Source organism: Vibrio sp. CCUG 15886 (assembly GCF_028570825.1).
GTDB lineage: Bacteria > Pseudomonadota > Gammaproteobacteria > Enterobacterales > Vibrionaceae > Vibrio > Vibrio vulnificus_B.
The window spans coordinates 1,152,282-1,613,654 of the sequence record NZ_JAQQBT010000001.1 but is presented as its reverse complement, the minus strand read 5'-3'; the positions used below and the strand labels follow the sequence as shown (position 1 = coordinate 1,613,654).

The 461,373-nt window shown below is 48.5% G+C and carries 374 protein-coding genes, 3 pseudogenes and 1 riboswitch (2 of these 378 running past the window's edge); of the genes and pseudogenes, 195 read left to right on the top strand and 182 right to left on the bottom strand.

The window, feature by feature from the left end; all coding sequences use genetic code 11:
* Positions 1-148 carry the 3' portion of a phosphatase PAP2 family protein gene (locus PQQ36_RS06780; RefSeq protein ID WP_045598551.1) on the top strand. Its footprint begins 602 nt before the window's first position, so only the last 148 of its 750 coding nucleotides appear in the window; its start codon lies off the left edge, out of view; the stop codon is at positions 146-148.
* A gap of 334 nt (positions 149-482) precedes the next feature.
* Here PQQ36_RS06780 and PQQ36_RS06775 read toward each other — a convergent pair whose 3' ends face one another.
* From PQQ36_RS06775 to PQQ36_RS06760, 4 genes are all read right to left on the bottom strand, one after another.
* A complete protein-coding gene (locus PQQ36_RS06775; protein WP_015727506.1) occupies positions 483-926 on the bottom strand; it encodes a TetR/AcrR family transcriptional regulator in 444 nt (147 codons plus the stop codon).
* Positions 927-1,310: 384 nt separating this feature from the next.
* Complete coding sequence (locus PQQ36_RS06770) at positions 1,311-1,601, bottom strand: hypothetical protein (protein ID WP_011082305.1); 291 nt, start codon at positions 1,599-1,601, stop codon at positions 1,311-1,313.
* A 151-nt stretch (positions 1,602-1,752) separates the two neighbouring features.
* Positions 1,753-2,556, bottom strand: a complete 804-nt coding sequence (locus PQQ36_RS06765; RefSeq protein WP_225471789.1) for an HAD family hydrolase — start codon at positions 2,554-2,556, stop codon at positions 1,753-1,755.
* Between the two features lie 96 nt (positions 2,557-2,652).
* Positions 2,653-3,192 (bottom strand): hydrolase, encoded by a 540-nt coding sequence (locus PQQ36_RS06760; protein WP_015727504.1) that lies wholly within the window; start codon positions 3,190-3,192, stop codon positions 2,653-2,655.
* 197 nt (positions 3,193-3,389) lie between these two features.
* Positions 3,390-3,530: riboswitch (FMN riboswitch) on the top strand.
* Between the two features lie 96 nt (positions 3,531-3,626).
* On the opposite strand from PQQ36_RS06760, the gene ribB reads away from it, so the two are divergent.
* Positions 3,627-4,283 (top strand): 3,4-dihydroxy-2-butanone-4-phosphate synthase, encoded by a 657-nt coding sequence (gene ribB, locus PQQ36_RS06755; RefSeq protein WP_017791512.1) that lies wholly within the window; start codon positions 3,627-3,629, stop codon positions 4,281-4,283.
* 68 nt (positions 4,284-4,351) lie between these two features.
* Here the strand turns inward: ribB and PQQ36_RS06750 are convergent, their stop codons facing one another.
* The 3 genes from PQQ36_RS06750 to PQQ36_RS06740 form a co-directional block, all read right to left on the bottom strand.
* The gene (locus tag PQQ36_RS06750; protein ID WP_273660597.1) at positions 4,352-6,250 is read right to left on the bottom strand and encodes a pyridoxal-dependent decarboxylase; all 1,899 of its coding nucleotides are present in this window, start codon (positions 6,248-6,250) and stop codon (positions 4,352-4,354) included.
* 132 nt (positions 6,251-6,382) lie between these two features.
* Entirely contained in the window at positions 6,383-6,985 is a 603-nt protein-coding gene (locus tag PQQ36_RS06745; RefSeq protein WP_017421880.1) for a thiol:disulfide interchange protein DsbA/DsbL, read from the bottom strand.
* A 51-nt stretch (positions 6,986-7,036) separates the two neighbouring features.
* On the bottom strand, positions 7,037-7,381 hold the full coding sequence (locus PQQ36_RS06740) for a hypothetical protein (protein ID WP_225465060.1): 345 nt from the start codon (positions 7,379-7,381) through the stop codon (positions 7,037-7,039).
* A gap of 225 nt (positions 7,382-7,606) precedes the next feature.
* Here PQQ36_RS06740 and PQQ36_RS06735 point away from each other — a divergent pair, with 225 nt between their 5' ends.
* Together PQQ36_RS06735 and PQQ36_RS06730 are read left to right on the top strand one after the other, a co-directional pair.
* The gene (locus tag PQQ36_RS06735) at positions 7,607-7,903 is read left to right on the top strand and encodes an isoamylase early set domain-containing protein (RefSeq protein ID WP_011151673.1); all 297 of its coding nucleotides are present in this window, start codon (positions 7,607-7,609) and stop codon (positions 7,901-7,903) included.
* Between the two features lie 129 nt (positions 7,904-8,032).
* Entirely contained in the window at positions 8,033-8,383 is a 351-nt protein-coding gene (locus tag PQQ36_RS06730) for a DUF3147 family protein (protein WP_011082296.1), read from the top strand.
* Here the strand turns inward: PQQ36_RS06730 and PQQ36_RS06725 are convergent.
* Positions 8,370-9,284 (bottom strand): LysR family transcriptional regulator, encoded by a 915-nt coding sequence (locus PQQ36_RS06725; protein ID WP_206623764.1) that lies wholly within the window; start codon positions 9,282-9,284, stop codon positions 8,370-8,372. The genes PQQ36_RS06730 and PQQ36_RS06725 overlap by 14 nt on opposite strands.
* Before the next feature lie 140 nt (positions 9,285-9,424).
* Here PQQ36_RS06725 and PQQ36_RS06720 point away from each other — a divergent pair, with 140 nt between their 5' ends.
* On the top strand, positions 9,425-10,144 hold the full coding sequence (locus PQQ36_RS06720) for an SDR family oxidoreductase (RefSeq protein ID WP_011151671.1): 720 nt from the start codon (positions 9,425-9,427) through the stop codon (positions 10,142-10,144).
* A 34-nt stretch (positions 10,145-10,178) separates the two neighbouring features.
* On the opposite strand, the gene PQQ36_RS06715 is transcribed toward PQQ36_RS06720, so the two are convergent.
* Positions 10,179-11,081, bottom strand: a complete 903-nt coding sequence (locus tag PQQ36_RS06715) for a LysR family transcriptional regulator (protein WP_273660596.1) — start codon at positions 11,079-11,081, stop codon at positions 10,179-10,181.
* 261 nt (positions 11,082-11,342) lie between these two features.
* On the opposite strand from PQQ36_RS06715, the gene PQQ36_RS06710 reads away from it, so the two are divergent.
* The 9 genes from PQQ36_RS06710 to PQQ36_RS06670 all read left to right on the top strand — a co-directional run bounded on the left by PQQ36_RS06710 (position 11,343) and on the right by PQQ36_RS06670 (position 23,286).
* Complete coding sequence (locus PQQ36_RS06710; RefSeq protein ID WP_225483669.1) at positions 11,343-11,978, top strand: NAD(P)-dependent oxidoreductase; 636 nt, start codon at positions 11,343-11,345, stop codon at positions 11,976-11,978.
* Positions 11,979-12,256: 278 nt separating this feature from the next.
* On the top strand, positions 12,257-12,961 hold the full coding sequence (locus tag PQQ36_RS06705) for a response regulator (RefSeq protein ID WP_015727499.1): 705 nt from the start codon (positions 12,257-12,259) through the stop codon (positions 12,959-12,961).
* 9 nt (positions 12,962-12,970) lie between these two features.
* Entirely contained in the window at positions 12,971-14,251 is a 1,281-nt protein-coding gene (locus PQQ36_RS06700; RefSeq protein WP_045618894.1) for an ATP-binding protein, read from the top strand.
* 331 nt (positions 14,252-14,582) lie between these two features.
* On the top strand, positions 14,583-14,939 hold the full coding sequence (locus PQQ36_RS06695; protein ID WP_011082289.1) for a diacylglycerol kinase: 357 nt from the start codon (positions 14,583-14,585) through the stop codon (positions 14,937-14,939).
* A 5-nt stretch (positions 14,940-14,944) separates the two neighbouring features.
* Positions 14,945-16,597 (top strand): phosphoethanolamine transferase, encoded by a 1,653-nt coding sequence (locus PQQ36_RS06690; protein ID WP_080537005.1) that lies wholly within the window; start codon positions 14,945-14,947, stop codon positions 16,595-16,597.
* Positions 16,598-16,607: 10 nt separating this feature from the next.
* Entirely contained in the window at positions 16,608-18,539 is a 1,932-nt protein-coding gene (locus PQQ36_RS06685; protein ID WP_263180220.1) for an LTA synthase family protein, read from the top strand.
* Between the two features lie 137 nt (positions 18,540-18,676).
* Positions 18,677-19,111: a YccF domain-containing protein gene (locus PQQ36_RS06680; RefSeq protein WP_011151663.1), complete on the top strand. Its 435-nt coding sequence runs from the start codon at positions 18,677-18,679 to the stop codon at positions 19,109-19,111.
* 214 nt (positions 19,112-19,325) lie between these two features.
* A complete protein-coding gene (locus tag PQQ36_RS06675; protein ID WP_108654061.1) occupies positions 19,326-21,377 on the top strand; it encodes an alpha-amylase family glycosyl hydrolase in 2,052 nt (683 codons plus the stop codon).
* A 277-nt stretch (positions 21,378-21,654) separates the two neighbouring features.
* On the top strand, positions 21,655-23,286 hold the full coding sequence (locus PQQ36_RS06670) for an endonuclease (RefSeq protein ID WP_085761565.1): 1,632 nt from the start codon (positions 21,655-21,657) through the stop codon (positions 23,284-23,286).
* A 79-nt stretch (positions 23,287-23,365) separates the two neighbouring features.
* On the opposite strand, the gene PQQ36_RS06665 is transcribed toward PQQ36_RS06670, so the two are convergent.
* The gene (locus PQQ36_RS06665) at positions 23,366-24,151 is read right to left on the bottom strand and encodes a substrate-binding periplasmic protein (protein ID WP_011082282.1); all 786 of its coding nucleotides are present in this window, start codon (positions 24,149-24,151) and stop codon (positions 23,366-23,368) included.
* A gap of 119 nt (positions 24,152-24,270) precedes the next feature.
* Positions 24,271-24,555, bottom strand: coding sequence for a hypothetical protein (locus PQQ36_RS06660; RefSeq protein ID WP_043921217.1), 285 nt, complete (start codon positions 24,553-24,555; stop codon positions 24,271-24,273).
* 187 nt (positions 24,556-24,742) lie between these two features.
* On the opposite strand from PQQ36_RS06660, the gene PQQ36_RS06655 reads away from it, so the two are divergent.
* Positions 24,743-25,816 carry a sensor domain-containing diguanylate cyclase gene (locus PQQ36_RS06655; protein WP_011082280.1) on the top strand — a complete coding sequence of 358 codons (1,074 nt, stop codon included), beginning with the start codon at positions 24,743-24,745 and terminating at the stop codon, positions 25,814-25,816.
* On the opposite strand, the gene PQQ36_RS06650 is transcribed toward PQQ36_RS06655, so the two are convergent.
* Positions 25,788-26,693: a DMT family transporter gene (locus PQQ36_RS06650; protein ID WP_263180217.1), complete on the bottom strand. Its 906-nt coding sequence runs from the start codon at positions 26,691-26,693 to the stop codon at positions 25,788-25,790. The genes PQQ36_RS06655 and PQQ36_RS06650 overlap by 29 nt on opposite strands.
* Positions 26,694-26,780: 87 nt before the next feature.
* Here PQQ36_RS06650 and PQQ36_RS06645 point away from each other — a divergent pair, with 87 nt between their 5' ends.
* The 3 genes from PQQ36_RS06645 (at position 26,781) to PQQ36_RS06635 (ending at position 32,231) form a co-directional block, all read left to right on the top strand.
* A complete protein-coding gene (locus PQQ36_RS06645; RefSeq protein WP_263137645.1) occupies positions 26,781-28,214 on the top strand; it encodes an aminotransferase-like domain-containing protein in 1,434 nt (477 codons plus the stop codon).
* A gap of 131 nt (positions 28,215-28,345) precedes the next feature.
* The gene (locus PQQ36_RS06640) at positions 28,346-30,193 is read left to right on the top strand and encodes a M3 family metallopeptidase (RefSeq protein ID WP_263137646.1); all 1,848 of its coding nucleotides are present in this window, start codon (positions 28,346-28,348) and stop codon (positions 30,191-30,193) included.
* Between the two features lie 301 nt (positions 30,194-30,494).
* Positions 30,495-32,231 (top strand): hypothetical protein, encoded by a 1,737-nt coding sequence (locus PQQ36_RS06635; protein WP_243301747.1) that lies wholly within the window; start codon positions 30,495-30,497, stop codon positions 32,229-32,231.
* Positions 32,232-32,489: 258 nt separating this feature from the next.
* On the opposite strand, the gene PQQ36_RS06630 is transcribed toward PQQ36_RS06635, so the two are convergent.
* The 3 genes from PQQ36_RS06630 to PQQ36_RS06620 form a co-directional block, all read right to left on the bottom strand.
* The gene (locus PQQ36_RS06630) at positions 32,490-32,699 is read right to left on the bottom strand and encodes a hypothetical protein (protein ID WP_011082275.1); all 210 of its coding nucleotides are present in this window, start codon (positions 32,697-32,699) and stop codon (positions 32,490-32,492) included.
* A 207-nt stretch (positions 32,700-32,906) separates the two neighbouring features.
* Positions 32,907-36,575 (bottom strand): hypothetical protein, encoded by a 3,669-nt coding sequence (locus tag PQQ36_RS06625; protein WP_263137647.1) that lies wholly within the window; start codon positions 36,573-36,575, stop codon positions 32,907-32,909.
* Between the two features lie 177 nt (positions 36,576-36,752).
* Positions 36,753-37,511 (bottom strand): helix-turn-helix transcriptional regulator, encoded by a 759-nt coding sequence (locus tag PQQ36_RS06620; protein ID WP_223370924.1) that lies wholly within the window; start codon positions 37,509-37,511, stop codon positions 36,753-36,755.
* A gap of 235 nt (positions 37,512-37,746) precedes the next feature.
* Between PQQ36_RS06620 and PQQ36_RS06615 the strand changes: the two genes are divergently transcribed.
* Positions 37,747-38,589 carry a TauD/TfdA dioxygenase family protein gene (locus PQQ36_RS06615; RefSeq protein WP_225470607.1) on the top strand — a complete coding sequence of 281 codons (843 nt, stop codon included), beginning with the start codon at positions 37,747-37,749 and terminating at the stop codon, positions 38,587-38,589.
* 25 nt (positions 38,590-38,614) lie between these two features.
* On the opposite strand, the gene rlmC is transcribed toward PQQ36_RS06615, so the two are convergent.
* Positions 38,615-39,745, bottom strand: a complete 1,131-nt coding sequence (gene rlmC, locus PQQ36_RS06610) for a 23S rRNA (uracil(747)-C(5))-methyltransferase RlmC (RefSeq protein ID WP_225470623.1) — start codon at positions 39,743-39,745, stop codon at positions 38,615-38,617.
* Between the two features lie 162 nt (positions 39,746-39,907).
* On the opposite strand from rlmC, the gene nfsA reads away from it, so the two are divergent.
* Positions 39,908-40,630 (top strand): oxygen-insensitive NADPH nitroreductase, encoded by a 723-nt coding sequence (gene nfsA, locus PQQ36_RS06605; RefSeq protein ID WP_273660595.1) that lies wholly within the window; start codon positions 39,908-39,910, stop codon positions 40,628-40,630.
* 98 nt (positions 40,631-40,728) lie between these two features.
* Here nfsA and vmh read toward each other — a convergent pair whose 3' ends face one another.
* Together vmh and PQQ36_RS06595 are read right to left on the bottom strand one after the other, a co-directional pair.
* Positions 40,729-41,574 (bottom strand): MBL-fold metallo-hydrolase Vmh, encoded by an 846-nt coding sequence (vmh, locus tag PQQ36_RS06600; RefSeq protein WP_061057723.1) that lies wholly within the window; start codon positions 41,572-41,574, stop codon positions 40,729-40,731.
* 132 nt (positions 41,575-41,706) lie between these two features.
* Complete coding sequence (locus PQQ36_RS06595) at positions 41,707-42,609, bottom strand: LysR family transcriptional regulator (RefSeq protein WP_011151647.1); 903 nt, start codon at positions 42,607-42,609, stop codon at positions 41,707-41,709.
* 389 nt (positions 42,610-42,998) lie between these two features.
* Here PQQ36_RS06595 and PQQ36_RS06590 point away from each other — a divergent pair, with 389 nt between their 5' ends.
* Entirely contained in the window at positions 42,999-43,313 is a 315-nt protein-coding gene (locus tag PQQ36_RS06590; protein ID WP_011082267.1) for a hypothetical protein, read from the top strand.
* A 102-nt stretch (positions 43,314-43,415) separates the two neighbouring features.
* Here PQQ36_RS06590 and PQQ36_RS06585 read toward each other — a convergent pair whose 3' ends face one another.
* Complete coding sequence (locus PQQ36_RS06585; protein WP_015727482.1) at positions 43,416-44,015, bottom strand: TetR/AcrR family transcriptional regulator; 600 nt, start codon at positions 44,013-44,015, stop codon at positions 43,416-43,418.
* Positions 44,016-44,222: 207 nt separating this feature from the next.
* On the opposite strand from PQQ36_RS06585, the gene PQQ36_RS06580 reads away from it, so the two are divergent.
* From PQQ36_RS06580 to PQQ36_RS06565, 4 genes are all read left to right on the top strand, one after another.
* Positions 44,223-45,071, top strand: coding sequence for a TonB-dependent receptor (locus PQQ36_RS06580; protein WP_225470605.1), 849 nt, complete (start codon positions 44,223-44,225; stop codon positions 45,069-45,071).
* Positions 45,072-45,074: 3 nt separating this feature from the next.
* Positions 45,075-46,190 carry a BamA/TamA family outer membrane protein gene (locus tag PQQ36_RS06575; protein ID WP_273660594.1) on the top strand — a complete coding sequence of 372 codons (1,116 nt, stop codon included), beginning with the start codon at positions 45,075-45,077 and terminating at the stop codon, positions 46,188-46,190.
* Between the two features lie 6 nt (positions 46,191-46,196).
* A complete protein-coding gene (locus PQQ36_RS06570) occupies positions 46,197-47,297 on the top strand; it encodes a DUF4056 domain-containing protein (protein ID WP_045598580.1) in 1,101 nt (366 codons plus the stop codon).
* Between the two features lie 300 nt (positions 47,298-47,597).
* Complete coding sequence (locus PQQ36_RS06565; protein WP_045598582.1) at positions 47,598-48,902, top strand: dicarboxylate/amino acid:cation symporter; 1,305 nt, start codon at positions 47,598-47,600, stop codon at positions 48,900-48,902.
* A 113-nt stretch (positions 48,903-49,015) separates the two neighbouring features.
* On the opposite strand, the gene PQQ36_RS06560 is transcribed toward PQQ36_RS06565, so the two are convergent.
* Positions 49,016-49,930 (bottom strand): LysR family transcriptional regulator, encoded by a 915-nt coding sequence (locus tag PQQ36_RS06560; protein ID WP_015727479.1) that lies wholly within the window; start codon positions 49,928-49,930, stop codon positions 49,016-49,018.
* Between the two features lie 104 nt (positions 49,931-50,034).
* On the opposite strand from PQQ36_RS06560, the gene PQQ36_RS06555 reads away from it, so the two are divergent.
* Genes PQQ36_RS06555 through PQQ36_RS06545 form a run of 3 tightly spaced genes read left to right on the top strand, consistent with a single transcriptional unit; the run spans position 50,035 to position 52,920 of the window.
* Positions 50,035-51,249 (top strand): argininosuccinate synthase-related protein, encoded by a 1,215-nt coding sequence (locus PQQ36_RS06555; RefSeq protein WP_045598584.1) that lies wholly within the window; start codon positions 50,035-50,037, stop codon positions 51,247-51,249.
* A gap of 11 nt (positions 51,250-51,260) precedes the next feature.
* Positions 51,261-52,013, top strand: a complete 753-nt coding sequence (locus PQQ36_RS06550; RefSeq protein WP_045598585.1) for a 2OG-Fe dioxygenase family protein — start codon at positions 51,261-51,263, stop codon at positions 52,011-52,013.
* Between the two features lies 1 nt (position 52,014).
* Positions 52,015-52,920 (top strand): DMT family transporter, encoded by a 906-nt coding sequence (locus PQQ36_RS06545; protein ID WP_015727476.1) that lies wholly within the window; start codon positions 52,015-52,017, stop codon positions 52,918-52,920.
* A gap of 143 nt (positions 52,921-53,063) precedes the next feature.
* Here the strand turns inward: PQQ36_RS06545 and PQQ36_RS06540 are convergent, their stop codons facing one another.
* The 4 genes from PQQ36_RS06540 to PQQ36_RS06525 all read right to left on the bottom strand — a co-directional run bounded on the left by PQQ36_RS06540 (position 53,064) and on the right by PQQ36_RS06525 (position 57,037).
* Positions 53,064-53,957 (bottom strand): LysR substrate-binding domain-containing protein, encoded by an 894-nt coding sequence (locus PQQ36_RS06540; protein ID WP_045598587.1) that lies wholly within the window; start codon positions 53,955-53,957, stop codon positions 53,064-53,066.
* Positions 53,958-54,509: 552 nt separating this feature from the next.
* Positions 54,510-55,673 (bottom strand): lipase family protein, encoded by a 1,164-nt coding sequence (locus PQQ36_RS06535; RefSeq protein WP_045598592.1) that lies wholly within the window; start codon positions 55,671-55,673, stop codon positions 54,510-54,512.
* Complete coding sequence (locus tag PQQ36_RS06530) at positions 55,670-56,194, bottom strand: DUF4198 domain-containing protein (RefSeq protein ID WP_224635688.1); 525 nt, start codon at positions 56,192-56,194, stop codon at positions 55,670-55,672. Before PQQ36_RS06530 ends, PQQ36_RS06535 begins: the two co-directional genes overlap by 4 nt.
* A gap of 162 nt (positions 56,195-56,356) precedes the next feature.
* Entirely contained in the window at positions 56,357-57,037 is a 681-nt protein-coding gene (locus tag PQQ36_RS06525; protein ID WP_011151635.1) for a Crp/Fnr family transcriptional regulator, read from the bottom strand.
* A gap of 256 nt (positions 57,038-57,293) precedes the next feature.
* On the opposite strand from PQQ36_RS06525, the gene PQQ36_RS06520 reads away from it, so the two are divergent.
* Entirely contained in the window at positions 57,294-57,890 is a 597-nt protein-coding gene (locus PQQ36_RS06520) for a DUF1294 domain-containing protein (protein ID WP_130194489.1), read from the top strand.
* 186 nt (positions 57,891-58,076) lie between these two features.
* Here the strand turns inward: PQQ36_RS06520 and PQQ36_RS06515 are convergent, their stop codons facing one another.
* The 4 genes from PQQ36_RS06515 to PQQ36_RS06500 form a co-directional block, all read right to left on the bottom strand.
* Entirely contained in the window at positions 58,077-58,805 is a 729-nt protein-coding gene (locus PQQ36_RS06515; RefSeq protein WP_130194490.1) for a nucleoside phosphorylase, read from the bottom strand.
* Positions 58,802-59,554 carry a nicotinamide riboside transporter PnuC gene (pnuC, locus tag PQQ36_RS06510; protein ID WP_011082253.1) on the bottom strand — a complete coding sequence of 251 codons (753 nt, stop codon included), beginning with the start codon at positions 59,552-59,554 and terminating at the stop codon, positions 58,802-58,804. The genes PQQ36_RS06515 and pnuC overlap by 4 nt, the downstream gene beginning before the upstream one ends.
* Positions 59,555-59,726: 172 nt before the next feature.
* Positions 59,727-60,569 (bottom strand): hypothetical protein, encoded by an 843-nt coding sequence (locus PQQ36_RS06505; RefSeq protein ID WP_011151631.1) that lies wholly within the window; start codon positions 60,567-60,569, stop codon positions 59,727-59,729.
* Positions 60,570-60,758: 189 nt separating this feature from the next.
* Complete coding sequence (locus PQQ36_RS06500) at positions 60,759-62,480, bottom strand: ABC transporter substrate-binding protein (protein WP_130194491.1); 1,722 nt, start codon at positions 62,478-62,480, stop codon at positions 60,759-60,761.
* Here PQQ36_RS06500 and PQQ36_RS06495 point away from each other — a divergent pair.
* On the top strand, positions 62,466-63,782 hold the full coding sequence (locus PQQ36_RS06495; RefSeq protein WP_324169696.1) for an MFS transporter: 1,317 nt from the start codon (positions 62,466-62,468) through the stop codon (positions 63,780-63,782). The two genes, PQQ36_RS06500 and PQQ36_RS06495, sit on opposite strands and share 15 nt — an antisense overlap.
* A gap of 27 nt (positions 63,783-63,809) precedes the next feature.
* Here the strand turns inward: PQQ36_RS06495 and PQQ36_RS06490 are convergent, their stop codons facing one another.
* Entirely contained in the window at positions 63,810-64,187 is a 378-nt protein-coding gene (locus tag PQQ36_RS06490) for a SirB2 family protein (protein WP_224638771.1), read from the bottom strand.
* A 403-nt stretch (positions 64,188-64,590) separates the two neighbouring features.
* On the opposite strand from PQQ36_RS06490, the gene PQQ36_RS06485 reads away from it, so the two are divergent.
* A complete protein-coding gene (locus tag PQQ36_RS06485) occupies positions 64,591-66,738 on the top strand; it encodes a M9 family metallopeptidase (protein WP_225508916.1) in 2,148 nt (715 codons plus the stop codon).
* Positions 66,739-66,807: 69 nt separating this feature from the next.
* Here PQQ36_RS06485 and PQQ36_RS06480 read toward each other — a convergent pair whose 3' ends face one another.
* Entirely contained in the window at positions 66,808-67,704 is an 897-nt protein-coding gene (locus tag PQQ36_RS06480) for a LysR family transcriptional regulator (protein ID WP_225470602.1), read from the bottom strand.
* A gap of 113 nt (positions 67,705-67,817) precedes the next feature.
* Here PQQ36_RS06480 and xapA point away from each other — a divergent pair, with 113 nt between their 5' ends.
* Positions 67,818-68,651, top strand: a complete 834-nt coding sequence (xapA, locus tag PQQ36_RS06475) for a xanthosine phosphorylase (RefSeq protein WP_011082246.1) — start codon at positions 67,818-67,820, stop codon at positions 68,649-68,651.
* 66 nt (positions 68,652-68,717) lie between these two features.
* On the opposite strand, the gene PQQ36_RS06470 is transcribed toward xapA, so the two are convergent.
* The 4 genes from PQQ36_RS06470 to PQQ36_RS06455 all read right to left on the bottom strand — a co-directional run bounded on the left by PQQ36_RS06470 (position 68,718) and on the right by PQQ36_RS06455 (position 77,414).
* Positions 68,718-69,539, bottom strand: coding sequence for a LysR family transcriptional regulator (locus PQQ36_RS06470; RefSeq protein WP_011151625.1), 822 nt, complete (start codon positions 69,537-69,539; stop codon positions 68,718-68,720).
* 438 nt (positions 69,540-69,977) lie between these two features.
* Complete coding sequence (locus PQQ36_RS06465; protein ID WP_225470601.1) at positions 69,978-72,458, bottom strand: beta-mannosidase; 2,481 nt, start codon at positions 72,456-72,458, stop codon at positions 69,978-69,980.
* A 166-nt stretch (positions 72,459-72,624) separates the two neighbouring features.
* Positions 72,625-76,824 (bottom strand): formate dehydrogenase subunit alpha, encoded by a 4,200-nt coding sequence (gene fdhF / locus PQQ36_RS06460; RefSeq protein ID WP_273660593.1) that lies wholly within the window; start codon positions 76,822-76,824, stop codon positions 72,625-72,627.
* A gap of 293 nt (positions 76,825-77,117) precedes the next feature.
* Positions 77,118-77,414 (bottom strand): hypothetical protein, encoded by a 297-nt coding sequence (locus PQQ36_RS06455; RefSeq protein WP_011082242.1) that lies wholly within the window; start codon positions 77,412-77,414, stop codon positions 77,118-77,120.
* Between the two features lie 262 nt (positions 77,415-77,676).
* On the opposite strand from PQQ36_RS06455, the gene PQQ36_RS06450 reads away from it, so the two are divergent.
* The 3 genes from PQQ36_RS06450 to PQQ36_RS06440 all read left to right on the top strand — a co-directional run bounded on the left by PQQ36_RS06450 (position 77,677) and on the right by PQQ36_RS06440 (position 80,458).
* The gene (locus tag PQQ36_RS06450; RefSeq protein ID WP_225470599.1) at positions 77,677-78,336 is read left to right on the top strand and encodes an HAD family hydrolase; all 660 of its coding nucleotides are present in this window, start codon (positions 77,677-77,679) and stop codon (positions 78,334-78,336) included.
* A gap of 266 nt (positions 78,337-78,602) precedes the next feature.
* On the top strand, positions 78,603-79,043 hold the full coding sequence (locus tag PQQ36_RS06445) for a PTS sugar transporter subunit IIA (protein WP_005436338.1): 441 nt from the start codon (positions 78,603-78,605) through the stop codon (positions 79,041-79,043).
* A gap of 11 nt (positions 79,044-79,054) precedes the next feature.
* The gene (locus PQQ36_RS06440; protein WP_225470598.1) at positions 79,055-80,458 is read left to right on the top strand and encodes a fructose-specific PTS transporter subunit EIIC; all 1,404 of its coding nucleotides are present in this window, start codon (positions 79,055-79,057) and stop codon (positions 80,456-80,458) included.
* Between the two features lie 57 nt (positions 80,459-80,515).
* On the opposite strand, the gene PQQ36_RS06435 is transcribed toward PQQ36_RS06440, so the two are convergent.
* Positions 80,516-81,415 (bottom strand): EamA family transporter, encoded by a 900-nt coding sequence (locus PQQ36_RS06435; RefSeq protein WP_130247573.1) that lies wholly within the window; start codon positions 81,413-81,415, stop codon positions 80,516-80,518.
* A gap of 96 nt (positions 81,416-81,511) precedes the next feature.
* On the opposite strand from PQQ36_RS06435, the gene PQQ36_RS06430 reads away from it, so the two are divergent.
* On the top strand, positions 81,512-82,903 hold the full coding sequence (locus tag PQQ36_RS06430; RefSeq protein WP_225470597.1) for an aminotransferase-like domain-containing protein: 1,392 nt from the start codon (positions 81,512-81,514) through the stop codon (positions 82,901-82,903).
* 421 nt (positions 82,904-83,324) lie between these two features.
* Entirely contained in the window at positions 83,325-84,104 is a 780-nt protein-coding gene (locus PQQ36_RS06425) for a hypothetical protein (RefSeq protein ID WP_225470596.1), read from the top strand.
* A gap of 18 nt (positions 84,105-84,122) precedes the next feature.
* Here PQQ36_RS06425 and PQQ36_RS06420 read toward each other — a convergent pair whose 3' ends face one another.
* On the bottom strand, positions 84,123-85,988 hold the full coding sequence (locus PQQ36_RS06420) for a fructose-specific PTS transporter subunit EIIC (RefSeq protein WP_206639388.1): 1,866 nt from the start codon (positions 85,986-85,988) through the stop codon (positions 84,123-84,125).
* A 239-nt stretch (positions 85,989-86,227) separates the two neighbouring features.
* Here PQQ36_RS06420 and PQQ36_RS06415 point away from each other — a divergent pair, with 239 nt between their 5' ends.
* Positions 86,228-86,527 (top strand): PTS fructose transporter subunit IIB, encoded by a 300-nt coding sequence (locus tag PQQ36_RS06415; protein ID WP_011082235.1) that lies wholly within the window; start codon positions 86,228-86,230, stop codon positions 86,525-86,527.
* 8 nt (positions 86,528-86,535) lie between these two features.
* A complete protein-coding gene (locus PQQ36_RS06410; RefSeq protein ID WP_108678672.1) occupies positions 86,536-87,315 on the top strand; it encodes a PTS sugar transporter subunit IIA in 780 nt (259 codons plus the stop codon).
* Here PQQ36_RS06410 and PQQ36_RS06405 read toward each other — a convergent pair.
* Positions 87,307-88,146 (bottom strand): helix-turn-helix transcriptional regulator, encoded by an 840-nt coding sequence (locus PQQ36_RS06405; protein WP_011082233.1) that lies wholly within the window; start codon positions 88,144-88,146, stop codon positions 87,307-87,309. The two genes, PQQ36_RS06410 and PQQ36_RS06405, sit on opposite strands and share 9 nt — an antisense overlap.
* 416 nt (positions 88,147-88,562) lie before the next feature.
* On the opposite strand from PQQ36_RS06405, the gene PQQ36_RS06400 reads away from it, so the two are divergent.
* Complete coding sequence (locus PQQ36_RS06400; protein ID WP_061057742.1) at positions 88,563-90,464, top strand: PTS fructose transporter subunit IIABC; 1,902 nt, start codon at positions 88,563-88,565, stop codon at positions 90,462-90,464.
* A gap of 108 nt (positions 90,465-90,572) precedes the next feature.
* Entirely contained in the window at positions 90,573-91,790 is a 1,218-nt protein-coding gene (manA, locus tag PQQ36_RS06395) for a mannose-6-phosphate isomerase, class I (protein WP_273660590.1), read from the top strand.
* A 26-nt stretch (positions 91,791-91,816) separates the two neighbouring features.
* On the opposite strand, the gene PQQ36_RS06390 is transcribed toward manA, so the two are convergent.
* On the bottom strand, positions 91,817-92,371 hold the full coding sequence (locus PQQ36_RS06390; RefSeq protein WP_044024011.1) for a hypothetical protein: 555 nt from the start codon (positions 92,369-92,371) through the stop codon (positions 91,817-91,819).
* A 589-nt stretch (positions 92,372-92,960) separates the two neighbouring features.
* A complete protein-coding gene (locus tag PQQ36_RS06385) occupies positions 92,961-93,716 on the bottom strand; it encodes a siderophore ferric iron reductase (RefSeq protein ID WP_273660589.1) in 756 nt (251 codons plus the stop codon).
* A gap of 172 nt (positions 93,717-93,888) precedes the next feature.
* Here PQQ36_RS06385 and PQQ36_RS06380 point away from each other — a divergent pair, with 172 nt between their 5' ends.
* Positions 93,889-94,818 carry an AraC family transcriptional regulator gene (locus PQQ36_RS06380; protein ID WP_043921211.1) on the top strand — a complete coding sequence of 310 codons (930 nt, stop codon included), beginning with the start codon at positions 93,889-93,891 and terminating at the stop codon, positions 94,816-94,818.
* 143 nt (positions 94,819-94,961) lie between these two features.
* Entirely contained in the window at positions 94,962-97,127 is a 2,166-nt protein-coding gene (locus PQQ36_RS06375; RefSeq protein ID WP_273660588.1) for a TonB-dependent siderophore receptor, read from the top strand.
* Between the two features lie 65 nt (positions 97,128-97,192).
* Here PQQ36_RS06375 and PQQ36_RS06370 read toward each other — a convergent pair whose 3' ends face one another.
* Entirely contained in the window at positions 97,193-98,809 is a 1,617-nt protein-coding gene (locus tag PQQ36_RS06370) for an NAD(P)/FAD-dependent oxidoreductase (protein WP_040110457.1), read from the bottom strand.
* A gap of 289 nt (positions 98,810-99,098) precedes the next feature.
* Here PQQ36_RS06370 and fdxA point away from each other — a divergent pair, with 289 nt between their 5' ends.
* Positions 99,099-99,422 carry a ferredoxin FdxA gene (gene fdxA / locus PQQ36_RS06365; protein WP_011082218.1) on the top strand — a complete coding sequence of 108 codons (324 nt, stop codon included), beginning with the start codon at positions 99,099-99,101 and terminating at the stop codon, positions 99,420-99,422.
* Positions 99,423-99,574: 152 nt separating this feature from the next.
* Here the strand turns inward: fdxA and PQQ36_RS06360 are convergent, their stop codons facing one another.
* From PQQ36_RS06360 to PQQ36_RS06345, 4 genes are all read right to left on the bottom strand, one after another.
* Positions 99,575-100,309, bottom strand: a complete 735-nt coding sequence (locus tag PQQ36_RS06360; protein WP_108693796.1) for an RNA methyltransferase — start codon at positions 100,307-100,309, stop codon at positions 99,575-99,577.
* Between the two features lie 487 nt (positions 100,310-100,796).
* The gene (locus PQQ36_RS06355) at positions 100,797-101,276 is read right to left on the bottom strand and encodes a hypothetical protein (protein ID WP_225508120.1); all 480 of its coding nucleotides are present in this window, start codon (positions 101,274-101,276) and stop codon (positions 100,797-100,799) included.
* Between the two features lie 538 nt (positions 101,277-101,814).
* Positions 101,815-103,188: a melibiose:sodium transporter MelB gene (melB, locus tag PQQ36_RS06350; RefSeq protein ID WP_273660587.1), complete on the bottom strand. Its 1,374-nt coding sequence runs from the start codon at positions 103,186-103,188 to the stop codon at positions 101,815-101,817.
* A 350-nt stretch (positions 103,189-103,538) separates the two neighbouring features.
* A complete protein-coding gene (locus PQQ36_RS06345; RefSeq protein ID WP_273660586.1) occupies positions 103,539-105,656 on the bottom strand; it encodes an alpha-galactosidase in 2,118 nt (705 codons plus the stop codon).
* Between the two features lie 381 nt (positions 105,657-106,037).
* Between PQQ36_RS06345 and PQQ36_RS06340 the strand changes: the two genes are divergently transcribed.
* From PQQ36_RS06340 to PQQ36_RS06295, 10 genes are all read left to right on the top strand, one after another.
* Positions 106,038-109,133 carry a beta-galactosidase gene (locus tag PQQ36_RS06340; RefSeq protein ID WP_273660585.1) on the top strand — a complete coding sequence of 1,032 codons (3,096 nt, stop codon included), beginning with the start codon at positions 106,038-106,040 and terminating at the stop codon, positions 109,131-109,133.
* Between the two features lie 356 nt (positions 109,134-109,489).
* On the top strand, positions 109,490-110,464 hold the full coding sequence (mglB, locus tag PQQ36_RS06335; RefSeq protein ID WP_011082209.1) for a galactose/glucose ABC transporter substrate-binding protein MglB: 975 nt from the start codon (positions 109,490-109,492) through the stop codon (positions 110,462-110,464).
* A 105-nt stretch (positions 110,465-110,569) separates the two neighbouring features.
* Complete coding sequence (gene mglA / locus PQQ36_RS06330) at positions 110,570-112,078, top strand: galactose/methyl galactoside ABC transporter ATP-binding protein MglA (protein ID WP_130192512.1); 1,509 nt, start codon at positions 110,570-110,572, stop codon at positions 112,076-112,078.
* Between the two features lie 10 nt (positions 112,079-112,088).
* The gene (mglC, locus tag PQQ36_RS06325) at positions 112,089-113,096 is read left to right on the top strand and encodes a galactose/methyl galactoside ABC transporter permease MglC (RefSeq protein ID WP_011082207.1); all 1,008 of its coding nucleotides are present in this window, start codon (positions 112,089-112,091) and stop codon (positions 113,094-113,096) included.
* Between the two features lie 181 nt (positions 113,097-113,277).
* Complete coding sequence (locus tag PQQ36_RS06320) at positions 113,278-114,285, top strand: substrate-binding domain-containing protein (RefSeq protein WP_011151585.1); 1,008 nt, start codon at positions 113,278-113,280, stop codon at positions 114,283-114,285.
* A 123-nt stretch (positions 114,286-114,408) separates the two neighbouring features.
* Entirely contained in the window at positions 114,409-115,065 is a 657-nt protein-coding gene (locus PQQ36_RS06315) for a TetR/AcrR family transcriptional regulator (RefSeq protein ID WP_263179835.1), read from the top strand.
* A complete protein-coding gene (locus PQQ36_RS06310) occupies positions 115,052-116,374 on the top strand; it encodes an efflux RND transporter periplasmic adaptor subunit (protein ID WP_273660584.1) in 1,323 nt (440 codons plus the stop codon). The genes PQQ36_RS06315 and PQQ36_RS06310 overlap by 14 nt, the downstream gene beginning before the upstream one ends.
* Positions 116,371-119,472, top strand: coding sequence for an efflux RND transporter permease subunit (locus tag PQQ36_RS06305; RefSeq protein WP_273660583.1), 3,102 nt, complete (start codon positions 116,371-116,373; stop codon positions 119,470-119,472). Before PQQ36_RS06310 ends, PQQ36_RS06305 begins: the two co-directional genes overlap by 4 nt.
* A 131-nt stretch (positions 119,473-119,603) precedes the next feature.
* Positions 119,604-120,572, top strand: a complete 969-nt coding sequence (locus PQQ36_RS06300) for a GGDEF domain-containing protein (RefSeq protein WP_273660582.1) — start codon at positions 119,604-119,606, stop codon at positions 120,570-120,572.
* A gap of 86 nt (positions 120,573-120,658) precedes the next feature.
* Entirely contained in the window at positions 120,659-122,356 is a 1,698-nt protein-coding gene (locus PQQ36_RS06295) for an RluA family pseudouridine synthase (protein ID WP_273660581.1), read from the top strand.
* Between the two features lie 169 nt (positions 122,357-122,525).
* Here PQQ36_RS06295 and PQQ36_RS06290 read toward each other — a convergent pair whose 3' ends face one another.
* Positions 122,526-123,443 carry a hypothetical protein gene (locus tag PQQ36_RS06290; RefSeq protein WP_273660580.1) on the bottom strand — a complete coding sequence of 306 codons (918 nt, stop codon included), beginning with the start codon at positions 123,441-123,443 and terminating at the stop codon, positions 122,526-122,528.
* Between the two features lie 355 nt (positions 123,444-123,798).
* Between PQQ36_RS06290 and PQQ36_RS06285 the strand changes: the two genes are divergently transcribed.
* The 3 genes from PQQ36_RS06285 (at position 123,799) to PQQ36_RS06275 (ending at position 127,487) form a co-directional block, all read left to right on the top strand.
* On the top strand, positions 123,799-125,328 hold the full coding sequence (locus PQQ36_RS06285) for an AAA family ATPase (RefSeq protein WP_225489744.1): 1,530 nt from the start codon (positions 123,799-123,801) through the stop codon (positions 125,326-125,328).
* Positions 125,328-126,197 (top strand): HNH endonuclease, encoded by an 870-nt coding sequence (locus tag PQQ36_RS06280; protein ID WP_225489743.1) that lies wholly within the window; start codon positions 125,328-125,330, stop codon positions 126,195-126,197. The genes PQQ36_RS06285 and PQQ36_RS06280 overlap by 1 nt, the downstream gene beginning before the upstream one ends.
* A 291-nt stretch (positions 126,198-126,488) precedes the next feature.
* The gene (locus PQQ36_RS06275; protein ID WP_273660579.1) at positions 126,489-127,487 is read left to right on the top strand and encodes a hypothetical protein; all 999 of its coding nucleotides are present in this window, start codon (positions 126,489-126,491) and stop codon (positions 127,485-127,487) included.
* Positions 127,488-127,580: 93 nt separating this feature from the next.
* On the opposite strand, the gene PQQ36_RS06270 is transcribed toward PQQ36_RS06275, so the two are convergent.
* The 7 genes from PQQ36_RS06270 to PQQ36_RS06240 all read right to left on the bottom strand — a co-directional run bounded on the left by PQQ36_RS06270 (position 127,581) and on the right by PQQ36_RS06240 (position 135,723).
* Positions 127,581-128,129 carry a GNAT family N-acetyltransferase gene (locus PQQ36_RS06270; RefSeq protein WP_011082196.1) on the bottom strand — a complete coding sequence of 183 codons (549 nt, stop codon included), beginning with the start codon at positions 128,127-128,129 and terminating at the stop codon, positions 127,581-127,583.
* Entirely contained in the window at positions 128,105-128,395 is a 291-nt protein-coding gene (locus tag PQQ36_RS06265) for a type II toxin-antitoxin system TacA family antitoxin (protein ID WP_011082195.1), read from the bottom strand. Before PQQ36_RS06265 ends, PQQ36_RS06270 begins: the two co-directional genes overlap by 25 nt.
* Positions 128,396-128,661: 266 nt before the next feature.
* The gene (locus tag PQQ36_RS06260; RefSeq protein WP_015727429.1) at positions 128,662-129,660 is read right to left on the bottom strand and encodes a DUF2955 domain-containing protein; all 999 of its coding nucleotides are present in this window, start codon (positions 129,658-129,660) and stop codon (positions 128,662-128,664) included.
* Positions 129,650-130,756 carry an HlyD family secretion protein gene (locus PQQ36_RS06255; RefSeq protein ID WP_043877631.1) on the bottom strand — a complete coding sequence of 369 codons (1,107 nt, stop codon included), beginning with the start codon at positions 130,754-130,756 and terminating at the stop codon, positions 129,650-129,652. The genes PQQ36_RS06260 and PQQ36_RS06255 overlap by 11 nt, the downstream gene beginning before the upstream one ends.
* A gap of 13 nt (positions 130,757-130,769) precedes the next feature.
* Positions 130,770-131,267 carry a permease gene (locus PQQ36_RS06250; protein ID WP_103193653.1) on the bottom strand — a complete coding sequence of 166 codons (498 nt, stop codon included), beginning with the start codon at positions 131,265-131,267 and terminating at the stop codon, positions 130,770-130,772.
* 160 nt (positions 131,268-131,427) lie between these two features.
* Positions 131,428-132,768 (bottom strand): MATE family efflux transporter, encoded by a 1,341-nt coding sequence (locus PQQ36_RS06245; RefSeq protein ID WP_047111516.1) that lies wholly within the window; start codon positions 132,766-132,768, stop codon positions 131,428-131,430.
* Positions 132,769-132,921: 153 nt separating this feature from the next.
* Entirely contained in the window at positions 132,922-135,723 is a 2,802-nt protein-coding gene (locus tag PQQ36_RS06240; protein ID WP_273660578.1) for a glycoside hydrolase family 3 protein, read from the bottom strand.
* A 134-nt stretch (positions 135,724-135,857) separates the two neighbouring features.
* Between PQQ36_RS06240 and PQQ36_RS06235 the strand changes: the two genes are divergently transcribed.
* Positions 135,858-136,727, top strand: coding sequence for a helix-turn-helix domain-containing protein (locus PQQ36_RS06235; RefSeq protein WP_015727425.1), 870 nt, complete (start codon positions 135,858-135,860; stop codon positions 136,725-136,727).
* 167 nt (positions 136,728-136,894) lie between these two features.
* On the opposite strand, the gene PQQ36_RS06230 is transcribed toward PQQ36_RS06235, so the two are convergent.
* From PQQ36_RS06230 to PQQ36_RS06220, 3 genes are all read right to left on the bottom strand, one after another.
* On the bottom strand, positions 136,895-138,178 hold the full coding sequence (locus PQQ36_RS06230) for a carbohydrate porin (RefSeq protein WP_011082187.1): 1,284 nt from the start codon (positions 138,176-138,178) through the stop codon (positions 136,895-136,897).
* 378 nt (positions 138,179-138,556) lie between these two features.
* On the bottom strand, positions 138,557-140,158 hold the full coding sequence (locus tag PQQ36_RS06225) for a glycoside hydrolase family 16 protein (RefSeq protein WP_015727423.1): 1,602 nt from the start codon (positions 140,156-140,158) through the stop codon (positions 138,557-138,559).
* A gap of 104 nt (positions 140,159-140,262) precedes the next feature.
* Positions 140,263-142,110 carry a hypothetical protein gene (locus tag PQQ36_RS06220; protein ID WP_273660577.1) on the bottom strand — a complete coding sequence of 616 codons (1,848 nt, stop codon included), beginning with the start codon at positions 142,108-142,110 and terminating at the stop codon, positions 140,263-140,265.
* Between the two features lie 412 nt (positions 142,111-142,522).
* On the opposite strand from PQQ36_RS06220, the gene PQQ36_RS06215 reads away from it, so the two are divergent.
* Positions 142,523-143,533, top strand: a complete 1,011-nt coding sequence (locus PQQ36_RS06215; protein ID WP_015727421.1) for a LacI family DNA-binding transcriptional regulator — start codon at positions 142,523-142,525, stop codon at positions 143,531-143,533.
* A 250-nt stretch (positions 143,534-143,783) separates the two neighbouring features.
* Here PQQ36_RS06215 and PQQ36_RS06210 read toward each other — a convergent pair whose 3' ends face one another.
* The 6 genes from PQQ36_RS06210 to PQQ36_RS06185 form a co-directional block, all read right to left on the bottom strand.
* The gene (locus tag PQQ36_RS06210; protein ID WP_015727420.1) at positions 143,784-147,233 is read right to left on the bottom strand and encodes a hypothetical protein; all 3,450 of its coding nucleotides are present in this window, start codon (positions 147,231-147,233) and stop codon (positions 143,784-143,786) included.
* Between the two features lie 63 nt (positions 147,234-147,296).
* Entirely contained in the window at positions 147,297-148,283 is a 987-nt protein-coding gene (locus PQQ36_RS06205; protein WP_015727419.1) for an ABC transporter ATP-binding protein, read from the bottom strand.
* Between the two features lie 11 nt (positions 148,284-148,294).
* Positions 148,295-149,248, bottom strand: a complete 954-nt coding sequence (locus PQQ36_RS06200; RefSeq protein WP_015727418.1) for an ABC transporter ATP-binding protein — start codon at positions 149,246-149,248, stop codon at positions 148,295-148,297.
* On the bottom strand, positions 149,245-150,237 hold the full coding sequence (locus PQQ36_RS06195; RefSeq protein WP_015727417.1) for an ABC transporter permease: 993 nt from the start codon (positions 150,235-150,237) through the stop codon (positions 149,245-149,247). The genes PQQ36_RS06200 and PQQ36_RS06195 overlap by 4 nt, the downstream gene beginning before the upstream one ends.
* Before the next feature lie 8 nt (positions 150,238-150,245).
* On the bottom strand, positions 150,246-151,220 hold the full coding sequence (locus PQQ36_RS06190; RefSeq protein ID WP_011082179.1) for an ABC transporter permease: 975 nt from the start codon (positions 151,218-151,220) through the stop codon (positions 150,246-150,248).
* A gap of 67 nt (positions 151,221-151,287) precedes the next feature.
* Positions 151,288-152,925 (bottom strand): ABC transporter substrate-binding protein, encoded by a 1,638-nt coding sequence (locus tag PQQ36_RS06185; protein ID WP_015727416.1) that lies wholly within the window; start codon positions 152,923-152,925, stop codon positions 151,288-151,290.
* A gap of 423 nt (positions 152,926-153,348) precedes the next feature.
* On the opposite strand from PQQ36_RS06185, the gene PQQ36_RS06180 reads away from it, so the two are divergent.
* Positions 153,349-154,182 (top strand): transporter substrate-binding domain-containing protein, encoded by an 834-nt coding sequence (locus PQQ36_RS06180; RefSeq protein WP_273660576.1) that lies wholly within the window; start codon positions 153,349-153,351, stop codon positions 154,180-154,182.
* A 17-nt stretch (positions 154,183-154,199) separates the two neighbouring features.
* Here PQQ36_RS06180 and PQQ36_RS06175 read toward each other — a convergent pair whose 3' ends face one another.
* The 8 genes from PQQ36_RS06175 to PQQ36_RS06140 form a co-directional block, all read right to left on the bottom strand.
* Positions 154,200-155,222, bottom strand: a complete 1,023-nt coding sequence (locus PQQ36_RS06175) for a LacI family DNA-binding transcriptional regulator (RefSeq protein WP_015727413.1) — start codon at positions 155,220-155,222, stop codon at positions 154,200-154,202.
* Between the two features lie 166 nt (positions 155,223-155,388).
* Entirely contained in the window at positions 155,389-156,486 is a 1,098-nt protein-coding gene (locus PQQ36_RS06170) for an ABC transporter ATP-binding protein (protein ID WP_040110429.1), read from the bottom strand.
* Positions 156,486-157,835, bottom strand: coding sequence for a GH1 family beta-glucosidase (locus tag PQQ36_RS06165; protein ID WP_015727411.1), 1,350 nt, complete (start codon positions 157,833-157,835; stop codon positions 156,486-156,488). The genes PQQ36_RS06170 and PQQ36_RS06165 overlap by 1 nt, the downstream gene beginning before the upstream one ends.
* Before the next feature lie 31 nt (positions 157,836-157,866).
* Positions 157,867-158,748, bottom strand: a complete 882-nt coding sequence (locus PQQ36_RS06160) for a carbohydrate ABC transporter permease (RefSeq protein ID WP_011082173.1) — start codon at positions 158,746-158,748, stop codon at positions 157,867-157,869.
* Position 158,749: 1 nt separating this feature from the next.
* On the bottom strand, positions 158,750-159,739 hold the full coding sequence (locus tag PQQ36_RS06155; RefSeq protein ID WP_038939207.1) for a carbohydrate ABC transporter permease: 990 nt from the start codon (positions 159,737-159,739) through the stop codon (positions 158,750-158,752).
* 89 nt (positions 159,740-159,828) lie between these two features.
* Positions 159,829-161,073, bottom strand: a complete 1,245-nt coding sequence (locus PQQ36_RS06150) for an extracellular solute-binding protein (protein ID WP_045618956.1) — start codon at positions 161,071-161,073, stop codon at positions 159,829-159,831.
* Between the two features lie 20 nt (positions 161,074-161,093).
* Positions 161,094-162,098 carry a LacI family DNA-binding transcriptional regulator gene (locus PQQ36_RS06145; RefSeq protein WP_040110424.1) on the bottom strand — a complete coding sequence of 335 codons (1,005 nt, stop codon included), beginning with the start codon at positions 162,096-162,098 and terminating at the stop codon, positions 161,094-161,096.
* A gap of 333 nt (positions 162,099-162,431) precedes the next feature.
* Positions 162,432-163,712, bottom strand: a complete 1,281-nt coding sequence (locus tag PQQ36_RS06140) for a carbohydrate porin (RefSeq protein ID WP_165386726.1) — start codon at positions 163,710-163,712, stop codon at positions 162,432-162,434.
* A 529-nt stretch (positions 163,713-164,241) separates the two neighbouring features.
* On the opposite strand from PQQ36_RS06140, the gene PQQ36_RS06135 reads away from it, so the two are divergent.
* From PQQ36_RS06135 to PQQ36_RS06095, 9 genes and pseudogenes are all read left to right on the top strand, one after another.
* Positions 164,242-164,703: a molybdopterin-dependent oxidoreductase gene (locus PQQ36_RS06135; RefSeq protein WP_060533133.1), complete on the top strand. Its 462-nt coding sequence runs from the start codon at positions 164,242-164,244 to the stop codon at positions 164,701-164,703.
* Between the two features lie 14 nt (positions 164,704-164,717).
* Positions 164,718-165,809 (top strand): GGDEF domain-containing protein, encoded by a 1,092-nt coding sequence (locus PQQ36_RS06130; RefSeq protein WP_011082167.1) that lies wholly within the window; start codon positions 164,718-164,720, stop codon positions 165,807-165,809.
* Positions 165,810-165,952: 143 nt separating this feature from the next.
* The gene (locus PQQ36_RS06125; protein ID WP_273660574.1) at positions 165,953-166,612 is read left to right on the top strand and encodes a thermostable hemolysin; all 660 of its coding nucleotides are present in this window, start codon (positions 165,953-165,955) and stop codon (positions 166,610-166,612) included.
* A gap of 9 nt (positions 166,613-166,621) precedes the next feature.
* Positions 166,622-167,626 (top strand): annotated as a pseudogene (locus PQQ36_RS06120) (AMP-binding protein); the annotation flags it as partial.
* Between the two features lie 504 nt (positions 167,627-168,130).
* Entirely contained in the window at positions 168,131-168,814 is a 684-nt protein-coding gene (locus PQQ36_RS06115; protein ID WP_263179853.1) for a TenA family transcriptional regulator, read from the top strand.
* A gap of 9 nt (positions 168,815-168,823) precedes the next feature.
* Positions 168,824-169,630, top strand: a complete 807-nt coding sequence (locus PQQ36_RS06110; RefSeq protein WP_263179807.1) for an SDR family oxidoreductase — start codon at positions 168,824-168,826, stop codon at positions 169,628-169,630.
* A gap of 13 nt (positions 169,631-169,643) precedes the next feature.
* Complete coding sequence (locus PQQ36_RS06105; protein ID WP_263179806.1) at positions 169,644-170,276, top strand: hypothetical protein; 633 nt, start codon at positions 169,644-169,646, stop codon at positions 170,274-170,276.
* Positions 170,277-170,279: 3 nt separating this feature from the next.
* Positions 170,280-170,936, top strand: coding sequence for a response regulator (locus PQQ36_RS06100; RefSeq protein WP_188010851.1), 657 nt, complete (start codon positions 170,280-170,282; stop codon positions 170,934-170,936).
* Positions 170,926-172,344 (top strand): ATP-binding protein, encoded by a 1,419-nt coding sequence (locus tag PQQ36_RS06095; RefSeq protein WP_181454040.1) that lies wholly within the window; start codon positions 170,926-170,928, stop codon positions 172,342-172,344. The genes PQQ36_RS06100 and PQQ36_RS06095 overlap by 11 nt, the downstream gene beginning before the upstream one ends.
* An 84-nt stretch (positions 172,345-172,428) precedes the next feature.
* Here the strand turns inward: PQQ36_RS06095 and PQQ36_RS06090 are convergent, their stop codons facing one another.
* Both PQQ36_RS06090 and PQQ36_RS06085 read right to left on the bottom strand, forming a co-directional pair.
* On the bottom strand, positions 172,429-173,235 hold the full coding sequence (locus PQQ36_RS06090) for a substrate-binding periplasmic protein (protein ID WP_040110414.1): 807 nt from the start codon (positions 173,233-173,235) through the stop codon (positions 172,429-172,431).
* Between the two features lie 78 nt (positions 173,236-173,313).
* Positions 173,314-174,192, bottom strand: coding sequence for a LysR family transcriptional regulator (locus tag PQQ36_RS06085; protein WP_273660573.1), 879 nt, complete (start codon positions 174,190-174,192; stop codon positions 173,314-173,316).
* Positions 174,193-174,379: 187 nt separating this feature from the next.
* On the opposite strand from PQQ36_RS06085, the gene PQQ36_RS06080 reads away from it, so the two are divergent.
* On the top strand, positions 174,380-174,865 hold the full coding sequence (locus tag PQQ36_RS06080; RefSeq protein WP_103199577.1) for a VOC family protein: 486 nt from the start codon (positions 174,380-174,382) through the stop codon (positions 174,863-174,865).
* Positions 174,866-174,978: 113 nt separating this feature from the next.
* Here the strand turns inward: PQQ36_RS06080 and PQQ36_RS06075 are convergent, their stop codons facing one another.
* A complete protein-coding gene (locus PQQ36_RS06075; RefSeq protein WP_273660572.1) occupies positions 174,979-177,726 on the bottom strand; it encodes a M16 family metallopeptidase in 2,748 nt (915 codons plus the stop codon).
* Between the two features lie 189 nt (positions 177,727-177,915).
* On the opposite strand from PQQ36_RS06075, the gene PQQ36_RS06070 reads away from it, so the two are divergent.
* Together PQQ36_RS06070 and PQQ36_RS06065 are read left to right on the top strand one after the other, a co-directional pair.
* Positions 177,916-179,724, top strand: coding sequence for a Na/Pi cotransporter family protein (locus PQQ36_RS06070; protein ID WP_273660571.1), 1,809 nt, complete (start codon positions 177,916-177,918; stop codon positions 179,722-179,724).
* A 143-nt stretch (positions 179,725-179,867) separates the two neighbouring features.
* A complete protein-coding gene (locus PQQ36_RS06065; RefSeq protein WP_273660570.1) occupies positions 179,868-181,193 on the top strand; it encodes an HD-GYP domain-containing protein in 1,326 nt (441 codons plus the stop codon).
* Positions 181,194-181,333: 140 nt separating this feature from the next.
* Here PQQ36_RS06065 and yghU read toward each other — a convergent pair whose 3' ends face one another.
* Together yghU and PQQ36_RS06055 are read right to left on the bottom strand one after the other, a co-directional pair.
* Entirely contained in the window at positions 181,334-182,191 is an 858-nt protein-coding gene (yghU, locus tag PQQ36_RS06060) for a glutathione-dependent disulfide-bond oxidoreductase (RefSeq protein WP_011082155.1), read from the bottom strand.
* A 153-nt stretch (positions 182,192-182,344) separates the two neighbouring features.
* Positions 182,345-183,772 carry an NAD-dependent succinate-semialdehyde dehydrogenase gene (locus PQQ36_RS06055; RefSeq protein WP_273660569.1) on the bottom strand — a complete coding sequence of 476 codons (1,428 nt, stop codon included), beginning with the start codon at positions 183,770-183,772 and terminating at the stop codon, positions 182,345-182,347.
* Between the two features lie 291 nt (positions 183,773-184,063).
* On the opposite strand from PQQ36_RS06055, the gene PQQ36_RS06050 reads away from it, so the two are divergent.
* A complete protein-coding gene (locus tag PQQ36_RS06050) occupies positions 184,064-184,609 on the top strand; it encodes a hypothetical protein (RefSeq protein ID WP_017421750.1) in 546 nt (181 codons plus the stop codon).
* Positions 184,610-184,727: 118 nt separating this feature from the next.
* Here PQQ36_RS06050 and PQQ36_RS06045 read toward each other — a convergent pair whose 3' ends face one another.
* On the bottom strand, positions 184,728-186,350 hold the full coding sequence (locus tag PQQ36_RS06045) for a methyl-accepting chemotaxis protein (protein ID WP_273660568.1): 1,623 nt from the start codon (positions 186,348-186,350) through the stop codon (positions 184,728-184,730).
* 214 nt (positions 186,351-186,564) lie between these two features.
* Here PQQ36_RS06045 and PQQ36_RS06040 point away from each other — a divergent pair, with 214 nt between their 5' ends.
* Positions 186,565-187,167 carry an HAD family hydrolase gene (locus PQQ36_RS06040; RefSeq protein WP_224656453.1) on the top strand — a complete coding sequence of 201 codons (603 nt, stop codon included), beginning with the start codon at positions 186,565-186,567 and terminating at the stop codon, positions 187,165-187,167.
* Positions 187,168-187,288: 121 nt separating this feature from the next.
* On the opposite strand, the gene PQQ36_RS06035 is transcribed toward PQQ36_RS06040, so the two are convergent.
* Together PQQ36_RS06035 and PQQ36_RS06030 are read right to left on the bottom strand one after the other, a co-directional pair.
* Positions 187,289-189,124, bottom strand: coding sequence for a hypothetical protein (locus tag PQQ36_RS06035; protein WP_225470566.1), 1,836 nt, complete (start codon positions 189,122-189,124; stop codon positions 187,289-187,291).
* Entirely contained in the window at positions 189,106-190,068 is a 963-nt protein-coding gene (locus PQQ36_RS06030; RefSeq protein WP_273660567.1) for a hypothetical protein, read from the bottom strand. Before PQQ36_RS06030 ends, PQQ36_RS06035 begins: the two co-directional genes overlap by 19 nt.
* A 356-nt stretch (positions 190,069-190,424) precedes the next feature.
* Between PQQ36_RS06030 and PQQ36_RS06025 the strand changes: the two genes are divergently transcribed.
* Positions 190,425-191,093 (top strand): porin family protein, encoded by a 669-nt coding sequence (locus PQQ36_RS06025; protein WP_224656455.1) that lies wholly within the window; start codon positions 190,425-190,427, stop codon positions 191,091-191,093.
* Between the two features lie 108 nt (positions 191,094-191,201).
* On the opposite strand, the gene PQQ36_RS06020 is transcribed toward PQQ36_RS06025, so the two are convergent.
* Positions 191,202-192,383, bottom strand: a complete 1,182-nt coding sequence (locus PQQ36_RS06020; protein ID WP_225470564.1) for a lytic polysaccharide monooxygenase — start codon at positions 192,381-192,383, stop codon at positions 191,202-191,204.
* Positions 192,384-192,790: 407 nt separating this feature from the next.
* Here PQQ36_RS06020 and pcp point away from each other — a divergent pair, with 407 nt between their 5' ends.
* Both pcp and PQQ36_RS06010 read left to right on the top strand, forming a co-directional pair.
* Positions 192,791-193,429: a pyroglutamyl-peptidase I gene (gene pcp / locus PQQ36_RS06015; protein ID WP_011082146.1), complete on the top strand. Its 639-nt coding sequence runs from the start codon at positions 192,791-192,793 to the stop codon at positions 193,427-193,429.
* Between the two features lie 84 nt (positions 193,430-193,513).
* Positions 193,514-194,701 (top strand): hypothetical protein, encoded by a 1,188-nt coding sequence (locus PQQ36_RS06010; protein ID WP_273660565.1) that lies wholly within the window; start codon positions 193,514-193,516, stop codon positions 194,699-194,701.
* Here the strand turns inward: PQQ36_RS06010 and PQQ36_RS06005 are convergent.
* Positions 194,698-195,138 carry an Lrp/AsnC family transcriptional regulator gene (locus PQQ36_RS06005; RefSeq protein ID WP_043921271.1) on the bottom strand — a complete coding sequence of 147 codons (441 nt, stop codon included), beginning with the start codon at positions 195,136-195,138 and terminating at the stop codon, positions 194,698-194,700. The genes PQQ36_RS06010 and PQQ36_RS06005 overlap by 4 nt on opposite strands.
* A 122-nt stretch (positions 195,139-195,260) precedes the next feature.
* Between PQQ36_RS06005 and PQQ36_RS06000 the strand changes: the two genes are divergently transcribed.
* Positions 195,261-195,848, top strand: a complete 588-nt coding sequence (locus PQQ36_RS06000) for a LysE family translocator (protein WP_040110396.1) — start codon at positions 195,261-195,263, stop codon at positions 195,846-195,848.
* A 75-nt stretch (positions 195,849-195,923) separates the two neighbouring features.
* Here the strand turns inward: PQQ36_RS06000 and rimO are convergent, their stop codons facing one another.
* The 5 genes from rimO to PQQ36_RS05975 all read right to left on the bottom strand — a co-directional run bounded on the left by rimO (position 195,924) and on the right by PQQ36_RS05975 (position 206,821).
* On the bottom strand, positions 195,924-197,333 hold the full coding sequence (gene rimO / locus PQQ36_RS05995; protein WP_273660564.1) for a 30S ribosomal protein S12 methylthiotransferase RimO: 1,410 nt from the start codon (positions 197,331-197,333) through the stop codon (positions 195,924-195,926).
* Between the two features lie 253 nt (positions 197,334-197,586).
* Entirely contained in the window at positions 197,587-199,530 is a 1,944-nt protein-coding gene (locus PQQ36_RS05990) for a methyl-accepting chemotaxis protein (protein ID WP_072610322.1), read from the bottom strand.
* A 129-nt stretch (positions 199,531-199,659) separates the two neighbouring features.
* Entirely contained in the window at positions 199,660-201,888 is a 2,229-nt protein-coding gene (gene glgB / locus PQQ36_RS05985; RefSeq protein WP_225470561.1) for a 1,4-alpha-glucan branching protein GlgB, read from the bottom strand.
* Between the two features lie 186 nt (positions 201,889-202,074).
* A complete protein-coding gene (gene malQ, locus PQQ36_RS05980; RefSeq protein WP_040110393.1) occupies positions 202,075-204,255 on the bottom strand; it encodes a 4-alpha-glucanotransferase in 2,181 nt (726 codons plus the stop codon).
* 112 nt (positions 204,256-204,367) lie between these two features.
* On the bottom strand, positions 204,368-206,821 hold the full coding sequence (locus tag PQQ36_RS05975) for a glycogen/starch/alpha-glucan phosphorylase (protein WP_040111204.1): 2,454 nt from the start codon (positions 206,819-206,821) through the stop codon (positions 204,368-204,370).
* Between the two features lie 555 nt (positions 206,822-207,376).
* Here PQQ36_RS05975 and malT point away from each other — a divergent pair.
* From malT to sstT, 9 genes are all read left to right on the top strand, one after another.
* Positions 207,377-210,085, top strand: a complete 2,709-nt coding sequence (gene malT, locus PQQ36_RS05970; RefSeq protein ID WP_040110391.1) for an HTH-type transcriptional regulator MalT — start codon at positions 207,377-207,379, stop codon at positions 210,083-210,085.
* Positions 210,086-210,405: 320 nt separating this feature from the next.
* Positions 210,406-211,413 (top strand): immunity 49 family protein, encoded by a 1,008-nt coding sequence (locus tag PQQ36_RS05965; protein ID WP_040110390.1) that lies wholly within the window; start codon positions 210,406-210,408, stop codon positions 211,411-211,413.
* A gap of 54 nt (positions 211,414-211,467) precedes the next feature.
* A complete protein-coding gene (locus tag PQQ36_RS05960; RefSeq protein WP_040110389.1) occupies positions 211,468-212,469 on the top strand; it encodes an immunity 49 family protein in 1,002 nt (333 codons plus the stop codon).
* A 524-nt stretch (positions 212,470-212,993) separates the two neighbouring features.
* Positions 212,994-213,914: a DUF368 domain-containing protein gene (locus PQQ36_RS05955; RefSeq protein WP_103270482.1), complete on the top strand. Its 921-nt coding sequence runs from the start codon at positions 212,994-212,996 to the stop codon at positions 213,912-213,914.
* Positions 213,915-214,049: 135 nt separating this feature from the next.
* Positions 214,050-214,493, top strand: coding sequence for a hypothetical protein (locus tag PQQ36_RS05950; RefSeq protein WP_044024003.1), 444 nt, complete (start codon positions 214,050-214,052; stop codon positions 214,491-214,493).
* Positions 214,490-215,089: an SCO family protein gene (locus PQQ36_RS05945; protein ID WP_011082133.1), complete on the top strand. Its 600-nt coding sequence runs from the start codon at positions 214,490-214,492 to the stop codon at positions 215,087-215,089. Before PQQ36_RS05950 ends, PQQ36_RS05945 begins: the two co-directional genes overlap by 4 nt.
* 1 nt (position 215,090) lies before the next feature.
* Complete coding sequence (locus PQQ36_RS05940) at positions 215,091-215,540, top strand: copper chaperone PCu(A)C (protein ID WP_011151499.1); 450 nt, start codon at positions 215,091-215,093, stop codon at positions 215,538-215,540.
* 305 nt (positions 215,541-215,845) lie between these two features.
* On the top strand, positions 215,846-216,907 hold the full coding sequence (gene rsgA / locus PQQ36_RS05935; RefSeq protein WP_015727370.1) for a ribosome small subunit-dependent GTPase A: 1,062 nt from the start codon (positions 215,846-215,848) through the stop codon (positions 216,905-216,907).
* Between the two features lie 282 nt (positions 216,908-217,189).
* A complete protein-coding gene (gene sstT / locus PQQ36_RS05930; RefSeq protein WP_011151497.1) occupies positions 217,190-218,410 on the top strand; it encodes a serine/threonine transporter SstT in 1,221 nt (406 codons plus the stop codon).
* Between the two features lie 52 nt (positions 218,411-218,462).
* Here the strand turns inward: sstT and pdxY are convergent, their stop codons facing one another.
* From pdxY to PQQ36_RS05905, 5 genes are all read right to left on the bottom strand, one after another.
* Positions 218,463-219,335, bottom strand: coding sequence for a pyridoxal kinase PdxY (gene pdxY / locus PQQ36_RS05925; protein WP_273660561.1), 873 nt, complete (start codon positions 219,333-219,335; stop codon positions 218,463-218,465).
* A gap of 366 nt (positions 219,336-219,701) precedes the next feature.
* Positions 219,702-221,012: a putrescine-ornithine antiporter gene (potE, locus tag PQQ36_RS05920; protein WP_017421711.1), complete on the bottom strand. Its 1,311-nt coding sequence runs from the start codon at positions 221,010-221,012 to the stop codon at positions 219,702-219,704.
* 65 nt (positions 221,013-221,077) lie between these two features.
* On the bottom strand, positions 221,078-223,258 hold the full coding sequence (gene speF / locus PQQ36_RS05915; RefSeq protein ID WP_011151494.1) for an ornithine decarboxylase SpeF: 2,181 nt from the start codon (positions 223,256-223,258) through the stop codon (positions 221,078-221,080).
* 412 nt (positions 223,259-223,670) lie between these two features.
* A complete protein-coding gene (locus PQQ36_RS05910; RefSeq protein WP_273660559.1) occupies positions 223,671-224,117 on the bottom strand; it encodes an XRE family transcriptional regulator in 447 nt (148 codons plus the stop codon).
* 189 nt (positions 224,118-224,306) lie between these two features.
* Positions 224,307-224,537 (bottom strand): hypothetical protein, encoded by a 231-nt coding sequence (locus PQQ36_RS05905; protein ID WP_015727366.1) that lies wholly within the window; start codon positions 224,535-224,537, stop codon positions 224,307-224,309.
* Positions 224,538-224,959: 422 nt separating this feature from the next.
* Between PQQ36_RS05905 and pulA the strand changes: the two genes are divergently transcribed.
* Positions 224,960-228,571 (top strand): pullulanase-type alpha-1,6-glucosidase, encoded by a 3,612-nt coding sequence (gene pulA / locus PQQ36_RS05900; protein ID WP_273660557.1) that lies wholly within the window; start codon positions 224,960-224,962, stop codon positions 228,569-228,571.
* Positions 228,572-228,635: 64 nt separating this feature from the next.
* Here the strand turns inward: pulA and PQQ36_RS05895 are convergent, their stop codons facing one another.
* A complete protein-coding gene (locus PQQ36_RS05895) occupies positions 228,636-229,817 on the bottom strand; it encodes a tetratricopeptide repeat protein (protein ID WP_040110376.1) in 1,182 nt (393 codons plus the stop codon).
* A 223-nt stretch (positions 229,818-230,040) separates the two neighbouring features.
* Here PQQ36_RS05895 and PQQ36_RS05890 point away from each other — a divergent pair, with 223 nt between their 5' ends.
* The 3 genes from PQQ36_RS05890 (at position 230,041) to PQQ36_RS05880 (ending at position 236,078) form a co-directional block, all read left to right on the top strand.
* Positions 230,041-231,831, top strand: coding sequence for an alpha-amylase family protein (locus PQQ36_RS05890; protein ID WP_225470556.1), 1,791 nt, complete (start codon positions 230,041-230,043; stop codon positions 231,829-231,831).
* A gap of 226 nt (positions 231,832-232,057) precedes the next feature.
* Complete coding sequence (gene malE / locus PQQ36_RS05885) at positions 232,058-233,236, top strand: maltose/maltodextrin ABC transporter substrate-binding protein MalE (RefSeq protein WP_011082122.1); 1,179 nt, start codon at positions 232,058-232,060, stop codon at positions 233,234-233,236.
* Positions 233,237-233,297: 61 nt separating this feature from the next.
* A complete protein-coding gene (locus PQQ36_RS05880) occupies positions 233,298-236,078 on the top strand; it encodes an amylo-alpha-1,6-glucosidase (protein WP_273660555.1) in 2,781 nt (926 codons plus the stop codon).
* A 115-nt stretch (positions 236,079-236,193) separates the two neighbouring features.
* Here the strand turns inward: PQQ36_RS05880 and PQQ36_RS05875 are convergent, their stop codons facing one another.
* Together PQQ36_RS05875 and PQQ36_RS05870 are read right to left on the bottom strand one after the other, a co-directional pair.
* A complete protein-coding gene (locus tag PQQ36_RS05875) occupies positions 236,194-237,045 on the bottom strand; it encodes a MalM family protein (protein ID WP_175546445.1) in 852 nt (283 codons plus the stop codon).
* A 75-nt stretch (positions 237,046-237,120) separates the two neighbouring features.
* On the bottom strand, positions 237,121-238,380 hold the full coding sequence (locus PQQ36_RS05870) for a carbohydrate porin (protein ID WP_172572660.1): 1,260 nt from the start codon (positions 238,378-238,380) through the stop codon (positions 237,121-237,123).
* A 433-nt stretch (positions 238,381-238,813) separates the two neighbouring features.
* Between PQQ36_RS05870 and glgX the strand changes: the two genes are divergently transcribed.
* The 3 genes from glgX (at position 238,814) to PQQ36_RS05855 (ending at position 244,412) form a co-directional block, all read left to right on the top strand.
* Positions 238,814-240,799: a glycogen debranching protein GlgX gene (glgX, locus tag PQQ36_RS05865; protein ID WP_273660551.1), complete on the top strand. Its 1,986-nt coding sequence runs from the start codon at positions 238,814-238,816 to the stop codon at positions 240,797-240,799.
* Between the two features lie 154 nt (positions 240,800-240,953).
* Positions 240,954-242,762, top strand: coding sequence for a sensor domain-containing diguanylate cyclase (locus tag PQQ36_RS05860; protein WP_263217095.1), 1,809 nt, complete (start codon positions 240,954-240,956; stop codon positions 242,760-242,762).
* A gap of 453 nt (positions 242,763-243,215) precedes the next feature.
* Entirely contained in the window at positions 243,216-244,412 is a 1,197-nt protein-coding gene (locus PQQ36_RS05855; RefSeq protein ID WP_085761493.1) for a GGDEF domain-containing protein, read from the top strand.
* 45 nt (positions 244,413-244,457) lie between these two features.
* Here the strand turns inward: PQQ36_RS05855 and PQQ36_RS05850 are convergent, their stop codons facing one another.
* Positions 244,458-244,733 carry a hypothetical protein gene (locus PQQ36_RS05850; RefSeq protein WP_011151480.1) on the bottom strand — a complete coding sequence of 92 codons (276 nt, stop codon included), beginning with the start codon at positions 244,731-244,733 and terminating at the stop codon, positions 244,458-244,460.
* 179 nt (positions 244,734-244,912) lie between these two features.
* On the opposite strand from PQQ36_RS05850, the gene PQQ36_RS05845 reads away from it, so the two are divergent.
* Positions 244,913-245,758, top strand: a complete 846-nt coding sequence (locus PQQ36_RS05845) for a pirin family protein (protein WP_263217097.1) — start codon at positions 244,913-244,915, stop codon at positions 245,756-245,758.
* A gap of 95 nt (positions 245,759-245,853) precedes the next feature.
* Here PQQ36_RS05845 and ppnP read toward each other — a convergent pair whose 3' ends face one another.
* On the bottom strand, positions 245,854-246,135 hold the full coding sequence (ppnP, locus tag PQQ36_RS05840) for a pyrimidine/purine nucleoside phosphorylase (protein WP_011082111.1): 282 nt from the start codon (positions 246,133-246,135) through the stop codon (positions 245,854-245,856).
* A gap of 215 nt (positions 246,136-246,350) precedes the next feature.
* Here ppnP and PQQ36_RS05835 point away from each other — a divergent pair, with 215 nt between their 5' ends.
* Positions 246,351-246,860, top strand: a complete 510-nt coding sequence (locus PQQ36_RS05835; protein WP_011082110.1) for a DUF2850 domain-containing protein — start codon at positions 246,351-246,353, stop codon at positions 246,858-246,860.
* Between the two features lie 319 nt (positions 246,861-247,179).
* On the top strand, positions 247,180-249,717 hold the full coding sequence (locus PQQ36_RS05830) for a glycosyl hydrolase family 18 protein (protein WP_015727355.1): 2,538 nt from the start codon (positions 247,180-247,182) through the stop codon (positions 249,715-249,717).
* Positions 249,718-249,780: 63 nt separating this feature from the next.
* Here the strand turns inward: PQQ36_RS05830 and PQQ36_RS05825 are convergent, their stop codons facing one another.
* Together PQQ36_RS05825 and PQQ36_RS05820 are read right to left on the bottom strand one after the other, a co-directional pair.
* Positions 249,781-250,629: an alpha/beta fold hydrolase gene (locus PQQ36_RS05825; protein ID WP_181389878.1), complete on the bottom strand. Its 849-nt coding sequence runs from the start codon at positions 250,627-250,629 to the stop codon at positions 249,781-249,783.
* A 79-nt stretch (positions 250,630-250,708) separates the two neighbouring features.
* Positions 250,709-251,302, bottom strand: coding sequence for a TetR/AcrR family transcriptional regulator (locus PQQ36_RS05820; protein WP_058645756.1), 594 nt, complete (start codon positions 251,300-251,302; stop codon positions 250,709-250,711).
* Between the two features lie 218 nt (positions 251,303-251,520).
* Between PQQ36_RS05820 and PQQ36_RS05815 the strand changes: the two genes are divergently transcribed.
* On the top strand, positions 251,521-252,540 hold the full coding sequence (locus tag PQQ36_RS05815; RefSeq protein WP_045597533.1) for an acyltransferase: 1,020 nt from the start codon (positions 251,521-251,523) through the stop codon (positions 252,538-252,540).
* A gap of 419 nt (positions 252,541-252,959) precedes the next feature.
* A complete protein-coding gene (gene nhaD, locus PQQ36_RS05810) occupies positions 252,960-254,396 on the top strand; it encodes a sodium:proton antiporter NhaD (protein WP_130246851.1) in 1,437 nt (478 codons plus the stop codon).
* On the opposite strand, the gene PQQ36_RS05805 is transcribed toward nhaD, so the two are convergent.
* On the bottom strand, positions 254,390-254,677 hold the full coding sequence (locus PQQ36_RS05805; protein ID WP_044023999.1) for a TfoX/Sxy family protein: 288 nt from the start codon (positions 254,675-254,677) through the stop codon (positions 254,390-254,392). The two genes, nhaD and PQQ36_RS05805, sit on opposite strands and share 7 nt — an antisense overlap.
* The gene (locus tag PQQ36_RS05800; protein ID WP_015727348.1) at positions 254,677-255,081 is read right to left on the bottom strand and encodes a GFA family protein; all 405 of its coding nucleotides are present in this window, start codon (positions 255,079-255,081) and stop codon (positions 254,677-254,679) included. Before PQQ36_RS05800 ends, PQQ36_RS05805 begins: the two co-directional genes overlap by 1 nt.
* Before the next feature lie 211 nt (positions 255,082-255,292).
* Here PQQ36_RS05800 and PQQ36_RS05795 point away from each other — a divergent pair, with 211 nt between their 5' ends.
* Positions 255,293-255,901, top strand: a complete 609-nt coding sequence (locus PQQ36_RS05795) for a YitT family protein (RefSeq protein ID WP_011082103.1) — start codon at positions 255,293-255,295, stop codon at positions 255,899-255,901.
* Between the two features lie 182 nt (positions 255,902-256,083).
* Here the strand turns inward: PQQ36_RS05795 and PQQ36_RS05790 are convergent, their stop codons facing one another.
* Together PQQ36_RS05790 and PQQ36_RS05785 are read right to left on the bottom strand one after the other, a co-directional pair.
* A complete protein-coding gene (locus tag PQQ36_RS05790) occupies positions 256,084-256,569 on the bottom strand; it encodes a methylated-DNA--[protein]-cysteine S-methyltransferase (RefSeq protein WP_017791404.1) in 486 nt (161 codons plus the stop codon).
* Between the two features lies 1 nt (position 256,570).
* Positions 256,571-257,956 carry a DNA-3-methyladenine glycosylase 2 family protein gene (locus tag PQQ36_RS05785; RefSeq protein ID WP_058645762.1) on the bottom strand — a complete coding sequence of 462 codons (1,386 nt, stop codon included), beginning with the start codon at positions 257,954-257,956 and terminating at the stop codon, positions 256,571-256,573.
* Between the two features lie 370 nt (positions 257,957-258,326).
* Here PQQ36_RS05785 and PQQ36_RS05780 point away from each other — a divergent pair, with 370 nt between their 5' ends.
* Positions 258,327-258,530, top strand: a complete 204-nt coding sequence (locus tag PQQ36_RS05780) for a hypothetical protein (RefSeq protein ID WP_040110359.1) — start codon at positions 258,327-258,329, stop codon at positions 258,528-258,530.
* 133 nt (positions 258,531-258,663) lie between these two features.
* On the opposite strand, the gene PQQ36_RS05775 is transcribed toward PQQ36_RS05780, so the two are convergent.
* The gene (locus PQQ36_RS05775; protein WP_058645764.1) at positions 258,664-259,563 is read right to left on the bottom strand and encodes a LysR family transcriptional regulator; all 900 of its coding nucleotides are present in this window, start codon (positions 259,561-259,563) and stop codon (positions 258,664-258,666) included.
* 149 nt (positions 259,564-259,712) lie between these two features.
* Here PQQ36_RS05775 and PQQ36_RS05770 point away from each other — a divergent pair, with 149 nt between their 5' ends.
* Genes PQQ36_RS05770 through PQQ36_RS05760 form a run of 3 tightly spaced genes read left to right on the top strand, consistent with a single transcriptional unit; the run spans position 259,713 to position 263,096 of the window.
* Entirely contained in the window at positions 259,713-260,072 is a 360-nt protein-coding gene (locus PQQ36_RS05770) for a DUF413 domain-containing protein (RefSeq protein ID WP_011082097.1), read from the top strand.
* Positions 260,072-261,112: a glutathione synthase gene (gshB, locus tag PQQ36_RS05765; protein WP_011151465.1), complete on the top strand. Its 1,041-nt coding sequence runs from the start codon at positions 260,072-260,074 to the stop codon at positions 261,110-261,112. The genes PQQ36_RS05770 and gshB overlap by 1 nt, the downstream gene beginning before the upstream one ends.
* Positions 261,093-263,096, top strand: coding sequence for a flavohemoglobin expression-modulating QEGLA motif protein (locus tag PQQ36_RS05760; RefSeq protein WP_206627844.1), 2,004 nt, complete (start codon positions 261,093-261,095; stop codon positions 263,094-263,096). The genes gshB and PQQ36_RS05760 overlap by 20 nt, the downstream gene beginning before the upstream one ends.
* Before the next feature lie 62 nt (positions 263,097-263,158).
* On the opposite strand, the gene PQQ36_RS05755 is transcribed toward PQQ36_RS05760, so the two are convergent.
* Complete coding sequence (locus PQQ36_RS05755) at positions 263,159-263,410, bottom strand: DUF3081 domain-containing protein (RefSeq protein ID WP_015727340.1); 252 nt, start codon at positions 263,408-263,410, stop codon at positions 263,159-263,161.
* Positions 263,411-263,731: 321 nt separating this feature from the next.
* On the opposite strand from PQQ36_RS05755, the gene nagB reads away from it, so the two are divergent.
* Entirely contained in the window at positions 263,732-264,532 is an 801-nt protein-coding gene (nagB, locus tag PQQ36_RS05750; protein WP_011082093.1) for a glucosamine-6-phosphate deaminase, read from the top strand.
* A 104-nt stretch (positions 264,533-264,636) separates the two neighbouring features.
* Here nagB and PQQ36_RS05745 read toward each other — a convergent pair whose 3' ends face one another.
* The 3 genes from PQQ36_RS05745 to gltS (PQQ36_RS05735) form a co-directional block, all read right to left on the bottom strand.
* Complete coding sequence (locus PQQ36_RS05745; protein ID WP_011082092.1) at positions 264,637-265,503, bottom strand: hypothetical protein; 867 nt, start codon at positions 265,501-265,503, stop codon at positions 264,637-264,639.
* Between the two features lie 155 nt (positions 265,504-265,658).
* On the bottom strand, positions 265,659-266,885 hold the full coding sequence (gltS, locus tag PQQ36_RS05740; RefSeq protein ID WP_273660549.1) for a sodium/glutamate symporter: 1,227 nt from the start codon (positions 266,883-266,885) through the stop codon (positions 265,659-265,661).
* A 461-nt stretch (positions 266,886-267,346) separates the two neighbouring features.
* Complete coding sequence (gene gltS / locus PQQ36_RS05735; RefSeq protein WP_011082090.1) at positions 267,347-268,573, bottom strand: sodium/glutamate symporter; 1,227 nt, start codon at positions 268,571-268,573, stop codon at positions 267,347-267,349.
* Between the two features lie 622 nt (positions 268,574-269,195).
* Here gltS (PQQ36_RS05735) and PQQ36_RS05730 point away from each other — a divergent pair.
* Both PQQ36_RS05730 and PQQ36_RS05725 read left to right on the top strand, forming a co-directional pair.
* Positions 269,196-269,987, top strand: a complete 792-nt coding sequence (locus PQQ36_RS05730) for a DUF4344 domain-containing metallopeptidase (protein WP_273660548.1) — start codon at positions 269,196-269,198, stop codon at positions 269,985-269,987.
* 213 nt (positions 269,988-270,200) lie between these two features.
* The gene (locus PQQ36_RS05725; RefSeq protein WP_015727337.1) at positions 270,201-271,862 is read left to right on the top strand and encodes a methyl-accepting chemotaxis protein; all 1,662 of its coding nucleotides are present in this window, start codon (positions 270,201-270,203) and stop codon (positions 271,860-271,862) included.
* 210 nt (positions 271,863-272,072) lie between these two features.
* Here the strand turns inward: PQQ36_RS05725 and PQQ36_RS05720 are convergent, their stop codons facing one another.
* The 8 genes from PQQ36_RS05720 to PQQ36_RS05685 all read right to left on the bottom strand — a co-directional run bounded on the left by PQQ36_RS05720 (position 272,073) and on the right by PQQ36_RS05685 (position 279,744).
* The gene (locus tag PQQ36_RS05720; protein WP_273660547.1) at positions 272,073-272,843 is read right to left on the bottom strand and encodes a LytR/AlgR family response regulator transcription factor; all 771 of its coding nucleotides are present in this window, start codon (positions 272,841-272,843) and stop codon (positions 272,073-272,075) included.
* Positions 272,840-273,943 (bottom strand): sensor histidine kinase, encoded by a 1,104-nt coding sequence (locus PQQ36_RS05715; protein WP_273660546.1) that lies wholly within the window; start codon positions 273,941-273,943, stop codon positions 272,840-272,842. The genes PQQ36_RS05720 and PQQ36_RS05715 overlap by 4 nt, the downstream gene beginning before the upstream one ends.
* The gene (locus tag PQQ36_RS05710) at positions 273,944-275,278 is read right to left on the bottom strand and encodes a hypothetical protein (protein ID WP_072615821.1); all 1,335 of its coding nucleotides are present in this window, start codon (positions 275,276-275,278) and stop codon (positions 273,944-273,946) included.
* Between the two features lie 19 nt (positions 275,279-275,297).
* Positions 275,298-276,068 carry an outer membrane lipoprotein-sorting protein gene (locus PQQ36_RS05705; RefSeq protein ID WP_072615820.1) on the bottom strand — a complete coding sequence of 257 codons (771 nt, stop codon included), beginning with the start codon at positions 276,066-276,068 and terminating at the stop codon, positions 275,298-275,300.
* Positions 276,061-277,326 (bottom strand): ABC transporter permease, encoded by a 1,266-nt coding sequence (locus tag PQQ36_RS05700; RefSeq protein ID WP_273660545.1) that lies wholly within the window; start codon positions 277,324-277,326, stop codon positions 276,061-276,063. Before PQQ36_RS05700 ends, PQQ36_RS05705 begins: the two co-directional genes overlap by 8 nt.
* The gene (locus PQQ36_RS05695; protein ID WP_108677750.1) at positions 277,314-278,009 is read right to left on the bottom strand and encodes an ABC transporter ATP-binding protein; all 696 of its coding nucleotides are present in this window, start codon (positions 278,007-278,009) and stop codon (positions 277,314-277,316) included. Before PQQ36_RS05695 ends, PQQ36_RS05700 begins: the two co-directional genes overlap by 13 nt.
* 10 nt (positions 278,010-278,019) lie before the next feature.
* Complete coding sequence (locus tag PQQ36_RS05690) at positions 278,020-278,673, bottom strand: hypothetical protein (RefSeq protein WP_373911303.1); 654 nt, start codon at positions 278,671-278,673, stop codon at positions 278,020-278,022.
* A gap of 171 nt (positions 278,674-278,844) precedes the next feature.
* Positions 278,845-279,744: a LysR family transcriptional regulator gene (locus PQQ36_RS05685; protein ID WP_273660544.1), complete on the bottom strand. Its 900-nt coding sequence runs from the start codon at positions 279,742-279,744 to the stop codon at positions 278,845-278,847.
* Between the two features lie 84 nt (positions 279,745-279,828).
* On the opposite strand from PQQ36_RS05685, the gene PQQ36_RS05680 reads away from it, so the two are divergent.
* Positions 279,829-280,074 (top strand): DUF2798 domain-containing protein, encoded by a 246-nt coding sequence (locus tag PQQ36_RS05680; protein ID WP_015727329.1) that lies wholly within the window; start codon positions 279,829-279,831, stop codon positions 280,072-280,074.
* A gap of 34 nt (positions 280,075-280,108) precedes the next feature.
* Here PQQ36_RS05680 and PQQ36_RS05675 read toward each other — a convergent pair whose 3' ends face one another.
* The 3 genes from PQQ36_RS05675 to PQQ36_RS05665 all read right to left on the bottom strand — a co-directional run bounded on the left by PQQ36_RS05675 (position 280,109) and on the right by PQQ36_RS05665 (position 283,265).
* On the bottom strand, positions 280,109-280,825 hold the full coding sequence (locus PQQ36_RS05675) for a YebC/PmpR family DNA-binding transcriptional regulator (RefSeq protein WP_011082076.1): 717 nt from the start codon (positions 280,823-280,825) through the stop codon (positions 280,109-280,111).
* A 130-nt stretch (positions 280,826-280,955) separates the two neighbouring features.
* Positions 280,956-281,165, bottom strand: a complete 210-nt coding sequence (locus PQQ36_RS05670; protein WP_011082075.1) for a DUF3283 family protein — start codon at positions 281,163-281,165, stop codon at positions 280,956-280,958.
* 159 nt (positions 281,166-281,324) lie between these two features.
* Positions 281,325-283,265: an ATP-binding protein gene (locus PQQ36_RS05665; RefSeq protein ID WP_273660543.1), complete on the bottom strand. Its 1,941-nt coding sequence runs from the start codon at positions 283,263-283,265 to the stop codon at positions 281,325-281,327.
* A 75-nt stretch (positions 283,266-283,340) separates the two neighbouring features.
* Between PQQ36_RS05665 and PQQ36_RS05660 the strand changes: the two genes are divergently transcribed.
* The gene (locus PQQ36_RS05660) at positions 283,341-284,096 is read left to right on the top strand and encodes a substrate-binding periplasmic protein (RefSeq protein WP_263180490.1); all 756 of its coding nucleotides are present in this window, start codon (positions 283,341-283,343) and stop codon (positions 284,094-284,096) included.
* Positions 284,097-284,140: 44 nt separating this feature from the next.
* Here the strand turns inward: PQQ36_RS05660 and ribA are convergent, their stop codons facing one another.
* The gene (gene ribA / locus PQQ36_RS05655; RefSeq protein WP_072610346.1) at positions 284,141-285,196 is read right to left on the bottom strand and encodes a GTP cyclohydrolase II; all 1,056 of its coding nucleotides are present in this window, start codon (positions 285,194-285,196) and stop codon (positions 284,141-284,143) included.
* A 193-nt stretch (positions 285,197-285,389) separates the two neighbouring features.
* Positions 285,390-285,587 carry a PA3496 family putative envelope integrity protein gene (locus PQQ36_RS05650; protein ID WP_011082071.1) on the bottom strand — a complete coding sequence of 66 codons (198 nt, stop codon included), beginning with the start codon at positions 285,585-285,587 and terminating at the stop codon, positions 285,390-285,392.
* 349 nt (positions 285,588-285,936) lie between these two features.
* Between PQQ36_RS05650 and PQQ36_RS05645 the strand changes: the two genes are divergently transcribed.
* From PQQ36_RS05645 to PQQ36_RS05635, 3 genes are read left to right on the top strand one after another with little or no spacing between them, the layout of a single operon-like run.
* Positions 285,937-286,782, top strand: a complete 846-nt coding sequence (locus PQQ36_RS05645) for an ABC transporter ATP-binding protein (protein WP_045597508.1) — start codon at positions 285,937-285,939, stop codon at positions 286,780-286,782.
* A gap of 2 nt (positions 286,783-286,784) precedes the next feature.
* Complete coding sequence (locus PQQ36_RS05640; RefSeq protein ID WP_017791382.1) at positions 286,785-287,717, top strand: ATP-binding cassette domain-containing protein; 933 nt, start codon at positions 286,785-286,787, stop codon at positions 287,715-287,717.
* Positions 287,717-288,184, top strand: coding sequence for a hypothetical protein (locus PQQ36_RS05635; protein ID WP_017791381.1), 468 nt, complete (start codon positions 287,717-287,719; stop codon positions 288,182-288,184). The genes PQQ36_RS05640 and PQQ36_RS05635 overlap by 1 nt, the downstream gene beginning before the upstream one ends.
* 352 nt (positions 288,185-288,536) lie before the next feature.
* Here PQQ36_RS05635 and PQQ36_RS05630 read toward each other — a convergent pair whose 3' ends face one another.
* Positions 288,537-290,507 carry a replication initiator protein RctB domain-containing protein gene (locus PQQ36_RS05630; protein WP_047111369.1) on the bottom strand — a complete coding sequence of 657 codons (1,971 nt, stop codon included), beginning with the start codon at positions 290,505-290,507 and terminating at the stop codon, positions 288,537-288,539.
* 1,409 nt (positions 290,508-291,916) lie between these two features.
* On the opposite strand from PQQ36_RS05630, the gene PQQ36_RS05625 reads away from it, so the two are divergent.
* From PQQ36_RS05625 to PQQ36_RS05550, 16 genes are all read left to right on the top strand, one after another.
* Positions 291,917-293,134, top strand: coding sequence for an AAA family ATPase (locus tag PQQ36_RS05625; RefSeq protein ID WP_011082066.1), 1,218 nt, complete (start codon positions 291,917-291,919; stop codon positions 293,132-293,134).
* 7 nt (positions 293,135-293,141) lie between these two features.
* Positions 293,142-294,116 carry a ParB/RepB/Spo0J family partition protein gene (locus tag PQQ36_RS05620; protein WP_011082065.1) on the top strand — a complete coding sequence of 325 codons (975 nt, stop codon included), beginning with the start codon at positions 293,142-293,144 and terminating at the stop codon, positions 294,114-294,116.
* A gap of 98 nt (positions 294,117-294,214) precedes the next feature.
* The gene (locus tag PQQ36_RS05615) at positions 294,215-296,242 is read left to right on the top strand and encodes a tRNA(Met) cytidine acetyltransferase TmcA (RefSeq protein WP_047111366.1); all 2,028 of its coding nucleotides are present in this window, start codon (positions 294,215-294,217) and stop codon (positions 296,240-296,242) included.
* A 334-nt stretch (positions 296,243-296,576) separates the two neighbouring features.
* Positions 296,577-296,831 carry an STAS domain-containing protein gene (locus tag PQQ36_RS05610; protein WP_040111200.1) on the top strand — a complete coding sequence of 85 codons (255 nt, stop codon included), beginning with the start codon at positions 296,577-296,579 and terminating at the stop codon, positions 296,829-296,831.
* A gap of 31 nt (positions 296,832-296,862) precedes the next feature.
* The gene (locus tag PQQ36_RS05605; protein ID WP_011082062.1) at positions 296,863-297,222 is read left to right on the top strand and encodes a response regulator; all 360 of its coding nucleotides are present in this window, start codon (positions 296,863-296,865) and stop codon (positions 297,220-297,222) included.
* A gap of 34 nt (positions 297,223-297,256) precedes the next feature.
* Entirely contained in the window at positions 297,257-299,371 is a 2,115-nt protein-coding gene (locus PQQ36_RS05600; protein WP_263122280.1) for a chemotaxis protein CheA, read from the top strand.
* Between the two features lie 9 nt (positions 299,372-299,380).
* Complete coding sequence (locus PQQ36_RS05595) at positions 299,381-299,887, top strand: chemotaxis protein CheW (protein WP_038964019.1); 507 nt, start codon at positions 299,381-299,383, stop codon at positions 299,885-299,887.
* Positions 299,887-300,348 carry a chemotaxis protein CheW gene (locus tag PQQ36_RS05590; protein WP_026050241.1) on the top strand — a complete coding sequence of 154 codons (462 nt, stop codon included), beginning with the start codon at positions 299,887-299,889 and terminating at the stop codon, positions 300,346-300,348. The genes PQQ36_RS05595 and PQQ36_RS05590 overlap by 1 nt, the downstream gene beginning before the upstream one ends.
* An 8-nt stretch (positions 300,349-300,356) precedes the next feature.
* On the top strand, positions 300,357-302,780 hold the full coding sequence (aer2, locus tag PQQ36_RS05585; protein WP_045597502.1) for an aerotaxis transducer Aer2: 2,424 nt from the start codon (positions 300,357-300,359) through the stop codon (positions 302,778-302,780).
* The gene (locus tag PQQ36_RS05580) at positions 302,765-303,619 is read left to right on the top strand and encodes a CheR family methyltransferase (RefSeq protein ID WP_045597501.1); all 855 of its coding nucleotides are present in this window, start codon (positions 302,765-302,767) and stop codon (positions 303,617-303,619) included. The genes aer2 and PQQ36_RS05580 overlap by 16 nt, the downstream gene beginning before the upstream one ends.
* 15 nt (positions 303,620-303,634) lie before the next feature.
* On the top strand, positions 303,635-304,279 hold the full coding sequence (cheD, locus tag PQQ36_RS05575; RefSeq protein ID WP_045597500.1) for a chemoreceptor glutamine deamidase CheD: 645 nt from the start codon (positions 303,635-303,637) through the stop codon (positions 304,277-304,279).
* The gene (locus PQQ36_RS05570) at positions 304,279-305,313 is read left to right on the top strand and encodes a protein-glutamate methylesterase/protein-glutamine glutaminase (RefSeq protein ID WP_273660542.1); all 1,035 of its coding nucleotides are present in this window, start codon (positions 304,279-304,281) and stop codon (positions 305,311-305,313) included. The genes cheD and PQQ36_RS05570 overlap by 1 nt, the downstream gene beginning before the upstream one ends.
* Before the next feature lie 51 nt (positions 305,314-305,364).
* Positions 305,365-306,537, top strand: a complete 1,173-nt coding sequence (locus tag PQQ36_RS05565) for a methyl-accepting chemotaxis protein (RefSeq protein ID WP_080538838.1) — start codon at positions 305,365-305,367, stop codon at positions 306,535-306,537.
* 40 nt (positions 306,538-306,577) lie between these two features.
* On the top strand, positions 306,578-306,877 hold the full coding sequence (locus tag PQQ36_RS05560) for an STAS domain-containing protein (RefSeq protein ID WP_011082053.1): 300 nt from the start codon (positions 306,578-306,580) through the stop codon (positions 306,875-306,877).
* 14 nt (positions 306,878-306,891) lie between these two features.
* Positions 306,892-308,568, top strand: a complete 1,677-nt coding sequence (locus PQQ36_RS05555) for an ATP-binding SpoIIE family protein phosphatase (protein WP_040111193.1) — start codon at positions 306,892-306,894, stop codon at positions 308,566-308,568.
* A gap of 221 nt (positions 308,569-308,789) precedes the next feature.
* Positions 308,790-310,463: a DUF342 domain-containing protein gene (locus tag PQQ36_RS05550; protein WP_040111192.1), complete on the top strand. Its 1,674-nt coding sequence runs from the start codon at positions 308,790-308,792 to the stop codon at positions 310,461-310,463.
* Positions 310,464-310,743: 280 nt separating this feature from the next.
* On the opposite strand, the gene PQQ36_RS05545 is transcribed toward PQQ36_RS05550, so the two are convergent.
* The 4 genes from PQQ36_RS05545 to PQQ36_RS05530 all read right to left on the bottom strand — a co-directional run bounded on the left by PQQ36_RS05545 (position 310,744) and on the right by PQQ36_RS05530 (position 317,374).
* Positions 310,744-311,403, bottom strand: a complete 660-nt coding sequence (locus tag PQQ36_RS05545) for a hypothetical protein (protein WP_040111191.1) — start codon at positions 311,401-311,403, stop codon at positions 310,744-310,746.
* Positions 311,400-313,388: a DEAD/DEAH box helicase gene (locus tag PQQ36_RS05540; protein ID WP_040111190.1), complete on the bottom strand. Its 1,989-nt coding sequence runs from the start codon at positions 313,386-313,388 to the stop codon at positions 311,400-311,402. The genes PQQ36_RS05545 and PQQ36_RS05540 overlap by 4 nt, the downstream gene beginning before the upstream one ends.
* A gap of 623 nt (positions 313,389-314,011) precedes the next feature.
* Complete coding sequence (locus tag PQQ36_RS05535) at positions 314,012-314,491, bottom strand: DUF1456 family protein (RefSeq protein WP_017791368.1); 480 nt, start codon at positions 314,489-314,491, stop codon at positions 314,012-314,014.
* Positions 314,492-314,950: 459 nt separating this feature from the next.
* Positions 314,951-317,374 carry a M9 family metallopeptidase gene (locus PQQ36_RS05530; RefSeq protein WP_273660541.1) on the bottom strand — a complete coding sequence of 808 codons (2,424 nt, stop codon included), beginning with the start codon at positions 317,372-317,374 and terminating at the stop codon, positions 314,951-314,953.
* A gap of 290 nt (positions 317,375-317,664) precedes the next feature.
* Between PQQ36_RS05530 and PQQ36_RS05525 the strand changes: the two genes are divergently transcribed.
* Positions 317,665-318,279: a histidine phosphatase family protein gene (locus tag PQQ36_RS05525; RefSeq protein ID WP_273660540.1), complete on the top strand. Its 615-nt coding sequence runs from the start codon at positions 317,665-317,667 to the stop codon at positions 318,277-318,279.
* Positions 318,280-318,524: 245 nt separating this feature from the next.
* Complete coding sequence (locus tag PQQ36_RS05520) at positions 318,525-319,256, top strand: EAL domain-containing protein (protein WP_224656494.1); 732 nt, start codon at positions 318,525-318,527, stop codon at positions 319,254-319,256.
* A gap of 55 nt (positions 319,257-319,311) precedes the next feature.
* On the opposite strand, the gene PQQ36_RS05515 is transcribed toward PQQ36_RS05520, so the two are convergent.
* The 3 genes from PQQ36_RS05515 to murQ form a co-directional block, all read right to left on the bottom strand.
* A complete protein-coding gene (locus tag PQQ36_RS05515) occupies positions 319,312-320,370 on the bottom strand; it encodes a porin (protein WP_273660539.1) in 1,059 nt (352 codons plus the stop codon).
* A 165-nt stretch (positions 320,371-320,535) separates the two neighbouring features.
* Entirely contained in the window at positions 320,536-321,996 is a 1,461-nt protein-coding gene (gene murP, locus PQQ36_RS05510; protein WP_038939288.1) for a PTS N-acetylmuramic acid transporter subunit IIBC, read from the bottom strand.
* A 25-nt stretch (positions 321,997-322,021) separates the two neighbouring features.
* Entirely contained in the window at positions 322,022-322,924 is a 903-nt protein-coding gene (murQ, locus tag PQQ36_RS05505) for an N-acetylmuramic acid 6-phosphate etherase (protein ID WP_026130983.1), read from the bottom strand.
* Between the two features lie 246 nt (positions 322,925-323,170).
* Between murQ and PQQ36_RS05500 the strand changes: the two genes are divergently transcribed.
* Both PQQ36_RS05500 and PQQ36_RS05495 read left to right on the top strand, forming a co-directional pair.
* Positions 323,171-324,019 carry an SIS domain-containing protein gene (locus PQQ36_RS05500; protein WP_011082036.1) on the top strand — a complete coding sequence of 283 codons (849 nt, stop codon included), beginning with the start codon at positions 323,171-323,173 and terminating at the stop codon, positions 324,017-324,019.
* A gap of 172 nt (positions 324,020-324,191) precedes the next feature.
* The gene (locus tag PQQ36_RS05495) at positions 324,192-325,406 is read left to right on the top strand and encodes an RsmB/NOP family class I SAM-dependent RNA methyltransferase (protein ID WP_103277255.1); all 1,215 of its coding nucleotides are present in this window, start codon (positions 324,192-324,194) and stop codon (positions 325,404-325,406) included.
* Between the two features lie 96 nt (positions 325,407-325,502).
* Here PQQ36_RS05495 and PQQ36_RS05490 read toward each other — a convergent pair whose 3' ends face one another.
* Together PQQ36_RS05490 and PQQ36_RS05485 are read right to left on the bottom strand one after the other, a co-directional pair.
* The gene (locus PQQ36_RS05490) at positions 325,503-327,212 is read right to left on the bottom strand and encodes a hypothetical protein (protein ID WP_273660538.1); all 1,710 of its coding nucleotides are present in this window, start codon (positions 327,210-327,212) and stop codon (positions 325,503-325,505) included.
* A 195-nt stretch (positions 327,213-327,407) separates the two neighbouring features.
* Entirely contained in the window at positions 327,408-328,442 is a 1,035-nt protein-coding gene (locus PQQ36_RS05485) for an ElyC/SanA/YdcF family protein (RefSeq protein ID WP_430732035.1), read from the bottom strand.
* Between the two features lie 476 nt (positions 328,443-328,918).
* Between PQQ36_RS05485 and PQQ36_RS05480 the strand changes: the two genes are divergently transcribed.
* The 4 genes from PQQ36_RS05480 to PQQ36_RS05465 all read left to right on the top strand — a co-directional run bounded on the left by PQQ36_RS05480 (position 328,919) and on the right by PQQ36_RS05465 (position 331,835).
* Positions 328,919-329,485, top strand: coding sequence for a sugar O-acetyltransferase (locus PQQ36_RS05480; protein WP_058666364.1), 567 nt, complete (start codon positions 328,919-328,921; stop codon positions 329,483-329,485).
* A gap of 165 nt (positions 329,486-329,650) precedes the next feature.
* The gene (locus PQQ36_RS05475) at positions 329,651-329,941 is read left to right on the top strand and encodes a co-chaperone GroES (protein WP_011082031.1); all 291 of its coding nucleotides are present in this window, start codon (positions 329,651-329,653) and stop codon (positions 329,939-329,941) included.
* A 34-nt stretch (positions 329,942-329,975) separates the two neighbouring features.
* A complete protein-coding gene (gene groL, locus PQQ36_RS05470; RefSeq protein WP_011082030.1) occupies positions 329,976-331,574 on the top strand; it encodes a chaperonin GroEL in 1,599 nt (532 codons plus the stop codon).
* A 48-nt stretch (positions 331,575-331,622) separates the two neighbouring features.
* Complete coding sequence (locus PQQ36_RS05465; protein ID WP_039536691.1) at positions 331,623-331,835, top strand: hypothetical protein; 213 nt, start codon at positions 331,623-331,625, stop codon at positions 331,833-331,835.
* 110 nt (positions 331,836-331,945) lie between these two features.
* On the opposite strand, the gene PQQ36_RS05460 is transcribed toward PQQ36_RS05465, so the two are convergent.
* Positions 331,946-332,848, bottom strand: coding sequence for a LysR family transcriptional regulator (locus PQQ36_RS05460; RefSeq protein WP_045610057.1), 903 nt, complete (start codon positions 332,846-332,848; stop codon positions 331,946-331,948).
* A gap of 179 nt (positions 332,849-333,027) precedes the next feature.
* Here PQQ36_RS05460 and iadA point away from each other — a divergent pair, with 179 nt between their 5' ends.
* Both iadA and dcuC read left to right on the top strand, forming a co-directional pair.
* Positions 333,028-334,164: a beta-aspartyl-peptidase gene (gene iadA, locus PQQ36_RS05455; RefSeq protein WP_011082027.1), complete on the top strand. Its 1,137-nt coding sequence runs from the start codon at positions 333,028-333,030 to the stop codon at positions 334,162-334,164.
* 9 nt (positions 334,165-334,173) lie between these two features.
* Positions 334,174-335,640 (top strand): C4-dicarboxylate transporter DcuC, encoded by a 1,467-nt coding sequence (dcuC, locus tag PQQ36_RS05450; RefSeq protein WP_072615800.1) that lies wholly within the window; start codon positions 334,174-334,176, stop codon positions 335,638-335,640.
* 39 nt (positions 335,641-335,679) lie between these two features.
* On the opposite strand, the gene PQQ36_RS05445 is transcribed toward dcuC, so the two are convergent.
* From PQQ36_RS05445 to PQQ36_RS05415, 7 genes are all read right to left on the bottom strand, one after another.
* Positions 335,680-336,234: a flavodoxin family protein gene (locus PQQ36_RS05445; RefSeq protein WP_111416219.1), complete on the bottom strand. Its 555-nt coding sequence runs from the start codon at positions 336,232-336,234 to the stop codon at positions 335,680-335,682.
* A 165-nt stretch (positions 336,235-336,399) separates the two neighbouring features.
* Positions 336,400-338,514 (bottom strand): type I secretion system permease/ATPase, encoded by a 2,115-nt coding sequence (locus PQQ36_RS05440; protein WP_061057821.1) that lies wholly within the window; start codon positions 338,512-338,514, stop codon positions 336,400-336,402.
* A 12-nt stretch (positions 338,515-338,526) separates the two neighbouring features.
* A complete protein-coding gene (locus PQQ36_RS05435) occupies positions 338,527-340,440 on the bottom strand; it encodes a bifunctional diguanylate cyclase/phosphodiesterase (RefSeq protein ID WP_111416221.1) in 1,914 nt (637 codons plus the stop codon).
* A gap of 5 nt (positions 340,441-340,445) precedes the next feature.
* Positions 340,446-341,159 carry a transglutaminase-like cysteine peptidase gene (locus PQQ36_RS05430; protein WP_015728458.1) on the bottom strand — a complete coding sequence of 238 codons (714 nt, stop codon included), beginning with the start codon at positions 341,157-341,159 and terminating at the stop codon, positions 340,446-340,448.
* Positions 341,160-341,166: 7 nt separating this feature from the next.
* Entirely contained in the window at positions 341,167-342,558 is a 1,392-nt protein-coding gene (locus PQQ36_RS05425; protein ID WP_011082021.1) for an HlyD family type I secretion periplasmic adaptor subunit, read from the bottom strand.
* Between the two features lie 102 nt (positions 342,559-342,660).
* On the bottom strand, positions 342,661-343,890 hold the full coding sequence (locus PQQ36_RS05420) for a sigma-54-dependent transcriptional regulator (protein WP_072605213.1): 1,230 nt from the start codon (positions 343,888-343,890) through the stop codon (positions 342,661-342,663).
* Positions 343,887-345,698, bottom strand: coding sequence for a sensor histidine kinase (locus PQQ36_RS05415; protein ID WP_273660537.1), 1,812 nt, complete (start codon positions 345,696-345,698; stop codon positions 343,887-343,889). Before PQQ36_RS05415 ends, PQQ36_RS05420 begins: the two co-directional genes overlap by 4 nt.
* A gap of 212 nt (positions 345,699-345,910) precedes the next feature.
* On the opposite strand from PQQ36_RS05415, the gene pdxH reads away from it, so the two are divergent.
* Positions 345,911-346,546, top strand: coding sequence for a pyridoxamine 5'-phosphate oxidase (gene pdxH / locus PQQ36_RS05410; RefSeq protein WP_011082018.1), 636 nt, complete (start codon positions 345,911-345,913; stop codon positions 346,544-346,546).
* 49 nt (positions 346,547-346,595) lie between these two features.
* Here pdxH and PQQ36_RS05405 read toward each other — a convergent pair whose 3' ends face one another.
* A complete protein-coding gene (locus tag PQQ36_RS05405; RefSeq protein WP_372456860.1) occupies positions 346,596-347,324 on the bottom strand; it encodes a helix-turn-helix transcriptional regulator in 729 nt (242 codons plus the stop codon).
* A gap of 556 nt (positions 347,325-347,880) precedes the next feature.
* Here PQQ36_RS05405 and PQQ36_RS05400 point away from each other — a divergent pair.
* The 5 genes and pseudogenes from PQQ36_RS05400 (at position 347,881) to PQQ36_RS05380 (ending at position 354,874) form a co-directional block, all read left to right on the top strand.
* On the top strand, positions 347,881-348,699 hold the full coding sequence (locus PQQ36_RS05400) for an AraC family transcriptional regulator (RefSeq protein ID WP_011082016.1): 819 nt from the start codon (positions 347,881-347,883) through the stop codon (positions 348,697-348,699).
* 183 nt (positions 348,700-348,882) lie between these two features.
* Positions 348,883-352,014, top strand: coding sequence for a bifunctional proline dehydrogenase/L-glutamate gamma-semialdehyde dehydrogenase PutA (putA, locus tag PQQ36_RS05395; RefSeq protein WP_273660536.1), 3,132 nt, complete (start codon positions 348,883-348,885; stop codon positions 352,012-352,014).
* Positions 352,015-352,025: 11 nt separating this feature from the next.
* On the top strand, positions 352,026-352,733 hold the full coding sequence (locus PQQ36_RS05390; RefSeq protein ID WP_060534684.1) for a hypothetical protein: 708 nt from the start codon (positions 352,026-352,028) through the stop codon (positions 352,731-352,733).
* 69 nt (positions 352,734-352,802) lie between these two features.
* Positions 352,803-354,297 (top strand): annotated as a pseudogene (gene putP, locus PQQ36_RS05385) (sodium/proline symporter PutP).
* A 328-nt stretch (positions 354,298-354,625) separates the two neighbouring features.
* On the top strand, positions 354,626-354,874 hold the full coding sequence (locus PQQ36_RS05380) for a hypothetical protein (RefSeq protein WP_011152832.1): 249 nt from the start codon (positions 354,626-354,628) through the stop codon (positions 354,872-354,874).
* A 10-nt stretch (positions 354,875-354,884) separates the two neighbouring features.
* On the opposite strand, the gene PQQ36_RS05375 is transcribed toward PQQ36_RS05380, so the two are convergent.
* Entirely contained in the window at positions 354,885-355,049 is a 165-nt protein-coding gene (locus tag PQQ36_RS05375; protein WP_015728451.1) for a hypothetical protein, read from the bottom strand.
* Between the two features lie 365 nt (positions 355,050-355,414).
* On the opposite strand from PQQ36_RS05375, the gene PQQ36_RS05370 reads away from it, so the two are divergent.
* Complete coding sequence (locus PQQ36_RS05370) at positions 355,415-355,909, top strand: Lrp/AsnC family transcriptional regulator (RefSeq protein WP_011082011.1); 495 nt, start codon at positions 355,415-355,417, stop codon at positions 355,907-355,909.
* A 108-nt stretch (positions 355,910-356,017) separates the two neighbouring features.
* Here the strand turns inward: PQQ36_RS05370 and PQQ36_RS05365 are convergent, their stop codons facing one another.
* On the bottom strand, positions 356,018-356,722 hold the full coding sequence (locus tag PQQ36_RS05365) for a DUF445 domain-containing protein (protein WP_011082010.1): 705 nt from the start codon (positions 356,720-356,722) through the stop codon (positions 356,018-356,020).
* 311 nt (positions 356,723-357,033) lie between these two features.
* Between PQQ36_RS05365 and PQQ36_RS05360 the strand changes: the two genes are divergently transcribed.
* Positions 357,034-359,610: a polysaccharide lyase family 8 super-sandwich domain-containing protein gene (locus PQQ36_RS05360; protein WP_273660535.1), complete on the top strand. Its 2,577-nt coding sequence runs from the start codon at positions 357,034-357,036 to the stop codon at positions 359,608-359,610.
* 76 nt (positions 359,611-359,686) lie between these two features.
* On the opposite strand, the gene PQQ36_RS05355 is transcribed toward PQQ36_RS05360, so the two are convergent.
* Both PQQ36_RS05355 and PQQ36_RS05350 read right to left on the bottom strand, forming a co-directional pair.
* Complete coding sequence (locus PQQ36_RS05355; protein WP_273660534.1) at positions 359,687-361,153, bottom strand: sulfatase family protein; 1,467 nt, start codon at positions 361,151-361,153, stop codon at positions 359,687-359,689.
* A complete protein-coding gene (locus PQQ36_RS05350) occupies positions 361,150-362,643 on the bottom strand; it encodes a sulfatase family protein (protein WP_130250040.1) in 1,494 nt (497 codons plus the stop codon). The genes PQQ36_RS05355 and PQQ36_RS05350 overlap by 4 nt, the downstream gene beginning before the upstream one ends.
* A 161-nt stretch (positions 362,644-362,804) precedes the next feature.
* Here PQQ36_RS05350 and PQQ36_RS05345 point away from each other — a divergent pair, with 161 nt between their 5' ends.
* Positions 362,805-364,016 carry an anaerobic sulfatase maturase gene (locus PQQ36_RS05345; RefSeq protein WP_130250039.1) on the top strand — a complete coding sequence of 404 codons (1,212 nt, stop codon included), beginning with the start codon at positions 362,805-362,807 and terminating at the stop codon, positions 364,014-364,016.
* 36 nt (positions 364,017-364,052) lie between these two features.
* Here PQQ36_RS05345 and PQQ36_RS05340 read toward each other — a convergent pair whose 3' ends face one another.
* Positions 364,053-365,498 carry a sulfatase-like hydrolase/transferase gene (locus PQQ36_RS05340; protein WP_273660533.1) on the bottom strand — a complete coding sequence of 482 codons (1,446 nt, stop codon included), beginning with the start codon at positions 365,496-365,498 and terminating at the stop codon, positions 364,053-364,055.
* 200 nt (positions 365,499-365,698) lie between these two features.
* Here PQQ36_RS05340 and PQQ36_RS05335 point away from each other — a divergent pair, with 200 nt between their 5' ends.
* The 6 genes from PQQ36_RS05335 to PQQ36_RS05310 all read left to right on the top strand — a co-directional run bounded on the left by PQQ36_RS05335 (position 365,699) and on the right by PQQ36_RS05310 (position 376,273).
* Positions 365,699-367,420: a DUF2264 domain-containing protein gene (locus PQQ36_RS05335; RefSeq protein ID WP_176301750.1), complete on the top strand. Its 1,722-nt coding sequence runs from the start codon at positions 365,699-365,701 to the stop codon at positions 367,418-367,420.
* A 67-nt stretch (positions 367,421-367,487) separates the two neighbouring features.
* Entirely contained in the window at positions 367,488-369,407 is a 1,920-nt protein-coding gene (locus tag PQQ36_RS05330; protein WP_072605199.1) for an ABC transporter substrate-binding protein, read from the top strand.
* A gap of 953 nt (positions 369,408-370,360) precedes the next feature.
* Positions 370,361-371,368 (top strand): ABC transporter permease, encoded by a 1,008-nt coding sequence (locus PQQ36_RS05325; protein ID WP_273660532.1) that lies wholly within the window; start codon positions 370,361-370,363, stop codon positions 371,366-371,368.
* A gap of 2 nt (positions 371,369-371,370) precedes the next feature.
* The gene (locus PQQ36_RS05320) at positions 371,371-372,531 is read left to right on the top strand and encodes an ABC transporter permease (RefSeq protein ID WP_047111294.1); all 1,161 of its coding nucleotides are present in this window, start codon (positions 371,371-371,373) and stop codon (positions 372,529-372,531) included.
* A gap of 2 nt (positions 372,532-372,533) precedes the next feature.
* Entirely contained in the window at positions 372,534-374,234 is a 1,701-nt protein-coding gene (locus PQQ36_RS05315) for a dipeptide ABC transporter ATP-binding protein (protein ID WP_011152822.1), read from the top strand.
* A gap of 92 nt (positions 374,235-374,326) precedes the next feature.
* Positions 374,327-376,273: a methyl-accepting chemotaxis protein gene (locus tag PQQ36_RS05310; RefSeq protein WP_047111290.1), complete on the top strand. Its 1,947-nt coding sequence runs from the start codon at positions 374,327-374,329 to the stop codon at positions 376,271-376,273.
* Positions 376,274-376,372: 99 nt separating this feature from the next.
* On the opposite strand, the pseudogene PQQ36_RS05305 reads toward PQQ36_RS05310, so the two are convergent.
* Together PQQ36_RS05305 and PQQ36_RS05300 are read right to left on the bottom strand one after the other, a co-directional pair.
* Positions 376,373-376,603: pseudogene (locus PQQ36_RS05305) on the bottom strand (HPP family protein); the annotation flags it as partial.
* 133 nt (positions 376,604-376,736) lie between these two features.
* Complete coding sequence (locus PQQ36_RS05300; protein WP_273660530.1) at positions 376,737-378,176, bottom strand: OprD family outer membrane porin; 1,440 nt, start codon at positions 378,174-378,176, stop codon at positions 376,737-376,739.
* A gap of 1,143 nt (positions 378,177-379,319) precedes the next feature.
* On the opposite strand from PQQ36_RS05300, the gene PQQ36_RS05295 reads away from it, so the two are divergent.
* From PQQ36_RS05295 to PQQ36_RS05265, 7 genes are all read left to right on the top strand, one after another.
* Positions 379,320-380,945 (top strand): SulP family inorganic anion transporter, encoded by a 1,626-nt coding sequence (locus PQQ36_RS05295; RefSeq protein ID WP_273660529.1) that lies wholly within the window; start codon positions 379,320-379,322, stop codon positions 380,943-380,945.
* Positions 380,946-380,947: 2 nt separating this feature from the next.
* Positions 380,948-381,964 (top strand): UDP-glucose 4-epimerase GalE, encoded by a 1,017-nt coding sequence (galE, locus tag PQQ36_RS05290; protein WP_273660528.1) that lies wholly within the window; start codon positions 380,948-380,950, stop codon positions 381,962-381,964.
* A gap of 16 nt (positions 381,965-381,980) precedes the next feature.
* Positions 381,981-383,042, top strand: coding sequence for a UDP-glucose--hexose-1-phosphate uridylyltransferase (locus PQQ36_RS05285; protein WP_273660527.1), 1,062 nt, complete (start codon positions 381,981-381,983; stop codon positions 383,040-383,042).
* 130 nt (positions 383,043-383,172) lie between these two features.
* On the top strand, positions 383,173-383,934 hold the full coding sequence (kduD, locus tag PQQ36_RS05280; protein ID WP_015728433.1) for a 2-dehydro-3-deoxy-D-gluconate 5-dehydrogenase KduD: 762 nt from the start codon (positions 383,173-383,175) through the stop codon (positions 383,932-383,934).
* Between the two features lie 177 nt (positions 383,935-384,111).
* Positions 384,112-385,281 (top strand): glycoside hydrolase family 88 protein, encoded by a 1,170-nt coding sequence (locus PQQ36_RS05275; protein ID WP_015728432.1) that lies wholly within the window; start codon positions 384,112-384,114, stop codon positions 385,279-385,281.
* Positions 385,282-385,347: 66 nt separating this feature from the next.
* The gene (gnpA, locus tag PQQ36_RS05270) at positions 385,348-387,534 is read left to right on the top strand and encodes a 1,3-beta-galactosyl-N-acetylhexosamine phosphorylase (protein ID WP_263158328.1); all 2,187 of its coding nucleotides are present in this window, start codon (positions 385,348-385,350) and stop codon (positions 387,532-387,534) included.
* Positions 387,535-387,614: 80 nt separating this feature from the next.
* On the top strand, positions 387,615-389,654 hold the full coding sequence (locus tag PQQ36_RS05265) for a polysaccharide lyase 8 family protein (RefSeq protein ID WP_263158329.1): 2,040 nt from the start codon (positions 387,615-387,617) through the stop codon (positions 389,652-389,654).
* A 68-nt stretch (positions 389,655-389,722) separates the two neighbouring features.
* On the opposite strand, the gene PQQ36_RS05260 is transcribed toward PQQ36_RS05265, so the two are convergent.
* Positions 389,723-391,582: an ABC transporter ATP-binding protein gene (locus PQQ36_RS05260; RefSeq protein WP_273660524.1), complete on the bottom strand. Its 1,860-nt coding sequence runs from the start codon at positions 391,580-391,582 to the stop codon at positions 389,723-389,725.
* Between the two features lie 335 nt (positions 391,583-391,917).
* Here PQQ36_RS05260 and PQQ36_RS05255 point away from each other — a divergent pair, with 335 nt between their 5' ends.
* Positions 391,918-392,895, top strand: a complete 978-nt coding sequence (locus tag PQQ36_RS05255) for an arginine deiminase-related protein (RefSeq protein ID WP_015728428.1) — start codon at positions 391,918-391,920, stop codon at positions 392,893-392,895.
* An 86-nt stretch (positions 392,896-392,981) separates the two neighbouring features.
* Here PQQ36_RS05255 and PQQ36_RS05250 read toward each other — a convergent pair whose 3' ends face one another.
* The 7 genes from PQQ36_RS05250 to PQQ36_RS05220 form a co-directional block, all read right to left on the bottom strand.
* The gene (locus tag PQQ36_RS05250; protein ID WP_040111258.1) at positions 392,982-393,410 is read right to left on the bottom strand and encodes a hypothetical protein; all 429 of its coding nucleotides are present in this window, start codon (positions 393,408-393,410) and stop codon (positions 392,982-392,984) included.
* A 222-nt stretch (positions 393,411-393,632) separates the two neighbouring features.
* Positions 393,633-394,514 carry an L-ribulose-5-phosphate 3-epimerase gene (locus tag PQQ36_RS05245; protein WP_011152806.1) on the bottom strand — a complete coding sequence of 294 codons (882 nt, stop codon included), beginning with the start codon at positions 394,512-394,514 and terminating at the stop codon, positions 393,633-393,635.
* A gap of 8 nt (positions 394,515-394,522) precedes the next feature.
* Complete coding sequence (locus PQQ36_RS05240; protein ID WP_011081984.1) at positions 394,523-395,170, bottom strand: 3-keto-L-gulonate-6-phosphate decarboxylase UlaD; 648 nt, start codon at positions 395,168-395,170, stop codon at positions 394,523-394,525.
* Between the two features lie 5 nt (positions 395,171-395,175).
* The gene (locus PQQ36_RS05235; RefSeq protein WP_273660523.1) at positions 395,176-395,997 is read right to left on the bottom strand and encodes a Cof-type HAD-IIB family hydrolase; all 822 of its coding nucleotides are present in this window, start codon (positions 395,995-395,997) and stop codon (positions 395,176-395,178) included.
* A gap of 4 nt (positions 395,998-396,001) precedes the next feature.
* Complete coding sequence (locus tag PQQ36_RS05230) at positions 396,002-396,694, bottom strand: L-ribulose-5-phosphate 4-epimerase (protein ID WP_273660522.1); 693 nt, start codon at positions 396,692-396,694, stop codon at positions 396,002-396,004.
* 9 nt (positions 396,695-396,703) lie between these two features.
* On the bottom strand, positions 396,704-397,180 hold the full coding sequence (locus PQQ36_RS05225) for a PTS sugar transporter subunit IIA (protein ID WP_011081981.1): 477 nt from the start codon (positions 397,178-397,180) through the stop codon (positions 396,704-396,706).
* Positions 397,181-397,285: 105 nt separating this feature from the next.
* Positions 397,286-399,046: a PTS ascorbate-specific subunit IIBC gene (locus PQQ36_RS05220; RefSeq protein ID WP_011152803.1), complete on the bottom strand. Its 1,761-nt coding sequence runs from the start codon at positions 399,044-399,046 to the stop codon at positions 397,286-397,288.
* Positions 399,047-399,432: 386 nt separating this feature from the next.
* Here PQQ36_RS05220 and ulaR point away from each other — a divergent pair, with 386 nt between their 5' ends.
* Positions 399,433-400,188, top strand: coding sequence for an HTH-type transcriptional regulator UlaR (gene ulaR / locus PQQ36_RS05215; protein ID WP_011081979.1), 756 nt, complete (start codon positions 399,433-399,435; stop codon positions 400,186-400,188).
* 122 nt (positions 400,189-400,310) lie between these two features.
* Positions 400,311-401,378, top strand: coding sequence for an L-ascorbate 6-phosphate lactonase (ulaG, locus tag PQQ36_RS05210; RefSeq protein ID WP_011081978.1), 1,068 nt, complete (start codon positions 400,311-400,313; stop codon positions 401,376-401,378).
* Positions 401,379-401,423: 45 nt separating this feature from the next.
* On the opposite strand, the gene PQQ36_RS05205 is transcribed toward ulaG, so the two are convergent.
* The 3 genes from PQQ36_RS05205 to PQQ36_RS05195 are packed head-to-tail and all read right to left on the bottom strand — an operon-like array spanning position 401,424 to position 403,861.
* Entirely contained in the window at positions 401,424-402,518 is a 1,095-nt protein-coding gene (locus PQQ36_RS05205; protein ID WP_273660521.1) for an alkene reductase, read from the bottom strand.
* A 10-nt stretch (positions 402,519-402,528) separates the two neighbouring features.
* On the bottom strand, positions 402,529-403,158 hold the full coding sequence (locus PQQ36_RS05200) for a GrxB family glutaredoxin (protein WP_130246814.1): 630 nt from the start codon (positions 403,156-403,158) through the stop codon (positions 402,529-402,531).
* Positions 403,159-403,192: 34 nt separating this feature from the next.
* Positions 403,193-403,861 carry an SDR family oxidoreductase gene (locus PQQ36_RS05195; protein ID WP_043921190.1) on the bottom strand — a complete coding sequence of 223 codons (669 nt, stop codon included), beginning with the start codon at positions 403,859-403,861 and terminating at the stop codon, positions 403,193-403,195.
* Positions 403,862-403,979: 118 nt separating this feature from the next.
* On the opposite strand from PQQ36_RS05195, the gene PQQ36_RS05190 reads away from it, so the two are divergent.
* A complete protein-coding gene (locus PQQ36_RS05190; protein WP_011152797.1) occupies positions 403,980-404,906 on the top strand; it encodes a LysR family transcriptional regulator in 927 nt (308 codons plus the stop codon).
* Here PQQ36_RS05190 and PQQ36_RS05185 read toward each other — a convergent pair.
* From PQQ36_RS05185 to PQQ36_RS05155, 7 genes are all read right to left on the bottom strand, one after another.
* Complete coding sequence (locus PQQ36_RS05185) at positions 404,882-405,403, bottom strand: YgjV family protein (RefSeq protein ID WP_060534664.1); 522 nt, start codon at positions 405,401-405,403, stop codon at positions 404,882-404,884. The two genes, PQQ36_RS05190 and PQQ36_RS05185, sit on opposite strands and share 25 nt — an antisense overlap.
* A 94-nt stretch (positions 405,404-405,497) precedes the next feature.
* A complete protein-coding gene (locus PQQ36_RS05180; protein WP_005477517.1) occupies positions 405,498-406,127 on the bottom strand; it encodes a bifunctional 4-hydroxy-2-oxoglutarate aldolase/2-dehydro-3-deoxy-phosphogluconate aldolase in 630 nt (209 codons plus the stop codon).
* A 9-nt stretch (positions 406,128-406,136) separates the two neighbouring features.
* Complete coding sequence (locus PQQ36_RS05175; RefSeq protein WP_273660520.1) at positions 406,137-407,114, bottom strand: sugar kinase; 978 nt, start codon at positions 407,112-407,114, stop codon at positions 406,137-406,139.
* A gap of 3 nt (positions 407,115-407,117) precedes the next feature.
* Positions 407,118-408,530, bottom strand: coding sequence for a glucuronate isomerase (gene uxaC / locus PQQ36_RS05170; protein ID WP_258429932.1), 1,413 nt, complete (start codon positions 408,528-408,530; stop codon positions 407,118-407,120).
* A gap of 12 nt (positions 408,531-408,542) precedes the next feature.
* Positions 408,543-410,006 carry a mannitol dehydrogenase family protein gene (locus PQQ36_RS05165; protein WP_130246811.1) on the bottom strand — a complete coding sequence of 488 codons (1,464 nt, stop codon included), beginning with the start codon at positions 410,004-410,006 and terminating at the stop codon, positions 408,543-408,545.
* A gap of 51 nt (positions 410,007-410,057) precedes the next feature.
* Positions 410,058-411,359, bottom strand: coding sequence for a TRAP transporter large permease (locus tag PQQ36_RS05160; protein WP_005461370.1), 1,302 nt, complete (start codon positions 411,357-411,359; stop codon positions 410,058-410,060).
* Between the two features lie 11 nt (positions 411,360-411,370).
* Entirely contained in the window at positions 411,371-411,886 is a 516-nt protein-coding gene (locus PQQ36_RS05155; RefSeq protein ID WP_005461368.1) for a TRAP transporter small permease, read from the bottom strand.
* 322 nt (positions 411,887-412,208) lie between these two features.
* Between PQQ36_RS05155 and PQQ36_RS05150 the strand changes: the two genes are divergently transcribed.
* From PQQ36_RS05150 to PQQ36_RS05135, 4 genes are all read left to right on the top strand, one after another.
* A complete protein-coding gene (locus PQQ36_RS05150) occupies positions 412,209-413,192 on the top strand; it encodes a TRAP transporter substrate-binding protein (protein WP_015728417.1) in 984 nt (327 codons plus the stop codon).
* Positions 413,193-413,299: 107 nt separating this feature from the next.
* The gene (locus PQQ36_RS05145; protein ID WP_011081967.1) at positions 413,300-414,091 is read left to right on the top strand and encodes an FCD domain-containing protein; all 792 of its coding nucleotides are present in this window, start codon (positions 413,300-413,302) and stop codon (positions 414,089-414,091) included.
* A gap of 129 nt (positions 414,092-414,220) precedes the next feature.
* Positions 414,221-415,408: a mannonate dehydratase gene (gene uxuA, locus PQQ36_RS05140; RefSeq protein ID WP_042779760.1), complete on the top strand. Its 1,188-nt coding sequence runs from the start codon at positions 414,221-414,223 to the stop codon at positions 415,406-415,408.
* A gap of 206 nt (positions 415,409-415,614) precedes the next feature.
* Positions 415,615-416,853: a DEAD/DEAH box helicase gene (locus PQQ36_RS05135; RefSeq protein WP_263138838.1), complete on the top strand. Its 1,239-nt coding sequence runs from the start codon at positions 415,615-415,617 to the stop codon at positions 416,851-416,853.
* 77 nt (positions 416,854-416,930) lie between these two features.
* Here the strand turns inward: PQQ36_RS05135 and PQQ36_RS05130 are convergent, their stop codons facing one another.
* The 3 genes from PQQ36_RS05130 to PQQ36_RS05120 form a co-directional block, all read right to left on the bottom strand.
* Positions 416,931-418,097 (bottom strand): MalY/PatB family protein, encoded by a 1,167-nt coding sequence (locus tag PQQ36_RS05130; RefSeq protein ID WP_047111241.1) that lies wholly within the window; start codon positions 418,095-418,097, stop codon positions 416,931-416,933.
* Between the two features lie 12 nt (positions 418,098-418,109).
* Positions 418,110-419,585 (bottom strand): Na+/H+ antiporter NhaC, encoded by a 1,476-nt coding sequence (gene nhaC / locus PQQ36_RS05125; RefSeq protein WP_047111237.1) that lies wholly within the window; start codon positions 419,583-419,585, stop codon positions 418,110-418,112.
* Between the two features lie 137 nt (positions 419,586-419,722).
* The gene (locus PQQ36_RS05120) at positions 419,723-420,733 is read right to left on the bottom strand and encodes a LacI family DNA-binding transcriptional regulator (protein WP_047111233.1); all 1,011 of its coding nucleotides are present in this window, start codon (positions 420,731-420,733) and stop codon (positions 419,723-419,725) included.
* 571 nt (positions 420,734-421,304) lie between these two features.
* Here PQQ36_RS05120 and PQQ36_RS05115 point away from each other — a divergent pair.
* A complete protein-coding gene (locus PQQ36_RS05115) occupies positions 421,305-421,697 on the top strand; it encodes a hypothetical protein (protein WP_043921188.1) in 393 nt (130 codons plus the stop codon).
* A 463-nt stretch (positions 421,698-422,160) separates the two neighbouring features.
* Here the strand turns inward: PQQ36_RS05115 and PQQ36_RS05110 are convergent, their stop codons facing one another.
* A complete protein-coding gene (locus tag PQQ36_RS05110; protein ID WP_047111230.1) occupies positions 422,161-422,913 on the bottom strand; it encodes a hypothetical protein in 753 nt (250 codons plus the stop codon).
* 120 nt (positions 422,914-423,033) lie between these two features.
* Between PQQ36_RS05110 and PQQ36_RS05105 the strand changes: the two genes are divergently transcribed.
* Positions 423,034-424,179, top strand: coding sequence for a hypothetical protein (locus tag PQQ36_RS05105; RefSeq protein WP_047111229.1), 1,146 nt, complete (start codon positions 423,034-423,036; stop codon positions 424,177-424,179).
* A 244-nt stretch (positions 424,180-424,423) separates the two neighbouring features.
* Here PQQ36_RS05105 and PQQ36_RS05100 read toward each other — a convergent pair whose 3' ends face one another.
* Together PQQ36_RS05100 and PQQ36_RS05095 are read right to left on the bottom strand one after the other, a co-directional pair.
* Complete coding sequence (locus PQQ36_RS05100; protein WP_273660516.1) at positions 424,424-425,125, bottom strand: MOSC domain-containing protein; 702 nt, start codon at positions 425,123-425,125, stop codon at positions 424,424-424,426.
* 45 nt (positions 425,126-425,170) lie between these two features.
* Complete coding sequence (locus PQQ36_RS05095) at positions 425,171-425,413, bottom strand: hypothetical protein (RefSeq protein ID WP_011081957.1); 243 nt, start codon at positions 425,411-425,413, stop codon at positions 425,171-425,173.
* An 84-nt stretch (positions 425,414-425,497) separates the two neighbouring features.
* Here PQQ36_RS05095 and PQQ36_RS05090 point away from each other — a divergent pair, with 84 nt between their 5' ends.
* Entirely contained in the window at positions 425,498-426,313 is an 816-nt protein-coding gene (locus PQQ36_RS05090) for an AraC family transcriptional regulator (RefSeq protein ID WP_273660515.1), read from the top strand.
* 23 nt (positions 426,314-426,336) lie between these two features.
* On the opposite strand, the gene PQQ36_RS05085 is transcribed toward PQQ36_RS05090, so the two are convergent.
* Complete coding sequence (locus PQQ36_RS05085) at positions 426,337-426,819, bottom strand: Lrp/AsnC family transcriptional regulator (protein WP_047111220.1); 483 nt, start codon at positions 426,817-426,819, stop codon at positions 426,337-426,339.
* A 121-nt stretch (positions 426,820-426,940) separates the two neighbouring features.
* Here PQQ36_RS05085 and PQQ36_RS05080 point away from each other — a divergent pair, with 121 nt between their 5' ends.
* Positions 426,941-427,540 (top strand): LysE family translocator, encoded by a 600-nt coding sequence (locus tag PQQ36_RS05080; protein WP_011081954.1) that lies wholly within the window; start codon positions 426,941-426,943, stop codon positions 427,538-427,540.
* Positions 427,541-427,622: 82 nt separating this feature from the next.
* Here PQQ36_RS05080 and PQQ36_RS05075 read toward each other — a convergent pair whose 3' ends face one another.
* Complete coding sequence (locus PQQ36_RS05075; protein ID WP_130192205.1) at positions 427,623-428,936, bottom strand: 6-phospho-beta-glucosidase; 1,314 nt, start codon at positions 428,934-428,936, stop codon at positions 427,623-427,625.
* A 115-nt stretch (positions 428,937-429,051) separates the two neighbouring features.
* Between PQQ36_RS05075 and PQQ36_RS05070 the strand changes: the two genes are divergently transcribed.
* On the top strand, positions 429,052-429,972 hold the full coding sequence (locus PQQ36_RS05070) for a LysR substrate-binding domain-containing protein (RefSeq protein ID WP_015728403.1): 921 nt from the start codon (positions 429,052-429,054) through the stop codon (positions 429,970-429,972).
* A gap of 100 nt (positions 429,973-430,072) precedes the next feature.
* Here the strand turns inward: PQQ36_RS05070 and PQQ36_RS05065 are convergent, their stop codons facing one another.
* Entirely contained in the window at positions 430,073-430,768 is a 696-nt protein-coding gene (locus tag PQQ36_RS05065; protein WP_015728402.1) for a VC0807 family protein, read from the bottom strand.
* Between the two features lie 380 nt (positions 430,769-431,148).
* Between PQQ36_RS05065 and PQQ36_RS05060 the strand changes: the two genes are divergently transcribed.
* The gene (locus PQQ36_RS05060; RefSeq protein ID WP_045597419.1) at positions 431,149-432,948 is read left to right on the top strand and encodes a hypothetical protein; all 1,800 of its coding nucleotides are present in this window, start codon (positions 431,149-431,151) and stop codon (positions 432,946-432,948) included.
* 57 nt (positions 432,949-433,005) lie between these two features.
* Here PQQ36_RS05060 and PQQ36_RS05055 read toward each other — a convergent pair whose 3' ends face one another.
* Complete coding sequence (locus PQQ36_RS05055) at positions 433,006-433,854, bottom strand: AraC family transcriptional regulator (protein ID WP_011081950.1); 849 nt, start codon at positions 433,852-433,854, stop codon at positions 433,006-433,008.
* 114 nt (positions 433,855-433,968) lie between these two features.
* Here PQQ36_RS05055 and grxC point away from each other — a divergent pair, with 114 nt between their 5' ends.
* Both grxC and PQQ36_RS05045 read left to right on the top strand, forming a co-directional pair.
* Complete coding sequence (gene grxC / locus PQQ36_RS05050; RefSeq protein WP_011081949.1) at positions 433,969-434,238, top strand: glutaredoxin 3; 270 nt, start codon at positions 433,969-433,971, stop codon at positions 434,236-434,238.
* Between the two features lie 44 nt (positions 434,239-434,282).
* Positions 434,283-434,768 (top strand): YkgB family protein, encoded by a 486-nt coding sequence (locus tag PQQ36_RS05045; RefSeq protein ID WP_011081948.1) that lies wholly within the window; start codon positions 434,283-434,285, stop codon positions 434,766-434,768.
* Positions 434,769-434,834: 66 nt separating this feature from the next.
* Here the strand turns inward: PQQ36_RS05045 and PQQ36_RS05040 are convergent, their stop codons facing one another.
* On the bottom strand, positions 434,835-435,563 hold the full coding sequence (locus PQQ36_RS05040; RefSeq protein WP_043921185.1) for a hypothetical protein: 729 nt from the start codon (positions 435,561-435,563) through the stop codon (positions 434,835-434,837).
* Between the two features lie 522 nt (positions 435,564-436,085).
* Here PQQ36_RS05040 and PQQ36_RS05035 point away from each other — a divergent pair.
* Together PQQ36_RS05035 and PQQ36_RS05030 are read left to right on the top strand one after the other, a co-directional pair.
* On the top strand, positions 436,086-438,065 hold the full coding sequence (locus tag PQQ36_RS05035) for a HAMP domain-containing methyl-accepting chemotaxis protein (RefSeq protein WP_273660512.1): 1,980 nt from the start codon (positions 436,086-436,088) through the stop codon (positions 438,063-438,065).
* 8 nt (positions 438,066-438,073) lie between these two features.
* A complete protein-coding gene (locus tag PQQ36_RS05030) occupies positions 438,074-439,426 on the top strand; it encodes an ABC transporter substrate-binding protein (RefSeq protein ID WP_273660510.1) in 1,353 nt (450 codons plus the stop codon).
* A 90-nt stretch (positions 439,427-439,516) separates the two neighbouring features.
* On the opposite strand, the gene PQQ36_RS05025 is transcribed toward PQQ36_RS05030, so the two are convergent.
* The 4 genes from PQQ36_RS05025 to msrB form a co-directional block, all read right to left on the bottom strand.
* A complete protein-coding gene (locus PQQ36_RS05025; protein WP_026050510.1) occupies positions 439,517-439,774 on the bottom strand; it encodes a DUF2999 family protein in 258 nt (85 codons plus the stop codon).
* Positions 439,775-439,978: 204 nt separating this feature from the next.
* On the bottom strand, positions 439,979-440,227 hold the full coding sequence (locus PQQ36_RS05020) for a DUF3297 family protein (protein WP_011081943.1): 249 nt from the start codon (positions 440,225-440,227) through the stop codon (positions 439,979-439,981).
* A 152-nt stretch (positions 440,228-440,379) separates the two neighbouring features.
* Positions 440,380-440,907: a peptide-methionine (S)-S-oxide reductase MsrA gene (gene msrA / locus PQQ36_RS05015; protein WP_039536793.1), complete on the bottom strand. Its 528-nt coding sequence runs from the start codon at positions 440,905-440,907 to the stop codon at positions 440,380-440,382.
* Positions 440,904-441,359, bottom strand: coding sequence for a peptide-methionine (R)-S-oxide reductase MsrB (gene msrB, locus PQQ36_RS05010; protein ID WP_045593561.1), 456 nt, complete (start codon positions 441,357-441,359; stop codon positions 440,904-440,906). The genes msrA and msrB overlap by 4 nt, the downstream gene beginning before the upstream one ends.
* A 180-nt stretch (positions 441,360-441,539) precedes the next feature.
* Between msrB and PQQ36_RS05005 the strand changes: the two genes are divergently transcribed.
* Positions 441,540-442,562, top strand: coding sequence for a tetratricopeptide repeat protein (locus PQQ36_RS05005; protein ID WP_242614753.1), 1,023 nt, complete (start codon positions 441,540-441,542; stop codon positions 442,560-442,562).
* Between the two features lie 35 nt (positions 442,563-442,597).
* Positions 442,598-443,023 carry a GNAT family N-acetyltransferase gene (locus PQQ36_RS05000; protein ID WP_017421401.1) on the top strand — a complete coding sequence of 142 codons (426 nt, stop codon included), beginning with the start codon at positions 442,598-442,600 and terminating at the stop codon, positions 443,021-443,023.
* Positions 443,024-443,045: 22 nt separating this feature from the next.
* Here PQQ36_RS05000 and PQQ36_RS04995 read toward each other — a convergent pair whose 3' ends face one another.
* Complete coding sequence (locus PQQ36_RS04995; protein ID WP_017421402.1) at positions 443,046-443,579, bottom strand: dihydrofolate reductase family protein; 534 nt, start codon at positions 443,577-443,579, stop codon at positions 443,046-443,048.
* A 33-nt stretch (positions 443,580-443,612) separates the two neighbouring features.
* On the opposite strand from PQQ36_RS04995, the gene PQQ36_RS04990 reads away from it, so the two are divergent.
* Positions 443,613-444,257: a GNAT family N-acetyltransferase gene (locus PQQ36_RS04990; RefSeq protein WP_242614752.1), complete on the top strand. Its 645-nt coding sequence runs from the start codon at positions 443,613-443,615 to the stop codon at positions 444,255-444,257.
* A 45-nt stretch (positions 444,258-444,302) separates the two neighbouring features.
* Positions 444,303-444,923 carry a hypothetical protein gene (locus PQQ36_RS04985; protein WP_223848372.1) on the top strand — a complete coding sequence of 207 codons (621 nt, stop codon included), beginning with the start codon at positions 444,303-444,305 and terminating at the stop codon, positions 444,921-444,923.
* Between the two features lie 84 nt (positions 444,924-445,007).
* Here the strand turns inward: PQQ36_RS04985 and PQQ36_RS04980 are convergent, their stop codons facing one another.
* On the bottom strand, positions 445,008-445,436 hold the full coding sequence (locus PQQ36_RS04980) for a MarR family winged helix-turn-helix transcriptional regulator (RefSeq protein WP_225505989.1): 429 nt from the start codon (positions 445,434-445,436) through the stop codon (positions 445,008-445,010).
* Positions 445,433-446,074 (bottom strand): cytochrome b/b6 domain-containing protein, encoded by a 642-nt coding sequence (locus PQQ36_RS04975; protein ID WP_273660494.1) that lies wholly within the window; start codon positions 446,072-446,074, stop codon positions 445,433-445,435. Before PQQ36_RS04975 ends, PQQ36_RS04980 begins: the two co-directional genes overlap by 4 nt.
* Positions 446,075-446,195: 121 nt before the next feature.
* On the opposite strand from PQQ36_RS04975, the gene PQQ36_RS04970 reads away from it, so the two are divergent.
* Together PQQ36_RS04970 and PQQ36_RS04965 are read left to right on the top strand one after the other, a co-directional pair.
* A complete protein-coding gene (locus PQQ36_RS04970; RefSeq protein WP_017421407.1) occupies positions 446,196-446,663 on the top strand; it encodes a c-type cytochrome in 468 nt (155 codons plus the stop codon).
* 27 nt (positions 446,664-446,690) lie between these two features.
* The gene (locus tag PQQ36_RS04965; protein WP_038940518.1) at positions 446,691-447,365 is read left to right on the top strand and encodes a hypothetical protein; all 675 of its coding nucleotides are present in this window, start codon (positions 446,691-446,693) and stop codon (positions 447,363-447,365) included.
* Between the two features lie 94 nt (positions 447,366-447,459).
* On the opposite strand, the gene PQQ36_RS04960 is transcribed toward PQQ36_RS04965, so the two are convergent.
* On the bottom strand, positions 447,460-449,427 hold the full coding sequence (locus PQQ36_RS04960; RefSeq protein WP_225505990.1) for an alkyl/aryl-sulfatase: 1,968 nt from the start codon (positions 449,425-449,427) through the stop codon (positions 447,460-447,462).
* A 134-nt stretch (positions 449,428-449,561) separates the two neighbouring features.
* A complete protein-coding gene (locus PQQ36_RS04955; RefSeq protein WP_026130966.1) occupies positions 449,562-450,470 on the bottom strand; it encodes a LysR family transcriptional regulator in 909 nt (302 codons plus the stop codon).
* A gap of 443 nt (positions 450,471-450,913) precedes the next feature.
* Between PQQ36_RS04955 and PQQ36_RS04950 the strand changes: the two genes are divergently transcribed.
* The 11 genes from PQQ36_RS04950 to PQQ36_RS04900 form a co-directional block, all read left to right on the top strand.
* Positions 450,914-452,113, top strand: coding sequence for a type III PLP-dependent enzyme (locus PQQ36_RS04950; protein WP_038969292.1), 1,200 nt, complete (start codon positions 450,914-450,916; stop codon positions 452,111-452,113).
* A gap of 335 nt (positions 452,114-452,448) precedes the next feature.
* Positions 452,449-453,219, top strand: a complete 771-nt coding sequence (agaR, locus tag PQQ36_RS04945) for a transcriptional repressor AgaR (protein ID WP_038940515.1) — start codon at positions 452,449-452,451, stop codon at positions 453,217-453,219.
* Between the two features lie 331 nt (positions 453,220-453,550).
* Positions 453,551-454,339: a transcriptional repressor AgaR gene (agaR, locus tag PQQ36_RS04940; protein WP_026050515.1), complete on the top strand. Its 789-nt coding sequence runs from the start codon at positions 453,551-453,553 to the stop codon at positions 454,337-454,339.
* An 8-nt stretch (positions 454,340-454,347) separates the two neighbouring features.
* On the top strand, positions 454,348-455,655 hold the full coding sequence (locus PQQ36_RS04935; protein ID WP_038969294.1) for a D-tagatose-bisphosphate aldolase, class II, non-catalytic subunit: 1,308 nt from the start codon (positions 454,348-454,350) through the stop codon (positions 455,653-455,655).
* On the top strand, positions 455,655-456,830 hold the full coding sequence (locus PQQ36_RS04930; protein ID WP_225509487.1) for an AgaS family sugar isomerase: 1,176 nt from the start codon (positions 455,655-455,657) through the stop codon (positions 456,828-456,830). The genes PQQ36_RS04935 and PQQ36_RS04930 overlap by 1 nt, the downstream gene beginning before the upstream one ends.
* A gap of 11 nt (positions 456,831-456,841) precedes the next feature.
* Positions 456,842-457,315, top strand: a complete 474-nt coding sequence (gene agaV, locus PQQ36_RS04925; protein ID WP_011081926.1) for a PTS N-acetylgalactosamine transporter subunit IIB — start codon at positions 456,842-456,844, stop codon at positions 457,313-457,315.
* Positions 457,316-457,331: 16 nt separating this feature from the next.
* Positions 457,332-458,108, top strand: coding sequence for a PTS N-acetylgalactosamine transporter subunit IIC (agaW, locus tag PQQ36_RS04920; RefSeq protein WP_011081925.1), 777 nt, complete (start codon positions 457,332-457,334; stop codon positions 458,106-458,108).
* Positions 458,098-458,982, top strand: a complete 885-nt coding sequence (gene agaE / locus PQQ36_RS04915) for a PTS N-acetylgalactosamine transporter subunit IID (RefSeq protein WP_017421416.1) — start codon at positions 458,098-458,100, stop codon at positions 458,980-458,982. Before agaW ends, agaE begins: the two co-directional genes overlap by 11 nt.
* A gap of 80 nt (positions 458,983-459,062) precedes the next feature.
* On the top strand, positions 459,063-459,518 hold the full coding sequence (gene agaF, locus PQQ36_RS04910; protein WP_011081923.1) for a PTS galactosamine/N-acetylgalactosamine transporter subunit IIA: 456 nt from the start codon (positions 459,063-459,065) through the stop codon (positions 459,516-459,518).
* Positions 459,508-460,701 (top strand): N-acetylglucosamine-6-phosphate deacetylase, encoded by a 1,194-nt coding sequence (gene nagA / locus PQQ36_RS04905; protein ID WP_263154925.1) that lies wholly within the window; start codon positions 459,508-459,510, stop codon positions 460,699-460,701. The genes agaF and nagA overlap by 11 nt, the downstream gene beginning before the upstream one ends.
* Positions 460,692-461,373, top strand: the 5' portion of a protein-coding gene (locus PQQ36_RS04900; RefSeq protein ID WP_038969297.1) for a tagatose bisphosphate family class II aldolase. Its footprint extends 173 nt past the window's final position; the window shows 682 of its 855 coding nt (coding positions 1-682); the start codon lies at positions 460,692-460,694; its stop codon lies off the right edge, out of view. The genes nagA and PQQ36_RS04900 overlap by 10 nt, the downstream gene beginning before the upstream one ends.

The following is a 461,373-nucleotide window of genomic DNA, read 5'->3' as shown; positions in this document are numbered from 1 at the left end:
TAGCCGCTTGTGGATTGGTATGCACCGACCAGAGGATCTATTTGGCTCACTTGCATTCATTGTCATGATCACCGTGCTATTGCCAAATTTTCTACCGATACCTACACCAGTAAGGAAATTTTTACGCATTCCGGAAAGCACGGTTTAAAGTAGCCGTGTTTCACATTTATCTGCCAAGGTATAGAGGGGGTGAATAATTATGAAGAAACTGAATGGTGTTCAAAATGAACGTAAAAAGAAGGTCGTTTGGTAAAAGTAGGACAACCAAGCGACCAAAAGCTATTTAAGCTAAGCTAGTTTTACAACCAAAGCATAGAAAGTGTTGTCTGTGAGGACCAACTCACTTAGACGAGCACATTATAGCGAGACAATACGGAAAGGAAAGAAATAAAACCCATCATCCGTTATTTACTGACTTTTTTGTGACATCGCTGGTTTACCTTTGGTTGTTTTTTAACCCACCAAAAACCTTTCTAATTAGCTCAGCATATAGGGCAGCTAATATGGACGACTGCATAGCCGATCGCCATATAAAGCGCTTTTTCCGCTTCTTTAGAGTCACCAGAGATTCGATTGGTGAGAGACATTCGCCCTTCCGCACTACAAATGATTTCTCCCACATTCTGGATGAGGTTTCGAAACATTCGATCTTCATTTACAGCGTTAACCCAAGAGAGATAAAACGCTTCAGGGGATGAAAATTCAAGGGCTTGGATGATGTGTTCGACCGCTTTCGGTTTGAGCTCATCCAATAATTCTTCTTTTTTCTTGAAATGGCCATTCACACAAGAACGACTCACCCCTGTTTTCTCAGCAATATGCGTATAGGTTAAGTGTTCATAGCCTTCTAGCAGGAGTATTTTAAACGATGCATCTATAATATTTTGGTGTGTTTTTTTGGCCACAGCTTGGCTGACTCTTGGCATTGTCATCTCCTACTAAAAGCGGCAAATCCTAACGCTTTCATAAAACCTGCTCAAGAAAATTGATCGATAAAGTGGTCCGACTTTAGCGACATTCTCCTCTCATGAATCCGCTATTATTATTATCAACAAGGCTCAAAAAGCGCAACAATCAATCAAAAAGTACCATTTTATGACACTTGCAATGATCAAAAAGACCACAATTTGAGTGTTTATCAATAGCACAAATAAAAGATATCTTCTTTTATTTTCTTTTCACACGGTTCGATATCAGCAAGCCTCACATCATTGAGGATAGCCAAAAAGCAAAAATCCTTCGCGCAATACGAAGGATTTTGTTCAGTCAAAACGTTTTAAGTCAGGTATGAGCAGGCGCAACCATAAAAATTAGAGATCGCGCATTAAGATTTCGTACTCTTCTTGCGCTTCTTTAACCAAACTTTTTAGCTCTTGCGCGTCTGCGGTCGCAAGCATCACTTTCCAAGGAGAGTGTGCCTTTTGACAAACTAATGCCACCCCTTGTTCATCGCTAGAGAAAGCCAACTGTTCAAAATCAGCCACATAGTGTTGACGCTGACCTTTTATTTCAACATCAAGCTTTCCTACTGGGTTGATTTCTACATGTGCATAGCGCTCTGGTTTAATACTCACTCGATAATCCCTATGTACCGTGATCATGACGCCCTCCAAACTGTGCGGTTACCATCCCAACATCAGTTTAGGAGAGTTTCTACGCAGTGGAGGCCAAATCGGTTGGAATATTGATCCCGGTTAACTTGTCGTGCAAAAAACGTAAAAATTGCGCATATCGAGTCATTTGATTGGGTATTTAATCAGACAACACCTGCTGCTGGATAACCTGCAAAACACCAGACTCTTCATTGCTTGGTGCGATAAAACGAGCGAATGCTTTCACTTCAGGATGGGCGTTGGCCATCGCATAGGAATGGTAGCTTTGTTTAAGCATTTCTACGTCATTGAAATAATCACCAAAGCTCATGGTTTGTTGGCGTGTAAAACCCAACGTTTGCTGTAAATGTCTAATCGCCGCGCCTTTTGACGCTTCTGCGTTCATCACATCCAACCAAATCTTGGCACTCACCACCACCTGATGGGTCGCATCAAAACGTTCGCTGAATGATGTGTGTAATTTTTCTTGTGAACCTTCAAAATGACAAATCGCCACTTTGATGAAAGCCTCATCAACATCCAGCAGATCGGGGACATATTGGCAGCGATGGTAATACTTACTGATTTCTTCAATAGCCTCAGGATGCTTTGTTTCGACATAAGCCGATTCTTTACCACATAGCACAATGTGGGCACCATCAATGGTGCGAGCCAACTGAATAATGTCTTTAATATCCGTGCTAGCTAAACCACAGCTGTAGAGCTCTTTTCCTTGATGCATGACTAATGTGCCGTTTTCCGCAATAAACATCATGCGCTCGTTGATTGGGGAAAACGTCTCACGCAGGCTGTAATACTGCCGACCAGAGGCAGCCGCAAAGATAATTCCTTTATCTTCTAACGTTTGATAGATGTGGAAAAACTCTGGTGCCAATTTTCCTAATGGATCCAGCAGGGTGCCATCCATATCGGCAGCAATGAATTTGATTTCTGACAACGACATTTAATTACAACTCTAAACAGAAGAGAAAGGCCGTTATGTCACCAGAAAATATCGAGTTTGTACAGTCTTGATGAGTGGTACAACTCATAGAGAATGTTACTTAAAAAGCGGCAGTAGCTGCTTAAATTCTGGACATCTGCCATCACGCATTAATTCAAAAAGCGCCATTTCCAAACCCGACAAACCGATGCCATTGGCTTCAAATTTTCTCAATGCTAAGGCTTTGTTTTGTGGATCTCGGGATGAGACACAATCTGTCACCACCTCCACTTGGTAGCCCATGTGTTTCAAATCGACTGCCGTTTGATAAACACAAATGTGCGCTTCAATGCCGCATAGCAGCCACTGCTGAACGTTACTAGCTTGGATGGCATGATTAATGGCTTTAGTGCCGCATCCAGAAAAAGTCGATTTATGAAAAGGTGGATACCCCTCCAACGCATTCGCTATTGGCGCAACCGTAGCACCTAAGTTTTCAGGGATTTGTTCCAACCAAATGATGGGCAGCGCTAACTGCTTTGCCCCTTCAATCAACTTAGTGATGTTATTGATCATCTGTTCACTTTGATCCACCATCTGCGCCAATTTCCCTTGCACATCCACTACAATTAGCCCCGTTTTTTCTTTCTCTAGCATGCTGACCTCTATCAATCCAACCCGTCTGTTTGCTTTCACTATAGCTTGCTTTTCAGTTGCCTACATCACGACCAAAGGCCAATAAGAGCTGTGCATAAATCAAACAAACAGACACACGTGACTTTTCCTGATGCTTTTTCCGCAGTAACATACTTCGGCTGACGTGCTGTGTGAGACAGACGTTTGGCTAAATTATTTTTTATTCTCAGGGCGGGGCGAAATTCCCCACCGGCGGTATACCGAATGAGGTGAGCCCGCGAGCGCTCGATTCGTCGAGGTCAGCAGATCTGGTTAGAGGCCAGAGCCGACGGTTATAGTCCGGATGAGAGAGAATGAAACTTCACCAGTGCCCTCTGGCTCTGGTGCATTTCGTTTTGGAAGAAACGCTTCCAGCCTCATGCTGCCCTGATTCTGGTGATTATTAGGAGTTAACCATGAATCAGTCATCTCTACTTGCCGAATTTGGCGATCCGATTACTCGCGTTGAAAACGCTTTGCTTGCGCTCAAAGAGGGCCGTGGCGTACTACTGCTCGATGATGAAGATCGTGAAAACGAAGGCGACATTATCTATTCCGTTGAACACCTTACTAACGCACAAATGGCGTTGATGATTCGCGAATGCAGCGGCATTGTGTGTTTGTGCCTCACCGACGAGCACGCCAACAAGTTGGAACTGCCACCCATGGTCGTTAACAACAACAGTGCCAACCAAACCGCGTTTACCGTCTCGATTGAAGCAAAGCAAGGTGTCACCACAGGTGTTTCTGCACAAGACCGAGTAACCACCATCAAAACCGCTGCAAACCCGTTAGCAAAAGCAGACGACTTGGCGCGCCCGGGTCATGTCTTCCCGTTACGTGCTCGTCCAGGCGGTGTGTTGGCTCGTCGCGGTCATACCGAAGGCACGGTTGATCTGATGCAAATGGCCGGATTACAGCCTGCGGGTGTTCTGTGTGAGTTGACCAATCCTGATGGGACCATGGCCAAAACGCCCGAGATCATTGCCTTCGGCAAGCAACACAATATGCCAGTGCTCACCATTGAAGACATGGTGATGTACCGCAATCAGTACGATCTCAAATTGGCGTAAAATACCTTCAAAGATACTGTATGAATTAAGGCCAGCATTGCTGGCCTTATTGGTCTCTTATTCTCTCTTTATCTAAACGAACGTCCTTTCAGTGGTAACTTGACCAAATGGGCACTCGAATGTGGTAAGTCGCGAGTACGACGAACATTGGTTAACGGTTTAAAGTCCGCCACATTAAACGCATCATCCGCTTTGAGATCGTCGCACAACTCATCAATCAGTTTCTCAGTCACGTCCCACATGGTAAACATATGGACGTATTTTCGTGTCTTACGGCCTGTTTCTGGATTTGGCTCGTCAATCTCTTCTTTGGCTAACGAGTATTTGAAAATGATGTCATCCTTTGGCTGACAGAAAATAAGCGATAAAGAGAGCGGCGTTCGTTGCAACCATAACCCTTTGGGAACACCAATATCAGCTCCTTTGTCTTCCCAATAGTTCGCCACTTCTTGCAACTTTTCATAAGCATATTGCGCCATCTTCTGCCCTTTCATCGCCAACTCAATCTGCTTTTCGTAACTGTGCTTGGAGAAATAGTCCCAAAGATTCAAAGGGGAAATGCCACTGCGTGAGCCAGCAAACGTGGTGTCAGGCGAGCCAATGTAAGCCGGGTTATCCGGTGGAGAAACCATAAACTGGTGCTTGGTCATGTATACCCCAGTCGGCCAAGGAGCCCCTGGCCACTTATGGCCACTGGTGACAATGGAATGCACCATAGGGTTGCGGAAGTCGAAATCTGGCCCTGTGTAACAATGGTTCTCTTCAAAGAAGCCTTCATACTCGCGCAAATTCGCGGCCATTTTGACAAACGGCATGTAACTTGCGCCGAGCGCACCGTCCACGTGAATCCAATAGCCCGTGCGCGTCTCAGTTTTTGAAGGATCGCTTGGATCGACCGGAACTTGACGCTCATAGAGCCCATGTTTTTTCAGCACTGTCTCCAACGCCAAGGTCGCTTGATCGATATTGTCGTACGCACCTTTGAAGGTCGTACCGTAGTTGAGCACCACAATAATTGGGTAACCTTTCTCGGCAAAGAACTCAACGTACTTCACCAACTTATCGACATCGATCGCGCCTGAGCCAACAGGCAAACCTTCTACTGGCGCTTCGGAAGGCACTTCCGCAGGCCACACTTCGCCTTTTCCAAGTGGGTTGTCGTTAGGATAAAGTCGGTTGCCCAAGGCACCAAAGGTCTCAATTTTCTCGACCGACATCGCTTTGACAATCGAATAGTGGGTATCCTCAGAGAAAAATGCCACTGGCGTATAAGCATTGGGATTTTCTTGTGGCGCTTGCGGATAGTGGGCATAAAGTTGACTTGTCGTGATCGTGCGCCCGTGTGCATCTTCACCACAAATTTCATCATCCAGTAACGTTTGGCCAGAGAGATAGTCACGCGCATTGAGCATCGCATACAAATTGCCCTCTGTGCTGCCCATGGTCAGTACATACCCCCAATAACTTTCGGGATCACCACGATCCCAACTGCCATCGGCTTTCAAATAAGGCCCTTGAGAAGGCCATTTGGCATTCCACAGTGAAGCGAAATAATCAAGTACCATTCGTTCGACAAATTTAGTATTGATGGTGTAGTTGCCATCAACAAACGGGTCACCCACGTTGTTCATGCTCACATCTAAAAAGGGCACAATGCGTTTGCCGTAATCGATTTTCTCTTCCGTTTGGTAGCCAAGAAAGCGCGCTTTTTGACGATTCACATACTGCTGAACTTGAGAAAAGGCCGTGTCCTGTTCATCCTCACTTTGTCCTATCGGAGGAATCTCAAAGTTCGCTTGATGAATCTCGTCCACTTCAAAACCAAAGGATTGATTTGCTCTGCGGTAAACCTCTATTGGATCGGCATTCGGTGGCGAAATCAACCCTTGTGCAAAATCAGGGACCTGCTCGTCCCAAGGGAGTAGAGCTGGCCCATAGCCAAGTTTAACGTTGTGTTTATTTTTCATATTCATACCTATCTTATTGTTATGGTCCTCTTCAGACCCAGCCAAAACAGATATGAATATAGTTGCTCATTTAAAAATTACCATCGCCAAAAAAGGCGACCCGTGGTCGCCTTGTACTCTGTTCTTTCTGCTTTACAGTGTCAGCAGATAATTCACCAATTCATTGTATTCTTGAATTGTCGTGATTTTGTCTGCTTTCACAATGTACTTGTTATTTACGATCACGCCGGGTACACCCGTTAAGGTACTTTCCTTAAACTGCTTATCAAAACGCTTTTGCATCGAGTTAACGGCAAAGCTGTTGTAAGCCGCATCGTATTTCTTGGCATCAACACCATTATCGATGAAGAGTTGACGCAACTCAGCTTCCGTTTGTGGTGCTTTGCGTTTTTCGTGGATTTGCGTGAACATCGCCGGAACCATGGTTTTTTCTGCATCCAGCGACACCATTGTGGCGTACGCTTTGGCGACAGGAACCCCCATCTCGCCCCCCATAAAGGAAACATGCACTTTCTCAAATCTTGCCTCTTCAGGCAGAGATTTCTTCATGCTTTCCACCACTCCCTCAAAACGGTAACAGTGTGGGCAGTAGAAAGAGAAATATTCCGTCACGACAGGTTTCTGCGATTTGGCGGTAGGTAATACCGTGTAATGCGTGCCTTGTTCAAATTTCGCTGCGTATGCAGACACACTCAGCAACAATGCCGAGAACATAAAGACGATTTTCTTGATCATGTTAATACCTTGAATAATCTAATTTTTATTAATTAATGAATGAAATAAAGATTAAACAAAGGTTGAAATGGGAGGACGAAAGAGCGATTCGTTCATCGAGAAGGCTTTGACCGATTGATCACGAGAAATCAATGCGAGAGCGAAAGCTTGTTGCAACGATGCCAGTTGCGCTTTGGAGGCGGGCATTTTGCCTATGCACACCGAATGACAGCCATGAGAAGGCTGACTACTTTCCAATTTTATGTCGTGATGAACATCAGGACATGTGGTTTCAGTTGCTTGCACTGCAGCACTCTCTGAAAAAGAAAGTGTGTTTTTGATCATTTCTGACGATGCCATAAAGATGATCGCCACGGCTAACACGATCAATAGTGGCATTCTAAACAGTGAGTACAAAAACAACCTCTCCTTGGCAATGAGGGAACTTGCCCTAGGTTAACAGCAAAAAACGTTCTGATGGAAGCCTTTCAAACAGGCAAGCGCTCCAAGTATGACTTTCTTTCCTCTTATCAGTTCCCTAACCAAGCAATAATCAGGTTTAACCTGCCTTCGTAACTTGCAAACACTATGAAACAGGAGTAATACTTATTCGGTTGTTATGAGAAATATAAGGATATTGTTATGTTAAAAAAACGCTTTTTCAAAACCAAAGACGAAGTCGAAGTGACGTTTGAGGTTCAACAAGAAAACTGGGAAAGCGCGCACGTTGTTGGGGAGTTTAACAACTGGAAGCCAGAGCCAATGACTCTGGTGAAAAAAAGTGGCTTATTTAAATTCAAGACGCGCCTGCCGAAAGAACAAAAAGTGGAGTTCCGCTATCTCTTCAATCAAAACCAATGGGGTAACGATCCGCAGGCTGATGGCTATGTTGCCAACGGTTTTGGTAGCGACAATGGTTTTGTCTTGACCAGCGAATAATGGCCAATCAATGGCCGCTCTATCGAGTTGAAAGGCGCAAAATGCGCCTTTTTTCATTGAGTTTTGGCTCAGTCACTCTACTATGCAAAACACGGCAAGGAGAGCCGAATAAACAACAAAGGAAATGCAATGTACTGGATTGTCACCAAATATTTAATCACGGCCGCGATCGTGGTGTTTATTTCTGAGGTCGCCAAACGCAGTGACAAAGCGGGTGCGCTTATCGCCGCTCTCCCCACCGTGACCATTCTCGCGCTGATTTGGATGTACCTTGAAGGACAAGGTAATGAAAAGCTGACGAATCACGCCTACTACACATTTTGGTATGTGCTCCCTACGCTTCCCATGTTTCTGATTTTTCCGTATCTCATGGAACGATTTAGCTTCTGGATTTCCTTATTTTTTTGCGCACTGATTTCCATCAGTTCCTTTGCCTGCGTGGCTTTCATTGTTAAACACTTTGGCATCAAGCTGACTTAATGCTCTTTTGTAACTGACGAAAATAATCGCTGGTGAACTCGATAAACGTTCGAATGCGCTTAGGTTGATAACGATCACGATGATACAGCGCAGAGAACGCCACACTTGGAATATGCCAATCCTCAAACACTTCTTGCAGTAAGCCTTGTTCTAGTTCTGGCATACAGTAAAGCGTGGGTACACGAATGATGCCGTTGCCGGCCAAAGCACCTTTCAGCATCACTCGGCCATTTTTGCAGCGCAGTTTCCCACGCACCTGGCAATCTGATGTTTGCTTGGTTTGCCGATGTTGGAAGGTCCAGCGCGTCACCGAGCCCGTTAAACAAGCGTGTATATCCAGTTCTTTCGGATGTTCTGGTCGTCCGTGCGTCGCTAAGTAGTTCGGGCTGGCATAAGTGCCCATTTCCACATCAATCAGCTTGCGAGCGACAAAACCTGAATCTTCCAGTTTGCCCATGCGAAACGCGATATCAAATTCATCCTCAATCAGGTCAACACGATGGCTGCTAAAATCCAAATCCACTCGTACTTGCGGATATTGCTGCATAAACTGACCCACGACCTCCGCAATCACCTCTTCCCCTAAGTAACCGCCCACACAGTTAATCCGGATTTCCCCCCGAACGGCTTCAATATCATCCACCGCGGCCAATACCGCTTGATCAATGCTATGCAGCGCCATCTCACACTGAGCAAACAGTGATTTTCCCGCATCCGTTAATTTGAGTGTGCGCGTGGTTCTGATCAACAACGTCACCCCCATTTGCTTCTCCAGTTGGCTAATTTGGCGAGACACATGCGAGCGCGACACTCCCAGTGCTTCTGCGGCTTTGGTGAAATTGCCAAGTTGGGCGATCAGCACAAAGGAGCGGATATCCGCGAGGTTGATCTGTGTTTGCATCATCGGTTTCTCTTTTCTTTTGATGCTTTATTGTTGCCATATAACAACAGAGTTTCAACTAGGTCGATATATATCAACAAAAATTCTTTTCATAAACTACACATCAACAAGCCAAAACGGCTTTTAAAGAGGATCACAAAATGAAAAAATTAGTCGTTATTACAGGTGCAAGCTCTGGTATTGGTGAAGCCATCGCGCGTCGTTTCAGTGAAGAAGGTCATCCACTGCTGCTCTTGGCACGTCGCGTCGAGCGCCTTGAGGCGCTTAATTTGCCAAACACACTTTGTGCTCAAGTGGACGTGACCGATAAAAACACCTTTGATGCTGCGATTACTCGTGCAGAAGAAATCTATGGCCCGGCGGACGTATTAGTAAACAACGCGGGTGTGATGTTACTTGGCCAGATTGACACTCAAGAAGCGAATGAATGGCAACGTATGTTTGATGTTAATGTCCTTGGTTTGCTAAATGGTATGCAAGCGGTGCTAGCGCCAATGAAAGCACGCAACAGCGGCACTATTATTAACATCAGCTCGATCGCAGGTAAGAAAACCTTCCCAGATCACGCGGCATACTGTGGCACCAAATTCGCTGTGCATGCCATTTCTGAAAATGTGCGTGAGGAAGTGGCTGCCTCTAACGTACGTGTCACGACCATCGCACCGGGTGCGGTCGAAACAGAATTGCTTTCACACACCACATCGCAACAAATCAAAGACGGTTACGATGCGTGGAAAGTGGATATGGGTGGCGTGTTGGCAGCAGACGATGTCGCGAGAGCTGTATTGTTTGCCTACCAGCAACCTCAAAACGTCTGTATTCGTGAAATCGCTCTAGCACCGACCAAGCAACAGCCATAACCGCTCATGCTTATCGCACCACAAAGGCCTGTAACTACGCAGGCCTTTGCCACAGTTGCACATTCTGATCCCATCGCTGCGCAATAAAATCAATAAACTGACGCACCACAGGGGTTTGATAACTGCGAGAAAGATAAACAGCCCACAAGGAAGATGAAGGCAAAGTATAGGGGGTCAATAGTGCGACGAGCTTACCCTGTTGCAAAAGCGGATTGGCCAAATCACATGGCAAACGGATCACCCCTTTCCCTGCCAGCGCCGCACCTAATAAGGTACTGAGATCATTCGCCCAAATATTGCCTTTTACGGATACTTCTGAGATTTGATTATCGGCAACGAATCTCCATAAGTGGGTACTCAAATGGACTAAGCAATTGTGGTTGGCTAAATCTTCCGGCACGACAATGGGCTCATGTTCATCCAAATACCCCTGTGTCGCACACACGGCCGCATCGATATCCATCAGTTTTCTCGCAATTAACGTCTCATCGGGTTGATCGGTATATCGCAAGGCGACATCTACGCGCTCATCAACCAATTGCGAAAAGCGATCAGAGGCCAAGATGTCAACCATTACAAGCGGATGCAACTCGGTAAATGCACTGACTGCATCAATAAGATAGTGCTGTGAAAAACCAATCGGAGCAGAAATGCGAATCGACCCCGTTAGCGAATCTCGGCTTTGAACCGCATCCAACTCCAAAGCCGCGGCTTCATCTAAAATGCGCTGGCATCGAATATAGGCTTGTTCGCCTGCGTGCGTCAGGCTGACTTTTCGAGTCGTGCGATGCAGTAAGCGCTGTTGAAGCCAGCTTTCCACTTCTTGGACATGCCGAGTTACCTGAAGCCGACTTAGCGATAAGGTTTCCGCTGCTTGGGTAAAACTGCGGCAATTGGCCACTTCAATAAAGCTCTTGATGGCGTCGAGTCTGTCCATTTCTATCTCTATTAGATCAGTTTATTGAAACAATCTATATCATTTAAGTTTATTTATCCCGATATATCTCATGAGTAGACTCTCTCCATAACGAAACCTCACATACCCAAACTACTTGGAGTTGCAGGTAGGCGGCAAGTGAGCTCATCCCCATGAACATAGACAGACTATGTGATTGGGCCGGGCTGGCGTGCCAGTGAACGAGCGCAGCCAACACCGCTGCAGCTTCAAGTAGGAAGGGTATAGAACCGGAGAAGAGAAATGAAAATAGCAATATTAGGCGCAACAGGTTGGATCGGCAGTACTCTTGTCAACGAAGCACGCGAACGCGGTCATGATGTGATTGCTATCGCTCGCAATCCCAATGCCGTTGAACGCGATGATGTAGAGAAACGTCAATTTGACGTTCGCCAGCCACACAACCTGGCGCAAACATTCCAAGATGCCGATTACGTTATTGCCGCCGTTGGTGGCAGAGCAAACAACGATCACAGCATCGTGGCAGAAACCGCTCAATTGTTGCTGACACAATTGGCCAACGTCGGTGTTAAGCGCTTGCTTTGGGTTGGCGGAGCGGGTTCGCTAGAAGTGGCACCCGATGTCAAACTTGTCACCGTGCCAGAGTTTCCTGAAGAATATAAAGCAGAAGCGTTAGCACAATCAGACGCACTGGATCAATTTCGTTCCCTCTCTAGCGACGTTGATTGGACCTTTGTCAGTCCAGCGGCAGAAATTTTTCCGGGAGAGAAACGCCATCACTACCGTGTCGGAGGCGATCAACTGCTATGCGACGACGAAGGTAAGAGCCAAATTTCCGTGGCAGATTACGCAGCGGCCTTGCTCGATGTATTAGAAACGAACCAGTACCTCAATCAGCGCATTGGCGTAGCTTACTAAACTCACCGCCCGCTGCCCCTTCAATTGACCAAGCACACCTGAGCGGATTAAGCGCTCAGGTGTGCGCCTCATTGTCTGTTGCCCCTTCAAGATCATGACAAAGTCATACAAAACGACGACATTGATTTTGTGCCCATTCTGATAACCTCCTGCTGTCAATCTCCTTGGTGGTCATTTATATTTGAAAAGGTGAAGTGAGTCGTATAACTTCTCGTTTCATATCAGTACTTCTGATGACGTACTCAATATAACAACAAAACAAAGCATAGAATGACACCATGGTAGAAGACCAGAAGTTGATCATTGTTGAAGATGACATCAAGCTCCAACAGATGTTAAGTGACTATTTTATGTCACAAGGATTTTCAGTGATCACCGTTGATAATGGCACGGATGCGCCTGAAATGATCCTCAACGAAAAGCCTGCACTCGTCCTGCTTGACCTGATGTTACCTGGTCAAGATGGGTTGAGCGTGTGTCGGCAAATTCGCGACGCCTATAATGGAAAAATCCTGATGTTAACCGCCAGCGATGACGATTTCGATCACGTTGCTGCGTTGGAAATTGGCGCGGATGACTTTGTCAATAAACCCATTAAACCACGCGTTTTGCTGGCTCGGGTGAGGATGCTACTGAGACGACCAGATGTGGCCGTTAACCAAGACGCCAACAACTGCCGATACGGTGCGCTGAAACTCAATCGTATTCGTCGAGAGTGCCAGCTGGCCGATCAAACCATCAATTTAACCGATGGCGAGTTTGATTTGCTCTGGCTGCTGGCCACATCAGCAGAACAAGTGCTGTCGCGCGAATCTTTGACCAAGGCTTTGCGAGGCATCGAATACGATGGCGTGGATCGCACCATTGACAATCGTGTGGTCACATTGAGGAAAAAACTCAACGATACCACCACACCACCAAAGAAAATTCTCACGGTTCGAGGCAAGGGCTATATGTTTATGCCAGACACATGGAATGAATAAACACCGAAAATGAAGCGCATTTATCTGGAAGCCTTTTTTGGCCTGATTCTTTTGTTTTTTGCCACATTGTGGGGCTACGAGGTTATCGTCTATCAGTTAAATACCGACTACGATCGTGTACTGACAGAATTCGAGATCAATGCGTTTCATGATCTACTAACACCGCTGTATCAGGAAAAAGGCCAAGCCTATTTCACCGAAGCGATGGAAAATTACGCCGAAGCCACGCGTTCTATTTTAACCATCTACGAGCAAAAGCAGCTGCCAAAAGAGATTGCTGCTGTTTTTGTTGATCCTGCAATGCTGGTTTATCTGGATGATGATTTTGATGTTTGGATGCGCTTTTCCGCCAACTCGACCATCTATCACTTAGAAGAAGATCTGCAATCACCGTTAAGGCAAGCCATCGATTTTAGCGGTAATTTAGTTTGGGTGTTCTTCATTATCGGCTTTGCTATCTATTGCGTCATTTTGATTTGGTTTCTAAGTCGCCGAGTTCGTGAGTTAGAACGCGTAACATTGGCTTTTGCATCGGGTGATTTGTCCGCGCGAGCCCGTACCACCGCCCGGTATTCCGTCGGCTCCTTGAACAAAAGCTTCAACGTCATGGCGGATAAGATCGCCAATCTGATCACCAGCAACAAGGTTTTGACTAACGCTGTGGCTCATGAGCTACGCACACCCATTTTTCGTCTGCAATGGCAAGCCGATTTACTTGCCGACTCGCCACTCAACGAGAAGCAACAAAAATCGGTTTCCAGCATGGTGGAAGACATTGATGAAATGGAAGCCATGGTAGAAGAGATGCTCTACTACGCCAAAATGGAAAGACCCGAAGCTCAGTTGCACACACAGGCGATTTCTCTCCAACCTTGGTGTGAAACCCTCGTGAGAAAATGGCAGAGCGAAACTTATCATCCCATCCATTTGCAGATCGACAACTGTTGTGATCAAGTCAATGTTGATCCTCACCTTGTGAAAAGAGCGCTCGACAATTTGGTGCGTAATGCGATGCGCTACACCCAAACACAAGTTCGCATTCAAGTGACACACACTGCCGAGCAGCTGGAATTTCAAGTACACGATGATGGCAAAGGCGTCGCCGAACAAGATTGGCCTTACCTGTTTGATGCCTTTTACAGCGCCGACAAATCGCGTAACAAATCCACCAGCGGTTATGGATTGGGTTTGGCGATCGTCAAACAGATTTGCCAGATTCACAACGGCAGTGCACACGTTGCCCATAGCCCGCTGGGCGGTGCCTGCTTCATCATTCGTTTTTCCCTCTAACACAGAATGATGCCCTCGGCATCATTCACCTTACCAATCTTACAAAGCGCGACAATTCATTACACGTGCGTGACTGATTTCCATAATAAAACGCTGTACATTTCAACCTAGTCATTGATAGAAGTGATAACAAGGGCAACTTTACGTTGTGATTCTTACGTTACTGGTGCCGAAACGCGCAGTTGACGAGCTTAATCTTTCCCAACGCCTCTATTTTCACTTCTTTTCACATTTGCTTGACGAGCGTTGAAGTAGCTTAGCGACCGCTAACTACTCATTTGCCACAACCAGCTTTGAGCTTCCCATTAATAACAAGTAGTAGGGTTATATTTTGAAACCAGGAAAAACAGGTATTCGTCGTATTGTCGACGCAACGGGCTATTCAATGAAAGGCTTGAAAGCCGCATGGATTAACGAGGCCGCTTTTCGTCAGGAAATTCTTCTGACCGCCGCGCTAACCATCACCGCGTTCTTCCTCCCAGTGACGACCATTGAACGAATTCTCATGGTTTCTAGCTTATTGTTGGTGGTTATTGTTGAGCTGATCAACTCTGCGGTAGAAGCCGTCGTAGATCGCATTAGTGACGATTGGCATGAACTCAGCGGCCGAGCGAAAGACATCGGCTCTGCTGCCGTCTTCGTCGCCTTAGCACTGGCGCTGTTTGTTTGGGCGAGTGTATTGCTGTGACCACAATGAATCGAATCAAAACCTTGTTTAATCGTGAATGCTCTTACACCACATTCACTTTGGTGCTGGCGATCTATTTCGCCACCATCGTTAATTTGCCGATTTACAAAGAACTGTTCAGCATCATTAGCCACCTCGACTCTGTCAAGGTGGGTTTTGTAATTTCAGTCCCTATCTTCTTCCTTGCGGCATTGAACTTCTTGTTCAACTTATTCAGTTGGCCTTGGCTAAGTAAGCCTTTCTTTGCAGTGCTGCTTCTGCTTTCTGCGATGGTAAGCTATGCCGGCTACAACTATGGCACTTTGTTTGATTACGGCATGATTGCCAACATCATGGAAACAGACAGCAGCGAAGCAGGATCATACCTCAGCGCATATTCTGTCATCTGGACCTTGTTGATGGGCGTAGTACCTGCGCTGTTGGTGTGCAAACTGAATTTGAGCCTATCAGGCTCTACGCTGCACATGGTGGCGAAGAAAGCAGCGAGTATGCTCGCTTCTTTGGCCGTGATCGCGGTGATTGCAGGCCTTTATTACCAAGATTACGCATCTATTGGGCGAAACAATACCCATCTGAAAAAGATGATCATCCCGACTCAGTATGTGTACAGTGCCACAAAGTATGTTCGCGATACCTACTTTTCCACACCGCAGCCCTACCGCCAATTGGGCCTTGATGCCAAACAGTCAGAACTGGCTCTACAACAAGCGGAGCAAAAGCCGACCTTGTTGGTCTTTGTCGTCGGTGAAACGGCACGTTCGCAAAACTACCAAGCGAACGGTTATGCCCGTCCTACGAACCAATACACCAACGAATTAGGCATGATCTCGTTTCAAGATGTCAGCTCATGTGGCACCGCAACCGCAGTCTCCGTACCATGCATGTTCTCTAACATGACACGCTCAAACTTTGACCGCCCAACGGCAGACAATCAAGACAATGCACTGGACATCTTAAACCGTGCAGGTGTGTCACTTCTGTGGAAAGAAAATGACGGTGGCGACAAAGATGTGGCGAAAAACATTCCTCTGTTTACCGTCGATCGCTCTCGTAAGGATGCGCTTTGTAATGGCAGCACCTGCTATGACATGGCGTTACTGGAAAACTTCGAACAGGATGTCGAGAATCTAAAGGGGAACCGTGTGTTGGCTCTACATTTGATTGGCAGCCACGGCCCAACGTATTTCCAACGTTATCCGAAAGACAAAGCGGCCTTTATGCCCGATTGTCCGCGTGCCGACATCGAAAACTGTTCGGTAGAGCAGATCGTCAACACTTACGACAACACCATCCTCTATACTGATTATGTATTGAGCCAAACCATCAATAAACTCAAGGCACTTGAGGAGCGTTACAACACGGCGCTGATTTACGTTTCTGACCACGGGGAATCTCTTGGTGAGAATGGTTTGTTCCTGCATGGCATGCCTTACAGCTTAGCCCCTGAGTACCAAACAAAAGTACCTCTGATGCTTTGGATGTCACCGGGTTTTGCCCAGACAAAACAGATCAATGCTGACTGCCTTAAGCAGCAAGCCAAGCAAACCGATACCTACTCGCATGATTACATTTTCCATTCACTGCTCGGCGTGATGGATGTGAGTACCAGTGAGTACGATGCCACCCTTGATCTCTTTAAGCAATGCCGCGCGCAATAAGGAAACATCAATGCGTAAGATTAATTTAGGTCCCTTACAGCCGATTGCTGCCTTTGCAGCCATTGCCCTTGGTCTTGTAACACTCTCGCGATTCCTACTCGCTTTGTGGCAATTTGATCGCATTGCCGCCGCAGATGGATGGAGCAATTTGCTGTTCCAAGGTTTGCGCGTGGACATCGCCACCTTGTGTTGGCTATTTATCCTTCCTTGTCTCTTGGCGGCCATCCTGCCTGTCGAGGGTATGGTAGGCAAAATTTGGCGCGCCGTGTTACGCGTATGGCTAGTGGCTGGTCTTTGGATCATGGTTTATATGGAACTGGCTACTCCGCCATTTATCATGGAATACGATCTTCGCCCAAATCGCCTCTTTGTGGAGTATCTGATTTACCCGAAAGAAGTGTTCAGCATGCTTTGGCAAGGCTATAAGATTGAGCTCTTTATCGGGCTTGTCGGGTCCATCGCCACGCTTTGGTTAGGTTGGATTTTCAGTGGCAAAGTCACTGAAAACGTTCGTCAAATCAAATGGCAATGGCGCCCTGTATTAGCCATTGCAGTCGTGCTATTGGGCGTATTGGGTGCGCGTTCGTCTTTGGGACACCGTCCGCTGAACCCAGCGATGGTGGCATTTTCCAGTGATCCGCTGGTTAACGATCTGGTACTCAATTCCTCGTACTCGGTCTTCTTTGCCATCAACAACATGAAATCAGAGCGCAGCGCAGACAAGTTTTATGGCCAAATGAGCCAAGACAAGATCATCGAACTGGTGAAAGCCTCATCGGCCAAGCACGATTTTGTCCAAGGATCGCTGCCAACCCTCAACGTGAATAACGCCACTTATCAAGGCAAACCAAAAAACTTGGTGATTTTGCTGCAAGAAAGTTTAGGCGCTCGTTTTGTCGGTGGCTTAGGCGGTTTACCGCTAACACCTAATCTAGACAAACTGTTGGAAGAGGGTTGGAACTTTACTCAAATGTACGCCACCGGTACTCGTTCCGTACGGGGTATTGAAGCGATAACCACGGGTTTCCCACCATCGCCATCACGTGCCGTCGTGAAACTCAGCAAGAGCCAAACGGGTTTCTTTACCATCGCGGACTTGCTGAAAAAACAAGGCTACCACACCCAGTTTATTTACGGTGGTGAAGCGCACTTTGACAACATGAAGAGCTTTTTCCTTGGCAATGGCTTCGAGCAAATTGTCGATGAGCCGCAATACCAAAATCCGGAGTTCACTGGTTCTTGGGGTGTGAGTGACGAAGACTTGTACAACAAAGCTGATGAAGAATTTACCCGTCTTAACAAAGAGGGAAAACCGTTTTTCAGCCTCGTCTTTACCTCCAGCAATCACAGCCCATTTGAGTATCCAGCGGGCAAAATTGAGCCGTATGAGAGTGAGTTCAACACGCGCAACAATACCGTTAAATACTCTGATTACGCGCTAGGAACCTTCTTCGACAAAGCCAAGCAGTCCGATTACTGGGAAAATACCATTTTCATCGTCATTGCAGACCATGATGCCCGAGTGTTTGGTTCGCAACTGGTGCCTGTCGATCGCTTCCATATTCCAGCAGTGATTTTGGGCAAAGGCATTGAACCACGAAAAGATGATCGCCTAGCGAATAACATCGATATGCCTCCGACGCTGCTGTCGCTGATCGGCATTGATGCGACATCGCCAATGATCGGCCGTGACTTGACCAAGCCTTTGGCTCGCGAAGATGAACGCGCAATGATGCAGTTTGACAAAAACTACGGTTATTTAACGCGTGACAGCTTGGTGGTGTTCTCTCCAGGTGAAAAAGTGTCGTCCTATCACTACAACTTTGAAGACAAGAGCTTAACACCAAAAGAGGTCAGCCAAGAGTCGCTCGATAAAGCCAAAGCCAATGCGCTATTTGGTTCGATGGCGTACAAATACAATTGGTACAAATCGGATTATTAACCCAGATCATACTAGGGGCCTGAATTGGCCCCTTTGTTTTATCACGTTTTTATTTGGCTTACCCGCTTCTCGTTCATCGCAGATTAATCTAGTCTATGGATACTCAACGCTTCATTTCACTGGGTTTAGGAACACATATGCGAACTCTCGGAAATATTATTTGGTTTTTGTTTGGCGGCGTTTTTATGGGGCTTGCTTGGTGGTTTTTTGGCATTTTGGCCTTTATCAGCATTATTGGCATTCCTTGGGGAAGAGCGTGCTTCGTCATCGGTAATTTCTCCTTTTTTCCTTTTGGTTCAGAGGCGGTCTATCGCGACGAACTGACCAATAAACGCGATATTGGTACAGGACCACTAGGGCTCATTGGCAACGTGATTTGGTTCTTGGTCGCAGGCGTGTGGCTGGCAATTGGTCATATTCTCTCTGCTGTGGCGTGTTTTATCACCATCATTGGTATTCCATTCGCGCTGCAACATCTCAAACTGGCGGTGATCTCACTGGCGCCTATTGGCCAAACCATCGTACCGGTCGAAGTGGCAGAAGCAGCCCGATACCACAACCGCTCTCGTTAACGGATCTCCGCACCACCGTTAGTGTGACAATGATTACAAAAACGCCACTTGTTCAAGGTGGCGTTTTTTCGTCCAACGGTACAATTCGTGATCCTCACCATGCTCTGTAGGACAAAAGATCCATTTGTCCGTGATTGCGATCTCTCATCCTCCCTCCTCCTCCCTCTAACACGTCTTACAAGGCTGATTCAGTTGATGAATTGTTCATCAATAATTGAGCGAAAAGTCTAATAAGGAAATCAACGTGAAACAGGTACTGACTACACTCTCACTGGCCGTTACTGCCGCTTTGCTTGCCGGTTGTAATGCTTCTTCTAAAGTCGATACACCTCCTACCGCCAATGCCTATCGCTGCGATGCGGTTTCCATGAACAAAGCCGACGATTTACGCATTTATCAAGTCATGGTGGAAAGTTTCGTCAATGGCAACGATCAAATTGGTCACGGTACTGGCTATGGCACCAGCCATCATAAAGGCGATATCCAAGGGATTATTGATTCGCTTGATTACATTCAATCTTTGGGTATGAACGGCATTTGGCTGACGCCGATTTTCAATTCCGAACCTAAAGCGGGGCAAGACCATTGGGCTGATCGCCTTGATGCCACTGGCTACTTTGCCACCAATTACTTCGAGGTCGATCCGCGTTTTGGCACAATGGACGACGCCAAACGTTTAGTCGAAGAAGCGCATGCCCGTGGCTTGTACGTGTTTTTTGATGGCGTATTTGGTCATCACAAAGGCAATGTGGCGGCTTCCCCCACAGGCAAGCTGCCTGCAGGAAGCAATAACCCGGTCGACTATCCAGAGAGCCTCGCCTTCTATCAAGAAGTGGCCGAATTTTGGATCAAAGAGTTGAAGATTGATGGTTGGCGTTTAGACCAAGCTTATCAAGTACCAAAAGAGGCTTGGGTGGAGATTCGCAAGACGGTAGATAACGCTTCTAAAGCCGTGACGTACACCAACAGCAAAGGGGAAACCGTCAATCCGCTTGGATACATGGTGGCGGAAATCTGGGCTGGAGAAAACCGCATCATTGAAACAGGCTATGGCAGCAATGAAAATCCGGCCCTTTGCTCCGCGTTTGATTTTCCCGTCCGCTACCGTTTGGTAGAGACTTTTGGTGTGAATGAAGCGGGTGTTGGCGGAAAATCAGGGGAATGGCTAGCAGAAGGCATGAACTTGCATGCACTCTACCCTGAACACGCCAAACCTAATTTGATGATTGGCAACCATGATTTGGTGCGCTTTGGTGATCTCCTACAACGTGGCAACATCGCACAGCCACAAGACGAAGAATATTGGCTACGCCACAAAGCGGTGTTTGCCTTCCAAGCGGCCTATACTGGCCCCATTACACTTTACTATGGCGACGAAATTGGCGATCAAGTTGAAAACTTTGCAGCCAAAGTAGAGCAAGATTGCGCTGTGAAAGGGTTATGTGACGATCACGTGGCGCGCTCAAGTGGCAAAGTAGAAGGCGTGACTGCTACATTGAATGCCAATGAGCAAGATCTCAAACACTATATTCAGCAGTTGATGAATTTGAGAAATCAGCACCCTGCGTTATCACAGGGTAAGCGCGTCAATGTACTGGCCGACAACAAAACCTACATCGACCATAAGAGTACCGATAGCGAAGCGATCCTATATGTGGCCAACATCAGCAAACACCTGCAATATCTACAGCTTGATGCGGTTAAAGCAGGCTCTGAAGGGCACTTGACCGACCTCATTAATGGCGAAGAGATCAAACTGATCGACGGGCAATATCTCATTCCTTTAGCGCCACTAGAAGCGCGCTTCCTCAGCATTGAGCAACCCTCTAAAGCAGGACCACAAATCGCCAAAATGGCGCTCGCCAGCGGTATTGGTGAAGGCTTTATGGCGCAATGTGACAACCCAACCGTCGATGAAAAAGGCCCGATGCGTAAGAAGCTTTATGTGGTCGGCGATTTCAGTGACTCCAGTTGGCAACATAAAGATCATCGCCAATTTGAATACAAAGGCGACGGCATTTACCAAGTGGTCACCAACGAAAAACCGGGCAGCTACCGCATGCAGTACGCCGCGAAGACCTGGACACCTCAGTTCACCGCAAAAGGTCTCAGTTTGAAGCTAGGGCAAGAAAACCCACTCATCAAAGGGGGTTATGGGAAAGACACTGCCGTTACCATCATGGACGAGGGTCGCTACGTTTGGAGCTTACAGTTCGACGAACAAGGCACACCACTCAACGTGATGGCGTCAAAATGTGCTGAGTAACGCCAACTCAGTGACATAAAGCTGGGTGTCTCCACCCTGCTAGTTTGGGATGCTCTCACGAGCATCCCTTTTTTCTTTTCGCCACTCTATCGATACGACTCAAACACCACAAAACACCCGCATGGATTGCCGTTACCTACCACCATACCGTGATAAGTTTCAAATATATTCATGAAAGCAATAGGATTGTAATAAAAAATTGAGAGATTCGTTAACTTTCTATCTTTGATGAAAATTTATCCTTAATTGATTTTTATATCATTAAACAGAAGGTTATATGCTAAATAGAATAATTACCCTAAGTACACTGGCACTGCTCTCCGCCAATCCAGCTTCCGCACAGCTACTCAATGGCGATTTTGAAACATGGAGCGGCAATACCCCACAAGGCTGGAGCACCATTGATTCTGGCATCGCCGTTTCTTCCGCCACAACCCCACTGAAAACAGGCAAGCTTGCCGCCGCCATTGCCGTCAATACCGGCACACAAGGCAACACTGACTTCTTGCAGATGGTCAATGTGGAGCAAGGAAAAACCTATCAGTTCTCGGTGTCGGTGTACCATACCGAAGGCAAAGTCATGGCGCGATTGATTGCCGATGGCTACCAAGGTTACTCCAATAACGGGCTCACTAATCAGTGGCAAGAGCTGACGTTTTCCTACACCGCCACCAGCACAAAATCCATTCCTGTAGGCCTACGCTTTTATGACGTTTCCGGTTTTGATGGCTCAGAAGTGGTGTATATCGACAATTTCCAACCAACGGAATCGGCAACTACACCTCCCGAACCAGAAAGCTGCTCAGCAACCACGGCAACCTTGTCACTGACAACAGACCAATACGCGTCTGAGACAAGTTGGTTGCTGAAAAACAGCAGCGGTACCACACTCTTCTCTGGCTCTGGGTATGAGAATTCCACCACTTACAACCAAGAAATGTGTTTAAGCGATGGCCAATACACCTTTGAAATTCTAGACAGCTACGGCGATGGCATTTGCTGTGGGGTCGGTAATGGCTCTTATAGCCTTGTTGCCAATGGCAACACGCTGGCTTCTGGTGGCGAATTTACCCAATCGCAACTCACGTCGTTCACCATCGGTGACTCTGGTACCACAACGCCGACTGAGCCCCCCGTCTTAGGCGACTACTACAAAGCAGCCGAAGGTAAGAATGGCTTTGCGCTGAAAACCGCGCTCTACAACATCATCACCAACCACAATAGCCAAGGATACAGTGCGATTTGGGAACTGGCGAAAGTGGCCGATCTCGATCTTTACTACGAAAACGATGGTTCCATTTTGGATATGTATTCGGAAAAAGCCAGCGGCGCAGACAGTGTACATTTCACCAAGGGCACCAACCAGTGCGGTCAATACAGCAAAGAAGGGGATTGTTACAACCGCGAACACTCTTTCCCGAAAAGTTGGTTTGGTGGCACAGTGGAACCAATGAACTCTGATGGACACCATATTTTTGCGACGGACGGCTATGTGAATGCAAAACGCAGCAACTGGCCATTTGGTGAAGTTGGCAGCGCAACATACGTATCCAGCAATGGTTCCAAACTGGGCTCGGCGAAATCTGACTTAGGCTATGCGGGCACCGTCTTCGAACCGGTAGATGAGTTTAAAGGCGACTTTGCTCGTGCTTACTTCTACATGGCCACCCGTTACGAAAACGCCATTGCTAATTGGGAAGGCAACACCACGAACGCTAACGATGTACTCAATGGCACCAGCACCACGGTCTTTGAACCTTGGATGCTCAACATGCTGAAACGTTGGCATAACGCTGACCCCGTTAGCCAAAAAGAGATTGATCGCAACCAAGCGGTGTACGAGTTCCAAGGTAACCGCAACCCGTTTATCGATCATCCTGAGTTTGTCAGTGCCATTTGGGGCAATTAAGTCACTTCCCCTTCACTTTATTAAAAAGCGCCCAGCATCAACGCTGGGCACTTTTTATGTTATCACGCTCTTTTAAACATTAACGATAACGATTGAGGATCGCTTGATGCAGCGTAACGCCTTCCTCATTGGTTTGCTGTTTTAATATATCGATGCCTTTTTGCAGTTGCTCGACCAACTTCTTGGGCACGTTTTTATTGAAGGCAAAATAGAGCTCACCCTCTTTTAAGATATAAACGGTTTTAAAGAGTTTGGGGTCTAACCCCGCTTGTGAGGTGAACCAGAGCGCTGCACTCTCATCGTAAGCAAGCAGATCAATGCGCTTTTTCATTAACTGTTCAGCCAATTGTGTCACGTAGTTGGCTTCTTGCATCGCTTCACGGGGAACGCCAAGCTCTAAGAGCATCTGTTCACCCACATCATCGCGTATCACACCAATTCGATAGTTTGCCATATCAATGGGATCTCGAATCTCGATATCCGCGTCCACTCTTGCCATCACCACCGCTTTAATGCCGGCAATGGGACCGGCCCACTGGAAAAGATGTTCCCGATGTTCGGTACGAGTCGTGGAAAAAAGCACGGCGTCATTGTGGGTTAAGGTTGCTCGATACGAACGCGGCCACGGTTGAATAATGATCTGTTTATTTTCAATCGCAACGCCCACTTTCTCCGCGGCTAACTGCAGCACATCCACTGAGTAGCCACGAGGCGTTGTGCCTTCGAGGAAATTGGCTGGCGGATACGACTCTGAGAAAAACGTCAGTTGCTGTAATGAGGTGACTGGTGGTGTTGCAGCACTGACGGAAAAGGTGAATGCAAGTATTCCGCAAAGTGCCAAGCCGCTTTTTTGAAAGCCATTCATGATCGCTCCGTCAATCGTTTGGTCCTGTTAAAAAACTAGTCAAAGATCACATGACCGTCTAGGGCCAAATCATCACAAACGCCGTTTTTACTGGACAAAATTGTGGACAGAGCAAAAAGTTAGGTGTTTGAAATCAGGTTATTTCTCGCCAAGCCCTTGCGCACACTGCTGCATAACTTACCAAAACGTCGAATTTCATCAAAATGGGGAATCACACCACGGTTCATTGCATGTTCCCAATAGCTCAGTTCACCATCCACCATCTCAAGCAGTTTTTTCGGGCAGCCTACACACTCTCCTTTCGGACCACAGACAAACGTCTCTGATTCGTACAATGGTAACTCTTTTTTCACCGCGTCAATGATATTGCGCATCGCGGTTTGTCTATCGGGTTTTTTAGTCATCGGTCGCACGCTTGTAAAAAAGAGCCAGAGTATAGCGTTAGATGAAAAATCTGCACAGATTGTCATACGGATCACGTATAACGAAAACTATTAATAAATTCGATGATGTCTCAAGAATGTGATTAGATATTCAACTCATCCCATCCTAAACTTTGTTCGTTTTATAAATTATTACAGTTGGCTAACGATGGAATCATATTTAGGTAAAGGAAGAAAACCGCCAGAAAATGACGCCAAACCTCATCACCGAAGAGAACACAATGATGGCTTCGCTGCCTTGCCATTGGGCTTTCTGGATGAGCTGGCGCAATCTTCCTCTTTGGAAGATGTCTTACTGTGCACCTCGTACTGGGTGCGAGAGATCTTTCAGGCCGATCGCGCCAGTATTACCCTCGACGAAAATGAGCGAGAAATGCGGCTTTATGCATTTGATGGTAATGATGTTCAACCGCAAGAATGTTTGATTCCAATTGAAGGTACCTTGGTTGGCGAAGCTTTTACACAACAAAAAGTGGTGATGTCGAGCCATGATCGTTCTGAAGTGCCAAGCTATTGCAAAAGGCTCTCCGCCGCTGGCCTCACCACCTTTATGATTGCTCCTCTAAAGCACAAAGGCGAATGCTATGGCACGCTCAACATTGCCCATAAACAGCTTGATGCCTATAGCGAGCTGGATGCTCGAGTGCTTGAAACTCTCGCCAACTGGGTTGCTGCACAAGTACATAAACATCAACAAATCAACAAGATGATTGAGCTTGCGCACATTGACCCACTCACTGGCGCGCTCAATCGGCGTGCGTTTGTTGAAGCGACTTACTTTATCAATGACAAACCAAGGCATTACGATCACCATACCGCACTGTTAATGATCGATTTGGACAAGTTCAAAGAGATCAACGACCAATTTGGCCATCCTGCGGGTGACAAAGTACTGATGCAAATCGCAGCGACCTTAAAAAAACAGATCCGCTCTGATGATCTCCTCGCACGCTTTGGCGGCGAAGAGTTCGCCATATTGCTGCATCATGTCAATGCCGAAGAAGCTATGACCCTTGCTGAGACTCTACGCGTGACGGTAGAACAACTCACCATTGAACATCACCAGCATCGGATTCAGTGCACAGTAAGCATTGGTATTGCCCTGCCCAGTTCTCCTAATCAAGGCTTTGAAGAATTGATGCAACTCGCCGATAACGCACTCTATGTCGCGAAACGATCCGGTAGAAACCAAATCATTTTATCTGACATGTCTCTGATCTAACGGGCTCGACGGCCAATTTCGGCTTTCTTACCACCAAATACACCGCCACCACAGCCAACAGAAAACCCACCATGGCTTTGGCATCAAACGACTCGCCAAACATCAACCAGGCTTGCAATGCGGTGACGGGAGGGACAAGATAAAAAACCGATGCCACACTCGACGCTGCGCCATTTTTCACCATATAGAGCAACAGCAGAATGGCCGCACACGACAACACGACCACTAGCCAAACCAGTGTCAGAATAAAGGTTGTTGTCCATTGCACTTGCATGGTTTCAAACTGCCACGCAAAAGGCAGAAACAGGCATGCTGCGGCGAGATACTGCACCATAGCGCCACCCACCATATCCACCCCATGGCAGAAACGTTTTTGGTACAAGGTGCCCAATGTAATACCCACCAGCGCCATTAGGCACAGCGTAATCGCAAGCGTTTTGTGCGCTTCGGTTTGCCAATCCATCTTGCCAGAAAGCACCAAGCTGATACCCAGCAATCCAAGCGCTAAACCCAACCACTGCGAAAACCGAAAGCGCTCTTGAACCGTGACCACCAAAATCAGAGCGGTTAAAATCGGTTGAATCCCCACCAATAAGGAACTCAATCCGGCCGGCATCCCCAACGAAATGGCCCAATAGGTTCCGCCGAGGTAAAACCCATGAATGCTCAACCCCACAACACATGAGTGCCAGAAGGCGGCCCCAGTCGGCACTCGGCGGCGCAGCAACACGATCAGCAACAAAAACAGCGCGATGTTTGCCAACATACGGATCGCCAGCAAGGTCGCGGGTTCTGCGTATTGCAGGCCCAATCTGGCCCCAACAAAACCTGAAGCCCAAAGCAAGACAAACAAAAAGGGGATCGAACGGAGCAGCATGAAAATTCCTTGTGGCTATTATTATCAACTTGCTGTTACTGTAATTGGGTACAGAAATGAAAATAAGAGACAGTTTGAAGGGAATTTATGGGTACAGATGAGCGTGATATCACACACAACAAGTACTTAGTAGTCGAGCAATATGTGCGCTCGGCCATCCAATCTGGCTTGTTCCAACACGATGAAAGACTGCCTTCGATTCGTCGTCTCCAGCAGGAGCTGTCAGTGAGTAAAAACACCGTGATTCGTGCCTATCAAGAGCTGGAAGCACAAGGTTGGGTCTATTCTGTTGAACGCTCAGGCTATCGTGTGAAACCCGTCGCGATCGCTCCAGAGCACGCTCATGCTAAACCCACCAAGGTCGACCTGCTTTCTGTCTGTAAAGAATTCCTCACCTATCCGCACGAAAAAGAGCAACTGCCAACGGGTTCTGCACACCCCAACATCGATGCCCCTGCCATCAAAAGTTTGTATGCGGAAATTGGGCGCCATAGCCGACGACAAAGTCAGCTTCCTAGCCACTACCAGTTGCCACCGGGTGATACCCTTTTAGTCAAACAACTGGCCAAAATCACCGCCGATCTTGGTGTCCCTGTCCAGCTCTCCGAGATCATCACGACCCACGGCGCGCAACAAGCCATCAGTTTGGCACTGCGCGCCACAACAGTGACTGGTGACATTGTTGCCGTTGAATCTCCTTGTTATTTTGGCAACCTCCTTTTACTGGAATCCCTAGGGTTGAATGTGTTGGAGATCCCCAGTTGTCCTAAAACGGGGATGGAAATCGACGCGCTCGCCAAAGCGATGGAAGAGTGGCCGATCAAAGCGATTTTAGTCACACCGAATTTTACCAACCCCACTGGCGCCACCATGACGTTGGAAAAACGTCTGGCCCTTTTGCAAGTCAGCCATGATGTGCCGATCATTGAAGACGACGTATTTGGTGCATTGAGCTTTGATGCCGCTCTGCCAAGCTTGAAATCTCTTGATAGCAAAGGGCGAGTCATCTACGTCAACTCCCTTTCAAAAACACTCGACTCTCGTTTGCGGATCGGTTGGCTGTTGGCCGGACGTTATCATGACCAAGTGGAAAAGCGGCTGCTCTGCGATAGCATGGGCAGTTTGAACCTGATGCAAAGTGCGGTCGCGTCGTTTCTCACTACGGGCAAATACCGTGCTCACACCGCCAGAATGCGTCGACAATACCAGTGCCACAGTAAGCGCTTCCACACCATGCTTAGCAAGGCATTAAACCAGATTCCCGCGCTGGAAAATCGCTATCAATTGCATCTCAATCAAGGATCGTTTTTGCTGTGGTTAATCCTGCCTGAAGGGGTGGATAGCCATGCGTTGTATCTCGATTGTCGCAAAGAAAAAATTAGCCTATTGCCGGGGACGGTATTTGGCACACACAACCAATATCAACATTGCGTGCGTTTTTGTGTCGCGAACTTTACGAGTGATCACGATTGGCAACCCGCCATCAATACCTTGGTTCGTCTCATCGCTTGCCATCTTTGATATTCCCTGTAAACGCTAAGTACATTTCCGTTTACGACACTGCCGTTAACCGTACGAAAGGGAGATTCGTCATTCTCGATGCGTCGTGACATAATGGCCCATTCTTCAGGCAACCATTTTAAAGGACAAAAATGACTGCAACTGCCTATCTTAATAAGCTAAACCAGCAATATCTGACGATTCATCGCACCAAAGAAGATTTCTTCTGGGAAACCTACATGGGGATCAGCGACGATCATCAAGGCTCAACCAAAGCACAGACCGAGTGGACCAACTTCCTTTCTCAAGCTTCAAAAATTAACGAAATTAGACAACAACTTGAAGCCGCAGAAACCATCACAGACTCAAGCGAGAAAGCGCAGACGATTCAAGGACTCAATGGCTGGTTAGCCATGTTCCAATCGCACGCCATTGAATCCCCCGAAGCGGGCGAGCTTAAGAATGATCTGATTCAGTTTGAAGCAGAGATTTTTGAGAAGAAGCAAAAGCACGTGCTTACTTACGTGAACGAGAAGGGTGAAACGGTTGAAGGCAGCCTGCCGATCCTGAGCTCAGCAATCCGCGCCAACAATCAAGAATCCGTCCGCCAATCTGCGCACCAAGCGTTATTGGATCTCGAACAGTGGTTACTGCAAAACGGTTTCCTTGATCTGGTGAAAAAACGTAATGCCTTTGCCCGCACCATGGGCTACGCCAACTTCTTCGATTATTCCGTGGTGAAAACCGAACACATGACCAGTGATGAACTGTTTGTGATTTTGGAGGATTTCGAACAGCGCACTCGTCAAAGTCATCAAAATAGCCTGGATGCATTGGCGCAAGAGAAAGGCAACGATGCCTTAAAAGGGCATAACTTTGTTTACTCTTTCTCTGGCGATGTCATGCGTGACTTGGATCCCTATGTGCCGTTTTCTAAATCGCTACGTCGTTGGGTAGAATCGTTTGGTCGCCTCAATATTGATTACTCCGGAGCGGAGCTCACACTCGATCTGTTGGATCGCAAAGGCAAATACCCGAACGGTTTCTGTCATGGCCCTATTCCTTCTTTCTATGACCAAGGAGAGTGGATCGCCGCTAAAGTGAATTTCACTTCCAATGCCAAACCAGACCAAGTCGGTTGTGGCTACGATGGCATGAATACCTTGTTCCACGAAGGGGGCCACGCCGCTCACTTTGCCAATGTGAAGCTCAATGCGCCTTGTTTCTCGCAAGAATTTGCGCCAACCTCCATGGCTTACGCTGAAACACAATCTATGTTCTGCGATAGCCTGCTTGACGACGCAGATTGGTTGAAGCGTTATGCATTGGATGACGCTGGCAATCCAGTGCCAGACTCGATCATTCAAGCAATGGTCAATAACCGTCAGCCGTTCAAGGCTTATGCAGAACGCAGCATTCTCGTTGTACCGTACTTTGAGCGTGCACTTTATCAAATGAGTGACGAGCAACTCACTGCAGAAAGTGTCACCCAGTTGGCCCGAGATACCGAAATGCGCATTCTGGGCTTGGCGTGCAGCCCGCGCCCACTGATGGCCATTCCACATCTGCTGTCTGATGAAGCCTCTTGCGCCTACCAAGGTTACTTGCTGGCTCATATGGCGGTGTACCAAACTCGTGCCTACTTCACCGAGAAGTTTGGTTACCTATGTGATAACCCAGAGATTGGCCCTCTGTTGGCAGAGCATTACTGGCATGCAGGCAACAGTGTGTCTCATTCTGAGTCGATTAAGCGCCTGACTGGTGAAGGGTTTAATGCGAAATATCTCGCTGACGCCTGTAACCAAACTGCACAGCAAGCGTGGGAAAAAGAGCAGCAGAAAATCGCCGCCCTTGCCGAACGAGAGGTTCACGCACCTGCTAGCCTTAACGCAACCATCACCATCGTCGATGGCAGTAAGGTATTGGCTTCGAACGCCATTTCTGACGCCGATATGTGCGATCAATTTGAAGCGTACATCGTCAAAACCTATGGTCGATAAATGATCGATATCCAGAGCCAGCCACGTGCTGGCTCTGCTTTTTCCCTAGTCCCCTTTTCCTCCACCTTCTTCTTCACCTCGGCGCCATCGCTGAATGTCTGACCGATTCCAAAAGCAGAGACACAACACTCATCTCAATAAATAACGCATTGAATAATAAGCCAACTTATATATGATGAGACTGCAAAACCAATTGCATATATAGCATGGTGTTTTGTTTTATTATCAATGTTCAAAACTCTCCCACTCGTTTGCATAGAGCGAGAGATGAGAGAGTCAATAACAGACAACGGAGTTGGTCGTGAATAAAATTATCCTCGCTTCTGCAGTTGCAGCGGCTGCCGTTAGTGGCGCGTATTTCTATAAAGTAGGACTCAATACTCAAGCAGGCGATGACTTCTTGGCTTATGTACCCGCGGATACCCCGCTGATCTCTTTGCAGACCAACGCCATTAATCATTACGAATACCTAACCTCTATGGGTTATCAGAATGAAAGCTTCGCCGATGCGTTCGATCTGAAAGAGCTCACCCCAGAGCAAGCCTTTCTTCTCGCCTACTTTGATGGCTATCTTAACAGCGCCAGCAATGAACAAAGCCTCAAGAACTACCTCGGTACGGGCGATAACGTGAAACCACTGCTCTACACCTTAGGCATGGTACCGGTTTACAAATTCGAGATTGAAAACCCAGCTGCGTTCTGGGCCACCATCGATAAAAAAGAAAAAGAGACAGGCGCGACGCATGAAGTCGGTAAACTTGGCCAAGCCGATTACCGCCGCTATGCTCTCGCGACAGAGCCAAGCGCAGAACAAAACCTTGGTTTTGTGATCGCCCTTGAAGGCAAGGTAGTCACCTTCACGCTCGATGTCCCGATGTTTGGCGCTGAGAACACATTGAAAATGGCACTTGGGGCAGAAAAACCTCAACACTCGTTTGCAGATAGCGGCAAGTTAGCCGCGCTTCAAACTAAATATGGCCAAAATTACCAATTTTACGCCTACCTTGATAACCAAGAAGTGATCAAAGGGATCACGCTGAAAGGCAGCAACCAGTTGGCTCGTCAAATTGATGTGCTGCAACAGCTCTCTCCAGAAGATCAAATTGACGTGCTGCGTCAGCCGACTTGTCATACTGAACTGACGGCCATCGCCAACAATTGGCCTCGTATTGTGTCTGTCGCGAGTTACCAATCTAAAGACAAACAACTGGTTATGGATGGCAGCATTGTCGTCGAGAGCAACAACCAAGTTCTGATCAATGCACTCAAAACCGTACGCGGCTTTATTCCTAGTGATGAAATTAACCGTGACAGCATCTTTGGTATCAGCTTTGGCTTAGATGTTGCCAAATTAGCGCCAGCGATCAGCAATATTTGGAATGATTTGACACAACCAAGTTACTCTTGTGAACTCCTCGCAGAAGTCCAACGAGAGATTCGAGGTGAAAACCCAGCTGCGGCCGTGAGCATGGGCGCAGGCATGGTAAATGGCGTAAAAGGCATTCAGTTTAGCCTGAATGATATTACGATGAACTTACAAGGCCAGTATGGACCTGAATTTGAAAAACTGGATTTCCTATTCAGCCTCTCTGCGGATGACCCATCGCTGCTGGTGCAAACGGCAAAAATGTTTGTTCCACAGTTGGCAGAAGTGAACATTGAACCCAATGGTCAAGCCGTGGATCTCAGTGCACTGGTTGAAGCGCAAACGGGAATGAAAACGCCACTCTTTGCACGCATGAACGACAAACACCTCACACTCTATGCTGGTGATAAAGCCGCAACAGGGTCAGAAGTCGTGCTCAAGCAGCCGTTAGAAGCAGGGGGTTTGTGGCAAGCCTATATGAACACCTCACGCATACTCGAATTCGCAACGATGGCTTCTGAGCTCAGCGGCGAGCCAATTCCAGAAGAAGTCAGTGAGGCATTAACGGTGGAAGCAACACTCAATTTTGTTTTTGATGCGAATGATAAAGGCCTAGAAATGCGTTACGACTACCGCATTGATAAGTCATCAATGAATGTTGCCAACCAATAATCACTTTCACGATTATGCGTTTATCCAAAGGGACCATTGGTCCCTTTTCTGTTCCCGGCTATTTTTGCGCGCCAACAGATGATTGAAAGCCGTCAAATGACGCCCCCCTCCTCCTAACTTGGAATTGTTTAACTCTGCACATCACGGATAAGACACATTCGGCGGGTCCAGTGCATTTTTCTGGCATACGAGCACACACAAAACGGCCACCAAAGGAAGCAACGTTCCTTGGTGGCCGTTTACCTATTCGGTTTGGGTTTACTTCATTGGCGTACCGTCAGCAGGGTTGATAAACGCCGTCTGATCGGGATCGTCAGAATGATAGAGAGAGGCTTGTCGGTTGTGAATGAGTTGAGCTGCTAACGAAGGGCTTACTGCTCTGTGCTCACCTTTTTCCACTCTGAATTCGCCATCCCAAAAGTTATCCCTGAAGCGTCCTGACTCGAGGAACTCAACAACAACCTTCATTGCTTTCTCCTTTCTACCGCACTGGGTTAATTATAGATATGTCAATATAAGAAGTGATAATGCGAAGGTGTTATAAGCAAAGCAGGCATTACAACCAAAATCCTGTTTTCATGGCGCGATGTATTGAGCCAGAGAGACAATAAAAAAATGGGCTGAAAAAAACAGCCCATTCGACACTCTTAGTGATTATCGTCTAAACACAAAGAGTTAGCGGAAACCATCAAAACGATAAACTTGATCGAGGATTTCGCCTTCTCCCGCGTTCACATCGCTCCACTCCGTACTGTGCCAAAAGCTTTTTAAGGACAGATCGGTGGCGTCTGAATTGATCAGTTCGCTGATTTCGTAAGAACCGACGTAATCAGCGTGTGTGACGTCAATCCTCAACTGACCGTTTTCTATCGCCCAGTTAAACGGAAACTCTCCATCCTCAGCATCGACAAACGCCCCAGTGCCCAGCGGATTAAAGTAAAGCCATTCGTCAGTGGTAAACACGCGTTGCTGATCGACATACTCGTAATAGCCCGCCGCCCAATAAGCGCTTTTGCCGCTATCGGTGCCAGCCATGAGTTCGGCAGTCAGTACGCTTCCGTCCCCCATTTGGGCTTTACATTGCGCCACTGCGGCTTGATAAGCTTCAAAGCTTTCGTAGTAAACGGGTTTATCATTGGGCTCATCCCAAGGGGTATTGCCCGTATCACAGCTCACCGCGGGATCGAGCTGTGGCGCATATTTCATGTAGTCGACAGCGACGATTTCGGAAAGTCTCTCACTTTCTTCTTCGGTAACCACTTCGTTCCATTGGAAGTACCCTTTGAGGTAGTAACCGGTTTTATGCTCGCCAGTAAGAGCAAACATATCCACATCGTCAGCCATTGGGAACTGAATAATCACGATCCCTTTGTCATTGATTGTCCAGGTGAGATCCTTGAGATAATTGCCGTTTTCAAGCATCACTCCTGCCCCCTCTTCAAAAAAGAGATAACTTTCGTGCACGCGGTCTTCGGCATCATAGTAGTGCCATTGCATTGTTACTAATTGCTCTGGGGTCAGCGGTAGGTACAAACACGTCTCTAACGCTTGATAGAAATCTGCTTCAGTCGGTGAACCAGCTGGGCGATTATTTTGTTCATCCCAACCCGTGTCACCATATGTGCAGAGTGATTGCTGCGCTTGCAGTGCTTTCAAACGCTGCTGCGCTTTTTCACGGCTGGCAAAGTACTCATCGCCTCGCTCGGTCATAAACGAAATGCCACTGCTGTCCGCTTGCGCATTGAGCATAAAGATCGCTCGAGGAATGATGTCCTGCCACTGTTGTGGCTGCTCAACTTTGCCTTTCAGTAAATAAATACCGTTCACCACATCGAACACATCAAACGCATTGGCCAATCCACCTGGAGTAAAGGTGATCGCTTGCATGACATAACCCGATGCGTCATAGAAAGGATCATCGGTGACCAAATACCACACGCGCGGATCGCCATTGTCGTGGTAACGGAATGATGGTGTAAACGCCGGTTTGGCATAGAGATTCAAATTCGGAATCATCTCTGGCGTAATTTGGTCAACCGGCACGCCTTGCTCTAGCAAGCTATCCACTTCAGCGATCAAGTCGATATTGCGATCAAACCACTGTGTATAGCTGTAACCCATCCAGATGTCGTCATACAAATTGAACACCGTGTATTGATGACCAAATACATTCGCGGACGCGGTAAAATCGTACCCTTCCAGTGCAATATGATGCCAAGTTTCGTAAGTGCGTTTTTCCGTGGCAGATATTGCGCGCTCATGAAGTGAGAACTCACTGAATTTCTCACCACCTGGCTTCTCTGACGACGTGCGTTTTATGGCATCCGAATCGGCAAGCAAGTAGCGCGAGCCAGATACTTTCGTACTGCTGTCTGCCAACAACTCAGTGGTTCTTTCCACCCAATACGCGGTGCGATTTTCCCATTTTTGGTTGTTGTAGTTATAGTCAGCGTACTCTTCGTAGCTGTTGTCTGTAGGGCTCGACCAAATGGGCTGATGCTCCGTTAAGCGATAGGTGTTTTCGCTGTCAGCAACGAACAGGCGGTATTGGTTTGTCGAGCCATTGGCTTGCCAATCCCGGTGTTCTTCCAGCCAAACAGGGATCTGTTCGCGACGTTTTTCTACGCCACGATAGGCATAATCTTTCACGTGGGTGGTGGCGTCATCGATCTTGAAGCCATTGACGACAAATTGATCCAACTGCGTCGTCACGCTAGCCAGTTCACCATCCGTTCCCTGAGTGACGGTCACATATTGAATGGTGTCGATACCCAGTAACGTTTGTGGATGTTGTCGGCTGGTAAAATTCACGCCATCGAACGTGCGTCCTCCGCCATTATCAGCCCCTTCCAAAGCGGCATCCGCTTCATCAATGTATTTCCAATACTGCTCACCCTGTGCGGTTTTGTTCCCGATATCCAAAGACTGGCCAACAAACAAAATCTCGCCGTCTAAGTTGAAGTCATATCGCCATTCGCTAATGCGGCTAAAACTGCCATCTTTTTGCGTCTGTTCAATACTGTGTTCTTCGCCCAGCAGATCCCCCTCTACGGTACGGAAAGTCCGTTCAATTTCCGTGGTGACCAAGCCACTGTTAAAGGTTTCGACGCTTGTGTGATAGGTCACATCAAGAATTCTGGCTTCTTTACCGAGGTGGGTCACCGTTGGCCAGCGATAGCTTAGCTCTGTGCTTTGGTCTTGGGTTGATTTGTCCGCATTGTCGGGATAGGCATCCACGAGGCTATCCACACCATCGTTATCGTGGTCGCCCGCTTGCGTGTTGTCGTTAGGAAACTCATCCACCACACTGTCATAACCATCTTGGTCATGATCCCCCGCCAATTTCGGATCGGTTGGATATTGATCCACCAAGCTATCAAAGCCATCCTTGTCTGGGTCACCCGCTTGCGTGTTGTCGTTAGGGAAGAGATCATCGACATCCTTCACCCCATCGTTGTCATCGTCAGGGTCGGCGTTATCTCCCAGCTCATCACCATCAAAATTACGGTATTCCGTTGCATCGTCAGGATAAGCATCCAATGAATCTGGAACACCGTCGCCATCATTGTCCATGTTGCCGTCGTTGTCGGTATCATAATCAAACTCAGGCTTCTTATCGGCCAGATCTTCTGCAGTCGTATTTTCGATGGTCTGCTTAATGTCCATATTGACCTGTTCCGCAGTGTGCGCCATTTTTTGGCTAGCATCTGGGTCATCCATCGTGGTTTGATATTGTTCTGGAGTTTCCGCTAGCACGACGCCTGCTGTCACCAAACTGCGCGCCGCAAATGCCGCTTGTTGATGCTCTTCATCCAAGAAGTCACCCAAAACTTGTTCATCCGTTAAACCTAGCTGCTCGGCAATGCGCTCAACCGATTGTTGCTGCTGAGCGGCGACGAGTATGGGGTCAGTTTCGCCTTGCAGGCGATTCACCATATCAACATGAACAAGAGTAGAAAGTGGCGTAATGGCCGCTTCACCTGCGGGGGCAGACATGGTGTATCCCGCGGTGATGGGCACTACATTTCCGCCTTCCGTATCGATGGTTTCACCGGCTATCGCTTGCACGATAACGGGAAAACTTTGGTAGTTAGCAACGTTGCTGACGTCCAATTGCGCGACGCCCTGCTGATTTGAGTACGCGATGGGCTCACCATCATCGTGAACCCAATTAGGGGTAGTGTCCAACCACACCTTCGCATTGTGAAGATAGCCATCAATGGCAGTGACACTATAGGTATCAGGCACCGCAGGTGTGCTGCTGTCCGATGAGTCACTACCACATCCAACCAAACTGACCATCCCCGCCACGCTTAGTGCAATGACGATTTTATTGGCTCTCATGATTCCCTCCGAATTCCTTTTTATTTTCTTCTCACATCGCAATGTTGCGCGGTTACGCAACGGTTATAGGCAGCTTAAAAAGGGAATTCAGTCACTTCATCACCCATGTGGGTGACGAAGCACGAACAATTGAGCGGGGTTTGATTTACATCAATAGAATTAATAATAAGAGATCATTCATACAACCAAAGAATAAGAGCCAATACGGTAATAGCGCGAGATCAATTGATTTTGATGACGGCATCCTGTCTTGTGCAAAATCCGTTTAATCTGAGTACGAACCGTCTCTTTCGATACAGAGCGATAGCGGGCAATTTCGCTGCCATCCATCCCTTGAACCAGAAGTTCCAGCACTTCCAATTCCGCATCCGTCAGTACATCACCGTTATGCACAATCGAGCGAATAGGGCTGAGCTGAGCAAGTCGTTTTGCCATGGTTTGCTGGGCGACCCAACAGTTGCCCCATGAGATCAAAAACTGCCACAACCTCTTGAGATGATCACGCTGCTTAGGCTGCAATGCGCTGAAACTATGACAACTCAACATCAAGTAGTGGTGCTCAACCAGTCTAAACAAACCGCAATAGGAATGATGAAGTTTCATGGTTGGGATCAGTACTTCGCGAAAAACCGGGTTGCGGATCTGTTTGACTGGCAACATCTCTTGCATGTAAAGATACTGACCAATCAATCCCTTACGCAGGTAGTACTGTAAGAATGAATCGTGATGTTGATTTTGCTGATAAATGTCCAACTGTTGGCTCGAAAATCCGAAATCAAACTGCAACCGTGGCACCTGATAAGGGTCCAAAATCATGAACACCACATTCTCGATACCAGCTTGAGCCAATTCGCGCAAAACGATCTCTTCAAGCTCAATAGGTGAAATATTAACGTGAGTAAAATCGAGTAAGGTCGAAAAATCGGATTTCATCATGTGCCTCGTTCGGTTGCTGTCAGTCCGGCCATACTGCAAGTGAACGCCTTGATACTTTCACCTCAAATATTAGTTGAACAAATACTCAACCAAAGTACTAGAAACCGAACCAATGATCTGACGCACGTTTGTCGCGATATTGACTGCCAAAAATGAGGACTATGAATGAAAATGGAGCCCAAGACGGTCTGATGTTCACTCCCTAAAGCCAGCGAACAAAATTGAGCGAGAAACCATGAAAATAACCCCTTTAGCGACATCGTTTGGCGCCTTAGTTGAAGACGTTCAACTCAGTGCCATCAACGAGCGACAATTTGAGGCGTTGTACCACGCGTTCTTACATCACAAAGTGCTGTTCTTTCGCGATCAGTTGCTGACGGCAGAACAGCATTTGGCACTTGGGCAACGCTTTGGTGAGCTGGAACCGATACACCCTTTCTTTCCTCATTTGGCTGACGCCCCGCAAGTGGTGGTGATTGAAACCCGAGAAGGGCTGCCACCTGGGGAGAGCTACTGGCACACCGATCTCACTTGGAAAGCGCGCCCCTCAAAATGCGCGCTGCTTCACGCTCAGCACTGCCCACCCTCTGGCGGCGATACGATTTGGACCGATATGGAAGCGGTTTGGCGATCGCTTGAGGATTCATTAAAGCAGCAGTTAAGACCGCTGTTTGCCACCCATGCTTTGCACGCTTTTGAAAACAGCCGTTATGACCACAAGGATGAAGATGGGGAAAGCTACGTGGTGAAGAAATCGCGCGAGTTTCCAGCAGTGCATCACCCTGTGGTAGCGCAGCATCCGGAAACTGGACGAGAGACACTGTATATTAATGAGCAGTTTACCCGTTGTATAGACGGGTTGGAGAAAGCGCAAAGCCAAGCGCTGCTAGAAACGCTTTTTGCCACAGCTCGAGAAGAGAAATTTCAAGTCCGATTCCAATGGCAAGCAAACTCTTTGGCCATTTGGGATAACCGCGCGACCCAACACTTTGCCGTGACCGATTATGGCGACCAGCCACGTCGCTTGCACCGCGTCACCATTACTGGTGATGCACCACAAGCAACGCAACTTAAGTAAGCTGAACTCAGTCAAGGCTAAGCGCTTATTGGCGCACCAACAGCATCATCACTTCAGCGTGATCAGTATGCGGGAACATATCGAACCACTGAGCACGTTCGACTCGGTAGCTAGGCAGATGCGCCAGATCTTGCTGCATCGTTACTGGGTTGCAACTGGAGTAAATCAAATATTGTGGTGCCAGTTGCTCCAACTGTTCACTCAGCGCTTGCCCCAAGCCGCGACGTGGTGGGTTAACCAAAATAAGATCCGCGGCTTGCGTTTGCGCTTGAGAGTACGCCGCCGAATCCAATGCCGAAAAACGTAAGTTATCAATGCCGAGTTGTTGAGCGGACAGCTTCGCACTGTTGATCGCTTCTTCTTCAATTTCGATGCCGATCACTTGCTCTGCGTGCGGTGCGCAGTGAAGTGCAAAGCCACCAACGCCGCAGAAAAGATCCCACATTTGGCGTGGTTTGAGCTCGGCCACCCAATCGCGCGCAGTGGCGTAAAGCTGGGCCGCCACATGCGGATTGGTTTGGAAAAAACTTTTTGGTCTCACCACCATCGGCACACCGTTAAATACTTCCAACAAGTCATGCGCATCGGTGAGAAAGATCTCTTGCTCCCCTTCCAAGCGAGCCATGTGGATCGGCTGAATGTTCGCGCTGATGACACGAATGGCAGGAAACGCCTGTCGCAACCTCGGCAAGTTGTGGCGAATGCGTTCAAGTGCGGCCTCACTTCTCACCACAAAACGCAACATGAACTCGCCACGAGCCTGACTGCGTGTCAGCAGAACAAACTTAAGCTCACCTTTTTTCTTCACTTTGTTGTAAGGCGGAATGCCTGATGTACGGATCCATTCTTGCAAATAAGCCAACAGCGCTTGGCTATCTTGAGTGTAGAGCGGGCAATGGACTAAGGAGATGGGCGTGCCGTCTTGGACACTTTCGATCCCCAGCGTGGGTTGATGCGCGGCACCAAGCGCGACCATTTTCGCTTTGTTACGGCAATGCATTGAGTCACTTTGAACCGGAGCCAACCACGCACTTTGTGCAACATCAGAAAACAAGGTACGCAACGCGTTGTCTTTAGTTTCAAGCTGCTGAGAGTAAGGGGTATTCATGTGTGTGCAAGAAGTGCAGCTCTTTTGCTCAAAATAAGGACAGGACATGGCAATCGCAACCAAAAAAAGAAAACGGCAGTCTATTCTTCTGCCAGCAATTGACCATTCCAATTATTTGTCATTACGATTAATAGGGCTAATAACAAGAGATTCGACATTTTTCATCGGAGCGGATAAAGTTTGTGCACATTTTCTGCTAAGGATTGAGCTATGAACGCTGTTATTGATACTCTGCTTTCCCACCGTTCTATTCGCAAATTTACCGACCAAGCGATAACGCCAGAGCAACTCGACACCATCATTCAAGCGGGACTCGCCGCTTCGTCTTCCAGTTTGCTGCAAGTGGTCTCAATCATTCGCATTACCGATCCAGCCAAACGTCAGCAGCTTGCCGAGCTCGCTGGGCCACAACACTATGTCGAAACGGCAGCTGAATTTCTCGTGTTTTGCATTGATTATCAACGCCATGCCACGCTCAACTCAGAAGTACAAGCGGGCTTTACCGAGCTGACATTGATCGGCGCGGTGGATGCCGGCATCATGGCGCAAAACTGCTTATTGGCCGCAGAGTCAATGGGGTTAGGTGGCGTTTACATCGGTGGGCTGAGAAACAAAGCCGCCGAGGTGGATGCGCTTCTCGAACTGCCTCCGTTCAGTGCCGTCTTGTTTGGTATGTGCTTAGGCCATCCTGACCAAGACCCTGAGCTCAAACCACGGCTGCCCGCGGAGGTCATTCTCCACGAGAACCACTATCAGCCACTCGATCTCAGTAAAGTAGAGCAATACGATCAAACCATGCTCGACTACTATGGCAAGCGTTCATCAAACCAAAAACAGGCCAGTTGGTCTGAACAAGTAACGAGTAAGCTGGCTGGGGAATCTCGCCCTCACATCTTGCCTTATTTACACAGCAAAGGCTTGGCGACCAAGTAACGCCTCACCACAGTGACATATCTTAACGACGAAAAGGCAGAACCCAAGTTCTGCCTTTTGCTGTCTAGCCCAATCTTACTTTGGGTTTTGGTGAGCAGTTACCACTTCATTTCACCCATGCTCACTTTCGCCCCAATAGTGACCCCGTCATCCACCGCCAATTGAGGGTATTGCGTGGTGATTTTCTCAATCAGTTGCTTTGAATCGCTCGATTGAGTGACAAAGTGATCCCAGTTTTTCACGTACTGCTGGGTGAAATTCACCGCGTCCACTTTGGTCGGAATATCACCAAGGTAGTGTCCGGGAATCACGCGTTTCGGTTTCAATTGTTTCATACGCTCTAGCGATTCAACCCACGCCAAGCGATCGGCTTGTGTTTGGCTATCGGCCATCCAAACATGAATGCCACTGTAAATGGATACCCCACCCAGCGCGGTTTTAAGAGACGGGATCCAGTAGTAGGCGTTGTGCGTACCCGCTTCTTTTAGCTCAATCTTCTCACCTTCAAGCAAGATGTCACCGTTGTAGACCTCTGGCACATAAAGCTGACTTGGCGCACCTTCGCCAAGAATTGGCCCCCAGTAACCGATCTTTTGATCTTTTGTGTGATTGATGTGATCAACGATGGTTGCCGTTGCTTTAATCTTTACTTGAGGAAATGCTTCCACGATCGGCTGCAGGCCAAAGTAGAAATCTGGATCGCCGCCAGTAATGTACACCGTGGTGAGTTCTTTGCCCGATTGACGAATCAACTCCACCAGCGCTTTACCTTCGGTAGTACTGAATTGCGCATCGAACAAAATGGCTTCTTTTTTCCCCGAAATCAGCGTCGAGCTGACCGGAAAAATAGCCTTTTCTTGCGGGTTATAAGTGGTCAGTTTCAGTGCAGCCAATGCTGGCTGGCTCAGTGTTGCGAGCACCGCAACGGCAAGTGTTTTCTTCATAGAGTTGGCCCTTTGAGTTATCTGTTATCAACGGGCTCTAATGTATTTCGTTTTATTTGCGCGAAATAGCCACACATACACACATCACTAGTGCGAATTATGCACTAATAGTTCACACTCACCGTTTATCGTTTATAACGCCTGCCACAGCGGATCGCTTGCCATTCGCTGACAAATAAAATCAATAAACTGCCGATGTAACGGCGTGATCTGTTTACGGCTTGAATAGACGAGGTAAACCCCTAGTTCATCAGGCTGCCAATCCGGCAAGACGGGCAATAGACGACCTTGTGCAAGATGCGGCGCCACCGCAGCATAGGGCTGCTGGCTGATGCCACTTCCATGCAGTGTTGCCGACAACACGATCGTAGAAATATTGGCGGTGATAGGGCCTTGAATATCGATACTTTCTCGGCGGTTATCTCGGGTTAAATACCAACGGTTTTTGCCAAAGTAACTGAAGCTTAAACAACGATGTGCTGGCAAATCGCTGGGCTGTTGCGGATGACCAAACTGTTCAAGATACGCAGGTGTGGCAACAAGGGCACTGCGACACACACCCATTTGCCTTGCAATAAGTCCAGGGGCCAAATCATTGGTAATTCGCACCGCCAGATCCACCCCTTCTTCAATTAAATGGGTACTGCTGTCGGCCACCAGCAGTTCGATCTGAACCTCTGGCCATTGAGCGCAAAACGCTTCCACGGCTTGCAACAAGAAATGCTCAATCAAAGAATAGGCCGAAGCAATACGAAGCTTGCCAGAAAGCGTATTGTTTTGCCGATCTCGTATCGCACTCACTTCATTAGAAAGGGACAGCATTTGATAGGCTAAGGCGAGTGTTTGCTCTCCAGCATCCGTGAGGCTTTGTTTGCGGGTGGTGCGGTGAAGCAAACGGCTTCCAACCCACTCTTCCAACTCACTAAGATAGCGAGATACCTTGGTCCTCTCGATTTCGAGCACGTTCGCGGCGCCAGACAAACTGCCTTGTTCTGCAATAGCCACAAAGGCTCTAAGAGCCTCTAATCTGTCCATTTCTCACCTCTTTTCGAGAGTATCTACTCTAATCCATTACAATTCATTACATACAACCTTTTATCTCTATTAATCAACGATTTAATTAACAAACTCTCGTATTTACCTACGAACCCATAGATTGCATGAATTTGTTATTTCACTACACTGCCCACCGAACGACAACCAAGCATAGATAAAAATAATTTGCGTTAACAATGTCTTAACGCATCGATCTGAGCAATTGGCACAGATTGGATTCTTTTTCTTGGCAACTTTTATATTGCTTACCCAACAATTTGGCTGCACATACGAACCATCAATATTTTGGTCGTGGTGATTTCTCACGCATACGCCTTGCGTTACTGCTAGGAAGAGTATCGTCAAATGGGTACAACACAACAAATACTATGATTACTATTACTTCAGATTCACTCAATATCGCTTTAGCGCTTCTTAAAGAAGCGAACTTTACTCGTGACCAGATTTTTTATAACGACGGGGTACACAGCCATCAAGTTCTGGGGCTGAATATTAAATATGAAGATTTCGAAATCGGTGGAATGTATCTCAGACAAGAGACCCGTTACACGTTAGTTTTGCACGCCGCAGACTGCATCGAGTTCTGGTTTGATCGAGAGCAGGTTCGCTTCGAATCACGCAAAATCGTTCTGCCTCATTCTAATGTGGGTCTTCCTTCCGAGCTTGCTCAGCATAACTTTTAAGCCCGAATAGCTTCTGCAGGATAGGCTCTGAGTTATTCTCACCTGTAGAAGCTATAACCCGAACTTCCAAGGAGAGGAAGAACGGGTTATCCATTACTCTCTCTAATCTGCTACGTAAGCGCGTAAAAAGATACGCACAATTTCATTGATGTGCGCCTGTTGCTCTTGCTCATTAGGCTGCGAAAGGTTCGCCACCAATTGCGGCCATAAAAATTGACCGTGAAACAAATTTAACAAGGTGGCCATGATTTGTTGGCTATCGCCAGAGATGAGTCTTCCGTCACTGATGGCATTTTCTATCCATTGTTTGAGTTCTACATCTTTGCCTCCCATCAAGGCTAGGTATCGCTGTGCCAGCTCGGGCTCTCGAATGAATTCACCCACGATCATACGCACCACTGGCAAACCCACTTCACTGTAGAGACCGGTCACTTTGCGCTGCAAGTACGCTTTGAGCTGCGAGTCCAGCGCCACATGAGCTTGATATACAAAAGTGGTGTGCTCTTTTTGCTTTTCCACCATGGCATTAATGGCTGCAGTGAACAGCAACTCTTTGCTTTCAAAGTGTCGATAAAGAGTGCGTTTTGAAGTGGATGCTTTTTCGCATACACGATCCATGTTGGCGGCATTAAAACCAAATTCTATAAATTCATCTTTGGCGGCCTCAATAAGGGCAAGCCGTTTTTGCTCGGTAACTTTCATAGCCATCCTCTTTCCATTGCCGCTTAGTATAGAGCAAAAATAACAAAAGTATACTTTCAAGTTTACTTGTAAAAAATTAGGTGTATGATCGTCACAAAATGGCGTTCAACGGATGAGAGACCATTGACAGGTGCCTAAACCAAGGCGATGTACAACAATGGCTGAACCACTTATGTCGGTTTTGCTCTATTTATTGATGTTTAACGAATGAAAAAAGCCGTTCTGCTCTCCTTACTGTTTGCTGCTTGCTCCACCCCAACCGTAGCAGACTCCTTTTCACTGCCTATCTGGAAAGAAGACGCAGAAGCGCTTGGTTACACCTTGCCAAAACCGATCGGTTTTAACTTGAGTTACATGACGATGGAGCAAGGTATTAATGTCGATTCCATCGATCTGCAAGGGTTGGACTTCAACTATCTCGATATCGGTTTGGATGCAGAACCCGGACGCCAATATACCGAAGTGCTGACATTACGGGCTGACGTTTGGCTGTTTCCCTTTCTTAACTTGTATGGTTTGGTGGGTAAGCTAGATGGCTATTCGACCACAGACGTCACCTTAACCGCAGGCTTTAACCCCAACAGACCGTTTATCACCCATAAAATCCAAGACTTTTGCTTGGATCTGGATGGCTACACCACGGGCTTTGGCGCTGTGTTAGTCGGGGGATATGAAAACTGGTTTGCGTTGGTGGACGCCAGTTTCACGCAAAGCCGTTTGACCGTCATCGACGGCACCATTGACGCTATCGTTGTCTCTCCTCGTGTCGGTTATGATTTCAATCGCCACGGGACACCGCTGCGTATTTGGGCTGGCGCCATGTACCAAGATGTTGAGCAAACACTCAAAGGTTCGCTTTCCGATCTGGGCTTGCCCTCATCCTTAACCTCACTGCTACCCAGTGATGCTCGTTTCGAAGTTCAGCAACACTTACAAACCCCATGGAACCCCATTGTGGGCATGCAGTATCAAATCAATGAGAGTTGGTATCTGCTCGGTGAGTTTGGTTTTGGTGACCGCCAGAGCATGTTCTTCTCAGTCGATCGGAGATTCTAACCCATGAGCAAAGTTGGGTGTTGCGCTCTGCTGGCTCTCACCAGCGTCAGTGCCTTTGCAAAACCACAAAGCAGTTGGGTAGATAACCTACTGGAGAAACTGGGTTCCAGCGACACCGTCGATACCAGCAAACTGATCGATTGGGGCGTGTTACCGGGCCCCTTTGTCAACCCAGAGCAAGGGCTCGGTATCGGCATCGCGGCCGTGGGATTGTATACACCAACGGGCTGGCAATCTGCAGACCCTTATTCCACCTTAACGCTGACTTCCTATGCTTCGACTTCAGGCTCTTACGGGTTAGGGGTTGAAAATCGCACCTATCTTTGTGGCGATCGTATTCGACTACTGATCGATGGTTGGGTGAGCCATACACCCGGTTATTACTGGGGCCAAGGCGAAAGCGCGGCGCAGACCGACAGCAATAAAACTCAGTACAATGCGCAACGTTACCAATTCAACCCCAAAATCGCTTATGAGATTGCACCAAGCGTCTATCTCAAAGCGGGATGGCACTGGCAAACCTACCAAGGGGTGACCGTTGACGATGAGACACCCGTAGCCAAAGCGCTGAGTAATGGCAGAAGCAGCGGCATGTTGCTGGGTATGGAATACGACAGCCGCGATTTTGAACCCAATCCGGAAATGGGCAGCTATTGGAATCTTGAATGGAGTGACTTTCGCCATCAGTATGGCAGCGACACCAACTACCAACAATGGTTGATGAATGTACGCCATTATCTGCGAGTTTCTTCGCAAACCATTGTGGCGATGGAACTCTATAGCCAAGCGTTTACCAGTGACGTGCCTTGGTACGATCAAGCCATGCTGGGCGATGACCAACGGATGCGAGGCTACTATCAAGGCCAATATCGCGATCGCAATCAGCTCTCCACCCAAGTGGAGGTGCGCCATAGCTTTAATCAACGTCATGGGATGGTGGCTTGGGTCGGCGCAGGCACCATTGCCCCTCACTACAACGAGTTGCTCGAACAATCTTGGCTCCCCACCGTTGGCATCGGTTATCGTTTTGCCTTCAAAGCGCGTATCAATGTCCGCGTCGATATGGGATTTGGCAAAGAGAGCAGCGGTTTCTATTTTCATGTCAATGAGGCGTTTTAGAAAATCATGATGAAAATGAACAAAACAACTCTTCTTCTATTACTAGCCAGCTTCTCTTCCTCGGCGTTTGCCGAAGTTGATGCCCCCGTGGGCGTGCGACCGTGTTGCGCCTTTGGTTACGACTTAAAAGCCCAGTTGGGGGGCATTCCTGTCCCGTTCTTTTCGGTGGGTAACGTGGTGGACGCCGACAAAATTGGCCAGCACCGCTACAACGATGGCTCACAATCCGTGTCGGGCAATTTGCTCGGTCTGGGCGATGAAAGCAACGGCCTAATTTTTACCCAACAAGCAGGCTTTATTGATACCGCCCACGTTCGAGACACCGCGGATTACACCTTCTATCTCTATCAAGAAAATCTCGCCCATCTTGGTCAGGAATATCAGGTTGAGCTCAAACAAGAGCTGCGTGTGCGAGAGATCCATTGGCAGCCTCAGTTTCAGGCTGAGTCTCTCAGTCAAGCCGAAAAAGTACAACGCAGTGCTGAAGCGGCTGCGTTCATCGCCTTTCAATTAGCGCAATGGCATGAAATTGCCCAGTGGTTTGGTTTGATGTCCGTCGGCGGCTTCGACGAGTTAGCGTCGGCCTTCTCCCCAGAAGATCTCTACTCCAACATGCTTGGCGCCCAACTGGCGAAACAGGTGATTCTTGACAACCCAACCTTGGATAAGAAAACCTTCTCTAAAAACGTCGATCGCGCCCTGCAAGAACGCCTGAGCGAATTCAAAGCACAATCGAAAAAGATCACTCAACAGAAGATTGAAGCGCTCGATGGGCTGTGGTGGGACAGCGCACGTCGTTTGCCTGACAAATGGCTGCTGCTCAAGCGTGACTACCATCTAGGTTACACCCTTCAGCCTAATTACCCAGGAAGCGAGCATACTCTGTCACTCAATGAGTACTTTTCTGATGGTAGTCCGATTTCCGATTGGGTCAGTCTGAAACTGATTGCCAGCGACGAGGAGAAACACTTTTCAGCCTTGCCTGATACCTTGAAAAAAGAGCAAGTCTGGACTCATCAGAACTTTGCGAGTTTGGCCGATTTTGCTTATCAGCAAGATGCTCGTCATCACCCTAAGTCATTCTCTCCTCAGGTGGGTGAAGAGTAAGCAAGTGCATAACTTGCGCTTGTTTATGCAAAATCAAGAGGCATATGCATAGCGATTATCATCTGGTAAGAATTGATGGGTTTGTTTATCTATCGATAAAAAAGATAAACAACCTAATTCAACAGATAAATATTCTAGCTTAGTTTGTTATCACCTTGTAAATATACTAAATTTTCAGGTGATATAGATCACATCTATTAATCCAATTCATCAATTTACTTTTTTATTTTTAGTGGACACTGCTACCCTGCTGCTCCCCTTGAACTGAACTCAAGGTGCATAACTATAAGGAGTGTTCATATGAATACCAAGAAACCGATGTCGCTAACCGGCCGTGTAATTCTTGGCATGGTTGCGGGTATCTTGACAGGATTCGCGATTCGCGCGCTATTTGCTGACAATGGATTTGTTGACGCATACATCGTAAATGGACTTTTTGAAGTCGGCGGTAAAATCTTTATTGCCAGCTTAAAAATGCTTGTTGTACCACTGATTTTTGTTTCGCTTGTTTGTGGTACCAGCTCACTGAAAGATATCTCGACCCTAGGTCGTATGGGTGGTAAAACCCTGGCGTTTTATATCACCACCACCGCCGTTGCTATCACGCTCGCTCTAACCATGGGCACGGTATTCCAACCTGGAGCAGGTGCAGATCTCACCGCAGCAAGCTCGTTCAAATCGGCAGAAGCACCGTCATTGGGTCAAGTGATCATCGATATGTTCCCGACCAACCCAATCAGTGCGATGGCCGAAGGCAAAACGCTTCAAGTGATCGTCTTCGCACTGCTGTTTGGTATTGCCATCAGTGCAGCTGGTAAACCGGGCGAACGCATTGCGGCGATCTTCTCTGATCTTAACGAAGTGATCATGAAGCTGGTTGCGCTACTGATGAACCTAGCCCCTTACGGCGTGTTCTTCTTGATGGCGAAACTGTTTACTGGCCTAGGTTTGGGCGCAATCATCAATCTAGGTGAATACTTCCTAGTGTTGACGGCAACGCTGCTCATCCACGGTTTGGTCACTTACAGCTTGATGCTAAAAGGCTTCACTGGCCTAAATCCATTGACTTTCTTGAAGAAAATGGAAGATGCCATTATGTTTGCCTTCTCAACGGCCTCCTCGAATGCCACCATTCCAGCCACCATGGAAACGGTTAAAAACCGCCTAGGCGTAGACAACAAAATCGCCTCGTTCACGGTTCCGTTGGGCGCAACCGTCAACATGGATGGTACGGCCATCATGCAAGGTGTGGCAACCGCGTTTATCGCTCAAGCATTCAACATCGACCTCAGCATGGGTGACTATGTGATGGTGATCCTCACCGCAACATTGGCGTCTATCGGTACCGCTGGTGTTCCGGGTGTTGGTCTGGTCATGCTGGCGATGGTCCTCAACCAAGTGGGTCTGCCACTGGAAGGTATCGCGCTGATCATGGGTGTCGACCGTCTGTTGGATATGATCCGCACCGCAGTAAACATCACCGGTGACGCGTGTGTGTCAGTGATTGTGGCGAAATCAGAAGGTGCCTTAGATCTTGAACGCTTCGCCGATCCAAAAGCAGGTGAGAAAGAAGAAGAAGTACACCTAAAACGTGCCGACGCTTAATCAGCGATTACATCGTTAATAGGCACGAATAAACAGCGAAAATAAACCCCGTGGAGCGAACGCTCTACGGGGTTTTTGTTTGGGGTCCCCCTGACCTTGAGGCCATCAACGGGCTATGCATGCACCATGCGTTGTTGGAGGTATTCAATAAAGGTTTTGATCTGCTGCGGCACGTACTTTGACTGCGCATATTGCGCCAAAATCTGCCCTTGATAATTACCGCCGAGGTGCCAGTCACTGAGTAACTCGGTCAACGCTCCCGACTCAATATAAGGACGAATCGCAAACTCAGGAAACACCGAAATACCCAATCCTCTCAGCACCGCTTCACGACGAATTTCACTGTGATTGACCGCAAATGAGCCCTTCACGTTCACCGAGATTTTTCGGCTGCCAATGGTAAAATCCCACACCCTATCACGCGGATTTTCTCCCAAGCACAAACAGTTGTGCCCCACTAAATCATCTGGATGATTCGGCGTACCTTGCTGCTGCAAATAGTCTGGGCTTGCACACAGCACCAAACGGCAACGACCTAAGCTACGAGCCACCAACCCTTCGGTTGGTTTGTCAGTGATTTGGATGATCACGTCCACCTCGTCGCCTATCGGGTCGATATAGTGATCCGCGACTTTCAGTTGCAGCGCCACTTTGGGGTGTTCAGCAATGAAATCGAGCACCAGCGGCATCAATACTTGGCGAGATAACGCTTTCGGCGCTGCAATGCGCAGTGAGCCAGACGCTTCACTTTTGTCCGTTTGCGCTGCGGAAACCGCCATTTTGGCCGCATTGAGCATATCACTGCACAGGCTATAGACCTCTTGCCCCGTCGCACTTAACCGCATTTGTCGCGTCGTGCGCTCAAGCAGTTTCTTTTCTAGCACATTTTCCAAGCGCGTTATCGAGCGACTGACCGAAGACGGCGACACACCGAGCTTTTGCGCGGTTTTCGAAAAACTGCCAGATTCGACGACATTCACGAAAATGGCCATCTCAGAAAGCAGTGGAATTAATCTATTCGTGTCCATGACGCAATTATCCTTTGCATTTTCACTGTATTGTTCCATTGAAGTTACTTATAGATACTAATTAAGTCAATTGACATTAGTCAGACAACATCAAGGACAGAGAGATGAAGAAAATCAGAAGTATTGAGGATGTACAAAACGTCGCGAGCCAAGCCAAACATGTGTTGACGCTCTTTAGCGGCGGCTTAGATAGCTCTTACTTGCTCGAGATTCTTAAAAACAGCCGCGCAAAAGTCACGGCGGTGGCCATCGATCTTGGCGATGACATCGAAGAATCCAAACTCAAGCTCATCACCGATCATTACGGCTTCGATTTAAAAATCCTCGACGCAAAACAGGAATTTGTTGAACACAGCCTCTTTTCTGCCATACAAGCACAAGCGCTTTACCTAGGTGACTATCCGGTCAGTTCCTCACTCTCTCGACCAATCATTGTTAAAAAAGCGGTCGAGCTGGCACAGATCCTCAGTTGTGACGCCATCATCCACACCGCGAATCAGTCGCAAAACAGCTTACGCCGTCTCAATGGCGCGATTGAACGTTCAGGCTACCAAGGGTTCTACGGTTCACCGTATGAATATTCCGCCATCAGCCGCGAAGAAAAAGCTCAGACGCTATTTCACTCCGGTTTGGTTGGCTTTAAATCTCGTAATGTCAGTGGCGATTCCAATTTATGGTGTCGCGAGTTTGAATCCGGCATCTTGGACGATCCGGAAAACTTCACCCTCGCCGATTCGCTTTTTACCTGGTCGCGTTGGCAACCAGAGCACCATCTTGAAGGCGACAGCATCAAGATCGGTTTCAAACAAGGTTATCCGGTTACCTTAAATGACAAACCGATAACCCTACTCGAGTTAATAGCGTTTATTAACAACCACGTTGGCGCGTATGAGATAGGTCGTTATGTAGGGTTCGACCATCTCGATCAAGACGAAAAAGTGTTAGAGGTGCGCGAAGCACCCGCTGCTATGCTCTTGATGAAGGCTTATAAGTTGCTGGAAACGGCCACTTTACCTACCGATGTTCTCAAAGCCAAAGCAATGCACAACGAAACGTGGACTCAAGAAGCGGTCGAAGGTCGTTTCGGCAGTCTGTTGCAAAATGCCAGCTATGCGTTCATCGCTCACACTGCCGAGCATGTCTCTGGCAGTGTCCTCTTTAAACTTTCCCGAGGTAATGCAATCGCCACCAGTATTGTTGCAGATAATGCACGATACCTACGTGATCGCGACAATTGGGAGATAAACGTGGCGCATACCCGCAGTATGCGCTCGGTTCAACTTGAACCGACATCTGATAAACAGCATCAAGTCGCGTAACGGAGGCGCAGATGACAATGACAGAAAGCACGACTCATAAAACCAAACAGAGCGTTCTTCCCATTTCGCAACAGCTGAAAAACTACAAATACGTCTTTATCAATGGACGACAAATGACGTTACTACTCAGCACCCATGTTGGCGAAGTGATTCGATTCAAAAACTGCTGGAACCAACTAGAACGCGATCGCTATATGGCGGATGGCGGAACATACCGTTATCGTCGCTATGGTCAGTTCACTAAACTTGCGCGTAGCAAAGAAATTGTGATGATGCCGCACGAACCCTATGTTCAACCGTCTTACATCAACACACTCAATGGCGATATTGAACGTCACTTTGAACCGTTAACCGACCGCTTTGTGACCTCCCCTGTACTAGAAAAACTGCTCAAGATGATGAGCGAAATCTATGACGACGTCGAAGGCGAACCGCAAAACTGGAATATCCGCTTGCACCCTTATCGCATTACCGCAACGGAAGCCGAAGCGGGAGAACCAACGCCTGAAGGGTTGCATCGTGATGGCGTGACTTATATCGCCTCGATGATGATCAACAAGATCAATGTATCCGGTGGCGAAACCCGCCTCACCGATGCCAATAAAAATGAGCTCGAGCGCATCACGCTCGATAAAACCTTCGACATCGTCATGGCGGATGATGCCGCTACGATGCACGAAGTCTCGACCATTACCCCCGCGAGCCGTGAGACCTCAGCATCTAGGGATGTACTCGTCATCGCTTTTACAAAAATGGAGAAATAACATGACTACAGCGACGAGTTCGTTAAAAAAAGGGAGTTTTAAGTTTCCCCTCACTGAAACACTGCTGCTGTTAGTGGCCGTATTTTGGGGAACCAGTTACGGGCTCACCAAAAGCGCTCTAGTGTATACCAGCGTTTTGCTCTTTATCTCGATTCGTTTCTCGATCACTTTCCTGTGTATGCTACCTGTCGTGATTCGAGACTTTCGCCAAGGACTCAATAAGGACTGGAAGATTGCCATACCTACCGGCTTTATCCTCTCGGCGATTTTTTTCTGCGAAGTGTTTGGGGTTTCACAAACCTCTGCATCCAATGCCGCATTTTTGATCAGCCTCACCGTTATCCTAACGGCGTTTGCCGAACTGGTGATCAATAAAAAGCGCATCAGTAATACTTTATTGGCTCTCACTGTGTGCAGCGTCATCGGCGTACTCTTGCTCACCAGCGATCAAGGCATCGAGCTTTCGCTCAACACTGGTGACTACTTTATTTTAACCGCAGCACTGCTGCGTGCCTTAATGGTCACCATGACTAAACGTTTCACCGAAGGCAAAGCCATCACCACCTCAACGCTCACCTCTCTGCAATCTTTCGTGGTGGCCAGTTGTGCAATAGTCGGTGTATTGGTGTATGTACCAGCTGCAGAGATTGTACTGCCCGTCTCACTCGAATTTTGGCTCACAGTGGCATACCTCGTGCTGTTTTGTACGCTGTTTGCTTTCTACGTGCAAAACTACGCCGTGCGCAGAACCTCACCGACTCGCGTTTCACTCCTAATGGGCAGTGAACCTCTGTTCGGCGCCATTTTCGCGATGGTGTGGTTACAAGAATCCCTCACCGCACTGCAATTGCTCGGTGGCGCACTCATCCTGTTTAGTGTGATTGTCACCTCGACTCGGGATAACTGATCGGGTTCCCCCTCTTTGAATCCATCACTTTAAGACAAACCAAAGCGAGCCTCGGCTCGCTTTGGTTTATTTGGCTCACTATGAGCCTAGACATTATCAACTTGCGCATAACCAGGGACCTAGGTGAAAGCAACAAGCATCGGCTACTGAAAATGAAGTTCTCTTTGTAACCATTCCTTAAAAGCGTTAATCCTTAACACACGTGATGACGAAGGATCACTGATCACGGAGATGCGAACGCCGGGATTGAGCCCGATATTAAATGGCTTGACCAACAAGCCGCGCTCAACGAAATCGGCGGTAATGCTCTCTGTCGCCAAGCAGGCACCATGACCCGCAACAACGGCATTAATCGCCATATCGAACGTACTGACTTCCATCCATTGGATCCCTTCACGCTTGGCCTGAACATTGGCACAGTGAAACCATTTATCCCAGTTGAAGGAGGCTGAGTTAAAGTCAATCAGCCAACAGCGTAGCAGTTGTTCTGGCTCAGTAAACTTCATGGATTCTGCTAACTGTGGTGAGCAGTAGGGAAAAATGGCCTCTTCAAATAACGTCTCTTGCTCAAGCTCAAGATGCTCGACGGTGTCATCACCTTGCCAAATAAGCACATCCGTTTCTGTGTGGCGGATATCAATGCCCTTAACGTTTTGCACACGAATAGGTACATGAGGGAATTCCATGGTGAATTTCCACAATCTAGGCATTAACCAGCGAGTCGAAAACGAGCGAGGGGCACTAACATTCAACACGCCTTCAAGCGGTTCGTTTTGAATTCGATTGAGCCCTGTAACAATGTTTTTGAAGCCATCATTCACATGTTTTTGCAGAATCTGACCCTTATCGGTGAGATGCATTTCCCGCCCACGACGAACAAACAATTTACACCCTAAACGATCTTCAAGCTGGCGTAATTTTTGGCTAATGGCAGCTTGGGTAACATGCAGCTCTTCGGCCGCTTTGCTGTAACTTTTTAGCCGCGAGGCCGATTCGAAAAAACGCAGTGCTGAGAGATAACGCAGTCGATTGTCCATAAGCTGAGGTTATAGTTCCTTTAATAAATCGTTGTTCGTAACCCATTTTGTTTGCCTTGATAATAGCGCTATCTGATAAGTAATCAAGGAAATCGCCATGAAACTAGCGAGATACATCAACATCAAGAAAATACTTAATAGATTGAAATTTAAAATAATATTTTCAATCTTGAGCAAAGAAGAAAAGTGTACGACCACCATGAGTGACCATCTCAAGAAAGACATCGGGCTAGAGTGTGATGAGAAAGATAAATCACACCACTCTAGGTTTTTATAATTAGGACTAATTGTTTAATTTAGAATAGGACTAAGAGCACCCTTTGAGATTAGCTAGCTTGTGGGAAAGAAGAAGAGAGAGCAAATAACATCGAATGCTCTTTAGAGAAAAGAGCGAGAAGCCACCCTCTCACTCTTTTTATAAACCGAAACTCATGCACTTGAAACCTGTATGGCAGGCTCGTTAACTGTCACAAAAGGCTGAATGGTACGACACGTCACCTATCGGCAAGTCACAACTTAGCAACTCAATGAAAAAGTTACTGTTGATCACTACTAGAAAATTGCGTCCACGGCACGTTTAGCTGTGCTGTAAAGTTTCCCTACTGTGACCCGAAATACCCACCGAATAAAATGAGCAGAAAGATCCGTAATTTTACTGATCCCTCTTCCAGCAAAAACCAACATATGCCCTAACAAACCTTTAGCCTGATCCGCAAGCTTTTCAGATGCTGCTGCTATTTTTTCAATATTTCTAGCCAACTGATCGTAGAAAGTCATCCCTGTTGATATACGTGCTTGTAACTCAATAGCTCTCGCATGCTGTGGTCCTGCATCATTAAGGAGGGTCACTAACGCTGCACTCAATTTGTTCGCCCAATACCCAGTAAAAGAAGCTTGATTTCTGTCATCAAATTTCAAACGAGTAGGGCTACTTAAATAGTCAACAGAGCGCACTTTTAACGCCCCCCAATTCTCACTATTGGCCGTATTCAAGTATCCTGGTGTATCATCACTTCCCATACCATGTGCAGAAAAATAAACTCCAACACCATCATCTAATCGATATTCTGCACCATTATATGGCGCATGCACAAAAGGCCACAAAGGAATCAATGGAACAGGATCAGCACCATGTGTACATCGATATATATTTTTATTGGTTTCTGTAGATTTTCGAGCATAGGAAATCTGCCCAATTCTAGGTGCTCCAAAAGTATAAAGTGTTGTAGGTACTTTTAGTTCTGTTTTAATCCAATCAGAGAATAAGGATGCTAAAGCTCCTCCGAGGCTATGTCCAACACAGTGTATATGGCTAGGTGTTTTACTTCGAGAAAGTATAAATCTCTTAACTTGAGGTTTAAGAGAATGAAATGTATTCACAAAACCAGAATGAGCCATGGCGCTATTAGGTGCACCCTTTAATCCGAGATTTAAATTCGTCATCCAATCATGACCAGTTTTAGTCCCTCTAACAGAAATCACCAATTCATTTTCTCGTTTGCCTTTTCCTATACCGATTAAAGCAAATCCTTCCGTTTTTCTGCCTATACCAAATATGCCACCGGTTTGACCTTTAAACGCTTGTGATTCTTTATTTAAACTAAACTCTTTAGTTACAAACCCATCAGAAATAAATCTCTTTGCGTGTCGATTTGTTATAAATTGATAAGGGAGATACGCCAATTCTGATGCCATTTTTGGAGATAATGGAGTCATAAATCCTCTCTAGTTATTTTTTCTTCATAACCTCGTAAACGACATATTCCATAAACAGAATGAGAACGTCCACTAGGAACAACTCGATTTTTAAAATGATACTCGTGAGGCACATCATCTATATCACACTCAAGATTATCTAAATTATCAAGAATATAATCATACAACTTTAAACCGGTATGAGAAGACCATAATAGTACTTCATGATTATTGAAACTTGCTACAATTTGAATTCCGATCAAATTCGTATTAATGGATAATGGTTTAAACCATTGACTGTGATTTATTGGCTCAAAATAAAACCTTCCTTGCTCATTCGTTCTGGTAACTCTATGGTAATATTTATTAAATCCAGCCAAAAGAGACAACTCTATATTTTCCACAGGCTCCCCACCTTTTAATACCACTCCAGAGACTGGTGGACTTACCATTATTTTATTTGGTTTTAAAAAATCCAGCATTTCACTATTAACCATAGAAAAAAACAACAACATAAAAAAAAGGAATATGTATTTAATCATTGATAAATCCCTAAACCAATTCAAAAACATATAGAAATAAAAAGAATTGAACAACCATTGATGAATAGTTATTTAAAATTTTCGCCCAGCTTCACATTAACATGTAACTAATAATGTTAACTAGTTTGTTGTTCTTATTATAATACGATTAACTTACCCGTTTTACTCACTGCTCTCAAGAAAACGTCTGAGCTGCTCTTCGTCGACAATCTCTAAACCGTTTTCTCCTTTGCTAACAAGGCCTTTGTCCATCAGCTCTTTGACGGCACGACGGTAAACGCGGCTTGAGGTGCCAAAACGTTCTGCTTCTTGGTTGACCTTATCAAATCCACCGAGCATGACTGGGCGCTGCTTTTGCTGCAATAAATCAAAAGCGATGTTGTACGCAATGGGGTGAAGCAAGCGGCTGGTGTAGATCTCCATCGAATCTTGATAATCTTCCGCCAGTGCAGAGGCAAAAAACACCATCATTTCCGGCTGCTGCTCTAATGCTTGAGCCAAACGATGAATGCAAATAAGGTCAACTTGCAGATGTTCGTCAGCCGTAACCGTCCATTGACAAGGCGTTTGCGTAAAGAACTCCATTTCACCGAAAATATGGTCATCGCAGTTCGCTTCTCCGAGCTGAAAACGTCGACCATTGGCCGCTATGATGTTCATAGAAACGCGCCCCACTGGCACAACAAACAGTTGTTCTAGCTTTTCCCCCTGACGGAGGATCTCAGTCCCTGCATCAACATAGTAACTGCTGACTTGGCAACGGTAGATCAGCTCTCGAAAAGCTTTGCTCTGCTCTGCTAAATAGGCAGAAAAACGGCCTGTTGCGGAAGGCGTGATTCTCATGTTTCACCTCTGTGATGCGTTATGGGAAGAGTACGTTTCCTTGGCCAAGATGTCATCTTTTTCAGAGAGTTTGGCGCTCTTGCGTTATCACTGATGCAACGAGTTTTGATCGTGTTGGCTTGAATCGTACCTTGCGAAGAGCTTGAGAACGGGGCATGTCCTGCCTAAGGTGTATTTTGTGGTGAAATTTATATGCCAGCAATTGCTTAAAGTGTTATAAGACAAATCCACAGACATCACCATGGGATAACGAAGGATGGCAATAAAAGGCCAAATAATAGAATGGAATGACGAAAAAGGTTACGGGTTTATTTCTGCCATTGGTGGAGAACTGAAAGTATTCTTTCATATTTCTTCCGTCACAAACCGTGGCTATCGCCCCAAAATAAAAGACAATGTCACTTTCAACGTGGCTGAAGACAAAAAAGGGCGCTTCAACGCTGAAAATGTTGTCGTTCTTGGTGTGCATGGTTTCCCTTTTACCATTTTGTTTGGTTTTAGCTTTTTCGTTGCAGCAACCGCCTCCGTCGTCCTATTCGATGGGCCAAAAATTCTCATCCCATTGTATGTAGTGTTGAGTATGTTCACCTATCTGATGTTTGCTAAGGATAAACAGGCAGCGCAGGATGGTCGCTGGAGAACACCTGAAAGCACCCTGCATCTCCTCTCATTACTCGGTGGTTGGCCTGGAGCGCTATTAGCTCAATTTCTGTTGCGACACAAATCGAAAAAACAACCTTTCAAATTCATTCTATGGCTGACTATCACTCTGAATATCGCTGGTTTTCTTTGGTTATTTACCGAGTCAGGTCGACACCTTGTTCAGGTTGTTTTTGGTGATTTTTCACTTTAGGGGATTTTCACTCTAACGCCGTGAGCCAATCGATTTCAAACCATCGATTCCAAACAATGGTTCCCAGCAATGGTGGTGATTGGATAGCGATAAGTATCACTGACATTTGGCTCTGCACTCACAAGTTTTTCCAAACGAAAAACGGCATCCGAAGATGCCGTTTTCTATTATGAGCAAGATGGTTGTCTATTGGCAGGAAAGCGCGGTTAAAGCCGCCAATGACGCACGTTTTTCGCCCGCCATCATGGCATCATCATCATTCACGTATTGGCTTACCCCTTCTTTAACATCTTGCTGATAGCGCACGACATTATTCAGCACAGAAGCCACGTGCAATCCACGTAAACGACCCACCGTAAGCAACGCCGAAGTTTCCATATCGGCTCCCAAGATGCCTTTTTTGTTCCAGTATTGGCACAAAGTTTCTTCATCATCGGTATAGAAGCTGTCGTGAGAACGCACGACGCCCATATGGTAGGGCACCGCTTGCGTTTGCAAATAGCCATCCAACCCTTTGAGCAAGCTAAAACTGGCATAAGCAGGATAAGCCGCATCAATGTAGGCTTTTGAGCCCCCTTCATCGCGCACTGCCCCTTCCGCTACGATCAACTCACCCAGTGCGATGTTCGGTTGCATCGCACCTGCCGAACCAACACGAATGATGTATTTCGCGCCGCATTGCTTGAGCTCCTCAACGGCAATAATCATCGATGGAGCACCAATACCCGTACTGCAAACGGTGATGGCTTTGCCTTGAAACTCACCGTTAAAAAGGCGGTATTCGCGGTTCTCTGCAATCAGTTCGGCGTTTTCCAGTAACGCCGCAATTCGATTAGCGCGATCCGGCTCGCCACACACGATCACTCGCTTTGCGACTTGCGTTTCATCAACACACAGATGAGGTTGTTTACTCATGCGACTGCCTCATCGGCCGATTTTTCTGACTTCTGCTGCGTCGATGCTTGGTTGCGCTTCGCCGTACGAGCCCATTCACGCGTACCATTCGCAGCAATGAACATCAGGATCGCGTACTGCAGTGACATCGCATACACGCCTTGCATGGCATAGATGCCCACACTAATGATGTTGATCACCACCCAAAGCACCCAGTTTTCAACATATTTTCTGGTCATGAGGATTTGCGCCACGATGGACAATACCGTCATAGTCGAATCCCAGAATGGGAAAGCGTCGGGCTCCAATACTGGCTCAGCAAGCCCAGCGCCGAACACATTCATGGTGTCCACTGCGATATTTGCCAATGCGAAGAAAAATGGGTCGATGTACACGGTCAATAACGCAATCGCACACACGCAGAGGCCCGCAGTGATCACCATTTTCTTTTGGCTCAGCCAGCGCACTTCCAGCAAATCCCCTTCGGCATTCGGTCTTGTCCATGCATACCAGCCATAAACGTTAGCACAAAAGAAAAACAGCTGTAGCAAAAGCAATCCGTATAATTGAATTTGGAAGAAGATCACCGCAAATAGCGTCACGTTAATCAAACCAAATAGATAGTTGATGGTTTTTTCTTGGCTGGCAAACCAAATGCAAAGCAAACCAAAAATGGTCCCAATGGCTTCAATCCAGCTCATCGCATAGCCATCACCAATCGGAATATTCACAAGCGTATTATTGATATCAAATAGGGAGAACAGCTCCATATTAGGTCCTTTTTATCGAGTGTTATTGGATAGAAAGATGGTATATCCCGCAGTAAGCAAAAAGGGAGGACATTTGTCCCCCCTAACTGGTGTGCGATCATAATTTGAATCAATCGTTCTTTCTATGATTAATTCGGTTCTCTCTAATAGGTCATGCAACAAAGGACTGTGTTCAGTTAATTTTGCTCCAGCTCGATACTTTAGTGTTGATAAAGCCGCATTCGATCAACGCCCGCTCAATGGTCCCTTTTTGTCTAAGGATCGCGATGCCTTGATTGAGCGCTTGAGCCAGTTTTTCGCTTTCAGGGAATTGTCGAGAGAGAATGAAATGGCGCGAACCGGTTAAGCCAATTTTCACTTTCGGAATAGGGTAAAACTGAAAACCTCGGGTGGTAAACGAGAGATCATCAGACACCTGAAATGGCGCCAGCAGGAAATCGACGCGGTGGCGGCCCACCATATCAACCATATTGCCCCAGTCGGCCACATTGAGTAAGTTACTCAGCGGCAAGGCTTGTAAAGTGTTCCAATCGCTCACCCATTGTGAACTACTGACGGCAGAGAGCTGATCAATATGAATTGGCTGCTGCGCATTGAGCAGATCCTCACGAGTGCTAACGGTATACAGGCCCGCTTCAAACTCGCCTTGGCGAATCACCGCATCACTGACCCATAAACGATCGCCATCCCCACCCACTGCGGAATCCCAAATGGTGTTCGCTGCCATGGCATAATCGGGCAGCATCGACATACGACGAATACGTTCAGCCACCGGGGCGGTATGAAACTCTAATGTGACGGGCACCCCACCCAACATAAACGCTTGTTGAAGCAACACAATTTCTACCGTGCTGCGCCGCGCTTTGGGGCCAGTAAAATCGTCTATCGTAAGGGGGTCTCGATCATTGACGAAAGCTTGGTAATCTTTCAGCACCTTCTCTTCAACCACGACGGGCAGAACAAGTGCAAAACTCTGGCTAGAAAACAATAATAAAATCAGCAACAACCGCATCATTTTGCTCTACTCTTTCAATTGAGAAAAACCAGCCACTTAATTATAAATTTATTATTAATGCTATTAAGCGTAGCACGCCCTACTAATCTAAAGGAGATTTGTCTGGGTAAGTGACAAGTCGAAGCAAACTGCGGCCCAGTTTGCATTCGATGAGTAAACGACAACAATATTATTTCGAGCACTTTGCGGTTAATTCCGTTTTAACGTAACGACTTGAGAAAAGTCGATCCAACCATTTGCCAAAAGCTCGGGGGCAGAGATCCGCTCGGAAATATTCAAATCTTGTTGCACATGATAGAGCGGTTGATAAAGGCCAAGCTCCGCCAATTTATCTTCTAATTCCCCGAGCATGCGCAAGCGATGACTCGCTGCTTCTTGCGCCATACTGTCAACGACTTGCTGACGTACCCACGCTCTCATTTCATCACTTAAACAAGCATTGACCGAGGTCGTGCAAAGTAACCAACCGAGCCAAGACATTTCCATGTCATCACTGAAAACCTCACCCGAGATGATGACGTCTGCCTCACGCAACCGAGTTTCATTGTCAAACTCAGGGAATGGCAAAATGGTCACTTCACACTCTAGGCCAAACGAGCTTAATTGCTTGGCGATCTGTTCAACCACCGCAATATGAGTACCAAGTTGGTAGGTCAATAATCTTATTGGCTGCTCCGGCATCAAGAAATCTCTCGTGGCTGTTAAGCCATGCCCGGCCTCCACTGTTTCTCCCACCTCTTGAGGCAAATTGAGATAACTCGTCATGCCGTGTGCTCTGGCCAACACTTCGCATTGCTCATCCGAAGGCATTGGCATCAGCAGCATTTGACTTTGTAGCCAAGCACGATGCGCATCCTTCTTCATCCAAGGATGACGCAATGGATTTAACATCGCGTAAACGCAACCAGGCTCCCATTGTCTTTTCGGGACAAACCCATCACTGCCAAACTTTTTGATCTCTCGACCATGCGCCACATCGCTGTGCAAAGTGAACGCCTTGGCATTGGCTCCCACATTCCATATTTCAATGCCATCGACCCACGGTCGAAAGCCATGATAACGAGAAAACACCGTCAACAAGGTGCGCCACTCATTTTGTTCTGCCAATACAAAAGGGCCTGACCCCACCAATTGTTGGTCTGCGTATCGACTGATGCCCATCGCGGTATGAGCCAATAACTTAGGCAACAAACGTGGCATGCGTTGGCTGATAAAACGGAGTTGTCTCTCGCCATCAACAATCACCTCGTCAATAAAATCAAACAGCGGCCGACTGTATGAGTGCGACTGAGTTAGGCGTTCAAAATGCGCTTTAACACTATGTGCTGTAAGTTCACTGCCATCGTGAAAATAAAGTTCTTTGCGCAATACAACCGTCAGTGTGTCACCCTCCAAATGATAAAGCTGGGCCAAATCACGGCTAAATTGGCCAGTCTCAGGCTCAAAATGGATCAACGTTGCGTATAGGTAGCGAGCGATGTGATGTTCGGTTCGTCGACTAATGTAAAGCGGGTCCAAACCGTGTGTTGCACGATAGAAGGGTATTTGCAAAATGTCACTGTCACTTTGTTTGGGTTGATATTTTGCCACATAGCGACTTAAAAATACGGAACGTTGCTGCTCAGGCAGCAACGCCAGCGCTTGTTCGATTTGCCCTGCCTTGAGGTAACGCTCTGCCTGCCGGTTGATTCGACCATCCACTGATTTCAGTCGTTTAGCTTGTGGCAAATGCCCTCTGCCAACACCTGATTGCCAATCAATGATCTGCTCTTTTACCAAACGCTTAATCAGTAGCTGTGCATTACGCCGAGTACACCCTAACGCGGCACTAAAGCGATCTAATGACACCGCTTTCCACTCATTTCTATTCAATTCATCGCGACAAAACGCGAGCGCTTGCCAGTATCGCATAAAGGTGAAATCCTAATTTTTAATTTCTATTTTTCTTCATCTTTTCGTCTGGATAATAAACGAACTCATCTAGGAAGAAAGGATACTCACATGAATACGTTAGCTGACACTCAAATTTCAATTTGGCGGCATCGCCCTTTTATGATTCTATTTTCCAGCGCCTTTTTCGTCGCTTTTAGTGCACAGCTCTACAACTTGGCGCTGCCTCTATTGGTCTATGAACTCACACAATCGTCAGAGATGATGGGATGGATGCGTGCAGTAGAATTTTTGCCAAACTTACTGCTGGCGCTCTTTATTGGCGTTTGGGTTGACCGAGTCAACAAAAAACGCTGGTCACAAGCCATGCTTCTCGGGCAATTTGCGGTTGTGCTCGCATCGTATGCTGCCGTTGAATGGTTAGATCAGCCGCTCTGGGTTTTGTTTCCCGCGGCCTTTTTGATGATGGCGTGTAACTATGGTTATCACAATGCGCGCATTGCGATGATGAAAAACACTTTATCGCATGGAATACAAAATACCGCTACCGCCCGCATGAGCTCGCTCAACAGCTTTATGGAAACGGTCGGGCCAGTACTTTCTGGCGCTTTGATGCTGCTTTCTGCGTTACACCACATTTTCTTGGCTGTGGGACTCTTACTGATGCTGGCCTATTGGCAATTGCAGCGCCTAGAGATCACCCCGACACCACCGCGGCATCACGACAGTGTTTGGGCCTCACTCAAGCAGGGCTGGCAGGTACTCAGAGCAGAGCGCAACATGTGGACAATCACGCTAGCAGTGATGCTGATCAACACCACGGGGGCAGTTTTTTGGATTCAAGCACTTTATTTCGCCAAATCGGAGCTGAACTTAAATTCAGTGGAGGTAAGTTATCTCATGGCGGCATCAGGAATCGGTGGACTCATTGGGTCCTTCAGTGCCGACAAGGTGCGGCGAAACATTGGCCTTGGCCCGCTTCTCATTCTGTCCATCGCTTTGGAGGCCGTCGGCTTTCTCATTCCGTTAATCACTCCTAGCGTAGTGACGCTGACCATCGCCTTTTGCTGGATTTCCGCCATTGGCTTATACAGCAGCATCTGCATTTGGAGCTATCGACAGGAAGCCTTTGAAGAACAACATTTAGGGCGTGTCGCTGGCATTACTGGCTCCCTATTTAAACTGCTCATGCCTTTTGGTTTGGCAGGCTCCGGCTATTTGGTGACTCACATTGGCTTAGCCAACTTATTCATCCTCTGCTTTTGCCTTCAACTCATCACTGCGTTTGTATTGTGGCGCAGCCGCGTTCGGCACATTCGCTGAGTTCGGTACGTTGGCTAAAACGCTGCGTTAGCTGAGAAGGATTGGTACATGCGTTTTAGCGATGTAGAAAATCATCACAAATAAAATACACGTCACTGAGGTAAACACCGTGCGCAGTTGGCGATTGAGCTGAGGTTTAAACGCCAACATCGCAAACCCCACATAAGCCACCAGCAATAACAATTTTTCTGTCAGCCAAGTATCGGCAAAGGGATACTGGCTGATCGTTAGGCACAGGGCGATAGCGGAGATCAACATCACCAAAGTAATGACTTTATGCACCTTCAAGGGCCATTCTTTCATAAGCCAAGTCGACGCTTTGAATCCCCAATAGGCTCTCAGAGCAAAGCTGAGAAAACTTAATACGATCAATCCAATATGCGCTTTAAGCAGAAGTAAATACATCATCATCCCTAATTGATTTCATTTTCAAACGGACGTTTAAAGTAATTACTCTTTCCAGACCGCGCCTTGATGTAAATCAAATGATGCCAAAATGTTTAATTTGTAAAGCAGAAGGCATTTACAGGTCACATTTTGAACAATATTACAGGCCGCTATCGTCACATTCTCGGTTTCACCATGAACCCGCTTCCTAACTCGACGAGAGCGCTGCCATCAGGGTTCTAAGATAAAATAAGGAATAGAATACTGAGTGTAGAAGTTTAAATATAAGTTAAAAATCAAGTTAGATATTTTTCATCAAAAATAAACAAATAAAGATAAATAAAATCTGCTTATTGGATCATCAATATAAATAATTTAATTTGTAAGGGCCCTATAGATATAGTTCGCGCGGACTTTATTTATGGATATTATAATGACATTACAACAAAATAAGCGCTCCATCCTCGCTCTAGCCATTATTTTTGGCTTGAGTGGTTGTGGTGGCGACTCTGGTGGTAGCTCCTCTTCTCCAACCGTGCAACCTGATAAGCCCGATACGCCGACGACCAATCCGGATGATCGTTTTACCAAATCCGGCCAATGCACAGCGACTCAGCTTATCGCTGACACATCAAGTTTTGCATCTCAAATCGCGAATGCCGATTACGACTGCATGAGTTCATGGTTTAGCACCAGTCAAATCGAAGCGGATGCCTTATTCTCTGAACAAAACTTAGCACTGGTTAATGAAGCGTTATTAGAGACCGTTAATCAATATCAAGGCGAAGAAAAAACCGCCAAGCATATTTACTATTTGGCAGAGTTCATCAAAGCCGCCTATAAAAACCGTCACGATACGTATGCGAGAAAAATAGCGCCTTTTAGCACCGAGTTAAGCCAGAATATCGCGACAACATCAGCAACCTTCCTACGTAATACCCATGCACTAGAAATGGGTGACGAACAGATGAAAGCGTTGGGATCGATGTTGATCATCGTCGACAGTGTGCGTCAGTTACACATTGCAGCAAGCGATGTTTTTGCTCTACTTAACCAATTTGAGCAGCGCTTGACGGAAAACTACTACTACCGCAAAGCCATCAATAACATTTTCGTTGCCATGGCAGGCCACTCACAAAGTGATGATTTTTATCAACTCTTAGCCAATGATCACCGTTATATCGATACCTTGTCGACTTTTGTTAGCCACAACCAGTGGGCGCTTGGAACCGACAGCGAGTTTCTCATTGGCAACGCCGCGAGAGAACTGGCGCGCTTAATCAAAACCGATGATGACAAGCTAAAAGAGAAAATGACGCAAACCTTGGCGACGCTACTCCAACAATTTCCACTTGGCGGGCAATCGGATCGCGTCTGGGTCGGCATTGCGGAGATGGTCAACGCTTATGCCCCAGAGCGCGCTGCAGAACTTGGTCTGCAAGATGCCAAAGAGCGCCTTCGCCAACGTATCATGACCTTTAGCCACGATTGCCAAGGTCCAGCACAAATTCTGGCACAAACCATGACTCTCGCCCAAGCGGAGCAAGTGTGTCGTACGCTGAATGACAAAGAGGTCGATTTCCACACCGTCGCAAAAACCAATCAACAACCTGTCCCCGACGACAATAGCGATAAAGTCGATGTCATCGTTTTCAAAACCAAAGACGACTACAGTACCTATTCTTCGTTTTTATTCGGTAATACCACCAACAACGGTGGCCAGTTTCTCGAACGCGATCCTTCCCAAGCCAACAACGTTCCCCGATTCGTTGCCTATCAAAACGGCTGGGATGACGATTTTTCGATTCTGAATCTCGAACATGAGTACGTGCATTACTTAGATGGCCGATTCAACCAGTATGGGGATTTCCATACGACGATGCGTGAAGGCCACATTGTTTGGTGGCTCGAAGGTTTTGCGGAGTACATGTATTACAAAGAAGGCTACCACGCCGCATTGGTGTTGGGTAAAGAGAAAACCCACACTCTACCAGAGGTATTTGCCACCAGTTACAACGACGGAGTGAACCGCATTTATCGTTGGGGTTATTTGGGCGTGCGCTTCTTATTCGAAAAACACCCTGAAGCGGTGGAACAATTGCTCCATCATTCTCGTCTTGGTGAATACAAACAGTGGGTCGACTACCTTGATCAAATTGGCCCGATATACGCCAACGAGTTTTCGCTGTGGCTAGATGACGTCACTAAAGATATTGATGACACCGTGACGCCGCCAAGCAAAGAAGAAAAACCGCAAGAGCTGGCGCTCAATACCCCCTTCTCCGTCAGTGGCGCGCAATTTGCCGAGAAGCTTTTCTTTGTCGATGTTGCCGCCAATACACGCGAGCTCACGTTGACGATCCAAGGTAGCGGCGATGCCGATCTTTATGCCTGCTTTGATAAAGTGTGCCATTACCATGACTATCAATGGACAAACTTTACCCACGGCAGCAACGAAAGTATCCAGATTGAAAAAGAATCCGACGGCTATGTGAAAGCTGGACGTTACTATCTGAGCATCAGCGGACGAGAAGCGTTCGATGTGCGCGTCACCGCGCAAGCGCAGTAAGTGATCCGAACCGCCAACGCCTCACTGAGGCTGGCGGTTCATTCTCCCCGCCTCTCTCTGCCACTTTTTCTATCTCTTTTCTATCGCTTGCTTGAGTTCATCAATCATCCGCTTGATGTTGCTCTGAGCCTCAGGATGATAAAGCGCATAAACACCTGCCGGAATGCGTTGTTTTAATGGAATAAAACGAACTTGAGGCCAAGATAAATTGGCATAACTCTGCGGCACAATCGACACGGCCTGACGCGCCGAAATCACCGCCAGAAGCGTATTTGGCTCCACCACTTCTTGCACAATATTGGGCCGATAACCCGCCTTAGCGCAGTACTCAACAATTAAACGCGTGGACGAAGAGTTCTCTTGCTTTAGCATCACGAAATCGGCCGATTTTAAGTCACTTAGCGTTAACTGTCCTCGTTGCGCTAAAGGGTGTTCACTGGGCAATGCTACCACCATGGATTCTTGGTAGAGACACTCACTCAAGAGTGGCGCCACATCACGGGTATCGGCAAAACGCACCAGTCCTAGATCAATTTGGTGCATCAACAACTGGCGGACCTGCTTCTCAGGAGAGAGCTCAAGTAAGTTCAGCGTGGCATGCGGCATCAGTTGTTGCAGTGCATGAAAAGCGGGGCCAAAACCAGCCCAGAAAATCGAACTCATCAAGCCGATATCGAGTTGCTGCTTCTCTTCGCGCGCGCACTGCTTTACTCGATAAATTGAGCGCTCAAACTGAGCAAACAAAGTGACGCATTCTGCCTGCAACTGTTCGCCAGCTTTAGTCAGTTGTACATTTCGCGTGTTTCTCTCAAACAGCGCTGTGCCCAACACCTCTTCCAACTCTTTGATTTGTGCACTTAAAGGAGACTTGGTGATATTGAGCTGCTCCGCCGCCCGACTGAACTGCCCCAACTGCGCCACTTTATCAAAGTAACGCAACATTTTAAGCGTGATCCTTTCTTCCACTTACTCACCTCATTTTGTGCCATTATTCAGCACAATCATGCCATTTTAAGCGATTTTTGCCATACAACATTTGCGCTAAAGTGTTCATCAGATAACAAGAAAGAGGAAACACCATGACATTTGATCCAGTCAACCAAGCGCTTGAAACCATTTACAGCTACAAACCCAATTACCAACCTAAAGTCGCGTTTATTCTCGGCTCTGGTCTCGGCGTGATTGCTGATGAACTCGATGACAAAATTGTTATACCGTATCAAGAACTGGAGGGTTTTCCGGTTAGCACGGTTGAGGGGCACAGCGGCGAGTTGGTTCTGGGCAAACTGTTCGGTATCGATGTCATCTGCATGAAAGGCCGAGGCCATTACTACGAACATCAAACCATGAAAGTGATGACCAACCCTGTGCGCACCTTTAAGCGCTTAGGTTGTGAATTTCTTCTGGTCACCAATGCAGCGGGCTCACTCCGCCCCGAACGCATCGATGTGGGTTCCTTGGTGGTCTTTAACGATCACATCAACACCATGCCAGAATCCCCGATGACTGGCCCCAACGACGACGCCTACGGGCCAAGATTTTTCAGCCTTGCCAATGCCTACGATAAATCACTGCGCAGCGAAGCACTGACTGTCGCCGAGGCCGAAGGCATTCATCTCAATCAAGGGGTCTTTGTCTCATACACTGGACCAAATTTTGAAACCGCCGCAGAAATTCGCATGATGCAAATCATCGGTGGTGATGTGGTGGGCATGTCGGTTGTTCCTGAGGTCATTTCAGCCGCTCACTGCGGCCTCCCTGTGTTGGCCTTGTGCGCCATCACCAACATGGCTGAAGGGCTCAGCGACGTCACGCTCTCACACGCTCAAACCCTCGCCTGTGCAAAACTGGCCGAAGCGGATTTCATTAAACTGATTAAAGCGTTTATTAAGAGCCATTTTGCCACTTCTTAACAATCTCGTTGCAAATTCACCTATAAAAATGCCCAAGTGACTTGGGCATTTTTATTGGTCACGAAGCTAGCCTGTAAATAAGCTCTCTATTAATACATTTTGAAGTGTTTTTGCGGTATCCAGCCCAATATGATCGTGTGTTACTTTCATCAAAAAACGTACTTGTATGTCCAAAGGAGTGGAAACAGCAAATTGGCTATTTTTCACCCAGTCAGGACAGACCATTAACGATGACCTTCCATTCATATGTGTATATTGCATCAGCCTGCTTCCCATGGGTATCCATCGACAAGTCTCCGCAATTTTGTAACCTCTGTTATGTATTTCCTCTCGAACTACTTCCTTTGGAAGCGGCTCACTGTACATAACAGTATCAATGGGAACATCTGAATCATCTCGACCAAGTATCTGAAACTTATGATGGAATTCCGATAAAGAAAGTGTTTTTTTATCGCCGAATACCGGGGTAAGTTGAACATCGGCCGTTGTTTGAACGTTGTTGTTACCATGGACGATGACGGAACCTTCATAGCCAATCTTTAACTCTTCTAGCAATTTTTCTTCAATTGTGGGGGACAAGCAATCTGACGATATGAAACTGATAGGAACAGATAGATAACCTTGGTTTAGCTTACTATTAAGTTCCTCATGCATTTTTCTTAAATCATTTGCAAAGTCATAAAGTAATTGACCGTGTTCCGTTAGTTCAATTTTCTTACCTCTTTTTATAACTTTACTGCCTAATAAATACTCCAATTTTTTAACATGCTGTGAAACTCCAGGTTGTGTAAGACATAATCTTTCCGCAGCCATTGAAAAGCTGTTTTCATCATAAACAGCGCATAGAACATTTAGCGATTTAACGTCGATAGAATTTATATTTATCATTATGAACTCTCTTTATTATTATAGTTCGATTGATATTTTATAATATAAAGTTCACCATACCTTATAATAACTTATTATAGATATCGACATTATTAGTTATTTTTATATATCGATAATTCATTATTAACCGATCAACTGTAAAAGCCTTTAGTTACAAAGCATTAGGACAATCATGAACGTCTAGATTTGGTAAGCTTCTAAAAACACGGAAAACAAAATACAACTTATGTCCATTTGTAAAAAAATGAGAATAGAAATTTTCTCAAAATAGTGATCAGAGACGAGGAATAAACAATAATCGTTATTCTGGATTTTACAAACTAGAACTAATACTCTACAAAAATAGAACAACTTTTAGAATAAAACGGAAAAGTCAACGAAAACGCCCCCAAGACAGGGCCGTTTTCGTACCTTAAAAGATATCACTCAACTTTAAGGTTACTGCATCAAATGATACACCTTAAGGGTGTTGGCCATGGCTTCGGTGTCTTCTCCGAGAAACTCAATCGTCACGGCTTGGTTTGCGAGTAAAGTGATGCTGGAATCGCTGAATCGCCCCTCGGTATCACATTCTAAATGGACATAAAAGGCTGGCTTATCTGCGACCAAAGTGATGTGATTGCCTTCAATGCTTACCTCAATGTCTGCTTTGGCCATGGGCAAGCTCTTGAGCTCGTGAGTGGAGAACCATGTGTTACTGAGTGGCGATAGGTTAGCGATGGTATCGCCATTCACACTGGCTTCAACGTAAAAGAAACCGTGTTTGAGGCGAGCTGTATCCAGCTCATTTTGCCACACCACTTGATTGCTGTCCGCGCCCGCACTCTGCGTAAAACACCAACTTTGCTCTACCTCACCTTGCCAATTGATCCAACTGACCCGTCCGCTCACTTCACAGGCTTGGCGGGTGTCGTTGAGCAAATGCAAATTCAACGCTGCGCCGCGCGCTTCATTCTGCGATGTATGTGGCTGAGAGAAGATCAGTTGCACCGGTGCGAAAAAGCGTTTGGCTTGGTAGTGCAGCTGTTTCCAGCGGCCACTGTATTCCAAACTCGACCACGAGCTCACTGGCCAGTTGTCGTTGAGCTGCCAGTAAAGAATGCCTCGGCACACTGGGGAGATGGCGCGCCAATGTTCGCTGGCGGTTTTTATTGCCATCGACTGCTGCACTTGGCTGAGATAGAGCATCTGTTCAAAGCTCGTTGGGAAACGGAAGTAGCGCGTGAACATCTCGGTGATGATGCTGTTGCCTCTTGGGTTCTTTTGGTGCACTTCAAAGGTGGGCGAAGTGATGTTCCAATCCTCCTGTGGCACAAAGCGTTTGACCTCCGCCAAAGAAGGCCAAGACTGAAAACCAAATTCCGAGCAAAAACGCGGGTTAACGCTTTGATAAGCCGTAAACGGTTTACCGGAATGCCACACATCCCAAAAATGCATGTCGCCTTTATTGTCGTCGTGCCAGGCGTCGCCAAAATCAAGTTCACCGTTGCAGGGGGAACTTGGCCAGAAGGCTCGGCTGCTATCGATGCCGGCAATGGTTTTTTCAATATGGCGATTGAGGCGATCGTAATTGACCGTGTATTTCACTTTGTTTTGTCGCGATTCGTCGTACCAACCAATCGCTCCAATGACTTCGTTATCACCGCACCAAAGCGCAACGCTCGGGTGTTCACGTAACCTTGGGATTTGATACGCCAGCTCTTGGGAAACCTCTGCTAAGAAGGCATCGTGGCTTGGGTAAAGTGAGCACGCAAACATCATGTCTTGCCACACCAGCAAACCAAGCTCGTCACACAAACGGTAGAAAACATCGCTTTCGTACTGACCACCGCCCCACACGCGAATCATGTTCATGTTGGCATCCACCGCACTTTGTAAACGCTGGCGATAGCGTTCTGGTGTTTCTCGAGATGGCATCGCATCAATCGGGATCCAGTTCGCCCCTTTGGCAAAAATCGGCACGCCATTGACGACAAATTCCATCGCTGAACCAAGGTCGTCTTGCTGTGTATTCAGCGACAGTTGACGCAGGCCAATCCGTCGGCAGAGATGCAGCTCCTCACAACGCACAGAAGCGGTATAAAGTGGCTGTTCGCCATAGCCATTTGGCCACCACAATTGCGGTTTTTCGATCTCAAACTCGCACACAACAACGCCCGTTTTACTCACTTCCACCCGCTGCTCTTGCTCTGCCAAACGGAACTGAAGTGACGTCGGCAACGTGGTTTCGATGTCGGCACTCAGCAACACCTTGACGCTGCCATCGTCGCGCCATTGCTGCTCCGTGGTGAGTGATTTCAGCCAAGTGTAATTGACCGCTTGCAGCTCAATCTCATCGTAAATACCAGACACCATCAGGCAGATGCCCCAATCCCAACCAGAGTGACATTGGGTTTTGCGGATTAAGTTCATGTGCGGCAGTTGATTGTTGCCCATCGCAGAAGGGATCACAAAGGGCAGTGCTTTGGCACGCTGATTTGCTTCTTCGTCTACTCGACGAAATTCTGCGCGCACTTGGTTTTCCCCTCGCTGCAAAAAGGGGCGAATATCGACTTGATGACGTGCAAACATGTTGCTGCATTCAAGCACTTTGTGTTCGTTGATAAACAGCGTCATCAAGGTATCAACGCGAGTGAGGGTCATCCATATCGCTTGGGCTTGAAGGAGAGATTCATCAAGCCAAAGCGAGCGTTCGATGTGCCAATCGACTTGCGCGATCCATTGCGCTTGTTTTTCGTTTTCGCCCCAATAAGGGTCATCAATAATGTCCGCTTGCAAAAGCGCGGAGACGTTGTCACCGGGAATGATCATCGGCACAGAAATATCAGGGCGTTGAGGAGAAGTGAGTCGCCACTCACCATTTAAATTAAGCTCAGCAGAATGTAAGGATTGGGAAGCAAAAGTCGCATGCGAACGCATAGTAAAACCTATTGTGTTGTTATCGGCTTTGCTCAGTGTAGTGGCGAATATCCCTGATTTTTTCATGGCATTGTTAACGACTGATAAATTGCGGCGCACTTCAAGAAATAAAAAGGCTCACACTGGGTGAGCCATTAAGTATAGGGAGTTGCGAGTTAGTCGTGGCTTACTCCACCAGCGCAGTGTGCAGTTTCTCGATGCGCACCGCCGCCACTTTGAACTCTGGGATCTTCGCATGAGGATCGGTCGCCGTGGTGGTGAGTCGATTCACTGGCGACTCAACAAAGTGGAACGGAATGAACACCACACCCGCTTGCATACGCTTAGTGACAAACGCCGCGATTTCAATTTCACCGCGACGGGTTGAGACTTTCAGCATGTCGCCATTGCCAATGCCGAGCGCCTCGGCATCTTGCACGCTGATCATCGCTCGTGGCCCCGCAAGATTGTTCAAACCCTGCGTTTTGCGCGTCATGGTACCGGTGTGGAACTGCTCAAGAACACGCCCCGTGGTGAGCACCAGTGGGTACTCTTCATCAGGCAGTTCTGCAGCATAGCGGAACGGGATCGCCTCCATCTGGCCTTTGCCACGGGTAAACTGCGTTTGGTGCATGATTCGCGTGCCTGCAGGGTTGTTTTTGTTGCTCGGCCACTGCACGCCTTCGCGGGTGATGTTGTCCCACTTGAGCCCTGCGTATTGTGGCGTCACGCGGGTGATTTCGTTGGTGATGTCTGCCACCGAACGATAGTGCCAATCGCTACCCATCGCATTGGCGATCTCTTGGATGATTCGCCAATCTTCTTTTGCTTCACCGGGAGGGTTCACCGCAGGATAAATACGCTGAACACGGCGCTCCGTATTGGTAAAGTGACCCGATTTTTCAGCAAACGAGCAAGAAGGCAAGACCACATCGGCGTATTGCGCGGTTTCCGTGAGGAAGATGTCTTGCACCACCAAGAAATCCAGCGCCTCCAATCCCTCAATCACATGCGCCTGATTGGGGTCGCTCAATACGGGGTTTTCGCCCATCACATAAAGCACTCGCACATCACGGCGGCACGCCCCATCGATGATTTCGGTTAGGGTCAATCCCGGCTCCGCAGAGAGATTGGGTGCATCCCATTCAATGACAAATTTCTCGCGCACCAATGGGTTATACACTTTTTGATAGCCCGGGTAGTTGTTAGGTAGCGCGCCCATATCACACGCGCCCTGCACGTTCGACTGCCCACGCAATGGGTTGATGCCCCCACCCTCGATACCAATGTTGCCACACAGCAGTTGCAGGTTGGCGATAGAGCGAACGTTGTCATGCCCCGTGGTGTGCTGGGTGATGCCCATTGAGTAGTAGACGGCGGTGCGTTTCGCGGTACCGATCATCCTAGCCATGGCAAAAATGTCGTCGGCTTTTACGCCCGTCACCAGTTCGACTTTGTCGAGCGCATAGGCCGGCGACATCACCTCTTGCAGCATGGTATCAAAGCCATCGACACGCTCTTCGATGTACTCCATGTCATACCAACCGTTTTTGATGATTTGCTGCATCACGCCATTAATCAACATCACATCCGTACCGGGGCGATGCGCCAAATAGAGCTCAGCGTGATCCGCCATGCCGATGCGTTTAGGGTCCGCTACAATCAAACGCGCGCCATGATGTCGAACCGCTTGTTTGATGTGAGACGCAATCACCGGATGCGCCGCCGAGGTGTCCGAACCAATGATGAAGATGACATCCGAGTGCTTGATGCTTGGAATGTCGTTGGTCATCGCGCCACTGCCCAGCGACGCTTCCAACCCCGTGACGGTCGATGCGTGGCAAAGCCTTGCGCAGTGATCGACGTTGTTGGTACCCAGTTCACGACGCATGAACTTCTGGAAGGCGTAGTTATCTTCATTGGTGGTTTTCGCCGAAGAGAACCCCGCCAATGCGCGGCCACCGAAATCTTGCTTGATGGTGCTGAACTTATCCGCAATTAAGCGGATGGCTTCTTGCCAGCTGGCCGGCTGCAACCAACCATCTTTACGGATCAACGGTGTAGTGAGCCGCTCTTCACTGGCGACAAAATCGAAACCATAGCGCCCTTTGACACACAGCATGCCTTCGTTGACCAGCGAGTGTGCCCCTTCTACATAGCGAATTCGGTTGGCCGCTTCGTCAACATGCATGCTCAACTTACAACCGACCCCGCAGTAGGTACAAATGGTGTCCACTTTCTTCAAAGGCGTTTCGCGGCCTTGCGAGCGATCGCGCGCATCGGTCATCGCCCCAACAGGGCACGCTTGCACACAGGCGCCACATTGCACGCAGCGTGAGTCGCCCATCCTCACCCCCTGACCACCAAAGTTCGGACGGCAATCCGGACGCACCACCGGGCGACCTTTTTCAAGGCTCATGAAACTCAATACACCTTGCACCGACTGTTCACGGCAAGCTTGAATGCACTGACCGCAACTGATGCAGCGGTTAGCATCAAAGACAATAAACTCAGAGCTGTGGTCGATCGGGTATTTATGACGTGGGTCGTTTTGACGCAATGCTTGCCACTCATCATGGCTTTTGATGTTCACCGAATAGTGGAAGTGCTGTTCGGCGCCATACTCAGTGGCGTAATCGCGCAGGTCACACGACGTGTTGACTTGGCAACCACATTCTAAACAGCGCGCCGCTTCCGCCATCGCTTCGGCGTTATCAAAGCCTAACTCAACTTCTTCAAAGCTTTGCTCGCGCTGCTGAGAGGTCAGCTCAGGCATGATGGTGCGCGCCACTTTTTGCAGGTGAGAAAAATGAAGCGGGTCGACCTGTTTCAACTTCTGCTCTTTACGAGAATTGAAGGGCTTAAGGGGAATATTTTCCATGTCACCATCGAAGAAACGGTCAATGGCCTGCGCAGCAATGCGCCCATCCGCGACCGCTTCAACCGCGGTGGCTGGGCCACGGCGAAAATCACCGATACTGAAGATATTGCCGGTGCCACTGTGCATGGTTTCTGGATTTGCGTCAGCGGTGTTCCAGCGAGTCAGAGGTAGCGTTAACGCTTCCCCTTGCATAAAGCTCAAATCGGCTTGCTGAGAAACCGCAGCAATCACGGTATCAAAGGCTTCGGTGAAATACTCACCCGTCGCTTCAGGTCGGCGACGACCAGAGGCATCGGGCGCACCCAGCGCCATTTTTTCCAGCTTCACTGAGCACACTCGCCCATGTTCGTCGGCGATGTTCTGCGCAGGATTGGTCAGGAAGTGAAACTTGACGCCTTCATGTTCTGCTTCTTCGATCTCGTAATCTTCCGCGGGCATTTCATCGCGAGTACGACGATAGATCAACGTGGTATCCGCCCCCGTTCTCACTGCCGTCCGCGCGCAGTCGATCGCCGTGTTACCCCCACCGATCACCGCCACTTTTTTGCCTGTGGTGAAACGCTGCTCGGTGACGAAATCTTTCAGATAATCCACCCCTAAATAACAACCATCAAGATCGCTACCCGGGTAATCCATCGCCACCGCTTTTGAGGCACCCACTGCCAAACACACCGCATCATAGTCTTGGCTTAACTGCGACAAACTGATGTCTCGACCCAGTTTTTTGTCGGTATGAATCGCCATGCCGTTGCGACACATCAACGCGATCTCTTTATCGAGAATGCTCTTCGGTAGACGATACTCGGGAATGCCATAACGCAGCCAACCACCCGCTTGTGGCATCACTTCAAACACATCCACCTGATAGCCTTCATTGGTAAGGTAATAGCCCGCGGTTAAACCACCAGGGCCACTGCCGACAATCGCAATACGTTTGTTTTTGTCCGCTTTTTTCTCGGGTGTGTAGGCTTCTTGCGCAGCAAGGTCAGCGTCCGCGGCGTGGCGTTTCAGTTGGCGGATAGCAATCGCATCATCCACCAGCGAGCGGCGACATTCGGATTCGCAAAACGCAGGACAAACGCGGCCAATTGACAAAGGCATCGGCAGCGTGCGTTTGATCACTTCAATCGCTTTTTGATGGTCGTTTTGCGCAATATGGTAAAGATAGGATTGAATGTCCACGCCCGCAGGGCACGCCGTTTTGCACGGCGCTTCGCAGTCGGCGTAGTGGTCACTCATGATGCGGTTGAGCGCCTGTTTACGATGCGCAGACAGCGCTTCGGATTGCGTGTTTACCGTTAGGCCGTTGTAGACTTCAAGCTCACAAGCACGGCGAGTACCGCCACTTTCAACCTCAACAACACACAAATCGCATGGAATCTTCTCACCAGAACGATTCATGCCACACAAAGACGGAATCTCAACCCCACACACTTTGGCGGCTTGCAGAACGGTTTGCCCCGCCTCAACGATACGGTATTTACCGTCTATGACAATTTGGATCATACGTTACCCCTTAGGCCGGGATGTTTCACCGGACTTTGGCAGCAAAAAAGCAACGTAGTTACTTTAAACGAGGCCACTTTCCAGCCTCGCTGAGCTACTTCAATTGTTATCATTTTTAACCCTAGTAAATTTAGGGGAATCTCCGTGTGACATCATACTCAATATCCATAACTTTCCTAGGGAAATATCATGCAGAATGTGAAGCAGATATAAGCAAAAAGGCGCTGCACAGCAGAGCCTTTACTCTAATTTGTTCGAATGATAAACGAGGGAAATAGTAGAAGAATTGAACATTAGTTGAGCGGTTGCTCACTTTCCTTGAAGCGCTGATCGGCCAAACCAAACTCACCAAGCACATAAACAACACTCCCAATCACGGCGAGCGTTTCATTTGGCTCGCGTGGTGGCGCATCGGCAGTAGGGACAGTGCTGCGCATCCCTTTTTCCAAACAAGCGTCGCTAAAACATTCCGGCGGAATGGGCGCCTCTTCAAGTAATTTGGACTCGGTTAATTGATGTAGAAAAATCTCTGACTCTTGCGCCCATAGTGGCAAAGAAACAGCGCATAACACCGCAAATAGAGACTTCATATTCAACACCCTCAACTTATTGATGCAAGGAATGATAGCAGTTCAATTTAATTTTGCACGTCGTTTTTTATTTTCAATAATCTCAACCAAATACTCAGAGGCGAAAGCAGTTTCTCCCGACAAACAATTGCTGCCAAAAACAATAGCCACCAAAAACACCTGACATAAACCTGCAATAGAAATGACGTAATTTCATCACACCATGCTTGCTCCTCTCTCTGCGATAGTCGAGCCCAGCCAACACCAACCCAAGAGATGTGCGATGCCTTCACCCCTATATGTATTTGACCTTGATGAAACCTTAATTCAAGGCGATTGTGCGATGATCTGGAATGCGTTTCTGGTGGATAAAGGCATTGCCACTTCTCCAGATTTTATCGCTGAAGACCGACGCCTTATGGCGTTGTATGCACAGGGAAAAATGGACATGGAAGATTACCTGCGCTTCTCCATCTCTCCCCTTGCAAACCTCACTACCAGTGAGGTTGAGCTGTTGGCCAAAGAGTGCGTTGAAACGCGCATTTTGGACAAGCTTTTCTCGCAAGCGAACACGCTCATCAACCACTTGGCCAATGAGGGAATAGATATGCTGATCATCTCTGCCAGTGTCAGTTTTTTAGTAGCAGAAGTCGGCCGATGTATCGGGATCCCGCAAACTTTAGGCATCAATATGCGGGAAGTTCATGGCCGCTATAGCACAGAAATTGAGGGCGTACCGAGCTACCGCCAAGGTAAAGTCACTCGATTACAACAGTGGCAAGAAACTCAGCCGAAGCACTACAGCGAGATTCACTTCTATACCGACTCCATCAACGATTTACCCTTGTGCGAGTACGCCGATTTCGCCTATCTGGTGAATCCCTGTCCGCAGCTTAAGCAACATGCCCATCGCCCCAACTGGACGGTATTGCATTGGGGTTAGTTTGTTCGTCCTCCTTTTTACTCACGAGTGTGATAGCTTTGTTGTGGTCACTGACTATCGCACTATTTTTCAAGCGAAAATGACAAACAATATATAAAATCCCCTTCAATTACGCTCAATTCCGATCATCTTTTACAGAATGACTTCCATCACACTTAATTACGTGTGGTACAAAAGTATAGTGAGTGAATTATTTTTGCTATTTCGGTAAAACTCTACATCCATTAATTTTAGCTCATCAGTTAAATACCTTCATGAGCAAATAAATGATCACCGAACTAACAAACGTCAATTTAATTAAAGGCAACCTTCAAGCAAATAATAAAAAAGAAGTCTTTGAAGAACTCGCACAAATGCTATTTGAAAATAATCGAATCAGCAGCAAAGAGGCTTTTTTAACCGACATTGAAGCGCGTGAAGCGTTAAGTGTCACTTCAATGGACGGCATCGCTTACCCGCACGCAAAAAGCAAAGCAGTGACAGAGCCTGCTATCGCTGTTGGCGTAAAGCGCGAAGGCATCGAGTATGGCGACGAAGAGGGCGTCAAACCGACCGTATTCTTCATGATTGCTTCGCCAGATAACGGCGCAGACCACCATATTTATGTTCTTCAAGAATTGTTCGGTAAATTTAGCGAAGAGTTTATTGAAGATATTCATAACGCAAAAGACGAAAACCAAATACTAAATATTTTAATTAATTCATAAGGCGTGAAATTATGAGTACAGTCACAGCTCAAGCTACTAATAATGGTAGCGATTTCAAAAAACTCCTAAGCACGATGAAAGGTCACCTTTTATTCGGTACTTCTCACATGCTTCCATTTATCGTTGCGGGTGGTGTACTACTGGCGCTAGCGGTCATGGCATCAGGTAAAGGTGCGGTTCCTGCGGACGGTTTATTGGCTGATATTTCTAATATCGGTATTAAAGGTCTGGTGCTGTTCCCTATTATTCTTGGTGGCTTCATCGGTTACTCAATTGCAGACAAACCAGCTCTAGCACCAGCGATGATCTCTTCTGGCATCATGGCTGATATGGGCGGCGGCTTCCTTGGTTGTATCGTAGCGGGCTTCATCGCAGGTGGTGTGGTATTCCAACTTAAGAAGATCCCTCTTTCTGCTAACATGACTGCGTTGGGCGCTTACTTCATCTACCCTCTACTAGGTACGCTTATCTCTGCAGGTATCGTTCTATGGGGTATCGGTGAGCCAATCAAGATCTTCATGGCTTCTATGAACGAATTCCTTGCTTCTATGGCTGGCGCTTCTAAAGTGGTTCTAGGTACGATTCTTGGTGGTATGACTGCATTCGATATGGGCGGTCCAATCAACAAAGTAGCAACGCTATTCGCTCAAACTCAAGTTGATACTCAACCATGGCTAATGGGTGGTGTTGGTATCGCAATCTGTACGCCTCCTCTAGGTATGGCACTAGCAACATTCCTATTCAAGAAGAAGTTCACTAAGCAAGAGCAAGAAGCGGGTAAAGCAGCAGCAATCATGGGTTCTATCGGTATCTCTGAAGGTGCTATCCCATTCGCAGCAAACGACCCTGTACGCGTTCTTCCTTCAATCGTTGCTGGTGGTATCGTTGGCTGTGTGTTCGGCTTCCTAACAGACGTACTACTACACGCACCATGGGGTGGTCTAATCACGGCACCTGTATCAAGCAACATCCCAATGTACGTTGTCGGTATCGCACTAGGCTCACTAACAACAGCGGTTATCGTTGGCTTCTGGAAACCAGTTGCTGAAGAAGAAGCAGAAGACGAAATCGCAGAAGCAGCACCTGCACAAGCTCAAGCGGCTCCAGCAGCAGGCGAAGGCGAGTACGACATCGTAGCAGTAACATGTTGCCCATCTGGCGTAGCACACACATTCATGGCAGCGAAAGCACTAGAGAAAGCAGGTGCGGCAGCGGGTCTGAAAATCAAAGTAGAAACTCAAGGTCAAAACGGTATCCAGAACCGCATCACTGACCTAGATGTAGCAAACGCGAAGCTGGTTATTCTAGCTCACGATATCCAAGTGAAAGATGCACACCGCTTTACCAACGCGAAAGTCATCGAATGTTCGACCAAGGAGGCGATGAAAAAAGCCGCCGAACTTATCCAAGCTTAAATCTTAAGCTCCTCCCCCAGAGCCCTTTCCCCCAAGGGCTCTTTTTTATTTCCAGCATTAGGTTTTGCTGACTTGGGGAGAATAGCGTGACAACGTTTGCCCCTTCCCTGCCGGTTTCACAATCAAACCGATGCCCACAAAAAACAGGACACACGCGAGAATTTGCGCACTGCCAAGCACTTCATCATACATAAAATAACCAGAGACCAAGGCAAACACGGGCACCAACAAAGTCAGTGGTGCTGTGGTACTGAGTGGGTAGCGAATCAGCAGTCGGTTCCACACCCAATAACCAAACAAGGTGGTGGGATAAGCTTGAAAAACCACCGCCACGGTGGTGCTGACATCCCAAACCTTCACTGCTTGCTCAATGATCTCAGGGCCATAGAGCGCCACGGCAAACAGCACCAGCGGAATGGGCGCAAACAGCATCCCCCATACATTGAAAGCAAACGCTTGAGTGGTTTTAGAGGCTTTGACAATCATTCCCATTACCGTCCAGCACGTGGCTGCAATCATAATAAACATCAGCCCCTGCATGGTAATGTTGCCATTCGTCGCGGAAACCAATATCAGCAGAGCGACCAACGCCATACCCGCGCCGAGCACTTTACGCTTTGACGCCGACTCTTTATGAACCAAGATACCAACGGCCATGCTAATCAACGCATTCGATGACAGTAAAACCGAAGACATACCCGATGAGAGGCCTGCCGTGATCGACCAAGAAGCCATGCCCCAGATGCCCACGCCAAACACCACGCCGTAAGCCAATAGATAACGCCAAGCAACGTTGGGACGGGCAATAAAAAATATCGCGGGGATCACCGCCAAGCTAAATCGCGCTGCGGTGGCCAATAGTGGATGCACGTCCGTAATCCCCAACTTGATCATCGAGAAGTTAAATCCCCATATTGCCATAACAAAAATGGCTAAAAATAAATCGTTTCGACTCATCACTCTCCTCCCTTTTGGTTGAAAAAGAGTATGACTTGGGTACAGTTAACGGTACAGATACAATTTTTTACGCAAAAACCAGTACAGTTGAAGACAATGAGCATTTATAGAGCGTTGGCAAATCAGTTTATTCGTGAAATCGAAACAGGAAAACTTACAGAAGGAAACCGAATGCCTTCGCTCCGTCAGCTGTCTAAGCAGCAGGGCGTAAGTATGTCGACTGCCGTCAGTTGCTATCAGGAATTAGAATCCCAAGGATGGATTCACGCTCGCCCGCAAGCAGGCTATTACGTAGCTCCGCAACGCAGCAAACACAAAACGCCAGAATGGGCGCAGTTCGTCAGCCAAGTCTCAACCGTCAATCAAAGCTTCGCGATTCACTCCCCACATAATGGGCCGCTCGGCATTTCCAGCACCAATATCGATGAAACTGCGTTAAACGAGTTGGAGCGTAGTTTTCGACGTGCGAGTAAACGGATAGGAAAACGCCTCAACCAATATCCGAACACCCGTGGGGAACCATCTTTGCGTCACGCGCTGAGCGATCATTTCGCCAAGCTTGGGCTGCATATCAATCCGGATGAGTTGATCATCACCTCAGGCTGCATGCCAGCCATCAAGGCAGCACTTGAAGCCTGTACCCAAGTCGGTGATACCATCGCGATTAGCTCACCTTGTTTTAGTGGAATTTTGGATTTGCTTGGGCAAATGGGACGACAGATCGTGGAAATCCCCTCTTTGGACGATGGGATCGATCTGCAACAGTTGGAAGCGCATTTGCAACAAGGCGTCGTAAAAGCGGGCGTATTTTGCACTTCGCACATGAACCCTCAGGGGATCACCATGTCGGCGCAGCAAAAACAGAAGCTGGCCGAGCTCGCCAATCACTATCAAGTGCCGATGATTGAAGATGATGTCTACTTAGAACTGTCCTATTCTGAGCACACACCTCTGCCAGCGAAATGCTATGACCAAGATGGTTTCATCCTTTGGTGTGGCTCTGTCTCTAAGAGTTTGTCGCCCAGTTATCGTCTCGGCTGGTGTCTACCCGGACGGTTCATGGAGCGCTATCAGCAACAGCACAGTGCAGCCTGTTTTGGCGTCTCTTTACCGATCCAGTTAGCTATTGCCGACTTTATCGAAACGGGCCACTACGCTAAGCAGTTAAAGCGCCGTCGCAGCAAGCTGTTGTCCTTACGACAAGCCTATCTCGCCTTTTTGTCTGAGCGGCTACCAAGTAAAGTGAATATCAGTCACCCACAAGGAGGCATGGTGCTCTGGCTGCAAGTTCCTGGTTTGAATCTGAGCCAATTCGCCGCGTTGCTCGAAGAGAACCGGATCGATATCCGCTTAGGGCAACTGTTCAGTACGTTGTCGCTCTACAACGACTGCCTGCGCATCAACATTGGGTTTGAATTAACCCAAGAGGTGCAAGATGAGCTGAGTCTTCTCGCTTCAGCAATAGCCCAATCCTGTGAACGCACCTAATAACGGCCGTGTCGTTTGCTACTTTTTCATCTGCATCAATGCCGCGGCATTCAGAATTGCATCTTTGGTTGTGACGTCGATGACCTTGATATGTTTGAAGCGTTCGGGTTCTTTATAAGTTTATATTGTGACTACTTACTCCATTTTAATGATAAACATCGTTTTTATAATGCGTAGTCATAACAACAAAAATATGATTGATATCACAACTATAGTTTTGTATAGCCTGCAATAACGAATAATATGCATTTATACGACGGATATATGTTTTTTACATTTGAACATCACAACAAACCAGTAAATAATTAATTTAACAAAGATTTTCAAAGAAAAAATCACCACATAAAACATATTTCGCCAAATAACAATAGGTAACATGGTAGTATGTTTGGTGTCAAAATATGAAAAAGGCAAATACTAAATGAGCATACTTTCATTTTTAAAAAAGAAATATCGATTTGGTGCTAACATATTGCAATCCAAAAGTAAACTATATCGCCTTGGGGATTTAATTTGCGAAATTAAAATACCATTAGGATTTCATGAAGGGATTAGTAATAAAAAACACTTACAAAATAAAATAGAATTAGATGTGTTGAACAATGAACTAAACTCATTTAAGCATGAAGAATATATATTAATCGACTTTTTAGATTGGCAATATCATACATTATTTCCTTACCCTATGGGTTACAGTTTTTTAGGAAAGCTAATATTCAATTTAAAGCTAGTTCCTTATATTGACAATTTGAAAAAGTATAGGGTGTTAGAAGATATAAAACAAGACATTGAATATAGATACGATGATTTTTATAATGCTGATAATTATGACTCTGAGACTGGAAGAGGATATAATAAACACCAATTACGTCAAATACATGAACAATATAGTGAAGCATCCGTTGCAAATGAAGAAGTTAGAAATTCTTTTATTCAAGAAGAAATAGATCTTTCATTGGTAAAAACACCTGATATAAAAATATCTACTCATTATGTAAAATATGAATCCTCACGTAGCTTGACATCGTTAAAAAATCATTATTGTTTTTTGTTCAATAATGACTTCTACTTAGTCATCGACTTTACTCACGACGGATGGAATGACTCATATATGGCGTTGTGCTTAGATGATGCTTTGAGAGCAGAAGAAATCGTCATTTCATCATTCCATCTCATTGATTATTTAGAGCAAGGGGCTTAAACTCCCCCTTCTTCCCCATCAACGTTTCATCTGCATCAATGCTGCGGCATTCAAAATTGCATCTTTGGTGGTGACGTCGATGACCTTGATGTGTTTGAAGCGTTCAGGTTCTTTGATGGCGACGTCGTGGGCGAAGATCACCAACTTGGCCCTTTGAACATCTTTAGCGGTAATTCGATTAATGATGCCGTTGGCACCTTGCGTTTCCACTTTGATTTTCACTCCGAGCAGGCATGCCGCCTTTTCCAGCGATTTCGCGGCCAAGAACGTATGCGCAACACCTGAAGGGCACGAAGTGACGGCGAGAATATCGGCTTGGCCTTCCCCCACTACCGAAGAGTATGCCAGTGTATCGCCTGACGAATTCTCGTCTTCATTGACGGTTTTCTTCAGAGCAATGGCGATCAGTGCCGTGGTCATGGCACCAGCAAGCGTGCCGACGATGTAGCCAATTTTCCCATCAACGACAGGAAGCACAATCCAGCCGCCCCAAGGCGCATGATTGAGTACTTGGAAGAGAAAGCCAATCACGTTGCCGACAATGCCACCAGCAATGATCGCCGGCAGCACGCGTGCGGGATCTGCCGCAGCAAACGGAATCGCCCCTTCACTGATGCCAATCATGCCCATAATGCCAGCCGCTTTACCCGCCTCACGTTCATCACGTTTGAATTTACTGGGTGACAACAGCGTGGCCAGCGCCATCCCCAATGGTGGGGTACAAATTGCGATGCCGACCCCGCCCATCAACCAAGGTTGGGTGTTCACTTGCGTTTGGGCAAACAGCGTGGCGACTTTGTTGATTGGCCCGCCCATGTCAAACGCGGTCATCGCTCCCAGCACTGCGCCTAAAGCAACTTTGCCAGAATCAGCCATCGAGGCCAGAAATTGATTGAGCCATAGCATGCTGCTGGCGATAGGAGAACCAATCACCCACATTATCGCGCCACAGGTGATGAACGTTCCGACCAGAGGATAGATGAAAATGGAGCCGAGCGAGCTCATGCTGTCGGGCAGCTCGATTTTTTTTAGCTGACGCACCACAAAGCCCGCCCAAAAGCCCACAATGATCGCGCCTAAAAAGCCCGTATGGTATTGATTGACCGCAATCCAAGTGCCAATCATCCCCGGCGCTAAACCCGGTTTGTCTGCCATGGAATAGGCGATGTAACCGCCAAGTACCACGGTAAACAAGGTTAGGCCAGCAATACCCATTTGCGCGATGTCCGCTAATACTCCCTGCTCTGGCACGGCGCCATGACCGGAGATCATCACAGAAAGCGACAGTAGCACCCCACCCGCGACAATAAACGGCATCATATGAGAGGTGCCAAACAACAGATGCTCCTTAATACGCGCGACGCGTTGCGCCATCGGGCTAAGCGGCTGATGAACAAACTCACCCATGCCATGTCCTTGCGGGGAATCTGCACCGTTGTGGTCCACAAACAACGCTCGCGCCTGTTCGACATCTTCCGCGGCTTTGAGCTTCTCAACAAAACCCTCTTCAATCAATTTACTGGAGATTTGTGCCAACACTTCAATGTGGTGATGATCTTCGCCATCGGGGGAGGCGAGCATAAAAAACACGTCGGAAAGCTGACCATCTTCCGCGCCATAATCAATCCCTTGACGGCTGATCCCCACCACCACAGCGGGTAAGGCAACAGCGTGACTTTTGGCGTGGGGAATGGCAATTCCCTCTTCAAAACCGGTATTGCCAATCTCTTCTCTTAGCCAAATATCCTTTAAAAATTGCTGTTTATCGGTCAATTTCCCCGCTTTATCCAGCAACTCCACCAATTCAATCAGCACTTCTTCTTTGCTGTTGGCGTTCAGATCTAAGCAGATGACTTCGGGTTCGATCAGGTTGGTCATATCCACGATGGCTTTACCTTGCGTTGTCCATACTGTTGTCCATATTATTGAGGCGTGCGTTGGTTCGCGCACACGCGCGTAGGCTAGATTAACCAGCCAAGCGGTTTCAAAACATAGGACGAAAGATGCAATAACTGGATTTTTGTAACATCAAAGACGAACTGTGAACTGGGTCTGCTGCGAAAAAGCCGCATTTGCCTTACGCTGTGCTAATATCCCGCCAAACGTTACCACGAGATAGTCCGATGAAAGTTGTTGCGGTCACCGCTTGCCCAACGGGCATTGCGCACACCTACATGGCGGCCGATGCATTAACCAAAGCCGCACCAAAGTACAATGTGCAGATCAAAGTCGAAACCCAAGGCGCGATGGGGATCGAAAACCAACTGACGCCTCATGATGTGGCTCATGCGGATAAGGTATTGATTGTCTCGGATATCGAAATCGAACAGCCTGGACGTTTTGAAGGCATGAACGTGGTGAAACTCTCCATCGAAGACGTGCTGCTCAACGTCGACAAAGTGTTTCTTGTCCACTGTCGCTGAACACCAGCATGATGCATGAATATCAAGTCACCTTCTTGGTGAACGATGTTAACGCCAGCGCCCATGTGGCCCAGCCATTGTCTCGTGTTGCGCGAAAGTTCAAAAGCACGCTACACATCATCAATATCACGCAAAATCGTAGCGCAGAATTGGCAAAGTCACTCGCGGTACTGCAAGTGGGGTTGCAAGAAGGGGATTTTTGCCAAATCACCGCCATTGGCATTGATGCCGAACTCGCCTGCTTTGTGATTAAAGACATGCTGTCGGATCACTTCACCGTGGTCGGTTCAAAGATCAACTATGAGTTTTCCAGCCATCTGGCCGAGCGTCTACCGCAAATTTGCCCACCTGCCGAGGTCAAATGGCACTATGCCAAAGCACACACCGAACTCACCAAATTCGAGTGTTTGAAAGGGTTAGCGCAACTGATCTACCCCGTTTCACCCGATGAACTGATTTTGGCGTTTATCAAGCGAGAAGAGCGCTCTTCCACCTGCGTTGCACCCGGCATCGCGATTCCTCATGTGATGTTTGAAGGCATTGAACACATTGCTGTGGCGGTGATCAAAAACGACGAATCGATGGATTGGGCTTCCAAAATGGGCGAGGTGCATTTGGCCATTGCTTTAGTGATGCCAAGCAAGCCCAATCGAGAACAGATCATCGCCGCGACCAATTTAACGCGTAATTTACTGTGTGATCAGATGGTTGAGCGGCTACTGCTGACTCGCAGTGGCGTCGATCTGCAAGCGCTGCTGATGTACGCCATGTCGCGCCTGCTAAATTGAGGCGCGATAATCGGTTGGCGTGCGCCCCGTGCGATTTTTAAACACGCGGCAGAAGTAGTTCACATCCTTAAACCCGCAGCGAAGCGCCACTTCATTGAGCTTAAAGTTATACTTCTTGAGCATAAACTTGGCGCGGTCCACCCTTACCCAAGTGATGTAATCGGCCAACGTCATATGCCCTTGCTGGCGAAACAGCCGCGATAAATGATTGGCAGAGATGCTAAAACGCGATGCAATGCTTTCGCGGGTAATTGGCCGATGGAAGTTCTCTTGGATATAAATGCAGATCCCTTGATAGAGATCTTGCACGCGGTTGTGCGACTGCTCAACGGGGGCATTGAGCATGGTTTTGGCGTATTGCAGCAAGGCTTGCAGCAACAACTCGTCCATCGGCTTTTTGTGATTTTCACGCGCCAATGAGCTGAGTGCTTCTAAGATGTTATCGATGGCAAAACCTGAACGGGTTTGGATACTGTGCTTTTGGATATCGTAAAAGTTGGCTTCGCCTTTGCGCTTACTCACCAAACTGAGCCCCAACTGGCGGCGACCAAACAACATACTCAGCACCGAGCAATCGGTATCCCAATTCGGTTTATTCCAGCAGTTAGAAGGAATAAAAATCGCATCACCCGCTTTGGCGACAATTTTGCTTACTTTGCGATCGTGGCTTTCCATTTCATTAATGTATTCCCCATCCAAGACTAACTCCAAACGGGGAAAGTTAACCTGATAGCTAAATTCAGGTGGCGTATGAAAATCACCAGCGAACCAAATATGATGAAAGGATTCACGTTCATTTAGTACCGATGAAATCAAATCATCAAACATCATCTCTAGGCTCTCATCGCATTGCTCAATTCGTTTCGGCGTAAGGTATACAACGATTGTTACCATCACTCCTTGAACGAAATCACACTCCCAGCCAAATGATACAAAAATCCAGTCGCAGCACCAATTCTCTAGTGCCCATTTTCTTATTTAAAAACAACAAACACACTTTAACTTAATGAAATAACAGAAATTTAACGTTAACAAAGACTAATTTTGAGGTAGAAACACTCACCAAATCTCATAGCGATCCAAATCACATTCAACTCATACCGATACAATTGTCCAGTAAATGTTCTATTTCTTCACTACTCGCTCGATCCGCAAAATTAAACAATATCTCTGACAGATACCCAGACCACTTGGCGCAGCAGCGTGAGGTCGGTGCGGGATAAAAAAGACAAAACACAGAGGTTTCTATGATCAACCAACTGATTAATGCCAATTTAATTCAGCTTGATCTGCAAGCAAATACAAAACAAGCCGTTTTTGAAGAGCTGATTGACATCCTGCATTCGCAAGGACGTATTTCAGATAAAGCGGCCTTCCTACAAGATATCCAAGCGCGTGAAGAGTTAGGCAACACCGGATTTGAAGACGGCGTCGCGATCCCTCATGCGAAAAGTGCCGCCGTGACCCAACCTGCCGTCGCCATTGGCGTGAGCAAACAGGGCATTGAGTACGGCGCAGAAGACGGTTTGCCTTCCAAACTCTTTTTCATGATCGCATCCCCCGATGGAGGCGATAACCACCATATTGAAGTGTTGGCTGAACTCTCTTCCAAGCTGATCGAAGAAGGCTTTATCGACGCATTCCTTAATGCCGAAAACACAGAGCAAGCGCTGCAGCTATTGCTGAAAAAGGCCGAACCTGCGCCAGAGACCCACCCATCGGAGAGCAAAGGATTGATCATCGGTGTGACAGGTTGCCCTGCAGGCATCGCCCACACTTACCTCGCGGCAGAAGCGCTGGAAAAAGGCGCGGCGGCGTTGGGCTACCAAATCAAAGTGGAAACCAACGGCTCGATTGGGGTGAAAAACAGCCCAACCGCAGAAGAAATTGAACGCGCAGAGGCGATTGTCGTCGCGTGTGACAAGCAAGTCGACATGGCGCGCTTTGCCGGTAAACGTGTTGTCAAAACCAACGTCAAAGCCCCAATTCGCGACGCTCAAAAGCTGATTAACGAAGCGTTAAACGCGCCAAGCTACCAAGCCGAAAGCGCTAGCACGCAGTCGGTGGCGAACAAAGCGTCCCAAGCGCGCTCTGATCTCTATCGTTTCTTGATGAACGGCGTGTCTCACATGATCCCATTCGTGGTCACAGGGGGTCTTCTGATTGCCTTAGCCCTTGCGGTCGGCGGCGAGCCAACCGAAGCGGGCATGGCGATTCCTCCCGGCAGTATGTGGAACCAAATTCTTGAAGTGGGCGTGGTTGCTTTCACACTGATGATCCCGATTTTGGCGGGTTACATTGCCTACGCGATCGCAGACCGACCAGCACTGGCTCCGGGTTTAATTGGTGGTTGGATTGCTAACAACGGCTCTTTCTACGGCGCAGAAGCGGGAACAGGCTTTATTGGTGCCATCATCGCGGGCTTGCTTGTTGGCTACTTCGTTAAGTGGATCACCTCAATCAACTACCACAAGTTTATTCAACCACTGGTTCCGATCATGATCGCACCTATCACCGCATCGCTGTTCATTGCTGGTCTGTTCATCTTCGTCATCGGCGCCCCTATTGCCAGCTTAATGGATGGTCTCACCGCACTGCTCACCAGCATGAGTACAGGTAACGTGATTCTGCTGGGCATTGTGCTGGGTGGGATGGCCGGCTTTGACATGGGTGGCCCGTTCAACAAAGTGGCGTTCTTGTTCTCTGTCGGCATGATTGCCAGCGGCCAAACCCAGTTCATGGGCGCGATGGCGTGTGCCATTCCGGTTGCACCACTTGGCATGGCGCTCGCCACTGCGATGGGTCGCAAGTTCGATTTATTTGAATCGTCAGAAATTGAAGCAGGTAAAGCGGCGGGCGCAATGGGCTTAGTCGGTATCTCGGAAGGGGCGATTCCATTTGCGGCGCAAGATCCGATGTCGGTTATTCCTGCCAACGTATTGGGTTCTATGGTTGCTGCAGTGATGGCGTTCTCTTTCGGCATCACTAACAGCGTGGCGCACGGTGGCCCTGTGGTGGCACTGCTTGGCGCGATGAACTACCCACTACTTGCGCTGGTTTGTATGGCCTCAGGTGCGGGTGTCACTGCGATCACGTGCGTGACGCTCAAGAAAATCCGCGCACAAAAACTGGCGGCCGCAACCGCTTAACTCCCCTCTTTTCACCGTATGGCTTGGGCGCACGCTCAAGCCATCTTTCCGATGGTGACTTTTCTGAAGGTCACTTTTCTAAAGATAACTTTTCTGAAGGCAAGAAAGATGTCTGAGATTCTAGCTTCGCAAGCAACCCTGCCGCAGGCGGTGTTTTTCCCTATGACCAACCCGATACAAAACTATGCGTGGGGCAGCAAAACCGCCATGCAGCAACTGTTTGCCATCGAAAATCCAACCGATGAACCCCAAGCAGAGCTGTGGATGGGAGCGCATCCCAATGGTTGTTCATGCGTCACGATGGCAGGTCAGCAAGTTAAATTGTCTGACTTTATTGCGCAAAATCCAGCGCTGATTTTAGGTGAGCAGACCGCCGCACAGTTTGGGGAACTGCCTTATCTATTTAAAGTTCTCGCCGCTGAAAACGCGCTGTCGATTCAGGTGCACCCCAACAAGCAGCAAGCTGAATTGGGCTTTGCCCGTGAAGAGCAGCAAGGTATTGCGTTGACCGCCGCCAACCGCAATTACAAAGATCCAAACCACAAGCCAGAGCTGGTTTATGCGCTTACCGAATACCAAGCGATGAACGGCTTTCGCGCTATCGATGAAATTCTCAATGTCTTCACCGAGCTGGCGATTGACGAGTTGAGCTCCCTCGTGGATGCGTTCTCAAATAACCCAACCGAGCCAGGGTTGAGTGACTTTTTCTCTGGCTTACTCTCATTGCAAGGCGAAGCGAAAACCAACGCCGTAGAGGCCTTAATCCACCAAGCAAAACAGGTTGATTTGCCGCTCTTTGCTTTGATTGTTGAACTGGAAAAACAGTACCCCAACGACATCGGCCTCTTCGCACCATTGATGCTCAATGTGATTACTTTGCAACCGGGTGAAGCAATGTTCTTGCAAGCCGAGACGCCGCACGCCTATTTGCATGGTACGGGCTTAGAAATCATGGCCAACTCCGACAACGTGTTGCGCGCGGGTTTAACACCAAAATACATGGATATTGATGAATTGGTGGCGTGCACTCAGTTCAAACACAAGCCGTTGGAACAACTGCGCCTTGAGCCAAACCTGAGTGATGGCAGTCTGCACTACCCGATTCCTGTCGCCGATTTTCAATTTGTTATTTTACCGCCCACAGAGACGCTGACGATCAACGTTTCCAGCGCGGAAATCTTGCTGCCTCTGGATGGCGATCTCGAACTCAACCACGCTAATGGCGAACGTTGTTTGCTCAAAAAGGGCCAATCGGTGTTCATTCCCGCTTACAGTGAACACTACACCATCACCAGCCAAGGCCGAGTGGCGAGAGCGTTGAGTTAAGCACCTTCGAGGGGCGCACTTCGCCCCTATTTTGGATGTGAAAGAACGTCAAGTGGTTGTTCGAACGAGGAATCCACCAAACGAGAAATATCCAATGTCTCGAGTATTTTATGCTCGAAGGTTTCATCCGAAGAAAGAAGCCACTTACGGAATTTTTTCTTAGACGCTTCGCCTTCTAAGCGGTATTTAAACAAAAAGCTCAACATATAGTTGTCTTTGAGCGGAAGGTTGTACACACGCTGAAAAATATGTTTGTAGTTAATATCGCCTTCAACGTACTTAGAATATGTCCGTTTACCTATTGTTACCGTTTCACTGCTGATAGGTGGAAAGGACCTAAAATAATCGTCCAACAAGAACTCTTCTCTTTCTTTTTGATCTTCCTTACTATCCGGAAACTCTCCCCATACTTTATTTGCATATTCAAAGGCGTGATTCATATCCTCTGTATGCCGACCACGTAACGTTCTTTCTACTGGCACAGGATCATGATAAAAATCTAGATATTCTTTTTCTATCACTGCGTTCAGCGATTCAATACCATCAAATGATTGTGGCACTTTTTTAAGCCTCACGAACACCAGCAACAAGCCTTGGCTATTATAGGGGTCGATGGGGTTGATAATGACGTTGTGAAATCGATATGAGAAGAAACCCAGATCAACTTTATGCTCAAAAAAGTTGGGATCAGCACTGTCATTAAGTACGTCTAAGTTCGTTTCCTGAAGATAGTATTTAAAACTAGAGTAATTATCGGGAAAGGAGAATTCATAGAGGTGCTCATCAACTCGATATCGAGCATGAGCTCTGCTTACAAAATTGGGTTTTCCTCTAAAACCATCAATAAGATACTTAATAATGATATTTTTCCTCTGATAAAAATCACCATCAGCCCTTTAATGACATTCGCATTCAGTTTTATGGATTTGTCAAACAGGCTTGTCATTGCAAATATCAATACTAAATTAAAAATTCACAGCCTCAGATCAAATGCTCATTTCATTCAGAAAAATGAGACGTACTTAAGTCACCTGTGAAAGTAACTATTTTGTAGATTTCATGTGACTCGCATTAAGTAATAGGCACCAGCATTCACCTCCTCGCCCCTTTCAAACTCAACGTGATAGAGTCGATCACCAAAACACTGGCATTCCCCCAGCTCACAAGCCTTTAACGTTTGTTCGTGGAAAGTCTGGGGCAATCTTGGCAGAGGGTTCCGTTGCGGCACTTGTATGCTAAACAACAGCTCATCCTAATGTGTTTGAGCCTGCCTTCAGTTTCCTCTTGGATGAGACTCGCTAAGTGTTTGTCAGATAAATGAAATGGATCCAACCAAAGTTTCGCTTGCTGCTCGATATAGCCATTGTCGAGTTCAGGTCTCATGGTTTGAAGCTTGATCAGACAACTTAAAATCAAATCGGCGAGCAAGTGGTTGCTAAATCCGGGGCGAATTCGTGTCCAGTGGTTGATTTGTTGACGGTATTGCTCAAACAAAATTAATAACTGCTCACCAGCTCTCGGGACCAATACCTCCGGCTCGCCATGCCAGTGCATTTCAGAGGCAAAGCGGTATCCCGCAATAAAGCCACGATGCTGGAACTGGCCAAAGTGCGCAAAATCTGGCAATGACTTTAACCCATAGATGGAGAGAACACTGAGATAGATAGGTTGCCAACAGAGCAAGTCCCAAGTACGCGTTAACCAGTAACTGCTGCCCGCTTCTGGATTTGCCAGCGTAAGCTGGTGATAAATGCTCTGTATGATGGCAGTGCTGTTTGGATTTCCGACCAAGATACACGCTTTCGGCAACTCTCCGAATGAGCCTTTTAAATAGGGGGAAACCTGCTTCGAGTACGTGAAAATTAATTGATAAATAGCGGGTGGAGGTGGACGAAACCAAAAACGTTTGAGCCATTCTGGGCGCATAGACAACAAATATCGAGTGTGAGTTGGTCAATACCTTAACGCAACAGGAATTGTAAAACTTAACAATACGGTGCAAAATGATAACCATTCTCTTTTGATTAACTTGACAGTTGTACACTGATGCCACCCTCATGGTTGAGGTACAATTCAATCCGCATGGTTGGTATTCATTGTGGCAACAGCACAAAGTAGAGACAGATCTGTATCGACATTCAATCGCATCAGCAAGGTGTTGTCGTTCATTCATAACAACCTTGATGCGCCGCTGTCACTGGAAGAAATTGCGGAACAAAGTTGCTGGTCACGCTGGCAATTGCAACGCGTCTTTCAAGCGGAAACGGGCTTAACCGTCGCGCACTATGTACGTGAATTGAAACTGAGCACTGCCGCTGAAATGCTGTTGGATACGGATCAGCGAGTCATTGATATCGCCCTTTCCCTTAGCTTTAACTCCGAGATCGCCTTTAGCCGCGCATTCAAGCAGTTGTTTGGCTACAGCCCTCGCCTCTATCGCAAGCAAGCGCAACGCTTTGGCCTAAAGAAACCCATCGAAATATCAGAAATTAATCACGCAGGCATCAATGCAAGCTCGTTTGTTGAAGTGAAAGTCGACACCAAAGAGGCGTTTTTGCTGAAAGGGGTTCGTGGGGAAATGAATGGCTTATTTTCTCTTAAGCCCAATTTCGCACAAGTCGTCCCTCTGCTTTGGAAAAACCTTGAAGAAGCGGCCACAAACCTTCCGCCATTAATGAACCGAAGACTTGGTGTCGTGGATGTAACTCAAGCGAGTTTCGATGGTAGCCACATCAAGTATTGGGCAGGTATCGAACTTGATTCGAACATATCCCTTCCAGAACTGCCCAGTTTGATTTCCGATCAACTCGAAACGCTGGCAGTACCCCAACAAACTTACGCGATCGTAAAACACAAAGGCCCGATTGAGCGGCTTCCGAAAACGCTGGAATGGTTCATTATTCATTGGCTGCCAAATTCTGGCTATCGCGGCATTGATGGTTATGAACTGGAAGTCTACCCCACTGACTATCACCCCAACTCACTCAATGCTGAAATGGAATACTGGGTACCGATCCAAAAAGTATGAGGTTATCCAAGCTCATGTATATCACCAAGTGACTTTAAGTTTGTGTTGAAGTTGCACCAAATTGTTAACTATCTTTTGAGCTGCCCAATACAATGCAAATGAGAATCACTACCATTAGATATGCATTGGTATTTAGGGACAATATGAACACAACAACTCCATTTAAAACTTCCTCTATCGCGCTTGCGATCATGGCGACGTTTACCACTCCTCTTGTTGCCGCCGAGCAAAGCAGCATCGAAAACACTCAGCTTGAAACCACCCAACTTGAAACCATTACGGTGCTTGGCAAGGTCTATCGCAATACGGCAACCAAAACGGCGTTGGAGCACGAGGAAACACCACAAGGCGTAACGATCATTGATAAAGAGCTGCTGGATCAGCGCGGTGTTAAATCGGTCAATGAAGCCCTGCGCTATGCTCCGGGCGTAGTGACGGAACAAAAAGGTGCTGCGGTCACCATGTACGACAACTTTTCTATCCGCGGCTTTGAGACAAACAACCAGAACTATTACGATGGTTTGATCTTGCCTTACTTAGCAGGCTGGAACTTGCATCCACAAATTGACCCAGTCGCAATTCAGCAAATAGAAGTGTTTAAAGGCCCAACCTCGGTGCTCTACGGAACCATGCCTCCGGGCGGCATGGTCAACATCATTGCCAAATCACCGCAACAGGAACAAAGCACATCGGTAGGGCTGGCAACGGGCTCGCGTCATCTTGTACAAGCGTCGCTGGACTCTGCCGGGCAAATCGGTGACAGCAACCTATCCTACCGACTGGTGGCCATGGCACGTAAGCAAGATAGCCAAGTCAACGGTGCCGAAGAAGAACGTTATCTCATCGCACCGTCTCTCGACTGGCAAGTAACCGATCGCACTCTGATCAATGTAAATCTTTACTATCAGAACGATCCCGCCATGGGCATCAACTCTTCCATACCTGTTGAAGTGGTGAAAAGACAATCGCCTTCGGTCTCGATGGGAGATACCAATTGGAGTACCTTCGAGCGTGACGTACTCATGCTTGGCTATAAGCTCAATCACGAGTTCAATGACAACTGGTCATTTCTACAAAATGCCCGTTATACCGATGCCTCGTTGTACCAAGAGAACACTTATCACCTCGATACCGGCTTTACAGCGGCGACGGGTGCGCTGTCTCGAAATATCTATACTACCGATGAAAGCTACAAGAGTGTGGTGATAGACAACCAGCTTTCTGGTCTAGTGACGATGGGCAATTGGCAGCACAACTTGCTGGTTGGCGTCGATTACCAAGATCTCGATGGGGATTCTTCATACAAAGAGTTCGCTGGCAACGCTGCTTTTTATACCTTCAATGCCTATCAGCCAAACAACAATCTGTTAGACAAAAGCCAACTCAACGAAGTCTATTCAGAGCGCCACGACATTGGCTTTGAACAACTGGGCGTCTATTTCCAAGATCAAATACGCCACGGCCAACTGATTTTGCTGGCAGGTGGGCGTTACGATCTGTTCAAATCCCACGATGATAAGACAAGTACTGCGCCAACGTATGATGGCAAAGAAACGTCCGATCACAACCAGTTCTCCTACCGTGTTGGTGCTTTATATGAACTTGGCAATGGCCTGTCACCCTTTGCCAACTATGCCACCAGCTTTGAACCCGCGGCAGGCACCGACATCAACGGCAAGAGCTTGAAACCGCAAACGGGCGAGCAGATCGAAGTGGGCTTTAAGTACATGTCTGCAGACATGGCCAACACGTTGACCGCGTCTTACTTCCACATTACCAAATTTGACTCCATTGCCGCCGACCCTAACGACCCAACGTTCCGTGCAAAGATCCAATTGGGCGAAGTAACGTCTCAAGGTGTCGAGCTTGAAGGGCAAGCCTATCTGGCTGATAACTGGGATGTGCTGGCCTCTTACACCTACCTTGATATGGAAGTGAAAAAAGCCACCGATGCCACGCTTGTCGGGACGACACCGATTTATGTGCCAAAACACAGCGCAAATCTTTGGACGAACTACTACCTCACTTCCGGTGCTTTAAGTGGTGCTCGTATTGGTGGTGGTGTGCGTTATGTGGGCGAAATGGAAATGGATGCTACCAACACCCAAGGCAAGGTGCCATCGTACACAGTCGCTGATCTCTCGCTTGGTTACGACCTGGGCAGCGCGAGTGATTCACTCAATGGCGCGCAAGTTAACTTGGTGGTGAACAACCTGTTCAATGAGCAATATTACTCATGCTACAACCAGACCAACTGCTGGTTTGGCGCGGAGCAAACCGTCGAGCTCAACGTGAATTACGGCTTCTAACCAAATAAAATCGACAAAAAAAGCAACTCTTTCGGAGTTGCTTTTTCTATTTCACTTCGCTTCAGCTAGGCGTTTTCTAGCTGAGCCACCATGCTACGCGCAACGGCTTCGGCCACTTTAATGCCGTCGATACCCGCAGAAAGGATACCGCCTGCATAACCTGCACCCTCACCCGCTGGGTAGAAACCTTTGAGATTCACGCTTTGGTATTCTTTGTCGCGCTTGATGCACACAGGAGAAGAGGTACGCGTTTCCACACCAGTGAGCAAACCGTCTTCAGACGCAAAACCTTTGATCTTGCGATCAAACGCGGGAATCGCTTCGCGAATCGCTTCAATAGCAAAAGGTGGCAACGCCTTCTCAAGGTCCGTCAGTTTAATACCTGGCGTGAATGATGGCTCCACGTCACCAAGAGCACTTGGATCGCGACCTTTTAGGAAGTCACCAATTTTCTGTGCAGGCGCGTCGTAGTTTTCACCACCAAGACGGTAAGCATTGGATTCAAGCTCGCGCTGGAAACGGATACCCGCCAGCGGATCGCCCGGGTAATCAATCTCAGGAGAGATGCCCACCACAATCGCACTGTTGGCGTTACGCTCAGCACGTGAGTATTGGCTCATGCCGTTTGTCACAACGCGGCCTTCTTCAGAGGTCGCCGCTACTACCGTGCCACCCGGACACATACAGAAGCTGTAAACCGTGCGGCCATTCTTACAATGGTGCACCAGTTTGTAATCTGCCGCGCCGAGAATTGGATTGCCCGCGTTTGGACCAAAACGCGCTTCGTCGATCATCGACTGTTTGTGCTCGATACGGAAACCGACAGAGAACGGCTTCGCTTCCATATAAACGCCGCGCTCATGCAACATTTCAAAGGTATCGCGCGCACTGTGGCCGACCGCGAGCACCACATGGCGAGATTTCAGCTCTTCACCGTTAGACAGCGTCACACCCGTGATTTGGCCATCTTCCATATGGATATCGTCAACACGCGTGCTAAAGCGAATCTCACCGCCGAGCTCAAGAATTTTCGCGCGCATTTTTTCGATCATCGTAACCAACTTAAAGGTACCGATGTGCGGCTTACTCACGTAGAGGATCTCTTCTGGCGCGCCCGCTTCAACGAATTCGGTGATCACTTTGCGGCCATAGAAGTTAGGATCTTTCACTTGGCTGTAAAGTTTACCGTCAGAAAAGGTGCCCGCACCGCCTTCACCAAACTGTACGTTTGACTCCGGATTCAGCGTACGCTTACGCCAAAAACCGAAGGTATCTTTGGTACGCTCACGCACCTCTTTACCACGTTCAACAATGATTGGGTTGAAACCCATTTGCGCCAACACAAGGCCAGCAAACAAGCCACAAGGGCCAAAACCGATCACGATTGGGCGCTCAGTGAGGTTCGCTGGCGCTTGAGCCACATACTTGTATTCCATGTCCGGCGTTTCACGAACATGGGGATCGTTACTGAACTTCGCCAACAACTTATCTTGATTCGCCACTTCAATATCCAGCGTGTAGATCAACTGGATGTTGGTCTTTTTACGAGCATCGTAACCACGTCTAAACATGGAAAAAGAAAGAACCTGCTCTGCGGGAATGCCGAGCTTGGCGGTAATGGCTTCGAGAAGCGCGCCTTCCTCATGGTCGAGAGGAAGTCGAAGTTCAGTTAAACGTATCATGGGATGTCTCGTTACAGTTGGTGTCTTAGCCTTGCTGGATCATTTCCTTCTAGAAAAAGCAACCAGCGCAGCTCACAATGGCGCGCATTTTACGAGAATTTGCTTTCTATGTCATACAAAAAGCAGAACTGGGTCATACTAAAAACCAGAACGAAGCAAAGTTCACCATAACAATCGCCGTCACCAATGTTGAATTTTGCCTTGGGATCAGTATCATCCCCCCTTCTTCATTTTTGACCGCAACGTGTCATTGAAGAATGTGTTTCACTGAACTAAAGAGCGCTATGTCATGGCATTTGTGGTAACTGATAACTGTATCCAATGTAAATACACGGATTGTGTCGCCGTTTGCCCGGCGGATGCCTTTCACGAAGGGCCGAACTTCATGGTGATCAACCCCATCGAGTGCATCGACTGTGGTTTGTGTGTGGACGAGTGTGCCGCAGCGGCAATCTTCCAAGAAGATGAGTTGCCAGAAGATCAAGTGATCTACAAAGAGCTGAATGCGGAATTGGCCGAGCTCTGGCCAGTACAAACTGAAGTGAAGCCAGCAATGGATGAAGCAGAAAAGTGGAATGGCGTGCCAAACAAGTTGGACATGCTCGAAAGATAAGTTTTCCCAGCGAATCGATGGGTTAAGTCGATTCGATAAAAACGGATTCAATAAAAAAGCGTCGTATTCCACGACGCTTTTTTGCTATTTCAAGTAAACGGTTTGCTATTTAAACCACTTATTATTTCACAGCGGCAAAACAGCACGCTTAACTAACTGTGCTGACGGCGAATATTGTCGAGAATAATGCCCGTTGCCATCGCCACATTGAGCGATTCTGCCCCACCAAACGCCGGAATGGTGATCTTGTCGGTGACGAACTTCGACGCTTGTTCACGAACACCGTGAGATTCGCTGCCCATCAGCAAAATGCCTTGCGCTGAAAACATCGTTTTATGAACACTTTCCCCTTCAAGAAACGCACCGTAAATTGGCAAATTTGCCTGCTCTAAGTAACTGGGCAGATCAACCAAGCTCACCTGCACACGGCCAAAGCTGCCCATGGTGGCACTGATGGTTTTCGGGTTGTATGGGTCGGCGCAATCGCTGCTGGCAATAATGTGTTTGATGCCGTACCAATCCGCCACACGGATGATGGTGCCAAGGTTACCGGGGTCAGACACACCATCAAGGGCGATCATCAAACCTTGTGCTTTTGGCGTTTCAATCGCAGGGATCTCTACCACCGCAATCGCCGCGTTGTTGCTCACCAACGTGCTCGCCTTCGTCAAATCATCCAGCGATGCTTCAATGCATTCATAACCTGCCAGCTCAACCGCATGTTGCTGTAGAAACTCTGCCGTGGCAAAAACCTGTTTCACCTTGAGCGTGCTGTTGGCCAACTCAAGGACATTTTTTTCACCTTGAACCAGAAATAAGCCAAGCGCTTTGCGCTGTTTCTTTTGCCCCAAAGCTCGAAGCAGTTTTAGTTGGTTTTTTGAAATCATTGCATTGTCCCAGATAAAAGCGTGCGAATTATAGAGCAAAGCCGCGACGAGCTAAAGGGGATTGGCATGTTGTCCTCATACACAAACAGAAGATGGGGCGATGAATGATGGCGCTATGGCTATTATCCAGTGATTTCGGCGCATTTGATTGCCAACGGTTGCTCGATTTTTGAGTTTTAGTTGGGACAAACCGAGAGTGGCAGATTCAAAGGGGAGTTGGCCTGCATCGCTTTCTAATCGCTAAATTGAGACGAGAACTATTGCTATACCCAAACTACTTGGAGTTGCAGGTAGGCGGCAAGTGAGATCATCCCCATGAACATAGACAGACTATGTGATTGGGGTGAACGAGCGTAGCCAACACCGCTGCAGCTTCAAGTAGGAAGGGTATATACCCTTTCCCATAGGGGATACAAGCCTCATTGTTTGTTGTTCTGTTTTTCAACACATTATTCATCACCCATATATGGACATATTTCATCCATTTTCATTTTAATCTTTTGAAAAAGTAAATAGCATATATTACTGATAGAGTTAGAAATAGAAGGCTTATTGCTAACCAAAGTAATCCTCTTAATACGGAAAATAAGTAGTATGGATAAGTGTAGTCTTTGCTTATTACTTTTAAATTATTAATATATAATTCTGACACCATTGAGTAAAAATTTGACTCATAGACTTTTATAACTATGTCTCCTTTGATTTTTTGTATTTTCTTACATTTTTCGTAATCTAAATCTAATAAGTATTCATCTATTATTAATGCTTGTGGTTTCCTAGATTTGCATGTGATATCAAAGTTTGTATAGCCTGATATTTCTTTCTCGACTGAGATTAGAAGTGAAATTTGAGGTAGTGAAAATAAATAGAATAGAAATAGTGAGGAAAGAAGTGAGCCAAGAGATAGAAAAAAGAGTTGAGATTTTGATCTAATTTTCTTAACGCCATCTATTATAATTTTTAACATTCTATTATTCCATGTGTCTGATATTACTTTCTACTTAAAGTAGGCATTAAATGGTGACGTGTCGGAATCCCCCATAACAACTTAAAATTCGATGAACTAGAAATTTGGCACGACTGGTATCAAATAGTGATACTAAATAGCTGTGCTTAGATGTGGAACGATAACCCGTAAAAGGAAGTGAACTAGGTACTGTTTAAGCAATAGTAAACTGACAGCAGCAACGACAATGCAATAACACCGAGTCACATCACTTGTCGTCATTCTCGCGCACGCGGGAATCCATTCATCCGCGTCCAGCGCATGAAGCTTTTGCCGGTGCACTTACCGCAACATAGATCAAACCGACAGCAACACGTAAACACAGTCGTAACACTGAGCCAAGGCAGTCGCTGAACGATGGGTCCCCGCGTTCGCGAGGATGACGAGCGAAGAGGCTATTTGAACAAAGTGAGTAGAAAAACGTTAACGGTAACACGGAATCATCAATGCAAAGCAATGGCATTAGTCTGGCGCTGCGCCAGACTGATGCTTGTTCGGGTTAGGCTTGAGCCAGAGAAGCCGTTCCTTTTACCTCAGATTCAACCGCAGACTTATCAAACCCTTCATGCAGATGGTAGTAGCGTTGGTAAATCACACCACTGATGGTCATCATGATGGCTGGTAGACCAATCATCATAAATTCAAGCCCCATGATGGTACTGGCCGATTGCTCTACGTTAGGGACGTAACCGACAACCGACAAGCCCACACCGACAATGAAGCCACCTGCTGCGCCTGCGAATTTCACAAGCATGGTTTGTACTGAGAAGATAACACTCTCGCTACGACGACCGGTTTTGTGCTCGCCGTAATCCACAACGTCCGCCAGCATGACCGTTTGCAGTGCGTTCGCGATACCTACACCGAATTTAATTGCCGCACCCGCCATACCAATCATCAGAGCGTTAGCTGGCGCAACAAAGCCCATCAGTAGTAGAAGCACACAAGACAGAATTGGGAAGCCACAAGCGATAGGCCATAGGAGCTTACGTGGTAATAGAGAAGCGATACGAGGGAACAAGAACACACCCGCCACTTCTGCTGCGCCAGCCACCGCCACGTAAACTGGGAATAGCTCTGCGTTACCCAGTGCGTAAGAGAAGTAGTAAATCGCAAAGCCACCCACCAATAGGTTCGCAATTTGGAAAGAGAGAACCGTGCCAATCAGCGCTTTAAGCTGGTCGTTTTTGCCAATGATGGTCAATACGTCTTTGAAGCTGAATTTCTCTGCGGGTTTCGCGTTTGCTGGCGCCGCTTTCTCTTTGACGTTGCGAGCAATCAAGAATGCGCTCATCACAAACAGAACTGCAATCAACATCGCAACATTAAAGAAACCGTCACCTTGGTTGCCGTTACCCAGCTCGCCGACAATGTGCAAACCGTATGTCCCCGTAATGAACCATGCAAGGCTTGCAAACAGGCGCGGCCATACCACCAGCTTTTCACGCTCTTGGCGAGAACTTGATAGCGCAGGAATCATTGACCAGTAAGGGATATCCATAATGGTGTAGGTTAGACCCCAAAGGATGTAAGCCGCGGCCGCGTAGATGTAAAGCGTCGTCCCTTCAAACATGTGCGTACTAAAAAGGCCAACTAAGACGATCGCATTTAACAGCGTACCAATCACAATCCAAGGGCGGAACTTACCGAACTTAGAACGTGTATTGTCGACGATCACCCCCATCATTGGGTCAGTTATCGCATCGATAATACGAGCGGCTAAGAAGATGGTACCAACGAAAGCAGCAGACAAGCCTGCTACGTCCGTAAAGTAGAACATTAAGAAGATGTAGATAGGTGCACAGGCAAAGTCTTTACCGAGTGCACCAAGACCGTAGGACAGCTTGGTTTGTAGCGTAATTTTTTCAGACATAATCATTCCTTAGTATCGTATCGCGCTGCACTCCCCTATCGAGAAGCCATCACGTCGACGTCTTTTATTTCGTTTTCGATGCTAATGCTACTCACACACTGAATGCCTTACTGTGATCAAAAACCACATTATGGAAACGTTTACAGTTCAATTTTCAAAATGAGACATTGAACAATTTTAAAGTAACAAAAACTCACAATATTGCGTATATTTCCCTTACTTTATCGACAAAGTTCGACACCAACACATGAGAACGATTTCAAGCAGAGCGTAAAACAACGCAAAAAGCCGTACAAATCTGACATTTGTACGGCAATAAAAAACCAAGGAGAAACGTCGAAAGCGTCTATTTAGTGAATACGTTCGAACGTCACCAACATCGCACTTTCTGCATCAAGAATTGACATGGTTAAGCCAACTTCTTCACACCATGCACCAGACAGTTCACAGCCCGATTCAGTCCATGGCGGCTGGTAATTCACGATGTCGTCGTAGTTAGACGGCTTATCCAATACCGTCACTCGGTATGTCGCTTGTGGATCTAAACCCGGTACGCGCAAATGCCCACTGAGAGAGTTCGTCGGCATCGCGAGCTGAGCAATCATCACCACCGCTTGCGATTGATCGTTGGCCACCACCGCATGAATTTGATGTGCTTTATCATCGGTTGGTACACGCCAAGTTCTGCCGCTGTGCAGCAGTGGCCGCAGCATTTTGTGCAGCTTGATATAGCGCTCAAAACCTTCTTTTTCCGCTTGCTCTTCTTTCACAGGATCAAGCTCAATCCCCATATGACCGAACAGTGCCGTAAGCCCACGGAACTCGATGCTATGGCGACGGCGCGTGCTGTGACAATGGCTGGCACCAATATGGCTGCCCATCACCTCTGGCGGGAAAAAATAGCTCATGCCGCGTTGAATGGTTTGACGCTCAAGTGCGTCATTGTTGTCTGACGCCCAGAATCGATGCGTGCGTTTCAGCACTTCAAAATCGATACGGCCACCGCCCGCCGCGCAAGATTCAATCTCGACGTTCGGGTGCTTTTCACGAACTTTATCGACTAACTGGTAGTAACGTTGGGTTTGATTGTGCGCTGCCGCTTGGCCTAAATGCGCTGGCTGCACCACTTCACGGTTCATGTCCCATTTGATGTAAGCGATGTTGTAAGTCGAGAGGAAATGGTCCAACCGCTCAAACAGGAAGTTAAACGCATCATCGTTTTGCAGGTTAATCACATACTGGTTGCGACCGGTTGGCTGGTCGTAACCCTCAACGGCCAATAACCAATCAGGATGCGTACGATACAAATCTGAATCTTTGTTGATCATCTCTGGTTCGAACCACAAACCAAACTCCATACCCAGTTTGTTGACGTGCTCGACGATCGGTTGCAAACCATTCGGATACTTGGTTTCACATAAGAACCAGTCCCCTAGCCCGGCTTTGTCGCCATTGCGCCCTTTGAACCAGCCGTCATCAATGATAAAGCGTTCAACGCCCATCTCCGCCGATTGGGTTGCCATTGACATGATGTAGTTTGGATCGTGATTGAAGTAGATGCCTTCCCAAGTATTAAGGTGAATCGGACGAGGCTTGTTCGCAAAATCCTCAGGCAAAATCGAATCACGGACGTGTGAGTGGAAATGGTGGCTCATGCCGTTGAGACCCGAGCGGCTGTAACTTGCGTACAACCACGGAGTGGTCAAGCTTTCGCCCTCTTTCAGTGCCACTTCACCAGGCAGGTAAATGACTTCAGCCTGCATATAACGGCGACCGTCAGCTTTCACGTCCACACGCAGTCTGTGATTGCCACTCCATGCGAAATGGAATCCCCATACATCGCCGCTCATTTCGTCAAAATGCGCGCTGCCAGCCACCAATGCCGGATAATGTTCATGGGAAGTGCGTCCACGGCGGTTCTCTTGTTGGTAGCCCCCTTGAAGCAAGGGTTGACGCACGGTTTGGAACTCGTGAACCCAGCGCCCGTAATAGGTCATCAACTCGTTCGCACGGGCAGGCAAAGGCAAAGTGTTCGCCAAGCGGTTCACTTGGTATAGGCCCGCTTTAATGTTGGTGAGTGTGTGGCGCGTTTTGACCACATCATGCTGATCCAGCATCAGCTCGGTTGTCAGGCGAAGGCCCGCGATCGCATCTTCGCTTTGAATCACGATAGAACCTTGGCCGTGTTCAACATGGGAGATGACAAACACGGGTGCCCAATCTTGACCATCGCGATGCCCTTCCACACCGGGGCTACTGAACACACCGCGGCCAAGCTCAGGATGGAGTGTCATCGCAACATCAGTATCAAGGCGACCATATGGCACCGGACGATGCAGTGCAACGCGAGCGCTTTCAAGCTCCCCCTGAACCTTGTTTCCCCAGTGCAGAATCTCCGCGTATTCGCCGAGCTCGACCATTAACTGAGTTTCCCGACCGCTTAACTCAACCACTGTTTTGTTCGTCATCATGCTTACCTAAAAACGAGAAATTACGCCGCATCATAATGAAACGGACAAAATAATCTGTGAGCCACTGCAAAATCATGAAAACGTTTCCAGATTTATTCAGAACTCAGTGCCGTAGCTGCCGATAAAACCAAGACCCACAATCTTTTCCAACCTTTGAAGTGCTGGCACACTTCGCCATGCCTAGCGGACAAAACAACGATCATTCTCACATTGCTATGGATTTATCTTGCGCGAGTGGAAAAATGCCACACACATCATGAAAACGTTTCCAGACTTTCATTACACTCTGCCTCAGTTAGGAACTTGTTACTTGCTTGTGCTGCTCTAAAACAGACTGACTTATTCGCCGACAGGTAACATCAATCATAAAGGCACCACATGACTGCATTTTCAGAAATTCTCCAACGACGCGACTGGGAAAACCCGCAATCCGTGAACATTCACTGCCTAAAGGCACATAGCCCACTCTCCAGTTTTCGCGATATGGCCCATGCTCGCGATGGTATTCACGCCCAGCGTCAATCGCTAAATGGACAATGGAAATTCAAACTGTTTGATGCGCCAGAGCAGGTGGATGGTCAGTTCACACAGGCCGATTTCAATGACGCGGAATGGGATGAGATCCCCGTGCCGTCTAACTGGCAACTGCACGGTTACGACAAACCCATTTACGCCAATATTAAATACCCATTTGACGTAAACCCGCCGTTTGTACCAAGTGATAACCCAACCGGTTGCTACCGCACTAGGGTATCGTTGTCACCAGAAGAGTTGGCCAACACGCAACGCATTATCTTTGATGGCGTGAATTCGGCATTCCATCTTTGGTGTAACGGCATTTGGGTTGGCTACAGTCAAGACAGCCGTTTGCCTGCCGAGTTTGATCTCACATCGCATCTCGTGGCAGGGGAAAATACGCTCGCGGTCATGGTGATGCGTTGGTGTGATGGCAGCTACCTAGAAGACCAAGACATGTGGTGGCTAAGTGGTATCTTCCGTGACGTGACGTTGCTGTCGAAACCACAGCACTGCATTGAAGATGTGTTCATCACGCCGGATCTCGACGCCTGCTATCGCGACGGCTCGCTCTCCATCGTCACCACCATTGCAGCGCCAGAAACCTATCAAGTACAGGTTCAATTGTTTGAGGGTACACAAGCGGTCACTGAGCCAAACATCGCTCGCCCACACAACCGTCGCATCGACGAGCGTGGCACTTGGAATGATGTGGTATTCCAAACCCTGCACCTACGCGAGCCAAAGAAATGGACGGCGGAAACACCGAACCTCTACCGCTTAGTCGTTTCACTGTTGGATGAAAATGGCACGCATCTCGAGAGCGAAGCGTACCCTGTGGGTTTTCGTAAAGTGGAAATCAGCGAGGGTCAATTGAAGCTCAACGGCAAGCCGCTGCTGATCCGCGGGGTCAATCGCCACGAGCATCACCCAGAGCTGGGCCATGTGATGACAGAAGAGGATATGATCCGCGATATCTGCCTGATGAAACAATACAACTTCAACGCAGTGCGCACCGCTCACTATCCGAACCATCCGCGTTGGTACGAACTGTGTGACCAATACGGCTTGTACGTGTGTGATGAAGCAAACATTGAAACCCACGGCATGCAGCCAATGAGCCGCTTATCGAGCGATCCGCAATGGGCACACGCGTACATGAGTCGCTACACCCAAATGGTACTGCGCGATAAGAACCATCCATCGATCATCATCTGGTCTTTAGGTAATGAATCGGGCCACGGCAGCAATCACAATGCGATGTACGCTTGGTCGAAAAACTTTGACCCTTCTCGCCCAGTGCAATACGAAGGCGGCGGTTCAAACACCAGCGCCACCGACATCATTGCGCCAATGTACGCGCGCGTGAATACCCTAGTTGCCGATGAAGCGGTGCCAAAATGGCCAATCAAAAAATGGATTTCTCTACCCAACGAAACGCGCCCATTGATCTTGTGCGAATACGCCCATGCGATGGGCAATAGCCTAGGCAGTTTTGATGAATACTGGGCGGCATTTCGCGAGTTCCCACGCCTACAAGGCGGCTTTATTTGGGATTGGGTCGACCAAGGCTTGAGCCAATGGGATGAAAACGGCCAGCACTTCTGGACTTACGGCGGCGACTTTGGTGATGAAATCAACGATCGCCAGTTCTGCATCAACGGTTTGATCTTCCCCGATCGCACGGTTCATCCAACGTTGCAAGAAGCCAAATATTGCCAGCGCATGATCACCGTCTCGCTGCAAGAGCAAACCCAAAAAGCGTGCACACTGTTGGTGACCAACGAGAACCTGTTCCGTGCGACCGATAACGAGCAATTGAACTGGTCGCTATTGGAAAATGGCCAAGTCATTCAAACGGGTTCACAGGTGCTTAGCATAGAGGCTGACAGCCAAACAAGCCTTGAGATTGCGCTGAATTTCATGCCAAAAGCGCAGGCGCAATACCACTTAAATACCGACGTCTGCCTTATTGAAGCGACGTCATGGGCTCCCGCAGGCCATGTGGTGGCGACAGAGCAAATGGCGCTGCGCAATCACGCTGGCCTTGCCATGCCAACCTTGCGCACACAGCCTGCACCCAAGCTGAACCAAGACGGCCACGCCATTGTGGTCCGCAGTCTGGATGAAAAGTATCAATGGCGCTGGGATAACCAAAGCGGTTTGCTGATGGAATGGAACGCGGATGGCAAAGCGCAAATGCTGGCCGCGCCGCAAGACAACTTCTTCCGCGCCCCGCTGGATAACGACATCGGCATCAGTGAAGTGGATAACGTTGATCCCAACGCTTGGGTATGCCGTTGGGAAATGGCGGGCATCGGTCAGTGGGAGCGTCATTGCGTCCAGTGCGAGAGCGAAACGCTCGCTCACGCCGTGGTCGTGACCACCACGTTTGCCTACCACTTTGGCGGCGACGTGCAAGCCATTACCAAGTGGACGCACACACTCAGCAACAATGGCGAAATGCAATTGGATGTCGACGTCACACTGGCAGACGCTCTGCCGCCGATGCCGCGTATTGGCTTGGAGTTGCAACTGCCGCTTCACCAAACCGACACGCCGATCACATGGCAAGGCTTAGGCCCATTTGAAAACTACCCAGATCGCTTAGCCGCAGCACGTTTTGGCTTACATACTCAAACACTGGCGCAGATGCACACACCGTACATCTTCCCAACCGACAGCGGCCTGCGTTGTGGCACGCAGTGGTTGCAAGTGAACGAGTTGGCCATCTCGGGTGACTTCCAGTTCAGTGTCAGCCAATACGCTCAGCAACAATTGGCAGAAGCAAAACATACCCATGATTTGCTAACGCAAGAGCGGATTTACCTGCGCCTAGACCACCAGCACATGGGGGTTGGCGGTGACGATTCTTGGAGCCCAAGTGTGCACAAAGAATTCCAATTAACGGAGAAACACTACCACTACCAGTTGCGATTTAGCCCGGCTTCACGCTAGCGTTTGCTCGCCTCTAGACTTTCCCACTAGGCTTTCCCTCTAGGCCAAACCCGATAAGCCAAGCCTTTGATTTTGCGTCTAAGGCTTGGCTTTGTCGTTTTAGTGCGTTTTTTTGCACTCGATCACCACCTCTATGACCAACGTTTACACGCAAGATAAAAACCACACTCAAATCACAAAACCCTTACAAACATTAACATTCAATTACAAATCTGGTGAAATTTTTATCTAGTTCACATTAATTGATTCGTTTGTCACTATACTCAAAGGGTAAACGTTTTCACCAATTATAAAATTAATTGCAGATGACGAATTACCCCTACAGCAAACCAATAACAAACAATCAGGATTTTTCTATGAGAAAGGTTACTCTACTTGCTCTGCTCACTGCTGGTGTAGGCTTTGGAACACAAGCTCTAGCGGATACCACCCTTGGATTTACTATCTACAAGTACGACGACAACTTCATGTCGGTTGTGCGCCAAGCGATTGAAAAAGAAGCGGCATCAGACAAAAGCACTCGCATTCTGATGAACGATTCGCAAAACAGCCAATCGATGCAAAACGACCAAGTGGACGTCATGTTGGCTCGTGGTGTGCAAGCGCTGGCCATTAACCTGGTTGACCCTGCGGCCGCGCCAACCATCATCCAAAAAGCGAAAATGGACGATGTGCCTATCGTGTTCTACAACAAAGAACCAAGCCCACAAGCGCTCGCGAGCTACGACAAAGCATACTACGTCGGTACCGACTCAAAAGAATCGGGCATCATTCAAGGTGATCTCATCGCGCAAGCGTGGAAAGCCAACCCAGCATGGGACAAAAACGGCGATGGCGTATTGCAATACGTAATGCTAAAAGGCGAACCTGGCCACCCAGATGCGGAAGCACGCACCACGTATTCTGTGCAAACCATCAATGAAAACGGCATCAAAACCGAAGAGTTGCACATGGATACCGGCATGTGGGATACCGCGATGGCGAAAGACAAGATGGACGCTTGGCTCTCTGGCCCTAACGGCAGCAAAATCGAAGTGGTGATTGCCAACAACGACGGCATGGCGATGGGCGCAGTAGAAGCACTGCGCGGCGCGGGCGTGAAACTGCCTGTGTATGGTGTTGATGCCCTAGCTGAAGCCTTGGCGCTGGTCAAATCTGGCGACATGGCGGGTACCGTACTCAACGATGCGGAATCCCAAGCGAAAGCGACCTTTGAACTGTCACGCAACCTCGCCGATGGCAAACAGCCTGCTGAAGGCACGCGCTGGCAAGTCGTGAACAAAATTGTTCGCGTGCCTTATGTTGGCGTTGATAAAGATACCTTGAACTAATTTAGTGCCCGGGGGAGCGTGCTCCCCCTATGCGCTTTCTTCATTGTCACACTGTCGTTAGAGAACATTTCTGTTGTCCGCCCATTGACGAAATAAAGAGAGACCATGGTAAATCAAACACATGAATTCCTGTTGGAGATGACAGGAGTAAGTAAAGAGTTTCCTGGGGTAAAGGCATTAGATAAGGTTAATTTAAAAGTTCGCCCTCATTCTATTCATGCATTAATGGGAGAAAATGGGGCTGGCAAATCAACACTATTAAAATGTCTATTTGGTATTTACGAGAAGAATGAAGGAAATATTCTCTTTCTCGGCAAGGAAGTGAATTTCACCTCATCAAAAGAAGCATTGGAATCCGGTGTTTCTATGGTTCACCAAGAATTGAACCAAGTAAAACAATGCTCCGTCATGGATAATATTTGGCTCGGTCGTTATCCAAAGAAAGGGTTCTTTGTTGATCACGATAAAATGTATCGCGATACCAAAGCAATCTTTGCCGAACTGGATATCGATATCGATCCTAAAGTCAAAGTCGCGACCTTATCCGTATCACAAATGCAGATGGTTGAGATCGCCAAAGCGTTCTCCTATGACGCCAAAATCGTCATCATGGATGAACCCACCTCATCGCTGACGGAAAAAGAAGTCAGCCACCTGTTTACCATCATCAACAAGCTGAAAGAGAAAGGCTGTGGTGTGGTGTACATCTCGCACAAGATGGAAGAAATCTTTGCTATCTGCGATGAAATCACCATTTTGCGCGATGGACAATGGGTCGACACTCGCCCTCTCAAAGGGCTCGATATGGACCAGATCATCGCCATGATGGTTGGCCGCGAGTTAACGCATCGCTTCCCTGAAAAAACCAACACACCGAAAGATGTGATTTTGGAAGTGGAAAACCTCACCGCGCTCAACCAGCCGTCGATTCAAGATGTGTCGTTTGAACTGAAAGCGGGCGAAATCTTAGGCGTTGCGGGCCTTGTGGGGTCACGCAGAACCGACATCGTCGAAACGATTTTCGGTGTACGCGAACGCAGCGAAGGGCACATTCGCTTGCATGGTCGTGAGATGAAAAACCGCGATGCGCATGAAGCGATCAACAACGGTTTTGCCCTCGTGACCGAAGAACGTCGCTCCACCGGCATCTACGGAAACCTCGACATCACCTTCAATGCGTTGGTGGCCAACGTCGATGAGTACAAAACCAAAATGGGCCTACTCAGCGACAAAAAAATGAAGAGTGACACGCAGTGGGTGATTGATTCCATGCGCGTGAAAACGCCCTCTCATCAAACCCACATCAGCTCTTTGTCGGGGGGTAACCAGCAGAAAGTCATCATTGGCCGCTGGCTACTCACGCAACCGGAAATCCTCATGCTGGATGAACCGACACGCGGGATCGACGTTGGCGCGAAGTTTGAGATTTACCAATTAATTCTCGAATTAGCCAAGAAAAACAAAGGCATCATTATTATTTCTTCGGAAATGCCGGAATTACTGGGTATTACAGACCGAATATTAGTCATGAGTAATGGCCGCGCAGCGGGCATCGTTAATACCAAAGAAACTTCACAGAATGAAATATTAGAACTGGCTTCTCGCTATCTCTAGGGAATGAATTATGGACGCTGTTAAATCTTTCGCATTAAAGCATTTAAAAGAGAGCGCAATATACGCGGTTCTCCTTATTCTACTGGCTGTTATTGTTATTCAAGAGCCATCGTTTCTTAGCTTGAGAAACTTAAGTAATATCCTGACTCAATCTTCCGTACGCGTCATCATCGCTCTCGGTGTCGCCGGCCTGATTGTCACCCAAGGCACCGACCTGTCAGCCGGTCGCCAAGTGGGGTTGGCGGCGGTGATTTCGGCCACCTTGTTGCAGTCGATCGATAACGTCAACAAAGTGTTCCCAGGCATTGGCGAAGTGCCCATCGTCGCGGTGATCATTTGCGTGTGCTTGATCGGTGCCATCATCGGTTTGGTCAACGGCGTTATCGTTGCTTACCTGAAAGTAACGCCTTTTATCGCCACATTAGGCACCATGATCATCGTTTACGGCATCAACTCGCTTTACTACGATGCGGTAGGCGCCTCTCCGATTGCGGGCTTTGATGAGCGTTTCACTACCTTTACGCAAGGCTTTATCAACCTCGGGGGTTTCCGTTTCTCCTACATCACCTTCTACGCCATCATCGCCATTGTCTTTATGTGGGTGCTGTGGAATAAAACCGTGTTTGGCAAAAACATTTTCGCCGTGGGTGGCAACCCAGAAGCGGCCAAAGTGTCTGGTGTGAACGTCCCCCTCACCTTGTTGAAAGTGTATGCCCTTTCTGGTGTGCTTTACGCCTTTGGCGGTATGTTAGAAGCTGGCCGTATCGGCAGTGCCACCAACAACTTAGGTTTCTTATACGAGCTTGATGCCATCGCTGCTTGTGTGGTAGGCGGCGTTTCATTTGCCGGTGGTGTCGGTAGCATTGCTGGTGTTGTCACGGGTGTGTTGATCTTCACCGTTATCAACTACGGTATGACCTACATCGGCGTCAGCCCATACTGGCAATACATTATTAAAGGCTCCATCATCGTTTTCGCGGTCGCGCTCGATTCGATGAAATACGCCAACAAAAAATAACCCCCAACTGCGCCTAGCGCTCGCCCTGCCCTTACCGGCAGGGCTTTTTTGACTCACTTCGGTGAAAAATCCTCTCGAAACTTGAGCTTATCCGACATTTATTCGGTTGCCATTTGAGTTATCGCCGTGGGCGGTGTTAAATGGCGGCGTAAACGAACAATAACAACAAAAGTAATCCCTTATGGCGACCATCAAAGACGTGGCAAAACTGGCTGGCGTATCCATAGCCACCGCCTCACGCGTTATCAATAACGCCCCTCACACCAGCGAAGCGGCAATCGTCGCGGTCAAAGAAGCAATGCAATCTTTGGGCTATCGTCCCAACGCCAACGCGCGTGCACTGGTGAGCAAATCTTCCAATACCATTGGCGTTTTGGTGAATGACGTCTCTGCGCCTTTTTTTGGCACCATGGTCAAAGCCATCGACACCGTGGCCTGCGAACAAGGCAAACAGTTGTTGATTGGCAGCGGCTATCACGACGCCAACAAAGAGCGCAACGCCATTGAGTTGTTGATCAACAGCCGCTGTGAATCTTTGGTGGTGCACAGCAAAGGCATGAGCGACCAAGAACTTGTCTCACTGGCGGATGAAATTCCCGCCATGGTGGTGATCAATCGGGTCGTGAAAGGCATCGAATCACGCTGCATTGCGCTCGACAACCATCGCGGCTCCTACCTTGCGACGGAGTTTTTGATCCGCAGTGGTCACAAACACATTGGCTACATTTGTTCCAGCCACAACATCGACGACGCCAAAGATCGCCTCGCGGGCTATCAAGATGCCTTGCGCGACAACGGCATCGAGATCCGCGATGAATACATTGAATATGGCGAGCCAGACGAAACCGGCGGCGAGCAGGCGATGATCAGCATCATGGCGAAGAACCTCCCCATCACCGCGCTGGCGACATACAACGACTACATGGCCGCAGGATGCCTCTCGTTGCTGCTGGAAAACGGCATTCGCATTCCTGAAGAGATGTCGCTCATTGGCTTTGATGATGGCCACGTCGCACGCTACATCTACCCACGCTTAACCACGGTTCGCTATCCGATTCAGGTGATGGCCAACGAGGCGGTAAAACTGTCGCTGCAATTGGCCAATGGTGAGGCACCTGAGCGCAAAGAGCACAAGCTCTTTTTGCCCATGCTGATCCGCCGAGCCTCTGTCGGCGCGCCTGCAAAATAACCGCCATTCGACACTATTTTTGTGTAATTAATCACTTGATGAAATATTGATTAATTATTCGCGTATCACCGTCAGACTCAGCCGCCTATAATTCATCACACGTTTAATTTTGAAGGGCGGCTGATGACGGAACTCAACCCACGCCGAGGACGGCCAACGCACAACATCGACACAAGGCAACTGCTGATTCACCACGCACGCGAGTTGTTCACTGTGATGGAATACAACAACGTCTCCACCCGCTTAGTCGCGCAAAAAGCAGGCGTGAATGTGGCGATGATCCGTTACTACTTTGGCAGCAAAGAAGGGCTGTTCGAGACCATGCTGCGAGAAACCCTCGCGCCGATGCAAAAACAGATGCAAGCCCTAGTGCTCGAAAGTTCAGAGAAAAACCTGCTCGATATCATGCGCACTTATTACCGTGAAATGGTCAAAGTGCCTCAGTTTCCCCGCTTGATTGCGCAAGTGATGCGCATGGCCCCCTCCGATACCCAACGCAGATTAATGGAAAAAGTGATGAACGACATCACCCAACCGATGCAAGGGTTGATCTTCGATCGCTTGTTAGAAGGCGGCATATTGCGCCAAGGCGTTGATCCCAAATTAGCGCGCATCACCTTTATCAGCTTGATGGTATTTCCTTTTATGGCGCCTCCCGCGCTACTGGCGATTCACGGCATTGAACTGAATGAAGCTTTTCTCAACCGCTTGTTTGAACACAATATTCAACTGATGAAACACGGATTTTTGGACTCAGGAGCAGCCCATGACCCTCAATAAAAAATGGCTCTTTTTCCCCGCCTTGGCGGTGGGCGTGCTGGTGTTGGTGCTGGCGGTCAAACTCAAACCCGAACTGCCAGTGAAACCTGCCGATGATCGCGCTCGCTTGGTGGAAACTCTGCCGCTGGAACTCAAAGCCGTTGCCCCTTTAGCGATTGGTTTTGGCAAAGTGGCCCCCAAAGTGGAGTGGAAGGCGATTGCTGAAGTCTCGGGCAAGGTGATCTACCGTCACCCACGCTTAGAGAAAGGGCAAGTGCTCAAAGCCGGCACAGAAATTTTGCGCATCGACCCGCTCGATTACCAACTCAAACTGGTGCAAGCTCAAGCCGACCTCAAATCTTCCCAAACCTCTTTGGCTAAGCTCAACCAAGAAGAACAAAACCTCAAAAGCAGTTTGAAGATCGAATCCAACCGCCTCGCGATTGCCAAAAAAGAGCTCGAGCGCAAACAGAACTTGCGTAAGAAAGGGCTGAACTCACAATCGGATGTTGATCAACAAGAACAAACCACCCTTTCACAGCGCAAACTGGTGCTCGACATTGAAAACCAAATCGCCCTCATGCCCGATGAAAAACGCGTGGCAGATGCACTGATCAAGGTCAACAACGCCAAGGTGGATGAAGCCAAGCGCGCACTGGAAAAAACCATCATCACCCTGCCGTACGATCTGCGCATCGCGCAGGTGGACATCGAACAAGAGCAGGTGGTTAACCAGCAGCAAACCATGGTCACCGCGCACGGTATTGATGTGATGGAAGTGGAAGCACAGCTCTCGATTCATGACATGCAAACCCTCGCCGCCAGCTTGGGCGAGTTTGCGCGCGATGAATCAGGCATTCCGCAACCGGACATGACCTTTATTCAAGCTTACATTGAGCTGAGCAGCGGCAATTTAAGCGCCAGTTGGCCAGCCAAAGTGGCGCGGGTGAGCGAAACGGTCGATGCCAACCAAGCCACCGCTGGGGTGATTTTGGAGATAGAACAAGACTATCGTGAGCTCAATCCAACCTCATTGCCACCACTGGTCAATGGCATGTTTGTTCGCGCTTACATTGAAGGGCAAGCCAACCCCAATTGGGTGATTCCTGAGCGTGCGCTGCATGGCAACAAAATCTATCTGATGGATGAGCAAAACCGCTTGCGCATCGTGCCGGTCACGGTGTTATTCCGCCGCGACAACCAAGTGGTGATCGATGGCGAGCTTAGTCACGGGCAAAAACTGATCGTCAACGACCTATTGCCTGCGATTGAAGGCATGCAGTTGAAAGAAGCCAGCAGCGAGACGAATCCAGAGGAGAGTGGCTCATGATTCGTTTTTTCGCCAAACACCCGACCGCAGCCAACTTGTTGATGTTGACGCTGCTGATCCTCGGGATTTCGTCACTCTCCACCATCAAACGGGAAACCTTTCCGGAGTTTGATCCGCCGTACATTATGGCGGCGGTGGTCTATCCAGGTGCGTCACCCCAAGAAGTGGAAGAGAGCATTTGTGTGCGCATGGAAGATGCCGTGGATGGCCTTGCCAACATTGTCGAAACCCAATGTGAAGCGATTGAAGGCTCGGCGCGCTTAATCCTCAAGCTCAACGAGAAAGCGGACATCAGCCGCATGCTGGTGGATGTGCAAACGCAAATCAACGCCATCAACGATTTCCCCAAAGAGATCGAATCCCCAGTGGTGCAGGAGCTCGATTGGAACGAACCCGTGGTGGATGTGGCGATTACCGCCGACACCACATGGCCAGAACTCAAAGCCTATGCCGAACAGCTTAAGCGTACGTTAAAGCTCGATTATGGCGTCTCTTTGGTGAGCGTGGCAGGCTTTTCCGATCACCAATATCGCGTCGAACTCGATACCCAAGCGATGCGTCAGCTCGGTTTAAGCGTTGGCGATATTGCCGATCAAATTGGCCGCCAAAACGTCAAGCTCCCCAGTGGCAATGTGGAAACGCCCGACAAACATTTTCTGATCCGCTTTGATGAACGCCGCGTCACACCACAAGAGCTCAGCACCATAGTCGTAGGCTCTGGGCCCAATGGTTCGTTAATCCGCTTGGGCGATATTGCCACCATCAGCGACCGCTTCGAGCTCGATGAGCAAAAAGTGCTGTTTGATGGCCACCCTTCAGCCCTGCTGAAAATCAGTAAAAACAAAGAAGACGACGCCCTGCGCATCAAAGATCGCGTGACCCAATTTGTTGCCGACCAACAGGCGATCGCGCCCGATGGCGTGCAACTGGAAATGACCAACGATCTCTCGTCTGTCTTGTGGGATCGCCTCACCATGATGGTGAGAAACGGCTGGCAAGGTATCGTGCTGGTGTTTGCCACCATGTGGCTGTTCTTCAGTTTGCGCTATTCCTTTTGGGTGGCGGCCGGTTTGCCGGTGGCTTTTCTTGGCGGGCTGTTTTTGATGGCGCAACTTGGCCTTTCCATCAACATCATGTCACTGGTGGGGCTGCTGATGGCGATCGGCATCATGATGGACGATGCCATCGTGATCGCCGAGTCGATTGCGGCGCACCTTGATCGCGGAGAGGAGATCGACGATGCGGTGATCAAAGGCGTCAACAAAGTCCTGCCGGGGGTGATTTCCTCCTTCCTCACCACCGTGTGTATTTTTGGTAGCTTGCTGTTTTTGCAAGGAGAAATGGGGGCGGTACTCAAAGCGGTGCCGCAAGTGCTGATTTTGGTGCTCACCTTAAGCTTAGTGGAAGCCTTCCTCATTCTGCCCAACCATTTGGCGCATTCCCTGCACAAGCAAAAACAGGAAAAACCGGACCTCAAATTCAAGCAAACCTTACTCGAACACTTTGAGCATTTTCGCAATACCACCTTGGTCAATGCCGTGGAAAAAGTGGTGGAATTTCGCTACGCCTTTATGGGTAGCGTGTTAGCGCTGCTGCTGATTTCTGCCGCGACCTTGGCTGGCGGGCTATTGAAGTTTCAACCCTTCCCAGAGCTTGATGGCGATATCGCCGAGGCACGCATCATTTTGCCGCCGGGTGCCTCTTTGGCGCAAACCGAAGCCGTGGTTGATAAAATCGTCGCCTCTGCGCAAAAGCTGGATCGCCAGTGGAGTGAAGAGAAGGAAAACGGCACGCCGTTGGTGCGCCATATCACCAGCCAATTTAATGCCAATGCCGATGCTAACGAATCGGGCCCGCACATCGCCACCGTGCGGTTGGATCTGCTCGGCGCTGAAAGCCGCAACACGGTGATTGACGAGTTTATTGCCGCGTGGCGTGACGATATCGGCGAGTTGGCCACACCAATTTCACTGGTGTTTAAGCAACCAACCATGGGCCCGGGTGGGCGCGCGATTGAGATCCGCGCCAAGCACGATGATCTTGATGCGCTCAAAGCCGCCTCTATCGACATTCAGCAATACCTCAACCAGTTCGCCGGCGTGCATGGGGTGTTGGATGACATGCGCATGGGCAAAGAAGAAGTGTTGGTCAAACTGCGCCCTGGCGCGGAAGTGTATGGTATTAACGGCCAGTTGATCGCCAACCAGCTGCGCGCGGCTTTCTTTGGTCAAACCGCCGATGAAATCCAGCTCGGCGTAGAGAATATTTCGATTGAAGTGCGGCTAGATAAAGTGCAAGCGGGCGATTTGCAGCAATTAGCTAACTTCCCGATCATGATGGCCGATGGCAGCCAGATCCCGCTCGCCACCATTGCTACGCTCGATTTTCAGCGTAACTACGTGCGCATTCAACGCATTGACGGGCTAAGAACCATCAGCGTGTTTGGCGATGTGGACAACACGCAAGCCAACTCCACCGCGATCATTCGTCAGTTCCAACAGCAAGAAGCGCCGAAGCTGATGCAAAAATACCCCGACTTACGCTTTGATTTTGAAGGGGAAGCCAAAGACACCGCCGAGACGGGCTCTTCAATGGGCAAAGGCTTTTTGCTCGGCTTGTTCGGGGTATTCGCCATTTTGAGCTACCAGTTCCGCAGCTATTTGGAACCGTTTGTGGTAATGCTTGCCATTCCTCTTGCCTTTATTGGCGTGGTGTGGGGGCACATTCTGCTCGACCATTCGCTGAGCATGCCAAGCATGATGGGCTTTGTTTCGCTGGCGGGGATTGTGGTCAACGACTCGATTTTGCTGGTGCAATACATTCGCCATCATGTCGACGAAGGCGACAGCGTGCACGACTCGGTGGTGAAAGCGAGCCGTGAGCGTTTTCGCGCGGTGTTCCTCACCTCCATGACCACCGCTGCGGGTTTGTTGCCGCTGCTCACCGAAACCAGCTTGCAAGCACAGGTTATCCAACCTTTGGTCATTTCCATTGTGTTTGGCATCCTTGCTTCGACCTTGTTGGTGTTGTTTATGATCCCAGCCGCTTACGCCATTTTGGCCGATTTTGGTTTGGTGCATAAACACCAAGAGATATGAAGCAAAATGAGTAAATAATCGGCAAACGAGCGAGGCCCAGCGCCTCGCTCCCTCGCTTTGTGACCTTGCTGGCAACCCCATATGACGCTTTGAACTATAGTTAATGCAATCCTCATTCACTGGCCAACTCAATGCAAACACCTGAAAAACCGGACAACGAACCGCAACGCATCGCGGACCTCCATTCGCTCAACATTTTAGACACCGCCGCAGAAGAACGTTTTGATCGCGTCACTCGCATCGCGCGTCGGCTGTTTGATGTGCCGATCGCCTTGGTCAGTTTGGTGGATGAGGATCGCCAGTGGTTTAAATCCTGCTTTGGCCTTGATGTCAGTGAAACACCACGTGATATCTCCTTTTGCGGCCACGCCATTCTCGGCGCTGACACCTTGATTGTGGAAGATGCCAGCCAAGATGCGCGCTTTGCCGACAACCCTTTGGTTACGGGAGCACCACACATTCGCTTTTACGCTGGCGTTCCGTTGATGTTTGAACACAGCTCCTGCTTAGGCACCTTGTGCATCATCGACACCAAACCGCGCACGCTTAACGAAGACGAGCGTTTGGATTTGATCGATCTGGCCAAGATGGCCGAGCGAGAACTCGCCGCCACGCACAGCGCCTCGATTGATGACCTGACGCAGATTTCCAACCGCCGTGGCTTTATGACCTTGGCGAAAAAGAGCATGGCCTATTGCGAAGTGGGCGATTACCCCTACTCCATTGCCTATTTAGACCTCAACGGTTTTAAACCAATCAACGATCAATTTGGCCACCAAGAGGGCGACCTCGCCCTCAAAGCGTTTGCCGATACCATGAAAAAGAGCTTCCGCGAGTCTGATGTCTTTGCCCGTCTGGGTGGTGATGAGTTTGTGGTGTTTATGTCTGGCGCGTCTCGCGCTGTGGCGCAAATCGCCATTCAACGCTTTACCGAAGCCTTGCAACACTACAACCAGAGCGCCAACCGAGGCTATGATTTGTCCTTCTGCGCTGGGATTGTTTCGGTCGAGCCCGATGCCAACATCAGTTTGGATGAGCTTCTTTCTCAAGCAGATAAAGCCATGTACCAGCAAAAAGGCAACAAAACGCCACGAAGTTGATGTGACTCAACGCCCTCGAGCGATGGAAATCCTAAGCAAAATAGGTACAATCCTCGCTCGATTTTTTGACTTGCGCGGACTCCCTCATGCACACGCCGGACCCTTGCTTTACCCCCTTCACCACCGTTATCGACGGCTACGCCATGCCCGAGCGCTTTACCTTCCCGTTTTACTACACACCGCATCCGTTGTGTGTATTAGCGGCAGAGCAGTTGCAACAGCATTTGCTCACTCAGCAAGAGTGGCAGCACAACTTTGGCTTGTTGAACGGCGAAGTGGTGAGTGACGATGAGAGCGCGATTGGCAAAATGTTTGGCGTGCTGTTGGTTGAAAATGCGCAAGGTGACATCGGCTTTTTGAGCGCGTTCTCGGGCAAAATTGCCGACCAAAACCTATTGCCCGGTTTTGTGCCACCGGTGTTTGACATGCTGGCAGAAGAGAGCTTTTTTCGCCGCGAGTTGTCAGAAATCACCGACATCAACCATCAAGTGAAACAGTTGTCGCAAAGCGCAGAGCTGGCACAACTTCGCCAGCAAATTGAGGCTGACCGCCAAGCTTACCAAGCGCAAGAACAGGCTCAGCGCCAAGCTATGATCGAAGGGCGCGCCGCACGCAAGCAACAGCGCGAGCAAGCGGAAACAACGCTCACTGGCGATGCGCTCAAGGCGGTGTTGGATGATCTCGCCAAACAAAGCGTGGCCGAGAAAAACGTACTCAAATACCTCAAACTGGAGTGGGATGAAAAACTCGCCAATGAGGAGGCACGTTTGCAAGAGCTGCTTACTCAACTCGACGAACTCAAAGAGCAGCGCAAAACCTTATCGAACGCCTTGCAACACAAATTGTTTGCTCAGTATCGCTTCCTCAATGTGCGCGGGGAGCAGAGCGATCTCAACGCGATTTTCGCACCGACCACCAGCCCTGTGCCACCAGCAGGCTCTGGCGAATGTGCCGCACCAAAACTGCTGCAATACGCTTTTACCCACGGCTTGAAACCACTGGCAATGGCGGAATTTTGGTGGGGCGTTTCGCCGAAATCGGAAGTGCGCCAACACAAAAAATTTTACCCATCATGCCACAGTAAATGCCACCCCATTTTGGGCCATATGCTGCAAGGGCTGAACATGGACCCGAACCCGCTGGAAGAAAACTGGGCAGAAGACAAAGAGCTGGAAATCGTCTATCAAGACGAGGCGATGGTCGTTGTCAACAAACCGTCTGGGCTGTTATCGGTACCGGGCAAAACCATTACCGATTCCGCTTATACCCGTTTGCAAGCGCTATTCCCTGACGTGGAAGGGCCGTTTGTGATTCACCGCCTAGACATGGCGACATCGGGACTGTTGGTGTTTGCCCTCACCCGCCGCGCTAACAAGAGCCTGCAAAAGCAGTTTATTTCTCGTGGCGTGCAAAAGCGTTATGTGGCGCTATTGGAAGGTGAAGTGCCGCAAAGCCAAGGGGAAATCACCCTGCCCATGCGAGGCGACCCAGACGACAGGCCGCGTCAGTTGGTCTGTTTTGAACACGGAAAACCCGCACATACTGATTGGCAGTTGATTGAGACTCGCGATGGCCGCAGCAAGCTCTACCTCTACCCAAGAACAGGGCGCACTCACCAACTTCGCGTTCATTGTGCCCATCACCTTGGTTTGAACATGCCAATGGTTGGCGATGGTTTGTATGGTGAGAAAGCCAACCGACTGCACTTGCACGCCGAGTCGCTTGAACTTGACCACCCTTACAGCAAAGAGCGCATGCATTTTCAAGTGGATGCCGAATTCTAGTTCGTGCCTTTCAGCGTGTGGCGCTGGTGCTCAACAAGCGCCATACCAAACCAATCTCGACTCAACATTTTCGCTCTATTTACGGTGCCACTGAGTAATGCCACTGGCCATTGAGTAAATAGAGCGATCTATCGCCAATCGGTTTGAGCTGCAACCAACTCATCCGATGCTACATCCACTGGTTCAGCACGGCAACGAACTTCGGATGAACCAAATAACCAATCGCAGAATGAGGGTTGGACTGCCCATCTCTCACACACAAATTGTAGATGGGGTAAATGTCTTTCATCCCGCCTTTGACTAAGCCTAGTTGCAGCATCTCTTTGAAATCGTTTTTGATGCGATTGTCATGAGAAATGTAATCGTCTTCCGCTGAAATATTGCACCACTGGTCAATGTTAAGTGGGTAGCGTTTTTTACCGCTTAAGCTGCTGCCTTTCAAACGCGCCTTCACGTTTTCATCCCCCAGCGGCGAACCTAAAGTGATTAAGAGATCGACTTTCTTTTCAGCGCCGTAGTCGTGGCGATATTCGCCGTAATGAGAGAGCTTCCACAAACAATCGTAACTGATCATGCTACCCAAGCTGTGCGCGACCATCATGACCTCGTCGCCACTATCAAGTGCTTCTTTCAGTTCTTTGGTCAGTCGCGAACGCAAGTCACTGCCGTAATAACTGTCTTCATTCCAGTAATGCGCCATATCGGGGGCGACACTGGTGATCAGCGGCTCTGCCAGTTTTAAATGGCCCAATACCGCCGAGAATGTGTCTGCCAAGGCTTCCGCCAAAAAACCCAGTTTAGAAACCTTTTTGTAGTTCGTTTTGGTGAAGCCGTTGCGCGGGTATTGTTTTAGCTTTTCTAATGCCTCAAAGCGGCTTTGAGGATTTTCGATAGGTTCTCCAAATAGCTCATTGGAGAGATCGCCATAGTAAATAAATCGCTTTTCTATCTGCTTAAACGCCTGAACACGGCTTTCGCCGTAATCTCGTAATAAGCCGTGCTGAATGGCGTCGAACCACAGTGTTTGTAAATCGTTTTTGTCTGGTTTCGGCGCTCGGCCATGAATAAAAAGTATTCGCTTTGCCATAGTTCCTCCTGACGTGAAATGATGCGTGGCTCCAAAATCGACGCACGCATTCTCAGGTTAGGAGTGGGAAACTATCACAGAAGTGACACCCATTGCATAAACAGCGCAACCCTTGCGAGCTGGCTCTGTTTTCGTTCTGAGTCTTAAAGGTGAAGCAAGAGGCTAAGAAGTGAAACGCCACTCGGGGAGTGGCGTTTCTTGCGGCTTCGGTATTAAATTTCATTAATAACTAACCTAACATCCTATAAATATCAACTATGATTATTTAATTGTTCAATTCATATGCAACTAGTGATTAAAGTAAAAATGAAGTGTATGATGAAATTCCACATTCAAACAAAACAATGCAGACCCCATGAACTTTACTTTAGTCCCCCAAAACCAATCAATACCATTACAGGGTAATAATAAAGCTTATTTACAAATTGATAACTGGAATGATTATTCATTTGTGACAATGTTTTATTTAGTTGTATTTGATGAATATGGAATAAGACATGATATCGGAAACGTAAAAATTGGATTTAAGGGGCAGACGACTAAACAAGCGACACACTGTAGCCTACTTCCGATATTTAGCTCATTGTCAGATAATTATTTTTCTCTAGGTGAAGGTGTTGAGTATTATAAAACGATTAAAGAAAAGTTGTCTCCCCAGCTCAAAGACAACCTCTTAAATGGATTAAATGACATTGTTGTAAAACCTAACATTGTAAGTTCAATTGAAAATGAGGAAGTATTGGGTACATCATTGTTGAGATATACAAGCTTATCTGTTGTAAAAGGACAATTAACTCGCATTTTAAACGGTGATGCAGAATTAACCCCATATAACTTCGGTTTTTTCCGCAGTGAAAGTAATGATCTATCTGATTTATCATTGAATTTCCAAGTTGTTCCCACATCAAAGCCTAAGTCAAACATTCACGCAATTATTGGACGAAATGGAGTAGGTAAAACTACATTACTAAACGGTATGATTGCGAGTGTTATTGAGAAAGATAGTTCAAAGGGACACTTTTTTGAAAATACTTCTGTTGGACCAGGAAACGCTATCAGTAATGATTACTTTAGTAGCATCGTATCCGTTTCATTCAGTGTATTTGACCCTTTTGTTCCACCATTAGAAAGAGCCGACCCATCAAAAGGAACTTGTTATCATTATATTGGACTAAAACAAACATCAAAAGAAACACTTAAAAGTTTGGGGCAACTTCATATTGAGTTTTATAGCAGTCTAAGAAATTGCTTTGTTAGTAAAGCTAAAAAAGAGCGATGGTTGAAAGCTGTTAAAACTCTTGAATTTGATAGTAACTTTTCTGAAATGGATCTTGGAAGATTAGCAAACATTGATGAAGAGTATTTTAAACGTTCTGCGATACACCTTATTTCTAAAATGAGCTCAGGTCATGCAATAGTGATTCTAACTTTAACTAAGTTGGTAGAAAAAGTAGAAGAAAAAACACTTCTTCTTATTGACGAACCTGAAAGCCATTTACATCCTCCTCTATTATCAGCATTTATTAGAGCATTAAGTGATTTACTATCAAATAGAAACGGAGTAGCAATTATTGCAACTCATTCACCAGTAGTATTGCAAGAAATACCTAAAAACTGCGTTTCAAAAATAACACGCTTTGGACAACAAATGAGTACCTCACGTCCGAAAATTGAAACATTTGCAGAGAACGTTGGCATGCTGACCAGAGAGGTTTTTGGTTTGGAAGTAACAAAGTCTGGTTTTCATGAGCTTTTACAAGCTTCAGTCGACGAAGGAGGTACATACCAAGACATTCTTAATGGCTTTGAACAAAAAATAGGAATCGAGGGACAGTTCTTACTTCAAAGCATGATCTCAAATAGAGAAATAGATCAGGAGAAATAATGAAAAGATTACCACTGCCTGACTATAAGTTTTTGTCTATTTACGATGTTTGCCTTAAGGCATTAACTCCTGCCAGTCTACCCGCTATGCTGGCGATACGCGATAGCCTTCCGAGCTATCAAGAACTTTATAAGCAAAGAGCATCGAATTCGACTTTACACCAATCAACTCAATCAAGGCACGGGCACTCAGAGGACATTGTTGTTGGTAACGTAACGAAATCTGATTTCGTGAGTTTATATGAAGACAGCTTTGTTAAGACTGGTACAGAAGGCAGAGTTATATATGATGCCCTAAGAGCATCTTCCGATGGGCAATGCCCACTCTGCGGAATCGGAAGTGTCTTTACGCTCGACCACTATCTACCAAAAGCAAGATATCCACTCTATTCAGTACATCCTCATAATCTAGTTCCTGCGTGTATGGACTGTAACAAAGGAAAAGGAAGTGCGGTTTTAAATACCAGCGCCGACGAACCATTGCATCCATACTTTGTATCTCAACATTTCATTGATGAGCATTGGATTTCTGCCGAAATTATTGAAACAACTCCAGTTACAGCTCGATTTTTTCCGGCGCCTCCCGATACTTGGAGTCCAATTTGTCAACAAAGAGCTTTAAATCATTTTAATGGCTTTAAACTAGCCAGCAGATATAAAACTCAAGCATCTCTGTTCTTCACAATGTTTATCGAAAGTGTTAGAGAGTTAAAACATGAACAGGGTCTAGGCACTGAAGAAATACAAGCTAATTTTTTAGCTAAGTCATTAGCACAACCGCCGAACTCAATAACACGAGCATTAATGGAAGCCATTGGTCGAAGCAGTTGGTTTTGTTCTGAACAATATTCAGTACACAGAACCAGTTAGAAAAATCTGTAAGTGTGCTGACTCCATCTCAACTAACAACTGGCAGTGAATTTTGCAATAGTACCACTAGAATGCTTATGAATTTCCGCACTAATAAGGAATAGTGCGGAACATAGCATCAATCTCAACTCTGTGATCTTGCTGCTTTCTTTATGCTTTAGCTGTTGAAACTTTGTACAAGGCTGTCATTATCTACCACAAAATAAATGGGTTACATTTTGCCCCGTTTTTATGGGTGCGATGTGACCGAATAAGGACATCAAATGGGTGTAACACCCTTCGAGGTATACCATGCAATTTTCTACGATTTCTCGCGCGCTGTTAGTCGTTTCTACGATGACATTGGCGATGCCAACTCAGGCTATCAAACTCACCGAGAACCAGATCGAACTGGGCATCAATACACAAATCGCTTGGATGAAAGACTCTGGCGCATTTACCCAATTTGCGGCTTGCAGTGGCAAATCGGAAGCCACCATTATTCAAGGCTTTCGCAAGTTTATGGATAAGTGTATGAGGGGTGATGAGAGCCAATATGAGCTTTGCTACACCAATGGCGTGAAATCAGTGCTTGGGGTAACGGACGCACGCCTAGAAGCTTGTATCGATCAGTATGGCGACGATGACGAAGAGCGTTATTACGCACTGAAAGAGAAAGAAGAGAAGTTGCAAGCTGAGCTTGATGAGTTGAATAGTCGCAATGACGATTCCGACGCGCACTGGAATAAGATCGAAGCACTAGAGAAGCAGCTTCAGGATCTCTATGCAGAGATGGAACCACTCGAGCAAGCAGAAGCGGATCGCTCGCAGCGTGAATGGGAGTTGGCAACCAATGAAGTGCGCAAAATGAATAAGAAACTCGCTCCGCTGAAAGAGCATGCCCCCCACAACCTACCCACTGGCCTGGATGAACCGTGGCTAGGTATGACACCGAGCTTTGACCACCTTCCGCCTGAGTTGGCCTCAGCAAAAGAATCACAATGGGCCATTTGCGCCAATATGATCAAAGACGTGACCTTGTCAGCGGAAAGCATTGGTGCGGTGAAGCATCAACCTGAAGCGTACGGCATTACCGATGAGCAAAATCAGCAAGCATTACGTGAGATGTACCATGCTTCCAGCGGCACCTTCCTCGATAAGATCGATGAGAAGATTGTTGAAATCAGCTTAAAGGATTGGCAATTTGCCCATACGGAGAAAGGGATGTACGACATTTCGAAAAAAGCGTGGGACTGGTGCCAAGCGCAGCCTGCTGAGAATTTCGTCGGCCTTGATGATTCTCGCCTTTAATCGTAAGGCGTAAAACACGCCAGCTAGGAAACACTGAAAAGTAAAAAGCACTGAGTGAGTTCAGTACTTTTTGTTTTTGATTACCGTTCTGATTTAACGTGGCTTGGCGAGCGTTTTGTAGTACTGCTCAGCTTGCTTCAATGAGTAGAAGAAGGTTTTGCCATCATGGTGCTTAGACTGAGTAAAACCCGCTTGAAGGTAAAACGGCCAGTTATGTTCCTCGGCACGCAATGCGATGGCATAAACGCCAATGGCTTTGGAACTGACGAGCGATTGCAAAATGGCTTTACCGAGCAAGAATTTGCCCAAGCCTTGCCCCTGAACAGACTGACACACAGCAAGCCGCCCGAGTAGGATGCAAGGTACTGTTGAATAGGAGACATCCCGCCTTGGCCTGACCGTCAGCGCGGCTTTTTCAATACTGCCACTGCTGAGAGTGAAGTAACCGATGACTTCTTTTTTCCCCTCATCATTGAGGTAGAAACAAAGATAAGGGACCAGTAGCCCCTTATCTGCTTCCTTATGCATTCTCGACTTGAGGAACTGATTGAGGTGTTCAATGCCACAGTCAAATGGTTCGAAATCATAGTCTGATTCGGCGTCGTATCGCTCAACGCTTACTTGTTGATTTTTACCGACCAAGAATCCTCCATGGATGAACTTAGAATCTCTTTCATTAACTCGGTGGGCTCAACAGGGTTTTGCAACGCAGACATGACACTTTCCCATTGTTCATGAGCGACCAATAATCGCTTTTGCTCCGCGATTACCGATTCCACTCTCTGCGCGACCGTTTCTGCAATGAACCGACTCACGGTGGTATTGCTCAGCAAGGCAGCTTCTTCAAGCGCCCTTTTCTCTTCTGCTGTGACTCTCAATTCCACACGTTCTTTTTTTAGTGCAGACATAGTTGTACCTACTTATTTTCCGCTCTCACTTCAAACTTAATGTACGTCACTTGTCCGTACGCTTAAATCTTATACTAGCTTGGTGATGTGTCAATCTATTGTTCATGAATCTCAATCACAATCTGAGCGACTTCGCTAAAAGAAGGGCGAGGAATCTTGATGGGGTAAAGTGAGATACGCCAAATATAAAAAAGCACTGAGTGAGTTCAGTGCTTTTTGTTTTCGTCTTCAGTTTGCGTCTTTGCTTTCGTTTAAAGCGCGCTGGTTTAGCTGGCGCTGCGTTGTTTGGGCAGCAAGCTGATTAAGCTCATGATGCCGAGTAATACGGCGAACATCACCGAGGCAAAGCGCACCAGATCATCGCTGATGGCGCTGATGCTGGTTGAGGTGATGCCGTAAAACACCAACACGACGTAGCTCGAATACATCAGTTGAATGGAGTTGAAGCTGGCTTTTTTCTCCATCGCATGAATGCCCATAAAGAGCGAACTCACTAACGCCGCGCCTAGCGAGCCCACCAAGTTCACTTGGAACAAGCTGACGATTAACGGCGGCACTGCATAGAGCACACTGGCGTAGGTGGTGATGAGCCTTCTCACGCCATAATCGCGCCCGACGATGGGGTCGGGATCTTTCAGCACCAAGGCCACAATGATGGTGATGATGGTGCTTTGCTCTAAATCGAGACGAATGGTGAAAACTAACACCACCATGATGATGATGGTTTTCATCAGCGTCTGCCAATCGAGCGTGTATTTCATGCTTGAAGAACGTGCTGCCGCGTTCTCTGCCAGTGGCTCACCACCGGGGAAGATGAAATAGGCCAGATAGGCTGTGAATCCCGCAATGAAGATATTCGCCAACAAGGCAAATGGGATTTGCTCTACGTCGATCCCTTTTTGTTGGGTGAATACCGCAATCATGGCGGTGGAAACAATCAACAGTATCGCCAGCACGTCTTGTGAGTTCTTTTTGGTGCGTTCCATACACCAGTAAAACACGCCAAATAAGAACAGATAGTAGACCTGCGGATAGTCAATCAGTAGGTTGCTTACGAACGCCTGTACCCAAGCGGTAATAAACAGAATTCCCCCCATGACCAAAATCATCGCCAGCGGTGGTGGCTCATGGGTGGTGGTTAAGAACACCACACACATGGCAGGCGCCAGCAAGGGTAAATCCGTACCGAACACGTACTGCCAGAACAACAGCAGTACGGGAAACATCGCGACTCTAAGCAGAGGATTCGCGGCGCTACGAAACATAACTAATGTAGCTCCATGCCCAGATCCATAGGTCTTGCAGTCTTTCTGCAATGTAGCTTTCCTCTGGATAGAAGCCAACCACCGCGCGGCCACTGTATCTTAGGGTAATGTTGTCTGGTAAATCGGAAAACTCAATGTTGACTGGGAAGCGTTGTGCTTTCGGGTTGTTGGTTGGCGATGACATCAAGCCTGTGCCAGCATCCACTGAAAGGCTACCGTTGCCACTGCTGCCCCAACCAATGGATGAAATGCTGCCTTCAAACACTTCTCCTGGGTAAGCATCAAAGACGATTTTGACTTTGTCGCCCGTTTTTAGGTACGCCAGTGAGTTTTCTCGAACCATCGCGGTTAACCAAAGGCTGTGGTTGTTCACGAAGGTCAGTAGCGGTTGGCCAGCGCCTGCGTAGTCGCCCACTGCCACATCCATATTGGTGATCACGCCATCGGCAGGCGCAAGCAATTTGGTGTGGTTGAGGTTAAGCAACGCTTGCTCAAGACGGTTCAACACCGCTTGGATCTCTGGGTTTTCTTTGCCACGAGGGCCAAACTCTTGTTTGGCTTTTTCCAGCGCAGAAGAGGCTTGTGCGAGGTTGGCTTCGGCCGTGTCTAGCTCTGCAACCATGTTGTCCATCGCTGCTTGGCTAATGGTGCCACGCTCGACAAGCACGCGGTTACGCTCAACGTTTTTTCTCGCATTGGCGACTCGCACGCGCGCGGCCACTTCGTTGGCTTTGGCCACGTTGATCGCTGCCGAATCCGCTTGGTAGGATTGCGCCGCTTTTTGTAGGTCAAATCGCGCCGCTTTAACCGCCAGCTCGAAAGGGCGAGGGTCGATATTCACCAACTCATCCCCAGCTTTGACCGTGGCGTTATTGGCAATGTGGATTTGAGAAATTGGCCCGGACACTTCTGGGCTAATGCGGATCACTTGGCCGTTGACACGGGCTTGATCGGTCATCGGTGTCACGCGGTCGGCCCACAGGGTATAAACCCAAAGGGCAATCACGACGGCAAAAATGTAGTACGTGAATGAGCGCGCTTGTTTGAGCTTTTTATTGTCTTCTGATGCGCCTGTTGTGGTGTTTTGTTCTGACATCATGGTTCCTCAATTAAATCGTGTTCTGCTCAAGTAGATTGACTTTCTTATAGATAATGCTCTTTTTCGTTCTCACCTCAACAAACAAGGTAATGACGAACGCAAATACTCCGATGAGAATCACGGCGGTATTTGGCGAAACCAGCACTTCACCGGCGTATTTGGTCCAGATCACCGCTAAGGCGACGAACCAACCAAACAAAGCCCCAGCCTGCATTAATGCGATGGGCAGGAGATCTTTCCAAAATGAACGTTGCAGTTCATGGCTGTGTTGAGGGTGACTGGTTTTGAGCTGACGAAGAAACAGCTTTGAGGTGATCAAAGACAAAATGATCCCCAAACCAAAGGTTAAGGAAATCGCTTGTCCCCAAACGGTCACTTGCGAATTGGAGATCATCTCCATCGACATTGGGACCGAACTCATTCCTTTGAAGTGGTGACTTGCGATATAGCCGTTAAGGGCACCGTTTATCAGTCCTGCGATTAATGAATCTTTTACTTGGATATTCATTATCTACCACCTAGCGAGTGTGAAGAATAAGGGCGGGGAGTATAATCCCATCACTCTACTGAATGCATACGCCAGCCTTGAAATCTCATATTCCAGCTTTGTATAGAATAACGGACACTATTATAGCGCCCGTTAATTTTTTGGTACAAAACACGATGCGTTAGCTGAGTTTATAACGCGTCCAAACTTGCGAGCGCCAACGCCTTGCCATGATGAGGCCACGGAACCACTCGTCGAGGGCAATCGCCATCCATGCACCGAATACGCCATAGCCCCAGTGAATACCAAGCAGATATGAAAACACCACGCCTAAGCCCCACATACTCAAAATGCCCATTTGCACTGGGAATTTGATGTCCCCCGCCCCTTTCAGCGCCGAGATGAAAATCAGGTTAAACACGCGCCCCGCTTCCAACACAATGGAGCCCATCACGAGGGAACCCGCCAACAAGAGGATCTCCGGCTGCTGAGTAAACAGAGTTAAGATCGCATCGCGCATAAAGTAGATGGTGCTCGCCACCGTGACCGAAGAGGCAAAGCCAACCAAGAAGTAGAGTTGCACCCGTTTGGTGATGCTCTCTATCCAGCCTTTGCCAATGTAGTAACCGGTTTGAATTTGCGTTGCTTGGCCAATGGCTAAAGCAAACGCAAAAGAGAAACGCGCGATGTTCTGCGCATAGGTAAACGCCGCAAGAGACGAGGTGCCCATCTGCACCACAAAATAGACGATGGTGATTTGCGCCATATTGTACGAAAGCACTTCCCCTGCGTTCATGCCGCCGATTTTGAGAATTTTCTTGTAGACCGCTTTAGGCACTTGCACAAGTGAACGCATTGGCAAGGCGATGGAACTGCGCCACAGCAGCACGCCCAGAATCGTTGTGCCGATCACCTGGCTGGCTACCGTCGCAATCGCCACTCCTTGCACGCCATATACGGGCAAACCAAACGGCTGATAGAGCGCAATGTAGTTACCGATGATGTTGAGTACGCCACTGATGAGGTTAACTGTCATGGGTGAGCGCGAATAACCGTGGCTGCGCAAAATAGTGGTAAAGACAATACCAATGGTGACGTTAAAGGTCATCGCCCCGCTGATGAGCAGGTATTCTTGCGCGTATTGTTCCACCTGAGCTTCCAAGCCATAGTAAGGGAGCAAATGCATCGCACCGAGCACCGCCAACACACTGAGCATCACGCCAATGACGCTGGAAAGCGCAATACTCGCCACCCCAACGTGAGTGGAATCTTGATCGCGCCCAGCTCCGTTGTATTGAGCAATGAGAATCCCAGTGCCGCTACTGACAAAGGTAGAGACAATGATGAGGAAGAACGTCAGTTGGGTGATCACCCCCACCGCCGACACCGCTTTGTCTGAATAGCCAGAAAGCATGAATACGTCGCTGGTGCCGAGCGCTGTCCGTAGCAAAATTTCCACTAATATCGGCCACGCGAGCGTCACGATAGACATGCGTTGGTTGATATTTTGGGTTTTAGCCATGTTGTTGACCTTAAGGTTGAAAATACACTGTCAGTAAAACAAAAACTGCTCCACAAAACGGATGCGGAGCAGTCAAAAATGATGATTTGAAATGTGTGCCTTATTGTATAGGAACTGCGCACAAAGACACACAAATTTTATGGTTAAGTCGCGTTACGCTTGCCACTCAAAACGCAAGGTTTTCAGCTCGGCTCCTTTCTTCACAAATTGGGTGTCGATTCGATAAATCCCCGCTTGTAAATGGATGGCGATGCCCTCGATTTCAATGGTTTTTCCCTCGGTGCCATTGGTGGGCAGCGACATGGCAAATTCACCATTGATGCTCAGACTGCAAGAGGATTGCGCCAATGGTTCGCGATCATAGGCCATTTCGGCAAAACAGAGATAATGCCCCGCTTGCGCGACTTCCACCCAGAGTTCGCAATGGTTTTGGCTGTTCACCACCATGCGCTGCGTCACAGGCAACAGCGGTGCGGCATCGGGCAATGCGTCCGCTAGCGGCGCAAAAGGTTTCACCGCCTGATACGCCTGCAGCGGCCTTTGCATCACTGGCGCTTGCAAAATAAAGCGACAGATGTTCATCGCGCTGCGCTGCAACTCGCCTAACGTTAACTCGCCATGCGTTAACGCGTTCAAGGTGTCGTCGTCCATGGGATTGCGCTCAGCGGCGTCGTTTTCCACCACCATGTAGAGATCGTTTTGCGCTCGCAGCATATAGCCAGTAAAGCGCTTACTCTCTTCACCCCCATCCACGGGATGATTCATTTTCGCCCACCAGTCGGTCATCACAATGCCGGTATAACCCCATTCACCGCGCAAAATGGTGGTGTTGAGATCGTAGTTGGACGCCGCCCAATGGCCGTTGACCGGATTGTAAGCGGTCATGATGGTCGATGCCTGACCATACTTCACCGCCATTTCAAACGGCTTGATGTGGATTTCACGCAGCGCTCGCTGTGACATGACGCTATCCACATCCACGCGTGCGGTTTCTTGATCGTTGGCCGCAAAGTGTTTGATGGTGCCGGAAACACCCGCTTGTTTTAAGCCTGTGGTTTGCGCAGCCGCAATCCAACCGGTTAACAGTGGATCTTCCGAGAAATATTCGAAATTACGGCCATTGAGTGGATGGCGATGAATGTTGATACCCGGACCGAGCAAGGTGTCGATTTGGTAAGCTTGCAACTCTTGGCCCACCAAATAATACAACTGTTGATTGAGCTCGGTGTTCCATGTGCAGGCGAGCAGTGTGCCAATTGGCACTTGGGTCGCTTGATGGCCGCTGTCCATACGAATGCCCGATGGGCCATCGGCCGCTGCGGCCACCGGAATGCCAAACTCAAACAGTGAAGTGCATACCCCACCAAACGCCGCGGCAGTGCCCGGTGTCACTTTTGGGCTGCACATGCCTTCACCACGCACGAGAATGGCCAGTTGTTCGGCGGTGAGTTGGGCAACAAACGCTTCTAGGCTGGCGCGACCTTGGGCGACATCGGCTAGCTTAATGCCTTGATCGCCTGTGAACGCATAGGTTGGCGGCAAATTCGCTTCGATTCGCTGCGCCAGATCCACCGTACGCTGTGGCACAGGCTGATAGCGGGGTTGATAGACGCCATTGGCGTGGCGCTCGGCAGGCACAAGACGCTCAAACTCACGGGTTGGCGCGCAGGCTTCACTGAGTGTTTCCAGTGAGGTGGTGTGCTCAACCCACCATGTCGCGTCGATTTTCTGCGCTTGGCGCACGCTGCCGCCAAGGTAGAAATGGTACTGCCCTGCTTCAAGCACATAACTGTTTGGGTAACCACTCGCACCGCTATCATCAAACGACGCCAGCAAAGCCACCGGCACACTGATGCGCACCACTTCGCTGCCGTTTGGCGCTAGCTCGCTAGTTTTTGCAAATCCACACAGCGCTCTGGCCGGTTTGCCAAGTTGGCCTTGTGGCGCTTCAACATACAGCTGCACCACTTCTTTGCTGCTAAATTGCTGGCCGATGTTGCGCACTTCAATCTCAAAAGACAGCGACTTGGCGTTGGCGAGATCGCCGCCAGCATCAACCACGTCACTCGAGCACTGCACCAAACGGCGCTCAAATTGGCTATAGGATAAGCCCGCACCAAATTCAAACTGCACCGCTTCTGGGGCAAAGGTTTCAAAGTAGCGATAGCCAACGTAAATATCTTCCGCATAGAGATTGAAATCTTTGCGGCCAAAATGGGCGGAAGAGGGGTAATCTTGCAAACGATGGGCGATGGTATCGGTCAAACGGCCACTGGGTGAGACAGCCCCAGACAGCACATCGGCCAACGCATGACCGCCTTCCATCCCTGCCGCCCAACTGTAGAGCACCGCTTTGATCGCTTGATGGTTTTCAAGGCGAGTTAACCACGACATATCGATAATGTTGGTGACGTTCATCACCACGATCACACAGGAGAAATGGCGGCACACTTTCGTTAGCATGTCCGTTTCCAATTCCGTTAAGCGGTAGCTGCCTGCTTCATCGGCGTAATCTTTGTCTTCACCGGCGGTGCGGCCAATAAACACCAGCGCTTTGTCTGACTGCGACGCAGCCTGCGCCACCACCTCATCGGTCAGTGGCATTTCATGTTGAAACCATGGCTCTGCCGCCCAGCCACCGCTGCCATCATCAAACGGATGGTGGGCTAGCCAATCTTGATACAGGGAGACTAACGAAGTATTGAGTTGAATCGCGGGGTTGGCTTGCAGACCTTGCATTGCATTCACTGCATAAGGCACGTTCACCGCGCCACCAGAGCCCGTGCCGCTGCGATAAGTATCCATCTGGCAACGGCCAAACAAAGAGAGCACCTGCGATGGCTCAATCGGCAGGGCTTGGTCATCATTTTTCAGCAGCACGATGCCTTCTGCCGCGGCTTGTCGGCTCACTGACACCAGTGCTTGCTGCGCTTTTTCTATCGCTGGATTTCTCATCGCTTTATCGCCTTCTTCTTGCCTTATCTTGGCCTTATTTTTGCCTGCGGCATTCTCATTGATTGAGCTTCAGTGTAAGCTTGCCAAGTGCGCAATTCTACCAATATACCGACCAATAAAAGGAAAATAGCGACATGAGCATCACCTATCAGTTGCAACATCATCTTCGCTATCCCCACTTCAAATTTGCTTACGTTGATGGCCACCACCACAGCGATTTTGGCCTGCATAAACACGATTTTTCAGAGCTGTTTTTGGTGGTGAGTGGCAAAGGCAACCACCTTGTTGCTTCTCATGTCTATCCACTCACTGCTGGGGATGTGTTTGTGATCAACGGCGATATTGAGCACGCCTTTCAGGATGTCGATCGGCTGGAAATCATCAATTTGATGTTTGAAGCGGGTACGTCGTTTTTCGAAACGCCCTCATTGAGAAAACTCTCTGGTTATCAGGCGATGTTTAAGGTTGAGCCAATTGCCCGCCAAACCGGCGAATACCGCGCCAAGCTCACCCTCAATGACGAGCAACAACCATTGATCACGCAGTTGATTGAAGCGATTCGCCACGAATACCAACAAGGGGAAAGCGGCTTTGAAACCATGCTCACCAGTTTGATGCAGCAATTAGTCATCACCCTTGCGCGCATGTATCAGCAGCAAACGCACGATCTGCCCAACACCACGCTGGCGCTCAGCCGCGCACTGATTTTTATTGAGCAGCATTTTGCCGACGGCGAGATCCACAGTGGGGATGTCGCTCAAGCAGCGTTTGTCAGCCAACGCCAATTGGAGCGGCTGTTTAAGCAGTTTCTCAACACCTCTCCCAACTTGTATTTGCGTGAAATGCAGCTCAATTACGGGCGCGATCTCTTGAATAACGAAGCTGGTATGTCGATTCAACACGTAGCAGAGCAGTGTGGATTTAGTGATAGCAACTATTTTTCCAAGTGCTTTAAGCAGAAGTTTGGCCTAAGCCCTCGCCAATACGCTCGGCAGCCGAAATGAAAAAAGCCGCTGTTGTCAGCGGCGTAATGAATGGCAGTGGCATGCATTCATGCAACAAAAACAAGTTCCCCCGTATTGCTCGACTTGCCTGTTGCCAAACTGGGAGTGGCGGTCCCCTAAAGTGCCACTCCCTACTGGGTAACCTCTCCCATTACCCTACAGGTGGCTTACCACCACATGTCTGCTTGGATACCCACAAGGATGTCCGCTTTGTCACGCATTGATCCGTCTAGGTATGTGGCAAGGAAACGGATTTCAGGTGCTGGGCCAAAACCCGTTGGAACGATGATGGTTGGTGCAACCGTCAGTTTGTAGTTAGTGGCATCGTCACCCACGCCGTTTGCGTCTTCCCATTTGTTGTACTGGAAGCCCGCTTCTGTCGCGATGAAGAAGTTTTGCGCCACTGGGAATGATGGACGAATCATCGCCGATGCCCAGCTGTCTTTGCCGCCGTTATCGAGATCGTTGTATTGACCTTGGATAGAGTGGAAGATGCTCACGCCGTTTTCAAAGAAGTAGCCACCCCATACCAATGCACGCGCAGAGACATCACCGCTTTCCACTTTCTTCATTTTGGAAGGGCCTTCCAACGCGCCATTGCCCGGTTTCCATGCGTTGTAAGTGGTGAGCGTACCGCCAAGTAGCTGACCAGAACCAAGACCTTTACCTGCCTGAGCGATGTACTTGGTAAAGCCTTTGTCTGATAGACCAAACACTTTGTCTGAATGAACAATCGCGGTCATCTCGACACCATTGCTGGCGTATTCTGTACCATCGACAAAGTTGTCTGGTAGATATTTACCCATGGCGTGCAGTTCTACACCATCAAAATCAACGCCTACGTGCACCGCGTGCATTGGGTTGTTCGAGTTGGTTGCCCAGAATGAATCTTCTGCGTTATCACTGGCAACATACGCGAAATCCCACTTGTAATCACCCAGTTGAACGCCTTCGATACCCACACCGGTACCCGACATGTCGGTGTAGAAGAAGTCGGTCATGAAGATGTAGTTGTCTTTGCCATAGAAGCGCGTACCGCCCCATAGCGTGCCAGTTTCAGTCACGCCATCAAACTCAACGAAGGTTTCTACCATACCGATGCTGCTGTTCGCCGCATCTGCGTTGGTGCCAAGTTGGTTGTTGCCAGCTGACTGTGCGTTATCGGCACCTACACGCGTTTTGATGCGAATTTTTTGGCCGTCATCGTTTTCAAAGTTTTTCTGTAGCGCAAGCTCAAAATGGTTGTCCGATTCAATACCCAAGCGGCCTAGACGCTCTTTAGATGCTGGGAATTTTGAACGTTTGAAATCGTCATTCTTGCTGTACAGTGCGCCCGCACGGAAGTAACCGTGGAACTCAAAACCATCTGATTTTTCAGCATGAACAACAGGTGCAGCGGATAGGCCCGCAGTCGCAACTAGACAAGCGAGGGTAAGCTTAGAAAGTTTCATATTAACTCCATGTTCCATCATTAGCCCTTAAAAGAAAGCGCTTTCTTTATTCTTTATAAAAAAACTGAACATCGATGACGAACGCAAACCAAGAATTCACGTTCAACTATGCAATGAAGCTAATAAATTAAGAGCCTCAACCGCCTTGTTCAGTGCAAGAGAAGTATAAAAGGATCTTCTAAGATAAAACCGTGATCAGCCTCATCAAAGAAAGCGCTTTCTCGGACATTCATCACAAATTGATATTTAGCTTATCAATGAATGAAAGAAACACTTTTAAGCCGTTTTGTGCCTTAAAAAACGAAAAGTGCCTTAAAAATGCCCTAAAAAACAAAAAGCCCGTGATTTTCACCACGAGCTTGGGCCATTCTGTGTCAGTTAGCGTTTTTCGAAACGAATATTATCCAAACTGAATGTCATCGCGGCAGTCGGTTCAAACACCAGTAAGTTGTTGATCATTTTAGGATCGGCTTGATTACCTGCAACAAAGCGGTTGGACTGCGCTAAGAGATCCGCCAGTTTGATGCGCACTTCCCCCCACTGATCAATCGGAGGTAGTGCCACCGTCATGTCACTGGTTTTTGGCCAGCCACTGTCGATCTTCACCATCAACTCACTGCCGTCGGTCATCGACTCCACTTTGATATCAAAGATCAGCTCGCCACTCTCTAACCAATGGCTCACGTCAGTCGTGGGTGACCGGAAATAGAGGTTACCCGCGCCATTTTGCTTGGTGATTTTCAGCACTTGGCCGTGATCACCATCGGCCACTTCTTGGTGCGAAACGATATCCATTGGATCGTAACTGCCGTACGCCAAGTTGCTGTTGAGGCTTTCGGAAAAAATATCTAGGTTTGGCCCATCGGCGTAGCGGTCATCCTGCGCCAAAATTGCTGGGGCTTGATGTCCTTTGACCTTCACCGCTTGTTCACCGATGGTCGCACAGCCTTTGCCTTTCCAGCGATCCGCCGAGCAGCGATATACTTTCACGTAATCCACCAGCATGGTTTTCGGGAAGTCCGATTTATCTATCCCTTTTTGGTTGGCATTGGCCGACCAAGAGCCGCCCACGGCAAGGTTGAGCAGCAAATGGAAACGTTCATCAAACGGCGCTGCGCCTTTGGCGTTGACCAGAGCACCATCGACTTTGTATTGGCTGTACCACTCATCTTGCGTTTGTGTCGCGTAGTGAATGTTGTCGACGTACCAACGAATTTCCCCTTCTTCCCACTCAATCGCGTAGGTGTGGAAGTCATCAGCAGGGTTGATGTTGTTCGGCAGTGACGCGCCTTGCCCACTGTAGACATTATCTGGCCATGCTTTGCCATAATGCAGGCTGCCGTAAATGCGATTTTCACCATCACCCGCTTGTGCTCCTGGCGCATCGGATTGCGCTTTCAGGTTAACCGCTTCCATGATGTCGATTTCACCAGAGGCCGCCCAAGTGCCGTATTTGTTGTCGGTCGGCAGCATCCAAATCGCTGGCCACGTTCCCTGCCCTGATGGCAGTTTGGCGCGAATTTCAAAACGGCCATATTTGTGGTCGCGTTTGCCTTTGGTGCGCAAACGCGCGGAGGTAAATGGCAAGGTTTTGTTGGCACCAGCGCCGACTTTGCCCTCTGGATTGTCTGGGCCGTTGTAGCTCTCTTTGTGCGCGACGATATGCAAATAGCCATCTTGCACAAAAGCATTACGCGCACGTTTGGTGTAGCACTGCTGCTCGTTGTTGCCGCCGCCCCAGCAGTTCTCTTCTAAACTCCAGTTGCGCTTGTTGATTTTGTCGCCGTCAAACTCATCGACCCACACCAATTGCCACTGATCGCTTGGCTGCGTAGGTTGATCCTGTAGCATCACAGGCTTTTTGGTTTGGACAAGATCGGTTGCGGATGCGCTGTCGCCAGTTTGGCTGCAGCCCGCCAAAAGGCCAAGAGAAACGGCCAAAGCAAGCTGGTTAATTCGATTACGATTGTTCGATGTCATGATTCCTCCGCACGGGATGCCCCGTGACTGCATTGTCGGTGTTGGATCCGCTGAACGGCAAACAGGCTATGCCACTGGCATAGCCCTTCGTTGCGGATCAACGATTATTTGTTGAAGACCACATTGCGCACTTCCACAACGCCGCCATCAATGTCGGCAGTGCCGCTGAAGTAGATCAGCGAAGTAACGTCGCTAAAATCGGGGTTGCCTTTGATCAGCTCGCTCATTGGGATGGTGTAAGCCGTCCACTCGGTACTAATGGCACGGCCTGTTGGACCAAACACCACAAAGTTATTGGTTTGCGGGCGATCGTTGTTACCCCATAAACCCGTTTGAAAACCGATGTTGAGCACAGAACCTGTGGTGCCTTTGATCTCAAACGATAGGCTGCCATTTTCAAAGCCCGTCAGGTTCGCACCGGCTTGACCCGCCAGCACAACGCCAGCTCCCCAGCCCCAATCTTTTGCGGTACCCGCCGTTGGTGGCGTGGTAAGCGTCAGCACTCCGGCCTCTGCGGCGAGGTACGCCGTACCTTCCCATGCAATCGCTTCGCCGCCAGTCAGCAAGGCGCTGTCGAGCACAATGAATTGATCGGCGTCAGACGGTTGATCAACCACGGGTTTGGCATTGGGCGCAAGCACGCTGTCCAATACGTTTTGTTCCACACCACCGTGGCTTTTCACAATGTTCAAGCCCGCGCGAGTGATACCGTCGAACGCGCCTGCGTCAACCAGATCCCAAATCACGTATTTGGCATTGCCGTTGATGTCAATCAGGCCAAAGTGTTTCTCAGAATCCCCCGGGTTATCCGCCGCGCCTTTCCATGGCTCATCAAAGGCTTGGAAGAAGAACAGTGACGCGCCAAACTCTTGCGACCAAGCACGCATCAAATCGAAAAACGCTTTTTGCTTGTATTCGTCCGCCGCTTTCGAGCCTTCATCGCCATACATAACGTCGGTTTCTGACGCCCAGCCGGTTTCACCGATGTGGATCTGCTTGTTCACGCCAAGGCCCGCCAGGTAGTCTTGTACCAGTTTCACCTGAGAAAGCAGATGTTGCTTGGCACGCAGCATCGCCGCATCGACTTTTTCAATCGTGGTCAGGCTTTGCTCTTCTTCTGGCACCAACCAAAACGCATTCGCATAGTGAGTGTCGTGGAACGGGTAAGAGTGGAGTGAAATGTAGTCAACCGCTTCCACCAACTTAGCGAGATCCGGATGGTTGTAGTCACCTTGCCCAGCCCAAGAAGCGAAATTGTCAGAACTGGTGATCCAAACGTTCGCAGGGATATCACCGTTATCGCGTTTCTCGCGCAGCGTGTTGACATGCTCAAGAATGATGGTTGGCGTCACGTGGTAAGGCGCCCAATGCACCATCGCCTCATTCCCCACCGCCAGCACTTTGATGATCTCAGGGTAGGCATTGACCATCTCAATCGCTTTCGCCACTTCGGCATAGTTAGCTGGGTTGTTTTGTGTCGGGTCGATTGGGTTGCTTGTCCATGAGTTCAGCGCATCAATCCAAATGCCCAGCATCACGTACATTTCAAAGTTTTCATCTTCCGCCATCAGTTCATCAATGGCGATCAACAGATTCGCCGTATCGCTGAACCCTTGGGTGTTGTAGGTGCGCAGCACTTTGATGCCCATCGCTTCCATTAAGCGAAGATCTTCTTTCAGTTCAGCGACCGAAGGCACATTGGCTTCGGTACGCTCGGTGGTGCGAAATGCGCCATAAGAAATGGCGGGATAATTGGCATTACCCAGCAACGGCTCGCCATTGCGCGCAGTTGGGTAGTTGCCCTCTGGCGCTGGCTGAGGCGCAAGCACGACTTCATTTGGCGTTCCGGTATTACTGTCTGCTTCTGTTTTGCTGTCACTTCCGCACGCGACCAACAAGCTAGAAAAACCGAGCAGTAACGCGGACTTGATGATGTTTTTCATCAGATTCATTCTTTGTGTCCTTACGTTATGGATTGGAACAAAAACAAAAAGAAAGCGCTTTCTTTTTGTTTTAAAAAAAGAGCGAGAAAACGAACCAAGAAGACAGAGCGCTCTCGCTAAGCGACAGAAATAACATTGACAAACCCATAGTTCACAATGTTCTCCGTCGATAAAACCATTCTAGAAACAAATAAGGATGAAAAACGTGAGCGCCACCAACAAGCAAGCGCTTTCTTTGTGCGTAGATCACATTATAATCCCCTGCAACACGGTTAAATTGCTCAAAGCGTGAACATCCGTTCTCGCAGGGCGTTATGCAGTTCAGAATTTTGCTATCTTCGCCACCAGAATTCTAGGCGAGAGAACATCGCGCAGGTACACTGTCCGCTTGAACTCAAAAGGCAATATAAGGGGAGTTCCATTGATCACCATTAAAGAAGTATCCGAGCTGGCGAATGTCTCTCAATCAACGGTTTCAAGAGCACTCAATAACCATCCAACGGTCAAAGAAGCCAATCGCAAAAAAGTCTTCGAAGCGATTGAAAAGCTAGGCTACAAACCAAACGCCTTTGCTCAGGCGCTGGCATCTAGCCGTTCTAACAGCATTGGCATGTTGGTCGGCTCGCTAGACGGCCCGTTTTATGGCCCACTGATGCACCATGCCGAAGACACGGTAAGACAAAACAACATTCACTTGATCGTCACCAGTGGTCAGGAGTCTCACACCAAAGAGCAAGATTCGATCAACTTCCTGCGCTCAAAGCAGGTGGACGGTTTGATTGTGCATTCCGATAAGCTCTCTGATGATGAACTGATTGAAGTGGTTGAGCGTCAAAACGCCACGATTGTGTTGAACCGCTACATTCCTGAAATTGCCGATCACTGTATTTTCATCGATAACGAGCTCGGTGGGTATTTGGCGACCAAGCACCTTTTGGAACATGGCCACAGCAAAGTGGCGTGCATTACTGGCCAGCTAAGCAAAGGCGACAGCCGCGATCGCTTACAAGGCTATCGCAATGCACTGGCTGAGTTTGGTATTGCCTATGATGCCAATTTGATTGTCGAAGGGCGTTTTGACCATCAAGGCAACCACGAAGCGGCGCGCCGTCTGCTCGATCGCGATCCACAAATCACCGCCATTTTCTGTCAAAACGACAACATTGCCCTCGCAGTTTATGACGTGGCCGCAGAACGCGGATTGGCGATTGGCGACGATCTCTCTGTGGTCGGTTTTGATAACGATACCCACAGCCAACACATTCGCCCACGCTTAACCACGGTGAACTTCCCTGTGATGGAAATGGGCTGCGAAGCTGCCAAAGGGGTCTTGGCTTTGGTGAATAAACAGAGTTACCCATTAAAGCACAAGCTAACGCCAGAACTTGTGGTGCGAGATTCGGTGAAACCACATCAAGCGGCGGCCAAGTAGCGCAAGCTCGACTCTCGCAATTCTTGCCGTCAGCGAAATCCGTAGCGAGCTTCCCTGCGCCTTGGCTCTGCTCACTGGTTTCTGCGCTGACTTTCGTGACTGACACACGGAATAAAGAACCCCACCAAAAGGTGGGGTTCTTTATTTCTCTCACCTGGCCTCTATCGCGAGGCCAGGTTTCTGTTTGAGTGGCTAGTTGGCTAAGCGCTTAAAGCTTAACGATTAGCCATTAGCGATTAGTGATTAGTGATTAGCCGCGATACAGCATCGATTCTGGCAAGCTCACCACCACTTTTTCCACCTCGCCAGTGCGAGCGAAAATTGCTTGGCTGATGCGCTCATCAAGCTCAAGTTGCTCAAACAACTGCACGCTGTCGTCACTCATCATCACTTCAATGTGCCCTTTATCCTGCTCGCTGAGCTGGTAAATGAACGGCACTTGGCAGTAAGTGAAGGCTAACTGACCGGCTTCCACCACGTAGCTGCGTTTCTCACCCGAGACGCTCAAACAGCTAAAGGTGGTTGCTTGAGTGAGGAACTCTTGCTTTCTCAATAGCGTTGGCTGAAGACCAATGCGCTGCGCGTTAACCTCAATACCCAGTTCGGCAAAACGCGTTAGCACTTCTTCTTTCACTTGGCCCGTCATGCCAGGCTGCTGCGCACCTGCGTGCTTTGGCGTATGCGAGTATGGGTCGGTTGGGAACGCGCCGTAATTTTGTGGCGTTTTGTTAAAGCCAATGCCCTGACGAACGCGGTAGTAGTAGTGCGCCAACTGCTTGGTTTCTTCGCTGTTTGCATCTTGCTCCCAAGCGTGTTGGTAGTTCTCTTGCACCGCCAGCAGCAGTTTAGAGACCATGTGCCAGTAGATACAGCCCAAACCTTCGTAGCCAAACATGGTGCCAGAGCGGCCGGTAAAGGCGCGGTGGTTAAACACCTGCTCATAAAGGGCATCGAGTTCGTCCCACTGCTCTTTGCTGAACTCAGGGTAATCCATTTTCACTTGCTCGACCGCTTTGCGCAGTCCATCGACGTTTTCAAACGCAGCGTGGAAATGGCAATCGCCCTGGATGTCGCGTTGCACAATGCGTTGATCGCCCTTGGCCAGCATGTCACTGATGACGCGATGAGTTTCCACTTGCGCAGGCGCAATGCGGTTACGCGCGACAAACGCCGGCAATTCGCGATCCGGGTAGAGCATGAAGCTTTGCTGATCGTCACGGTACATTTCGCTGCTAAACAGTTTGTCTAACAACTCAACGGCTTGTTTCGGTGTCAGAACGCCCGCACTCAATACCGCCACTTGCCCTTCCAGCATTGGGTAGAGATTTTCGATATTTAAGCTTTCACCCGAGTAAGTCAGGATATTGTAGGCATTGTACAAACCATCTTCACGCAAGTTGTTTTCGATGCTCGAATCAAGCACCACAAGGCTCGCTTCCAACAGTTTCTCGAGTGCACTTTTCTCCACTTTAGTTTTGCCTGAGAAACCATTCATGCGGTAGACACGTTGTCTGAACTCATCGGCCGATTTTTCAAGCAGCGTCAACATTGCTTTGCGTGTTTGACGATTCACCGTGCCTTGGCGGATCTCTTTGGTCGCGTCTTGCAGAATGCGGGTGATGGAGAGCATCCAATCAAACACTTCTTTCGACATCGAGACCGATGACGGCAGTTCGCTCATCAATCCCTGCAAGAAAGCCACATAACGACGCATGTAGTACAAAGTCACCATCGAAAGACCATTGCCGACAATCGCATTGTTGGCATCGTTCCATTCCGGACGCTGAGTGTTGAGCCAAATCCCCCCATCCAGCACCAAATTGCTCAGTTTCGACAGTAAAGGCACCAGCACTTTTTCGCACAAGTTCACCATGTAAACGCTGTCTTCCCCTTCGAGGATCAAACGGCCATCACTGCCCAGCTTCGCCACTTTTTCTTCGATACGCTGTTGCAGTTCGTGGTTAAACGACACGGTGTCTTTTGGATTGGCGAACAACTTGTCCACGCCACACAACTCGTAAGGCACATTGGCGTAGCTAAACAGATCGCTGGTGAGCAACTCGCCGAGCTCTTCACGCTGATATTTCTTCGCCAACTCGAGGAATTTCAGCAAATAGATGATCTGGTGATCGCCCCAGTAACCGATGTTGCTCCACGGATCATCCGCTTCCAGCAGTTCCCAATCGATGCCCTCTTTGGTGATGCGATACGGATTGTAGCCATCCATGGTTGAGGCGTTAACAAACTTCGCCATGAATGAAGAGATGAACCCCGGATAGCTCAACGCCAACGCTTCCCAGTTTTGGAAAATATCTCGCCAGTTGCCTTGGTAAGAAAGTAAACGCTCACCTTTTTCATCTTTGAGTTTGATTTCGTAGTGGTTCCAAGGACGGCTTGGGTCACCATGACGACGGCCAAACGTCAGTGGCAAGTATTCGTAGCTCAAACGCACCAACTGCGCATCGCCAGTGAGCTTTGCCAGACGAACCAACTCTGCATGAGTGAAACTCTCAGGCAGGTCGGCAAAGAAGGTTTGCTGGCGCGCCACCACCTGTTGATTGGTTTTGTGCATGGTTTTCAGCACGTCTTGCTTGTCGAGCACGTAGTTGTTTTCAATCACGCCGCCACGCATGCTGTTGAACAGTACGTTGGCGTAATGGTGCACAAACGTGGTCTCTTCTGCGGTCACTTGCCATGCGTCACCGCCGGACATCAGAGCAACCAACTCTTGCTGATTTTGCGCGATGCTCGCTTCGATCTGCTGTTCCACATTCGCTGGCGTCGCAAGTTGCTGCTCCAGAGCGCGCACATCACAATGGTTTTTATCGATATCGGCGACGATCAGCCAATGCTTGCTCTGCCCAGCTGGCAGCTTGATGGTTTTGTTGATCAAGTAACTGCCGCGCACGCCACGCGTCAGTGGCTCGTTGACAATCGGCTCACCACAGCGGAACGCACCGAGCTGTTCGCTGCTGAGAAGAATTTGGCCGTAGTCGTTATCAATGCTAAACACCGTGGTCGCCAACAGTGATTCGGCAGGTTCTGCGCGGTCACTCAACTTAGCGTACATGGTGTAAAGCGCCAGTGACGTGCCTTCCACTTGTTCATTCCACTTGTAGGCATCCACTAAGGCACTGCGCGTTTGTAACGCTGCCAATGGTGCGCCCGATGGCAACAGGTTTTGTAGACCATCGAGAATATCCAGCTCACGATCTTGACCAGAGAGATCGCTGATTTGCGCGCGGCGAACAAAGCCAAACTCATCGCTGCTGGCCCAAGCGTATTGGAATTTCAGTTTTAACGTGTAGTTAAGCTCTTCAAAAACGATTTTGTCACCAATGCTGTTTTTGTAGAGATTGCGCTCGACTTGGTACAAGCCATCGTGGAAACGGTTGAACGGTTCCCACAGTACCCAACGGCCATCTTGCTGTACGCGGACAATGGTTTTCGAGCCCGTGTTTTCCGCGCTTTCATGAATATGATCCACAGACTTGTAGGGAAAAAGAGCATTTTCAGGACGAATACGGCCAGCCGACAAACTGCCTGTTGATGAGATAAACAGCCAATGGTCGCTGGACGAGACCACGCTAATGAAAAATGGGGCCATTTTGTCAACGTGGGCAATTTTGTAGTAACGCTCACCGAGCAAATCGACAAACGAACCTTCAACGTTCTGATTTTTTTGATGTTCTAGCTTCATAATTTCATTCCAACAAAAAGAAAGCGCTTTCTTTTTCGCTTTTTTTAAAAAGTTAACTGGCCATCACCCAGCAAGGTGATGGCAACGAGCAAAGTGGTTGTCAGCGATTTGCGTCGGCTCTGGCAGAGAACGCGTACACAACTCGGTGGCTTTAAGGCAGCGAGCCGCAAATGGGCAACCGACACTGCTTGGCTTCCACAGTGGAATTTCACCTTTTTTCGCCTGCAGCTCGCGTTTTCCCGCCTTGCCCACTTCTGGTACTGCCGAGAGCAGCAGTTGCGAATACGGGTGCTGCGGATTTTGCGTCACGCTGTCGCTGTCGCCCCACTCCACCATGTGGCCGACGTACATCACCGCGGTCTTCTCAGCGAAGTAACGTGCGGTTGCGATATCGTGAGTGATGTACATAAATGAGATGCCGTGCTTGTCTTTGAGATCCGCCATCAAGTTCAAAATGCCTAAGCGAACGGACACATCCAGCATTGAGATGGGCTCATCGGCCAAAATCACTTCAGGGTCAACAGCAATCGCACGCGCAATCGCCACGCGCTGGCGCTGGCCGCCACTGAGTTCGTGCGGGTATTTTTCCGCCGTCTCTTTGGCCGGTGACAAACCCACCAGTTCCAACAGTTCATACACTAACTTAGGAATCGCCGCTTTATCGGCACGTTGGTGGATCTGCAACGGGCGCGCAATGTGGTGATAAATGGTGTGCACCGGATTGAGTGAACCAAAGGGGTCTTGGAAAATCATCTGCACCTGGCGCGCGTATTCCAGCTCGCCATTTTCTTTGATGTAATCGGCCAACGGCTGGCCTTTAAACGTCACTTCCCCCGCGGTTTTCTCGTAGATGCGGGTGAGAATACGTGCCCCTGTGCTTTTGCCCGAGCCGGATTCGCCCACAATCGCCAGCGCTTCACCTTTGCGCAGCTCAAACGACACATCGTTTACCGCGCGCATCAAATTGCTTTTGACCGATTGGCCCAGCGGGAAATCTTTCACCAGATTCTTGATCGAAAGAATCACTTCAGGTGTGTTTACTTGTTGCATGTTTCCGCTCCCTACACCAAATGACACGAGACTAGGCTGCCGTTATCGGCACGCATTAAACGGGGGTCTTGCTGCTTACAAACCGACGCGCAGACACCGCAACGCTCTTGGAAATTACACCCTGTCGGGATGTTGAGCAGGTTCACTGGGTTGCCCGGAATACCGTAAAGGCGCTCTTTCGGCCCGTGAATGGTCGGGAACGATGAGATAAGCCCTTTGGTATAAGGATGCTGTGGATTGCCAAACACTTGCTTCGCCTCGCCCAACTCAATCAGGTTGCCTGCGTACATCACGCCGATGCGGTCGGCGATTTCACCCATCAAACTCAAATCGTGGCTGATGAACAAAATCGAGAAGCCAAACTTGCTCTTGAGCTCGTACAGCTCGTTGAGGATTTCACGCTCAACCACCACATCCAGCGCCGTGGTTGGCTCGTCCATGATGATCAGTTTCGGTTCAAGTGCGAGTGCAACCGCAATCACCACACGCTGTCTCATACCGCCACTGAGTTGGTGCGGAAAGCTGCTCATGCGATCGCCGTGAATCCCCACCACTTTCAGCAGTTCCACCGCACGCTCATGAGCTTGTTTGTAAGGGATTTTACGGTGCGCCAAAATCACATCCGTAAGCTGCTCACCAATGGTGATCACTGGGTTGAGCGAGTTCATCGCACTCTGGAACACCACCGACACATCGTTCCAGCGAAAATCGCGCAATTGGCGATCGTTCATCTTCAGCACGTCTTGCCCTTTGTAGAGGATTTCCCCCTCCGAGATCAGTGCCGGCGCTTTATGCAGACGCGAGATGGCGAAAGCTAAGGTACTTTTACCACAGCCCGATTCGCCAGCCAGTCCGAGCGTTTCCCCAGGTGCGATGGTTAAGCTGACGTTGTTCACTGCGCGCGCCACGCCATTCGGTGAGACGTAATCTACGCACAAGTTATTGATTTCAAGTAACTGACTCATAGTAGACCTCGGCGTTTATCGGCTTGCTTTTTCAATTGATGCCACAGTTTGATGTGTGGGCCAGTGCGCAGTTTCGGGTTGCTCACTTGGTCGATGGACATGTTGATCAGCGCCAACGCACCACCAGTAATCGCCAGTGCAGACGCGGGTACTAGCATCTCCCACCATGCGCCAGTGTAGAGTGACGAGGAGGTTTGCGCCCAGTAAAGCATCGAACCCCAGCTCACTTCGGTTGCGTCACCTAAGCCAAGAATGCCTAGGCCCGCTTCCGCGCCCATGGCGTAAATCACGGTGCCTAAGAAGCCACCGAATACGATGGAAACGAGGTTTGGCAGAATTTCGACCAAGATGATGCGAATTTTTGACTCACCCATCACTTCTGCCGAGATGATGAATTCTTTGTTTCGAATCGCCATGGTTTGCGAACGTATTACGCGCGCCCCCCAAGGCCAGGAGGTAATGCCGAGCAGAACCGTAATGACTAAGGAGCCGACCTGGCCGAGAAAAGCCGCGAGCACAATCAGTAAGGGCAATTGTGGGAAGACCAGAAAAACGTTAGTCAGAAAGTTAAGGCGCTCATCGATTTTGCCGCCAAAGTAGCCGGCTGATACACCGATGATCACTGCAAGGCTCATGGCAATCACACCTGCGGCGATGGCCACTGTCAGTGATTTGCGCGCACCATGCAGCACTTGGCTGTAAACATCACGGCCACTGCGCGTGGTACCAAGCACGTATTCTGCATTTGGCGCAACGTGCGGTCGAGCAACGCGCTTTTCTGGGTTGTGCGTCGCCAATACTGGTGCAAACAGCGCACCGCAGAGAATAATAGTCAGCAACAAGCCACCGATAATGGCGGGCGGGTTGCCATAGAAAAATGCGTAAATTTTACCCAGTGTTTTTTTCGTCTTTTTCCACGAGAAACGAGGCTCACGAGCAATCATTTCACTTGGTTCGGACGCTTTATTAGTATTGATTATCTTGTCCATGGTACACCTTAATTTGAAATGCGGGGGTCAAGCCAGACGTAGAGCAGATCGGCAATAAAGTTCGCCGTGAGTACTGCCGTCACGAGAATCAACAAGATGGCTTGGATCAGCGGGTAGTCACGCGCCACAATCCCTTTCAAGAGAATGTTGCCAAGCCCTTGGTAGTTGAACACCACTTCCGTCATGATCGAGCCAGCGAAGGAGAAACCGATCGCCATCGCAATGGCTGTTGCCACTGGCAAAATCGCGTTGCGGCCAGCATAGCGGTACATCACGCGGAAACTGCTGAGTCCTTTCGCTTCCGCCATGGTGACGTAATCTTCACCCAACACGTTGATCATCGCGTTGCGCATGTTAAATACCCACGTCGCGATGCCAACCACCACCATCGAACCCACTGGAAGCACCGCGTGTTTCGCAACGCTGGCAATAAATTCCAGGTTAAAGCCCGGCTCTAACGCTGGGTCGTAGGTGTACGCCAGCGGCAGCAATTCCATCTTCAAACCGAAGAAGTAGAACAGCAGCAGCGCGGTGACGACATAAGGGAAGTTACTGATGAAAGCCAGCACTGGTGGCACCACTTGGCCAAATAGGCCCTGACGATGATACGAAGCGTAAGTACCAATACTGACACCAATGATCAGCGCCACAATCAAAGAGCCCAGCGCAAGGAACATGGTCCATGGCAGCGCCATGGCAATCACATCCGACACGCTCACAGGGAACATCAGTACCGAAGGGCCCAACTCAAGCGTAAACACGCTTTTCATGTAAGCCAGATACTGTTCAAACAGGTTGCCATCGACAAAACCATACATCTCACGAACTGCGTCCATCTGAGCGGGGTCCATTCGACCTTGTGCTGCGGCAAAGAGGGCATCCACCGGATCCCCCGGCATCAAGCGCGGCAACATAAAGTTGAATGAAATCGCAATCAGGAAGGCAGTAAAATAAAAGCCAAAACGGCGAACTAAAAACGACATAACACACCTTTTAACCTAGGAGCCACCACCGTGGCGGTGACTCCTAACAATTGAAAACACAAATCCCTTATTTCAGGTGTAGGTTGTTGAGGATGATCACGCGCTTACCGCCGTCATACCACACTGGCTGTACATATGGGTTTTCTGCATTTGGCCAGCCAACAATCTTCTTGGTGCTGTATTGGAACCAAGTTGGGTTAGAGAACAGAGGAATGAACGGTAGGTTTTCCGCCGTGTATTCCTGCAGTTGTGAAATGATCGCTTCTTGCTTCTTCGCATCGCCGATTTTGCCGAAGCTTTCAATCAACTTGTCGATTTCTGGCGAGTTCACACCGTGGCCCGCGTGCCATGTTTTGCCGATACGCGATGTCGCGAAGTACTCTTGGTAAGCCAAAATTGGGTTGGTGGCGACCATCGACCAGTTGATCGACATGGTGTATTTGCTCTCTTTCAAGTTGGCGTCATACACTGCCCAGTCAACGGTTTTCACGTTCGCTTTGATGCCAACTTCTTCGAAGTATTCCGTCACCATCTGCACCACTTGAATCCAGTCGGTCCAGCCGTTAACGACTTCGATATCGAACTGCACAGTTGAGCCATCTTTGTTGTCGCGGAAACCGTCGCCGTTACGGTCAACAATGCCCGCTTCTTCTAGCAATTGTTTCGCTTTTTCAGCGTCGTATTGCGTGAGATAGCCGTATTTTTTCGAGATTTGTGGATCGATGTGTGTTTTGTATAGTTCGCCAATGCCGCCAACATTGTAGTTTGGCGTTGGGTAGCCATACGCCGCAATATCAACGATCGCTTCACGGTCAAGCGCCATAGAAAGCGCTTGGCGAACACGCAGATCATCAAATGGGGCTTTCTTGGTGTTGACGTAAAGGTGAATCGCATCGTTCGCTGGATACCAGAAGTGGTTGTTGGCTTTGTCTTGCGCGACAAACGTGGATTCCACGTCAGCAATGAAGTTTGAACCCCAGTCGATTTCACCTTTGATCAACGCAGGTTGAATTTGCGAGTTGTCGTTGTAAGAACGGAAGTTCACGCAATCAAGGTATGGACGACCTTCAAGGTAGTAGTTCGGGTTGCGGCACAATTCCATTTGTTGCGGTTTAACGTATTTCACCACGGTCATCGGGCCGCTACCCACTGGATTTGGGTTGGTAAAGGTGGTTAAGTCTTCCACTTTTGACCAGATGTGCTTAGGAACAATGTGGTAACGCTCTAGGTTCCAAACAAAAGTCGAATCCGCTTCGTTCAGCGCAAACACAACCGTTGTGGCGTCTTTGGCTGTAATCGTCTGGAGATTCTTGCCTGACCAAATGCCTTTTTGGTCAAACGCTGGCGCGTCTTTGGTGAGCATGAAGCTGTAGACCACGTCGTCTGCCGTGAGCGGTGAACCATCAGACCATTTCAAGCCATCACGCAGTGTCAGAGTAATGGTTTTTAGATCGTCCGAGTAAGCGACCGATTTTGCCAAACGGAAATCCGTTTCTCCGGTCATGTTGTTGAACACCATTAGAGGTTCAAACATCACGCCGTGCAGCAGATCTTTGGTGGTATACGGGTTGAAGTTATCAACAAACCCCGTGTTGATGATTGGCACGGTTAGCGTGCCACCCTGTTTGATCTCAGCCGCTGTTGTAGCAGTTGCAGAAAGCATAAGACCGGCAGCGAGAGTTGCGAGCAGAGTTTTCTTTTGCATCACATTGTCCTTGTTTTAGTTACACCCCATGAAAGCGCTTTCTTGTTGTTATAAAAAATTTTCCGCGGTGACAGCCATAAAACAACCACTATGGTGTCAAAACGAAAAAGAAAGCGCTTTCTTTGTGAGGATTTTTCCTCTTTCAAGCGTGATATTCAACTCAAAGTCGATAAAACAAACCATAGATCACACATCTATTTAATACTTAAATATCAATGGGATAGATATAAAGCCAATTAAGTAACATAACAAAATCCCATATATATCAATTGGTTATATTTTCATTGCCGTATTGAATTTTGTGAACTGAGGAACGTTTTCTCCTCCTAACGGCCATCCCCCACAAAAGCACTGATTTTGTCGCAAATCAAACATTCACCCCACCCAAAAAGAAACCGCTTTCTTTTTGATGTTGCGCATGGAATGATAGCGGAAAACTCAAACGAGACAGACAACCCAACGGAGCGCCGCAGCAACATGAGTCGATTTTGGAATGGCAATAAACCTTGGACACGTCAACAGCACGAACGGGACGTTTTACAGGCTTTACGACCAGCATTGTCCGCTTATTGGCCGATGTTCGAAGACACCACCGCCTACCCCAATGCGGAAGATGAAGGACGTGTGTTTGAAACCGGAATTGATCTGCTGACCACCGTGGCTGGCAATCAAAAATTTGCTCCTGGGCAGTTTCTGGAAGTGAGTCACGCTCTGTGTGGTGGTATTTTAGGTTGTCGGGTTTTGGTGGTTCGAGCCACCGACACCGCCAACTTTGCCAACGCCACAGAAACGCAGCTAAAAGCGATGGTGGCGGGCATTCCCGCGACTTGGGCAGATGCCGACTTACTGCGCCAAAACGGCTATCAGGTGTTGGAAAAAGGCTCACTGGAACAGATGTTTTTGCTGCTGCAAGAAGGGTTGTGCGATTTCATACCACTGGGCATCAATGAAGCGCAAAGCTTATTAGAGGAACACCCTCATGCCAGTGAGAAACTCGCCATTGAACCTAGCCTCATGCTGTACTACCCGCTTCCCGTGGTGTTCTACGTGGCGCCGCAGCATCCAGCGCTCCATAAAGAGATGACGGCTGCGCTCAAGAAACTGGAGCAGACAGGGACGTTACAACAGTTGTATGAGAAACATTACGCGCGCAGCGTAAACCAAATGAATCCGCAACAGCGCCAAGTGATTGAGCTGATGAACCCTGCTCTCAGTCCGGTTTGGCAGGGCTTTCAACCTCGCTACTTATCACGTTAGCCTGCTGCGTTGAATGGCTAACGAAATTTAGATTGAGTGGATTCACGCACCACCAGTTCGATCGGCGGTAAGCGTTGTGGCGAACGGTCGCCATTGAGCAAGTTTAATATGCTGCGCGCACTGATTTCACCAATCTCTTCTATCGGTTGGCGCATGGTCGTGAGCGCAGGTGTGAAATACTGCGAGACGGGCAGATCATCAAAGCCAATCACGGACACATCTTGAGGCACGCGCAAACCATGGTCATGCAAGGCTTTAATTGCCCCGTAAGCGGTTTGATCATTGGCAGCAAAAATGGCCGAAAAGTAGTGACGAGACTGGATCAGTTCGACGGTTTTTTCATAGCCCGTTTCACTACTAAAATCCCCTTGTTTGATCAGTTTGGATTGCACTTTGATTCCCGCTTCTTTCAACGCTTTTTTATAGCCGACAAAGCGGGCAACGGCATCAGGTTGGTTGAGTAAGCCTTTAATATGAGCAATGTTAACGTGCCCTTGCTGAAGCAAATAGAGCGTGGCCATATAACCCGCCAGCACATTATCGACGTTCACACTGCGCACATTGGGCCCCGAAACTTGATAGCCCACGGCAATCACGGGAATGCGCTCGGCGTACGCCAAAATCTGCTCTTCGCTCAAGCTGCCGGTCACAATGATGACCCCATCCACATGGCTTTTGGCCAGATACTCCAAAGCGTGGGTTTCTAAACTGCGCTGCCAATGCCCGGTGGCAATCACCAAGGAGTAACCTTGGGCATTCAGCACTTTTTCCATGTCGTTGAGAATACGACTGGTGTAGGGACTTTCTGGGTGCTGAACCAACACACCAATGGTCATCGAGCGGGTATTTTTGTCTCGACTCATCAGATAGTTGGGTTTGTAATTGAGAGATTTGATCGCTTTTTCGATACGATCACTCTTGTCATCCGAGACATAAGTGGTGCGATTGAGAAAGCGAGAAACCGTGCTCGGTGACACATCAGCCAGCTTGGCAACGTCGTAGATGGAAGGGGTACTTTTTTTCTTTTTTTGGGTTTTCATTTTTTATCCAGCAAGCTCAAAACTGGTCACTTTATCGGCTAAATCTCCACGGTTCACGGAAGTTAGCCACACAACTTTACTATAGTTTCCCCATTCAACAAGCTCAATCAACCGTGTTAACCCTTAAAGAGCCAACACGGTTGATGCGTTGCTTTACGCGATGTGATCACCCAAAGCTCGCCAGCGACTTCTCACTCAAGGCATCAAACAGATGAATGGCGTCCAAGTCGAGGTACAAGGTCAGTTGGCGCACGTCCACTTCCGCCGCTTGGGTTTCCACCATCAAGGGCTGCCCTGCCACTTCGGTTTTGAGCAAGATGCTCGCGCCCAACAGCTCTTTGTCTTTGATCGCCACCTCTATCGGCAACACGCGATCGTGCGCCACTTGCTCGGCTCGCAAATGAATGTCTGTCGGACGAATGCCAAAATGCAAAGCAAGATTCTTCGAAGCATGGGCGTGAAAGCGCTCTGGCAACGGAATGGTCACGTCACCCAATGCGATGTGCCAGTTGCCCTCTTCACCGACCAACTTGGCTTCAAGCATGTTCATCGACGGGTTGCCAATAAACTGAGCCACAAACTTGTTGGCCGGGCGTTTAAACACCTCCGTTGGCGTACCCACTTGCGCCACATAGCCATCTTTAAGGATCACAATGCGGTCGGCCAGTGTCATCGCTTCTATTTGGTCGTGCGTCACATAGATGGTGGTGGTTTTCAGCTCTCGATGCAGTTGTTTAATCTCTTCACGCATGGTGCCGCGCAATTTGGCATCCAAGTTTGATAACGGCTCATCGAAGAGGAACACTTTGGGGGTACGGACCATAGCGCGGCCCATCGCCACACGCTGACGCTGACCACCGGAAAGCTCTTTGGGTTTGCGATCCAGCAGCGCTTCCAGCTCCAACATTTTGGCGGCTTTGCGTACTTCAACGTCAATTTGCGCTTTTGCCATCCCTTTCAGTTTGAGGGCAAAAGCGATGTTTTCGTACACCGTCATGTGCGGGTAGAGCGCGTAACTTTGGAACACCATCGCCAAATCGCGATCTTTGGCGTCGATCTTGTTCATCAGTTTGTCGCCAACGTAAATCTCCCCCGAGGTGATGCTTTCTAAGCCCGCGAGCATGCGCAACGTGGTGGATTTTCCACAGCCCGAGGGGCCTAAAAACACCACAAACTCACCATCTTCGACGGTGAAATCAAAGTGTTTGACCACTTCCACATCGTCGTACGATTTTTTGATATCGCGAAATTCCACTCGTGCCATTATTGCTTCTCCTCTGCACGCGCCAGCAACGTATTGCGATACGCGATCGCGCTCTGTTTTAAGGTCCGTTTTTGCGTGGCGTAATCCACATGCACAATGCCAAAGCGCTGCTTATAACCGTAGGCCCACTCGAAGTTGTCCATCAAACTCCAAGCAAAATACCCTTGCACATTGACTCCGGCGCGAATGGCTTCATCCAAGGCCAATAAGTGGCTTTGGAAATAGCGCACGCGCTGTTCATCATTCACTTCGCCATTGATACACGCATCCTCTCCTGCCGCACCGTTTTCGGTAATGTAGACTGGCGGTAAGTTCGGATAGCGCTGTTTTAAGCGCAGCAACAAATCGGTCAGCGCTTGCGGGTAAATCTCCCAGCCAATGTAAGTGTGCTCTGCGTCTGGCTGAGGCATGCTTTCCAGCTCGCCATTGGCATCAAAACGCACCACGCAACGGGTGTAGAAGTTGATGCCGATAAAGTCGAGATCGCCGCGGATGATGTCGAGGTCGCCGTCTAAGATCATCGGCATGTTGTGCGCTTGGCGCTCTAACACGCTTTGCGGGTATTCCCCTTTGAGCACTGGGTCGATAAACCAGTGGAAACCCTCGGCATCACTGTATTCGGCCGCAGCGACATCCTGCTCACGATACGGGTAAGCAGGCGTGGCATTGAACACACAACCGTGCATCGATTGCGGCGCGTTTTTGCGCAAGATTGGCATCGCTAAACCGTGTGCCAACATCAGATGGTGCGCCGACAAAAAGCCTTCACGCTCGCCCTTCTTACCCGGAGCATGAATGCCCCAACGGTAGCCCAAATAAGCCGAGCAGAACGGTTCGTTCAAGGTCGCGTATGAATCGATTTTATTGCCGAAGTAACCACTTACTACCTTTGCGTATTCGGCAAATTTGTAGGCGGTTTCACGGTTGAGCCAACCACCTTTGTCTTCCAAGTATTGCGGCAAATCCCAGTGATAGAGCGTGACAAACACTTTTAAGCCGCGCGCGTGGCATTCATCAATAATGCGCTCATAAAACTCAAGCCCTTGTTGGTTAACTTGGCCATCTTTCGGCAAGATGCGTGGCCACGCCATGGAAAGGCGATAGGCATCCACGCCTAAACCTTGGATCAGTTCGATGTCTTGTTGCCACAAATGGAAGTGGTCACATGCCACATCACCATTGTCCATGTTGTCGACTGCGCCGGGTTGGTTGCAGAAGGTATCCCAAATCGAAGGGGTACGGCCACCCAGTTGTGCGCCGCCCTCGATTTGATAAGACGAGGTGGCGACACCAAACAGAAAATCCGCCTGACGCAATTGAGAATCTTGGGGTAATTGGTATTTATTCATGGTTCTAAACCTATATTATTTTTTGTTTCACTTAGCCTTTGACTGCGCCGGAGGTGAGGCCGCTGATCATCTGTTTCGAGGCAAATAAGTAAGTAATCACTAACGGTAAAATGGAGATGGTGGTGCCCAGCATCACCGCCCCCCAAGGCGTATTAGGAATGCCTTGTACGCTTCGCAGCGCTTGGGTAATCACGTAGTTCTCTGGCGTGGTCAGCACCACCAGCGGGTTCATGAAGCTGTTCCAGAAAAAGACAAACTGCACAATCGCTAAGGTCGCCAGTGCGGGTTTCATCAGTGGTAGCACCACGCTCCAGTAGGTGCGAAATTCCCCTGCGCCATCGAGTTTCGCCGCTTCGAGTAGCTCTTTGGGAATCGAGGCCACCACGTGCTGACGCATCAAGAAAATCCCGAATGGCGTGGTGGTAAAGGGCAGCCACACCGCCATGTGGTTATCGAGCAAACCGAGGAATTTGACGATCATAAAGTAGGGAATGAGGCTCAATACGGGCGGGATCATCATTGAACCCACCAGCATGCCAAAGAGAAAATTCTTACCTTTAAATTGGTAAACGGCAAAAGCGTAGCCACCCATGCTGCAAAACAGCAGTGAGATGGTGGTGCCAAGGAAGGCAATGTAAATTGAGTTAAACATCGCCTGCCAAAACGGCATGATTTCCAACAGTTTGGCGTAGTTCACCGCCAAGCTATCGCCAATGGCAAAGCTGATCCCCGTACCAAAGATTTCGGTGCGATCTCGCGTGGACAGCAGCGCCGACCACAAGAACGGAAACACCGTCATGATGGCGGAGACAATCAGCACCACCGCCAGCAATACCATCAGGCTTTTTGTCAGCAGTGCCAAGGCTTGCTCACTCGGTTTCCACGGCAATAATGCGTTGTGTTTGGTCGACATCTTATTGCTCCCCTAACCCTTTCTTACCAAAGAAGAAAAATTGCACTGCGGTACAGCCCGCAATCAAAATAAACAGTAGCCACGAAATCGCAGACGCCGTGCCCATTTCAAGCCATTCCCAACCCACTTTGTACAAATACATCGAGATAGTTAAGCCAGACTGCCCCGTGCCACCGGTGCCGCGCGTCAGCACAAACGGCTCTTCAAACAGCTGCAAGTTGCCGATGATGGTCATGGTGACGGCGAAGAAAATAAACGGGCGAATCATTGGCAAAGAAATGCTCCAGAAACGTCGCCACGCGTTGGCACCATCCATGCGCGCCGCTTCCAAAATCTCTTTCGGAATGGTCATGAGGCCGGTGGTGTAGAGCACGATATTGAAACCGGTGTATTTCCAAAACACCATAATGGCGATGGACGGTTTGACCATACTGGCGTCATCAAGCCAGCGAATCGGCTGATAGTCATTCACCCAAGAGAAGGCCCAACCCAGCAGTGAACTGTCTGCCAATGCCATCAAGCTTTGGTTGATGATCCCCGAATTGGGCGAATACATGTTGAAGAAGATCAGCGATGCGGCAACGGTTGAGGTGATGAACGGCAAAAAATAAGCCGATGTCAGCCAATGACGCAGGCGATCACTCATCGACACCAAGATGTAAGCCACAGGTAACGCCACAAGGTGTTGCGCCACGCCGGAGGTAATGGCCAGCCACAAGGTATTTTTGAGTGAACGCCACAACCAAGGGTCGGTTAAGGCGATGTGGTAATTCTCAAGCCCCACATAGTTCATCGCTCCCAACCCTTCCACGGGGTTCCACTCGTGAAAGGAGAGAAAAATAGAAAACAGTAACGGGAAGACCCCGAACACAGAAAAAATAATCAAAAACGGCAGCAAAAATCCATACGGTGTAAGCGCTTTCAAATTGAGACGAGAAAAAAAACTCTTACGCTGTGATGTTTCCATAACCTTGCTCGCTGCATGATTCATAGTCACGACCTCTTGCTCGGGAAGGAGCATGCCCCTTCCCTGCTCTACTGGATGCCTTGATGGCTTCGTCATTGAAGCCATCGGCAAGATTACATATTGCGCGTGCGGCGCTTAATCAGACGTTCCGCTTCTTTGAGCGCGGTTTTGATGTCTTTGCCTTCATCCAACACTTCCATCAAGGCGTTTTCTAAAATGATAGACCGTGCGACGTGATCGCCTTTAGCTGGCGCAACCGGTTTGATGTTTTTCGCCACATCGGCAAACAACAAGCGCGCTTGCTGGCCGCCTAAGAAGGCGATCTCTTCTTGGAACATAGGGTCATCATAAGTGGTGGTGTTGGCCGGGAACGCCGCAATGGTGGCGAAATGCTGCAACTGAATATCACGACGCGTCGTCATGAACTCGATCAGCTTCCACGCTTCATCCTGATGTTTCGATTGGGTCGGAATCGAGAGGAACGAACCGCCCCAACTGCCGTAAATACCATCAGGCAGGTGAGAGACGCCCCATTTTCCGGCGGTTTCTGGCGCAATCCAGTTATTGAGATGGCCCAATAGCCACGCGCCAGAAAGTTGGGTAGCAAAGGTGCCGTTACGGAAGCCTTCATACCATTCGTTTGACCACGCCAAAATGCGGCCATCTAACCCTTTGTCGCGAATGGTTTTCGCCACTTCAAAGGCGTGAACAAAGCGTTCTGAGGTGACGACTGGGTTGCCCTCTTTATCGAAGTAGAGCCCTTCTCCTTCCGGTACGGTGGTGAAGATGATCGCTTGCGCCACGTCCGCCGCAGACGCAATCAACTGCACGTTTTGCTGCTTGAGTTTTTCACCCGCCGCGATATACGAATCCCAATCTTTGATCGCCTCTTTCACATCAATGCCCGCTTTGGCAAAAATGTCGCTGCGGTAGTACATCACCCCAGGGCCAAGGTCGACAGGAATACCGTACATGTTTCCATCCGCCCCTTTGCCTTGTGCCCAAGCGTACGGTGCAAAACGTTCTTGATATTTATCGGCGCCATATTGCTGCGAAAGGTTAACCAAACCACCCGAGGCGACAAACGGACCAATCTTCTCAACATCAACGACAATCACATCCCCTGCGCCTGAGCCTGTGGCGAGGTTGGTGGTCAACTTGGTGTGGTGATCGCCGTGGTTGTTCATCAAATAATCCACTTTGATGCCCGTTTCTTGTTCAAATTCCGGCAACAGCACTTTTAAGCTGCTGTCAAAATCGGGAAAGCCATCGAAGCGGATTTTCTGTTCTGCGGCATTCACCGTGGCGGCGAGTCCCAGAGCCACACTGCAAGCAAGCGTCAATGATGTCAGTTTCATGGTATTGTCCTTAATGGTTTTTATAGGGTCGAACTCACGTTAACGGACTCTCGGATCACCAAGGTCGGCGATAGACGAAAATTCACGTCACGTTTGTTTTTATTCAATATTTGCAAAGTGAGCTGTACTGCCTCCAGACTCATTTGCTCAATGGGGAAATTGACGGTGGTCAGCGCGGGAGTTAAGTAGCGCGCAAACAAAATGTCATCAAACCCCACCAGAGAAACGTCTTCGGGAATTCGAATTCGTTGCTCTTTCATTACCTCGAAAGCACCAAACGCCATGTGATCGTTACACGCGAATACCGCAGAAAAAGTGTGTCCGCGATTGAGTAATTTTCGCATGGCACTTGCGCCACTCTCTTCGGTAAAACCGGCCTCGGACACCAACGCCTCGTCATACTCGATGCCCGCCGCCTCTAAAGCTTTGCGGTAACCTTGTAAACGCCCCCGTGCGTCAGATTTGTCCAGAGGTCCGGTAATACAGGCGATGCTGTGGTGGCCACGTTGCAACAGATATTCCGTTGCCAGCCGTCCACCCAGCTCGTTATCAATGTCAATACAGCTGCTGGCAAGCTCGGGTATAAAACGATTCACCAGCACCAGTGGAATGCCTTTGCTTTCCAACTCAATTAAATAGTCATCCGACAGGTTTTGCGTGTGGAGGATCATTGCGTCCACTCGTCTGCCGAGAAGAAATTCCACCGATTCTCGTTGGCTCTGCTCACTGTTGTGACCGGCGGTGACAATCACGTGGTAACCAAAACGGCGAAACTGTTCTTCAATGCAGTGCAAAATGCCGGAATAAAACGGCCCACCCAGCTCGGGCACGATGATACCTATACTGCCAGTGCGGCTAGAAGCAAGCGCTTGAGCGATGGCGTTTGGCCGATAGCCCAACACTTGGATCGCTTTTTCAACGCGGAGTTTTTTATCGTGGCTAACGCGGCAAGAGCCATTCACAACCCGAGAAACGGTTGCTTGAGACACGCCTGCGTATTCCGATACATCTTTAATCGTTGCCACTCTTTTACTCCTTACGTTTGCGCCTTGTTTTCGAAACCGCTTTCATGCCGCTAAGTATTTCCTATTCTCCGCTAGAGACGCGCGATCAAGATCACAGCCAAGTGGGGGTTAAAATGAGTAAATGCTTAAATAATGAAGGCCAACTCACTTTATTTAGCGCTCATGAAACTGTTTCATGGGCGACATTCATGGCGGCTGTTCACAGCAAAGCATCACCACTGGCGTTCATCTTTTAGGCGAATCGACTAATGGGGAGTTCACTATTAAGAGAGAAAATAGGCTAGAGCGAAAAGCATGGCCAAAGGCGACCCTTCAGCCATGCGCGTCAAGGTGTTACCACCACGCTTCCCACATTGCGCCCACGCTCAACGTATCTTGCTTGGCTTGATCCACACCCGAAACGGTGCTGTCTACATCACCCACCGTGGCGTAAAAGCGCAACATCGGACGGCTCCAAGGCAATCCACCCATCGAGATATTTTGTGAAAGCGTGACTTTCCAACCCGATTTTTCATCGCCGTTGTCAAAATCTTCCAGCGCGTAGCCCGCTTCTAACCAAGTGGAATGAACATCGCTCCAGTTGTACATGGGCCGCACGATCGCCGAGTATTCATTTTTCTCATCCACATCTTTACCCGAGATGTTTTTGAAAGAGGCCAAGTAGTCGATATACAGTGGCTGTGACGGGTTAAAGCTGCCTTCCCAGCTGAGGTAAGTCACTTGTTGATCGCCCGCTAAATCAAACGCCGAGTTATCCGCGCCATCCGCGTATTTCATCGTCAGCTTATTGCCGCCACCAAAATCCACCACCGCGCCCACTTGCCAAGCGGTTTCTCCTTGTTTTGCTGCCTCCGCTTCATCGGAGGCAAAACCATAGTTGGCGTAGAGATCGAGCGTCGCCGCGCCCAAATCCATCGCGTGCAATCGAGAGGTTAAGGCATAGATGCCGGTGTCATTGCCCAGCGCGCCGCCATCCCCGTTATCCACTTGGCCGACAAAGCCAAAGTCAAACTTCGCACCGCCCAAGTTAAGGTTTTTGAAGCCGCCACCTTGGCCATCGTGGCTCATCCAAAAGTAGTCATTTAGCCCTTGTTGCGGACGCTGATGGAAATCACGCCCCGCCCACACATAAAGCTCAGGCTGGCTTTCAAACAGATTAGTGGCACCCGCGTAGGCTTTTTTCAAATTCAAACCACCCGGTGAGCTCCATTGATCAATGCCCCATTGATCCATCATGAAGACGATGTCCCAAATCGCACCGCCGTCGGTCTTAAAGGCTTTCGCAAGCTGAAACTCGCCACCGTTTGCTTCATTACCCAAACGGCCCACCGCCGCGCCGCTGCTGCCCACTTGCACGTAGCGGTTGTCCCCTGCCGCATAGTGCGCGCCGTAACGTGCGTAGCCGGAAAACACAATGCCCAGCGGCACTTCGGTGTCTGGCGTGAGCACCGCAGGTTGTTGATCGTAGACGTAAGCGGTTTCCAGTTTGGCTTCGAGCTCTTGAATGCGTTTTTCTAACGCATCAAGGTCAGATTCCGAGGTTGCAAAGGCAGAGACAGAAGCAAGCGAAGAGGCCACCGCAAGAGCAAGAGGTAAAAGTTGTAAGGTTTTCATGAGCGTTCCCTGTTTATGGTTATTGGTTGCCATAGTAGGGAATGAAAGGTTTGAAAATGTCGCCCCGCTTCACAGGCTGATCTGGCTCGATGCGCCATGAAACTGGGCCTGGCAAGCGTACAAACAGATTGTGTTGTGAGATCAGAAAGATAGAGAAACGTGCAAGCCGAAGAGAACATTTGAAATCGGTTTCATTTCATAGCGATTAGCCAATGTCATCACGATTTCATGCCACCATTTGTTGTTTGAGAAGCTCACGCCGCGTGAAATATTCATCACAGTGAAAGTTTTCATGATTGCGTGGTTATCGTATACCGAGCTCAACATTATCGTTTCACTCAGAATTCATAAACACACTCAATATCATAAGCTTACAGACTGATTTCCGTCTTATTATTAGGAATAATTACATTAGAATTACATGACATTTGAGCCGCTAAGAGAACAAATAACCACCAGCGTGAGATTATAAAAACAGCATACCGAGGCTATAATGACTGCATAATCAATAACAATCAGGTCACAGGAAATGAAGTATCTTGCTCTTGTTTGGGGCTTACTCATTGCACCTCAGGTGTACAGCTATAATTTACAAATGGATATCCCCCATGCCCCAACGGTTGTGTTAACCGTTCAGGATTTAGAGCAAATGGAAGCCACGCAATACACCACCATGCTTCCTTGGCTTAGCGCGCCAGCCACCTTTACCGGAGTCAAGCTCAGCACCCTTTTATCGCAACAATATGGCTTTATTCCGAACCGCGTCACTCTGCGTGCCTTAAACGACTACGCCGCCGACATCGATCTCTCTGATATCGAAAAATATCAGCCCATCGTTGCTTACTGGCAAGACGGCAAACCCATGCGAGTGAGAGATAAAGGTCCTTTTTGGCTCATCTATCCGCAATCTTCGTTTCCAAAAGAACTGAATAATGAACACTATCATTCCCAGATGGTTTGGCAGTTAAAACAAATACATATCGCGAAGTGATGTGAAAACGAATAATGCAAAAAACAAACTTAAATCTTTATAAAGGGCCTTTTTCAACTTCAGCAAAACTGACTTTACTGGCAGTGACTGTCTGCTTGTTGATCGCCAATCTTGCCCTGCTGCAGGAAACAAGAACCTTGGCACGCTCTTACTCAGACTCACAAAATCAAGCCACTTGGTTCTTGTTCCACCTGTCTAAAGAGCTCTCTGAATTGGTGAGTGAATCGAGTCGCGCCGAAGACAGCAGCTACGATCTCAAGCGCGTCGAACTGAAATATGAGCTGACTTGGAGCCGTTTTGATCTGTTGATCAACAGTCGAGAAAGCGACACCTTTCTCTCGCGAACCGAAGTAAAAAGCTTCTTCGTCGATCTGTTTCATCAATTCCAAACGTTAGAGCAGCCACTGCAACAAGCATTAAACGGTGATGACAAAGCCGCAAACCTGTTTTACCGCGAAACCAGTCGCCTTTACCTGTCTATGATCGACTATGTGACGCGCAACTTCCGCGTTGCCAGCCCTTTGTATAAAGAACAGCAGACGCGTGCACAATTGCTCTTCCAAGCTCAGTTTGTGCTGTTGGGCATTTTTGTCTTGTGTGCGGGCATCATGGCTTATTTCTTCTACAAAGAAGCCCGTTTTCACAAGAAGATGTCGTTAACCGATCCGCTGACTCAGTTACCGAACCGCATCGGTATGTTTTTGCACATGGATAAGTACATTCAGGACAAAGAACATTTTTCGATCTACCTATTGGATCTCAACGGCTTCAAGGCCATCAACGATAATCTTGGCCATCAAGCGGGTGATGCCGCATTGCAAGAAGTGGCGCTGCGATTGAAAAAACTGGAAAACGCCTCAGTGCGAGTGTGCCGCATGGGGGGCGATGAATTTGCCGTGTTGTGCAAACACATCACCAATGACGAACCTCAGGTGCTCAATCAGGCGATTCATCAACTGTTTGTACCACCGATTGTGCTCGAACAAGGCCCAGCTAAGCTTTCCACCAGTTTAGGTCGAGCCTGTTTTCCAGATGATTCCGAAAACGTGGATGCGCTCATCAATCTTGCCGACAAACGCATGTACCGCATGAAGTTTTCCCGCTAGCGCTTATTTGGTAGCGTCCAGGTCACTCGACGCTGCCATCCTTTCCTTAATAAAATTCCTCCGCAAAGAAATATCGCGCTCTTAAGGGTTTCTTAAGTTTCGCCTCTTACCTTGTCAGTAACCAACGAGTTAAGGGGCGCATTATGAAACGGAATCCATCACTCTCGACCGCACAACCATCACAACAGCCTGCAGGGTCAAAGCTGGGTACGGCTCAGTTACAAGAAGTGAGCTTAGAGATTGTCTATCCACAACATCCCATGTGGGAGACGGCAATTGAGTATGTCCAACAGCGTTATGAGCTGGCCTTTTCCGCCCATTTGCACCAGTTCATGCCTGCTTACTTGGTGTTGGCGCATCAAGGCCATCTGCTTTCTCTATGTGGATTTCGTATTGCGGCAGACGAGCCTCTATTTCTTGAGCAGTACTTAGATCAGCCCGCCGAACATGTGCTGTCCCAACGTTTTGCCTCAGACATCCAACGTGCCAACTTAATTGAGTTTGGCCACTTGGCCTCATTCACCAAAGGCACCTCTCCCATCCATTTTTACTTGATGGCCGAGATGTTGGTTTCCATGGATTTCGAATGGTGCATTTTTACAGCTACCGACCCACTGCATGCGTTGATGACTCGCATGGGCTTAGAGCCACAAGAGATTGCTCGCGCTGATCCAAACTGCCTCGCCAATGCAGAAAGTTGGGGCAGCTACTACGAGCACCAGCCGCGCATTCTGGCCGGAAACCTGAGAAAAGGACTAGACCGCTTACATGCCCTCTTTCAACGCTCGCAGCGCCACGCCTAGGAGGAAAGCATGAACCTCATCATTCAAACCTTGCAGCAATATGCGGAACAGCGCCCAGAGCAAGTGGCTTTCTTCGGCCTCAATGACGAAGGCCGCGAGCAGAGCTACACCTATCAGCAATTGCTGCAGGCGGTCCGCCAAACAGCACAACAACTGCAAGAGCGCAACATCTCGGCATTGGCGCTACGAGCAGAAAACAGCCTCAATTGGCTGATTGTCGATCTCGCTGCGATTATGGCCAACGTGGTGATCGTACCAATCCCGATGTTCTTTTCACCGCAGCAAGTGGCACACAGTTTAGAAGCGGCAGGGATCACCTATTTATTGGGTGATTGGCAATCTGATGCTCAACAATACCTCGGTGAAATGGCTGGGCTGGCGCTTTATCATCGCCCTTGTGACGGAGAAGTGGGGTATCTGCCTAATACGGGGAAAATTACCTTCACCTCTGGTTCAACAGGAAACCCAAAAGGGGTCTGTTTGAGCCACGAACATTTGGCCAATGTCAGCCAAGCATTAGCCAAAGGGCTCGCTTTAACTCAAGGGGAGCATCTGGTGCTGCTGCCACTGTCCACCTTGCTAGAGAACATCACCGGAATTTACGTGCCCTTATTGCTTGGCCTGCCATCCATCATTCTGCCAGGCCACAAGGTGGGGTTATTAGGCTCAAGCCAATTTGACCCAACTCTCTTTGCCAAGGCTCTGGCGCACTATCACCCTGCCACACTGGTGCTTACCCCTGCCTTGTTGATGGCATTGATTGGTGTGGTTCACGCTAAGCCGGAATTTGCCCATTCGCTGCGCTTTGTCGCGGTAGGCGGCGCAAAAGTCGCCGCGGGGCTGATTCATCAAGCGCATAGTCTCGGTATTCCGGCCTTTGAAGGCTATGGTTTATCGGAATGTGGATCGGTGGTTTGTTTGAATCTGCCCCAGAATCATCAAGTAGGCAGTTGTGGACAGCCACTGCCCCATTGCCAAGTCCGTATTTCTGACGATGGTGAATTGCTGGTCAAAGGCAACGGTGCTCTGGGTTATTTGCAACAGCCTTTTGAGCAAGAGTGGTTAGCTACTGGGGATCTCGCCAGCATTGATGAACAAGGCTATGTCCACCTTTCTGGCCGCAAGAAAAACCTGATCATCACCGCTTACGGACGCAATGTTTGCCCTGAGTGGCTTGAATCTCAAGCGCAAATTTCCTTACCCGGACAGCCTTTTATTGTCACGGGGGATGGCCAACAGGCGCTTTGTGCCATCGCCCAGCCGAGTTCACAACTTGCGCAGCAGCTCATTACCTTAAACGCGTCGTTACCAGACTACGCCCGCATCCATTATTTGATTGAGGTTGAGCAACTCACCACGATCAGCGACTGGTTTACGGCCAATGGCAAGCTGCAACGACAAAACGTGGAACGCGATGCTGCGTTTTTGCTAACACAGCAGCCAACCCATTTTCTACAACATCCCGTTCAGATCACCGGACTCACCAAACAGCCGACGACTTTGCCCACGGAGGTGCCCATGCACGCATTTTTCGACCAACTCAAACAACACACACTCACTGCACAGCAAGAGATGTTACAAGCACCGGTGATCGGCCAAGTGATGAGTGGCGCGATTTCCAAATCCCTTTATATTGCATTTCTCACCCAAGCTTATCACCACGTTAAACACACGGTGCCGCTTCTCATGGCATGCGGAGGGCGCTTATCCGGCCAATACGAGTGGGTACGAGAAGCGTTGGCAGAATACATCGACGAAGAAAAAGGGCACCAAGAGTGGATCTTAAACGACATTCGCGCCTGTGGCGGTGATGCCATTGCGGTGAAAAACAATCTTGGCGAAGGCAAAGCGGGACGCGCCATTGAGTTGATGGTGGCCTATCTCTATCACCACATCGATCGCCACAATCCACTCGCCCTGTTTGGCATGGTGTGGGTATTGGAAGGCACCAGTGTCGACATTGGAGGCCAAATGGCTCAGCAAATTCAACGCACTTTGCAACTTCCTAGCGAAGCGATGAGTTACCTCACCTCGCACAGCGTGCTCGACCAGAGCCACTTGCAGTTTTTTGAACGCTTAATGAATCAAATTACCGATCCAAACGATCAGCAAGTGATCATCGACTCCGCCAATATGGTCTTTTCACTCTACGGTGAAATGCTGCGCTCGTTAAGCGAGCACACACAGCAACAAGCGGCTTAAGGAGGCACTATGCAACTTTCACAGGCAAACATATTGCTCACCGGTGCCACTGGCGGCATTGGCCAAGCAACGGCGAAAACCCTCGCAAGGCTCGGTGCAAACTTGATTTTACAAGGACGCAATGAGCAAAAACTGCGCGCCTTAAAAAATCAGCTCTCAGGTGCAGAGCGCCACCATATTTTGCTGGCCGATCTGGCGAGTGAGGAAGGCATCGCAGCCGTGAATCGCTTTGCGCAGCAACACTACGAGAATCATCAGCGCATCAATGTGTTGATCAACAACGCAGGCTGCAACGCGTTTGCTCCGTTGAGTCAGCGAAGCGCCCACGAGCTAGAACAAGAGCTCAAACTCAACTTGCTGACGCCCATGTTGCTCAGCCAAGCAGCGCTCTCTTGGCTGAGCCGCCCTGGTATCATCCTCAACATTGGCTCGACGTTTGGATCCATTGGCTACCCCGGCTACAGCAGCTACTGCGCGGCCAAAGCGGGATTACATCGCTTTAGCGAAGCGCTGGATCGAGAGCTGACGGCAGAGGAAATTCGCGTGCTCTATCTTGCCCCGAGAGCCACCTCAACATCCCTCAATTCCGAGGCCGTGGTGCAGATGAACCAACAACTGGGTAATCGCATTGACGACCCGCAAGTGGTCGCTGACCACATCGTACTCATGCTGGAAAAAGAGATCGCGGCCAAGTGGATTGGCTGGCCAGAAAAGCTCTTTGCCCGGCTCAATCAACTGCTGCCCAGCGTCGTGGCCAGCGCCATTCGCAAACAGCAACACACCATTGAACAGTTCATCAACCGAACCAGCCACTGAAAAGGATTTCGCTATGAAACAACCCATTTTAACGACCGCGAGCGCCTTAGTGCTCACCTTTCTTTCCGCCAGCAGCTTTGCCGTTACCCCGTTACAGGATGTGCAAAGCAAATGGGCAGTATGCCAATATCAGGTTGAAGATGAGGATCAAAAAATCAAGTGTTTAGAAAACTTGATCATGCATAATACCGCCATGTTACAGCAGATGCCGGACAACCCCGAACTCACCCTTTGGCTTGCGATTAACAAAGCCTCCCTCGCGGGAGCACAAGGCGGTTTGGGTGCATTGTCCTTAGCCAACGAAGCGAAAGCGTTACTGGAAAAAGTGATTGCCACCGCCCCGAATACACTCGATGGCTCGGCCTACACCAGTTTGGGGTCGCTTTACTACAAAGTCCCAGGCTGGCCTCTGGGCTTTGGCGATGACGAAAAAGCGGAAGAAATGTTGAAAAAAGCGTTAGAGATCAACCCAAAAGGCATTGATCCCAACTATTTTTATGGAGACTTTCTAGCAGAAGATGGGCGAAGCAAAGAAGCCAAAGTCTATTTGACCCGCGCCAAACAAGCTGAGCCACGCCTCAATCGACTCTTGGCCGACAAAGGCAGACAACTTGAAATTGATGCCGCATTGGAGAAACTGAAATAAATCATGCGATTACTACTGATTGAAGACGACACACTGCTTGGCCAATCCATGGTGACTTCGCTAAGTCGCCATGGCTATACGGTGGATTGGTTAGAAAAAGGCTCAGGCGTCACCAGCGCACTGAAAACCGAAGATTTCACGGCAGTGATCCTCGATTTAACCTTACCGGATATCGATGGCTTAGACGTGCTGCGCAACATTCGCAGTGCGGGTTTTAACTTGCCTGTGGTGATTTTGACCGCCAGAGACGACATCAAAGATCGCGTCCAAGGCTTAGACCGAGGCGCGGACGATTATCTGGGCAAACCTTTTGCGCTAGAAGAGCTGCTGGCCCGTTTGCGCGTGGTGATTCGTCGTCAATCTGGTAGCGCAACGGAAGTGATTGAAGTGGGCGAATTGAGCCTCTCCCTTTCCGAGCAGTCGATTCGTTATCAAGAGGTCGTTTTAAAACTGACGCGTAACGAATTTAAAATCCTTGCGGCGTTAATGACCAATGCCGGACGAGTGATGAGTAAAGATCAGTTGCAGCAGTCTCTGCACGGTTGGGATGACAGCGCCAGCGACAACGCCATTGAAGTGCACATTCACAACTTGCGCAAAAAAGCACCCAACGTGCCGATTAAAAATATCCGTGGCGTGGGGTACATCATTGAAAAGTAGCCAACCCTTCTCCATCAAGCGACGCTTAACGCTCTCTGTGAGCTTGCTTTCCTGCTTCTTGCTGATCATGACCATGTATTTCAGCTACAGCTCTGCGCAGCATGAAGTGGGAGAAGTGTACGACGCGCGCTTGGGTCAAACAGCAAAACTGATGTTGATGGCATGGTCCATCGCCCCCGAAAAAGACAGCCTGCAGCAGCACCAACAACAGTTTGAGCAGTGGCGCACCAACTTACGCCGCCTCGCCCGAGAAGACGATGACGAAGGCACCGCGTTTGGCCATCCTTATGAGCAAAATCTGGTGTTGCAGTTTTTCCGTCATGGCGATCTGATTTGGAGCTCCGATTCATCGTTGACGGCGCTAGGCTCAGAGACGCAAAAAAACGGCTTTCGTGATACTCAGATGAATGGCGAACGCTGGCGTATTTTTCAACTGTCTTCCCCTCCCGATTCCGGCCATTCCGAATGGATTGTGGTGGCGGAAAATCATCGCATTCGCAATGAAATCATCAGTGAAATTGCCCTCTCGACCGCTTTGCCACAACTGATTTTATTGCCCGCGTTGTTGGTGATTTTGTTGTGGTTAATTGATAAGAATTTTCGCCCGATCGAATCTCTGCGCGCCGCTATCAGCCATCGCAGCGCCAACAAGTTGGATCGCATTGAAGTGGATCAGCCAACGCAGGAGCTCACCCCATTAGTGGATGCTCTCAACCACTTGCTCAGCGCGTTAGAGCAAGCATGGCAGCGTGAAAAACGTTTTACGCGCACTGCGGCGCACGAGCTGAAAACACCCCTGACCATTTTGCGCCTGAATGCAGAGAATGCCCTCGCCAGCGAGAATCCGCAGCAACTTTCTCATGACCTCAATAACATCCTCAAAGGCATCGAACGTACCGACCGTTTAATTCACCAGCTGCTAACCTTGGCTAAGGTAGAAAACGCCAGCGAGCTGGCGTGCGACAGCATCGAACTTGATAAGCTGCTGCAAAGCGTGATGGCGGATATGGCGTTGTTGGCCTTAAAGCAGCAACAAGAGCTCAGTTTGCAGAGCGCAGAAGTGTCGTTGCAAGGTGATAAAACGCTGCTCGAAGCGCTGTTTCGTAACCTACTGGATAACGCAATCCGCTACTCAGGCGCTCAAAGCGACATTGACATCAGCGTAGTGGAAACCGATCAATATGTGGATGTGTTGGTGGCCGACAATGGCAACCCGATTGACGAAGCCAGCCGTGGCAAGTTGTTTGAACCCTTCTTTCGCGCCAACAGTGAAAAAGGCGATGGTGCGGGTTTGGGTATGGCAATTTGCCAAGACATCGCCAAATTGCACAACGCCACACTCGAACTGCTCCCTCGCAGCGAGCATCGCAATGTGTTTCGTGTGCGCTTTTGGCGAGCTCATCCGTAAGTGCCAACGGGCAGAAGAGGTGAGCTATGATGACAAAAAGGCGCTGTTGGCGCCTTTTCTCTGACTGCAATTAAGCTATCGCAATCACTCAAAATACTTGCGGTACAAAGCTTGCGTCCAACCTTCTATTTCCATTTGGTGAAGGGCTTGCTGAAACTCGTCAATCACCGAGCCTGGCACTAGCCGCATCGGCATGTTATCCCAAGCCAACGGTAAGTTGGGGTCATAGGCCGGATTCTCTTGGCCTTCAAACAGAGCAGAATTGCGACTAAATCCCGCCCAAGAAGGTGAACTGCGATCGACAAATTGAGGGTGAATCATCATATCGCTCGACCCTTCGGTTTTGAGAAAATAACGTAGCGTATCTTCTTCATAGACATAAAAATCCGCGCGACCTCGACGCAAAAAGGTCATTGCTCGGCCGACATCGAGTTCTGACACCGTCAGTTGATCCATCTGTGACGTGTCGCGCCCCACCAAATAATCTGGATTTCCCAGCGCCACCAGCTGCGTAAGCCCATCAAGGCTGGTTGCCTGCGTCATGAGCGGCCGTCCCTTGAGCGTGATTGCCACATCACGTTGATAGGTGCCGTTGGGCACCCAATATGCGTATTTGGCTCTTTCCTCATCAAAGGCAAAGCCAGGGTAGAAGTCGATTTCCCCCGCTTCTAAGGCATGCAACACACGTAACTTTGGCAAACGTACAACTTTGAGTGTTACACCAATCCGCTTGGCCGCCTCGTCATACAATTCGAAGTAGAAACCATCATCACTTGGCTCTGCATGGATATAAGGCATTTTCGCGGTAGTGCGATAGCCCATGATGATCTCTGTTGTGGCAAAGCTGGGATAGATAAAACCACATAAAAACAGCAGTAGTCCCAAACGCATGATCTTTCCTTTTGGTTGCTTATGACTCCATCAGAATAACCATAGACCATATCGCAAAAATTGACGTTCTTTACTCTTCTATAGCGCCTGTCTAATTGCTTTGGCCACCACCTCAAAGCGTGCTGGCAGAGTGCGCGCTTTTTTGCTGATTAAGTAAAGAGATTCCTCCACTCTCTGAGCGCTTGGGTAGATGGCCAAGTGCTCCGTCAATGAAAATTGGCTCATTGCCGAGTGAGGCAATACCGTGAAGCCAAGACCTTGAGCGACGGGCAATAAAATTTGGCTCAGTTGATTCACATAGCCCCTTGCTGGAATGTGGCGCGTGTCCATTTGGCTTTGATCCGTTTCACCACACAAGGTCAAATAAAGCTCTAAATAATGGTGGGCATCCGGGTGTTCAATGAGCCCTAACGCGATTATGTCGTCCAATGTTTTCCCTTGATATTGAGCTGGATAAAACAGACAAAGTTCATCCGAGCCCAGCGCTTGCACCTCAAACAAAGCCGGTTGCGGCAAGTAGGTCACAATGCCTAAATCGGCTTCGCCATTGAGTACCGCTTGAATGATTTTGTGATTCGGCGCCACTTCCAACTGTGGGATCAGCTCTGGGTATTTACATTGTAAATCGAGCAGCTGCGGATAAAGCTTTAACCCCAAAGCCCCCGAACACGCCACCCGGCAAACCCCCGCATGTGGGTCATCAAACTGCAGACTTTGCAGCAGTTCGGCTTGCTCACTTTCCAACTGCTTTGCGTATTGATAAACGCGCTGCCCCGCTTCGGTGATTTCAAAACTCTTTTTGTCCCGCTCAATGAGTGCAGCACCGCAGCTCTCTTCCAGCTTGCGAATGTGTTGGCTGACACCCGGTTGAGTCATGAAAAGCTTTTCCGCAGTTTTGGTAAAGTGGCCGACCTCAATTAAGGTTTTAAAGGTCGTCAGCCAAACTGGATTTAACATCGCTTGCCCGCCTAAGTGATTGCTTAATGATAAAAACAAAAAATTATTAAAATAATAAATTATGATAATTTCAAGTAATAATTCTAACTCCCTATACTCTCTCCATCGAAACGGATTAAGCAATCAACTGGATTTGCTGATCGACACCAATCAACGAATCGAACTCACGAGCGTTTGGAGCAGAACAATGAAAATGAATCACGTAGGCATCATGGTCGGTGACATGGATAAAGCGGTGGCGTTTTACACCCATGCACTTGGCCTAAAAATCGTTATGAATAACACAAAAGTGGTGGAAGAGCGTGAAAGCGCCATCGGCAGAATGTGTATTGCAGTATTTGGCGAGGGTTTTAAAGGTTTCAACATTGCTCACTTGGTCACCACCGACGGCATTGGCGTTGAGCTGTTTGAAATGAAAGAGCGCCAAGAGCGTCACGTTGTGGATTTCTCTCGCCTGGGCATCTTCCATTTCTGTCTACAAACCGATGATTTTGAAGGCGTCATTAAACGCACAGAAGAGTTTGGCGGGAAAGTGCGTATGGACATCATGCGTTACCACCCCGAAGACGACAGCAAACCTGCGAAAATGGTCTACCTAGAAGACCCATTTGGTAACTTGTTTGAGCTTTACTCGCACACCTACGAAGAAACCTACGCCTCAGATTACGAGTAATCGCAGAGCACAATTGGATTAGCGTAAAAAATGGATTAGCCGAAAAGCTAATCCATTTTTATTTCAAGCACATGGTTGGGCTATCAATCGCTGCTGCCCTTTCTGTGTCTTTACTATTTCGGCTCCAACAACAAGGTCATGCGTTGGGTGCCTGGGCCAAAGGTCACTTTGGCTCTCTGTTTGACCTCTTCCAGCGTGACGCTTTGTGCGGTTTGCTCATAGTTCAGCAGGGCATCAATCCCGTAATGGTTAATCAAGTAACGGGTATAGAAGCCGTTACGAAAGCGTAGATCGCTGTCCATTGCTCTTAAGTCAACACTGAGCTGTTTTGCTGCAGTGTCCACTTCCTCTTGCGTGATATTTTCTGCCAACTCAGCAATCACTTGCTCGATGTGCTGGTCCATCAACTTAGCGTCTTTGGGGGCTATCTGCGATTCAAAGAACCAATCTGACACCGTTTCTTGGTCTTGCATCATCGGATACACCGCTGGGCTGTAATCCAAACTCGCTTCTTCCCGCAGTTGCGTGAGCACTCGCGCCAAGCTGATTCTTTGCAGCATGTCTTCGATAAACATATCTTTGCCCACTTTTGCTGCGACGTGGGGGTTCAACACGCGTACCAAATGTAAGGTTGACTTCTCACTGCCCTCTTTCACCACGCTGTACGCTGGTAAGTTGTCTTTATACACAACGGCATAATCCAACGCTGGCGCGGGTTGCATCTCGATAGACGCCACATATTGTCTCAGCAATGGCGCCACTTGCTCCGGCGTAAGATCGGCAATCAGAACCATTTTGAATCCACGATTTTGGCCAAACAAGGTTTGATGAATCGCGTCGATTTGCTCTACGGTCACGGGGCTCACTTCGTCCGCCGTCACGAGGCGATGTCGAGTATGATCCGGATAAGAGGACTGATTGCCCTTCAAGACCAATTGACCAACACCGGATTTCAAATAGGCTGAACGGTTTTGCTCAAACTCTTTCTTCACAGCCTGCAACTGGCGTGGATCGATATTGATTTCTGTAGCAAGGTTGTAGAGCGCATTCAAAGTGATGGCCAATTTTTCTTTGGCACCTATCATTTCCACACCATGATAGGTGGTGCCCAAAATAGGATTGAGCATCAAATCATTTTTGCGCAAATAGCTGTCCAGTTCCGTGCCGGAAAAATCGCCCAAGCCGCTGCGAACGGCGGTATGGGTTGCTAATTCATAGGCGGGATACAAACTCGGATCAATCGCAGCTTTGCCCCCTAGGCTGGCAAAGTTGATGTAAGCACGATCACCCGCTTTGCTGTCTGGCTGGAACCATACTTCGATCCCATTGGAAAGCGAATAGACTTTGAAACCACCTTCATGATCTTGAATATCGACAATTTGTCCAGCCTGCTGCGGCTGAAGAAAGCCTTCATCTTTCGCCGCAAGGGTCAATGGCTTCACACCAGGACGTTGATACGCTTCGGCGATTTTCATTGGTGAGGTTGCCCACGTAGCCATGCGATCGCCTTGCCCGAGTCCCATCACGAATGGCACGGGTTGATCAAGCACGCCTTGCAACTGCTTGTTGGCCGTTTCAAGGGAATTCAACGCAATAAATTGAGTAAGATTGGCTTGATAATCTTGCTTCGATTGAGTGACGTTGTTTTGGTCCAAATCGATCATCCGGCTATCAGCGAAATGAAAGGGCTTACGTTGCTGCCAATCGCTTTCCAAGTTCGTCAACTCACTACGATAACCAGACATCACGCTGTCGAGCTCCTGCTGGCTGACACCATAGTCGCGCAGCGACGCCAATGTCTCAACAAACAAACGATGCATGTCGTGGCGCTGGCTCGGCGCAAAGGACACCCCACCTGCGATCAGGCGGCTGTAGTTATTGGCAAACGCATTGGCGTAGACGTACTGAAACGGCTCCGCAGCATCATTGAGCACAGAATAGAGGCGCTGTTGAATCAACTTAGCGCTGACATCGTCATGCCACATCTGGTGCTGTTGCGCTTGTGTGCGCATACCAACAAACCCACGGTCGATAGCAAAATGGACACTTGGCGATTCCATCACACTGCTAAACAGCACTCTAGGCTCCGTTTTTACCGGAATATCGCGGCGTTTCTCAACGGTGCTGTTGGCCGTTGTCTGCCAATTGGCAAACTTTTCATCAATGATGGCGGCGACATCTTCAACACCAACATTACCGGTAATGATCAACTCAGAATATTGCGGTTGATACCAAGTTTGGTAGAAGGACTTTAAGGATTCTGCCGTGGCATTTTCAATCGATTCTTGATCGCCAATGGGATCATGCTTCTCATAAACCGTGCCATCGATGGAAGCGTAGTAGGCATTAAACGAGAAGGATTTATCTTCAGGGCGTGAACGTCGCCACTCGCCTAAAATCACGCCTTTCTCTTTTTCCACTTCTTGAGGATCAAACTCGATGCCATCACTGACATCTCGCATCCAAGTCAATGCTTGTTGTAGATGACTGGCATCATTGAGTTCGAGTTTGTAGGTGGTTTGCTGATACGCGGTAAACGCATTGATGTCAGCGCCAAAACTGCCGCCCGCTTGCGCGAACAGTTTGATCACCTCGTTACCTGAAAAATGTTGGCTACCATTGAACGCCATGTGTTCCACAAAATGCGCATACCCTTTTTGCTGCTCATTTTCTTGGAAGGAACCAATATTGACGGTAAAACGCAGCGAGATCTCCTGATCATCCGTAGGGTAAATGTGGTATTTCATGCCATTGGGCAACTGACCAACCGTCCAGTTGGCGTCTTGTTGTAATGGCGTGGAGTTGGGGGTTAAAGCACAACCTGACAGTAGTAATACTGGGAAGAACAACATGTTCCGCATAAATCTCGTCCCTTATCATTATATCCTTACAAAATATATCGCTGTTCGCTCTACTCACCTATTTTATAAACCGCCAAGCGCTGATTTTCAGGAGATCAGTCGCAGAAATCGACCAAGAAGCTTTTCCCCTTGCCACGCAAAATCTGTCTATTCTTATTAGTGACAATTAAAACAATTAGAGTGGTCGCTATGATGAGTTTAAGCCGCATGTTTGCTTTTCCTCGCTCAGCACTTTTCGTGCTGGCTTTATTTCCTTCCTTCCCTTTATTGGCTGCCTCAGGTGCGCAACAAATCGACTATTTGCCCATGACGATCGGGCTTTTAGGCGGGCTGGCGATTTTCCTCTACGGTATGGAAAAAATGTCGGATGCGCTTAAACGTGCCGCAGGCAATAAGATGAAACAGTGGCTGGCTAAACTGACCACCAACCGCGTTGCAGGGGTACTGACGGGCACGGGCATTACGGCGATCATTCAATCCTCATCGGTGACTACGGTGCTGCTGGTGGGATTCATTTCTGCCGGATTAATGTCGCTACCACAAGCGGTCGGCGTCATCATGGGAGCCAACATCGGCACCACGGTCACCGCGCAAATCATCGCCTTCAAAGTCACCAAAGCGGCGTTAGTGATGGTCGCGATCGGTTTTATGATGTTTTTCACTTCGAAAAAGGAAACCACCCAACACTACGGCAACATGTTGTTTGGCCTCGGTTTGATCTTTCTTGGGATGAACTTGATGAGCGAAGCGATGGCGCCGCTGAGAAGCTATCAACCCTTTATTGATTTGATGGCGCACATGGATAACTTGTTGCTGGCAATCCTTATTGCCGCTGCCTTTACGGCTTTGGTCCAATCTTCATCTGCCACCACAGGGATTGTGATTGTTCTTGCTGGCCAAGGCTTTATTCCACTCGATACTGGGATTGCGCTAGCAATGGGGGCCAATATCGGTACTTGCGTCACTGCCGTGTTGGCATCGATTGGAAAACCAAGAGAAGCGGTACAAGCGGCGGCCATCCACATAATTTTTAATGTCATGGGTGTGGTTATTTGGCTGCCACTCATCGGGATATTAAGTGAACTTGCGATGTTTATCTCACCCCTGCATCCCGAGCTCAGTGGCGTGGAGCGAATGGCCGCCGAGTTGCCACGGCAAATCGCCAATGCCAACACACTGTTTAATGTGTTAAACACCTTGATCATGCTTCCGCTTGCTAGCGTGTTTGTTTGGCTGGTTCGCAAACTCTTGCCCCATACATCAACCGAAAAAAGCGAAGCCACCATTCAAACCAAATACATCAACGACGCCTTTTTACCAACACCCGATATCGCGTTAGATCAAGCGCAACTTGAGCTCGGTCGAGTTGGCAGAAGGGTGTGTAATATGCTCAACATGATGCCCCCTCTCGCGCCAGAATGTAAAGATGCCAACGAGACCAGCTTAGTTCGTGAAAGCCTTAACCAGATCGAATTGATTGAAGAAGAAGTTGATCAGCTGCATAGCTCGATTCTGTCTTACTTAGGACGCCTGCGTCGCGAGCCTCTCTCCAACGCGCAAAGTGCACGGCAAATTAAGCTAATCAGCATCACCGACCAATTGGAAAGCATCGCGGATTTGGTGGTGAACTCCTTACTGCCGTTGGCGTACAAGGCGCTCAACGACGATATTGTGGTCAGCCCACAAATGCGCACCACCTTGGATACCGTGCAAGACAAAGTGAACCGAACCTTGCTCGATTGCGTCAACGCCATTCGCCGCGATGATCCCGCCACGGCCCAGTTGGTTTTGAACGCCAAACGTGAGCTGAACTCGTTGATTGACGCCGTATTGGCGCACCAAGCGCAGCGTTTATCGGAAGAGCAGCCCAACCGCCTGCGGATTTTCCGTTATGAAATGGAATGGGTGGAAACACTCAAACGCATTTATACCCTTACTAAGCGCATTTCTAAGCTGCAACTGCGTCAGCGTGATATTTCAACCCCAACGCAAGGTTAGCCTCACAGTTTTGTGTTTGCGCAAAAGGGAATTTGGGCTGAAGGACAACGGCTCAACGAAACTCGACTAAACTTTAAGCATGAGAGTGCATATTAGTAATGCAACGTTAGTGCTAAAGCACGTCAGCAGTCTAGGAGTCGACAATGGAAGCGATCAAACCTGCAATGCATGAACCGTTTTGCGTGGATCTCAAACACGCGTTGATCTGGGTAGCGCGTGCCTTAGATTATGTCGGCATGGACGATCTTCACCACAACCACAGAGTTGCTTACACCGCGTATGAGTGCGCAAAACTGCTTGGTTGGGAAAAAAAGAAACAAGAATTCAGCTTCTTAGCGGGCTTAATTCACGACTGTGGTGTCTCCCAAACGGCGGAACATTCGCATCTCATCAGCGACATGATCCCCAGCGAAAGCGAGCAGCACTGCCGAGTGGGTTTTCAAGCCCTCGAACAATGCGATATGTTGGCGCAGTTTGCCAACATCATTCTCTACCACCACACCGATTGGCTCCATTTACAGCACGCGCCAATCAGCCCCTATGAGAAAGATGTCTCCGCGCTCATTTACTTAGCCGACCGGCTAGACTTCTTGCGAGCCAAATACTTAAGTCATACCCAACAAGATCTCATCACCTTGTACAAAAAGGCGATCAGTGAGGAACTGTATTTTTATCGTGGCACACTCTTCTGCCCGACCTTTGTTGACGCGCTGGTCACACTGATCCACCGAGATGGTTTTTGGTTTGCTATGGACTCAACCCATATCGAAACCGTCCCGTTCTCTTTTAGCCAATTGAAATGGTTGCATCAAGATCTGTCGATTTCCGCTCTGATTCAACTGGGCCGTTTTATTGCTGGCATCGTCGATGCGAAAAGCCCGTTTACGTATCAACACTCCTTAAAAGTGGCTGAGTTAAGTGAATACTTGGCCCTGCAAATGGGCCTTCCAAAATCCACCAGCAAGTTGATTTACGTTGCGGGTTTGGTGCACGACATTGGCAAGTTGAGAACTCCCGATAGCATCTTGCACAAAGAAGGGCCACTGAGTGAAATCGAATACATCCACATTAAGCGTCATACTGTCGATACCGCGGTCGCGCTCAATATGATTTTCCCTCATTCCAATATCGCCCAGTGGGCGGCCAATCATCATGAAAGGCTCGATGGCAGTGGCTACCCGTACAACAAAACCGCTGAGCAACTTGATTTGCCATCACGCATCATTGCGATTGCCGATGTTTTCCAAGCCTTGTCGCAAAACCGTCCCTATCGAAGCAAACTGTCACCACAAGAGATCACCGACATCATGTGGCCGATGGTGGAACAAAACCAATTGGATGGAGATGTGTACGCAAAACTCGATCAGAACTTAAACCACTGTTATGCCATGAGCACAGCACTGTCGTTGAAGGCTTCTGAGGGGAAAACATTGGTTGATGCAGAAAGCTCACTCGCATATTCGCAATAAGCATGCATCGAAGAAGAGCCATCCCAAAAATGCCGTAGCAAAAACGATGAACGAAAACCGATAAAAAAGCCCCTCCAATTGAGGAGGGGCTTTTTACTGTTGATTACTTTCATCAATTTAATGATGATAAAACAGAGCGTTTAAGGTTGCGTCGCGAGCGCTTGGTCGATGTCACTGGCGCTGTGGCGCTCTTCCACCATCTCCCACGATTCACCCCAGGTTTTATTGACAATACGGCCACGTTTTACTGCGTCACGCTGTTCAATGTCTTTCGCCCAACGCACCACGTTCTGGTAGCTCGCCACGTCTAAAAACTCAGCCGCATTGTACAGTTTGCCCAGCACAAGGTTGCCATACCAAGGCCAAACAGCGATGTCAGCAATCGAATATTCATCACCACCGAGGTAACGATGTTTCGCCAATTGCTTATCTAGCACGTCAAGTTGACGCTTAGCTTCCATGGTGAAGCGGTTAATCGGGTACTCAAATTTCTCTGGTGCGTAAGCATAAAAATGGCCAAAACCACCACCCAAGTAGGGGGCTGAACCTTGCAGCCAGAATAACCAGTTCATGACTTGAGTGCGCGCTGCTAAATCCGTAGGCAGCAATTTGCCAAACTTCTCGGCGAGATAAAGCAGAATATGACCCGATTCAAACACATTGATTGGCTCAGCTACGGAGCGGTCAACCAAGGCGGGAATTTTTGAGTTGGGATTCACCGCGACAAAGCCCGACGAAAACTGATCCGCATCGCCAATCTTGATGATGTGCGCATCGTATTCGGCTTCTTTCACGCCAAGAGCCAACAACTCCTCCAGCATGATGGTCACCTTCTGACCATTGGGTGTCCCCATTGAGTAAAGCTGGAGTGGGTGTGAGCCGACCGGCAGCTCTCGTTCAAATCTCGCACCCGAATCTGGACGGTTGATGCTCGCCCACTGACCGCCGTTTTCTTCATTCATGGTCCAGACAGCTGGAGGAGTATAGGTATTTGCCATGATGTGTCCTTTTTTGGTTTGGAGGTAATTACCTGTTTAATATCAGTCCTTAGACCTCAAATTTAAAGGAATACTTTCCAACGAAACTCGTCTTAACTAGAACGATCGGTTATATATCTTTTCTGAGCCCAGTACCCGCCTCAATCGCACCTTTTATAACCCCATCAGGATGTACTTACTTTCCATGTAATCATCCATGCCAAGGAATGAACCTTCTCTACCTAAGCCCGATTCTTTCACGCCACCAAACGGCGCAACGGTGGTGGAAATCAATCCTTCATTGACACCGACAATGCCCGCTTCAAGCGCTTCCGACACACGCCAAGCTCGTGAGAGCGATTGTGTATAGAAGTACGCCGCAAGGCCAAAATCGGTATTGTTAGCACGTGCCAGCACTTCCTCTTCGCTATCAAAGACAAACAGTGGTGCCATTGGGCCAAAGGTTTCCTCCTGCGCCACCAGCATCTCATCACTCACGCCACTGAGTACCAAAGGCTGCACAAGTCGACTGCCTGCCGTGGGCAATTGGCCACATTCAATGTGCGCCCCTTTACTTTGGGCATCTTCGACGTGTTGCACCACCTTGGCGACTGCGGCATCGTTGATCAGCGGGCCAATATGAACGCCTTGGTCAAAACCATTGCCCACGTTAAGTGCTGAGACTTTCGCCACCAATTTTTCACAAAATGCCGTGTAGACCGAACGTTGAACATAAAGGCGGTTTGCACAGACGCAGGTTTGCCCGGCATTGCGGAATTTGGCGATCATGGCCCCCTCAACGGCGGCATCCAAATCGGCATCTTCAAAGACGATAAACGGGGCATTGCCACCCAATTCAAGAGAGAGCTTTTTGATGTTGTCTGCCGATTGACGCATCAACAGTTTGCCTACGGGCGTTGAGCCCGTGAACGATAATTTACGAACGCGCTTGTTACTGGTCAGTTCGCCACCAATCGCAACCGCATCACCGGTGATCACGTTAAATACCCCAGCAGGAAAGCCCGCTTTTTCCGCCAGCACAGCCAGTGCAAGCGCGGTAAAAGGGGTATCCGGCGCGGGTTTTAAAATCACCGGGCAACCTGCCGCAAACGCTGGGCCGCATTTGCGGGTGATCATCGCCGCGGGGAAGTTCCAAGGGGTAATCGCGGCCACCACGCCGATCGGCTCTTTGGTCACCAAAATCTTGGCGTTTGCTTTGTGGCTTGGCACGAGCGTGCCATAGGCTCTGCGCGCCTCTTCAGCAAACCATTCAATAAAGCTGGCGGCATAAAGCACTTCTCCCTTCGCTTCAGCCAATGGCTTACCTTGTTCTAACGTCATGATGTGCGCCAACTCATCGCTGTGTTCTAGGATCAACTGATGCCAACGATGCAGTAGATTGGCCCGTTCTTGTGCCGTAAGTGCTTTAAACTGCTGAAACGCTTTGTCTGCACCCGCGATCACTTCTTGGGTCTCCTTTTCCCCCATATTCGGCACCGTACCAATCACTTCATCGTTAAAAGGATTGGTAACGGTCATGGTTTGCGGCGCGCTGCGCCATTCCCCGAGCAGATAACATTGCTGCCTGAATAATGAATTCATACTGGATTCCTATTGAGCGTGACATTGCCATTTTGCTGGCAATGAAAATGGGTGACCCTTTCAGTTTGGGCCAAATCAGAGACACTATACGCCTAATCGTCACTATTTGTAGTGTCACAAGCTCCTTACCTAAGATTCACGCACTCACCCAACCATTGCCGCCTAAACTGTGTGCTATCACAAACTTCAATCAAGTAATTGAAGTAACACTTTCCGCTCTGTTGCTTTTTTAGACGCTCATATCCAATAGTGAAAGAAGACGGGAACAACGCGATAGATAAGGAGCCCTTGATGGCTGATATTCAGATCCCCAAATCCCTGCATGAAGTCTTTGGCGAAAAGCAATCAGCCTTGGAGATAGCCTGCGTGTTTGCCTTTGCTTTTGTCGGTACTGCCATCGTGTATTGGCACTTATACTTGCCGATGAATGCGGAGTTAAACTGGAAAGTAGCACTTGGCTTCGTGCTGATTGCCGACGTTTTGGCCGGTTGTGTGGCCAACTTCACCAAAGGCACCAACCAATATTACGCCGCTCGCCCGAGTAGCCGATTCACCTTCATCGCTATTCATTTTCATATCATCGCGATTGCGTGGTTGCTTGGAGGCTCACTACTGAGCGCTTGGATTATTTGGGGGAACACAATTGCTGCCGCGATGGTTATCAACTCGCTCAAAGGCCATAAGTTTCAATTATTTATTGCAGCAAACCTGTTGTGCTACGGATTATTGCTCTTACTGATTCTGCCATTAGAACCTTGGCTTTTGGCTTGTTCGCTGTTTTTTATGACCAAAGTGATGTTCAGCTTCGCCGTTGATCACTACGCTAACGCAGAATAAACCTTGCACTTGAAATTCGGATTGGGCTGCGCACCACTGCTCTCGCAGCCCTTTCGCTATCATACCAACCGCGAAAAATATCAGTCACGGAAAGTATCAATCGCTAAAATACAAACCGCTAAATTTTAAACCTTCCCAGCAGGGTATCTAACTGTTCGCATTGCTCATCGAGCCCCTCACAGGCTTGTTGCACCTGCGCCACCATACTGACCATCTGTTTTGAACTGTCAGCAATGTTCTGCACATTCAGGTTTATGTCGGCGCTGACGGCACTTTGCTGAGTCGCGGCGGAAGCAATCTGACTGTTCATGTCGTTCATATGCACAATGGATGCCCCTATTTGGCCTAACGAATCGGTCGCGTTGCTGGCTCGATGCAGCGTTTCTTCACGGCTATTGGCGCTGCGCGACATCACTACCACCGCCTCCTGAGCGCCTTGCTGTAAGCGTTCGATCATCGCCTGAATTTCTCCCGTACTGTCGGATGTGCGACTCGCCAAAGAGCGTACTTCATCCGCCACCACGGCAAAACCACGCCCTTGCTCTCCCGCCCGCGCTGCTTCAATCGCCGCGTTGAGTGCCAACAGATTGGTTTGGTCGGCAATGCCACGAATCACATCCAGCACCGAGGCGATGTTACTTACCTGTGAGTCCAGTCGGTGAATCACTTGCGTCGCTGTCTCTATTTCGCTGGCAAGATGCTCGATCGATTCCACCGTTTGTTGCACGGTGCGCTGAGCTTGCTCTACCTGCTCACTCGCGAGGGCACTTGAGTGCGCTGCTTCACCAGCGCTATCACTCACGGATTGGCTGGTGGCCTGCATTTCATTTACTGCAGCAGCGACGGTATGGCTTTCTTGTTGCTGCCCATGTGAAAACTGGCTGATTTGCTGCGTCGATTGCAAAATCAAATGCATGTCACTGCGCACGCTTTGCGTTGCCGCCACCACCTCTCCAATGGTGTTGTGAATGCGGCTGGTAAATTGGTTGAAGGAGTGCGCAAGCTCGCCCAATTCATCGCGGCTGCTGATGTCGATACGGCGAGAAAGATCCCCTTCCCCCTCCGCAATATCGCGCATCGCCACCTGAATTTGTCGCATCGGCTTCATCACAAAACGCTGAATCACCCAGTAGGCAAACGACACGCTGATCACCACCGCCACCAAACCAATGAGGATCACGTTGTCGACAAAGTTCTGGCGTTCAACATATTGCTGATTGAGCAACATCAACTCATCATCAATGGCATTACTCAGGGTTTTGAGTTGAGCACGCATCAGCACAAACTCATCGTGAATGATTTGCTGGTTGTCGGCGTAATAATGTTCAGCTAAATCAGGCTGATTAAATATCGGTTCATACAATCCGATCCAACTCTGCGTTATTTTCACCAGCCTATTGAGCTCCCCTTGCATTGCGCTAGGAATGAGCTGCGCATCAATTAATTGCTGTACTTTCTTCATTCGCGGAATGGCTTTGTAGGCATTTTCTTTAAACTCCCCGATATGGTAGTTCTTTTCATCCTGCGATGAAGCCAGCAGCCAACCTTGCACCGCATTGCTCGACTGGTATAAGTCTCGATAGGCATCTTCTAGACTCATCACCACCGGATACATGCCATTGTTAATATCGTCGGCTATTTTGGCTTGTTTCTCAGATAAGGAATAATTAATAAATGAGACGACTAAAAACGTCAGTAAAATAATGCCAACGGGAATCGTCAGCTTGTGTTGAATTTTCATATCATTACCTAATTACTGTTTAGGTATATTGTCTGGAAAAGCCATTTTCCATTCTATGACTGATATAAAAGTTTAATTTCTGCTCAATTTATATTTGAGTCAGGAGTGACTCAAACTCAGAAAATAAAACGATACTGCTGTGACACAACAGAAACGCTTGCGCTTTCCATCGCCTCTCACTATAAACAGGTATCCCTTTCGCTTAGGTATTCGCATGCACCTCGCTCTGTTTGATTTTGATGGCACCATCACTCATGAAGATATGTTTTCGCTCTTTTTGAAGCACTCCGCGTCTCCCCAGCGCAAATGGCTCGGTCGGATCGCAATCATGCCGTTTTATACCCTATACAAACTCAAGTTGTTGCCCGCACATGTGATGCGCCCGATAGCCAGTTGGGTGGCTTTTCGGGGCCGCGATGCCCATCAACTGAAACAATTGGGGGAACGCTTTGCTGCGGAGGTGATTCCTCATTACCTCCGAGTAGAAGCGATGGAAAAACTGGCGTGGCATCAAGCCAAAGGCGACCGTATTATTCTGGTCTCCGCCTCGCTCGACCTTTACCTTGCGCCTTGGTGTCAAACCCAAGGTATTGAATTGCTTTGCAGCGAAATGAAAATCCACCACGCCACGTTAACTGGCACCTACCTGAATGGGGATTGCAGCAAAACCCGCAAAGTCGCCAGAGTCAAAGCGCATTGCGATATCGACCAATTCCCGCGCATTTATGCCTATGGCGATACCGATGAAGATCGCCCAATGCTGGCACTGGCAGACGAAGCGTATTTTCAATGGGAGAGAGTGGCACCGGAGGGGTGAACCGTCTTGAATCTGGAAAAAGTGTAGGCGAGAGAAACACAGACATCTTTCTCTTAAGCAAAGGATTAAGTACCTAATTTCGGTACTTAATCCGTATCTCTGTAATATCAAAGAGAAAGACTCAACGACGAATGAGGTTTAAACCAGGGTAAGGATCGTCGCTCCCAGCAATACCATCCGCGTTGACAGTGTTCGCTGTTCCACTGTCTAGATCATAAGCAAACATTCTCATACCACTGCCCAGCACTTCATCCGTTGAATCAACGATAAGCCCAACAATGGCACCTTCTTTTTCATTTAGAAAACCATGTAGACTCGCCGAGCCACTCACTGGCGCAAAGTCGTAAGCCACTTCAACGGCAGTAGTGCCAGGACTGAATCGCATCAGTTTGCCATCACTCGTCCCAAAATAAATAGCATGGTCCGAACCAACAAACATCGAGGTTGCAATATAGTCATTCTTGTTAATTGGCATTCCCTGCGGCCATGACACATTCAAATTAGCCACGACAGGGTCTGTCATAATGTCTGTCGATGCAGATAACTTGACAATATTGATCTCGTTGGTCGAAACATTATTCGTGGTGATGACGTACCAAGCATTTGACGTCACATCATAAACGGGTGAAAAACGAGTTCTCCACAACCCAGATGACTGCCCACCGTTGTCAGGAGAGAAGGCGATTTTTTTGTAATTGGTCGAATCCATATTATTGAGATCATAGATGAATAGGTTCTGTCCTATGCTCGGCGTGTCATTCACCCCAGCACCTTCAAAGAACATCGCAAATTCTCCATTGCCACTGATTGGCGTTATCGCATCCCCTATAAAATATTTAGGCCCATCAGTGGTGATAAATGGCCCGGCTTTTATTGCCCCAGTTTTGCCATCCACTTTGATTAAACCTGCACGAAACTCCTCATGTGTTTGTGGATTCACAACAAACGAAAATATATCGTACGCCCAATATGTCGCATTAGCCCAAAAATCTCCATCGCCAGCTCTAACAAAGGCCAGAGGTGGCGTAGCCGCTTCTAAGTAAACGTCCCCAGAAACTCCTTTGACATTCGTGCCAGGCAACCTTTCATCAGAGAGCTCACCTGTTTGTAGATTTGCAGACCAGATCCCAACCGAGGTTTCCATTGGCTTAAGTTTCGCTTGGGCGACTTTCGATGTCCCACCGATTACGATAGATGAACTAACCTGAGCAGTTTTACCTACAGGATAACCCACCTCGTTAGTGCCCAAAGGAATGCGCGTCACTTCTGTTGTGTTCCGATTGTATTTAATCAGAGCGCCATCACCATGTTCGCCACCACCCGTGGCCATCGCAAACAGTAAGCCGTCAGTGTAGAGTTGACTATCCAAACTGCCTTCATCACCAACGGCAACACTGCCAGCAAAAAAGGTCCCCCCCGTCACATCTCCACCTAGCAAACGCTGCTGAGAGAGCGAACTTGTACCAATTTCATCCACATACGAAGCAACCACATTATATTCGTCCAATAAGGTTTGCAGGCTTTTACTATATTCAGCGGAGCCATAAGTGTGAGTCTGCTTTAAATAAGTCATTTGACTTTGGTAAAAGTCCTCAGCAGTGGCGTCGGAGTTACCCACAACCCACATGGTCGAACTATTTCGACTTGCCGTCACATGAGCGGGCTTCGCATAACCACTTAAATCCGGCTTCCATAACCCTTGAAAACTTTGCAAAATCTCAGGTTCTTTATGAGCATAAATATTGGATAAAAACGGATGGCGGAATTCTGGAACGCTATTAGGGACGCTGCCTGTTGTCCAAACTAAAGCTTTATCTCCATAACCACTCACTACAGCTTGCGGATGGTAAGTTCCATGAGTGGTAGACCAAACTATCCGAGACTGACTCCATATCCCGTCGATTGAACTAGGGTCGGGCGCCCATTCTCCTTCAGGTGTTATTTTGAACAACGACATTTGATAGTCATTTTCACCCCCCCCCAGATGACATTTTCTCGACTATCATAGTGTGAAGTACGACCAAGTATTATGGTGTGCCCCATCACATTGCCACGGACTTTCCAAGGTTTTGACCAATCACTCTGATCGCTCGGATGCATACTGAAAAGCTTTCCTGACGTTGTGCATTTATTATCAGATTGGTTACACATGTCTTTGTCGATGACAACGTATTCAGAACCCAAAAAGATGGATGGGTCTGTTCCATCATCATAAAGCATTGGCTCTGTCATAATCTCAAATATGCGGTCGCGCCAATCTCTACCCACAGCATTACTATGCTCAAAGAATTCAAAAACAATATTCGCCTTACCAAAGTCACTGCTGGATTCATCAATATTAATATGGACCAATCCACCACTCGTCCGCGTTGAATCCCCCGCAGGCGAAGCAGGAAGAGCCATTCCTCCACGAGTTGCAATCACAATCAAACTTTTGCCATCTTTCGAAACGACAGGCTTGAGGACATAACGGCTAAATGACTCATAATAAGTGGATTTATAAAACTCAGGAATCAGAGTCAAAATACGGGCTTGATTCGCTGTAGGGTCAAATTTAATCACAGCTTTATCTATGACGCCATAAAAGCTCTGATTGGCTTTCGAATAGACAAAACCTGTTTTCTTGCCACCTATATTGGCAACACCAGCTTCAGAGAACAATTGACTGATATTAGGAGCAGGCAAACCTTGTGCTTCAAATAAAGTACTTTGCAAACTCAAGTCGTCTTTTAGAATGCTCCATAGCCCCACAGCCCCCCTCCCGCCTGACTGACTAGTGAGCAGTATTTCCGTCCTTTTGCTACCGCTATCCGTATCAAGCTGACTGTTCCGACTGTGATTATCGCAACCTGTAAAGACACCGATGACCAGCGCAACAAGAATGAGGTGTTTTCTATCCATATAAAACCTGCCAATTTATTTTGATTTTATAAAAGCTTACGTCATGTTTTCGACATCACAGTGAGTATAGTCAGAATAATTGGATTGCGTTGAAAATAGGCAAGTGCATATTTTTATTGCAAGTGAATATTCAAATCCGTCCAAGGAGCATCTCTCCACCCACCCCATTGTTGCGAAATGGAAACACTGTTTTTCCGCTGCTTGCCTTCAAAACACATTTCAAATACCTATAATTCACCGCCTTAAAAATACATAAAACATATTCCGCGTTATCTGAATCTTCTAAATCGCTGTACAACTCAGTGCTAAGGGGGGGTAACGCGTTTTTTCATTTTCATTGCATAAGAGTGTTTCCTATGAAGCTACATACTTTGGCCGCTTGCCTACTGCTGGCATCACCTATCGCTTTGGCTAAGCAAGGTTTTTACCTTGGTACCGACCAAAGCGTTTCGTTTTATTCCTATCAGAGTGACGATCTCGAACAAGATCACCTCTACGATGTGAGTCCTAAAAAAGTAGGCGTTGGTATTGGCGCGACATTGGGTTATCAATTTATCGATTGGTTCGCATTGGAAGCGGGCGTATCGTATTGGTTGGCTAACCCTATCAACCAAACCGTGAGCTATTCCTACTTTGAAGGTCATCTGGAGAGATCGACCATTTCTTTAGAAACCCAAAGCCTTAATCTCAACATTGGTCCTAAATTTTCCTGGCGCGTGGCCAATAAACTCAGCCTTTACGGAAAGCCAACACTGCACTACACCACCACGAGCACCAATTGGGATCAATACACAGCGTCTTATATTGACGACTCACTGATCATGACGACGAATGAGCGTAAAAAAACGCGCAATAGCTCGGTACACAGTGGCATTGAAGTAGGCAGTGAATGGCATTTCACACCACGCTTCTCGATGACGCTCTCCTACCAATATTTGACCGATGCACTCTACGTCGATAGTCCTGAAATTAAAAAAGAGTTTGATCAGCAAGCCATCAAAATTGGCGTGTTGTTCGACATCTAACGATGTGGCCACAAGGAGGTGGCGTATTTGATACTTGATACTAAGCAATAAAAAATAAGAAGCAAAAAGGAGGCCGCAGCCTCCTCAGTGTTGAAGCAGAACAATCGCTTAACGCCAAACGCCCCACTCACCCGTGGTTCCCGGCTCTTCACCCGTTGTCCACCATTGCGCAGTCCACTCACGACCATTGTGGCTCACCACATCGCCCGCGACATACACTTTCTCTTTGCTCCAACCGTTGGTAGGTAACGTTGGAGGCGTGGTATCCGCTTTGATCAACGAAAGCGCGTAGCTAAAATTGGCGCTTGGCGCATGCACTTGGTTCGCAAACACATTGCTGCTGTCGTACATGTAGTGATTCATCTCTTGATGCCAAATACCGATGTACCAATCTTTATGTTGTTGACCATTAAATTGCCCCGCCAGCTCCGCAGCCCAAGTGCCAGTGTTGTTGGCAGAAATAGCCAATGAGATGTCCACCTGCTCAGCGCCCGTCGCGTCAAAGGTACGCAAGCGAACCGTATCACCAGATTCAACAGGGCCAAAACCTTGTGGAACAAAATAGCCAAGTACGCTGAGGTTGTTGCCTGGTTCCGTTGGTGGATCGGTTGGGTCTGTTGGCGGTGTTGTGCCTCCGCTTCTCAAGGTAATGTCACTGCAGTTATAGAAACCTTCGCCAACCACATCAATGCGCTGCCAGCGTGTGTAGAGAATGGCATCACCACTGCGATCCGCCGGGAAGGTCACTTTCATGCGGTAGCGTTTTTGCTCATCGACAAAAATGTCACCTGCGGTGTCAATCAGCTCCAGATCATCCCAAGTCAACGGCAAAGACGCATCGTAGCTCGGCTTGGTTAAGTAAAATTCCCAGTAAGAAGGGTTGTGCGGCGCTTTACCAAAGAACACCAGTTCAATTTGATTGTTCGTATCTGGCGTGATTGACGTGCGCTGCCAATAGGGTGAAGGGATGTTTAATCCCGCTTTGGCAGAATCGCCCGCAGAACAAAGCTCGCCATTCGGTACGATCGCTTTGACATGCGCCATATCACGGTAATTCGGTACGTTTGCGGCAATTTCGCTGCGTTGCACAAATGGGTAAGCGCCAGAGGCATCAAACGCCGCCTGACATGCTTGGTTTGGGATCTCATTGGTCCAAAAACCGCCATCTTCATAACAGGTATTTTGTCTGGCACTTGGGTATTCAACCCAACCATGGGCCTGAACCTGAAAGGTGCTTAACGCGGCAAGAACACTGGCACCAGCCAGCGATAAAGAAAGTGCTTTTTTCATCCTATTTCCTTTTGTGATTGTCACTCCCTCTACGGCATACGGGAGAGTATACCCGTACTACTTGATGTCGCAGTGGCGTTGGCTACGCTCATTCACTTGCCGCCTACCTGCAACTCCCCGTAGTTTGGGTAACAGAACCTCTAATCCCGATCTTATTCGGGTGTAATAAAGCTAGCAGGATGTCTGTTTCATAGTGTGGATAGGGCAAATTGTCGGGTGTTTTTGTCGCGAGTTTGCTACCTGCTTTCCAGACGTTTTGTAGCACGGAGATTGGTGTAACAAACATTTTCGAGTCACTTCAAATTGACTCGGCAAGGTTTATGGAGGATTCGTTGGCAAGCCGACGGATTTGATGCATAGTGCAGAGCGGTTTTCTATGCGAAGCAGTTGTCTAAAGGATATTTTCTATGCGCAAGGTACTACTCACCGGATTTGAGCCATTTGGTGGCGAATCAATCAACCCCTCACTGGAGTTGGTCAAGCAAATGGCTTCGCGCGCTTTGCCACAGGTGGAGATCATTGGCTGTGAAGTGCCTGTGGTTCGCTACCAAGCGATCGAGACAGTGCTGCAAGCCGTTGAAACACATCAACCAGATTTAGTACTCATGATTGGCCAAGCGTCAGGGCGTTGCGCCATCACTCCTGAGCGTGTTGCGATTAATCTGGATGACTATCGCATCGAAGACAATGCCGGTCATCAACCGGTGGACGAGCCGATCATAGCAACGGGCCCTGCTGCCTATTTTTCGACCTTACCAGTGAAGGCGATCACCCACGCGCTGCAACAAGCAGGCATCCCGTGCCAACTCTCTCACAGCGCAGGCACGTTTGTGTGCAATCACCTTTTCTACGGTGTTCAGCATCATTTGCACACACGCGCAATTCGCAGTGGATTTATCCACATCCCTCTGCTGCCAGAGCAAGCCAGTGCTTCCAACCAACCGAGTATGAGCTTAGAGACATTGGTACATGGCTTGGAAATGATGATGATGACCTGTCTTGAAACAGAACAAGACACCAAACACACTGGCGGAACCATCTGTTAACGCAATAATGGCAATGCAAAGGGAACAGAGTGAAATCAGTGCAGTCATATAGGCGTCTCCAAAGCAAAAGAGAATGACCCCTTTATGCATACACGCTTACTCGTTTTAGCACTGCCGATATTGGCTTCGTCGTTTACTATGGCAAACGAGGTTAACTATCATATTCGCATTAGCCCAACCTCTGAGGATCAGTTGCGCTTTAGCGCCAGTACTCGCCACTTGGGCAAATTTACGGTGGAACCGCCTCGCAGCCTGACATCAGCAATGCCACCAGCGCTTTCTTGCTTAAAAGATGAACGCTTCACCTCCATTCAATATGGAACCGAGGTAGAGTGCGACAGAATTGAATGGCAAACCACGACTGAGAAAGTGCCAGAGCAAGGGTTTGAACCGTCGAATCAAAACGACAGCTACTCACCACAACAGGGGTGGTATTTCGTCTCAGAATACGACAGCTTGCCTCGTATCCCGCAGGCCGACATCACCTTAGTTTGTACGCCCGACCAACACTGCTATACCTTGCCCGACCCAACACTCCCGCCACTTTTTTTAGTTTGGGGCATGGATACCGCCCTAATCCCTATCTCTGGTCAGCACGTTCGTGTCCATGTCGAGGATGCCAAGGTGATCGACGCACAGCAACGCTGGCTGCCGACAATGCAGAAGCAGTTGTCCTATCTACACCGTGTTTTTCCTCAATCAAACATGGCGGGTTGGGAGTTGGCGTTCTTCAAACGCGACAAAAACGCTGGAAGTTTAGGTGGCGCGGCAGGCACTAACATGCTGCTAGTGAACAGCTTACTTGACCAAGGGGAACTGACCGATGAGTCGTTGCAGCTCTTGCTCAAAATTTCCGCGCACGAGTCGATTCACTATATGGATAAGCGAAAGAATTCTCTTTGGAAATCAGAAAGCTTGGCAGAGTACTACGCCCTCAAGTCTCTGATGAACACCGAGATCACTTTCGAGTCACCAGAGGCTCTGTGGCAACAATTTGCGCAGAAATACCCATTTGCTGGTACAGGGTTGTATGAGGCTGAGCACCAAGTGCTTGAGCAAGGTAACCGTCAATACTATCCACTGTTTTACTTCAAGGGCGCGGCGTTTTGGTACGCACTGGATCAGGCTCTGCAAACCCACGGAGCTTCGCTGGATCAATGGCAGCAAATCGAGTTGGGACGTGAAACCGAACTCGATGCCAAGATCATCACCCAACTGCAAGCCATTATCGGCGAAGAGAGATGGCAAGCATTGGCTGAGAAATACCTCTAACGCTCATCTTTCGGCGAATCCATCACGACCATGGTGGTGATGGATTTTACCTGCTCGCATTCACCCAGCACATCGGCGTGAAACTTCTTATACGCGACGAGATCTTTGGTTTCTACCCGTAACAAATACTCGTTGGCACCAGTAATGTTGTGGCATTCCACCACTTCATCAACGAAGCGGACGTGATCTTCAAACTCTTGCTGCGCTTTTTTGCTGTGCGATGCCAAACCAATCGACACGTAGGCGACAAAACCGATCCCCAATTGGTTGCTATCCAATACCGCACGATACCCCTTGATAACCCCTTTTCGCTCCAGCTCCTGCACGCGGCGCAGGGTCGCGGAAGGCGACAATCCAACCCTTTCTGAGAGCTCTACATTTGAAATTCGGCCATCACACTTGAGGGCGTGCAATATTTTTTCGTCAAATCTATCCATAGTGAAATTTTCTTGCGCAGTGTCTGTTTGGTGATCAAATAAAAGCACAAAATTGCGACGATAACTACCTATGATTGTGTTGACCGGTCAGAAAACAATTATCAACGTGTAGGAGAGAAAAAATGGAGCTGTCTCAGCTCAGCGCTTTGGCGCTGTTTGCCTTTGTATCGACGTTTACTCCCGGTCCCAACAACATTATGTTGATGACCTCCGGCGCCAATGTCGGGTTTGTTCGTACCATTCCGCACATGCTCGGTATTACGCTTGGCTTTGCGGTGATGGTGATGCTCATTGGTGTGGGTTTGATGGGGCTTTTTCACAGCTACCCACTCTCGCATCAAATCCTTAAGTACCTCAGTTTGAGCTATTTGGTTTATCTGGCGACGAAGATTGCTTTCAGCGGCAAAGCCAGTGAGCGAAAAGATTTTAAACCGATGAGTTTTTTGCAAGCGGCAAGTTTTCAGTGGGTGAACCCAAAAGGCTGGACCATGGCGCTGACGGCAGTCAGCGTTTACAGCACCGGGAGTCAATGGTGGGAGTTGGTTTTGATCGCTGGGGTATTCATTTTGGCCAATCTGCCTTCGGTCAGCTTTTGGACCGCCGCTGGAACTCAGTTACAGCGCTGGCTCACCACGCATACCCGAGTAAAGAGCTTTAATATCAGCATGGCATTACTGCTGTTGCTGTCGACCGTACCAATGCTCAACTAACCGTAGACAGAGAGTGACAGAAAAACAAAGAGCCGAATCATCGGCTCTTTGTCGGTGTGACTTAACACGGTGAGACTAGGCGCGAACCAACGATCCCCACAGGTCGTATTCGTCAGCGTGCTCGATAAGCACGCCCACCAACTCACCTGCTTTGAGGCTGGTTTCACCGTTGAGGTAAACTAAACCATCGATTTCTGGTGCATCCGCGTAGGTGCGGCCAATCGCGCCTTCTTCGTCTACTTCATCGATGATCACTTTCATGGTGCTGCCAATGCGTTTTTGCAGCTTCGCCGCACTGATTTCTTGTTGAACCAGCATGAAACGCTCAAAACGCTCTTGCTTCACTTCTTCTGAGATCTGATCATCAATGTCGTTTGCAGCCGCCCCTTCTACTGGTGAGTATTTGAAACAGCCCACACGATCCAGTTGCGCTTCTTTTAGCCACTCTAGCAGCATCTCGAAATCTTCATCCGTTTCGCCTGGGAAACCAACGATAAAGGTTGAGCGAATCACCAACTCTGGGCAGATCTCGCGCCATTTTTTGATTTGATCGAGCGTGCGTTCCGCACGGCCAGGGCGCTTCATCGCTTTAAGTACATTCGGGCTGGCGTGCTGGAATGGAATATCCAAGTAAGGCAGGATTTTTCCTTCCGCCATCAGCGGGATCAAATCATCCACATGTGGGTATGGGTAAACGTAGTGCAAGCGCACCCAAATGCCCATTTTGCCCAACTCTTCACTCAGCGCTTTGATGTTTTGACGCACAGGTGAACCGTTAGCAAAACCGAGGCTGTGTTTGCTGTCCACACCGTAGGCACTGGTGTCTTGGCTGATCACCAATAGCTCTTTCACCCCTGCGTTTTTCAGACGTTCTGCTTCACTGAGGATTTCTCCCACCGGGCGGCTGACCAAGTCACCACGCATGGACGGGATGATGCAGAAGGTACAACGGTGGTTACAGCCTTCCGATATTTTTAGGTAAGCGTAGTGTTTTGGCGTCAGCTTCACGCCGTGGTCAGGCACTAGGCTGGTAAACGGGTTGTGCTCTGGCTTTGGCGCAAACTGATGTACGTGCTCTAACACGTTTTCATACGCATGTGGGCCCGTAATGCCTAAAACGCCCGGGTGCACTTCGCGAATTTCATCTTCACGCGCGCCCAAGCAACCGGTCACGATCACTTTGCCGTTCTCTTTAAGCGCTTCACCGATGGTGTCGAGCGACTCTTGAACTGCGCTATCAATAAAGCCACAAGTGTTGACGATCACCACGTCCGAATCGTGGTAGCTGTTGACGATTTCATAGCCTTCGGTGCGAAGTTGCGTCAGGATTCGTTCAGAATCAACGAGATTTTTGGGACAACCTAATGAGACAAAACCGATTTTGTTACCGCCGCTTGGCGTTAACTCTTGGCTCTGTTGCTCGATGGTTTTTTTGGCCGTATCCAACGTCGTGGTTTGGTTTGGCGTAAACGTTTGAACTGTCATTACTTGCTTTGCTTCCAGTGTTGATTGGTGCCAGTCATCAGTGATCGAATCGCCACTGTTTGCTGGTGAAAAATCGATAGCTAAAAGGCTTCTGTTGCTTGTTAAAAGCCGCTTAGGTATCGCGAGCGCGAATTATAACTGAGGATAAAAAATTGCATAGATCCTACGACGCATTTTTGTGCAAAAAACAAACAATAAAAAGAGCGCTTGAGAAGATTTTTTCTCAGCGCTCCTTTGAGTAAAACTTAACGCTTTACGCGGTTTTGAATCGCTTCATCTGAGTTTCCAAATCCTGCGCCACCACCGCCAACTCTTGTGCCGATTCGGCGATGTTTTTCACCGCTTCATTGTTGTCTCGGGTGATATTGTAGGTTTCGGTGACACTTTCGCTGACGTTGGCGGTCACCATGCTCTGCTCCTCTACCGCCGCCGCGATTTGGGTATTGGTGTCATTTAACTCTTCAATCAAGGTTTGAATATTTTCTAAGTTCGAGGTGGTCGATTGCGCTTGTTGCGCCGCCCCCGTTACGGTGTGGTGGCTTTGGTCGATGGAGTTCTTTGCCTCTTCCGCACCGTGCTGCAACGAGCCGATCATGGTTTCGATCTGCGCGGTGGCTTCCTGTGTGCGTTTTGCCAATGAGCGCACTTCATCCGCCACCACGGCAAAACCGCGGCCTTGCTCACCCGCTCTGGCCGCTTCAATCGCGGCATTGAGCGCCAACAAGTTGGTTTGCTCAGCCACACCATGAATCACTTCCAAAATAGAGCCAATGTCCATCGACTCTTGATACAAATCGCCAATCTGTTTTGAACTGCCTGCCATTTCGTACTCGGCTTTTTCGATCGCGTCTAAGGTTTTGTGCACTTCGTCCAGCCCCTGACTAACATTGTGAGTCGCACGTTGGGCAAAGCTGGCTGAATCTGTCGCACTTTGCGCAATCTCGGTGGTACTGGTGGAGAGCTGTTGCACCGAGGCAGAAATTTGTTCCATTTCACTGTTGAGGGCATTTGATGAGCGACTGGTGGTGTTGGTAATGGCGCTCAGCTCTTCCGACATCTGGGCCACTTTATAACAAGAGAGAGTCACCTTATCGACAATGTCGCGCAGTGAGAGAATGGTTTCACGCATGTTGGCCAACAATTCGCCGATTTCATCTTTCCCCTCCACCACGACCTCAACCGATAAGTTCCCTTTCGATAATTCGGTGGAAATGCGTTTCACCTTACGGATGCCCTTGCCAATCGAGTTTGCCACGGTGTAGGCACACGCAATGCCAATAACCACCGCTGCCACCGCTAGTCCCAAAATGACTTCAATGGTTTGCTTTTTCTTTTCTTGCAATTCAGCGGTTAACTGCGTTTGTTCTTCTATCGAAAGCAGTTTTAATGTTTCGAGATCGGATGACAACAATTCTCCATACTCAGCCAACTTTTTCCGATGGCCATTTTGTTGGTTTTTCAACATCACCGAGTGATCAAACGCTTTGATGAAGAGCGCTCTTTGCTGCACAAACGCTTGCAGCAAGGCTTTTTGCTCTTCACTTTCAATCACAGTGCGAAACTGCTCTTCTAGTTGCGGCAAGGTTTCGGACAATGTCACTCGAACTTGCTGGAGGCTTTCCTCATTCTCTTTATGCACATAATGAAGCACCGCCAAATTCGCCAGGAGAAAATTTTCCATCAGCAGCGCGGCGTAATACTCAACCTCTGGCTTGAGGGAGCGATGCGCATTGTCCAAGATCGCGTCGAGATCGTGTAACGCTTGCTTCTCGACCTTCACCATATCTTGATAGATCGCCTTTTCGACTTGCTCAACATTTTGCTTCAACTGCCCAAAGGTGTGATCGAAATGCTTCACCTCAGCCAGCGCTTTGTCTAAGTAGGCGCGATGCTTGTCATCGTCAGTGCGTGCAATATCGTCTTGAATCATCTTGGTGATTTTTTGCACACGCTGCTGGTAGGTAGTGAGGTGGGAATTTTCTAAAGTAGCCAGATACTTATCAGCACTGAGTCTGACTTTTAAGAAGTTGGCTTGAATTTCACCCGCTAAGGTGGTTTCTCCCGCCAGTTCACCGTAATGACGGAAGTTGCTCGCCGCATTGACCATCCCTTGATAACTCACGTAAGAGGCAACGATAAAAAACAGTAGGCAGATGGCAAAGCCAAGGCGGATTTTGTTGGCGATGGTCAAAGTCATTGAGAGTGCATCCTTTGCAAACAGTCCTATAAGGACTATAGACCACCGGAACCGTTTGATCGCCTGAGCTGAGAAATAAAAATAGGGAGCCCTTGAGCTCCCTAGTGTGAAATGCCTAATCGCTTGATTTTAGACCAGCTTGTAGAACAGGGTCGACAGTGGCGGTAGGCGCAACACAATCGACTGAGCCAAATCTTCACTGACCACTGCTTCGCTCTTGGCGTCCACCACAACCTCGTAGCCACTGCCCGCGTATTTGCTGTCGTCGGTGTTGAGCAGCAATTGGTAGCGGCCTTTGTTTGGCACGCCTAAGCGGAATTCATCACGTGGCACAGGGGTAAAGTTACTCACCACCAAGATACGCTCGCCTGCTTCACTGATACGCTCGTGCGCAATAATGCTCTGCTCGGCAGCATCTTGTAAACGCCACTCAAAACCGGCTGGGATGCAATCTTGATCGTGCAGCGCCGCTTCATTTCGATACAAGTGGTTGAGATCACGCGTCAAGGCTTGCACGCCTTGGTGACGGGGGAAATCGAGCAAGAACCATTGCAGTTGGTCATCGTGATTCCACTCTGCCGTTTGGCCGATTTCCGCGCCCATAAAGTTGAGTTTTTTGCCCGGTTGACCATACATGTAACCAAAATACGCACGTAAATTGGCGGTTTGCTGCCACTCATCACCTGGCATCTTGTTGTGAATAGAGCCTTTGCCGTACACCACTTCATCGTGGGAAAGCGACAAGACGTAGTTCTCACTGTGAGCGTAAACGAGTGGGAACGTGAGGGTATTGTGGTGGTATTTGCGATGAACAGGCTCTTCTTTGATGTAAGAAAGACTATCGTGCATCCAACCCATATTCCACTTAAAGCCAAAGCCCAAACCGCCCATAAAGGTCGGTGCGGACACGCCCGGGAAAGCGGTCGACTCTTCCGCAATCGTCATCGCATTCGGGAAGTATTTGTACACTTCCTCATTCATCCATTTTAGGGTGGCAATCGCATCGTAGTTTTCGTTGCCGCCATCCATGTTCGGGATCCACTGGCCATGGCTGCGTGAATAATCGAGATACAGCATCGATGCCACCGCATCCACCCGAATACCATCGATGTGGAACTGCTCAAACCAATACAGTGCATTAGAAACCAAGAAACGGCGTACTTGCTCGCGGCCAAGATCGTAGATAAACGAGTTCCAGTCTTGGTGCCAACCACGGCGTGGATCTGGGTCGTGGAACAATGGTGTACCATCAAAATTGGCCAAGCCATGATCGTCCGATGGGAAGTGCGCAGGCACCCAATCCAGTACCACACCAATGCCAGCTTGGTGACAGGCATCGACGAAGAATTTGAAATCATCGGGTGATCCATAGCGGCTGGTTGGTGCAAAGAGACCCACAGGCTGGTAACCCCAAGAGCCGTAGAACGGGTGCTCAGAGACTGGCATCAGTTCAACATGGGTGTAACCCATATCCACCAAATAGGGCACCAACTCGGCGGCCAGTTCGCGATAATTCAGGAACTCACCTTGCTCGTTGCGCTTCCAAGAACCGGCATGCAACTCGTAGAAAGAGAGCGCTTCTTTGCGTTTCTCGGTCACTGGGCGAGTTTGCCATTGGGCATCTTGCCACTGGTAGCGGGCGTGATCGTACGTGACGGAAGCAAAAGATGGGTATTGCTCTGCGTAGAAACCCCAAGGGTCAGCTTTGTGTGGTAAGCCTTCACCCTTCGGCCCTTTCATTTCAAATTTGTAGCTCACCCCTTCGGTTAACCCCGGAATGAATAAACCCCAAATGCCGTAATCAAGGCGCTGCATTGGATGACGTCGGCCATCCCAATCATTAAAACAGCCCACGAGACTTACTGCGGTCGCATGCGGTGCGTACACCAAGAAACGGATACCAGAGATTGATTTGCCGTCGCGCTCAAGCGTCATAAACTGTGAGCCCATGTGTTGATACATGGTTTTCGGCGTGTGGAGATCGTCATACTCGGCGTAGATACCGTGGTATTGGTATGGGTCATCGACAAGTTGTTCGATGCCATTCCAATCGATCGCCAATTGATAATGGGTAAGATGCAGATTGAGATCGGCTTTGAGAATGAAGGCGCTCTCTTTTTCTCGCTCAAGCGCAATACGTGGCTGGCCTTCTAATACCAATGCCACCCCCGTTGCACCCGGCATCCAGACGCGCAACGCCCCTTGTGTTGGGTCAATAAATGGACCTAAAAATGCAAACGGCTCTGAACAAGCGGCTTGAGACAATTTCTCAAACATCTGATTCACTTTACTTTTTACTAATTTTTTCAAACCTTTTTTCCCTCGCCAAACAGCCAACGTTGTGAACACAATCCTCATTCACGACCGCGTACTTATTCTTGTTCATCCACAAGGTACGCAAATAATAAAAATGCCCGCTATTGGTGCGGGCATAATAACGGTACCTCATTCTACCATTTTACTGGTATACAGAGAGTGACCCAGGCTGTAGTTTCTGTCTGCAAATCAAGTCATTACATATGGGTCATCTCATTGAGTTCACTCTTATTTGCTCGCTTGCGCGCGCACTTCCGTTAGACGACGAGCGATTCGATTCACATCCTCACGGCTGAAAATCTCTTCAAGGTTCATCGACAATTTACGACGCCAGTTCGGGTACTCATCGACCGTGCCCGGGATGTTGACTGGGTTGTCCATTTGCAACCAGTCTTCAAGCTGAACACTGAGCAATGCGGAAGCGCCTGCTGCAACATGCAACTGCAATGCTTCGCTTAAATGCGCATCCATTGGCACGTATTGTGCATCGTGGCCAATGCCTTCTGGCAAGTAACCATGCCAACGCACGCTATCCAAAATGCCTTGCTTGCATTTTAGTCGATCGTCGAACAAGCCATTGAGCTGCTCTTCGTTTGGATAGAGGCCAATTTCACGACCCATTTTGAGGTCATCACAATGCCAGAAGCCACGTAGCGTTGGCATATCATGGGTACACAAAGCCGCCATTGACTGATCGGCATAGTGTTTTGGCGAAATGAAACCACCATCTTCTTTTGACGTCTCGAAGAAGAACACTTTGTATGAGTGCACGCCCGCATCACGCAGGATATCAACGATTTCATCTGGCACCGTACCCAAGTCTTCACCGATCACGCTGCACTGATGACGGTGAGATTCCAACGCCAAAATCGCTAGCATGTCTTCGACTGGGTAGTAGAGGTACGCCCCTTCTGTCGCTTTTTCGCCTTTTGGAATCCACCATAGGCGAAGAAGGCCAAGTACGTGGTCAATACGCAGTGCACCACAATGTTTCATGTTGGCACGCAGCAGTTTGATGTACGCGTCATAACCTGTGGCTTGCAGCACTTCAGGGTTGAGTGGTGGCAGACCCCAGTTTTGGCCCAGTGGACCAAGGATATCTGGTGGCGCACCGATGCTGGCATCCAATACTAGGTTGCCGTTATCTGCCCATGTTTCGCTACCAGAATCAGCCACACCGACTGCAAGGTCACGGTAGAGACCAACGGACATGCCTTTCTCTTCAGCCAGCGCTTGCGCTTCTTTGATCTGGCCGTCGGCAATCCACTGCAAGTACATGTAAAGGTGCACTTTTTCTTGGTTGTCTTTGATGAATTTCTGCGTCGCGGCAGAATCAAAGCGGCGGTATTGCTCAGGAAAAACTGGCCACCCCCACACGTTTGAATCTTGCGCGTGTAGCTCTGCGTGCAATGCATCGAACGCCGCTTGGTGAAGCAGGCTGTCACCACCTTCTTCCACAAACTCTAGGAACGCGCGAGCACGATCGCTGTTTTTGTCGAGATGGCGAGTTTTGAACTCCGCAAACAGCAGTGGCAACACGCTCATTTTCAGCTCTGCCACTTCGGTGTAGTTCACCCAATGTGATTCACGCGCTTTTTGCAGGCGCTGCTGGAATTCGGCACTGCCAACTTTCTGTTGCGCTTCCGCACTGAGCGCAAACTCAGGAACAGAGCTCACATCGATATAAAGAATGTTCAACCAACGGCGAGACGATGGGCTGTATGGGCTAGCGCCTTCTGGGTTGGCAGGAAATAGCGAGTGGATCGGGTTCAGACCGATGAAATCACCACCGCGAGATGCGATGTCACTCACCAGCAATTTAAGATCGCCGAAATCACCGATGCCCCAGTTGTGCTGGGTGCGTAGGGTGTAAAGCTGGATACTTGGGCCCCAGAGTTTTTTGTTCAACTCTAGAGAATCTTGTTTGAAACAAGCGCGTGGCGTGATGATCAACGCCATTTCATACGGTGCTTTACGACGCTTACGGCTCACGTATAGTTTGTGATAACCCCAAGCCAAATCTTTTGGCAGGGCAAACACTAGAGGGCCACCCTCGGCACGTTCATCGCGAACAATCTGTGACTGAAGATAGCCTTCCAGTACCTCTCCTTGTTCTGTTTCTAAACGCCAGTTGAACTCGCTTTCACGCGCACTGGTGCCAAGATTCAGTTCCACTTCCACCGGATCGCCATCACGCAATACCAATACTGGCGCCAATACGTCTTTCTTGTGTTTTTTCTCAGCTGAAGCCAGTAGTTTTTCATCGCTGCTAGTGTCATAGCCAAGAGAGTTGAGCAGGCGGCGTAGCGTTTCTTCGGAGACCAAAGCTTCGTCTCCCCAAGCGCTGACATAGCTGTCAGCTAATCGTGCCATTTCTGCGACTTTCTTTAATGCTGTTTGTTCTTTCATCGCTCTCTCCGAAGGTACTTCTGAAAACCTTCAATGTAGGGTTTATTTGCTGCTAGTCATTATCTGTAGATAAAGGACCAAGGCAGCCATTGGGCTACCTTGGTTTTGTTGATTAACGGTGAACAGCTTCGAGTTTCCAAATGTTGTTCACGTAATCGCGAATGGAGCGGTCTGAACTGAACTTGCCAACCAAAGCGGTGTTCAGAATCGCTTTCTTCGCCCAACCGGCTTGATCGCGGTACTGTTTGTCCATCGCTTCGTGCGCTTTCACATAAGAAGCGAAGTCTGCAAGACATAGGTACGGGTCACCGCCATCGAGTAGGCTATCGAAGGTCGCTCGTAGTAGGCCAGGTTGACCCGGAGTGAACTCTTCACCAAGAAGAAGATCCATCGACGCTTTCAGTAGTGGGTCTGCGTTGTAGTAGTCGAATGGGTTGTACCCTTTCGCTTTCAGCGCTTCTACGCCATCCACTTCTAGACCGAAGATGTAGATGTTGTCATCGCCCACTTCTTCACGAATCTCAACGTTCGCGCCGTCCATAGTACCGATAGTCAACGCACCGTTCAGTGCCATCTTCATGTTACCAGTACCAGATGCTTCTTTACCTGCGGTTGAGATTTGCTCAGACACATCCGCCGCGGGGATGATGATTTCAGCCATGCTCACGCGGTAATCAGGAATGAAGACCACTTTTAGCTTGTTACCGATGCGTGGATCGTTGTTGATCTTCTCTGCAATCTTGTTCAGCGCAAAAATGATCTCTTTCGCTAGGTGGTAACCCGGTGCCGCTTTCGCTGCGAAGAACACCACGCGTGGCGCCATGTCGAAGTTCGCATCGTTCAGTAGGCGGTGGTACAGAGACAAAATGTGCAGCATGTTTAGGTGCTGACGCTTGTACTCGTGTAGACGCTTGATTTGCACATCAAAGATCGCATTAGTATCGAGATCGATGTTCATGTTCTCTTTCACCCAGTTCGCTAGGCGCTCTTTGTTCGCCTTCTTAACCGCCATGTATTCCTTCTGGAATTTCGCGTCATCGGCAAACTTGGCAACACCTTCTAGCTGCTCTAGGTGCGCAGGCCAATCCGTACCAATCTTCTCAGAGATCAGTGCAGACAAACCTGGGTTACAGAATTTTAACCAACGACGCGGAGTGACACCGTTTGTCACGTTTTGTAGACGCGTTGGGTAAAGCTCATCGAATTCTGGGAATAGGTCACGTTTAACCAACTCAGAGTGAAGCGCTGCTACACCGTTGACTGCGTAAGAGCCAATCACACACAGGTTTGCCATGCGAACCATGCGGTGGAAACCTTCTTGGATGATAGAAAGCTTCTGCTGCTTCGCAACATCACCAGGCCACTTCGCACGCACTTCTTGTAGGAAGCGGTGGTTGATTTCGTAAATGATTTCCATGTGACGAGGAAGTAGGTGCTGAATCAGAGATTCGCTCCACGTTTCTAATGCTTCTGGCAATAGCGTGTGGTTGGTGTAGGCGAATGTCTTCGAGCTGATCACCCACGCTTCATCCCAATTTAGGCCTTTTTCATCAATCAGAATACGCATCAACTCAGGAATCGCGATGGTTGGGTGCGTGTCGTTCAACTGAATGGTTTCAAAGTTTGGTAGCGAAGCCAATGTGTGGCCAGCCGCTTCATGACGACGAAGAATATCGCGTACCGATGCTGCACTGTGGAAGTACTGCTGCATCAAACGTAGCGTTTTGCCTTTTTCGTGGTTGTCGTTCGGGTAAAGTACTTTGGTGATGTTGCCCGCGTCGATCAGTGCGTGCTGCGCTTCAAAGTAGTTACCGTTATTGAAGCTCTCTAGTGAGAATGGCGCAATCGCCTGACATTCCCACAAACGTAGCGGATAAACAGTATCGCTTTCGTAACCTACGATCGGTAGATCCCATGGCATGGCTTTAACATGCATGCCTGGTACCCACTGACGGCGCTCTTTGCCACCTTCGTTGATGACTTCAACATGACCGTAGAAACCAATCTCTTGAGCCAATTCAGGACGAGCCACTTCCCATGGGTAGCCTTCTACACCACGCCATGCGTCTGGCGCTTCTTTTTGACGACCTGCTTCAAAGGATTGTTTGAATAGACCGTATTCGTAGTGCAAGCCGTAACCCACGGTTGGGAATTCTTGCGCCGCCAAAGAATCCATAAAACACGCTGCTAGACGGCCTAGACCACCATTACCCAATGATGGGTCGCGTTCTTCTTCAAGAAGATCCGTTAGGTTTTGGCCAAGCTCTGCCATCGCTTCGGTGATCTGCTCGTACAGACCCATGCTGATCAAGTTGTTACCGGTTAAACGGCCAATCAAGAATTCAAGCGATAGGTAGTTGACGCTTTTCGCTTCAACGATTTTTTTGTCTGTCTCTGTTGCAAGCAAATCAAAAGTCGTCAGCTCTGCTAACGCACGGCCCATTGCAAGATACCAAGCGCGGCTATCTGCGTTTTCAAGCGTGTGTGCATAGGTTGCTGACAGGTGTTTTTTAACACTTTCTTGGAACGACACTTTGTCGAACTGTTTCTGTTGAGTAGGTTTCATTACCGAAATCTCACTTTTGGTTCTAATCCATCTGCGATACATCGTGCATGGATGGCAATGAATAAACATCCTCCTAGTTTTCAGCCTCTACAGGAGGAGGGGCAAGGGCGTAGAGGGGGGATTGGGGGACTGTTAGTGATCCGTCTCTCACCTTTCCCACTCAGACACCAGATTGCAGTGATTGAGATCACAGCCATCAACTAATAACTCTAGATGGCAAATATGACGCTCAGGTTGAAGAGCGAATTTAGAAAATCCATTTTTGTAAATTCGATCACAATAAAGTTTTGGTTTATGAAAAATGTTGCAAAATATTGCGCAATGCCATTCTTACTTAACGATTCAGATGGAGAATTTATAGATCAAATTCACAAAATTGGGGCGTAGTTGGCGTCAAAACCATCAACTCTTGAGAATTAGGAAGTGGATCAAAGTCTGAGGTGATTTCTTTAACGTAACATGCCCAGCAATTCGAGCATTTTGTCTAATTTTTGTTCGCTGGCTACATCCGGTTTTTCTGCCATGAAAAACCCAATATAAAAAGGAAGTATTAGAATGTGGATTCCTTCAAAACTCACACGTCCAGGCCGACTGCATAATGCGATTGTCCGCCCGAGAGTGTTAGAGCTGCTGCAACAAGCCCCTTACTATAAGTTGGTGCTGTTCCGCTCTCCCGCTGGCTACGGAAAAACCACCATGGCTGCGCAATGGTTGGCCGACAAAACCAACGTGGGTTGGTACAGCATCGATGACAGTGATAACGACGGTTTCCGCTTCATTAACTACCTGCTGCAAGCACTCAATAAAGCGACTAATGGCAACTGCAACAATGCACAAAAACTAGCAGAAAAGCGCCAGTTTTCCTCCCTGCGCTCGCTGTTTAGCGATGTGTTCGCTGAGATGGTCGACTTTCATCAAGAGTGCTACGTGGTTCTGGATGACTACCACGTGATCAACAATGAAGAAGTGCACGAAGCGATGCGTTTCTTCCTAAAACACATGCCAGACAACCTCACCCTTGTGGTCACCAGCCGAGCCAACCCACCGCTGGGCACAGCCAACTTGCGTGTGCGCGATCTGATGATTGAGATTGGCAATGAGATGTTGGCCTTCGACACCGAAGAGACCACACGATTTTTCAACCAGCGCGTCGCAGATGGTATCGATGAAGATACCGCCAACAATCTGCGTAACTATGTGGAAGGCTGGCCATCGGCATTGCAACTGATCGCCCTTCAAGCACAGCATCAAAAACGCACCTTAGCGCAATCGGCCGAATCGGTTTCCCAGTTTAACCATGCCCATCTCTGGGATTATTTGGTGGAAGAGGTGTTTGACCTACTCGATGCCGATACACGCAAATTCTTGATGCAGGTGTCAGTGCTCGATCACTTTAACGATGAGCTGGTCTACGCCCTCACCCAGCGTGAAGATGCACTGGGGATGATTGAATCTCTCAACCGCTACGGCTTATTCATCTATCCGCTTGAAGGGGAGCAAAACTGGTTCCGCTTCCACAACTTGTTTGGCGAGTTTTTGTCGCACGAGCGTCAAGCGCGCATTCCACAGCAGGAGCAGGAGCTGAACCGCAATGCCGCCATTGCGTGGTTGAAACAAAAATCCCCGCATCAAGCGATTCGTCACGCCCAAAAAGCGTATGACGGAGAACTGGTGGCGGAGATCCTCAACGAGTTTGGTTGGAAAATGTTCAACCAAGGCGAGCTGTCTACTCTGGAATCCGCCATCAATCTGCTGGAAAAAGATCTGCTGTTCAGCAACCCAAAACTGACCATGCTCCGCGCTTGGCTTGCACAAAGTCAGCACCGCTATAACCAAGTGGGCACCTTACTGGCGGAAGCAGAAAATGAGCACAAAAAGCGCAATATTGATCTTGATATCCAATACCAAGGCCAAGCGAATGCCTTGCTGGCTCAGGTAGCGATCAACAGCAACGATCCAGAAAAAGCCCTCGAGCTGGCTGAACTGGCATTAAGCCAGCTGGATAGCACGGTTTACCGCAGCCGCATCGTCGCTACTTCAGTCGTAGGGGAAGTGAACCACGTGATTGGCCGCCTTGATCGCGCTCTGCCAATGATGCAGCAAACCGAAAAGCTGGCGCGCCAGTACCAGGTTTACCACCAAGCGCTGTGGGCGATTTTGCAGCAAAGCGAAATTCTTATCGCGCAAGGCTATGTGCAAGCCGCGTTCGAGCTGCAAGATTCCGCCTTCCGTCTGATTGAGGAGCAGCAGCTTCAACATGTGCCTTTGCATGAGTTCTTACTGCGCGTACGAGCGCAAGTGTTGTGGTGTTGGAACCGTTTGGACGAAGCCGAAGAGTGCGCTTACAAAGGGCTGCAAATTCTGGAAAATCACGCGCCAAGCAAACACTTGCACAGTTATTCGATGCTGGCTCGCATTGCGATTGGCCGTGGCGAGCTCGATCGCGCAGGCAAGTTCATCGAACACATTCAACATTTGATGAAGCAGTCCACCTACCACGTGGATTGGACCGCCAATGCTTCACTTTCACTGATCCTATACTGGCAAGCGAAAGGCAAACTCAACGCAATTCAAGAGTGGCTAGACACGGCTGTGCGTCCTGAAAATGCCTGCAACCACTTCTGTCAATTACAGTGGCGCAATATCGCTCGTGCTCACATCAACCTTGGTCAATACGACCAAGCTCGCCAAGCCTTGGATTTCTTGCAAAGTGAGGCTGAGAAAGCGAACTTAGTCACCGATCGCAACCGTAACCTGATCATTGAGGCAATTTTCGCTGTTCATCAGAAAGATGAAAATCAAGCCAAAGTGCTGCTTAAGGAAGCACTGCAGCTCACTAACCAAACCGGTATGGTCGGCAATTTCTTAATTGATGGCGCGACCATTGGCACCTTGTTGGAAAAACTCACCAACCGCCATGAGCTGGGTGACTTAGAACGCCACCGCGCGCTGCAATTGATGAAAGATATCTCTTCCAATCAGCGCAGCCGTTCGGTTCACTTTGACGAAGAATTTGTCGAGAAATTGGTCACCCACCCGAATGTGCCTGAGTTAGTGCGCACCAGCCCACTGACACAAAGAGAGTGGCAAGTGCTGGGCTTGATCTATTCTGGCTTTAGTAACGAGCAGATCGCTCAAGAACTCGATGTGGCGGGCACCACCATCAAAACCCACATCCGCAACTTGTATCAAAAACTCAATATCGCCAACCGTAAAGAAGCAGTCACCACCGCAGAGAACCTCTTGCAGTTGATGGGGTATTAAATACTCCCGATATCAGATAATAGTTGCAACACTCAAAAGCCGATCAATCGATCGGCTTTTTTCTTTCATCAGTCAAATCCGTTACGAGCGTTCAACTCTGTTTATCGCGCTATCAAATCCCCAACAAAATTGAATATAACCGATTGATATTGTTTGCTATCTAGTCAAATTTATAAAAAATCACATCAAAATCACACTTAGATAAATTATTTAGGCGAATTCGACTCTGTTTGATTATTATCGATAAATAATGAGTTTCATTCTCATTTGAGCAATAAAACAGCAAAGCGACATAGAATAGGTATCCGAAAAACTAAATCATGAACATACGAACAAAACCGCACCATAAATCTGCGCTGTACATGGGTGACAATCGAATTAGTTATACTCATATGGAAATTCAAAATGTCATGTTCAACGCAGATAAGCTTTCTGAGCGTTCTTCCAACTCAACCTATATCCAGAATCATGCAGCTTCCAGCGATATTTTCTATCGAATAGCACGCGCAATTCTTTTGCATTGGTCTCGGCCCGCGATTCAATATTTGATTGGTTCGGCGTCCGAGCTGGCTAAGATGCATTGGGCGATTCACTGCCAGCCGAACCAGACCATTGAGGTGGACTATTTTACCCAACGCTTGCAAGTCACCACAGTAGAAAAGCAGCACGATTACAACAGCTACGACTCTTTGATTCATTGGTTGGATGGCGCAAGCATGGCGATTTTGGCCGATAACCCACAGGCGAAAGCGCAGCTCAACGCCGTTCCCGCTCATGAAATCTCACGGAAAACAGACCTCACCGATTTTCGTCCGATTGAACAAGATTTCTTTCACTTGTTTAAGGCGTTTTTGTTTGGTGAGCAAAACAAGGAGCAACAGGCCGCACTGCTGCAAGCGGTGGTTCCCTACCTCACCAGTGAGTTAATTGCTGAAGCTGAAAAAGGCGAACCTTACTGGATGAATTACTATGAGTTTCTTATTTTTCCGCTCTACAGCCTGATTGCAATTAGCTGGGGATTTGAAGCAACACCGCTAGACCAAGCGGTGGAAGCGTCTATCGAGGCCAACTATCAATGGTATGCCTATTTTGCCGAACAAAATGGCGGCAAAACCGGAGAAGAGAGCTTGCACCTTAATGACCGTAGCTGCTTGTTTCACAACATTCTCACCGCGTTTTTAAAGGTGCACTACCAACAAACGGGTGAAACGCCAAGCTTCGATTCGCTCTACGCGCCGATGTGGTTGATCAAAGGCGAAGGTCTAAGCTTTGAAGCGCTCAAGGCCAACCCGCCCGAGTTCACCGTTGAATCTGTGTTAGCCGAATAGTTGGGTAGCAAGGGCAACAGCACTCATCTCTTTGACTATAAGCAAGGCTAAATCATGAACATATCGATAAAACCTCATCACAGAACTGAACATTATATGAGCACCGATCGCTTAAATCATACTTTGAGTGAAATAAAATCCATCAACTTTCATGACGATGGGCTTGAGATGTATAAATCAAACTCAACCTATCTCCAAAACTACGCTGCTTCCAGCCATATTTTCTATCGAATAGCGCGCGCAATTCTTTTGCATTGGTCTCGACCTGCGATTCAATATTTGATTGGTTCGGCGTCCGAGCTGGCTAAGATGCATTGGGCGATTCACTGCCAGCCGAACCAGACCATAGAGGTGGACTATTTTACCCAGCGCTTGCAAGTCACCACGGAAGAAAAACAGCACAATTACAACAGCTACGACTCCTTGGTTCATTGGTTGGATGGCGCAAGCATGGCGATTTTGGCCGATAATCCACAGGCGAAAGCGCAGCTCTACGCCGTTCCCGCTCATGAAATCTCACGGAAAACAGACCTCACCGATTTTCGTCCGATTGAACAAGATTTCTTTCACTTGTTTAAGGCGTTTTTGTTTGGTGAGCAAAACAAGGAGCAACAGGCCGCACTGCTGCAAGCGGTGGTTCCCTACCTCACCAGTGAGTTAATTGCGGAAAAAGGCCACCCTTACTGGATGGATTACTATGAGTTCCTCATTTTTCCGCTCTACAGCCTGATTGCGATTAGCTGGGGATTTGAAGCAACACCGCTAGACCAAGCGGTGGAAGCGTCTATCGAGGCCAACTATCAATGGTATGCCTATTTTGCCGAACAAAATGGCGGCAAAACCGGAGAAGAGAGCTTGCACCTTAATGACCGTAGCTGCTTGTTTCACAACATTCTCACCGCATTTTTAAAGGTGCACTACCAACAAACGGGTGAAACACCAAGCTTCGATTCGCTCTACGCGCCGATGTGGTTGATCAAAGGCGAAGGCCTAAGCTTTGAAGCGCTCAAGGCCAACCCACCCGAGTTCACCGTTGAATCTGTGTTAGCCGAATAGTTGGGTAGCAAGGTAAAAATCCGATAGCCAAGGCTATCGGATTTTTCTTTCCACACCTGCGCGATGTGTTTTGGGTTAAAACGAGTCTTAAAAGCTTGAGTGCTATCTCCCAAATCACAAGCAAAAAAAAACCAACCGCAAAATGAGTGCGATTGGCTTATGTATGATGTGAACAATGTGTATTCACTAACAACGTCAGTTGGCTAGGTGACCCTCGGCTTAATAAGGGTCGACAAGTATTATGCATTAATCATGCCAACTTTAAAAGGGCTATTTTTGGGCTGAATATCCCATATATTAACTCTTGCTAAAATAATTTTTGCATTATGCAAAAGCATTTTGCAAAGAGTTATGCAAATAGCCATTGTGAATACAGTTGCGCTTAAATTTTATACGATGAATATAAAGGATAAGAATCGTGACCATTGTTCGAAGGCAGGGAGCGTTATGTCCACGTAATTTCATACTTTTTTGACATGAATCTGGGTATACTCGCTGCACTGCTTTTTTACGATTTCAACGACATGAATTATTTGTTTACTTTCTTAAAAGGTTTAGCGATGGGCGCCGCCGACGTGGTGCCAGGTGTCTCTGGTGGCACAATCGCGTTTATTACGGGTATCTATGACACCTTGCTCGAAAGCATTCGTCGCATTAACCCTAGCGTGATAAAAATCTGGCGTGCAGAAGGCTTTAAGGCGGCGTTTAACCACATTAACGGCTTTTTCTTAATCGCTTTATTTGGTGGCGTACTGACCAGTATCGCAACACTTGCCAAATTGATCACTTGGCTTTTGGCCAATCACCCTATTCCAATTTGGTCGTTTTTCTTTGGTCTCATCTTGGTATCGGTTTATCACATCCTCAAACAGGTTGAGAAAAAAGACCTCACTCGTTTCGCTCTGTTGTTTCTCGGCATCGCGTTTGCCTACAGCATTACCGTGCTTAAACCACTTCATTTAGAACCCACGTCCATCAATGTCTTGATTGCGGGGGCGATTGCGATTTGCGCGATGATTCTACCGGGTATTTCAGGCAGCTTTATTCTGCTGCTCATTGGCATGTACGCGCCGGTTCTTGGCGCTGTTAAAAGCTTCCAAGTTGACATTCTGGCACTGTTCTTAGTGGGCTGTGTAACAGGCCTGCTGACGTTCTCTCACGTGTTGTCATGGCTGCTACGCAAGTTCCGCGATTTCACTCTGATGTTCTTAACGGGATTGATGATCGGCACACTGCCGAAAATCTGGCCTTGGAAAGAGACCATTAGCTGGCGTTTGAATTCTAAAGGTGAGCAAGTGCCATTAGTGCAACACAACCTGTCGCCTTTTGAGTTCGAAGCGCTGACCTCGCAACCTTCGCAATGGGTGATGGCGATTGTTATGGCGCTGGTCGCCATTGCTTTGGTGCTGGGTTTAGAGAAGTTTGCCGAAGCCAACGCAAAATAACCCCAACCTAAATCAGTTCAAAGCGGAGAATCCTCTCCGCTTTTTTATTGCTAACGCACAATTTTCAACGGCTGTCGCAGTGTTTCAAATGGAATGTGGTAGGATCGCCTCACGCTTCTTCCAGCTTCAAAAATAATGAACAACATACTGAAAATTATCGCGTTTATCGTCGCTCTCTCAGGCGGATTCTTTGCCAAAGACATCGTACAGCTGTTTTCATCCGACACAACCGCTGTGGCTCAATCTGCGCCTCGGTTAGAGGATTATTGCATGCTCTCAACCCAAGCTTGCACGCAGCAAGCGGTAAGCATGACGTTAAGCAACGATACCGCGCAACCGCTGATTGCCAGTGAAATCACGGTGGAATGGCCTTCGACAAGCGGTGAGCAACTTATGCTGAGTCTGCGCGGGCTAGAAATGGAAATGGGCACGCCAAAGTTTATCTTAAAGCAAACCTCACCCGGTCTTTTTCGCGGTGAAGTGATTCTGCCCGTTTGCACCACCGACGCCATGACGTGGTTAGGCGAGCTTACCGACGGTACTACCACGGTTTACCCTGCAATAAGGATGCAACGATGAGTAAAAATTGGTCTCTCTTTCTGGTGGTCGCTTTTGTGCTTGGATTTGCACTCAAAAGCTATTTGGATCTGCAAGGTAAAGTGGAAAACGAAGCCACACCACCAACTCACTCAGCAGCCATGCTCTATGGGCAAGATGAGCAAGCGGTGAACATTTTTGACACGGAAGATACGCGCATCCGTGTGGTCTATTTTGGTTTTACGCGCTGCCCAGATGTGTGCCCGACGTCTTTGGCGATGCTCTCTGGCGCTTTGAACGAGTTGGACGATGCCACCAAGGCGAAACTGCGCCCTCTGTTTATTTCGCTCGATCCAGAGCGTGATGACGCGAAGCTTTCTGCGCAGTACGCCCACTATTTCCACCCAATGATTGAAGGGCTCTCTTCTTCACTGGACGTCACCACGGAACTGGCCAAACGCTACGGGGTCATTTTCCGCAAAACAGAACTAAAAGACTCAGAGTTGAAGTACACGCTCGATCACAGCTCTTACTTCTACTTTTTGCAGCCCGATGGCACCTTGATCACCAAAGTGCCACACACCTTAACTCCCGCTCCGATTGTGGAAGCAATAAAAACGATAACCCAAGGAAATTAGGATGAAACTTAAAGCTCTCGCGCTTGCCGCACTACTTGTCAGCCCGTTGGTTAGCGCCAAAATGGATCTCATGGCTCACCACCCTTATGCCCGAGCGATGGCCCCAGGTGCCGTGAACAGTGCGGTCTTTGTTGAACTGATGAACCGTAGTGACAACGTGCGCACGATTGTTGCCGCAGAAACGCCAGCAGCAGGCAAAGTGGAACTGCATGACGTCATCAAAGAAGGCGATGTGATGAAGATGCGTCAAGTTGATTCGATTGAGATCCCAGCGAAAGGCAAGACCGTGCTCAAACCGGGCAGCCTCCACATCATGCTGTTTGATCTCAAAGCGCCATTGAATGAAGGCGAGCAGATCGATGTCACGGTGACTTTCGCCAACGGTGAAAAGATGACCTTCCAAGCGCCGGTAAAAAAAGTAATGAAAGGCATGCAGCACTCAGGCCACTAAGTCCTTGGCAACTGACAGCAAAATGCAAAAAAGGAGCAACTCAGTTTGCTCCTTTTCTTTATGCAACGTATACTCATGCGGTTTCTATGACTGACTGGAGGAATTCTGATGATTGTAACAAACCAAACTCAAAGGGCATGGTTGGGTTAACGGAAAGTCCGTTTTCAATTCTATTATCGCATTACGCGACTTCTCCCTTCCCTTCTCAATTTGCCCGGTCAAACCGGGGTGATTCTATTTGATTTACGAATGAAACCCTGAAGCTATTACTTAGTGGGTGCTTTTGCGCACCGGGAAAATTCGCAATGAACAACACAATGACGTCTTCTCAGCCTTACACTTTGACTCAACTAGGCTGGAAACCATTTTTTCAACAACAACTGACGCTTGAAGATTACGAAAATACGCAGATCTGCCGTATCGTTGCTCATCATCGCAGTGGTTATCAGCTTTGCAGTGAACAAGGGCGCTTTCACCTTGCTATTCACCATGCACAACCGAAAATGACGGTTGGCGATTGGGTTTTGCTTGATGAGCAGCAACAGTTTAAACGTCTACTTGAACGCCAAAGCGAACTGAGTCGCAAAGCGGCTGGCAGCAAAATCGCGGAGCAGTTGATCGCCACCAATGTCGATACACTGTTTATCGTCTGCTCGCTCAATGATGACTTTAACCTCAGCCGTATTGAGCGTTATCTGAGCATTGCAAAAGAAGCGCACATCGAGCCTGTGGTGGTGCTCACCAAAGCCGATTTATCTCCGCAGGCTGAGCAAAACATTACGCAGGTTCAGCAGCTCAGTGCAACATTATGGGTAGAGGCGGTAAATGCGCTCGATCCAGCTAGCGTCTCGGCATTACAACCTTGGTGTGCCAAAGGCAGAACGGTGGCATTTATTGGTTCTTCTGGTGTGGGTAAATCGACACTCACCAATACCTTACTTGGTGAAGAAACCCAACAAACGGGTGGAATTCGTGAAGATGACAGCAAAGGCCGCCACACCACCACGGCACGCTCTGTTCATATGATCCCTGATGGTGCATTGATCATCGATACACCGGGAATGCGTGAACTGCAACTTGCCGATTGTAGTGAAGGCGTCAGCGAGACCTTTGCTGAGATCGAAACGCTCGCACAACACTGTCGCTTTAAAGATTGTCAGCATCAGCAAGAGCCAGGATGCGCAGTTCAACAAGCGATTGACAATGGCACGTTAGAAGCCCGACGTTTACAAAACTACTTTAAGCTGCAACGAGAACAGGCCTACAACGCTTCAACGTTTGCAGAGCAAAGGAGCCGAATGAAGCAATTTGGCAAAATGTGTCGTCATATTCAAAGTGACAAGCAAAAACTCAAAACCACCTATTAACCTCAACGGTTAGTAACTTTTTCATAACCAAAGTGGGCATTCATTCACTTTGGTTATGCTTTCTTCTTACCAATCATTAGGCCAAATTCACCATAACTCAACATTTTTAACCATGCATCACAACATTGAACAAACAATAACCCCAAAAACAAACTAAAACTAGACACAAAATATTACCAAGCTACTATATGTTCCATTCAGCATAAAAATGGCTGAATTTTTATTAGTTCTATAAAACGATTATTCAAATAACCATAATTCTGATAAATGCAGGAATGAAGTATGCAACATAACAGTCTTATCGCCCGATTTGCCCGAGGCAATCTGGTGATCCAAATTTTAGTCGGTATCATCCTCGGTATCTCGCTCGCGTTGGTTTCACCAAGCTCAGCGGAAAGTGTCGGTATGCTAGGCAGTTTGTTTGTCGGCGCACTGAAAGCGATCGCCCCTATTCTTGTGTTCATTTTGGTCGCCGCGTCTATCGCTAATCAAAAGAAAAACCAACACACCCATATGCGTCCTATCATTGTGATGTACCTAGCGGGCACCTTCTTTGCAGCTCTAACAGCCGTTGTTTTGAGCTTCATGTTCCCGACGACATTAACCTTGGTCACTGGCGCTGAAGGGGCAAATCCTCCTCAAGGCATTATGGAAGTGATCAAAACCTTGCTGTTCAAGTTGGTTGATAACCCAGTTAATGCACTAATGAGCGCGAACTACATTGGTATTTTGGCATGGGGTGTCGGCCTTGGTTTGGCACTTCACCACGCATCAGACACCACCAAAGCGGTATTTGAAGACCTGAGCCACAGTGTTTCTCACATCGTGCGCTTCATCATTCGTCTTGCGCCATTTGGTATCTTTGGCTTAGTGGCGTCTACATTCGCTACTACAGGTTTCGATGCCTTAGCTGGCTACGCTCACCTATTGGTGGTACTGCTGAGCGCCATGGCGATCATTGCGTTGATCGTTAACCCTGCTATGGTTTACGTGAAAACCAAACAAAACCCATATCCATTGGTATTCCAATGCCTACGTGAAAGTGGTGTAACGGCCTTCTTCACCCGTTCGAGCGCGGCAAACATCCCTGTGAACATGGCATTGTGTGAAAAACTAAAACTAGACGAAGATACGTACTCTGTGTCTATCCCACTGGGTGCAACCATCAATATGGCGGGTGCGGCCATTACCATCACCACGCTGACGCTGGCTGCAGTTCATACCATGGGTATCGAAGTAGACTTGATGACAGCGCTACTACTGAGCGTGGTTGCAGCCGTTTCTGCTTGTGGTGCATCTGGTGTTGCTGGCGGTTCTCTGCTCCTGATCCCACTTGCGTGTGGCCTGTTTGGTATTTCAAACGACATCGCGATGCAAGTGGTCGCGGTTGGCTTCATCATCGGTGTGATTCAAGATTCTGCTGAAACGGCGCTAAACAGCTCAACGGACGTGGTATTTACTGCCGCAGTCTGTGAGTCAGAAGCACAGAAAGCAAAAGGTTAATCTTGCCTCACCATTAGTCTCAATAAAAAGGAGCCTTAGATGGCTCCTTTTTCTATTCAACCGTTTTTAACGTCACTTCTTCCAGCGGAAAGTGCTTGCTAGGCTCAACGAACTCTTGCTGTGCTGCGATGGTTTGCAGCTCCCACTCACCGGCTTGGTGAGTCGCATTCAATACACCATAGCAAGCATCATGGCAATGCTGGAACGCTTGTTTTGGTGTCCAACCTTTCAATAGGCCCGCAGTGAAAATCGCCGAAATCAAATCACCTGCGCCAACGGGTGCTTTAGCAAATTCGAAATGAGGGCGCTTCGCTAAATAAGTGCCTTCTTGCGTGGCCAACAACATGTTGAAGCTCTCGTCAGACAGGCAGTATAAATGTTTCACCAACACCACTTTAGGGCCTTTTGCTAGTGCACGCTGGCAAGCGATGATCGCGTCATCGAGAGTGTGGATTTCCATTTCGGCAAATTGGCTAAGCTCGAACTGGTTAGGCACAATCACGTCCGCCATTGGCATGAGACGGTTTAACAAGTTTTCCGCAATCCCCGGGGCGACAATACAGCCTTTGTCTGGCGCGCCCATCACTGGGTCACAGACGTAAAGCGCGTCAGGATTCGCTTGTTTAACTTTAGTAACCGTATCTTCCACGGCCAGACATTGCTCAGCACTGCCTTGGTAGCCCGTCAGTACCGCTTGGCACTTCTCTAGTGCGCCAATATTGTTCAGGCCACGAACCAGTTCGCTGATGTCATCAGCCGAAAACGCACGCCCTGTCCAACCTTCTTGGTACTGGGTGTGGTTAGAAAATTGAACCGTGTGGATCGGCCACACTTCAAAGCCCATGCGTTGCATTGGGAAGACTGCACTGCTGTTACCGGCATGGCCATAAGCAACGTGTGACTGGATGGAGAGGATACCTCGCATAGTACCAAACCTCTTCTTGTTGTTATCAATAGTTCAAAGACAGCGGCAAGCGCTCAATTTACGAAACCAGTAGTGTATTCGACAAACCAAGATTCTCGAACTCAATTCTGAAGCGAATGGGCTGAGAGTTGGTCATCCATACCTGACTCTTGATTTCTCTCTGTCTTTTCAAGCGGGAGGGCAAACACTCATCAACTCGCTCAAGCAACTACAAAGGTATCGGCGTCGAGTGTAACAGCCGCTTGAGGGATTGGCGTCTGCTAATTGTTGAAAATCAGTTTTCACCGTGTTGTAAATAGTCACGTATAAAATGAAAAAAAACGAGCCTTCCACATTAAGTTGGGGAAGGCTCTTTCTCGATGATGTTTAATTGGCTAAAGGTTCATGCTTGGCCGCGATCAAGCCATAAGCACTCCAACCTAAGAAGGTAACGATTGAACCCCACATCATGGCTTCGTAGCCAGAGCCGTACAATGCGTAGAAGCTGTATAGAGAACCGACTAGCGCAATGATATTCGTTGTCTTCATTTCGCGCTCAGGCACGTGCGCCACTTGCTGCATGATGAAGATTGCGCCCATACAGAGAATGTAAGGAATCACGTTGGTTACTACCGCGAGGTTCACCAGCGCTTCAAATTGCTCGTTTAATGTGGGTGAGATGGTCATTAAAGACAACACCGATTGGATAACCGTAATGGCCACCATCCCTTTGATGGGGGTGCCGCGTTTATCAACTTCAGAGAACAATTTCGGGAAGAAGCCAGCATCCGAAGAGGATTTGAATACCGACGCAATGGTGAACTGCCAACCCAGTAGTGAACCGGCACAAGCGAGTACCGCCATGCCCGCGACCATTTTACCGGCGGTTGAGCCTAGCATCACTGTCCATACTGTTGAGAATGGCGCGGTAGAGGCCGCAAGATCAGCATTCGCAACAATGCCCGAACAGATGTTGGTTGAAACAATGTAAACCACCGCCGCAATCAAGGTGCCGCCCAATACTGCAATCGGCACGTTCTTTTCTGGGTTGTCCACCGCATCGGAGTTGGCGCAAGCCGATTCCAAACCTAAGAACGCCCAAAGAGTCATCGCAATGGATGCGCTCACCGCTTCACCAAATGGCAGATGATGTGGGTTCCACGCTTCTACGTACATGGTTGGGTTAAACCAGAACCAACCCACAATTCCCAAAGAACACACAGGAAGGATAACGCCCCAAACCGTAAACGAGCCGATTTGACCCGTGATCTTCGCACCACCAAAGTTAGCGAAGGTACAAATCCAAAGGATCGCGATGGTGTACAGACAGGTCTCTACTGGCGACAAAGTCACTTCGAAGAAAGCTGAACCATAACCGACACAAGTAATCGCAATCGCAATGTTGGCAATCAACAATGACAAGCCGTAGGTCCAACCCGCCATAAACGCACCCGATTTACCAAACGCGTACGAGGCATAACCGTTCATCCCACCGTCACGTTTGCTAAAGCGACCACACTTTGCAAATACATAAGCAAGAGCCAATGAGCCCGCCGCGGTGATCAGCCAAGATAGAATCGAAATCGTGCCCACTTGCGCCAACTTACTTGGTAGCATAATGATGCCCGAGCCAGCCATGTTGATGAAGGTCAGAATGGTTAGCTGCACCACCGACATTTTTTTGGTTTCAGTACTCATAAATTATTCTCCACGAATAAACGGTTCGCACCGCGACAACCAAGTCACGATGCGAACGGGGTAGATTAATCTTTAAGGGCGTAGCAATGGGCGGTGGTACGGCCATTGACGTCTTCTAGGTACACACCTTGAATCTCTGGTGCGAAGCCTGGGAATCGGTTGATGCCTTCTTCTAGAGATAAGAAGTAATCGACCACTTGTTGCGTCCAGATTTCGCCTGTGATCACACAGATAATGCCTGGAGGGTAAGGAAGCGCACCTTCTGCTGCGACACGACCTACCGCTTCTTTCAGCGGCAAGTAATCACACTCGCCGCGGAAGTATTTGCGTGTTGCCACATCCGGTTTGTGCACCATGGTTGGGAAGTACTCGCTACGGAACATCGCTTTTTGTAGCTGTTTCACGTTCAGCTCTTTGTACATGTCATGCATTTCCTGACAGAGCTGACGAATGGTGTAGCCGCGGTAGCGTTCTTTGTTCGCTTCGTAAACGCGAGGCAGCACAATGTTTAGCGGCGCATCATCACGAATGAATTTTTCGAAGCGGTTAATTTGCGCCACAAGATGACGGATCTTACCCATGTCCTCTGCTGGAGTGAGCAAGAACAAGATAGAGTTCAAGTCACACTTCTCAGGGATGATGCCGTTCTCACGTAGGAAGTTCGCCAATAGCGTGGCAGGAATACCAAAGTCTGCGTAGCTACCATCTTCAGCAATACCGGCTGTGGTGAGTAGCAATTTACATGGGTCAACGAAGTACTGACCTTCACCGTAACCTTCGAATTTGTGCCAGCTTGCGTTTGGCTCAAACATGAAGAATTTCTTATTGGTGGCGATGACATCCGTGTCGTAGCTGCCCCATGGCTGACCGTCAACTTGGTCTGGAATGAACGGACGGATCAGCTCACAACTTTTGAGGATTTCTTTACGCGCTTCGATACCTGTCTTCACCGCATCACGCCATAGGCGCAGACCCGCTTCACCATCGTGGATCTTCGCGTTCACATCCAATGCGGAGAACAGTGCGTAGAAAGGTGAGGTTGACGCGTGCATCATAAACGCGTTGTTGAAGCGTTTGTGGTTGCAGTAGCGAGCCTGACCTTTGATGTGGTGGTCTTTTTTGTGGATTTGCGAGGTTTGAGAAAAGCCAGCTTGTTGCTTGTGAACAGACTGAGTCACGATCACACCCGCATCTTCTGGTTTCAGATCCAGTAGCAATGGAGAACAGTCTTTCATCATCGGAATGAACTGCTCGTAACCCACCCATGCTGAGTCAAATAGGATGTAGTCACACAGATGACCAATCTTATCCATCACGTAGCGTGCGTTGTAGATGGTACCGTCGTAAGTGCCCAATTGGATGATCGCAAGACGGAATGGACGCGCATCACGCGCACGTTCGGGTGATACTTTGGCGATTTGGGCACGGATGTATTCTTCATCAAAACAGTGCTCATCCATGCCACCAATAAAGCCCCAAGGGTTACGCGCCGTTTCTAGGTAAACTGGCATACCGCCCGCTTGGATTAATGCGCCGTGGTGGTTTGATTTGTGGTTGTTACGGTCAAACATCACCAAGTCACCCTCGGTCACTAACGCGTTACAAACCACTTTGTTTGAAGCCGAAGTGCCGTTGAGTACGAAGTAAGTTTTGTCTGAGTTGAACACTTTTGCTGCGTGCGCTTGAGCTTGGTGGGCAGAGCCTTCGTGGATCAACAAGTCACCTAAATCTACGTCCGCGTTACACAAGTCACTACGGAATAGGTTTTCACCGAAGAAATCGTAGAACTGTTTACCTGCTGGGTGTTTTTTGAAGAACTGACCGCCTTGGTGTCCTGGACAGTCGAATGCAGAGTTGCCCATTTCCACGTAGTGCGTCAGTTGTTTGAAGAAAGGCGGCAATAGGCGGCATTCGTATTTGGTTACCGCTTCATTGATTTGGCGACAGTAGTATTCAATGGATTGTCTTTCTAAATCGATAACGCCGGTTAACCATACGTAATCTTCGGCTGACACTGGGTTTTCATCTGTGACCAAGAAAACAGGAATGCCATAACCCGTTTCAGAAATCACTTTGTGTAGACCAGCCTTAATATCTGCCGACGTAATAATGGCAGCACCAACATCGGTTAATTCTACTTGCTCTAAAGGATGAAGATGACGATTAAATTGTTCATCTAAAGATTCAGCTAATAAACTAAAATCTTCTGGCATGTAATTACTAACACCAATAACTAAACGCTTCATTTTAAATATCTCTTATTTGTTCTTTAAAAACGACAAGCACAGATATTACAAATGGAATTTAGATTTAAAATTTAAAAAACAAATTTCGTGACTATTCGTTCATAATTAAAAACCTTATTTAATCGAAATAAAATTTCGCGATCTTTATCACTTTCCTTTCTATAAGCCAATGATATTGGATTGAGACTAAATTTGAATTCAGATAAGAAATTCTGTGACCAAACCAGTGACAAATAGAAATAGAATTAAAAGAAAATAAAATTTTGCGATTTTCATCACTCTATATTGTTTGTATTTGATTTATTAGCGATAAATAAAAACATATCATTTAACATTTTATAAACCACAAACAAAAAAGCCATCAACATTTCTGCTAATGGCTTTTCATTTATTGTAGGGAAAAGAAACAAAATCAGTTAAATAGATGACTATCCAGCTTAACGCCATTGTTCGACCACTGTAGATACCGTTTCACTGCTATGCCCGATGAGTACATCGTATGCTTGCAGTCCATACATTCAACAAAGTACAACCCACTCACGCCTGCCATAACGTGCAACCGACGGCTATCGCAACGCTTACAAGACAACCTTTGAACCTTGTTATTGGTGTCTATACGGCGAGCAAAATTCAGTGTTTCATGGGAGCATAACGCTTCCATGGCACTCTCCTTAAAAGGATGTTCACTGAGTAGATAATTGATGGCGTAGTCGTAAACAGGGGGAATTGAAGATTTTCCACTCTCTATATTGGTTATTTTGGCAACAGAGACTCCCAACAAAGAGGCAAATTCCACTTTGCTGTACTCCAAGATAAACCGAGAAGAGATGAACTTATCTGCACTTATAATTCTCAACATACACAAATCTCTAATAATAATAAACCGAGTACGTTGTACTCTGTTCATTGTTGAAACATGCAATAAAAGTCACTTCCAATTGTATTTATTCGAACAGTATGTTCTATTTGTTTTTTATTATCATGCTACTAATTGATTTTAAAATCAACAAGCACAATTTAATACAATCATTATTTACATTAAACATGATTAAATATTTTCACTTATACAAATAAAGAAAAACCATAGAATGGTTAAATACTTCCACTTATTGAGCATTAAACATTGCATTTTATAAAGAGGGAATCCCCCCCTTTTTACATAGTTTTCACCATCATCAATCACTCGTAACCAATGCTGTTGACGATGCGAATAAATAACCAGCAAACTCGTCAAAAAATGGCGTGCTATTGTCTGCCAGCATTCAGCAACCATAGCCATCTGTATCGCTCCCATGCAACCATCATGAACCATTCAGCCGCATCCAATCTGCCCCCATGCGGCGCATTTCCTCAATAACAGACTGTAAGCGCTTTTTGGTGATTACGTTGATCTTAATTTTCAATAAAAAACAACTCGGATAAAAATCGTGAACTGCTCCGCATTGAGCGGAGAGGGTGACTTAACTTCCGGCACGTCTTCCTCCGTGCATCGCTCACAAAATCGCCTCATCCTCCCCCTTTCTACGCCCTAAATTTGTGCATCATTTCACGCCTTCTCCTTCTACCATTCGTGATCCCCATACCTGCATTGCGTTATTTATCAATAACAAAAATCTTTGCTGAGTTTTCTCACATTTTGCTGGCAAACGAAATTCATAGCATATCTGGGCTTTTTTATAATTACGCATATGGATATAGAACGTGAACAAACAACCTCTCAAACTCTCAGTGGTGGCGAAAGCCATCATGCCGCTTATGGCAACCTCTTTACTCATTGGCTGTAACTCTTCTAACGATGGCGAGACGGCGAACCCACAACCAGACACTGGCAAAGTGGCTCGTGTCTATTTCAAAGCGAGCGAAACTGCAACTCGAGCAGCCGCTGACAGCAGCGCTTACGACCAAGCGAGCTTATACGTTTGGAACAACGACACCTGTGGCGGCTACGCCGAAACCGATGAAGGCCATGATGATTGGGGCACAGGTATTAAACCCACTGGCGTGGACGATAAGTTTGGTGCCTACTGGGATCTGCAAGTGCGCAGCGAAGCGACCCAGTGCATCAACTTTATTCCTCGTGTAGATGGGGCAAAACCCCTTGGCGATTTTGATGCCAAACTCGATCTGACCCAAACAGGCAAAAATAACGCCGTCTACACCCAACAAGGTGTGGCCGCCGTTTACCCAGAGCTGATCTCAACTTCTGACATCCCGGCCAACACGGCACGCGTTTACATGAACACGCCAGATGGCGATGAAGGCCACTTCACCTTACACGTTTGGAACAACGACACCTGTGGCGCTTTTGATGGCAACGACACTTCATGGCCAGGTATGGAACCCACAGGCTTTAGTGATGTGTACGGACCCTATTGGGATCTGCCAGTGAAAGGCGCAGAGGGTTGCATCAACATCATCCCAAACAACAAATCCAACGGCGACTACCAAACTTCAGACCTTAAGTTTGAGTTTGATAAAACCACCGCGATTGGCAATGTCGCGTTTGTATTTAAAGGCACCAACAAGGTGTACTACACCGCATTGGCACAAAAGCCTGTGGCACAAGTTGAACTGGCGGGCGCGAGCGCGATTTTTGCCGATGACAGCGTAATTCTGGTCAACGCCAAAGACGCTACCAGCGTCACACTCTACTACTCTGAAAGCGGTGAACTGGCCTTCGATAGCGCCAGCAAAAAAGTCACGGGTGCAACCAAACAAATCACTTCAAGCAAAGCGGCGAGCAGCGATTGGAACAAAACCAAGCCACATCTGAGCAACGATTTTATTGGTTTTGAAATGGACTTTAGTGGCGAAGGTAACGCGCTGAAAGATCTGCTGAAAGGTCAATTGATCTTGGTGGCCAGCGATGCGACAGGCGTTATTAAAGCAACCGAAGTCCAACCTGCCAGCGCGTTGGATGCACTCTACGCCGCGGCCGCGACCAAGCTCAGTTATGGCGCGGTGATCAACCCAGACAGCACCACCACATTCCGCCTTTGGGCACCAACGGCGCAGAGCGTCAAGCTGGTCCCGTACAATGCTGAAAAGCAAGCGCAAACCGCCGTTGCAATGACATTTGATGCCACCAGCGGTGCCTGGGTAGCAGAACACACCGCACTCAAACACGGTGATTTCTACCGCTACGAAGTCACGGTTTACCACCCAGCCACAGACAAGGTCGAAACCTACCAAGTGACCGACCCCTATTCCTTGAGCCTCTCGATGAACTCGGAATACAGCCAAGTGGTGGATTTGGCCAACGCGGAGCTCAAGCCGTCTGGATGGGATGCCCTTGCTGCACCACACAACCAAGCAAACCCAGCCGAGTTTGTCTTGTATGAAGCGCACATTCGTGACTTCTCTGCACTGGATGACTCAACGGCCGAAGCCAATCGTGGTAAGTACAAAGCGTTTACTCAAGCGGGCACAGCGCCTGTCGAGCATCTCAAAAAACTGGCTCAATCGGGCGTCACGCACTTACATCTACTGCCAACCTTTGATATTGCGACCATCAATGAAGATCCAACCAAAGTGGCGAACATTAATCAGCCCTTTGCTAAGTTGTGTGAACTGGATGCAAGCGTGAAAAACGATGCCGATTTCGGCAACTACTGCGACAGCAATGAAACGCTGAGCACAGTGTTTGAAACACTGGCGAAAAAAGACAGCAAAGAGAGCGCGGTGGTGCAACGTTTGAACAGCCATGTGCGCAACCTCGACTCATTTAACTGGGGTTACGATCCATTCCACTACACGGTGCCAGAAGGTTCTTATTCATCGGATGCTGAAGGCATGGTAAGAATCAAAGAGTTCCGTGAAATGGTGATGTCGGTGAAAAAAGAGATCGGCATGAACGTGGTGATGGATGTGGTCTACAACCACACCAACGAATCAGGGGTGTCGTCCAAATCGGTCTTGGATCGCATTGTGCCTTGGTACTACCAACGCCTGAACGAGTTCTCGGGTGCGGTGGAGCAATCGACCTGTTGTTCTAACACGGCGCCGGAAAACCAGATGTTTGCCAAGCTGATTGACGATTCCATTAGCACTTGGGTGAAAGAGTACAAGATCGATGCGTTCCGCTGGGATTTGATGGGCCATCATCCACTGGCGCAAATGCAGCAAACCTTGGCTGCTGCTAAAGCCGTCGATCCAAATGTCTACTTCTACGGTGAAGGTTGGAACTTCGGTGAAGTGGGTAACGATCGCATGTTCAAACAAGCCACTCAGTTGAACCTTGCGGGTACGGGCATTGGTTCGTTCTCGGATCGTCTTCGTGATGCGGTGCGCGGAGGTGGCCCATTCGACAGCCAAGATTCGCTTCGCTCAAATCAAGGCTTTGGTAACGGCATCTACGTTCAAGTGAATGATAAGAACGAGCAAAACGCCGCGCTGAAGACAACCGCGCTACACCTTGCCGATCTGACTCGTTTGGGCATGGCGGGCAACTTAAAAGCCTTCCCATTCACCGATAGCAAAGGCAAAGCGATCACTGGTGCTGAGTTGGATTACAACGGCCAACCCGCAGGTTACGCGCAAGATGCGTGGGAAATCCAGAACTACGTCTCCAAACATGACAACCAAACCCTGTGGGACAACAACCAGTACAAGATTGCCTATGCGACCACGGCCGCAGAGCGCACACGTATGCAAGCGGTTGGTTTGTCTACCGCGATGCTAGGCCAAGGCGTGCCATTTATCCATATGGGTAGTGAGCTGCTGCGTTCTAAATCGATGCAGCGCGACTCGTATGACTCAGGTGATTGGTACAACCGCGTTGACTTCACTAAGCAAGACAACAACTGGAATGTTGGCCTGCCACGCGAAGACAAAGACGGCAGTAACTGGGCGATCATCGATGCCGTGATCACTGGCTCAAGCGATCGCGCTATGCCAAGTGCCACAGACATCGATAACATGGACAAGTTCTTTAACGAACTGGCCGCGCTACGTGCTTCTTCTGGCCTGTTTACCCTAGGTAAAGGCAGCGAAATCATCAAACGCGTTGCGTTCCACAACACAGGTGCAGAACAAACGCCTGGCCTCATCGTGATGAGCATCGATAACAGCGGTGATAAACACGATGCAACCATTGATGCAACACGTGATGGCGTGGTGATTGTGGTGAACGCGTCACCAACCATGGTCAGTGACTTTGCCAAGTTTGATGCAACGGGCTACACGCTCCATTCAGTGCAAACCAATGCGGGCAATGATTCTCTGGCGAAGAACCAAGATAAGGCGGCTCAAGTCGTGAATGGCAAACTCACGGTTCCAGCTTGGTCTGTCGCGGTCTTTGAGAAGCTGCGTTAAGTTTCTATTAGTAGAAAACACAACCAGTAAGAAAAGACAACGCCCGCATCATGCGGGCGTTTGTTTAGGATTTGTGTTGGGAGGAAAACAGGTCTTGAGTGAAATCGAGCTCGCTGCTAGCAGAGGAATCAGCACCGGCACTTGGTGGCTGAGGCTCTTGGTTAATGGTGTCAGCCAGCAGCCCCTCATCTATTTCGTCAAACACTAATGGCTCATCACTGCGATCCAAATTAGCCTCAAGCGGAGGGAAATAACTCGGGCGCTTATACACTTTATTGAGCGCTTTAATGATGGCGTGCTTACCCACTTTGCCCGCTTCAAGCTTTTTCAACAAAGGTTTTGCCACCGCTTGCAAACCAACAACAATATCGACCCCAATTTTCGTCGCCACTTGATCACGCATTGCGCGCGCTTTCTCATAACCAAAATGAGACGCCAAGAACAGCCACACGTAAGCCAACGCATTGCCGGTTTTGCCATAATCACGCCAAGCTTCACCCGCGTGAAACATGGCTTCGGCGCTGCCTCTTTCGGCTGCGCGTTCAAGCCAATAGGTACCTTTGGCATGATCCGTCTTGGTTCCAACCCCCGCCAAATAACTGAGGCCAAGGTGAATTTGCCCATCAACACTGCCTTTGCTTGCCGCTTTGTGATACCACTGGTAGGCATTATCGTTTGAGCGCTCGGGATTCTCACCCGATTGGCTCCACTCTCCCATAAACAGCATCGCATCCAAGTTACCTTGAACCGCCGCTTCTTCAATTAAGCGATAGCCTTTGGGTAAGTTTTTTTCAATGCCACGACCATGAACAAGAGCTTTGCCCGCTTCAAATTTCGCATCCAGACTGCCTTCCAGCCCTGCAATGGCCAAACGCCAGAAGTTCGCTTGTTCTTTGAGGATCAAGTCTTCACGCATGCGGTCACTCATGCGTACAATGCCATACATCGAGTTCACATTGTCTAAACGTGCCCCTTTGTTATACCAATAGAGCGCTTCTTTTAAATTGGTTCGCTCCGCTTCTTTGGCTAAAAACAGGATCGTCGGAATATGACCGCCTTCGGCCTTGAAAAGTCGTTCTTGTCTTTCTTGCTCTCGCGCTTTTTCGATTGCTTTGCGGTTGGCAATTTCCCTTGCTTTTCGCTCTTGTTCGAGTCGTTGCTTCCTTAACGATAAGGAGAACATCCAAACAAACACCAGCAGCAAAGACAGCCCCGTAGCACCAATGGCGACGGCCATCATACTCATAATGTCATTTCTTTATTGATCAGCTCACTCTGAGCCTAATTAAAACACGCTTCTTTCTAAGTTTAACGGCATATTTGTTAAATTCTTGAGCTAAGGTTACTTAAGTATACACATAGCCTCGGAGAATCCACTCTACGCCCCCAGCAAGGATGAGTTCAAGCCGTCACATATCCGTTAAGTTGCCCCAATAATAATGACCCTACAAACATGGGATAAAAGTGAAATGAAAAAACAAAAATTCACCGTTTACCAAGTCTTTACTCGTTTATTTGGCAACAAAGTTCAGCACAGCCGACCTTGGGGAAGCAAAGAGGAAAATGGCGTTGGCAAGTTCAGTGATTTTACTGACCTCGCACTCAAAGAAATTCGTCAACTTGGCATTAGCCACATTTGGTACACGGGCGTGCCGCACCATGCGTTGGTGGCGGATTATCAACACTATGGCATTGGCCACGATCATCCTGCCGTCGTAAAAGGGCGTGCCGGCTCGCCCTATGCCGTCAAAGATTACTACTCGGTGAATCCCGATTTGGCCGACAATCCGGCAGAACGATTGTCAGAGTTTGCCGCGTTAATTGAGCGTACCCATCGCCACGGCATGAAAGTGATCATCGATATCGTACCCAACCACGTTGCGCGCAAGTATCACGGATTAAATAACCCTGAAGGGGTGCGCGACTTTGGTGCTGACGACGACACCTCCATCGAATATCACCGAGACAACAACTTTTACTATATTCCAGGGCAAGCCTTTCAACTGCCTGACTTTCCAGCGCCCTTTACTCCACTCGGCGGTGAGGCGCACCCACAATTGCAGTGGCCTTACGAAGAATTCCCTGCCAAATGGACGGGCAACGGCTCGCGCTTAGCCAAACCTCAGTTTGATGATTGGTATGAAACGGTCAAAGTCAATTACGGCGTGCGACCCGATGGCAGCAAAGACTTTGCCGAATTGCCCGCGGATTTCGCACAGAAAACCGCAGCAGAGCACTTTGCCTATTGGCAGCAGCAAGACGTACCTGACTCGTGGAAGAAATTTCGCGACATCGCTCTGTATTGGCTCGAATTCGGCGTCGATGGTTTCCGTTACGACATGGCCGAGATGGTTCCTGTCGAGTTTTGGAGCTATCTCAACTCACACATCAAAATGCACAATCCTGATGCGTTTTTGATGGCCGAAGTGTATCAACCTCATCTATACCGCGATTACATTCACTTGGGCAAAATGGATTATCTGTACGACAAAGTGGATTTGTACGACGGACTCAAAGCGGTGATGCAAAACCGCGCTTCCACCGCCATCATCGGTGAGATCCAAGCGCAAATGATGGACATTGAGCACCACATGCTGCATTTCCTCGATAATCATGACGAGCAGCGCCTCGCCTCACCTCAGTTTGCTGGGGATGCGGAGTTTGGTCGCCCTGCAATGTTGGTCTCAGCTTTACTCAGTAGCTCACCCACCATGATTTATTTTGGTCAGGAAGTGGGCGAAGCAGGAGCGGAATTGGGCGGTTTTGGCCTGCCCAGCCGCACGTCGATTTTTGATTATGTGGGCGTGCCCGAACATCAAAAATGGATGAATGAAGGCCAGTTTGATGGCGGCCAACTGAGTGAAAAACAACGCGCACTGCGGGCGTTCTATGCACGTTTACTCAACTTCACCTTAACCCACTCGGCAATGAGCGGTGAGTATTACGATTTGTACCCCACCAACCAACAAGCATTGAGCCACTTCTGCCATCTTTTTGCTCGCTACGACCAACAACAATTGGTGCTGGCAGGCAGCAATTTCTCGGCCCACCATGAGAATGTCTGCCAAGTGGTGCTGCTTGAGGCGTTGATCGCGCAACTTGGGCTGGCGGACGGGCAATATACCTTAGTGGATAAACTCAGTGACCAATCCAGTCATCATGCCAGTGACACCCTGCAACTGAACGTCAATCACGGTCAAGGTCGAGCTTGGCTCACCCTGCCGCCTTTTGCCGCCAGCGCATGGGTACTTGAGCTATAACAGTGGAAAAAACCGCCATTAGAAAACACCCATAAAAACAGTTCTTGGGCTTGTTCACAGTTTGGCACTCTGGGGACAAGCCTCTTCCTTTCTTTCTGCACCTTGTGACCGCTTTACTCCGCACTGATATAAAAACTTTCTATATCACTGTTTGTGTTAACTATTTCTCTGCGGGTTCTGTCAGGAGTAATATTCCACTTAGAACATATTACGCGAGACAATAACAATGAAACCGATTATCAAAACACTTTCTGTTTGTACGCTTGCCACCTTAATGACGGCGCCAGTCATGGCGATGCAAGAAGGGGAAATCACCATCTGGATCAACGGCGACAAGAGCTACCAAGGCTTAGCCGAAATTGGTCGTCAATTTGAACAAGATACGGGCGTGAAAGTGATCGTCCAGCATCCTGAATCACTGGAAGCCAAATTCCAACAACACGCCGCCACGGGCGGTGGTCCAGACATCATTTTCTGGGCCCACGATCGTTTTGGTGGTTACGCCGAAGCGGGCCTGCTTTATGAAGTGAAACCCAGCAAAGAGTTCAAAGAAAAACTGGTCGATTTCAGCTGGGATGCCGTCACGGTTAACGGCAAAATTGTCGGTTACCCATTGGCCATTGAAGCCCCTTCTCTTATCTACAACAAAGACTTACTGCCTGAACCACCTAAAACATGGGAAGAGCTGCCACAGATCCAAAAGCAGATGCAAAAACAAGGTAAGCAAGCGATCATGTGGGACATCAAAAATGCCTACTTCACTTGGCCTGTCATCTCCTCTGGTGGCGCGTTTGCCTTTGAAAAAATCGACGGCGGATACAATGCCAAGAGTACAGGGGTAAACAACCAAGCAGGCATTCATGGCCTTCAATACCTGGTGGATATGGTCAACCAAGGCATCCTCAACCCTGATATGGATTACTCCGTTGCGGAAGCGGCTTTCACCAAAGGCGAAGCCGCGATGACCATCAACGGTCCTTGGTCTTGGGGGAACTTAGATAAACTCAACGTCAATTACGGTGTTGCTGTTCTGCCCACGCTTAACGGTGGCAAAGGCAACCCGTTCGTAGGCATTCTCAGTGCAGGCATTAACGCCGCTAGCCCAAATACCGATTTGGCGGTCGAGTTTTTGGAAAACTATCTATTCCAAGATGAGGCGCTAAAAATTATGAACAACGACAAACCACTTGGCGCTGTGACATTGAAATCGTTCCAAACCATCTTAGAAAGTGATGAGCGCATTAAATCCACTATGATTAATGCTGAGAATGGCGAAATCATGCCAAACATTCCACAGATGACGGCTTACTGGTTTGCCGAAGGCGCAGCCATTGACAACGCAATGCAAGGTAAGCAGAGCGTAAAAGACGCCCTCGACACGGCCGCGAAGCAAATCACCAAATAAAGATTTCATCGTATCCTTGGCACAGTTCGCTGTGCCTTTTTTCGTTTTAGGAACCTAAACCATGCACACGCTTCCAACCCTGTATCTTAAAGGGACTTTCAATGGTTGGGGATTAGATACCCCGTTTGTGCCCGTTTCACCGCAGCAACTTCAAGCTTGCGTTGTCCTTTCTGCCGATCGCCATCAGTTTAAAATTGCCGATAGGGATGGCACGGCGCAATGGACCTTTTCCGCGCACCCAACCCAAGCGATTGAACTGACTGAAGCGATCGCACACCCGTTGATCGCCACTCAAGGCATCGGCAATGATCTTGTTTACATTCCGCAAAAAACTGAACGATTCACCTTAACCCTCGACTGTTCACAACCGCAGCCCAGCTTGATGATCACCAATGGGGCAAACAATGCGGAAGTCGAGGTTGAACGAGCGCAACTGCATAGCCAGTTGATCCCTACCCGCGGCCCCACACCAAACGCCCCCCATCGCGAACATGCTCTCGCTATCGACACTCTGTTTGACACATTGGCCATTGAAGAAAACCGCCGTTTCCCGTTTGTGTTTGGTGATAATGTCGACGGCTACTATGAAGGTCAAACGCACAGCTTTGTTGGCGCGGGTCGTTATCGACATCATCAAGGTTGGTATCTCGGCGGTTTTGCGGCCTTTGTCGACGGCCAGCTCCTCAACAAGCCAGAAGCTTGCTGTGCTCGCTTACTGCCTTATGGCATTGAACATCACTACGCCTGCCACAGTCGCGATCGTTTGAGCGTTCATTCAGGGCAACGGCGAGTGGCATTAAGTGTGCAAAGCGCTGAGCCCACCACTTTAGCCATCGTGCCTGAGCTCAACATTGCCCTCAACGATTGCCAAATAAAAACCTATGGCCAATGCGTTTTGGTTGAGATCAACCCCGAACGAGTGCCCGAAGGCGCACCGAGATTCCTTGCTCTGAGTGCCAACCAAGCTGTAGAAGCGCAAGAGGTGACGTTTGAGCAATGCCCTGCATTGGATTATGCCGTTCATCTTGATGGTGGGAACTGCAAGCTGCGCATCACCACCAGTCAACCGAGCACGTTATTGACCCTTTACCTCTGCTTTGAACACGATAAAGAAACCGCAATACAGCAGGCGCAAAATGCGGCTTACCAGCATGCGGACTTACAACATCAACATCAGCTCTACCACTTTCTCACGGACAACGATTTCTACTGCGATGACCAAGAATACAACCGCGCTGTGATGTGGGCGAGATTGGCCAGTCGAACGTTCGTTAGCCACGAATTTGGTTTGGGCATTTGGGCGGGTTTGCCTTGGTTTAAAGATTGTTGGGGGCGCGATACCTTCATCGCTCTATCCGGCACCTCATTGATTAACGGCTTGTTTGATGAAGCCAAAGCGATCATCAGTAACTTTGCCTCCATGCAAAAATCCAACCTCGATGATGTCAATCATGGTCGTATCCCCAACCGAGTCACCAGCAAAACCAACATCATCTACAACACCACCGATGGCACGCCTTGGATGATTCGTGAAATCATGGAATACCTCCATTACAGTGGTGACATGGCCTTTGCACAGCAGATCTACCCTGTGGTGCAGCGCTTTATCCAAGGCGTTGAAAAACACTATCTGGATGAAGATGGATTGATGTCGCATCGCGATCCGGATACTTGGATGGACGCCAAAATTAACGGGCAGATCCCGTGGTCACCTCGCGGCCCTAAAGCCAATGACATTCTAGCTTTGTGGTTTGAGAGCCTACAAATCGCCGAGCAACTGGCGCTTTGGCAAGGTGATGACGCGTTTGCTCAGCACTGCCACCAGCTCGCCACCAAAGCGCAAGAGAGCTTTATTGCCAAGTTTTGGCAGCCAGAGGAGCGCTGTTTAGCCGATTGTCTGCGTCATGGTGATGAGGCCGATCTCAGCCAACGGCCCAATCAGTTGATGGCATTAACCATCCCGATGAAACGTAACTTGCTTGCTGCCGAGATTGGCCAGCATTTAGTGAAAAACTGCGTTGAACAATTGTTGTTTCCATGGGGGATCTGCTCTCTTGCTCAAAGCCATCAAGATTTTCATCCGTATCACGATAACCGCAGCGAATACCATAAGGACGCCGCCTACCACAACGGTACCATTTGGGGCTGGAATGCTGGTTTTACCGTGAGCGCATTGTGTCAATTTGGCCAACAAGATTTCGCTTACCAGCTCAGCAAGAATCTCGCGAAGCAAATTTTGACCCAAGGCCATCGCGGCACCATGAGTGAAAACCTCGACGCCTTCCAGCAAGACGAAAACGCACTAGTGATGACAGGCACCTACGCACAAGCGTGGTCCGTTTCTGAGTTTGCACGTAATGCTCAGCAAGATTATTTGGGCTTTATGCCAAGATTGGCTGAAAAGCGAATGCTCCTGCATCCACAGTTACCCGCACGCTGGCACAAGGTGAAGGCGCGCCTGCCTTTTGGCCAGCACAACGCTTTGCTGTTCACGGTTAGGCGCCAGGACAACACAGGGCAAAGCAACACGCTTATTTACAGTGTAAAACCAGAACGCGTGGAGCCCGATATTCAGCTCACCTTAGTGCTTGAACTGGAAGATAAGCAGCTTCACTTAACCTTCCCGCTGAATGAAGCACGCTCGTTTATTGTGAGCGACGGCCAACTCAAACCGCTGGTACAGGAGGTAACGCTCACCGTGGTAGACAAACCCCACTACGCACTGTTAGAAAACCTCTCCTTTGCTCAGCCTGATTGGCAAAGAAAGCATCATGCCTTGCAGCAGCAAGATTACTTACGCCAAAAACGCATGGCTGGCAATCTTGCCCTTGCTGAGGATTAATCCATTCCAGACCATCGATTCAGATCATAGCTCCAGATCATAGGTTGCAAAGTAAAAAGGCGTTCCAAATGGAACGCCTTTGTTTTTGATGGAGCTTCTATCGAATCAAAAATCGTTATTTTTTACTGTTCACCGCTTTCACAAACGCTTCTTGTGCACCCGGAATGTTGAGCGCTTTGGCTTCATCCAGTAGGCTCAGTGCTTTCGGGATGTCTCCCTTTGCAACCGCTTGTTCAATTGCCGATAAATAGAATTTTTGCGATTCTGGCTGCGCTTGAATGGCTTTTTCGACCACTGGGGCCGATGCCACGTCAGCGGGTTTCACAGGGTCAATCGCACGGAATGGACGCAGTTTCAACGTCTCCACTTGCACTTCAACACGGCCGCCCAAGCGATGGGTATAAACCGGATCAGTCACCATCGGCATCACTTCACCAAACTCTTTGGCACGCACTTTCGCAGGATGGTCAACCGTGACCTGTTTGCCCAACTGATCGGCTGGGGTGTATATCACAAAGTAAGGGGTTTGTTCTGCATTGGTTGTGAAACGTTCAATGTAACGCGTTCTGGTGAACGCATCCGAAGGCAAAATTTGAAAATCCGCCAGCTTGAAGGTTTCCACGACTTTAAATTGGTTGTCGAGCAGCAGCACTTCTGGCGCAAAAACGCTGTCGTCAATCATTAAACTCGAGACAGTAACAGTCACATCACCACTACGATCGCTAAAACGGAACGCAGCAAAATGGCTATTGCCTTGGCTAAACGTACCCACGGGCGATGCCAGATCAACGTCAAACTTGATGTCTTCCTTATCGTTTAATTGCGCGTAAGGAAATTGAGAGAATTCGGTACAGCAAACTTCTGCATTCGTTGGGGGAGCCAACTCGGTTTGCACTTGCGCATCCGAGGCACAACCGGCAAGCAAGGCACCCAGAACGACAGCTAACAAAGAGTGTTTGTTTTTCATTATATTTCTCACTATGTGGTTGTAGGATACAAAGTCAAAAAGGCAGCCTTCTGGCTGCCTTTAATACTAATCGGTTTAGAACCAAATTTCAGTGTGAACACCGAAGACAAATTGGTCTTTACCATTGTCGATACCAATCATGCTTGCACTCGCTTCATCGTCGGCTTTGATGTAGCTGATGTAAGGTTTGATTTGTGGGCGACCGAAGTAGTCAGAGTTTGCAGTAAACGCGGTTGCTACTTCTAGGTTTAGAATGTTGCTTTCTAGTGCATCACCAGTGCGACCCCAGTAACCTTCGTCACCTTCTTCGTGACCGTAAGACGCTGTTGCTTCTAGACGCACATTTTCGTTCAGTTTGTACGAAGGACGCGCAGCTACGATGTAGCGAGTCAAACCTTCAGCTGTCCAAAGTTGGTCAAGAGCCGTGATGTAAGTCACTTCAGTACCTAACTGAACTTTGTCAGAAATGTTCCAAACACCGTAAGAAGTGAAGAACAAAGATTCAGCCTTGTCATCGCCGCCTGACCAGTTACCAAAGTTTACACCACGGTTTTGCATGATGCCTTTACCGTAAGCGATCGCCGTTTGAGTCCAACCGTCTAGGCCGTAGTAGCTGGTGTTCAACGTTACAGATGCGCCTACGCCATCGTCGTCTTTACCCGGTTTTGCTTGGCGACCAATTTTCAGGTCGAAATCTAGGCTACCGATACCTGCATCTACGCCGTAGTAGTATAGGTCAATAGAAGAAAGCGTTTCACGAGCAGCGCCATCGTTGCCTGCAGTTGGATCCGCCATTACATAAGCGATACCCGCAGTGTTGCCACCCAATTTGGTTTGTAGACCCGCACCAATACCAGAAGATTGCTTCCAGAATTCGCCAGATAGGATACCCGCTGCGCGGTTTAGGTAACGCTGACCACCCCAAATTGACGTGTCTTCACCTAGAATGCCACCTAGCTCAACAAACGCTTCTTTTACTGCAAAGCCATCTTCGTCAGCAACTTTTTGGTCACCATCAGAAGAGTAAGCTGAAGAGTTACCGTTACCAAACTCAGAACGAACTACGTAGTCCGCCCATACACCGTTTTCGTACTCAGAGTGTTTTTTTACAACGAATTCAACTTGGTTGGTGCTCTTACCGTGAGTACCTGCTGTTTTGTAATCTGGGCGACCAAATTCTGTGTCTGTTGTCGTGCCGTCTACAACACGTACGTTAGAAGACATGTAACCGTGAACTTCCCAACCATCAGTTACCACATCAGTACCCGCAGCAAACGCAGTACCCGCTGCTAAAGTAGAAGCCACTGCGGCAGCGATCAAACTTACTTTTTTCATTCTTAACTCCATTAAGGACTATTCTTATATATCTCTCCATGAAGTCACTCACCAGGCAGTAGAGTTTGTGTTTTCAAGAAGAGAGGTAAGACGGGACTAGGTCCCCAGTTGTTTCAACAGTGACTATCCTATGAAAGGCGGAGAAGAATGACGTCCTCCACCCCGAAAAAAAACAGGGGGGATGAGAAGGGATGAGAATTTTTATGGCATGATGTTTTATAGAGCAAGATCACTGATTTAGGGTGGAGTTGGTAACTTTGTTAGTGATTTGCTGGCTACAAAATGAGGGCTGATTCATATTTTTGCCAAATATGAACGATAGAAAGAAAGTTTATTACATTTATATTAATCGCTGGGGGGCGCTTGACCTCAGTAGGACAAAGTTTTTTACTAGTGGTTCCGAAAGATGGAAACTGAACTAAGAAAAATAACTATGACAACATCGCTCGCTCGCCCCTATCCCTTGGGTGCAACGTTACACGATAAAGGCTGCAATTTTGCCGTCCATTCTCCGGATTGCGCGTCTATTCGCCTCGCTCTGTTTGATGACAACAACGAATTTAAAACTTTTGAACTTTGCGAAGAATACGCCGGCATCCGTTATACCTTTGTAGAAAATGTCCAGCATGGACAAAAGTATGGCTACATTATCGACACTGACAACGGCCCGCTGCTTCTCTCCGACCCTTATGCTAAAGCTCTTGATGGCCCACTTCACTACCAAACACCCTACAGCACAGAGAAAAGCTTCTCCATGCCAAAATGTGTGGTGTATCAAGATGATTTTGATTGGCAGGGTACCGAATCTCCACGCATTCCTCGTGAAGAGATGGTGTTGTTTGAAACTCATGTGAAAGGCTTAAGCAAACTGAATCCGGAAGTGCCACCTGCGGCACAAGGTCGTTACCTTGGCTTAGTCAGTGATGCCATGTTGGCGTTTTACCGTCAGCAAAATATCAATACGCTGCAACTGCTGCCCGTCGCAGCGTGTATGCACGAACCGCACTTACTTGACATGGGTAAAGTCAACTATTGGGGTTACAACCCGTATCTTTTCATGGTGCCAGACCCTCGCTATGCCGACAAAGACGCCATTTTGGAATTGAAAACAGCGATTCGAGAACTGCACCGCAACGGCATCCAGGTGATTTTAGATGTGGTCTACAACCACACGGCGGAAGGGGGAGCAGGCCCGACAATCTTTAATCTCAAAGGGCTCGATTCGCGCTGCTACTTCAAACATGGCAGCCATTTCGCCAATTTCACTGGCTGTGGTAACACGGTCGATCTCACCTATCAGCCAGCGCTAAATTTAGTGATGGATACGTTGCGCTATTGGGTCAGTGAGTTCAAAGTTGATGGTTTCCGCTTTGATTTAGCGGCAACCTTGGGCCGCCAAGGGGATGACTACAGCCGAGATGCGGCCTTTTTCAAAGCCGTCGCGCAAGATCCTGTCCTAAAAGAAACCAAGCTGATTGCTGAACCTTGGGACATCGGGCCCAATGGCTATCAAGTGGGCAATTTCCCATTTGGTTGGAACGAGTGTAACGACAAGCTGCGTGACATCACCCGCAGCTTCTGGCGTGGCGATCAAGGCTATCTGAAAGAGTTTGCGACTCGTTTGATGGGGTCACGCGATATCTACAGTGCGGCCAACTGGCCTTACAAGCTGACGGTCAATTACATCACCTACCATGATGGCTTTACCATGCAGGATTTGGTGTCGTACAAACACAAGCACAACGAGGATAACGGCGAACAGAATCGTGACGGCCATGGTGACAACCGCTCAGAAAACTACGGGGCAGAAGGGCCAACGGAAAATCTGATGATCATCGCCACTCGTGAGAAACAAAAGCGCAATTTTATGGCCAGTTTGCTGTTTGCTTTTGGTATCCCACACATTCTCACCGCCGATGTGCTGTCTCATAGCCAAAAAGGCAATAACAACGCCTACTGCCAAGACAATGAAACCAGTTGGTTGAACTGGGAGCACTCTGAGCGTAAGCATGATTTTCGCCACTGGCTGGCGCAAATGGTGGAAAATCGCCAACGCTATATGGTGCCGTTTATTCGCGCCTTTAGTGGCCCAAGCCGCAATCTCAACCGCATCTATTGGCGTCGGGTTGACGGCGTTCATATGGAGCACGATGACTGGAATCGCCTGAGTGCGGTTTCTCTGCATATTGGCATTGGTGAAAAAGGCGATGAAATGGTCTACCTGATTAACCAAACCAGTGCACCAGCGCGCTTTACGCTGCCTGATGACAATCAGCAGCAGTGGACCTACATCTGCGACACCAATGTACGCAATGTCTCTCCCGAGTTAGCGCAAGGAGAAGTGTTACTTTCGCCGGTTTCTATGGCGATTCTGCATTACCATCCGCAAGAAAGCACACCGCCAACAGCGGCCGTTTAGCGGTTTACTTTTTCACCCAAACCTCATCAAAAGGCCAGCAATACGCTGGTCTTTTCATCACTTAGGCTTTCTTCAGGCAATACGCATTGAAGTGCACATCAGAACTCTCTAATATTGCGAGCCACATAACACTATAAATAACGTCATTGGCAAAATGGAATTACCGAAAACGCTTATCCGGCTTTTACGCCCCTATCTCATTGCATTAACCTGCACGATGATTTATCTGGCTTATCATCAGTTCAAACAGTCCGAGGAAGCTGTCTACCAACAATCTCAGTCACATATTATTACCGCCAGCAGTCTTATCCATGCGCAGATCGAGGCGGTCTACAGTAAATTTTATCTGTTAGAAAAATCGCTACTGGCCGCCCACCTTGACCCGAGTAACGCAGACAGTCAGACAATTGCGCAGCACATTCTTTCTCACTCCAGCAACTACTCAAACATCCTGTTTTGGCGCAAAAATAGCCCCACTTTGCTAGATATGTCGGGAAAACAACAAGCCACCAATCCTTACAAACTCTACTGGCACCCACTCAAGACGGTGCGCGATAAGTTCGAAATTTCCTCTCTCTATCAAAATAACAAGAATCGCTGGGTATTTGCCGTTCGCCATATCAATCCGAATATTGATGGGCAGTTGTGGATTGAGTTTGATCTCCTCTTTACCACTCAATACCTCAAAGGGCTTAAGATCCTCGACAAAGGCTATGTGTTCGTAGTGGAGAAATCGACAGGCAAACTGGTATTCCATCCCGATCCTCATCGAATCGGCACCTTATCCATCAGCTTTAACAGCGGCATTGCTCAACAAATCGCCACCGGACACCCATTTGGGAAATACGAGTATTACTACCGCGACAACTTTAAGTTGGCCGTCTTCAATACGGACAGCGATCTAGATTGGGTCTTTATCTCCGGTACCGACCGAGCAGACATCCTCTCAAGCAGCGACCAATTTAGCCTCACGGCGATTGTGATCGCCTCGCTACTTGGCCTAGCGATCGTCATTAATTATTTAAGCTATCGACTCAGCGATCAGCTAGCGCAATTGGGTCAATGCCGCTCGTTGCTCGACTTCAAACAACAGCTCAAAATCTTACTCAACCGTTTTTACTTCAACTCTGGGGTGCAATTTTGCCTCTATGATCCGATCAGCCAGATGTTTTCCACCTTGGATTTTCACGGCAATAAAAAACCTCTGCTACAGAACGATGACTTGGTTGCGCAATTGTCGGCAAACGCTCTGAGTTTTCACCACCAGCACGACGCCGATCCACTGGCAGTCAAACTGCAAATCAATGGCAATCACTATCGTATGGCGCTGTTTGATGGAGAGCGTTTAAATGGTGTGATCTACCTGCGAAAACGCTTTCCAACACAAAAAGCGGTGATCAACATAGTGCAAAACTATGCTCAAACGACGTTAGCCAATCTGCTGTTACATGAGCAGCTACGCCATCAAGACCCGATGACGCAGCTGGAAAACAAAGCCAGCTTAGCCAATACCGTCCAGCGAGAACTCGGTAAAGAAGACCTCTATTTAGCGATGATCAACATCGACAACTTCCAACGCATTAATGACTCTTTTGGCCATCCTGTTGGGGATATGGTGATCCGAAAAACCGCTCAGATGATTCGCGATGCCTTTCCTAAACCCAATGGGCTGTGTTTAGCTCGTTATGGCAGTGAAGAGTTTGCCGTATTATTTCAATCCATCGACCCCCATGAAGCGCAAACGCAGCTCAACGAGCTCAAGCACGCCATCAGTAACACGCGATTGCTTGAAGCGGGATTACCCGTGGGATACTCGATTAGCGTCGGCTTGACACAACTTGCACCAAGCTACCACGAGACCATCGAAAACGCAGAACGTGCTCTGCAACGTGCGAAAAACTTAGGGAAAAACAGAGTGGTGACTCACTTCTCTGAGCGCTCAGCCAAAACCAGTTGCGCATAAAATTAGCTCAACTTTCCACCCGACTTGTCACTACTCTTAGCAAAACGCGCCGAGAGTAGTGGCTCAAAAACAAATTAATACACTGTTATTTAAAGAATTAAACTCCAATTTACTTTAAAGCTCACTCTTTTTTAATTAGCTCAAAACCCTACCTTTTCTCTTAGATTTTTTACGCATTAAAAGCAAGAAACCATAACCACCAGTTATATCTAGTTGCAGTCTCTTAGTAGCCTCGCTCGCTCGTCAATGGCTTGAAACACATGGCTAGTAAGGCTTTGTGAACCTGTTCTTTGTCACTCTTTCCCCTTTCGGTAATTACACAATGAGCAATAAAATTCATATAAAACATGGTTCTTATCACATTAAAAGTAACGTGATATTCCTTCAAACTTCTATTTCTCACCTAGAATTAAGTGGCAGGAAAGCGACGAAAGAACAACGTAAAGGACAAAAATGACTAAATTAGTAGGGCAACATCTTGAAGAAATGGCAGACATTCGATCAACAAGAAAGAAGAAAATTGTTGGTCTGTGTTCTGTTGCCGCTTCCGTGATGTTTTTCTACTGTGCAATCGACCAATTTGCGCAATCGGACTTGGCTTTAGGCGCATTAAATGGCTTAGCGGCCATGATTTGTTTGGGCAATTTCTTGTACATCAAGTCGGTAGAAAATCCACTCTACGCGGATTTAGTCCTCAGTTGTTTGATGCTGTTGGATGCGCTGTTGCTTTTTTTGTATGGCAATGCAACTGCCGACAAAATGTTGGTCCTTTTCCCACTGTTAGCCACCGTCATTCTGATCAACAGCTTCAATATTGGCTTGCTGCTGAGTGGTTCTTTCTGTTTTATCGTCGCCTATTCACTGTTTTTTGCCAAAACAGTGGTGCTGACGGGGCTACTCGATACAACCCAGTTTTTTATCGCCCTCATCGCAACCTGTATTGTCTGTCACACATCAACCTACTACTACAGCAAAGTGGTTCACTATATTCAGAGCCTATACCAAGAAGGGATTGAGGATCTTGCCTACCTCGATCAACTGACGGGTTTAGCCAACCGTTGGAGTTTTGAAAACTGGGCAAAAGATAAACTGCGGGAGATAGATGCCACACCGAGCACATGCATCACTGCATTGGTTTTTCTCGATATCGATAACTTTAAACACATCAACGATGCGTATGGCCACGACGTGGGAGATCGCGTCTTGCAACACTTTGCCAACCGTTTGAAGAACAACGTCCGCAACAAAAATCGCAGAACGGATAAGCACGATTATTCAATCGCACGTTTTGCCGGAGATGAATTTGTGCTGATGCTTTACGATGTGAAAACCAAGCAAGACCTCGATAAAATTCTGCAACGCATTGTCGGCTTATTTACTACGGGTTACTTAGCGCATGAAAGAATCAATGAACTGACTCTCAGTGTCGGCGCGGCAATTTATCAGCAAGACGCTTTTGAACTGTCTGAGTTAACCCGTTGTGCGGACAAAGCGATGTATTCCGCCAAGCATTCAGGCAAAAACCAGTACGCCTATTACGAAAACTGCACGCCGCCTCTGCCACAAAAAAAAATGACGAACAGTGAGCCCTTGCCACCAACGGGCAATGTGTCACTCTTTATCAAAAAAGCGAACTCATCGGCAGAATAAGCAGAATAAGCAGAATAAGCAGAATAAGCAGAATCGTAAGCCTCATCAGCCAGACATATACATCAGCCAGAGGCAGACCAACAAAAATGTACACAACCAGATGGCGTAGCGAACGCGATTCGGCTTATCAGGACGCGGTTTAACCACTGGCTTCAATGCCGCACGTCTTGCCGTTTCAATGATGGTCGGCTCTTCTTCCAATCGTTCCCTACGTGCCTGAGCCTGATTTGCCACCGAGGTAAAGCGATGGCGCTGTTCAGACGTTAAATCTGGCGCGTCATATCTAGGGGGTCGGTCTCCATGTTTTGGTTGAACAGACAAAGGGCACCTCCTATCTTTCTCTTTCAAGTATAGACAAAAGCGTTTTCAGCCATTCGAATCACCTCTCATAATTCAAAACTTTCGAATAGGGTGAACAAACTTTTCACCTGCTCTTACTGTGAGTAGCCACTAAACTGATACAAAACACACCGTATTCTCTACATTCACTGGAGCATGTAATGGCCAAAGTTCGAGCACTCAAACAGATCCGCGAATCGATTGCGACCAAAGATGGTGATGGTGTCAACATCACCCGTTTAGCAGGCTTTGAATGCCCAGATTTTTCACCCTTCCTAATGATTGACGAACTGAAATCTGAAGACTCTGCTGACTATATTGGCGGCTTTCCTCCGCATCCACATCGCGGCATTGAAACCTTAACCTATATGCTTAATGGGCACTTCCAGCACAAAGATCATATGGGTAATGTGGGCGAGCTGAGAAGTGGTGGTGCTCAATGGATGGCCGCAGGTCGAGGAGTCATTCACAGTGAAATGCCCATAATGACGGAAGGGCAATTGCATGGTTTTCAGATTTGGATCAATCAACCTGCAGCGAAAAAGATGATGCCAGCTCGCTATCATGATTTTCAGCCTGAGAGCATTACCGAATATCGCAGTGAGCAGCATGATTTACTTCGTGTTATTGCGGGCGAGCTTGAGGTTAACGGCAGAATATTGTCAGGACCATTGACCGAGACAGGAGTCCCTCTCACTGTCGCCGATTGGCGCGCCGAGACTCCAACGACCTTGATCGCTAAAGTAAGTCATCACTTTCAATGCATGGTTTTTGTCTATCAAGGGGCAGTCTCTATTGATGGCCAAAAACTCACTCAAGGCCACCTTGGCTTGATGAGCGAAGGTGACGTACTCAAACTGACCGCAAGCCCCAACTGTGGCGTGCTGATTTTTGCAGGAGAGCCCATTCGTGAGCCCATCGTCCACTATGGCCCATTTGTGATGAACAGTGTCGATGAAATTAACCAAGCGATTAATGACTACAATTCTGGCCATTTTGTCGACTAAACGCAGCCAAGGCTCCGTTTCGCGGCGTACAAACAGCAAAGCTCGGCCAATGCCGAGCTTTTTCATTCGATGCTTCTATTGAGCCAAGTGTGCGCTTACAAGTACTCACATAGGTAAGCTGTCGCGACTTCAACTTGCAGATCAAAAGAAGATTTTCCAGCCACTTCAAACGCTTCACCCGCTTGATACGTGCTCCACTCTTCATCGCCTTCGCGTTTAATCACGAGCGCCCCTTTCACCACCGTCATACGCTCTGGAGCATCAGTACCAAAGGTGTAGTTACCAGGGAGCATCACACCCACACTGCTGTCTTCACCTTGCTGATTGAACCCAAGAGACTTTACATTTCCGGCAAAATAGCTGTTTTCTTTAATCATTGTTTATCCTTAAACAGAGTGCTCTCTTTATTCCAGCACCCAAAATTACGACGATAGGCACTCTTTGTAACCTGTTTTTTCCCTCTCCTCAAGCATTCATTGTGCGCAGCCTCACCGCCCTTTCTCTTGGCTATGCGCTTGGTTCAAAGTTTGACACTGAAAATTTGCCAAATAGCCCCTTAAAAACCACTATTAACAAGACAAGGAAGCGCAATATGGTTAAGAAATCCACGCAAAACAGTAAAAACAATCGTATCGAACAACAAGCCGAAAAACGCATTAACAACAAGCTGGCGATGTTTCGAGGGCTATTTGTGTTTTTTTTTCTGCTGTTGACGGGTTATTTTTCCTTCCGAATCTACTCAGAATACCAACTCTATGTTGATCCCGTGAATGTCTATGGTGAATGGATTGAGATCGGCGCACCACCCTATCTGACGGAGCGTTTGACACTTTCTGAACAGGGCGTTTTTCGCAACAATCGCTTGGTGGCCACTCAATATCAGTTTGATGGCAAACGCATCATTGTCGAAACTGGCAATGGCCTCACCATTTATCAAGTCGCTGGCAGCGAATCCTCTCCGCAACTACGACGCTTGCAACCCGCCACTCCCGTACAACGTTTTGTCAAAAAAGGCTATGAAGACACCATCACGGAGAGTGCCTCAGGAGGCGCACAAAATCGCCGTGCTGCACTCAGCGAGCATTTCAATTCGTCCAACTAATTAGTATAAGTTTCTGAGTTGCATACTTTTTTGTTAAGTTAATTCCACTTATTTTCTCTTCCCCCAAATAGTATGCTATTTGATATTTTTCCATAAAACGCTCAACAATTAATAAAACTCTCAAGCGCGGTTCCATTTTTTATGTAACACGCTGTTTCTTTCGCTCAGATTCTCCTCGGTCACTCGAAAAGCGTTTTAATTTTTTTTGCCGAAAAAAAAGACTCTTTAATACTGATATCGATGCTTTGTGCCTACCTTCGCAAAGCAGCTTATGCCTTCGCAATTGGTGGCATATATACAAAGGAATGAGAGAAAAATTATGACGAAACTAAACCTGTGTGCAGCGAGTATTGCGCTGGCTCTTTCTGGAGCAGCGCTTGCCGCACCTACAGCACCAAGTATTGACCTGTACGGTTCAAACAATCTTCAGTTTTCTAAGATTGAACTTGCGATGGAAACCACCGCGGGCTACAACCAAATGGTGAAATACCATGATCAGGCAACCATCTCTGTGAAGTTCAATCAATGGAGTGGTAATACTGGTGATACTTATAATATCTATTTTGACGGCGTAAAAGTGGCCTCTGGTCCTATTTCTGGAAGCCAAACAGCGGCCACTTTCCAATACGGAAAAGGCGGCCTTTATCAAATGGAAATCGAAGCGTGTGATGCAACTGGCTGTGCGAAAAGCGCACCCGCGGAGATCACCATCGCCGATACCGACGGCTCGCATCTTAAGCCGCTTACCATGAATGTTGACCCGAACAATAAGTCTTACAACACGGACCCAAGCCTTGTCGTCGGTACTTACTTTGTTGAATGGGGCATTTATGGCCGTAACTACACCGTTGACAACATCCCAGCTCAGAACCTTACTCATATTCTTTACGGCTTTATTCCTATCTGTGGTCCAAATGAGTCGGTGAAGTCGGTTGGCGGTAACAGCTTCAATGCGCTTCAAACCGCGTGTCAGGGTGTGCCAGATTACGAAGTCGTGATTCATGACCCATGGGCAGCGTATCAAAAGAGCTTCCCACAAGCTGGCCATCAATACAGCACGCCAATCAAAGGCAACTACGCGATGATGATGGCGCTGAAACAGCGTTACCCTGATCTCAAAATCATCCCATCCATCGGTGGTTGGACGCTTTCTGACCCATTCTTTGACTTCGTTGATAAGAAAAACCGCGATACGTTTGTGGCGTCAGTCAAACGCTTCCTAACGACGTGGAAATTCTATGACGGTGTGGATATCGACTGGGAATTCCCTGGTGGTGACGGCGCTGCGCCAAACCTAGGCGATCCTGCACGTGATGGCCAAGCCTACGTTGATCTGATGCGCGAACTGCGCACCATGCTGAACGAGTTGGAAGCAGAAACAGGTCGCACTTATGAACTGACATCCGCTATCGGTGTGGGCCACGACAAGATTGAAGACGTGAACTACGCAGATGCCATTCAGTACATGGATTACATCTTTGCCATGACGTACGACTTCTACGGCGGTTGGAACAACGTCCCTGGTCACCAAACCGCGCTTTACTGTGGTAACTTCATGCGCCCTGGTCAGTGTGACGGCACGGGTGTAGACGAGAATGGCGTGCCTTACAAAGGCCCGGCTTACACCTCTGATCACGGTATTCAACTTCTGCTTGCGCAAGGTGTGCCAGCCAACAAACTGGTGCTTGGTACTGCCATGTACGGCCGTGGTTGGGAAGGCGTGATGCCAAGCACTCTACGTGATCCAAATGACCCAATGACTGGCACTGCAACGGGTAAACTGAAAGGCAGCACCGCTCAAGGTGTTTGGGAAGATGGCGTGATTGACTACAAAGGCATTAAGTCATTCATGTTGGGTCCAAACAGCACAGGCATCAACGGCTTCGAATACGGCTATGATGATCAAGCTGAAGCGCCATACGTGTGGAACCGCACCACGGGTGAGTTGATCACGTTTGACGATCATCGCTCTGTTCTTGCAAAAGGCGCATACGCGAAGAGCCTTGGTCTAGCGGGTCTATTCTCATGGGAAATTGATGCCGATAATGGTGACATCCTCAATGCGATGCATGAAGGTTTGGCGGGCGGTGTGGTGATCCCACCAAACAAAAAACCAACCGCAAATGCGGGTGCCGATGTCGTCGTGGTTGGCCCAGCAACCGTGACATTGGATGGCAGTGCATCGAAAGATGCTGAAGGCCCTATCGCTAGCTACGCTTGGACTCAAGTGAGTGGTCCAGCGGTCACGCTGACGGGCGCAAACACGGCTTCTGCAAGCTTTGATGCACCAGAAGTGACTGCAGCGCAGCAATTCACTTTCCAACTCACGGTAACGGATGCAGATGGCGCAAGCGCCTCTGACACTGTGGTTGTGACGGTGAACGCGAAAGACACAGGTCCTGTCAACACCGCCCCAGTGGCGAAAGTGACAGCACCTGCCACGGCAAATGCGGGTGATGTGGTCGTGGTTGATGCGTCTGCTTCAACAGATGCAGACAACGATACACTGACTTACACTTGGCAGCTTCCAGCCGGTCTTGTAGCACAAACTAATGGCGCACAAGTGACCTTCACTGCGGCAGAATACACAGCAGATACTAGCCTAACGTTCACCGTAACAGTGAGCGATGGTCAAGCATCGTCTGTGGCATCAACAACAATTGTTGTTGCGAAGAAAGTGGATAACGGCGGCACATGCAGCAATGCATGGGATGCGAGCGCGGTTTACACGGGTGGCCAACAAGTGACTCATGCAGGCAAAACATGGGAAGCGAAGTGGTGGACTACTGGTGAAGATCCATCGAAATCAGGTCAATGGGGTGTTTGGAAAGAGATCGGCCCTGCGAACTGTAACTAATCATTGCTGTTCCTAGCAATTCTGGCCAGATGCTTCGCGTCTGGCCTTTTTTATCTCGTGCGCTTACGCAATCAGGCGATCAAAACTGTCGAGCACCTGCTGACACTTCATCACGCGTCCATGCCCTTGTCCTTGCGTGCTGACTAATTCAACATTCTCCATTTCTTGAGCGGCAGAGGCAGACACTGCATGGCTAGTAAACTTGTCTTGTTCATCATGCACTATCAGGGTTTGCACACGACGTTGCGCCAAACGACGATACGGATCCACCGATTGAATAGGATAGTTAAACTGCTCTTCCACCTCAGACACCACGGCTCTAAACAGTTTCATGCTGTAACCCGAGCGCTCAATGCTCGAAAACAGGTTTTCCACGTAATTCAATACTGGCGCAATCAGCAACATGGGTTTGTCCTCAAGCTTTTGGTGGCGACATTCTAGAGCCGATGCCGTGCCCATACTGTGACCAACCAGCCCTGCGACCTCATCCAATGAATCCAACACCGCATCAAGCCCTTCAACAAACGCCGGGATATGCCCAACATCGCCAGAGCTTTCGCCGTGTGCTGGATGATCGTAGGCCAACGCGGTGAAGCCTCGTGAAGCAATGTGCGCCATCAGTGGAAAAAACTGACTTGCCGTACCCGACCAACCGTGCGTCAGCACCCATACCGGCCCTTCTCCCAAAGCGTACGTGGTCAAGGTGCCATGGGCCGTGTCGACCTGGCCTTTACGCAAGCCTTGTGGTGGCAGGTTTTTACTCTGGGTACGAGCAGGCGTTAGCAGTAACTTTCGCGCCGTTCTTTTCGCATGGGAAGGGGCCAGCGTATGGTGTAGGCGTGTCGTCCAGTTCACTAAACTGCGTTTAAGGCTAAACTTCTGCGACGTATTAAAGTAAATCTTCTCACTCATCATATCCTCCGTTCGTTCAAAAAGAACGACCGTGCTATTTGTATTGTTTAAAAAGAGCAATACCTTGCTCTTTGCTCTCTTAACCGTTTTTCCATCCTGCCAGCAGCTTATCGACCCCTTGCCAAAAGTGCTGCAAACTCACGTCCTCCCCGCGTATGGCATAAAACACATGCGCGCTGAGGTACAAGCCATACAGTTCAAACACCGCTTGTCGGGCATTCAAATCAGCGGAAAAAGCGCCTTGTTCCATTCCTTTTTCAATTTGGATTTGCAGGTAATCTAACCACTTAGCAATCGAACTTTGCAGCGCTTTTTGCAGTTCACACTCTTTCGGCGCCGCATCATTCCAAGCGTCTAAAAACATGCAACTGCCTTGAAAAGAGTGGTTCCATGTCATCCAGTTATCCAGCAGCCCTCGGATTTTCTTCTCCATATCCGTGTCACCAGACAAACGGGCAGGCGCGATCACACGCTCAGCGAAAATCAGGTTGGCATACTCCAGTACCGAGAGTTGCAAATTCAACTTCGCGTTGAAGTGGGCAAACAAGCCACTTTTTGACATTCCGCACTGCTTCGCTAACTCGCCAATGGTGAGACTTTCTAAGCCATTTTCACTGGCCAGCTGAAAGGCATGCTGCAGGATGTGTTCTTTTGTAATTCGACCTTTACTCATAATGACCTAATTTTTAGCACGATCGTTCCATTTTGCAAATTTTATATTAGAGATCAGACCAGAAAGCCAACATACCATTTGCGACGCAAATAATAGATTTAATTGTAATGCAATGATTTTAAATATTTTTATTTTCACATCGCAACTATTGATATTCGCTAGGTTCTCCCTTTGAGAGCAGTGATAGATTGTGGCCAGTTATTTTTATGGGAGAGAACATGAAAACCAAAATCGCTAGCCTCGAGCTTGGGCGGATCATCGCGATGCTTGCCATCATAGGCTTACATTGCCAAATGGCATTGACCTACTGGCAAATCGATGACATTCCTTGGGTTGGCTACCTGCTCAATCAATTGGCACGCTTTGCCGTACCGCTATTTTTTCTGATTTCTGGTTATTTAATTCAGCCAAAACTGACCAGCGCCCCTTTCATGACATTGGGAAATTACGCCAAACCCTTGCTTAAGATTTGGTTGGTCTGGAGCGCGCTGAGCCTACTGATGCCTTTCAATTTCCAAGTCGTCGCGGAACACGGTTACCTAACCGAGCGACAAGGCTACTGGGGATACCTTGCTCAAACACCGCTGAATTCCTTGTTGGAAGGCGGACTGGTGCATTTGTGGTTTATTCCTGCCTTAATTATCGCCGTGGCTATGGTAGCAATGTTTGTCCATTTTCAGCGTCAGCACTGGTTACTGCCCATCGCAGCGCTGTTGTATCTTTATGGGGTCTTAGCTGGCAGCTATCAGCCTTTGACGGATTTAGCCTCCCCTTTCTTTACCCGTAATGGGCCGTTCTTCAGCACCTTATTGGTGGCTATTGGCTTTATGATTCGTGAGAAAAACGTGCGTGTCAGCAGTGCGATTGCAGGGGGAATGTTCTTGGTTGGCTTGCTCGTGCACCTTGGCCAAGCTTATGGATTAATGGGGTACGACATTGCCTTTAACGGTCACGACTTCCTCTTTGGTACTGAACTTTGGGCTACGGGCCTATTTCTACTCTTGCTCAATTACCCTCAACTTGGCCAACATCCTTTGACCTTTGCATTATCACCATATGTGCTCGGAGTGTACGTTTGTCACTTATTGGTGATCATCCTACTCATGAACATTGCTGGAATATTGGGTTTTGAAGGGTTAAGCCGTGATCTCTTTATTTATCCGATGACGATTGGGCTTAGCGTGGCGCTGGTGTGGGGGTTGAACCATACTCCTTTACAACGCTACCTGCTCAGATAAAGCCAATCTAGCTCATCATTCCCGACCGATGACCAGCTCACCTGTCGGGAATGGTTCTCATTTAATGAGAGCGGAGTCGCAAAGCCAGCGTATTTTATGAAATGCATGGTTAAATATTTGTAATGACTCACAATAATTCATCCCCAATCTGATTAAAGTAACCGCTTCATTCCACATGTTGTAGCCATTGCAAAGAAGGAGGGGTTATGTGGAGCACTCAATTAACACCATTTCTTGAAATTAGCGCTTGGTTATCCCATGGGCTGATTATTGTTGTCGCCTTATTGAGCATTGCCAGCGTCTACAGCCTCAAAAGATAAACGACTAAATCCATTTCGCTTCAGCGAATACGATAGCTGTCACATATAACTCGTTCATTTGTGTCTAAAATTTCTCCAGATAACAACGGAGAATGGTCTATGGGCATCTATCAACGGATTGTTGTGCTAATTACCCTTTTGTTTCCCCCCCTTGCCTTTGGCGCAACAACCTCGAAACTCAATCTCACCACATCTGCAGTCGGGATACTCTGCCTGTTTATTTTCGTTCTCTCCTACATCTTAGTGATGCTGGAAGAGTACTTAAAAATGCGCAAATCCAAACCCGTACTGCTCGCAGCGGGTTTAATCTGGATTTTGATCGGCTTTAGCTATCAGTCCCATGGGCAAAGCGAGGTCGCCAAAACCGCGCTAGAACACAACTTGCTGGAGTACGCTGAGCTGCTGTTGTTCTTGCTGGTGGCGATGACCTACATCAATGCCATGGAAGAGCGACGGCTGTTCGACGCGCTACAAGCGTGGATGGTGAGTAAAGGCTTTGATTTTCGTCGGCTATTTTGGCTCACAGGCTTTCTCTCTTTCTTCATTTCCCCTATCGCCGATAACCTCACCACGGCGCTTTTGATGTGCGCTGTGGTGATGAAAGTCTCTGGCGATAACCCCAAGTTTGTTAACCTTGCATGCATTAACATCGTCATTGCGGCCAATGCAGGAGGAGCATTTAGCCCGTTTGGTGACATCACTACCTTGATGGTTTGGCAAGCTGGCCACGTGAGTTTCTCACAGTTTATGCCACTCTTTCTGCCTTCTGCGATCAACTATCTATTGCCCGCCCTCATCATGTCGTTCTTCATTCCAGAAGAACGTCCGCAAACGGTGCATGTCGATGTTGAACTCAAACGCGGCGCTCGACGCATTGTCGGCCTGTTTATTCTCACCATCGCCACCGCGGTGGCGTTTCACGCCGTACTCCACTTCCCTCCCGTCATTGGCATGATGATGGGCCTCGCTTATCTGCAATTTTTTGGCTATTTCTTGCGAAAAACCTTGGCGCAATCTTTAGCCAAGAAAACCGCCATTGCCATTGCCAATGGGGATGAGGAAGCCCTAAAACGCATAGGATCTGTGGTGCCATTCGATGTGTTCCATCGTGTCTCTCGGGCAGAATGGGACACCTTGCTGTTCTTTTATGGCGTTGTTATGTGTGTCGGTGGTTTGAGCTTGTTAGGTTATCTCGAAGTGGTCTCTTTCACCCTCTACACCAAGTGGGACCCTGTTTGGGCCAATATTACCGTCGGCTTCCTATCCGCCATTGTCGATAATATTCCGGTGATGTTTGCGGTGCTTAGCATGGAGCCTTCGATGTCGCTTGGCAATTGGCTGCTGGTCACCTTAACGGCGGGCGTGGGAGGCAGTATGTTGTCGATCGGCTCGGCGGCTGGCGTGGCATTAATGGGGGCTGCTCGCGGTCAATACACTTTCTTTGGCCACTTAAAATGGAGCCCGGTGATCTTGCTTGGTTACTGCGCCAGCATCGCGGTCCATTTGGTGTATAACACACAAACCTTCAACTACTGATCTTGTTCAAAGAGGGCTATCAACGCTTGGTAGCCCTCCAATTGCGCTAATAACTCCCAACGGCGTTGCTTGGCAACTTGCAGCCAATGTTCCCCTTCCAACGCGCCCACTAACGCATACAACAAATTCAAACTGGCCCTGGGCTGTGCCTCACGAACACACAAATATGCACGAATAGGCCCCAGATCCCGCAATTGTTGAGGTGTGTTGATCCCGACAGACTGCAGCATCTGTTCTGACTTCGGCCCCAACCCTTGCAGATCACGAATTCTCTCGCTCATCACTCACTCGACCTATCTGATGGATGATTGACACCATCCATGAGTGGCACATCACCGATATCATACGGGTTCACTCCTTCCAAACACCCTAGATTAAAACCATATTCATTCGGTGAAGAGCGGCGCTGATGGTGGGTATAAATGCCGCAGTTAGAGCAGAAATAATGTTTCGCGGTATGAGTATTAAACTGATAGAGCTTCAGTAAGGCTTCGCCTTTGATGATGCGGATCCCATCCAATTTCACCGACGCCACAATGGCCCCTTTTCTTCGACATAAGGAGCAGTCGCAGCGCCTCGGTTTCTCAATGCCATTGGGTAAATCGAGCTCAAGCTCGACACCACCACAGTGACAACTCGCTTTGTGTTTTGCTTGAATAACGGTTGGGCCAACTTGTTTGATCATCGCTTGCTTCCTGCGTTTTATGGTTTTTCTCGCTCACCATCAAAGCTGTTAACTTTCAGTGTTCCAACCGGCTTGTGTAAAATTTGTTAAACACTTAACAGTTTCACCAATTCTGTTGCAAACTCGACAAAAGGCTCAATAATCGACATCTTTAGCGGGTTTAAGTCTGTTTTTACTCTTTAACAGCATTTTTGAAAGGAAGCCCAACGAAATGGATAAAGATCATAGCCTAAGAGAGAACTTACTGGCGCTGACATTAGGCAGTGCCTTGGTTTCTCTCGGTGTTATCTTTTTTAATCAAGTAGGATTATTGACTGGTGGAACCGCAGGATTGGCAATTTTTTTAACCAAAGTCACTGACTTTAGTTTCGGCCAAGTGTTTTTTGCGTTGAACCTACCGTTTTACCTACTTTCTGTCATGCGCATGGGATGGCGCTTTACCATCAATACTTTTATTGCCGTGACAATTGTCTCGTTCGCCGTAGACCATTTGCATCACGTCATTCAAATTGCGCACATTGACCCGCTTTATGCCGCCCTACTTGGCGGAGGTTTAATTGGCATTGGAATGTTGATCATCTTCCGTCACAAGATGAGCTTGGGTGGTTTCAATATTCTCGCCCTGTTTTTACAAGAACGCTTTGGCATTCGTGCTGGTAAGGTTCAAATGGCACTCGACTGCACCATCGTCGTTCTTTCGCTCTTTATTGTTGAACCTTATTTAATTGCTTTATCAGTGCTCGGGGCGGTAGCAACAAACTTGATTCTAGCGATGAACCACAAACCAGGGCGCTATCAGCCACAAATCGCCACTCAATAACCACACCAGAACACGAGCTAAAACAAAAGCGAGAAGCCTGATGCTTCTCGTTTTTTGTTACATCCAACGGTATTCACAGTATTGAGCGAGTTCCGAGTCAAGGCCATGCTTTCTCTCTTCCGCCAAATGGTAGTAAACGTGAGCAAGTTTACACTGTAAACCAAAACGCGAGTCGAGATGGATCAGCGTGAAATTTCACCACCCGACTCCAACGCCAGCAATTGCTGTTTACGCTCTAAACCGCCAGCATATCCGGTTAACTTGCCGCTTTTGCCTATCACTCGATGGCAAGGGACGACGATAGAAATCGGATTTTTACCATTCGCCAGCCCCACCGCTCTCACCGCTTTAGGGTTACCAATGGCATTGGCCAAATCTTGATAGCTACAGGTTTGACCATAAGGGATTTGGGTCAGTGCCTGCCACACTTTTTGTTGAAACTCGGTGCCTTGCGCGGCCAAAGGCAGATCAAACTGTTGTCGCTGGCCAGAAAAGTACTGCTCCAACTGTTGACGAGTTTCGCTGATCACCGGATGCGTAGCCGCGTCACACCCTAACTCCGTTGGTAAAGTCGTGTGTTGTTCAAACCAGATCCCGAGCAAACCTTGATCGTTGGCCTGAACGGTCACAAGACCAAACGGGCTGGAAAATTGAGTGTAGTATTTCATGTTATTGATTCCATAGATGAAAAGTTGCGTAACTCCCCCAAGGTGAAGCGCTTTCTTGATTCAAAGTGGGAAACTGAGCCAGTGCTTTTTTCACCACTAAATCCTTCTTTAGCAGTCTGTCTGGCTGCGAAAGGCCTCGCAATTGGGCATAACTGACCGTCCACGGCCCAATGCCTTTTAACGCCAACCATTGATTGGGATCGGCGTGTTCATTCTCCAGCATCATGGCAGCAAAACGTCTTAAGGTTTCTTTTCGACTTTGTGGCATTCGTAAGAAATGCAGATCCGCATCAACCACCTGTTGTGGTGAAGGAAAAGTGTGCACTTCAGAATCGGGGTGTAAAGTCGCGACCAATAGATTCAGTTGTCCGATGGCGGCTTTGACCGAGACTTGTTGGCCCAAAATCGCTCGTACGCCCGCTTCCCAAACACTCCAGACACCCGGAATCCGGATACCAACGCTTTTGACCAACCCAGGCGCTACAGTGTTGAGATGGGCTTCAATCACGCGTGTGTCGCAATCGAGATCGAACATCCGCCTTATTCCAGCCACCATCGGGCGCAACAACGTCAGATCATCCATCGAAAAATACACCACTAATTGCCGCTTCTCTGCTGGAAATGTTGCGGGAAATTCCGCGCGAAACCCAACCGTTTTTCCGTTGATCACGACTTGGCGTTGATAACTCGTCTCCGTCACCACCTCTACGCTTTCAATCGCTCGCTGCCGATAAAAATCCAGCATGTGTTTTACGTTCAAATCACCGCGAAACGCGAGCACAATATGCGACTGATCGTGACTCGAAACTCCTTTACTTCGACGGATTTTCGAAGGGGGCATACCCATCAACTTTTGAAACGCATCATTAAAACGGCGAGTACTGTTAAAGCCGGAAGCAAAGCCAATTTCGGTAACGCTCAATGAGCTACCATGCAGCAACTGTTTGGCAAACAACAACTGCTGAGACTGAGCGTATTGCTTCGGAGAGATCCCCAAATACCGGCGAAATAATTGACGAATATAGCGATCACTCACTCCTGAACGTTGCGCCAAAGCTGACAATGTCTCCGTTTGTAGCGCCCCTTCTTCAATCAAGGTCAACGCACGTTGAAATGTGGTTTCGACCCCTTTCCACGCCCAAGAATCAGGCGCGCTGTCGGGGCGACAACGCAAACATGGGCGATAGCCAGCCGACAAGGCTTGCACTTTATCGTGGTAATACTCCACGTTTTCTTCTTTGGGTAAATTGGCAGGACATACAGGCCGGCAGAAAATCCCAGTGCTTTTGACCGCCACATAAAACAGCCCATCAAAGCGACTATCTCGGGCCATCCTTGCTTGTTTACACTGCTCTGTCGTGAGCGATGAGTAGTTTAAAATGGCCATAGAAAAATCCTTGTTTGACGGGAAAATGGGGGAACCGAAGCCCTGTTCCACCTCAATCATGTCGCTCTATCAAGCGTTAGCGTATCCCCATGCCTCACACTGGCAATCGCTCGCTGTGTGTTTGGTAACCAACGGATTGGCAAAGCCAAAACGATGGGATATATGAGTGAAATTGTAACAATAACCTCGATAATAACTCGCCATTTTCGGAACTCAATCCCAATTTCCAGCCTCAACCCAGCCTCTGCATCGGATTGCAATATTGCGTTGTGTATAATTTTTGGCAATTCTCACAATTTAAACTAATTTAAAAAGTAGCCACTCTCACCAGTGGTCAACAACGTCAGACATAACGAATAAGGAAGAGGCTATGGATCTGCACTCCTGTATTATCGTGCTGCGCAATCAAGAAGTGATTACCAGCGACTCAGTAGAGGACTCTCTCGGCATTATCGAATCTCAAGGAGACAATGGAATTTCCACGATTCAAATCAACGCCCGCGATGGCAACGCGATTCACACCTACCATTGCGCCAACATTGAAGACTCGCTCGAAAATCTCATGAACCTTTAACGCCTTGCTAATCACTTTGTTTAACAGCTTTGTTTAACAGAGTGGTTCGAGCTAAAAAAGGGCATTGAAAAGCAACAAAAAAGCCTCGTTTTTTGACGAGGCTTTAAAGTATTTCAACGCGAAAATCTGCGGCTTAACCGTTTTGAGTTAACGACGAATCCATCGCCTGTTGCACTTGGTAGCTGGCCAGCGGGTCAATCATCTTAACCAATTCTTCCACCTGACGAATGGCATCAATCGAGGTGCTGGCTTTGCGGTAGCTTAAATAAATAGGACGATTCCATTCATCGACCCCTTCTACTCGATGCAACTGCCCCGAAGAAAGGTACGGCTGGGCTATCGAAGCCGGTAAGTAAGCACTTCCACCTTTTTCTAAAATGAAATCGAGTGCAATACGCGCAGTCGACGTTCTGAGATAGGGCGCTAGGTGTTTCTGGTGACGCTCAGCATGCTCAGAAGCAAACTTGGTTCCCCAATCAATGTAGACGTATTTACCCTCAAAGACGCTGTCTTTGCTTGCAGTTTCAGTGGACACCATCACCAACACCAAATCGGCCACTTTCTTGCAAGAAAACTCATCTGCTTTGATTTGATCAAACGCGAATGCCATGTCTAACGTGCGCTCTTGCAGGCCACGTGTCAGCAGTTCTCGCCCCATCACTTCCGCATTAAAACCGTAGCCACTGAACGAATCAGTCACCACGCTTAAACAGTTTTGCAGATAGGCATCCCACACATTTGGCGTTCCGCCCAACGTCAGTTGCAAGGCACGGCCATCTTGCATCGAAAGTTCAAGTTTCGCCTGCTGCAATGTGGACACCATCACTTCTGCGTAACCCACTAAACGCTCACCTGCCGATGTGAGTTTGATGTTGTTGCGATCACGAATAAAAAGCTCAACATCGAAGTAGCTTTCTAGCTGTTTGATGCGCGCGCTGACCGCGGCTTGGGTAATGTATAAGTTCTCAGCTGCACGTCCAAAATGACGAACATTAGCCAATTCTAAAAAAGTACGAAAGACCTTTACGTCCATTAGACATCTCCTGGTTTATCGCCACCAGATTAACAACAAATACCTATCATATCGATAGAAAACTTTTGTTTTTCTTTTGCTAACTTTGCGCCTAACTTTCGCCGTAAATCATCATTATTCATCTATCACGGTTACAGAGGCTGTTTGATATGTCTGACACGACTATTCGTCATGGCAAAAAACGATTTTTCGATAACGCAAAATTTCCACGCGGATTTGCAAAGTCAGGTGATTTTACTCTTGCAGAAGAGGAAATCCTAATGATTTATGGAGACACCTTGGTTGGTCTAGAGACTGGTCAATTGACTCCAGAAAATGAAGATGAAAAGCACTTTTTGCTGACGCTAGAAACACCAGAAGCGGCACAAAACAAAGTGGAACGTACTTGGTTGAAATACATCCGCCTTGCACGTGGTCGCAAGCGCTTCCATACTCTTAACGGACGCAATAAACCAGACGCGAACGATGACTACGTTGAGGAAGACGCAAGCCTAACTGAGGACGATTAATGCATATCTGCTTTTTGATGTATCCATGGGATCGTGTTTGTCCTGAAACGGACACCACCTTACGCCTCATTCATGAGTGCGCATTAAGAGGCCACACGGTTGCCATTACAACAACGAGCGGATTGACCATTAGAGACAGTAACGTATTTGGTTTCTGTCAGGTCCTGAAAAAAGGACTGCGAATTTCAGACAAGGTACCGACTTTTTATCGTCAGGCCGAATTTCAAAAAGCCCGCCTCCCTATGGCGGGTTTTGACGTTATTTTCATGCGGGCGAATCCTCCTTTAGACAATCTTGCCCTGAATTTCCTCGATTCCATCAAAGACGATACGCTGATCATCAACGACCTTGAAGGCCTACGTATCGCTAATAACAAGCTCTACACCGCCAGTATGGGCGGCACAGCCAGCGAGTTTCTCCCTTCTACCCATGTCTCAAAAAATCGAGAGTATCTGCAACGCGTTTTGGAAGAGTCCCAGAGCGAGAAGATGATCCTCAAACCGCTCAATGGCTTTGGTGGGCATGGTGTGATTGTGATTGAGAAAAATGCACAACAGAACTTCCGTTCACTCCTCGATTTCTATATTGGGGAAGGCGAACAAAGTAACTATGTGATTTTGCAAGATTACATTGAAGGTGCCGAGGAAGGCGACAAACGCATTTTGATGCTCAATGGTGAGCCTATTGGTGCAATGGCGCGGATTCCGGCCAAGGGCGAGTTTCGCTCAAACGTGCACGCAGGAGGGTCAGTCATTAAGCACACTCTCACCAAAGAAGAGCGACGCTTGTGCGCAGCTATTGGCCCCAAATTAGTGCGAGATGGCCTCTATTTCACTGGTCTTGATGTGATCGGCAATAAGCTGGTTGAGGTGAATGTACTGAGCCCAGGCGGTATTACCCGAATCAACAAACTCAACCGAGTACGCTTGCAGCGCCAAGTGATCGATTTTGTTGAAAACATCGTCAATTCCAAAGAACTCCTCCAGCAGCGTAAGAGCGCTTTCCGCACGGCGGTACAAAATGCTCACATCGAACCATAACCAATACGCATTAGAAGAGATGCTCTCGATGATCAAACGAGGGCAGCCATTTTCAGGCGAGTTGGTGGAGGGAGGCTGCTTCATCAAAATCGATGAATACCTACCTGTGGTATGTACCGCCATTCACGCCGGACATCGGTTAAGAAGCGATCTGACCAACCAGTGCTTACTTAGCGACAGTGAACGCTTATTCGAAGAAGATCCCTACACCGATGACATGATCATGTCACAACCGATTGTGCTGATCGGCCTTGATTCGCGTTTTGAGTACGATCTCAATCGAGCCATGACACTAAGCACATACTACAAATCGGCTTGGGATGTGCAGGTGTGGAAGAAACCTCTCAGCAATCAGCAGCGCAACCGAAGTCATCAAAAACACGCGGCTTTTTATCAACTTTATGAAGCATTGATCGCCAAACTCGAATCGCTGCACGGTATGGTACTGGTGTTTGATGTTCACTCTTACAACTACAAGCGGCAACAAGCAGACGCGCCAGTATTCAACATCGGCACCGCACAAATTGATATGGAACGCTGGCAATCGGTGGTGAAACGTTTTTGCGCAGAATTGCAAAGCATTGCGCTACCTAACCTCGCCGCCACAGCGCAAGTCAACGCCGTATTTGAAGGCCGAGGCTACTTAATTGCCCACACGAACGCACACTTTGATCGCACCTTAGTACTGCCTACTGAAGTGAAGAAAGTTTTTATGGAAGAGGAGAGCGGCACGCTGTTTCCTTTGGTCCTCGAGGCGTTGCAATCCGGTTTGAAAGAAGCCTTTAGCCAAACCAGTGCCTTTTTTCAACGCAAGTTCAATCGCCGCCGTTCGGTCAGCAAAGCCGATATGCTGAGCTCATCGATCGAGCCTGCGGTGCTGGCCGTGGATAAAGCGCTCTACAAACTGGCCAATAAAGTTGAAACGCTTAAATACGTTAACCCAACCAATTTAACCGCCGAACGAAAGCGCTTTGAAGCGGCCCCCAATCGCTATACTCCAGACTATCGCTATCGCCAGCTGCCTATCCATGCCAACGAGTTCAAACATCAGCTTTATCGTTTGCCGATCGAAACCATCGCCGATCCTGATATGCGCCAGCTCTACAGCGATATGGTGAATAATTTGAGTGAGAAAATTGACCTGCTAACCAGCGTGGGGCAAGAGGCATTTCTCTATAACTCGTTACGCCATTACGGTCGTCCCGACGGCGTCGATATCAGCAACGCTCAGTTTCTTCTCTACGCGCAGACACTCGATAAAGAACACGGGGCACATTTTACTGCACAGCAAGCACAAACGCAGATGCAACAGGCCGCAAAAGCGTGGGAGATGCCTTGTAAAGTGAGTTTGTCCTCTTCCTTGGCGGCACGCGCCATGGTCAGTTCAAATCCCCCGACACTCCTTTTAAATGGCAAGGTCACTTTTCACGATACGGAACTGAGACGCCTGATCCAACATGAACTTGGTGTGCATATGGCCACCACCTTCAATGCCAAAATGCAGCCATTGCAAGTGTTTCGACTCGGTCTACCAGGCGACACCTTGACACAGGAAGGTTTGGCGATCATGGCGGAGTACCACTCTGGATACCTGTCCCATGCTCGCTTACAAGCCTTAGCCGTTCGAGTGCTGGCGGTAGATTCCTTACTCAAAGAGCACAACTTCTACCAGACTTTTTGTTTTTTAACTGATGAGCTCCAGCTAGAAAGGGACGATGCCTTCATCATCACAACTCGCGTTTACCGCGGTGGTGGCTTCACAAAAGACTATGTGTATCTCAAGGGCTTCTTAGCCATGCTGGATCTCAGCAAACAGCGCAGCCTAGACAACCTCATGATTGGAAAATGCAGCCATCGCTACTTAGATCTGATTGACGAATTGGTTGAACGTGGATGGCTAACTCAGCCACGTCATCGCATCCCTCAACATCAAGGTGACATTGAGCCGACACTCGCTTATTTGATTCGATCTCTAAAACACTGACGCACTTGCCGAAACAAGTGCATCAACATAGAGGTCATTAGCCTTAACTGGTGGGGCACGCTTTATTTGGCGAGCAGTGCCACTTTTTTCAAGAAGCTATCGCGCAAGTGCTCTTGCTCATAATCTAGGTGGTAGGTGTTGTGAAAACCGACTTTTAACTCAACCCCATTGCCTCGCATGTACACGCTGTAGCCATCATAATCTGAAAACGCTTCGACCCCTTCGTAAATTTTGCCAAATTCGGTTGGGGTGCCTCGTTCCATAATGGTTTCATACGCGTGCAGAATTTTGGTGGAATCTAACTCGTTTTTCATGATCTGGCTCCTGCAGAAGAACACACTATGAGTATGGGCAGGTGGTGGTTATTTCGCCAATGCGTAAAGTTGAGCCCCTTCAAATTACCACTTAATTTAGAAGATAAATTTATCAACTGATTAGAACAGATTTAACTCATTCATCGACGCTCAATCCAAGAAAAACACCCAACGCAAACGTGTGTCATCAGCCACAATGGTGACAGTTGGGTGAAATATGTGAAATTTTGACCTAAAACAATGGCAGCCACAGAAAACTTATTTTATAATGCAAAATAATGTTTCGGTACATCCAAAATTTCTAATATCTAGGGGCGAAAAATGAGACTTATCCCGTTAAAAACCGCAGCACAAGTTGGTAAGTGGGCAGCGGCACATATTGCTAAGCGTATCAATGATTTCCAACCAACTGCTGAGCGTCCTTTCGTATTGGGTCTACCTACGGGTGGCACTCCTCTTGCGACATACAAAGCACTGATTGAACTTTACCAAGAAGGCAAAGTGAGCTTTAAGCACGTTGTGACTTTTAATATGGATGAGTACGTTGGTATTTCCGCCGATCACCCAGAATCTTACCGTTCGTTCATGTACAACAACTTCTTCAACCACATTGACATCCAGGAAGAGAACATCAACCTGCTAAACGGCAATGCGGAAGATCACGAAGCAGAATGTCAGCGTTACGAAGACAAAATCAAATCTTACGGCCGTATCAACCTATTCATGGGTGGCGTGGGCAACGATGGTCACATCGCATTTAACGAGCCAGCGTCTTCTCTATCGTCTCGCACTCGCATCAAGACACTAACGGAAGATACGCGTATTGCTAACTCTCGTTTCTTCGATGGCGACATCAACCAAGTACCAAAATACGCCTTGACGATCGGCGTGGGTACGTTGCTTGATTCTCAAGAAATTATGATCCTAGTAACAGGCCATAACAAAGCACTCGCGCTAGAAGCAGCGGTAGAAGGCAGCGTAAACCACCTATGGACTGTTTCTGCTCTTCAACTACATCCTAAGTCAGTGATCGTATGTGATGAGCCGTCAACTCAAGAGCTAAAAGTGAAGACAGTAAAATACTTCACTGAGCTAGAAGCGAAGAACATCGTCGGCTTCTAATTTCGCTCTGAGCGAACGCCAGAAAAACAAAATCCCGCAAATTTTGCGGGATTTTTTCATTGGAAACAGAGTGAAACACGTACGCCGCTGATGGAGCTGAGCCACTAATACGCTTTAATGCCAAATGGCCTTAAACGCTGCGGCAACACCTCATCCAGGCTTTCCAGCTCGTCTTGCTCAACTTCAATCAGATGGAAATGATGCGCTTGATACACCGCGCGAATCTTGGCTTTATTCGCCTCTGGTGTTCCACCGTTATCGCTACCCCAGAACTGCAAATAGACTTTGCCAGCAGGCAAATAAAAATCACTGATGATCTCTTCTTCAATCGGTAACTGCCGCCCGTAAGCATGAGCAACACCCGCTAAATACAGCCAATTGTCGATCAACAACTCTCCTTTAGAGCGCACATAGTGGCCATCTAAGGTGCGGTGTTTCGCCTCAAATTTCTGTCGGAAACTGGAAAATGACTTATCCGTCGCATGCACTTCCGCGTCTTGCCCCAAGAACTCCACCACTGACTGCTTTAGGCGTTTGTTGCGTGTAATCGAATCATGCCACAACAAATAGTATGGCTTCTCCTCACCATCACCTTTTTGTTTACCACCAGCACGAATGCCCGATTCGGTCACTTCCCAACCACGCTCGGTTTTGGCCATCCAGCCCATTTCACTGAGCAACTGGTTCATCTTTTTGGCATTAAGCCCAAGCAGCTCGCCGATTTGCGTCGCGCTCAATAACTTGCCTTGAGTTGAGGTCAACTCAACATGCAAGTTCACAGGCCAGACAATGAACTGGCCAAATTTCGTATGGTCAACATATTCGCCGCCAAAACGCGCGCCCAATTCGGTGAGAATCCATTTATCGCCCACTCGGCTGATGTAACCAGCACGGCTCAAATCGGTAAACAGTTGAGAGGCTTCAATGTTGCGCATTTTTGCCAATGCCGTCGTTGAGATTTTGTCCGTCATGGCTGCCTCCTTTCATTCGTGGTTATTTACCGTACACAAGAACCATTATTCTAGCCGAAAACGTCGACAAAGGCAGTGACTAACCTTTTGTTTCGCTAGAGATAAATCGCAGTGCGACCTCCACCGCAATCCCATGTATTTGAGTGAAAAGTCAATTACCCAAGAAAAGCGATAAAGCCTTGTAATATCAGCATATTGACTAAATCGATAAAAAACGCGCCGACGATCGGCACCACTAAGAATGCCTGTGGAGAAGGGCCAAAGCGATTCACAATCGACCCCATGTTCATCACAGCGGTGGGGGTTGCGCCCAAACCAAAACCACAATGACCGCTGGCGATCACCGCACTGTCGTAGTTGCGCCCCATCACTTTAAACGTCACGAAGTAGCTAAACAGCACCATCACCAATGATTGAATGGACAAAATAAACAGAAATGGCAGCGCCAAATCAAAAATATTCCACAGTTTTAAGCTCATCAATGCCATCGCCAAAAACAGTGAGAGCGAAACGGTGCCGAGCATATCCACCGTTTCTAAATCCAACTTTCTCACTTTGGTGAGCTCAAGGAAGTTGGTTACAAACACACCCAGCAGCAGCGCGTAAACAAAATCAGGGATCATCAACCAAGCAATGTCTAATTGATTGACCCATTGAGAGAGGTAGCGAGCGCCAATCACACACAGAAACATCAGCGCCAAGCTTTCAATCACCTTCTTAGCCGTGACTTTGTCTTCTTCATTTTCATTGTAAGTGACCAAATCAGCAAAACGTTGGTGGACTTGCAATTCTCGACCGTATTCAGATTCCAATTGGTGTTTGTCCACCAGACGCTGCGCCACTGGGCTGCCCAAGATCCCGCCCATCACTAAACCAAACGTGGCAGAGGCCATCGCGATTTCTAAGGCATTCTCTAACCCATAGTTTTGCGTAAAGGTATGCGACCATGCCGCTCCGGTTCCATGACCGCCAGAGAGCGTGATGGAGCCAGCAATCAGCCCAAGTAAGGGGTCAAGACCAAGCATACTCGCCAGCGAGACGCCAATGCCGTTTTGCACCACAATGTATATCGACGCAATCAGTAAAAACAGCAAGACTTTCACGCCACCTTTGAGCAATTGTTTGTAGTTGGCGGCCAAACCTACCGTAGCAAAAAACATCAACATAAACGTTTTTTGCAACGGTAAGTCAAAGTCAAAAGTGATGCCATTAAAGTGGGCAAGGGTGATCACCAAGGCCACCACTAAGCCGCCGACAATTGGCTCTGGGATATTAAAACGTTTGAGGATCGGAATTTGGCCATTAATAAAGTGACCCAAAAATAGCACGCCAACGGCGATGAGAAAGGACTCCTGCGGACCAACAGATACAACACTGTTCATAAAACCTCTATTGTTGTGGCATGAGTAACGTCGCTCACCGCAACTCGAGTGCAGAACGGCTGCTGCAAATTGGCGTTTTTCTCGCAAAGCCCTGCTTATTAAGGCACAGCGCACTGTGGTACCACGATACACGCGGCAAGAGGGTTGAGAGAGTATTAGGCTATCCCGAGTGGTAGTGAACGAAACTACGTGCGTTTTTCAATGAGGAGCCAGTGTGCCGCGATGAAATCAAATGTCACTGAACCATTCCCTTTGAATTCTCAATTAATAAGAATAAGTAACAGATTACCGAATTATTATCTCACCATGTGAGAAATATAAATTTCTATTGAGTGAATATGGTGAGCAAGACTCGCCCATGGCCATTATCGTCAAGGCAAGAGAGGCCAAACAGCGCCCAAAAACTAAGGGAGCCATTTGGCTCCCTTGTTGGTGAACAATATCAAACATCAACACACGACTTACCCCATAAAAGAGATAAAGCCCTGTAAGACAATTAAGTTGACGATATCGATAAAAAACGCCCCCACTATTGGCACCACCATAAAGGCCTGAGGCGAAGGGCCAAAACGATTCACGATTGACCCCATGTTCATCACCGCAGTTGGCGTCGCACCTAGGCCAAAACCACAATGGCCACCAGCAATCACTGCCGCATCATAGTTGCTGCCCATCACTTTAAACGTCACATAGTAAGTAAACAGCGCCAACACCACCGATTGCACCGCTAAGATCACCAAGAATGGAATCGCCAGATCGAAGATGTTCCACAGCTTCAAACTCATTAGCGCCATCGCCAAAAACAGCGACAACGACACCGTGCCGAGCATATCGACGGTTTCAGCGTCTAACTTGCGGATTTTCGTCACTTCAAGGAAGTTGGTGATGATGACACCGATAAACAGCGCATAGACAAAATCTGGAATCATCAACCATTTGATTTCATAGGTGCTGACCCACTGTTCAACGTACTTGGCGCCGGTCACACAAATGATCAGGAAGAACAGCTTCTCAATCACTTTCTTTGCCGTCACCTTATCCTCTTCGTATTCGTTGTAAGTTACCAGTTCAGGGAATTTTTCGTGGGTTTTTGAACCTCGACCATACTCGGACTCGACGTTGTGCTTGTCGACCAAACGCTGCGCCACTGGGCTGCCAATTAGGCCGCCGATGATCAAACCGAACGTCGCGGAGGCCATCGCGATTTCAAGCGTGTTGGACATACCATAGTTATCTGCGAACGTTTGCGACCATGCCGCGCCAGTTCCATGACCCCCGGAAAGCGTAATGGAGCCCGCGATCAGGCCCATTAACGGATCCAAGCCCAGCATACTCGCCAGCGAAACACCAACGCCATTTTGAATCACGATGTACACCGACGCCACCGCCAGAAACAGAAACACTTTGGCCCCGCCTTTGAGTAACTGGGTGTAGTTTGCCGCCAAACCCACCGTCGAGAAAAACATCAGCATAAAGGTATTTTGCAAGGGCAAATTGAATTCCAAATCGATGCCACGGAAATGCAAAATCGTAATGATACAGGCGACAATCAAACCACCAACAATGGGTTCGGGAATATTGAATTTTCTTAGGATGGGGAGTTTGGCATTAATAAAATGCCCTAAAAACAGCACGCTAATCGCCACTAAAAAAGATTCCAGTGCACCGACTGTGATTAAATGATTCATACAACCTCTTCATCTCAGACTCTTTATCTTCCTTAATATCAGAGTGTTAGTATTTTGCTTTTGAACGTCAGTTACTGCATCGTCTAATGCGCTGCCAACTAAGGTGAAACACCAATCTAAACGGGGTATAGGCAGCGAGTACAAGCCATCTGGTTAGGCTCAAGGGATGGAAGGCGATCATTGGGTGATGTCTCAAACACCCTTTGCAAGCTTCCAAAATACAAAAGGAGCTATTTCTAGCTCCCTAATCGATGAGTGGCCAATCTGTACGACAAACATTCCGTTACGGTATACAGATGCCTCGACGCCATAACTGGCATTCAAAATCCTCTTCCATTTTGCCTCTGTTTGCCGCGCTTTTTTCGTTCCTGACCGTTTCCTCTATCGACAAACTGCCGACAACTCGGAGTGAGCACCTAAACTGGCAAAGGGCGGATTGTTGAGCTTTACTCTACAGCAGTGGCCAAAATGGAAGCGAACTATAACATAAATCGACGAAAATGTCCGATCTTGGTCAAAGTTTCCAACAATCAGACTGTATATCACCAGAATTCACTGATTAAACAGAACCATTTAGCATAAACATGAAACACACATTCAGCCTCAGTTGAAAGGAAAAATCATGAAACATCCACAACCCTCTTGCCAGAAAACACGCTGGCCACTCAGTCTATTACTGGCGTCTTGTTTTAGCGCTGGGGCACTTGCCGAATCCATTCAAATCCTCTACCCCAAGCAAGTTACCAAACAAGAGCAGACGATTATCGATACACTCGAGTCTTACCAAATCAACACAACCCTGCTCGAGCTTTCTCATTCGCTCTTTCCGTTCAAAAAGACCTTAACCGTCAGCTATGGTGGCGATCAAGGCCCACTGTATGATCCCGAAACGCACACCGTGCACATTCCTTTTTCGTTTTATACCGAGTCACTCGATTATTTCCGTAAAAACGAGTATCAAAAAACCTATGGAAAAAGCGCGGAAAGCGGTGCGATCAACACCATGCTGCATACCCTACTTCATGAAGCTGGCCACGCCTACATTGCCGATCAAAACATCGCTATTTTGGGTAAAGAAGAAGATGCCGTGGACAATTTTGCCACCTTATTGTTGATCGATTACGTCGAAAATGGCGATGAGATTGCCATCAGCGCAGCAGACATGTTTGCTTTTGAGTCAGAAGACAAACCTGAGTACTACGATTTGGATGAGTACATTGATGAACACAGCTTTGATTTGCAACGCTACTTTGCCACGCTCTGTTTGGTCTATGGCAGCAATCCTGAGCGGCATCCCAACCTACTTGATGAAATAGAAAAAGAGTACCGCCAGGAGCGCACTGAGTTTTGCCAAGCGAACTATCAAACCCTCAGTGACAACTGGCATCGCTATCTCACTAGCGCGCCTGAATAAACCTAACTCACCATAATCAATCGGATGCACCATTCATCGCGTCCAAAAATGATGAGAAACAAAATAATAACAATCTCATCATTTTTATTTCATAAAACCCTCCAATTTCACATTACCTTGGCGAAGGATTGGCTAAGCTTAAAGCATTATTACAAGAACCATTTACTACGCTATTCGGCTTAACAATGCTGCTGTGACGCAAGGAAAGTTGTTATGAATTTAACCATAAGAAAAAGATTGTATATTCTTTCAATCGTGCCTGTTTTAACCATTGCTCTGGGAATGATGTGGTTTACCTATCTGAAAACCACCGCATTTAATGAGCAACAAATTGAAATCACTCGCGACAACATGATGCGGATGAAGCAAGAGGAGTTGAAAAACTACATTCAGATGGCGAAATCCGCCGTGCAGCCACTGCTGAACCGCAGAGCGACACTGGAAGAAGCGCTGCCAGTGTTGCGCGAACTCGAATATGGTGACTCTGGCTATGTGTTTGCCTATGACTCAAAAGGGACACGTATAGTTGTCGGTAAAAGTGATAAAGGGATTGGTGAAAACTTTATCAATCTCCAAGACCAAAAGGGCAACTATCTGATCAAAGATTTGTTGAAGAATGCCCGCACTGGTGATTTCACCACTTACTACTTCCCAAAACCGGGCCAAACCACCCCCCTACCAAAGTTGAGTTACTCCATTTTTATCTCGGAGTGGGATCTGATGATCGGTACTGGTTTTTACACCGATGACATTGACGCTATCGTGATGGAGATGGAGAGCACCGCTCACGATGCGTTGCAAACCACCCTTTCCGCTATCGCGTTTTTTGCCATCATTATTGCGCTCATCGTAGGTGTGTTTGCCGTCTTCGTTAACCGCAGCATTATGCGACCGTTGGAAATGTTTGATGAATCAATCCGCTCCTTTGCCAGTGGCGATGCTGATTTAACCGCGCGCATGGAAGATTTCAGCGTGCCAGAGTTCAAGCAATTGAGCCGCAACTTCAATCAGTTTGTCGGTAGCCTGCAAAACATCATCCGCAGTGTCACGGAAGTTGGCAAGGACGTGGTCAGCGAAACGGACAATATGTCTCGCCGCGCAACCGAAGTGGACAACCTCGCCGCAGGTCAACGTGGGGAAACCGAACAAGTGGCCACCGCCATGACAGAAATGACCACCACCGCCACCGAAATTTCCAGCAACGCCAGCCAAGCGGCGCAAGCAGCGCGCTACGCGGAAGAAAATGCCCATGAAGCGCAAACCATCGTCAACTCGGCAGCTTCGTCGGTACGTGAGCTCGCTGGTGAAGTCTCGAAAGCCAATGACGTCATTTCTCGCCTCGAGGGTGATGTGAAAAACATTTCCTCTTCTTTGGAAGTGATTCAAGACATCGCAGAGCAAACCAATTTGCTGGCATTGAACGCCGCCATTGAGGCCGCTCGCGCTGGCGAACAAGGCCGCGGTTTTGCGGTAGTGGCAGACGAAGTTCGCAAACTCGCCAGCCGCACACAAGACAGCACGGGTGAAATTCATCAGATGATCAACCAGTTGAAAGCCGCATCGGATGCAGCGGTGAAAGCGATGGATGCCAGCCAAGCCCGTGGTGAAAGCACGGTAGAAGAAGCCAATGCCGCCGCCGCTGCTTTGCTGAAAATCATCGACTCAATTGGCACCATCATGGATATGAACTCTTTGATTGCAACCGCAACCGAGGAGCAAAGTATTGTTGGGCAGGAAATTTCAGAACGAATCGTGGTGATTTCAGATCAAAGTAGCCAATCAGCGGACTTAGCCAACCAAAACCGCATGGGTAGCCAAAGCTTGAATAAGAAAGCGCACCAACTTTCTGATCTCGTCGGACGCTTCACCGTCTAACATCGGTACCGTTGCAAACGCGACAAGACAGCAACAACAAGGGCAGCGACGCTGCCCTTCTCTTTTGTTTACGCAATTTACACTGTAAACATTTCGTCTTGCTGGCGCTCTGCAGGTAGCCGTTTTCCCCATCACTTACGCTGCGATAAAGCGCTGACGCCTTCGATCTCTCGCCGTTATCTCGCCGCCCTCTTGGCAAGACATTTTACGCTACATGCCTTTGAACAGATGCTGAGAGCCGCGACTGACTGGCAGCTTTTGCTCCCCGACCGTCACCGACATTCGCCCCGTAAAATCCTTCTGCACTTTCTCTATCGCTGCCACATTAACGACCGACGCTCGGTGTATTTGCCAAAACCGTTCGGGGTCAAGTTGGGCCAAAAGCTCCTTTAACGACATGCGAATCAGGAACTCTTTTTTGGCAAGGGAGTGCACGGTGACGTACTTTTCTTCCGCTTTAAAATAGAGCACATCATTCACCGAGATAAGATGAATATCGTCTCCTAATGCCGCGCGAATCCACTGTAGATATTGAGGTTGCGCCGGTTTAGACAACGCCTGAAGTTGACTCAACAACACCCCCACATCCGGTGACGATACCGTGGGCTGTTGACGTGCTTTGATGCGTTGGCAAGTATCGATAAGACGCGCTTCGCTCAGTGGCTTCATTAAGTAATCGATCGCTTGTTGCTCAAAGGCTTTCACCGCATATTCATCATAAGCGGTCACAAAAACGATGGTTGGACGATACTCACCACGATTGAGCTGTTTTGCCACAGCGATACCATCAAGTTCTGGCATGCGGATATCCAAAAACACGATATCGGGCTGAAGTTGTTCAATTGAAGTGAGGGCTTGCTGCCCATCCCCCACCAACGCCACCACCTCGAGCTCAGGCCAAACATCCGCCAACATGCGATTGAGGTGGTGTCTCAGTAGGGGTTCATCATCGGCAATCAACGCCGTCATTGAAGTCATCACGCTTTCGGTTCCTGTTTCTCTTGTTGCGGCGGCATTTGTATGACAGCACAAACCCCACCGTGGCGACCTTCCAATAGAGTTAGCGTGCCTAATTCACCAAACAAGGTCGCCAAACGTTGTTTAATGTTGTTAAGCCCTACCCCAGATCCCGAGCGAGAGGCTTGCCCAAAGCCCACCCCAGTATCCACGACGCGCAGCTCAAGGCCGAGTTCATTTTTCATCACTCGGACCTCAACTTTGCCCCCTTCCACTTTGGGTTCAATCCCATGCGTAATAGCATTTTCCACCAAAGGTTGGATCAACATCGGCGGAATCACACACCCTTTCAGCGCCTCAGGGCAATGAATGTGATACTCCAACCGCTCACCCAAACGAATTTTTTGAATCGCGAGATAGGCATCGAGAATCTCCAGTTCACTGGCGAGTAACGTTCTCTCTTCACGCGAACTCTTCAGCGTTGAGCGCAATAAATCGGTTAAACGCGTCAGCATCTGCTGGGCTTTCTCCACATCACAACTCATGAGCGCACTGATGTTGGCCAGAGTATTAAACAGAAAGTGCGGCTCTATTTGGCTTTGCAGTTGTTTGAGTTGACTCATTAACAGGGCGCGCTCTTGCTCGGCTTTCTCACGTTTCATCACTTCTAACTCGTGAGCAGCCAACATTTGTTGCTCTTTGGAGTGAAAATAGAAATAACACATCCCGCTAAACAACAGTCCCATCAGCCCCACCGGAACCATATCAGTGATGCCAAAGTAATCCCCCACCCAAAAACGCGCGTTGAGAATACCAAACAGCAAACATGCCGTTAGGGAGAGAAGGATTTCCGCGTTTCTTGGCATCATAGGGAAGAGCTTTTCGATCAGCCAAGAGAAGAACAACGCCGAATAACCGAAACCAAAGCTAATGATCAAATGGATATAGTAAGCGCCGCCCCAAACAGATAAGGTCAGCACCGACACAAACAAGCAGAAGATAGACGTCACGGCAAACGAGCGTAACCATCCTCCCTCAAGGGCTTGCGCGTCGTTGCTCGCTAAGTGATTGAATGACAACGCTTCCTGCGCGGCACGATTTTTTGCTACCCGAGAAAAAAACATCTAAAACCTCCCTTTTAGATTCAAGACCATCATATGCTTATCCTCAATTTGCGCATACGCTGATTGGCTATCCCCCGTTAAAAAGCGTGCGGCAAATTCCAATTCCACACTCTGCTGGCCAGTATCAATCCATTGGTAGCGAATCCACTGAGTTAGGATGACACCGCCATCTTCCGGCGAAAATAAGATATCGAGGGTTGGCGTAACATCCGCTAACCATTGCGGAGCGGAGACACCGTGCCACATCATCCACGCGTTGCTGTCCCAACTCCAATGCAGCATCAGGTTGTGTTGAACTAAGTTCGCGTGCTCGAAACCTTGCGCATAACTGGCGGCCAGAGGTTCGGTATTGGGCTGCTGCGTTAACAGGCGCGCGCGATCCATCGCCTGTTGCCACTGGCGCTTTGACCACGCACGGCTGTCATACCAATATTCCGCGAGCAAGGAGTGACCACTTTCGCTGGCCCAGTTCACGCCGACCAACGCTTGCCATGCTTCTCCCTGATCCTCTACTGCCACAGGGGCAAACAGAGAATCCGGCACTTGATACCCGACACTTTGATGCTGCCACAATGCTGAGCTATGCAGCGATAACGCCTCGTTGAAGACCGTCCTCACACTACCGCCAACTAGCCCTTGGCGAACATCGTCGTAATAGGCAATCCACTGCCATTCATGAGCATCATCCAGCCAGTAACGCCGAATTCCTGCACCTCGCTGCTGCGCGGCTTCATCCAGCGCGCTTTGCTCCATCTGACTCCAACTGGAATCAGTGAACAGCAGCGTCCACTCTCCCGCTAAGTCATAGTGAGAAAATGAGACGACGCCAGTGCCTTCTTCGGCCACCAAGGTCACTGGATTTTGTCGATAAGGTCGAAACAGATCCAGCGGGCGATAACCATAGCCTACCCCCCAATCCAAACGTAATTTGCCAACGCTCACATCCAGCAGCCAATCCCCGACTTGCCATTCACCTAACCAAGCCAACTCACGTACCACCCACTGGCTATCACGGCTCTCCCACCAAACCGATCGCTCACCATTATTGAGATAAAGCCCATCACTGTAGAGGGCGAACGAAGAGGTCCATTGCCCCTGCTGAGTGTGATACGCCAGTTGTAAATCCAACATCGCGTTGAGTTCACTGCGATGCGCATATTGTGTGGTGGTGAATACGGATTGGCGAGATTGCGCCGCTTCGTAACTGAGCGCCCAATCCCACTCACTACTCAATTCCCCAGCCATTGCCCACCAAGGCAAAGTGCCAAGCAGTAAACTGCTTGCCCGTTTAGCAGACGACAGACGAGCTGGTCGATAGTGCACACAAACCGCCATTGATTTGCTCCTTAGTTAGCTAGAATTGCACCGAATCGGCCTTAGAGAGATAGCTGGGATTGTAAAACTTATCCTCAAGCTGCCACGGCTGAACATCTTGGTACTCAATCACGGTTTTCTTCGCTGGCTGAATATGATCGAGCAACGTCATTTCCGTCACGCTCGGCTCCCCGTTACGCTCGCCACGTGTAAACCAAGCTTGCTTTGCCAACTTGCCAGAGCGCAGATAGAGATCCGCCTTGAGCGGAAAGTGCTCAGGTACGGTCAACCACAGATCGATGGTTTGATAACTGGCCCCTGAGGTTTTGGCCGTCAGCTGTAAGTGTTGTGTTGACGTTGCTTGCCCTGACAACGAGGACACAGTTTCCTCCGCTCTCCATGTGGCTTGGTAATCCTCGCTCCAAGTGAGGGTTGAAATGTCCCCAACCGACGCTTCCCCCAGCAGTTTCTGCATTGGCGTGATGCGAATCGGTCGACGGCTTTTTGGCATTTGCAACCAGTAGTTATCTTGCAGCATCAACATCTTTTGCCCCGCCTCCACGGCCGATTTAAAAATCACCAGAGATTCGCGATTTGGCCGTGTGTAAACGTGGTACTCACGGGTTTTGTCCAACTGATCGTTCTCATACAGCCTCACCAATGAGACCACGCGCGCAGACGTTTCTTTGAGTCGGTAATCGTCCGCTTGCTTGATCATACTCATCACTTGTTCATCGCTCGGTTGAGCCGACGCCCAGTTTGAGGCGCAAAGCAGCGCCATCCATAAGCCAGCTTTTATTGCGTTATACATAGGTTAGCGCCTCCGTAATCGGTTTGTTTACCCCTTTGCGGGCAGAAAGATAGGCAGCCAGAAGGCAGATACACACCACACCAACCGCCGCGATGGCCACCAGTTCAAATGAGAAATAAACCATCAGTGGGTAACCATCGGTTCTGCCTGGTGGCGGTGGCATTTGTACATCCACCACCATTAAAAGCAGTGAGATAGCACCACTGGCCAGCGCACCAACAAGGCTACCCAGCAAAGCCAATAGCCCCGCTTCACGTAAGAAGCCAATGATGATGTCGCGCGGGTAACTGCCCAGTGCCGATAAGGTACCGATTTCGCGGGTTCGCTCAGTGACCGACATGGTCATGGTATTAAACAGTGCCACAAACACCACCAGCCCCATTACCGCCCCCATGATGCCGAAAATACGGTCATAAAGATCTTTCACTTTCTGATAGAAGAAGGCCCGCTCTTGCCAAGGCGTCAATTCCAGCTCTTGAGAGAACTGACTCAGCAAAGCCGACAAGTGCTGCTGCATGACGGCGGTTTTTTCGGTCTCAAACAGGAACACCGAAATCACACTCACTTTGTCTGTTGCCAGCAGCGATTGCGCACTGTCAATATGGATGTATAGCTGTCGCTTATCCAACTCAGGCACCCCCGTTGCGTAGAGACCACGCACCTTGAAGTCGTATGCATTGAGAGCTCCGTCCGTGGTGGTGGCCAACAGGGTAATCCAATCCCCCACCGTCACGTTGAGATTTCGCGCCAGATCCATCGCCAACATCACTTCCGGTTCCGCCGGATCGTAGCGTTGCCCTCGTGGGTTGGATAACGTCTTACCTTCTCGAACATCGAGAAAAGGCCCTTTCATATCAAATTCACGATCATTTACACCAATGCCGACAAAAATCGCCGACTTACTGCCGTTGGAAATGAGACCATTGAACTCAATTCTCGGCTGCACACCACGCACCTCATTGAGGCCCATAACGCTGGCAATCAGGTCATCAGGCTGGCTTAAGCCATTGCTCAGAGGCATCTCTTCTTCTTTAGTAAAAAAGCCCGGCGTACTGATGGTAATGTGGCCAGTGTCTCTCGCCGTTGACTCTTTGAGGCTGTCGTAGGTGTACAACCCAAACCCACCCGCACTGGTCAACGCGAATACCGCAATGGCAATGATCAAAACCGACAACAAGCTGCGGCGACCATTAAGCTTTAGGTTCAGCCACGCCAAGCGCAGCGAGTCAGGAAACAGACGTGCAACTAACTGGCCCATGAGATCACCTCCTGCTCGTGATGCTGACGCAAGCGGCCATCCAATAGTTCAATAGTGCGATCGCAACGTGATGCCATTCGCCCATCGTGGGTGGCCACAACAAACGTGGTGGCCCGTTCATGGCCGAGTTGTTTCATGATGTCGATAACCAAGTTGGCCGTGACGCTATCTAGGCTGGCCGTCGGCTCATCGGCGATCACTAAGGTAGGCCGATGGACCAACGCCCGTGCAATGGCCACCCGTTGCTGTTGACCACCAGAAAGCTGATCCGGCAAGACATGTAAACTCTCCCCTAAGCCAACACGTTCGAGCATTTCAGCCGCTAACTGACGCTGCTTGGCCTTATCGACACCATTGAGGTATAACGGGTACGCCACGTTCTCTAGCGCCGTCATCACTGGCACAAGATTGAACTTTTGGAAGATAAAACCGAGCTTTTCGCGTCGAAGTTTTGCCGCTTGATTGGCCGAACGAGGGTAATCATCGCCATGCAGCGTCACTTGCCCGGTATACTGCATATCCAATAACCCTAAGATGTTGAGCAGCGTGCTTTTTCCTGAGCCTGAAGGGCCACAAAGTGCCACCATTTCACCTTGTTCAATCGCACCGCTAACCGATTGCAGCGCAGGGACTTCCAATAGCCCTAACTGGTAATGGCGTTGCAGATTAGAAAACTGAATCATAGTGCCTCCATTAACCTTGCGCGTCGATTTGTGCCGATGCGGAGCGGGTATCAATGTTGTCGCGATCTTGGTTTTCCATCATGTCTAACCAAGTTTTAGCTTGCGGCACATCTTGTGCGCGCAAGGCCGCTTGAATGGCATAGCGATAGACCCATGAGGTGGCGGCAAAGGGCTGCGCTTGAAAATCCGGTTCTGCTAACAACTCTAAATAGAGTTCATAGCCGCGCTCGAAATGATTGAACATATCGGGCAGAGAGGTAAACGTGGCGGCAGCCATCGCACGAGCAAGGTAGCCCTCTGGCAGCCCTTGAATGCGCTGCTGCTCATTCAGTGAGGGCGGTAAGGTGTCGAGCATGCCTAGCCCTTTACTGATGGTCGCAAGCCCCTGCTCAGTCAATTTCATTTTGTTCCATGGCAAGAAGGCATCTCGCCCTTGCAAAGTTTGCGTGCTGCCGAGGTACACCAGAGAGAGCGGCTTGGCACCTTCTCGCTCGATCAAGGCGTTCAACTGACCATACACGTGATCCACCAGCGCAGTTTCCCCTTCCACCGCTAGGTTGTATTGATTGATCAACGCTTGGTCTGGATTAGCCATGACCATAGGCGCGAATAAGAGACTGGTCATCATTAGGCAGGTGGTGATGGTTTTCTTTTTCACTAACATCGTCGCGATATCCTTGTGCTTTGATTGACGATGACAGAATAAAAGCACCAAGCCCCCTTCACAGGGGTTTGCGACCAACGGAAAAATAGCGGGATAAAGGGTCGCTATTTGAGATAAACGGATTAAGCGCACGATGAAGTGCGCGTTAAGGTGAAAGAAGGGGCAGATGCGCTAGGGGCGCGCTCGGAACTCGGCTTGTTGTACTTTCTCTAACAGCGCTTCAATCAGCAAGGTTAACGCTTTTGGCTGATAGGCACGTTGGCGATAAACCAGATACGCTTGACGCATCCCACGGTGATATTCAGGCAGGACTCGGATCAACCCGCGGCTCGGATCAACATGCCTTAAAGGCAATGAGGCCACTCCAAACCCTTGCTCTACCGCGCGGATCAACGCATTGATATCGTTGACCACCAAACGAGGCTGAGTATCGATCATGGTGATCAATTGCTCGCCTTGGTATACCGGAATTTGCGTATCACGCGTCATCGATATCCAATCCAATGTCGCCATCTCTTCAGGAGTGGTGATGCTTCCCACTCGCGCCAAATACGCTTGGCTAACAAAAAAGGCGTGACGAGCATGAAAGAAAGGTCGGGCGATCATCTCGTCCATTCCTCGAATGTCGAACGTGATCACCAGATCCCGATCGGTTTCTGGCGTGGCGTATTCTTGGCTCAAGATCAGATCCAGTTTCACTTTGGGGTGGTCGCGCATGTACTGCTCAATGACCGGCCCCACAAAGTCACCATAAATTCGATGTGGCATCACCACTTTCACTTTGCCGTCGACCCGCTCAGAGTGATGGCGTAAATGCAGCAAACCGAGCTCAATCTGTTCCATACCACTACTCAGCTGTACAAAGGCTTCTCGCCCCGTTTGAGTAGGCAGTAGCTCTCGACCACGCTTTTCCAATAATCGCAGCCCTAAGCGCTCCTCTAATGCGGATAAACGGCGAGACATGGTCGAAACAGGCAAAGCCAGCTTACGTGACGCCGCCAACAGTGAGCCTTCTTCCACCACGCAGCAGAAGAGATACAAGTCATCGATATTTCCGAATATGGAATTCATAGTTCTCAATTTGCCTATTTTTTCCAAATATAGGCAAGTATACATTAGAGGTGAACAGAGACAGCAAGAAAGAGAGACAACTCAATGAAAAAAGATCTGCAATTTTGGCTCACCGCTATTTTGTCTTCACTGACCATGGCCACGGTGATGTCGGGACTTATTTCTGGCTATAAGATGGGATTTAGCGCTGACTGGCCGCCAATTTGGCTACAAAGCTTCACCATCGCTTGGCCTTGCGCCTTGCTACTGAATCTCACCGTATTACCACAGGTCAGAAAAATGGCCGCATGGCTGGCAAGTAAAGTGGCGAGCCCACAAATCAGTGCATAAAAAAACCGAGCTACTTGAGCTCGGTTTTTACATCTTACATTTCAGCGTTGTGGTAAACCTGCTGAACATCATCACAGTCATCCAGCATGTCTAGGAACTTCTGGAATTTTTCTGCGTCTTCTTCCGGCACAGGGCTGTAGTTCTGTGGAACGAAAGTGATCTCTTCAACATCGATAACCAAATCTGGGAACTCGGTGTTTAGCGCCGTTTTCACTTTGAAGAACTCAGTGTTTGGCGCGTAGATAGTGATCACACCATCTTCAAGCTCGATGTCAGTCACATCGCAATCCGCCATCATCAGCGCTTCTAGGAATGACTCTTCGTCGTCACCTTTGAACTGGAATACCGCTTGGTGATCGAACATGTGTGCAACCACACCAGGAGTACCGATTTTCGCACCTGTCTTCACAAAGCACTGACGAACGTCTTGGAAAGTACGGTTGCCATTGTCTGTTAGACAGTCAACGATCACGCTAATGCCACCTGGGCCAAAACCTTCGTAGCGAGCTGGTTGGTAATCTTCACCGCCACCGCCACTTGCTTTGTCGAGTGCTTTTTCAATAACGTGTGATGGAACCTGATCTTTTTTCGCTTTCGTGATCAGGTGACGCAGTGACAAGTTCATGTCTGGGTCAATACCACCGTTTTTCGCACACACGTAAATTTCTTTACCGTATTTGGAATAAACTTTAATTTTTGCGCCTGCAGTTTTCGCCATAGAGGCTTTGCGCACTTCAAAACTTCTTCCCATCGGGATGTCTCTCTACATTTACATTTTTAACGCGAAGGATTTTAGCAAAAAGCGAAACCAATTCAATTTTCGCTCCGCTGAGGAATGGGGCACCGGTCACTTAAATTAAGGAAACTGGGCACAAATCGAGTTATGCCACCCCCATCACTCGTTTGTATTTCTCGATCGATTGCTCAAAAAAGGCTTTTTCGCTCGGATCGGACAACTTCTCGGCCTGCGTCATGATTGCATCAGGGCCGCATTTCGCTTCTTTCAATTGCCAAACCAAAAAGGAAGCTTGCTTATCCAGCTCAATTCGATTTTTTTCATCCGGCGGTAACAGTGAAAGATTGAACGACATGCATATCCTCGAACAGTGAACATTAAAACATGACCACCTCGCCTCATTGCACAGCAATGGTCTCGTGCTCTATCAAGCACATCACGAGGTTATTTGAGTATAGCGGCGCAATATAGCATAAAAAGCCGAGTGGGCAGAATAGAAATTTAGCCAAAGGAATCATGGCTGCTGATGACGATGCGAGCCAGTGGAGGAATCATCAATAGGCAGATAGCGTTTGACCATGTCACTCATTCGTTGCTGAGTCACTGGCTTGGCAAGAAAATCGTTCATACCGACGTCAAAACAACGCTGTTTATCCTCCACCACTACATTGGCGGTTAACGCGATGATCGGCACATCTCGGGTCCAGCCATCGCTGGCACGCAAAATCTCCGTGGTTTCAAAGCCATCCAATACCGGCATTTGGCAATCCATGAAAATGATGCCGTATTGCTGCTGCTGGCAGAGCACAAGGGCTTGCTCACCATCTTCTGCGATGTCCACCGCCAAGCCGATTTTCTCTAGCATCAACTTAGCGACTTTTTGATTGATGAAAGTATCTTCCACCAGCAAGGCTCTTGGCAGCGCTGCGACTTGGCTGGATTGATGAGCAGAGGAGGGTTCTGAGTCCACCTCGGTCACCCCCAACTCTTGCAAATGGCGCACATTATCTTTGCGATCTTTGGCAAAAACGCCTTCCCCATCAACACAAGGAACACTGAATTCAAAACAACTGCCTAGCCCAACTTCGCTTTTGAGCTCTAATTCTCCCCCCATTAAATTCACTAGGCGACGACAAATGGCCAACCCCAAGCCAGTACCGCCGTATTTTCTGGTGGTGCTGCCATCGGCTTGTTGAAAGCGTTCAAACACCAACTCTTGCTTCTCTTTCGCAATGCCAATGCCGGAGTCAAACACCTGAAAGCGAATGTGGGGTATGTGCTGCGCGTCCAACTCTTTTGCGACCACCAGTTTGACATAGCCGCGTTCGGTGAACTTCACCGCATTACCCAACAGGTTATTTAGCACTTGTTTGAGGTGTTTGCTGTCGCCACTCATGGTATGCGGCACATCCTCGGCCAGCTCAACAACAAATTGCAGATTTTTCGCATGCGCCTTGAGGGTATAAATGGCGCACATTTGCTCGACGAGATCACTTAGGCAAAATGGTTCTAGGGAGATAGCGATTTTCCCTGCTTCAATTTTTGAGAAGTCAAGAATGTCGTTGATGATGTCGAGCAAAGATTCTGAAGAGTGATTGATCATCTCCACATACTGTTTCTGCTCACTGGAAAGATCCATCTCTTTTAAAAGTGAAGCCACGCCAATGATGCCGTTCATCGGAGTGCGGATTTCGTGGCTCATGGTGGCCAAAAATTCGCTTTTTTTCACATTCGCCACTTCCGCTTGCTCTTTGGCGCTTTTTAACTCCGCATAATTGCTACGCAATCGCTCAACACTGCTGTTGTATTTCTCCGCCAGTAGCGAGATTTCATCGTCAAACGCTCGAGCTGGCAAACGAAGCCGGCTCGGTGTCTCACCGTCTTTAAAATCGCTCACCGCTCGAGACAACAGGCTGATGGGTTTAACGATAAGCGACAAAGCAATGTAAATCACCCCGACCATCAGCAGGAAGGTTTTGATCGATTCCCCAACGAGCAGCAATGCAAACTTACGCCAAAGCCCTTGGTAGACTTCATCGAGATTGGAGCGCACCGTCAAACTCGCCAACAAATAATGATTGTCTGCCAACTGATATTCCATGGGCCAACGTCGCTCAAGCACGCGTTTTGAGTGGCCAACATCGCCCGTTTTGACAATGACTTCGTTCTCGTTAGCAATGTCGATCGCGTCAATAAAAGGCAAGGTCATCATGCCGTGTACTTGTGATTCTAGGTGCTGACGATCTTCCACCCACAGGCTCTCTGTTAGGCTTTGCAAATAACTTTGCTCGACCCAATTGAGCTCGGCTTGTCGTTTTTTTAGCTCTTGCTTGTAATCCCAGTACACATTGAAGCCGGTACTGACCAAGGTGAAGGCTAAGCTCAACAAAATGACCGCAATCATCAGTTGCTTGTCGATGCCTATCTGACGCTTGCCGTTCATACTTTTTCTCATATGAAACTAGCACCTTAAATGACTTGTTCTAGTATAAATATAGTCACGACTTTTCATTAGTAAAACGGAGGGCGTATGAAACATCTCAATAGATGGATTTGCACATCCATGCTGATCTTTTCTTCTTTTGCGTTAGCGCAAGAGGTTAACTACTACGTGATTGCGAATCAGGCAAGGCCATTTCAAATCGAACGAGATGGGCACGATCAGCAAGGCATCGTCACCGATATCGTCCGTGCGATCTTTTCCAACAGTGAACATACGCTTCGTTTTCATACCTATCCGTTCAATCGTATGATCTCAATTTTAGAAAACGGTGGAGAGCCAAATTGGATTACTTATGGCAGCCCTGGCTGGGGGAAAGTGCAGGCGGAGAATCTCTCTGAGGAAGCTATTTACACTGTAAAACACACGCTGGTGAGTAGCCGAAAGAAACCCATCGCTTTCAATGACATTTCCGATCTGAAAAACAAAGGGGTGGTGCTGCTGATGGGGTTTGATTACCCCCAACTCTCTCCATACATTCAAGATGGGGTAGTGAAAGAAATTCGGGTAAAAGATTACCAAGCGGCGTTTCGCGTGGTCAGCCGCACGCCAGGTGATACCGCTTTTGTCGAAATGGCGTCAAGGGTGAACTACAACATCCAGCAATTGAAGTTAGATCCCGAACAATTTGCTTTGCAGCCTTTCGAGAAAATCATCCCTGACTATCAAATTTACCTTGCTTTCTCACCAAACATGGATGCAACGCTACAACGCTTTATCAACCAACGACTGAAAGAAATTAAACAAAGTGGCGAGTTGCAACGCATCGTCAACAAATACATTTAAGGGCCTCACGGCCCTTTTACTTTGCTTATTCGTTGTCGTGCACACTAAGGTTTAACGAAGTTTCGATCAAACATGTGGCCTAGCTTATCGGCTTTGGTTTTTAAATACTGATGATTGTGCGGATTATTGCCTTCTTGCAGCGGCACGCGCTCCGTCACCTCAATATTGGCCAATTGCAGCGCCTTCACCTTGCGTGGGTTGTTGGTCATCAGCCTCACACGTTCAATGCCGAGAAAACTGAGAATGCCGCGACAAAACGCGTAATCGCGCATATCGGCGCCAAAGCCAAGTTGCTCGTTAGCTTCCACCGTGTCGGCCCCGTCATCTTGTAAGTGATAAGCGCGAATTTTATTGATAAGGCCTATCCCCCGCCCTTCCTGCCGCAAATAGAGCAACACGCCCGCCCCTTCTGCCACGATGTTTTGCAAGGCTTTGGCGAGCTGAAAACCGCAATCACAGCGGGCACTAAACAGCGCATCGCCTGTTAAACACTCAGAGTGCAGACGAATCAAAGGCGCTGCCTGTTGTTCAATATCCCCATACACGAGCGCCAAATGCTCTTTCCCGGTGGCTTTTTCAATGAAACCATACATTTGAAATGTCCCCCACTGGGTAGGCAACTTCGCACTGTCAATAAACTGCACCAGATTGTATGGCGCGTGCTCTTGCAACTCCTCTCGAACCATCATCAAAATACGCCCGAGCTCATTGCGTCCATGCCCATCGCCCCCATCCCCCCAAAAGGCATCCTTATGCGAATGTTCTTTCAGTTCAGTATCTCCCGTCGCAAGCAGTTGATGCGCTAGGGGCGTGTTTTGCAAAAATTTCTCGCGCACAATGAATCTCATCACTTCTACTCGAATGTCATACCAGTCATGCCTTTGCCACTGCTGATATTCGCGTGAAAGCCGAAAAGCTTGTGCAGCATCTTCTGCCCTCAACACTTTTTCCTGTAGCCGGACATCGTCGAATTTTTGTGCTTGGTAGTAATGTTCACTGCTCGGCCAGCACGTCCCAGAAACGGTGATCGAGCATGGATAGAAGTTGGCGAGAAAGCCATGATTTTCATCTGGCTCATAGAAATAAATCGGTTGCTCCATGATGTTGCTCCTGACGTCATAACACAAAGAATAAGAAACAAAATGCACATCTTATTGATATAGTGTTTAGTAACGAGCAGGAGGATTGTCAAACAGCGAACGGGGTTGGCAGCGCTTTGATGGCCGAGTTAAAAACACAAAGGGTAGCATGATGCTACCCTCAAGGTTTATAAAATCATATCGTTAGCAAGACTTAGTGAAGCAATCCTAGTTCCTTGGCTTCTTCAATGCTCAGACCACTTTCGCGGATCTCTCTTAGCGCTTCAATTCGGCGTCTCGCCTCTGCTGATTTCACTTGCTTTTCTGGCCTTAGGACAACTTCTTCTTCAGAAACTTCCCATTTGTGAGCCATATCTGCCATCTCGTCATGGTTGATTGAATTAATGGACATATCTCCTCCGAACGCACCATGTTTTCGACACCCGATCTATAGCAAACCCGATTTCGTGAATTAAGCAAAACAGTGAGGAAATGTGACCATTTCCACTCTTCTACCAACTAAATTATAAATCCGTCATTAACTTTTTGCTTAATCGAAATCGACAAAGTACATTCAGGAAATTCCCCCAACGAAAATGAACTGATCAAGCTCTCATTTTCAGCCGATACTTTTTCTTCTCTGCGCCTATTCAACACCAATCTTTCGAGCCACTTCAACAAATTCTTGCCTCCTTCTTTTGCAAACGCATAACACCTGATAAATGATAATAATTATCATTATATTAATGTAAGGTGTCTCTATGAGTGTGTTTCACGCTGGCAAAGCGTTCCATCCAGATCCCGTGTTGCAGGTTAGAAACTTGTGTGTCGATTACATCACCGACAACGGCGATTTCAATGCGGTCAAGTCCGTAAGCTTCGATATTGGCCGAGGGGAGATTTTTGGCCTCGCAGGCGAATCGGGGTGCGGAAAAAGTACCATTGCCTTTGCAATCAATCGCCTTCACAAACCGCCCGCATTTATTTCTGGGGGGGAAATTCTGTTTGAAGGTCGCAATTTACTGGCATTGTCCGACCAAGCTCTGAGCGTATTGCGTTGGAGTGAAATTGCCATGGTGTTTCAAAGTGCGATGAATTCGCTTAATCCCGTGCTGACCATTGAGGAGCAATTTGCCGATGTCCTTCGCCACCACAGCGGTTTTTCCGATGCGCAGGCAAAAGATCGAGCAGAAAAGCTGCTCGATCTGGTCAATATTCCGCGTCACCGTTTGAGTGAATACCCGCACCAGTTTAGTGGCGGCATGCGCCAGCGTTTGGTGATCGCAATTGCACTGTCTCTCAATCCGAAATTGATCATCATGGATGAGCCCACCACGGCGCTCGATGTGGTGGTGCAACGCGAGATCCTCCAACAAATCTATCAGTTACGCGAAGAGTTTGGTTTTTCAGTGCTCTTTATCACTCATGATCTTGCCCTGATGAGTCAACTGTGTGATCGCATTGCCATCATGCGTCATGGCGAGATCGTTGAGGTCGATCTTTCCTATCAGATCCGCAACCACCCACAACACCCCTACACTCAGAAACTTTGGTCCTCTTTTCCCAATATTCATGATGTGCATAGCACCGTCGAGCAAGGAGCGTAATCATGACAACCCCCGTCATCGAACTTAGAAATGTCGTTAAAGAATTTACTGTCGGCGGAGGCTTCGCACGCCAAGAATCGTTTCGCGCGCTGCATGGTGTCAGTTTCAACCTATATGCAGGCAAAACTTTGGCCTTGGTGGGAGAATCAGGATGTGGGAAAAGCACCTGTGCCCGTTTGATCACAAAGGTCTACCCGCCAACTGAAGGAGAGATTCTATTTCAGGGCAAAGACATCTCAGAACTTAAATCTCGCAAAGAGATATTGGATTACCGCGGCAAGGTACAAATGGTCTTTCAAGACCCATTTGGCTCCCTCAATCCAACACACACCATTGAGCATCATTTGACTCGCCCTCTGAAAATTCATGGTCAAGTATTCTCAGACGCAGAAGTACCGGCCAAATTGGCCGAGTTATTGGCGCTGGTGGAGCTCAGCGAAGAGACGTTAACCAAGTTTCCCCACCAATTGAGCGGCGGCCAACGACAACGTGTCAATTTAGCCCGAGCGCTAGCGGTGGGTTCGCAAATCATTTTAGCGGATGAACCCACATCCATGTTAGACGTGTCCATCCGCTTGGGGGTATTGAACCTTATGCAGCGGATGAAAAAAGAGCTTGGCATTGGCTTTCTATACATCACGCACGATCTCGCTACCGCGCACTACATCGCAGAAGAGACCGCGGTCATGTACAAAGGGCAGATTGTCGAATGGGGTGACACCCGCGCCATTTTGAGCAATCCGCAACACCCTTACACCAAGTTGCTGATCTCCGCCGTGCCTGATCCAGACTTACCATTTGGCGATCTGGTGAAAAGTGAACCAGACTATTCATTAGATGCCGACGTGATTCGTCAGCAAAGCAGCATTGTGGTGGATGAATGTGAGCAAGTTGGGCCAAATCATTTTGTAAAACAATGGACTAAGGCGGCGTAATGGATCTTTCTATCTGGCTAAACAACATTTCGACTTGGTACCAAGATCGAAAGCATGATCAAGGTGATACGCTGAAAACGATCATCTTCTCTGCGCCGGACTCGGTGTTTGGGCCTGAGCTCAGCGACGATCAAAGCAAGGCGATAGCGTGTTGGCTAGATGGATGTCTTAGACTGTTTCAGCAGCATCGCTATCTCAATCCTGAGTGCGCGTTCGAGTTGCTCAACTACACGTCAAGTCAACTCGAGCGCGTAGCGTGCGATCATAATACCGATATGGCCATTCGCGATTGGTGCATGAAGCGCTTGCAGCATATGGCGGTACTGAGCTTAGAGTTTTGTAATCAGCAAGAAGATCAACAAAACTGGCTCACTAGGGCACATTGTCTGATTGAAGGGCATGTCAAATTGATGGAAGCGTTAGCGTGGAATGAACCTCGAAAGCATGATCAAGTGATTTGGCACTAGTCGCCCATAGAGACGGAAAGATGATCAAGGTATAGCGCGAGATCGAGACGCGCATTCAGCAGGCAAAAAAAAAGCGAGTTCAACAGAACTCGCGAAATCTATTCAGAATGAATGTAACAATATGAGCCAATCTATTAATCATCAGAAAGGACAAAAGGTTGTCTATTCGTGGTTGATATTAGCGGCGTAGGCTGGGGGCAATGTCAGCAAATTGTTAACGTTCGGTCTGTTTTCCATCAATATACAATTTGTTGCAATTAGCAATAATTCGTTACGTGAATCAATCCGTTCAGCAAAAACCAATCAGGCCTGAGTCTTCTCAAGCCTGAAAGCATGATCAAGGTGTTGACTGTTAGACAGCGACTTCGTCTAGCGCGCGGAAAACCGTCTCATCCAAATGCCCCTCAAAGACTTGGCGACACACTTTACGACGTACAGCTAGGCCCGCGATCAAACGTTCGATGGACAAATGTTTGTTTTCGGTTTGACCGTTGTAAAGCTCAACCACTTTGCTCAAAGTTTCGTAGGGCAAGATGCTTTCATCAACCCGAATGAAATCCAGCTTCTCTAGCAGCTCCTGACACTCTTCTTTAATCGAAGCATATGGATGCCCTGTCATTGCCGATAATGCCGTTATACTGCGTTCTAGCGCCTCTGGGGAGGTGTATTTGGTTAGGGTAATGGTGATTTCGTCAGCATTGATCTCAACTATGTGCTTACGTAGCTTCACTCGGCGGCCCAAATTGCCTTTTGGAGAACGTTCTTTGCGTTGAATCGGTTCAAACTCACCATCAATAATGCCTGAAAGCTCATCGAGCTTCTGTTTGCTGACCATTTCATTACGCAGAGGGTTTGGCAAAGTTGGCGCCATATTGCGTTTACCCGCATTAGTGGTGCGCGCGCGCGAATAACGCAGCACCTCTTCGACATCACATTTGATATCGACTTGGTAATCGATCACTTTGTCTTGTTCTTGGATCGTTTCCACCGTTAGGTGGTAGCCCCACAAATTGACCACGAAAAGATCCTCTGTCCCCTTCCCTTCTGACAGTCGGCGCAATTCGCGGATCAGATCCATCGAAAAACGACGCCATTCAATGTTTCGCGCCAATTTTTGGTTAAGTTCGCTTAGCAACATGCTGTCGGTATGACGGCGTGCCATACGTGTCCGGAAATAGGAATAGAGTTGAAACACCAAGGTATGCTGTTTCAAGATCTCGGGCGGAAACAGGAAGAAATAGTCGCGAGTGAGCAGTTCTTCGTAAAACGATGGCTCCCATACCAAGATGTAGAGGTTAGGTTTGATACGGATCTCGCCATCACTGCCTTCTGTAGGGGCCTCTTCCGACGCGGTAATGGTGCGTGCTAGGAAGCGGAAACGATCACTCTTGAAGCCTTCAGGCATGTTTTCACTTAACCAACGGCCAGTAAGCTCGTGCAGTTGGAAATCGGTAAACTCGATGCGATCGATGCTGTCACGAATGGAATCACGTGCCGGACCACTGTCTTTTTTGCCACGTAGAGACAGAATATCGGTGATGTACAACGGCGTTTTGTTTGGAATGTGCGCCGCATCCATTTGATATTCTTCTTTGTGATGATCATGGTACTGAACCGTCAAGGTAAACAGCGCAAACAACGTCATGAGATCGTCCACCGTCATGATGTTTTTCGATGATCGTGTCTCGATCACTGCACGTGTACCGGAAATCGACACCATCGATTTTTGGTAATTCTTGCGTGTTCTTGGTGGTGCTAAAGCTTGATCAATAATGCCGGCCCAATTGGTCGGAGAAACCACGAATTGATCCGCTTCATCCTTCATGCCAGGCGGTGTATTCAAGCCATGTTCATTCAGTAGTCGCTTATTCACTTGGGTTTGAGCCAGTGCCTTAGAGCGCTTCTCTTTTTCGGTCTGTTTGACTTTCTCAGTGACAAGGCTGGTAGCGCCCAAAACGGAAATCAATTTATTTGGATTGACGAAGTGATGCAGCATGGTTTTCCCAGCGAGCCCTTCTTCAAAACGTACCGGAGTTTGAGTGAACAAACCAATACTGACCGCTGCTCTCAGTCGTTGCTGAATCGCTGCTCGGGTTAAGTGTCCATCGGTTGCTTCAACCAGCTCTGTGGTGGAAACCAAACCATCTTTGCTGCTAAAGCCTCTTAATGAAATGAGGTTTAGCAATTCAAGAATACTTTTTGTTACCCCTTTGAAGTGCTGATATTGCTCCACCCAATCTGCTGAAGATTCATTGACTTCAAATAGGTGACCATCTTTGTGGCTTCTTGGAGCCTTGATCAGTATTTTTTCTTCCGTTGTCATTCTAGATCCAGATCACATTGACCGTAAAAGCGCTATAGTTCCAAGAGGATAAAGAAAAATAGATCATAAATAAAGAAAAAAGCTTGTTTTTAAATAACTGATCTTTTTGATTAATATGATCTTAATTGATTATATGATCTATTGATCTAGCGGCGAAATTGCTAGTAACTTACTGTAAAACAAAAGGTTTATTTTTACTACCGAGGAAGCATGATCATAATAATCCAGAAAGCATGATCATATAGACTGCGAAAACATGATCAAACCGAGACGTAAAGATGATCATCATGAATGCGCAAGCGTGATCAACGTAAGAAGGAAAGCATGATCATGATGAGTAAACAACTTATCCACAGCGGTGAGAATAACTTTGCTGTTTTCACGTTGTCATTCGTAATAATGAACAGACGGAAGCATGATCATCATAAAGCTTGTTTGTCAGGATGCGAATGTTTTTTCCGCAATTCTCGCTGAGTTTGGCTAAACAATCAGCAAATCTATCTTCTTGTCTTTCATCGCTATTTCATCGAGAAAATACGAAAGCATGATCACGGCATATCAAGGTCAATATTCTAATCTAAAAGCCAATCTCACTAGATGATGAATTGAGCCAAACGAGCTTGATCTCCCGTTCTATCTGCATTTGACCGTAACTTAGTGATATTTTTTCATGCTTCCGAATCCATCGCTACTTGATCATCTTTCCGTATTATAAGGATCATTAACGCCATCATCGGAAGGCCTATTTTACAGTATGAATTACCATGATCATCGTTTCGATAACGGCTCAATCTCTGGAAGAATGATCAAAGCATCACTTGATCATTCTTCCAGAGACATAAAATGAACATTTTCCATGTTCTTATGCCATCATCGAAAGCATGATCAAGAGATGTCGGTCTCTATGGAGCAGCTGAACATTGGCCTCTTTTGTACTCCAACGGATTAATTCGTTCTTTTTATAGAATAGGATTGAGGCTTTTTTGAACGTATTTTGTACAAAAATATCGAAGCTTAAAATAACCCACCGAGTCACAGTGTTGCTTGAACGAACAAATGGACCTCGTATTTACCTAGTGGCATAACGTTTTGATACGCACTGTTAAAATTCATCTTACATTGACCGTAGTTTAGTGACCAATGTCAATCGTTCCGAGTTACTTTGACTTTACATTGTAAATATGTGACGTCGTAACATTTTAAATCTTTGCTCTTTTGTTGCTTACTGCTTGCTAGATTTTAAATAAGAATTTTCTCAATTAGTCAGTCTTTGCTGATTTTTACATCATTATGACGCGATGAATTCATTTTTATGTGATTATTCTTCAAAATGACCGTTCACCTTTTTGTTGTCATAAGTTGAAAGTGCTGTACAATCGGGTGAAAGATATTTCTTAAAGGAATAGACAATGAAAAGAGAAAAAACGATCGAAAATCTCATGCAGTTGGCTGAATCAACCCAACAGGTGCAAGCCGACCGTATTGAGATAGTGCTAGAAGAGCGCAGTGATGATTATTTTCCGCCGATGTCAAAAGCATTGATGGAAACGCGTTCTGGATTAACCCGACGTAAGTTGGACGATGCCATCGGTAAAATGGAAGCGGAAGGTCACCAGTTTACCAAGAATAACGCGAATCACTATTCGATCACTCTTGAAGAAGCGCACATGCTGATGGACGCTGCGGGAGTACCTAAGTTCCACCAGCGTAAAAATGGTGGCAATGGCAAGCCTTGGATCATCAACGTACAGAACCAAAAGGGTGGTACGGGTAAATCCATGACGGCGGTGCATTTAGCCGCTTGCTTGGCACTGAATTTAGACAAGCGCTACCGTATCTGTTTGATTGACTTGGATCCTCAAGGGTCGCTGCGTCTGTTCCTCAATCCACAAATTAGCATTGCTGAGCACGACAATATTTACTCGGCGGTCGATATCATGTTGGATAATGTGCCGGAAAACGTCGACGTGGATCGTTCGTTCCTTCACAAGAATGTGTTGCTACCAACGCAATATCCAAACTTGAAGACCATTTCTGCATTCCCTGAAGATGCGATGTTCAATGCTGAAGCGTGGCAATATTTGTCGCAAAATCAATCGCTAGACATTGTACGTCTGCTGAAAGAAAAGCTGATTGACAAGATTGCCGATGACTTCGACATCATCATGATTGATACTGGTCCTCACGTCGATCCACTGGTGTGGAATGCGATGTACGCCTCCAATGCACTGCTGATTCCATGTGCGGCTAAGCGTTTAGACTGGGCATCAACGGTTAACTTCTTCCAGCATCTACCGACGGTGTACGAAATGTTCCCAGAGGATTGGAAAGGGTTGGAGTTTGTGCGTCTGATGCCAACCATGTTTGAAGATGACAACAAGAAGCAAGTCTCTGTGCTGACAGAAATGAACTATCTGCTTGGTGATCAAGTGATGATGGCCACCATTCCACGTAGCCGCGCCTTCGAAACTTGTGCCGACACGTACAGCACGGTATTTGACCTCACGACAAGTGATTTTGAAGGAGGCAAGAAGACCTTAGCAACGGCGCAAGACGCAGTACAAAAGAGCGCATTGGAACTAGAGCGTGTGCTGCATTCTTACTGGTCTTCATTGAATCAAGGGTAATTAAGTTATGGCGATTAAAACTTCCGATCTCAATGCAAAACTGTTTGGCAAAGCGAACAAACGCCGCGTGGCAACACCGCAAGAAGCGCAAACAGCAGCAAAAGAACAAGCACAAGTGATTGAATTGGCGGTCGCGGGTGAAGAAACGGTGACCTTCGAGCTGATCCGTATTGCCGCCGATCAAGTGGCAACACAAACCTCCGTTTTTGCAGAAAATGCGCGTGAACAATCTTTCTTAACCGAGCACGCACTGTCAGATGTTTTGGCCACACTACGTGATCGTGGCCAGCAGTATCCAGCCGTGGGTCGTCGTACGGCGGATGGCAAAATCGAAGTACTGGACGGTAGTCGCCGTCGTATGTCTTGTATTTTGGCGGGCAAAGATTTCTTAGTCTATGTGGCGGATAACATCAGCACGGAACATGCGAAGTTCCTCTCTGATGTGGCGAATGCCCACAAGCCTTTGTCTTTGTATGAGAAGGGCAAAGAGATGTTGGCAAAACTGGAAAAAGGCGACGCGGAAGACCAAAAAGCGCTGGCGAAAATGTTCCAGTGCAGTGAAGCCCTCGTCAGTGGCGCATTAAAAGCGGCCTCATTACCACTTGAGTTACTGCAAGCGTATCCAAATGTGAGTGACCTTGGCCGTCCAACCATCGTCAAGCTGCACAAGCAATATAATTCGTTGGCAGAACCGCAGCAAAAAGCGCTGCTTAATAAATGCCGCACAAACGAAGGCTTTGTTTGGCAACGCAGCCAAGCGCAAGGTGTGGCTCGTTTAACCAAAGAAGTGACGGAAAACATCGAAGCGTGGATTGCGGAACTGAGCCCAGTGAAAGCGAAGGCTAAAGCTGAGAAAGTTGAACTAGTGAAAGATCGCGCAAGCTACAGCCGCAAAGGCAGCAACTTGTCACTAAACTTGAAAAAAGTGGATGACAAAACCATGCAAGAGATTCTGCAGTTCCTTGAAAGCAAGCTAGGCTAACGCCTTTACTGCGTTAGAAAGTAAGATGAAAAAGCCGCGAATGCGGCTTTTTTTGATCTTGTGCTACCATAACGCGACTTTGGTTTTCGGTAGTGAAGATGAACGCGCAAATTGAATCTTTGATCCATATTCAGCAGCACGCTGAGCAAACAGGCTGGCGAGTTGGGGTGGTGCTTAAAGGGCCTGACAACTGGCAAATCGCGCTGGTGCGAGGTTTGCTATCTGAGCAATCACCTCGCTCAATCTTCGTCATGGGGGAGGGCATCGCCAGTGCCGATGACGTAACCCAATGTGTGTCGGTGAAGCAGGGTCAACGTCTGCTGGGGCAAGAGTGTCAGTTGTTGGTGGTCGATTGTCGCAATCAGTTTGATGCAAACAGCTTTAGTGCAGCCTGTGGCGCGCTATGTGGTGGTGGTATGCTGCTGTTGCTGGTCTCTGAGCAGGCGGCCAATACGCCGTGGGAGCAGTGGCTCATTGGCCAGTTTGAACAGTTGATTCAAATGGGCTGCGATGGCATCACTCATCAGCCCGTTTGGCCGCCATTACCCACAAACGCAACAGGGCGCTTTGCGCAGCAGCAACAAGCTGTTGAGCATGTTCATCATGTCGTAACGGGTCATCGTAAGCGCCCGTTGTTGTTAACCGCTGACCGAGGCCGAGGCAAAAGCAGTGCACTTGGCATTGCCAGTGGCCAACTGATGAAAACACGCAAAATGCGTATTTTGCTCACCGCGCCAACTTCCGCTGCAGTCGAACCCGTTTTCCACCATGCACAGAGCCAATTGGAGGGCGTAGTGTGGCAACAGAGCAAAAGCAGGCTAGAGAGTGAGAATGCGGTTTTGGAATTCGTCGCCCCCGATGATTTGCTACAGCGCCTACCGAAATGCGATCTCTTGTTGATTGATGAAGCGGCGGCCATTCCATTGCCGATGCTAAAACGGATGGTGGAACACTATCACCGTGCGGTGTTGTCATCGACCATTCATGGCTACGAAGGATGTGGCCGAGGGTTTACGGCCAAGTTTTTACCTTGGTTGCAGAGCCAGCGACCTGGCATGAAACATCTTCATCTCAATATGCCAATTCGTTGGTTGCCAGACGACCCTCTTGAGTTGTGGCTCAACGACACCTTTTTACTCAATGCCGAACTGCCGACACCAGAGAATGTGGTGCTGGAAAACCTTGCTTTACGTTTGGTGGACAAAAGCGAACTGTTGGCGCAGCCAGCACGTTTGCGTGCCTGTTTTGCGTTGTTGGTCAACGCTCATTATCAAACTTCACCAAACGACTTGATGCAGCTACTGTCCGATCCCAACTGTCAACTTTGGCTGGCAGAGTGCAACAGTGATGTATTGGGCTGCTTACTCACCGTTGAGGAAGGGGGGCTAGAAAGCGCTTTGATTACGCAAGTGCAGTTGGGGCAGCGTCGTCCTTCAGGTCATTTAATCGCGATCTCACTGGCTAACCATCTGGGATTAAAAGCCGCCGCGAAACAACACTCGCTTCGAGTCATGCGTATTGCCGTTCATCCACAGTATCAATCGCTCGGGGTAGGGCAGGCTATGTTGGCGCAACTTGAACAGCAATTAGATCTGCAAGTCGATTTTCTTTCCACCAGTTTTGGCGCAACAGAGTCCCTAGTGCGGTTTTGGCTGCATAGCCAATATCGCCCTGTGCGTGTCGGTTTTAGTCGAGATGCCGCTAGCGGTTGTCACGCGGTGATGATGGTCAAACCGCTGACATCCTGTGCTGAGCATTGGGTCGAAAAAGCCGAGCAGATGTTTGAACAGACTTTGCCGGAATGGCTGAGTGCGGCATTGAATGATCTCGAACCCGAGGTGGTTCGCGCGCTGCTGCCAGCGTTAGGAGCGAATGCATTGCCCCCTGAGGCTCTTTCGTTGATTCGGCACTATGCGTTGGGCGGCAACAGTTTTGAAAGCGTGCTGCCTTGGTTAAAACGCTGGGTGTTGATGTTGGAAGCCAGCCAAGTGGACCAACTGTTGATTCGCAAAGTGCTGCAAAATCATACTTGGTCTGAGTGCGCACAAATGGCGGGATTACCAGGGCGTAAACAAGTCGAGCTGCTTTTACGCCAGCACGTTGCTGCCCTGTGTCACGAGCATTAATCGTCTCGCTCAACAAATTTACACTGTAAACTGGCTTTTCATCGTTCTCAGGTCGACACGTTGAAAAGCCACTTCCTTGTTACGTCTAAGTAGCAAGCCAAAGCGGCTCAAGCGCATTTACACTGTAAATCCGCACACGAAGCCACCAGCGATTTCAATTATCATCATTTCTGTCTATCTAGCATTTTGTTTTTTCGAAAGAAAAGTTAATTTCTTGCCCCTTTGCTTAAAGTAAGTTGAAAAAAGAGTCCTTACTGAATTTGCGTATTAATAAATCCTTTCTAGACTGAAAATATGCACCTGTGTTTATAAGAAAGACAATAAGGATAAATCCATGGAATGTTGGCTGGCTGAGTGTTTGGATATTTCTTCGGTACAAGAGTGCCGTGCTCAATATTTGCAATGGCTTGAATCAGACCAACCTCTTCAGTTGATAGGAAGCGAAGTGAGAAAAGTGGATGCCTCTGGCATTCAAGCACTGGTTTCCTTTATCCGCAGCGTCAAACAAACAGGTTCAACACTGGAGCTCAAAGCGTTCTCCGATGTTCTTGCCGAAGGCATCGAACTGCTGGGTTATGAGCTTAATTAATTGGTGTCAGTTTGAAATCTAGGGGGCTGAGATGGTTAAGATTCTCGCAGTGGACGATTCTGTCTCTATTCGTCAAATGGTCAGTCACACATTAAAAGATGCTGGATACGATGTTGAAACCGCCAATGATGGCAGTGACGCATTACAAAAATCCAAAACCACCAAGTTCGATGTGGTGATTTCCGACGTTAACATGCCTAACATGGGCGGCTTTGAGTTAGTGCGCGCCATGCGGGCGATACCGCAATACAAATTTATTCCCATTCTGATGTTGACCACCGAAACCAGCCCGGAAAAAAAGATGGAAGGCAAATCCGCAGGGGCAACTGGTTGGTTAGTGAAGCCTTTTAATCCCGATACGTTGCTCAAAACACTAAAACGCGTGCTTTAACCACGCACAGCAATGTCGGACTAAGGAGCGTCAGATGGCTTTGGATATGGAACAACTGCGTAGAATGTTCTACGAAGAGTGCCGAGAAAATTTGGAGGTTTTGGAAGATATCCTCCTCAATCTCGACCCTACTCAGGTTGAAAAAGATCTCATTGATACGATTTTTCGCGCAGCGCATTCTATTAAAGGCGGTGCGGCAACCTTCAACCTGCTAGATATCAGTGAATTTACTCATACGGTCGAAGCTTACCTCGACAAAGTGCGCATCGGAGAGTTAGTGATGAGCCGAGACAGCGTCGACGTATTGCTAAGAAGCTGCGATGGCATTCGTTTATTGCTGGAAGGCCATGAAGCGGGTGAACCCGTGGAAACGGGCCGTTTACAACACGTCAGTGATGAACTTGCCCAGTTGCTAGAGAGTGACGATGGCGAAAGCGTGGCATCTTCATCCAATGAACCCAATGATTTGCTATCCACTAGCGAGTCCGCAGCGCCGCCACTTAGCGAAGAAGAAAACGCACCGGCAGATGATGCCGGTTTGTGGCAAGTGGTCTTTCGTCCTCATCCGACGATTTTTTATAGCGGTAACGATCCCCTACGTATTTTGCGTGAGTTAAAAGAGCTCGATGAGCAGGCGCAGCTGCGCTGTGATGCGAGTCAGTTACCCGACATCCAAGCGCTCGATCCTGAACTTTGCTACACCCACTGGACGATTACGTTGTCGAGCTCGGTCGACAAAGCGCTGATCGAAGAAATTTTCGAATGGGTAGAAGACGAATGCGATCTGGACATCACCTTACTCGCGCCGCCTGTACAAAACGCAGAGGTGGCGGGAACCGCGGAAAATCCGGCAGTAATCGCCCCTGTGGAAGTGGTCAGTGAGAGCGCTCAAGCGACACCCACGGCCAAACCGGCCACGCGCAGCAACAAAAATGACTCGGCAGTGACCTCCATTCGAGTCGACATCGACAAAGTCGATAACTTAATTAACTTGGTGGGTGAGTTGGTGATCACTCAATCCATGCTGGCTGAGATCGGCAATGATTTCTCCATCGACAAACTCGAGAAACTCAAAGCGGGTCTGGATCAACTGCTGCAAAACAGCAAAGATTTACAGGAGCATGTGCTGAACATTCGCATGTTACCGATGAGTTTTGCCTTTAGCCGCTTCCCCCGCTTGGTGCGTGATTTGTGTGGCCGCTTAGGCAAAGAAGTGGATCTGCAAATCCATGGGGAACACACTGAACTCGATAAAACCGTGCTGGAACGCATTGTGGATCCGCTCGTGCATCTGGTGAGAAACGGCATCGACCACGGGATTGAAATGCCGGATGTGCGCCAACAACAAGGGAAGGTATCATTTGGCACCCTCACGTTAAATGCGTTCCATCAGGGCGGCTCGATCATCATCGAAGTGAAGGACGATGGCGCTGGCATCCATTGCGACCGTATTTGGCAAAAAGCCATTGAGAAAAAAGTACTGCCTGCGGATTCTCGTCGCGAGGAGATGTCAGACAAACAGATCGTCAATCTGATATTTGCACCTGGCTTCTCCACTGCCGATCAGGTTTCTGACATCTCTGGCCGCGGCGTCGGCATGGATGTGGTGAAGCGCAATATTGAAGAACTCGGCGGCCACATTGAGGTCGATTCCCAACAAGGGCAAGGCAGCACCTTTACCATTAGCTTGCCACTCACGCTGGCGATACTGGATGGTCAGCTCGTCAAAGTCGCCGGAGAGGTGTATGTGATCCCACTGCTCACCATCATCGAATCCATTCAAATTGACCCTCGCCACATCAAACACGCCGCCGGTGGGGTAGAGCTTTACCGTCTGCGAGAAGAAAACATTCCTATCTTGCGTTTGCAGCAAGAGTTTGCCATGGGTCACAGCCGTGAGTTTCGCAGCAAAATTCTCTGCGTGGTTGAAGCGGCTGGCACGCGTATCGGTTTATTGATTGACGAGCTGCTCGACCAACAGCAAGTGGTGATCAAGAGTTTAGAGTCCAACTACCAAAAAGTGTCCGGCATTTCCGGGGCGACCATTTTGGGGGACGGTTCAGTGTCACTGATCTTGGATGTGCAGGGGCTCATCACCAACTTCCTCAAACGCCGTGCAGAAAGCGGTAATTCCGGCATCGCCGCGTAGGGGGCCAATATGGAATCAGAGCAAACCTTAGTCATTGAGTCACAAACGATGGATGAACAAAGCGCGGCAGATAAAGTCGAGTACCTCAGCTTCACACTGGCCAATGAGCTCTATGGCATTGCTATTGGTGATGTAGAGGAGATTCGTGTTTGGGAGCGACCGACACCGATCCCCCGTTCTCCGGTGTTCGTCAAAGGGGTGATCAATTTGCGTGGCATGATTGTGCCTGTGATGGATTTACGTCAACGCTTTTGCGTGGGGGAGTGTCACTACCTACCCACAACTGTTGTGATTGTGCTGCGCCATCAAGCGCCAGATCACGAGCGGTTAATGGGCATTGTGGTAGATGCGGTCTCGGATGTCGTCAGTCTCAAATCTCATGATTTTTATACCTCGATCGGTGATACCCCCGTCTCTGCATTCATGCTTGGGTTGGTCAATGTCGGTGATGAGGTGATGACTTTACTCGATACCGCCGAGCTGATGGATATCGAATCATTTCAGGAGGCGTGCTAATGGAGCTGCAAGAGTATCTGAGTTTTGTTGTGGATGATGATGAATACGGCGTGCCCATTCTTGATGTTCGAGAAGTACGAGGCTGGAGCGACGTGCGAAAAGTGCCCAATGCGCCGGCGTATTTAGTCGGCGTGTTGGAAATTCGAGGGGAATATGTGCCTGTCGCGGATCTGCGCGTGCGCTTTCATCTTCCTCCGTCACACATCAGCAATACCACCGTGGTGGTGGTGCTCAATGATGTGCAACACAACCCGCTGGGGATCATTGTTGACGCGGTGGCGGAGGTGTATGCCCTAGAGGAAGGGGAAATCAAACCACCACCACAAACCATGAAAATGGAACAACGTTATATCAAAGGGCTCGCTGCAACCAGCAATGGCCATTTGATCATTATTAATCTGGAAGCTCTATTTGATGTGGCTGAGCTGACCAGAACGACAGTAGAAGAAGCGCTAATGTGAGGTCAGGTATGGCATTTTGGAATCGTAACAAGGAAACGCACAACAGCTTTCGTCCGCAAACATCTCACCCTAGAGATACGTTGTTAAACGAGGTTGAAGAGCAAGAAGAGTTGAGTAAAGAGCAGTTACTCTCGGCGCTGAACACAGCGAAAACCGCATTGATGATGGTGGATCGAGATTTCAAAATCACCTACATCAACGAACAATCGATGACCTTATTTAAGCAGCATGAAGGATTATTTCGTAAGTTCTGGCCAAGTTTTAGCGCCAATAAAGAGTTTTTGATGGGCGCATGCATCGACATGTTTCACCGCAACCCCGCTCATCAAAGGCAACTGCTTTCTACCCCTGCGAACTTACCTTACAGCACGGTGATTGCCATTGACGACGTACGCTTAGAGTTGAATGTGGGAGCGATGTTGGACGCGGCGGGAAACTACGTTGGCAACACCTTAGAATGGCAAGACGTCACGGAAGAGCGCCGCAAAGAAGACAGCATCGCTCGCTTGCAGGCGGCGATAGATCAAGCACAAACGGCGATGGTGATGATCGATCGCGATTTCCTCATCACTTATCTCAATGAAGAAACCCTCACCTTGTTCCGCCGCCATGAAGCGGCCTTTCGGGGCGTTTGGTCTGGTTTTACCGCCAGCAAAGAGTGGTTAATGGGGCGCTGTATTGACGAGTTCCACCGTAATCCTGCTCATCAACGCAAACTGCTGAGCGACCCAAATAACCTCCCTTATCGCACCGACATTGCGGTGGGCGACATTCGCATTGAGCTCAACGTTGCGGCGGTGAAAAACGCCAAAGGCGAATACATAGGCAACAGTTTGGAATGGCGCGATGTGACGGAGCAGCGCATCAACGAAGAAGAAGTTGGGCGACTTGCCTCCGCCGTTGCGGGGATGACCACCAACCTGATGATGGCCGATAAAAACGGCATCATTCGCTATCTCAACCCTGCGCTGGAAAACTTACTGCGCAGCCGAGAGTCGGAGCTGCAGAAATCCTTACCGGGGTTTGATTCTCGTAATTTGGTCGGCAAAAGCATTGATGTGTTCCATAAAAATCCCGCTCACCAACAGGCGATCATCTCAAATCCTGATCGTTTGCCATTTAGTTCCGACATCAAAGTCGGCTCGCTCGAGTTCAATCTCACTTGTATTGCGATGCGAGATGGCAGCGGCAACTACATGGGGCCTGCGTTGCAATGGATTGACATCACTGAGCAACGAGATGGTCAGCGTCAAGTGGAAAGCTTGATTCAAAAAGCGATTGCGGGGCAGCTCAAAGAGCGCATTGATACCTCGGTTTACAGCGGCTTTATGAAAGAGTTGGGAGACGGCATTAATAGCCTGCTCGATACATTGGTCGAACCGCTTGATCAGTGCATTCAGGTGATGAGTAAAGTGGCCAACGGCGATTTGAAAACGAAGATGAGCGATACCCACCAAGGCGAGTTTGGTCGTTTGGCTGAAGCGGTCAACACCTCGATTCTCAATATTCGTAACATGGTCGACAAAATTACCGTCTCTTCGGCGCGCGTTGCCACCGCCTCAACAGAAATTGCCGATGGCAATAATGACCTTAGTCAACGTGTAGAAGCGCAAGCGTCAAACTTAGAAGAAACCGCAGCCAGTATGGAGCAGATGACCGCAACGGTGCGACAAAACGCCGACAACGCCAAAGGTGCCAATGAGCTCTCTGAAGATGCCGCGAAAAAAGCGCGCAAAGGCGGCGATGTGGTAGGCCAAGCGGTGGCGGCAATGGCTGAAATCAACACTGCCAGTAAGAAGATTTCCGACATCATTGGCGTGATTGATGAAATCGCCTTCCAAACCAATCTATTGGCGCTCAATGCCGCGGTGGAAGCGGCGCGTGCGGGCGAGCAAGGGCGCGGTTTTGCCGTGGTTGCCGGTGAAGTGCGCAATCTGGCGCAGCGCAGTGCTGCGGCAGCAAAAGAGATCAAAGGGCTGATCAAAGACAGCGTTGAGAAAGTGGACGAAGGGTCGCGCTTGGTGGATGAATCGGGGGCAACGCTCAACGACATCGTCGCTGCGGTGGAAAAAGTCACGGGCCTCATCAGTCAAATAGCCCAGTCGAGCATCGAACAGTCGACTGGTATTGATGAAATTAACCGTGCGGTCGCGACCATGGATGAGATGACGCAGCAAAACGCTTCACTGGTGGAAGAGACCTCTGCGGCAAGCCAATCGCTCAAAGCGGAAGGTAAAGAGCTGCTCAATCTCATGAGCTTCTTTAGCACCGACAGCAGCATTACCACGTTAGAGACTTCACCCAGTGCCGCGCCATCGGCCGCGAAAGTGACTGCGATGCCCACACGCGGCAACATCAGTGAAATGAAAAAGCCAAAAGTAGCCAATTCCGGTTTTAGAGCGGAGGAAAGCGACGAATGGGAAGAGTTCTAAGCAGTGAAGTCACGCTTGAACCTGCGCAAGAGTTTGAGCTGACCGATAAAGATTTCAAATACGTGCAGTGGTTTATTCACAAACACGTTGGGATCTTTTTGTCTGACCACAAGCGGGCCATGGTCTATGGCCGCTTGAGTCGCAAGCTGCGGGAAAAAGGGTTAAAGCGTTTTGCCGACTATCGTGAGTGTATTGAGAATAATCAAGACGATCGCATGGCGTTTATTAATGCGCTCACCACCAACAAAACGCATTTTTTCCGCGAGATCCACCACGTAGAGTTTCTCGAAAGCCAACTGTTTCCTTATTGGCGCGATCAACGCAAAAAGCAAGTCAGAATTTGGTCTGCCGGGTGCTCCACTGGCGAGGAGCCTTACAGCTACCTGGCCAGCATTCAGCAAAGTGGTTTATGGCAGGCTGGGGTGGATTGCCAACTACTGGCAACGGATTTGGATACCAACGTTTTGCAACGTGCGCAGCAAGGTATCTATGAAGAGAGCGCTCTGGAGTGTATTCCAACGCGCTATCTCAAAGGCAATTTTTTGCGCGGCAAAGGGGCACAAGCAGGCAACATCAAAGCGAAAGAATGTCTCAAGCAACATGTCGCTTTTCGTCAGCTTAACTTACTGGATGCTTGGCCCATGAAGCAGAAGTTTGATCTAATTTCTTGCCGTAACGTGATGATTTATTTCGATAAACCGACGCAGCAACGTTTGATTGAACGTTTCTATCACCAACTTCAAGACGACGGTGTGTTGTTTCTTGGCCACTCGGAAAGCGTCGGCAGCGATTGCCAGTTGTTTAAACATCTCGGAAAAACAATTTATATCAAAGCGTAACAGCGCTAAGGCAGCATGATGCTCGATCCAATTAATCACCATTTTCAAGCCCATGAAGAAGCGTATTACAGCCGATTTTTTAACGAGCAGCGCGGGTTGCACATGATCAAAGTGTTGCCCGGCGGCGTGTATGTCAGTGGTCAGGAAGAGCTTATTTGTACCGGATTAGGCTCGTGCGTTTCGGCCTGCATTTGGGACCCGGTGAAACGCGTTGGGGGCATGAATCACTTTCTGTTGCCGTTTCATAACCATTTTGAAGAGAAGCATTGGCATGCTGATGAGCTGCTCTCTGGCGCGTCACGTTATGGCAGTTATGCGATGGAGATGCTGCTTAACCAACTGCTCTCTCTCGGGGCTCGCCGAGAGCGCTTACGAATGAAGCTGTTTGGCGGCGCACAGATGATGGGCTTTCATTCGATGATCGGTGAGAAAAATGTCGAGTTTGTGCTGCATTACGCCGAGCAAGAAGGGTTGGAGGTGGTGGCATACGATCTCGGTGGCTTAGAGCCAAGAAAGATCATGTTTGACCCCCTCACAGGCAAAGCATGGCTGAAACGCATTCCCTTTGCGGAGATCAATCATCTTCGCCGTGAAGAAGAGCGTTATGCCCATACCCTGGAGAAGCAAACCGATAAAGGATCTGAGGTGGAGTTATTTTGATGAGTAAGAAGATTAAAGTCTTGGTGGTGGATGATTCACCCGTCTTCAGAGCCTTGCTCTCGGAGATCATTAATTCGGATCCTCAGCTCGAAGTGATCGGTGCGGCGGAAGATCCTTATCAAGCGCGTGAGATGATCAAAGCCTTAAAGCCAGATGTGCTGACCCTCGACATCGAAATGCCCAAGATGAATGGCGTTCAGTTTCTCAAAAATCTTATGCGCCTGCATCCTTTGCCCGTGGTGATGATCTCAACGCTCACCCAGCATGGCGCAGACGCGACACTCATGGCTTTAGAGCTTGGCGCGGTGGATTATTTTCCCAAACCATCGGTGGCCAATACCGCCGATATGCTGGGTTATCGCAGCTTAGTGAACGAAAAAATCCGCATGGCCGCTCAGGCGCAAGTGGGGGCGAATCAAAGCATGTCGCCAGCTGTGGCCAGCAGCAGTGCGGTTTCCACTAGCCAATATCAGCTCATTGCCATTGGCGCGTCCACCGGAGGGACCGAGGCTGTGAAACATCTGCTCTCAGCCTTGCCAGCCAGTATGCCACCGATTGTGATTACTCAGCACATCAGTGCGATGTTTTCCGGCCCATTTGCCAGCCGATTGGACGCCAGTTGTGCGTTGAGTGTCAGTGAACTCACTCAGGGGGAAGTCGCTTTAAAAGCCAATCATGCCTACGTTGCGCCGGGGGACAAACACTTAATGGTGTTTCGCCGCGGAGGGCAGTTGTATGCCCATTTGGATGACAGCCCGGCGGTGAATCGACACAAGCCTTCGGTGGATGTGATGTTTGGCTCAGTCGCGGAAAGTTTAAAAGGCAAAGCGATAGGCGTGATCCTCACTGGAATGGGGAAAGATGGCGCGCAAGGCATGCTGCAAATGAAGCAGCAAGGGGCCATCACCGTGGCGCAAGATGAGCAGAGTTGCGTGGTGTATGGCATGCCGCGGGCTGCGGTGGAGTGTGGCGCCACCATGCACATCAAACCACTCAATAAACTTCCTCAGTTTTTGTGCGATCTACTAAGCTAAAAGAAAACATAAGCATAAAGTTACATAATGGATTTTGTCAGGTAGGCGAATATGGAAAAATCGGCACAAACAAATTATCGAACTCGTTACCTCATCGCGGTGTTCTGCCAAATCGTCGCGCTCACCTTTGGCGCAATGATCGCCAACTCCATGGGCAATATTGCACTGATGATTATTGCGGCCGCCATTCCTTGGTTTGTCTTACCCTCGATTTTTTCTCTGGGCCGTGATGAAAATAGCGAAAGTGCCAGTGTTGAGAGAGAGAAAAAAGCCGATGCTGCGTGGGGGCCTGTGGGCCATTTTCTGCAAACGGCGATTCCTCGCGTAGAACAACCTCTGGCAAAACAGAAAAGCGTTATTGAAGCCTCGGTAGAAACCCTCAACGACAGCTTTTTTGGTTTACAGCGCACCTGTGAAGAGCAAAGCCAAGTTTCTGAACGTTTGGTGGACGATCTCCTTGCCAATCAAAACAGCGAGAACAGCATCGCTAACGTCATGCCCAGAACGGAAAAAATCATCAATCGCTACATCGATATCCTGATCAATGTGTCAGAGAAAAGCATCTCGGCAGTCCACAGCATTCACGATATGTCAGACAAATTGGACGCGGTATTTAAACTGCTCAATCAAGTTCGCGGGCTTTCTGAGCAAACCAACTTATTGGCCCTGAACGCGGCAATAGAAGCGGCGCGAGCGGGTGAGCAAGGGCGTGGTTTTGCCGTTGTTGCCCAAGAAGTGCGTGATTTATCGGTCAAAGCGGAATCGCTCAACAACCAAATCGAGCGGGAAATTAACATCGCCTTGAGCACGGTTAAGCAAGCCAATCACACCGTGGGTGAAATGGCTTCTATCGATATGACGGTGGCCATCGAATCTAAGGAAGAAGTGGATGAAATGCTGCGCGGCGTACAAAAAGTGAATGAGATGGTGGAAGCGCAAGTCCAGCAAATCCATGAACTGGGTGCTCAGTTGGCGCAGAAAGTCTCCTCGGGCATCCGAGCGTTACAGTTCGCCGATATTGTGGTTCAGCAAGGGGACTTTGCCTCTCACACCATGCAGAACGTTGAAGCGCTTCAGCAATTGATCAAACAACATGCCGCGAGCCAAATCAGCAGTGACGATCTGATCCAACAGGTTGAGTTATTGGAACGACAAGAACAAGGGCGTGGCGAAGGGGCGGCGAATCAAGTCAGTATTGATGAAGGCGAGGTAGAGCTCTTTTAAGGGCTTACCATCAACAACGGCTCAGCTAGGGGAAGGCAAGATGTCAGTGATGAAAGAAGTCGATAAAACAAGCAATACGGTGACCTTAGCAATAGAAGGGGCCTTTGGATTTAACTTGGTGCAAGAGTTTCGAAACGCTTACACCGAGCACCTCAATAGCCAGTTTATTATCGATTTACGCAAAGTAGACTACATTGATAGTGCGGGGCTTGGCATGTTGCTCAACATGCAAAAACATCTCAACAGTGCCGATGGGCGAATAAAGATCATCAACACCTTACCGCAAGTGCGCAAAATTTTGTTGATCAGTCGTTTCGATAAAAAATTCCACATCGAGTAACAGGCGGAGCGGGTATGAAGATTTACATCGTCGACGATCATCCGAGCAATATCGAAGTGTGTAAGATGATGCTGAGCGATCTCGATGCCCGGATCAGCACTTTCAACAGTGGCTTGAATGTGATTTCAGCGCTGCAAGAGGTCAACGAGCTGCCTGATGTGATCGTGCTCGACGTGATGATGCCAGAACTGGATGGGTTTCAAACCGCGCAAATCATTCGTGAAGCTTTTCCCAATCGGCATATCGCCATCATCTTCCTAACCGCGCTCGACGATCAAGAATCCTTCGGTAAGTGCCTAACCTTTGGCGATGACTTCATTCCCAAACCCGTTCAGCGCAATGTGTTACTGGCCAAAGTTCAGGCGCATGTACGCATCGCCAAAATGTATAACGAAGTGGCGAAACAGCGTTCAGAGTTGAGCCATTTTCATGAACAAGTCCGCTACGATTACACCATCGCAGAGAGCATTTTTGCCAACCTCAAACAAGAGATGGAAGGCTGCCTTGATGTCGTCTCGGGCGTCGACTATTTCTCTTCGCCCTCAACCGTGTTTAATGGCGATTTGATCATCTTGGCTCGCAGACCGCACGGCGGCATATACGCCATGATTGCCGATGCAACTGGGCATGGCTTGCCTGCGGCGATTTCGGCCATTCCTGCGACGCGAGCCTTTAACTCCATGGCGGCAAAAGGGATGGCGCTGGGCGAGATTGTCAGTGAAATCAACAGTGCGCTGGTGCGTTTTCTTCCCATGGGGATGATGCTCGCGGCCAGTTTGTTTGAAATCAGCGGTAACGGACGCCATATTCGTTGGTGGGGTGGTGGCTTGCCAGATGCCTTTTTGCTTAATCACGACGGCTCAGTGGCAGAGCGCTTAACCTCCACGCACATGCCGCTAGGCGTGTTAGAAGAGCGAGAGTTTGACGCCAGCGTGATCAGCTTTGAGTTACTGGAAGGGCAATCGATCATCACATACACCGATGGCGTCACTGAATCGCCAAACGAAGAAGGCGAACAGTTTGGTGAAATGCGCTTGCTGCGTGTGATTGAGCAGCATCCTTACGACATCATCAAGGCGCTGCAAAAGGCGGTGGCGGCGTTTTCTTGTCGTCAGCGTCACGATGACTTATCGATACTGACGCTGAAATGCCCCATTGTTTCAGCGTCGCCAGAAAGTGAGCAGACACGTTGCGATCCACAACTCTTATCGCAACTGCCACTAAAGAGCTGCTTAACGTTGAACAAACCGCAAATCGCTTCTCATCATCTACTGCCTGATTTACGCGCCATTCTTAAAGGCGTAGTGAGTGGCGGACCTCATCTGGATCTCATCTGTTCGGTGCTTTCTGAGCTATTGGCGAATGCCATCGACCACGGTTTGCTTGAGCTCGATTCGAAGCTCAAAGAAGATGCCGACGGATTCTTTGTTTACTACCAAGCGCGAGAAGAAAAACTCGAACAACTCAGCCAAGACGCTTACCTCTCCATCCAATTTGACTACCAGCCGGAACGCACTTTGCTAGCTATAATAATAGAGCATAACGGAGTAGGGTTTGATTACAGTAACCCGGTGCAACAAGTGCAAGAAAGTCAACTGCATGGGCGTGGACGAATTCTGCTCAATGAGCTTTGTGAATCAGTTGTTTACAGTAATGGCGGGAAGTGCGTGACCGCAACCTACCAGTTGTAGACCGAGATCACGGTGATACGTTGACGGCAAGGCATCCGATTTACAGTGTAAAAAGAGATGTCGGAAATGCGTCAACTCGTCACAAAATTGGCGTGAATAAGGGTGTTTTTTGCTTTAGTGATGTGAGCCCGATTATTCTCTTTTGCCGATTTTCACCGGATCGTTAATTAGTTAGACTGGTTCAAGAATTTTTATTTTAGTTGTAGTAAGCGACCGTCTATATGTGGAAACTCTGCCTTTCATGGAACGAAAAGAAGACTGAAATTACCGCCAAATTGCCTGAGGCCGATTTGGGAAGTGAGCTCGTCAGAAAAGAATTGGATGCCGTCATCGCTGAGATGGAAGGCGCAGAACTTTATCTTGATGATGCAGAAGTCGTTCGCTTTCTCAACTGCGCGCGTGAGCGCAAGGCCGAAGCGTATGATGGCATCGTCATCGCCAAGCGTCTTAATGCACAAATTGAAGTGGATCTCACCGACAACGACATGCTGGCCAGCATGAAAGTCACTGGCGCGTATGGTGGCCGTGGATTGCGCGGCAGTGAAATTGTGCATGCCTTGGCTCAAGCTCGCGTTACCAAAGGCATCAACAAGCTGGCGTTGAAAAAAGTGCTGGTGGTGAGTAATCAACTCAAAGCCGGCGAAGAGTTTGTCCAACCGGTGGCGCAGGGCAAACAGCCAATCAAAGGTAAAGATGCTCAGTTTGTGCCTCTGGTGGAAGACATTACCAAACGTGTGTTGAAGCCGGAAAAAGGCAAATCCGCGAACGCCAAAATCGATATGCGTAACCTCGGGGCCACCATCACCGTTGATAAAGGTGATGAAGTGATGCGCCGTGAACCCGCAACCAAAGGCACTCCAGGCTTTACCGTTCAAGGCAAAATCATTCCACCTCAAGCAGGCAAAGATGCCCTGCTCAAACCCGGAAAAGGCACGGAAGTCGCTTCCTACGATCCGAATCTTCTCATTGCTAGCCAATCGGGCATGCCGCTCATCAAAGAAAAAACCATCGAAGTGGATAGTGCACTCTGTTTGAACAACGTTGGTGTGGGCACGGGGCACGTGAAGTTCAAAGGCAATGTGGTGATCTCTGGTGATATTGAAGCTGGCATGATGGTACGTGCGACAGGCTCTATTACCGTGGGCGGGTTTATCGAATCGGCCGATGTTCAAGCCCAAGGTGACATTGAAGTGGGCAAAGGCATCATTGGCCACACCGTTAGCGATGGTGAGCCACGCAGTTGCTCGGTCAAAACCAAAGGCAAAATTGTTGCTAACTACGCCCAATACAGCGAGCTACAAGCCGGTGGCAACATTGAACTTGCGGTGCACTCTTTTAACAACGAGATTCGCTGTGGACACGATTTACTGGTGATCGACGCCAATGAGCGTAACGGTACCTTAAGCGGTGGCGTGGCCAAAGTGGGGGGCAAAGTGCGTTGTGTTCAACTGGGTGTGGAAGGGGATACCGCCACCAAAGTGGAAGCCTTCGCCCGTTTTAGTGCCTACAAAGACAAAATCGCCTCCCTGAAAGAACAATACAAGCTCGCCCAAGAAGAGACGATGGACGTCATCCGTCGTGAACTCGAATTTAAGAAAACGCCGAAATCGCAGCGCGAAGAGGGCATGGAAGAAGCCATTGCGCAAATGAAGGCAGAAAACAACGCCCAACTGGAAGCCGTTAAAGGCCAGCTAGAAACCCTTGATGCCGAGTTCAACGCTTTACTGGAACTCAACACCGTAGAAGCGACGGAAAAAGTCTTCACCCGTGTGACCGTTCAATTTGGCGATGAACAAGTGATCACCAAGCGCACCCACGGCGGCAGCATCTTTAGCTTCAACCAATACGAAATCAAAGTCTCCTCAACCTTAGAAGAAGAGGACGTCGCAGTGTAGCGATGTACGAGCGAGTTAAAGATAGATGCTCTAACTCGTTTTTGGACATAAACGTGTCAGTGAACTTTCTAAATTAGCACCTCACGGATAACTTCAGGTATTGCACACCTCGAATCAAGTGGCCAAATTTACTCAGCCACTACAACCAAGGCTGAAACAAAAGTTCATATTGTCGGAGATAAGTCGGTATTTGAATCGGTGACTAAAGAGTTAAGTCATACCACTTTGCGCAACAGTTACCCTTCTGTCTTATTAAACAAATATTATGATATTTTAACTATCACTTGATCAGATTTGAGTCTAGCAGGTACTTTTTGGGGTAATTCTTATCTGCTAATGCCAAAAAACACTGTAGTTCAGCAAACTTATCATATCCAACTTTTAATGAGCTAGAGTTTTTAAAGAAGATATCAAAGTGATATCTAGGATGAACATCTCCATTCTGGCGGTCAGGGTCATCATCGAATCGAAAATACCCATGATCATCAGAGAGTAGCGATGCAAACGTATCTGAATACTTCGCTGCCTCAGTCCATTCCATTCCAAAGTTTTCATGCAGCGAAAGAACAATATCATCATGGGAATAAATGTTTCCGTGAACTGTTTGAATCGCATTCCTAATGATTGAAATAAACCTACCACTTACCGCTTCTTCAAGCACATCACAGTTGAATGATATTTCATTGTTACCCAAGTGGACTTGAAATGGATTTGACATAGAAAAATATCCATCATCTTTTCTAACCAAAAATCGATGAAAATCTTTGGTGAACACAGCCACATCAAACCCATCTTCACCAGTTTCTATTTGTTTTTCTGGGTGAGAATTAATCGCTTCAACTAGAACTAGTACGTTCCATAAGTTGTCAACAGGGTCTCTGACGGATCGCAGCCGCTGCATAAAATGTGTAGGAAAATTTTTATAGTAAAATATGCTCATAACTTTTCAAAACGCTTGTATTCTGCATTGATAAGAACGTTAAAATAGTCTTCCTCATATTCAACATCGCCCATCACTTCAGCCATTCTTTGTATAAGTTTGGCTTTTAACCTTGGACTCGCTCCGTTCTCTTCACAGTAAGCGACGACTCTGTCTTCTAGAGATGGCTCTTCATCCCAAACAATCAATGCTTTTTGATTTTCGATTTCTTGAGCAGATGGTATGCGTAAATTCATATAGCCATTAGAGTTCATACACTCAATACCTGAATTTAGGGCAGTAAGTAGCTCTGTATCTGTCTGGTTTCCTAACACCAAATGACTTTCTAAAAAGGAGCGTGCCATCATCGTATATAACCCATTCCTGAATGCTGGCTGGCGATGCAAATTCAGTGCGAAACAGATAACGAAAGGGAATTCTAAGCCCTTGGCATTGTTAATGTTTGAAATGAAAAATTTAGAAGGGTCGCTAGTCTTACTTTCATGAGAAATGTTGACGTCCCACCCTAAACGCTCGGTAACAATGTTTGCTAGTTCTGGTATAACGTTGTAAATATATTTACCTGTATCTAGAAATAGAACAGCAATGTCGCCAGGTTCGACACTTTCATGCCGTTCTTTAATCTGTTCAACAACATTGAAAATAGAGTTAGAAATACTTTGACCATCTTCGGTTAGATGAATGGTAGTTGATTGAAATTCCTGAGGAATGTCTTCAAATCGACGTAGAGGGTCTCTGCTAATAATAGCACGACCATCTACTTCGCTATAATTGTAACCACAAGCACTCCACTCGTTATCTTGCAGCCACCTCAGAACTGGCATTTCATAAAGTCCCATACCAAGGGCATGCGAGAACATTAGATTCTTAGGATCTGTTCGGTAACATTTTTTTAGAACTAGATCGGCATGGCTTACAGAGTCATCAATTGTTCTAAAAATGTTCTGGAACACATCACCTGCCACAAACACTTTTTTCTCTGTAACTAACTCACAGAGTTCAACAAAGTGCTCTCCAAAGTCTTGGCTTTCATCAATGAAAACATAGTCAAATATAAACTTTCGGTTATTTGGCTCTGCTGCACTTTTGATGTCTTCGATTGCCTTTTTACAGAGTTGATCAAACGAACCCGCAGCGAACGTTCCAAACGGAATTTCATACTTGTGGCAAATATAGCGATACATACCAGAGTAAGGGTGCCGTCCACTTCCCCAGGAGTGGAAACAGAAGAGTTTATTCTCCCAATCGATTTGTCTCTCAACTTTCATAAAGTCAAAAAACTGAGGTATGCGACTTCTCATACTTGAGGCTAGTATTTTATTGAAACACGTAAATGCAATTCGTGCTTCCTGCTCGTTTGAGTAAACTTCTTTGAGTTTATGCAGAAGAAGTTCCGTCTTACCTGAGCCTGCTAATCCTTGAATGACGAATTTTTTACTAGCTCCCATCTTAAAGACGAAGCCCGTCTGATCTGTATCGAAGAGCACTATCTTTGATTTAATGCTATCTAGGAGGTTGTTGGCATCTAAGTCAACTTTGTTAACGTCATTGATACTACCAATGACCAAAGAAGTTAACAGGTCTGCTACTCGTCTATCTGTAGGGTTTTCAAGTACTAAGGAATCTAAGTCTAAGTTGTCACATGTTGTTGTTTCAATAAGCTCCAACCACCGCTTTTTTCTACCAATTTTTTTCCGATACTCAAACTTCTCAGACAAAAAAGCCATGTCGTCAATGAAGTCATCCACGAATTCTTCAAACTCTTCTTCGTTGTTAGATGTATCGACAAAACAAGGCTTTCGTCCCGATGAAAAAATTACAAATGCATGTTCGTATTCGTAAGTCAGATCTTCTTTTGATAGTGGGCGCGAGAGTACATAAATTTGCTTTTTATTGGTCTCAGCGTACTGTTCTAAGCACTCTTTCAGATTGGCGGACTCTGCAAGTGCTTGGGATTCAGGAGTAAAAAAGCAGTATTCGGACATTTTGTTTCCTTAGGAGAATAAGTACTAAGCCAACGTCACTCTATAGATTTAGAAGGCGTACCTTGTGACATACCATCTATTTGTCAGTAACTTAAGAGTTTATAGTACTAGATCTAGTTGGCTTTTCCCAAGCTCAACTTTGTGGATCACTTATGGTTTTGTGAGTGAATCGCTACCAAAGCGATGGACACAATCCAATCCACATCGCTGAGCAATTGAATTCATATTGAATCATTAGGGAAATTGGGGCAAATTCGTGTTACCAACGGCGTCAGTCGTGACTCTGCACGCATGACCAAAAGTATGGAAAAACTCTATATACGCGGCCAGTTTTAGTTAATCACTACAAGGTGTCTGGAATATCTTGACCAGAATAGTGGCCCTAACTGGCTTGATGTTTTAGCTTGGGTTTATCTTGGTAGGGTCATAGGGGGCGGGGTGTGTCTTGATTCTAAAAGCCGACCAGATTTCAGCGTGGTTTGATAGGTATCTACTGAAGAAAGACAAAGAGTAGACGTGATTGTGAAGCGCGAATATCGGTCTTTAGCATGATAAAAGCGAGTAGCCAAATGAAATGGTTCTCGCTTTTTTAATCAATTACCACGTTCGATTCGAGATAAAAATTACCCAGTAAACTCTTCAGAATCGGGACGATTGGTAAACTGCACACCATTTAAGAAGTCGCACAGCAACTGGTCTTCACACTGTTTGTAGTTTTTGTTGTTTGGCTTGCGGAAATACGCACCAATTTCGTATTTACTTAAACTAATACCAACCACTTCTAATACGTCCAACACATCTTCTGCTTTCATGTCTAGCGCAATACGTAGCTTCATGAGAATCATGTTGTTGGTCAACGTGACTTCTGGCTTAGGTTGCTCGCCGTCTTTTTTTCCTCGCTTGAGGTTAATAAAGCCATTTAAGAATACCGCTAACTCTTGATCCTTCATCTTAACGCAAGATTTGTCGCTTTCATCTTTTAACCAGTTTGCCACTTTATCGTGAGCCACAGTGACTTCGGCCTGCTCGAAAGCTTTCATTATCTGTGCGTTTTTAAGGTTTAACGCGTGTTGGATACGACGTAAAATTTCGTTGTTAGTCACTAGGGATTCCTAATATGAGTTCTAAGGGTGAATAAAATTCCATCAATGACATGCGATCTGTGGGTATCTTTATTCAATAGCGTAGTTGACGGTGACTCTAACAGAGAACACGTTTGTTCGGTAGGTTAAAAAATAGAAATAAGATGGCCTATTCGAACGAGTTAGCGAAGCTGGTAAGCCCCCACTTTCATAGACACTATGCTGATTAGAAGAACCTCACTGTTATTTGTGAGACAGAAGGTTACTGGCAAGGAATGGGCACTTCTGAGTTACGAAGTGCCAACTATTAAGGTTCCGGACAGTTATGAGTTAGAGAGCGTGTCAAATTATCAACTATCTGAAGATTTGAAGTAATAAAGTGGCTTGGTGTAAACGATAGCGGCAGTCACCTTTGGGGTCAAAACCTCAAACGCCACCTTGCGGTGGCGTTTGTTTTTCATTTGTCTTTCCAACTAATGATCAGTGGAAGTAAACCACCATCTCGACGTCATCGCCTTGTTGTGGCGCGTTGAGTGAAAAATGCAGATAACCCGCTTGCTCAACAGGAATCGCGAGGTATTGGTTGCTGCCAGCGTAGCGAGATGCAAACTGGTGCTGCTCTAGGGTTGGCCAATGTTCACGGCTGGCGTATAGGTTCACGTTGCCTTGGCTGTCCGAAGGGGTGAGATCGCTTAGCCAAATGCGCACTTCGCTCACGCCCTCAGGTACATACACAGCGGCGTAGCGCTGCTGGTGGACGGTCAAATGCTGTGCCTGACCTGATTGCAGCATGACTGGCGCAAGGTCATCTTGCTCTTGGGTTGGTGGTGTGGGTGCTGTGGTGTCTACTGTTGCGGTTAGGTTCACGGCTTGGTAACGACCACGACCAGTGACGCTCAGATAGTAGCGGCCCGGTTTCACGTAGCCAGAAGCGTCGGCGGCAAACTGAATTTCCTCATTACTGCCATCCACAAATTCGCTCACTTCAAAATCGTAATAGTGGGCCACTTGGTTGTAACTCATGTAGAGATCCGCATCGCCATCGCCTTCAATGGCTACGCTAAAGTGGGTGGTGTTGGCGGGCACATCCACGTAGAACAGCTTCTCACTGTAGGCTTCGCCGCTGAGGGTAATGCTCTGATTGGCCTGCAACTGCGCCACATCATCGCTAGGCTCTGTTGGCGTATCTGGGTCGGTGTCTGGGTTTTCTGGCGTCACTTCTAAGCCATCTAACCAGCGAGCAAATTCGCCGTCGTATTGTTGGCCAAGGGTTTGTACTTGCTGCGCCCACTGTTCGAACTGGCCAGAGCGCGACAAAGCCAATAGCCCCTCAACCTCTTGAGGGTGGTTTTCCAACATGAAGCGCACCGCCAAATAACCCCAGCGATAGATGCGATTGGTATCGTGCGAGTAGCTGGTGGCAAACACTTGCGAGAGGCTCATTTTCCCTTGGGCAATCAGCTCAATGGCCGCTTGGTAGCCCTGTTTGTAATGCATGTACTCAGCAAAACCTTCTAGCCACCAAACCACATAACCGTGAGCGAGGTTGTCGCTAAACGAGCCATATTGGTTAAAGCGTGCATCCAAGTAGTGGGTGTATTCGTGCTCTAGGTTCAGAATCGAGAGTTCTTCGCCATTGGCGTAGCGATAGGCGACAAAACGAGCGGTGTTGTGCTCATCGGCCGGGTTGCCTTCAAGGTACTGGCCGCCGTTGTCGGTGGTGTTGCCAAACAGAAACGCGGAGTAATCGACATAGCTGTCGTTGCTGGCAAACACTGCCACTTCCACACGTTGGTTGTGATCGTCCGCCACTGGCTGCATGCCAGTATTGGCCACTTGGTGGAAATCGGCTTCTTTGGCGGCCAACACATCACACGCTTTGGCGGCTTGTGCTGGTGTGAGATCTTGTGAACGGATGATCGCTGGGCCTTGGCATTCGTGGCGGTTAGGTAATACGCGAGCGGCGAGATCGCGCTTCGCTTGCGGCAAATCCAAACCATTTAGGGCTTCTGGGGCGAAGTAGCTGAGCATTTCCACCGCTGCAAGCCACAATTTATCGTGCTCGCTACCTAATGGATAACGAGCCATCACGCGTTGCATTACTTGTACGGCTTTCTGTTTAGTGGCTTTGTCTGGGCTGGCGATCAAGCGGCCCGTTTCGCGCAGTGCGTTAAACACCAAAAAATCGGCATCAGTATCGAGCGCCCATGCGTTGTCATTCGCGAATTTTTCCAGCGTATCGATGTGTTGAGTGTTGCTGGCAAGGTAGCGATAAAACGCATCGTTGGCGATATGGCCTGCCATTGAGCGGAACAGGTTGTTGAGGCCATCAACCCACTGAGTATTTTTCGCTGTCTCAGGGTTAAACTGTTGCAGCGCCAGCATCATGGCGTCCATGGTCAGCGGCAGTTGCTTAATGTTGTCCACCATCAGCGTGAGGCTCTTCATCGCCCCCACTTGCTCGCGCCCTTGATCAAGGGCATGAGGGTTGGCTAAAAATGCGTTGATGGTATGGGCGAATTGCTGGCCTAAGAGATCGGAAAAGGCCGCTACGTTTCCTGCGTTGTAGCGAACGTAGTAGGCAGCGCGAACGTATTCGCCTAAGTTTTCAATGGCGCGCGCTTGCTTGGCTTCGCCTTGATACGTTTGTACCGCTTGGTGCAGTGCGACTTGAACACGGCTTAAGCTTGCTTCGCTGTAGATGTTGTTCAACGTATCGGACGAGGCAGAAAACCAACCACTGTAACAGGCGTAATCTGCACTGGAGATGGCAGCGGCAAGATCGGGTGACTGCTGCAATTGGGCAACATCACATTGGGTTTGCGCAAAAGACGCACCAGAGATCGATGCGAGTAAACAAGCCAGAGCCAAACGGCGACGAGGAAAAGGAAGAAGATGAGACATAACAACACTCATTGATTAGCAAAATAATTTGAGCGGTGTGTTATATGCCTTACGCGTTATGAAATGAAACTAGTCTCATAAATTTTATGAACTCAGTTCAGAAAATAGATTTATTACTCTAATTTATAGAAATGACGGCATGAATTTTACTCGTTGAAAACGTTAATAAAAATTTAAATAAATGGAATGAAGTAACGCATACGTAGAGTCAATTTTGACTCAAAAACTCGCTTTTGCAGCGGGAAAAAGTTTGCGGTAACGTGTTTGACCAGTGAATAAGGAGTTAACGTTTGAGACAGTTTTTTATTTTACGACATGGGCAAACCCTGTTTAATGCCGAGCAAAAATTACAAGGGCACTGCAATTCACCCTTAACGGAAAAAGGTCAGCGCCAAGCATTGAGTGTGGGCCGAGTGTTGCAAGCCCATCTTGAGTCAGGCTCATATCGCGTCTATTCCAGTTCGTTGGGCCGAGCGTTGCAAACGGCAGAGATTGTTTGTCAGCAGCTAGGTTATGCGACCGACGAGATCATCGCCGATGACCGATTAAAAGAGTTTTCGTTAGGAGATTGGGAGCAAAAAACCTTGCCCGAGTTGCAAGCGACACTGCCGGATCTTCTTGATGAGGCTGATTGGTATCTACAAGCGCCCAACAGTGAGCGTTATGAGCAAGTACAACAACGTTTATCACAATGGTTGGAAACGCTGCCAGAAACAGGACGCTTTGTAGTGGTAAGCCATGGATTGACGGGCATTGTGCTGAGAGGTATGTTGCTGGGACTGGACTACCAGCAAGTATGGCAACAAGATCTGCCTCAAGATGCGTTTTTCAAGATCGAGGAGGGTCAGGTTGAACGTATTGATTGTCCACTTGTCGATCTCGAGACGTTAGTGATGCCTGCTTAGTGCGTGACACAGGTTTCGGCAACCACAAACCAGAGCCCATGGCTCTGGTTTGTGTTTTTGTACGGTGACGTTACATAGAGCAACTGAGAAGTGAGACCTTTGGCGCGGATTGAATATATTAGCGTAAGTAAATGTAAGTTAGCGTAGTCAGGCAAACTGCATTTGTTACTATCGATAGATGTATAGGTCAACAGACCCTAATGATAAGCGTCAGTATGGAATATTTTCAGGTTATGGAGTCGATTTTGAGTAAAATTCATCCCAATGAGGAGGGTTTTTACTCGCTGCATCTCGACGGGCTTAGGTTTGAGAGTGCGTTCCAACCCATCTATGACAAGACGATGGCCATTTATGGTGTCGAATGTTTGGTGAGGATTTTTGATGCGCAAGGGCATTCCATCAATCCAGGGCTCTTTTTTAGCGAACTGAGTGATCAACTCGAGCGCTTCTCGTTTGCTATTTTGGCTGCCTCGACCTTGCACGTACGAAACTTTGCCAAATCGAACTATCGCGACAAACACCTCTTTATCAACACTTCTCCGCTGCTGTTTGAAGAACTGGCCAACAATCCGAGTGCCATTGATCACCTTGTGGGAGCGCTGCATTACTATGGTCTAGCGCCCAGTCAATTGATTTATGAAATCATGGAAATGGCAGGAGACAGTGAGCGACTGGCCGTCAACGGCGTGCAAAACTTACTGAATAACCAAATCAGAACCGCGATCGATGACTTTGGCAGCCACTATTCCACCAAAGAGCGGGTTCGTATCATCCGCCCCGCGTTTGTCAAAGTGGATAAAAGCATTATTCAGGCGGGAGTGAGCCCAATGAAAAGTGCCATCGCCTGCGCGCATTCGGTTAACGCGCTAACCATCGCAGAAGGCATCGAAGATCGGCAAACCTTAAACCAGTGCATTGAGGTTGGGTTTGATTATTTCCAAGGATACTACTTGGCGCGACCGACCAAACCCATGTGAGTGCTTACTTAAAGTAAAAGCCCGCTAGGCCGCTTAGCCTAGCGGGTAAAGTTACCTACAGCTCGTAACGTAAGCCGAAGTGGTAGTAGCTTTCATCGGCATGCGCGCCACCAAAGGAAGTTTCTAGGCCGCTGTTGTTGCCGCGTTCGCCGTTGCGATCCACATAGCTGGTGTAAATGGAGGAACGAGCGGTCAGCTTGTATTGCACTTCTAAGGTGGTATCGCTCAGTTCTAGCTCGTCGCCGCCGCTGTTTTGCAATGAGCGATAACCCGCACGCAGCGCCCATTTGTCGCTAAGGTTATACACCGCCGTCAGCTCCGTCACTTTATCGGTACTGGTTTGCGCGTAGAAGCCTTGCAGTTCATCTTCAGAATAGAGCGCCCCTAGCATCACATCACCCAAGTAATAACGCGTGCCGACACCCCAAAAAGTGTAATCGGTGTCGTTGCCTTCAAGTGCGTCACCTTTGTTTTTCTGCATGGCCACCACGGGCGCTAGGCGGCCAAAGTCCCCCATGTCGATGGTGTAACGCAGCGCGGCGTTGTAGCCGTAATCGAGCTCGGAAGTGTTGTTGCCCAGAATGTAAGCGGCAGAAACATCAAGATTGCCGAACTGATTTTGGTATTGCAGTGTACCGTCTTGACGGAAAACCTGAGTGGCGGTTTTGTCCACTTTGTTGGCTTGGCGCGCCATCGATACATCGGAAGAAGCAAACACATCGCCAATGTCAGTGAACATGATCAAGCCCGACGACACACGGCCACCCGTGATACGGCCATACTCTTTGGCATCAATCCCCGCCCACACATAACGCGCAGTCAGAGCCGGTTTGTCGTTCACTTGGTTGGCGTATTCTGCCGCGCCAACTTGATACTGCGCCATGCCGATCACCGACGCATGCTCGTTAATGGTTTGCGAACCACTCAGGCCAATACGGCCATCAAATTCGCCCTTGCCATCGCCATGTGTATTGTTTTTGTTGGTGATGTTGAAGCCCAAACGAGAATAGAGATCGACCGTTGAGCCATCCTCTGCTTGATAAATTTCTGCCGCCAAAACGGTGTTAGAGATAAATGCCGCAGGAAGTAGCACAGAGAGAAGCGTTTTTTTCATTTTCATAACCTCAATGAAGTGGGAAGTTTTCCGTTTTTCAGACACAGCAGCGCCCCTTCCGATGGTTCGAAATCCTAAAAGCGGTGTCTGTAGGGCTGGGTTAAGGAGTGCGCCCTTGAGTGCTCAAAGGCGCGGCCAGTTCATTCCTATAGGGGGAAGAATGAATCAGCTTAAATCGACGTCTTTGCTGCCAAAGAAGTAGGTGGCGAGGAAGCCGACCACGTAGGAGATGAGCAGGCCAACCACGAAGACCGCCATGCCTGCGAAGATGCCGCTGTGCGATGTCATCAGTGGGATCGCCACGATACCAGAAGGGCCAAACACGGTATTCAAACCGACAGGTAAGCCAAGGTAGGAAACCAAGCCGATGAAGAAGCCGCCCGCCGCGCCACCAATACAGGCCGTCACAAACGGTTTGACGCGTGGTAGGGTGACGCCGTAAATCAGTGGCTCACCGATGCCGAGAATGCCCGGAATGATCGCCCCTTTCACTTGCGTGCGCAGTACCGCGTCTTTCTTCGCTTTGAAATACAGAGCCAGTGAAGCCCCCACTTGGCCGCCGCCCGCCATCGCCAAAATAGGGAACAGTGAGTTAAAACCTTGCGCTTCCATCAGCGCAAAATAGACAGGCACAAAGCCTTGGTGGATACCAAACACCACCGAAATCAAAAACAGACCAGCAAGAATCGCCGCGCCCAGCGGGTTGTCGTTGAGGTTCAAGAACAGCCAAGACATGCCTTTGAACAGCTCACCGCCGATAGGCATGATCACCACAAACGTGACCACACCCATGATCAGCAGCGTGACCACTGAGGTAAGAATCATGTCGAGATCATCGGGCATGTATTCACGCACTTTGCGTTCCACTTGCGCACCAATGATCGCCGCCAGCAGCACGCCGATAATGTTGCCTCGCGGGTCAATGGTGTAGCCAAAGAACTCACTCATGCCCGAGTAGATGCCAGAGGTCGCATCAGGGTTGTAGCCCAGCACAAAGAGTGACGCGAGAATCGCGCCGTTCACGCCAGAGCCACCAAAGGCTTGCTGCGCGTTGTAACCAATCAAGATGCTTAGGAAGGCAAACAGCCCTTTGCCAAACACTTTCATGTAAGCGATCAGATCGAGCATAAATTGGCTTGGGGTTTGTTCCAACACGAACATTTGCTCAAGCAGCGTAGCAAAACCAAGCAGCAAACCAGCGGCAATAAAACCGGGGATCAGCGGGGTGAAAATGGTGGCAAACTTGCTCAAAAAGCGTTGCACCGCGCTGGTCTGTTTGCTCTTCATCTGCTTTTTCTGCTCAGCGGCAACGCTGGAGAGATCGTTCGTGTCGCTGGCCATAGCCTGTTCTTGCACATCGCCATTGATGACACTTTCAATCAGCTTGTTCATCAGCTCGGCCGCTTGCTGCGCTTTGCCGGGGCCAAGGATGATTTGAAATTGCTCATCGCTTTCCACCACGCCCATGACACCGGGTATCTGCTTAATCACGGCTTGATCTGCTACGCCATTGTTGGCCAGCGTCAAGCGAAGTCGGGTCATGCAGTTGCCACATTTGCTGACATTACTGCTGCCACCCACCGCAGCCAGCAGCTGCGAGATCATTGTTTGGGTTATCTTTGCCATAACGGTCTCCTTGAAACCTCAATGGTTACTTGTCGTTCAGCGCAGCGCGGATAAAACCGTTGTGCTGTTGTAATTTTGTTTTGGCTTGCTCGGCATCCAGGCCAGAAAGAATCATTAAAATCGCGGTTTTGCAGTGGCGATCGCATGCTTTGAGCGCTTCTTCTGCTTCTTCTGCGCACACGCCAGTGGCTTCCACCACGATGTTGGTTTGGCGTTGGATCAGCTTGGCGTTGGTCGCTTCCACATCCACCATCAAGTTGCCAAACACTTTGCCACTGCGGATCATCGCGCCAGAGGTCAGCATGTTGAGCACCAGTTTTTGCGCCGTGCCTGCTTTCATGCGAGAAGAGCCTGTTACCACTTCTGGGCCCACCACCGGCAAAATGGCGATTTGCGCCGCATCGGCCATTGGGCAAACCGGATTACAGGCGATCGACACCGTCGTTGCGCCAATCAAGGTGGCGTATTCCAAACCGCCCAACACATAAGGTGTGCGTCCGCTTGCGGCAATGCCGACCACCACATCGTTGGCCGTTAGGTTGAGTGATTTGAGATCGTTTTGTGCTAGCTCTCGGTTGTCTTCGGCATTTTCCACCGCTTTTAGAATGGCGGTGTGGCCACCCGCAATCAGGCCAACCACGAGCTCTGCCGGTGTGCCGTAAGTGGGTGGGCACTCACTGGCATCAAGAATGCCTAAGCGACCTGAGGTACCTGCGCCCATGTAAATTAAACGGCCACCGTGGGCAAACGCATGCGTGATGGCATCCACCGCTTGGGCGATGTGCGGCAAAACCGCTTCTACCGCCAGCGCGACTTTCTGATCTTCTTGATTGATGACTCTGAGCATCTCGACGGTGGACAGGGTATCAATCTCTGCACTGGCTGGGTTGCGGCTTTCTGTAACCAAACGGCTTAAATCAATTTTCATGACGGACATTTCTCGATAATAGGTTTTAAACTGAGGGCGATTCTATGGAATAAAATATTCAGTTTTGGTGATAAAAATCACACTTAAGGTTATTCTTTAGGCAGATGAACTCTGGAATAATGGGTCTAAGCAAAGCGCGAAAATAATCGTAGTTGAAAGAAAAGTTGCATTTAATTAGTGGGTTGCTGCTTTCGGTTTTTATTTCTTGTTTGGAATAATTTATTTAAACTTTTTTGAGGTTTTACTGTGTCTGTTATCAATAAAATCGTCGCAAGACGAACTCAGTTGTCGCAAAGTGGCCGAGTGATTGGCGATTGGATTGTAGAAAACGCAGAAAAAGCGGCGCAATTGACCAGTCAAGAGCTGGCAGAGCAGGCACAAGTGAGCCAATCGAGTATCGTCAAGTTTACTCAGCGACTCGGCTTTAAAGGTTACAGCGCGTTTAAGCTCGCCCTGACGGAGGAAATTGGCCGCAAACAAGCGATGCAGGCCACGCCGTTGCACAGCGATATTCTGGCCGATGATCCGCTGGCGGTGATTGCGCAAAAGCTGATTAAAGCCAAAACCGACGCGATGTTTCAAACCACCAATGCGCTCTCTTATGAAGCGTGTCATCAGGCGGTGCAGTGGTTGAGTGAGGCAAGGCGCGTGCAGATCGTCGGCATTGGAGGTTCTGCGTTAACGGCGAAAGACCTCAGTTATAAGCTGCTTAAATTGGGCATCACCACCTTGGCTGAGCAAGACAGCCATGTGCAGATCGCGGTGGCGCGCACTTTGAGCGAACAAGATGTGCAAATTGCCATTTCATTCTCAGGAGAGCGCAAAGAGATCTTGGTGGCGGCCGAAGCAGCCAAAGAGCAGGGAGCGAAAGTGATTGCGCTCAGCTCACCGAAAAAAAGCCGGTTGCGCCAAATTGCCGATATGACCTTCGACACCATCGCCGATGAAACCGAGCATCGCAGCTCGGCGATTGCCTCACGCAGCGCGCAAAACGTCATCACCGATTTGCTGTTTATCATTCTGGTGCAACTGCGTGATGAGAGCGCCAGGCAGATGATCAGTGACATCTCCTCTGACATTCGGCAGATTTTGTAGCTCAGCGCCATTCATAGTGCTCACCCTGATCTAGCGGTGTATTGCTTAATAATCTTGCGAACCATCGTGCCTTGCGAAATCAGCAAGTTAGCTGCGATGGTGTGCGCCTCGCTTGCTAGACCCGACAATAACTCCTATCATGTCGCGGTTTTTCTCTTCTTTGGATGCTTTTATGCTCAAATCGTCTCTTTCGCCTTCCTCTTCCAATCTGGTTCTTAGCATTCTTGATTTGGTGTTGAACGAAGGTTCGCCTCTGGATAGAGCCTATTCTCGCCACTTCTCTGAGTTGAATTTGATCAGCGCAGAGCAAGCACGTATCACGATGGTGACCGGCGATGTGCTGCGCCGCCTCAACCTATACTGCTTTTTGGCCGATATCGATGCGTCGAACATCAGCCGCGAGAGCATGCGTCTGATTCACATTTGGCATAAATTCCACGGCTTAGCGCTGCCAAAAACCAATTACGCAGAAGCGATTGAAGACGATCTTTTCCAAGCAAAAATGGAAGAAGCCAAAGCGCAACCCGCCCTTTGGGATGGTTGTCCAGAGTGGCTTGATGTGTTGGGTGAGCGAGAGCTTGGTGAACTTTGGGCTGCAGAGCGTAGCGCACTGGCGAAACCGGCTAAGCGTTACTTGCGCGTTAACTTGCTCAAGTGTGACCGTGATGATCTCGCCAAACGTTTGAACAAAGAAGGTGTGAGCACCGTGCCTGTTGAGGGTGTGGAAAGTGCGCTGGAAGTGACGTCAAACTCGGCCCTATTTAAGACGCAATCTTTTGCCGATGGTTGGTTTGAGCAGCAAGATGCTGGCTCGCAAAAAGTCGCGGCGGCATTGGACGTCAAACCGGGCATGCGCGTGATCGATGCGTGTGCGGGCGCAGGGGGCAAAACCTTGCACTTGGCCGCGATGATGGCGGGTAAAGGCCGTTTGCTGGCGATGGATGTTGAAGAGTGGAAGCTTAACAACCTCAAAGAGCGCGCGCGTCGTGCTGGTGCACATAACGTTGAAACCCGTTTGATCACCAGCAGCAAGACCATCAAGCGTTTGAAGCTGTCGGCGGATCGCGTGTTGCTCGATGTGCCGTGTTCAGGCCTTGGCGTTCTCAAACGTAACCCAGATGCCAAATGGCGTGACACCGAAGAGCGTTTGCCAGTATTGATGGAGCTGCAAGCCCACATTTTGGCTAGCTACAGCCGTATGGTGAAAGTGGGTGGCATGTTGGTTTACGCGACGTGTTCCATCATGCCGTGTGAAAACCGTGGTCAGGTGGATGCGTTCTTAGCGGCGAACCCGCATTTCCGTTTGATCGATGATGAAAACATCACCCCAGCCAATTCCGGTTTTGATGGCTTCTACTTAGCGCGTTTAGAGCGCATCGCAGAATAACCTAGCGATTGACCCGTCATAAAAAAGCCAGAATCGATATTCTGGCTTTTTGTTTATTGGCCATGATGTTATGCAAGACCGCGACAGCAGAAAGGCTTACAGCAAGTCAGCAATGGTTTTTGCACGCTGTAGCAGCGCTTTATTGTCTGGGTCGGCGTACATGGCAGCCACCACTTGCTCCATGTCGATCTCATTGCCGACCATTTTCTTCGCCGCATCAAACGGGTAGACGCCCTTTTCAAACTCAGCCAAATCGTAACCCAGTGAGTGCAGCAGCCAAATGGCGCTCGCACCTGTGTGGTAGAACACGCCAAAGCCAAAGTCATCGCGTACTTCTTTCGCATTGGCGTAGCTTCTGGTTAGCATGCTTGGGTGGACGAAGGGAAAGTGATGTTCATCGCCAAACATTTCACGGCTGAGTAGCGTTTCCACGTAGTATGCACTGCCTTCATACAATTCTTGGCCAAGCCCCATGTGACGGACCAGTTTAGCCGCAGAAGGGTCGATGGCGATTTGTTTTTCAGTCAGCGCGACGTATTGCACCAGTTTGCCAAGCAGCTGCTCATCGGTCAGCGTGGCGGGGAGATCGCTAAACAACGCTAACGTCAGCAGTTTTAGTTCGATCAATGGTTGGTTCACTGGGTAGTTGGCCAAATCCTGAATGTAGGACGCCGGGCGCTGAAAATACGTGAACTGATATTGATGAAAGTTCTCATGAACATTGAGCCCTATGGTGCTGTTAACCGGAGAAACATCGCTGTTCATGTCGTTGTCACTCACCTGCTGCAGATAGAATTTTCCACCTTGAAACGCGTAATCAAAGTCATAGATGCCATTGCCTGCTTTGAGTTTGTCTTGAGCAAGATGCATGTTGCTGTCATCTCTATAAGCCCTTAAGTTGGCGCTCTCTACGCTGCCCAGTGGTTGCATGCTGTCTGCCAGTGTCGGCGGATTGAGAATAAAAGCGCTGATGGGGGATTCACTGGCATCAACACGCAGCAGATACTGAGGCATGGTTTTGTAATAGGTGGCGTAGTTTGGCCAGAGGCTTTGCTCGTCGATCAGCTCGTACGCTTGTGCGATTTGTTGAAACACTTGGCGATCGATCGCGCTGCTGAGGCCAGAATCGGGTTTGGTTGTCAGGCTTCCCACCTGATAAGTGGTTAATTCGGCTTCGGTCATGTAGTGCATCCCGTTAGAGGGGGCTTTCTCTAAGGTGAAGAAATAGAACTCGGACGGTTGAGCGAGCCCCATTGCTCGGTAGTAGCGAATATAGCCTTGGTGATCGGGGTGGTCTTTCGGTAAATCGGCCCCTTGTATCTCTTTGCCATCGTCATCTTCGGTTGCCCAAGAGTGAACTCCGATTTTCGCGCCCGTTTCGATGGTGCGTTGAACACCAGCAATAAACAGGTCAGTGCCCCCAGAGGCGATAAGGCCATTGCTGTTGATAAGAGAGTCCAGTCGCTTATTGCGCACTTTATAAGCCAACTCTAGATTGGCATCGTCGTTGATTGAGCCGCCAACGGTGACGTAGTTGAGTGTTTTGACCTGCGGGTTCTCTTTCATCATTCGCTCAAAGGCGGCAGGTGAGCCACTGCACACAATACCGGTCAGTTTGGCAACCGAACCTTCGACGGTGAAGGTGAGCCCTTTATCACTGCTGCCCAAATTTTCTTGGCAAACTGAGCGGTAAACGCCTTTGCTGTCAACTTGGCCTCCCGAACCTGAGTGTGAGCTGCTTCCTGAGTTGCAGCCTGCGATGACGCCGATAGACAGCGCGAGAAGAGTCAGTCGAGTGTTGTTCATTCCAGTTCCCATCCTTAATAAAACAATGTGCAATTAATTTGCTGGAATCATAACCACAATGAATGAACAAGTATTGAGATGCTTACTAGGGCTTACTTTTTGCTGCTTTTGTAAGCAATTGAAAGTGCAATTTGATGAGTATCTGAGACAAAGAAGAAAAAGAAGGAAAGTAAGGGGCGATGCCCCTTACCAAGATTAACGGAACTCCAGTGGCGAAGAGCGGTAGCTCCACATGCCAAAGGTGCGTAGTGCATCGCGGTAAATACCCAGTAGCTCACCACTGCTGGCTTGTTTGAGCTCATTCAATGGTTTGTCTGGGTAGGCCACGGTATCAAAAGTGATGTTACGCGGGCCGGTTTGCCAAGTGGCGATTTCAAACAGAGTTTGGCCACGGCGTACATGGCTGGCAGAGCTAATGATGGTGGCGTGTTTTACACCGTGACGCGCTAAGGCGTAGGCGCTGAACAAGGCATTATCCACGGTGCTGGTGGCGTAGTTTTCTTCAATAATACGATTCGCGCTAATGCCTCGTTCAATCAACCAATCGGCCATCAACTTGCCTTCGGTTTTGTGATTTTGTGGCACACCACCGGTTAAGATGATAAGCGCTTCTGGATTGGCTTTAGCCATCGCAAGCGTGGTTTCTAATCGCTCGATGAGAATATCGTGCATCGAACCATCGGGATTGAGGGCATAGCCCAAAGTGACAATGGCGTCGTTACTGCCTAACTGACGTGTGGCTTTCTCTTTAAGGGGTGTTTGAAGAATGCGATCCACCGTGGACAGAAGGCGTTGCAGATCCGCCGCTCGACCTTGGTTAAGCGCGTTCAGTGCCGTGACATGCTGCTGATACGCTTGCTCGTTGCCCTTGAATTTTTGCCATACCGCAAGGTAGGTGTGCAAATCGACATCATCGGGGGCAACGCTCAGCGCCTGTTGAAACAGTTCAATCGCTTTATCGACATTCTTGTTGTAGATCTGCGCGTTGGCGGCAGAAATTAGCAAATCGGTGCGATACGGTTCTAGCTGGTACGCTTCGAGCAATCGATCGGTGACGATTTCCATATTGCTTGGCATTTTTGCCGTGAAACCGGCATGAGATACACGTGCTGGAGACTTAAACGCCACCACGGCATCGTGCAGCAGTTGATCAACCACTTGTCGCTGAGTGACCAGCTGCGCGTATTCAACCGAAGGTTTCACTGTGGTTTGCGCGGCCCATGTACTCATCGGTACGGCAATCACACTGCACAGCGCAATGGCAAGCAGATTCTTCTTCATTTTTATTCCTTAGGCTTGCGCCAAATGTTGGGGGACAGAAGCCCTCACACTACGAAATTGCCGTGACATTACCGTGAAGTAACACGCAAAAAATTCGCCAATTTTCATTCGTTTGCTTTTTTGGAATCAAAGTGTCAGTTGTGAGAAGGCAAGCTGCACGGCCGCTGGTTTTACAGTGTAAATGGCTCGCACAGCAGCGAAGAGGGCGGTTGCAATAACTCACCATTCATTCTTGTCACGGCGATATTTGCACGGACTATTGGCTGCTTGGATGGATGGTAACAGCCTGCTTACGTCGCCATTGCGCAAAGCGTGACTGGGCACCCGACTCTTCTCTTTAGGGCGAGATTCTCCTCATTTCAGGAGGGGAAATGTGCGATAGTGCGCAGCAGAAAATGCCCGTTGTGAACGTTGGAAGATGCGAAATGAACAGAACTGAAAAGCAAAAAATGTTGGCTGGAGAACCTTACAATGCGTGGGATGAAGAGCTGTATGGGCTGCGAATTGAGTGTCGTAAAACCTTGCAACGATTGAACAATGCGATCCCTGATAGCACCGAATGGCGAGAAGCCATCGACCAGTTGATCCCCCAATCGCAAGGTGCCTATCTCGAACCGCCGTTTCGTTGTGACTACGGCGCAAACATCACTTTGGGCAAAAACTTCTACGCCAACTTTAACTGTGTGGTGCTGGATGTTGCTCCAGTGGTGATTGGCGATAATGTGCTGTTTGCCCCCAACGTGCAAATATACACGGCGGGTCATCCGCTGGACGTAAAAAGCCGCGTGGAAGAGGGTATTGAGTTTGGTACGCCGATTACCATTGGCAACAATGTGTGGCTCGGTGGCGGCGTGATTGTGTGCCCAGGCGTGACGATTGGCGATAACAGCGTCATCGGCGCAGGCTCGGTGGTCACCAAAGATGTGCCTGCCAATGTGGTTGCGGCGGGCAATCCGTGTCGTGTAATTCGGACGTTGGACGCCACGATTTAATAAACAACTTTTGTTGGTTGATAAAAAATTTTTATCAAAATTTTCCCTTGAACTCTCTCTAACTGACCCTATTTTTTCTGCGAGAGCGCTGGATAGCCTCTCGCCAGAATTTGATCTATCAACCTGTCTTTTATCTTTTTGAGAATTAAGTAGGAGGCAATCTCAATGAACATTCGTCCTTTAAATGACAAGCTGATTGTTGAACGACAAGAAGTGGAAAACAAATCTGAAGGGGGAATCGTTTTAACCTCTCAATCGGTTAAAAAATCCAATCGCGGCAAAGTGATCGCCGCTGGCCTAGGTAAACGTCTTGAAAATGGTGAACGCGCATCGATGGAAGTAAAAGTCGGTGATGTGGTGATTTTTAATGACGGCTATGGCGTGAAAACAGAAAAAATGGATGGGAAAGAGTACTTGATCCTGTCTGAATCTGATGTGTTAGCCATCGTTGAGTAATGCATTTTAGTTGTGGTGAAAAGAGGAGAATATCATGGCTGCAAAAGATGTTTTATTTGCAAATGACGCACGTCAAAAGATGCTGAAAGGGGTCAACCTACTGGCTGATGCAGTGAAAGTGACACTGGGTCCTAAAGGTCGTAATGTCGTGCTGGATAAGTCATATGGCGCGCCAAGCATCACTAAAGATGGTGTTTCTGTCGCCAAAGCCATTGAATTAAAAGACAAGTTCGAAAACATGGGCGCACAAATGGTGAAACAAGTGGCGTCCAAAGCCAATGACGAAGCCGGGGATGGCACCACCACCGCAACCGTGTTGGCTCAAGCCTTGATCAACGAAGGGTTGAAAGCCGTTGCGGCTGGTATGAACCCAATGGATCTCAAACGCGGGATCGACAAAGCGGTTGATTCAGCGGTCGAGAAATTACGTGCGATGGCTCAACCATGCAGCGACAAAGAATCGATCACACAAGTGGGTTCTATCTCTGCCAACAGCGATCGTGCGATCGGTGACATCATTGCCGAAGCGATGGAAAAAGTGGGTCGCAACGGTGTGATTACCGTGGAAGAGGGCCAAGGTCTTAGCAACGAACTCTCTGTCGTCGAGGGGATGCAATTTGACCGTGGCTATTTGTCGCCCTACTTCATCACCAACCAAGATTCTGGTGCGGTCGAGCTCGATAACCCTTATATCTTGTTGGTGGATAAGAAAGTCAGCAGCATTCGCGAGTTGCTTCCTGTGTTGGAGTCGGTAGCGAAAGCCTCCCGTTCACTGCTGATCATCGCAGAAGATATTGATGGTGAAGCGTTGGCAACGCTGGTGGTAAACAACCTACGCGGCATTGTGCGTGCTGCGGCGGTGAAAGCCCCTGGCTTTGGTGATAACCGCAAAGCGATGTTGGAAGACATTGCCGTGCTCACTGCTGGTACTGTGATTTCGGAAGAGATTGGCCTAGAGCTTGAAAAAGCGACAATTGAACAGTTGGGCAGTGCGAAGAAAGTTACCATTACCAAGGACACCACAACGATTGTTGGTGGTGCGGCGCAAGAAAGTGCTATCCGCGATCGTGTTGCGACCATTGAAAAGCAGATCGAAAATACCACGTCAAGCTACGACAAAGAGAAACTTCAGCAGCGCATTGCTAAGCTTTCTGGTGGTGTGGCCGTGATTAAGATCGGCGCGGCAACCGAAGTGGAAATGAAAGAGAAGAAAGACCGTGTGGATGACGCTTTGCATGCGACTCGTGCAGCGGTTGAAGAAGGTATTGTCGCCGGTGGTGGCGTGGCATTGACTAAAATTGCCAGCGAGCTTGCGGATCTGAAAGGTGATAATGACGACCAAAATGTGGGGATTCGTGTGGCGCTACGTGCCATGGAAGAACCACTCCGTCAGATTGCCATCAACGCAGGTGACGAAGGTTCGGTGGTTGCCAACGCCGTTAAAGCGGGTGACGCTCACTATGGCTACAACGCCGCGACTGGCGAGTATGGCAACATGATCGAAATGGGTATTTTGGATCCAGCGAAAGTCACGCGTTCTGCGTTGCAATACGCTGCGTCTGTCGCCGGCTTGATGATCACCACCGAAGCGATGATCACCGATCACGTCGCAGACACATCGTCTGAAATCTAGTGAGACTTTGGCGGGCAAACGCCCGCCAAATAGGATGAGGTTGATGTTATGACACGTTTGCCATCATTGTCGTTTTCAGTGCGTGAGACGGGAAAAGCTTGCTCAAATACCGATTGGCCAAGTGTGATCTGTTTTCCCAGCGTCACTAAAGGTTATCCGGAGTTTTCTATTAAGAAGGGGCTAGCAAAACCGGCCAGAGTGGTGGTGTTCACCATTGATGTCTCTCAACTGATGCGAGCTGGTGAACGCGTTATCCATTAACGCCTCTCTTGGTTCTCTGTGTTTCCCCTCTCTTTTTTGGCCGCAAACCACGCGGCCTTTTTTATTAAGTAGTTGGTCAGATCTTTTTTCGCAGGCGAGCAAGAGTGCATTTATGACTTGTCGATTTCTCGCCAAAATTGATCCACCGCAGCGCGATGGTTGGTGGTTGAGCGATAGCAGAGAATATCGATTGGGATCTGCCATTCTTTTTGTTCCTCAAACGCGATGACAAGGCGATGCTGCGCCAGTTCCTCCTCGATCACGTGCATTGGAACCCAAGCCACCCCCGCGCCACCAATCGCCATTTTCACCAATGATTCACTCAAGGTGGTTTCAAAGACTGGCTTGAGGGTCAGTGGCAGCGTCTTTAAGACCGGTTCAACCACTTTTGACAGAAAGGTGTGCTCACTGTAGCTCAGGTAGGGAATGGCTTGGTCTGCTTTTAGCGACTCAAGTAAGCGCGGCGCAACCACGGGCACCACTTTTTCACTGTGTATGACGCACTTCTCAAGCTTGTCTTCAAGTGACAGCGATGGCCTCATCGCGGAAATGTTGTAAGTAAACAGCAAATCGGTGGAGTGATCTTCCAGCATCTGAAAATGGGCGTCGATACCCAAAACCGAAGGGGTGACCGACAAGTTGAGATGACTCAACGCTTCGGCGCTTTGCAAAAACAGTTTAGGCAGCAAATTCACCGCCAAGGTGTGCAGGCACACAATGCGAACGGTATGGTCGGTTTTCAGCGAGGCTTGGGCAAAATCTTCTTTGGTCACCTTTACCTGATTCAGCAAGTTTTCTGCATAAGGGACGAATTTTTGTCCGTGTTCAGTCAAGGTGATGGGGTAAGAGGTGCGGTCAAATAACGGCACACCAATCCAGACTTCCAAGGCTTGTATGCGGCGGCTAAAGGCCGATTGCGTAACAAAGCGTGCTTTGGCAGCAGCAGAGAAATTCCCCAGTTCCATTAAACTAAGAAAGTCTTCTAACCATTTGAATTCTAGTGGGTTATTCATGACGTTTTCACTCTATGATTTGCGCGCATAGTATCATTCTTAATCAGCAATGGAAATGACAATACCTGTATTAAATGTGTGGTTATGCTGTCGTCATGGTGCTTTGCATAAGCCTGTGTCGAGAGCGATATGGGGATGGGCAGAGCAAGGAAATACCAAAAACAAAGAACGAGGAACGCATGTTTACCCTACTAAAAAATGCCGATCTCTACGCCCCAAATCATGTCGGAAACGTCGATATATTGGTTGGGCAAGGGAAAATTCTCGCCATCGAGCCACAACTGAATCTTCACGGGCTTGAAGCGGTTACGCAGATCGATTGTCACCATAAAATGGTCACGCCCGGTTTGATTGATCAGCACCTCCATTTGACGGGCGGCGGCGGTGAAGCGGGCTTTGCCAGTCGCACTCCACAGGTTACGTTATCGCACCTGATTCAAGCGGGAAGCACCACGGTCGTTGGGGTGTTGGGGACCGATGGTATTTCACGTTCGCCGCGTGATTTGTACGCCAAGGCTGCAGCGCTAACCGAAGAGGGCATCACAGCCTTCATGCACACCGGATCGTATGAAGTCCCTACCCAAACCATTACTTCTTCCATTCGCGATGACATTACCTTTCTGCCTTCGGTGCTCGGAGTCAAAATCGCTATCGCCGATCATCGTTGTTCTTTTCCGTCTCTGCATGAGTTAGCCCGCATAGCCTCTGACATTCGCATCGCCGCGTTGCTGGCGAAAAAACGCGGTTTACTCCACATGCACATGGGGGCGTTAAAAGACGCGTTTGCACCGATATTTGAATTGATTCAAATGGGCATCCCTATCTACCATTTTTCACCCACTCACGTTGCCCGTACGGCTCCGCTGTTTGAGCAAGCGATTGAGTTCGCCAAAATGGGCGGCTATATCGATGTCACCTCCGGAGGCACCTTATACACCTCACCGCAAGAGGCGATTTTGCACGCCTTGGAGCAAGGGGTTGCCCCTTCGCACATCACCATCAGTTCCGATGGCAATGGCAGCTTGCCGAAATTTGATGCGCAAGGAAACATCATTGGCCTGACGGCGGCGAGCGTGGATGGCAACCTTAAACTGCTTCCAATGCTGATTGATTGTGGAATTTCACCTGAGGTGGCGTTCTCGATGCTCAGTGCCAACGTGGCGGATTCGCTTGGCATTCGCAAAGGGCGAATCCAAGTAGGAATGGATGCGGATCTCTGTATTTTCAATCAAGACTTCTCCTTAAATAGCGTGCTCGCTAAAGGACAAACCATGCTGCTCAATCATGAGCTGTTGGTGACAGGCAACTTCGAGTAAGGAACTAAGATGAGCTTAATTATTGCGTTATTCGGGCTGGTGTTTGCTGGCCGTTTGATCTTGAAGAATTACAACCCGCAAGCGGTCCTATTCTTTACTGGGATTGTGTTGATGGCGATCTCCATCTTCACCAACAACGCCAGCTTTGTTGCGAAATCGACCGGTTGGGTGGGCTTCGACATTTTTGAGTACATCAGCCAAGTGTTTAGCAAGCAAAGTGGTGGTTTGGGTTTGAACATCATGCTGATTGGTGGTTTTGCGCTGTTCATGTCGGCCATTGGCGCCAGTCAGGTGATGGTCAAAGTGGCAGCCAAGCCGTTGATGAAGCTCAATTCACCCTATCTGATGCTGGCGTTGGCCTTCATTCTTGGTCAAGCTTTGTCGCTGTTTATCTCAAGCGCGACAGGGTTAGCTCTGCTGCTTATGGCGACGTTATACCCAGTGTTGATTCGCTTGGGCTGTAGCAAAGCGGGCGTGGCGGCGGTGCTGGCCAGTACCTGTGCGATTGAGTTTGGCCCGGCGTCTGGTAACTCGATTCTTGCCGCGCAAACTGCGGGCATGGACATCACGGCGTTTTTTGTTGGCGAGCAGCTGCCGATTGTCACTGTGCTGATCATTGCTGTGGCACTGATTCACGCCTTAACCCAGCGCTACTTTGATAAATTGGATGCGAAGTCGAATGCCGAGCAAGACTCGCTGGCTAACGTGGACGATGCACAAAGCGATGCCCCCATGTTCTATTTGCTGCTGCCGATGCTGCCGCTGTTCTTCATGCTGACTTTCAGCAAATTGGGCATTGAGAGCATTAAGGTGAGCTTGGCCAATGCGATTTTGCTGAGTATTTTCATTGGATTGGTGTGTGAGTTTGTTCGAGTCAAACAAGCCAAACCGGTGTTTGACAAGCTTCAAGGCATCTTCAATGACATGGGTAAGGTGTTCGCAGCAGTAGTGACCTTGATTGTCGCGGGTCAGACGTTTTCGATGGGTTTGAAATCGATTGGTGCCATTGATGCCATGCTTGAGATGGCCAGCGGGGCGGGCCTATCTGCCGCCATCATCATCCTGTTTATGGCGATCTTAACCTTCACCATTTCTGCCTTAATGGGCTCGGGGAATGCAGCCTTTTTCTCCTTTGCTCCTATGGTGCCGCAAATCGCGCAGAAAATTGGTGCGAACGCGGCAGACATGATTTTGCCTATCCAGCTTTCTGCGGGAATGGGGCGTACAATCTCTCCCATTGCTGGGGTGATCATCGCGGTTGCTGGTATTTCTGGGCTCTCGCCTTTTGATATCGTGCGCAGAACCTTTATCCCGATGTTTATTGGCTGGCTATTGATGTTGGCGATGACGTTTGCACGTGGCGGCCAACTGATGCAACTGTTGCCGTTCTTGGTGCTGATGCTAGTGGCCGTCGGCGTTGGTGCATGGCTGCTGCGTAAGCGCAAAGCTGCTCAACCCGAGCAGGCATCGGCGTAGTCAAAAAAAAGCCCCTCTCACTAGGAGGGGCCGTTCACATCACAAACGCGTTACCCAGTGCGCAACGCGTTCGCCAAGGTATTGAGCGGTAGCCAAATCGCTCGGGTGCGCTTGGCCTTCCATACCTTGTGCCACGATGCCACTTTGTTGCCCAAGTCGGTTTAACCCTTGCGGACTAAAGCCGCCTGCCACGTCTAAGTTGACCCACAACATACCGTGTTGAGCGGCGAAGGTGGTTAGGTATTGAAGGGTGCTGGATTGGTCACCGTTGTAACCCCCACCGCTGGTAAACCCTGCTGCCAGTTTATTGGCCCAGCGTTGATCGGCCCAGAATTCGCTACTGGCATCGGCAAAGGCTTTAAATTGGGCGGAAACGCCACCCATGTAGGTTGGCGAGCCAAAGATAATCGCGTCGCAGCTAAGGAGCGCTTCAAACAGTTCTGGGTGTTCAAAACGACCTTCAATAATAGCGGCCCCCTCAATGCGGTGTTCGACGACCTGCACATCTTGCGCTTGAATGCCTGCGATGATGGCTTGAGCGAGTTGGTGGGTGATGTCGGTTTTGCTGAAATAAACAACGGCGATTTTCTTCAAAATATGCTCCTTAGTCGCGGATATTCATGGTTTGCTATGTTCAAGTGGCGCAAGGTTAATTCCTCAAGTTAACTTGAGGTCAAGAAGCGGGAGCGAATTTTTGCAGATAAAAAAACGCCCTGAACAGGTTCTGGTCAGGACGTTGGTGGTGAGACGAAGTATTGGTTAGCTGACTGCGCGAACTTTGCCTTGTTTGAGATCACTCAGCACTTGCGCTTTTGGACCATCAGCAATCACGCTGCCTTTTTCCATCACAATCACGCGGTCGACCACGTCCAGCATCGAGGTTTTATGAGTGATCAAAATCAGCGTTTCACTCGGTTTGAGCTGAGAAAGCTGATATTTGATCTGCATTTCAGAGCGGTTATCCATTGCGCTGGTGGGCTCATCCATCAGCAACACAGGTGGTCTGCCGAGGAAGGCACGAGCGATGGACACCGCTTGACGCTGGCCACCTGAGAGCATGGCGCCGCCTTCACCAACTTGGCGCTCAAGACCGGCAGGATCGGCTTGGGTGAACGTGGTGACCCCAGCGCGGTTTGCAGCATCAAGCACATCACGGTCATCCACAAGAGGTCGGCCTAAGGTGATGTTTTCGCGAATGGTGCCAAAAAACAGATTGCTGTCTTGCGGTACACAGCCGATGTTGCGGCGGATATCGACATGATGGAGCTGTTGAATGTCGGTATCGTCAATGCGTACGTGCCCGGCGGTGGGTTGATAAAGACCCATGATCAGGCGCTCTAACGTGGTTTTGCCTGAGCCAATTCGGCCAATGATCGCCACTTTTTCACCTGGGTTGATGGTGATGCTCAAATCACGAATGGAGGCGATGGGGGCATCTGGGTAGTGGAAGGTGACGCGATCCAGTTCCACTTTGCCTTGCACCATAGGGCGGTGAATGTAGCGCTTACCTTCTTCCTGCTCGTCTGGCATTTCCATCACTTGGTTAATGATGGTCATGGAGGATTTGGCTTGATTATAACGAGTCGAAAGCAGAGAAAGCTGAACCAGTGGACCAATCGCTTTGCCACTGAGCATCGTGGCCGCAATCAAGCCACCCATGGTAAGGTCGCCGTTCGAAATCAAATAAACGCCTAAAATAATCATCGCCACGTTGGCACTTTGCTGCACAAAACCAGCGGCATTTTGGATGCTGTCGGTGAGTCGGCGAGTCTTGATGTTCCAGTTCGCCATGTGTGCGACGGCTTCTTCCCAGCGGTATTGGAACTGGCCTTGTGCGCTAAACAGTTTCACGGTTTCTAAACCCGCTAAGCTCTCAATCAGGTTGGCGTATTTCTGCGATGCCAAGCGTGAACCTTCTTCAATGGAGCGGCGCAGCGGACCTTGGATCAGCGCAGAGTGAATCATCAAAATCACCACGCCTGCGATCGGCACATACACTAAATCGCCAGCCATCAGCCAGATAAGCAGGAGAAAGAGTAAGGCAAACGGCAAATCAATCAGCGCGCTGACGGTGGCCGAGGTAAAGAACTCGCGAATGGATTCAAACTCTTGCAAATGACGTGCAAAAGCACCAACCGATGGCGGTTTGGACTCCATTCGAATGCCCATCACTTTGCTAAACAGCTTGGAGGAGATCAGAATATCGGATTTTTTCCCCGCCACGTCGATGAAGTAATTGCGCAGCATTTTGAGGATGAAGTCGAATAGGAAGACGACAAAAATTCCGCTCGCCAACACCCATAGGGTTTCAAACGCGAGGTTTGGCACCACTTTGTCATAGACAATACGGGTAAACATCGGCGCGGCGATGGCAAATAAGTTGATCAGGATAGAGGCGATCAGCACATCACGATAGATGTGTTTAGACTGCCATAACGTTGACCAAAACCAGTGCCCTTCGCGTGTTTTGAGAATCTCTGGTGAGCGTTCATCGTAACGAAACTGCTTTTTCACCAAGAAATAACGCCCAGTATATTGCTGTTGCAGTTCTTCAAGAGGGATGAGAACGGGCACCATGCCGCTTTCGAGCGTGGTGATTTCCGCTTCACCAGCCTCTTTGTTGACGCTGATGAGTACGCAAGAATCACCGCCTTTCAGCAGCAAAATTGCGGGCAGGACAAGGCTGGAGATTTCGCTCAGCTCAGCACGGTTTTCTTTTGCAACTAAGCCTGCTCGCTCTGCAGAGCGAGGCAGGAGAAAGGGCGTGAGTTTACCATCTGATAACGGTAAGCCGTTGATCAGGGCATCCGGTGAATTCGCTAAGCCGTAATAGCGGCTGACGTAAATCAGCGAATTTAATAGTGGATCTTTCATGAGATAACCTTACTACTCTTTATCTACGATGAAGCCCTGGAATACTTCAACAAAATGTTCTGACAAGAAATCAAGCTGCGTCTGCGTTTCCACTCGAGAGGCAATCGTGGTGATGCCAAGGTTGTGCGCTGCGCGAGAAATGGAAGTCAGTGTGAATTTCTGCTTCTCGTCATCCAGATTATGGGTAAACAGGTAATCCAGTTTCACGTAATTTGGACGGTACTCGTTGATGTAGTCGAGCGATTGGAAGTTACGCCCATAGTTGTCGACACCAAATTCTGCGCCTGATGTGCGAATGGCATGACACAGCAGTGCCGTGTGGTGTGGCTGCTGAATAAAGCACTCTTCTGGGATCTCAAAGTGAAGCAAAGACGCCACATCACGGTTTTTCTCTAGCGTGTTGGTGATCCAGCGAATAAAGCTTGGTTGTGACAAACTGCTTTGAGCGATGTTGATTGCCAATGGCTCGGCGACCAAACCCGTTTGCAGTTTTTCAATCATCGAGGTGATGACGTACTGGTCAAAGATATGGGTCGCTTCAAGCTGTTCGAGTGCGTAAAGGTATTGGTTGGCGCGGTAAATTTGGCCATCTTTTTCGATGCTTGAGAACACTTCTCGGTGGAAGGTTTGACCATTGATGGTGTTCGCCGCTTGGAAACGGAAGTGAACCCATTGATTGTGGATCGCCTCTTCAACCAGCGCTTTCCACTGCTGTTTACCCATCATGCCACCTTGGCTGTCACTGCCGACAAAGCCGTATTTCTTCTCTGGTGTGGCTTTGGCTTTCGATAGGGCGTTATCCACCATAGAGAGCATTTCTGAGCGGGTTTTGCTCTCTTTGATGTAAGCAATACCCAGCGCCACTTTGGCATCTGCCGTGCCGGTTGGATCGGTGTTGAGCATGTTTACGCAGTTCACAATGCTGTCGGCGACAATTTTCAGTTCGCTTTCATCCATGTGCGGGAAAATCAAACCAAATTCATCGCTGGAAATACGCGCAAGCGTCGCCCCAGGGATTGAGATGGTGCTGTCGAGCTGTTTGGCAAGCTCAGCTACCATTCGGTCCGCCGATTGATAATCTTTGCTGTCGTACACTTCACCGATGTATTCCGCGTTAAGCACCGCTACGCCACCTGGCGCATTTTCCGCCAGCCATTGATCCAATTGGCTGATGTAGTAAGAGCGGTTGCCCAGTTTCGAGATAGGGTCGATATAGGCTTGTTCACGCAAGCGTTGCGCTTCTTTCGCTTGCTCTTTAAAAGAGACTTCAATTTGAGCAGACATGCGGTTGATGCCGTCAACCACGGCAATCAGATCTTTGGTATGAGGACGAGTCAAAGGGTCGCCAAACTTGTTGTTGGCGATGTCGTTCATCTTATCAATGATGGCAGTAAGAGGTTTCAATGAACGTTTCAAAATATACGCGATAGAGAGCAGGCCGATGAAGAAAACCCCAGCAAATGCGGTGAGCAGACGCATTAACGCTTTCCAAAGCTGTTCGTAAGCCGCGCCTGGGTGGCTGACAATTTCTACCTCAGCAAGCTGCAGCCAGCCGCTGGTCACGATGCGCTGATCGTGAATACGTTGAAACAGGTTTAGTTGACTAAACCAAGTGGGCACGGAGCTCGGTTGTATCGGATAGGTACGAATGATCTCTTCCCCTGAATCGAGGAAAATCAATCGCACTACCGAGTACGAACTGCCATCAAACAAAGCGTTGATCACGGATTCCACCGCCACCTTATCTTTGTCTTTCAGGTAAGGGGCTAGCGCCAATCCTACCGTGTTGATGGTGTTATTCATCTCAGAGCGTTGTTGCTGCTCTAGGCTATTCCGAGTGGTATTGAATTCGATTACAAAGACTGATGCCATCAGCAGTACAAAGACTGTAATCATACCAACCACGAGTTGTTTATATAGTGTCATGCTCATTACTCGTCATAATTGATAATAGGTTTATTCAATTTGAGTGTTTTTTCTCTGGAACGGAGATCGTTCCATAGGCTTAGTCGTGATGAATCACCCGCCAATTGACCATTGGCGTTGGCAGATTTCATCAACCAAAGATTTTTACCGTTAAAGCTGTAAATCGGCAGTAAGTCTGGGCGCTTTGACGCTTTCATGATTTTGGGATTGATGTTGTCCAAGATCAGCGGCTCTGAGCTGGGCGTTTTGTAGTATGCCAAAACCATATGGAACTGATTGAGTTCTATTGCTTTAACGTATACCAAACGGAGTTTACTATCTGAGACTCCCAGTTCGATCAAAGAAAAATACTTAGCAATTGTGAAATCTTCGCAATCGCCCGCATTACTGCCCAAAAATTCTAGAGGGGTCGCCCAATAGTCTTTTTGTCCCCATAGGTCGATGTCGTCGACAAAATAGAGTTGGTTAAAAAAGTCGTTAATGCCTTCTAGCTTTTCGTTTTCTTCTAATAACTTAAAGAAATCAATATTTTCGCGCCAAGTGTTGACGCGTTGTCCCGCGCGCTCGCCATAGGTCGCAGTGACCGCATCAATCCATTTTTGCTCTGTAGTATTGAGCGCTTGAGAGTAAAAACCAGCCATACTGAGCCCCGCCAGTAAAACCCAGCGTCCGGTATGGAAGGTGGCACGCGTGAATCGAGTCCATCGTTCGCGCGCCATGTGTGGCTTACTCTTTAAGGGCATTATTTTGTGCGCTTAGTATCGGCTTAAGCAGGTACTCAAGTACCGTTCGCTTGCCAGTAATAATATCCACAGAAGCGGTCATGCCCGGAATGATGGGCAGCTCAGCATCTTGGCCAAAGTTGGTTTTTTCGGTTCGAACTCTCACGATATAAAAACTGTTGCCTTCTTCATCTTGGGTGGTGTCGGCGCTGATGTGCTCCAGCTCGCCATCCAAGCCGCCATATTTGGTGAAGTCATAAGCGGTAAACTTGACCACGGCAGGTAAATTGGGGCGTAAAAAGGCGATGTCTTGTGGTGCGATTTTCGCTTCCACCAACAAGGAATCTTCTGTGGGTACGATCTCAACGATGTCCATACCCGGCTGGATGACCCCACCGACGGTGTTAATGTTAAGAGTTTTGATCTTGCCGGTAACAGGCGAAATAACGACGGTGCGTTTGACTCGGTCACGCAGACCCACAGCGGATTCCACTAAGGCCGACAACTGATCTTGGGTTTTATTGAGTTTCTCTTGCTGTTCTGAGCGGAATTTCAGTGCGGCATCAATGCGGCTAAGCATGGCTTCACGAATGGTGGATTGAAGCACAGGAATTTTCAGCTCAGTCGAGGTGAGCTCACGGCGCGTGTCATTCACTTGGCGTTGCAATTTGAGCAGTTCAATTTTTGGTACGACGCCTTCGTCTGCCAAAGGTTGAGTGATCTCCAACTCTTTCTTGGCAAACACGTGCCCTTGACGGAGGTTTTTCACTCGCGCTTGAATCTCAACCAGATCTTGCTGCTTCTGTTTGACTTGCTGAGTCAGTACCGAGATTTGGTTACGTAGGTTGTTGAGATCTTGGCGGTATTCCGCACGTTGACGGGCGATCAGTTCTGGCTGCTGTTGTTCCAGCTCGGCAGGAAAGGCCAACTGACCGTATTTGATCACCACACTCTTTTCCCATTCTGCGTTGGTAAATTCTTCATCAATTTCCACGCTGTCGATTGAGCTGGTTAACTGCAAAACCGCGGCGGTTAAGTTGGCAACTTGCTGCTCGCGCTCACGGTAGTCGGAGCGAAAGCGGGTATCGTCAATCAAAAGTAACTGCTGGCCTTTTTGAACCAATTGGCCCTCTTTGACCAAAATCTCTTTCACCAATCCGCCTTCGAGGTTTTGCACGATTTGGATTTGAGAAGAGGGAATCACTTTTCCTTGGCCGACGGTGACTTTATCGATTTCGGCCCAAGCAGCCCAACCGATGGCGACGGCGAAAAATAGGACAATCACCCACAACATCAGGCGGGCATTGGTCGGTGTGTTTAGAAGCAAAGCGGCGGTTTTGTCATCTACAAAATCGAGCTCTTCACGACTGAGCTTATTGTAGTTTTCACTGCTCATGCACTGTCCTTGTTTGATGATGAATAGAATTTATCTTTATGATTTTAAACTCAGTCTATTCAATTGTTAAATCGATGTAACCTTTCGTTGCGATGGAAGATGTTACTGATCTTTAAACTGAGATTTATCTAACTGATGCTTTTTGAGTTTATCATACAGGGTTTTACGTGAGACCTGTAATTCTTGTTGCACCTCTTTTAAGCGTCCGCCATGCCGTTTTAGCGCATCAAACAGTAAGGTGTATTCAAAGTAATCCAGTCGTTGCGCCATGGTTTGCGCTTGGGCTTGTTGCAGCTCATCGACATCTGCTGAGAGAAATTGTGGTGATTTGAGTGCGCGTAACTCGGCGAACTGACGTAACTGACGAATGTTTTCCGGCCACGTTTGTTGCTGTACGGTTTCCAGCTCTTCGGCGGTGATGCGCGGTGGCTGAACTTGGTAGCGGCTACACGCGTTACGCACAAAGTGTTTATACAGCGCGGGAATGTCGTTTTTACGCTGGTCGAGCGTGGGCAGGGCAATGCTCTGTATTTTACCGGTGATGGTGCTGGGTAAAGAGAGTGTGGCACAGACGAGCTTGGTGGTGCCAAGTGGGGTTTCCGTGAGTATTTGCCACTGTTTGGCTTTCAGCACTTCTGCATCGTGAATAAATAGCGTGTCATTGGGGTGCTGAGCGAGGAGCAGCCTCAGTTTCTGCGGTATCTCCTCGCTGCTGAGGTCACTAAAATAAAAGCCAGAAATTGGCACCAACTCGCCTTCATTACGGTTGTGAATATCATAAAAGAACTGCGCGCACAGGCGTTTACCGGTTCCTTTGTCGCCATAGAGAATCAGTGGTCGGTCGGTTTGCGCGCTGATGAGCGCGCGACGTATCTGCACCATGGCTTGCGAATGGCCAATCAGTTTTGAGCCCGCGTGCGTTTGCATGTCGAGCTCTTTCTTTAGCCAAATGTTTTCTTGTAATAACGCCAGCTTGTCTTCAGCGTTACGAATCGCTTTGAGTAGGCTGTCGGTAGAAAATGGCTTCTCAAGAAAATCGTACGCCCCACCTTTCATCGCTTCTACCGCGGTTTTCACATCGCCATAGCCAGTGAGCACGATCACCTGAAAGTGAGGGTTGCGACTGCGTAGCTCTTTCAACAACGCTAAGCCGTTCATGACGGGCATATGGATGTCGGTGACCACCACGCCCGCTCGCTGGGTATCAATGTGCTTAAGTGCTTCGACCGCATTGGGAAAACTAATCACCTCAACACCTTCAATCATCAGCGCTTGGCTAACGGAATCGCGGATATGGGGTTCGTCATCGATAAAGTAAATTTGGCTGTTCATACGAATTCTTGTGTTGACGCATCACTGGACAAAAGGCGTGGCAGTGAAAGAGTAAAACGCATCCCGTGAGGGGAGTGAAGCTCGCCCTCCAAGCCGCCTTGATAGCTTTCAATAATGCGTTTGGAAATGGTTAAACCAAGCCCAAGACCTTCTGGCTTGGTGGTAAAAAACGGGTCGAAAAGGTGTGCCAGCTTGGTTGCCTCAATCCCTGGGCCGTTGTCGCTGACAATCAACTGGCAAGCGTCTTGCTCAATGGCGCATTCAATCACGATTTGACCATCGGCTTGTCCTTCCAAGGCTTGTATCGCATTGTGGATGAGGTTGATCAGCACTTGCTCAAGTTCGATATGGTGAATATTGGCGGCGAGCGAAGGTGGAATGGACGCGACTTTTAACGTCACACCCGATTTGATCAGTTTATTGCTCAGGATGCGCGTTGCGTTGTGCACGGAGTCATGCAAATTCGCGTAATAGTGACGCTCATCCGGGGTCGATTTACGGGTGAATATTTTCAGGCGCGCAATCACTTCGCTGATGGTTTCGTTGAGTTGCAGCATTTGTTGCAAGTTGTGTTCAACCAACTGATGTTTCTCCATCGACATCAGTTTCAAGCTGTTTTCGGTGTAGGTGCGCAGCGCCGCCAGCGGTTGATTGATTTCATGATTAATACTGGCAGAAAGCTCGCCAAGCAATGCCAACTTCGCCGCTTGGGTCAGTTCTTGCTGGGTTTGTTTGAGCTCTTGCTGCGTCTTTTCATATTGCATAATGGTTTGTTGCAGACGTTGGTTGCTCTCGCTGAGAGCCTCAGTGCGCTGCTTGACTTTGGATTCTAACTGCTTGTTAAGCAGCGCCAATTGGCGTTTGTTGTTGAGTGTTTGCTGCCAAGCAAAGGCGATCAAACTGAGCAAGCTAAATATCAGCACAAAAATCACATCGGCTTGCAGCACGGTCATCAAACGTTGTTGATGCGCCGCGAGGGTGACAACGCGGAATCCATTATCGTTGGTGGCCGATAGATACAGTTGATGCTGTGGCATCGTGCGTTGTTGGGCTTGAGGATTGGCGGGATCGCCCAACTGAACGCTTGGATGCGCCTTAGGCGCTTGACTGCCATATTGCTGGTTTTGCACCATTGCCTCTATGTGTTCGGGGGCGATCGGTGCCAAGGCGGTGTATCGCCAAGTGGCTTGGTTGCTGAGAAACACCACGTTGTTTTGATCGAGGACCATAATGTCTGCTCGCTCTGGCGCAAGGCTGTTTTCCAGCTCTTCCAGGCTCACTTTCACCGTGATGACGCCAGCAATCTTGTTCTCCAGCCAAATCGGTGCGGAGTAAAAATAGCCGCGTTTGTTGGAGCGGATACCTAACGCGACGTAGCGAGCAATGTGACCTTGCATCGCTTCAATGAAGTAGGGGCGGAAGGAAAAATCTTCCCCGACAAAGGTATCGTCTTGTTGATAGTTACTCGAGCCAATGACTACACCTTGTTGATTATGCAGATAGATGGTATCGGCCAATGTTTGCTTCGACCATTCTGCCAGCAGTTGATTTAACCCGTTTGATTCCGGCTGGGTGAGGTAGGTGAGTAAGCGAGGATCGTGACTGAGCAGGTTGGGAATTTGCTCAAACTTAGCCAGTTCTGAGCTGAGTTGCTGATTGGCGCGATCGGCATAGTTTTTCAAAATCGACGCCCATTTGTTCTGCTGATAATGTGAAGCGGCAAAATGCGTCACGGTTAAACCGATGCCACCGAGCAGCAACATAAAGAGGAAAAAGCGATAACCAGACCAACGAGAAACCAGCGACACACAATGCCTTATCAATAAAATAGGGGGATTGGATTACTTTACCAGTGCAACAAAAAAGATAAACCGAGCGACCACCACAACGCGAATTTGATCTGAGTTTTCTTGTGCTGAGCATTGGAGCAAATCGCGCTCGGAGCAACATGCGGGCTTCAAGGCTTGAGTTTGAACACATTCGGGCGCACAATCGGCAAAAAATATGTGAAGGAGTGAAGATGGAACTTGCCGATATTCGCCGTGAATACACCAAAGGCGGCTTGCGTCGTAAAGATTTAAAAAACGACCCAATTGATCAGTTTAACTTTTGGCTAGAGCAAGCGATCAAGGCGAACTTGAGTGATCCGACGGCCATGACGGTCGCGACCGTGGACAAAGATGGCATGCCTTTCCAGCGTATCGTTCTGCTGAAAAACGTCGATAAAGACGGCTTTGTGTTTTACACCAATTTGGGTAGCCGCAAAGCGCAGCACTTAGAGCACAACAGCAAGATCAGCCTTCACTTTCCTTGGCACCCGCTTGAGCGTCAAGTGCACATCACGGGTGTGGCAGAAAAACTGACCGCAATGGAAAACATGAAGTACTTCACTTCTCGCCCGAAAGAGAGCCAATTAGCGGCGATGGCCAGCCGTCAGAGCAGCCGAATTTCCGCTCGTGGCGTACTCGAAGGTAAGTTTCTTGAGCTAAAACAGAAGTTTGCCAATGGTGAAATTCCGGTGCCGAGCTTCTGGGGCGGATTCCGCGTGAAGCCACAAAGCATCGAGTTTTGGCAAGGAGGAGAGCATCGCCTGCACGACCGTTTCCTTTACAGCCAAGAACAAGGCGAGTGGCACATCGATCGCCTTGCGCCTTAAGCGCTATTTGCACGTTAAGCTTGCACGGTTAGCGTTATTATCATGGCGATCATTCACTTAAATGATCGCCATTGAGTACCACAGAAAGCTGGGTGTTGAGTAAGCTTTCTGGGATCAAAGATCCAAAGCCTGCTTCTAATGCCTTATCAATCAATTCGTTTTTGCTGTTTGCCGCGAACTTGGTGCGCAGCCTTGCCACGTGACCTTCGACGGTTTTAATTGAAATCCCCATAATGTTGGCGATGTACTGCGGCTTGCGTCCATACAGTAGCAAAAACAGCGTCTCTTGCTCCCGAGCGGTCAAATCACTGATCGACAAGCTGGCATCATTAAAGCGAAAACGAGGCAGGTTGCCATCGGTAATCCCGGTTGCGCGACAGATCCAATATCCCACTTCTAACACCGCGGTGTCGGTGAGCTCTTGACCATAAAAAATCGTCCCTTGCACTTCGCCGCTGTCGTTGTACCAAGGGGATTTGGTAAAAATATGCGCGTGCCAGCGGCCATCTGGGTAAGGGTGAATATCGAGAATTTTCAGCGTTCGTTCACTTTCCATCACGTATTGATCTTGGCGCTGGAACTCGGCAGCGCATTCTACCGTCGGGCTCGGCATATCAAAGTCGGTGAGGCCAATACAATCTTCTGGGCGACGATGGCCGACCAGCCAAGCGTAATCTTGGTTAGCGTAACGAAAGACCGAATGGCGATCTTTGCAGCCCCAACAGCCGGGAAGTTGGTTAAAAAGGGAAAATTCGATATTGCTCAGACAATTAGACACAGTACAACTCACCTATACAGCACAGTGGTAACTTGCAAATATGCATTTAATTGGTGTGCAATTCTTTGTCTTTAGCCAAGTTATCCCTCGAAAAGCGTTGTTTTTTTGTGGAATTTATCAATATTGGGGAAGAGAAATGGAATCGCAGACAAAAAAAGGCCAGCCTGAAGAGGGGCTGGCAACACAAGATATCAATCTTGTCGACGTGTAGAAGAGGTTCTAAATCACATAGCGAGGGTCTTGCTACGCCAATTTAGAGGTATCACAAGATACCAAGAGACAGCGACGTATGCTTGTCACGATCTCTCGCAAACACTGTATGCAAAATTGTTATGTAGCAAAAGGAGGGAAAACCCTCTATTCATCAATGAGATGGATTGTCTCTGTATGATTTGGTCCGTGGAACGATGGCCGTAGAACATCGCTGCATGATCATCGTTCCGGAACAATGATCAAAGGGAACGCCATAAAGATCTTTGCACCTCTTCTCGGTTTGACTTGCATGCGGGTTGAGGTGAGGTATCATTCTTCTGTCCTTGTTCTACTCTGCATCCCTATGAACGAAAGCACTAAGCCCCAACCTGAGATCATCGCCAACATCAAGCTGCCCAAGCCGGCAGAGTTGGTCACTTTGCCTTCTTACATGGATTGCCATGATCATCATTACACGCAAATCGTGATTGGTTTGAAGGGGCAGGCGGAGTTTGAAGTGCGCGGGCAGGGTAATCTTGTTGGACCGGGTCAAGGCTGCATCGTTACGGCTTGCTCTGATCACGCGTTTGGTGGCGTGATTGGTCAGTCGGATATTTTGGTGCTGAATATGCCCGTACCCAATGATGATGATCCGCTGCTGCTGCAAAAAATCAATCAAATTGAAAAATCTCACCTTTATTTTCAATTGGATGCGCAAATTCAAAAGTTGATCCAGATGTTGGTGCATGAAATGCAGTCCAACCCCGAGGATCTTTTATTGAGCCGAGCTTGCAACGATACCGTGATGGCGTTGATGCAACGTCATATGTCGGCGTTCGAGACGCCAAGAAAAGAGTCGCGTTTTGATCTCGATGCGATTGATCGCTATATCGAAACCCATCTGAGCCACAAGATCAGTGTAGCGCAGCTTGCTGGCAGTGTTTTCCTTGGTGAAAGCCAGTTCCACAGCCTCTTTAAAGAGCAAATGGGCATTACACCGCACCAATACGTGCTCGGTAAGCGCATCGATATGGCCAAAGATCTGATTGAAAAAGGCACATTAAGCTTGGGGCAAATCGCCGAGCTGACCGGTTTTTCCGGTCAAAGTACCTTTACCCACTCCTTTACTCGCTTACAGGGCGTTTCACCTTCTCAATACAAAAAGCAATTTGGCGTTAAATAAGTTGCTTTTTACGACACAATATTTTGCCTAAATTCGTGTGATCATGTAGTTGTTTTGTTAAAAAAGCGAGTTTTTAGCAAAAAGCTCGGAGTTTTTGACAAGTAATCCTCTCAGGCTCAAAATACACTGCCAGCCATTGTGTAGCCCCGAAGCGGTTTTCGGGGATGAGATTGAGGAAAACGCATGTTTACAGCAACAGATGTGTTAAAGCCGGAGTTTGTCGCGCAGCCGCTCGATAAGCTATGGGCATTGATCTCCCCATTGTATATGGTGGACGAATCTCAATGGCTGGAGCAGCTCCTGCCACTGGCAACCCCTTCAGCGGAAGAAAAACAAACGATCGCGACTCGAACGACTCAACTAATTGACGCGATTCGCGCCGACAAGAAGTCGATTCAATTGATCGATGCACTGTTGTTGGAATACAGCCTAGACACGCACGAAGGCATCTTGCTGATGTGTTTGGCAGAAGCGCTGATGCGTATTCCGGATGCGGCCACGGCTGACGCTCTGATCAAAGATAAGATGAGCGTGGCAGATTGGAAATCGCATCTTAAAAATTCTGAATCTGTGTTTGTCAACGCCTCGACTTGGGGCCTCATGCTGACAGGTAAAGTGGTGGGCTTGGGTGATGATGAAACGCAAAGTGCCAGCCAAGCGCTTAATCGCTTAGTGAACAAGCTTTCTGAGCCAGTGATCCGCAAAGCCATGTATCAGGCGATGAAGATCATGGGTCATCAGTTCGTTCGTGGTCGCACCATCGAAGAGGCGCAGAAAAATGGCCGCCCGATGCGCGATAAAGGCTTCACTTACTCTTTTGACATGCTGGGTGAAGCGGCGCTGACCACCGCGGATGCCAATAAATACTTCAAAGATTATTTGATGGCGATTGAGGCGGTGGGCCGCGAAACGTATGGTAACGACACTAGCCCTGCGCCGTCGGTATCGATCAAGCTCTCTGCCTTGCATCCTCGCTATGAAGTGGCTAATGAACACCGCGTGATGAGCGAGCTGTTTGACACCTTGGCACAACTGCTGAAACGCGCTGTCGAGCTAGACGTTGCGATTACCATTGATGCGGAAGAAGCCGACCGCCTAGAGCTCTCTCTCAAACTGTTTGAAAAACTCTACCGCAGTGAAACGGTCAAAGGCTGGGGTAAGTTTGGCCTGGTGGTGCAAGCGTATTCCAAACGCGCTCTGCCGGTGTTGGTGTGGCTCAATGCTCTCGCTAAAGAGCAAGGGGATTTGATCCCACTGCGTTTGGTGAAAGGCGCGTATTGGGACAGCGAAGTGAAGTGGTCTCAGCAGCGTGGTTACGATAACTACCCGGTTTACACTCGCAAAGAAGCCACCGATGTGGCGTACTTAGCGTGTGCTCGCTTCCTATTAAGCGATGACGTGCGCGGCAACATTTTCCCGCAATTTGCTAGCCATAACGCGCAAACCGTTTCCTCGATCGCCACCATGGCGACTCACAGCGACTATGAGTTCCAACGTCTGCATGGCATGGGCGATTCACTTTATAACCATGTGATGGAGCAGTATCGTCAGCCAGTACGAATTTACGCGCCAGTGGGCAGCCACAAAGATTTGCTGCCATACCTAGTGCGTCGTCTACTGGAAAACGGTGCCAACAGCTCGTTTGTCCACCGTTTGGTCGATGCGCGCTGCCCAGTGGCAGAGCTTACCAAGCACCCAGTAGAAGCGCTGACCTCATTTGAAACCCTGAACAATACCAAGATCCCATTGCCAGCGGCGATTTTCCCTGAGCGTAAAAACTCCTATGGCGTTAATGTGGATATCGAAAGCGAAGCTAAGCCGTTTGAAGCACTGGTCGAGTCCTTCTTGAGCAAGCAGTGGCTAGCTGGCCCGATCATCAACGGCGCATCGCTGGCCGAAAGCATGATCAAGGACGGTCAAGCGGAAAGTGTCACAGCGCCGTATGATCGTCGTATCCAAGTGGGGCAAATTGCGTTTGCTAACCTTGATCATGTTTCCCAAGCGATCGACATCGCACACGCGGCTTTTGCGGATTGGAATCGCACACCGTTGGTGGAGAAAGCGCGTTGCCTAGACAACCTCGCTGACTTGATGGAAGCCAACTTGGCTGAGCTGGTGGCACTTTGTCACCAAGAGGCGGGCAAGACACTGCATGACAGTATTGATGAAGTGCGTGAAGCGGTCGATTTCTGTCGTTACTACGCCAAACAAGCGCAAAATCTGCAACCTTTTGAGTTAGAAGGCTTTGATGGCGTGAAACGCATTGCCAGCCGTGAAGGTTTGGGGGTGTTCGTCTGCATTAGCCCGTGGAACTTCCCACTGGCGATTTTCCTTGGTCAAGTGACCGCGGCGCTCGTGGCGGGCAACACGGTCGTAGCGAAACCAGCGGAACAAACCAGTTTGATCGCGGTACGTGCGGTAGAACTCATGCTACAAGCGGGTTTCCCGGCAGGCGTTGTTCAACTGATCCCTGGTCGTGGTGCGGATATTGGCTCGGCGCTCACCTCTCACCCAGCCATTGCGGGTGTGGCGTTTACGGGCTCCACCGCCACGGCGCAACGCATCAACGTGACCTTGGCACAACGTGAAGCCAAACCGGTGCCGTTTATCGCCGAAACCGGTGGTCAAAACGCGATGATCGTGGACAGTACTGCGCTGCCAGAGCAGGTGGTGCGTGATGTGATTCGCTCTGCCTTCGCTTCAGCAGGTCAGCGCTGTTCAGCACTGCGTGTGCTGTTTGTTCAGCAAGACATTGCCGATCGAGTGATTGGCTTGATCCAAGGGGCAATGAATGAACTGAGTGTTGGCGTGCCGCATCTACACAAAACCGATGTGGGGCCAGTGATTGACGCTCGCGCGAAAGAAAAGCTGCTGCAGCATATCGAGCAGATGAACCAAACTCAGAAGCCGATTGCGCAACTGACACTGGCGGACGATTGTCAGCATGGTGATTTTGTCGCACCAACGGCATTTGAAATCTCAGGCATCGACGTGCTTAAAGAAGAGCAGTTTGGCCCGATCCTGCACATTGTGCGTTTCAAAGCGTCTGAACTGACTCGCGTGGTGGAACACATCAACCAAACGGGTTTCGGTTTGACCATGGGTATTCACAGTCGTAACGAAACCACCTACCGCTGGATCGAAAAACACGCACGAGTGGGGAACTGCTACATCAACCGCGACCAAGTGGGTGCGGTGGTTGGCGTGCAGCCATTCGGTGGTCAGGGCTTATCGGGGACTGGGCCAAAAGCAGGTGGTCCACACTACTTGTACCGCTTTACCCAAGTGCAATTTAACCAGACTGAGAACGCATAAGGAGCAACATCATGGTTCATCAAGTGACGAGTTTTTCGGATGCTTTCTCAGCATGGGAACAGTGGAATCTGACCAATTTTGATTACAAATGTGAGCACTTGCTTGCATTTAAAGCCGCTCTGGATGGGAAGCATGCGCTGGTTGCCAAGGTGGTTTCTTACCACTTGCAACAAGCCTCTTCGCTATTGGCTGACGCCCACCTTTTGGTTGGGCCTACCGGAGAAACCAACGAGTTGTACACCGCGGGCCGTGGGGTGGCGCTGGTGATCGTTGAAAACGAGCAAAGCGATTCAGAGCAAGCTCTGTACAACGCTTTTGCTTTAGTGACCTGCGCGTTGATCGCTGGTAACAGCGTCATCGTTTGCAGTGATAACTCAGAGTTCAACGGCTTGCTCAGCAGTGCCCTTGAACAGACGCATTTCCCTTCCAACCTAGTACAAATGGTCGCCTACGATGCGGTTTTACAGCTCATCGACCGTGATGTACGCAGTGTGGGTTACGTGGGTAATGCGCAGGTTGAGCATGAGCTCAATCTACAATTGGCCAAACGTGACGGTGCTATCGTCGGTTTGGTTTCTGCAACGGATCAAGCAGGTGCTCTGCTTGCTCATGATCCGCATCTTTCGCTGCGTTTCATTACCGAACGTACGCGTACCATAAATATTACCGCAGTGGGTGGTAACGCAACTCTACTCGAGTTGGGGAACGATACTCACTAACCTTTCCATGCTCCCCCACGCCGTTTGGGGGAGCCAAGGAAGGATTATTATTCTAATGAGGACTATCTAATGATAGAGAGTAGCTTCGCTATTACGGGCACTTTTATTGCCTATTTGATTCTTATGGTGGCGATCGGGGTTTACGCCTATAAGAAAACGTCTAGCTCAAGTGATTATTTCTTGGGTGGTCGTAGCTTAGGTCCATGGCCAGCGGCGCTGTCTGCTGGGGCGTCGGATATGAGTGGTTGGTTGTTGTTAGGCCTACCAGGTTACGCGTACGCCGCGGGTATCGAGTCGTTCTGGCTTGCTGGTGGTTTGTTGGTGGGTACTTGGGCAAACTGGCTAGTCAGTGCCAAACGTCTTCGCACCTACAGTATTCAAACGGATGCACTTACATTGCCTGAATTCTTGTCACGTCGCTTCGATGACAAATCAAAACTGATTCAGACAATTTCTGCTTTCTTTATTCTGTTGTTCTTCCTTTTCTATACCAGCTCAGGCCTGGTTGCAGGGGGGCAAACTGTTTGAAACTGTGTTTGGTCTAGATTACAGCACTGCGGTGATCATCGGCACCTTGTGTGTGGTTTCGTACACCTTGTTTGGTGGTTTCCTCGCGGTTTCTTGGACGGATTTGGTGCAGGGCCTATTGATGGCGGCAGCATTGATGATTGTTCCTATTGCAGTGATGGAAGGGGGCTTTGGCCAACTGGCAACCGACATGCACAACATTAACCCAGAGCTTCTGACGCTATGGAACGATGCCAAAGGTGAGCCTCTTAGCGCGATTGCGATTATTTCACTGGTCGCTTGGGGTTTAGGTTATTTTGGTCAGCCACATATTTTGGCGCGTTTTAAAGCCTCTCGTACCAACCGTGAATTGGGTACGGCTCGTCGCATTGCGGTGGGGTGGACTGCGCTATCGATGGCAGGTGCGATCCTGGTTGGTTTGGTAGGCCTTGTATGGGTTAACGGCCATCCGGGTACTGAACTGGCCGACGGCGAGAAAATCTTCATGCTGCTGGTGAATACCGTGTTCCACCCAGTGATTGCCGGTATCTTGTTGGCGGCGATTCTAGCCGCGGTCATGAGTACCGCAGACTCTCAACTGTTGGTTTCGTCTTCAGCATTGGCGGAAGACTTCTACAAGCAAGTGATCAAGCCAGACGCAAGCTCGCAAGAAATCGTGATGGTGGGCCGTATTGGTGTGGTGGTGATTTCTATCATCGCGCTTATCCTTGCCATGACACCGGATAGCTCGGTATTGGGCCTTGTCTCTTACGCTTGGGCTGGTTTTGGTGCGGCCTTCGGTCCTGCGGTTGTACTAAGCCTTTACTGGAAAGGCATGAACCGCAACGGCGCACTGGCGGGTATCCTGATTGGTGGCATCACTATCGTGGTTTGGAAACAGCTGGCTGGCGGTTGGTTCGACGTGTACGAAATCGTACCGGGAATCATCTTCTCAACCATCGCGATTGTTGGTGTGAGCAAACTCACTGGTGGCGCTGACAACACCGTTTTAGAGCAGCACCGTGAGTTTGAGAAAAAGTTGGTTGAGCTAGAGTAATCTTGATCTCGTGTTCAACAAGAACGAACACGATACTCAATTTACATTGTAAATAATCGAGCCCCTCGCTGGTGATACTGGTGAGGGGTTTGTTTTTTAACTACCGACAGAATCTTTTCTTGCCGCTAACAAATCCACGAAATGTTTGCTTTATTCTTGCGTTCAATCCGCACGGCATTGGGCGACAAAGATCGCAATTTGTTGAAGTTGCAGAACTATTTTTTGTACCTAGAGCACAAAAATTAAAAAGCGCTTTTTGAGTGTGGAATTAATTTGGTCAAAATGTGTCAATTGTCATTAGCAGCATTCGTACATCAGGGGAAGGGTCATGCCAGAAATCTATTGCTCAGCGTGTAAAAAAACAACCGCACACAAAGTCGTTATGCGTCGTTGTCAGACAGAGCAGAGTGATACGTTTTCAAGTCGGCTACAAAGTTTTACCCAACTGATGACCAAGTTTGTTTCCGGTGAGCACTATTACCACATGGAACCTCAGCATTTCTGCCGTTACTGTAATACGCAGAATACAGCAACGGTGAAATCCCTTTCACCGCAAATGGTTCAACCGATCGGTTAGACCTTCTTACTTAAGCGAAATCGCTTTCGAGCTCAGTACACTCACGGTTGACCTCTACAGGCCAACCGTAACTCATATACTCTTTCTCTAGTGCGTTCGCCACATCAGTGGAAACGTAAAGAGTCGTCCACTCGCCGATGCCAAAAGGCTGGTATTTTATCATGACGGTTTGCATGCTTTCTCCTGTGTTCAATCGCTTTAAAGTGCCGGTTGAAACTGACGAGTAAAGTAGATTGACAGCAGCTTGAGTTGTTATAAATATCGCTGCGTAAAAACGACATGGGAATATCATTCTGTATAATGCATTATGATTCATATCGTCTGTCTGCATTATCTCTGTTTAGAATAAAGACTCTTTTCTTTCTGGCTCATTAAATTCATCAAGAAGTTCAATAAATGACAGAAAAATAAGAAAAAAATCTTATTAACCATCAAAAAATATCTCTACTGAATAACTCCCTACATTTCATTAAACTCTCAGCTATTGATAGCGAACTGGGTTAGCCAGTAAACTGGCAAAAAAATGATAAGGGACGAAGGATGTCTGGTTACCCGTTGGATCGCATCGATCTGCAAATTTTACGCATCTTGCATTTAAAAGGCCGTTTGCCGGTGGTTGAGCTGGCTAAGCAGGTCAACTTGACCACCTCACCGTGTTCTGAACGAGTCAAACGTTTAGAGAAAGAAGGGTACATCAAGGGGTATCACGCTGAACTCAATGCCGAAAAGTTGGGCTTGGATGTTCAGGTGTTTATTCATATTCGTCTTGATCAAACCAGCTTTTCCATCTTTGAAAAGTTTGCCAAAGCCGTCGCCGATATGCCGGAGATTGAAGAGTGTTACTCATTGTCGGGCGATTTTGACACTATGATCAAAGTGCGTGTCAAAAGCATGAAGGCGTATCAAGAGTTCATGTCGAGCAAGCTAGGGACTCTGCCGGGGGTGATTCAAACGCGCAGCGAAGTGGTGATTGAGGAGCACAAAACGGGCTTTGGTGTGAACCCAGAGCTGCTGTCGACCTTGTACCAAAAGTAACGCGACAGGTCAGCGGTGCGGGACATACCCCAGCGAGGGGCAAGTCAGCGCCAAAATAGAAGAGGGAAGCACTGGGCTTCCCTCTGTTGTTTCTGCTGCGGTCAGTGGCTAAGCAACGACGGAAGTGATGACACCAATCAAGCCGCCAAACACGCCACCCCAAACCACAAGCCAGCCCAAATGCTGTTTGATCATCTTCTGCACCATCTCTTTCACCAACTTAGGCGTCAGTTCGTTGAGACGCTGATCAATGATGTTTTCAATGTTTTGTTGGATCTCTTCCATCATCGCGGGCGCTTCGAGTTCTTCTTTCAATGCCTGCTTGATGGTGTCGCTGTGGCTGAGATCCACCATGGCTTGCTGCATCTTCTCGACAAACGGTTGTTTGAGGGGAATCAAGGCCTCTGTGCCGCCAAACATCGCCAACATGCCCCCAAATTGCGATTGGGCGATAACATCAACCAGCGAGTCGAACGTTGGGTTGAAATCGACTTTGGCAATGATGGGCTCGAGATTGAAGCTCTTGCCACCGGCCATCTCTTTGCTGAGAAACTTATCGATGTTCTCGCTGGTAAAAAACTGCTCCATCATTAGGTTTTTGATCGCCGCTTTAAACTCCTCAAAGCGCGCGGGAATGACGCCCGAGCCGTATAACCCCGGCACTTTTTCAAACAGCATATGAATCGCTAGCCAGTTGGTAATGGCGCCAGAGAAGGCAAACAAGCCAGCATAAAGAAGGTAGTCGTTTTTCAGCGCGAAACCTGCTGCCAAAGCCGCTAAGGCAATCACGTTGGTCAATAAGCTTTTGTTCATTTTATCGTGTTCGTTTTTATCGTTGGTTATTCGGATGGCGGAATTCTAATCCTAATTGGTGCCGGTTGCCACAGGGTTGATGCGGATGACGTTGTGGCCGTTAGTCGTTAGAGTTGATTGAAAATTATTCAATTTATTGCATTTGTGCTAGTTATATTTTGAGATCGGAACTTTATTTTTATAAATATAAAATTGCGTTTTATTTGAGCGAGCGTAGGGTGACTCTTATTAATAATTATCACAACAAAAATAACGTGGCTGACAAATGATCGGCCATTCCCCTACACATCCACCCGACAGAGGACCTGTTAATGAAAAAAACACGTTTCCTTCTTCCGTTCGTTTTTCCTGCTTTGCTTGCGGCTCCTATGAGTCTGGCGAATGAAGTGATGACCTTATCACAGCGCGTTGCTCCAGATTTCGCCCAGCAAGCATCTCGCAACGCAGACAATAAGGGCCAGACGCTTTCTGGGCTGGCAACACAGTATCGCGATGCCTTGTTGGCCGACGGAAGTTGGCTAGACATCGACTATACGATCGTGGCGACGGATGAGAAGCCGATCCGAGCGCATTTAGATCGCATTCGAGTGCTGGCTGCTGCCGAACATTTGTTTCCCCAAACGGGTTACGCGCAAGCAGCGATTGAGGCGATGTATTATTGGTATTCCGCCGATCGAACCAATAAAAATTGGTGGTGGAACGAGATTGGTAAACAACTTCGTTTGGGGCCTGCTGCACTGATGTTAGGCAGTGCACTGCCGAGTGATTTAAAAACGTTAATTCAAGGCGATATGCCGAGTGCGCCGTACAAAACGGGCGCCAATCGAACCGATCTTTCCAAAGCGGTCATTTTTGGTGGTTTGCTGGCGAATGATGCTGCGCAAGTTCAGCGTGGTTTAGAGGGGATTGCGGAAACCATAGTGATCACCGAAGCCGAAGGGGTACAAGCGGATTACTCATTCCAACAACATGGTGCACAGTTGTATACCGGTGGTTATGGGGAAGTGTTTTTTGATACCGCGTCATTTTGGGCTTATCACGTACGAGATTTGCAATGGAAGTTCTCTCCAGAGCAAATTGATCTGCTCAGCGATTATTTCTTGGAAGGGGTCCGTTGGATGAACAGCCACGGAACGTTAGACTATAACGCCCGTGGTCGAGGAATCAGTCGTGTTCAAGTCGTGGACAAATCGACGTTGCAGCAGCAAAGTCAGTATATTGCCGCTTTGTCACCGCAACGTGCTCAGGAAGCGGAGCAGTTTCGTCGTCATGTCGCAGGAGAGGGGGCTGGTTTCGAAGGCTTTAAGCAATTTTGGCGCTCTGACTATGCAAGCAAGGTTGGGGAAAATCACTTTATTGGCGTAAAGATGAACTCATTGCGTATAGAGCCAACGGAAGCGGGCAACAATGAAAACTTATTGGGCAATTGGCTCGGCTTTGGCAGCATGTTTATCATGCAAAGAGGTGATGAGTACCACAATCTCTTTCCCGTGTGGAACTGGGCTTTGGTTCCGGGTGTGACTGCCCCTCAGTTTGCGGAGAAACCCGCCGACTGGGGAAGCATCGTGATGAACACGAGCTTTGTTGGCGGCGTTTCTGATGGTCGTTATGGCGTTGCAGTGATGGACATGAATGCCTATGGCACACAAGCGAAGAAAGCGTGGTTTAGCTTCAAGGATGAAATGGTGGCGCTAGGCGCTGGCATAGCCTCAACGAGAAGTGAGTATGTCAATACATCGGTCAACCAAACTCGATTAAATGGACCGGTGACGGTCGATGGTGTGGTGTATGAAAAAGGCAGTCGCGCTTTGGTCAATGCCTCTTGGGTGCACCATGACGGCATTGGCTACGTTTTCCCTGCGTACTGGTACGGGCATATGAACAACCAAACCCAATCGGGTAATTGGTACGACATCAATCGTGGTCAGGTGAATGAAGTGGTGTCCGATGAGGTGTTTATGTTGAGAATTGGCCACAGTTGGCAGCCAACAAACGCCAGTTATCAATACATCATTGTGCCGAACCGAACGGCATCTCAAGTGGAGGCTTACGCACAGCAATCCCCGATCGCGGTGCTGAGTAACAGCAACACTCTGCAGGCGGTGCATCATCAAGGTTTGAACGTCACTGGCGTGATTTTTCATCAACCCGGGAGTATCAATTTGCACGACGGTTCGACCTTGTCGGTCAACCAAGCTAGTGTGGTGCTGATTGATCAATCGGCCGCGGATCCGGTCGTGACCTTATCAACGCCAGGGCAAGGCACACAGGTACAAGTGAGCTTTGACAAGGGAGGTGTGAGTAAACACACCACAGTGCAAACGCCTTCAGAGCCAAGATGGATGGGCAAGGGCGTGTTGGTCGACTTTTCCGCTCCTGTCTTACCTACACCTCCTCAAACGGTGATGGTTTCACAAGATGCGTTTGTCCGCGATGGTCAATATGCCAGCCAATCTTTTGGCAGCAACAGTTATCTTGTGGTGAAGAAAGACGGCACGGGTTACAACCGAAAAACGGTGCTGCAATTTGATCTGAGTGGACAAGGGATCGACTCGACCACCAACGCGACGCTGCGATTGCATGTGCGTAATGTTAATAGCGATGCGGAGCGAACGGTGACAGTCTCACGTTTGGCGAGCAGCGACTGGCTCGAGTCCGATATCAGTTGGGCGTCGTTACCTGCTAACGTGGCCACGGGTCCGAGCGTTAGCATCACCCCCGCAGATATAGACCGCTGGGTTGAGCTTGATGTCAGCGCGTTGGTGCAATCTGGGGTTGTGAGTTTGGTGCTTGAGAATCTTGGTAGCGCCAGTGGCAAATCCGACGTCAGTTTCTCCAGTCGAGAAAGTGCCCAAGCGCCACAACTGGTTTTGTCGCGCTCGCAGTAGTCGCAGGTTCAGTGATTCATCTCGATAAAAGAAAAGCCCGATGCAAACATCGGGCTCTTTGGTTTAGTGCGGTTATTTAACGTGTACGCGGGGCCGTGATATGACGCTCCAGCGCCGCGGCGAACTCGGTGACTTTCTCGGGATAGAGTTCGGCAAGGTTATTTAACTGCCCCAAATCATCGTGCAAATCGTACAACTGAGGGCGAGAGAGGTTGCCTTTTTCATTGCCAGTGTACTGGCAGATGAAGTCGTCATCATGTGGCGGGATATAGGCATAACGTTGGTCTCGAAAGACTTTCTTGTATTGCATGCCTTCCAGTACCATTTCCCGGCGTCCTTGGTGTTCTTTGCCCAGCAAGGTCTCGAGTAGCGGTTGGCTATCAGGCGCTTCCTGCTCTTGCAACTCAATGCCAGTTAGCTGCGCAAAGCAGTGGTAGAGGTCCACTTGATTGAACAGGGCGTCCGTTTCTCCATCGACAATGCCATTGGGCCAGCGTACGATAAACGGCACCCGAGTCCCGCCTTCAAACAGGCTGTATTTGCCACCACGCAACGGCCCTGCCATGCGGTGCTCACCATTGAGCTCTACCGCTCGGTCTTTATAACCGTCGTTGAGCACGGGTCCGTTGTCGCTGGAGAAAATCACCAACGTGTTCTCTTTGAGTCCGAGCTGCTCAAGTTTGTCGAGCACTTGGCCAATGCACCAATCCATTTCGACAATCACATCGCCACGCACGCCGTGAGGGGTAACGCCACGAAAGCGTGGGTTAGGTATGCGAGGCACATGCGGCTGATGCAGTGCGTAGTAAAGGAAAAAGGGTTGATGTTGGTGTTGTTCGATAAACGCCATGGCTTTTTGTGCGAACTCTTCCCCCATGGTTTCATCGTTCCAAATGGCGGATTGCCCACCACGCATATGACCGATACGGCTGACCCCATTGATGATGGTGCCATCGTGGCCGTGATCGTACATCACATCCAACAGTTCAGGGTTATGGCGACCATTGGGGACATCGGCAAAGGCGTGCTCCCAATCGTATGTCACTTCAATCGGATCGGTAGGGTCTAAGTTTTCCACCTGACGATTGTGAATGTAAACACAAGGTACGCGGTCATTGGTGGCGGCCATGATGAATGAATCATCAAAACCGACATCATTTGGCGTGCCTTGAATTTCTTGATTGAAATCGAGATCGCCATTGCCGAGTCCTAAGTGCCATTTGCCAACGATCCCCGTGCGATAGCCAGCCTTTTGGAACATCTTTGGCATAGTGGCATCAGAAATGGTGATGATCTGCGGTGCATCACCGGGCAGCACGGCTGCCTTCGGGTTGCGCCACGGGTAAGAGCCCGTGAGCAAGCTATAACGAGAAGGAGTGCAGGTCGCAGCAGTGGCGTAGCCTTGATGAAACTTCAGCCCTTCTTGGGCCAACTTATCGAGGTTGGGGGTTGGGATGTCATTGGCGCCGTAGCAACTCAAGTCGCCAAAGCCAAGGTCATCGGCGTAGAGAATGATAACGTTTGGGGGCGTGTGGTCTGTCATGAAAATTCCTTATTGATGCCAACCTGAGTAAACAAATCATAGGGAAGAAGGTGAGCAAGCACTTGCTCCTCTGCCCACGGATCATCCACTCGAACCAGTTCTTGAGCCATGGCGTGCAGTAAGCGACGTACGACAGGATCATTCGGGTCAAAGTGGCGGTTGTTGGTTTGATAGGGGTCTGTTTGGTTGTCGAAAAATTGGCTGTCGCTGAGTTGACCAAAGGCGTCAATGTGCAGCGCCAACGAGTAACGCTCGGTTTTTATCCCTCGCGAGACGGCAAAGTAATCGCGGATCTTGCCATCCGCGCAGGGTGGGCTATCGATGTTCTTTAAATAGAGGGCACAAGTTGGGCCCGCCGCCACAGAGGGGGAGCGAAATACCTCTGCTAGGTTGCGACCGTGAATGTCATCGGGACACAAATCGCTTAGCCCCATCAATCCCAATACGGTGGGCATGATGTCTGCGCTGCTCAAAAACGCAGGGTGTTGCTGCGCTTGGTTTTGCATTGCGTCCTTCAGTAAAAAGGGGACACAGAGGGATTCGTTATAAATGCTGTTTTTGGCGTCGGTCACGCCATGACTACACAAGGTTTCACCGTGATCACTGGTAAAGACCACAATGGTGTTCTCCCATTCGCCCTGCGCTTTTAATGTGTCGACCAAGCGACCAAACTCTTGGTCGACGCCCGTCACGTTGGCGAAATAGAACGGGGCACTGTGCGCTTTTTCCATGTGATGGTCGGCGTTGTCTCGCGTGAGTAACGACGTTAAAGGCTGATCGCAGTAACGCTGCCAATCCGCTTCACGGCAGTCATGCAAACTCGAGTATGGGCTGTGTGGCGGGTTCATCGACACAAACAAAGCAAAGGGCTGATCTGGGCGTTGCTGTTGATGACGCGTAAGAAACTCAATCGCTTTGTCGGTTTCATGTTCTGCCGACCACTTGCGCGGTTCATGGCGCTGCCCATTGGTGTCGTAGTAGTGCGGATTGCAATGTTGATCGAACGTGCCATAGCCATACCACTCATCAATGCCGTGGCGACGGTTTGGCTCGGTGTAGGAGTCCCACGCGGGGCGTTTACTATCCACATACTGCCCAGGATTGGCAGGGTCGTTTTCCGTTGGCCAATCAAGGTGCCACTTTCCAATGTAGCCTAGGTAGTATCCGGCATCGCTGAGCACATCGGTAAAGCAGCGTGCCTTTTCCGGCAGTTGGGAGGCAACACGATCGGAATGGCAGTTGAGCGGCACTCCGCTTTTTGACGGAAACTGGCCAGTGAATAAGCTGCCGCGATGAGGGCTGCAAACCGGGCAGTTACTGACGGCATTGCTGAGCAAGGTGGCTTGCTCGGCAAAGTGGTCTAGGTTGGGTGTCAACACGGGGTCGCCCTTGCCTGGCAGCAGCGATTGATAGTGTGGGTCTTGCCATATGCCAAGGGACATCAGCCGAAACTGATCAGGAAAAACATAGAGTAAGTTCGGTTTTTTCATGGTGGTTTAGGGGCCATATTATGCACTTTCTATATGGGCATTTATTATATTGAAATGATGTTTCAAAAACCTGCCATTGATCACAGTGATAATAAAATAAAAAGATGTTTTAAAAAAAATAAGTAAAATTAACAAAGTTACTTACTTGTTGAGATAGGCGAATGCAACCAGCACACATCCCCGTTACCAAGCCACGAGCAAAACGTCCGTTCCATGTTCTTGCCAAACCGATTGGTCCGGTTTGCAATCTCGATTGCGATTACTGCTTTTACCTAGACAAAACCGAGTATTACCCGCAAACCAAGCGCTTTGACATGAGTGATGACGCTTTGGAAGCGCACATCAAAAGTTACATTGAAAGTCAGCCTGCGGGGTGTGTTGAAGTGACTTTTGGTTGGCAAGGCGGTGAGCCGACGCTCAGAGGCGTCGAATTCTATCAACGCGCGGTGGCGTTGCAGCGCAAACACGCGCGGGCAGGCATGCAGATCGTCAATACCTTACAAACCAATGGGATACTGCTGGATGATCAGTGGGGGGATTTTCTTCGTCGCCACCACTTTTTGGTGGGCATTAGCCTTGATGGGGATAAAGAGTTGCATGACCACTATCGAAAAACACGCAGTGGCAAAGGTTCTTATGATCAGGTGGTGCGCGGCTTGCGGGTGTTGCAAAAGCATCAAGTCGAATTCAATGTGCTGACGGTGGTGCAAAACCACAATGGTGCGGATGGCAAAAGGGTCTACCAGCACTTAAAAGCATTGGGCGCACGTTTTATTCAGTTCATTCCTATTGTCGAGCCGGTCAAAGGTGAGGGGGTCTCTTCGCGCAGCGTTTCCCCCGAGCAATTTGGTCAATTCATGATCGATGTGTTTGAAACTTGGCGTCAGCACGATATGGGGGAAGTGTTTGTCAGTCATTTTGATAACGCTTTGGGCATGCAACTGGGTATGCCTTCATCCATTTGTGTGCATGCACCGCAATGTGGCGACAACCTAGTGATTGAACACAACGGCGATGCGTATAGTTGCGATCACTTCGTCTACCCTGAATTTAAGCTGGGCAATGTGCGTGAGCGAGACTATCCCGACTTGATTGAAACCCCCATTCAGCAGCAGTTTTCTCTGCGCAAACCCATGGGAAGCCAACTGCATTGCCAAGGGTGCAGCCAGCGTTATTTGTGTCATGGTGCTTGCCCAGCTCAACGTATTGATGACAATGGTGAGCTGTCGTTAACGGCGAAACACTACCTCTGTGCCGGGTATTTTGCCTTTTTCTCGCATATCCAGCCTTACCTTCGCGCAATGGGAGAGTGCCTGCGTCGCCAATTGCCCGCTTCCTCTTACCGTCAGTTTTTACGCCAGAGTGAACAATGATGCCACTCTGGCTTAGCGGTGACTAAATCACCGCCTTCATGCGATAAAACCACGTGCACAACGGATCGTGGTAGCGTTGCATTTCCGCATACATGGCCTCATCATCGATTGTTTGATCTCGCCATAGTTTGGATCATCAATCAGATTGTGCATCTCCTGCGGATCGTGGCGCAGATGATACAACTCACTGCGGCCGCTGGCATTAAACACCAGTTTGTACTCTTTGGTGCGCCACATGCGCTGTGGGTAGGGGGTGAAATGGCCATTTTGCTGAGCAAGAATGCCTTCACGAGCGGGCACGCTTTGCCCTGCTTGCTGGCGTAAGATCGGCAGCAGAGATTGGCCATCGAAACTCTCCGGCACGTTGCTGCTGGCGATGTCGGCATAAGTGGCGGTGAGATCGTGCAGGTAAACCAAATCATCATAGTGAGCGCCGATCTGGCTTGCATTGGGGTCTTTGATGATCAGCGGCACACGATAGGTTTGATCAAACATAAACTCGCCTTTTTCGATCATCCGATGTGCACCCATCGCGTCGCCGTGATCGGCGGAGATGGACAAAAACAGCCCATCGTAGAGATCGTTTTGTTTGAGGAAGTTGAGCAATTGGCCGATGACGTCGTCAATCAGCGTAATGTACCCCCAATATTTGCAGATTATGTGTCGCCAGATTTCTTCGTCTAGGCTCCATACTCCCCACATTTTGGCAATGTTTTGGTAGTGCTCCGGCTTGCCAATCAAAGGATGGTAGAAGCTTTCATCAAAGGTCACTTGTTCAGGTTGGTACATTGAAAAGTAGGGCTCTGGGATGATGCAAGGCGTGTGCGGGCCCCAGAAATTCATCCACAAGGTGAAGGACTGATTTTGCAGCAGACACCTCTCAATGTGGCAGATTGCTTCATCCACCAAAAAATACGGAATCGACGCTTCAACGGGGGCATGGAGCAAACCATAGAACTCTTGGATTTTCAGATTGGGGTTGTTACCGAAGGTGCAGTCGCTGACTTTGGGAAGGGCAAATCCTTTCTCATGTAGCCATTCTTGGTAACGGTTGCCGTTGAGTGGCACGCTATCAAAGGCCAGATTTTGGTAAACACCACTACCAGGGTAGGCATAGCCATCAAAATTGTGGCCAATGAAACCGTATTCTTGCGGCAGTTTTTGATGGCCGATGTGCCATTTACCAATGTAAATGTGCTGGTGATTGGGCAACTCGCTGATCAGGTTAGCGTCCTCAAGCGGCACGTCACATTTATCGCCCTCTTTATCCGAGTTACACATCACGCCGTGGTGAGAAGGCATCTTGCCAGTGAATAGAGAGGTTCTTGACGGGGTGCAGACAGAAGAGGCGCAAAACGCTTGTTCAAAGCGCGCCCCCGCCGCGGCAATGCTATCCATATTGGGGGTTTTGACCACAGGATGACCATAACAACCAAGCATATCCGCTCGGGTCTGGTCCATGAGCAATAGAGCAAAATTCACACGCGACTCCCATTAAATGAAATGATGGTTCAATTATATTGTCGAATCTTATCTATTTTTGTGAACTATGTATGCATTGAATATAAAAAATGAAACAGAGTTTTGATCTTCATATCATAAATATAAAAAAGCGTTTCAATAATTAGTGGTGATGAGTTTTAATTGCCGCATTGATGAATTTGTTGATAAGTGAGTAGCCCGTGGCCATCAGCCTCAATCAATTGGTGAAGCAGGATGTGACATTTAGCCGTCGAGCGGAAACGCTGCAACTGCTGAATGAGATTGTGCAGCGTCAACTTCCGGTATTAACCGAGCGGAGTGGTGATCGCCCAACGTACAACAGTGCCGCGCATTACCCGACCGAAGTGGCGAAGCTAGAGCATCTTTGTCGGCTGTTATGGGGCGTGGCTCCTGCAACGCATGAGCTCAACCAAGCGCATCACACCTTACGTCAGATGGTGGTGGCAGGTTGCGATCCAGATTCAGAACACTATTGGCAGCAGCCGAAAAACTACGATCAACGTGTGGTGGAAATGGCCTCCATTGCCGTTGCGCTGGTGGATGCAAAGGAATGCTATTGGCTGCCTCTTTCTTTGCAAGAAAAGCAGCACTTGGTGGATTGGCTGCGCGCGGTGACGGATTTACAACTCCCTCCGAACAATTGGCGTTGGTTTCGTATCCTTATCCTCAGTGCCTTGCAGCAATTGGGCGAGCAGATTAACGAGCAAGTGCTGGCCGATGATCTCGCCTTTGTCGATGCGCTCTATCTCGATGATGGCTGGTATCAAGACGGCGAAGGCGGTGCGCTCGATTATTACAATCCGTTTGCTTTTCAACTTTATGCATTGGTGTATGTGCGCTGGCAGCAAGGCGAAAGTGATTTGTGCCAACGTTTGTTGGCGCGAGCGGTGGCGTTTTCCCATGGCTACCAGTATTGGTTTGGTGATGACGGACAGCCGCTATGCTATGGCCGCTCGCTCAACTATCGTTTTGCAGGCGCCGCTTTTTGGGCAGAGCTTGCCCGACACGATCACCCAGACATGGATATTGTGACCGCCAAAAACTACTGGATGCAAACCATGCGTTGGTGGGCAAAGCAACCGATTTGCGATCAACAAGCGCAATTGTTGCCCGGTTTTGCTTACCCGAATCTCTTAAGCAGTGAGTTTTACACCAGTTATGCATCACCGATGCTGGCGCTCAAAGCCTTTAATGCCCTCAATCTTGCTGAAGAGCATCCGTTTTGGCGTGCAGCCGAACAGCCTTTAGCTAGTGAACTGCCAGCAACTTGGATTGGTGAACACCATCAAATGGTACGACGACAGGGCAGTTATCTGCTGACCAACGCAGCTCCAGCCAATGAGCTGCGCCACTGTGAAGACAAATACAGCAAATTTGCTTACAGCTCGTTGCATGGCTTGTGTGTCGAATCAACCCGCTGGCTCGATCAAGGTTGGGCGGGTGACAACATCGTCGCATTTGCCCATCCGCAGACGGGGCAATGGTTTAGCCGTCACCGCAACACTGACTGTTATCGAGATGGTGATGCCTTGGTCTCGCTGTGGCAACCATTTGAAGGTTGTGTGGTGAAAACGCGTCAGCAGTGGTCTGAACGAGGTGAAATCCGCCGCCATGAGATCACCACCGATACGGCACTGGATTTTGTCATGACGGGGCACGCGGTGGATTGCTGGTCGGCGTGGTTTAGCCATCAGGTGATTCAACCGGCGAAGGTGAGCTCAGAGCGATTGTTCAGTGAACTGATTTTATTACAAGGTGAAGGACAAACGCGCGTTTACCCATGTGCGCCGAACACCAATTTGCTTTATCCCCACGCCAGTGTTCCTGCCATCACAGGGCGTATCGAACCCGGTACGCACCAGTATGTGATTGCGGTGAATGCAGGAAAATGGCCTCGCTGAGCTGGATGGCTCGTGCGAAGCAGAAAAATTTTACCCATAATTTGTAAATCACATCAGGGAGTGACTGATGAACTATAAGAATAGCTTACCTCTACTTGGCAAAGTCGCAATTGCTGTGGCTGCGTCTATTTCTTTCTCAACTTGGGCCGATACCTACAATGAAGCCCCGCAGTTAAAAGAGCTCGTTGCGGCTGGAAAATTACCGCCAGTGATCGAACGTTTACCGGAAAATCCGCTAGTGGTTGAACCGTTTGAATCGGTAGGGCAATACGGCGGCACGCTGAACTTGGTCGGTAAAGTGGTCGACAACGGTCACCGCGCGCGCACCATCGCCTACGACAACCTTTTTAATTTCGATGTTTACTACTCAAAAGTGGTGCCGAACCTAGCCACTGGATTTACTTCCAATGAGGCAAATACCGAGTACACCATTACTTTGCGCAAAGGGGTGAAGTGGTCTGACGGCACGCCATTTACCGCAGAGGACATTGCGTTTTACATCAATGACATTGTGGGTGACCCAGAGCACGCAGGTAACCGTCCACTGGCTCTACCGACTCACGATGCCGCGAAAGCGGAAGTGCTAGATAAGTACAGCGTGAAAATCACCTTGGCCAAACCAAATGGTTTGTTTATTCGCAGCTTGGCGACCGTGGATAGCGAAAGCTTCACCGCCTATCCAAAACATTACTGTGAACAGTTCATTCCAAAGTTCAATCCAAAAGCGGCAGAAATGGCGAAGGCGGCTGGTTTTGACTCTTGGCGTCAGTACGCGTCGACCAAATGCAATGCCCACTACTTCATCGAGCACTACAACAACGTTGATCGCCCTGTCTTGACAGCATGGAAAGTGAAAGTGGCGCCAGGTCCAAACGCGAGTTTTGCCGAGTTTGAGCGTAACCCGTATTACTGGCAAGTCGATACCGAAGGTAACCAATTGCCTTACTTAGACAGCGTTCGCTGGCGTTACAGTGAAGACCAAGAAGAGATGGTTCTGCGTGCCGCTGCGGGTGAAGCAGACTTCCAACATCGTCACATTGGTCAGCCAAGTTACCGTCCAATGCTGATCGATAACGAGAAGAAGAGTGGCTACACCTATGAGTTCCGTCCAAATACACGAAGCACGGAACTGGCCATCGCGCTAAACCAAACGGTGAAAGATCCGCTGAAACGCGAACTGTTCCAAAACAAAGATTTCCGTGTTGCGCTTTCTCATGCGATTGATCGTGAAGAGATCAGCGAAACCGTCTTCTCGGGTGCGGTCGGTCCACATCAAGCGGCACCAATCGAAATCTCGCCATTTTTTGATGAAGAGATGGCCACTCAGTACACGGAATTTGATCTTGCAAAAGCCAATAAATTGCTGGATTCACTTGGTTTGACGCAACGTGACAAAGAAGGCTACCGTTTGATGAAAAACGGTGAGCGTCTGCGCATCGAAGCGGTCTCTAAAGTGAACGACAAAGGCGTGTTGGCCGATTCACTGGAATTGGTGAAGAAGCAGTGGAAAGCAGTGGGTGTGTTCTTAGATATTCGCGTTCTGGAAATTAACCATGTCACCAACATTCGCTTAACCAACGACTTCGACATGATCCCAATCGTTGGCGATGGTGGTGTGGGCATCATTGATGAAGCGCGTCACTACATGCCGTTTAGCCCGGAATCAACTTGGGGCTTAGGTTACTACTTGTGGGCTTCAGAGCCGGGTAATGAATTTGCCGTGGAGCCACCGGCGCATGTGAAGAAGCAGTTGGAGTTGTGGAACAAGATCCAAAATACCTCTTCGCAAGAAACGCAGTTTAAGTATATGGAACAGATCCTCGATATCGCTAAAGAGCACTTCTACGTGATTGGTACAGTAGAAGCGCTGCCGGTGGGTGTGGTGGTGAACAACAAACTGCAGAACGTGCCAGAAAACATGCCTCAGTCTTGGACTTTCCCAACCCCTGGGCCAATGCGCATGAGCCAGCTATGGAAACAGCAGTAATCAACGGCGAGTTTCTATAACGCAATATCGTTAGGCCCAGTGTTCAATGCTGGGCCTTATTTTATTTATGAAAATAAGAATCTGATGAGAAATATAAGGCTAACCTTGCAAGATAGTTCGCGTTGTTTTTATTTAACCACCTGAATTTTAATTGTTTCTAGCCAAAAATAACAACGGATTTTACGTAACTTGGTGAGGGTGAACACATCATCGGATTCTTTATTTCCCTTCGTTGTGATGGTTTTTAAGTCATTTTGTCACAGGGCCATGGTGGTGCTGAATATTTGTTGAATGATTGCGCACATCACGATGCGAAATATGGCGATAAAACAAGCAGATATTTGCAACACCTTCAGGGCCGCACAACGCCTTCTAGACGCAAGTTCTCGCCTCTTTATTGGCAAAGTTGCTCGACGCTCGATTGACTCTCTTCTGACCCTCTTGAGAGGCGTTGATGCTCGCTCTTTTCATCGGTTTAGGCACTAAGGCCTTTTTCGATAAGGTCTGAGCGTATGTTCTATTTGTGATGAATTAGAGTAATTTGACTAACACGTTACTGCATCGTTTACCCCACACTTGATTTTTTTCACCCATTGGTGGCGGTCTTCTTCAGTTTTTTTCCAGCGATACGCTAAGCAATTTGCGTCCAAATAGCGTGGCAACTTTAATTATCTGTAAGGTGAATGGTTAATTAAAAGTAAATTTGCAATGCAAATAATTTGGCTTCGATCACGCTTCAACGCTTTGGTGATGATCTTGTTATCATAAAACTGAAAAAGCGTTTTAAAAATAACTAACGATGCGTTCTAATAAAAATGAATATAGGGTTGAGTTATTAAATTGGTTGCACTTAAACGGTTTTAATTACCAATTTTCTTCACTTAACAGCGAAGGTTCCGGCCTTCATCAACCAGAGTAAATATTCCGAATAGGATTGGGATTAAGGAACAACAATGAGCAGTTTTTTTCTGTTTATAGGTAAGCGATTGATGTCGATACTGGTGACATTATTTGCCGTATCTATCGTTATTTTTGCGGTGATCGATTTGCCGCCGGGAGATTTTGCTTCGTCCAAAATCGCGGAGTTACAGTCAATGGGGCAAACCGTCGACCCACAAATGATTTATACCCTGCGTGAGATGTATGGTTTGGATAAACCACTGCTTGAACGTTATTTCGACTGGATCGGCGGCTTGTTGACCGGTGATTTAGGCATCTCCCTCACCAACAACCAGCCAGTGTGGGAAACCATTGAACCGCGCATTTGGCCAACTGTCTCTCTTGCTGCTGCGGTCTTTCTTTTTCAGTTCTTGATTGCCATTCCTATCGGTATGTATTCCGCGTTGCGTCAATACTCTTGGGGCGATTACGTGGCGACAGTTTTTGGTTTTATCGGCATGGCGACGCCCAACTTTGTGATTGCGATTCTGGCGCTGCTGATCGGTTACTACAGCTTTGATACGGTGGTCTCAGGGCTCTACTCCGAAGAGTTTCTAGACCAGCCTATGTCGTGGGCAAAATTCCTCGATGCAGCATCTCGCAGCTGGATTTATATCTTGGTGGTGGGTACGGCGGGCCTTGCAGGCATCATCCGTATCATGCGCGCTAACTTGCTCGATGAGCTGAAAAAGCCTTATGTGAAAACCGCACGAGCGAAAGGACAAACCGAAGCCAAATTAATCATGAAGTACCCCGTGCGCATCGCCATTTTGCCGATTGTTTCCACCATTGGTTGGATGCTGCCAGCCCTGATGGGTGCGGACATCATCGTCAGCCAAGTCATGAACATCCCCACTTTAGGTCCATTGATGCTTTCCGCATTGCGGGCTCAAGATATGTATGTCGCGGGGGATGTCCTGCTCATCATGTCCATTCTCACCATTATTGGTACCTTGATTTCAGACCTATTGCTCTACTGGGTTGATCCCCGTGTGCGTGTTGGTGTAGCGAAGGAGTTTTAGTCATGACGACACAAGCAATTCATCTATTTAATCGACTGTTTGGTCGCAAAAAAGCCACGCTTGATTTAGCCACCGCGACCCAATGGCAGCTCATCGGACTCAAAATGCGTCAGCATAAACTGGCGTGGTACAGCATGTGGTTCCTCGTGTGGGTTTACTTTATTGCCATTTTTGCTGAGTTTTTTGCTCCGTTTGATCCCAGTGATAACTGGCGCCGTTACACCTATGCGCCACCACAAGCGGTGAGCTTGATTGAATCCACGGAGGATGGATGGCGTTGGGCGCCACACCTTGAGTTTTATAACAGCAAAACCGATCCACGCACGTTAAAACGTCACTACACCCTAAATGAGAACAAAAAAGTGTATTTCTCCTTTTTCGGTGAGACTGAGCGTTACTACTTGCTGGGCTTTATCCCGATGAATCGCAAGTTTGTGGTGCCACATGATCCGAAGCTGCCATTTTTTGTGCTCGGCTCTGACCGAATGGGGCGCGATATGTTGTCTCGCCTGATTTATGGTGCGCGCATTTCTCTCTCGGTCGGTTTGATGGGGGTATTCACCACCTTTGTGCTCGGCATTGTCATTGGCGGTATCTCTGGCTACTTCGGTGGGGCGATCGATAACTTCATTCAGCGCAGTATCGAGTTTATGAAGTCCATTCCAACCTTGCCTTTGTGGATGGCCCTTTCGGCCTCATTGCCAGCGGAATGGAGTTCTCTCACCAAGTATTTCTTGATCACCATTATTTTAGGTTTGGTCTCTTGGCCAGACATGGCGCGAGTGGTGCGCAGCCGCTTTATGTCACTGCGTAGCGAAGAGTACGTCGCGGCAGCGTGGCTCGATGGCAACACACCGTTTGAAATCATCCGCCGTTACATGGTGCCAAACTTCCTGAGCCACATTATTGCGGTGGTGACGCTGGCGATTCCCGCGATGATTCTGGGGGAAACCGCACTGAGCTTCCTTGGTCTTGGTTTACAGGCGCCGATGGTGAGTTGGGGCGTACTGCTGCAAGAAGCGCAAAACATCCGCGCATTGGCGGAAGCGGCTTGGCTGTTGATTCCTGCCGCGGCGGTGATTGTGGTGATTTTGGCAATGAACTTTGTGGGCGATGGTTTACGTGATGCTTGTGACCCATACCACGATCAGGGAGCGAAATAATAATGAAACAACGCATTCTTCAAGTAAAAGATCTCAACGTAAGCTTCCCGACCAGTACGGAACATTTTCACGCAGTTAAAGGGGTCAGTTTTGACCTCTATCGCGGCGAAACATTGTCGGTCATTGGTGAGTCAGGCTCTGGCAAATCGGTGACGTCGTCCGCCATCATGCAGTTGTTGGACAAACCGGGCCGTATTGATTCGGGTGAAATCCTTTACCAAAACGAGCAAGGGCAGATCATCGACATCGCGCAAATGGATCCGCGCAGTAAAGAGATGCGCTACATGCGCTGCTTCAACATCTCCTTGGTATCGCAAGAACCGATGGCGGCGCTCAGCCCAGTGCATACTGTGGGTGACCAAATCAAAGAAGTGCTCTGTTTGGTTGAGCCGAACATCACCAAAGAGCGAGCGCACACACGCACGTTAGAACTGCTATATCAAGTGCAAATGCCAGAGCCGGAAAGTTTGATCAACAAGTACTCGTTTGAACTCTCCGGGGGGCAGCGTCAACGTGTGGTGATCGCTATGGCGATTGCCTCCAATCCAGATATCTTGATTGCCGATGAGCCAACCACGGCGCTGGATGTGACCACACAGGCGGAGATTCTCGACCTGTTTGCCGAGCTGCAACAGCAATTTGGCATGGCGATTCTGTTCATTACCCACGACTTGGGTGTCGTGGCACAGATTTCCGATCGCGTCGCGGTGATGGAAAAAGGCGTATTAGTGGAGTGTGGCGAGGTACGGCAGATTTTTGAGAACCCTCAACACCCCTACACGTGCAAGTTAATGGAAGCGACGCGCGCTTTGGAAAAACCGTCCAAAGTGAAAGTGCCGTTTGCGCTGGATGTGAATAATGCGCCCCGTCCGATTCTGGATTTGAGTGGCGTGAGCAAAATCTTTGAAAAACCCTCGAAGATGTTCCAGAAAAAGCGCTTTATGACGGCGGTCGATAACGCCAGTTTAACCCTTTATCCGGGGGAATCTTTAGGCATCGTTGGCGAATCGGGTTCCGGCAAAAGTACTTTGGGCCGTGCGATTTTGGGCATGTCACCAGCGAGCACGGGTTCGATCCAATACGTGGATGAGGACTCAGGGCGTGAAATTGAACTGTCTGATTACAAGCGTCAGAAACGCGATCCTTTGTTTGCCGATCTGCGTTTGATCTTTCAAGACCCATGGTCATCACTCAATCCACGCATGACGGTGTTTGACATCATTGAAGAGCCGCTTTTGAAGCTACGCACCGAAATGAGCAAAAAGCAGCGTGAAGAACGAGTACGCAACATCATGAAATGGGTTGGGCTTCCGCCAGAATTCTCCAGTCGCTACCCGCATGCTTTCTCAGGCGGTCAGCGCCAGCGCATCGTGATTGCACGCGCTTTGGTCACCATTCCTAAAGTGGTGATTGCCGATGAAGCGACTGCAGCACTGGATGTGTCGCTGCGTTCTCAGGTGTTGGATCTGCTGATTGAGTTCCAAAACACTTATGGCACGGCGTTTATCCTCATCACCCACGACATCGCAACCGTGAAATATTTCTGTGATCGCGTGCTGGTGTTGCAACATGGCCATATTGTTGAGCAAGGAAGCGTTGAGCAGGTCATTTTCAACCCGCAGCAAGCCTATACCAAACAACTGATTGCGGCGGTGCCTGTCGCTGAGCTCCCACCGGAGGAAGCGGCAAAAAAGATTGCATAGCTCCGTGTTAATCATGGGGCGTCACCAACAAACAGCCTCCTGTCACCCAGGAGGCTTTTTTTGTCTGAGCAAAACGGAAAAGGATCTACATCATGGGGAAGAACACCTCTATCATTCGGCGTATTCAACTGTTGGTAATACTGTTAACGCTGGTGCTTATTTCGGTCTGTGGTTTATCGATATGGCAGGGAAAGCAATTGATTCATCAACTCGATCAGTTGTCTGAACATACGATGCGACAAATGCAGCGCCAAGCGATGAGCTTAAGTTTGGTCAGTAATATTGAAAATCGAATTCTTTCTATCCCAGCCGCAGAGTCGCTGGAAAACGCATCATCGGAACTGTTGCAGCCGATGTCGACGTTGCAAGAGCGTTTGTCTTCCCATTCTTTCTCAAGGAGACATACAGAAGGGTTGCTGGATGAAACCCAGCAGCTATTGGATAAAGCGCTTTTAGGCTCTGGAATGCGTGCTGAGTTAGAGAAAAAACGGCAAGCGCATCAACTCGCCATCACCAAAGTTAAACGTAAAATTTACGCTTTGGCCGTCAGTTCGGACGACATGAACACTACCATGCTGGTAGACAGTGTGAGCAGTGATATTGATGGCTTGAGTTTTAATATTAACCGCGCATTAACCAGTGACGATCCCGCTGCCATCAGTCAGTTAAGAGAGAAGAATCGCGCGCTAGCTCGATCGATAGAGGAGAAGAGTAAGCAGTTAAAAACGCGCAGTCGCCAATATGGTCAACGCGATGCCGCTTTGGTCAGCAAAGTACTGTTGGATGCGTTTGAATCCTCGGGGGTGGTGTACGCTCAGCTGCTGTTGGCTGAAAACCAAAAGCAGGTTCAGCAGCAAGCTCAGCAACTTGCCCACCGTTTATCTAAGGTGGGAGAGCAGCTTGAAGTGGCCAACCAACAGCTGTTGGAAGAGGTCGCGCTGAGAGTTGAAAATGCGCAAGCCGATCAAGCGCTTTATCACGTTCAATTGATTGGCTTTGTCTTACTGATTGGCGGCTTCAGCTGTGTCATAGCGATCAATGTGTCGAGTACACTCAAACGTAGCCTGCGGTTACTGATTGGTACGATTCAGCGGATGGCGGAGAGTGACCTGACCCAATCGGTGCCCAACTCATTGCCTGCTGAGTTTGGCCGATTAGCTCGCCATTTAGAACAGTTGCGTCAGTCTCAACTGGCGATGATTGACACCCTCACCCACAGTTCTACGAAATTAAACCAAGTCATCCAACAGAATGGCCAGCGAACTTCAGGCCTAACTCAGGCGTTGCAACAGCAAGCCGAGCGAACAGCGAGCGTCGTTCATCACACACATCAACTCACGCAGTTTATTGGCGATATTGATGATGAAAGTGAATCCGGAGCACGTCAGGCGACACTAGCAAGCCAAGAAGCGTATAACGGTTCTTTGAACGTCAATGAAAATATTGAGCGTCATTTGGCGTTAGAACACAAACTGCAATTGGCGGTAGAGACCATGCATCGTCTAAAGCAGAGTGCCGCACAGATAAATTTAGCGATGAAATTCATTGATGAAGTCGCCCAGCAAACCAACTTGTTGGCGTTAAACGCGGCAATTGAATCCGCGAGGGCAGGCGCGCATGGGCGTGGGTTTGCGGTGGTGTCCGATGAAGTGAGAACCTTAGCCGAGCGCACCTCTGGCTCGGTGGTGGAAGTGCGTGACATCATCGATGTGCTTCATCATGACGTAGACACCGCGGTAGTGCAGATAGAGCACTGTAATCGAGAGATGCAGGATTCGATGAACAGTGCCAAACAGGCCGTCGAATCGGTCAACCGTGTGAAAACGTGCCTAGATCTGAGCAGTCAAACTGCGCAATCCATCTCAGCAGCAACAAAGCAGCAGCGCAGCCTCACGCGGCAAATCGCGGCGAAAATTGCCGAAATTCAAAGCGATTCACAGACCAACTTAGACCAAATCAGCCATTTGGTGACGACTGGAAACGAGCTGCAAACCATGGCTGCCCAGCAGCAAAAATTGGTCGCTCAATACGTTGTTTGACAAGGCTTAACGGCAAGTTAAGCTTCATCTCCTATTACTTCAAATAGCAAAATATCAAAGGGGCGCAATCTTGCCCCTTTGTTGTTACTTTCTCGTCGACTAAGCGTAGGTTTTGAGGGATTTTTGCATTCCCTTGCCGATCACGACGATGATCACTGCTCCAAGTAGAACCGGAGTCAGTAAAAAGTCCCAATTTTGCCCTGTCATCATAATCAGCAACGGATTCGCACCCGCAGGTGGGTGCGTAGTTTTCGTCAGCAGCATTGCTGAGACGGCGAGGCCGCTCGCGAGCGCCAAGCTTATAGGATTTACCCCTATGTAGTGAGCGAAAAGAGCCCGACAACGCGGTGATTGCGCAATGCTTAAACACCCTCAATCGACTGCAACGATGAAGCATAATTGGCTGCGATGACAAAAAAGCCCGGCGTTGAGCCGGGCAAATACAGTGGAATGAGAGGTTAAATTATTTGAGTTTTACGCTGTATGAAATCAGCACTTTTGTATCGTTACGATCCGCTTTGTGTACGATGTCGTTGCCACGGAATTTGCTGCGGAAGGTGCGAATATTTAGGCCTTCCAATGCGCCATCCATGAACTTGTAGCCGATGTTCCAATCGAAAGAGTGCATAGAGCCATCGTATTCTTTTTCAGTTAAGCTTGAGCGAACATTGGTACCGTAGTTACCACCGATACCCGCGGTCAGCTCTGGCAGATCCCAGCTGGCAAAGTTGTAGTTCACCGCCAATTTAACCGCTTTGGTACCGTCAGCGTTGTAGTCATCTAGGCCAGAGGTGGTTTGCTGGAAGTTACGGTTGTCCGAGTTTGCCCAAGGGGTAAGGCGGAAGTTGTAGCTAAGCTCTTGACCACCGGTGTCTGTGCTGCTGACGCCCGCAATCCACGTAAAGCCGCCGTGCTTAATGTTGGCACCAAGGCCAAGATAGCTTTGTGCTTCCTCTTTGTTGCTCACTACGTTGGTAGTTAAAGCACTCTTTTCTAGAATCGAACCGTGGTAGAACGCGCTTAGGCCCACTTTGGCCGAACCTAGATCGAAATTGTATTTCCCTAGGGCTTGCCAGTTTTGACGGTAGTCTTTACCCACACCGTAACCGACGTCAATTTGGCCTTGGTCGAACTTATAGATCGCACCGAGTGTTTGAATGTGGTCGATCACCGTGTTGGTGGTGTCAGCGCCTTTCAATTGGTTTTGGTGCCATTTGGTGGTCATTGGCAAAAACTCTTTGCGCCAATCGTTCTTAAATTGGTCCGCAATTGCGTAGCCGACAATCAAGTTACCAAAATGCGCTTTGGCTTCAAGACCACGATAAGCGTGCGGGTTCAGGCCCCAGCTAGAACGAATGGTACCAATGTTAATTTGTGTGTAACCACCACGCAGAGCAAGGCCAGCATCCTCGTTACCAAACTTCGCTTTTAGTGCGGCGACTGAGAGTGCAGCATAAGACTTCTCACACCCCTTGCCATCGTAGGCTGGGTTGTTTTGACACTCATGATCAAAGTAAAGGATCTCCGACATGCCAGTGGTATTGCCAAGTTGCAGGTTGGTGTTCGCCCAGATATCCAAGCCGATGGTGTCTTTGAAATAGCCCGATTTGTAGTCCCATGCCAGTTGCAGAGTTTGGTTTTCAATGTTTGGCGACCATTCACCCGTGGTCATGTTTTTCTGTTCACGATCACGAATGTATAAGAACGAGTGTAGGCGAGAGGTCGAGCCATCATAAAAAGCCTGTTTGGCTTCAGTGGCTAGGTCAACTGCAGCGGCACTCTGGTTACGAATATCGTTTGGGTCGACATCATTGGCGAAAACAGTACCGGAAGTTAGGGCGGCCAGTACAGCGGTAGAGATCAGAGAAAGATTGATTCTATGTTGCATATCCATATATTCCATTTTTGTGTAGAGGAGAATTCTATTTGCAATGTGAATATTATTGATATTTGTAATTATTTAAACTGAAACATCGTTTTGTGTTTTAAAAACCGGATGTTCATCAAAAATAAAAGAGTATTGTGATTTGTGTTTATGTGTTTTGTTTCTTATGCGATTTTCTATTTAAAAGTCAGAGAATAAAACACAGTAGAATATGGAGATGAGGGGCGGTGAAGCTTGTGTGTAATGATGGATTGAGTAGGAAGCCGAGTGTTTTTTTTTGCCGATAGTGGGCCGGGTGAGGGATGAGATTTTCATCTAATTATTTGATTTTAATATTGTAAAGTAAATTTTATTTCTTTTTTTAATGTGTGTTGTGGTGAGAGTTAGGGGGATGGGAAGGTGGAAGAATAAGAGCCCCATAAGGGGCTCTTAAAGATTGCAAACAATATCTTGGAAAACTAACAGCTATATCCAATTTTCACTAATAACTACTTTCGTAGGGCCAATATCAATGAAAATTCGCGTGGAGTTATCGACGATTTTTATTTGCAAAATTTGAATAGAGTGATTGCTCTTCAACGTTTTCACTATCACGTTTAAATAATCAATATGCAATACCTTTTAATTGATTGTGTGATTTCATATTCAATTTACTGCTGAATATTTTTTCACTGATTTCAATTATTCTGTTATCTAGTCATTCTATTTCTCACAGATGTTAGCATTCATCTATCCATTCAATCTATTTTGAAATGATGTTTTATAATCAAAATCACATAATTTAAATCAATTAATCATTAAAAATGAAAAGCTGTTTTGTTTCTATTGATTGCGTTATGTTGGTTGTTTATAGTGCTGGTATTCATGTTGTTTATGTATCTTTGCCCAACTTAACGCAGCAGTTTCAAATGGTTTGGGTGTATGAACGCACGAATAAAACAAGCCAACGGTGTGGGAACGGCCATGACCGCGGTTTGAAGTGATGATTAACCGCTTTTAAGCATGCCTCTGCTGCCAGCTAAGCAGCGTAATAACGGTGTTTTGTGAGGACCAACCAATGGTGTCAGAGGCCACTGCTTGACGGTTAGCAAGCGGCGCTTTTTAGTTAAGAGCACGCCATCATCTTCCCATTTGAAATCGACAGTTGTTAGAGGAATAGTGATGCGCGCTGTGAAACACCGCCAACTATCGCTGCTTTTTCCCTTTTTAAAGTGGTTACCAAGCGTCAACGCTCAATCTTTGCAAGCCGATTTTTGGGCTGGCCTGACTGGGGCGATTATTGTTCTGCCGCAAGGGATTGCTTATGCGATGATTGCAGGATTGCCTGCTGAGTTTGGCTTGTACACCGCCATCATTCCGGCGATTTTGGCCTCATTGTTTGGTTCTTCCCATCATCTTATTTCTGGCCCAACGGCGGCACTTTCGGTGATCGTCTTTACCACGGTTAGCCAGTTCGCGGAGCCGAGCACACCGCTTTATATCCAGCTCTGTTTCACCTTGACCCTGTGCGCTGGCGTTATTCAATTGCTGTTTGGTTTGCTGCGTTTTGGCGCAGTGGTGAACTTTGTGTCCCATTCGGTGGTGCTGGGTTTTACCGCTGGGGCGGCGATTGTGATTGGAGTGAGCCAGTTAAAACACGTACTGGGTTTGCAGTACAACTCTGGCGAAACCGCGATTGAAAACTTGCTGCTGCTGGGGAGCCATGCCGTTCATTTTAATGCCAAAGAGCTGTCAGTCGGTATGGTCACCATCTTGGTGTGCATAATGTGCAAACGAATTTGGCCGAAGCTCCCCCATATGTTATTGGCGACGCTAGCCTCAATGGCTTTTGCCTTGTGGATGAATCAGGCAGGATACCCGGTTTTGATGGTGAGCGAGGTGAGCAGCAGTTATCTCAGTCTCTCCTCGCCATTTGCCGGATTGAGTCATGTTGAACCCATGCTGGGGGGAATTGTCGCGGTGGCGATGCTCGGTTTAGTCGAAGCGATTTCAATCAGCCGCTCAGTCGCGCTCAAGTCACGTCAATCACTGGACAGCAACCAAGAATTTGTTGGTCAAGGCCTCTCCAACATTGTGGGATCGTTTTTCTCTTGTTACGTCTCTTCCGGTTCGTTTACGCGTAGTGGCGTTAACTACAGCAGTGGTGCGAAAACACCATTAGCGGCGGTATTTGCTGCGCTTTTGTTGTTGGTGATCATGCTGCTGTTTGCCCCTTATGCGGCTTACATTCCCATCGCGGGGATGGGCGGCTTACTCTTGGTGGTTGCCTGGCATTTAGTCGATGTTCACCACATTACCACCATCGTCAAACACGACAAAAAGGAAGCGGTGGTGTTGGTTGCCACCTGTTTGGCGGCACTATTTCTTCATCTTGAACTCTCTATCTATGTCGGCGTTGGCGCTTCGCTGTTTTTTTATCTACGTAAAACCTCGCGCCCAGCGATTGAACGGCTGAGCCACGATGAGCTGAACCTTGAGCAGCAGGACGACATTGCGGTGATCCGTATTAATGGCTCGATATTTTTTGGCTGCGTGCAATATCTTCATCAAGAGATGCAGAACGTCAGTGCTAAGCATCTGATTATTCTCGGCCGAGGCATCAACTTTATTGATCACCTTGGGGTGCAAATGCTCGATGACTATGTCTCCACCAGTGGTCGCCATGTTTATTTCTGCCGTTTTAAAGCCAGCGCCAAAGCGTCATTGCTCAATGGTGCAACGTCGGTGCGTGAAGAGCATTTTTCTGAACGGTTGACACCACTGTTAACGCTAATTTGTAAGGGATAATTATGAAAGTACTTGTGACGGGGGGCTGTGGCTACATTGGCAGTCACGCTTGTGTCGCTTTGGTCCGCGCGGGGCATCAGCCGATCGTGCTGGATAACTTCAGTAACAGCCACCCCAATGTGGTGGCACGAATCGAAACGTTGATTGGTCAACCGTTGGTGGTGTATCAGGGCGACATTCGTGACCGACTGGTGCTGGATGCTATTTTTGATCAACACGAGATTGGCGCCGTGATGCATTTTGCTGGCTTAAAAGCGGTCGGGGAGTCGGTCGAAAAACCGCTGGAGTATTACGACAACAACCTGACCGGGACGCTGAACTTGATTGCCGCGATGCGTGTGGCGCATGTTTATCGGTTGATTTTCAGCTCATCGGCCACCGTCTATGGCGACCCCAAAACCGTGCCCATTACGGAGGCGGCCCCAACGGGTGCCACCACCAATCCTTACGGCACCAGCAAACATATGGTGGAACGCTGCTTAAGCGATTTTTCCGCCGCCAACCCCGACTGGAGCATTACCTTACTGCGCTATTTTAACCCTATTGGTGCGCACCCCAGCGGCTTGATTGGCGAAGACCCAAGCGGCATACCGAACAATCTGATGCCCTTCATTACTCAAGTGGCGATTGGTCGCCGTGAGAGATTGTCGATTTTTGGCGACGATTACCCAACAGCGGATGGCACCGGCGTGCGCGACTACATTCATGTGCAAGATCTGGTGGAAGGGCACGTGGCGGCACTGGAAAAGCGGGGGAATGTCCGCGGTCTGCACACATACAATTTAGGCACTGGAAATGGGGTGAGTGTGTTGCAGATGGTGGCCGCGATGAACCGAGTGTTGGGGCGCGAACTGCCAGTACGCATTGAGCCACGCAGAGCCGGTGATATTGCCCAATGTTTTGCCCAAGCCGACAAGGCCGCGCAGGAACTGGGCTGGAAAGCACAGCACGATTTAACGGATATGGTTGAGCACAGTTGGCACTGGCAGCAGCGCAATCCAAACGGTTACCAATCTTAGTTTGAAAGGAAACATTATGTCTCACGTATTTGATGTCGCCGAGCATCCACATCGTCGTTATAACCCACTAATGGGGGAATGGGTGCTGGTGTCACCACACCGAGCGAAAAGACCTTGGCAAGGTCAACAAGAAACCCTCAATGTTGAGTCATTGCCCAGCTATGAAAAAACCTGTTTTTTGTGCCCGACCAACACGCGCATTAGCGGTGATGTCAACCCGGATTATAGAGGCACCTTTGTCTTTAAAAACGATTTTGCGGCGCTGACCGAGCACACGCCGGATTCTCCGGTGAGTGACGACCCGCTGTTCCAACTGCACAGCGCCAAAGGGGAGAGCCGAGTGATCTGTTTTTCACCGGATCACAGCCGCACCTTGCCAGAACTGGCGCTGGAAGAAATTGAGCAAGTCATCACCACATGGATGACGCAAACGGAAGAGCTTGGCCAGCGTTACCCTTGGGTTCAGGTGTTTGAGAACAAAGGCGAAAGCATGGGCTGCTCTCAGCCCCATCCTCATGGGCAGATCTGGGCTAACAGCTTTATTCCCACTATTGTGGAGAAAAAAGATCATCATCAGCAGCGTTATTTTGAACAGCATCGCTCTCCGTTATTACTCGACTACATTGAGCGTGAGTTAGCAAGCGGTGAGCGCATCGTCGTAGAAAGTGACTTTTGGGTAGCATTAGTACCGTATTGGGCGGCGTGGCCATTTGAAACGCTGCTGTTACCGAAAGTGAAACTGAGCCGGTTGACCGAGTTGACCGATGAGTTAAAAGCGGATCTTGCGAAAGTCATCAAACAGCTCACCATTAAATATGACAACCTTTTCCAGTGCTCTTTCCCTTATTCCATGGGCTGGCACGGCGCACCCTTTGTGGCCGGGGAGCCGGAAGCTTATTGGCAAGTGCACGCGACGTTCCTTCCCCCTCTACTGCGCAGCGCAACGGTGCGCAAATTCATGGTGGGATACGAGATGTTGGCGGAAAGCCAACGCGATCTCACCCCAGAGCAAGCGGCCGAGCGCCTGCGCAATGCCGCCGACATTCACTACAAGCAAGGTCACGACAAGCAAAGTTGATTTTTCGCGGGCAGATTTGCCGCGCAATGCGCAAAAAATTTTCGCCTGAGAATGGGTTGAAAAGTAGTTTTGATTTATTTGAAGAGGTTTTCTTCTTTTTGAAGGGAGCGGAATAAAAAGGAAAGGAATAATGATTTTAGAGGCGTTCAATTTAGACGGTAAGGTGGCGCTTGTCACAGGGTGCAATACAGGTCTTGGTCAAGGCATGGCAGTGGCGCTGGCGCAAGCGGGTTGTGACATTGTTGGCGTGAACTACGCTGGGCCGGATGAAACCCCCGCATTGATAGAAGCCACAGGCCGCCGTTTTTACTCGATTGTGGCGGATCTCAGTGATGCCTCTGTGATTGCATCCGTTGTTGATCGTGCGGTTACCCAAGCAGGACGCATCGATATTCTGGTCAACAACGCGGGCATTATCCGTCGTGAAGATGCGATCAACTTCAGTGAGCAAGATTGGGATGACGTGATGAACCTCAACGCCAAGAGTGTGTTCTTCTTAGCTCAGGCGGCGGCTCGTCAGTTTCAAGCGCAGCAGTCTGGCGGCAAGATCATCAACATCGCGTCGATGCTCTCGTTCCAAGGCGGCATTCGTGTTCCCTCGTATACCGCGTCGAAAAGTGCCGTGATGGGCATCACTCGTTTGCTGGCTAACGAGTGGGCATCACAGGGGATCAATGTCAATGCCATTGCTCCAGGCTATATGGCCACCAATAACACGGCGGCGCTCAGAGCTGATGCTGAACGCAATCAAGCGATTTTAGAACGCATTCCGGCGCAGCGTTGGGGATTACCCAGTGATCTTGCTGGCCCTGTTGTGTTCTTGGCATCGTCCGCTTCTGACTACGTAAATGGTTACACCATCGCTGTTGATGGTGGTTGGTTAGCCCGTTAATGGGTTGCAAGAGAAAGCTGCTAGTCAGCTTTTTTTGAAATTAAAATTTAAATTGAAAAGGTGTTTTGAAAAATGTGAGCAATCTATGCGTTTATATAAAACTATCACTGTAAACTATAGATATATCATTGAGCATAACACCCACTTTGCACGACAAAGGTTTTGAGAGATTTCGGTATGAGTGAAGCGATCACGCTGCGTCCATTGCCAAGGGCGCTAGACGAAGAAAAAGTAGTCAACCATTTATCCACGGTGGTGGCAGCGATTAAACGGAACATTCCTAAGATCGGGGAACGTAACCCCAAGATCGGTACGGCGGACAATCAGTGGGAGTACTGTGGCCAGTTCGATTGGGTTTCTTCATTTTGGACAGGCGAGTTGTGGCTGTGCTATCAAATGACGGCTGAGCAATCGTTCAAAAACAGCGCCAAGCTGCGTAAACGTTACTTTGCAGACATGCTGCTAGACCCGTTTTGGTTGGATCACGATCTGGGTTTCCAATACAGTTTGAGCTGCGTGGCGGACTACAAGCTGACTGGTGATGAAGAGTCGAAAATGATGGCGATTCGCGCTGCTGACCATCTGATTCATCGCTTTAGAAAAATTGGTGGTTACATTGTGGCGTGGAATGATACTCATCCGCTCGGCCCTGAAATTACGCAAGGCAAATCGATCATCGACTCGCTGCAAAATACCGCTTTGTTGTTCTGGGCATCGCAAGTGACCGGTTCTCCGGTTTATGCGCAAGCGGCCACGCGCCACAGCGAAACCTTGGCGAAACACATTGTGCGTGAGGATTTCTCTACCTATCACTCGTTTAACTTCCACCCTGTGACTCAGCAGCCCATCAAAGGCGAGACCTTCCAAGGTTTTGCGGATGATTCGTGCTGGGCGCGCGGTCAATCTTGGGCGATTCACGGCTTTGCACAAACCTATCTTTACACCAAAGATGAACAGTTTCTGACCTTGGCGAAAAAGCTCGCGCGCTATGCGGTCGAGCAGATCACCGATGATGGCGTTCCCGTATGGGATTACTCATTGCCCGCGGATGAGATCCAGTACAAAGACAGCTCAGCCGGTGCGATTACTGCGGCGGGCTTGCTGCTGATTGCGCAGTGCATTGACGATGCCGAAGAGGCCAAACAATACCGCGATTGGGGCTTGTATCTACTGCAAGGCTTAATGCAGAGCTGCGATTTAACCGCCGATGAGCAAGCCCTTGGGCTTTTGGCGCACGGCGCGTCGTTTGTCAAAGTGGGTTTGTGCGACAACATGTTGCCCTACGGCGATTACTACTACCTAGAAGCCCTAATGCGCGCTAACGGCTACCAGAGCTTCTTCTGGTAAACCGAACTCAATAACTCATTCGGGGGAGCCTTTTCCCCCGTCTATCCCAACTTTTTGGAGCCTATCATGACCCAATTTGCCTCTCGTAAAGGTCATATGACCCTGCCTGTTGAAGAAGGACAGGAAGACGTCGTGCTGGATTTATATCAGCGCTGGCAAGCCGATGCACTGCGCGATAGCGATGGTACAACCATGCCAGATTCATTGGCCGAGCAAGACAGCGATATCTATTCTGTAATGTGTTTGGTGCGTGCGGATCAAGCGTATGCCAATCAACATCCAGAATACCTACACCGTAAATACTTGATGTCATTCCCTGTCACCGCGATGAGTGATCGCGTGGCGATTTTTCCACTCGATGGTTACAGCAAAGACAAGTATGAACTGGACGATGACAGCGATCCAAAACAGTGGTGGGAAGTGCGAAATCGCACTTTGAACAAAGTGATCCCGACGGATAAGTGGACCTTTGACGCACAATATCAGCGTATTGATATTGAAGATGCGATCCCATACCACGAATACACCATCACTTTCATGGCGCGCCAAGTGTGGGACAGCGTGTCGATGTACAACGCGCTGACCAACGATTGGAAAGGGCCGCGCATCAAGAGCCTTGACCCGTACCACCCAGAATGTCGCGCGCATCTATTGCAGCACTTTGCCCACTGGTTGGAGACGCACCCAAACACCACCGTGGTGCGTTTTACCACCTTCGCCTTCCTGTTCGTGATCGATACCGGTGAGAAGAATCAAGACATCTATCGCGATTGGACCGGCTATGGCGAAACGGTTAGCCCACGCGCATTAGAAGATTTTGAACAACGCTTTGGCTACAAGCTTTCTCCGGAAGACTTTGTTGATGCGGGTTACTACAACGGTACCTATAAAGTGCCTTCTCAGCAGTACCGCGATTGGATGACTTTCGTGCAAGATTTCGTGGTCGAATTTGCTGCAGAGTTGGTCAGCATGGCGCACCAAGCGGGCAAGAAAACCGCGATGTTCCAAGGCGATCACTGGATTGGCACCGAGCCGTTTCTTGAAAGTTATCAGAAGATTGGCATCGATATTAATGTTGGTGCGGTGGAAGATGGTGTGGCGCTGCGCCGTTTAACCGATTCCGGTGGCGATCAAATTCGAGAAGCACGTTTTTATCCCTATTTCTTCCCTGATGTGTTCCGCGAGGGCAACGATCCTGTGGTGGAATCGATGTCGAACTGGACCAAGATTCGTCGCGCGATGTTGCAAAAACCGTTGGATCGCATTGGCTATGGGGGCTATTTGTCACTTGCAAACCAGTTCCCGCACTTTATCGACCATGTGACGGATATTTCTCGTCAGTTCGGTGAGTATCTTGACAACACGCAACGCAGTGAATCGCAAAAACTGCCGGGCAAAGTGGCGGTGTTGAGCGCTTGGGGAACGGCGCGCAGTTGGCTGCAGAACCAAGCACGAGACCAGCGCTTTTATGTGCCACCACGCCCTGATGTGATGGAGCTGGTCGGCAATAACTTGCTGGAGTGTTTGTCTGGTCTGCCATTTGAGGTGGAGTTCATTAGCTTCGATGACATCGCTGAGAAGGGCATCGATCCAGACATCAAAGTGATCATTAACACCGGCGATGCCAACTCGGCTTGGAGTGGTGGCGAGTGTTGGGATGATCATAATGTTATCGTGAAACTGCGTCGGTTTGTCGCAGAAGGCGGCGGTCTACTTGGCGTGTCCGACCCTTCGGCGTGGCAAAAAAATGGCCGCTATTTCCAGCTGGGGGATGTGTTTGGGTTAGAGAAAGAGACCTCTTTGACCATGGGGCGTGTGGCGATGCCGTTGCAGATCGAAAAGCATCACTACCTCAGCCAGTTTATTCAGGGCGATGAAGACTTCGGTAACCCAAGCTATGTGTACCCGCAAGCGCAAGACCTCACCGTTCTGGCTGCGCAAGGGCAACATTTGGCGTTGACGGCACGTGGCTATGGCTCTGGCCGCGCGGTGTACTTGGGGAATCTGCCATTTAGCATGGAAAATGCCCGCCTGTTGCAACACATTTTGTTGTGGCTAACGCAGCAGGAAGAAACGGCACATGCCTGGCTGTCCAATAACCCTTATGTTGATGTAGCGTTCTACCCGCAAACCAACAAAGCGACAGCGGTGAACTTTACTGATGCGACTCAGCAGGTGACGGTATTGAACACCGATGGTGAGCCACAATCGATAACGCTGAAACCCTATGAATGGTGTTGGTTCGATAACTAAACCAAGCAAAGAAGGTAGAAGGTGCTGTCAAAGCACCTTCTTTTCATTCCGATAGACTCACCAAGGAGATGATTCGCATCATGCACTCGCAACATTTGATGCAGATCCGCAGCAAACTGTCACAATCCATCGTCGAGCTACAAAGGGGCATGCTGCACGAGCACGATTGGCATCAAACCATCGCTCAATACCAAAACGCATTTTCTCGCCAAACAGGCTGGCTCGATGCGCCGCTTGCAGACGCTGAGCAAGACGGAGAGCGTATTTTTGCCTATTTGCAGCGCGTATTGCTGCTCGCTTGCCAACACTACCAACGACCTTGTGCCTCGATTTTGGAAACGATTGAACAAGCGTTGGCGCACTGGTATCGACATAATCCGACCCACTGGAACTGGTGGTGGAATCAAATTGGCAAACAGCGGCTGCTGGGGCCGATTGCTTTGCTGCTCAGCAATGCGCTCTCGCCAGCATTGCAGCAAAAATTGATGGATGATCTGCCCGCCCAAGCGAGCATGACGGGGGCGAACAAAGCCGATCTGGCGAATGGAGTGGCGTATCGTGCATTGCTTGAAAACAATCAAACTCGCTTTGCCCAAGCCATGGCCGCTATCGCTGACACTATCGTGTTGACGCAAGAGGAGGGCATACAAGCCGATTTCTCTTACCAACAGCATGGGCCGCAATTACAGAACGGCGGTTATGGTGAATCTTTCCTAAATGTCGCTTTGCCGTGGGTGTATGCGGCGGCTGATACCTGCTTTCGCTTTTCAAGTGATCAACAACGTTTACTGCTCAGCTATTTCTTACAAGGTTCGATGTGGATGACGCGTACCGGGCGCTGGGATTACAACGTGTGTGGCCGAGCCATCGCCAAGCCTGATTTGGAGAAACCGCACAGTCGCGCGTCTTTGAAAGCGCAAGTGACCATGCTGATGGCGCTGTTTCCTCAACATCGCTTGCCACTCGAAAGTTACCTCGCGCACCTTGATGGCCGTGCGTATCCCTTTGCGGGGTTTAAACATTTTTGGCGCTCAGACTATTCTGCCATGGTGAACCATCGCTTTTCGGTGACGGTGAAAAACAATTCGCGCCGCACCAAGCCGATTGAAACAGGCAATCAAGAGAACTTACTTGGTTTCTGGCTCGGTTTTGGCAGCATGAACATCAGCGTGACGGGCGACGAATACCACGATATTTATCCTTACTGGGATTGGGCAAAAATCCCTGGGGTTACCTCGCCCAGCGTGGCCATGCCCGCGCACGAATGGGGGCGCATCGAGCAAAACACCGAGTGGACTGGCGGCGTCAGCAATGGTCGATGGGGGATCGCCAGCTTTGAGTTGGATGTTCAGCAAACTCAGGGTTTGAAATCGTGGTTTTTCTGTGGCGACGCCATTGTGGCGCTGGGGGCTGGCATTCGTTCTGAACATCAAAGCCCCATCGTCACCGCTATCAATCAATGCCATGCGCAAACGCCTGTTTTTCACCAGAATGAGAATGGGGTGGAGCGGTGTGATGCTGTTGCCGTTCAAGGTTGGCTTCATCATGCCAATGTCGGTTATCTGCTTGGCGAGGGTAAGGCGTATTTGCGTTGCGATGAACAACAGGGCAGTTGGCAGAAAATTAATGCGCATTTGAGTGATGAAAAAGTTGCTGGCAAGGTGTTTAGCCTGTGGATTGAACATGGCGTACAGCCGCACGACGCCGGCTATCACTACACACTGTTACCGGGAGCGACACTGGCGAAAACCCAACAGTATGCCGCTCAACCCGAAGCGCAAGTGCTGCGTAATTTGCCTCAGTTGCAAGCGGTTCAGTTTCGTCATGAAGTCGGCTGTGTGTTTCGCCAAGCCGGCCGCCTAGAGCTGGCAAGCTTCGCTCATCAACCCGCTTTTGCGTTGGAAGCGGACAAACCCTGTTTGCTACTTTGTGAGCGCACATCGGTTGGCTTTCGTTTGGCTCTGTCGACGCCGGGCAGAGCCGACAAGGTGCAGATCACCTTGCATCAAGGCGGTCAAGCGTTCGCAGTGACCATCGAAACCTCGGCGCTGCCTGATAAGTTGGGCGAAAGCGTGCTGGTGGATATCGAAGCGGAACCGAGTATGGCACGCGATAGCTGAACCGAAAACCAGACAAAAAAAACGCCCTGTGATGAACAGGGCGTTGATTTGATGGTATTTAACGGCGATTAAGCGATTTGGCTCTCTTCCATTTCTGGGCAGTCGTCGGCAAGAAAGCCGCCGGTTTGGTGTGCCCACAACTGCGCATAAATACCGTTGTTTTGCAGCAGTTTTTGGTGCGAGCCTTGCTCAACAATATTGCCCTTATCCAGCACGATCAGGCGATCCATCTGTGCAATGGTCGACAAGCGGTGAGCAATCGCAATCACGGTTTTGCCTTGCATCAGCTCGTTCAAGCTTTCTTGAATGGCCGCTTCCACTTCCGAGTCGAGGGCTGAGGTCGCTTCATCCAGCACCAAAAGTGGTGCGTCTTTGAGCAGCACGCGAGAAATCGCAATGCGCTGACGTTGACCTCCCGAGAGTTTCACCCCGCGCTCACCCACTTGCGCATCGTAGCCGACGTTGCCAAACGGGTCGGTGAGGGTTTCGATAAACTCATGCGCGTGTGCTTGCTTAGTGGCGCGCAACAGCTCTTCTTCGCTGGCATCCGGATTACCATAAAGAATGTTCTCGCGAATCGAGCGGTGCAGCAGTGAGGTGTCTTGCGTCACCATACCAATTTGCGCACGCAGCGAATCTTGCGTCACCTCAGAGATGGTTTGGCCGTCGATCTTGATCTTGCCGCTCTCCACATCGTGGAAACGCAGCAGTAGGTTAACCAGCGTTGATTTGCCCGCGCCAGAGCGCCCCACTAGGCCAATTTTCTCACCCGGTTTGATGTGCAAATTGAGATGGTTAATCACGCCTTTGTTTTCACCGTAGTGGAAACTCACGTCGTCAAACTCAATGCCGCCCTGCTTCACCACGAGCTCAGTGGCTTGTGGTTTGTCTTGAATATCAATCGGTTTGGACAGCGTTTTCATGCCATCGACCACCGTGCCCATGTTTTCAAACAGTGAACCCACTTCCCACATGATCCACATCGACATTCCATTGATACGCAACGCTAAGCTCACGGCAATGGCAATCGCGCCAATGCTGATCGCACCGCCTAACCAAAGGTGGATGGAGAGCGCGCCAATCGAAAACACCAGCACATAGTTGGTCACCTGCACCGCGATATTGAAGCCGGTTACCAAGCGCATTTGGCGATGAACCGTGTCTAAGAACTCGCGCATGCCGCTTTCGGCATACTCGGTCTCGCGTTTGCTGTGCGAAAACAGTTTCACCGTTTGGATATTGGTGTAGCTGTCGACAATGCGACCGGTCATGGTAGAGCGGGCATCTGCTTGCGCTGAAGCGACATCTTTGAGCTTAGGGACAAAGTAAACTTGAATGCCGATGTAGATCAGCAGCCAAATCACCATCGGCACCATCAAACGCCAGTCGGCCGCCGCGAGCATCACAATGATGCTGGTGAAATAGACCGACACATAAACAAACACGTCCATGGTTTTCATCACCGATTCACGCACCGCCAACGAGGTCTGCATCACTTTGGTGGCGACACGCCCGGCAAAATCATCTTGATAGAAGTTCAAGCTTTGATTAAGCAAATAGCGGTGCGCCAACCAGCGGATCGACATCGGGTAGTTGCCCAGCAGACTTTGATGCACCAGCAGTGAGTAGCCAACGATCAGGGTTGGCATCACCACTAAAAGTATCACGCCGTAATAAATCAGCTCACTTTGGTTTTGCTCAAGGAAGGTTTGTGGATCGCTGTTGCTCAGCCAGTCGACAAGTTGTCCCATGGCACCAAACAGCGACACCTCGACAATCGCGACGATGGTGGACAGCAGTGACATCAAAATCAGCGGTTTTTCAAACCCACGAGTGTAGTGGCGGCAAAAAGCCAGTAACCCTTCAGGTGGTTGTTCCGGCGTTCCGGCCGGAAACGGATTGGTAAAACTTTCAAATCGTTTAAACATAACGCTTCCTAAAAATAACAACGCCCACACTGCCAGAAGGTGCGGGTAAAAAAAGAAGTGGTGGAAGGGCGAAAAGTAGTCTAACGGATTGATGGGCTAAATGTAACCAGTTGGTTATCACTTTGCGGCATATCCTGAGGGATTTCTCAGCCTTATTGCAATGAAGTGTGCAGTGAAGTTGCAATATATAGCAATGGTGACCATAAGAATTGCTGACAAATGCCTTTTATGCAGCAATTATTACTTTTCCCTGTATCGGGAAAGCTAAAATTCAGTAAAAACAGAGTTAACAATAAATTTACAATCTGCCTTATCTAGTGATAAGGAATGAACAGATGCTGTTACCGAATGAGACAATACGACCTCAGCTTGATGCGACCCAAAATGCAGACTGTGTGGTAATGGTGCCGCCAAAAGAGTTTCGCTTTAATGAAGAAACCGCGCGTGACAACGAATTTCAGAATCAGATCGCCCTCTCTCAGGAAGAGGTGAGAAGCAAAACATTGGCCGAGTTCCGAGCAATGGTGAGCAAACTTCGTCAGGAAGGGGTGCAAGTGGTCGAGTTTGACTACCCTGAATCGGACATTGCGACCCCCGATGCGGTATTCCCCAACAACTGGTTTAGCACCACGGCGGAAGGGGGCTTTTATACCTTCCCGATGGCGTGTGAAAACCGCCGCGAAGAAGTGCGCCCACAAGCTTTGATTGAAGCACTGACGGCTGCTGGCCGCGAAGTGCATCGCCAAGATTCGTTGACCGATTACGTGACGGAAGAGGCGTTCTTAGAAAGCACAGGCGTGATGGTGATTGACCATCTGAATCGCACCATTTATGCCGCATTGTCGCAGCGTTGTGATCGCCTCGTATTGGAAGAGTACGCCAAACGCATCGGTTACGAGCGTGTGATCTCCTTCCAAACCCTGTTGCCATCGGGAAAACCGATTTACCACACCAACGTAATGATGGCGATTGGTGAGCAATTTTGTGTGATTTGCGATGAAGTGATCCCGGAATTTGAGCGTCGTTTCGTATTGAAATCACTGGCCAAAGACAAGCAGGTGATCTCCATTTCTATTGAGCAGATGAACCGTTTTTGCGGCAACATACTGCAATTGGAAACCGTCAATGGCAGCAAAGTGATCGCCATGTCGCAATCGGCTTATGATGCGTTTTCAGAAGCGCAGCGCAATCAACTGGCAACGCACGGTAAGCTGCTGCCGTTTGACGTGACGACCATTGAAGACATTGGCGGCGGTTCAGTACGCTGCATGCTTGGGGAAGTCTTTTTACCCAAACGCAAAGCGGTGTTGTAACGACGCTGTTCCGCCATGAAATACACGTTATCATGAGCGAAAAAGGGAGATGGCTACATCTCCCTTTTTTCTTAGGAAGGGATTGTTTACGCACTCATGATTTGGGCAAATTTGCTGTATGTGCTGACTTTGCCATTAATGTATTCAATGCCGCAGTGAATGTTCTGCTCTTTGTTTCCTACGATTTGATACTCGACAATAAACTCGCCACTGATCACCTTGATAAACAAAAAACCGTCTATGACTTTCCAAAGTCCCTGAAGGGCTTTTTCACTGAAGAGATCTTTTTCCACCAACGTGCCATTGGGTCTGAGATGTAATGTGGAAGAAAAGCCGTCGACATTCACTTTTAACCAAGCGTGTTGATGCACTTCATAGCTCAGAATTTTGCGGCGAGTTTTCGCCCACTCACGCAGCTCTTTTTCTTGCGCAGGGGTAAGAATGGGGAGGTCTTCCATCTCCAATAAGGTGTGATGTTTTTCGTACCAGAACAGTTGTAGATGGAGTAATTTCATTAAAATCAACAGAGTTTCATAAGGCGTGATCGCCACTGTGCGCTAAGCAAAATAGTAAGTCAACCAATCAGATGAAAGAGTGCAGTTTTCTACGGGGGGCAAAACTGCACGTTCCCAGAGTGGGAAAAATCGGCGCTCACTCCATGAACGCCGAAACAGAAAAACGATATTAGGGTCTGTTGGTCTTTTGAGATGATTTTTGCCGCCGTTTGTGGCGTTGAACTAAGCGGCAAACAACCGAGGTAAATCTGCGTGGTCACAAGCTCGGTTTAAGCGTTGCTGCGCAGTATGAATGTGCGCACGCCAATCTTCGTCTTGCGCCCACATTTCTATCACCAATGGCACCACACAGTCGGTCTCTTTTAAGGTTTTAAAGATCGCATCAAAGTTCACTTCGCCATCTCCAATCACTAAGTCTCTGAACTGCCCTTGCGAGTCAGGCGTCACGCGGTGCGTATCTTTGAGATGGATTTGTGTAATGTGGGGCTTACTCAGTTTCAGCTCGGTACACACATCGTAGTTCCAGCCCGAGATGTTGCCGACATCCGGATAAGCGGTGAAATACGGTGAGTTTACTTCACGATTGAGCACCTCAAACTTGCTGAGTGAATTCAGGTAGTCGGTATCCATGATTTCAACCGCCAGCATCACGCCAGCTCGCTCAGCCAGTTTGGCTGCCAGTTTCATCCCCTCAATAAAGCGCAGATGGGTAGCTCGATTCGCCGGTTCGTAGTAAACGTCGTAACCCGCCAACTGAATAGTGCGAATGCCGAGCTTATAAGCCAATGCAATGGCTTTTTCCATGTGCAGCAACGCTTGCTCACGGATTTTTGCGTCGGCCGAGCCAAATGGAAACTTGCGGTGCGCGCTTAAACACATGGAATGCAGCGGCAGTCCGTAGCGTTCGCATTGGTGACGCAATGCGTAGACAGTGGCGTCATCCCAATCAAGGCGGCTGCGTCGTTCGTCCGATTCATCCACAGAAATCTCGAGAAAGTCAAAACCAAGCTCTTTGGTGACGCTGAGTTTTTCTTCCCAGCTCAACGAGTTTGGCAGCGCTTTTTCATATAAACCGACGCGGTGGCGTTGTAAGTTCTGATACATACCTCCCCCTAATTCCAATAGCGGTTGATTTGTGCTTTGAGTGCTTCTGCGGTTTGCTGACCTTGTTCGCCTGCGAGTGCACGCCCAGCAATAAAGGTTTTTGCTTTGATGCCTTCAAACAGGTAGATATCTTCAGGCACGATGCCGCCAGTAATCGAAAGCTCAAGGCCCAGTTGAGAAAGCTGTCTCATTTTATTGAGGTCGGCTTCTGTCCAACCCACGCCGGCCAGTTCAGCGTCGCGAGAGCGGTGGTAAATCGCTTGAGTGATACCAAGATCTACCCACGCTTGCGCATCTTGCATGGTCCAGTTGCCATAGATCTCAATTTGGATTTCACCATTGAACTCGTCGGCGACTTTTTTACACGCTTCAATCGTCGCAATGTGCGCCGCTGCTGAAACCGTTATCCAATCGGCTCCGGCTTCAAAGGCCATGCGAGCCAAAATTGCGCCGCCGTCAGTGGTTTTCATGTCGCAGACCAGAATGTGATCCGGGTGGTTCTCACGCAATGTCGATACGGCGTTCATCCCTTCGGCAAACGCTAAAATGGTGCCGACTTCAATCACATCGACATAGCTGTGAACGTTGCTCGCCACGGCAATGGCATCGGTAAGATTGGTTTGATCGAGGGCGATTTGGATCATTGGTTTAGTCATGGTGCTTATCCTTGAATTTTTTCACGTATCAGACGGGCTAATCCGTCATGGTTGTTATCGGTTTCGCAAACCAAGCGAGCGTTAGCACGCACCGTCTCGTCTGCGTTATTCATGGCAACGCCTAATCCGGCGTAACGGAGCATGGAAATATCATTGTGGTTATCCCCCACGGCAATGACATGATTCGGGTGATAACCCAGCTCAGAAACGTATTCCGCCAGTCTTAAGCCTTTGCTGTTGCCTTTTGCTGCAAAGTCGATGCGATTCGACCAAGAGCGTTCGCCGTTAAATTTTGCGTTGACCCATGGGTTCTCGAGTAAGCGTTCAACCGAGCTTGGCAGCCCTTCCACCACAAATTTCCAGACATATTCCGTGTCACGAACTTGATCGCTGAATGAGTCGATTTTGTAGATCTTCGGCTGGTGGTGTATCGGGGCCGTTTTGGCCCACTTTTCCAACGCTTCCATATAGTGAATAGGGTTGTAGTTGGAGTAGGTCATCGCATCGGTCACGTACATCACCATCTTGACCTGAAACTCTTTCGCCAGCGCGATGAAGGTCAGTGCGTCTTCTTTGTTGATTGAGTTGTGTTTCAATACTTGGTCATTGTGGTAGTCATAGACATAAGTGCCGTTGCAGCAGATGATCGGCGTGGTCAAGCCCAGTTCATCGTAGTACGGACGCGCCGCAGTATGATGGCGTCCAGTAACGATCAGCACGTGACACTTATGTTTTGCCTCCATAATCGCGCTTTTTACTTCCGGATGAATGCTGTGATCATCGGTGAGCACGGTTCCGTCTAAATCTAACGCAAGCACTTTGTACATCTTGTTACCTCTGTCCGTAGTAGGCATTTTCACCGTGCTTACGCAGGTAATGTTTGTCTGACAGTTCTGGCTGGATCTTGATGCCGCTGTTGAGCGAGCGAGTGGCGAGAGCCATGGCCGAAATCTCTTCCAGTACCACTGCGTTGTGCACCGCATCATCGGCATTGCTACCCCAAGAGAAAGGTGCATGACCTGCGACAATCACGCTTGGGACAGCCACTGGATCGATGCGACGATGACGAAACTCTTCCACAATCACTAACCCGGTATTCTTCTCGTACTCTTGCGCAATCTCGCTTTGCGACAGTTTTCGCGTGCAAGGAATGTCGCCATAAAAATAGTCGGCATGAGTGGTACCGAGTGCCGGAATGTCGATCCCTGCTTGTGCCCAAATCGTTGCGCTGCGTGAGTGGGTATGAACCACGCCGCCAACGTCTGGAAACGCTTTGTAGATTTCGAGATGCGTCGCGGTATCGCTGGATGGGTTCAGGTTGCCCTCAATGATGTTGCCATCGAGATCAACAACAACGATGTGCTCTACCCGCATTCCCTCATACTCAACGCCTGATGGCTTAATCGCGATCACGCCGCGTTCACGGTCAATCTCAGAGACATTGCCCCAAGTAAAAGTGACCAAACCGTATTTGGGCAGTTTGAGGTTGGCTTCGAGCACGCGTTGTTTCAGTTCGCTATACATGATTCCTCCTTAGGCTGTCATAGCCAGAGCGTCATCTATGACGTTGAAGACATCGCTGAGGCTGCGGCAGCGGCGAAGTTTATCCAGATCAACGCCAGTGTCGCTCTCTTCGTCATCCAAGACCTGGGTCACTTCCATTAGCCCTTCCATGTGTTCGTCAGAAGAGCTGCCCGCGAGAGTGATCAGCACATCGACAGGTTCGTCTTCACCTTCGAAGTAGATGGGTGTTTCTAGGGTCACGAGTGCGAAAGCGGTGCGATTTACGCCGTTTTCTGGACGTGCGTGTGGCAAGGCGAGGTTAGGCGCGATGCAGATGTAAGGGCCGAGCTCTTCAACGCTGCTGATGATCGCGTCATGGTAGCAAGGCTCAATCGCGCCAGAGGCAATCAGCATATCTGTGCCAATCTTGATCGCGTCGCGCCAGTTAGACGCTTGTGCTTGCAACTTGATTGAGTTGTTCTCGATCAGTGATTGTTTTAATCCCATTGTTCTATCTCCAGGTTGGGTGCCAGCTTTACTGGCACCTCGTTTGTTATAAGTAATTGAGTAACTAAGCTTATTAAGTAACTAAAGCTTATTGAGTCATTAGGGTTATTTAGCCGAGACAAAGTTCTTGTTGATGATGTCGAGCAGCTCATCGCCAAACGAATTCGGGTTCAGCATGTTTTGCACCCCAAGAACAAATTTGCCTTCGCCAGGTTCCATCTCAGCAGACAAGTGCTTAGAGGAGACGATGATGTCGGTGCTGGCCAGTTTCGACTTGTAGTCAGAGACGGCGCATGAATCCATCACATGAGGAATGCCTTTTTTCTCTAGATATTTGCCGATCTTCATCTTCATCATCATCGAGGAGCCTTGACCGTTACCACACACCGCAAGAATGCTGACCGGGCGTACACCATCACTGGCTTTGATGGCTTGTTCTACCGCTTCAATGACGTCAGGCTCTTCACTGACCACGACCGTGCCTTGCGCATCTTCTTCTGCGCGCAGCTTGCGTGATGCAAAGAACATATAAACCAGAGAGAGGCCAACCAAGACAAAGAAGAACATTTTTGATGCAGAGAGACCTTGCATGATCGGTGGGAAGACCAGTGCCCAGTCTGCCATCCCCATCCAACCGTTGAATTCGGTGCCTTGTTGGTTAAAGAGGTGGATAGCCCAAGCGGAGCCGACGACTTCGATAATGCCCATCACGAAACAGATCTTCATCACCGCTTTCCAGCCACCGAAGTGGTTGGCAAAAACACCGATGGTCGCGTTGGAGAAGAACATTGGGATAAAGCCTGGGATGATCATGATAGGCGCATCGAAGGCCAACATGGCCAGCACGGCGGTAAATTGACCTACGGCACCCCACATGAAACCAAACACCATCGCGTTAGGAGAGAAGGCGTAAATAGCAGCACAGTCAATCGCCAGTACGGCATTGGGGATGACCCGTTCAGAAATGCCTTTAAACGCTTCAGACAGCTCCGCCACGAACATGCGCACACCTGCAACGATGACTTGAATAGCAACCGCAAATTTCAAACCGGTTTCGAGAATGTAGATGCTCCAGTGGGTGCCGCCCGCCATGGCTTGCAGGTTATCCAAACCAAAAGACAATAAAATGATGCCGAAGAAGACGGTCATGACGATAGCGGTTGCCGCGATACTGTCGTGGAAAATGTGCAGCCATTTCGGCAGTTCTAGATGATCGACGCTGTCATTTTTGTCACCCAGTTTGGGGGCCACTTTGGTGGCGATCCAAGAGGCCACTTGTTGTTGGTGACCAATCGAGAAGCCTGCGCCACCCGTCACTTCCTCCGTGGGTTTAAACATGATGTTGGATGAAATCCCCCAGTAGAGCGCCATCAGCACTGCCGAGTAGATGATGGTTTCCCACATGCTTGTACCAAGCACAAAGTAGAACACCGCAATCAAGCCCGCTTGCTGGAACATGATGTGACCAGTCAGCATGATGGTGCGGATCCCCGTGTAGCGACGGAACAGCACTAAAAGAATGTTGATACCCAGTGCAAGCAGCACCGTGTAGCCAACCCAAGAATAGTTGTCGCCCATGGTTTCCATGGTGGACATCATCGATGTGTAGGGATCGATGACAGAACCCGTTAGTCCATGAAACTCAGAAAGTTTGGAAATCACAGGTTTAAAGCCAGCGACGAGGGTACCCGCCCCAACTTGAACCAGCATGAAACCGACGATCGTTTTGATCGAACCTTTGATGATGGTGGTGGTGTCTCTTCTTAGCAGCCAGTAGCCAATTAATGTCACTAAGCCCAGTAGCAACGGGGCTTTGGTCATGACTTGGCTGTAAAAAATATAGAAGATGTCGTATAAGAACTCCATATCTTTACCCCTTGGTGGATTTGTATTTGTAATCGTTTGTAGGTCAGAGAGGATTCCTTTGTAGGGTAAGAATCTACTCAGTTATTGCTCACGAAATAAACTTTAACAATCAAAAGTAATCATGCAATGCTCATTTGTGATTATTTTGATTTTTGTCAATTTCGCCGCTTGGAAAAGACAATAAATGGTATTTCGATCACGCTGAAAAACACAAATTCCTTTAAATACAGTAACTTAATAAAATTTGTGATGAATTCGAGATTTTATGAATACCTTGATTTGACAATCAAGAGCGTGATTAATAGAATCAAAATAAATCACAGGTAATCACCATGTAATCACTAGATAGACATTTCGGTGAATTTGAATTGAATAAGGTGATAGTTATGAATGAAGTGCAAAGGCACAACGGCATTCTCTCTCTGCTTGAAGAAAATCAGACGATTAACGTTGCGCACATCATTGAACGTTTTAATGTGTCGCCAGCGACGGCGCGACGCGACATTTCGAAGTTAGATGAGCTAGGCAAGTTACGCAAAGTACGTAATGGCGCAGAGCGTGTTGAAGCGAAAAAGAGAAAGTGGTCACCACTGAACATCAATAGCACTGAGCATTATGAAGAAAAGTCGCTCATTGCCATGCAAGCGGCGGAGCTCTGCCAACCGGGCGACAGTGTGGTGATCAACTGCGGTTCGACGGCATTCCTGCTTGGGCAAAGGCTCTGTGGTCAGGATGTGCAAATTGTGACGAACTACTTTCCTTTGGCCAGCTATTTAATCAACGAAGATCATGACGACGTGATCATCATTGGTGGCCAATACAATCGCTCGCAAAACATCTTTCTTAATCCTGCGCCGAACTCGTTAGGCGGTTATGCGGGCAACTGGATGTTTACGTCTGGTAAAGGCCTGACGGAAGCGGGGTTATACAAAGCCGATATGCTGACCGCGGTCGCAGAGCAACAAATGCTAGAGCAAATCGACAAGTTAGTGGTGGTGGTCGATAGCTCGAAAGTGGGGCAGCGTACAGGCATGCTGTTCTGCCCAGCAGAGAAAATTGACATTTTGATCACCGGTAAAAGCGCGAATCCCGATGTCATCAAAGCGATAGAAGCAAAAGGGACGAAGGTCATTTTGGTGTAACGCGACCTCGTTTCTTTCTCAAATCACGAACACAATTCTGCTCAGTGCCTTAATCACCATTAAGGCGCTTGGCTCCCTACATCCTAAATTTAATAAAAGTTGTGAAACAAGAAGGTGTTGCTATGAGTAAAGTAAATGAAATTACACGCGAGTCATGGATCCTAAGTACCTTTCCTGAATGGGGAACTTGGCTGAACGAAGAGATCGAAAATACAGTAGTAGAGCCGAATACATTCTCCATGTGGTGGCTGGGTTGTACTGGTATCTGGTTGAAAAGTGAGGGTAACACGAATATTTCCATCGATTTTTGGTGTGGAACGGGCAAAAAAACGCAAAAGAACGCCTTTATGAAAAACCAGCACCAAATGATGCGCATGGGAGGCGTGGAAGCACTGCAACCGAACTTACGTACAGCAATCTTCCCGCTTGATCCTTTTGCGATTAAAGAGATTGATGCCGTGTTGGCATCTCATGATCATGGTGATCATATTGACGTGAATGTCGCGGCGGCGGTGCTGCAAAACTGTGGTGAACACGTGAAGTTTATCGGCCCGCAAGCGTGTGTTGATCTTTGGATGGGATGGGGCGTGCCAGAAGATCGCTGTATCGTGGCCAAAGTCGGCGATGTGCTTGAAGTGGGCGATATGAAAATTCGTATCCTCGATTCGTTTGACCGCACAGCACTTGTGACCCTTCCTGAAGGCGTCTCTTCTTACGATAAAGAGATCTTAGATGGAATGGATAAACGTGCGGTGAACTACCTGATTGAAACCAGCGGTGGCTCCGTTTACCACTCGGGTGACTCTCATTACTCCAACTACTACGCAGCGCACGGCAATGAATACCAAATCGATGTGGCTTTATTGTCTTTTGGTGAAAACCCACGTGGTGTGACCGACAAAATGACCTCATCCGATATTCTACGTGCAGCGGAGTCGTTAGATTGTGAAGTCGTGGTGCCATTCCATCACGATATTTGGGCAAACTTCCAGAACGATCCGCGTGAGATTGAAGTGCTATGGAACATGAAAAAAGACCGCTTACAATACAAGTTTGCGCCGTTTTTCTGGCAAGTCGGTGGTAAGTACACCTTCCCAACCGATAAAGGCCGTATGCATTACCAACACTTCCGTGGCTTCAGTGACATCTTTAAAAATGAACCTGAGCTGCCTTACAAAGCGTTCCTCTAAGCAATACAAACAAAGGGAGATGGCCACATCTCCCTTTTCGTTCACTCACACATGCAAAGCGGTGTAATCTGTATAACCTCGTTCATCGCCGCCAAACAGGGTTGCTCCATCCAGTTCTGCCAGAGGTTGTTGGTGCTTTAAGCGTGCCACCAAATCTGGGTTAGAGACAAAGGGGCGGCCAAAGGCCACTAAATCCGCATAGCCTTTCTCAAGTACCTCATCGGCTCTTGCTTGGGTGTAGCTGCCCGCAACGATGATGGTGTTGGTGAAGTATTCGCGCAGTTCTATGCGGAAACTTTCTGGAATCTCGGGTGCATCTTCCCAATCCGCTTCAGAAAGATGCAGATAAGCGATATCACGAGCTTGCAGTTGTTTTGAGGCTTCAAGAATGGTCGGCACGATGACGGGGCAGTTCATGTCTTTAAAAGTGATAAAGGGTGCGAGCCTGACCCCTACTTTGTCGGCGCCGATGGCTTGGCTCACTGCATCAACCACTTGTAATAAAAAACGAATGCGGTTTTCGCGTGAACCGCCGTACTGGTCTGCGCGGTGGTTGGAGTTGGTGCGTAAAAACTGGTCAATCAAATAACCGTTGCCGCCGTGGATCTCCACCCCGTCAAAACCCGCTTCAATCGCGCGTTTAGCGGCGTAGGCAAAATCACTAACAACACGGTCAATATCATCTTGGGACATTGCTCGAGGCTCAACGCAATCGACCATATTGCCGTTGCCTTGCTCATCGGCAATCCACACTTTAGTCTCCACCGGAGCAAGCGCAGACGGTGCGATGGGCTGTTCACCTTTTTGGAACACTGGGTGCGATACTCGGCCTACATGCCAAAGCTGGCAGAACATGGCGGCGCCTAGCGATTTCACCGCTTGAGTGACACTCTTCCAACCGGCCACTTGTTCATCGGTATAAACGCCGGGTGTGAACGAGTAGCCTTGTGAATCATCGGAAATCTGGGTCGCTTCAGAGATGATCAATCCCGCGCTTGCGCGCTGCTTGTAGTAAGTCGCCATCATTGCGTTGGGAATATTACCCGGTTGACTGGTGCGGGCTCGGGTCATCGGCGCCATCACCACACGGTTTTGCAGATCAAGGTGTTTTAATTGAGTTGGTTCAAACAGTTTGCTCATGATCGGTTCCTTATTTAAGTAGCGGTACGTGGGTTTTGTCGCTGACAGATTCCATCCAATCTTTCACAACGCTGTCCCATTGGATTTCTGCGGCACTGGAGAAGCCGCGTAAAATAGAAAACACAATCGCCTCATCAACCAAAGTGGCGTGCTGGTAAGAATCGAGATTCAACACACTTTTCGCACGTTCGATGAGCGCTTCTACCTCTGTGGCAATGTTTGGTGTGTCTTGCAGAAGTGCATCAAAATTGAGTGCGTCAGTTTCCTTTTTCATCCGCCAAGCTTGGCGTGCAGACTGAGTGGCAAACTCTGGCAAATCCATATGTGACCAACGTGGGTAGCCGATTTTTTGCAGTGGAAGAAAGGCGCTTCGCTGCCAATCCAGCACCGATTCAGACGGTTGATGGCTTTCTGACGATTGAGCGAGCTCGATAAAGTAAGCGATGATGTCCAAGCTTTCCGCGAGAGCTTGGCCGTCATTTTTTAGTAACAGCGGCACTTGTTTAGCCCCAATCAGATCGTTGGTGGTCGTGTCATCGTCGTAAGCGAGGTTTATGATCTCAAGTGGGATGTTGAGCATGCCCGCCACGTAGCGAACGCGAGCACAAAATGGGCAGTGTTGATAGATATAGAGTTTCATGTTTGTGTCCTAAAGAATATTGAGTGAATGTGGCCTAACCCAGCAGTGCGCCGCCATCGACATCAATGACGGTGCCGGTCATATAGCTGTTTTGAATGGCAAACAGATAGGCCATCGCGATGTCGCTGGCTTCACCGACTTTGCCAACGGGTAAATGGCTTTGTGTTCGTTGATACATGGCATCGCGGTCGTCGGCATTCATGCCTTTGTACGCCTCGGTTTTGGTTAAACCGGGGCTGATGGCGTTGACGCGGATCGGTGCCAGTTCTTTTGCCAAGACTTTCGTTGTGGCTTCAATGGCCGCATTGATGGCGGCTTTCACATAGGTGTTCGCCACCACTTTGCGTGACAACATGCCGGAGGTGAGAGTGATCGAGCCACCTTGTTTGAGGTAGCGAGCGCCATGTTTCGCAGCGAGCACGGCACCCCAGAATTTGGTATCAAAGGCATATTTGGCTTGGGTAACTTCAACATCCACGACCTTACCTGCTGGCGCGTATGAGCCCGCAGTGACGATTAGGTGGTCAAAAGCCCCGATAGTTTCGAAGTAGTGATACACCGATTTTTCATCGCTGATGTCGAGGCCAGTTTGGCGGCTGGCGACATGCACGATGGTGTGATCACTTTCCAGCTGTTTTGCCAACTCGGCGCCAATGCCGGAGGTGCCACCGAGCACCACATAAACGGTTTTGTCTGATCCCATCATTGTTCTCCCATTCGTTTCGATGGGCTCAGTATATTGATTAGACTTATTTTGATAATTGGCTAATATTTGAATTCATTGTTCATCTGAGTTGAATAATTGGAGTGAGGGAGAGGACGTGGATAAGTTTTCCGATATGACGTTGTTTGTCAGTATCGTCAAAAACAAAGGGTTGGCTGCAGCAGGTCGAGAACTGGGTTTATCGCCGGCCACCGTCACCGCTCGCTTGCAAGCCTTGGAAGATCGTTATGGGGTAAAACTGCTTAATCGCAGCACTCGTCATATTTCATTAACCGACTCTGGCGCGATGTATCATCAAGCCTGCTTAGACATTATCGATAGCGTTATAGAGACCGAAAACCTGCTGCAAACAGGCAGTAAAGAAGTGCGGGGCACATTGAAAATCTCGGCCCCAAGGGACATCGGAAAGCAGCACATTAGCCCGATTATTTCTGCCTTTTCACAGCAATATCCGCAAGTTGTGCCCTACCTTTACCTCAATGATAACTTATCCAATTTAGCCGAATCTGGCTTGGACATTGTGATCCGCTATGGGGAACTGGCCGACAGTAACCTGATTTCGCGTAAGTTGGCGTCGAGCCGCCGTGTGTTGTGTGCTTCTCCGGCCTATTTGGCAAGAAAAGGCACACCATTGACGCCGCAGGATCTCGCCCATCATGACTGTTTAGCCATGGTGCGCAGCAACGAAGAGATGAAAACCTGGCACTTTCAAGATCACGATCAGCACAATGTGATTACCGTGGTACCGAAGCGTTTTTCCGATGATGGGGAAGTAATTCGTCAATGGGCGCTGGATGGTGCTGGCATTGCGTTAAAGTCCGTGCTGGATGTGCAAGATGACATTGAGCAGCAGCGCCTTGTCACGCTGCTCAACGGTTACATGAAAAACTTCAACGCTTCCACCTCATCTGCTGGGGCGGATTTGAATGTGATTTATCTTAGCCGCCAGTACCAACCCAAGCGGATTCGATTGTTTATTGATTTCTTGCTAGCGCAGTTTCAAGCGCGATTTCCCGCCTCGTGACGTTGGGCAGTGCGCTGTTGAAACAAACGATAAATGGTGAACAGGTTGGTGATGATAAAGGTGCTCTCAACCAAGGAGCCACCAATCGAGCCAAGCCAAAGGTTGTGGCTCACCCAACAAAATGAGTTGAATAAAATTAGGCTGCGCAGGGCGATGCCTTGTTTGGAAAACAGTGCCCAAGTGGCAACGGAGGAACCAAACACGGTGATGAATTCAAAAAAGTGGCTCATGTTTGGCAGGGTCATTAGCCACATGAGAGCAATGAAGAACCACATCACTTTGCGTGATTGAGTTTTGATTGAGGCGAAACTGCGAATGCCATTAATGACCACGCCAATAGCCGCCACCGTTGCGCCCAGTAAGGCGAAATGAACGCCCATGATGAAGCAAAACGCCATCATCTGATAGCGAAAGCGCAGGTCATCTTTCTGCCAGAAGGCCATCACGCCAACCAAAAATGCGATGCCGCCAATGCCTTGTGCTAACCCGTTTTCCATCTAGGTTCCTTAACCACGTGAGTGAATGTGAATGCAAACGAATCAGCCCTCCACCGAGGGAGGGCTGGGCACTTTATTCAATCGCTAAAAGCGATTACTCATTTACAAGCGCAACCGCTTCGCGAGTTAGGCGTGCAAGCTCTTCCCAGTTACCTTCTTCGATCAGTTTCTTGTCTACCATCCAAGTTCCGCCACAGGCCAACACGCGTGGAATCGCTAAGTAATCTTTAATGTTCGCAGGGTTAATGCCACCTGTTGGCATTAGTTCGATGTCGGTGTAGGGCGCGAGCAGTGATTTCACCATGTTGATGCCGCCAGAAGCTTCTGCAGGGAAGAACTTCAAGGTGGTTAACCCCATTTCCAGTGCGGCTTCAACTGTGCTTGGGTTGTTCACACCTGGTACGATATCAATCCCGATTTCTTGGCACGCTTTAACGGTATTTGGGTTAAAGCCAGGCGAGACGATAAAGGTTGCGCCTGCTTCTTTTGCTGCGATCGCTTGCTCACGATTCAGTACTGTACCTGCGCCAATCAGCATGTCTGGTTGGGTTTCACGCAGTAGGCGAATTGCTTCTGCAGCCGCTGCTGAACGGAAGGTGATTTCAGCAGCTGGGAGTCCGTTTTCTGCCAGTACTTTACCCAGTGGGATAATGTCTTCTGCTTTATCAATGGCGATAACAGGGATGACTTTCAACGCTTTCAATTGTTCTTTAATGCTAGACATGAGTGTTCCTTAAACGACGCCAAGCGCCGGTTGTGTGAATGCTTTGGGAATGATGGCACCGCGATGTTGAATCACAGCACCTGCCAGTGCGTTACCTCTTTGGCATGAGGTCGCGAGATCGGCGCCAGCAAGGTATGCCGATAAAAAGCCACCATTGAATGAGTCGCCCGCCGATGTGGTGTCCACCACTTGAGCGACAGGTTGGGTTGGCACGGCTTGTGGAGCCTGAGCCGCGCTCGAACCCTGATTGGTTGCGTCTTGAACTAAGCAGCCATCTGCGCCGAGCTTGACGATGCATTTGCCCACGCCAAGAGAGGTAAGGCGTCCAATGGTTTGCTCTGGTGTTTCGTCACCCCAGATCAATTGCTCGTCATCAAAAGTCACCAAGGCAACGTCCGTCAGTTGATACATGGCTTGGTAAACGTTTTTGACGGTTTGATTATCGTCTCGAGGCCACAGTGCTGGGCGGAAGTTACTATCAAAAGCGATTTCAACGCCTTGGGCTTTAAGTTCGACCAATAAGTTGAGCAGTGAAATTCGGTCTTCATCTGGCAAGATGGCTAAAGAGATACCGCTGAGAAACACCGCATCCACTTGAGTTAACGCTTGTTTAATCAGTCCAAAGTTTGGGTGTTGAAGTAAGTAACGCGCGGCTGATTGGTTGCGCCAATATAAGAATGTACGCTCGCCTTGGTCATCAAGTTGAATCAAATATAAACCCGGCGTACGAGTCTCATCGCGCAGCACTAAGTCTGTTGAGATGCCTTCGTCTTCCCAGCGAGTCAGCATGCCCGTACTGATTGGGTCATTGCCAAGTGCCGTAACGTAAGAAACTTTAACTTCATCAGGTTTGCTATTGGCTTCGCAGCCGCGGCTCAAATAAACCGCAGCGTTGAGCGTATCCCCACCAAATGTTTGATGCATTGAGCCGAACGGTTTGCCATTCAGCTCAATCATACATTCACCAATAATGGCGATGTGCTTCATTGGTTACGCCCTCTCTTCAAAGTAGCGCTTCGCGTTACCAAAACAGATGTCTTCGACCATAGGGCCAAGCAACGATAAGTCATTTGGAACTTCGCCGTTCTCTGCCCAACGACCGACCATGTCACACAAGATGCGGCGGAAGTATTCGTGGCGAGTGTAAGACAAGAAGCTGCGCGAATCCGTTAACATGCCAACGAATTGGCTGAGCAAACCAAGTTGAGAAAGCTGTTCCATTTGGCGTTGCATGCCGTCTTTCTGATCGTTGAACCACCAACCTGAGCCAAACTGCACTTTGCCCGCGATGCCGCCACCTTGGAAGTTACCAATCATGGTCGCCATCATTTCGTTATCACGAGGGTTCAAACAGTAAAGAATGGTACGAGGCAGCTCGTTGGTTTGGTCCATTTCATCCAACAAGTGTGCCAGTTCAAAAGCAAATGGGCGATCGCCAATCGAGTCAAAGCCAGCGTCGGCACCTAGTAGTTGGAACATGCGTGTGCTGTTGTTGCGCTGCGCGCCAATATGAAGCTGCATGACCCAGCCCAATTGCGCGTAGCGTTTGCCGAGCCAAACTTGAACCGCGGTAGAGAACTGCGCACATTCAAGCTCAGACAATACTTCGCCATTCAAACGACGAGTCAGCAACGCATCTAAATCAGTTTCGCTTGGAATTGGCGCGTAACGGACGATCTCAATGCCGTGGTCTGCCGCGCGACAGCCATGTGCATCGAAGTGTGCCAAACGTTTATCGAGTGCACTCAATAAATCATCAAAGCGGCGGATCTCAATGTCTGCTACTTCGCCCAGTTTGTGCATGTAATCGGCAAACACGTCCAATTCAATCTTGAACGCTTTATCCGGACGCCAGCTCGGCAGTACTTTGACGTTAAAGGTGTCGTCTTCTGCGATCACTTTGTGATGTTCTAGTGAGTCAATAGGATCATCGGTTGTGCCCGCCATTACGACGTTCATTTGCTGCATGATGCCACGAGCGGTAAATTCAGGGGTCGCCAGTCGCTCATTACATTGATGCCAAATTTGGTCAGCAGTGTCTGGGTTAAACAGCGTATTGGTAATGCCGAATGGGCGACGCAGTTCTAGGTGCGTCCAGTGGTAAAGCGGGTTGCCCAAGGTTTGAGGAACCGTCTTCGCCCACGCCATGTATTTGTCGTAATCGCTCGCATCACCCGTAATCAAACGTTCTCCAATGCCTGCCGAGCGCATGCCACGCCATTTGTAGTGATCGCCTTCAAGCCAGATTTGCCCCAAGTTATCGAACTGACGATTTTGCGCCACTTCCGCTGGGTTTAGGTGGCAGTGGTAATCATAAATTGGCTGGTGGAACGCATGCTCATGGTATAAGCGACGTGCAGTTTCGTTTGAGAGTAAAAAGTCTTCACACAAGAAATTCTTCATCGTTAACTCCTATTACAACGCAGCGACAGTGGCACGAGCACCGTTATCAATCAGCGATTGGTAAGCACTGCTCACCGCATCAATCACTTGTGGGTTTTGACCAAGCTCTGCAGGGAAGATGGCTTCAACCGCGAGCAACGCAGGCACAACAGAAACGTTCAAGCCGTGTTGGTCGCAAATCTGACGTAGTGTCTCTGCCATTGGATCGCGAACATCAATGTCGTTGCCTTGCTCGTCCACGCCGGATACGTAGCGCATCCAACCTGCAATCGCTGTTGCCAACCATGAGAAGTTAGAACCTTGAGCAAGATGGAATCGTAAGCTGCCACCCATGCGTTGCGGGATCTTCTGGCTGCCATCCATCGCGATTTGCCATGTTTTGTGTTTCAAGCTTGGGTTAGTGAAGCGCTCGATAAGCAGCTTAGCGTAGCCTTCTAAATCGGTGCCTTCTGGCATGGTCAGCGAAGGGGCTTGTGCTTGCATCATCATGTCGAATGCCGCTTTGCGGTAGCCTTCGTCAGTCATGGTGTCAGAGATGTGCGCGTAACCACCAAGGTAGCCTAGGTAGGCTAGGAACGAGTGGCTACCATTTAGCATGCGCAGCTTCATTTCTTCGTAAGGGACAACGTCGGCAACAAATTCTGCGCCAGCCACGTTCCAATCTGGACGACCTGCCACGAAGTTATCCTCGATAACCCATTGGCGGAAAGGTTCACAAGCGATGCCACATTGATCTTCACAACCTAGTAGCTCAGCGATTTCGCTCAGTGTCTCTTCGGTTGCTGCTGGCACAATGCGGTCAACCATGGTGCAAGGGAAGGTAACGTTGGTTTCAATCCAGTCGCGCAATTCTGGGTCAAGCAGTTGAGCGAACTCAAGTACCGCTGCTTTTGCTACGTGACCGTTCTCTTGCACGTTATCGCAAGACATCACGGTAAATGGCGTCAGACCGCGTTCACGACGCATCTTAAGCGCTTGCACGATGTAACCCAAGGCTGATTTCGGCTCTGTTGGGTTGGCAAGGTCAGCAATGACTAGCGGGTTGTTTTTATCAAGCGTGCCCGTCGCTGGGTCGGCGCAGTAGCCTTTCTCGGTAATCGTCATTGAAACGATCGCCACTTGTGGCTCGGCCATTTTTTCGAGAACAGCTTCGATGCTGTCCAAATGTGGGTGCAGTGATTCCGTCACCGAGCCAATCACTTTGACTTCGGTCGATTGTGCGCCTTTCTCTGCCACCGTGTAGAGGTGATCTTGCGCGCGCAGCGATTGAATTAACTCTTCACCGCCAAATAGGTTGATTTCACAAATGCCCCAATCCGAGCCTGTTTTGCTCAGCATTTCATTGGTGAACAGAGCTTGGTGTGCACGGTGGAAAGCACCGAAACCAAGGTGAACAATACGGCTTTTGAGCGTTGAACGGTCGTAATCTGGCAGCGAAACAGCAGCATTTAGGGTAGAGTTTGCAATGGTTTTCATTTTATTTCCCTTCTCCCGCAGAGTGCTCTGCGGGATGATTCATTGAAAGAGTTAGTAGCCTAGGACCAGTTTTGGTAAGAACAGGCTGAGTTCAGGAATAAAGGTCACCGCCATTAGGGCCGCAATCAGTGCAACGTAGAATGGCAGCAGCGGCTTGATCACTTTGTCGATGGCAACGTTCGCCACAGAACAACCGATAAACAACGCACTACCTACCGGTGGAGTACAGATGCCGATCGCCAAGTTGAAGGTCATCATGATGCCGAAGTGAACCGGGTCGATGCCCATATCCAGCGCGATGGGCAGGAAGATCGGCGTGAAGATCAGTACCGCTGGCGTCATATCCATGAAGATACCGACAATCAGCAAGATGATGTTGATGATGAGCAGAATCATCATTGGGTTGTCAGAGATCGCCAGTAGCGCATCAGCAATCATGTATGGAATGTCGGCATTTGCCATCGCCCAAGACATGCCCATAGACGCGCCAACCAACAGCAAAACAATCGATGTGGTGACGGCAGATTCCAAAATGATCTTAGGAAGGTCTCGCCATTTCACTTCGCGATACACCAACACCGCCAAAACAAAGGTGTAGACCACGGCGATGGCAGAGGCTTCGGTAGCCGTAAAGATACCGCCGATGATGCCACCCATGATGACCACAATCAGAGCCAGTGAAGGCGCCGCTTTTAGAAATGTATCCCAAACCATCGCTAGCGTTGGGCGAGCCGCAATTGGGTAACCACGACGTTTGGCGATGATCCCAGCCACCACCATGATGCTTAGACCCATCAAGATGCCCGGAATGTAACCAGCGAGGAACAGCGCCGCGATAGAGGTACCGCCAGAGACTAACGAGAACACGATCAAGGTGTTACTTGGCGGGATCAACAAACCCGATGGACAAGAAGTGATGTTTACCGCGGCAGAAAAGTTTTCATCGTAGCCATCTTTCTTTTGCAGTGGCGACATGGTGCCGCCAACCGCTGCGGCAGATGCGACGGCTGAGCCAGAAATTGAGCCAAACATCATGTTCGCCATCACGTTTACGTGCGCTAGGGAACCAGGAAGACGGCCACCTAACACTTTGGCAAAGTTAATCAGGCGCAGTGCGATACCACCTTGGTTCATAATGTTACCCGCCAAGATAAAGAACGGGATAGCCAGCAGAGCAAAGTTATCAAGACCCGCCGCCATGCGCTGAGCGACAACCGCAATCGCAGGCTCTAATGGTAGGCCCATTAAAATGGTTGCCAGTGAAGAAAGGCCAATGGCGAAGGAAACCGGTACACCAATTGCCAGTAATACAGCGAAGCTGCCAAATAAGGTAAGAATTAATTGCCATTCCATTGTGGAACCCTCTAAGAATCAAGTTGTGAGTCGGTGACTAGGGTTTCACCAGACATTAATTGTTTGACGCGCTCATAAGCGAAAATCACGGAATAAAAGATCATCAGTGCGCCACTGATAGGCAGGCAGAAATAGATGTAGCCCATCTCTAAGCCCAATGCCGGGGTTAGCTGGCCAGTGGCCAATGTTTTGAGTGCCAATTGTGTTCCGCCGTGGACCAACACCACATAAGAGAAGAGCGCAATGGCCACTTGGATGACGATTTCATTCACCAGTTTTTTCTTGCCTTTGAGTTTCATCGTCAAAAGGTCAATGGCGAGGTGACGTTTGAGACCTGTGGTGTAAGCGGCACCAATAAGCGCCACCCACATAAAGAGATAGCGAGCTAGTTCATCCGTGACGGTGCTTGGTTTACCGAGTACGTAGCGTGAAAGCACCTGCCAAACCACGCAGAAGACAAGAAAGGTCGAAAGAGAGACAGTAAATGCTGCCAACCCCCTGTTGATATACGTGACCAATTTATTCATTTTCATTTCCTTAAAGTAAACACGCGGACTGCATAACAATTGGTTTACCAATGTGGGCGAGCGTATTTGTGTAGGGTCTCAAAATAGGCATGTTGTTCTGAGTGGATTATAAGTTAGGCGATTTGGTTGTCACGTGAGCGGCTTCACAAATGAATTGGTTAACCAATTTAAGGGTGATTAGTGTGATTTTGGTCAATCAATTTGTTTTTTTGTTTTGACGGTTGCTTTTTTGATCGCCAATAATGGCTTCGAAACAAGAAATACCGTTTAAAAACTAAAAATACCCTACACATTGGACAACCAATCCACGGAGACAAGAACAATGATGACGCGTAAGACTCTAATAAGTGCCCTTGTCGGTGCTGCAATGACCTTCGGCGCCACTGCGTCTGCTTATGCTGCGACCACTTTGAAACTCAGTCACAACCACCCACGTGACCATGCGGTGCACAAAGCAATGGATTACATGGCAAAAGAAGTACGTGAGTTAACGGGTGGGGAAGTACGCATTCGTATTTATCCTGATGCTCAGCTAGGCACACAACGTGAATCAATGGAGCTGATGCAAAATGGCGCTCTGGATATGGTGAAGAGCAACGCGGCAGAACTGGAAGCGTTCTCGCCTGCTTACTCAGCCTTTAACTTACCGTACTTGTTCCGTGATAAAGAGCATTACTACAAAGTGACCGATGGTGAAGTTGGCCGTGAGATTCTTAACTCTTCCGCCCAAAGTGGCTTTATTGGCGTGACCTACTACGATGCGGGCGCACGTAGCTTCTACACCAGCAAACCGATTAATACTCCTGCGGATCTCAAAGGTTTGAAAGTACGCGTGCAGCCAAGCCCATCCGCGATTGCGATGGTGAAAGCGCTGGGCGGTAACCCAACACCACTGGCCTACGGTGAGCTATACACCGCACTACAACAAGGCGTGGTGGATGCTGCGGAAAACAACATCCCATCGTTCAGCTTGAGCCGTCACAGCGAAGTCTCAAAATTCTTCAGCTTGGATGAGCACACCATGGTGCCGGATGTGCTGGTTATCTCGACCAAAACTTACGACAAGCTGACGCCTGAGCAGCAACAAGCGTTGATGAAAGCCGCCGCAGATTCTTCAGAATATATGAAGAAATTGTGGGCAGAATCGGAAGCCAAAGAGCGCGCGAAAGCAGAAAAAATGGGCGTGACATTTGTTGAACCCAATAAAGCAGCCTTTGTGGAAGCTGTTCAACCAATGTATCAAGAGATTGAAAAGAGCAATCCTCAATTAAATCAACTTGTTGAGCGAATCAAAGCAGTACAGTAATTAAAAAAAATCGTCGTAATTGTAAAATAAAAACAAGGTGTTACCACATTCTGGTACATATAGGTTGACCAATTATAATTGGTCGTTATGATGGCGTGAGTAGTTAGATGGAATATAGTGACAATATCATCATGATGCCTTTTGAACCGAAAAGACCGTATCAAGAGATAGGCTTAGTACTGAGAAAAGAGTTGATCAACGGCCACTATAAAGTGGGGGATCGATTACCGCCAGAACGCGATATTGCTGAACGTTTAGACGTTAGCCGTACCGTGGTGCGTGAAGCGATCATCATGTTGGAACTGGAAAACTTAGTCGAAGTGAAAAAAGGTTCTGGTGTTTACGTCATTAATATTCCTTCTAAAAATAACGCTCGTGAGAACGTGATCAGCGATGACGCAGGTCCGTTCGAAATGCTCCAAGCGCGTCAGTTGCTCGAAAGCAATATCGCCGAATTTGCTGCCACGCAAGTGACGCCGGGAGACATCGTGAAAATGCGTGCCGCACTTAAGCTCGAACGAGATGAGCTGGCCAGTGGCACGGAAGATTGTAACGGTGATGAGAAGTTTCACATGTGCATTGCAGAGGCCACACAAAACTCTGTGCTGGTGGACATGCTGAGACAATCATGGGAACGACGCGAAAAAAGCCCGATGTGGAAAAAACTGCATTCTCACATCAGCAGTCAAGACTATCGTGAAGAGTGGCTTGATGATCACGCAAAAATCTTAGCGGCATTACAGCGCAAAGATCCTATCGCCGCCAAAAATGCCATGTGGCAGCACCTTGAAAACGTAAAACAGCGCCTGTTGGAACTGTCTGACGTCGACGATCCTAATTTCGATGGTTACCTTTTCAGCTCAAACCCTGTGGTGTTACTGAGCGCAGAAAAAGTGTAACCACCTTGCCAGCTTCGGCTGGTTCTCGTCAGCGCAGCCGCCTTGCCGCGGCTGCATATTAAGAAGTCGTTGTGCATTTAGCTTGAAGAATTTGAGCGGGCTAAGTGCGTCTTAAAAAAGGTGAGTGTCATGGAACAAACTTGGCGTTGGTACGGCCCGAATGATCCGGTTTCGCTAGACGATATTCGTCAAGCGGGCGCAACAGGCATTGTGAATGCCTTGCACCACATCCCAAATGGGGAAGTGTGGTCAAAAGAAGAGATTTTAAAACGTAAAGCCATCATCGAAGAGAAGGGCTTAACGTGGTCAGTGGTTGAAAGTGTGCCAGTTCACGAAGAAATCAAAACTCAGACGGGCAACTTCCAACAATGGATCGACAACTACAAGCAAACCCTGCGTAACCTTGCAGAGTGCGGTATTGACACCGTTTGCTATAACTTTATGCCGGTGCTTGACTGGACGCGCACCGACTTAGAATTTGAAATGCCAGATGGCTCTAAAGCGCTGCGTTTTGACCAAATCGCCTTTGCGGCATTTGAGCTGCACATTCTCAAGCGTCCGGGCGCGGAAGCGGATTACACCGAAGCGGAACAAGCGCAGGCATTGGAATACTTCAATAACATGTCTGACGCGCAAATCCAGCAGCTCACCAGCAACATTATTGCCGGCTTGCCGGGCGCAGAAGAAGGCTACACCTTGGAAGAGTTCCAAGCGCAACTCGACCGCTACGCGGGCATTAGCAAAGACAAACTGCGTGAGCATATGGCGTATTTCTTGTCGCAACTGATGCCTGTGTGTGAGGCGCACGGCTTGAAACTCGCGGTGCACCCAGACGATCCACCGCGCCCAATTCTTGGCTTGCCGCGTATCGTTTCAACCATCGAAGACATTGATTGGTTGACCGAAAAAGTGCCAAGCAAAATGAACGGTTTGACCATGTGTACCGGCTCTTACGGTGTGCGTGGTGACAATGACCTAGTGAAGATGATCAAAAAGCACGGCGAGCGCATTTACTTCACTCATTTGCGTTCCACCAAGCGTGAAGAAAGCAACCCGATGACATTCCACGAAGCGGCGCACCTGGATGGCGATGTGGATATGTACAACGTGGTGATGGCGATTCTGGATGAAGAACAGCGCCGCGCAGAAGTGGGCGACCATCGTTTGATTCCAATGCGCCCGGATCACGGCCACCAAATGTTGGATGACCTGAAGAAGAAAACCAACCCAGGCTACTCCGCTATTGGTCGCTTGAAAGGTCTGGCTGAAGTTCGCGGTTTAGAGATGGCACTAAAACGCGCGTTCTACACCAAGTAACGATTTACAATGTAAACCGTTTTTAAAAGCGCAGGGTTTCGGCTCTGCGCTTTCTTGTTTTTGCCGCGCGATTCTCAGACTACGCTCGGTTTGAACTTCTAAAATGGGATGGTTCGTCCTCTAGATTGTGGTAAAGTCCGCGCCTGCGATTTACTTCATCTATATTGTTTTACTGCCTCTTCAACCAAAAGCACAAGGTTAAGCTAATGCCATTTTCTACTCTCTCTTTGAGTTCTGAGCTGATTCACGCACTGCCAAAAGACTTCAAGAAACCGACCGATATTCAAGCGTTGGCGATTCCAGAGCTGCTGGCTGGTCAAGATCTATTGGCTTTGGCAAATACGGGCAGCGGCAAAACCCTTGCGTATGGTTTGCCTTTGTTGGAAAAGCTAAGGGTCAATCCAGAGCAAAAAGCGCTGATTTTGGTACCAACGCGCGAGCTGGCGACACAAGTGAGCGAGGCGATTAACCAAGTTGGTCAAGCGCTTGGCCTTAACGCGGTGTGTTTGTGTGGTGGCGTTGATAAAGAGCAGCAACTGCAAGCACTTGCGTCAAATCCTCACATTCTTGTTGCCACAACCGGCCGTTTGGTTGATCTGGCAAACAACGATTTAGACTTGAGTAATATCCATTATCTGGTGTTGGATGAGGCGGATCGCTTGCTGGATATGGGCTTTTGGCCTGACGTGCAAAATATTGCTGGGCAGATTTCAAACCAGCGTCAAACCGCAATGTTCTCGGCAACCTTTTCAGATGAGTTGAAGGGTAAAGCGAAGCTGCTTATGCAGGCACCAAAGCAGGTAGCAGCGCATCAAGAAAACAGCACCAACCAAGATATTGCTGAAACGCTGTACCTCGTCAACAAAGGCAGTAAAACCAAGGCATTGATTGAACTGATTCAAAAAAACGCGTGGACTCAGGCATTAGTCTTTATTGGTGCGAAAGAGAACGCAGATGGTTTGGCGAAGAAGCTGAATAAAGCGGGCATCTCAACCAATGCACTGCACGGTGACAAGAGCCAAGCAGAGCGAGAAGACGCGTTGGCGCAGTTTAAATCTGGGCAAGCTCAGGTGCTGATTGCCACTGATTTATTAGCGCGTGGCATTCACATTGAACAACTGCCCGTGGTGATCAACTTTGAACTGCCGATGCATGCAGAAACTTACGTTCACCGTGTAGGGCGCACCGCTCGCGCAGGTGAGCAAGGCGTGGCATTGTCATTGGTTTGCCACGGCGAAATGGATGCACTCAGCGCGGTTCGCCACCTCACCCAACGTGAGTTACCTGTGCAAGATCTGGAAGGGTTCCCAGTTACAGACAAACCGTCGACAGGCGAGAGCAAACGCGCGCCACGCGACAAAAAAGCCAATCGCCGCACGCAAAATAAAAAGAGCGTTAAGCAGTTTCAAAGTAAGGCGAAGCGCCCAGCGCCTAAAAGCAAGTAAACAAAAAGAACCCAATAAACAAAAAGCCACGCTGGTAATTAAGTCGCGTGGCTTTGTTTTATCTGTAGTTTTTACGACTAGCTTAGTGCTTGTTTAATTCGTATCAAGGCTTCATCTAGTGTGCCTGCTGGGCAGCCTAGATTAAGGCGAACAAAGCCAGAACCTTCTTTACCAAAGGCAATCCCCATGCTTGGCACAAGCCCAGCGGCGACAAATTTTTGCTCTATCTCAGAGTCGGTTAGGTCGAGCGCACGACAATCTAACCAAGCTAAATAGCCTGCTTGTGGGGCGACAAATGTCACCTCTGGCAGTTCTGTTTGTACAAACCGCTCAAGTTTGGCGATGTTAGCGCACAGGTAGTCTTTTAAGTTCACTAACCAATCAGAGCACTCTTGATAAGCAATCGTCGCGGCGCTCATTGAAAGACTATTGAACACGTCCATGCCATGCGCATCTAGCCTGCGAGTAAACTGCGCTCGAAGTGATTCATCTGGAATCATAAAGTTAGAGATTCGCAGTGACGACAAACCAAACGTCTTACTTGCAGCCGTTGCCACTATCAGACGTTTTGTGAGATTTTGTGGCAGACGCAAAGCAGAGTAGTATGGCGCATCGCCAACCACCAAATCGCCCCATATTTCATCACTCAGCAGCCAGACTTGGTATTGCTCACACAGTTCGGCAACTCTTGTTATTTCGCTTTCAGACCAAACTCGCCCCGTTGGGTTGTGTGGATTGCAGAAGATCATCGCTTTTGCGCCATTAGCAAAGCAGGTTTCGAGATGAGCAAAGTCGAGTTGATAGTCGCCTTCGGTTTCCGTCAGTGGGTTCTCAACCACAACGCGATCGTTGAATTCAATGATCTTACGGAAAGAACCGTAACCCGGACTTTGCATCACAATGCCATCGCCTGTTTCGGTGAGCATTTGCAATGCCATTGCGAGCCCAGGAAGTACGCCGTGCACTGTGGTGATCCACTCACGCTCAACATGGGTATCATGCTGATTTCGATACCAGTCGATTGTCGCTTGGTAGTACGCATCATCGCGTTCCGCGTAACCAAAGATCCCATGCTCAACTCGCTGTTGTAGTGCGTCTAACACGACTTGCGGCGCTTTAAAATCGTAATCGGATACCCACATAGGGAGTAAATCCGTCCCAGCCAATCCCAGCTTTTGTTGTATAAAGTCCCACTTTAAAGAGCCACTTTCCTTGCGGTTCAGAATTTGGTCAAAAGCGTTCATCAATGATTTACCTTATTTTGTTTCTACTGCTGGTGTATTTGAATGCTCGTCAGCAATCTGTTGTTGGTTTTGCTGTGGCTTTGCTTTTGCGATACCAAAGCCAGTGAAGCCATAAATCAAAGCGAAGATCACGCCGGTGTAACATTGAATCGCCCATGGTAGGTAATCCAATGTCGCCACACCTAGCGTACCTGCCATGTAGATACCTGCGGCCGTCCAAGGAACCAATGGCTCGATAATGGTGCCGGCATCTTCGATGGTTCGAGACAGGTTCTTGGTATCTAAGCCCATTTTGCGGTAAGCGTTTTGGAACAACTCACCTGGAATCAACAGCGCTAGTTTGCCGTCAGAAGTGGTGAAAACCACCGTGATGGTTGCCACAACCGTTGAAGCAATCAGCTGACCTGTGGTGTGAATCGCATGGAGGAATTTGCCTAGCACTACGTTTAGAGCGCCAGTTAGGCTCAGGATGCCAGCGAAGGCAAAGGCACAGAATACCAATAGAATCGTGCTCATCATCGAGAACAGACCGCCACGGTTAAGCAGCTTGGCGATATCTGGCACCAAACCATTTACGCTGTGACCGTTTGCCTCAAACATCGCCAGATTGAAGCCGTCTACGTAAGCGTGGAAGCCTTGGTTAAGAGTGAAGTCTTGAAACACCATACCCAAACCAATTGCGAGAGCCGATGCGCCAAGCATCAATGGCAGAACGGGTTTCTTAGTTAACGCGCCCCATAAGATCATCACTGGTGGAATCAGAAGTAGAATGTTGAAGTGGTAGAGATTGTCTAGGCCCGAGATGATTTGAACCACTTTCTCTGGCTCATGAATATTGGTGATATCCGCGCTTTGACCTGCGAAAAAGAACACCACAGACGCAATCACAAATCCCGGTAGAGTGGTGTACAGCATGTGTTGAATGTGTTCGTACAAAGTGGTGCCAGAAACCACAGGCGCGAAGTTAGTTGAATCGGATAGTGGTGAGATTTTGTCACCAAAATATGCGCCAGACACAACCGCACCGGCCGCCGCTGCGAGCGAGACATCAAGACCCGCTGCAACACCCATGAGGGCGACACCCACGGTGCCCGCTGAGCCCCAAGACGTACCGGTACAAACGGAAACGACACTGGTTACAAAAAAAGCGGCAATAAGAATGTATTCAGGGCTGATGACTTTAAGTCCCCAGTACACCATGTAAGGGATTGTGCCGCTGACCATCCAGCTGGCAATTAAACCACCAACCGAGACCAAAATCAGAATCACGGGCATCGCTTTGGCCAGTTTTTCTACGATGGCGTTGATGATGTCATCCCAGTTGTAACCGATCTTCCACGCGATAAGACCAGTAAAGGCAGCTGAAATCAGCAACAGAACTTCAATGCGAAGTCCGAGTATTCCGTATCCGACAGCCAGAAGCGCAAACATCACCGCAATAGGGGCGAGTGCTAATCCGAACGACGGTAGAGGCTTAGAATTTGTCATGTTATTTATCCTCAGGATCGATGTAGGGTTTGTTCGCAGTGGATAGTAACGGTCGTGTAATAGGCAAAATGAGAGCGGTGTGTTGTTTTCATGTAAGCGCTTACATGGGGTGCGCGAATGCCAAATTCATCACAATTTTAGCCGTTCTTTTGTATTGCTTTGACCGTTTGGCGACAAACTAAACTCGCTTCGAACTGATGCGAACTCGGCGGAGAATAGCCATCTTTACGCAAATTTAGCGCCAGTTTCGCCGCATAAGTCGACATTTCATCAATCGGGTTATGCATGGTGGTCAACCGTGGGTAGAGGTAGCGTGCAAGCAACACATCATCAAAGCCAACCACGGAAATATCCTCGGGAACCGACAATCCTTGTTCATGCAAACTCGCCATTAAACCGGCTGCCATTACATCGTTAAACGTCACCACCGCAGTGACGCCCGGGCAAGCTTGGATAAGCTGTCGTCCCGCTTCTTCACCGCCAGATTCGCTGAAGTTTTGGTTAATCACCCAGCCTGTTGGGATGGCTAAGTTGGCGGCATTCATGGCATCTCGATAGCCAGCCAATCGATCTGTGCGATCTTCAATCGGCAAGTCACTGGTGATGCACGCGATCTTGCGATGACCTTGCTCAATCAAATACTCAACCGATTTTCGTGCTCCAGCTCGGTTGTCTACCCACACTGAGCGATTGGAGATTTGTGCAATAGTGCGGTTGAGCAATACCATCGCTGGAAGCTGTGCAGCGTATTGCATCAGCGTGGTGTCATCGAGCATCTTTGAGTGCACGACCATTGCCTCACAACCTTGGCTAATGAGAAAGTCGATCCCTTCTTTTTCTCGTTGCGCGTTGTGTCCGCCACTGACTACGACCAACTGGCAACCATTGGCACGAGCAACTTCTTCAACGCTTTTGGCGATGAGAGCGAAGAAGGGATCGGCTAAATTACCAGTTAATAAACCGAGCGTGTTATTGCTGCGATTCGCCAGTGCCGTTGCGCGCGCATCTCGGCGGTAGTTGAGCGCTTTAATGGCGCGTTCAACGCGTTCTTGCGTCACAGGCTCAACATAACTGCTGCGATTGATAACACGCGAGACGGTTGCCGTGGATACACCGGCTAAGTCCGCGACGTCTTTCATGGTTGCCACTCGATTTCTCCAAGAGGATAACAAGGTAAAACAAAGGAAGATGAAACGGGGCAGAGTGTAGCGATTATTTATTGTTGGTTATGTTAGTAAGCTCAAAGGATAGAACTTTAGCGCAAGTGATTGCGGTGTCTTGGATCTGTGGAGAATGGCGTTGTTAGTGGTTTTGGGTGAGTACACTAGAGTGTTTCTGCCCCATTCCAAGCTAGCACGCTATTCTGTCATACTTGACGCATGAGTTTGCTCCCTACTTTTTCTAGTTAGTGTAGTGCCTACTGAACGAGGTTCTTGTTCTTAATCATGTCTAATCAAGGTTTCTTGCCATCAGTTGAATTGACGAATTTACGATCTTTGTATATCGTGTTTAAAAACCAACCGATTCACTCACAGAACGTGAACACTAGTATTAATAGTCAAGGTAACCAAGTAGGTAGAAGACTAGGGGTAGCTCCTGTTGCTAGTTGATGAGACCTCTAAAGAGCCATTGTGAATCCTAATTGAAGTTATCCCTAAGGGAAGCTTCGCTGGACGTCTAGAGCTAAAAAGACAACCAGCATGTAATTAGGATATTAATATGCCTTTAAAAACACTTCACTCTTCTTCAGAAGCAAAAAAGCACTATAAAAGTGTCTCTTACGAAACCCTATTAGCAAGCTGGCTATTACAAGACGGCTGGGAAGTCTTTATGCCCATGATCGATCATGGTATGAAGACAGATGTACTTATTTCTGACGGGAGCAAATTCTACCGCATTCAAGTAAAGTCGGTAGAGTGCTTCGATGAAAACACCGTTGTTACCGACCAATGGCAGGATGCACAGATTGACTACGTAATATACTTCTCAAGATGCGCTAATTGGGGATACATTGCTCCACCCTTTAAGGGAAAGAGGAGGGTTAATCACATTGAGCATGTAAGGTTTCACCAACACCCCAAGAACTTTCTCAAAGCTTTTGGGCGAGCTTAATAAGCTCTGCTCGGAATGAAAATCGTGAACAGTTAATCGGTAACATATTACTGCCCCATTCCTTGCCAGTACGTTCAACCTCACAAAGAACAGTGAGGTGGTTTGACCTACTTCTTCTAACCAGCATAGTGTCTATGAAAGTGGGGTCTTACTAATTTAGCCAACTAGTTCGAATAGGCCGTCTTATTTCTATTTTTTAACCTACTGTAGTGATTAACTAAAACTGGCCATGTATATAGAGTTTTTCCATACTTTGGGTCATGCGTGCAGAGTCACGACTGACGCCATTGGTAACACGAATTTGTCCAGAGGCCTCTCAGATGCCTAGCTTGGGGGCAGAAGCAATTTAGTGTTAGCAATCTAATTGCCTTGCCTATTGCAAAGGGTCACTGCAACTGCCATTTCGATTTGAAGTGAATGCTAATACCTCAAACTATTAAGGCTGCTGCATTGCAGTGCCAGATTACTTATCGTTGTAAAACTTCCAGCCGTCTTTTTTCAGAACTTCGACCCATTTGTCACAGCCAACCAGTTTATCGACTGAATCAGAGGTTTCATTAATTGCTTCAAACAGGTATCCCTTATTACCGTAGTGTACGAGGTATCTTTTACTTCTCCCTGCCTTATCTGTGACGTTACCAATGAAATGACTTCTGTCGTCATAAGAAATAGAAAAGGTTTTAAATACCTCTGATGCTACCAATAATGCTCGGTATGCAAATGCTGGAAGCTTTGTACTGTATTTTTCGTTACCGAAATCGAAAACAAGCATCGCATCTCGGTATCCGGCAAACTCTTTTAAACCATCCATGTCAGACATAGATTTAGGGTATGTTCGCATTGGATACTTCACACTGTCCCAAACAGCCGTAATTTTTGTGATAGTGTTTATTTTGAACAGAAGTTTATATACATCCAGTAGACAGCGTGAAACTCGAATACTGATAATTTCCGGTGCATAAACAGGTAGATAGTTTTTATACTGGGAGTAAGAGACTGGATAGGATTTAACTCTACAGTAGTTCCCCAAAGTTTTTCCATTTTGTTCGAGTACACTGGAAACTATATTATCTTTTTCAAATTCTGTAGGCCATGAATATAAGTTTTTCGCTTTTTCTCCAGATGAAAACGAATAGCTTTCTACACAACGTACCTTACTTAGTAATGAAAGTGCTTGTGCGCCACTTTGTATGGTTTTTAGTATGTTTTCCGTCATTATACCTTCCTCATGTTACTGTTTTTGTTAAGAGAAAATGATAAGCAAGGTTCTATTTCGCTTGTTCAGGCGGTATTCTCACTCAGTACAGACATGTAAAAAGGGACATTTCACTGAAATATGTTTACCGAACTTTCTGACCGAGGAATTCTATTTAACGGTCTTCCCGGATTCTTTCGGGTATCAACTAAAGATATAAAGTCAGGATCCGACGCATTCGTCAAACTAATGAGAATGCTGAAAAAAGATCCCAACATTACTCATGATCAGCAGATGTTCAGGGACTATCGTAACGGAGATTTAGAGAAACTCATGCGGGAACTGATGGCAGAATGTCGTCTAAAGGGATTTGACGTCGACAGTTATTTGAGTGAAGTCGAGGGTTATGAACTTAGGCACTTAGGTGCGTGGTTCGGGATGAAGGTAGCGGTCGCATCATTCAGAAAGGCTCATCATGAATACGGCAGGTTTGAACTAGATGAGTTTTTTAGTTTCCTTCTGGCTCATTGCGAGATCGAGTATTTGTGTCTCAAAGGTAGCGATGAAAAAAACAACCACGAGGTAACTCAAAAATTTGTAAGAGACTGGCTGCTTATAGATAGTTTGCAACTCCCAGAGCCGCCAAATGAACAGGTAACTGAATATGTAATCAAACTTGTGATGTACTGGGCTGCTTTGTTTGACTTAATGATGGAGCTATCGCATCAGCCTTCTCCTACATTGAGTAATTATCTGCCAAAGCTAGCTGAAAAACAGGGTAAAACTTTGGTTGTTCCTTCTATGGAGGTGTTCCTTAAACGCTTAAAAAATCACTGGGCCAAGCATAAGTACCAAAAGGATCGTATAACGTGGATACAGTTATACAGAGATATTCTGGTTGCTCAGCGTACAGATGAAAGCTACTGTCGTTATCAGCAGGAGGCTTTATTAGACGAGAAGGAACTCAAGCTTTGGATGGTTGACCCTGATACCAATGCCATAAAAGCAAGATTTAAGCGCCTTAAGGAAGGAGATTTATTATCAGCAGATGAGTTTAAAAGTAATATCGCTATCTTGTATGTTCCATTTTCTGAAGCTGATTCTCTTGTAGATGAAATCAGCCTTGTAAGGTTCATAAACATATTTACCTATGTACAGCGTGAACTGTGCCACTCAGGAAGAGAAGCAGAGGAAATTGTGCGCTACTTCAGTGAGTATCCGGATTACCGCAACTTGGTAAAGGATCGTTTCGAACGATTCAGGCAGTCTGGCGAGCTAACCTGCTGACACGCTGCTTCTAATCGCAGATCGGGAGTGTATTATTTTGAATTGTTCAAGATGAGCTTGATATCACTTGGATTTTCAGCTCAATCAGGGACAAGAGCGACTTAGTGCCACTACCCTAAAGCGTTTCTGTCCAACTTCGAGCTAGCTGGTGAGGCTAGCTCAGATTTATCCAAAAACATTTTAGTCTCTCTCCCTTGGCCCCTCATCAATGAAGGCTCGCTTGCTTCGAGCCTTCATCCTGCTGTTATCGAGTTGGCTGGGCCGTTGGGCCAACCAAACGCATTTCCCAATCTTCGACTTCGCCGGTTTCTAGGCGGCGTTCGACAAGCTTGCCCCAAGATTCAACCAATGGCAGTTCTGCCAGTTGGTTTAGCTCAGTTTTATCTAGGCAGCCAGTAAACACCGCGCCCATGATGCGAGCTAGGGACCAGTCTGGATAAGGTCTTTCACACAGAATAATCTCGTCACCTGCGCCGATATCGCCTTCTTCTAACACTCGGAAATACCAACCCGTTCGAAGCGTGTCTTGCAGCCTTCTTGCCATGTCGTTTTGCTCAAAGCGTACGTTGAGTTTCCAACAAGGCATGCGCCCTTGCGACACTTCTAGCAAGGTTGTGCCGATGCGGATTTTATCTTTCAAGCAAATGAACGCTTCTGTTACGCCGCTAGAGCTTAAGTTCTCACCAAACGCGCCTGCGGAATGGAAAATCGCTTTGTCACCCAGTTCTTGCTGCCAAACTGGGTAGTGCTCGCTTGGGTAAATATGAAGGGCTTTTTGAATGCCGCCATGAAAGCGCGGATCGCCTTGCTCGTCATTGGTGAAACCCAGTTCAGTTGCGTGTAGACGCTGTGACATAACCTGTTTGTTAATCGCACTTTTCGTGCCATGCGCAAAGTCAACGGTTTTTCCTGCTAATACGCTGTTAACGACGCCTAACTTCTTCATATTCTTTCCTTATTGCGTGAAACGGATTGGTCAACAAACCCGAGGTTAACGCTCGCCCAATGAGGCAAATACCGGAATCGCTGCCAGTACTTCAATGCGCTTTTCTGTGCTTTTTAAGTAGCGTGTTTCGCTATCAGAAACCAACACATGGCGTTGATAACCTTCCGTTTTTGGAAACTTAGCCAATACGGTTTCGAGCGATGTTTCGCACTTGGCTGGGTTGATGTTATCAATATCGACTTTGAATAAGAGTTGGTTTTCTTTGGATATTTCAACTTGATATCGCATACGTCGCACCTCACGGCTTCATTCACTTTACCGAGCATGATAGCCTAGTGCACTTGTGTCAGAGTAGGGATGTAAGGACAGTTAATGATGCTAACCCGCCAAATCGATTCTCACTCCGGTGTGATGACGTCTAATGAGATGATGGCCGCCAACCCTCACTCACCAGCGCTGGTTAAAACCATCGACATGCCCAAAGGTTACATAGATGCGATGCACCAACATACCTGGCATCAAGTCATTTTCCCGATCAAAGGGCTTTTGCAAACCCAAACCGATCACTACCAGCACCTTGTGCCCCATACCTCTGCGCTGTTTGTGCCTGCTGGCATTCAACATGAATCTATCGCGCTAAGTCATACTACGTTTGTTGGTATCTACCTCAATCCGGCTTTTGGAACCGAGTATCAGCATCAAGTGCGAACCATTACGCTCACGCCGTTTTTAAATGAGCTGTTACAGGAAATTCGCCGCCAGTGCGAAGGGGTTGTAAGTGATGGGGAAGTGTCGCGCTTGCTTGCGGTGCTGCATGACCAAATCATGAAAGACAACGTGCAGACGTTTCAGTTGCTGCTGCCAGAAGATCGGCGCTTAAAGCTGATGTTTGAAGCGCTGACCGACAAGCCAGCATTGGATTGGTCGCTCAAACAGTGGGGTGAGAAAGTCGGCGCGTCGGAGCGAACTTTGTCGCGCTTGTTTGCCAAAGAGTTCAACACGTCGTTTCAGTTGTGGCGACAGCAAATTCGGCTGATCTATTCGCTCTCTTTGTTAGATGAAGAGCTCTCTATTCAAAGCATTGCCGATCAAGTGGGCTATCAGAACGACTCGTCTTACATCAAGGCATTTAAAGCCTATTTTGATGTCACCCCACAGCAGTTTCGCGTGACTGGCCGGCGGAGATAGCGAGCGCAGTCTCCTTCGTCGTTTCACTCCAATGGCAACTGGAAGGTGCTCTTGATTTCCTTAACGGAGACGTTGGATTGAATGGCGCTGATGCCTTTTACACGGCGAATGGCACTGATGCGGTCAAAGTATTCGTCTAAGTCTCTTGCTACCACTTGCACCATGTAATCTGCGCTGCCTGCAATGCAGTGACACATTAAGATCCAGTCGGTTTCTGCTACGAAGTCTTCAAAAGGTGTGGTGTTTTCCACTTCATGGCTGCCTAGAGTGACCAGCGTAAACCCCGAAACTTGAAAGCCGAGTTTCTTGCGATTGAGTTTCGCGGCGTAGCCCTCAATGTAGCCTTCCTCTTCCATTTTTTTCCAACGTCGCCAACAGGGTGTCTCGCTCAAGTTGAGGGTTTCGGCGAGTTTGGAATTGCTTATGCGTCCATCTTTCTGAATATGATCAAGAATGTCGAAATCGGTATTGTCCAATTCGAAGTTGGTGGATTCTTTCTTTTTCATGATGCTTTTGGAAATAGTTTGCTCAAATTGGCGTTTATCGTAGCGCAGATAGCAATTTTATTTCTAGCCAAATCGTTAGACTGTTTTCATATTAAATCACGACTTTTTGGGGAGAGAGTGCATGAGTGCTCAGTTGTTGGCGGCGTTTTTGTTGTTTGCCGTTTCTATTTCGTTGACGCCGGGAGCGGGCAATGTGGCGCTGTTAGGCATTTCAAGCCGATACGGATTTTCTGCGACCGTGCCGTTTGTGCTGGGCAATGCTGTCGGGGTGATTATCATGTTGGTTGGTGCCAGTGTGGGGCTCGTCAGTTTGTTTACCCTTTACCCAGATTTGTACACGGCACTAAAGTGGGTTGGTGCGGCGTATTTGCTGTATCTGGCATGGTCGATTGCCAATATGGAGATCGATAATGATTCGAATGCGAAAAAGTCTGGTTTTTTGTCTGGAGTGTGGGTGCAAATTTTGAATCCGAAAAGTTGGGTCGCATCGCTGACGGTGTTCTCTCAATTTATCTCGCCAAACAATGATTACCTGACTCAGGTGGTGATCATTATCAGCGTGATGGTCGGAACCGGTGTGCTAGGGATGTTTGTGTGGGCCTATTTTGGCACCGTATTGAACCGCTTTATCCAGTCACCACAAAAGGTGGTGTGGGTAAACCGATGCATGGGCAGCAGCCTCGCGTTAGTGGTGGTGTTTATGCTGAGTCAGCCGGTTTAGGCTTAGTGGCTTGTTGCAGTCAGATTTTTTAAGGGGGATGGTGCTAACCATCCCCCTTATTTTAAGGAATCACTTTTAAGGATTAACGAAACTGCGGCATGTAATCGAGGTTCGCTTGAATTGTCTCTTCCAATGCCTGCTCTAGAATCGTTCCCGTTGTGACCAATGGGTTGAGAATCAACGCTCGGTGAGCCGCATTGCGGTTGCCAGTGACCGCGGCTTCTACAGTGAGCGATTCAAAATCCTTCATCAATTGAATCAGGCGCAGTGTATCTGTTGGGAACGGCGCAACATTCAAAGCAACGGGCCCTGATTTGGTGATCATACAGCTCACTTCCACAGTGCAGTCGTCCGGCAAGCCCGCAATCGCGCCGTTGTTGCGAGTGTTCACGTGCATGATGGTGCGTTTGTCATTGTAGATAGAGCTCATCAGCTCACACGCCGCTTCTGAGTAATATTGGCCACCGCGCTTTTCGAGTTCTTTTGGTTTCTCGTTAAGCTCTGGGTTGCGGTAGATATCGAACAGACGTTTCTCCATCGCTTTGACCACTTCGCCGCGTGTGCCTTCGCCGTTCGCTTCTTCAATTTCCTGCTTCATGATGTCTTCGCTAGTGTAGTAATAGCGAAGGTATGCGCATGGAATCATCCCCATATTGCGCAGCAGCTCTTGTGGCCATTCGAATGGAGGAATGTTTTGCGGAACGAGAGGATCGTTGCCAGATAGGATCTCTTCGACCACTTCTTGCAGCTTATCGCGACCTTCATGCAGGATCTGACGCGCCCAGATAAAGTGGTTCAAACCCGCGACTTGCAATACAAAGTCTTGCTCGTCAGCCCCCAGCATTTGCGCGATGCCTTTTTGCATGATCACTGGCACGTTGCACAAACCGACCGCTTTTACTTTGGTGTGTTTGAGAATCGCTTCGGTCACCATGCCCGATGGATTAGTGAAGTTCAACAGCCAAGCGTCAGGACACAATTCTTCCATCTCTTTACAGATTTCCAACGCAATAGGAATGGTGCGACAGGCATTAGCAAAACCGCCTAAACCGTTGGTTTCCTGACCGATCATGCCGTATTTAAGCGAGATGCGTTCATCGCGAATGCGACCTTCCAAACAACCTGCGCGAAATTGAGAACAGACAAAATCGGCGTCTTTTAATGCGGGTTTGTGCTCCAGCGTGACGTGAACATCAATATGAGACAGGTTGTTTTTCGCCAACATTCGGCGTGTTAAATCGCCAATGATGCTGACTTTCTCTTTGCCATCTTCAATATCGACCAACCACAACTCGCCGATAGGCAGTTCATGATTGCGCTTGATAAGACCTTCGATAAGCTCAGGTGTGTAACTGGAGCCTGCACCAATAATGGTAATTTTTAGATTCTTTTTCATCGTGCTGTTTCTCGTTATGGATAAGACATTTTGATTTAAAAGCATCGAGATTCGCTATACAAACCAATTAAAACTTGCTATGCATTAGCCTTTCTAATTTATGTTGGGTGCCACGATGGACAGAAAACAGCAGATGCTCTCTAACATGTACACCTTCGCCGTTGCTGGTAAGTGCCTCAGCTTTACCAAAGCCGCTGAGGAGTTGTTTATTACCCAAGGGGCAGTGAGCCAACGCATTAAGTCACTGGAAGAACAACTGGGTTTCAGCTTATTTGTGCGTATGACGCGGCGATTAGAGCTGACCAAAGAAGGAGAGCGGTTACTGCACGCGCTTAACCAATCGTTTGAGGTGATTTTCTCTGAACTTGAAGACATCAAATTCAACGAGCTGCGTGGTGAGCTTTACATCGGCGTGGCTCCCACGTTTGCACAGAGTTGGCTACTGCCGCGTATGGTGGAATTTCAGCGTTTGTATCCTTCTCTCAATATCAAGCTTCGAGTAAAGGCAAGCCGATTAGATTTCTTACATGAGCCCGTTGATATTGCGATTTACTACAGTGACAGCGAGCATCCGGGGTTCCATCATCAAAGGCTATTTGATGAAGAGTTGATGCCGGTTTGTAGCCCTGAATACAGCCAAATACATTTCTCCGATGGCATGAGTAGTGTCAGCCAATTTGAAGCCGTGACTTTTATCCATTGCACCGAATCACTAGAAGCAAATGAGCCAAATCATGAATGGCAGAGCTGGTTAGCAAGCCAAAGCAACCCTGAGTTGAAATCGCTTAATGTGATGGAGAAAACCTACCTTTTTAACCATGCCGATATGGCGATGATTGCCGCCAAAAACAGCATGGGTATCGCAATGGCACGGGCATCTTTGGTGCAAGCCAGTTTGGAAAAGGGAGAGCTCGTCGCGCCTTTTGAACGCGTCCACGCAGGGAGAGGGTACGATTTGATTTGTTTAAACGGCCAACAACACAGGCCAAAAAACGCGGCGTTTATTGAATGGCTAAATGGGCAGTTGGCGTGCTGAGTTGGGTGAAAATTGGGGATTATTTACCGCGTTTAGCCCGTGGATGAGGCTTTGGCTGCCGCCATCCCGTTAGGCTCAGTAAACAATCCCACTTGCAGATTTATTTGGTATGGAAAATTTGCTCGGTTTCCAGTGATGTCATCGAGCGAATCTGGCGCCAAACGTAATAAAAAATACCAAACATCATCAACATGCTCGGAATGGCAATCACAGGGTAGCTGTATAAGGTCAGCTTACCGAGCTCTTCATTGAATTCCACGGTGCCTGCCGGGCTGGTGACAATCCAAGTGGCAAGGAAATAGTTCATCACAGAAGAAAAAGCAAAGGTACTGGCGAACAGGTAGTTGGACGACATTAAACAGCGCTCGAAGGCATCTGTTTTGCCTCTTTCTTTGAGACGCTGGGTGATCAAATCAAGGTTCAATACGGTGTCGTTGAGCACCATCTTCTGCATTAACGGGTAGCGTGTAAAGGTCGAGCCAAATACCGCTAAGCCGATCAAACCTGGGATCAACGCTTCTTTTAGGGCGAGCCATTTTGTATCCAGTTCCAGCAAACCGATGCCGCCAGTCAGCAATACACTGACAAAGCCAAGGGCGGAGATGAAGTTGAATTTTTTGTTGCGGATCAGGTCCATGCCACCGTAAACAATGGGAAACAACAAGGCGACCACAAGGGCAAGTGCTGTTCCTAGGTGTTCTTCTCCGCTGAATTTCATCAAAATGAATGAAGGGACAAATACGTTAAAAAGGATCTCGACAAGGGGATTCGATTTTTTCGCCGTCGTGTTACTCATATTTTTCTGACTCTATGTTATCGGCTGCGATTTTACGTTGAGGGGCAGTGTTCCTTCCCCAACTCCAGATGTAAAGCGTTAATGTGCCAAGTTATGTAACGACTTATGAAATAGGTGAGTGAAAGCTCATTTAATTTTACGTTTGTGTGCTCGATTTTGCTCATTCTTGCTTCGTACGTCGTCTATTCGAACAGGTTAACAAGTGGGTATAAAGCGCTCGCCGTGCGGTCGTGAATTTGAGATTAAATACTCAGTTACATATTGAAATATCAAAGAGTTATTAGTTTTAAGTAAGTCGTATTTTCCACGTTTATCTATCTGACGGTTTAACGAAGTTAAATATAATTTTGCTGGATTTAGTTGGATAGGATATCAGGATTATGTATAGAACGACGTTGGCGTCATTGATCGCTTTGACATTGGTTGGTTGCGGTGGAGGAGGAGGCGGTTCTGACGCTGGCAATTCACTACGCGTGTTTACTACAACACCTTCAGTTCATGTTGAAGGGAACAGCATGAAATACACCTATGCGACCGTCGATATTGATTCTCGAGGTGTGGTAACCGATGGTAGCCAAATTTTCTTTGGTGTGATGGAGGATACGGGGGGATTATTACGCAACGCGGAACTTCAATTTGTCACAGAGCAAGCGGGTTACTATACGCTTGAATTTCACCCCGGTTACCTGTTTAAAGAGGGTAACAACACGAGCCAAGTCAGCTTAGCGTTTTGCTATGATTATTACTGTAATCAGCATGTTGCGGGATCTCCAATCAAGGTCAATGTGAATTACGCGAATCCCTTGGATGAGCAGATTTCACTTTCTTCTGTTTCACCTCAAAATTTTGATAAAAGCGCGAGGTTGAATGAAACGGTATTGGATAACGCGCCAGTGACGTTTTTTACGCAGTTGACGGGGCAGAATGCTGATCTCATCACCTTACGAAATCAAAATGATTACAAGGTCGCGAGCCACGTTGCAGTGGAAGATCTCGGTAGCAATGTTCATCGCTTAACCGCCGATGTTCGTTTGCCAACGTCTTTGGGGGTGGGTAGTCATAGCGGCAGTTTGACCGTCGACGCCTGTTACGATAAAGATTGCCAATACCCAATTAAAGGCAGCCCGCTAACCATCCCGATGAACTATCAAGTGACGCCTCCTGTGTTTGCCGCAGATAGCCCTGCTGCGGTTAATGAATCTCAAGAGTTGCCATTTAAAGTGCGAGAAGCGAAACATATTCCTGGGCTAGATATCATTGTCATGGTGTCTGATTCACCCACAAACGCAGTGTACGTATATGACATTGCCTCAAATACGACATTCAAATACCCACTGACAAGTGAGCCTAAAGATTTGGCTGTCGATTTGGTATCAACGCAAGGCCGTATTATCGTCGCGCACGACTATCAGGTTACTCAGATTGATTACAACCCTGACTATGCGGCAACGCCTTTGATCACTGTTCACAACACCAGCGTCGCTAATCCGATAGCAGTGGTGAAGAATGATCACGTTTATCTTGTCGATCGCCATGATGGCTTCTCTAAATATTCGCGCTTTAACCTAGAGAGTTCACACGAGACGTTTCTGCGAGATTCTATGTTACGCAGTATGTCAGTCTTTGAGTTGCACCCGAGTGGACACGGCATTTACTTCACTTCAACCGCGTTTTCACCACAAGACATTAGCCGCACCAACATCAATGAAGAGCGTGGTATCGACTATCCTACTGATTCGCCATATCACGGTGATTACGATATAGGGGGTGATTTCTGGTTCTCTTACGATGGCACAAAGTTGTATACCTCAAGTGGTAGCATTTTTACCATATCCAATAATCCGGAAGAAGATATGCGTTACGCAGGACGCTTACCTCTGATGGCCATTCCTGGGGATTATGGTACGGAGTATTCTTATGTCAGTTCTACCGCTCAAAACGAAACGGTGACGATCTTGGCAGATTCCTACCCAAGCTATACGGTGCGAAAGTTTGATACAGCCAGCATGACGGTAGAAAAAACCTTCCCTAAGACGGCTCGTACTATCGACAGTAGTATCGATAAAGTGATAGACGAAGAGCCAATCTACGCGTTTATCTCGGATCGTGGCTATGTCTATACCATTAAGGAAACCAACGATTTTCCAGATATGTACTACCGTTTGGAGCGTCTAGAATAAAAAAGGTGACTTTGTGAACTCTGAGCCCTCGTCTATGCGAGGGCTTTTTTGTCTGAATTACTGAGCCCGAAAACGCTTAGGTGTGGTGCCGGTGTGTTTTTTAAACGTCAGTGTGAATGCTCGCTCAGATTCGTACCCCACTTGTTCGGCAATCTCGTCAATCGGCAGCAAGGATTCGAGTAGTAATTCTTGTGCTTTTTGCATTCGCAGATTGGTTAAATACTCAAACATCGGTTTACCGACCAGGCTTGAAAAGCGATTGGCAAATGCCGCGCGTGACATACCAATTTGATTGGCGACGGTTTCCAATGTCCAGCCAGTTTCCGGATGGTCATGGAGAAGCTGCAGTGCTCGAGAGATGCGTTTGTCGTTGAGTGCTTCCAAAAAGGGACTGGTTTGCTCACGTCCAAAATTAATCCGAATCAGCTCGACCAAAATGATTTCGGTGAGCTTATTGACGATAAGCTCTGAACCTGGCCCTTGTGAAAGATACTCTGAACTTAATTGGTCAAAGGTGCTGCGTAGCCAAGGGTATTTCGCCAAATCTTGATCACGAACGATGGTGACGCGCGGAAATACATCCAGCAGCGGTGTGGTCGCTGTGCGTGTAAAGCTAAAGGAACCACATAAAAGCAGTGTCGATTCGGTTAAATCGGATTTCCCTTTTTCAGGAGATTGACTGGAGAGAAGGTGATTTTGCCCGGGGCCGAGAAAAATAAGATCGCCCGCGTTCAGCTGTTCGATACGCCCATCCACATTGGCCCAACAGGCACCACGGCGGATCATGTGAAAGCTGGCGTGATCCAAATCGTTGAAGGTTTTGGTCCACGGTGCTTCGACCTGACTGCAAAAATACACACTGCCGACAACGCGTATTGCACGAAGAATATCGCTCATCACTTCCATGTATTGCCTCCTATGAATATACGATCGATGTATTAATTCAAGATTATTGTGCATAGATAGTACGAGTGGCAAGCGCTAAATTAAACCCATAGCGAAACACACGGGAGCAAGACCATGCCAAAGATTGAAATCTACACCAAAAGCTACTGCCCACACTGCAAAGCAGCCAAACAGACCTTGGCGAGCATGGGGTTGGTTTATCGAGAAATCGAAGTCAGCGATGACCAAGCACTGTTTAACGAGATGCTAAATCGCAGCCAACGCAGAACGGTGCCACAAATTTTTGTCGGCGATGTGCATGTCGGCGGGAATCAAGACCTTATCACAGCAATCCGAAAAGGCCGATTTGAGAAGATTCTACGTAGCCAAGCAATCCGTCACTAAATCATTACTTATTGAATAAAAATCAGAATTGAAAGGAGAACATTATGTCAACGCTCATCAATACTCATCAAAATCGCAGCGAATTTGCCCATTCACTCAACCAGTTTGCAGATCAAGCGGTGCGTTTTTCCATCGTCATCGTACTTGCATGGATAGGGGCGATGAAGTTCACCAGCTACGAAGCGGGTGCTATTGAAGGTTTAGTGGCTTCAAGCCCTCTGACTAGCTGGTTGTATAGCGTGTTTAGCTTGCAAGGCGCATCAAACCTCATTGGTTTTGTGGAAGTGGCGACGGCGGTTGCGCTACTGTTAGCCCCAGTTCATCGTGGCTTTGCGATACTTGGAGCCGCCAGCGCAACATTGACTTTTGCTGTAACAACCAGCTTCTTGTTTACTGCTCCTATTGCTGAAGCGAGCCTAGGCGGATTCCCTGCCATTTCGGTTGTGCCAGGACAATTCTTGCTTAAAGACATTGTGTTACTTTCGGCAGCGCTTTCTTTACTCGCAAAAGCTTTGCTGCGTGATGAGTAATCTGAGCTTGGTGTGAAAGACAGAGTAAAGATAAGAATATGAAAAGGGGCTGATGCCCCTTTTCGATTAATAAACGGTTTGGAAAGTCGTACGATATGTCCAACGTTTTCCTTGCACAATGACGATAGCTCGGCTGTCTTCCGCCACCTTATAGATAACGCCGTGCATATTTGAGTCGATACGTGGATCGTTTGGATCATTGCAGGTTATTGCACCATTAGAGACACGATAGAAGTTCGACATCCTCTTTACATCAGCATTTAATTGGCACGTCAGCATAAAGTCCAATTGAGCAAACATACGATCATCATTAGAGAAGATGAGTGTCATACGCTCCCAATCCGCATAGCTTTGATACATCAGATCAAAATCAGCGAGTGTTGGCAGTTTGGTGTACGTGGTGTCAACAAGTGTTCTGTCACCCTCATCTTTGACTAGTGCGGACACATTACCCTTTGAAAAATGAAACTGAACGGTGGAGTTTTGGTAATGATAGTAGTCGCCAAGTTCCGATTTCACGAAATGGTTCGTATCTATATAAGGACCAATTAAATTGTTGTCGACCACAATGCTACGATTTGAGCTGCTAATATAACCATCCTTGTATTGTTGTGGTGGTCTATATAAATAGATCGCATCTTCATTCGAGCTATAAAAAAGCGACTCCCCGTTTTTATCTTTATAAACACCATCGTAACTTTCTGCTAACTCTGATGAAGAATCAGAAGAACCATTACAGCCCGATAATGCGATTGACAATGTTATTGTCATTAACAAGCTTAAATATTTTTTCATTTTCTTTATTAATCTCTCTTAAAAAATGTCATTAAAACATGGCCTTATGATTATTATGCGAATGATTATCATCAGCAAGATAAATATGATTGAACGGGCATATATATCTGTATTTTTCTCAGGTTTGAAAATTAGAAAAAGCTAACATTGGATGATGTTATGAACGTAGATTTAATAACTAAAATTCGAGAGGAAATTCGCTTCGCTTGTTTTTTATTGTCTATGAATGATTTTTTTGAAGAGGCGGATTTTTCGTCAGCGTAAAATTGCATAACTTGCTTTATTGTTGAGCAATGATGGCTATCATCTGATCATAAAACGTGTTGATAATTGGCAGTATAAAATAAACAAATCATTAGAAGAGCTAGTCGACGTCCTTCTCTTACCGTGTAAGCTTTCGTTGTAATAACCCTTCTCTTACCAACATTCTCAAACATCACAAATCTTGATCTTCTTCCCACCGGTTTGGCAAATCACAACTATGTTTAATTTATCTTTTCATGCATCAGTGAGGATATGTTCATGAGCTTATCTATCGTGCAGCGGATCTCCGCTGGATTCGTGTTAATGCTCCTTTTGCTCATCCTGTTGGGGGTCATCAGCACTCTTAAAATTCAAGGGATTAATGACGGTTTGTCTGAAGTTTCTGATCGTGCGACACCCTTGGTGGTGGCGGTCGCGGGGTTGAAGGAAGCACTGCAAGAGAGTAACCGCTGGGTTTTGGAATATCGAGCCAGCGAGGAGGCGGCAGAGTTGCCACAACTCTCGAGTCGATTTAAATCTCAGCAGGCACGTTTTCGTGAGTTAAGCCAAGAGATGAATCAATTTACCTCAGCAGAAGAAAGCCAAGCGCAGTTCCAGCAAGTGTTGCAGGCAACCAATCAGTTTTACGCCGATTCGGATAAGGTCTTGGCGAAACATGGCGAGTGGGTGGATGCCTTAGTCAAAGGTCGCGAACTCGAAATTGCGTTTATTCGACTCGAAGATACCTATCAATGGGCAGCGGATTTGCTTTTGCAACAGAGCTCTAGCCAACGCTCCATGCGCAATAAAGCGGAATTGATCACCTCTGGGATTGCGCGAGATCTGAAAAATATTCGCCGTGCCGACGCTAAAACCGATCTCAATGCACTCGAGAAGGTACTGAGTAAAGATATTGAGATGGCGCGTAAACGCCTTGAGCGCGTATTAGTGCCAGAAGATGTCAAAGCACGCTATGTGGCGAACCTCAATCGCTTGCAAGAGCTGGCGCTGGGTAAGCAAGGCTTACTTGAAACCATGCGCCGAGCTCAGCAACTGGAAAACGATCTTGTGATTCAAAACCAGCAGGTGGATACCAGCCTTTCCAACAGCTTGGCAAAATTGGATGACATGGCCAGAGCGGCGGGCACCATTGCAGAGCGAAGCCGAATGGTGGCGGATGAAGCGGTGAGCAGTGCCAACTTCTGGATCATGGCGGTCTCGGCGATTTCTGCCGCCGTGGCTTTGATCATCGGCTATACCACCGCAATGAGCATCAAAAACCCCCTACAGAAGATCAACAAAGAACTCGCCTACATGGCCAAAGGGGATATGACGCGGCGCATCAATTATCAAACGGGCTGTGAGTTTGGTGAGCTTTCACGCTCCATTGACATGTTGGCGGACAAAACGGGGGAATTGTTGTCGCAAATTACCGCCGGTTCTCGTCACTTAGTGGATGAAGCGAGCCGTTCGGCGGAAATCAGCGAGCGGGCCATGGCGCGGGTGCAAGAGCAGAAAAGCCAGACAGACCAAGTTGCCGCTGCCATTACCGAGCTAGAGGTGAGCGCAACGGAGGTGGCTCGTTCAACCGATGGGGCGAAAGATGAAGTGGATCGCGCCGATGCCGAAGCGAAAAGTGGCCGCCAGAAAGTGGCCAACACGCGCAAAATCACCGAGCAGCTGGCTCATGACATGGAAGCCGCTGTGGGTATCACGCACAAGCTGGGTGAGTTCAGTAACAACATTGGCAGCATTTTGGATGTGATTCGTGGCATCGCGGAGCAAACCAACTTACTGGCACTCAACGCAGCGATCGAAGCGGCGCGTGCTGGGGATGCAGGGCGCGGTTTTGCGGTGGTGGCCGATGAAGTTCGTGCCCTCGCAACACGCACGCAAACCTCAACCGAAGAGATCCAGAAAATGATTGAGAACCTTCAGCACTCCAGTAAGGAAGTGGTTGAGGTGATGGGACGCAGCCAAGATCAAACGCGAACTTGTGTGGAGCAGACGCGAGAGATGGACACGGCGCTGCAATCGATCGCCGAGCGCATGAGCGCGATCAAAGAGATGGCCGATCAAGTGGCGCATGCCGCACAAGAGCAGATTTTGGTGAGCCAGAGCGTTGCACACCACGTGACGGGCATTTCAGAAGTGGCGCACGAGACAGAGCGTGAAGCGAGAGAGTCGGCCAGCAGCAGCGAAGTGTTGGCGGATTTAGCGGCCAAACAGCAACAACTGATTGCACATTTCAAGGTTTAGGAGGGCGTATGATCAACAAGTGGATTGGAGCGCTGGGTCTCCTAGTGTGTAGCCAAGTCATGGCAAGTGAGTTGGTGATTGAAAGTTGGCGAGCGGATGACAAGGCGCTGTGGGAGCAGAAAATCATTCCAGCGTTTGAAGCTTCACATCCGGGCATCAAAGTGACCTTTCGTCCAGTGAAAAACGTCAACTACATGCCGACGTTGTGGGAAAATCTTAAAGCAGGCAAAGCGGGTGATTTAATTACTTGCCGTCCTTTTGATGATTCCTTAGCGCTCTTTAAAGCGGGGCATCTGGCCGAGATTACCGAAATGGCTGGGATGGAGAATTTCCCGAGCTTTGCACAAGCACCTTGGCAAACCGATTCCGGCGCGCAAACGTTTTGTGTACCAATGGCATCGGTGATTCACGGTTTCTTTTATAACAAGCAGATTTTCAATCAGCTTGGTTTGAGTGTGCCAAAAACGCGTGACCAATTTTTCTCTGTCCTCGACAAAGTGAAAGCAGATGGGCGTTATGTACCTTTGGCGATGAGTGGCAGCGAGAGTTGGGTGTCGTCCGAATTGGGCTTTCAAAACATCGGGCCCAATTACTGGAAAGGCGAAGATGGCCGCTTAGCGCTGATTAATGGTCAAGAGCGTTTAGATGATGGGCAATACGTGCAGGTGTTTGAAGAGCTGGCGCGTTGGCGTCGCTACTTAGGTACGGGTGGGGAAAACCGAGATTATGGTGCAACCAATGATCTGTTTACATCTGGCAAGGCGGCGTTTTATGTTGCAGGTTCGTGGGAGATCGCCCCTTTTACCGACAAACTCGACTTTGGCGTGATGCCGCCACCGGTCGCCAATCAGGGTGATGGCTGTTTTTTCACTGATCATACCGACATCGGCATGGGGATGAATCCGGCCAGTAAAAATCCGCAAGCGGCGATGGCCTTTTTGCAATGGCTGACGACGTCACAGTTTGCAGAGCTTTATACCAACTCTTTGCCGGGCTTTTTCTCGCTGTCAAACCACTTCTTTGAGGTGAGTAATCCTGCGGCGCGCGAAATGATGGAGTGGCGTGACCAATGTGATTCCACCATACGTGTGGCTACGCAAATTCTGTCGCGTGGTCAGCCTAAGTTAGGAGATGAATTGGCGGAAGTGAGCCAGGCAGTGCTGCTCGGTAAGATGGCTCCGAAAGCGGCGGCAACGCGCTTAGAAAACGGGCTGAAAGATTGGTATGCACCCCATAAAAACAGCAAAGCCAAAGGTCAGGAATGTCAATGTTCCGCGGCGACGCCATTGGCGACATCAAGCGTCAGTGTGACAGAATCCGCTGCCGATATGGTTGAAGGAGAAAAGAGCCTTTCGGAATAACATCGACTCTGGGGTAGGGCATAAAGCGGCTGTTTCAGGCCGCTTACTATTACTCAGCAGCCTGAACAGTGATGGTCTAACAGTGGGGGTCTATTGAGGCTGTTGCAGTTTCGCTTTCGCCTCTTCCACTTTAGAGAAATCGAGCCCAAGTTCTTCCACGGCTTCTTTAATCAATGCCGGGTTTTGCATCACTTGTGCCATCAGCATTTGCAGTTGCTCTTGAGGTAAGCCGAGTTGTGCGATGGTCGCCATGGCGGCCAGTGGGTTCTGCGTTAGGATTTGAAATAGCTCGTTGATTTGTTCGTCGCTGATATTGTTCTCTTTCAACATTGCTAGAATCGGGTTCATCACAGTTCCTTTTATTACCAAATGAAATAGTAGTGAATTCTAACATTGGCAATGGCTGGCGTGAACCTTGATTCGCCCGCAGCGGCAGACGTTATTTTGGATCGACAAGTTGTTTTTGAACCACAAATAGAAAAGCCCAAGTTGAGAAGTCTCTCCACTTGGGCTTTTGCATTGGAACTGAGGCGTTCGCTTTAAACGTATAGCTTACACGTAGTACGCTTCAACCGTGCCTTTCAGTTGGATCAGCATTGGGTTGCCGTAGCGGTCTTTCGCTTTTGGAGAAGCGATTTTGATCCAACCTTCGCTAACACAGTATTCTTCAACGTCGTTACGCTCTTTGCCGTTAAAACGGATACCGATTTGGTGATCAAAGCACTCTTTTACGAAGAATGGGCTACGTGCGTTGCCCGATAGACGGTCTGGAAGTGCTGGTTTTGCAGTTGTATCGTTCATGTTCTTTAACCTGAAATCGCTAAAAAGTGCGCCATTGTAGACAGAGCCAGCGCTCTGTTCAAGCTCTCTGCTTGCGGAACGTGGCTGGGCAAGTTTGCACGAAGGAAAAAGCCGCCTTGCGCTAGGCACAAAGGCGGCTTGCAACACGGAAACTAGCCGAGGAGATCGGCATAGCGTTCTCTCAAGCGGCGTAACTTCGGTTCAATCACCACCGCGCAGTATTGCTTTTCAGGGTTATCGCTGTAGTAATTTTGATGGTGAGTTTCTGCTTGGTAAAACTGTTCGAAATCCACCACCTCTGTCACGATTGGCTGATCAAAATAAGGCGCGACCTCAGCAATCACTTGCTGTGCGATACGTTTTTGCTCCTCATCATGCGCCAAAATGATGCTGCGATATTGCGTGCCGCGATCCGCCCCTTGGCGATTGAGCGTGGTGGGGTTGTGTGTGGTGAGATGAACCAGCAACAGCGCTTCATAGCGGATTATTTCAGGGTCGAAACTCACTTGAATCACTTCGGCGTGGCCCGTTTTTCCACTGCACACTTCGCGGTAACAAGGGTGTTTAACATGACCACCACTGTAGCCACTTTTCACATCCAGTACGCCTTTGAGCTGAGAAAATATCGCCTCGGTACACCAAAAGCAGCCACCGCCAAAGGTCGCAAGTTGCGTGGTCATGATGCCTCCTGATTTACTTTTTCAATTGAAACGGCATTCACACAATAGCGAAGCCCTGATGGTGCCGGCCCATCGGGAAATACGTGTCCAAGGTGCGATTCGCATTGGTTGCAGCGTACCTCGATTCTTGGGCTGGCCAAGGTGTCATCCAAATGGTAGGAAATCGCATTGCTTTTCATCGGCTGAGCGAACGATGGCCAACCGGTTCTTGAATCGAACTTGCTGCCCGAATCAAACAGCAGGTTTTGGCAACCTGCACAGTGGTACAAACCCGGTTCAAACAGTTCGCACATTTGGTTAGAAAAAGGACGCTCAGTACCATGTTGCCTCATCACGTAGTACTGTGCTTCGCCAAGTTGTTCACGCCACTGCGCATCGCTTTTTCTCACGACGGTATCAGGCTGAGGATTTCCTTGGTGGGTGAAGGTGATGATATCTTGCCATGTCAGCATAACGCCTCCTTTGTTTATTCTTTCAATCAGACCGCACATCGCCCCGATTTCTTTCACGCTCTTTTGTTCGCAGGGTGACGATAAAGTGTGCAGAATGTCACGCCTTAAGCAACCATTGGAATAAGTGCTCGGTTTGGTATTCATCAAGCCGCTACAATGCGAGTTCTTAATACAATCATAATGGACTTATTAACTATGACACGTCGTTGTACCGCGTGGTTGGCTGCGCTTCCCCTTCTTCTTTCCAGTGTTTCTCATGCGTATGATCTTACTTACGAAGATTTTGACGAAGAAACGTTAGCAGTGTTAAAGCAAGCAGAAACGTCTAAAGATGCACAACTGCTTTTCAAAGCGTCTGAAATCCTCATCGACGAATCGATGATGCAAGAAAACGTTGATCAAGGGTTGCTTTATCTCAAGCAGTCCGCCGATCTCGATAACCTAGAGGCACTGAGTGCTTTGGCGGAGCACCATTACCATGAGGAAGAATATCAACAGGCTCTACCGCTCTATCAAAAACTGGCCGAGAAAGGCGATGCCATCGCGCTTTACTACTTGGGTGTGATGTACTTTGATGGTGAAGGTGTTGAACAAGATCAGAAAAAAGGTAACGAATACTACCTCGCATCCGCGCAGAAAGGCGATGAAGATGCGATGTTCCAACTGGCTTTTTCATACAATGACGGCTTAGGCATTAAGCAAGATTTTGAGCAGGCGAACCATTGGTTCGCGAGCGCCGCTGAAAAGGGACATGCATTGGCGACTTTTAATCTTGGCGTCAGTTACTTGCAAGGTGAAGGTGTGGCACGTGATTGCCAAAAAGCCATTACGCTATTTGAGCACGCCATTGAACTTGATGACGAATCAAAGGCCTATCAGATCATGGGTAAAATCTACTCCGAGCCTAGTTACATGCGAATTTGTGGAATCAAATCGGCAGACTACAAAAAAGCGCTGGAGTATTTCCAATATGCTGCGGAATGGGGTGAGGAGCACAGCCAGTTTATGATTGGTTCTTTCCACTTTAAAGGGCGTGGTGTGGAGCATAATTATGTCAAAGCACTGGCTTGGTACAACATCGCTTATGACAATGGTTATGATGAAGCTGAAAAGGCGATCAAAGAAGTGAAAGGAAAAATGAACGAGAAAGAGATCGCCAAAGCAAGTGAATATCAAGAAGCGCTTGAAGAGACGATTCTGTAACGCGTGATGGTAATGACGCTCAGGGAGGAGCAAAAATGCAAGGATATCGAGTAACCACGGATCAATCTGAGATGGATTTTTCGGTGATTTTTGACTTCATTTCAAAGAGTTATTGGGCGAAAGGGATCCCCCAAGCTACGATGCACAAAGCGATCGACAATGCCTTTTGCTTTGCCGTGTTGCAAGACAATGGAGAGCTAGTGGGATTTGCGCGTTTGATCACCGATAAAGCGACCTTTGCCTATTTGGCGGACGTGTTTATTTTGCCGCAGCACCGAGGGCAAGGATTGAGTAAGTGGTTGATGGAAAAGATCATTGCTCATCCCGAGTTGCAAGGATTAAGGCGAATGATCCTCGCAACGCGGGATGCTCATGGGTTGTATAAGCAGTTCGGCTTTACACCGATTGAACCAGTCGAGAATTTTATGCAGATTTGGCAACCCAACGTTTATCAGGGCTAACTTAGCCCTGACTACGCTTCAATTAACGCACTCTCACATAGTGATTTTTCACCATGTGATCCGCTAAGCGCTGCGCATGAATATGCTTAAAATTCAACGTTTTTGGTAAGCTGCCAAACAGTGGAATGCCAGCACCTAACAGTACAGGAATGGTGGTGATGATCATCTCATCAATCAAATCCTCGGCCAAAAAACTTTGCACCGTTTTTCCGCCATCGATATAAAGGCGTTGATAGCCCTGTTGATGTAACTGTTCAACCACTGTTGGCAACGCCCCTTGCACCAAAAATACTTTGTCTTGATAGCCTTCTGGCACACTTTTCAAGGTATTACTCAGCACAAAAACTGGCTTATTGTAAGGCCATTCCACGCCAAAACTGAGCACCATTTCAAAGGTGTTTCTGCCCATCACCAACGCATCAATATTGGCCATAAAATCGGCAAAGCCAAAGTCCGAACCATCTGGATTGGGTACTTGATGCAGCCAGTCCATATCGTTGTTTGGTCCTGCGATATAGCCATCTAAGCTGGTGGCAATGTAGACAATGTTGGACATCGATTTTCTCCAGTAGGTGATTGAGGGCTGAGGGTGCCACAACCCACTGACAATCTCTGTCAGTATGGTGTGCAGCGTCCCAATTTGGGATGGGAAATCCGCTATAATGACGGCACGTTTGTTGTGACACAGGATCCCCCGATGCACTATACCTTAGCAGATAAGAGCGCGATTGAAGCGATAAAAACACTTTTTTGCCAAACCTTTACCGATTCGGAAGGTGAAGTTGAAGGGCAGTTGATTGGGCAACTGGCGTCGGATTTGATCGAGCAAACGCACAATGACGATCTTTTTATCTATATCGCAGCGGAGGGTGAAGCGGTTGTGGGCGCGATTTTCTTTACTCGCTTGCATTACCCCTGTGGTACGCCCGTGTTTGTGATGGCTCCAGTTGCGGTGGCCACTTCCTATCATGGTCAAGGAATTGGACAAGCGTTAATTGCTTTCGGCTTGCAGGAGATCAAAGCGCAAGGCGTTGAAGTTGCCGTCACGTATGGGGATCCGAATTTTTATCACAAGGCTGGTTTTGTTCCCGTCGATACCCAAACCATTGCTGCGCCGTACTCGTTGCAATTTCCCCACGGCTGGCAAGCACAGTCGCTAACAGGTGAAGCACTGCCCGTTTTAAAAGGGCCTGTGACGTGTGTGGCGGCGTTTTGCGATCCGCAATTTTGGTGATCGGTAATCTAGTTACTAACGCGATAAAAAGGAACAATGATGAATATGCAGCGTTTGAAAGCCGCCGAGGAGGCGTTTCTTCTTCACTATCCGGGCGGGTTTGAGCATCCCGAAATGGTGAAAATCGGCAAGAAGCACCAAATGCCACAGCGTGTCCAGCAGGCGCAAGCGTTCTTTGCGCCAGAAGCGTTCAGTCAGCCTCAGTTAGTGGCCGAGAATATGGTGAAAACCATCACTCGCTCCTCCATGGTGTCGGTTTTTGAAAAACCTAAACTCCGTGATTGGGTTAAGGGAATGAGCCATGACGAGCGAGAAAGCTATGCCTATGCGCTGAAAGATATGCTGCATGGTGATAAGGAGTATGGCTTTAATATGATGCACTCTTTGCTCAAACCCGCGCAGCTAGCAAAGTGGTCACTGATGACGATCTTGCCCAACTACTATGCCCCGATGGATGAAGTGTTTGTCAAACCGACTACAGCGAAAGGCGTGATCGGCTTCTTTGAGCTGCCAGATTTGATCTACAAACCGGATCCAAGCTATGCGTTCTATTGCCGCTATCGTGAGCAAATATTAGCGATGAGGGATTGTGTCGACCCAAGCTTGGCGATCAACAATGCCGCTTTTTGTGGTTTCTTGATGATGACGGTCAAGGGAATGGTGTAATGCATGATAAATGTGTATTAGCCACTGTACCTATTCACTTCAGCCCGCATTGTAGCGGGCTGTTTGCGTGGTGTTGGCCAGACGTTAAATGCCATCAACCAATTTCTGTAGCGCACTCAGTAGAGCTTCCTGTTCGCTATCAGCTAACGTTGATAACAAGGACTCATTCACCTCAACGGGCAGATGGATCACTTCACTCTTTAATGCTTTTCCTTTGTCAGTGAGAAAAATGCGAAATGAGCGGCGACTCTCTGGATCGGGTTGGCGTTCGACTAATCCAAGCGCTTCCAGTTTGTCGAGAGTGCGGGTGGTTGTGGAGCTTTCCACTTTGGACATTTGCGCAATTTCGCGCTGAGTCACGCCTTCTTTTTCCCACAAACACATCAATGTTGGCCATAGAGCCACAGTGAGCCCATGCTCTTTTAGACGTTTATCGCACTCTTTTGTCGCGTGATTGGCGATGACATTGATAAGCCAACCAAAACTGGACTGGCGATTAAATTCTTGATTCATGATGACACCATTGAAGTAGCAACTATTGCCATGGTAACTAATATTGCACTGATAAGCACTAGTATGGCTTTGAAGTTGCTCGACAAAACGGGTTGAGAGGTCGTGTCAGAGTGCTGCTTCCCAGTCAGCATCGCCAGTAACATCGGTTTCCCCATTAGCTTGTACACCATGATGGCTGCCACATGCACAGCAATGAGCAGAGGCAAAAGGTTTGCTAATTGGTGATGAATCAGCGCTGCTATGCCGTAAATGTTTTCTGGCAGAGTAAGTCCAATTACCGTAAACCCATCGATTAGGCCACTCATGAACATTCCTGTCAGGCATTGAATCATCAGTATTGAAAGCAAAGAGATCACCATCAACGCGCCCAGTGGGTTATGGCCAATGGTACTTTCGTGTTTGCCAAGCAAATAGAGAATTACCTTGCGTGGACGGGTAACAAAATGACTGAATCGGCTGGTATCACTGCCCACAAATCCCCAGCAGATTCGCCACAGCAACAGCGTAAAGAGAATTAGCCCAAGTTGAAGATGAGGTCCTTCTCCGCGAGTTCCTGTGGCCATAAGTCCAATGAAAATGGCCGCTTGAAGCCAATGGTATAGGCGTGTTCCAAGATCCCAAACTGTAACTTTTTTCATCGTGTTGATTTCCGCTGTGATTGATATTGACGTTAATTTACACAACAACTGTTGCGTGCGCAACAGTTGTTGTGTAAATTAAGTTTCATCGAATGTATTGAGGATCATCAAGGAGAAGAACGTGAGTTTTAAAAATGTGAAAAAAACCGTTGGTATTGCACTCACTCTGACACTGACCGCTGTCACCGTCAGTGCCGAGCAAAGCAGTGTTGGAGATGTGGAATCATCTATCGAAATGAGACAACAGGCTTTCAAAACGATCGAAAACGACACCAAAGCGGCCAAAAGACAACTCAATGAGCGAGATGTCGATTGGCAAGGATTATTGGCAGTGAGCGAGCGTTTGGTGGCTAACAGCGAGTTGTTGCCAGCCACTTTTGTGGCGAATAGTCATCAAGGCAGTAAGGCAAAAGAGAGCATTTGGCGTAATCCAGGGAAGTTTGAACAACTGCTCTCTGAGATGCGCGAAGGTTATGCCATCGTGCTGAAAGCCAGCCAGAGCCACGATGTTGACTTGGCCGAAAAAGGACTAAAAACGGCGCAAGCAACATGTCAAAGCTGCCACCGAACGTATCGTTCGCGTTGGTAATAACAATATAAAATAGAGAGTAAAGTTATGAAAATTATCACTAAATTTGTTTTGCTAACCACCATGCTATTGGCAGGATTAAACAGCGCTTACGCGTATGATTATGGCGTTGAACTCAAATGGAATACGCAAGATTTCTCACAAGTTCTATCCCAATTTCCGGAACAACGAGCTGCGTTTAGCCGTTTCATTGAAGAGGGAAAAATAAAAGATATGTTTGTACGTGATTCAGCAATTGGCGAACAAAAATTTCAGATACTGCAATTTGTTATGCAAGGTGAGAGCGAACAGGCTGTGCGTGATGAATTGGCGACGTTACCTTTCTTTGAACAAGAGCTAGTGAAAATTAATGCTATCCAACTGTTAGGGGCGAAGTGGTTAGACAATACGCCAGAGCACAATAATTATGGTTTGACTTTCACTTGGAAGGAAGGGATTGAGCCGTTGGAAATAGACAGAGTTTTGGGTATCGATCTCCAGCGTGTAATAACATTCAATCAAGTGGGTACGGTGACGTCGTCTTATATTAATACGCAAGCGATAAACACGGACGTGATTCGTCCGACCTACTTGGTGGCCGTCTTAGCACAAGATGCAGAGCATGCCCTGAAGATGAGCCAACAGTTTGAAGCCGTTCGACTGGGCTATGCCGATGTAGACGTTGTGTATCTTGGAAAAAAGATCAACATGAGCAAGCTGTAAATCCGTGGTGAGACTCCTTGCCGAAGGATGACTAAGAACAACAAAAAAGCCCACGATGTGACTCGCGGGCTTTGTCGGTAGGGTGGGGATACCTTTATGGTGTTACCACACCGAACCACATGTCGAACTTATCAAAGACCGACATCAGCGTTTGGAACTGTGCCTGGTCAGAGACCTTGAATGAGCCTGCTTTGACCTGATCTTGCAGTGTCGCTTGCTTGGTCAGCATTTTCTCAAACGCTTGGCGGGTTAAGGTGATGGTTAAATCGGCCTTTTCGAACTGCGTGCCAGAGTAGGATTTCAATACCGAATTGCTCAGTTCCATCGAGTATTGACCATCGCCTTTGACATTGATGTTCACTTTGATATTGAGGCCATTCGCCGCGTCAGGTTTTACCGTCACGCCGAGGTACTTCATGAACTGATCAAACGGCATGTTCTTGGCAATCGCGGCTGTGTCTGGCGTTGCGACTGGTTTGATGCCTTGGCGCAGCTCTTTCGCGCCACCAAGATAGTAGTTACGCCAAGGGCCAGATTCTGCCTGATAACCCAACTGCTCCATCGCGTCTGCCTCTAAGTAGCGTGCGTCCATATTGTCTGGGTTGGAGAAGGTCACGTTGTTAAGCAGTGTCACCGCCCAGCGGTATTCACCGTTTTTCACTGCTTGCTCAGCCAGTTGTATCACTTTCTCTTCCCCGCCCATCGCTTCAACGTATTTTGCGCCTTGTTCACTTGGTGTCAGCGGATTCAAGTTCGCTGGGTTGCCATCCCACCATGCACCAAAGTAGAAGTCGTACGTCGCGCGAGCATTGTGCGATACCGTGCCGTAGTAACCGCGGTTGTACCACTCTTTGCCCAGCGAATCTGGCAGGGTAATTTCTGCTGAAATCTCATTTGGCGTATAGCCTTGATTGGCAAGACGCAGAGTCTGGTCATGGACAAACTTGTACATGTCGCGAGTTTTCTCAAGCTGAGTTTGGATCTTCTCTTTGCCAAAGGTTGGCCAGTGGTGAGAGGCGATCATGGTATCGGCCTTATCACCGTAGGTTTTTAGCGCTTGGTCAACGTACTCAGCCCAAGAAGAAGCATCACGCGTTTTCGCCCCACGCAGTGTCGAGATGTTGTGGATGGTGTGCGTCATTACTTCCGCCGCCATCATGGTTTTGTATTGTGGGAAGTAGAACATAAATTCCGAGGGAGCTTCGGATTCCTGCGCCATGATCACTTCCAGTTCCACGCCATCGACCGCCATTTTTTGGCCGGTGATATTGGCAATGTGCGTTGGTTTCACGATGCCTGGCGCACCGGATGAGGTGGTTTTACCCAAACCGCCGTCCACTTGCCCTTGGCTACTCGCTTCAAGCAAGTTGCCATACATGTAAGAAGCGCGACGCGACATGGTGTTGCCTGCCATTAAGTTCTCGGCAATCGAGTGAGAGAAAAAGCCCTCTGGTGCAAGAATATCGACTTTACCAGCATCAATCTCTTCTTGGCTGGTGATGCCAAGGATGCCACCAAAGTGGTCAACGTGTGAGTGGGTGAAAATCACCCCTGTTACTGGCGCATCTTCCACTTTGTCACGCAGCAATTTTAGGCCAGCCGCAGCGGTTTCTGGTGAAATGAGTGGGTCGATCACGACCCAACCTTTGTCACCACGGATAAAGGTCATCACCGAGAGATCAAAACCGCGCACTTGGTAAATGCCCTCTTTCACTTTAAACAAGCCATCGATGTTGTTCAGTTTTGCTTGGCGCAGCAGTGAAGGGTTGACGGTTTGAATGTTCTTCTCTTGTTCAACAAAGTCGTATTTGCTGAAGTCCCAAATCACATTGCCTTTGGCGTCTTTGATGGTTTTTTCTGGCCACGTGGCAATGTAGCCGCGCGAGGCATCTTCAAAATCACTTTGATTGGCGAAGTCGAGGTAGCTTTTGAGTTGGTTATTTTTCTCGATGGTGAATGAAGACGCTTGTTTAGGCTCACTGCTGGTTGGGGCTGCGAACGTCAGCGCTGGGGATAGAGTGGCGATAATCGCTAGCGATACAATCGATTTTTGAAGTTTCATTGTTTATCTCTCTCTTATAGCGGCGCGTTGAGCGACCGTCGTTAAGGAGAGATTAATGAGTGCGGATTAAACAATCGATAGACTAAACCTGAAAAGTAAATTTAGTTTTATTTAATCCATTTTGGCTTTAGCCTTCAGTTTCGTTCACGAAATGTCGCGGTTACTTGCATCAGGGCGCTCTTAAGCCATTGATGTCCCGAATCTTGTTGTTGGCTATGGTGCCATGTCATGTAGATAGGCAACTTATTTAGCTTAAAGGGCAGCGGCATTACCTGCAGTTGGTGCGCTTTGGCCATCAAATCGGCATGCCATTGGCCAGTAACGCAGATCCAATCGGTTTGTGCTGCCATCATGATGGCGTTGCAGCTGGAACCCGTTTTATAGGCGATGTTTCTCTGTGGTTGTGGCTCCAGCGCCAGTGAGTCCACGATGTCTTGGTTTTGCCTTTTGGTTTCCCACAATAAGTGCTGCTCGGCAAAAAACTGTTGATGAGTGATGGCGTTTTGAATGCGTGGATGATCTTGTCGGCACACCATCACCAAAGGCAGTTCGAACAACAACTCGTTGTGATAACCGTGTTCATCAAACGGCACTGTGGCGAGAATCATGTCCACTTTGCGGGTACGCAAATCCGCTTGGCGATCGCGCTCGTCTAAATGTTCCACATCGGCACAGAGCTTAACGTTTGGAGCGTGCTGCGTGAGGTGATCGATCAAGGGAGGCAGCAGCATTAAATCAATGTCTTTATGACTGGAGAGACGAAAAGTGCGATGGCTGGTGTCAGGATTAAACTGCTGACGGGATTTCGCGCCGTTAAGCAGCAGGCTAAGTGGCTCTTGGATTTCAGCATGCAGCTCAATAGCAAAATTCGTTGGCGTAATGCCCCTACCTTGGCGAATAAAGAGCGGATCTTGGTACTGCTCGCGCAAGCGATTCAGGGCGTGGCTGACCGCTGGTGCGGTAATGCCAAGCGTCTCTGCCGCTTCGTTTACGCTGCGCGTTTTCATCACCACATCAAAGGTTTTCAGTAAGTTTAGATCCATCGTCATCTCGTTAGGTGCCATCTTGTGCGCTGCTGAAACGTTGATTTTTACCCATTCGTCCGTTTGGCTCAAGTGATGTTCGGTGAGCACAAAACCTATTTCTAAAGTTGGTGGGCCACTTCAATTCCTCTAAACACGCCAAATTAAATATATAAGCAAATTATATAAATATTTATCCATTGCAAGATGTAATCCTGACAACAAAAAATTGTTACCTTTCTCAGGGCATTTTTTATTGCGCTGAGTAAATTATGACCTTACTATCGCATCGCTTCTTGATGATAGCCAATCCGAGTACATCACAGCTGTTTATGTGGCAAGGCGATAGAGCAACTATCCAAGAGTGACTTTGACGGCGCACCAGCGCTTTTATTGACGCTCCACTTTTCATACCCACTCATCTCTTATGTATGAAAAGTGCCCCATTACTTTGGAGGTTTGCTATGGCACATTCACAATCTATTTCTGATATTCATTCACTAACTTCACCAGTGCTAAGCGCAGAAGAAATCCATTTGATCGAAGCGTCGGTTGAGCAATTTGGTGCGCCACTATTGTTATTGGACTGCGATGTGATTCGTCAGCAGTACCGCGCTTTGAAAAACGCTCTGCCAAACGTCACTTTGCACTACGCGTTAAAACCGCTACCACACCCTGTGGTGGTGCGTACTCTGTTGGCGGAAGGCGCCAGTTTTGACCTTGCAACAACAGGTGAAGTTGAGTTGGTTGCCTCTGAAGGCGTGCCAGCAGAACTCACTATCCATACTCACCCAATCAAGCGTGATGCCGACATCCGCGATGCACTGGCTTACGGCTGCAACGTGTTTGTGGTGGATAACTTGAATGAGCTAGAGAAATTCAAAGCCTATCGCGATGAAGTGGAATTGCTGGTGCGTTTGAGCTTCCGTAACTCTGAAGCGTTTGCCGATTTGTCGAAGAAGTTTGGTTGTTCACCAGAGCAGGCATTAGTGATCATAGAAACGGCGAAAGAGTGGAATATTCGCATCAAAGGTTTGTCGTTCCATGTGGGCTCACAAACCACTAACCCAAACAAGTATGTTGAAGCGATCCACACTTGTCGTCATGTGATGGAACAGGTGGTTGAACGCGGCTTACCTGCGTTGAGCACACTCGATATTGGTGGTGGTTTCCCTGTGAACTACACTCAGCAAGTGATGCCGATTGATCAGTTCTGCGCGCCAATTAATGAAGCGCTAAGCTTGTTGCCAGAAACGGTTCATGTTTTGGCTGAACCGGGTCGCTTTATCTGTGCACCTGCGGTGACCAGTGTGGCTTCAGTGATGGGTCAAGCAGAGCGTGAAGGGCAAATCTGGTACTACTTGGATGACGGTATTTATGGCTCGTTCAGTGGCTTGATGTTTGACGATGCGCGTTATCCGCTCACCACCATCAAACAAGGTGGCGAGCTGATCCCAAGCGTGCTTTCTGGCCCAACGTGCGACAGCGTGGATGTGATTGCAGAAAACATTCTGCTGCCAAAATTGAACAATGGTGATTTGGTGATTGGCCGTACCATGGGTGCCTACACCAGTGCAACGGCGACCGATTTTAACTTCTTTAAACGCGCTCAAACCATTGCGTTGAATGAAATTGTTGCAAGCAGCGAACGCATGATTGGCTAAGCCGAACACACTCGAATATCAAAAAACGCTCACTTCGGTGGGCGTTTTTACTTTTGGAGTTAAAAGGAGTGGATTCAATGCTACTTGCTTGAGCTGTTCCAAGCGTGCGTAAAAACAGTTTGGAAAATTCACAGAAAATGTGGCCTCTGCTGTAGGCCACGCCAAAGGGGTTTCTACATGGTGCGGTTGCCGATGTGAGTAGGGCATTTATTGTTTGGTGATACAAAGTGCAGCAAAAAGTGACTGAACGCAAACCCAGATGGTATGCATTCTTTTGACCATGACCAACAACTGCTAAACTGCGGCCATATTTACAAAATTGCCAAATGAAACGTATGACATCCAACGAGCGCCGCGACGCGATTCTTAAACATATTCAGCAACATCAAAGTGGTTCGGTGAACGACTTTGCTGTGAAGTATCAGGTTTCTGAAGTGACGATTCGTAATGATCTTAATGTCCTAGAGAAAAAAGGTTGTGTTACGCGCTGCTATGGTGGGGCGATGATCAACGCCCAATTCGCCTTTGATAAGCCGCTTCAGGATAAAAAACAGATCAATCAAGACATCAAAAGCCTGCTAGGCCAATACGCCGCTTCTTTGGTGGAAGATGGCGATACCTTGATTTTGGATTCTGGTTCAACCACGGAGCAAATCGCTTTCCATTTAACGGAAAAACAGCACCTAAAAGTGATGACCAATGCCATCAACATTGCCTACCACTTAGCTAACCGTGACAACATCGAAGTGATTGTCACGGGCGGTTTAATGCGCAAAAACTCCTATTCCTTGCATGGCGAATCGGGTGAGGCATTGCTGGGGCAATTTCGCTTCAACAAACTGTTCTTAGGGGTTGATGGTTTTGACAAACTGGCGGGGGTGACAACGCCGCATTCTGGCGAAGCCAGCATTAACCGCAGAATGGTTGAGGCTGCACAAATGGTTATTGCGGTTACCGATTCAAGCAAATTTGATCGGCAAAGTTTTTGTCTCATTGCTCGCCCAGAGCAACTGGATATGCTGATCACCGACAGTGGCATCCCCGAAGATTACCACCGAGAACTCACCGAAATGGGGGTGGATGTTCGCCTTGTAGACCTGCTGTAAAGCAGGTTTATTTTTCTCTCAATTTCACAAAGTGTGATCTTACGCAGGTCGCGATGTGAAATCCTGCTGCTATTTTAACCAACCCTCTCTCTTTCACTTTCATTTCTCTGTTTTTCTTATTTTCCTTACGTTTGGTGGGTTTTTCTGCCGTTTGAGTGAAAGTAAAGTCTTTCACTTTGTGTGAATCGAAAGGTTTTTTGACCTGAAAACGAAAGGTTGTCCACTGTGATCTCCCTTTCACTTTTCATTTTTTAGCCCTGTTTTAATAACAACGAAAAGAGAGCGAAAGCTTTCTGATGGCAAATGAAAGGTAACGAAAGGCGAGTAAGTGATGACCAGTGCAGAGCGTAGACAACGAATTATGTCTCACATCCGACAACACGGCAGTGGCAAAGTCGACGATTTTGCTTTGGCGTTTAATGTGTCGGCAGTCACCATCCGTCATGATCTCAATCTCTTGGAAAAAGAGGGATGCGTTTTCCGCTGTTATGGTGGCGCCAACCTCAATCCCAACTTTGCTTTCGACCAGCCGCTTTATCGCAAAGATCAAATCAATCGCGATATCAAACAGATGATTGCTTATGCCGCCGCGCAACTGATTGGGGATGGCGAGGCGATCATTTTGGACTCCGGCTCCACCATCGCTTTGATGCCTCAGCACCTTACCCAGAAAAAATTGGTGGTGATGACCAACGCCCTCAACACCGCCTACCAACTGAGTCACAACGACAATGTGGAACTGCACGTCATAGGCGGCAGTTTGCGCCGTGCTTCTTGCTCGCTGACAGGGCATCACGGCGAGCAGCAGATCCGCACTTACCTGTTCGACAAATTGTTTTTAGGCGTGGATGGCTTTGATTTGCAAGCGGGCATTACCACGCCGGACAACCACGAAGCGCAAGTGAACCGCGCGATGTGCGATGTGGCGAGACAAGTGATTGCGGTGACCGACTCGAGCAAATTTGGCCGCAAAAGCTTTTGCATGATCCGCGCTGCCAACCAAATCGATGTGTTGGTGACAGACAGCCACATTCCTCATGCCACCCATGAAGCGCTTCTAGCGATGGGGGTTGCAGTGATTCTCGCCGACCAAATGGCGCCAAACCGTAAGTTGAACTAGGACCAAACATGAAAACGCTACTTTCTTTAATTCAGCAACACAAACAAGGCCACGCGAAGGGAATTTACTCGGTGTGTTCCGCGCATCCTTTGGTGTTGGAAGCGGCGATAAAACAAGCGGCGCGTGATGGTCAGTTGGTGCTGATTGAAGCAACCTCAAACCAAGTAAACCAGTTTGGCGGCTACACCGGGATGACACCACAAGTGTTTGCCGACTACGTAATGACCTTAGCGGAGCGTTTGAATTTTCCGAAAGCGCGTTTGGTGCTGGGTGGGGATCATCTTGGCCCAAACTGTTGGCAGCATCTACCTGCAAGACAAGCGATGGAGTACTCCGCGCAACTGATTCACGATTACGTGATGGCGGGTTTTAACAAAATTCATCTCGATTGCTCCATGGCGTGTGAAGGCGATGCCATTCCCCTCAGTGAGCAAGTGATGGCCGAGCGCGCTGCGCAGCTCTGTTTAGTTGCTGAGCAAGCATGGCAAGCGCGTGGTGGCGAAGCGCCTTTGTATGTCGTGGGGACGGAAGTGCCAACTCCGGGCGGCGCGTTGGAGTCGCTGCAAGAACATGAGTTGCAAGTGACCAAACCAGAGCAAGCTTTGGCGACGCTGGACGCGCATCACCAAGCGTTCAGTGATTTAGGCTTGGGTTACGTGTGGCCTCGCGTGATTGGTTTGGTGGTGCAGCCAGGGGTGGAGTTTGATCACCACCATGTGCATCACTATCAAAGTGATCAAGCACAAGCCCTGAGCCAGCTGATCGACTCTCAGCCGCATTTGGTGTTTGAAGCACACTCGACCGATTACCAAAATCCGGCGGCTTATCATGAGCTTGTTCGTGATCACTTTGCGATTTTGAAAGTGGGACCTGCATTAACGTTTGCGTTGCGTGAAGCGCTATTTGCGCTCGATCGCGCTGAAAAAGAGTGGCTGGGTGTTCATCAAGCCTCACACCTACGTGACACCATTGAACAAGTGATGCATGAGCAGCCCAACTATTGGCGTTCTCATTATCAAAGCCAAGGCCATCAACAGTTTCTTGATTGCAATTACAGCTTGAGCGACCGCATTCGCTACTACTGGACACACCCTGCGGTGCAAGCGGCGCAACAAGCGATGTTTACACACCTTATTTCCCAGCCTCTGCCAACAACGCTGCTGAGCCAATATTTGCCAGCGCAGGCACGAGCCATTGCCCAGAACCAGATTTGTAACCATCCCGCTGACATCATCATTCACAAAATTATGGAGGTCACGCAGCTCTATTCCGACGCGTGTTACCACAATGCAGCGGTATGCAAGGAGACCATCTAATGACGACTTTTTTAGGCTATTCATCCACTTGGCTTGAAGCGCACAACGGCATTCATACCGCGCAAGAGATCAGCCATCAGCCCGCGCTTTGGCGTGCGTTGGCGGAGATTCTGCAGCAGCAAACGCCAAACATTGAAACCTTTCTTACGCCGCTGCTGGCACGCCAGGATCTACGCATTATTTTGACGGGCGCGGGCACGTCTGCGTTCGTCGGGGATGCGGCGCTGCCGTTTATTCAAGCCGATCTGCGTTTTCAAGTGGCGTCGATCCCAACGACGGATTTGGTTTCCAACCCTGAACAATATTTGGATCCCACTCGCCCGACGTTACTGGTGTCTTATGCACGCTCTGGTAACAGCCCAGAGAGCGTGGCGGCCGTTGAGCTGGTTGATCAGTTAGTCGACGAGGCTTACCACCTGTTTTTGACCTGCAACGGCGAAGGCGCACTCTCTCGCTATGCTCAGCAAGCCAGCAATGCGTTGTGTCTGTTGATGCCCGAGGGCTCAAATGACAAGAGCTTTGCCATGACATCGAGCTTTAGCTGCATGTTGATGTCGACGTTCGCCCTGCTTGGTGAATTCTCAGCGGAGGTCATTTTCGCCACGGCGGCATTGTGCGAAAGCAAATTGACGCAATGGCCAGAAGCGGTCAAACAGCTGGCCACGCTGCCTTATGAAAGGCTCATCGTACTTGGCAGTGGCGGTTTTGCGGGTTTGGCGCGCGAAGCATCGCTCAAATCTCTCGAATTGAGCGCAGGCAAAGTGATGACCGCATTTGATTCCTCACTGGGTTTCCGCCATGGGCCAAAATTCACCATTAACGACAAAGCGCTGGTGGTTCAACTGCTGTCCAGTGATGACTACACCCGCCAGTACGACTTGGATCTGCTGCGCGAAATTCGCCGCGACAACCAAGCCCTGCGCCACGTGGCCCTAACGGAAAAACCGTTGAGTGAAGAACACGTTTTCGAATTAGGGCAGCTCGGCCTTGGCGACCGCTGGCTCTGTTTCCCATACATCCTATTTTGCCAAATGTTGGCGTTTGAAAAATCGCTCCAGCTTGGCTTTGGCCCTGACAACCCATGCCCGACAGGGGAAGTGAACCGCGTGGTTCAAGGGGTCACCATTTACCCGTTTCACACCAATCGTCCACAACCATTCACCTCGAATCTATAAGGAAATTGAACATGCCAAATATCGTACTCAGTCGTATTGATGAACGTTTAGTCCACGGCCAAGTCGGCGTGCAATGGGTCGGGTTCGCTGATGCCAATATCGTGGTGGTGGTGAACGATGACGTTGCTCAAGACACCATTCAACAGAACCTGATGGAGATGGTGTTAGCCGATGGCATTGCCATCCGTTTTTGGACGGTGCAGAAAACCATCGACACCATCCACAAAGCGGCCGATCGCCAACGCATTTTGTTGGTGTGCCGTACGCCGAAAGATTTTCGCCAGTTGGTGGAAGGAGGCGTGCCGATCCAAAACATCAACGTTGGCAACATGCATTACGCCGACGGTAAAAAACAGATTTCTAAAACGGTTTCGGTCGATGCCGAAGACGTGGCGGATTTTCAACAACTAAAAGCACTAGGCGTGCGCTGCTCTATTCAGGGCGTCCCAACAGAAAGTGCAACCGATCTCTTTACTCTACTCTGATAAAAGGACATCTATCATGGAAATAGGACTCTTACAGGCATTGTTGCTAGGCATACTGGCCTTTTTGGCCGGTCTTGACCTCTTCAATGGCTTGACTCACTTCCACCGACCTGTGGTTTTGGGTCCTCTCGTTGGTCTGATCTTGGGCGATCTGCAAACCGGTATTTTGGTGGGCGGTACGCTAGAACTGATCTGGATGGGCTTAGCGCCTTTAGCGGGTGCTCAGCCACCAAACGTGATCATCGGTACGATTGTGGGTACCACTTTTGCCATCACCACCAAAGTGGAACCGAACGTGGCGGTTGGCGTGGCGGTACCGTTCGCCGTTGCGGTGCAAATGGGCATCACGTTGCTCTTCTCTGCGATGTCGGCCGTGATGTCGAAGTGTGACGAATACGCACAAAACGCCGACACCGATGGCATTGAACGTGTTAACTACTTCGCGCTTGCTGTGCTTGGCACCTTCTACTTCCTGTGCGCGTTTCTACCTATCTATCTTGGTGCGGAACACGCAGGCACCATGGTTTCTGCCCTACCAAAAGAGCTGATTGATGGCCTGGGTGTGGCAGGTGGCATCATGCCCGCTATCGGTTTTGCGGTACTGATGAAAATCATGATGAAGAATGCCTACATCCCTTACTTCATCTTAGGTTTCGTTGCTGCCGCTTGGCTTGAGCTGCCTATCTTGGCGATCGCTTCTGCGGCCACAGCCATGGCGATTATCGACTTTATGCGCAAATCAGAACCGACTCCTGTGACTGCCCCTGCTGAGGATCTTGAAGATGGAATCTAACGTAATCAAACAAATGGATCTGGACAACGTTAATCCAGATGTAAGACCGGCTCCCGGTGTGGCGGCGGACGAATATGAGAACAAAGAGATTGGCGCTGAGTTGACGAAAGCAGACATCAACCGCATGGCGTGGCGCTCTTTGCTACTGCAAGCCTCGTTCAACTTTGAACGTATGCAAGCGTCTGGTTGGCTTTACGGCTTGTTGCCAGCGTTGAAGAAAATTCACACCAACAAGGCCGATCTCTCCAAAGCGATGCAAGGGCACATGGGCTTCTTTAACACCCACCCATTCCTCGTCACCTTCGTGATGGGCATCGTACTGGCGATGGAGCGTTCAAAACAAAACATCAACAGTATCCAGAGCACCAAAATTGCCGTGGGTGCGCCAATGGGCGGGATCGGCGATGCGATGTTCTGGTTAACCCTGCTGCCGATTTGTGGCGGTATCGGCGCGGACCTTGCACTACAAGGCTCCATCATGGGTGCGGTGTTCTTCTTCGTCTTGTTTAACGTGGTGCATTTTGGTTTGCGCTTCGGTTTGGCGCACTACGCCTACCGCATGGGTGTGGCGGCGATTCCGATGATCAAAGCCAACACCAAGAAGGTGGGTCATGCCGCTTCCGTGGTCGGTATGACGGTGATTGGTGCGCTGGTGGCCACTTATGTTCGCCTCTCTACCACCGCAGAAATTACCGCCGGTGACGCAGTGGTGAAACTGCAAGCCGATGTGATCGACAAGCTAATGCCGGCCTTCTTACCACTGCTTTACACCTTGGCGATGTACGCATTGGTGAAACGTGGTTGGAGCCCACTCAAACTGATTGCCATCACGGTGACATTGGGTGTCGTGGGTCGCTTTATGGGCTTCCTATAAGCGCAGATACATCGCAATAACAACGAAAGATAACGCAGTAAAAACGGGGCTGGTACGCCAGCCCCAAGAAGGAACCAAATATGATAGCGGTAATTTTATCGGGTCACGGCGGGTTTGCCTCTGGCATCGCTCAAGCCATTGCACAAGTGATTGGCGAGCAAGAGCAGTTTCGATTCCTCGATTTCCCAGAGCAGATGACCACACCTCAGTTGGAAGTGGCCATGCGCCAAGCGATTGAGGAAATCGACAGCGGTGATGGCATTGTTTTTCTTACCGATTTACTGGGCGGCACACCATTTCGTACCGCTTCCTTGCTGAGCCAAGAGCGCGATGATATCGAAGTCGTGACGGGCACCAACATGCAAATGGCCGCCGAAATGTTGCTTGAGCGCGACGAACTGACCTTAACCGCGTTTCGTGAGATGGCGGTGGAATGTGGCCATCGTGGCATCACCTCTTTAGCCGCGGAAATGGCGCTGAAAGCGCAACAAGCCGCCACACAACCGAGTGCAGTGGTAGAAGAAGATGGCATCTGAACAACAACACTATCGCGCTCAGCGAATTTTACACGGTGATCACTGGTTGCAAGACGCCGTGCTCAGTGTGGATTCGCAAGGCAACATCAGCGCGATAGCGGCATATGACCCGCAACAACATCGCACAGTGACCGATTTAGGTGCTGTGAGCCTAATGCCCGGCTTGATCGACTGTCATGTCCATGGCAGTCAAGGGTGCGATGTGATGGACGCAACACATGCCAGTTTAAACACCATGTCGCGATACTTCGCCAGCTTAGGTGTCACCGCTTTTGTGGCCACCACGGTCACCGCGCCAGTGGCCAAGATTCGCGCGGCACTAGCGCAAGTGGCGAAAAGCAAGCAGCAAGGCGTTGAGGGAGCCGAGATCCTCGGTGCGTATTTAGAAGGGCCTTATTTCACCGAGAAGAACAAAGGCGCACACCCAACGCAATGGTTCCGTGAGTTGGCGGTGGAAGAGCTGGATAACTGGATCTCCTACAGCGACAACCAACTGTTGAAAGTGGCACTCGCGCCGGAAAAAGAGGGGGCTACGGCGGCGATTCGCTACTTAGCCAGCCAAGGCATTAGCGTCATGCTGGGCCATACCGACGCCAGCTATCAAGAGGTCAAAGCCGCGATTGACGCGGGCGCAAAGGGCATCGTCCATTGTTACAACGGCATGCGAGGCCTACACCATCGCGACCCCGGAGTGGTCGGGGCGGGGTTACTTCACCCTGAGTGCTATGTCGAGATGATCGCCGATGGTCATCATGTGCATCCCGCAGCGATCGAAGTCGCGCACCGCTGCTGTGGCTCACGCATGACCTTAATTACCGATGCTATGTGCGCTACAGGCATGCCCGATGGTCAATACACCTTGGGGGAATATCAGGTGGAGATGAAACAAGGCGTGGTCACGACTCAAGATGGTGGTCTCGCGGGCAGCACATTAACCCTGATTGAAGGGGTAAAAAATATTCAACGCTGGCTCAATTTGCCGTTTGAGCAAGCGTGGTTGATGGCGTCACACACGCCCGCCAAATCGTTAGGCATTCAACATCAACTAGGCACATTAGAAGTCGGCAAACGCGCTTCAATGGTGGCTTTAGGTTCCGATTTCTCAATTGATAAAACGTGGGTGAATGGCCGTCTGGTGTTTGACGCCGTGGTTTCCCCTCGTCAGGAGGCTTTATGTATCTGATTTCTTCTCGCGAAATGTTAAAACGCGCGCAACTTGGTGGCTATGCGGTTCCTGCCTTCAATATTCATAACCTTGAAACGGTGCAAGTGGTGGTCGAAACCGCATCGGAAATGGGGTCGCCGGTGATTTTAGCTGGCACACCAGGGACTTACGATTACGCGGGTACCGATTACTTGATCAGCATTTGTAAAGAAGCTGCGCACAAGCATTCGATTCCTTTGGTGCTGCATTTGGATCACCATGAAGATTTGCAAGACATCCGCAACAAAGTGGAGCACGGCATTCGCTCGGTGATGATTGATGGTTCACACCATGCGTTTGACCAGAACATCGACATTGTTCGCTCAGTGGTGCAGTACTGCAACCGTTTTGACGCCAGTGTCGAAGCTGAGCTGGGCCGCTTGGGCGGCCAAGAAGACGATTTGATTGTCGACAGCGCCGATGCGCTGATGACGGATCCTGCCTCTGCCGCTGAGTTTGTTCGTCGCACTGGCATTGATTCGTTGGCAGTGGCGATTGGCACCGCACACGGGCTCTACAAAGCGGAGCCAAAACTCGATTTCGCCCGTTTGGAAAAAATCCGTTCGGTGGTCGATATTCCATTGGTTTTACACGGTGCCTCTGGTGTGCCAGATGAGATGGTTCGCCGTTGTATTGAGCTTGGTGTATGCA

What these genes read in the sequence shown, in the direction of transcription:
- PQQ36_RS05610 (WP_040111200.1), top strand. Translation starts at nt 296,577, where the DNA reads ATGGAATGTTGGCTGGCTGAGTGTTTGGATATTTCTTCGGTACAAGAG.
- PQQ36_RS06065 (WP_273660570.1), top strand. Translation starts at nt 179,868, where the DNA reads ATGGAAGCGATCAAACCTGCAATGCATGAACCGTTTTGCGTGGATCTC.
- PQQ36_RS05310 (WP_047111290.1), top strand. Translation starts at nt 374,327, where the DNA reads ATGGGGAAGAACACCTCTATCATTCGGCGTATTCAACTGTTGGTAATA.
- PQQ36_RS05790 (WP_017791404.1), bottom strand. Translation starts at nt 256,569, where the DNA reads ATGAAATACTACACTCAATTTTCCAGCCCGTTTGGTCTTGTGACCGTT.
- putA (WP_273660536.1), top strand. Translation starts at nt 348,883, where the DNA reads ATGTTTACAGCAACAGATGTGTTAAAGCCGGAGTTTGTCGCGCAGCCG.
- pdxH (WP_011082018.1), top strand. Translation starts at nt 345,911, where the DNA reads ATGGAACTTGCCGATATTCGCCGTGAATACACCAAAGGCGGCTTGCGT.
- aer2 (WP_045597502.1), top strand. Translation starts at nt 300,357, where the DNA reads ATGGCATTTTGGAATCGTAACAAGGAAACGCACAACAGCTTTCGTCCG.
- PQQ36_RS05795 (WP_011082103.1), top strand. Translation starts at nt 255,293, where the DNA reads ATGGATAAAGATCATAGCCTAAGAGAGAACTTACTGGCGCTGACATTA.
- PQQ36_RS05710 (WP_072615821.1), bottom strand. Translation starts at nt 275,278, where the DNA reads ATGGCGGTTTGTGTGCACTATCGACCAGCTCGTCTGTCGTCTGCTAAA.
- dcuC (WP_072615800.1), top strand. Translation starts at nt 334,174, where the DNA reads ATGAGCTTAATTATTGCGTTATTCGGGCTGGTGTTTGCTGGCCGTTTG.
- PQQ36_RS05895 (WP_040110376.1), bottom strand. Translation starts at nt 229,817, where the DNA reads ATGAGTATGATGGCCGTCGCCATTGGTGCTACGGGGCTGTCTTTGCTG.
- nagA (WP_263154925.1), top strand. Translation starts at nt 459,508, where the DNA reads ATGGCATCTGAACAACAACACTATCGCGCTCAGCGAATTTTACACGGT.
- nhaC (WP_047111237.1), bottom strand. Translation starts at nt 419,585, where the DNA reads ATGACAAATTCTAAGCCTCTACCGTCGTTCGGATTAGCACTCGCCCCT.
- PQQ36_RS05910 (WP_273660559.1), bottom strand. Translation starts at nt 224,117, where the DNA reads ATGTTGAGAATTATAAGTGCAGATAAGTTCATCTCTTCTCGGTTTATC.
- yghU (WP_011082155.1), bottom strand. Translation starts at nt 182,191, where the DNA reads ATGGCAAATACCTATACTCCTCCAGCTGTCTGGACCATGAATGAAGAA.
- PQQ36_RS05175 (WP_273660520.1), bottom strand. Translation starts at nt 407,114, where the DNA reads ATGAAGCACATCGCCATTATTGGTGAATGTATGATTGAGCTGAATGGC.
- PQQ36_RS05115 (WP_043921188.1), top strand. Translation starts at nt 421,305, where the DNA reads ATGCCTTTAAAAACACTTCACTCTTCTTCAGAAGCAAAAAAGCACTAT.
- PQQ36_RS05030 (WP_273660510.1), top strand. Translation starts at nt 438,074, where the DNA reads ATGATCAACAAGTGGATTGGAGCGCTGGGTCTCCTAGTGTGTAGCCAA.
- uxaC (WP_258429932.1), bottom strand. Translation starts at nt 408,530, where the DNA reads ATGAAGAATTTCTTGTGTGAAGACTTTTTACTCTCAAACGAAACTGCA.
- PQQ36_RS06005 (WP_043921271.1), bottom strand. Translation starts at nt 195,138, where the DNA reads ATGGATAGATTTGACGAAAAAATATTGCACGCCCTCAAGTGTGATGGC.
- agaF (WP_011081923.1), top strand. Translation starts at nt 459,063, where the DNA reads ATGATAGCGGTAATTTTATCGGGTCACGGCGGGTTTGCCTCTGGCATC.
- PQQ36_RS06090 (WP_040110414.1), bottom strand. Translation starts at nt 173,235, where the DNA reads ATGCGTTTGGGACTACTGCTGTTTTTATGTGGTTTTATCTATCCCAGC.
- nfsA (WP_273660595.1), top strand. Translation starts at nt 39,908, where the DNA reads ATGAACGCTGTTATTGATACTCTGCTTTCCCACCGTTCTATTCGCAAA.
- PQQ36_RS05475 (WP_011082031.1), top strand. Translation starts at nt 329,651, where the DNA reads ATGAACATTCGTCCTTTAAATGACAAGCTGATTGTTGAACGACAAGAA.
- PQQ36_RS06490 (WP_224638771.1), bottom strand. Translation starts at nt 64,187, where the DNA reads ATGTATTTACTTCTGCTTAAAGCGCATATTGGATTGATCGTATTAAGT.
- PQQ36_RS06355 (WP_225508120.1), bottom strand. Translation starts at nt 101,276, where the DNA reads ATGTTAAAAATTATAATAGATGGCGTTAAGAAAATTAGATCAAAATCT.
- PQQ36_RS06165 (WP_015727411.1), bottom strand. Translation starts at nt 157,835, where the DNA reads ATGAATAAATACCAATTACCCCAAGATTCTCAATTGCGTCAGGCGGAT.
- PQQ36_RS05375 (WP_015728451.1), bottom strand. Translation starts at nt 355,049, where the DNA reads ATGCAAACCGTCATGATAAAATACCAGCCTTTTGGCATCGGCGAGTGG.
- PQQ36_RS06595 (WP_011151647.1), bottom strand. Translation starts at nt 42,609, where the DNA reads ATGGACAGATTAGAGGCTCTTAGAGCCTTTGTGGCTATTGCAGAACAA.
- PQQ36_RS06265 (WP_011082195.1), bottom strand. Translation starts at nt 128,395, where the DNA reads ATGTCTGCACTAAAAAAAGAACGTGTGGAATTGAGAGTCACAGCAGAA.
- PQQ36_RS06025 (WP_224656455.1), top strand. Translation starts at nt 190,425, where the DNA reads ATGAAGCTACATACTTTGGCCGCTTGCCTACTGCTGGCATCACCTATC.
- PQQ36_RS05070 (WP_015728403.1), top strand. Translation starts at nt 429,052, where the DNA reads ATGGACAGAAAACAGCAGATGCTCTCTAACATGTACACCTTCGCCGTT.
- PQQ36_RS05965 (WP_040110390.1), top strand. Translation starts at nt 210,406, where the DNA reads ATGAACATACGAACAAAACCGCACCATAAATCTGCGCTGTACATGGGT.
- PQQ36_RS06625 (WP_263137647.1), bottom strand. Translation starts at nt 36,575, where the DNA reads ATGAGAGCCAATAAAATCGTCATTGCACTAAGCGTGGCGGGGATGGTC.
- PQQ36_RS06760 (WP_015727504.1), bottom strand. Translation starts at nt 3,192, where the DNA reads ATGCTAGAGAAAGAAAAAACGGGGCTAATTGTAGTGGATGTGCAAGGG.
- PQQ36_RS05530 (WP_273660541.1), bottom strand. Translation starts at nt 317,374, where the DNA reads ATGTCTCATCTTCTTCCTTTTCCTCGTCGCCGTTTGGCTCTGGCTTGT.
- PQQ36_RS05465 (WP_039536691.1), top strand. Translation starts at nt 331,623, where the DNA reads ATGACACGTTTGCCATCATTGTCGTTTTCAGTGCGTGAGACGGGAAAA.
- PQQ36_RS06195 (WP_015727417.1), bottom strand. Translation starts at nt 150,237, where the DNA reads ATGGACAAGATAATCAATACTAATAAAGCGTCCGAACCAAGTGAAATG.
- PQQ36_RS05285 (WP_273660527.1), top strand. Translation starts at nt 381,981, where the DNA reads ATGTCTCACGTATTTGATGTCGCCGAGCATCCACATCGTCGTTATAAC.
- PQQ36_RS05640 (WP_017791382.1), top strand. Translation starts at nt 286,785, where the DNA reads ATGACAACCCCCGTCATCGAACTTAGAAATGTCGTTAAAGAATTTACT.
- PQQ36_RS06080 (WP_103199577.1), top strand. Translation starts at nt 174,380, where the DNA reads ATGAAAATGAATCACGTAGGCATCATGGTCGGTGACATGGATAAAGCG.
- PQQ36_RS05480 (WP_058666364.1), top strand. Translation starts at nt 328,919, where the DNA reads ATGAACAGAACTGAAAAGCAAAAAATGTTGGCTGGAGAACCTTACAAT.
- PQQ36_RS05545 (WP_040111191.1), bottom strand. Translation starts at nt 311,403, where the DNA reads ATGAGCATATTTTACTATAAAAATTTTCCTACACATTTTATGCAGCGG.
- PQQ36_RS05155 (WP_005461368.1), bottom strand. Translation starts at nt 411,886, where the DNA reads ATGAATAAATTGGTCACGTATATCAACAGGGGGTTGGCAGCATTTACT.
- PQQ36_RS05940 (WP_011151499.1), top strand. Translation starts at nt 215,091, where the DNA reads ATGAAACTTAAAGCTCTCGCGCTTGCCGCACTACTTGTCAGCCCGTTG.
- PQQ36_RS06305 (WP_273660583.1), top strand. Translation starts at nt 116,371, where the DNA reads ATGATTCGTTTTTTCGCCAAACACCCGACCGCAGCCAACTTGTTGATG.
- PQQ36_RS06770 (WP_011082305.1), bottom strand. Translation starts at nt 1,601, where the DNA reads ATGATCACGGTACATAGGGATTATCGAGTGAGTATTAAACCAGAGCGC.
- PQQ36_RS05185 (WP_060534664.1), bottom strand. Translation starts at nt 405,403, where the DNA reads ATGGAAAACGGGTTAGCACAAGGCATTGGCGGCATCGCATTTTTGGTT.
- pcp (WP_011082146.1), top strand. Translation starts at nt 192,791, where the DNA reads ATGCGCAAGGTACTACTCACCGGATTTGAGCCATTTGGTGGCGAATCA.
- xapA (WP_011082246.1), top strand. Translation starts at nt 67,818, where the DNA reads ATGACATTTGATCCAGTCAACCAAGCGCTTGAAACCATTTACAGCTAC.
- PQQ36_RS05490 (WP_273660538.1), bottom strand. Translation starts at nt 327,212, where the DNA reads ATGAACAACACTCGACTGACTCTTCTCGCGCTGTCTATCGGCGTCATC.
- PQQ36_RS05855 (WP_085761493.1), top strand. Translation starts at nt 243,216, where the DNA reads ATGACTAAATTAGTAGGGCAACATCTTGAAGAAATGGCAGACATTCGA.
- PQQ36_RS05590 (WP_026050241.1), top strand. Translation starts at nt 299,887, where the DNA reads ATGGAGCTGCAAGAGTATCTGAGTTTTGTTGTGGATGATGATGAATAC.
- gnpA (WP_263158328.1), top strand. Translation starts at nt 385,348, where the DNA reads ATGACCCAATTTGCCTCTCGTAAAGGTCATATGACCCTGCCTGTTGAA.
- PQQ36_RS06190 (WP_011082179.1), bottom strand. Translation starts at nt 151,220, where the DNA reads ATGTCGTTTTTAGTTCGCCGTTTTGGCTTTTATTTTACTGCCTTCCTG.
- PQQ36_RS05080 (WP_011081954.1), top strand. Translation starts at nt 426,941, where the DNA reads ATGAGTGCTCAGTTGTTGGCGGCGTTTTTGTTGTTTGCCGTTTCTATT.
- malE (WP_011082122.1), top strand. Translation starts at nt 232,058, where the DNA reads ATGAAACCGATTATCAAAACACTTTCTGTTTGTACGCTTGCCACCTTA.
- PQQ36_RS06555 (WP_045598584.1), top strand. Translation starts at nt 50,035, where the DNA reads ATGAAGAAAATCAGAAGTATTGAGGATGTACAAAACGTCGCGAGCCAA.
- PQQ36_RS05715 (WP_273660546.1), bottom strand. Translation starts at nt 273,943, where the DNA reads ATGTTTTTTTCTCGGGTAGCAAAAAATCGTGCCGCGCAGGAAGCGTTG.
- PQQ36_RS06175 (WP_015727413.1), bottom strand. Translation starts at nt 155,222, where the DNA reads ATGAAAACCCAAAAAAAGAAAAAAAGTACCCCTTCCATCTACGACGTT.
- PQQ36_RS06070 (WP_273660571.1), top strand. Translation starts at nt 177,916, where the DNA reads ATGATGAGTTTAAGCCGCATGTTTGCTTTTCCTCGCTCAGCACTTTTC.
- PQQ36_RS05300 (WP_273660530.1), bottom strand. Translation starts at nt 378,176, where the DNA reads ATGGAATATATGGATATGCAACATAGAATCAATCTTTCTCTGATCTCT.
- PQQ36_RS06100 (WP_188010851.1), top strand. Translation starts at nt 170,280, where the DNA reads ATGCGATTACTACTGATTGAAGACGACACACTGCTTGGCCAATCCATG.
- nagB (WP_011082093.1), top strand. Translation starts at nt 263,732, where the DNA reads ATGAGACTTATCCCGTTAAAAACCGCAGCACAAGTTGGTAAGTGGGCA.
- PQQ36_RS06680 (WP_011151663.1), top strand. Translation starts at nt 18,677, where the DNA reads ATGCGAACTCTCGGAAATATTATTTGGTTTTTGTTTGGCGGCGTTTTT.
- PQQ36_RS04930 (WP_225509487.1), top strand. Translation starts at nt 455,655, where the DNA reads ATGACGACTTTTTTAGGCTATTCATCCACTTGGCTTGAAGCGCACAAC.
- PQQ36_RS06385 (WP_273660589.1), bottom strand. Translation starts at nt 93,716, where the DNA reads ATGCGCCCAGAATGGCTCAAACGTTTTTGGTTTCGTCCACCTCCACCC.
- vmh (WP_061057723.1), bottom strand. Translation starts at nt 41,574, where the DNA reads ATGAAGAAAACACTTGCCGTTGCGGTGCTCGCAACACTGAGCCAGCCA.
- PQQ36_RS05330 (WP_072605199.1), top strand. Translation starts at nt 367,488, where the DNA reads ATGAACTATAAGAATAGCTTACCTCTACTTGGCAAAGTCGCAATTGCT.
- PQQ36_RS05135 (WP_263138838.1), top strand. Translation starts at nt 415,615, where the DNA reads ATGCCATTTTCTACTCTCTCTTTGAGTTCTGAGCTGATTCACGCACTG.
- PQQ36_RS06255 (WP_043877631.1), bottom strand. Translation starts at nt 130,756, where the DNA reads ATGTCAGAACAAAACACCACAACAGGCGCATCAGAAGACAATAAAAAG.
- PQQ36_RS06585 (WP_015727482.1), bottom strand. Translation starts at nt 44,015, where the DNA reads ATGAAAGTTACCGAGCAAAAACGGCTTGCCCTTATTGAGGCCGCCAAA.
- kduD (WP_015728433.1), top strand. Translation starts at nt 383,173, where the DNA reads ATGATTTTAGAGGCGTTCAATTTAGACGGTAAGGTGGCGCTTGTCACA.
- PQQ36_RS05905 (WP_015727366.1), bottom strand. Translation starts at nt 224,537, where the DNA reads ATGGCTATGGTTGCTGAATGCTGGCAGACAATAGCACGCCATTTTTTG.
- PQQ36_RS05065 (WP_015728402.1), bottom strand. Translation starts at nt 430,768, where the DNA reads ATGAGTAACACGACGGCGAAAAAATCGAATCCCCTTGTCGAGATCCTT.
- PQQ36_RS06750 (WP_273660597.1), bottom strand. Translation starts at nt 6,250, where the DNA reads ATGAAAAATAAACACAACGTTAAACTTGGCTATGGGCCAGCTCTACTC.
- PQQ36_RS05245 (WP_011152806.1), bottom strand. Translation starts at nt 394,514, where the DNA reads ATGTATCAGAACTTACAACGCCACCGCGTCGGTTTATATGAAAAAGCG.
- PQQ36_RS05165 (WP_130246811.1), bottom strand. Translation starts at nt 410,006, where the DNA reads ATGAAAACCATTGCAAACTCTACCCTAAATGCTGCTGTTTCGCTGCCA.
- PQQ36_RS05620 (WP_011082065.1), top strand. Translation starts at nt 293,142, where the DNA reads ATGGCGATTAAAACTTCCGATCTCAATGCAAAACTGTTTGGCAAAGCG.
- PQQ36_RS05705 (WP_072615820.1), bottom strand. Translation starts at nt 276,068, where the DNA reads ATGTATAACGCAATAAAAGCTGGCTTATGGATGGCGCTGCTTTGCGCC.
- mglB (WP_011082209.1), top strand. Translation starts at nt 109,490, where the DNA reads ATGAGAAAGGTTACTCTACTTGCTCTGCTCACTGCTGGTGTAGGCTTT.
- PQQ36_RS05425 (WP_011082021.1), bottom strand. Translation starts at nt 342,558, where the DNA reads ATGAGCAGTGAAAACTACAATAAGCTCAGTCGTGAAGAGCTCGATTTT.
- PQQ36_RS06735 (WP_011151673.1), top strand. Translation starts at nt 7,607, where the DNA reads ATGTTAAAAAAACGCTTTTTCAAAACCAAAGACGAAGTCGAAGTGACG.
- fdxA (WP_011082218.1), top strand. Translation starts at nt 99,099, where the DNA reads ATGGCATTTGTGGTAACTGATAACTGTATCCAATGTAAATACACGGAT.
- PQQ36_RS06085 (WP_273660573.1), bottom strand. Translation starts at nt 174,192, where the DNA reads ATGTTAAATCCAGTTTGGCTGACGACCTTTAAAACCTTAATTGAGGTC.
- PQQ36_RS06690 (WP_080537005.1), top strand. Translation starts at nt 14,945, where the DNA reads ATGAATCGAATCAAAACCTTGTTTAATCGTGAATGCTCTTACACCACA.
- PQQ36_RS06230 (WP_011082187.1), bottom strand. Translation starts at nt 138,178, where the DNA reads ATGAAACTTTCTAAGCTTACCCTCGCTTGTCTAGTTGCGACTGCGGGC.
- PQQ36_RS06295 (WP_273660581.1), top strand. Translation starts at nt 120,659, where the DNA reads ATGCACACGCCGGACCCTTGCTTTACCCCCTTCACCACCGTTATCGAC.
- PQQ36_RS06465 (WP_225470601.1), bottom strand. Translation starts at nt 72,458, where the DNA reads ATGCGTTCGCATGCGACTTTTGCTTCCCAATCCTTACATTCTGCTGAG.
- PQQ36_RS06435 (WP_130247573.1), bottom strand. Translation starts at nt 81,415, where the DNA reads ATGAGTCGAAACGATTTATTTTTAGCCATTTTTGTTATGGCAATATGG.
- PQQ36_RS06200 (WP_015727418.1), bottom strand. Translation starts at nt 149,248, where the DNA reads ATGAGTCAGTTACTTGAAATCAATAACTTGTGCGTAGATTACGTCTCA.
- PQQ36_RS05320 (WP_047111294.1), top strand. Translation starts at nt 371,371, where the DNA reads ATGACGACACAAGCAATTCATCTATTTAATCGACTGTTTGGTCGCAAA.
- PQQ36_RS05665 (WP_273660543.1), bottom strand. Translation starts at nt 283,265, where the DNA reads ATGAGAAAAAGTATGAACGGCAAGCGTCAGATAGGCATCGACAAGCAA.
- PQQ36_RS06655 (WP_011082280.1), top strand. Translation starts at nt 24,743, where the DNA reads ATGGAATCATATTTAGGTAAAGGAAGAAAACCGCCAGAAAATGACGCC.
- groL (WP_011082030.1), top strand. Translation starts at nt 329,976, where the DNA reads ATGGCTGCAAAAGATGTTTTATTTGCAAATGACGCACGTCAAAAGATG.
- PQQ36_RS05230 (WP_273660522.1), bottom strand. Translation starts at nt 396,694, where the DNA reads ATGTATAGCGAACTGAAACAACGCGTGCTCGAAGCCAACCTCAAACTG.
- pnuC (WP_011082253.1), bottom strand. Translation starts at nt 59,554, where the DNA reads ATGGAGCTGTTCTCCCTATTTGATATCAATAATACGCTTGTGAATATT.
- PQQ36_RS05680 (WP_015727329.1), top strand. Translation starts at nt 279,829, where the DNA reads ATGAAAAAAGATCTGCAATTTTGGCTCACCGCTATTTTGTCTTCACTG.
- PQQ36_RS05815 (WP_045597533.1), top strand. Translation starts at nt 251,521, where the DNA reads ATGAAAACCAAAATCGCTAGCCTCGAGCTTGGGCGGATCATCGCGATG.
- PQQ36_RS04950 (WP_038969292.1), top strand. Translation starts at nt 450,914, where the DNA reads ATGGCACATTCACAATCTATTTCTGATATTCATTCACTAACTTCACCA.
- PQQ36_RS06240 (WP_273660578.1), bottom strand. Translation starts at nt 135,723, where the DNA reads ATGAGAAATCCAGCGATAGAAAAAGCGCAGCAAGCACTGGTGTCAGTG.
- manA (WP_273660590.1), top strand. Translation starts at nt 90,573, where the DNA reads ATGTCTGAGATTCTAGCTTCGCAAGCAACCCTGCCGCAGGCGGTGTTT.
- PQQ36_RS06405 (WP_011082233.1), bottom strand. Translation starts at nt 88,146, where the DNA reads ATGATGTTTGATGATTTGATTTCATCGGTACTAAATGAACGTGAATCC.
- PQQ36_RS06710 (WP_225483669.1), top strand. Translation starts at nt 11,343, where the DNA reads ATGAAAATAGCAATATTAGGCGCAACAGGTTGGATCGGCAGTACTCTT.
- PQQ36_RS06685 (WP_263180220.1), top strand. Translation starts at nt 16,608, where the DNA reads ATGCGTAAGATTAATTTAGGTCCCTTACAGCCGATTGCTGCCTTTGCA.
- PQQ36_RS04980 (WP_225505989.1), bottom strand. Translation starts at nt 445,436, where the DNA reads ATGAATCAAGAATTTAATCGCCAGTCCAGTTTTGGTTGGCTTATCAAT.
- speF (WP_011151494.1), bottom strand. Translation starts at nt 223,258, where the DNA reads ATGAAGCGTTTAGTTATTGGTGTTAGTAATTACATGCCAGAAGATTTT.
- PQQ36_RS06180 (WP_273660576.1), top strand. Translation starts at nt 153,349, where the DNA reads ATGATAGCGGAAAACTCAAACGAGACAGACAACCCAACGGAGCGCCGC.
- PQQ36_RS06700 (WP_045618894.1), top strand. Translation starts at nt 12,971, where the DNA reads ATGAAGCGCATTTATCTGGAAGCCTTTTTTGGCCTGATTCTTTTGTTT.
- PQQ36_RS06170 (WP_040110429.1), bottom strand. Translation starts at nt 156,486, where the DNA reads ATGGCACGAGTGGAATTTCGCGATATCAAAAAATCGTACGACGATGTG.
- PQQ36_RS05605 (WP_011082062.1), top strand. Translation starts at nt 296,863, where the DNA reads ATGGTTAAGATTCTCGCAGTGGACGATTCTGTCTCTATTCGTCAAATG.
- glgX (WP_273660551.1), top strand. Translation starts at nt 238,814, where the DNA reads ATGACAACATCGCTCGCTCGCCCCTATCCCTTGGGTGCAACGTTACAC.
- PQQ36_RS05180 (WP_005477517.1), bottom strand. Translation starts at nt 406,127, where the DNA reads ATGTCTAGCATTAAAGAACAATTGAAAGCGTTGAAAGTCATCCCTGTT.
- ribB (WP_017791512.1), top strand. Translation starts at nt 3,627, where the DNA reads ATGAATCAGTCATCTCTACTTGCCGAATTTGGCGATCCGATTACTCGC.
- PQQ36_RS06150 (WP_045618956.1), bottom strand. Translation starts at nt 161,073, where the DNA reads ATGAAACTGACATCATTGACGCTTGCTTGCAGTGTGGCTCTGGGACTC.
- PQQ36_RS05325 (WP_273660532.1), top strand. Translation starts at nt 370,361, where the DNA reads ATGAGCAGTTTTTTTCTGTTTATAGGTAAGCGATTGATGTCGATACTG.
- PQQ36_RS05040 (WP_043921185.1), bottom strand. Translation starts at nt 435,563, where the DNA reads ATGAAAAAATATTTAAGCTTGTTAATGACAATAACATTGTCAATCGCA.
- msrA (WP_039536793.1), bottom strand. Translation starts at nt 440,907, where the DNA reads ATGACCACGCAACTTGCGACCTTTGGCGGTGGCTGCTTTTGGTGTACC.
- PQQ36_RS06630 (WP_011082275.1), bottom strand. Translation starts at nt 32,699, where the DNA reads ATGAAGGTTGTTGTTGAGTTCCTCGAGTCAGGACGCTTCAGGGATAAC.
- PQQ36_RS05315 (WP_011152822.1), top strand. Translation starts at nt 372,534, where the DNA reads ATGAAACAACGCATTCTTCAAGTAAAAGATCTCAACGTAAGCTTCCCG.
- PQQ36_RS06640 (WP_263137646.1), top strand. Translation starts at nt 28,346, where the DNA reads ATGACTGCAACTGCCTATCTTAATAAGCTAAACCAGCAATATCTGACG.
- PQQ36_RS05555 (WP_040111193.1), top strand. Translation starts at nt 306,892, where the DNA reads ATGAAGATTTACATCGTCGACGATCATCCGAGCAATATCGAAGTGTGT.
- PQQ36_RS05630 (WP_047111369.1), bottom strand. Translation starts at nt 290,507, where the DNA reads ATGACAACGGAAGAAAAAATACTGATCAAGGCTCCAAGAAGCCACAAA.
- PQQ36_RS06525 (WP_011151635.1), bottom strand. Translation starts at nt 57,037, where the DNA reads ATGAGAATCACGCCTTCCGCAACAGGCCGTTTTTCTGCCTATTTAGCA.
- PQQ36_RS05365 (WP_011082010.1), bottom strand. Translation starts at nt 356,722, where the DNA reads ATGAACAAAAGCTTATTGACCAACGTGATTGCCTTAGCGGCTTTGGCA.
- PQQ36_RS06000 (WP_040110396.1), top strand. Translation starts at nt 195,261, where the DNA reads ATGGAGCTGTCTCAGCTCAGCGCTTTGGCGCTGTTTGCCTTTGTATCG.
- malQ (WP_040110393.1), bottom strand. Translation starts at nt 204,255, where the DNA reads ATGAAAGAACAAACAGCATTAAAGAAAGTCGCAGAAATGGCACGATTA.
- PQQ36_RS06660 (WP_043921217.1), bottom strand. Translation starts at nt 24,555, where the DNA reads ATGACTAAAAAACCCGATAGACAAACCGCGATGCGCAATATCATTGAC.
- msrB (WP_045593561.1), bottom strand. Translation starts at nt 441,359, where the DNA reads ATGCTGACATGGCAAGATATCATCACCTTCACCCACCAAGGAAATCCT.
- PQQ36_RS05195 (WP_043921190.1), bottom strand. Translation starts at nt 403,861, where the DNA reads ATGGGATCAGACAAAACCGTTTATGTGGTGCTCGGTGGCACCTCCGGC.
- PQQ36_RS05105 (WP_047111229.1), top strand. Translation starts at nt 423,034, where the DNA reads ATGTTTACCGAACTTTCTGACCGAGGAATTCTATTTAACGGTCTTCCC.
- gshB (WP_011151465.1), top strand. Translation starts at nt 260,072, where the DNA reads ATGCATATCTGCTTTTTGATGTATCCATGGGATCGTGTTTGTCCTGAA.
- PQQ36_RS05000 (WP_017421401.1), top strand. Translation starts at nt 442,598, where the DNA reads ATGCAAGGATATCGAGTAACCACGGATCAATCTGAGATGGATTTTTCG.
- PQQ36_RS06565 (WP_045598582.1), top strand. Translation starts at nt 47,598, where the DNA reads ATGAATACCAAGAAACCGATGTCGCTAACCGGCCGTGTAATTCTTGGC.
- rimO (WP_273660564.1), bottom strand. Translation starts at nt 197,333, where the DNA reads ATGACAGTTCAAACGTTTACGCCAAACCAAACCACGACGTTGGATACG.
- PQQ36_RS06775 (WP_015727506.1), bottom strand. Translation starts at nt 926, where the DNA reads ATGCCAAGAGTCAGCCAAGCTGTGGCCAAAAAAACACACCAAAATATT.
- agaR (WP_026050515.1), top strand. Translation starts at nt 453,551, where the DNA reads ATGACCAGTGCAGAGCGTAGACAACGAATTATGTCTCACATCCGACAA.
- PQQ36_RS06645 (WP_263137645.1), top strand. Translation starts at nt 26,781, where the DNA reads ATGGGTACAGATGAGCGTGATATCACACACAACAAGTACTTAGTAGTC.
- PQQ36_RS06280 (WP_225489743.1), top strand. Translation starts at nt 125,328, where the DNA reads ATGAAAAGATTACCACTGCCTGACTATAAGTTTTTGTCTATTTACGAT.
- PQQ36_RS06570 (WP_045598580.1), top strand. Translation starts at nt 46,197, where the DNA reads ATGATGAAAATGAACAAAACAACTCTTCTTCTATTACTAGCCAGCTTC.
- agaV (WP_011081926.1), top strand. Translation starts at nt 456,842, where the DNA reads ATGCCAAATATCGTACTCAGTCGTATTGATGAACGTTTAGTCCACGGC.
- PQQ36_RS05745 (WP_011082092.1), bottom strand. Translation starts at nt 265,503, where the DNA reads ATGACGGACAAAATCTCAACGACGGCATTGGCAAAAATGCGCAACATT.
- PQQ36_RS06375 (WP_273660588.1), top strand. Translation starts at nt 94,962, where the DNA reads ATGAACACAACAACTCCATTTAAAACTTCCTCTATCGCGCTTGCGATC.
- PQQ36_RS06300 (WP_273660582.1), top strand. Translation starts at nt 119,604, where the DNA reads ATGCAAACACCTGAAAAACCGGACAACGAACCGCAACGCATCGCGGAC.
- PQQ36_RS06540 (WP_045598587.1), bottom strand. Translation starts at nt 53,957, where the DNA reads ATGGACAATCGACTGCGTTATCTCTCAGCACTGCGTTTTTTCGAATCG.
- PQQ36_RS06160 (WP_011082173.1), bottom strand. Translation starts at nt 158,748, where the DNA reads ATGTCGACCAAACACAACGCATTATTGCCGTGGAAACCGAGTGAGCAA.
- PQQ36_RS05200 (WP_130246814.1), bottom strand. Translation starts at nt 403,158, where the DNA reads ATGAAACTCTATATCTATCAACACTGCCCATTTTGTGCTCGCGTTCGC.
- galE (WP_273660528.1), top strand. Translation starts at nt 380,948, where the DNA reads ATGAAAGTACTTGTGACGGGGGGCTGTGGCTACATTGGCAGTCACGCT.
- ulaR (WP_011081979.1), top strand. Translation starts at nt 399,433, where the DNA reads ATGAATGAAGTGCAAAGGCACAACGGCATTCTCTCTCTGCTTGAAGAA.
- PQQ36_RS06040 (WP_224656453.1), top strand. Translation starts at nt 186,565, where the DNA reads ATGCACCTCGCTCTGTTTGATTTTGATGGCACCATCACTCATGAAGAT.
- PQQ36_RS06115 (WP_263179853.1), top strand. Translation starts at nt 168,131, where the DNA reads ATGCACGCATTTTTCGACCAACTCAAACAACACACACTCACTGCACAG.
- malT (WP_040110391.1), top strand. Translation starts at nt 207,377, where the DNA reads ATGTGGATTCCTTCAAAACTCACACGTCCAGGCCGACTGCATAATGCG.
- PQQ36_RS06245 (WP_047111516.1), bottom strand. Translation starts at nt 132,768, where the DNA reads ATGGCTAAAACCCAAAATATCAACCAACGCATGTCTATCGTGACGCTC.
- PQQ36_RS06455 (WP_011082242.1), bottom strand. Translation starts at nt 77,414, where the DNA reads ATGAAGTCTCTATTTGCGGTGTTATGCGCTGTTTCTTTGCCACTATGG.
- PQQ36_RS05645 (WP_045597508.1), top strand. Translation starts at nt 285,937, where the DNA reads ATGAGTGTGTTTCACGCTGGCAAAGCGTTCCATCCAGATCCCGTGTTG.
- uxuA (WP_042779760.1), top strand. Translation starts at nt 414,221, where the DNA reads ATGGAACAAACTTGGCGTTGGTACGGCCCGAATGATCCGGTTTCGCTA.
- PQQ36_RS06515 (WP_130194490.1), bottom strand. Translation starts at nt 58,805, where the DNA reads ATGAGTAAACAACCTCATCTGTGTGTTGATGAAACGCAAGTCGCAAAG.
- PQQ36_RS05110 (WP_047111230.1), bottom strand. Translation starts at nt 422,913, where the DNA reads ATGACGGAAAACATACTAAAAACCATACAAAGTGGCGCACAAGCACTT.
- PQQ36_RS05275 (WP_015728432.1), top strand. Translation starts at nt 384,112, where the DNA reads ATGAGTGAAGCGATCACGCTGCGTCCATTGCCAAGGGCGCTAGACGAA.
- PQQ36_RS05485 (WP_430732035.1), bottom strand. Translation starts at nt 328,442, where the DNA reads ATGAGTACATGGGCCGCGCAAACCACAGTGAAACCTTCGGTTGAATAC.
- PQQ36_RS05660 (WP_263180490.1), top strand. Translation starts at nt 283,341, where the DNA reads ATGAAACATCTCAATAGATGGATTTGCACATCCATGCTGATCTTTTCT.
- iadA (WP_011082027.1), top strand. Translation starts at nt 333,028, where the DNA reads ATGTTTACCCTACTAAAAAATGCCGATCTCTACGCCCCAAATCATGTC.
- PQQ36_RS05960 (WP_040110389.1), top strand. Translation starts at nt 211,468, where the DNA reads ATGAACATATCGATAAAACCTCATCACAGAACTGAACATTATATGAGC.
- ulaG (WP_011081978.1), top strand. Translation starts at nt 400,311, where the DNA reads ATGAGTAAAGTAAATGAAATTACACGCGAGTCATGGATCCTAAGTACC.
- PQQ36_RS06560 (WP_015727479.1), bottom strand. Translation starts at nt 49,930, where the DNA reads ATGGACACGAATAGATTAATTCCACTGCTTTCTGAGATGGCCATTTTC.
- PQQ36_RS06445 (WP_005436338.1), top strand. Translation starts at nt 78,603, where the DNA reads ATGATCACCGAACTAACAAACGTCAATTTAATTAAAGGCAACCTTCAA.
- PQQ36_RS05950 (WP_044024003.1), top strand. Translation starts at nt 214,050, where the DNA reads ATGAACAACATACTGAAAATTATCGCGTTTATCGTCGCTCTCTCAGGC.
- PQQ36_RS05650 (WP_011082071.1), bottom strand. Translation starts at nt 285,587, where the DNA reads ATGTCCATTAATTCAATCAACCATGACGAGATGGCAGATATGGCTCAC.
- PQQ36_RS05240 (WP_011081984.1), bottom strand. Translation starts at nt 395,170, where the DNA reads ATGACTAAACCAATGATCCAAATCGCCCTCGATCAAACCAATCTTACC.
- PQQ36_RS06575 (WP_273660594.1), top strand. Translation starts at nt 45,075, where the DNA reads ATGAGCAAAGTTGGGTGTTGCGCTCTGCTGGCTCTCACCAGCGTCAGT.
- PQQ36_RS06010 (WP_273660565.1), top strand. Translation starts at nt 193,514, where the DNA reads ATGCATACACGCTTACTCGTTTTAGCACTGCCGATATTGGCTTCGTCG.
- ppnP (WP_011082111.1), bottom strand. Translation starts at nt 246,135, where the DNA reads ATGATTAAAGAAAACAGCTATTTTGCCGGAAATGTAAAGTCTCTTGGG.
- PQQ36_RS06345 (WP_273660586.1), bottom strand. Translation starts at nt 105,656, where the DNA reads ATGACGAACAAAACAGTGGTTGAGTTAAGCGGTCGGGAAACTCAGTTA.
- PQQ36_RS06045 (WP_273660568.1), bottom strand. Translation starts at nt 186,350, where the DNA reads ATGAAAATTCAACACAAGCTGACGATTCCCGTTGGCATTATTTTACTG.
- PQQ36_RS05775 (WP_058645764.1), bottom strand. Translation starts at nt 259,563, where the DNA reads ATGGACGTAAAGGTCTTTCGTACTTTTTTAGAATTGGCTAATGTTCGT.
- PQQ36_RS06545 (WP_015727476.1), top strand. Translation starts at nt 52,015, where the DNA reads ATGACTACAGCGACGAGTTCGTTAAAAAAAGGGAGTTTTAAGTTTCCC.
- PQQ36_RS05580 (WP_045597501.1), top strand. Translation starts at nt 302,765, where the DNA reads ATGGGAAGAGTTCTAAGCAGTGAAGTCACGCTTGAACCTGCGCAAGAG.
- PQQ36_RS06285 (WP_225489744.1), top strand. Translation starts at nt 123,799, where the DNA reads ATGAACTTTACTTTAGTCCCCCAAAACCAATCAATACCATTACAGGGT.
- PQQ36_RS05565 (WP_080538838.1), top strand. Translation starts at nt 305,365, where the DNA reads ATGGAAAAATCGGCACAAACAAATTATCGAACTCGTTACCTCATCGCG.
- PQQ36_RS05075 (WP_130192205.1), bottom strand. Translation starts at nt 428,936, where the DNA reads ATGAAAAAGAATCTAAAAATTACCATTATTGGTGCAGGCTCCAGTTAC.
- gltS (WP_273660549.1), bottom strand. Translation starts at nt 266,885, where the DNA reads ATGAACAGTGTTGTATCTGTTGGTCCGCAGGAGTCCTTTCTCATCGCC.
- PQQ36_RS05400 (WP_011082016.1), top strand. Translation starts at nt 347,881, where the DNA reads ATGAACGAAAGCACTAAGCCCCAACCTGAGATCATCGCCAACATCAAG.
- PQQ36_RS05045 (WP_011081948.1), top strand. Translation starts at nt 434,283, where the DNA reads ATGTCAACGCTCATCAATACTCATCAAAATCGCAGCGAATTTGCCCAT.
- potE (WP_017421711.1), bottom strand. Translation starts at nt 221,012, where the DNA reads ATGAGTACTGAAACCAAAAAAATGTCGGTGGTGCAGCTAACCATTCTG.
- PQQ36_RS05725 (WP_015727337.1), top strand. Translation starts at nt 270,201, where the DNA reads ATGAATTTAACCATAAGAAAAAGATTGTATATTCTTTCAATCGTGCCT.
- PQQ36_RS05360 (WP_273660535.1), top strand. Translation starts at nt 357,034, where the DNA reads ATGAAAAAAACACGTTTCCTTCTTCCGTTCGTTTTTCCTGCTTTGCTT.
- PQQ36_RS06430 (WP_225470597.1), top strand. Translation starts at nt 81,512, where the DNA reads ATGAGCATTTATAGAGCGTTGGCAAATCAGTTTATTCGTGAAATCGAA.
- PQQ36_RS06020 (WP_225470564.1), bottom strand. Translation starts at nt 192,383, where the DNA reads ATGAAAAAAGCACTTTCTTTATCGCTGGCTGGTGCCAGTGTTCTTGCC.
- agaW (WP_011081925.1), top strand. Translation starts at nt 457,332, where the DNA reads ATGGAAATAGGACTCTTACAGGCATTGTTGCTAGGCATACTGGCCTTT.
- agaR (WP_038940515.1), top strand. Translation starts at nt 452,449, where the DNA reads ATGACATCCAACGAGCGCCGCGACGCGATTCTTAAACATATTCAGCAA.
- rlmC (WP_225470623.1), bottom strand. Translation starts at nt 39,745, where the DNA reads ATGTCCTGTCCTTATTTTGAGCAAAAGAGCTGCACTTCTTGCACACAC.
- PQQ36_RS06055 (WP_273660569.1), bottom strand. Translation starts at nt 183,772, where the DNA reads ATGAATTCATTATTCAGGCAGCAATGTTATCTGCTCGGGGAATGGCGC.
- PQQ36_RS06185 (WP_015727416.1), bottom strand. Translation starts at nt 152,925, where the DNA reads ATGCAAAAGAAAACTCTGCTCGCAACTCTCGCTGCCGGTCTTATGCTT.
- PQQ36_RS06050 (WP_017421750.1), top strand. Translation starts at nt 184,064, where the DNA reads ATGGCTGATATTCAGATCCCCAAATCCCTGCATGAAGTCTTTGGCGAA.
- PQQ36_RS05685 (WP_273660544.1), bottom strand. Translation starts at nt 279,744, where the DNA reads ATGAATTCCATATTCGGAAATATCGATGACTTGTATCTCTTCTGCTGC.
- PQQ36_RS06615 (WP_225470607.1), top strand. Translation starts at nt 37,747, where the DNA reads ATGAAAATAACCCCTTTAGCGACATCGTTTGGCGCCTTAGTTGAAGAC.
- PQQ36_RS06220 (WP_273660577.1), bottom strand. Translation starts at nt 142,110, where the DNA reads ATGAATCTGATGAAAAACATCATCAAGTCCGCGTTACTGCTCGGTTTT.
- PQQ36_RS05440 (WP_061057821.1), bottom strand. Translation starts at nt 338,514, where the DNA reads ATGAAAGATCCACTATTAAATTCGCTGATTTACGTCAGCCGCTATTAC.
- PQQ36_RS05220 (WP_011152803.1), bottom strand. Translation starts at nt 399,046, where the DNA reads ATGGAGTTCTTATACGACATCTTCTATATTTTTTACAGCCAAGTCATG.
- PQQ36_RS05805 (WP_044023999.1), bottom strand. Translation starts at nt 254,677, where the DNA reads ATGAGCGAGAGAATTCGTGATCTGCAAGGGTTGGGGCCGAAGTCAGAA.
- PQQ36_RS05205 (WP_273660521.1), bottom strand. Translation starts at nt 402,518, where the DNA reads ATGAGCAAACTGTTTGAACCAACTCAATTAAAACACCTTGATCTGCAA.
- PQQ36_RS05690 (WP_373911303.1), bottom strand. Translation starts at nt 278,673, where the DNA reads ATGTTAGTGAAAAAGAAAACCATCACCACCTGCCTAATGATGACCAGT.
- PQQ36_RS05130 (WP_047111241.1), bottom strand. Translation starts at nt 418,097, where the DNA reads ATGAACGCTTTTGACCAAATTCTGAACCGCAAGGAAAGTGGCTCTTTA.
- PQQ36_RS05005 (WP_242614753.1), top strand. Translation starts at nt 441,540, where the DNA reads ATGGACTTATTAACTATGACACGTCGTTGTACCGCGTGGTTGGCTGCG.
- PQQ36_RS05345 (WP_130250039.1), top strand. Translation starts at nt 362,805, where the DNA reads ATGCAACCAGCACACATCCCCGTTACCAAGCCACGAGCAAAACGTCCG.
- PQQ36_RS06670 (WP_085761565.1), top strand. Translation starts at nt 21,655, where the DNA reads ATGCTAAATAGAATAATTACCCTAAGTACACTGGCACTGCTCTCCGCC.
- PQQ36_RS05035 (WP_273660512.1), top strand. Translation starts at nt 436,086, where the DNA reads ATGAGCTTATCTATCGTGCAGCGGATCTCCGCTGGATTCGTGTTAATG.
- PQQ36_RS06310 (WP_273660584.1), top strand. Translation starts at nt 115,052, where the DNA reads ATGACCCTCAATAAAAAATGGCTCTTTTTCCCCGCCTTGGCGGTGGGC.
- PQQ36_RS06720 (WP_011151671.1), top strand. Translation starts at nt 9,425, where the DNA reads ATGAAAAAATTAGTCGTTATTACAGGTGCAAGCTCTGGTATTGGTGAA.
- PQQ36_RS06125 (WP_273660574.1), top strand. Translation starts at nt 165,953, where the DNA reads ATGAAACGGAATCCATCACTCTCGACCGCACAACCATCACAACAGCCT.
- PQQ36_RS05990 (WP_072610322.1), bottom strand. Translation starts at nt 199,530, where the DNA reads ATGACTTTGACCATCGCCAACAAAATCCGCCTTGGCTTTGCCATCTGC.
- PQQ36_RS05055 (WP_011081950.1), bottom strand. Translation starts at nt 433,854, where the DNA reads ATGGAAGTGATGAGCGATATTCTTCGTGCAATACGCGTTGTCGGCAGT.
- PQQ36_RS06225 (WP_015727423.1), bottom strand. Translation starts at nt 140,158, where the DNA reads ATGACATCGAACAATCGTAATCGAATTAACCAGCTTGCTTTGGCCGTT.
- nhaD (WP_130246851.1), top strand. Translation starts at nt 252,960, where the DNA reads ATGGGCATCTATCAACGGATTGTTGTGCTAATTACCCTTTTGTTTCCC.
- PQQ36_RS06745 (WP_017421880.1), bottom strand. Translation starts at nt 6,985, where the DNA reads ATGATCAAGAAAATCGTCTTTATGTTCTCGGCATTGTTGCTGAGTGTG.
- PQQ36_RS06415 (WP_011082235.1), top strand. Translation starts at nt 86,228, where the DNA reads ATGAAAGTTGTTGCGGTCACCGCTTGCCCAACGGGCATTGCGCACACC.
- PQQ36_RS06275 (WP_273660579.1), top strand. Translation starts at nt 126,489, where the DNA reads ATGCAATTTTCTACGATTTCTCGCGCGCTGTTAGTCGTTTCTACGATG.
- PQQ36_RS06105 (WP_263179806.1), top strand. Translation starts at nt 169,644, where the DNA reads ATGAAACAACCCATTTTAACGACCGCGAGCGCCTTAGTGCTCACCTTT.
- PQQ36_RS06340 (WP_273660585.1), top strand. Translation starts at nt 106,038, where the DNA reads ATGACTGCATTTTCAGAAATTCTCCAACGACGCGACTGGGAAAACCCG.
- PQQ36_RS06650 (WP_263180217.1), bottom strand. Translation starts at nt 26,693, where the DNA reads ATGCTGCTCCGTTCGATCCCCTTTTTGTTTGTCTTGCTTTGGGCTTCA.
- PQQ36_RS05100 (WP_273660516.1), bottom strand. Translation starts at nt 425,125, where the DNA reads ATGAAGAAGTTAGGCGTCGTTAACAGCGTATTAGCAGGAAAAACCGTT.
- PQQ36_RS05250 (WP_040111258.1), bottom strand. Translation starts at nt 393,410, where the DNA reads ATGAAATTACTCCATCTACAACTGTTCTGGTACGAAAAACATCACACC.
- PQQ36_RS06410 (WP_108678672.1), top strand. Translation starts at nt 86,536, where the DNA reads ATGATGCATGAATATCAAGTCACCTTCTTGGTGAACGATGTTAACGCC.
- PQQ36_RS05975 (WP_040111204.1), bottom strand. Translation starts at nt 206,821, where the DNA reads ATGAAACCTACTCAACAGAAACAGTTCGACAAAGTGTCGTTCCAAGAA.
- glgB (WP_225470561.1), bottom strand. Translation starts at nt 201,888, where the DNA reads ATGAGGATTGTGTTCACAACGTTGGCTGTTTGGCGAGGGAAAAAAGGT.
- PQQ36_RS04995 (WP_017421402.1), bottom strand. Translation starts at nt 443,579, where the DNA reads ATGTCCAACATTGTCTACATTGCCACCAGCTTAGATGGCTATATCGCA.
- PQQ36_RS04935 (WP_038969294.1), top strand. Translation starts at nt 454,348, where the DNA reads ATGAAAACGCTACTTTCTTTAATTCAGCAACACAAACAAGGCCACGCG.
- PQQ36_RS06155 (WP_038939207.1), bottom strand. Translation starts at nt 159,739, where the DNA reads ATGAATCATGCAGCGAGCAAGGTTATGGAAACATCACAGCGTAAGAGT.
- PQQ36_RS05060 (WP_045597419.1), top strand. Translation starts at nt 431,149, where the DNA reads ATGTATAGAACGACGTTGGCGTCATTGATCGCTTTGACATTGGTTGGT.
- PQQ36_RS06505 (WP_011151631.1), bottom strand. Translation starts at nt 60,569, where the DNA reads ATGATGCGGTTGTTGCTGATTTTATTATTGTTTTCTAGCCAGAGTTTT.
- PQQ36_RS05380 (WP_011152832.1), top strand. Translation starts at nt 354,626, where the DNA reads ATGCCAGAAATCTATTGCTCAGCGTGTAAAAAAACAACCGCACACAAA.
- PQQ36_RS05390 (WP_060534684.1), top strand. Translation starts at nt 352,026, where the DNA reads ATGGTTCATCAAGTGACGAGTTTTTCGGATGCTTTCTCAGCATGGGAA.
- PQQ36_RS05160 (WP_005461370.1), bottom strand. Translation starts at nt 411,359, where the DNA reads ATGGAATGGCAATTAATTCTTACCTTATTTGGCAGCTTCGCTGTATTA.
- PQQ36_RS06535 (WP_045598592.1), bottom strand. Translation starts at nt 55,673, where the DNA reads ATGACTCCATTATCTCCAAAAATGGCATCAGAATTGGCGTATCTCCCT.
- PQQ36_RS05095 (WP_011081957.1), bottom strand. Translation starts at nt 425,413, where the DNA reads ATGCGATATCAAGTTGAAATATCCAAAGAAAACCAACTCTTATTCAAA.
- PQQ36_RS05695 (WP_108677750.1), bottom strand. Translation starts at nt 278,009, where the DNA reads ATGATTCAGTTTTCTAATCTGCAACGCCATTACCAGTTAGGGCTATTG.
- PQQ36_RS05085 (WP_047111220.1), bottom strand. Translation starts at nt 426,819, where the DNA reads ATGAAAAAGAAAGAATCCACCAACTTCGAATTGGACAATACCGATTTC.
- cheD (WP_045597500.1), top strand. Translation starts at nt 303,635, where the DNA reads ATGATGCTCGATCCAATTAATCACCATTTTCAAGCCCATGAAGAAGCG.
- PQQ36_RS06135 (WP_060533133.1), top strand. Translation starts at nt 164,242, where the DNA reads ATGAAGTATCTTGCTCTTGTTTGGGGCTTACTCATTGCACCTCAGGTG.
- PQQ36_RS05825 (WP_181389878.1), bottom strand. Translation starts at nt 250,629, where the DNA reads ATGAGTGAGAAGATTTACTTTAATACGTCGCAGAAGTTTAGCCTTAAA.
- PQQ36_RS05770 (WP_011082097.1), top strand. Translation starts at nt 259,713, where the DNA reads ATGTCTGACACGACTATTCGTCATGGCAAAAAACGATTTTTCGATAAC.
- PQQ36_RS06075 (WP_273660572.1), bottom strand. Translation starts at nt 177,726, where the DNA reads ATGCGGAACATGTTGTTCTTCCCAGTATTACTACTGTCAGGTTGTGCT.
- PQQ36_RS06550 (WP_045598585.1), top strand. Translation starts at nt 51,261, where the DNA reads ATGACAATGACAGAAAGCACGACTCATAAAACCAAACAGAGCGTTCTT.
- PQQ36_RS05570 (WP_273660542.1), top strand. Translation starts at nt 304,279, where the DNA reads ATGAGTAAGAAGATTAAAGTCTTGGTGGTGGATGATTCACCCGTCTTC.
- PQQ36_RS06440 (WP_225470598.1), top strand. Translation starts at nt 79,055, where the DNA reads ATGAGTACAGTCACAGCTCAAGCTACTAATAATGGTAGCGATTTCAAA.
- PQQ36_RS06665 (WP_011082282.1), bottom strand. Translation starts at nt 24,151, where the DNA reads ATGAATGGCTTTCAAAAAAGCGGCTTGGCACTTTGCGGAATACTTGCA.
- PQQ36_RS05800 (WP_015727348.1), bottom strand. Translation starts at nt 255,081, where the DNA reads ATGATCAAACAAGTTGGCCCAACCGTTATTCAAGCAAAACACAAAGCG.
- PQQ36_RS05595 (WP_038964019.1), top strand. Translation starts at nt 299,381, where the DNA reads ATGGAATCAGAGCAAACCTTAGTCATTGAGTCACAAACGATGGATGAA.
- PQQ36_RS06470 (WP_011151625.1), bottom strand. Translation starts at nt 69,539, where the DNA reads ATGATAAATATAAATTCTATCGACGTTAAATCGCTAAATGTTCTATGC.
- PQQ36_RS06715 (WP_273660596.1), bottom strand. Translation starts at nt 11,081, where the DNA reads ATGGACAGACTCGACGCCATCAAGAGCTTTATTGAAGTGGCCAATTGC.
- PQQ36_RS06205 (WP_015727419.1), bottom strand. Translation starts at nt 148,283, where the DNA reads ATGCAACAAGTAAACACACCTGAAGTGATTCTTTCGATCAAGAATCTG.
- PQQ36_RS06730 (WP_011082296.1), top strand. Translation starts at nt 8,033, where the DNA reads ATGTACTGGATTGTCACCAAATATTTAATCACGGCCGCGATCGTGGTG.
- PQQ36_RS05260 (WP_273660524.1), bottom strand. Translation starts at nt 391,582, where the DNA reads ATGTTTAAACGATTTGAAAGTTTTACCAATCCGTTTCCGGCCGGAACG.
- PQQ36_RS05495 (WP_103277255.1), top strand. Translation starts at nt 324,192, where the DNA reads ATGCTCAAATCGTCTCTTTCGCCTTCCTCTTCCAATCTGGTTCTTAGC.
- grxC (WP_011081949.1), top strand. Translation starts at nt 433,969, where the DNA reads ATGCCAAAGATTGAAATCTACACCAAAAGCTACTGCCCACACTGCAAA.
- PQQ36_RS05020 (WP_011081943.1), bottom strand. Translation starts at nt 440,227, where the DNA reads ATGAACGATACAACTGCAAAACCAGCACTTCCAGACCGTCTATCGGGC.
- PQQ36_RS05515 (WP_273660539.1), bottom strand. Translation starts at nt 320,370, where the DNA reads ATGAAAAAAACGCTTCTCTCTGTGCTACTTCCTGCGGCATTTATCTCT.
- PQQ36_RS04985 (WP_223848372.1), top strand. Translation starts at nt 444,303, where the DNA reads ATGCAGCGTTTGAAAGCCGCCGAGGAGGCGTTTCTTCTTCACTATCCG.
- PQQ36_RS06290 (WP_273660580.1), bottom strand. Translation starts at nt 123,443, where the DNA reads ATGGCAAAGCGAATACTTTTTATTCATGGCCGAGCGCCGAAACCAGAC.
- PQQ36_RS05295 (WP_273660529.1), top strand. Translation starts at nt 379,320, where the DNA reads ATGCGCGCTGTGAAACACCGCCAACTATCGCTGCTTTTTCCCTTTTTA.
- PQQ36_RS05235 (WP_273660523.1), bottom strand. Translation starts at nt 395,997, where the DNA reads ATGTACAAAGTGCTTGCGTTAGATTTAGACGGAACCGTGCTCACCGAT.
- PQQ36_RS06765 (WP_225471789.1), bottom strand. Translation starts at nt 2,556, where the DNA reads ATGTCGTTGTCAGAAATCAAATTCATTGCTGCCGATATGGATGGCACC.
- rsgA (WP_015727370.1), top strand. Translation starts at nt 215,846, where the DNA reads ATGAACAACACAATGACGTCTTCTCAGCCTTACACTTTGACTCAACTA.
- ribA (WP_072610346.1), bottom strand. Translation starts at nt 285,196, where the DNA reads ATGGAGCAACCGATTTATTTCTATGAGCCAGATGAAAATCATGGCTTT.
- PQQ36_RS05435 (WP_111416221.1), bottom strand. Translation starts at nt 340,440, where the DNA reads ATGACACTATATAAACAACTCGTGGTTGGTATGATTACAGTCTTTGTA.
- PQQ36_RS05150 (WP_015728417.1), top strand. Translation starts at nt 412,209, where the DNA reads ATGATGACGCGTAAGACTCTAATAAGTGCCCTTGTCGGTGCTGCAATG.
- PQQ36_RS06030 (WP_273660567.1), bottom strand. Translation starts at nt 190,068, where the DNA reads ATGGATAGAAAACACCTCATTCTTGTTGCGCTGGTCATCGGTGTCTTT.
- PQQ36_RS05845 (WP_263217097.1), top strand. Translation starts at nt 244,913, where the DNA reads ATGGCCAAAGTTCGAGCACTCAAACAGATCCGCGAATCGATTGCGACC.
- PQQ36_RS06130 (WP_011082167.1), top strand. Translation starts at nt 164,718, where the DNA reads ATGCAAAAAACAAACTTAAATCTTTATAAAGGGCCTTTTTCAACTTCA.
- PQQ36_RS06035 (WP_225470566.1), bottom strand. Translation starts at nt 189,124, where the DNA reads ATGTCGTTGTTCAAAATAACACCTGAAGGAGAATGGGCGCCCGACCCT.
- PQQ36_RS06235 (WP_015727425.1), top strand. Translation starts at nt 135,858, where the DNA reads ATGAGCATCACCTATCAGTTGCAACATCATCTTCGCTATCCCCACTTC.
- mglA (WP_130192512.1), top strand. Translation starts at nt 110,570, where the DNA reads ATGGTAAATCAAACACATGAATTCCTGTTGGAGATGACAGGAGTAAGT.
- PQQ36_RS05145 (WP_011081967.1), top strand. Translation starts at nt 413,300, where the DNA reads ATGGAATATAGTGACAATATCATCATGATGCCTTTTGAACCGAAAAGA.
- PQQ36_RS05600 (WP_263122280.1), top strand. Translation starts at nt 297,257, where the DNA reads ATGGCTTTGGATATGGAACAACTGCGTAGAATGTTCTACGAAGAGTGC.
- PQQ36_RS05785 (WP_058645762.1), bottom strand. Translation starts at nt 257,956, where the DNA reads ATGGCCATTTTAAACTACTCATCGCTCACGACAGAGCAGTGTAAACAA.
- gltS (WP_011082090.1), bottom strand. Translation starts at nt 268,573, where the DNA reads ATGAATCATTTAATCACAGTCGGTGCACTGGAATCTTTTTTAGTGGCG.
- agaE (WP_017421416.1), top strand. Translation starts at nt 458,098, where the DNA reads ATGGAATCTAACGTAATCAAACAAATGGATCTGGACAACGTTAATCCA.
- PQQ36_RS05025 (WP_026050510.1), bottom strand. Translation starts at nt 439,774, where the DNA reads ATGAACCCGATTCTAGCAATGTTGAAAGAGAACAATATCAGCGACGAA.
- PQQ36_RS05860 (WP_263217095.1), top strand. Translation starts at nt 240,954, where the DNA reads ATGGAATTACCGAAAACGCTTATCCGGCTTTTACGCCCCTATCTCATT.
- fdhF (WP_273660593.1), bottom strand. Translation starts at nt 76,824, where the DNA reads ATGATCCAAATTGTCATAGACGGTAAATACCGTATCGTTGAGGCGGGG.
- PQQ36_RS06210 (WP_015727420.1), bottom strand. Translation starts at nt 147,233, where the DNA reads ATGAAGCTAGAACATCAAAAAAATCAGAACGTTGAAGGTTCGTTTGTC.
- PQQ36_RS06705 (WP_015727499.1), top strand. Translation starts at nt 12,257, where the DNA reads ATGGTAGAAGACCAGAAGTTGATCATTGTTGAAGATGACATCAAGCTC.
- PQQ36_RS04955 (WP_026130966.1), bottom strand. Translation starts at nt 450,470, where the DNA reads ATGGATCTAAACTTACTGAAAACCTTTGATGTGGTGATGAAAACGCGC.
- PQQ36_RS06590 (WP_011082267.1), top strand. Translation starts at nt 42,999, where the DNA reads ATGATTACTATTACTTCAGATTCACTCAATATCGCTTTAGCGCTTCTT.
- PQQ36_RS04965 (WP_038940518.1), top strand. Translation starts at nt 446,691, where the DNA reads ATGAAAATTATCACTAAATTTGTTTTGCTAACCACCATGCTATTGGCA.
- PQQ36_RS05635 (WP_017791381.1), top strand. Translation starts at nt 287,717, where the DNA reads ATGGATCTTTCTATCTGGCTAAACAACATTTCGACTTGGTACCAAGAT.
- PQQ36_RS05225 (WP_011081981.1), bottom strand. Translation starts at nt 397,180, where the DNA reads ATGGGATTAAAACAATCACTGATCGAGAACAACTCAATCAAGTTGCAA.
- PQQ36_RS05560 (WP_011082053.1), top strand. Translation starts at nt 306,578, where the DNA reads ATGTCAGTGATGAAAGAAGTCGATAAAACAAGCAATACGGTGACCTTA.
- PQQ36_RS04960 (WP_225505990.1), bottom strand. Translation starts at nt 449,427, where the DNA reads ATGAAACTTCAAAAATCGATTGTATCGCTAGCGATTATCGCCACTCTA.
- PQQ36_RS05540 (WP_040111190.1), bottom strand. Translation starts at nt 313,388, where the DNA reads ATGTCCGAATACTGCTTTTTTACTCCTGAATCCCAAGCACTTGCAGAG.
- PQQ36_RS06725 (WP_206623764.1), bottom strand. Translation starts at nt 9,284, where the DNA reads ATGCAAACACAGATCAACCTCGCGGATATCCGCTCCTTTGTGCTGATC.
- murP (WP_038939288.1), bottom strand. Translation starts at nt 321,996, where the DNA reads ATGGCAAAGATAACCCAAACAATGATCTCGCAGCTGCTGGCTGCGGTG.
- PQQ36_RS06450 (WP_225470599.1), top strand. Translation starts at nt 77,677, where the DNA reads ATGCCTTCACCCCTATATGTATTTGACCTTGATGAAACCTTAATTCAA.
- PQQ36_RS06370 (WP_040110457.1), bottom strand. Translation starts at nt 98,809, where the DNA reads ATGATACGTTTAACTGAACTTCGACTTCCTCTCGACCATGAGGAAGGC.
- PQQ36_RS05875 (WP_175546445.1), bottom strand. Translation starts at nt 237,045, where the DNA reads ATGAAAAACAAACACTCTTTGTTAGCTGTCGTTCTGGGTGCCTTGCTT.
- PQQ36_RS06140 (WP_165386726.1), bottom strand. Translation starts at nt 163,712, where the DNA reads ATGAAAACCTTACAACTTTTACCTCTTGCTCTTGCGGTGGCCTCTTCG.
- PQQ36_RS05615 (WP_047111366.1), top strand. Translation starts at nt 294,215, where the DNA reads ATGAACGCGCAAATTGAATCTTTGATCCATATTCAGCAGCACGCTGAG.
- PQQ36_RS06520 (WP_130194489.1), top strand. Translation starts at nt 57,294, where the DNA reads ATGGCAATAAAAGGCCAAATAATAGAATGGAATGACGAAAAAGGTTAC.
- PQQ36_RS05370 (WP_011082011.1), top strand. Translation starts at nt 355,415, where the DNA reads ATGTCTGGTTACCCGTTGGATCGCATCGATCTGCAAATTTTACGCATC.
- PQQ36_RS06360 (WP_108693796.1), bottom strand. Translation starts at nt 100,309, where the DNA reads ATGATTTCAAAAAACCAACTAAAACTGCTTCGAGCTTTGGGGCAAAAG.
- PQQ36_RS06250 (WP_103193653.1), bottom strand. Translation starts at nt 131,267, where the DNA reads ATGAATATCCAAGTAAAAGATTCATTAATCGCAGGACTGATAAACGGT.
- PQQ36_RS05835 (WP_011082110.1), top strand. Translation starts at nt 246,351, where the DNA reads ATGGTTAAGAAATCCACGCAAAACAGTAAAAACAATCGTATCGAACAA.
- pdxY (WP_273660561.1), bottom strand. Translation starts at nt 219,335, where the DNA reads ATGCGAGGTATCCTCTCCATCCAGTCACACGTTGCTTATGGCCATGCC.
- PQQ36_RS05880 (WP_273660555.1), top strand. Translation starts at nt 233,298, where the DNA reads ATGCACACGCTTCCAACCCTGTATCTTAAAGGGACTTTCAATGGTTGG.
- PQQ36_RS06530 (WP_224635688.1), bottom strand. Translation starts at nt 56,194, where the DNA reads ATGATTAAATACATATTCCTTTTTTTTATGTTGTTGTTTTTTTCTATG.
- PQQ36_RS05420 (WP_072605213.1), bottom strand. Translation starts at nt 343,890, where the DNA reads ATGAACAGCCAAATTTACTTTATCGATGACGAACCCCATATCCGCGAT.
- PQQ36_RS05730 (WP_273660548.1), top strand. Translation starts at nt 269,196, where the DNA reads ATGAAACATCCACAACCCTCTTGCCAGAAAACACGCTGGCCACTCAGT.
- PQQ36_RS05625 (WP_011082066.1), top strand. Translation starts at nt 291,917, where the DNA reads ATGAAAAGAGAAAAAACGATCGAAAATCTCATGCAGTTGGCTGAATCA.
- PQQ36_RS04975 (WP_273660494.1), bottom strand. Translation starts at nt 446,074, where the DNA reads ATGAAAAAAGTTACAGTTTGGGATCTTGGAACACGCCTATACCATTGG.
- PQQ36_RS05355 (WP_273660534.1), bottom strand. Translation starts at nt 361,153, where the DNA reads ATGACAGACCACACGCCCCCAAACGTTATCATTCTCTACGCCGATGAC.
- PQQ36_RS06580 (WP_225470605.1), top strand. Translation starts at nt 44,223, where the DNA reads ATGAAAAAAGCCGTTCTGCTCTCCTTACTGTTTGCTGCTTGCTCCACC.
- PQQ36_RS05255 (WP_015728428.1), top strand. Translation starts at nt 391,918, where the DNA reads ATGCTGTTACCGAATGAGACAATACGACCTCAGCTTGATGCGACCCAA.
- PQQ36_RS05955 (WP_103270482.1), top strand. Translation starts at nt 212,994, where the DNA reads ATGAATTATTTGTTTACTTTCTTAAAAGGTTTAGCGATGGGCGCCGCC.
- PQQ36_RS05780 (WP_040110359.1), top strand. Translation starts at nt 258,327, where the DNA reads ATGGATCTGCACTCCTGTATTATCGTGCTGCGCAATCAAGAAGTGATT.
- PQQ36_RS06320 (WP_011151585.1), top strand. Translation starts at nt 113,278, where the DNA reads ATGGCGACCATCAAAGACGTGGCAAAACTGGCTGGCGTATCCATAGCC.
- PQQ36_RS05700 (WP_273660545.1), bottom strand. Translation starts at nt 277,326, where the DNA reads ATGGGCCAGTTAGTTGCACGTCTGTTTCCTGACTCGCTGCGCTTGGCG.
- PQQ36_RS06425 (WP_225470596.1), top strand. Translation starts at nt 83,325, where the DNA reads ATGAGCATACTTTCATTTTTAAAAAAGAAATATCGATTTGGTGCTAAC.
- PQQ36_RS05265 (WP_263158329.1), top strand. Translation starts at nt 387,615, where the DNA reads ATGCACTCGCAACATTTGATGCAGATCCGCAGCAAACTGTCACAATCC.
- melB (WP_273660587.1), bottom strand. Translation starts at nt 103,188, where the DNA reads ATGTCTGAAAAAATTACGCTACAAACCAAGCTGTCCTACGGTCTTGGT.
- PQQ36_RS05675 (WP_011082076.1), bottom strand. Translation starts at nt 280,825, where the DNA reads ATGGGAAGAAGTTTTGAAGTGCGCAAAGCCTCTATGGCGAAAACTGCA.
- PQQ36_RS05760 (WP_206627844.1), top strand. Translation starts at nt 261,093, where the DNA reads ATGCTCACATCGAACCATAACCAATACGCATTAGAAGAGATGCTCTCG.
- PQQ36_RS05890 (WP_225470556.1), top strand. Translation starts at nt 230,041, where the DNA reads ATGAAAAAACAAAAATTCACCGTTTACCAAGTCTTTACTCGTTTATTT.
- PQQ36_RS06485 (WP_225508916.1), top strand. Translation starts at nt 64,591, where the DNA reads ATGGATATTATAATGACATTACAACAAAATAAGCGCTCCATCCTCGCT.
- PQQ36_RS05870 (WP_172572660.1), bottom strand. Translation starts at nt 238,380, where the DNA reads ATGAAAAAAGTAAGTTTGATCGCTGCCGCAGTGGCTTCTACTTTAGCA.
- PQQ36_RS06620 (WP_223370924.1), bottom strand. Translation starts at nt 37,511, where the DNA reads ATGATGAAATCCGATTTTTCGACCTTACTCGATTTTACTCACGTTAAT.
- murQ (WP_026130983.1), bottom strand. Translation starts at nt 322,924, where the DNA reads ATGAAAATTGATTTAAGCCGTTTGGTTACAGAAAGCCGCAACCCAGCC.
- PQQ36_RS05460 (WP_045610057.1), bottom strand. Translation starts at nt 332,848, where the DNA reads ATGAATAACCCACTAGAATTCAAATGGTTAGAAGACTTTCTTAGTTTA.
- PQQ36_RS05830 (WP_015727355.1), top strand. Translation starts at nt 247,180, where the DNA reads ATGACGAAACTAAACCTGTGTGCAGCGAGTATTGCGCTGGCTCTTTCT.
- mglC (WP_011082207.1), top strand. Translation starts at nt 112,089, where the DNA reads ATGGACGCTGTTAAATCTTTCGCATTAAAGCATTTAAAAGAGAGCGCA.
- sstT (WP_011151497.1), top strand. Translation starts at nt 217,190, where the DNA reads ATGCAACATAACAGTCTTATCGCCCGATTTGCCCGAGGCAATCTGGTG.
- PQQ36_RS06400 (WP_061057742.1), top strand. Translation starts at nt 88,563, where the DNA reads ATGATCAACCAACTGATTAATGCCAATTTAATTCAGCTTGATCTGCAA.
- PQQ36_RS05945 (WP_011082133.1), top strand. Translation starts at nt 214,490, where the DNA reads ATGAGTAAAAATTGGTCTCTCTTTCTGGTGGTCGCTTTTGTGCTTGGA.
- PQQ36_RS05755 (WP_015727340.1), bottom strand. Translation starts at nt 263,410, where the DNA reads ATGAAAAACGAGTTAGATTCCACCAAAATTCTGCACGCGTATGAAACC.
- PQQ36_RS05550 (WP_040111192.1), top strand. Translation starts at nt 308,790, where the DNA reads ATGTGGAAACTCTGCCTTTCATGGAACGAAAAGAAGACTGAAATTACC.
- PQQ36_RS05350 (WP_130250040.1), bottom strand. Translation starts at nt 362,643, where the DNA reads ATGAAAAAACCGAACTTACTCTATGTTTTTCCTGATCAGTTTCGGCTG.
- PQQ36_RS05430 (WP_015728458.1), bottom strand. Translation starts at nt 341,159, where the DNA reads ATGGCGCGCGAACGATGGACTCGATTCACGCGTGCCACCTTCCATACC.
- PQQ36_RS06110 (WP_263179807.1), top strand. Translation starts at nt 168,824, where the DNA reads ATGCAACTTTCACAGGCAAACATATTGCTCACCGGTGCCACTGGCGGC.
- PQQ36_RS06500 (WP_130194491.1), bottom strand. Translation starts at nt 62,480, where the DNA reads ATGCGATACTGGCAAGCGCTCGCGTTTTGTCGCGATGAATTGAATAGA.
- PQQ36_RS05670 (WP_011082075.1), bottom strand. Translation starts at nt 281,165, where the DNA reads ATGTCGTTCAATCTTTCACTGTTACCGCCGGATGAAAAAAATCGAATT.
- PQQ36_RS05090 (WP_273660515.1), top strand. Translation starts at nt 425,498, where the DNA reads ATGATGCTAACCCGCCAAATCGATTCTCACTCCGGTGTGATGACGTCT.
- PQQ36_RS06315 (WP_263179835.1), top strand. Translation starts at nt 114,409, where the DNA reads ATGACGGAACTCAACCCACGCCGAGGACGGCCAACGCACAACATCGAC.
- PQQ36_RS05820 (WP_058645756.1), bottom strand. Translation starts at nt 251,302, where the DNA reads ATGAGTAAAGGTCGAATTACAAAAGAACACATCCTGCAGCATGCCTTT.
- PQQ36_RS06260 (WP_015727429.1), bottom strand. Translation starts at nt 129,660, where the DNA reads ATGTTTCGTAGCGCCGCGAATCCTCTGCTTAGAGTCGCGATGTTTCCC.